General features: G+C 73.0%; 291 protein-coding genes and 6 pseudogenes. 171 read left to right on the top strand and 126 right to left on the bottom strand.

Going from position 1 to position 357,066, the window contains the following annotated elements:
* Positions 1–999: M23 family metallopeptidase (locus tag GVV04_RS33280; protein ID WP_328822489.1), on the bottom strand; the 999-nt coding region annotated here is incomplete at its 3' end.
* Positions 1,000–1,228: 229 nt separating this feature from the next.
* On the opposite strand from GVV04_RS33280, the gene GVV04_RS20725 reads away from it, so the two are divergent.
* From GVV04_RS20725 to GVV04_RS20715, 3 genes are all read left to right on the top strand, one after another.
* Entirely contained in the window at positions 1,229–2,233 is a 1,005-nt protein-coding gene (locus GVV04_RS20725; RefSeq protein ID WP_201753852.1) for a P1 family peptidase, read from the top strand.
* 125 nt (positions 2,234–2,358) lie between these two features.
* Positions 2,359–4,065: an ABC transporter transmembrane domain-containing protein gene (locus GVV04_RS20720; RefSeq protein ID WP_235966496.1), complete on the top strand. Its 1,707-nt coding sequence runs from the start codon at positions 2,359–2,361 to the stop codon at positions 4,063–4,065.
* Positions 4,062–6,014 (top strand): ABC transporter ATP-binding protein, encoded by a 1,953-nt coding sequence (locus GVV04_RS20715; protein WP_328822488.1) that lies wholly within the window; start codon positions 4,062–4,064, stop codon positions 6,012–6,014. Before GVV04_RS20720 ends, GVV04_RS20715 begins: the two co-directional genes overlap by 4 nt.
* A gap of 27 nt (positions 6,015–6,041) precedes the next feature.
* Here the strand turns inward: GVV04_RS20715 and GVV04_RS20710 are convergent, their stop codons facing one another.
* A complete protein-coding gene (locus GVV04_RS20710; protein ID WP_328822487.1) occupies positions 6,042–6,722 on the bottom strand; it encodes a response regulator transcription factor in 681 nt (226 codons plus the stop codon).
* A gap of 303 nt (positions 6,723–7,025) precedes the next feature.
* Between GVV04_RS20710 and GVV04_RS20705 the strand changes: the two genes are divergently transcribed.
* Entirely contained in the window at positions 7,026–7,469 is a 444-nt protein-coding gene (locus tag GVV04_RS20705; RefSeq protein WP_161689723.1) for a hypothetical protein, read from the top strand.
* Between the two features lie 331 nt (positions 7,470–7,800).
* On the opposite strand, the gene GVV04_RS20700 is transcribed toward GVV04_RS20705, so the two are convergent.
* From GVV04_RS20700 to GVV04_RS20680, 5 genes are read right to left on the bottom strand one after another with little or no spacing between them, the layout of a single operon-like run.
* Positions 7,801–8,577, bottom strand: coding sequence for an ABC transporter ATP-binding protein (locus GVV04_RS20700; protein ID WP_161689722.1), 777 nt, complete (start codon positions 8,575–8,577; stop codon positions 7,801–7,803).
* The gene (locus tag GVV04_RS20695; protein ID WP_161689957.1) at positions 8,570–9,583 is read right to left on the bottom strand and encodes a FecCD family ABC transporter permease; all 1,014 of its coding nucleotides are present in this window, start codon (positions 9,581–9,583) and stop codon (positions 8,570–8,572) included. The genes GVV04_RS20700 and GVV04_RS20695 overlap by 8 nt, the downstream gene beginning before the upstream one ends.
* A gap of 5 nt (positions 9,584–9,588) precedes the next feature.
* Positions 9,589–10,578 carry a FecCD family ABC transporter permease gene (locus GVV04_RS20690; protein ID WP_201753850.1) on the bottom strand — a complete coding sequence of 330 codons (990 nt, stop codon included), beginning with the start codon at positions 10,576–10,578 and terminating at the stop codon, positions 9,589–9,591.
* Positions 10,568–11,377, bottom strand: a complete 810-nt coding sequence (locus tag GVV04_RS20685; RefSeq protein ID WP_161689721.1) for a siderophore-interacting protein — start codon at positions 11,375–11,377, stop codon at positions 10,568–10,570. The genes GVV04_RS20690 and GVV04_RS20685 overlap by 11 nt, the downstream gene beginning before the upstream one ends.
* Positions 11,374–12,375 carry an ABC transporter substrate-binding protein gene (locus GVV04_RS20680; RefSeq protein ID WP_161689720.1) on the bottom strand — a complete coding sequence of 334 codons (1,002 nt, stop codon included), beginning with the start codon at positions 12,373–12,375 and terminating at the stop codon, positions 11,374–11,376. The genes GVV04_RS20685 and GVV04_RS20680 overlap by 4 nt, the downstream gene beginning before the upstream one ends.
* A gap of 123 nt (positions 12,376–12,498) precedes the next feature.
* Here GVV04_RS20680 and GVV04_RS34445 point away from each other — a divergent pair, with 123 nt between their 5' ends.
* Entirely contained in the window at positions 12,499–13,344 is an 846-nt protein-coding gene (locus GVV04_RS34445) for a helix-turn-helix transcriptional regulator (protein WP_328822486.1), read from the top strand.
* Between the two features lie 51 nt (positions 13,345–13,395).
* Here the strand turns inward: GVV04_RS34445 and GVV04_RS20670 are convergent, their stop codons facing one another.
* The 16 genes from GVV04_RS20670 to GVV04_RS20595 all read right to left on the bottom strand — a co-directional run bounded on the left by GVV04_RS20670 (position 13,396) and on the right by GVV04_RS20595 (position 30,670).
* On the bottom strand, positions 13,396–14,880 hold the full coding sequence (locus tag GVV04_RS20670; RefSeq protein ID WP_161689718.1) for a CoA-acylating methylmalonate-semialdehyde dehydrogenase: 1,485 nt from the start codon (positions 14,878–14,880) through the stop codon (positions 13,396–13,398).
* A 64-nt stretch (positions 14,881–14,944) separates the two neighbouring features.
* Positions 14,945–15,637 (bottom strand): MBL fold metallo-hydrolase, encoded by a 693-nt coding sequence (locus GVV04_RS20665; protein WP_201753849.1) that lies wholly within the window; start codon positions 15,635–15,637, stop codon positions 14,945–14,947.
* 8 nt (positions 15,638–15,645) lie between these two features.
* Entirely contained in the window at positions 15,646–16,494 is an 849-nt protein-coding gene (locus GVV04_RS20660) for a Cof-type HAD-IIB family hydrolase (protein ID WP_161689716.1), read from the bottom strand.
* Entirely contained in the window at positions 16,491–17,336 is an 846-nt protein-coding gene (locus GVV04_RS20655; protein ID WP_201753848.1) for an inositol monophosphatase family protein, read from the bottom strand. Before GVV04_RS20655 ends, GVV04_RS20660 begins: the two co-directional genes overlap by 4 nt.
* Positions 17,333–18,121 carry an HAD family hydrolase gene (locus GVV04_RS20650; protein WP_201753847.1) on the bottom strand — a complete coding sequence of 263 codons (789 nt, stop codon included), beginning with the start codon at positions 18,119–18,121 and terminating at the stop codon, positions 17,333–17,335. Before GVV04_RS20650 ends, GVV04_RS20655 begins: the two co-directional genes overlap by 4 nt.
* The gene (locus tag GVV04_RS20645; protein ID WP_161689715.1) at positions 18,118–19,293 is read right to left on the bottom strand and encodes an ABC transporter ATP-binding protein; all 1,176 of its coding nucleotides are present in this window, start codon (positions 19,291–19,293) and stop codon (positions 18,118–18,120) included. The genes GVV04_RS20650 and GVV04_RS20645 overlap by 4 nt, the downstream gene beginning before the upstream one ends.
* 2 nt (positions 19,294–19,295) lie before the next feature.
* A complete protein-coding gene (locus GVV04_RS20640; protein WP_161689714.1) occupies positions 19,296–21,149 on the bottom strand; it encodes an ABC transporter permease in 1,854 nt (617 codons plus the stop codon).
* Positions 21,150–21,222: 73 nt separating this feature from the next.
* A complete protein-coding gene (locus GVV04_RS20635) occupies positions 21,223–22,413 on the bottom strand; it encodes an ABC transporter substrate-binding protein (protein ID WP_161689713.1) in 1,191 nt (396 codons plus the stop codon).
* Between the two features lie 141 nt (positions 22,414–22,554).
* The gene (locus GVV04_RS20630; protein WP_201753846.1) at positions 22,555–23,208 is read right to left on the bottom strand and encodes a DUF47 domain-containing protein; all 654 of its coding nucleotides are present in this window, start codon (positions 23,206–23,208) and stop codon (positions 22,555–22,557) included.
* The gene (locus GVV04_RS34440; protein ID WP_201753845.1) at positions 23,205–24,164 is read right to left on the bottom strand and encodes an inorganic phosphate transporter; all 960 of its coding nucleotides are present in this window, start codon (positions 24,162–24,164) and stop codon (positions 23,205–23,207) included. The genes GVV04_RS20630 and GVV04_RS34440 overlap by 4 nt, the downstream gene beginning before the upstream one ends.
* On the bottom strand, positions 24,161–26,038 hold the full coding sequence (gene iolD / locus GVV04_RS20620; protein WP_161689712.1) for a 3D-(3,5/4)-trihydroxycyclohexane-1,2-dione acylhydrolase (decyclizing): 1,878 nt from the start codon (positions 26,036–26,038) through the stop codon (positions 24,161–24,163). The genes GVV04_RS34440 and iolD overlap by 4 nt, the downstream gene beginning before the upstream one ends.
* Positions 26,035–26,877: a 5-deoxy-glucuronate isomerase gene (gene iolB / locus GVV04_RS20615; protein ID WP_161689711.1), complete on the bottom strand. Its 843-nt coding sequence runs from the start codon at positions 26,875–26,877 to the stop codon at positions 26,035–26,037. Before iolB ends, iolD begins: the two co-directional genes overlap by 4 nt.
* A gap of 14 nt (positions 26,878–26,891) precedes the next feature.
* Positions 26,892–27,761, bottom strand: coding sequence for a Cgl0159 family (beta/alpha)8-fold protein (locus tag GVV04_RS20610; RefSeq protein WP_161689710.1), 870 nt, complete (start codon positions 27,759–27,761; stop codon positions 26,892–26,894).
* Positions 27,754–28,707 carry a 5-dehydro-2-deoxygluconokinase gene (gene iolC / locus GVV04_RS20605; protein ID WP_328822485.1) on the bottom strand — a complete coding sequence of 318 codons (954 nt, stop codon included), beginning with the start codon at positions 28,705–28,707 and terminating at the stop codon, positions 27,754–27,756. Before iolC ends, GVV04_RS20610 begins: the two co-directional genes overlap by 8 nt.
* On the bottom strand, positions 28,704–29,573 hold the full coding sequence (locus GVV04_RS20600; protein WP_161689709.1) for a TIM barrel protein: 870 nt from the start codon (positions 29,571–29,573) through the stop codon (positions 28,704–28,706). Before GVV04_RS20600 ends, iolC begins: the two co-directional genes overlap by 4 nt.
* Positions 29,570–30,670 carry a Gfo/Idh/MocA family protein gene (locus tag GVV04_RS20595; RefSeq protein ID WP_235966492.1) on the bottom strand — a complete coding sequence of 367 codons (1,101 nt, stop codon included), beginning with the start codon at positions 30,668–30,670 and terminating at the stop codon, positions 29,570–29,572. Before GVV04_RS20595 ends, GVV04_RS20600 begins: the two co-directional genes overlap by 4 nt.
* A gap of 115 nt (positions 30,671–30,785) precedes the next feature.
* On the opposite strand from GVV04_RS20595, the gene GVV04_RS20590 reads away from it, so the two are divergent.
* A complete protein-coding gene (locus GVV04_RS20590) occupies positions 30,786–31,526 on the top strand; it encodes a GntR family transcriptional regulator (RefSeq protein ID WP_161689708.1) in 741 nt (246 codons plus the stop codon).
* A 56-nt stretch (positions 31,527–31,582) separates the two neighbouring features.
* On the opposite strand, the gene GVV04_RS20585 is transcribed toward GVV04_RS20590, so the two are convergent.
* The 3 genes from GVV04_RS20585 to GVV04_RS32275 form a co-directional block, all read right to left on the bottom strand.
* A complete protein-coding gene (locus GVV04_RS20585; protein ID WP_161689707.1) occupies positions 31,583–32,935 on the bottom strand; it encodes a phytase in 1,353 nt (450 codons plus the stop codon).
* A gap of 1,002 nt (positions 32,936–33,937) precedes the next feature.
* Positions 33,938–34,666: a histidine phosphatase family protein gene (locus GVV04_RS20580; protein WP_161689706.1), complete on the bottom strand. Its 729-nt coding sequence runs from the start codon at positions 34,664–34,666 to the stop codon at positions 33,938–33,940.
* A 121-nt stretch (positions 34,667–34,787) separates the two neighbouring features.
* Positions 34,788–35,861, bottom strand: coding sequence for a golvesin C-terminal-like domain-containing protein (locus GVV04_RS32275; protein WP_201753842.1), 1,074 nt, complete (start codon positions 35,859–35,861; stop codon positions 34,788–34,790).
* Between the two features lie 444 nt (positions 35,862–36,305).
* Between GVV04_RS32275 and GVV04_RS20565 the strand changes: the two genes are divergently transcribed.
* The 12 genes from GVV04_RS20565 (at position 36,306) to GVV04_RS20510 (ending at position 53,722) form a co-directional block, all read left to right on the top strand.
* Positions 36,306–36,812 carry a hypothetical protein gene (locus GVV04_RS20565; RefSeq protein WP_161689705.1) on the top strand — a complete coding sequence of 169 codons (507 nt, stop codon included), beginning with the start codon at positions 36,306–36,308 and terminating at the stop codon, positions 36,810–36,812.
* A gap of 111 nt (positions 36,813–36,923) precedes the next feature.
* Positions 36,924–37,334: a hypothetical protein gene (locus GVV04_RS20560; protein ID WP_161689704.1), complete on the top strand. Its 411-nt coding sequence runs from the start codon at positions 36,924–36,926 to the stop codon at positions 37,332–37,334.
* Between the two features lie 18 nt (positions 37,335–37,352).
* Positions 37,353–37,952 carry a hypothetical protein gene (locus GVV04_RS20555; RefSeq protein ID WP_161689703.1) on the top strand — a complete coding sequence of 200 codons (600 nt, stop codon included), beginning with the start codon at positions 37,353–37,355 and terminating at the stop codon, positions 37,950–37,952.
* Positions 37,953–38,074: 122 nt separating this feature from the next.
* Positions 38,075–39,076 carry a LacI family DNA-binding transcriptional regulator gene (locus GVV04_RS20550; protein ID WP_161689702.1) on the top strand — a complete coding sequence of 334 codons (1,002 nt, stop codon included), beginning with the start codon at positions 38,075–38,077 and terminating at the stop codon, positions 39,074–39,076.
* A 534-nt stretch (positions 39,077–39,610) separates the two neighbouring features.
* Positions 39,611–40,990, top strand: a complete 1,380-nt coding sequence (locus GVV04_RS20545) for an ABC transporter substrate-binding protein (RefSeq protein ID WP_161689701.1) — start codon at positions 39,611–39,613, stop codon at positions 40,988–40,990.
* A gap of 82 nt (positions 40,991–41,072) precedes the next feature.
* Positions 41,073–42,029: a carbohydrate ABC transporter permease gene (locus GVV04_RS20540; RefSeq protein ID WP_235966490.1), complete on the top strand. Its 957-nt coding sequence runs from the start codon at positions 41,073–41,075 to the stop codon at positions 42,027–42,029.
* Positions 42,030–42,043: 14 nt separating this feature from the next.
* Complete coding sequence (locus tag GVV04_RS20535; protein ID WP_161689699.1) at positions 42,044–42,931, top strand: carbohydrate ABC transporter permease; 888 nt, start codon at positions 42,044–42,046, stop codon at positions 42,929–42,931.
* A 168-nt stretch (positions 42,932–43,099) separates the two neighbouring features.
* Positions 43,100–44,779, top strand: coding sequence for a glycoside hydrolase family 13 protein (locus tag GVV04_RS20530; protein WP_161689698.1), 1,680 nt, complete (start codon positions 43,100–43,102; stop codon positions 44,777–44,779).
* Between the two features lie 181 nt (positions 44,780–44,960).
* Entirely contained in the window at positions 44,961–47,855 is a 2,895-nt protein-coding gene (locus GVV04_RS20525; RefSeq protein ID WP_161689697.1) for a galactose-binding domain-containing protein, read from the top strand.
* A 126-nt stretch (positions 47,856–47,981) separates the two neighbouring features.
* Entirely contained in the window at positions 47,982–51,647 is a 3,666-nt protein-coding gene (locus GVV04_RS20520; RefSeq protein WP_161689696.1) for a discoidin domain-containing protein, read from the top strand.
* Between the two features lie 215 nt (positions 51,648–51,862).
* Positions 51,863–53,149 carry a multidrug effflux MFS transporter gene (locus GVV04_RS20515; RefSeq protein ID WP_328822484.1) on the top strand — a complete coding sequence of 429 codons (1,287 nt, stop codon included), beginning with the start codon at positions 51,863–51,865 and terminating at the stop codon, positions 53,147–53,149.
* Between the two features lie 144 nt (positions 53,150–53,293).
* Positions 53,294–53,722, top strand: a complete 429-nt coding sequence (locus tag GVV04_RS20510) for an ATP-binding protein (RefSeq protein WP_161689695.1) — start codon at positions 53,294–53,296, stop codon at positions 53,720–53,722.
* A gap of 40 nt (positions 53,723–53,762) precedes the next feature.
* Here the strand turns inward: GVV04_RS20510 and GVV04_RS20505 are convergent, their stop codons facing one another.
* Positions 53,763–54,902, bottom strand: coding sequence for a helix-turn-helix domain-containing protein (locus GVV04_RS20505; protein ID WP_161689694.1), 1,140 nt, complete (start codon positions 54,900–54,902; stop codon positions 53,763–53,765).
* 28 nt (positions 54,903–54,930) lie between these two features.
* Between GVV04_RS20505 and GVV04_RS20500 the strand changes: the two genes are divergently transcribed.
* Complete coding sequence (locus GVV04_RS20500; protein ID WP_161689693.1) at positions 54,931–58,914, top strand: S8 family peptidase; 3,984 nt, start codon at positions 54,931–54,933, stop codon at positions 58,912–58,914.
* Positions 58,915–59,058: 144 nt separating this feature from the next.
* Here GVV04_RS20500 and GVV04_RS20495 read toward each other — a convergent pair whose 3' ends face one another.
* Both GVV04_RS20495 and GVV04_RS20490 read right to left on the bottom strand, forming a co-directional pair.
* On the bottom strand, positions 59,059–59,382 hold the full coding sequence (locus GVV04_RS20495; protein ID WP_161689692.1) for a CU044_2847 family protein: 324 nt from the start codon (positions 59,380–59,382) through the stop codon (positions 59,059–59,061).
* Between the two features lie 29 nt (positions 59,383–59,411).
* Positions 59,412–59,552: a hypothetical protein gene (locus GVV04_RS20490; protein ID WP_161689691.1), complete on the bottom strand. Its 141-nt coding sequence runs from the start codon at positions 59,550–59,552 to the stop codon at positions 59,412–59,414.
* Between the two features lie 183 nt (positions 59,553–59,735).
* Between GVV04_RS20490 and GVV04_RS20485 the strand changes: the two genes are divergently transcribed.
* From GVV04_RS20485 to GVV04_RS20470, 4 genes are all read left to right on the top strand, one after another.
* Positions 59,736–63,695, top strand: coding sequence for a non-ribosomal peptide synthetase (locus GVV04_RS20485; protein WP_161689690.1), 3,960 nt, complete (start codon positions 59,736–59,738; stop codon positions 63,693–63,695).
* A gap of 2 nt (positions 63,696–63,697) precedes the next feature.
* A complete protein-coding gene (locus GVV04_RS20480; RefSeq protein ID WP_201753841.1) occupies positions 63,698–65,077 on the top strand; it encodes a serine hydroxymethyltransferase in 1,380 nt (459 codons plus the stop codon).
* Positions 65,078–65,150: 73 nt separating this feature from the next.
* A complete protein-coding gene (locus GVV04_RS20475) occupies positions 65,151–65,834 on the top strand; it encodes a flavodoxin family protein (RefSeq protein ID WP_201753840.1) in 684 nt (227 codons plus the stop codon).
* On the top strand, positions 65,831–66,592 hold the full coding sequence (locus GVV04_RS20470) for a thioesterase II family protein (protein WP_161689689.1): 762 nt from the start codon (positions 65,831–65,833) through the stop codon (positions 66,590–66,592). Before GVV04_RS20475 ends, GVV04_RS20470 begins: the two co-directional genes overlap by 4 nt.
* 132 nt (positions 66,593–66,724) lie before the next feature.
* On the opposite strand, the gene GVV04_RS20465 is transcribed toward GVV04_RS20470, so the two are convergent.
* Entirely contained in the window at positions 66,725–67,534 is an 810-nt protein-coding gene (locus GVV04_RS20465) for an alpha/beta fold hydrolase (protein ID WP_161689688.1), read from the bottom strand.
* Positions 67,535–67,779: 245 nt separating this feature from the next.
* On the opposite strand from GVV04_RS20465, the gene GVV04_RS20460 reads away from it, so the two are divergent.
* The 5 genes from GVV04_RS20460 (at position 67,780) to GVV04_RS20440 (ending at position 79,233) form a co-directional block, all read left to right on the top strand.
* Positions 67,780–73,602, top strand: a complete 5,823-nt coding sequence (locus tag GVV04_RS20460) for a non-ribosomal peptide synthetase (RefSeq protein WP_161689687.1) — start codon at positions 67,780–67,782, stop codon at positions 73,600–73,602.
* Positions 73,603–73,712: 110 nt separating this feature from the next.
* Complete coding sequence (locus GVV04_RS20455; RefSeq protein WP_161689686.1) at positions 73,713–74,582, top strand: VOC family protein; 870 nt, start codon at positions 73,713–73,715, stop codon at positions 74,580–74,582.
* A gap of 179 nt (positions 74,583–74,761) precedes the next feature.
* Positions 74,762–76,741 (top strand): S9 family peptidase, encoded by a 1,980-nt coding sequence (locus GVV04_RS34435; RefSeq protein WP_201753839.1) that lies wholly within the window; start codon positions 74,762–74,764, stop codon positions 76,739–76,741.
* Positions 76,738–78,096 (top strand): MFS transporter, encoded by a 1,359-nt coding sequence (locus GVV04_RS20445; protein ID WP_161689684.1) that lies wholly within the window; start codon positions 76,738–76,740, stop codon positions 78,094–78,096. Before GVV04_RS34435 ends, GVV04_RS20445 begins: the two co-directional genes overlap by 4 nt.
* A gap of 210 nt (positions 78,097–78,306) precedes the next feature.
* A complete protein-coding gene (locus tag GVV04_RS20440) occupies positions 78,307–79,233 on the top strand; it encodes an alpha/beta fold hydrolase (RefSeq protein WP_161689683.1) in 927 nt (308 codons plus the stop codon).
* 146 nt (positions 79,234–79,379) lie between these two features.
* On the opposite strand, the gene GVV04_RS20435 is transcribed toward GVV04_RS20440, so the two are convergent.
* Positions 79,380–80,930 (bottom strand): MFS transporter, encoded by a 1,551-nt coding sequence (locus tag GVV04_RS20435; RefSeq protein WP_161689682.1) that lies wholly within the window; start codon positions 80,928–80,930, stop codon positions 79,380–79,382.
* Between the two features lie 185 nt (positions 80,931–81,115).
* Between GVV04_RS20435 and GVV04_RS20430 the strand changes: the two genes are divergently transcribed.
* Positions 81,116–82,099 (top strand): LysR family transcriptional regulator, encoded by a 984-nt coding sequence (locus tag GVV04_RS20430; RefSeq protein ID WP_161689681.1) that lies wholly within the window; start codon positions 81,116–81,118, stop codon positions 82,097–82,099.
* An 81-nt stretch (positions 82,100–82,180) separates the two neighbouring features.
* On the opposite strand, the gene GVV04_RS20425 is transcribed toward GVV04_RS20430, so the two are convergent.
* Positions 82,181–83,734, bottom strand: a complete 1,554-nt coding sequence (locus tag GVV04_RS20425; protein WP_161689680.1) for a condensation domain-containing protein — start codon at positions 83,732–83,734, stop codon at positions 82,181–82,183.
* Between the two features lie 229 nt (positions 83,735–83,963).
* Between GVV04_RS20425 and GVV04_RS20420 the strand changes: the two genes are divergently transcribed.
* The 4 genes from GVV04_RS20420 (at position 83,964) to GVV04_RS20405 (ending at position 89,051) form a co-directional block, all read left to right on the top strand.
* A complete protein-coding gene (locus GVV04_RS20420) occupies positions 83,964–85,373 on the top strand; it encodes a phenylacetate--CoA ligase family protein (protein WP_161689679.1) in 1,410 nt (469 codons plus the stop codon).
* Positions 85,374–85,408: 35 nt separating this feature from the next.
* Positions 85,409–86,887: an anthranilate synthase component I family protein gene (locus GVV04_RS20415; protein ID WP_161689678.1), complete on the top strand. Its 1,479-nt coding sequence runs from the start codon at positions 85,409–85,411 to the stop codon at positions 86,885–86,887.
* Positions 86,884–87,480 (top strand): anthranilate synthase component II, encoded by a 597-nt coding sequence (locus GVV04_RS20410; protein ID WP_161689677.1) that lies wholly within the window; start codon positions 86,884–86,886, stop codon positions 87,478–87,480. The genes GVV04_RS20415 and GVV04_RS20410 overlap by 4 nt, the downstream gene beginning before the upstream one ends.
* A 119-nt stretch (positions 87,481–87,599) precedes the next feature.
* Entirely contained in the window at positions 87,600–89,051 is a 1,452-nt protein-coding gene (locus tag GVV04_RS20405) for an NHL repeat-containing protein (RefSeq protein WP_161689676.1), read from the top strand.
* A 232-nt stretch (positions 89,052–89,283) separates the two neighbouring features.
* Here GVV04_RS20405 and GVV04_RS34015 read toward each other — a convergent pair whose 3' ends face one another.
* Positions 89,284–90,513 (bottom strand): AMP-binding protein, encoded by a 1,230-nt coding sequence (locus GVV04_RS34015; protein WP_161689675.1) that lies wholly within the window; start codon positions 90,511–90,513, stop codon positions 89,284–89,286.
* A 323-nt stretch (positions 90,514–90,836) separates the two neighbouring features.
* Here GVV04_RS34015 and GVV04_RS20395 point away from each other — a divergent pair, with 323 nt between their 5' ends.
* On the top strand, positions 90,837–94,361 hold the full coding sequence (locus GVV04_RS20395; protein WP_161689674.1) for a non-ribosomal peptide synthetase: 3,525 nt from the start codon (positions 90,837–90,839) through the stop codon (positions 94,359–94,361).
* Between the two features lie 91 nt (positions 94,362–94,452).
* On the top strand, positions 94,453–95,550 hold the full coding sequence (gene aroF, locus GVV04_RS20390) for a 3-deoxy-7-phosphoheptulonate synthase (protein ID WP_161689673.1): 1,098 nt from the start codon (positions 94,453–94,455) through the stop codon (positions 95,548–95,550).
* 110 nt (positions 95,551–95,660) lie between these two features.
* Here aroF and GVV04_RS20385 read toward each other — a convergent pair whose 3' ends face one another.
* From GVV04_RS20385 to GVV04_RS20375, 3 genes are all read right to left on the bottom strand, one after another.
* Positions 95,661–96,338: a response regulator transcription factor gene (locus GVV04_RS20385; RefSeq protein ID WP_328822483.1), complete on the bottom strand. Its 678-nt coding sequence runs from the start codon at positions 96,336–96,338 to the stop codon at positions 95,661–95,663.
* Entirely contained in the window at positions 96,335–97,375 is a 1,041-nt protein-coding gene (locus tag GVV04_RS33255) for a sensor histidine kinase (protein ID WP_161689672.1), read from the bottom strand. Before GVV04_RS33255 ends, GVV04_RS20385 begins: the two co-directional genes overlap by 4 nt.
* 78 nt (positions 97,376–97,453) lie before the next feature.
* Positions 97,454–98,395: a UbiA family prenyltransferase gene (locus tag GVV04_RS20375; RefSeq protein WP_161689671.1), complete on the bottom strand. Its 942-nt coding sequence runs from the start codon at positions 98,393–98,395 to the stop codon at positions 97,454–97,456.
* Positions 98,396–98,620: 225 nt separating this feature from the next.
* Here GVV04_RS20375 and GVV04_RS20370 point away from each other — a divergent pair, with 225 nt between their 5' ends.
* Positions 98,621–99,478: an AfsR/SARP family transcriptional regulator gene (locus tag GVV04_RS20370; RefSeq protein ID WP_161689670.1), complete on the top strand. Its 858-nt coding sequence runs from the start codon at positions 98,621–98,623 to the stop codon at positions 99,476–99,478.
* 74 nt (positions 99,479–99,552) lie between these two features.
* Positions 99,553–100,527 (top strand): annotated as a pseudogene (locus GVV04_RS20365) (hydroxyacid dehydrogenase); the annotation flags it as partial.
* Between the two features lie 239 nt (positions 100,528–100,766).
* On the opposite strand, the gene GVV04_RS20360 reads toward GVV04_RS20365, so the two are convergent.
* The gene (locus GVV04_RS20360) at positions 100,767–101,996 is read right to left on the bottom strand and encodes a PucR family transcriptional regulator (RefSeq protein WP_161689668.1); all 1,230 of its coding nucleotides are present in this window, start codon (positions 101,994–101,996) and stop codon (positions 100,767–100,769) included.
* Between the two features lie 86 nt (positions 101,997–102,082).
* Between GVV04_RS20360 and GVV04_RS20355 the strand changes: the two genes are divergently transcribed.
* Together GVV04_RS20355 and GVV04_RS20350 are read left to right on the top strand one after the other, a co-directional pair.
* Positions 102,083–103,174, top strand: coding sequence for a ferredoxin reductase (locus GVV04_RS20355; RefSeq protein WP_161689667.1), 1,092 nt, complete (start codon positions 102,083–102,085; stop codon positions 103,172–103,174).
* 14 nt (positions 103,175–103,188) lie between these two features.
* The gene (locus tag GVV04_RS20350) at positions 103,189–104,337 is read left to right on the top strand and encodes a fatty acid desaturase family protein (protein ID WP_161689666.1); all 1,149 of its coding nucleotides are present in this window, start codon (positions 103,189–103,191) and stop codon (positions 104,335–104,337) included.
* An 80-nt stretch (positions 104,338–104,417) separates the two neighbouring features.
* On the opposite strand, the gene GVV04_RS20345 is transcribed toward GVV04_RS20350, so the two are convergent.
* Both GVV04_RS20345 and GVV04_RS20340 read right to left on the bottom strand, forming a co-directional pair.
* Positions 104,418–104,732, bottom strand: a complete 315-nt coding sequence (locus GVV04_RS20345; RefSeq protein ID WP_161689665.1) for a PQQ-binding-like beta-propeller repeat protein — start codon at positions 104,730–104,732, stop codon at positions 104,418–104,420.
* A 172-nt stretch (positions 104,733–104,904) separates the two neighbouring features.
* A complete protein-coding gene (locus GVV04_RS20340; RefSeq protein WP_161689664.1) occupies positions 104,905–105,636 on the bottom strand; it encodes a hypothetical protein in 732 nt (243 codons plus the stop codon).
* 1,148 nt (positions 105,637–106,784) lie between these two features.
* Here GVV04_RS20340 and helR point away from each other — a divergent pair.
* The 4 genes from helR to GVV04_RS20320 all read left to right on the top strand — a co-directional run bounded on the left by helR (position 106,785) and on the right by GVV04_RS20320 (position 112,394).
* Entirely contained in the window at positions 106,785–108,959 is a 2,175-nt protein-coding gene (helR, locus tag GVV04_RS20335; RefSeq protein WP_201753906.1) for an RNA polymerase recycling motor ATPase HelR, read from the top strand.
* A 279-nt stretch (positions 108,960–109,238) separates the two neighbouring features.
* A complete protein-coding gene (locus tag GVV04_RS20330) occupies positions 109,239–109,910 on the top strand; it encodes a cupin domain-containing protein (protein ID WP_161689663.1) in 672 nt (223 codons plus the stop codon).
* Positions 109,903–110,805 carry a TauD/TfdA family dioxygenase gene (locus tag GVV04_RS20325; protein WP_161689662.1) on the top strand — a complete coding sequence of 301 codons (903 nt, stop codon included), beginning with the start codon at positions 109,903–109,905 and terminating at the stop codon, positions 110,803–110,805. Before GVV04_RS20330 ends, GVV04_RS20325 begins: the two co-directional genes overlap by 8 nt.
* Positions 110,802–112,394 carry a pyridoxal phosphate-dependent aminotransferase gene (locus GVV04_RS20320; protein ID WP_161689661.1) on the top strand — a complete coding sequence of 531 codons (1,593 nt, stop codon included), beginning with the start codon at positions 110,802–110,804 and terminating at the stop codon, positions 112,392–112,394. Before GVV04_RS20325 ends, GVV04_RS20320 begins: the two co-directional genes overlap by 4 nt.
* Here GVV04_RS20320 and GVV04_RS20315 read toward each other — a convergent pair.
* A complete protein-coding gene (locus GVV04_RS20315; protein WP_161689660.1) occupies positions 112,381–113,763 on the bottom strand; it encodes an aldehyde dehydrogenase family protein in 1,383 nt (460 codons plus the stop codon). The genes GVV04_RS20320 and GVV04_RS20315 overlap by 14 nt on opposite strands.
* A gap of 175 nt (positions 113,764–113,938) precedes the next feature.
* On the opposite strand from GVV04_RS20315, the gene GVV04_RS20310 reads away from it, so the two are divergent.
* Genes GVV04_RS20310 through GVV04_RS20295 form a run of 4 tightly spaced genes read left to right on the top strand, consistent with a single transcriptional unit; the run spans position 113,939 to position 117,881 of the window.
* Complete coding sequence (locus GVV04_RS20310; protein WP_161689659.1) at positions 113,939–114,748, top strand: BtpA/SgcQ family protein; 810 nt, start codon at positions 113,939–113,941, stop codon at positions 114,746–114,748.
* Positions 114,745–115,800: an SIS domain-containing protein gene (locus GVV04_RS20305; RefSeq protein WP_161689658.1), complete on the top strand. Its 1,056-nt coding sequence runs from the start codon at positions 114,745–114,747 to the stop codon at positions 115,798–115,800. Before GVV04_RS20310 ends, GVV04_RS20305 begins: the two co-directional genes overlap by 4 nt.
* Before the next feature lie 51 nt (positions 115,801–115,851).
* The gene (locus tag GVV04_RS20300) at positions 115,852–116,874 is read left to right on the top strand and encodes an LLM class flavin-dependent oxidoreductase (protein WP_161689657.1); all 1,023 of its coding nucleotides are present in this window, start codon (positions 115,852–115,854) and stop codon (positions 116,872–116,874) included.
* Positions 116,871–117,881: an aldose epimerase family protein gene (locus GVV04_RS20295; protein ID WP_161689656.1), complete on the top strand. Its 1,011-nt coding sequence runs from the start codon at positions 116,871–116,873 to the stop codon at positions 117,879–117,881. Before GVV04_RS20300 ends, GVV04_RS20295 begins: the two co-directional genes overlap by 4 nt.
* A gap of 54 nt (positions 117,882–117,935) precedes the next feature.
* Here GVV04_RS20295 and ileS read toward each other — a convergent pair whose 3' ends face one another.
* The 4 genes from ileS to GVV04_RS20275 form a co-directional block, all read right to left on the bottom strand.
* The gene (ileS, locus tag GVV04_RS20290; protein WP_161689655.1) at positions 117,936–121,058 is read right to left on the bottom strand and encodes an isoleucine--tRNA ligase; all 3,123 of its coding nucleotides are present in this window, start codon (positions 121,056–121,058) and stop codon (positions 117,936–117,938) included.
* 394 nt (positions 121,059–121,452) lie between these two features.
* On the bottom strand, positions 121,453–123,066 hold the full coding sequence (locus GVV04_RS20285) for a class I adenylate-forming enzyme family protein (protein ID WP_161689654.1): 1,614 nt from the start codon (positions 123,064–123,066) through the stop codon (positions 121,453–121,455).
* Between the two features lie 2 nt (positions 123,067–123,068).
* Complete coding sequence (locus GVV04_RS33250; protein WP_161689653.1) at positions 123,069–123,380, bottom strand: phosphopantetheine-binding protein; 312 nt, start codon at positions 123,378–123,380, stop codon at positions 123,069–123,071.
* A gap of 107 nt (positions 123,381–123,487) precedes the next feature.
* Positions 123,488–124,012 (bottom strand): GNAT family N-acetyltransferase, encoded by a 525-nt coding sequence (locus GVV04_RS20275; protein ID WP_201753838.1) that lies wholly within the window; start codon positions 124,010–124,012, stop codon positions 123,488–123,490.
* Between the two features lie 92 nt (positions 124,013–124,104).
* On the opposite strand from GVV04_RS20275, the gene GVV04_RS20270 reads away from it, so the two are divergent.
* From GVV04_RS20270 to GVV04_RS20260, 3 genes are read left to right on the top strand one after another with little or no spacing between them, the layout of a single operon-like run.
* Positions 124,105–125,286, top strand: a complete 1,182-nt coding sequence (locus tag GVV04_RS20270) for a hypothetical protein (RefSeq protein WP_161689652.1) — start codon at positions 124,105–124,107, stop codon at positions 125,284–125,286.
* 8 nt (positions 125,287–125,294) lie between these two features.
* The gene (locus GVV04_RS20265) at positions 125,295–127,163 is read left to right on the top strand and encodes an ABC transporter ATP-binding protein (protein WP_201753837.1); all 1,869 of its coding nucleotides are present in this window, start codon (positions 125,295–125,297) and stop codon (positions 127,161–127,163) included.
* Positions 127,160–129,016: an ABC transporter ATP-binding protein gene (locus tag GVV04_RS20260; RefSeq protein WP_161689651.1), complete on the top strand. Its 1,857-nt coding sequence runs from the start codon at positions 127,160–127,162 to the stop codon at positions 129,014–129,016. Before GVV04_RS20265 ends, GVV04_RS20260 begins: the two co-directional genes overlap by 4 nt.
* Positions 129,017–129,097: 81 nt before the next feature.
* Here GVV04_RS20260 and GVV04_RS20255 read toward each other — a convergent pair whose 3' ends face one another.
* From GVV04_RS20255 to GVV04_RS20230, 6 genes are all read right to left on the bottom strand, one after another.
* Positions 129,098–130,291, bottom strand: coding sequence for a glycosyltransferase (locus GVV04_RS20255; RefSeq protein WP_161689650.1), 1,194 nt, complete (start codon positions 130,289–130,291; stop codon positions 129,098–129,100).
* A gap of 49 nt (positions 130,292–130,340) precedes the next feature.
* A complete protein-coding gene (locus GVV04_RS20250) occupies positions 130,341–131,501 on the bottom strand; it encodes a BtrH N-terminal domain-containing protein (protein WP_161689649.1) in 1,161 nt (386 codons plus the stop codon).
* A gap of 139 nt (positions 131,502–131,640) precedes the next feature.
* Positions 131,641–133,773 (bottom strand): B12-binding domain-containing radical SAM protein, encoded by a 2,133-nt coding sequence (locus tag GVV04_RS20245; RefSeq protein ID WP_161689648.1) that lies wholly within the window; start codon positions 133,771–133,773, stop codon positions 131,641–131,643.
* A 252-nt stretch (positions 133,774–134,025) separates the two neighbouring features.
* The gene (locus GVV04_RS20240; protein WP_161689647.1) at positions 134,026–135,708 is read right to left on the bottom strand and encodes a long-chain-fatty-acid--CoA ligase; all 1,683 of its coding nucleotides are present in this window, start codon (positions 135,706–135,708) and stop codon (positions 134,026–134,028) included.
* Positions 135,709–135,849: 141 nt separating this feature from the next.
* Entirely contained in the window at positions 135,850–136,029 is a 180-nt protein-coding gene (locus GVV04_RS20235) for a hypothetical protein (protein ID WP_161689646.1), read from the bottom strand.
* 143 nt (positions 136,030–136,172) lie between these two features.
* The gene (locus tag GVV04_RS20230; protein ID WP_161689645.1) at positions 136,173–136,886 is read right to left on the bottom strand and encodes a polyamine aminopropyltransferase; all 714 of its coding nucleotides are present in this window, start codon (positions 136,884–136,886) and stop codon (positions 136,173–136,175) included.
* Positions 136,887–137,106: 220 nt separating this feature from the next.
* On the opposite strand from GVV04_RS20230, the gene GVV04_RS20225 reads away from it, so the two are divergent.
* From GVV04_RS20225 to GVV04_RS20210, 4 genes are all read left to right on the top strand, one after another.
* Positions 137,107–138,123: a zinc-binding dehydrogenase gene (locus GVV04_RS20225; protein WP_328822482.1), complete on the top strand. Its 1,017-nt coding sequence runs from the start codon at positions 137,107–137,109 to the stop codon at positions 138,121–138,123.
* 527 nt (positions 138,124–138,650) lie between these two features.
* A complete protein-coding gene (locus GVV04_RS20220) occupies positions 138,651–139,178 on the top strand; it encodes a PadR family transcriptional regulator (RefSeq protein WP_161689644.1) in 528 nt (175 codons plus the stop codon).
* On the top strand, positions 139,175–139,921 hold the full coding sequence (locus tag GVV04_RS20215) for an ABC transporter ATP-binding protein (RefSeq protein ID WP_328822481.1): 747 nt from the start codon (positions 139,175–139,177) through the stop codon (positions 139,919–139,921). Before GVV04_RS20220 ends, GVV04_RS20215 begins: the two co-directional genes overlap by 4 nt.
* A 5-nt stretch (positions 139,922–139,926) precedes the next feature.
* Positions 139,927–141,756 (top strand): FtsX-like permease family protein, encoded by a 1,830-nt coding sequence (locus tag GVV04_RS20210; protein WP_161689643.1) that lies wholly within the window; start codon positions 139,927–139,929, stop codon positions 141,754–141,756.
* A 169-nt stretch (positions 141,757–141,925) separates the two neighbouring features.
* On the opposite strand, the gene GVV04_RS20205 is transcribed toward GVV04_RS20210, so the two are convergent.
* From GVV04_RS20205 to GVV04_RS20190, 4 genes are all read right to left on the bottom strand, one after another.
* Positions 141,926–142,294 (bottom strand): DUF4180 domain-containing protein, encoded by a 369-nt coding sequence (locus tag GVV04_RS20205; protein WP_161689642.1) that lies wholly within the window; start codon positions 142,292–142,294, stop codon positions 141,926–141,928.
* Positions 142,287–142,745 carry a helix-turn-helix domain-containing protein gene (locus GVV04_RS20200; RefSeq protein WP_235966486.1) on the bottom strand — a complete coding sequence of 153 codons (459 nt, stop codon included), beginning with the start codon at positions 142,743–142,745 and terminating at the stop codon, positions 142,287–142,289. Before GVV04_RS20200 ends, GVV04_RS20205 begins: the two co-directional genes overlap by 8 nt.
* 112 nt (positions 142,746–142,857) lie before the next feature.
* Positions 142,858–148,320, bottom strand: a complete 5,463-nt coding sequence (locus GVV04_RS20195) for an ATP-binding protein (protein ID WP_161689641.1) — start codon at positions 148,318–148,320, stop codon at positions 142,858–142,860.
* Positions 148,321–148,890: 570 nt separating this feature from the next.
* Entirely contained in the window at positions 148,891–149,982 is a 1,092-nt protein-coding gene (locus tag GVV04_RS20190) for a GH25 family lysozyme (protein WP_161689640.1), read from the bottom strand.
* Positions 149,983–150,205: 223 nt separating this feature from the next.
* Here GVV04_RS20190 and GVV04_RS20185 point away from each other — a divergent pair, with 223 nt between their 5' ends.
* Positions 150,206–151,090: a M23 family metallopeptidase gene (locus GVV04_RS20185; protein ID WP_161689639.1), complete on the top strand. Its 885-nt coding sequence runs from the start codon at positions 150,206–150,208 to the stop codon at positions 151,088–151,090.
* Between the two features lie 202 nt (positions 151,091–151,292).
* On the opposite strand, the gene GVV04_RS20180 is transcribed toward GVV04_RS20185, so the two are convergent.
* Both GVV04_RS20180 and GVV04_RS20175 read right to left on the bottom strand, forming a co-directional pair.
* Positions 151,293–151,484 carry a DUF397 domain-containing protein gene (locus GVV04_RS20180; protein WP_161689638.1) on the bottom strand — a complete coding sequence of 64 codons (192 nt, stop codon included), beginning with the start codon at positions 151,482–151,484 and terminating at the stop codon, positions 151,293–151,295.
* On the bottom strand, positions 151,475–152,242 hold the full coding sequence (locus tag GVV04_RS20175) for a DUF5753 domain-containing protein (RefSeq protein ID WP_161689637.1): 768 nt from the start codon (positions 152,240–152,242) through the stop codon (positions 151,475–151,477). Before GVV04_RS20175 ends, GVV04_RS20180 begins: the two co-directional genes overlap by 10 nt.
* 398 nt (positions 152,243–152,640) lie before the next feature.
* Here GVV04_RS20175 and GVV04_RS20170 point away from each other — a divergent pair, with 398 nt between their 5' ends.
* Positions 152,641–152,961 carry a hypothetical protein gene (locus GVV04_RS20170; RefSeq protein ID WP_201753835.1) on the top strand — a complete coding sequence of 107 codons (321 nt, stop codon included), beginning with the start codon at positions 152,641–152,643 and terminating at the stop codon, positions 152,959–152,961.
* Positions 152,962–153,017: 56 nt separating this feature from the next.
* On the opposite strand, the gene GVV04_RS32270 is transcribed toward GVV04_RS20170, so the two are convergent.
* A complete protein-coding gene (locus GVV04_RS32270) occupies positions 153,018–153,689 on the bottom strand; it encodes a response regulator transcription factor (RefSeq protein ID WP_328822480.1) in 672 nt (223 codons plus the stop codon).
* The gene (locus GVV04_RS32265; RefSeq protein ID WP_328822479.1) at positions 153,659–155,023 is read right to left on the bottom strand and encodes a sensor histidine kinase; all 1,365 of its coding nucleotides are present in this window, start codon (positions 155,021–155,023) and stop codon (positions 153,659–153,661) included. The genes GVV04_RS32270 and GVV04_RS32265 overlap by 31 nt, the downstream gene beginning before the upstream one ends.
* Before the next feature lie 95 nt (positions 155,024–155,118).
* Between GVV04_RS32265 and GVV04_RS20160 the strand changes: the two genes are divergently transcribed.
* The 3 genes from GVV04_RS20160 to eccB all read left to right on the top strand — a co-directional run bounded on the left by GVV04_RS20160 (position 155,119) and on the right by eccB (position 159,284).
* The gene (locus GVV04_RS20160) at positions 155,119–156,051 is read left to right on the top strand and encodes an ABC transporter ATP-binding protein (protein ID WP_328822478.1); all 933 of its coding nucleotides are present in this window, start codon (positions 155,119–155,121) and stop codon (positions 156,049–156,051) included.
* Entirely contained in the window at positions 156,048–157,766 is a 1,719-nt protein-coding gene (locus GVV04_RS20155) for a hypothetical protein (protein ID WP_328822477.1), read from the top strand. The genes GVV04_RS20160 and GVV04_RS20155 overlap by 4 nt, the downstream gene beginning before the upstream one ends.
* Before the next feature lie 138 nt (positions 157,767–157,904).
* Positions 157,905–159,284 (top strand): type VII secretion protein EccB, encoded by a 1,380-nt coding sequence (eccB, locus tag GVV04_RS20150; protein WP_161689636.1) that lies wholly within the window; start codon positions 157,905–157,907, stop codon positions 159,282–159,284.
* Between the two features lie 121 nt (positions 159,285–159,405).
* On the opposite strand, the gene GVV04_RS20145 is transcribed toward eccB, so the two are convergent.
* From GVV04_RS20145 to GVV04_RS20125, 5 genes are all read right to left on the bottom strand, one after another.
* On the bottom strand, positions 159,406–160,023 hold the full coding sequence (locus tag GVV04_RS20145) for a class I SAM-dependent methyltransferase (RefSeq protein WP_161689635.1): 618 nt from the start codon (positions 160,021–160,023) through the stop codon (positions 159,406–159,408).
* Positions 160,024–160,141: 118 nt separating this feature from the next.
* Complete coding sequence (locus GVV04_RS20140) at positions 160,142–160,864, bottom strand: VOC family protein (RefSeq protein WP_161689634.1); 723 nt, start codon at positions 160,862–160,864, stop codon at positions 160,142–160,144.
* Between the two features lie 106 nt (positions 160,865–160,970).
* Complete coding sequence (locus tag GVV04_RS20135) at positions 160,971–161,837, bottom strand: carbohydrate ABC transporter permease (protein ID WP_161689633.1); 867 nt, start codon at positions 161,835–161,837, stop codon at positions 160,971–160,973.
* A complete protein-coding gene (locus GVV04_RS20130; protein ID WP_161689632.1) occupies positions 161,837–162,805 on the bottom strand; it encodes a carbohydrate ABC transporter permease in 969 nt (322 codons plus the stop codon). Before GVV04_RS20130 ends, GVV04_RS20135 begins: the two co-directional genes overlap by 1 nt.
* Positions 162,802–164,190 carry an ABC transporter substrate-binding protein gene (locus tag GVV04_RS20125; RefSeq protein WP_161689631.1) on the bottom strand — a complete coding sequence of 463 codons (1,389 nt, stop codon included), beginning with the start codon at positions 164,188–164,190 and terminating at the stop codon, positions 162,802–162,804. The genes GVV04_RS20130 and GVV04_RS20125 overlap by 4 nt, the downstream gene beginning before the upstream one ends.
* A 118-nt stretch (positions 164,191–164,308) precedes the next feature.
* On the opposite strand from GVV04_RS20125, the gene GVV04_RS20120 reads away from it, so the two are divergent.
* The 5 genes from GVV04_RS20120 to GVV04_RS20100 all read left to right on the top strand — a co-directional run bounded on the left by GVV04_RS20120 (position 164,309) and on the right by GVV04_RS20100 (position 168,807).
* Positions 164,309–165,346, top strand: coding sequence for a zinc-binding dehydrogenase (locus GVV04_RS20120; RefSeq protein ID WP_161689630.1), 1,038 nt, complete (start codon positions 164,309–164,311; stop codon positions 165,344–165,346).
* 2 nt (positions 165,347–165,348) lie between these two features.
* A complete protein-coding gene (locus GVV04_RS20115) occupies positions 165,349–166,167 on the top strand; it encodes a sugar phosphate isomerase/epimerase family protein (protein WP_161689629.1) in 819 nt (272 codons plus the stop codon).
* A gap of 122 nt (positions 166,168–166,289) precedes the next feature.
* Positions 166,290–167,642: an MGH1-like glycoside hydrolase domain-containing protein gene (locus tag GVV04_RS20110; RefSeq protein WP_161689936.1), complete on the top strand. Its 1,353-nt coding sequence runs from the start codon at positions 166,290–166,292 to the stop codon at positions 167,640–167,642.
* 3 nt (positions 167,643–167,645) lie between these two features.
* Positions 167,646–168,200: an AAA family ATPase gene (locus GVV04_RS20105; RefSeq protein ID WP_161689628.1), complete on the top strand. Its 555-nt coding sequence runs from the start codon at positions 167,646–167,648 to the stop codon at positions 168,198–168,200.
* A gap of 166 nt (positions 168,201–168,366) precedes the next feature.
* A complete protein-coding gene (locus GVV04_RS20100) occupies positions 168,367–168,807 on the top strand; it encodes a hypothetical protein (RefSeq protein ID WP_161689627.1) in 441 nt (146 codons plus the stop codon).
* Between the two features lie 192 nt (positions 168,808–168,999).
* Here the strand turns inward: GVV04_RS20100 and GVV04_RS20095 are convergent, their stop codons facing one another.
* Entirely contained in the window at positions 169,000–169,287 is a 288-nt protein-coding gene (locus GVV04_RS20095) for a hypothetical protein (protein WP_074310625.1), read from the bottom strand.
* A 79-nt stretch (positions 169,288–169,366) separates the two neighbouring features.
* On the opposite strand from GVV04_RS20095, the gene GVV04_RS20090 reads away from it, so the two are divergent.
* On the top strand, positions 169,367–169,651 hold the full coding sequence (locus GVV04_RS20090; RefSeq protein WP_235966484.1) for a Mu transposase domain-containing protein: 285 nt from the start codon (positions 169,367–169,369) through the stop codon (positions 169,649–169,651).
* A gap of 23 nt (positions 169,652–169,674) precedes the next feature.
* Positions 169,675–170,463: a hypothetical protein gene (locus GVV04_RS20085; RefSeq protein ID WP_161689626.1), complete on the top strand. Its 789-nt coding sequence runs from the start codon at positions 169,675–169,677 to the stop codon at positions 170,461–170,463.
* Positions 170,464–170,577: 114 nt separating this feature from the next.
* Here the strand turns inward: GVV04_RS20085 and GVV04_RS20080 are convergent, their stop codons facing one another.
* The 4 genes from GVV04_RS20080 to GVV04_RS20065 form a co-directional block, all read right to left on the bottom strand.
* Positions 170,578–171,102, bottom strand: coding sequence for an HAD domain-containing protein (locus tag GVV04_RS20080; RefSeq protein ID WP_161689935.1), 525 nt, complete (start codon positions 171,100–171,102; stop codon positions 170,578–170,580).
* Between the two features lie 314 nt (positions 171,103–171,416).
* Positions 171,417–172,946: a hypothetical protein gene (locus GVV04_RS20075; RefSeq protein WP_161689625.1), complete on the bottom strand. Its 1,530-nt coding sequence runs from the start codon at positions 172,944–172,946 to the stop codon at positions 171,417–171,419.
* Between the two features lie 144 nt (positions 172,947–173,090).
* Positions 173,091–173,588 (bottom strand): YcxB family protein, encoded by a 498-nt coding sequence (locus GVV04_RS20070; protein ID WP_161689624.1) that lies wholly within the window; start codon positions 173,586–173,588, stop codon positions 173,091–173,093.
* Between the two features lie 190 nt (positions 173,589–173,778).
* Positions 173,779–174,552, bottom strand: a complete 774-nt coding sequence (locus tag GVV04_RS20065) for a maleylpyruvate isomerase family mycothiol-dependent enzyme (RefSeq protein WP_201753834.1) — start codon at positions 174,550–174,552, stop codon at positions 173,779–173,781.
* A gap of 915 nt (positions 174,553–175,467) precedes the next feature.
* On the opposite strand from GVV04_RS20065, the gene GVV04_RS20060 reads away from it, so the two are divergent.
* Entirely contained in the window at positions 175,468–175,842 is a 375-nt protein-coding gene (locus GVV04_RS20060; RefSeq protein ID WP_161689623.1) for a cyclic-phosphate processing receiver domain-containing protein, read from the top strand.
* 56 nt (positions 175,843–175,898) lie between these two features.
* Here GVV04_RS20060 and GVV04_RS20055 read toward each other — a convergent pair whose 3' ends face one another.
* Positions 175,899–176,366 carry a VOC family protein gene (locus tag GVV04_RS20055; protein WP_201753833.1) on the bottom strand — a complete coding sequence of 156 codons (468 nt, stop codon included), beginning with the start codon at positions 176,364–176,366 and terminating at the stop codon, positions 175,899–175,901.
* A gap of 225 nt (positions 176,367–176,591) precedes the next feature.
* Between GVV04_RS20055 and GVV04_RS20050 the strand changes: the two genes are divergently transcribed.
* Positions 176,592–176,771 carry a hypothetical protein gene (locus tag GVV04_RS20050; protein ID WP_161689622.1) on the top strand — a complete coding sequence of 60 codons (180 nt, stop codon included), beginning with the start codon at positions 176,592–176,594 and terminating at the stop codon, positions 176,769–176,771.
* Positions 176,772–176,880: 109 nt separating this feature from the next.
* Here the strand turns inward: GVV04_RS20050 and GVV04_RS20045 are convergent, their stop codons facing one another.
* On the bottom strand, positions 176,881–177,564 hold the full coding sequence (locus GVV04_RS20045; RefSeq protein ID WP_161689621.1) for a DUF7919 family protein: 684 nt from the start codon (positions 177,562–177,564) through the stop codon (positions 176,881–176,883).
* A 49-nt stretch (positions 177,565–177,613) separates the two neighbouring features.
* On the opposite strand from GVV04_RS20045, the gene GVV04_RS20040 reads away from it, so the two are divergent.
* Positions 177,614–178,039, top strand: a complete 426-nt coding sequence (locus tag GVV04_RS20040) for an NUDIX domain-containing protein (protein ID WP_161689620.1) — start codon at positions 177,614–177,616, stop codon at positions 178,037–178,039.
* A gap of 46 nt (positions 178,040–178,085) precedes the next feature.
* Here GVV04_RS20040 and GVV04_RS20035 read toward each other — a convergent pair whose 3' ends face one another.
* Together GVV04_RS20035 and GVV04_RS20030 are read right to left on the bottom strand one after the other, a co-directional pair.
* Positions 178,086–178,331: a flavin reductase gene (locus GVV04_RS20035; protein WP_161689619.1), complete on the bottom strand. Its 246-nt coding sequence runs from the start codon at positions 178,329–178,331 to the stop codon at positions 178,086–178,088.
* Positions 178,331–178,648, bottom strand: a complete 318-nt coding sequence (locus tag GVV04_RS20030; protein ID WP_328822476.1) for a hypothetical protein — start codon at positions 178,646–178,648, stop codon at positions 178,331–178,333. The genes GVV04_RS20035 and GVV04_RS20030 overlap by 1 nt, the downstream gene beginning before the upstream one ends.
* Positions 178,649–179,113: 465 nt before the next feature.
* On the opposite strand from GVV04_RS20030, the gene GVV04_RS20025 reads away from it, so the two are divergent.
* The 12 genes from GVV04_RS20025 (at position 179,114) to GVV04_RS19970 (ending at position 209,210) form a co-directional block, all read left to right on the top strand.
* Positions 179,114–179,881: a helix-turn-helix domain-containing protein gene (locus GVV04_RS20025; protein WP_161689618.1), complete on the top strand. Its 768-nt coding sequence runs from the start codon at positions 179,114–179,116 to the stop codon at positions 179,879–179,881.
* On the top strand, positions 179,878–180,072 hold the full coding sequence (locus GVV04_RS20020; RefSeq protein ID WP_161689931.1) for a DUF397 domain-containing protein: 195 nt from the start codon (positions 179,878–179,880) through the stop codon (positions 180,070–180,072). The genes GVV04_RS20025 and GVV04_RS20020 overlap by 4 nt, the downstream gene beginning before the upstream one ends.
* Positions 180,073–180,136: 64 nt before the next feature.
* Positions 180,137–180,757 carry a GNAT family N-acetyltransferase gene (locus GVV04_RS20015; protein ID WP_161689617.1) on the top strand — a complete coding sequence of 207 codons (621 nt, stop codon included), beginning with the start codon at positions 180,137–180,139 and terminating at the stop codon, positions 180,755–180,757.
* 610 nt (positions 180,758–181,367) lie between these two features.
* A complete protein-coding gene (locus tag GVV04_RS20010; RefSeq protein ID WP_161689616.1) occupies positions 181,368–184,952 on the top strand; it encodes an amino acid adenylation domain-containing protein in 3,585 nt (1,194 codons plus the stop codon).
* Complete coding sequence (locus GVV04_RS20005; protein WP_161689615.1) at positions 184,949–188,089, top strand: thioesterase domain-containing protein; 3,141 nt, start codon at positions 184,949–184,951, stop codon at positions 188,087–188,089. The genes GVV04_RS20010 and GVV04_RS20005 overlap by 4 nt, the downstream gene beginning before the upstream one ends.
* Positions 188,086–190,395 carry a lantibiotic dehydratase gene (locus GVV04_RS20000; protein ID WP_161689614.1) on the top strand — a complete coding sequence of 770 codons (2,310 nt, stop codon included), beginning with the start codon at positions 188,086–188,088 and terminating at the stop codon, positions 190,393–190,395. Before GVV04_RS20005 ends, GVV04_RS20000 begins: the two co-directional genes overlap by 4 nt.
* Complete coding sequence (locus tag GVV04_RS19995; RefSeq protein WP_161689613.1) at positions 190,392–193,910, top strand: non-ribosomal peptide synthetase; 3,519 nt, start codon at positions 190,392–190,394, stop codon at positions 193,908–193,910. The genes GVV04_RS20000 and GVV04_RS19995 overlap by 4 nt, the downstream gene beginning before the upstream one ends.
* 14 nt (positions 193,911–193,924) lie before the next feature.
* Positions 193,925–199,426 carry a type I polyketide synthase gene (locus GVV04_RS19990; protein ID WP_201753832.1) on the top strand — a complete coding sequence of 1,834 codons (5,502 nt, stop codon included), beginning with the start codon at positions 193,925–193,927 and terminating at the stop codon, positions 199,424–199,426.
* 28 nt (positions 199,427–199,454) lie between these two features.
* Positions 199,455–200,408 (top strand): TauD/TfdA family dioxygenase, encoded by a 954-nt coding sequence (locus GVV04_RS19985; protein ID WP_161689612.1) that lies wholly within the window; start codon positions 199,455–199,457, stop codon positions 200,406–200,408.
* Positions 200,408–200,596 carry an MbtH family protein gene (locus GVV04_RS19980; protein ID WP_161689611.1) on the top strand — a complete coding sequence of 63 codons (189 nt, stop codon included), beginning with the start codon at positions 200,408–200,410 and terminating at the stop codon, positions 200,594–200,596. The genes GVV04_RS19985 and GVV04_RS19980 overlap by 1 nt, the downstream gene beginning before the upstream one ends.
* Entirely contained in the window at positions 200,593–203,712 is a 3,120-nt protein-coding gene (locus GVV04_RS34430; protein WP_161689610.1) for a non-ribosomal peptide synthetase, read from the top strand. Before GVV04_RS19980 ends, GVV04_RS34430 begins: the two co-directional genes overlap by 4 nt.
* Complete coding sequence (locus GVV04_RS19970; RefSeq protein WP_161689609.1) at positions 203,709–209,210, top strand: non-ribosomal peptide synthetase/MFS transporter; 5,502 nt, start codon at positions 203,709–203,711, stop codon at positions 209,208–209,210. The genes GVV04_RS34430 and GVV04_RS19970 overlap by 4 nt, the downstream gene beginning before the upstream one ends.
* 112 nt (positions 209,211–209,322) lie before the next feature.
* Here GVV04_RS19970 and GVV04_RS19965 read toward each other — a convergent pair whose 3' ends face one another.
* Together GVV04_RS19965 and GVV04_RS19960 are read right to left on the bottom strand one after the other, a co-directional pair.
* Positions 209,323–210,582 carry a hypothetical protein gene (locus GVV04_RS19965; protein ID WP_161689608.1) on the bottom strand — a complete coding sequence of 420 codons (1,260 nt, stop codon included), beginning with the start codon at positions 210,580–210,582 and terminating at the stop codon, positions 209,323–209,325.
* A 29-nt stretch (positions 210,583–210,611) separates the two neighbouring features.
* Positions 210,612–211,124, bottom strand: coding sequence for an NUDIX domain-containing protein (locus GVV04_RS19960; protein WP_161689607.1), 513 nt, complete (start codon positions 211,122–211,124; stop codon positions 210,612–210,614).
* 100 nt (positions 211,125–211,224) lie between these two features.
* On the opposite strand from GVV04_RS19960, the gene GVV04_RS19955 reads away from it, so the two are divergent.
* Positions 211,225–211,716 carry a type II toxin-antitoxin system PemK/MazF family toxin gene (locus GVV04_RS19955; protein ID WP_161689606.1) on the top strand — a complete coding sequence of 164 codons (492 nt, stop codon included), beginning with the start codon at positions 211,225–211,227 and terminating at the stop codon, positions 211,714–211,716.
* A 27-nt stretch (positions 211,717–211,743) separates the two neighbouring features.
* Here GVV04_RS19955 and GVV04_RS19950 read toward each other — a convergent pair whose 3' ends face one another.
* Positions 211,744–212,394, bottom strand: a complete 651-nt coding sequence (locus GVV04_RS19950; RefSeq protein ID WP_161689605.1) for a GGDEF domain-containing protein — start codon at positions 212,392–212,394, stop codon at positions 211,744–211,746.
* A 265-nt stretch (positions 212,395–212,659) separates the two neighbouring features.
* On the opposite strand from GVV04_RS19950, the gene GVV04_RS19945 reads away from it, so the two are divergent.
* The 8 genes from GVV04_RS19945 (at position 212,660) to GVV04_RS19910 (ending at position 220,489) form a co-directional block, all read left to right on the top strand.
* Positions 212,660–212,899, top strand: a complete 240-nt coding sequence (locus GVV04_RS19945; protein WP_161689604.1) for a DUF397 domain-containing protein — start codon at positions 212,660–212,662, stop codon at positions 212,897–212,899.
* 151 nt (positions 212,900–213,050) lie between these two features.
* Positions 213,051–213,932, top strand: coding sequence for a helix-turn-helix domain-containing protein (locus GVV04_RS19940; RefSeq protein ID WP_407938824.1), 882 nt, complete (start codon positions 213,051–213,053; stop codon positions 213,930–213,932).
* Positions 213,933–214,038: 106 nt separating this feature from the next.
* Complete coding sequence (locus tag GVV04_RS19935; protein ID WP_161689602.1) at positions 214,039–214,887, top strand: SAM-dependent methyltransferase; 849 nt, start codon at positions 214,039–214,041, stop codon at positions 214,885–214,887.
* A gap of 38 nt (positions 214,888–214,925) precedes the next feature.
* Positions 214,926–216,653 carry a serine/threonine-protein kinase gene (locus GVV04_RS19930; protein ID WP_235966478.1) on the top strand — a complete coding sequence of 576 codons (1,728 nt, stop codon included), beginning with the start codon at positions 214,926–214,928 and terminating at the stop codon, positions 216,651–216,653.
* A 127-nt stretch (positions 216,654–216,780) separates the two neighbouring features.
* The gene (locus GVV04_RS19925) at positions 216,781–217,608 is read left to right on the top strand and encodes a DedA family protein (RefSeq protein WP_161689601.1); all 828 of its coding nucleotides are present in this window, start codon (positions 216,781–216,783) and stop codon (positions 217,606–217,608) included.
* A 356-nt stretch (positions 217,609–217,964) separates the two neighbouring features.
* Positions 217,965–218,564, top strand: a complete 600-nt coding sequence (locus tag GVV04_RS19920; RefSeq protein WP_161689600.1) for a hypothetical protein — start codon at positions 217,965–217,967, stop codon at positions 218,562–218,564.
* A 219-nt stretch (positions 218,565–218,783) separates the two neighbouring features.
* Positions 218,784–219,755 carry a pirin family protein gene (locus GVV04_RS19915; protein ID WP_161689599.1) on the top strand — a complete coding sequence of 324 codons (972 nt, stop codon included), beginning with the start codon at positions 218,784–218,786 and terminating at the stop codon, positions 219,753–219,755.
* Between the two features lie 68 nt (positions 219,756–219,823).
* Positions 219,824–220,489, top strand: coding sequence for a hypothetical protein (locus tag GVV04_RS19910; RefSeq protein ID WP_161689598.1), 666 nt, complete (start codon positions 219,824–219,826; stop codon positions 220,487–220,489).
* Between the two features lie 222 nt (positions 220,490–220,711).
* On the opposite strand, the gene GVV04_RS19905 is transcribed toward GVV04_RS19910, so the two are convergent.
* A complete protein-coding gene (locus GVV04_RS19905) occupies positions 220,712–221,374 on the bottom strand; it encodes a DUF1345 domain-containing protein (protein WP_201753830.1) in 663 nt (220 codons plus the stop codon).
* 20 nt (positions 221,375–221,394) lie between these two features.
* The gene (locus GVV04_RS19900; protein ID WP_161689597.1) at positions 221,395–221,664 is read right to left on the bottom strand and encodes a DUF2795 domain-containing protein; all 270 of its coding nucleotides are present in this window, start codon (positions 221,662–221,664) and stop codon (positions 221,395–221,397) included.
* Between the two features lie 175 nt (positions 221,665–221,839).
* Here GVV04_RS19900 and GVV04_RS19895 point away from each other — a divergent pair, with 175 nt between their 5' ends.
* The 8 genes from GVV04_RS19895 (at position 221,840) to GVV04_RS19860 (ending at position 229,133) form a co-directional block, all read left to right on the top strand.
* Positions 221,840–222,253 carry a DUF2267 domain-containing protein gene (locus GVV04_RS19895; protein WP_161689596.1) on the top strand — a complete coding sequence of 138 codons (414 nt, stop codon included), beginning with the start codon at positions 221,840–221,842 and terminating at the stop codon, positions 222,251–222,253.
* 263 nt (positions 222,254–222,516) lie between these two features.
* Positions 222,517–223,536 carry a TerC/Alx family metal homeostasis membrane protein gene (locus GVV04_RS19890; protein ID WP_161689595.1) on the top strand — a complete coding sequence of 340 codons (1,020 nt, stop codon included), beginning with the start codon at positions 222,517–222,519 and terminating at the stop codon, positions 223,534–223,536.
* A 168-nt stretch (positions 223,537–223,704) separates the two neighbouring features.
* Positions 223,705–224,295 (top strand): sulfite oxidase-like oxidoreductase, encoded by a 591-nt coding sequence (locus GVV04_RS19885; protein ID WP_328822509.1) that lies wholly within the window; start codon positions 223,705–223,707, stop codon positions 224,293–224,295.
* A gap of 8 nt (positions 224,296–224,303) precedes the next feature.
* A complete protein-coding gene (locus tag GVV04_RS19880) occupies positions 224,304–225,038 on the top strand; it encodes a ferredoxin reductase (RefSeq protein ID WP_201753829.1) in 735 nt (244 codons plus the stop codon).
* A 65-nt stretch (positions 225,039–225,103) separates the two neighbouring features.
* On the top strand, positions 225,104–225,397 hold the full coding sequence (locus GVV04_RS19875; protein ID WP_161689592.1) for a DUF6510 family protein: 294 nt from the start codon (positions 225,104–225,106) through the stop codon (positions 225,395–225,397).
* A gap of 219 nt (positions 225,398–225,616) precedes the next feature.
* Positions 225,617–226,774, top strand: coding sequence for a HesA/MoeB/ThiF family protein (locus GVV04_RS19870; RefSeq protein ID WP_161689591.1), 1,158 nt, complete (start codon positions 225,617–225,619; stop codon positions 226,772–226,774).
* A 442-nt stretch (positions 226,775–227,216) separates the two neighbouring features.
* A complete protein-coding gene (locus GVV04_RS19865) occupies positions 227,217–227,744 on the top strand; it encodes a GNAT family N-acetyltransferase (RefSeq protein WP_328822475.1) in 528 nt (175 codons plus the stop codon).
* 87 nt (positions 227,745–227,831) lie between these two features.
* The gene (locus GVV04_RS19860; protein ID WP_161689589.1) at positions 227,832–229,133 is read left to right on the top strand and encodes an NAD(P)/FAD-dependent oxidoreductase; all 1,302 of its coding nucleotides are present in this window, start codon (positions 227,832–227,834) and stop codon (positions 229,131–229,133) included.
* A 61-nt stretch (positions 229,134–229,194) separates the two neighbouring features.
* Here GVV04_RS19860 and GVV04_RS19855 read toward each other — a convergent pair whose 3' ends face one another.
* A complete protein-coding gene (locus GVV04_RS19855) occupies positions 229,195–230,259 on the bottom strand; it encodes an AI-2E family transporter (protein ID WP_161689588.1) in 1,065 nt (354 codons plus the stop codon).
* A gap of 178 nt (positions 230,260–230,437) precedes the next feature.
* Positions 230,438–231,088 (bottom strand): annotated as a pseudogene (locus GVV04_RS19850) (DUF2267 domain-containing protein); the annotation flags it as partial.
* A 211-nt stretch (positions 231,089–231,299) separates the two neighbouring features.
* Between GVV04_RS19850 and GVV04_RS19845 the strand changes: the two are divergent.
* From GVV04_RS19845 to GVV04_RS19830, 4 genes are all read left to right on the top strand, one after another.
* A complete protein-coding gene (locus tag GVV04_RS19845) occupies positions 231,300–231,617 on the top strand; it encodes a hypothetical protein (protein ID WP_161689586.1) in 318 nt (105 codons plus the stop codon).
* 181 nt (positions 231,618–231,798) lie between these two features.
* Positions 231,799–232,146: an STAS domain-containing protein gene (locus GVV04_RS19840; protein WP_161689585.1), complete on the top strand. Its 348-nt coding sequence runs from the start codon at positions 231,799–231,801 to the stop codon at positions 232,144–232,146.
* Positions 232,147–232,215: 69 nt separating this feature from the next.
* Positions 232,216–232,662, top strand: coding sequence for a response regulator (locus tag GVV04_RS19835; RefSeq protein ID WP_161689584.1), 447 nt, complete (start codon positions 232,216–232,218; stop codon positions 232,660–232,662).
* A 127-nt stretch (positions 232,663–232,789) separates the two neighbouring features.
* Positions 232,790–233,278 (top strand): ATPase, encoded by a 489-nt coding sequence (locus tag GVV04_RS19830; RefSeq protein WP_161689583.1) that lies wholly within the window; start codon positions 232,790–232,792, stop codon positions 233,276–233,278.
* 55 nt (positions 233,279–233,333) lie between these two features.
* On the opposite strand, the gene GVV04_RS19825 is transcribed toward GVV04_RS19830, so the two are convergent.
* The 3 genes from GVV04_RS19825 to GVV04_RS19815 form a co-directional block, all read right to left on the bottom strand.
* Positions 233,334–234,179, bottom strand: coding sequence for a hypothetical protein (locus tag GVV04_RS19825; RefSeq protein ID WP_328822474.1), 846 nt, complete (start codon positions 234,177–234,179; stop codon positions 233,334–233,336).
* A gap of 379 nt (positions 234,180–234,558) precedes the next feature.
* Positions 234,559–234,984: an OsmC family protein gene (locus tag GVV04_RS19820; protein ID WP_161689582.1), complete on the bottom strand. Its 426-nt coding sequence runs from the start codon at positions 234,982–234,984 to the stop codon at positions 234,559–234,561.
* A 144-nt stretch (positions 234,985–235,128) separates the two neighbouring features.
* A complete protein-coding gene (locus tag GVV04_RS19815; RefSeq protein WP_161689581.1) occupies positions 235,129–236,088 on the bottom strand; it encodes a serine/threonine-protein kinase in 960 nt (319 codons plus the stop codon).
* A 188-nt stretch (positions 236,089–236,276) separates the two neighbouring features.
* Between GVV04_RS19815 and GVV04_RS19810 the strand changes: the two genes are divergently transcribed.
* The 4 genes from GVV04_RS19810 to GVV04_RS19795 all read left to right on the top strand — a co-directional run bounded on the left by GVV04_RS19810 (position 236,277) and on the right by GVV04_RS19795 (position 239,627).
* Positions 236,277–236,501: a hypothetical protein gene (locus tag GVV04_RS19810; protein WP_161689580.1), complete on the top strand. Its 225-nt coding sequence runs from the start codon at positions 236,277–236,279 to the stop codon at positions 236,499–236,501.
* Positions 236,502–236,607: 106 nt separating this feature from the next.
* Positions 236,608–237,354, top strand: a complete 747-nt coding sequence (locus GVV04_RS19805; protein ID WP_161689579.1) for a response regulator transcription factor — start codon at positions 236,608–236,610, stop codon at positions 237,352–237,354.
* Positions 237,332–238,840, top strand: coding sequence for a sensor histidine kinase (locus tag GVV04_RS19800; protein ID WP_161689578.1), 1,509 nt, complete (start codon positions 237,332–237,334; stop codon positions 238,838–238,840). Before GVV04_RS19805 ends, GVV04_RS19800 begins: the two co-directional genes overlap by 23 nt.
* A gap of 100 nt (positions 238,841–238,940) precedes the next feature.
* The gene (locus GVV04_RS19795) at positions 238,941–239,627 is read left to right on the top strand and encodes a helix-turn-helix transcriptional regulator (RefSeq protein ID WP_161689577.1); all 687 of its coding nucleotides are present in this window, start codon (positions 238,941–238,943) and stop codon (positions 239,625–239,627) included.
* Between the two features lie 69 nt (positions 239,628–239,696).
* On the opposite strand, the gene GVV04_RS19790 is transcribed toward GVV04_RS19795, so the two are convergent.
* Positions 239,697–240,095, bottom strand: coding sequence for a VOC family protein (locus GVV04_RS19790; protein ID WP_161689576.1), 399 nt, complete (start codon positions 240,093–240,095; stop codon positions 239,697–239,699).
* Between the two features lie 192 nt (positions 240,096–240,287).
* Here GVV04_RS19790 and GVV04_RS32260 point away from each other — a divergent pair, with 192 nt between their 5' ends.
* From GVV04_RS32260 to GVV04_RS19770, 5 genes are all read left to right on the top strand, one after another.
* Positions 240,288–240,437, top strand: coding sequence for a hypothetical protein (locus GVV04_RS32260; protein ID WP_201753935.1), 150 nt, complete (start codon positions 240,288–240,290; stop codon positions 240,435–240,437).
* A gap of 15 nt (positions 240,438–240,452) precedes the next feature.
* Positions 240,453–241,883: a class I SAM-dependent methyltransferase gene (locus GVV04_RS19785; RefSeq protein ID WP_161689575.1), complete on the top strand. Its 1,431-nt coding sequence runs from the start codon at positions 240,453–240,455 to the stop codon at positions 241,881–241,883.
* Positions 241,876–243,966, top strand: coding sequence for a sulfatase-like hydrolase/transferase (locus GVV04_RS19780; protein WP_328822473.1), 2,091 nt, complete (start codon positions 241,876–241,878; stop codon positions 243,964–243,966). The genes GVV04_RS19785 and GVV04_RS19780 overlap by 8 nt, the downstream gene beginning before the upstream one ends.
* 244 nt (positions 243,967–244,210) lie before the next feature.
* Positions 244,211–245,494 carry a citrate synthase gene (locus GVV04_RS19775; RefSeq protein ID WP_161689574.1) on the top strand — a complete coding sequence of 428 codons (1,284 nt, stop codon included), beginning with the start codon at positions 244,211–244,213 and terminating at the stop codon, positions 245,492–245,494.
* 235 nt (positions 245,495–245,729) lie between these two features.
* A complete protein-coding gene (locus GVV04_RS19770; protein ID WP_161689573.1) occupies positions 245,730–247,349 on the top strand; it encodes a LamG domain-containing protein in 1,620 nt (539 codons plus the stop codon).
* Positions 247,350–247,482: 133 nt separating this feature from the next.
* Here GVV04_RS19770 and GVV04_RS19765 read toward each other — a convergent pair whose 3' ends face one another.
* Positions 247,483–248,880, bottom strand: coding sequence for a glycosyltransferase family 4 protein (locus tag GVV04_RS19765; RefSeq protein ID WP_161689572.1), 1,398 nt, complete (start codon positions 248,878–248,880; stop codon positions 247,483–247,485).
* A 323-nt stretch (positions 248,881–249,203) separates the two neighbouring features.
* Here GVV04_RS19765 and glgX point away from each other — a divergent pair, with 323 nt between their 5' ends.
* Genes glgX through treZ form a run of 3 tightly spaced genes read left to right on the top strand, consistent with a single transcriptional unit; the run spans position 249,204 to position 255,393 of the window.
* On the top strand, positions 249,204–251,321 hold the full coding sequence (gene glgX / locus GVV04_RS19760) for a glycogen debranching protein GlgX (protein ID WP_161689571.1): 2,118 nt from the start codon (positions 249,204–249,206) through the stop codon (positions 251,319–251,321).
* Positions 251,322–251,323: 2 nt separating this feature from the next.
* Complete coding sequence (gene treY, locus GVV04_RS19755; RefSeq protein ID WP_161689570.1) at positions 251,324–253,663, top strand: malto-oligosyltrehalose synthase; 2,340 nt, start codon at positions 251,324–251,326, stop codon at positions 253,661–253,663.
* Positions 253,660–255,393: a malto-oligosyltrehalose trehalohydrolase gene (treZ, locus tag GVV04_RS19750; protein ID WP_161689569.1), complete on the top strand. Its 1,734-nt coding sequence runs from the start codon at positions 253,660–253,662 to the stop codon at positions 255,391–255,393. The genes treY and treZ overlap by 4 nt, the downstream gene beginning before the upstream one ends.
* 31 nt (positions 255,394–255,424) lie before the next feature.
* Here the strand turns inward: treZ and GVV04_RS19745 are convergent, their stop codons facing one another.
* On the bottom strand, positions 255,425–256,300 hold the full coding sequence (locus GVV04_RS19745) for an alpha/beta fold hydrolase (RefSeq protein ID WP_161689568.1): 876 nt from the start codon (positions 256,298–256,300) through the stop codon (positions 255,425–255,427).
* Positions 256,301–256,565: 265 nt separating this feature from the next.
* On the opposite strand from GVV04_RS19745, the gene GVV04_RS19740 reads away from it, so the two are divergent.
* Positions 256,566–257,240 (top strand): GNAT family N-acetyltransferase, encoded by a 675-nt coding sequence (locus GVV04_RS19740; RefSeq protein ID WP_161689567.1) that lies wholly within the window; start codon positions 256,566–256,568, stop codon positions 257,238–257,240.
* Positions 257,241–257,614: 374 nt separating this feature from the next.
* Positions 257,615–258,166: a YciI family protein gene (locus GVV04_RS19735; protein WP_161689566.1), complete on the top strand. Its 552-nt coding sequence runs from the start codon at positions 257,615–257,617 to the stop codon at positions 258,164–258,166.
* Between the two features lie 118 nt (positions 258,167–258,284).
* On the opposite strand, the gene tnpA is transcribed toward GVV04_RS19735, so the two are convergent.
* Positions 258,285–258,701, bottom strand: coding sequence for an IS200/IS605 family transposase (gene tnpA / locus GVV04_RS19730; RefSeq protein WP_161689565.1), 417 nt, complete (start codon positions 258,699–258,701; stop codon positions 258,285–258,287).
* 22 nt (positions 258,702–258,723) lie between these two features.
* Here tnpA and GVV04_RS19725 point away from each other — a divergent pair, with 22 nt between their 5' ends.
* A complete protein-coding gene (locus tag GVV04_RS19725) occupies positions 258,724–259,956 on the top strand; it encodes an RNA-guided endonuclease InsQ/TnpB family protein (RefSeq protein WP_161689564.1) in 1,233 nt (410 codons plus the stop codon).
* A gap of 13 nt (positions 259,957–259,969) precedes the next feature.
* Here the strand turns inward: GVV04_RS19725 and GVV04_RS19720 are convergent, their stop codons facing one another.
* Positions 259,970–262,204, bottom strand: coding sequence for a HelD family protein (locus GVV04_RS19720; RefSeq protein WP_235966476.1), 2,235 nt, complete (start codon positions 262,202–262,204; stop codon positions 259,970–259,972).
* Positions 262,205–262,811: 607 nt separating this feature from the next.
* On the opposite strand from GVV04_RS19720, the gene GVV04_RS19715 reads away from it, so the two are divergent.
* The gene (locus tag GVV04_RS19715) at positions 262,812–263,030 is read left to right on the top strand and encodes a hypothetical protein (protein ID WP_161689563.1); all 219 of its coding nucleotides are present in this window, start codon (positions 262,812–262,814) and stop codon (positions 263,028–263,030) included.
* A gap of 933 nt (positions 263,031–263,963) precedes the next feature.
* Here GVV04_RS19715 and GVV04_RS19710 read toward each other — a convergent pair.
* Positions 263,964–264,188, bottom strand: a complete 225-nt coding sequence (locus GVV04_RS19710; RefSeq protein WP_161689562.1) for a winged helix-turn-helix domain-containing protein — start codon at positions 264,186–264,188, stop codon at positions 263,964–263,966.
* 357 nt (positions 264,189–264,545) lie between these two features.
* Here GVV04_RS19710 and GVV04_RS33245 point away from each other — a divergent pair, with 357 nt between their 5' ends.
* Positions 264,546–264,716: a hypothetical protein gene (locus GVV04_RS33245; protein ID WP_235966475.1), complete on the top strand. Its 171-nt coding sequence runs from the start codon at positions 264,546–264,548 to the stop codon at positions 264,714–264,716.
* Positions 264,703–265,842 carry a helix-turn-helix domain-containing protein gene (locus GVV04_RS19705; RefSeq protein WP_328822472.1) on the top strand — a complete coding sequence of 380 codons (1,140 nt, stop codon included), beginning with the start codon at positions 264,703–264,705 and terminating at the stop codon, positions 265,840–265,842. The genes GVV04_RS33245 and GVV04_RS19705 overlap by 14 nt, the downstream gene beginning before the upstream one ends.
* Before the next feature lie 145 nt (positions 265,843–265,987).
* Here GVV04_RS19705 and GVV04_RS19700 read toward each other — a convergent pair whose 3' ends face one another.
* Positions 265,988–266,833 (bottom strand): CHAP domain-containing protein, encoded by an 846-nt coding sequence (locus GVV04_RS19700; RefSeq protein WP_161689560.1) that lies wholly within the window; start codon positions 266,831–266,833, stop codon positions 265,988–265,990.
* A gap of 147 nt (positions 266,834–266,980) precedes the next feature.
* Positions 266,981–268,138: an epoxide hydrolase family protein gene (locus GVV04_RS19695; RefSeq protein ID WP_161689559.1), complete on the bottom strand. Its 1,158-nt coding sequence runs from the start codon at positions 268,136–268,138 to the stop codon at positions 266,981–266,983.
* 63 nt (positions 268,139–268,201) lie between these two features.
* On the opposite strand from GVV04_RS19695, the gene GVV04_RS19690 reads away from it, so the two are divergent.
* Both GVV04_RS19690 and GVV04_RS19685 read left to right on the top strand, forming a co-directional pair.
* A complete protein-coding gene (locus tag GVV04_RS19690; RefSeq protein ID WP_161689558.1) occupies positions 268,202–269,149 on the top strand; it encodes a helix-turn-helix transcriptional regulator in 948 nt (315 codons plus the stop codon).
* 247 nt (positions 269,150–269,396) lie between these two features.
* On the top strand, positions 269,397–271,052 hold the full coding sequence (locus tag GVV04_RS19685; RefSeq protein WP_161689557.1) for a pentapeptide repeat-containing protein: 1,656 nt from the start codon (positions 269,397–269,399) through the stop codon (positions 271,050–271,052).
* A gap of 25 nt (positions 271,053–271,077) precedes the next feature.
* Here GVV04_RS19685 and GVV04_RS19680 read toward each other — a convergent pair whose 3' ends face one another.
* From GVV04_RS19680 to GVV04_RS19670, 3 genes are all read right to left on the bottom strand, one after another.
* On the bottom strand, positions 271,078–271,284 hold the full coding sequence (locus GVV04_RS19680; protein ID WP_161689556.1) for a helix-turn-helix domain-containing protein: 207 nt from the start codon (positions 271,282–271,284) through the stop codon (positions 271,078–271,080).
* Entirely contained in the window at positions 271,284–271,742 is a 459-nt protein-coding gene (locus GVV04_RS19675; RefSeq protein WP_328822471.1) for a DUF2975 domain-containing protein, read from the bottom strand. Before GVV04_RS19675 ends, GVV04_RS19680 begins: the two co-directional genes overlap by 1 nt.
* 169 nt (positions 271,743–271,911) lie before the next feature.
* Positions 271,912–272,580, bottom strand: coding sequence for a TetR/AcrR family transcriptional regulator C-terminal domain-containing protein (locus GVV04_RS19670; protein WP_201753825.1), 669 nt, complete (start codon positions 272,578–272,580; stop codon positions 271,912–271,914).
* 98 nt (positions 272,581–272,678) lie between these two features.
* On the opposite strand from GVV04_RS19670, the gene GVV04_RS19665 reads away from it, so the two are divergent.
* A complete protein-coding gene (locus GVV04_RS19665) occupies positions 272,679–273,905 on the top strand; it encodes an amidohydrolase family protein (protein ID WP_201753824.1) in 1,227 nt (408 codons plus the stop codon).
* 81 nt (positions 273,906–273,986) lie between these two features.
* Here the strand turns inward: GVV04_RS19665 and GVV04_RS19660 are convergent, their stop codons facing one another.
* On the bottom strand, positions 273,987–275,465 hold the full coding sequence (locus GVV04_RS19660; protein WP_161689554.1) for a glutamate--cysteine ligase family protein: 1,479 nt from the start codon (positions 275,463–275,465) through the stop codon (positions 273,987–273,989).
* 182 nt (positions 275,466–275,647) lie between these two features.
* On the opposite strand from GVV04_RS19660, the gene GVV04_RS19655 reads away from it, so the two are divergent.
* Complete coding sequence (locus tag GVV04_RS19655; protein WP_161689553.1) at positions 275,648–275,986, top strand: DUF3817 domain-containing protein; 339 nt, start codon at positions 275,648–275,650, stop codon at positions 275,984–275,986.
* Positions 275,987–276,026: 40 nt separating this feature from the next.
* On the opposite strand, the gene GVV04_RS19650 is transcribed toward GVV04_RS19655, so the two are convergent.
* Positions 276,027–276,686: an alpha/beta fold hydrolase gene (locus tag GVV04_RS19650; protein ID WP_235966473.1), complete on the bottom strand. Its 660-nt coding sequence runs from the start codon at positions 276,684–276,686 to the stop codon at positions 276,027–276,029.
* 258 nt (positions 276,687–276,944) lie between these two features.
* Between GVV04_RS19650 and GVV04_RS19645 the strand changes: the two genes are divergently transcribed.
* Positions 276,945–277,811 (top strand): alpha/beta fold hydrolase, encoded by an 867-nt coding sequence (locus GVV04_RS19645; protein WP_161689552.1) that lies wholly within the window; start codon positions 276,945–276,947, stop codon positions 277,809–277,811.
* Between the two features lie 87 nt (positions 277,812–277,898).
* On the opposite strand, the gene GVV04_RS19640 is transcribed toward GVV04_RS19645, so the two are convergent.
* Positions 277,899–278,444 (bottom strand): hypothetical protein, encoded by a 546-nt coding sequence (locus GVV04_RS19640; protein ID WP_328822470.1) that lies wholly within the window; start codon positions 278,442–278,444, stop codon positions 277,899–277,901.
* A gap of 159 nt (positions 278,445–278,603) precedes the next feature.
* Here GVV04_RS19640 and GVV04_RS19635 point away from each other — a divergent pair, with 159 nt between their 5' ends.
* Genes GVV04_RS19635 through GVV04_RS19625 form a run of 3 tightly spaced genes read left to right on the top strand, consistent with a single transcriptional unit; the run spans position 278,604 to position 282,594 of the window.
* Entirely contained in the window at positions 278,604–279,728 is a 1,125-nt protein-coding gene (locus tag GVV04_RS19635) for a baeRF2 domain-containing protein (RefSeq protein ID WP_161689550.1), read from the top strand.
* Complete coding sequence (locus GVV04_RS19630; protein ID WP_161689549.1) at positions 279,721–281,481, top strand: thiamine pyrophosphate-binding protein; 1,761 nt, start codon at positions 279,721–279,723, stop codon at positions 281,479–281,481. Before GVV04_RS19635 ends, GVV04_RS19630 begins: the two co-directional genes overlap by 8 nt.
* 51 nt (positions 281,482–281,532) lie before the next feature.
* Positions 281,533–282,594 carry an iron-containing redox enzyme family protein gene (locus GVV04_RS19625; RefSeq protein WP_161689548.1) on the top strand — a complete coding sequence of 354 codons (1,062 nt, stop codon included), beginning with the start codon at positions 281,533–281,535 and terminating at the stop codon, positions 282,592–282,594.
* 95 nt (positions 282,595–282,689) lie between these two features.
* Here GVV04_RS19625 and GVV04_RS19620 read toward each other — a convergent pair whose 3' ends face one another.
* On the bottom strand, positions 282,690–282,911 hold the full coding sequence (locus tag GVV04_RS19620; protein WP_161689547.1) for a CDGSH iron-sulfur domain-containing protein: 222 nt from the start codon (positions 282,909–282,911) through the stop codon (positions 282,690–282,692).
* A gap of 234 nt (positions 282,912–283,145) precedes the next feature.
* On the opposite strand from GVV04_RS19620, the gene GVV04_RS19615 reads away from it, so the two are divergent.
* A complete protein-coding gene (locus GVV04_RS19615; protein ID WP_161689546.1) occupies positions 283,146–284,549 on the top strand; it encodes a hypothetical protein in 1,404 nt (467 codons plus the stop codon).
* A gap of 300 nt (positions 284,550–284,849) precedes the next feature.
* Positions 284,850–285,722 (top strand): annotated as a pseudogene (locus GVV04_RS19610) (SigB/SigF/SigG family RNA polymerase sigma factor); the annotation flags it as partial.
* Positions 285,723–285,802: 80 nt separating this feature from the next.
* Here GVV04_RS19610 and ctaD read toward each other — a convergent pair.
* The 5 genes from ctaD to GVV04_RS19585 all read right to left on the bottom strand — a co-directional run bounded on the left by ctaD (position 285,803) and on the right by GVV04_RS19585 (position 291,679).
* Complete coding sequence (gene ctaD / locus GVV04_RS19605; RefSeq protein ID WP_161689545.1) at positions 285,803–287,806, bottom strand: aa3-type cytochrome oxidase subunit I; 2,004 nt, start codon at positions 287,804–287,806, stop codon at positions 285,803–285,805.
* 108 nt (positions 287,807–287,914) lie between these two features.
* A complete protein-coding gene (locus GVV04_RS19600; RefSeq protein ID WP_161689544.1) occupies positions 287,915–288,646 on the bottom strand; it encodes an ATP-binding protein in 732 nt (243 codons plus the stop codon).
* 88 nt (positions 288,647–288,734) lie between these two features.
* On the bottom strand, positions 288,735–289,187 hold the full coding sequence (locus tag GVV04_RS19595) for a DUF4383 domain-containing protein (RefSeq protein WP_161689923.1): 453 nt from the start codon (positions 289,185–289,187) through the stop codon (positions 288,735–288,737).
* 140 nt (positions 289,188–289,327) lie between these two features.
* Positions 289,328–290,485 carry a glycosyltransferase gene (locus tag GVV04_RS19590; protein ID WP_161689543.1) on the bottom strand — a complete coding sequence of 386 codons (1,158 nt, stop codon included), beginning with the start codon at positions 290,483–290,485 and terminating at the stop codon, positions 289,328–289,330.
* A 213-nt stretch (positions 290,486–290,698) separates the two neighbouring features.
* On the bottom strand, positions 290,699–291,679 hold the full coding sequence (locus GVV04_RS19585; RefSeq protein ID WP_328822508.1) for a glucosyl-3-phosphoglycerate synthase: 981 nt from the start codon (positions 291,677–291,679) through the stop codon (positions 290,699–290,701).
* A gap of 232 nt (positions 291,680–291,911) precedes the next feature.
* Between GVV04_RS19585 and GVV04_RS19580 the strand changes: the two genes are divergently transcribed.
* From GVV04_RS19580 to GVV04_RS19560, 5 genes are all read left to right on the top strand, one after another.
* Positions 291,912–292,940 (top strand): Gfo/Idh/MocA family protein, encoded by a 1,029-nt coding sequence (locus GVV04_RS19580; protein ID WP_161689541.1) that lies wholly within the window; start codon positions 291,912–291,914, stop codon positions 292,938–292,940.
* Positions 292,933–294,021 (top strand): zinc-binding dehydrogenase, encoded by a 1,089-nt coding sequence (locus GVV04_RS19575; RefSeq protein ID WP_161689540.1) that lies wholly within the window; start codon positions 292,933–292,935, stop codon positions 294,019–294,021. Before GVV04_RS19580 ends, GVV04_RS19575 begins: the two co-directional genes overlap by 8 nt.
* 86 nt (positions 294,022–294,107) lie before the next feature.
* The gene (secA2, locus tag GVV04_RS19570) at positions 294,108–296,402 is read left to right on the top strand and encodes an accessory Sec system translocase SecA2 (RefSeq protein ID WP_161689539.1); all 2,295 of its coding nucleotides are present in this window, start codon (positions 294,108–294,110) and stop codon (positions 296,400–296,402) included.
* A gap of 224 nt (positions 296,403–296,626) precedes the next feature.
* Complete coding sequence (locus tag GVV04_RS19565) at positions 296,627–297,367, top strand: GAF and ANTAR domain-containing protein (RefSeq protein ID WP_161689538.1); 741 nt, start codon at positions 296,627–296,629, stop codon at positions 297,365–297,367.
* A gap of 147 nt (positions 297,368–297,514) precedes the next feature.
* Entirely contained in the window at positions 297,515–298,015 is a 501-nt protein-coding gene (locus GVV04_RS19560) for a DUF2231 domain-containing protein (RefSeq protein WP_161689537.1), read from the top strand.
* 227 nt (positions 298,016–298,242) lie between these two features.
* Here GVV04_RS19560 and GVV04_RS19555 read toward each other — a convergent pair whose 3' ends face one another.
* Together GVV04_RS19555 and GVV04_RS19550 are read right to left on the bottom strand one after the other, a co-directional pair.
* Positions 298,243–299,166, bottom strand: a complete 924-nt coding sequence (locus tag GVV04_RS19555; RefSeq protein WP_161689922.1) for a DUF3500 domain-containing protein — start codon at positions 299,164–299,166, stop codon at positions 298,243–298,245.
* 59 nt (positions 299,167–299,225) lie between these two features.
* A complete protein-coding gene (locus GVV04_RS19550) occupies positions 299,226–299,618 on the bottom strand; it encodes an ankyrin repeat domain-containing protein (RefSeq protein WP_161689536.1) in 393 nt (130 codons plus the stop codon).
* A 69-nt stretch (positions 299,619–299,687) separates the two neighbouring features.
* Between GVV04_RS19550 and GVV04_RS19545 the strand changes: the two genes are divergently transcribed.
* The 8 genes from GVV04_RS19545 to GVV04_RS19510 all read left to right on the top strand — a co-directional run bounded on the left by GVV04_RS19545 (position 299,688) and on the right by GVV04_RS19510 (position 305,143).
* Positions 299,688–300,068 carry a cupin domain-containing protein gene (locus GVV04_RS19545; protein WP_161689535.1) on the top strand — a complete coding sequence of 127 codons (381 nt, stop codon included), beginning with the start codon at positions 299,688–299,690 and terminating at the stop codon, positions 300,066–300,068.
* 130 nt (positions 300,069–300,198) lie between these two features.
* Positions 300,199–300,660 (top strand): cysteine dioxygenase, encoded by a 462-nt coding sequence (locus GVV04_RS19540; RefSeq protein ID WP_161689534.1) that lies wholly within the window; start codon positions 300,199–300,201, stop codon positions 300,658–300,660.
* 59 nt (positions 300,661–300,719) lie between these two features.
* Positions 300,720–301,211, top strand: a complete 492-nt coding sequence (locus tag GVV04_RS19535) for a rhodanese-like domain-containing protein (RefSeq protein WP_161689533.1) — start codon at positions 300,720–300,722, stop codon at positions 301,209–301,211.
* A 52-nt stretch (positions 301,212–301,263) separates the two neighbouring features.
* Positions 301,264–301,950, top strand: a complete 687-nt coding sequence (locus GVV04_RS19530; RefSeq protein WP_161689532.1) for a winged helix-turn-helix domain-containing protein — start codon at positions 301,264–301,266, stop codon at positions 301,948–301,950.
* A gap of 359 nt (positions 301,951–302,309) precedes the next feature.
* Positions 302,310–302,915, top strand: a complete 606-nt coding sequence (locus GVV04_RS19525) for a winged helix-turn-helix domain-containing protein (RefSeq protein ID WP_161689531.1) — start codon at positions 302,310–302,312, stop codon at positions 302,913–302,915.
* A gap of 58 nt (positions 302,916–302,973) precedes the next feature.
* Positions 302,974–303,612 (top strand): nucleoside/nucleotide kinase family protein, encoded by a 639-nt coding sequence (locus tag GVV04_RS19520; protein ID WP_161689530.1) that lies wholly within the window; start codon positions 302,974–302,976, stop codon positions 303,610–303,612.
* A gap of 206 nt (positions 303,613–303,818) precedes the next feature.
* Complete coding sequence (locus GVV04_RS19515) at positions 303,819–304,217, top strand: TraR/DksA family transcriptional regulator (RefSeq protein ID WP_161689529.1); 399 nt, start codon at positions 303,819–303,821, stop codon at positions 304,215–304,217.
* 50 nt (positions 304,218–304,267) lie between these two features.
* Complete coding sequence (locus GVV04_RS19510; RefSeq protein ID WP_161689528.1) at positions 304,268–305,143, top strand: DUF72 domain-containing protein; 876 nt, start codon at positions 304,268–304,270, stop codon at positions 305,141–305,143.
* 12 nt (positions 305,144–305,155) lie between these two features.
* Here GVV04_RS19510 and GVV04_RS19505 read toward each other — a convergent pair whose 3' ends face one another.
* Both GVV04_RS19505 and GVV04_RS19500 read right to left on the bottom strand, forming a co-directional pair.
* Positions 305,156–305,410: a hypothetical protein gene (locus GVV04_RS19505; protein WP_161689527.1), complete on the bottom strand. Its 255-nt coding sequence runs from the start codon at positions 305,408–305,410 to the stop codon at positions 305,156–305,158.
* 65 nt (positions 305,411–305,475) lie between these two features.
* The gene (locus GVV04_RS19500; RefSeq protein WP_161689526.1) at positions 305,476–305,718 is read right to left on the bottom strand and encodes a hypothetical protein; all 243 of its coding nucleotides are present in this window, start codon (positions 305,716–305,718) and stop codon (positions 305,476–305,478) included.
* Between the two features lie 168 nt (positions 305,719–305,886).
* On the opposite strand from GVV04_RS19500, the gene GVV04_RS19495 reads away from it, so the two are divergent.
* Positions 305,887–306,465 carry a hypothetical protein gene (locus GVV04_RS19495; protein WP_161689525.1) on the top strand — a complete coding sequence of 193 codons (579 nt, stop codon included), beginning with the start codon at positions 305,887–305,889 and terminating at the stop codon, positions 306,463–306,465.
* Between the two features lie 135 nt (positions 306,466–306,600).
* Here the strand turns inward: GVV04_RS19495 and GVV04_RS19490 are convergent, their stop codons facing one another.
* Genes GVV04_RS19490 through GVV04_RS19475 form a run of 4 tightly spaced genes read right to left on the bottom strand, consistent with a single transcriptional unit; the run spans position 306,601 to position 310,054 of the window.
* Positions 306,601–307,311, bottom strand: a complete 711-nt coding sequence (locus tag GVV04_RS19490; protein ID WP_161689524.1) for an ABC transporter permease subunit — start codon at positions 307,309–307,311, stop codon at positions 306,601–306,603.
* A gap of 4 nt (positions 307,312–307,315) precedes the next feature.
* Positions 307,316–308,275 (bottom strand): ABC transporter ATP-binding protein, encoded by a 960-nt coding sequence (locus tag GVV04_RS19485; protein ID WP_161689523.1) that lies wholly within the window; start codon positions 308,273–308,275, stop codon positions 307,316–307,318.
* Positions 308,272–309,147 carry an ABC transporter permease gene (locus GVV04_RS19480; protein WP_161689522.1) on the bottom strand — a complete coding sequence of 292 codons (876 nt, stop codon included), beginning with the start codon at positions 309,145–309,147 and terminating at the stop codon, positions 308,272–308,274. Before GVV04_RS19480 ends, GVV04_RS19485 begins: the two co-directional genes overlap by 4 nt.
* Positions 309,140–310,054: an ABC transporter ATP-binding protein gene (locus GVV04_RS19475; protein ID WP_161689521.1), complete on the bottom strand. Its 915-nt coding sequence runs from the start codon at positions 310,052–310,054 to the stop codon at positions 309,140–309,142. Before GVV04_RS19475 ends, GVV04_RS19480 begins: the two co-directional genes overlap by 8 nt.
* A gap of 500 nt (positions 310,055–310,554) precedes the next feature.
* On the opposite strand from GVV04_RS19475, the gene GVV04_RS19470 reads away from it, so the two are divergent.
* The 5 genes and pseudogenes from GVV04_RS19470 (at position 310,555) to GVV04_RS19450 (ending at position 315,930) form a co-directional block, all read left to right on the top strand.
* Positions 310,555–310,983 carry a DUF2267 domain-containing protein gene (locus GVV04_RS19470; RefSeq protein WP_161689520.1) on the top strand — a complete coding sequence of 143 codons (429 nt, stop codon included), beginning with the start codon at positions 310,555–310,557 and terminating at the stop codon, positions 310,981–310,983.
* A 736-nt stretch (positions 310,984–311,719) separates the two neighbouring features.
* Positions 311,720–311,893, top strand: a pseudogene (locus GVV04_RS19465) (sigma factor-like helix-turn-helix DNA-binding protein); the annotation flags it as partial.
* A gap of 179 nt (positions 311,894–312,072) precedes the next feature.
* On the top strand, positions 312,073–313,917 hold the full coding sequence (locus GVV04_RS19460; RefSeq protein WP_161689518.1) for a RiPP maturation radical SAM C-methyltransferase: 1,845 nt from the start codon (positions 312,073–312,075) through the stop codon (positions 313,915–313,917).
* On the top strand, positions 313,914–314,483 hold the full coding sequence (locus GVV04_RS19455; RefSeq protein ID WP_161689517.1) for a DUF5825 family protein: 570 nt from the start codon (positions 313,914–313,916) through the stop codon (positions 314,481–314,483). Before GVV04_RS19460 ends, GVV04_RS19455 begins: the two co-directional genes overlap by 4 nt.
* A 19-nt stretch (positions 314,484–314,502) precedes the next feature.
* Positions 314,503–315,930 carry a M28 family peptidase gene (locus tag GVV04_RS19450; RefSeq protein ID WP_201753822.1) on the top strand — a complete coding sequence of 476 codons (1,428 nt, stop codon included), beginning with the start codon at positions 314,503–314,505 and terminating at the stop codon, positions 315,928–315,930.
* A gap of 81 nt (positions 315,931–316,011) precedes the next feature.
* On the opposite strand, the gene GVV04_RS19445 is transcribed toward GVV04_RS19450, so the two are convergent.
* Complete coding sequence (locus GVV04_RS19445) at positions 316,012–316,680, bottom strand: sulfotransferase family protein (RefSeq protein ID WP_161689516.1); 669 nt, start codon at positions 316,678–316,680, stop codon at positions 316,012–316,014.
* A gap of 113 nt (positions 316,681–316,793) precedes the next feature.
* Here GVV04_RS19445 and GVV04_RS19440 point away from each other — a divergent pair.
* Both GVV04_RS19440 and GVV04_RS19435 read left to right on the top strand, forming a co-directional pair.
* A pseudogene (locus GVV04_RS19440) lies at positions 316,794–317,030 on the top strand (hypothetical protein); the annotation flags it as partial.
* Positions 317,031–317,042: 12 nt separating this feature from the next.
* The gene (locus GVV04_RS19435) at positions 317,043–318,371 is read left to right on the top strand and encodes a cupin domain-containing protein (RefSeq protein ID WP_161689514.1); all 1,329 of its coding nucleotides are present in this window, start codon (positions 317,043–317,045) and stop codon (positions 318,369–318,371) included.
* Between the two features lie 107 nt (positions 318,372–318,478).
* Here the strand turns inward: GVV04_RS19435 and GVV04_RS19430 are convergent, their stop codons facing one another.
* The 5 genes from GVV04_RS19430 to GVV04_RS19405 form a co-directional block, all read right to left on the bottom strand.
* Positions 318,479–319,144 carry a hypothetical protein gene (locus GVV04_RS19430; protein WP_161689513.1) on the bottom strand — a complete coding sequence of 222 codons (666 nt, stop codon included), beginning with the start codon at positions 319,142–319,144 and terminating at the stop codon, positions 318,479–318,481.
* Positions 319,141–321,825, bottom strand: coding sequence for an FtsK/SpoIIIE domain-containing protein (locus tag GVV04_RS19425; protein WP_161689512.1), 2,685 nt, complete (start codon positions 321,823–321,825; stop codon positions 319,141–319,143). The genes GVV04_RS19430 and GVV04_RS19425 overlap by 4 nt, the downstream gene beginning before the upstream one ends.
* A complete protein-coding gene (locus GVV04_RS19420) occupies positions 321,818–322,858 on the bottom strand; it encodes a hypothetical protein (protein WP_235966471.1) in 1,041 nt (346 codons plus the stop codon). Before GVV04_RS19420 ends, GVV04_RS19425 begins: the two co-directional genes overlap by 8 nt.
* Before the next feature lie 8 nt (positions 322,859–322,866).
* Positions 322,867–323,127 carry a hypothetical protein gene (locus tag GVV04_RS19415; RefSeq protein WP_074473389.1) on the bottom strand — a complete coding sequence of 87 codons (261 nt, stop codon included), beginning with the start codon at positions 323,125–323,127 and terminating at the stop codon, positions 322,867–322,869.
* A 712-nt stretch (positions 323,128–323,839) separates the two neighbouring features.
* Positions 323,840–324,223, bottom strand: a complete 384-nt coding sequence (locus tag GVV04_RS19405) for a hypothetical protein (protein WP_161689510.1) — start codon at positions 324,221–324,223, stop codon at positions 323,840–323,842.
* A gap of 112 nt (positions 324,224–324,335) precedes the next feature.
* Here GVV04_RS19405 and GVV04_RS19400 point away from each other — a divergent pair, with 112 nt between their 5' ends.
* From GVV04_RS19400 to GVV04_RS19390, 3 genes are read left to right on the top strand one after another with little or no spacing between them, the layout of a single operon-like run.
* Positions 324,336–326,891 (top strand): ATP-dependent Clp protease ATP-binding subunit, encoded by a 2,556-nt coding sequence (locus GVV04_RS19400; protein WP_161689509.1) that lies wholly within the window; start codon positions 324,336–324,338, stop codon positions 326,889–326,891.
* Positions 326,892–326,908: 17 nt separating this feature from the next.
* Positions 326,909–327,079, top strand: a complete 171-nt coding sequence (locus tag GVV04_RS19395) for a hypothetical protein (protein WP_161689508.1) — start codon at positions 326,909–326,911, stop codon at positions 327,077–327,079.
* Positions 327,079–327,429, top strand: coding sequence for a DUF3140 domain-containing protein (locus GVV04_RS19390; protein WP_161689507.1), 351 nt, complete (start codon positions 327,079–327,081; stop codon positions 327,427–327,429). The genes GVV04_RS19395 and GVV04_RS19390 overlap by 1 nt, the downstream gene beginning before the upstream one ends.
* Positions 327,430–327,614: 185 nt before the next feature.
* Here the strand turns inward: GVV04_RS19390 and GVV04_RS19385 are convergent, their stop codons facing one another.
* The 3 genes from GVV04_RS19385 to GVV04_RS19375 form a co-directional block, all read right to left on the bottom strand.
* A complete protein-coding gene (locus GVV04_RS19385) occupies positions 327,615–327,851 on the bottom strand; it encodes a hypothetical protein (protein ID WP_161689506.1) in 237 nt (78 codons plus the stop codon).
* A 20-nt stretch (positions 327,852–327,871) separates the two neighbouring features.
* Entirely contained in the window at positions 327,872–328,885 is a 1,014-nt protein-coding gene (locus tag GVV04_RS19380; protein ID WP_161689505.1) for a LysR family transcriptional regulator, read from the bottom strand.
* Positions 328,886–328,976: 91 nt separating this feature from the next.
* Positions 328,977–329,627, bottom strand: a complete 651-nt coding sequence (locus GVV04_RS19375) for a hemerythrin domain-containing protein (RefSeq protein WP_161689504.1) — start codon at positions 329,625–329,627, stop codon at positions 328,977–328,979.
* Positions 329,628–329,785: 158 nt separating this feature from the next.
* Here GVV04_RS19375 and GVV04_RS19370 point away from each other — a divergent pair, with 158 nt between their 5' ends.
* The gene (locus GVV04_RS19370) at positions 329,786–331,114 is read left to right on the top strand and encodes a M20/M25/M40 family metallo-hydrolase (protein WP_161689503.1); all 1,329 of its coding nucleotides are present in this window, start codon (positions 329,786–329,788) and stop codon (positions 331,112–331,114) included.
* Positions 331,115–331,172: 58 nt separating this feature from the next.
* Positions 331,173–331,838 carry a hypothetical protein gene (locus tag GVV04_RS19365; protein ID WP_161689502.1) on the top strand — a complete coding sequence of 222 codons (666 nt, stop codon included), beginning with the start codon at positions 331,173–331,175 and terminating at the stop codon, positions 331,836–331,838.
* A gap of 82 nt (positions 331,839–331,920) precedes the next feature.
* On the opposite strand, the gene GVV04_RS19360 is transcribed toward GVV04_RS19365, so the two are convergent.
* Together GVV04_RS19360 and GVV04_RS19355 are read right to left on the bottom strand one after the other, a co-directional pair.
* Entirely contained in the window at positions 331,921–332,112 is a 192-nt protein-coding gene (locus GVV04_RS19360) for a DUF5703 family protein (protein WP_036378156.1), read from the bottom strand.
* Positions 332,113–332,200: 88 nt separating this feature from the next.
* Entirely contained in the window at positions 332,201–333,172 is a 972-nt protein-coding gene (locus tag GVV04_RS19355; RefSeq protein ID WP_161689501.1) for an aldo/keto reductase, read from the bottom strand.
* Between the two features lie 198 nt (positions 333,173–333,370).
* Between GVV04_RS19355 and GVV04_RS19350 the strand changes: the two genes are divergently transcribed.
* Together GVV04_RS19350 and GVV04_RS19345 are read left to right on the top strand one after the other, a co-directional pair.
* The gene (locus GVV04_RS19350) at positions 333,371–334,423 is read left to right on the top strand and encodes an LLM class F420-dependent oxidoreductase (RefSeq protein WP_161689500.1); all 1,053 of its coding nucleotides are present in this window, start codon (positions 333,371–333,373) and stop codon (positions 334,421–334,423) included.
* On the top strand, positions 334,420–335,256 hold the full coding sequence (locus GVV04_RS19345) for an undecaprenyl-diphosphate phosphatase (protein ID WP_161689499.1): 837 nt from the start codon (positions 334,420–334,422) through the stop codon (positions 335,254–335,256). The genes GVV04_RS19350 and GVV04_RS19345 overlap by 4 nt, the downstream gene beginning before the upstream one ends.
* 99 nt (positions 335,257–335,355) lie before the next feature.
* On the opposite strand, the gene GVV04_RS19340 is transcribed toward GVV04_RS19345, so the two are convergent.
* Positions 335,356–335,955, bottom strand: a complete 600-nt coding sequence (locus GVV04_RS19340) for a hypothetical protein (RefSeq protein ID WP_161683717.1) — start codon at positions 335,953–335,955, stop codon at positions 335,356–335,358.
* Positions 335,956–336,450: 495 nt separating this feature from the next.
* On the opposite strand from GVV04_RS19340, the gene GVV04_RS19335 reads away from it, so the two are divergent.
* The 4 genes from GVV04_RS19335 to mshC all read left to right on the top strand — a co-directional run bounded on the left by GVV04_RS19335 (position 336,451) and on the right by mshC (position 340,025).
* Positions 336,451–337,155: a histidine phosphatase family protein gene (locus GVV04_RS19335; protein ID WP_407938820.1), complete on the top strand. Its 705-nt coding sequence runs from the start codon at positions 336,451–336,453 to the stop codon at positions 337,153–337,155.
* A gap of 133 nt (positions 337,156–337,288) precedes the next feature.
* Positions 337,289–337,876: a DUF3090 domain-containing protein gene (locus GVV04_RS19330; RefSeq protein WP_161689498.1), complete on the top strand. Its 588-nt coding sequence runs from the start codon at positions 337,289–337,291 to the stop codon at positions 337,874–337,876.
* Positions 337,873–338,691 (top strand): SCO1664 family protein, encoded by an 819-nt coding sequence (locus GVV04_RS19325; protein ID WP_161689497.1) that lies wholly within the window; start codon positions 337,873–337,875, stop codon positions 338,689–338,691. Before GVV04_RS19330 ends, GVV04_RS19325 begins: the two co-directional genes overlap by 4 nt.
* A 95-nt stretch (positions 338,692–338,786) precedes the next feature.
* Positions 338,787–340,025 (top strand): cysteine--1-D-myo-inosityl 2-amino-2-deoxy-alpha-D-glucopyranoside ligase, encoded by a 1,239-nt coding sequence (mshC, locus tag GVV04_RS19320; protein WP_161689496.1) that lies wholly within the window; start codon positions 338,787–338,789, stop codon positions 340,023–340,025.
* A 70-nt stretch (positions 340,026–340,095) separates the two neighbouring features.
* On the opposite strand, the gene GVV04_RS19315 is transcribed toward mshC, so the two are convergent.
* Positions 340,096–340,887: a GntR family transcriptional regulator gene (locus GVV04_RS19315; protein ID WP_161689495.1), complete on the bottom strand. Its 792-nt coding sequence runs from the start codon at positions 340,885–340,887 to the stop codon at positions 340,096–340,098.
* A gap of 129 nt (positions 340,888–341,016) precedes the next feature.
* Positions 341,017–341,886: a PAC2 family protein gene (locus GVV04_RS19310; RefSeq protein WP_161689494.1), complete on the bottom strand. Its 870-nt coding sequence runs from the start codon at positions 341,884–341,886 to the stop codon at positions 341,017–341,019.
* Positions 341,887–342,185: 299 nt separating this feature from the next.
* Between GVV04_RS19310 and metH the strand changes: the two genes are divergently transcribed.
* Positions 342,186–345,701, top strand: coding sequence for a methionine synthase (metH, locus tag GVV04_RS19305; RefSeq protein WP_328822467.1), 3,516 nt, complete (start codon positions 342,186–342,188; stop codon positions 345,699–345,701).
* On the opposite strand, the pseudogene GVV04_RS19300 reads toward metH, so the two are convergent.
* Positions 345,688–345,990 (bottom strand): annotated as a pseudogene (locus GVV04_RS19300) (tyrosine-type recombinase/integrase); the annotation flags it as partial. The gene metH and the pseudogene GVV04_RS19300 overlap by 14 nt on opposite strands.
* Before the next feature lie 348 nt (positions 345,991–346,338).
* Here GVV04_RS19300 and GVV04_RS19295 point away from each other — a divergent pair.
* The 6 genes from GVV04_RS19295 (at position 346,339) to istB (ending at position 353,142) form a co-directional block, all read left to right on the top strand.
* On the top strand, positions 346,339–347,103 hold the full coding sequence (locus GVV04_RS19295) for a class I SAM-dependent methyltransferase (protein WP_328822466.1): 765 nt from the start codon (positions 346,339–346,341) through the stop codon (positions 347,101–347,103).
* Between the two features lie 146 nt (positions 347,104–347,249).
* Complete coding sequence (locus tag GVV04_RS19290) at positions 347,250–348,152, top strand: DUF1963 domain-containing protein (protein WP_161689493.1); 903 nt, start codon at positions 347,250–347,252, stop codon at positions 348,150–348,152.
* Positions 348,153–348,451: 299 nt separating this feature from the next.
* The gene (locus GVV04_RS19285) at positions 348,452–349,255 is read left to right on the top strand and encodes an SDR family oxidoreductase (RefSeq protein ID WP_161689492.1); all 804 of its coding nucleotides are present in this window, start codon (positions 348,452–348,454) and stop codon (positions 349,253–349,255) included.
* 765 nt (positions 349,256–350,020) lie between these two features.
* On the top strand, positions 350,021–350,323 hold the full coding sequence (locus GVV04_RS19280; protein WP_161689491.1) for a DUF7677 family protein: 303 nt from the start codon (positions 350,021–350,023) through the stop codon (positions 350,321–350,323).
* A gap of 804 nt (positions 350,324–351,127) precedes the next feature.
* Positions 351,128–352,354, top strand: a complete 1,227-nt coding sequence (istA, locus tag GVV04_RS19275; RefSeq protein ID WP_161689490.1) for an IS21 family transposase — start codon at positions 351,128–351,130, stop codon at positions 352,352–352,354.
* On the top strand, positions 352,354–353,142 hold the full coding sequence (istB, locus tag GVV04_RS19270) for an IS21-like element helper ATPase IstB (RefSeq protein ID WP_161689489.1): 789 nt from the start codon (positions 352,354–352,356) through the stop codon (positions 353,140–353,142). The genes istA and istB overlap by 1 nt, the downstream gene beginning before the upstream one ends.
* A gap of 1,122 nt (positions 353,143–354,264) precedes the next feature.
* Here istB and GVV04_RS19265 read toward each other — a convergent pair.
* Entirely contained in the window at positions 354,265–354,579 is a 315-nt protein-coding gene (locus GVV04_RS19265) for a hypothetical protein (RefSeq protein WP_161689488.1), read from the bottom strand.
* Between the two features lie 547 nt (positions 354,580–355,126).
* Between GVV04_RS19265 and GVV04_RS19260 the strand changes: the two genes are divergently transcribed.
* Both GVV04_RS19260 and GVV04_RS19255 read left to right on the top strand, forming a co-directional pair.
* Complete coding sequence (locus GVV04_RS19260) at positions 355,127–356,275, top strand: helix-turn-helix domain-containing protein (protein WP_328822507.1); 1,149 nt, start codon at positions 355,127–355,129, stop codon at positions 356,273–356,275.
* Between the two features lie 335 nt (positions 356,276–356,610).
* Positions 356,611–357,066, top strand: a 456-nt coding sequence (locus tag GVV04_RS19255) for a helix-turn-helix domain-containing protein (RefSeq protein WP_328822465.1), incomplete at its 3' end; no start/stop codon positions are given.

Raw genomic sequence — 357,066 nt, 5'->3', positions numbered from 1 at the left:
GCCGCTGATGGCGATGTCGGTGACCTGTCCGCCTCCGGCGATGGTGAGCCATTCGGCGTAGATGCCGTCCTTGGCGTAGAAGTTGCCGCCCTGTTGCCAGCCGATCCAGTTGCCGCTGAGGACGACCTTGGTGGCTCCGCCGGAGTTGATGGCCTGCCAGGGCGCGTAGGCGCCGTCCTTGGCGTAGAGGACGCCGGCGGAGTTGACGAATGCGAATCGGTTGCCGCTGATGGCGATGTCGGTGACCTGTCCGCCTCCGGCGATGGTGAGCCATTCGGCGTAGATGCCGTCCTTGGCGTAGAAGTTGCCGCCCTGTTGCCAGCCGATCCAGTTGCCGCTGAGGACGACCTTGGTGGCTCCGCCGGAGTTGATGGCCTGCCAGGGCGCGTACGCGCCGTCCTTGGCGTGCAGCACGCCGCCCGAGTTCACGAACGCGAACCGATCGGGGACCGCGTCGGTCGGCGTCAGGTCCTCGAACGCCAGGTTGATGGGAGCGCCCTTGGCGACCGTGCCGCCGCAGGAGTAGGCCGGGGTGATGTTGTGCACCGCGCCGTTGCGCCGGATCTCGAAGTGCAGGTGGGGGCCGGTGGAGTTGCCGGTGCTGCCGACGTACCCGAGCACCTGCCCCTGCCCGACCCGCTGCCCGACGGCGACCGCGGGCTGCTGCACCATGTGCAGGTATCTGGTCTGGTAGCCGCTGGCGTGGGCGACCGTCACCATGTTGCCCCCGCCGGAGGACCAGCCGGCGAAGGTGACGGTGCCGGTGTAGGCGGCACCGATCGCCATCCCGCTGTTTCCCGCGATGTCCACCCCGTAGTGATCGCTGTCGGTGCCGCCGCACCTGTTCGAAAGCACTCCGGTGACCCGCCCGCCCACCGGCTGGATCATCGCTCCGGTCTGAGCTGACGCCGGCTGGGCCGGCACGAGCGCAAGCCCGCACAGGACGGCCGCGGCGGCCACGAGTGCGCGCAGCCGCCTCCCCGCTGTCTCTCCAGTCACGCTCTGCCCTTCTCGCGATCTTCTCGACATCGATACAACGCTGCGCGCAAATATAGACGAGCCCTTCTGGGTCCCGGCCGCCGCTCGGCGTCGTGCCGGCGCGAACCTGGGCCGGGCCGGTGCACCGACCCGACGATCGTGGGTACCGTGCCAGGCTGACCACGATGACAGGAGTGCGGTGGACCAGAAACCACGCCGGACACGGGACCTCGGCATCACCGTCGGTGCCTTGCCGACCGGCCCCCTCAACGCCATCACCGACGTGGCCGACGTCCTGGTCGGTCACGTCACCATCGATGACGGCGCAGACCTGCACACCGGCGTCACCGCCGTCGTACCGCGCCGGCTCAGCGCCGGGCACCCGGCGCTTCCGGCCGCCGTGTACGTCGGGAACGGGTACGGGAAGCTCGTCGGCTCGACGCAGGTGGACGAACTCGGCGTCCTGGAGTCACCGATCGTGCTGACCGCGACCCTGTCGGTCTTCCGCGCCGCAGACGCCGTGCTCACCCACCTGATGGACCGGCACCCGGCCGGAGTGTCGTTCAACCCGCTGGTCGGGGAGACCAACGATGCCCACCTGTCCGACATCCGCCGTCGCCCGGTGACCGAGGAGCACGTGCTCGATGCCATCGAGTGCGCCTCGGCCGGGCTGCCGGTGGAGGGGTGCGTCGGCGCGGGCACCGGCACGACCGCCCTGGGTTTCAAGGCCGGCATCGGCACCTCGTCGCGACGGGTCAGCGTCGACGGCTCCGTCCATACCGTCGGCGCCCTCGTCCAGTCGAACTTCAGCGGCATCCTCACCGTGCTGGGAGTCCCGATGCCGGCTGCCGAACTGGCGCCGCAGCACGACCGGGAGGAGCCGCCCGGCAACTCGTGCATGATCATCGTGGCTACCGACGCGCCGGTGGACGCCCGCCAGCTCGGCCGGCTCGCCCGCCGGGCCGTGTTCGCCATGTCCCGGGTGGGCGCGGCGTACGCCAACGGCAGCGGCGACTACGCGATCGCCTTCACCACCGCACCGCAACCGCGGCAGCCGCTACCGGACGGGATGATCGATCCGCTCTTCGCCGCCGTCATGGACTCGGTCGAGGAGGCACTGCTCAACTCGTTGTTCATGGCCACGACCACCACCGGCGTGCGGGGCAGGGTGCAGCACGCCGTCCCGCACCACGAGGTGCTCCAGCGGCTCGTCAGCGCCGGCCGGCTGCCCGCCGACGCGGGCCAGCTGTTCTGATTCGCCGGGCAGAGGTCCGGCCCCGGTGCCGTCGAATATTAGGTCAGGCTAACCTGTCCTTTGATCGCTGGGAGGGCGCAGCTCGTGTACACATTTTCCTTCGTTCTCGCAGGGGCCTGACGCCCATGGCCGGCGACGAGATCAGCGGTCGGGTGGTGCTGCGCCGCGCCCTGCGCCGCCAGCGCGGCCGGGTGGCGGCCGGCATCACGCTGCTCTGCGTCCACCAGGCCACCGAGGCCCTCGTGCCGGTCGCCATCGGCGTGATCATCGACCGTGCGGTCGCCACCGGGGACGTGCCCGCGCTGCTGCTCTCGCTCGCCGGTCTTGCCGCCCTCTTCACCGTTCTCGCCTTCGCCTACCGAACCGGCGCCCGCCAGGCGTACGCCGCCGTGGAGCAGGAGGCACACAACGTGCGGGTCGAGATCGCCGGGAGCGCCCTCGACCCGCGCGGACGCCGCTCGGGCATGCGCGACGGCGAGCTGCTGTCCGTCACCGCCTCCGACGCCGAGCTGTCCGCGCTCGTCGTACGGGTCGCGGGGTTCTGCGCCGCCGCGCTCACCGCGCTCGTGGTCGCGGCCGTCGCGTTGCTCGTCGTCGACGTTCCGCTCGGGCTCGGGGTGCTCATCGGGGTGCCGCTGCTGGTCGTCGCCCTGCAACGGATGGCGCCGCTGCTCACCCGGCGCAGCGCAGCTCAGCAGGAGGCCCTCGCCGCCACCACCGCGCTCGCCGTGGACCTTGTCTCCGGCCTACGCGTGCTGCGCGGCATCGGCGCCCAGGAACACGCCGCACGCCGGTACGCGGGTTCCAGCGGTCACGCCCTCAAGGTCACCCTGCGCGCCGCCACCACCAAGGGCCTGCACCTGGGGCTCACCACCACTGTCAACGGCCTCTTCCTCGCGGCGGTCGCCGGCGTCGCGGGCTGGCTCGCGCTGGAGGGCCGGCTCACCATCGGCGAGCTCGTCGCCGTCGTCGGGCTGGCCCAGTTCATCGCCGAGCCCGTGCAGACGCTCGGGTACGGCGTGCAGGTGTTCGCCATGGCCCGAGCCTCCGCGGGGCGGGTCGCCCGGGTCCTCGGTGCCCCGCCGCTCACCCGGCCGGGAACCGCCGGGCCGCCCGCCCCGGACCCGTCGCGCCTCGCCCTCGACACGGTCGGGTACGCCGGACTCGACGGAGTGTGTCTGCGGGTCGGCGCCGGTGAGGTCCTGGGCGTGCTCGCCTACGATCCGGGCGAGGCCGAGGCGCTGGTCGCGCTGCTGTCCGGCCGGGTGCCCCGAGAGGACTATCGGGGAACGGTGTACGTCGACGGCGTGCCCGCCGAAGAGCTGCACATCGACGCCCTGCGCAGCACGGTGCTGGTCGAGCAGCATGACGTGGCGTTGTTCGAGGGCACGCTGCGCGACAATCTCACCGCAGGCGCAGGCCCCGACGAGGCGGTCCTGCACGCCGCGGTGCGGGCTGCGGCGGCCGAGGACGTGCTCGCCGCGCACCCGCACGGGGTCGATCGCCTGCTCACCGAGCGGGGGGCGAACCTGTCCGGCGGGCAGCGGCAGCGGATCGGGCTGGCCAGGGCGCTCGTCGCCGACCCGCCGGTACTTGTGCTGCACAATCCCACCACGGCGGTCGACGCGGTGACCGAGCTGCTGGTCGCCGAGGGGTTGGCCTCGGCTCGCGGGGCGGAAGCCCGCGGCACCGTGCTGATCACCAACAGTCCGGCTCTGCTGCGGATCGCGCACCGGGTGGCCGTGATCGACCGTGGGCGGGTCATCGCCGAGGGCTCGCACGAGCAACTGCTCGCCGGCGACGCCCGCTACCGGGAGGAGGTCCTGCGGTGACCGACGAGTCGACCACTATCGGCGTCGAGTCCAGGCAACTGCTGCCGACGGCCACCGCCCGGCAGACCTGGGCCGCCCTCCGGGCCGAGTTCGCCCGGCTGCCCGGGCTCAGCGTCACCGCCGCCACGTTGCTGGTCGCCGCAGCCGCGACCGGGCTCGTCGCCCCCTGGGTGCTCGGTCGGCTCGTCGACGACGTCATCGCCGGGTCCGACACGCCACGGATCGTGGCCTGGGCGGGCGTGATCGCGGGCGCGGCGGTGCTCGCCGGGCTCCTCACCGCGGCCGGGGCCGCGGTCGCCGCGCGCCTTGGCGAGACCGTGCTGGCGCGGCTGCGGGAGCGGGTCATCGACCGTGCCCTGCACCTGCCGTCGGCCACGCTGGAGCGGGCCGGGACCGGGGACCTGGTGGCCCGCGCCGGCGACGACGTGGCCGTGGCGACGAATGTGATCAGCACCAGCGGACCCGCCTTCCTCGGCGCGCTGCTGTCCATCGTGCTGACCGCGGCGGGGCTCTTCGCCCTCGACTGGCGGCTCGGCCTCGCCGGCCTGGCCGCCGCCCCGGCCTACGCGTTGGCGCTGCGCTGGTACCTGAAGCGGTCGGTTCCGTACTACGCGCGCGAGCGGGTGGCGACCGGCGAGCGGGCCCAGGCGATGGCCGGGGCGCTTCGTGGCTCGGCGACCGTGCGCGCCTACCGGATGGAAGACGCCCACGTCGCTCGGATCGCCGATCGCTCCGCCGTCGCCCGCGACCTGTCGTTGGAGATCTTCAACTTCCACACGCGTCTTGGGCTGCGGATGAACCGGTCGGAGTTCGTGGGGCTCGCCGCCGTGCTGCTCGCCGGCTTCCTGCTGGTCCGCGACGACCTGGTCACCGTCGGGGCGGCCACCACCGCCGCGCTCTACTTCCACCGCCTCTTCAACCCCATCGGCCTGCTGCTGCTCCAGTCGGACTCCGTGCTCCAGGCCGGGGCGAGCCTCGCCCGGCTCGTCGGCGTCACCTCACTGCCCGGCCCCGCTTCCCCCGACGCCCCCGCTTCCTCCGACAGTCCCGACGCCCCCGCTTTCCACGACAGTCCCGACGGTCCCGCTTCCTCCGACGCCCCCGGGCCCGCTCGTCGAGGACGGTCCGCGACGGTGGGGCCGGGCATGCCCGAGCCTGCGGCGCTGGAGGTGGTCATCGCCCGGCACTGCTACGACGACGGACCCGTGGTGCTGCGGGACATCACCCTCCGTCTCGCACCCGGCGAACGCGTCGCTCTCGTCGGAGCGAGCGGAGCGGGCAAGAGCACGCTTGCCGGCATCGCCGCCGGAATCATCGCGCCCACTCGTGGCTCGGTGTGCCTGCGCGGCGTGCCGCTGGCGCAACTGGGCGAGCACCGGGTCCGTCGCGAGATCGCCCTGATCAGCCAGGAGGTGCACATCTTCGCCGGGACGCTCGGCGACGACCTGCGCCTCGCCGACCCGGACGCCACCGACGCCGAGATCACCGCTGCCCTCGATCTCGTCGGTGCCACCGCCCTGCTCCGTACCCTGCCCGACGGCCTTGCCACGAGCGTGGGGGAGGGCGGCCGGCACCTCACCGCCGCCCAGGCCCAGCAGCTTGCCCTGGCCCGCCTCGTCCTCGCCGACCCCGCCGTCGCGGTCCTCGACGAGGCCACCGCGGAGGCTGGCAGCGCGGGCGCGCGCGACCTCGACCGCGCCGCCACGGCGGCCACCGAGGGCCGCACCACGCTGATCGTCGCCCACCGGCTCAGCCAGGCGGCCACCGCTGACCGCATCGTCGTCCTGGAGCACGGGCGCATCACCGAGCACGGCACGCACGGCCAGTTGCTGGAGGCGGGGGGCGGGTACAGCCGCCTGTGGCGTTCCTGGAGCATGCCCGGCCCCGTGGTCCCGAAAGGACGCGAGAGCGAGGAGTACGCCCAGGTTTCGGCGCCGCGCGAGAACTGACCGTGGTTCCGGGTGCGCCCGCCCGGCCTACCGCCTGGCCTCCACCACGACCAGCCCGTTCTGGTACGCCGCCGCCACGGCCTGGGCGCGGTCGCGCAGTCGTAGCTTGGTCAGCACCCGGCCGATGTGTGCCTTCACCGTGCCCTCCCGGATGAACAGCCGCTCGGCGATCTCCCGGTTGGTGAAGCCGTGCGCGACCATGATCAGCACCTCCCGCTCGCGGCCGGTGAGCTGGCTGAGCTCCTGCGGGGTGCGCGCTCCCGGTTCGGCTCGGGACGCGAACTCGCGCATCAGCATGCGGGTCACTGCGGGGTCGAGCCAGCCGTCGCCGGCGGCGACAGCCCGGATCGCCTGCACCAGCTCGCCGCGCGCGGTGCTCTTGAGCAGCAGGCCGGTGGCTCCGGCGCGCAACGCGCCGTACAGCACCGCGTCGAGGCAGTGACCGGTCAGGACCAGCACGCTGACGCCCATGTCGGTCAGCTCCCGGGTGGCATCGAGCCCGTCGACGATCAGCCCGTCGACGATCGCGACTTCGGGTGACCATTCGCGCGCGGCGACCACGGCCCCGACTCCGGTGGCCGCCTCCGCCACCACCTCGATGTCCGACTCCACAGTCAGCAGCATTGCGAGGCCGGCGCGCATCAGCGGCTGTTCGTCGGCGACGACCACGCTGATCCGCTGACTCGGCCCGTTCTCGCTCCGCGTCACGACCGGTCCTTCCAATGCGATCACCATTGAGTTGTTGCGGTCAACGTATCGGCAGGTGCACGGCCTGTGACCTGGCCAGTCGGGGACCGGACGGTAGCCACCTCAGGCCCGGCACGCGGCTACGGACTGCACTGACGGGCAATGCCCGCGAGTGCCCCCGGGGCGGCGCGGCCTGACCGGCTGCGCCCCAGGTGCACCCGGCGGATGTGACCCGTGGCCAGATGTGACGGGCCTGTTGTTTCTCCGACAATTCTTGCCAGCGCTTAGCCCGTGAGCGCGTGACGAGTGGAGAAGGAGCTTTCCATGAAGATGCCGCTCTTGTTGGCGTCTGCCGCGGTTCTGGTCCCGGGGGTTTTCGTGGCCAGCACCGCGTCCGCCGCGGTCCCGCAGGACGAAGGGTCCGCCCCGACCGCACGGGTGGCCGCCGCTGCCGGCCAGACCTCGGGCAAGTCGAAGCTGCCCACCGCCACCGACACCGTCGACTTCCTGGCCATGGCCGGCGGCTACACCCACTACTGGGGTGCCCGCAACAACTGCTGGAACCTCAACCTCAACGGCCTGCCGGTCACCCCGAGGTACCCCGTCACGGTCTCGGCCACCGAGGTCGACGGCGCGGGCAACGAGTTCATCGGCCCGGCCGAGATCACCGTGCACAACGTCGCGGTGTGGAACGGCGGCGTCTCCGCCCGGGTGTGTGTCAACTGGGGTTCGCCGATCTACGTCAACGTGCACTACGTGTGGGGCTAGGCCGCCGTCTCGCGGGACCCCGGACCCCGCTCCGGGCGCGGGGTGACCTGACCGGGCAGGTGGGCGGGTGCCGGCAGCGTGCTGCCGGCACCGTCTCCCCGCAGGCGGTGGCGGAACCACCGGCGGGCACTGCCCGGTCCGGGCCCCGGCCGGGCCGGCGGGCCGGGCGGCGACGGCGGTCGGCGCGGAGGTGCCGGCGACGCGTTGCACTCGGCGGGCCAGGTGCACGTCGCCCTCCCTCAAGGCCGCTGGCGGTCGGGTCCTTGACCACGTGGCTACAGCCTGCCGGCCGCCTGCCCTGTCCGGTGGATTCCCGGACAGGGCCAGGACGTCAGACGGTCGGCACCACCATCGGAGTGCCGGTCACCGGGTTCGCCATCACGATGCTCGGCAGGCCGAAGACCTCCTGCATGAGGGCCGCGTCCACCACGTCGGCCGGCGCTCCCTGCGCGACGACCCGGCCGCCCTTCATCGCCACGATGTGGTCGGCGAAACGGCAGGCCTGGTTGATGTCGTGCAGGACCGCCACGATCGTCCTGCCCTCGTCGCGCAGCCGCGCGAAGAGCGCCAGCAGGTCGTACTGGTGGGTGATGTCGAGGAACGTGGTGGGCTCGTCGAGCAGCAGGTACGGGGTCTCCTGCGCCAGCACCATCGCGATCCAGACCCGTTGCCGTTGCCCCCCGGACAACTCCTCGACGGGCCGTTCGGCCAGGTCCGTGACGCCGGCCACCGCCATGGCCGACCGGACGGCCTCCTCGTCGGCGGCCGACCCGGCGGCGAGCAGGGACTGGTGTGGGTAACGGCCCCGGGCGACGAGCCGCCGGACGACGATGTTCTCCGGGGCGATCAGGCCCTGGGGCAGGAACCCCACCTGTCGCGCGAACATCTTCGGGCGGTGGCCGGAAACGTCCCGGCCGTCGAGGCGGACCGTTCCCGACGACGGCGTGAGCAGTCGGACGAACGCCTTGAGCAACGTCGACTTCCCACACGCGTTCGGCCCCACGATGGCCGTGAACGCGCCGTCCGGCACGGCCAGGCTCACCCGCGTCGACACCATCCGCTCCCCGTAGCCGAGCGTGACGTCCTCCGCGGTCAGGCGGCTACCCACTGCGTTTCACCTCCATGCCGAGCAACCAGATGAGATAGCAGCCGCCGATCGCCGTCGTGACCACGCCGACCGGCAGCGCGACCGGCGCCAACAGCAGCTGGGCGACGAGGTCGGCGGCCAGGAGCAGCACCGCGCCGGTCAGCGCCGCCGGGACCAGGGGCACGCCGGCGGCCCGGGCGAGCCGCCGGCCGATCTGGGGCGCGGCGAGGGCGATGAACACGACCGGCCCGGCGACCGCGGTCACGGTGGCGGTGCAGCCCACGCCGGCAAGGACCATCAGCAGCCGGAGCCGGCCCAGGCGCACGCCGGTGGTGCGGGCGACCTCGTCGCCCAGTGCCGCCTGGTGCATCTCGTTCGAGAGCACGACGAGCAGCAGCACGAGCAGGGCGACGATGGCGAACGGCAGCCGGGCCTCGGCCCAGTCGATGCCGTTGAGCGAACCGGCGTTCCATCCGGTCGCGGCGAGCGCCACATCGATCTCGGCCCGCAGCACGATCCAGGAGTTCAGGGCGGTCAGCATCGCGTTGACGGCGATTCCGATGACGACCAGCCGGAGGCCGCTGAGCCCGGAGTTCAGCGACAGCAGGTAGATCACCGCCGCGGCCAGCAGCCCACCCGTCACCGAGCCCGCCGCGAGCTGCCCGGCGGTGCCGTTCAGCATCGTGATCGCCACCAGGGCGCCGGTGTAGGCGCCCGCGTCGAGGCCGATGACGTCGGGGCTGCCCAGCGCGTTGCGGGTCAGGTTCTGGAAGATCGCTCCGGCGAGACCCAGGGAGGCGCCGAAGACCAGCGCCGCCGTCACCCGGGGCAACCGCCACTCCCTGATCACGAAGCCCGACTCGTCGCCGGAGAACAGGGCGGTGAACACCTCCGTCGGGCTGGCCCAGGCCTGCCCGTAGCAGAGGGCGACCAGGGCGAGGACCGCCGCGACCGCGACGAGCCCCGACGACACGGCGGCCGTACGTCGTTCGACCTGGACCACGACCGGCCCCGCCCGCAGCGTCATCGCGCTCACAGCGCCCCCGCACCGTAGCGACGGACGGCCCAGATCAGCACCGGGCCGCCCAGGAACGCCGTGACGATCGACACCGGGACCTCGCCCGTGGGCAGCAGGACCCGCGAGCCGATGTCGGCGACGAGCAGCAGGATCGGCCCGAGCAGCATCGAGTACGCCATGATCCACGGAATCGAGTCGACGGCCAGCCGCCGGGCCAGGTGCGGCACCATGAGGCCGACGAACGCGATCGGCCCCGCGACGGCGGTGGCGACGCCGGTGAGCACGGTGACGAGCACCAGGACGGTGACCCGGATCCGCGTCACGTGGGCGCCGAGCGCGTGGGCGACGTCCTCGCCGAGGGCCAGGGCGTTCAGCGGCCCGGTCGCGGCCATCGCGGCGACCAGGGCGGCCACGGTCACCAGCACGGGCACGACCAGCGGCGTCTGCTCGGTGCCGGCCAGCGCCCCCACGGACCAGAACCGGTACCGGTCGAAGACGTCGGGGAAGGTCAGCCGCAGGCCGAGCGAGACGCCCATCAGGACCCAGCTCAGGGCGACGCCGGCCAGGACCAGCCGCAGGGGCGAGACCCGCCCGACGGCGTAGACCAGGACCGCGGCGAGGGCGGCACCAGCCACCGCGAGCCCGAGCTGCCCGGCCTGCGACCCGGCGATGCCCGCCAGGACACCCAGGTTGACCGCGAAGCCGGCCCCGGCGGTCACGCCGAGGATGCCGGGCTCGGCCAGCGGGTTGCGGGTCAGCGTCTGGATCAGCACGCCGGCCGCGCCGAGGGCGGCGCCGACGCAGACGCCGAGGATCGTGCGGGGCAGCCGGATGTCGCGTACGACGAGGTGGTCGGTGGTGCCGGCGAAGTCGGTGAGGGCCCGCCAGACCTCGCCCACCGCGACGGGGCGGGCACCCACCGCCATGCTCGCGCCCGCCGCGACGACGAGCAGCGCGGCGGACACGAGCAGGAGTGGTACCCGGCGGGACAGGTCAGTCTTCAAGCCCGGCGATCCCACGTTTCCAGTAACCGGTGATCAGCGAGTCGCCGTGGTCCCAGGCGCGCAGCGGCCTGATGTCGGTCGCCTCGCCGGCCGCGAAGAGGAACGTCCGCCCGGCCGGCAGGCGCAGCGACCGCACGGTCTCCGCGAGTGTCGAGTGGTCGCCGTCGCGCACCAGCCAGGTCACCGCCACCCCGTCGCGCCGCGCCAGCGGGTAGCCCCGTTCGGCGTCGTCGTCGACCTCGACCACGACCTGGGCCGACACGTCGGCCGGGGCCTCCTCCAGCCACCGGCCGACCGCCGGCAGGGCGGTGCCGTCGACCGCGAAGACGTAGTGGTCGTGGTGGTGGGGGAATGCCTTCGCCCCGGGTGGGCCGGCGATCGTCACCTCTTCGCCGACTTCCGCCGAGGCGGCCCAGGTCGAGGCGACGCCGCCGTCGTGCAGCACGAAGTCCAGGTCGAGCTCGTGGGCGGCGGCGTCGTACCGACGGATGGTGTACTTGCGGGAGGTGGGCAGTGGCCGCGGCCAGTCGAGCATGTCCTGCGCGTTCGGGACGGGGTCTCGACGGGTGCCGTCCGGATCGGGAAAGACGATCTTGACGTGGTCGTCGGCCTGGTAGGTGTGGAACCCGGCGAGGGCCGGGCCGCCGAGGGTCAGCCGCAGCATGCGCGGGGTCAGCTGCTGCCGGGCGACGACCCGGACGCGCCGCACCCCGATCGGGTAGCCGATCCGGGCCGTACCGCTGCCGGAGCGGTGGTGGGCGGCGACTCGCGCCGCAGGGTCGTGCCGGTCGACGGTCATCGGTTGAGCAGCGGCGCGAATGCCGTGTCGATGGAGTCGAGGGTCTTGAGGGCCGACTCGTACGTCGCCGCCTCCGTGTACCGCAGCGGGAACACCCGGCCGGCCTTGACCGCGGGCAGGTTCTTCCACAGCGCGGAGTCGAGCACCTGCTTCACGGACTCGGCGGGGGTGCCGTCGGGCTGGACCGTGTACGTGATGGCGTCGGCCTCGCCGAGGCTCTCCGGCAGTTCCTCGAGCGCCGGGTACTCGCTGACGTCGCGCCCGCCGCCGGCCTTCTCCTTGACCTCGCCGTAGTAGGTCACGCCCGCGTCCTGGGCGATGTTCGTGCCCCACGCCTTGGCGAACTCGCGCTGGAACGTGCCCTTGGAGGTGTCGCCGTAGGAGCCCACGTGCCCGAACTTCAGGCCGGCGAGCGCGGTGCCGTACTTGGCCTTCAGCTCTCCGGCCTTCTTCTCGTACGCGTCCTTGGCCGTCTCGAAGTGCTCGGTGCGTCCGGCGGCGTCGGCCTGGCGGCGGGACAGCTCGCGCCAGGCGTCCGGAACCGTCGGGCCGATCGCCACGACGGGCGCGATGCTCTCGAGCCGCTTCAGGTCGATGTCGCCGAGGACGGGCTTCGGCACGCCGATCACGATGAGGTCCGGCTTGGCGGCGGCGATGGCCTCGTAGTTGGTCTCGGCGGCCGACTCTCCCGCGACCTTGGGCAGCCGGTCGTAGGCGGCGCGATCCTGCTCGGTCATCATCGCCAGGCCGCGCTTCCAGGTCGAGATCCCCACCAGGGCGGCGTCCGCCTCGATGAGGGCCGGCACCGCATAGCCGGTGGCGACCACGCGCTCGGGGGCGGCGGGAATCTTGATCTCGCCGTTGTCGGCGGAGAAGACGCGGGTTCCGGAGCCGCCGTCGGACTTGGGGGCGGGTTCGGAGCCGGATCCGCAACCGGTCATGACGGCGAGTGCCAGGGCTGCGGCGACGGCCGGACGCCAGTGCTGTCGTACGGACATCTACTGTTCCTTCGAGGGACTACAGGGGTGGCAACCCCGCTGGGCTGCGAAGCTTAGGCTACCCTTACTCTCCCTTTCGGGATGTCGACGAGAGGTCAACCAATGTCGAGGAGAGGTCAGAGCGTGACAGTCGCGCCCCCACTCGCGGCGGATCCCGTCAGCTGCGAGGAGTTCGGCTACGGCCTCGGCCGGCCCGACGGGATCCTCGTCCTGAAATACCGCTCGGCGGCCCGGCTGGCGTTCGGCGAGAACCGACAGGACTTCCTGCACCAGCTCTACTGGTCGCCGGACGGCGTGCTCTCCGCCCGGCACGACCGGAGCACCACCTTCATCGGCCCGGGGGAGGCCTTCTGGGTCCAGCGGGCGGTGACCCACGAGGTGCACGCGGCGGACCGGCAGACCGTCTACCGGGTCTGCCTGCGCGAGGTGCCCGCCGCCCTCGACGGCCTCCGGGCCGGCGCCGCCCGCATCGACGTCGAGGCGGCGGAACTCGTCCTGGCGATCGCCGACCGGGAGTACGACGAGCGCGGCGCGCCCGAGGCCCGCAGACGGATCATGGCCGGGCTGGACCCCCGTTCCCGCCCGGCCGACGACGGGCAGGCCGGTGGCTCGGGCGTCGCGGTGACGGTCGCCATGGCGCTGGCGAACGACCCCGGCGACCCCACCCGCCTCGACGAGTGGGCCGAGCGGCTGCACGTCAGCGTCAAGACGCTGCAACGCGACTTCGCCCGCGAGTTCGGCATGTCGTACTCGCAGTGGCGGACCGGGCTGCGGCTGCGCGCGTCACTGACGCTGCTGCGCACCCGACCGGTCGGCGAGGTCGCCCGGCGCATCGGATACGCCAGCCCGTCCGCCTTCATCTCCGCCTTCGTCCGGGAGTACGGCTGCACGCCGGGCCGCGCCGCGGCGATGATCCACGCCGGAGACGACGACGCCGCGTCCATTCTGTTGTCCCGTGCCCGCCGATAGGCGCGGGAAACCCCAGCCCGTCGCGGCCCCGTCGTCCCCGGCCGGGAGCCGTCAGCTTGTGGTGGGGAAGCTCAGGCTGACCGCCGAGGGGGATCCGCTCGGCCACCGGGTCGTGACGACCTTCCCCCGGGTGTAGAAGCTGACGCCCTCGGGGCCGTGCACGTGCGTGTCACCGAACAGGGAGTTCTTCCAGCCGCCGAACGAGTGGTAGGCCATCGGCACCGGAACGGGCACGTTGACGCCCACCATGCCGACGGTCACCGCCCGGGTGAACCGGCGTGCCGCCGCCCCGCTTCCGGTGAACAGCGCGACGCCGTTGCCGTACTCGCTCGCGTTGACGATGCGCACGGCATCGTCGAAGCTGTCGGCGCGTACGACGACCAGCACGGGCCCGAACACCTCGTCGCGGTAGACCTCCGCGTCGGTGCTGACCGCGTCGAACAGGGTCGGGCCGACGAAGAACCCGTCGCGGGTGGGTGCCTCCCGCCCGTCGACGACCAGGGGGACGCCTGCCTCGGCGGCCCGGGTGACGTACCCGGTGATCCTGTCGCGGGCCTCGGCGGTGATGACCGGTCCCATCTCGCTGCTCTCCGCGTCCCCGGGCCCGACGCGTACCCGGCGTGCCTGCTCGGTGAGCAGGGGCACGAGCTCGTCGGCGGCGGAGCCGACCGCGACCACGGCGGAGATCGCCATGCACCGTTGCCCGGCCGAGCCGTACGCCGCGGCGGTGATCTGCCGGGCGGCGTCGGCGAGATCGGCGTCGGGAAGCACGACGGCGTGGTTCTTGGCGCCACCGAGCGCCTGGACCCGTTTGCCCGAGGCGCTGGCCCGCTGGTGGACGTAGCGGGCGACCGGCGTGGAACCGACGAACGACACCGCGGCGACGTCGGGATGGTCGAGCAGCCGGTCGACGGCTTCCTTGTCCCCGTGCACCACGTTGAACACGCCGGCCGGCAGCCCGGCCTCGGCGTACAGCTCGGCGATCAGGTTCGACGGGGAGGGGTCACGCTCGCTGGGCTTGAGGACGAAGGCGTTGCCGCAGGCGATGGCGATCGGGTGCATCCACAGGGGAACCATGACGGGGAAGTTGAAGGGCGTGATACCGACGCACACGCCGAGCGACTGCCGGAACGTGTACGAGTCGACGGCGGTGGACACCTGGTCGGAGTAGCTGCCCTTGAGTAGCTGCGGGATGCCGCAGGCGAAGTCGATGACCTCCCGGCCGCGGGTCACCTCACCCCGGGCGTCGTCGAGGACCTTGCCGTGCTCGGCGGTGATCATGCGGGCCAGGTCGTCGGTGTGCCTCTCGACCAGGTCGCGGAAGGCGAAGAGCACCTTCGTCCGGGCGGTCAGCGAGGTCTCCTGCCACGAGAGCCACGCCTGCGCCGCGGCGGCGACAGCCGTGTCGACCTCTGCGGAGCTGGCCAGCGGCACCGTGGCCTGCGGCTGCCCGGTGGCGGGATTCCAGACGGAGGCGGTGCGTCCCGACAGGGGTTGGGCCGGCTTGCCGTCGATCCAGTGCTCGATGCTGCGCATGGTGTTCCTTTCCTAACGGAGGCTGACCGGGGCCCGGGCCGGCGACACCACCCGGACGGATCCGTCAGAGGCTCAGGGTGAGGCCGGCAGTGGCGAGGACGACGGGGCAGGAGCTGTGCCGGGCGGCCTCGGCCAGCAGGTCGGCGATCCGATCCCGATGCCAGGGCCGGATGTGGGTCAGCACGAGGAGTTGGGCTTCCGCCCGGCGGGCGAGCCTGCCGGCGTCGCCGGCGGTCAGGTGGTTCGGTACGGACTCGTCGTCGAACCCCGATGCCTCGGCCAGCACGACGGCGCAACCGTGGGCGAGGTCGTCGAGGGCGTCGCAGGGTGCGCTGTCGCCGGTGTAACACAGCTGGTCGTCGAGGCGGACAGCCCAGTTCTCCACCTGGTGCCGACCCACAGCGGTACGCACCCGGTACGGGCCGATGCGTTCCGGGGCGGGCCCGAAGGTGAATCGTCGATGGGCGGGAGGCCGCTGCGCCAGCCGGCTCTCGACGGCGGCCGGCCCGTACACCGGCAGTGCCCCGGCCTCACCCGCGGCGGATCGGAGGTAGGCCAGTGCGGTGAGGTCGTCGCAGTGGTCTCCGTGCGCGTGGGTGACGAAGACGGCGTCGAGCGCGGTGACGGGGGCGTACCGCTGTAGCGGCCCCACCGCTCCGGTGCCCAGGTCGAGCAGGAGCCGCCAGCCGTCCTGTTCGACCAGGTAGCAGGAGCACGCCGCGTCCGGGCCGGGCGCGGAGCCCGAACAGCCGATCACGGTGAGCCTCATTCGGCGGCCGGAGCGGTGCCGATGGCGATGGCGACGACGTCGGCGACGGCGCCTTCGAGGCAGGTGCCCGCCACCGCGGAGGCCGCGGCCAGGACCTCCGGGTGCCCGTCGCCGACCGCCACACCGAATCCGCTGGCCCACAGCAGGGGCACGTCGTTGGGGTTGTCACCGACGGCCGCGACCTCGGCCAGGTCCACCTGCTCGTGGTCGGCGAGCCAGCGCAGCGCGACGCCCTTGTCCACGCCCGCGGGGAGCAGTTCCACGTAGGTGGCCTCGGACAGCACGACGGTCACCTCGGCAGCGCCGCGGGCGACTGCGGCGATGCGGTGCGCGGCGTCGGTGTCGGCGCACAGCAACATGACCTTGCTGATGCCGTCGATGTCGTGCCAGTTCTCGATGCGTTCGACGGTGACGCGGTCGCGGGCGGCATAGGTGTCGACCCAGGCCGGCTGGTACGTGGCGAGGGCCCGCTCACCGACGAACGCGACGGCGGCGACGTCGGGCGGAAGCGCCTCGACCAGCGCGCGGACCGCCGTCCACGTCGCCTCGTCGAAGCGGTTCGCGTGCAGCACCTCCCCGGTGTGCAGGTTCGCGATGAGCGCGCCGTTGAGCAGGATCGCCGGCCCGGTGAGGCCGAGCTCGTCGTAGTAGCGCCGAGCCGAGGCGGCGCTGCGGCCGGTGGCGATGACGACCTGCCCGCCGGCGTTGCGGAACGCCTGTAGGGCCGCGCGGCTACGCGGCACCATCGCGAGGTCGCGGTCGACCAGTGTGCCGTCGAGGTCGGTGACGACCCAGCGGTACCGCAGGGCGGTACCCGGGCCCAGGCGGGTGTCGGAGCTGGTCACGTCAGGGCCACCGGCCGGTGGGTGTCCGCGAACGCCTCGAGCGCGGTCGATCCGGCCGGGTCGAGCGTGCCGACGGTGGCGAAGTAGCCGCGCTCGCGCCACGCCGCCCGGTCCGTCTCGACGTCGTTCGGGCGCAGGCCGAGGTAGTGGCCGCCAGCGGCGGTCACCAGCAGCGAGCCGGCCGCGACATCCCAGCTGCTGACACCGATACCGAGTGCCGCATCCGCCCAGCCGGTCGCGACGTGCGCCAGGCTCAGCGCGGCGCTGCCGATGCGACGCAACGTCTGGTACTCGATGATGAGGTCGGTCTGCCGGCGCACCGCCCGGTCGGGAGCGGCTCTGATCTCGCGTGCGCTCGGGTAGCTGGTCAGCAGCAGCGCCTGCTGCTCGTCGGCGGCGCCGACGCTGGCCAGCGGCCGTCCGTTGTGCCAGGCCCCGCCGAGCGTGGCGGTGTACAGGTCGTCGCGTAGCGGGTCGTAGATCGCTCCGGCGACGACCCGCCCGTCGACCACGGCACCGATCGAGGTGCAGAAGAAGGGGAGCCCGTGGGCGAAGTTCGCCGTGCCGTCGATCGGGTCGACGTGCCATTCGACGCGGCCCTCGCCGACCGCGCCGCCCTCCTCGCCGACGATGCGGCTGTCCGGCTCGGCGTTGAGCACGATGTCGCGGATCCGCGCCTCGGCCGCCTTGTCGTGCACGGTCACGGGGTCGTGCCGATCGCGCTTGTAGTCGACCTCGGGTCGGGAGCGGAACGCCCCGCGGAGCATGTCACCGACTGCGGTGGCGGCCTCGGCGGCCACCTCCGCCAGTTGGGCGGAGCGTTTCACGTCGATCGTGGTCATGAGTGCCTTTCGTCGGTGCGGGTGAGCAGCCGCAGCAGGTCGGCCGGGTCGTCGACGACCGCGTCGGGCGTCTGGGCGACGACGAACGGCCGGTCGTGGGTGGAACGGGCGGTCATCAGGACGGTCGCTCCGACCCCGGCCCGGATGCCGCAGACGACATCGCGGTCGAAGTTGTCGCCGACGTACCACGCGTCGCTCGGCGCGACCGCGAGCGCGCGGCACGCCAGGCGGATCAGCTCCGGGTTGGGTTTGCGGATGCCGAGCTCGTCGCTGTACAGCTGGAGCGCCAGGTCCTTGTCGAGGCCGGCCTGGGCGAGCCAGTCCCGGTGCACGATCCCCGACATCGCGTTGCTGACGATCGCCACCGGGATGTCGCGTTCCCGCGCGCCCCGGAGCAGATCCTCGATGCCGTTGCGGGCGACCCGCGTCGAGCGCAGCTCACCCTGGCGTCGGCACAGGAGCCACGCCTGGCTGGTCACCAACGCGCGCGCCTGATTGGGCCAGTCGGCGGCGACGAACTCCGACCAGTACATCCGCCAGGTCAGCTCGGCGGGCGCGGACAGCCGCGACATCGCGTTCTTCCACGCGGAGTCGGCGGCGGCGGCGGCCCGGACGTCGCGGACCACGTCGTCGATGGTCAGCTCGGTGCAGCCGGCCGCGCCGAGCATCGTGACGATCTCGGTGGCGAGATCGGTGATCCAGGTGTCCCGGCGTTCGGACTGCACGACGACGCCACCGAAGTCCAGCAGCAGCGCGCGGGGCCGCGACAGCCGTGCGGCGATCACCGGCCCGACCCGGAGGCGACGGCCGGCCCGGCGGCGGGACGCTGCCCGGACCGCTGTTCGCGCAGGAACTGGTCCCAGCCGGTCATCCGGCGGCCGTCGGCATCGAACACGTGCAGGTCGGAAGCGGCGGCCCAGAGGGTCACCTCGGCGCCCGGCGTCGTCTCGATCTTCCGGTAGGACTGGACGTACAGCGGCTCGCCGTGGCACCGCAGTTGCACGGTCCAGGCGGAGCCGGTGGGCAGGACCGTGTCGACCACGGCCGGCGCCCGCCAGACGCCGTCGGGAACGTCGGCGTCGGCGTACGCGATGTGGAGTGCCTCGGGCCGGACGCCGCCCGTTCCGTCGGTGGGCGGGCGGCCGACCCGGGCGGCCACGTAGTCCGCCACGGTGGCGCCGGGACCGGCCACGTCGGCCGACCCGAACGGCATGGTGTTCATCGGTGGGCTGCCGACGAACTGAGCCACGAACACGCTTGCCGGCCGCTCGTAGACCTCCATCGGCGTGCCGGTCTGCTCGACGACTCCCTCGTTCATGACGGTGACGTGGGTGGCCATCGTCATCGCCTCCAGCTGGTCGTGGGTGACCAGTACGACGGTGGCGTGCGAGCGCTGGTGGATTCGCTTGATCTCGGCGCGCATCTCGAGGCGGAGCCTCGCGTCGAGGTTCGACAGCGGCTCGTCGAGCAGCATGACCTCCGGGTCGACCGCGAGCATCCGGGCCAGTGCGACCCGCTGCTGCTGCCCGCCGGACAACTGCGAGGGGTAGCGGGCCGCGTAGTCGGCGATGTGCAGCATCTCCATGGCCTCGGCGGCGCGCTGCGCTCGTTGCGCCGTGGGTGTCTTCCGCATCATCAGCCCGAACTCGACGTTGCGGGTGACCGTCATGTGCGGCCACAGCGCGTAGCTCTGGAACACCAGCCCCATGCCCCGCTTCTCGGGCGGCACGAAGAGGCCCTGCCCCACGGAGTCCAGCAGCCGTGAGCCGACCCGGATGTCGCCCCTGGTGGGCTGCTCGAGGCCGGCGATCATCCGCAGGGTCGTGGTCTTGCCACAGCCGGACGGGCCGAGCAGGCACATGAAGCCGCCGTCGGGGATGGTCAGGTGCAGGTCACGCACCGCGTACTGGCCGGCGACGTAGCTCTTGTCGACGCCGATGAGTTCGATGTTCGGCATGTTCAGCCTCCCAGGCCCGTGGCGAGGTTGCTTCTGGTGGCCCGCTGGGCCAGGTAGGTGACGGTGAACGAGAGGGCGGCGATGATGAGTACCGCCGCGTTGGCCTGCTGCCGATACCCGAAGTCGACCAGGTTGATCGACAGGGTGGTCAACAGGGGCGTGCTCGCGGTCGTGAGCATGATGACGATCGACAGCTCTTTGAGCCCGGAGATGAACGGCAGCAACACGCCGGTGGTCAGCGCGCCCTTCTGGATGGGCAGCACGATCCGGCGCAGCCGGGTGAGCCAGCCGGCACCGGCCACCTGGGCCGCCTCCTCCGGTTCGCGGCCCAGTTGCATCATGGCGGAGATGCCGGACCGCGACGAGTACGGCAGGTGGGTGATCGCCATCACCACGACCAGCAGGAGGGTCGTGCCGTAGAGCGCCGGGATCGGGCCGCGCGGGACGGCGAACAGCGTCAGGTAGGCGGCGGCGAAGGCGATGCCCGGCACCAGGTAGGGCAGGAACGAGACCTGCCGCAGGGTGCCGGACAGCCGGCGGCTGGGCGAGCGGGCCACCACGTACCCGACCATCAGCCCGACGAGGCCGCAGACCAGGGCCGCCATGCCGACGATGCGCAGGCTGTTCCACATCGCCTCGTAGAGGTCGCCGCTGCGCAGCAGGCCGTGCGGGAAGCCGACCGCCTCCGGGATCGACTCGGCGGTCCAGAACTTCAGCGTGAAGTTGTCGGCCCGGAACACGCCTGGCGCGTAGGTCACCGTGGACAGCGCGAGGGTCACGAGCGGCACGACGACGCTGGTGACGAAGACGGCCATGGCGAGGCCGTAGGCGGGCCACCGCCAGCGACGCAGGTCGGTGGCCCGGTCCATGCTGCCCTTGCCGCCGATGGTGACGAACCGGCGCTGTTCACGAACCAGGCGCATGTCGATGAGCACGACGAGCACCCCGAGCAGGACGATGACGGCGGCGATGACGGCGGCCACGCCGGGGGCCCGGGTGTGGATGCTGCGGTACAGGCTGGTCGACAACATCGCGTAGTCGGTGGGCAGACCGAGGATGTACGGGGTGCCGAAGGTGCCCAGCACCCGGCCGAGCACGAGGAGCACGGCGGAGGAGAGCGAGGGCAGCAGCAGCGGCAGGACCACGTGACGCATCCCCTGGCTCCGGTTGGCGCCGAGCACCCGCGCGGACTCCTCCAACTGCGAGTCGATCCGCCGCAGCGCGTTGCCGAACAGCAGGAACACGAACGGGTAGTAGTGCAGGCCGAGGGTGACGATGATCGGCACGGCGCCGTACGCGAGCCAGTCGGGGGTCTGGACACCCCAGGTCTCCAGGAAGCCCGGGGTCCCGCCGGACCGGTTGTTCTTGAACAGGGTCAGCCAGGCCAGGGCGAACGTCCACGACGGCAGCATGTACGGAACGACGAGGGCGCCGGCGAGGAACTTGCGGCCCGGCACGTTGGTCCGGGTCACCAGCCACGCCATCGAACCGCCGAGCACCACGGCGAACACGACCACGCCGAGCCCGACGACCACGGTGTGTGACAGCGGCTCCCAGAACAGGCTGGCGCTGATCGGTGACCGGAACACCCGCCACAGGTAGTAACCCGTGAGCGATCCGGCCGGCGCCCCGGCCCGGCTGTCGTCGCCGAACTGCACGCGTGCCGCATCCGACACGATGGCCACCAGAGGCGCGATGACCAGGTAACCGAAGATGAGCACGAGGGCGATGCCGATGAGCGTGGTCGGCTCGGCGAGCAGGACTCGTGCCCGGTACCGTATCCGGCCCCAACGGCTGGCCGGCGTCTGCGTGGGCGGCGGCGGCGCTGGCGGTGCCGGACGGTCGATGACTGCCATCTTGAGTGTCTTGTCCCTTCAAGCAGAGCCATGGTGCCCACCGATCGTGGTGACTCGGTGAGCACCCGCCGGATCAGTTGTGCTGCACGCGCCAGAAGTCCTGGACGGTCTGGGTGTTCTGGTAGTCGTCGAGCAGGCCCTTGGGGTCCATGGCGAACAACTGGGTGCCCCAGTCGGTGAGGCCCTTCGGGTTGCCGTCGCTGGGCGGCACGGCGGTGCTGCCCGAGACGCCGCCCTCCTCCATCTCGTGCTTGATGCCCTCCTGCGTCATGACGAAGTGGACGAACAGCTTGGCGGCGTTGGGGTGCTTCGTCCCGGTGGCGATCGCGACGTACTTGGAGTAGGAGAACCCGACCCAGGGGCTCAGGCCCTCGCAGACGGCCATCTGGTAGCCCTTGCCCTCGACGTCGCGGAACTTCGCGATCGACACCAGGCCGATGCGTCCCTCGGTCTGCTGCGGCGCGGCGACGGCGGCGGCGATGTTCTCGTCCTCGCTGTTGATGATCGGCTTGTTCTTCGCCAGCTTCTTGACCCACTCCCAGCCGGCGTTCTTCTCGGTCGTCTGCAGGGCCTTGCCGGTGTGCCGCTGGTAGGCGTCGGCGAGCGGCGCGGCGCCGTGGCCGGCGGTCTGGCTGAGCCACTGCACGATGGTCGCCTTGCCCAGCGGATCCTGTAGCAGCACCTTGCCGCGCCAGCTGTCCTCGGTGAGCTCCCAGGCGTTCTTCACCGGGCAGCCGTTCGGGTAGATCTTCGGGTTGTACACCCAGACGTTGGCCTTCGACAGCACCAGCAGTGGGTTGCGGTTGGTCTCCGGGACGTCCTTGAGCAGATCCGGCGGCAACCACGTGTAGACGACCTGGCGGGGCAGCAGCTCGCCGGCCAGCAACGGGCCGTCGGAGAAGAGGGTGAGGTCGACGGCGACGTTGCCGGCCTCCTTCTCCCGGACGAGCTTTTCGGCGGTCTTCTGGGTGTCGGACTTCACCCCCTCGGCCTTGATGCCGTACTTGGCGGTGAATGCCTCGGCGACCTTCTTGATGTCGCCGGTCGAGTCGTAGACGAGGACGCTGCCCTCCTTCTTCGCGGCCGCGACGAGGGCGTCGAGGTCGAAGGAGGCGTCGACGGAGGCGGACGGGAGTGCGCCGGGCTGTTCACTCCCGCTGGACGGGGCGCAGGCGGCGGCTGCGACGAGCGCGGCGATGCCGACTGCGGCAGCGGCAAGGCGACGGGTGGGACGGATCGGGATCGTTATACGGCGGCTGTCCACGTGCGCGAACCTCCTCGGTGGCGGAGCATGCGGGTGAGAGCCAACTCGTCCGTCGGATGTGGTGAAGGCGTATCGCATCCGCGGAGTGGTCTGAGCGTAATACGGCGGCAATCTTTGTCAAGACATATGTACATCAGCCCTTCAGACGATTCGCTTCAGCATCGCGTCGGCCAGCGCGTCGCAGCACTCGGCCAGCCGAAGGCCGACGACGTCGATGCGACGCAGCAGCTCACGCTGCCGCAGCATCTCGGAGGTCACGTCGCCGGCCAGCAGCCGCCCGAGCGCCTCCTGGTACACGCGACGCACGACGCCGGCCCGCTTCCGCACGGCCAGCACGAGGTCGGCGACGTCGGTCGGATGGTCGACCAGCTGCGCAAGGGCGCGGCGCAGCAGCGCGAGCCCTTCCCGTACGGCGATGAGCGCCGGCACGGCAGCGTCCACGGTGGGCGCGCCGAAGAGATCGTTCTCCCGTACGAAGTCCCGTAGGTTGTCCAGCACGTCGTCGATCGACCGGGAGAGCCGGAACAGGTCCTCGCGGTCGATCGGTGTGGTGAGCGAGGCGGCGAGCTCGACGACGAGTTGCCGCCGGTGGTCGTCGCCGGCGTGTTCGATGTCGCCCATCCGGGCCCGGCCCGTGGCCGACGGCACGGCCCTGGTGACCACGTCGATGGCCAGGTCCACCGCCTCCTGGTTCTGCTCGAGCTGGCGCAACAGGATGCCGACGACCCGGTGGTGGGAGCGGCCGGCGAGGTCGTCCACGATCCGCCAGACCCGGCGCAGCCGACGGCCGGTCACCGGAGCCCTCGCACGGCCAGCCCCGCCACCGCCGCCATGCCGAAACTGGCCGGCAGGGTCACCAGCCACGAGATCAGGATCGGCACGGCGTACTGCCAGCGCACCCGCCGTGCGCCCTGGCTGGCGCCGACGCCGACCAGGCCGGCCGCCACGGACTGGGTCATGCTGACCGGCACCCCCAGCCCGGCGGTGCCGAACACCGCCGCGGACGAGGCGATCTCGGCCGAGACGATCTGCCACGGACGTGGCGGGGACAGGCTGAACGTGGCACCGCGCGACATCCGCCGCAGGCTCGTCAGCGCCCCCGCCGCGAACAGCGCCGCCACGGCGGACAACACCGGCAGCGACAGTTCGGCCGAGCCGTGGACGGCGGCGACGGCGACCGCGGCGACCGCGAACATCTTCTGCCCGTCGTTGGCCGCGTAGGCCAGACACTGGCAGCCGAACGCGCCGACGTGCGCCAGTCGGACCGTGGCCGATGCCCGACCGGTGGTCGGGACCCGCAGGGCCAGCACGCCGAGCAGATAGCCCAGCAGCCCACCGACGAGGGGCGCGGCCGCGCCGATGCCGAGCATCGTCGCCAGAGTGGTCCACGACGGCATGAGCCCGAGCCCGAGCCCGGCGCCCGCCAACCCACCGATGATCGCCAGGGTCACGCTCGTCGGTACCCCCCGCCACGTCAGCACCAGGACCAGTGCGACCGCCGCCGCCACGCCGATCACGACGATCGGCTGCCCGCCGCGATCGCCGGAGGCGACCAGCCGGCCGGTGAACGCGTGCGCCACACCCAGTCCGAAGAGGCGGGGACCGGCGACGATGGCGGCGAGTAGCAGCCCGAGCATGGCGATGCCGGCGACCTCGCGGTGGCGTAGGGCGAGGGCGAGCAACGCACCGCCGTCGTTGGCGCCGCAGACGAAGACGAACACGGCGGCGAGCACGGACAGCACGACGCTCACAGACCTGACCAGTGACCGCGCTGCGTCGCTTTGCGCTCCACATACCGCTGCCTGGCCGGCGGGCCGTCCGGCGTGGTCGACACCGCAGCCACCGGTACGTCCCACCACGTGTCGTTGGCCGGGCTCCCCGGTCCGCCGAGCTCGGTGCGGACGTGCACCACCGTGGTGGTGGCGGCGGCCCGCGCCTTCACCAGCGCCGCGCGGACCTCGTCGAGGGTGTCCGCGGTCAGGACGTCGGCGCCCAGACTTGCCGCGTTCGCGGCCAGGTCGACTGGCAGCGGCTGGCCGTCGAAGCGGCCGGAGGCCGGGTCGCGGTATCGGTAGACGGTGCCGAACCGGGCACCGCCCACCTGCTCGGACAGCGCCCCGATGGAGGCGTACCCGCCGTTGTCGACCAGGACCACCACCAGCTTGAGCCCCTCCGCCACGGCGGTGACCAACTCCTGCGCCATCATCAGGTAGGAGCCGTCCCCGACGAGGACGAACACCTCGGCGTCCGGCTGGGCCAGCTTCACGCCCAGGCCGCCGGCGATCTCGTAGCCCATGCAGGAGTAGCCGTACTCGACGTGATACTGCCGAGGGCTCGCCGGCCGCCACAGCTTGTGCAGGTCGCCGGGCATGGAACCGGCCGCGCAGACGACCACGTCGGCCGGGCGGGCGGCGTCGTTCACCGCCCCGATGAGCTGGCTCTGGGTGAGGGGGCCGGGCCCGGGGCGGCGGGCCTCGTCGACGGCGTCGTCCCACCGGCGGGTCAGGGTCACGGCCAGCTTTCTGCGCTCCTCGCTCACCTGCCAGCGCGGCAGCGCCGCGTCGAGGGCCCGCAGCCCTTCCCGCGCGTCCGCGACCAGGCTGACCGCGCCGAGCTTCGCCGCGTCGAAGGCGGCCACGTTGAGGTTGACGAACCGCACCGACGGCTCGGCGAACAACGACCGCGAGGCGGTGGTGAAGTCCGCGTAGCGGGTGCCGATGCCCAGCACCACGTCGGCCTCGGCGGCGAGGGCGTTGGCGGCCGTGGATCCGGTCACGCCGATCGGGCCGACCGCGCACGGATGGTCGTGGGGCAGCGCGCCCCGGCCGGCCTGGGTCTCCGCCACGGGGATGCCGGTGCGTCGGGCGAAGGAGGCGAGCTCGTCGTTGGCGTCGCTGTAGGTCACGCCGCCGCCGGCGACGATGAGCGGGCGGCGGGCCGCAAGCAGGGCCTGCGCCGCTCGGCCCAGCGCGGCCGGCTCGGGCACCGGGCGCGGCACGTGCCAGGTCCGCTCGGTGAACAGCTCGTCCGGCCAGTCGTACGCCTCGGCCTGCACGTCCTGCGGCATGGCCAGCGTGACCGCTCCGGTCTCGGCCGGGTCGGTGAGCACCCGCATCGCGGCGAGCAGCGCCGCCGGCAGCTGTTCGGGGCGGTTGATGCGGTCCCAGAACCGCGACACCGGCCGCAGCGTGTCGTTGACCGACACGTCGTAGGAGCGGGAATCCTCCAACTCCTGAAGGACCGGACTGGCCACCCGGGTGGCGAAGATGTCCCCGGGCAGCAGCAGGACCGGCAGCCGGTTGACGGTGGCCAGGGCGGCGCCCGTGACGAGGTTGGTGGCGCCCGGCCCGATCGAGGTGGTGCAGGCGAACGTCGACATCCGGGCGGTCATCCGGGCGTAGCCGACCGCGGTGTGGACCATCGCCTGCTCGTTGCGGCACTGGTAGTAGGTCATCCCCGGGTCGCCGTCCAACTCGGCCTGGCGCAGCGCCTGGCCGAGCCCGGCGACGTTGCCGTGGCCGAAGATTCCGAAACAGCCGGCGATCAGCCTGTGCCGTCGCCCGTCACGCTCGCTGTACTGGTTGGCGAGGAAGCGGATGGTCGCCTGCGCCACGGTGAGTCTCATGCGCCGGTCCTCCCCAGATAGGTCGTCATCGGTACGCGTGGGTCGACCGGCTGGCCGGACCAGGAGCTGCGAATCCACCCGTGCGCGGGGTCGTCGGCGCAGGCCATCGACCGCTCGGTGGCCGGGCCGGCCAGGACGTTCAGGTAGTAGAGGTCGTAGCCGGGGGCGGCCATCGAGGGCCCGTGGTAGCCGTTCGGCACCAGGACGACGTCGCCGGCACCGACCTCGGCCAGCACGCTGGTGGTGCCGTACACCCGCTGGTAGGCCAGGCCGCGCGTCTCGAAGTAGTAGATCTCCTCGAGAACCGCCTCGCCGGGAGCCTCGGTGTCGTGCTTGTGCGGTGGGTACGACGACCAGTTCCCGCCCGGGGTGAGCAGCTCGACGGCGACGAGCCTGTCGCAGTCGAAAGCGTCCGGGGCGCAGAAGTTGTTCACCTGGCGGCTCGCCGTCCCCGCCCCACGCACCTCCACCGGCACCTGCTCGGCCGGGCCGTAACGCGGGGGCAGCCGGCGTCCGGCCCGCGCCGACGGCAGCGCGAACCGCCCACCTGTCGTGCTGGACACCTCCACCCGCGCCCCGATCGGCAGGTAGCAGAAGTCGCTGACCCGGTCGAAGACGCTGGTCCGGCCGACGAGCTCGAACCGCGTCCCGTCGCAGTCGACCAGTGCCGAACCGGTCAGCGGCAGCACCAGCATCTCGTCGTCACCGGTGGTGAAGACGCGCGTCTGACCGGGCTCCAGGTCCAACACCCGCAGCCCGCAGTAGGTCCAACCGGCTGCTTCCGGTGTCACCTGGACCGTCCACCCAGGTGTCGTCGTAGCGCCCCGAGAAATGTGCACCGCAGTCACCGCCTTCACAGCAGGGCGGTGGCCGCGTCGACGGCGGCCGCCACATCGTCGTCGGCCGGGTAGAGCAGCGCGCGTCCGGCCACCAGCCCGCGCACGCCGGGCAGCTCCAGCGCCTTCTGCCAACCGGCGTAGGCCTGCTCGGGCGGCGCCTCACCGCCGAGCAGCAGCACGGGCAGCGTGGTGGCGTCGAGGACCCGGTCCATCTCCTCGACGACCGGGATCTTCAACCAGGTGTACGCCGAGGTCGCGCCGAGCGCCTGACCGATGCCGATCGCCCGGATGAGCGACTCGGGGCGCTGGTCGAGCTGCGTCCGGCCGTCGACCCGGCTCACCGGCAGCGGCTCGACCATCGCCATCAGGCCGCGCCCGGCCAGCGCCGTCACCGCCCGGCCGCACGCCTCCAGGGTGTTGACCGTGCCCGGGTCGTTGAGGTCGATGCGGCACAGCATCTTGCCGCCGTCGAAGTTCATCGCGGCGATCGTCTCGGCGTCGTAGCCGGTGAACCGGTCGTCCAGCTCGAACACCGAGCCGGTGATGCCGCCACGGTTCATCGATCCGATGACGAGCTTGTCGTCCAGGACGCCGAGGAGCATGAGGTCCTCGACGATGTCGGCGGTGGCGAGCACGCCGTGCACGCCGGGGCGGGCAAGCGCTACGCAGAGCCGGTCGAGCAGGTCGGCCCGGCTGGCCATCGCGTCGGCCCGGTCCCGGACCCCGATCGTGCCGCGGGCCGGGTGGTCCGCAGCGATGATCATCAGCCGCTGGTCACCCCAGTCGGACAGCCGCCGCCGGGACCGCGCGGACTCCGCGACCACGGCGGGTCGGCTGGCGCGGCGTCGGACCAGGTCACCGATGTGGGCACTGGCATCAGACATCCGGATTCTCCCCGAGCAGGGCCGACACCTCGTCGGCGGTGGGCATGGCGGCGGAGCAGGCCAGCCGAGAGGCGACGATGGCGCCCGCCGTGCTGGCGTACCGCAGGGTGTGACGCAGCGGCCAGCCGGCGAGCATGCCGTGGCAGAGCGCACCGCCGAAGGCGTCGCCGGCGCCCAGGCCGTTGACCACCTCGACCGGGGTGGGTGGCACCCGTACCCGCTGGCCGTCGGCCGTGCGGCCGAGCACTCCCTCGGGCCCGAGCTTGACCACGGCCAGGGCGACACCGAAGTCGAGCAGCGCCTGCGCGGCCCGCTCCGGATCATCCTCACCGGTGGCCACGGCGCACTCCTCACGGTTGCCGACAGCCACGCTCACCGCGCCACTGGCGAGCGCGGCCCGGTAGCGCCCGGTGGCCTCCGTGGCCGAGGGCCAGAACATCGGCCGATAGTCCAGGTCCAGCACGGTCGGTCCACGGCGATGGGCGAGCACCGCGTGCAGTGCGGCGCGGCTGGGCTCGGCACACAGGCCGGTGCCGGTGAGCCAGACGATCCGCGCCGCGCCGAGCGCGTCCAGGTCCAGCTCCTGCGCGGCGATCTCCAGGTCGGGAGCCTTGGGCTCGCGGTAGAAGTACAGCGGAAAGTTGTCCGGCGGGAAGATCTCACAGAAGGTGATCGGTGTCTTGAGGATCGGCACCGGCCGGACGAACCGGTCGTCGACCCCGTATTCCTTGAGCGCGGTGCGCACGAAGTCGCCGAACGGGTCGTCTCCGGTGCGCGTCACCACCGCGACGTGCCGTCCCAGTCGGGCGGCGGCGACCGCGACGTTGGTCGGCGACCCGCCGAGGAACCGGCCGAAGGTGTCCACCTCGGACAGCGGGACACCGGACCGCAGCGGGTAGAGGTCGACGCCGCACCTACCGACGGTGATGAGGTCGAAGCCGGTCACGACGGCAGTCCCCGCAGATAGGCCAGGCAGGCGGCAACCTCGGTGACCGGTCCGGCCCCGGCCGGCGGTTCCCGGTCCAGGACGAGGTCCTGCTCCAGCACGTACCAACCGGCGTAACCGGCCTCCTCCAGCGAGGCGACGATGGCGGCGATGTCCACGTCGCCCTGGCCGAGCGGGCGGTAGAGGCCCTGCGCGACTGCGTCGCGGTAGCTCACCGCACCGGCGCGGACCCGCTGGGCCTGCGCGGCATCGACGTCCTTGAGGTGCACGTGTCGCACCCGCGCCGCGGCCTGGCCGGCCAGCCGCACCGGATCGCCGCCGCCGGCCAGCACATGACCGGTGTCCAGGCAGAGCCCGATGTTGGAGCCGTCGAGCAGCCGCTCGATCTCCTCCGGTCCCTCGATCATGGTGCCGACGTGCGGGTGCAGCGTGGCGGTCACGCCGGCGTCGGCGGCCACCCGATCCAGCAGGTCGAGGTTCGACAGCAGGGTCCGCCAGCCGTCGGCGTCGAGCTCCGGGCGGGAGTCGTATCCGTCGAGACCGGTCGCCGCGGCGAGGACGAGGACACCCGCGTCCGCCGCCCGGAACTGCCGCAGGGCGGCGGTGACCTCCGGCACCAGATCCTGGGTCGCCTCGTGCAGCACCACCGGCAGGAACCCGCCGACGGCCCGCAGCCCGTGCCGTCGCAGCGTCTCCCGGCGGGCCGCGCCGTCTGCGGGCAGGAACCCGTCCGGGCCGAACTCGCTGGCCGTCAACCCGAGTGCCGCCATCTCCGCCAACACCCGGTCCACGTCCAACTGGTGGCCCCAGCCGGGCACCTCACACACGCCCCAGGAAATGGGCGCGCCCGCCAGCCGCCGCGTCATGCCAGCACCGCCGAGTGCTTCAGCCCGTTCGCGGGGCTGCCGGCGCGGATCTCCTCGATCCGCACGGGCCGGCGCTCACGCCGCGAGCGGTCGGCGGCCTCGGCGATGTAGAGCGCCTCGAGCGCCTCGGAAACGGTGCACGCGCTGCTACGCCGACCGGCCACGTAGTCGAGGAACGCGTTCATCTCCGCCGTGTAGGACGCGCTGAAGCGCTGCCAGAAGTCCGGCCACGGCGCACCGCTGGGATAGCTGACACCGGGTTCGGCCGAGCGCAGCGGCGCCCGGTCGTCAAGGCCGACGACGAAGGTCGACTCGGTGCCGGCCAGTTCGGCCCGCACGTCGTAGCCGCCGCCGTTGTACCGCGAGCCCTGCAGGGTCGCAAGGGTGCCGTCGGCGAACGTCAGAATGGCCACGGAGGTGTCGACGTCGCTTGCCTCGGCGAAGATGCTGGCACCCCGGTTCGCGCCGGTGGCGTAGACCTCGACGACCTCCTGGCCGGTCAGCCAGAGGGCGATGTCGAAGTCATGGATGTGGCAGTCGCGGAAGATGCCGCCGGACAGGGGGATGTACTCGGCCGGCGGAGGCGTCGGATCGGCCGTGAGCAGATGCAGCCGGTGCAGGGTGCCGACCGCGCCGCTGCGCAGCGCCTCCCTGGCCGCTCGGTAACCCGCGTCGAAACGGCGCTGGAACCCCACCTGCACCCGGCCGTCGGCCGCCGCCACCCGCTGGGCGATCTCGACCGTGCGGGCCAGATCGGCCGCGACCGGCTTCTCGCAGAACACGGTCAGCCCGGCGTCGACCCCGCGCTCGATCAGGTCGGCGTGCGTGGCCGTGGGCGTGGCGATGACGATGCCGTCGAGCGGCGTGGCGAACACCTCGTCGATCGGACCGACAGCGCGTACGCCAAGCTGTTCTGCCACGTCACGAGCGCGCTCGGGCATGACGTCGCCGAGCACGAGCTCGGTCACCTCGGGGTGACTCGCGAGCAACTGGGCGTGTGTCGCACCGATGCGTCCGACGCCGAGCAGTCCAATGCGCATGAACGAATACCTCCCACGTGTTGAACACCGGTGGCGGCAGGCGCCAGCACGATGCATGCCATGATTCGTAGTCCCCGTCACACACCGAAGTCAAGACTTTGTCAGGACATTCTGATGTCTGCTAACTTGTTGGTTGTCAGCATCAGGGTCTGCGACGAAGCGTGAGGAACCATTGACCAACTCCCTGTCGATCACGCTCGACCGGACGAGTCCGGTCCCGTTGTACTTCCAGGTCGCCCAGCAGATTGAGGCGATGATCGACGCCGGCACCCTGCCCGCCGGCCACCGGCTGGACAACGAGATCCAGCTCGCCGATCAGATGGGCCTGTCCCGCCCGACCATGCGGCAGGCCATCCAGCACCTCGTCGACAAAGGGCTGCTGGTGCGCAAGCGCGGGGTCGGCACGCAGGTCGTGCACAGCATGGTGAAACGGTCGGTCGAGTTGTCGAGTCTCTACGACGACCTGGCGCTGGCCAGCAAGCGGCCCACCACCACCGTGCTCAACATGGCTCGTGTTCCGGCCGAGGACGACGTCGCCGTCGCCCTGCGAGTCCCACCGGGCACCGAGGTGGTGCACCTGCAGCGGCTGCGGTGCGCGCAGGGGGAACCCCTGGCGATCATGCACAACTGGCTGCCGGACGGGCTGACCGACCTCACCGTCGAACGGCTGGAGCAGCGTGGCCTCTACGAGATGTTGCGCGCCGCCGCCGTCCACATGCGGGTCGCCAACCAGCGCATCGGCGCGCGCGCCGCGACCCTCGCGGAGGCGAAGCTGCTGCACGAGCGGCGTGGCGCACCGCTGCTGACGATGAGCCGCACGACGTACGACGACAACGGCCGTGCCGTCGAATACGGCTCGCACGTCTATCGGGCGACGCTGTACACCTTCGAGATCGCACTCGTCGAGCGCTGATCGTGACGCACGCACCGTCGCCCGGCCCCGCGATGCGGGACCGGGCGACGGTTGGTTCAGCTTCGGGGACTCCAGCCTGTCGGGTCGACAGCCAGATCGAGATCCTCGGCGATGTCATCCCACTCGACGAACTTGAAGTTCGTCGTGGTGCGCGGCTCGCCATTGCCGTCGAGCACCTCAGGGCCGTCGAAGCCGTCCTGAACGACGAACAGGCCCTCGTCGAACCTGTCACCGAGCGGCACGTTCATCACCATCGCCCCGTCGCACTCTTCCGAGCCGTCCGGGTGGGCGGGGTCGGAGTGCGGCCCGACCCGGAACGAGCCGAGGAAGGTGTTGGCGCCAAAGCGCTGGTACACCACGAAGCTGTTGTCGCCCTGACTCGACGCCAACAGGTAGCCCTTGCCGTTGGCCCGGTAGTAGATGGTCAGGCCCTCGACGTCGGCCGTGATGTGCGTGCCACCGTAGCCGGGATCGGGGCCGGACTGGTAGCACTCCTCGGTCACCGGGTCGTAGGCGAGCGGGAGGCCGAACTCCTTCACCTTGTCCATCAGGACCGGAGTCCCGGTCAGGGTTGCCGACACCTTCCAGATGCCGACGTCCTCCTGACCGGCGTAGAGCACACCGCTGGTGGCGTCGACCACCATGCCCTCGACCTGCGGCAGGTCGCCAGGGTCGTCGCACGGCGTCCAGGTGGTGCCGTTGGGCAGCGCGAAGCTCTGCGGCAGGGTGAGGCTGCGAACCTTGTGGTAGGTGACGGTCCCGGCCGGGGTGACGGTGAGCTCCAGAAGCGCCACGCTGGTCTCGTGCCGTTGGCTCACCAGCGCGTAGTTGCGCCCGGTCGCGCGGTCCTTCCACGTCGCCAGCCCGTAGGCCGTGCGCCCGTCGTTGACCTCTCCCGCGTTCGCGGAGAACACCAGCGGAGCCGCCGCGCTCGTCACATCGGTGAGCGCCGTGCTGCCACCGGCCGGGTTGATCCGGTAGACCCGCAGCGTGTCACGGCCACGGTCGGTCGTCACGGCGAGGTCGACAGTGGCGCCACCGACCCGGACCCCGTACAGCAGGTCCACGTTGTTGAACCGGCCGGGCTCGTCGTCCGGCCCCGGAGCTGCCGGTGCCGCGATGCTCTGCACCAGCCCACCGGACAGGTTGTAGACCCGCAGGCCGCCTTCCTTGGCGGTTCCCACCACCAGACTCTTGGCCGAGTTGGTCGGATGCACCCAGATCGCAGGATCGTCGGCATTGGCGTTGCCGCCTGCGGTGTCGTCGAACAGCGTGGGCGTCTCGAGTTCCGCCTTGATGGTCGGGACGGCCATGGCGGCGGCCGGCGTCGAGGTCGACGCCACGACAACCACCGCTGTCAGGCAGAACGAGGCCGCCGTCAGCAGACGACGATCGGGTTTGAAGCGCATTGTGCCTCCCGGACGTGGGACGGGGATGGGGGAGAACCTTGCGAAGACGGACGTTACATCAGTATGTCATTACAAACAATAGTCACGACATATTGGCGTTCCTGATACCGGCAACAGCCTCCCCACCTGCGCCGCAAGCCGGTGAAACGACGATGGATCGACGGCTCCGCCGGCGTGGTTTCCGCGCCCGGTGGCTCCCCGGGAGGTGGCCACCTGCGCAGCTGCCCGCCCGTCGCCGGGCGGGGAGGGCCAGCCGTCGTGCCTCGTCGGCCTGCGCACGTCCGGGTGGCTGCTCCGAGCCGGCGAAGCATCGGTGCCCAGACAGGACCGGCCGTCCCGTGGCGAGTTGTCCAAGACAGCTCGTCGGGCCGGGGCAGGGCCCCGGCAAGGTCGCGGATTGTCCGATCCCGCCCGAGGTTCATCCACCCTCCGGGAATGGCGTTCCGCTCCTTGCGGATGACCCGAGATCCTGGCCAGGGCCTCGGTCTCACCGGTCCTGAGCTTGTCTCCTCCCGCGAATGCCCCGGGAGGTCGCCGCGGCGCCGCCCCATGCCGCCCCATGCACCGGGCAGTCGGGTAGCGGCCCGAGGAATACCCCCACCCAGTCGGGGACCTGCCCTTCAAGCCCCTATGGAGCTGCCCCGTCCACGCTCCCACTCCGCCGACCGCACAAACGGGGCAGCTCCATAGCGACCAACGGAGGGCAGGCCGCTCCGGCAGGGGCCGACCCGGCGAGAGCCGACCCGGCGGAAGGCCGATCCGGCAGGGGCCGATGGTGTCGGCGGCGCGCGCATCCCCTGGGGCCTGCCAGCCGGAGACCCTTACGACGGTGCCGGGGCCTGCGGACCGGGGCAGTCTGGGCGGGGTCTGCTGTAGCGTCCGGGTCCGTCGTGTGCCGGGGCGTGGGAAGGTATGGCTGGCAGCTTCGCGAGAAGTTCCGAGAATCCCGGCAGCTCCGCTGACGCGTTGCCGAGGACCGCGAGCCGGTGTCTCTTCGCCACCTCACTTGCCGGGGTGGACATGGTCGTCCTTTCCGGGGGTGAGGTGGGGGGTGGCGGCGAACTCTGCCAGCGTGAGGGCGCCGGCCCTGCGCTCGTAGCGGGTGAGCGAGGTGTTGGCCACGGGGGTGGCGGCGATGATTGTGGCGAGGTCGTCGAACGCCAGGTCTTCGATGAGGTGGCGCATCACCACGACCACCGCGTCGTGGGCGATGAGCAGGACCCGCCGCCCGGCGTGCTGGGTGTGCAGGTCGGCCAACACAGCGCGGAGCCGTCGGGCGATGTCGTCGAAGGACTCACCACCGGGGGGCCGGTAGGTGAACTCGCCGTCGGCCGCGAGCCGGGCTGCCTCGGCGGGGAACCGCTGGGCGATCATGACAGTGGTCAGCAGCTCCAGGTCACCCATGAGCCGGTCGCACAGGCGGTGATCGGTCGAGGCGTCGGGGTACGGTACGCCGAGGCCGGATGCGGTTTCGGCCGCCCGGGACCAGGTCTGCTGTGCGCGGACGTACGGGGAGGAGATCACGAGGTCGGGGCGTCGGTCGGCGGGCAGATCGGCAAGCCAGTGACCGAGGCGTGTGGCCTGCTCCCATCCCAGGGGCGAGAGCTCGATGTCGGCGTCCCGGCCGGTCAGGCCGTGGTCGGCGAGGCCCCGTGCGTGCGCGTCGGCGAAGGCCACGTTGGCGAGGCTCTGTCCGTGTCGAACGAGGGCCAGCTCAGCAACGGTGTCCACGTCCCCATTGTCTCGGATGGGGCTGTCAGGCATCGGGTAGCTGCGCGAGCACTATCTCCGTCGTCCGGACCGGCGGGTTCGTGCCCGCCGGTCCGGCCGTCAGGAAGGCCGACCGGGCAGCTCAGACCCGGGTGACCCGCACCGCGTCGGCGATCACGTAACCGGTGGCGTTGGTCCAGCGGCTCACGCCGACCAGATTGCGGTCGCCGGCGGCAAGGTTGAAGGTGCCGATCGAGCGCCACGCCCCGCCGCCGGTGCGCTGGTCCACGTTCACCGTCTGGGTGCCCGAGGCGGTGACCACGACGTGCGGCGTCGCGCTGTTGTAGCCGGCGTCGGCCGGGTACCACACGTCGATCCGGTGGTTGCCGGCCGCCGGGATGTTCACCTTGAACCAGGCCGCGTCACTTTCGAGCACCGGGTTGGCGAAGCGGTACTCGGTGCCGTAGCGCTGTGCCGAGTAGGCCGAGGAGGACCAGTTGGTGCTGGCGGTGAAGCGGCCAGCGGTGGCGTTGTCCACGATGGCGCTGAACGACGTCGGCGGCGGCGTGGTGGCCAGGCCCAGGTAGGCGGCGATGCCCTGGGCGTGCGCGCGCGCGACGGCGGTGATGAAGTCGGCGCGCTTGAGCAGGTTCGTGTCGGCGACCGAGTCGATGAACAGGTTCTCGGTCAGGACCGCCGGCATGGCGCTCTCGCGAAGAACGTGGAAGTTGGCGGTCTTCTGCCCCCGGTCGGCCACCGATCCGATCGACCGCATGCCGGCGATGATCCGCGGGTGGAGGGCGTTGTGCAGGCTGAGGTCCTCCGCGCCCCCGCTGGGATAGCGGTAGCTCTCGAAGCCGGTGCCGCCGCCGGAATTGATGTGGATGCTCACGAAGATGTTCGCGCCCCAGGCGTTGGCGTCGTCCGTGCGGTAGGCGAGGCTGCGGGTGAGGTCGGTCGTGCGGGACATCCGCACGTCGACGCTGTAGTTGGCCAGCAGGATGTCGCGCACCTGGAGCGAGATGGCGAGGGTGAGGTTCTTCTCCTGCAGGCCGTTGCCGACCGCGCCGGAGTCGGTGCCGCCGTGGCCCGGGTCGATGTAGACGCGGGGAAGGGCGGCCTGCGCGCGGCCGGCGAGCAGGGGTGCGGCCAGTACGCCTGCCGCGGTGGCGAGAAGGGTGCGGCGTCGCACGGCGGAGTTACCAAAACTGGACATTGACGCCTCTCGACTACGGAGTGGGGTGGGCTGGCGGCCTGGACCTCGCGTCACGGCCGACGATGTGCTCGGCCCCGACCGGCGTCCCCGCCCACCCGGTGCCACCGTCACCGGCGGGCCGGGTGTGCGTCCGCCTGGCTTGATCCAGAAGACGTTCCTGGCGAGATCGTAACGAGCATCGATGCCTACGTGAAGAATGTTTACATGAAATTATCCTGATCTTGGAAGATTCCTACGCGCCGGGAGGCTGGTCCCGGCACCTCCCAGCCCTGACCCCCCGGGGTGCTCACCGCGTTCGTGTCTCCTCCGCTCCCGTGCGGCGGCGTGCCGCTGGGCGGTGGAACGCGACCCGGTCGGTTTGGTGACCACATGCTTGCCGTGTGTGACCGAATGGTTGAGGGTCGAACCGCAGCACATCTCCCGCACCTGCGACTGAGGAGTCCCATGCAGCCGTTCGACCTGACCAATGGCGACCAGATCCTCAACCAGAACGCGTTGGCGAACAACGTCAGCGGGCTGAACCTGTCCGTACGCACGGATCTCGGCGCCCGCGTGGAGGCGTGGCGTCCGGGGCCCAACATCGTCGGCGACCAAAGGTTCTTCTGCCACGGCTACTCGTTGGGCACCTTCGGCCCGCACAGGTACACCGTGTGGGGCCGGTTCCTGCCCCGCGTGCTGGCCGACGAGTACCAGACGCTCGGGCGGATCGACATCGCGCGGAACGTCGCGGCCCGCGACGTCTTGGTCTGGTGGCTGGGGGGCACGGACGCATACCACTCCGCGGTGGTGGAGCAGCCCGTGACCCTGCCCACCGGCGTTCTGGACCCGGCACAGACGGGCGTCAGCTCGAAGACCGGCACCGGTCCGCTGCGGATCGGCATCCTGGCCGAGGACGTGAAGCAGCAGTACCGGTCTGCGGCGTACATCGAGGTGTACCGCCGAAACCCGTGAGGTGCGGCGCGGGACGGTCGTACCGCTGCGGAATGGGGGACCTGCTCGACCTTCGCGGGTGGCAGCATCGTCGGGCATCGCCGGAACCGTCACGAAGGAGGTCACGTCGACATGCATGTGGGAGACGCCGCCGACCGCCCCGAACCGGGCTTCACCCGGCCCGGGCAGGTGCCGCTCATCGCGAGCCGGGTGGAGTGGAGGGAGATGCCGCATCCCGATCGCACCGCAAATCGATACGACGTCATCGGCACGCTGTTGGCGGCGGGCATCGATGCGGCCCGGATACACATGTATTACGACCACGAGGACGGCGGTGCCTACTGGGTTGTGACCCTGGATGACGGGCGCGCGGCCGTACTGACCGACGACACAGAGGAGTATGTGGGTCACCTGGAGGGGCCGTGGCCCTTCAAGGCCATATTCCTCAGCCCGGACGGTGTCCGCACAAAGATCGATTACTCTGTCGACAAGCTGAAGGCCGCAATCGTCACGTGGTGTGCCGAGGCCGTGGGACCTCGGTGAAGGCGGGGGACAAGGACGTTGTTCGAGCCCGGCTCGCGTTCCAAGCAGACCTTGACCTTCATGCTGCCTGAGGACGTCTCCGCGTTCAGCGACGCGGTGGCGCCGTCGATCGGAGGGCTCGCGCAGTGGGCGACGCACGACCGGGAATCGGGCGTCGTCCTTCACGAGTCGCTGTCGTCCGCGGCCCGGCACGCCGGCGTCCAGGCGTTCCTGCGTCTCCTCGGCCGGGACGGCGGCGTGGTGGGGCCCGCCATCCAGTACCTGCACACGCGCGTGTGGACGACGGACGCCGACGTCCTCGAAGCGACGGGCGGCCGATACCGGCCGGTCGCGACCCAGCCCGAGGAGATGCAGCCCGGCCGGCTGGCCTTCAAGTGGTTCCCGGATGCCGAGGCGGACCGGGTTCAGAAGGACTTCGTCGAGTTGATCGGCCTTGCGTGGAAGGCGCTCAACGGGGTTACCTCCCCGCACCTGATGACGGCCGCAGGCAAGCCGGTCCGCAACTGGCGTATCGGGCCGGCGGCGAAGGCATGGGTGCGGCGCGACCCGGGGCGCGTCATGCACGACGGCGCACTGCACCTGCACCTCAGGGAACCGGGCAGGCGCGGGTCAGCGTGACGACCCCAGGGCGTCCGACCTCATCGACGGTTGTTGCAACCCAGTCGGTTCGCGTCAAGTAGATGACTTTCTGCGTCACCACGCTGCTTAGTTTTTGCAGAGGCGTGACGTAGCATTACGGCGTGACGAAGCGACTGACCGAGGTGGCCCGGAAGGCGGGCGTCAGCGAGGCGACGGTCAGCAGGGTGCTCAACGGGCGCGGTGGCGTCTCCGAGTCCACCCGCACCGCCGTGCTCACCGCGCTGGACGTGCTCGGCTACGAGCGGCCCACCAAGCTGCGGGGGGAGCGGGCCCGGCTGGTCGGGCTGGTGCTGCCCGAGCTGCAGAACCCGATCTTCCCGGCGCTCGCCGAGGTCGTCACCGGGACGCTGGCCCAGCGCGGGTACACCCCGGCGCTCTGCGCCCGGACCATCGGTGGCGTGCCCGAGTCGGACTACGTCGAGATGCTGCTCGACCACCAGGTGTCCGGCATCATCTTCGCCGGCGGGTCGTACGCGCTCGCCGGCGCCTCGCACGACCACTACCGCCGGCTGACCGACCGAGGGCTGCCGGTCGTGCTGGTGAACGCGGGCGTCGACGCGCTGGACTTCCCCCGCGTCTCCACCGACGACGCGGTCGCGGTCGAGCAGGCGTACGGGCACCTGCGGTCGCTCGGCCACGAGCGGATCGGCATCGTGCTGGGCCCCGAGGACCACGTACCGTCGCGACGCAAGCTGGCCGCGTTGGCCCGGATCGCCGGCTGGGCCGACCCGGACGAGTGCGTGGAGCGGTCCAGCTTCTCGATGGAGGGGGCCCGGGTCGCCGCCGCCAAGCTGGTCGGCCGGGGCGTCACCGGCGTCATCTGCGCCAGCGACGTCCTGGCGCTGGGCACGATCCGTGCGGTGCGCCGACTCGGGCTGTCGGTGCCCGGCGACGTGTCGGTGGTCGGCTTCGACGACTCGGCGTTCATGACCTGCACCGACCCGCCGCTGACCACCGTGCGGCAGCCGATCGAGATGATGGGCCAGGCCGCCGTGAACCTGCTGGTCACCCAGATCGACGGTGCCGGCGTCATGCGCGACGAGCTGCTGTTCGAGCCCGAGCTGGTGGTACGCGGTTCCACCGCGCCCGCCCCCGGCCGCTGACCCGGCTCCACCGCGCCCGCCCCGGCCGCTGACCCGGGTCCGCCCGGCCGCTGGCCACCGTTCCCACCGTTGACTGTCGCGCCGCTGACCGTCGCGCCGGGCGCTGACCGACCACCCGGCCGTCGGCCACGGTCCGCCTCCCTCGTCGCCGAGCGCCCCTCCGGCCGTCGACCGCTGCTCGCGGTCGGCGGCCGTTTCGTCGTTGCCGACCGCGAGCAGCGCCGGCCCGCGATCCGCCGACCCGCCCAGCCTCAGCCCGCCCGACCTCCAAAGAGGACGAAGCTCACAATCCCGAACCTTCTCCGGGCCTTGTCAATTTCTGTCGTCCGCCAGTCGTGTCCTTTCACGACGAGATCGATACCTTGCGGAGATGAGTTCGCCTCGCTACAGTGACTCCACTCACAACCTGGCCCACCGGACGCAACCACCGGGGCCGGATCGCATGGCCGATTACGGATCAGCAGCAGGGCCACGGTGACGGTCATCGCGGCTCAGCGAGCTCATGGAGACACCCGTTCCCGAAGGGATGGACAGATGTCCGTACCGCAGTACCGGAAGGCTGCGGCGTTGGCGCTCGTGGCCGGCCTGGGGCTCAGCCTCGCGGCCTGCTCCACGAAGAGCGACGACGCAGCGAACGATGCGAGCGGCAAGGTGACCATCACCGTCGACTGCCAGCCGGTCGGCTCCCAGAAAGAGCTGTTGAAGAACTGGAACGACGACGTCGCCGAGTTCCAGCGGCAGAACCCCGACATCGTCATCAAGAGCGTCAGCGTCGGCGAGCAGTGCAACAACCCGCCGGACTTCACCGCTCGCCTCGCCGGCGGCACCGTGACCGACGTGTTCTACGGATACATGACCGATCTCCAGCAGGTGCTCGACTCCGGTCAGGCGATGGACATCGCCGAGTTCGCCACCAAGGACACGGTCCCGACCTGGGACAGCGTCGACCCCGCACTCAAGGAGGTCTTCAGCGACGGCGGCAAGCTCTACGCCGTACCGGTGAAGAACTACTCGATGGGCCTGGTCTACAACAAGGTCCTGTTCCAGAAGGCGGGGCTCGACGCGAACAACCCGCCCAAGACGTGGGGCGAGGTGCGGGCCGCCGCCAAGAAGATCTCCGGACAGGGCAACGGCATCGCCGGCTACGCGGAGTACAGCGCCGGCAACACCGGCGGCTGGCACTTCACCTCCCTGCTCTACTCACAGGGCGGCCAGGTGCTGACCCCGGACGGCAAGAAGGCCGACTTCAACAACGCGAAGGGCAAGCAGGTCCTGCAGAACCTCAAGGACATGCGGTACGGCGACAACAGCATGGGCGCCCGCCAGCTTCTGCAGTGGGGTGACCTGCTGACCAACGCCGGCGCGGGCAAGGTTGGCATGTTCATCGGCGCGCCGGACGCCACCCAGGCGATCGTCAGCCAGTTCCAGGGCAAGTTCCAGGACTGGGCGATGGCCCCGCTGCCCGGCCAGGACGGTAAGGCGTCGGGGACGCTCGGTGGTGGCGAGGGTTACTTCTTCAAGAAGGGTCTCTCTCCCGAGCAGGTCAAGGCCGGTCTGAAGTGGATCGCGTACCAGAAGCTGACGCCGGGTAAGGGCCAGTTCGACTACGTCCGGGCCAAGCCGCAGAACTACCCGGTGGGCCTGCCCCAGCCGCTGCTCTTCGCCAACGGCAGCGACGCCCAGAAGCAGGAGCTCGAGCTGCGCAAGGCGAACGCGAACCTCGACACCGCGAACTTCGCGGCCTTCGAGGCGAACCCGGTGCCGATCAAGGGTGAGCCGCGCAACGCGCAGGCGATCTACGCGGTGCTCGACGCCGCGATGTCCGGTGTGCTGACGAACCCGAACGCGAACATCGACGCGCTCCTCTCCACGGCCGAAGACAAGGTCAACAAGCTCCTCGCCGCCGAGAGCTGATCCGATGGTGTGGGGGCCGGCACGCCGGCCCCCACACCCTCCTCGCCGCACCGTCCGGTCACCGAATCACGCAGGAGATGCCTTGGCGATCACCACCGTCCCGAGGACCAGGAGGGAACCGGGACGCCCCGCCTCGTCGGGCCCGGCAGGGCCGCGGCGGGAGAGCCTTCGCCGCAAGGTACGAGACAACCTCACCGGGCACGGGTTCCTGCTCGGCGCCGTGGCCTGCTTCGCGTTCTTCTCCTGGTATCCGATGATCCGTGGCGTCGTCATGAGCTTCCAGCGCACCCGGCGCGGCGTCACGACCTGGGTCGGCTGGGACAACTACGACCGCATCATCGCCGACCCCAGCTTCTGGACGGCCTGGAGGAACACGTTCTACTTCACGGTCCTCGCACTCGTGCTCGGGTACGCGGTGCCGTTCTTCGTGGCGATCCTGCTCAACGAGTTCCGCCACGCCAGGGGATACCTGCGAATCCTGGTCTACCTGCCGGTGATGCTGCCGCCGGCGTCGGCGCTCTTCCTCTTCAAGTTCTACGCGTACGACCCCAGCGACGCGGGACTGTTCAACTCGATCCTCAAGGCGCTGCACCTGCCCACCTCGCAGTGGATGCAGTCGGCCGGGATGACGATGCCGGCGATGGTGATCGCGTCGACCTGGATGAACATGGGCGGCGCGGTGCTCATCTACCTGGCGGCGCTGCAGAACATCCCCGGCGAGCTCTACGAGGCGGCCGAGCTGGACGGCGCCGGGATCTGGCGGCGGATCCGCAACGTGACGATCCCGCAGACCCGGCTGATCCTCGGGCTCCTGGCGATGATGCAGATCGTCGCCACGATGCAGTTCTTCATCGAGCCACTGATCCTCGCGAACGGTACGGGCGCGGAGGACTCCGCCACCTCGGTGGCGTACCTCATCTACCAGCACGGGTTCTTCCAGAGTGATCTCAACGGTGCCGCGGCGCTCGGCGTGATCATGCTTGTGGTGCTGGCCGGCTTCTCCGCCGTCTACGTGCGGCTGAGCACGAAACAGGATTAGGACGGGGCGAGGAAATGGCACAGGACTCCGGGACCCGGACCCTCATCTCCCACGCCCAGCTCAGGCGGGGGCGCGGCAGGATCATCTACTGGACGCTGCTCACCGTCGTCGTCGTGGGCTTCACGCTCGTCTTCCTCGGGCCGCTCTACTGGATGGTCACCGGCGCGCTCAAGTCCGGCCAGGAGATCGCGCAGACCCCGCCGTCGCTGTTCCCGAAGGATCCCCAGCCGCAGAACTACGTCGACGCGTGGACCAATCTCGACCTCGCCAAGCTGCTGTTCAACACCTTCTACTACGCGGCCGGCGCACTGCTGTTCCAACTCGTCCTCGACACCACCGCGGCGTACGCCCTGTCGAAGCTCCGACCGGCGTTCGGCAACGTGATCCTCGGCCTGATGCTGGCCACGCTGATGATCCCGGCGATGGTCCTCATCGTTCCGCAGTACGTGACCGTGATCGATCTGCCGATCCTGCACCTCAACCTGCTCGACTCGCCGTTCGCGATCTGGCTGCCCGCCGTCGCGAACGCGTTCAACATCTTTCTGCTGAAACGGTTCTTCGACTCGATCCCGGAGGAGCTGATGGCGGCGGCCCTCGTGGACGGGGCGACGCCGCTGCGCACGCTGTGGTCGATCATCCTGCCGATGTCGCGCCCCATCCTCGGTGTGGTTTCGATCTTCGCCGTGACGGCGGTCTGGAAGGACTTCCTCTGGCCGAAGCTGGTCATGCCGTCGCCCGAGACCCGGACGGTCAGCGTCGGCATCTACGCCTTCTCGGGCGGCACACCCATGAACATCGTGATCGCCGCGTCGGTCATCGCCGCGATCCCGACCGTCGTCGTCTTCCTGATCTTCCAGCGGAACATCATGTCCGGTCTGACCGCCGGAAGCCTCAAGGGATAGCCCGAAGGCGCGGACGCCGAGCACCGCAGCCTTCAGGCGGGCTCGACGACGGGCCGACGCACCGGCGTACCACCAGCGCGACCTACCGCGGCGAACAACGACCGTTCGCCCGACACACATCCAGGTCCGGCGAACCCGCCGACGTACCAACGCAGAAAGCAGGTGCTCGTGCCCACAGCAGACAACAGTCCGTGGTGGCGTGGAGCGGTGATCTACCAGGTGTACCCGCGTAGCTTCGCCGACGGCAATGGCGACGGCATCGGCGACATCGCCGGCATCCGGTCCCGGCTGGATCACCTGTCCGCGCTCGGCATCGACGCCATCTGGTTCAGCCCCTGGTACCCCTCCCCGATGGCCGATGCCGGCTACGACGTCGCCGACTACCGGGACATCGACCCGGTGTTCGGCAGCCTCACCGAGGCCGAGTCGCTGATCGCCGAGGCGCACGAGCGGGGCATCCGGATCATCGTCGACGTGGTTCCCAACCACTGCTCCGACGCGCATCCCTGGTTCCAGGCGGCGCTGGCCGGCGGCCCGGACGCCCCCGAGCGGGAGCTGTTCTGGTTCCGCCCCGGCCGGGGCCCCGGCGGCGACCAGCGGCCCACCGAGTGGGTGTCCCAGTTCGGCGGGGACTGCTGGACCCGCACCACGAACCCCGACGGCACCCCCGGCGACTGGTACCTGCACCTGTTCGCCCCCGAGCAGCCCGACCTCAACTGGGACCACCCGCGCGTGCGGGCCGAGTTCGAGGACATCCTGCGGTTCTGGTTCGACCGGGGGGTCGACGGCATACGGATCGACTCGGCCGCGCTGCTGGTGAAGGACCCGGCGCTGCCCGAGGTGACCGACGACGCCCCGAGCCCCTTCATCGACCTGGACGCGGTGCACGACATCTACCGCGGCTGGCGGCGGATCGCCGACGGGTACCCGGGCGACCGGGCGCTGATCGGCGAGGTGTGGCTGCCGGACCGGGAGCGGTTCGCCAACTACCTGCGCCCCGACGAGCTGCACTCGGCGTTCAACTTCGACTTCCTCGGCTGCGCCTGGGACGCGGCGGCGCTGCGCCGGTGCGTCGACGACACGATCGCCGCGCACGCCCCGGTCGGCGCCCCGGCCACCTGGGTGCTCTCCAACCACGACGTGACCCGCCACGTCACCCGGTACGGCCGGGCGGACACCACGTTCAGCTTCGCAACCAAGCGCGAGGGCGTCCCCACCGACCTGGAACTGGGCACCGTACGCGCCCGCGCGGCGGCGTTGCTTACCCTGGCCCTGCCCGGCGCGGCCTACGTCTACCAGGGCGAGGAACTGGGCCTGTGGGAGGTCGAGGACGTCCCGCCCGAGCTGCGCCAGGACCCGATGTGGGCACGCTCGGGGCACGGCCGGGACGGCTGCCGGGTGCCGCTGCCCTGGGCCGGCGACGCGCCGCCGTTCGCGTTCAGCCCCGACGGCGCGGCGCGGGTGCCGTGGCTGCCCCAGCCCGCCGAGTGGAAGGACCGCACGGCCCGGGCGCAGACCGGCGACCCGCACTCGATGCTGGAGCTGTACCGGGCGGCGCTCGGCGTCCGCCGCGCCGAACCGGGCCTCGGCGACGGGGAGATGCGCTGGCTGGCCGCGCCCGACGGGGTGCTCGCCTTCGCCCGCGGTCCCGCCTTCACCTGCCTGGTGAACCTGGGCGCGGCCCCCGTGCCGCTGCCCCCGCACGAGGCGCGGCTGCTCGCCAGCCGGCCGCTGGAGGGCGACCTCCTCCCGCCGGACACCGCCGTCTGGCTGCGCACCGCCGACATGCCGCCCGCCGAGGTTCCGGCCGAGCGGGCGCGGCCCGCCGAGGCACCGCCGGCAGCCTGACCGTTCCTCTCCGGCGCCGGCCGGTCCGTCCCGGCCGGCCGGCGCCACCCTCCATCGGCCGTCCCGCCGGTGGCCCCAGCACCGCTGGCCCACCGCCAGCACGACCGGAAGGAGGAGCAGCCGCAGCGAACCACCCTTCCACGGGGGACCTGGCCTGCTGACGAAACGGAGAGCCACTCACATGGCCCACCACACCACCGGCACCACCGTTGCACTCACCGGAAGACCCGCCCGCGCCGCGCTGGCCGCGTTCGCCGGCGCCGCGCTCGTGGCGACCGCCGTCTCGGTCGTCTCGTTCTCCACCGCGACCCCCGCCCGCGCCGCCGGGCTGTCCCCGTTCGACATCACCGGCCGGGGCGCGACCGTCCCGTTCGTCGAGCAGGAGGCGGAGAACGCGGCGCACACCGGCACGAGGATCGGCCCGACCCGCTACTACGGCCAGCTGCCCTCCGAGGCGTCCGGCCGGGAGGCCGTCACCCTCGACGCGGTCGGCGAGTACGTCGAGTTCACCCTGACCGCCCCGGCGAACGCGGTGACGTTCCGCTACAGCCTGCCGGACAACGCCGCCGGCACCGGCCGGGACGCCAGCATCGACCTGCGGGCCAACGGATCCCTGGTCAAGGCCGTCCCGGTGACCTCCCGGTACGGCTGGTACTACGGCGGATACCCGTTCAACAACAACCCGGGCGACACCAACCCACACCACTTCTACGACGAGACCCGGGCGATGTTCGGGACCACGTACCCGGCTGGGGCGAAGATCCGGTTGCAGGTCTCCTCGACCGCCCAGTCGCCGACCTTCACCATCGACCTGGCCGACTTCGAGCTGGTCGGCGGGCCGATCGCCAAGCCCGCCGGCGTCCTCGACGTGGTGACCGACTTCGGCGCGGACCCGAGCGGGGCCGCCGACTCGACGGCGAAGTTCCAGGCGGCGGTGGACGCCGGCAGGGCCCAGGGCAGGACGGTCTGGATCCCGGCCGGCACCTTCACCCTCTGGGACCACGTGGTCGTCGACGGGGTGACCCTGCGCGGCGCGGGCCCGTGGCACTCGGTGCTCGGCGGCCGGCACCCCACCGACCGCAAGCGCGCCGCCGGCATCTACGGCAAGTACGTCCCCGGCGGCGGGTACACCGGGGAGGTCCGGCCGCACGAGGCCGGCGGCCCGAGCCGCAACGTCACCCTGCGCGACTTCGCCATCATCGGCGACATCCGGGAACGGATCGACGACGACCAGGTCAACGCCATGGGCGGCGCGATGACCGACTCGGTGGTGGACAACGTCTGGATGCAGCACACCAAGGTCGGGGCCTGGATGGACGGCCCGATGGACAACCTCACCATCCGCAACAGCCGCATCCTCGACCAGACCGCCGACGGGGTGAACTTCCACTGGGGCGTCACCAATTCCACGGTGACCAACACGTTCGTCCGCAACACCGGCGACGACGCCCTCGCGATGTGGGCGCAGAGCGTGCCGAACGTCAACAACTCCTTCACCCACAACACCATCGGCGTCACCGTTCTGGCGAACCACCTGGTCAGCTACGGCGGCCGGGACATCAGAATCACCGACAACGTGACGGCCGACTCGGTGACCAACGGCGGCGGCATCCACGTCGCGAACCGCTACCCCGGGGTGCAGGGCGCCACGGCGGTTAAGGGCACCTGGACGATCGCCCGCAACACCCTGATCCGCAACGGCAACTCCGACTACAACTGGAACTTCGGCGTCGGCGCGATCTGGTTCTCCGCGCTCAACGAGGCGATCCAGGGCGCCACGGTCAACGTCACCGACACCGACATCCTGGACAGCTCCTACGCGGCGCTGCACTGGATCGAGGGGCAGAGCAGCGGGATCAACCTCAGCAACGTCCGGATCGACGGCGCCGGGACGTACGCGCTCCAGGTGCAGGCGCCCAGCCAGGTGTCGTTCGCGGGCGTGCGGGCCACCGGGATCGCGCAGGGCAACCCGATGCACAACTGCGTGGGCGGCGGCTTCCAGATTAGTCAGGGCGCCGGCAACTCCGGCTGGTACACCGCCACCCCGTACTGCGGGCCGTGGCCGACCCCGCAGTGGGGCAACGGCCCGACCACCCCGCCCACCGGCACCCCGACCACCCCGCCCACCACCACCCCGCCCCCGACCACGCCGCCCCCCACCACCCCGCCGCCCACCGGCGGGAACCTGGCCCAGGGCCGGCCGGTGACCGCGTCGAGCACGTCGCAGAACTACGTGGCCGGCAACGCCGTCGACGGCAACCCGGCCAGCTACTGGGAGAGCACCAACGGCGCGTTCCCGCAGACGCTCACGGTCGACCTGGGCGCGACGGTGAACACCGACCGGGTCGTGCTGAAGCTGCCGGCCGGCTGGGAGACCAGGGCCCAGACCCTCGCGGTCGCCGGCTCGACGGACGGCTCGGCGTACTCGACCCTCGTCTCCTCGGCCGGATACACGTTCAACCCGGCGACCGGCAACGCCGTGTCGATCGGCCTGCCGGCGGGCAGCCGGCGGTTCCTGCGGCTGACCTTCACCGGCAACACCGGGTGGCCGGCGGGCCAGCTCTCCGAGTTCGAGGTGTACGGCGGCACGCCGCCCAGCACGCCGCCGCCCACCACTCCGCCACCGAGCACGCCCCCGCCCACCACGCCGCCGCCCACCGGGAACCTGGCGCTGGGGCGTCCGGTCAGCGAGACCAGCCACGCCGACGTGTACGGCGGCGGCAACGCCGTCGACGGCAACGCCAACACGTACTGGGAGAGCGCCAACAACGCCTTCCCGCAGTCGCTGACCGTCGACCTGGGCGCCGCCCGGTCGGTGTCCCGGGTGGTGCTGAAGCTGCCCCCGGCGACCGCGTGGCAGACCCGTACCCAGACGGTCGCGGTGCTCGGCTCGACCGACGGCTCCTCGTACACCACGCTGAAGCCCGCCGCCGGCTACGCGTTCAACCCGGCCAGCGGCAACACCGTGACCGTCACCTTCCCCGCCGCCACCCAGCGGTACGTGCGGGTGACCGTCACCGGCAACACCGCCTGGCCGGCCGGCCAGCTCTCCGAGTTCGAGGTCCACTCCGCCTGACGGCGCCAGTCTCCGGGCCGGTCGGCCGTCCTCGCGACCCGGCCGGCCCGGCAGCCCCACCCCGCCGCGGCACCCCCCCGGCCAGCGGCGGGCACCACCACCCCCGAGAGAAGGTGCAGCTCCGCCATGCCCGGAAACAGCACGAGACGACGTACCCCCAGCCGGTGGCTGACCGCAGGCCTGCTGGCCACCGGACTGCTGGTCTCCGGCGTCCCCGCCCTGCCAGCCGCCGCATCGACCGCCCCGGCCGGGGCCCATGCCGGCGCGGCGCCGACCGCCGCGCCGGCACCCGCGACCGCGGCGGCCCTCGCCGGGATCTCCGCCACCATGACCGCCAGCAGCGTCAGCCAGAACTACGGCCCGGGCAACGCCAACGACGGCAACCCGGACACCTACTGGGAGAGCGCCAACAACGCCTTCCCGCAGTGGCTCCAGGCCGACCTCGGCGCCACCGTCACTGTGGACCGGGTGGTGCTGAAGCTGCCGCCGGCCGCCGCCTGGCAGACCCGCACCCAGACGCTGTCCGTGCAGGGCAGCACCAACGGCTCGGCCTTCACCACCCTGAAGGCGTCCGCCGGGTACACCTTCGACCCGGCGACCGGCAACACGGTGACCATCACGTTCGCCGCCGCCAGCAGCCGGTACGTCCGGCTCAACCTCACCGCCAACACCGGCTGGCCCGCCGGCCAGGTCTCCGAGTTCGAGCTGTACGGGCCGGCGACCGGGGACACCCAGGCGCCGAGCGCGCCCGCCAACCTGGCCTACACCCAGCCGGCCAGCGGACAGCTCAGACTGACCTGGGCCGCCTCCACCGACAACGTAGGGGTGACCGGGTACGACGTCTACGCCAACAACGCGCTGCGCGGCAGCGTCGCCGGCAACGTGTTGACCTACACCGACAACCAGCCCGCCAGTGCCACCGTCTCGTACCACGTGCGGGCGCGCGACGCCGCCGGCAACCAGTCGGCGAACAGCAACACGGTGACCCGCACCGGCAGCGGCACCGGCGGCACCAACCTGGCCGTCGGCAAGCCGATCACCGCGTCGTCGTACGTGCACACGTTCGTCGCGACCAACGCCAACGACAACAACGCGGCGACGTACTGGGAGAGCAACGGCCAGCCGGGCACCCTGACCGTGCAGCTCGGGGCGAACGCCGCCGTCAGCTCCGTGGTGCTGAGGCTGAACCCGGACTCCGCGTGGGGCCCCCGCACCCAGACGGTGCAGGTGCTCGGCCGGGAGCAGAGCGCCTCGGCGTTCACCAGCCTGGCCGGCCCGGCCAGCTACCCGTTCAACCCGGCGTCGGGCAACACGGTGACCATCCCGGTCTCCGCCACCGCCGCCGACGTGCGGCTGAGCATCACCGCCAACTCCGGCGCCCCGGGCGGGCAGGTGGCCGAGTTCCAGGTCGTCGGCACGCCGGCCGCGAACCCGGACCTGACCGTCACCGGCCTGTCGGCCAGCCCGGCCAACCCCACCGAGACCGACGCCGTCACCGTCTCCGCCACCGTCCGCAACGCCGGCACGCTGGCCTCCGCCGCGACCGACGTCAACCTCTACCTGGGCGGCGTGCGGGTCGGCACCGCCACCGTCGGCGCCCTCGCGGCCGGCGCCTCGACCACCGTCACGGCGAACATCGGGGCCCGCGCGGCGGGCAGCTACCCGCTGAGCGCCAAGGTCGACGAGGCCAACACGGTCATCGAGCAGGACGAGACGAACAACAGCTACACCAGCCCGTCCCCGCTGGTGGTCAGCCCGGTCGCCAGCTCGGACCTGGTCGCCCAGTCGGTCGACTGGACGCCCGGCAACCCGTCGGCGGGCAGCACCGTCACCTTCACCATCGCCCTGCGCAACGCCGGCACCGTCGCGTCGGCGTCCGGGGCGCACGGCATCACGCTGACCGTGCTCAACGACGCCGGCACCGTGGTCCGCACCCTGACCGGCTCGTACTCCGGCGTGATCAACGCCGGGGCCACCGTCGGCCCGGTCAACCTGGGCACCTGGGCCGCCGCGAACGGCAGGTACACCGTCCGGGTGGTGCTCGCCGTCGACGCCAACGAGCTGCCGGTCAAGCAGCAGAACAACACCAGCGAACGGCCGCTGTTCGTCGGGCGCGGCGCCAACATGCCGTATGACATGTACGAGGCCGAGGACGGCGTGGTCGGCGGCGGCGCGGCCGTGATCGGGCCGAACCGGGACATCGGCGACCCGGCCGGCGAGGCGTCCGGGCGGCGCGCGGTCACCCTCAACACCACCGGCAGCTACGTTGAGTGGACCACCCGGGCCAGCTCCAACACCCTGGTCACCCGGTTCTCCATCCCGGACGCCCCGGGCGGCGGCGGGATCAACTCCACGCTGAACGTCTACGTCAACGGCACCTTCCACAAGGCCATCGACCTGACCTCCCGGTACGCCTGGCTGTACGGGGCCGAGGCCAGCCCGGGCAACTCGCCGGGCGCGGGCGGACCGCGGCACATCTACGACGAGGCCAACGTCATGCTCAACTCGACGGTGCCGGCCGGTAGCAGGATCCGGCTCCAGAAGGACCCGGCGAACACCACCACGTACGCGATCGACTTCGTCAACACCGAGCAGGTCGCGCCGATCGCCAACCCGGACCCGGCGAAGTACACCACGCCGGCCGGCTTCACCCACTCCGACGTGCAGAGCGCCCTGGACCGGGTGCGGATGGACACCACCGGCAACCTGGTCGGGGTCTACCTGCCCGCCGGCAACTACTCGACCGCGTCGAAGTTCCAGGTGTACGGCAAGGCGGTCAAGGTGACCGGGGCCGGCCCCTGGTACACCCGCTTCAACGCCCCGTCGGGTCAGGACAACACCGACATCGGCTTCCGCGCCGAGAACTCGGCGGCCGGCTCGTCGTTCGCGAACTTTGCCTACTTCGGCAACTACACCTCGCGGATCGACGGCCCGGGCAAGGTGTTCGACTTCTCCAACGTGTCGAACATCGTGATCGACAACATCTGGAACGAGCACATGGTGTGCCTCTACTGGGGCGCGAACACCGACTACATGACCATCAAGAACTCCCGGATCCGGAACATGTTCGCCGACGGCATCAACATGACCAACGGGAGCACCAACAACCTGGTCAGCAACAACGACGCCCGGGCGACCGGCGACGACAGCTTCGCGCTCTTCTCGGCGATCGACGCGGGTGGCGCCGACATGCGGGACAACATCTACGAGAACCTGACCTCCACCCTGACCTGGCGGGCCGCCGGGGTGGCCGTCTACGGCGGCTACGCCAACACGTTCCGCAACATCTACATTGCGGACACCCTGGTCTACTCGGGCATCACGATCAGCTCGCTCGACTTCGGGTACCCGATGAACGGCTTCGGGGCCGACCCGCCCACCAGGTTCGAGAACATCTCGATCGTGCGGGCCGGTGGGCACTTCTGGGGCGGGCAGACCTTCCCGGCGATCTGGGTCTTCTCCGCCTCGAAGGTGTTCCAGGGCATCCGGGTCAGCGACGTCGACATCGTCGACCCGACCTACAGCGGCATCATGTTCCAGACCAACTACGTCGGCGGCCAGCCGCAGTTCCCGGTCAAGGACACGATCTTCACCAACGTGTCGATCAGCGGGGCCCGCAAGAGCGGTGACGCGTTCGACGCCAAGTCCGGCTTCGGGATCTGGGTGAACGAGATGCCGGAGGCCGGTCAGGGCCCGGCCGTCGGCTCGGTCACCTTCAACAACCTGCGGATGAGCAACAACGCCCAGGACGTCAAGAACACCACGTCCACCTTCACCATCAACCGGAACTGACCCACCAGCGCCGGGCGCCGCCGGAGGCTTGACTCTCCGGCGGCGCCCGGTCACGTAGTGGTTCCGTTCCCGGGCCGGCGGCTGATCGTCACCGGCGGTGACGTCTGTCACCTCCGGGGAGAAGGGGAATCAGCACGTCGGATCCGGGTTTGCAGCCAGATGTGACCGCTGAACCGATTTCCCCGACGCCGCGCCCACCGGTCGGAGCCGTCCCGGTGACCGCCGCCGGTGTCGACGCCTCCGGGGCGTCGGCGACGCCCCGGACGCCGGGCGACCTGATGAGCCGGCGGCAGCGCCTGCGACTCGTCCTCGTCCTCGGCTCGCTGATCGCGGTGGGCCCGCTGACCATCGACATGTACCTGCCCGCACTGCCCGCGCTCGTCGCCGACTTCGACACCACGTCGGCGGCGGTCCAGATGACCCTCACCGGCACGCTGGCGGGCCTCGCCCTCGGCCAACTGGTGATCGGCCCGCTGTCCGACGCCGTCGGGCGGCGCAAACCCCTGATCGCCGGCATCGCGCTGCACGTCGTGGCGTCGCTGCTCTGCGTCGTCGCCCCGAACATCGCGGTCCTCGGCGCGCTGCGGGTGGTGCAGGGACTCGGGGTCGCGGCCGCGTCGGTGGTGGCGATGGCCGTGGTCCGCGACCTGTTCGACGGCACGGAGTTCGCCCGGTTGCTGTCCCGGCTGCTGCTGGTCATGGGCGCGGCGCCGATCCTCGCGCCGACCCTCGGCAGCGGGCTGCTGCGCTGGACGGACTGGCGCGGCGTGTTCGTCGCCCTGGCCGCCTTCGGAGTGCTGCTCGTCGTGGTCGCCGCGCTCGGCCTCCGCGAGACGCTGCCGGCCGAACGGCGCCGGCGCGGCGGGGTGCGCGCAACGGCGCGGGTGTACGGCTCGCTGCTGCGGGACCGCACGTTCGTCGGCCTGGTCCTGGTCGCCGGGCTGGCCATGGCGGCGCTGTTCGCGTACGTGGCCGGGTCGTCGTTCGTCTTCCAGGAGCAGTACGGGCTGAACGAGCAGCAGTTCGGGCTGGCCTTCGGCGCGGGCGCGGTCGGCCTGATCGCGGCGACCCAGGGCAACGTACGACTGTTGCGCCACTACTCGCCGCAGCGGATCCTCGTGGCCGCCCTGGCCGTGGGGACCGTGGCCGGGCTGGCGCTGCTCGCCTTCGCCGCGACCGGGATCGGCGGGCTGCCGAGCCTGCTGGCGTCGCTGTGGGTGGTGCTGGCGGCGGCGGGCCTGGCGATGCCGAACGCGCCGGCCCTGGCCCTGTCCCGGCACGGCGAGGCGGCCGGCACCGCCTCGGCGCTGCTCGGCGCGGTGCAGTTCGGCGTCGGCGCGCTGGCCGCGCCCCTGGTGGGCGCGCTGGGCACCGGCGCGGTGGCGATGGCCGCAGTCGTCGCCGGTGGGATGGTGGCGGCGACGGCGGTCCTGCTGCTGGTGGTGCGGCCGGCCCGGCTCGCCGAGCTGGAGCCGGACGCGGTGGTCGTGGCGGTGCACTGAGCCCTCGGGGCCGCGCGGGGGCCGCGCCGCTTCTGCCGTACTGCCGGGCGTGCCACACTGGCAGCCGTCAGCCGCCGGTCGGCGGCGATCCGTTGGGCGTCGACGAGGACCACTCACCGCCTGCCATCGCCTCTGGAGCGCCTGTTGCCGCCGAATTCCGCGCTTTCCGCCTCTCGCTGGCCGTACCTGGCGACCCTGCCCGTGCTGCCCAACGCCGGCAGCGCGAGCGCGGCGGGGCGGCGCTTCGTCGCCGAGCACCTGCACCGGTGGCGGGTGCCGGACCTGGTCGCCGACACCACCGTGTTGCTGACCAGTGAGATCGTCACCAATGCCGTGCGGTACGGACCGCCCCCGCTGTGCCTGCGGCTGGGTCTGCGCGCCGACCAGGTCCGGGTGGAGGTCACCGACTCGAACCCGGTGCTGCCGGTGCTCGCCCGCCCGGGCCCCGAGGCGCTCGGCGGGCGGGGCATGTGGCTGATCGACACCCTCGCCGCAGCCTGGGGCTGCCACCCGGATCCCCAGGGCAAGATTGTCTGGTGCGAGCTGCGCCTCCCCGCCCCCGACGGCGGCTAGTGCCGAGCGGGTGCGACCAGCAGCGCCCGCGATCGTCACGTCAGTCTGCGCTCGGTGGCCGGACCCAGCCGCGATGCGCCGCCCGCAGTCCGGCCTGGAACCGGGTCTGGGCGCCAAGTTGGTCCATCAGACTCCGGACCCGGCGTTGCAGGGTGCGGTAGGAGAGACCGGTCTGGCGGCTTATCGCCTCGTCGCCCAGGCCTGCGGCGAGCAGTGACACCAGGGTGGCCTCGAACGGGGTGGGCCCGGCTTGCGCCGGGGGGAGGTCTTCCGGGCCCGGGTCCGCCGCGCCGAGCTTCGGCAGTTGCGGCAGCGGCACCGCCTGCCGCCACAGGGTGTCGAACAGCGATTGTAGGGCGTCGAGCAGCTCCGAGGGGCGAACGATGGCAGAGGCATGGATGGTGTGATGTTTGGTTTGCAGGGCCACCAGGGCGATCTGGCCATCGACGACGTACATCTTGACCGGTACTCCGGCTGCCACCCGGGCACGCTCGCCCGCGACGGCGACCGACCGGTAGTGCCCTGACCACCAGCCGGGGATGTCCAGGGTGGCCCGGTCGTAGACCACCCGGAAGTTCACGCCCTTGGCGAGCGCGTCGAGCTCGTTCTGGTTGGTGGCGAGGGGATCGTCGAGGTAAGGCGGCCGGTCGAAGGCACACATCTCCCGTCGCGCGGCGCGGATGAGGCGCTGGCCGCGCTCGTGGACGGCCTCCCGGCCGACGACGATCTCGACCAGCCCGGTGGGATGCTGGGTGGACAGCACACGATGGTACGCATCGTCGAGCTGCAGGGCGGTGGCCCGGACCAACTTGAGTTCGGCCTCCTTGCGCAGGATCAGCGCCTCCAGGGCGACGTCCGGCGGCGCGGGCGGGTACCGCACGACGGGCCCGGGCACCGGACGGACCAGATCGAGCTTTTCGAGTGCGGCCAAGGCGTCGTGGATCTGTTGTGGCGTCAGCCGCGTCATGTCGCCGAGGTCGTCGACCGACGCGCTGGGCTGACGAATCAGGGCCTGGTAGACGAGCTGTTCGGTGCCGTCGAGGCCAAGGGCGTCGAGCATGTATTGATCATGCCTGATCAGGTCGGCTCCGTCGTTGGCGGGTTCACGCCAGCGACGTGAACGCGCCGTGCCCAGCACTTCCGTGCTGGTGGCGTATTGCTCGATCCTCAGACCCACCATCCCCAGTCCCGCATCCCAAGGAGCATCCATGAGTCATCGACGATGGAGATCGCGCGACACGATAGTCGGGGTTTCCGTCCTCGGGCTGGTCCTCTCCGGCGCCGCACCGGCCACGGCGCGCCCGGACCTCCCGACCGTCCCGGCAGCCGTTCCGGCCGTCGTCACCCCGACCGGGGCCGCCCCGGCCGGTGTCGCGCCGGGCGCGCGTCGGGTCACCCTGATCACCGGCGATGTCGTCCACTACCAGGTGGACAAGGAGGGAACGCCGCGCGTCACGCTGGAGCCGGCGCTGCGCTCCGGCCGCGGCGCGATGAGCTTCCTGCAGGTCCGCGACGGCGACTCGTACTTCGTCTACCCGTCCGACGCCATGCCGCTGGTCGACGCGGGCAAGCTGGACCGGGCCCTGTTCGACGTCGACTACCTGGTCGACAACGGTTACACCGACGACCTGACCGACGAGCTTCCGGTGATCGCCCAGTACGGCACCGGCGCGCGCAGCGCGAAGTCGCCGACCGCGAGCACGCTGAAGGCGCGGGCCGAAGCCCTGCCGGCCAACACCGACGTGGCGGCGCTGCCCAGCGTCGGCGGCGCCGGGTTCGACGTGACCAAGAAGCAGGCCGGCGACTTCTGGGCCGCGGTGGCGGGTGCCCAGAGCGGTGCGGGAGCCCGTGCGTCGACGTTGGGTGCCGGGCTGACCAAGCTCTGGCTGGACCAGCGGGTCTACCCGACGCTGGACCGCAGCGTGGCGCAGATCGGCGCGCCCGAGGCGTGGAAGGTCGGCCTCGACGGGACCGGGGTGAAGGTCGCCGTCCTGGACAGCGGCATCGACCTCAACCACCCGGACTTCGGCGGTGGCCGGATCGTGGCGGCGGTGAACCACACCTCCACCCCGTCCATCCACGACAACTTCGGCCACGGCACCCACGTGGCCTCGATCATCGCGGGCAGCGGCGCCGCCTCCAACGGCAAGTACCGGGGCGTGGCCCCGGGCGCGTCGTTGATGGTCGGCAAGGTGCTCGGCGACTACGGCACGGGCAGCACCCGGAACGTGATCGCGGGCATGGAGTGGGCGGCCGCGGCCGGCGCCGACATCGTCAACATGAGCCTCGGTGGCGGTGGAGACCACACCAGTCCGCAGAGTGTCGCTCTCAACAACCTGACCTCGCAGTACGGGACGCTCTTCGTGGTGGCCGGCGGCAACAGCGGCCCCAACCCGCAGACCCTGGGAGCGCCCGGCGTCGCCGAGGCGGCGCTGACCGTGGCCGCGGTGGACCGCGACGACAAGACGGCCAGCTTCTCCAGCCGCGGGCCCCGGCGACTTGACCATGGCCTCAAGCCGGACATCTCCGCCCCGGGCGTCGGTATCGTGGCCGCGCGCTCCGAGCCGAGCATCATGGGCGGCGCGGCCGGTGAGCGCTACCTGGCGGCCAACGGCACCTCGATGGCGGCCCCGCACGTGGCGGGCGCCGCGGCGATCCTGGGCCAGCAGCACCCGGACTGGGCGGCCAAGCAGCTCAAGCCGGTGCTGGTCAGCACCGCCAAGGACACCGGAAGTCGCGCCTACGAGCAGGGCGCCGGCCGGGTCGACGTGGCCCGGGCGGTGCGCCAGCAGGTGTACGCGACCAACAGCCTCGACTTCGGTCTGATCACGTACGGGCAGACCGCGGCATCGAGCCGCACCGTCAGCTACGTCAACAACTCGACGACGCCGGTCACGCTGCGGCTGACCGCGACGCTCTCCACCGACAAGGGCAACGCCCCCGCCGGAATGCTCACCCTCGACAGGGAGACCGTGACGGTGCCGGCCAACGGCACCGCCGACGTGACGGCGACCGTGCACCCCGCAGCCGGCAGCGAGTCCACCTGGTACGAGGGCGCGTTGCGGGCCAGCGCTGAGGGGATCGAGGTCGGCACCGCCATCGGTCTCTACAAGGAGCCCCAGTCGTTCCAGGTCACCGGCAAGCTGATCCTGCCGGACGGGGTGGACCCGGCGTACTTCTACCCCGGCAACTGGGTGTTCGCCCGCACCGACGGCCGCAAGGACCGCGGCGGAGCGGTGCTCGGCGGCGCGGAGACCGAGACGACGGCCCGCGTCTACGGTGGTGAACACGCCGTGGCGGTGTTGGTCGACTGGTTCGACTCGGACGGCCGCAACAGCGCGATCGCCATGCAACCGGAGTTCGACGTCACCGAGGACACCACGGTGACCCTGGACCTGCGCAAGCTCCGAAAGATCACCGTCGACACGCCGAAGGGCAGCGACAACTACCAGATGGTGTTCGGGGCGCTGCGGTTGGGCGCCAACAACTACGGCGGCGTGCAGGGCTCCGCGATGGCCCGACCGGCCGACGGTTGGGACGGCTGGCTGCTGCCCACGAAGCCGGTGCGGCAGGGCGTGTTCCAGGCGTTCAGCCAGCACCTGCTCGGCGCACCGCAGATCGCCATGTCGGTGCGCGGTCCGCGTGGCCTCGACCTGCACCCGCGCTACCAGGCAGCCGACGCGGTGCTGCCCAAGCTCGACGGCCGGCGCACCCTGCCGGTGGTCTATGCCGGCACCGGCACCACCGAGGACTTCGCCGCGGTGGATGCGAAGGGCAAGCTGGTGCTGCTCGACCTCTCCGACGCCTGCCCGCTGATCGTGTGCGGGGAGGAGGTCGCCACCCGGGTCGGCAACGCCGCGCAGGCCGGGGCTGCGGCGGTGCTGGGCTTCGGCAAGCAGGGCCACGTCATGATCGGCGACACCACCTGGCCGGTCTACTCGATCCCGACGATGAGCATCCCGGTGGCCGAGGCCCGGACGCTGCTCGGACGGCTGAAGGGCGGCGCGGTCAGCGTCAACACCTCCGGTACGGCGGTCAGCCCCTATCGGTACGTACTGGCGTTCCCGGAGCTCGGCCGCGTGCCTCAGAAGCTGACCTACCGGGTCACCGACCGGCAGGTCTACCGGATCGACAACCGGTTCCACTCCGACGCCCCGGCCACCGTCAGCCAGGTATGGTCGGCCCAGCACGCTGACATGCTCGTGTCCGCGGTTACCAGAGCGGCGCCACGCCGGGCGCAGAGCACGGTCACCGAGTACGTCGGCCCGATCTCCGGCGACGTGCTGTGGAATCGCACGGCGGACTACACGTACGACGAGCCGGTGAACGGGGTCCAGTACGGGCCGGCCCCCTGGGCGAACGAGATCTTCACCAAGCCCGGACGGCGCACCGAGGCGTGGAACTCCCAACCGCTCGCCACCGGACCGCACGGCTCGCCCGCGAACGTGCTGGCCCACCCGTGGGGCGCCGTCGCTTGCTACACCTGCCGCGCCGGCGACACCATGGTCTTCGACACGCTATCGCTCGACCAGGCCGGCCACAGCACGCAGGGCCGGCCCGGCGAGTGGACGCTGTCGCGGGACGGCCAGGAGATTCCCGTCAAGGAGCGGGGATACCTGGTGAGCGCCATCTTCTTCCTGCTGCGAATCCCGGTCGACACCTTCGACGTGCCGGCCGAAGCCGGCCGGTACCGGCTCACCCACACCGCCACCGCCCTAAATCCGCAGCAGCGGTACGCCACCAAGGAGGACGCGGTCTACACGTTCCGGTCGCAGCGGCCGACCGCCGAGACCGCGGACTTCGCGTCCTGCATGGGCCAGACCCTGCTGGGACGGGCCGAGCTGTGCCAGGCGGAGCAGATCCTGCGGCTGCGCTACAACACGGAGGTCGACCTGGCCAACCAGGCCGTCGCCGGCCGGTCGCAGGAGATCACCATCGGCGGCCACTACGGCAACGGCCTGGCCGCGCCGAAGCTGCGCAGCCTGAAGATGTGGGTGAGCACCGATGACGGTGCGAACTGGAAGTCCGTCAAGGTGGACAAGCACAACGGCAAGTTCAGCGGACGGATCAGCCACCCGAAGCTGGAGCAGACGACGGGCGCGGTCAGCATCCGCGTCCACGCCGTCGACGAGAACGGCAGCACCGTCGAGCAGACCCTGCACCGCGCCTACGGCCTCCGCAGTGCGCGCTAGGTAGGAAGGTTCACAGTTGTGGGGCGGGGCCGGGAGTCATCCCGGCCCCGCTTCGCTCGCTCGCCGGACAGCGGCCCGGTGAGGGCTCGCGTGCGGCGGGGGCCGGGCTCGACCACCGCGCGGCGGTCCCCGGGGAGGCGTCGGTCAGGCGGTGGGGGACCGGTGCCAGCGCACGGTCACCTGGAGCTGCCCCTGCACCCCGGTGCGGGCGATCAGCGCGCCCGCCTCGGCGCTGAGCTGGACCCCGAAGCTGATCTCCACCTCGTCCGGCCGGTCGGCCATGGACCGGAACTCGGTCAACGCGGCGGACGCCGCGTCGCGCGCCTGGCCGATCGCCCGGTTGAAGCTGACCCCGGCCTTGCGCAGCACGTCCTCGGCGGCGGAGGCCGGGGCGATCCCCGGCGTGTCGTCCACGGCGACGAGCACGCTGCCGCCGCCGTCCAGGGCGAACTCGACCACCTCGGTCATCGGCCACGTCCTTTCTCGATCGACCGCCGTCAGGCGCTGAGGCAGGTCAGCCTCATCCACTGGTCCTCCGGCGTCCGGCCCCGCACGGTATCGAGCTCGGTCAACAACCTGTCGAGCAGCGCGGGATCGTCCAGGTACCGCAGCACGGCGGACTGGAACGCCGCGGTCACCGTCGCCGGCATCATGTCCGAGGCGTCGCATGGCCATCGGCCCCGCTCAGCCCGGTGCCGGCCCGCCGCCGCGCGTAACCCGGCGCGAACCGGCGCTTCCTACCGTCGCCCCACTCGCATCCGACCGGCCCGACGGTGCCCATCCGCCGCGCGGAGATCCAGGGAGTGGAGGTCGCGACAGACATGACCGAGGTGTACGAACCGACGCGTCAGCCGGCCCGGCCCGGCCCCGAACCGGACGGGTGCCGCAAGGCCCCCACCTCGTTCGCCCAGGGGCGGCTGTGGCTGCTCAGCCAGATCGAGGGGGAGCGCAGCGCGTACAACGTGCTGGTGCCGCTGCGGTTCCGGGGCGACCTCGACGTCGCGGCCCTGACCGACGCGGTGTCCGCGCTGGTCGCCCGGCACGAGGTGCTGCGCACGGTGTACCGCGCCGAGGCCGGCGAGCCGGTGCAGGTGGTCCGCCCCGCCGACCCGGTGCCGGTCCCGGTCACCGACCTGTCCGGGCTGGACGACTCCGACCGGGAGGAGGCGCTGGACGCGGCGTTCGAGGATGCCGAGACCCGCCCCTTCGACCTCGCCGACGGCCCGGTGCTGCGGGCGCGGCTGCTGCGCGTCGCCGCCGCCGAGCACATCCTGCTGCTCAGCGTGCACCACATCGCCATCGATGCCCCGTCGACCCAGGTGCTCTACCGGGACCTCGCGGCCCTCTACCGGGCCGGGGCCACCGGCGCGCCGGCCGACCTTCCGCCACTGCCCACCCAGTACGCCGACCACGCCGTCCGGGAGCGGGCGGCGATGGCCGGGCCGCTGCGCGAACGGCAGCTCGGGTACTGGCGGGACCGGCTGCGGGACCTGCCCGCCCTGGACCTGCCGACCGACCGGCCCGGCCCCGCCGCCGCGTCCGCCGAAGGCGGGTTCCTGCGCGCCGCCGTCGAACCGGACCTGCTCGACCGGGTACGCGCGCTCGCCGAATCCAGCGGCGCGACCCTCCTCGACGCCGTCGTCGCCGGGGTGGGGCTGCTGATGCGGCGCTACAGCGGCCAGGAGGACTTCGCCCTGGGCACCGTCCACTCGCCCCGGGACCGGGCCGACCTCGCCGACCTGATCGGCTTCTTCCCGAACACGGTGGTGCTGCGCGCCGACCTGACCGGGACGCCGTCGTTCACCGACCTGCTGCGCCGGGCCGCCACCACCACCCGGGACGCGTTCGCCCACAGCGACCTGCCGTTCGACGCCCTCGTCCAGGAGCTGGCCCCGGCCCGCGACGGCGGCCAGGCGCCGTTCTTCCGGGTGTACGTCAACCTCGACGACACCACCGACGGGCTGCCGGAGTTCACCGGGCTGACCGCCGAGGCGATCCAGCCGGAGTTCACCAGCGCCCGGTTCGACCTCGGCTTCGTGCTGCGCTGCGGTGGCACGGAGCCGGAGGTGGACAGCGTCTACCGCAGCGACCTGTTCGACGACGGCACCGTCGCCCGGATGCTCGACCACCTCGTCCGGCTGTGGCGGGCGGCGGTCGCCGAGCCGGACCGGCCGGTCGCCGAGCTGACCATGCTGACCGACGCGGAGGTCGACGACGCGGTGTGGCGGTGGAACGACACCGCCACGGACCTGCCCACCGACCGCTGCCTGCACCAGATGTTCGAGGAACGGGCCGACCGGCAGCCGGACCGCGCCGCCCTGGTGTGCGGCGACGCCACGGTCAGCTACGGCGAGCTGGAGCGGCGGGCCAACCGGCTCGCCCACCGGCTCGTCGCGGCCGGGGTGGGCCCGGACACCCTGGTCGGCATCTGCCTGCGTCGTTCCCCGGCCCAGCCGGTGGCGGTGCTCGCGGTGCTCAAGGCCGGCGCGGCGTTCGTGCCGCTGGACCCGGACTACCCGGCGCGGCGGCTGGAGTTCATGTGCCGCGACGCCGGCCTGTGGGGCGTGGTCACCGAGGCCGACCTGGCCGACCGGCTCGACGCCGCCCACCTGGACGCGGCCCGCCTGGTCGACGTGCACGACGACGCCGGGGACTGGCCGCAGACCCGCCCGGAGGTCGGCGTCACCCCGGACAACCTCGCCTACGTCATCTACACCTCCGGCTCCACCGGCGACCCGAAGGGCATCGCGCTGCGGCACCGGGGCGCGGTCAACAACTTCACCGACTTCAACACCCGCTTCGCGGTCGGCCCCGGCGACGCCCTGCTCGCCGTCTCCTCGCCCAGCTTCGACATGTCCGTCTACGACCTGCTCGGCACCGTCGGCGCGGGCGGCACCACCGTGCTGCCCACCCCCGAGGAGATTCGCCAGCCGGCCGCCTGGGCCCGGCTGGTCCGCGACCACCGGGTGACCGTGTGGCACTCCGCGCCGGCCCTGCTCGACCTGCTGCTGGAACACCTGGAGCGCCAGGGCGAGGCGGTGCCGACCGTGCGGCTGGCCCTGCTCGGCGGCGACTGGATCCCGGTCGGCCAGCCGGCCCGGGTGCGCGCCGTCGCCCCGCAGGCGCGGTTCATCGCCCTCGGCGGCGCCACCGAGGCATCCATGGACTCGATCATCTACGAGGTGGACGAGGTCGACCCGGCCTGGACCAGCATCCCGTACGGCCGTCCCATGGCCAACCAGCGGGCGTACGTGCTGGACCGGTCCGGCCACCCGCAGCCCGTCGGCGTCCCCGGCGAGCTGCACCTGGCCGGAGCGGGCCTGGCCCGCGGCTACCTGGACCGGCCGGAGCTGACGGCCGAGAAGTTCGTCGACCGCGACCTGCCCGGCGGCCGGCGGGAGCGGCTCTACCGCACCGGCGACCTGGCCCGGTACCGCCGCGACGGGGTGATCGAGCTGCTCGGCCGGATGGACTTCCAGGTGAAGATCCACGGCCTGCGGATCGAGGCCGGCGAGATCGAGTCCGCGCTGCGCGGCTTCCCCGAGGTGACCGAGGCGGTCGTGGTGGCCCGGGGCGCCCCCGGGCACACCACCCTCGCCGCGTTCCTCACCGCCGCCGGGCCGGTCGACACCGAGCGGCTGCGCGCGGGGCTGGGCGAGAGGCTGCCCGCGCACATGGTCCCGGCGGTCCTGGTCGTCCTCGACGCGTTCCCCACCACCCCCAACGGCAAGGTCGACCGCCTGGCACTCGCCGCCCAGGAGGTCGGCGGGTCCGGGAACGGGACCGGTGAGGCCCCGCGCGACGAGTGCGAGCGGCGCATCGCCGGGGTGTGGCGCGACGTCCTCGGCGTCGACGAGGTCACCATCGACGACAGCTTCTTCGCCCTCGGCGGGGACTCCTTCGCCGCCGTGCGGACCATGGTCGCCCTGGACAACCCGGTGCCCGTGGTGGAGCTGTTCAAGAACCCGACGATCCGGGGGCTCGCCGACCGGATCCGGGCCGGCGGCGGCAACGGCGAACTGCTGCACGAGCTGACCCCGCCCGGCCGCGACGCGGCGACGACCGTGGTCTGCCTGCCGTACGGCGGGGGCAACGCGATCGCGTACCGGCCGCTGGCCGAGGCGCTGCCCGGGCGGTTCCGGCTGCTCGCCCTCAACCAGCCCGGGTACGACACCGGCGGCGACCCCGCCGACTTCCTCGACTTCGACGAGGTCGTGCGGCGCTGCGTCGACGAGGTGACCGACCGGGTCGACGGCCCGGTGGTGGTCTACGGCCACTGCGCCGGCACGGTGATGGCCACCGCCGTGGCCCGGGGGCTGGAGACCGCCGGGGCGGACCTGCGCGGGCTGTACCTGGCCGCGTCGCTGCCCGCCGACGACCCCGACGCCGCGCTGGCCGCCGAGCGCGCCACCTCCGACGAGGAGTGGGCCGGCTACCTGACCCGGCTCGGCGGCTTCTCCGGCGCCCTGGACTGGGCGGCGGTGGAGCACATGATGACGGCCGGCCGGCACGACCACGTCGGCGCGATGGAACACCTGCGCCGTTGCCGCGTCGCGCCGCCGACCCCGGTGCGGGCCCACACCGTCGCCGTCTTCGGCGACGCCGACCCGGCCACCGAGAACTTCACCGAGCGCCACCGCGACTGGTGCCGCCTGGTCCGCGACGTGTCCGTGGAGGTGATCCCCGGCGGCGAGCACTACTTCGTCCGGGATCGGGCCCCGGAGATCGCCGCGCTCATCGACAGCGACCACCCGGCCACCGGCCGGACCGAGGAGGCCTGAGGATGTCCACCGTCGACCCGATGGGCGAGCTGCTCGACGCCGGGCTGCACCAGCTCGCCACCACCGACCCCCGGCTGCACGAGGTGCTGGTCCACGAGCAGCTGCGCCAGGCCGGCACCCTGTCCCTCGTCGCGTCCTGCTCGCCCGTCGACCCGTCGGTGCTGGCCAGCCAGTCGTCCGTCGCCGTCAACGTCACCGCCGAGGGCTACCCGGGCCGCCGCTACCACGCCGGCTGCGAGGGCGTCGACGGCATCGAACAGCTCGCCGTCGACCGGGCCCGGCTGGCGTTCGGCGCCCGGTACGCCAACGTGCAGCCGCACTCGGCGACCACGGCCAACTACGCGGTGCTGTCCAGCCTCCTGGAACCCGGCGACACCATGCTCGGCATGGCCCTGGACAAGGGCGGTCACCTCACCCACGGCAGCCCGGCCGCGTACGCCGGCCGGTACTTCCGGGCCGTCGGGTACGGGCTCGACGACGCCGGGCTGATCGACTACGCCGAGGTGGAACGCCTCGCCGAGGAGCACCGGCCGAAGGTGATCGTGTGCGGCGCTACCGCGTACCCCCGGCAGATCGACTTCGCCCGGTTCCGCCGGATCGCCGACCGGGTCGGGGCGTACCTGCTGGCGGACATCTCGCACACCGCCGGGCTGGTCATCGCCGGGCTGCACCCCAACCCGATCGACCACGCCCACCTGACCACCACCTGCACCCACAAGCAGCTCTACGGCCCGCGCGGCGGCCTGATCCTCGCCGGCCGGGACGCCGACGCCCCCGCCCCCCGGGGCAAGGGCACCCTCGCCCAGTTCGTCCAGCGCACGGTGTTCCCCTACTTCCAGGGGGCCCCGGTGCTCAACGCCATCGCGGCGAAGGCGCGGACCCTGGACATCGCCACCGGCCCGCAGTTCCGGGTCACCGCCCAGCGGATCGTCACGAACGCCCGGGCGATGGCGGCGGCGCTGGCCGACCTCGGCTACGAGGTGGTCTCCGGGGGCACCGACAACCACATGGTCCTGATCGACCTGTCCGCCCGCCGGATGACCGGCCTCGTGGCCGAGCTGGCGCTGGAGGAGTGCCACATCGTGGTCAACAAGAACCGGGTGCCCCGGGACACCACCCCGGCCCTGGTCACCGCCGGGCTGCGGCTGGGCACCAACAGCATCGCCGCCCGGGGCATGGACGCCGACGCGGCGGTCGCCTGCGCCGAGCTGATCGACCTGGTGCTGTCGGCCGTCGAGCCGTACTCCGACCGGGAGTACCACCTGCCGGCGGCCGTGCGGGAGCTGGCCCGGCAGCGGGTGGCCCGGCTCTGCGCCACCCACCCCATTCCCGGCTACCCGGTCCCGGCCCCCGAGCGGGAGCTGACCGTCGCCAACCGCTGAGCGGCCACCGGTGGCGGGCCGGCCGCCCGGTCGGCCCGCCACCGCCGCCCACGACCGAAGGAGGAGAGTCGAAGTGCAGAAGCGGATGAGGTTCGTGGCCGTCAACGGCTCGGAGCGCCCCGACGGCAACACCCGGGAATTGCTGGCGCACGCCGCCGAGCTCCTGGCCGAACACGGCGTCGACCTGGAGGTGATCAACCTCGGCGAGCTGAAGCTGAGCGGCTGCGGCCCGTGCGGGGACTGCAACTCCCGTTGCGAGCCGTGCGCCGTCACCGGCGACGACGTTCCCGCGGTGGTCGACCGGATGGCGCTGGCCGACGGGATCGTCTGGGCCGCGCCCGTGCACGGCTTCGGCCCGGCCACCACCATGCAGGCGTTCATCGAGCGGGCCGGGGTCGGCTACCTGCGGTTCCAGCGACCGCTGACCAACAAGGTCGGCGGGGTGGTGGTGATCGGCCGCCGGTACAGCCACACCGAGGTCTACAACCAGCTCGTCGCCAACGTGCTGCTCAACCGGATGATCATGGTGGGCAGCGGCTTCCCGGCCATCCTCTACGGCAACCACCGGGGCGAGGCGCTCGCCGACACCGAGGGCGTGGAGATGCTCGACCGGATGCTGCACCGGATGGTCGCGATGGCCCGGCTGCTCGCCGAGCACCGCGAGCTGACCGGCCGGGACGCGCTCGCCACCGGGTACGCCAACGAGCGCGACGACCGGTGGTTCGCCCGCCGGTACGCCACCGTGGGGCAGGCGTGAGGACCATCGCGGCGGATCGGGGCTGGGCGTCGTGCGGGCGGCGCCGCCCCACCGCCGCGGTCCGGCTCTACTGCTTCCCGTACGCCGGGGGTGGGCTGGCCGCGTACCAGCCGTGGGCGGCCCGGCTGCCCGAGGAGATCGAGGTGTGGACGGTCTGCCTGCCGGGGCGGGAGCACCGCCTCGACGAGGCAGCCCGCACCGACCTGCACGGCCTCGTCGACGAGCTGCGATCGGCGCTCGCCCCGCAGTTCGCCGGCCCACCCGCCCCGGTGGCGTTCTTCGGGCACAGCCTCGGGGCGCTGCTCGCGTACGAGCTGGCCCGCGCCCTGCGCGAGCACGGCGACCGGGAGCCGGCCGCGCTGGTGCTCTCCGGCCGCGCCGCCGCCCACCACCCGCCCCGGCGACGGATGCACACCCTCGGCGACGACGACTTCATCGCCGCCGTGCGGGGGCTCGGCGGGGCACCGTCGGCGGCCCTGGAGCACCCGGAGCTGCGCGAGCTGTGCCTGCCGACGCTGCGCGCCGACATCACCGCCGCCGAGACGTACCGGTACCGCCCCGGCCCGCCCCTGGACTGCGCCCTCGCCAGCTGGGCCGGCGACGCCGACGCCGGAGTGCCACCCGACGCCGTCGCCGACTGGGCCCAGCACACCCGGGGCCCGACCCGACACCGACTCTTCCCCGGCGACCACTTCTTCCCCTGGTCCACCCCCAACATCCTCACCCCCCTACTAAAAGACATCCACCCTGCCCAGTAACCCACCCACCCACCCCCGCCCCCCGCCCTCGCCATGGTGATCAAGAGGTTTGCGTCAGGATCCGTCTGCCGGCTGACGTAAACCTCTTGATCACCGGGGCATATCCGGGGGAGAGGAGGAGAGGGGGAGGGGTTAGGTTAGGAATTCCTTGGTCAGGGTGTGGAAGCAGGCCGGGCGGTCCAGTTCGACGTGGTGGCCGGCGCCCGGTATCACCGCTACTCGCGCCTGCGGCAGGCCGGCGCCGAATGCCGTCATCCGGTCTCCCGTGAGCAGCGTGCCGGGGACGTCCGGGTCGCCCGCGATGGCGAGGGTGGGGGCGGCGACCCGGCGCAGCAGGCCGGCCCAGTCGACCTCGCCCTGCTCGCCGTCGACCATCGCCCGGAAGACCCCGTCGGCGGTGCCCGCCAGGGCCTCGGCGATCATCCGCCGCCAGGCCGAGGTCCGGGTGTCGGTGGCCGGCAGCGTGGCGACGATCTCGTCCAGCGGCCGGCGGGCCAGCCGCCAGGACCGGGCCATGTCGGCGCGCACCGGCGGCCAGTCGTCGGGCAGCAGCACCGGCGGCTCCACGACCACCAGCCGCCGGACCCGGGCCGGCGTCCCCGACCCGGCCGCCACGTGCAGCGCCACCGCCGCGCCGAGCGAGTGCCCCAGCAGGTCCACCTCCGCGCCGAGCGCGGCCACCGCCGCCCGTACGTCGGCCGCGTAGTCGACGAACCGGTACCCGGTCGACGGGCGGTCGCTGCCGCCGTGTCCCCGCAGGTCCACGCAGTACACGGCGCGGTCGGCGGACCACCGGTGGGCGGAGTCGGCGAACGTGCGCCACGACTCCCAGATGCCGTGCAGCACCACCAGGGGCGGTCGGTCGTCCGGGCCGGGCCAGCGCACCGCGTGCAGCCGTACGCCCGCGCCGGGCAGGTGTACGTGTCGGATCCCGTCAGCCATCGGCCTCTCCTTCGCGTCGACGCGCGGGCGGGGCGCCCGCGCAGGCGACAGGCTGCCCGCGACCGGTCCGCCGCCGGTTACGCCGCCCGTCGCCGACGGGCTCCCCATAGGCCGGCGGGCGCCCCAGGGCCGGCGACGGGCGTAACCGGGGCCTAACTGCGCCTCCCTACCGTGGCCGGGTCATTCGCACCGGTGCGTGCACCCACGCCTTCCGGCCCGGCCGGCGAGGCGAGAGAGGAGTTACGGTGACGACTTCGCTGCCCATCGGCAACACGTCTCCCGGACGACCCGGGATCGAGCGGCCCGGTACGGCGGCCGGGTCGGCCCGGGAGGAGTGGCGACAGCACCTGGCCGGCGGCACCGCCGCGGTCGAGCTGCCGCTGGACCGGCTGCGGCCACCCGAGCGGGAGTACGCCCCCGCCCGCGTACCGGTGCCGGCCTCCCCGCGTACCCTCGCCGCGCTGACCGACCTGGACGTCACGCCGCCGGTCGGCTGGCTCGCGGCCCTGGTTGCCCTGCTGGTCCGGTACGGCGCCGACGCCGACCTGGTGGTCGGGGTGCCGGCCGGCGAGGGACAGGCGGTGGCCCGCCGGGTCCGCGTCCCGGTCGGCGCGAGCTACCGGAACCTGATCCGGCAGGTCGAGGCGGCCGAGGCCAACGCCAACCGGCTGTCGCCGCTGCCGCTGGCCGAGGTGGGCCGGCTGATCCGGCCCGACGACGTGCCGGGCGCCGCGGCCCCGTTCGCGGTCGGCTTCCACGCCGTCGCCCCGGGCGAGGAGGGCCAGGTCTGGCCCGGCGCGGACCTGACCCTGGTGCTCGGCGCGGTCGGCGCGGCCAGCCTGCACTACGACGCCACCCTGTTCGCCGCCGCCACCGCCGGCCGACTCGCCGACCAACTGGCCACCCTGCTCGGCTCCCTGGTGGCCGCCCCCGACCTGCCGGTCTCCCGGGCCGCACTGCTGCGGGCCGAGGAACGCCGTCGCATGCTGTTGGACTGGAACGACACCGGCGTCGACTTCACCGACGAGCGGCCCTGGGCGGCCCGGGTCGCCGACCTGGCGGCCCGCCGCCCCGACGCGCCGGCCGTGCGCGACCGGGGCTGCCGGCTCAGCTTCGCCCAGCTCGACGAGGCGGCGAACCGCCTCGCCCGGCACCTGCGCGCCACCGGCCTGCCCGACGGCGGCCGGGTCGGGCTCTACCTGGAGCGCAGCGCCGCCGCCGTGGTCGCCACCCTGGCCGTGCACCGCGCCGCCGGCACGGTGGTGCTGCTCGACCCCGGGCAGCCCGGCAGCCGGATCGAGCTGATGCTCGCCGAGACCCGCCCGGACCTCGTGGTCACCCTCGACGGGTTCCTCGACGACCTGCCCGGCCAGGTGGCCCGGCGGGCAGTGTGCCTGGACCGCGACTCCGCCGAGATCGACGCCCGGGAGGCCGGCCCGCCCGACGCGCCGGCCCCGGAACCCGACGAGATCTGCCAGATCGCCTACACCTCCGGCTCCACCGGCGAGCCGAAGGCGGTCCGCCAGCGCCACCGCACCCTGGTCAACCTGGCCAACTGGACGTGCCGGGCGTACGGGGTGGGCCCGGCCGACCGGGCCGGGTGGGTCTCCGCGCCCGGCTTCGGCATCGGCCTGTTGGAGTGGATGCCCTTCCTCGCCTGCGGTGCGGAGATCACCATCGCCGACCCCCGGACCACGGCCAGCCCGACCCGGCTGCGGGACTGGCTGGTCGCCCGGGGCGTCACCCACGCCCTGGTGCTCAACCGGCTGGCCGAGCGCCTCGCCGGGCTGTTCTGGCCGGACCGGTCCGCGCTGCGGGTGCTGGTCGCGATCGGCGAGCCGATGCGCCACTGGCCGAACCCGGCCCTGCCGTTCGAGGTCGTCGCCTGCTACGGCGCCACCGAGATCGGCGCGGCGACGAGCTGCTACGACCGGGGTTCCGGGGTGCGCTGCACCTCGCGTGCCGTGCCCGAGGACGAGCGCGCGGCCCGGCTGCCCAGCGTCGGCCGGCCCGTCGCCAACATGCGGGTGTACGTGCTCGACCGGCACCGCGAGCCGGTGCCCGTCGGCGTGGCCGGCGAGCTGTACGTGGCCGGCGCCGGCCTCGCCGCCGGCTACCTCGCCCGCCCCGAGTGCGACGCCGAGGCGTTCGTGCGCAACCCGCTGCCCGAGGAGCCGGGTCCGGTGCTCTACCGCACCGGCGACCTGGCCCGGTACCGGGCCGACGGCACCGTGGAGATCCTCGGCCGGGCCGACAGCGTGGTCCGCGTCGGCGGGCACCGGGTGGTGCTCACCGAGGTGGAGGCCGCGCTGACCGCCGACGGCACCGTCCGCGAGGCGGCCGTGCTGGCCCGCCCCGGCCGGGACGGGCGACCGCAGCTCGTCGCGTACGTCGTCCCCGCCGACGAGGCCGCGTTCTCCAGCCGGGCGCTGCGCGAGGCGCTGGCCAACCGGCTCCCGTCGCACCTGCTGCCGGGCGCCATCGTGCGGCTCGCCGGGCTGCCGTGCCTGCCCAACGGCAAGCTGGACCGGGCGGCCCTGCCCGCCCCGCCCGCACCGGTCAGCGACGCCCCGTACGTCGCCCCGCGCACCCCCCTCGAACGTGACCTCGCCGACCTGTGCGCGGAGGTCCTCGGGGTGGAGCGGATCGGCGTCGAGGACGACCTGACCGGCCCGGGCGTTCCGGAGCGGCTCCGGCAGGCGGTGCTCGCCCTGGCCGCCAGCCGGTACGAGGTCGAGCTGGCCCCCGACCGGATCGCCTCGGTGGCCCGGGTGGCGGCGCTGATCGAGGCCGCGCAGGTCGACGAGGACCCGTTCGGCGACCTGCCGCCGATCGCCCACCACCCCGAGGACCGGTACGAGCCGTTCCCGCTCACCGACACCCAGCAGGCGTACTGGATCGGCCGCAGCGACGCCGTCGAGCTGGGCGGCGTCGGCTGCCACGGGTACTGGGAGTGGCGCAGCGGCGACCTCGACGTGGACCGGTTCCGGGCCGCCTGGGCGCGGGTGCTGGACCGGCACGACATGCTCCGCGCGGTGATCCGCCCCGACGGTACCCAGCGGGTGCTCGCCGACCCGCCGCAGCACGAGATCCCGGTGCTGGACCTGCGCGACCGTACGCCGGCCGAGGCCGACCGGGCGGTGGCGGAGCTGCGCGACCACCTCTCCCACCACGTCGCCCCGGCCGACACGTTCCCGCTGTGGGACGTCCGGCTCACCCTGCTGCCCGACGGGCGCGGGCTGATCCACCTCAGTCTCGACCTGCTCATCATCGACGCCTGGAGCTACTTCCAGATCCTCGTGCCCGACCTGATCACCTGCTACGAGGACCCGGCGGCCGAGCTGCCCGCGCCGCGGCTGTCGTTCCGCGACTACGTGCTCGCCGCCGACGTGGCGCTGGAGCGGTCCGAGGTGTACCAGCGGTCGAAGCGGTACTGGCTGGACCGGATCGACAACGGCCTGCCGCCGGCCCCGGAGCTGCCCCGCGCCGCCGGCGCGGCCGACGTCACCGACGTGCGGTTCACCCGCCGCGAGCACCGGCTCGACCCGGCCGCGTGGACGGCGCTGAAGGAACGGGCGCACGCCGCCGGGGCCACCCCGTCGGGCGTGGTGGTGGCCGCCTTCGCCGAGGTGCTGCGGGCGTGGAGCGGCACCGACCGGTTCACCGTCAACTTCCCGCTGTTCAACCGGCTGCCGCTGCACCCCGACGTCGACAAGCTGATCGGCGACTTCACCACCACCTCGCTGCTGGCGGTGGAGAAGGTCGACGGCACGTTCGCCGAGCGGGCCCGCTCCATCCAGCAGCAGCTCTTCGAGGACCTGGAGCACCGCTACTTCGGCGGGGTGCGGGTGATGCGGGAGCTGGCCCGGCGGCAGCGGGGCGAGGTGCGCGCCGCGTTCCCGGTCGTGGTGACCAGCCTGCTCGGGCAGCCGCCCCGGCACTTCACCACGGCCCTCGGCGAGGCCAGCCACACCAGCACCCAGACCCCGCAGGTGACCCTGGACTTCCAGGTCTCCGAGGTGGCCGGGGCGCTGCACTTCAGCTGGGACACCATCGACGAGATGTTCCCCGAGGGGATGCTCCCGGACATGTTCGGCGCGTACTGCCGGCTGCTGGACCGGCTCGTCGCCGAGCCGGAGAGCTGGCGCAGCGAGCGGTTCGCCCTGGTGCCCGAGCACCAGCTCGAGGTCCGGCGGGAGGTCAACCGCACCGACGCGCCGCTGCCGGAGCTGCTGCTGCACACCCCGGTCGCCCAGCACGCCGCGGCGCGTCCCGACGCCCCGGCGGTGATCTGCGGGGACACCGTGCTCACGTACCGGGAGCTGGACCGGCGGGTCAACCAGGTCGGCCGGCGGCTGCGCGCCGACGGGGCCCGGCCCGACCAGCTCGTCGCCGTGGTGATGGAGAAGGGCTGGGAGCAGATCGTCGCCGCGCACGGCGTGCTCGCGTCCGGGGCGGCGTACCTGCCGATCGACGCGCAGGTGCCCGCCGAGCGGCTGCGCCACCTGCTGCGCGACGCAGAGGTGACCACCGTGCTCACCCAGTCCGCCGTGGACCCCGGCATCGAGTGGCCCGACGGGGTGCGCCGGTTGTGCGTCGACGCCGACTTCGACGACGTCGACCCGGGCCCGCTGGAGCCCGTCCAGGCGGTCACGGACCTGGCGTACGTCATCTACACCTCCGGCTCGACGGGCCGGCCGAAGGGGGTGATGGTCGACCACCGGGGTGCCGCGAACACCATCTGCGACGTCAACCGCCGCTTCGGCGTCGGCGCGGACGACCGCTGCCTGGCCGTCTCCGGGCTGCACTTCGACCTGTCCGTGTACGACGTGTTCGGCATCATCGCGGCCGGCGGGACGGTCGTCGTGCCGACGCCGACGCCGAACCCCGACCCGCAGCAGTGGGCCGAGCTGGTCCGCCGGCACGGGGTCACCTTCTGGAACTCGGTGCCGGCGCTGCTGGAGATCCTGGTCAGCCACGTCGAGGGCACCGGGGAGACCCTCGCCCCGCTGGCGCTGACCGTGCTGGCCGGGGACTGGATCCCGCTGACCCTGCCGGACCGGCTGCGGGCCGTCGCCCCGGGCATCCGGGTGATCGGCTCCGGCGGGCCCACCGAGAGCTGCGTCTGGTCGGTGATCAACCCGATCGGGGAGGTCGACCCGGCCTGGCCGAGCATCCCGTACGGGCGGCCCATGGGCAACCAGCGCTACCACGTGCTCGACGCCCGCCGCGAGCACCGTCCCGTGTGGGTGCCGGGGGAGATCCACATCGAGAGCGGCGTCGGCCTGGCCCGCGGCTACTGGCGCGACCCGGAGCGCACCGACGCCCAGTTCGTCCGCAACCCGGAGACGGGGGAGCGGATGTACGCCTCCGGCGACCTCGGCCGGTACCTGCCCGACGGGACCATCGAGATCCTCGGCCGCACCGACTTCCAGGTGAAGATCCAGGGACACCGGATCGAGCTGGGCGAGGTCGAGGCGGCCCTGGCCGACCACCCGGCGGTGGACCGGGCGGTGGCCGTGGCCGCCGGGGCCACCCCGCAGACGCTGCGGCTGGTCGCGTACGTGACCCCGGTGCCCGGCGCGACGCCGGACCCGGCGGACGTGCTGGCCCACGTCGGCGCGAGGCTGCCCCGGTACATGGTGCCGGGCGCCCTGACGGTGCTGGACCGGCTGCCGCTGACCGGCAACGGCAAGGTGGACCGCCGGGCGCTGACCGAGGCGACCGTCGGCCGCGACGACGAACGGTACTTCGTCGCCCCCGAGGGGCCGCTGGAGCAACTCCTCGCCGAGGTGTGGGCCGAGCTGCTCGGCGTCGACCGGGTCGGCCGGCACGACCACTTCTTCCAGCTCGGCGGCAACTCGGTCATCGCCACCCAGTTGGTGTCCCGGGTCCGCGAGCTGACCGGCGGCGAGCTGCCCCTGCGGGCCGTGTTCACCGGCCCGACCGTGGCCGAGGTGGCCGCCGTCCTGCTCGACGACCCGGAGCAGGGCGAGCGGGTGGCCGCCGCGGCGCGGCTGCTCGCCGAGCTGGGCGAGGCCGACGACCTCGCCGAGTTCCTGGAATGACCCGCGCGGGGCGGGCGTGCCAACCGGCCCGCCCGCCCCGGCCCGCACCCCGACCCGCACCCCGACCCTCCCCGGCCCGCCGGCCGGGCGGACCCGCCTGGAGCGTCCCCATGCCCATCACCGGTGTCGACCACGTCATGCTCGCCGTACCCGACCTGGACGCGGCGCGGGCCGCGTTCACCGCCTGCCTCGACCGCCCGTCGCGCCCCGGCAGCCGACACCCCGGCTGGGGTACGACCAACGCGGTCCTGCGGTTCGCCGACAGCTACCTCGAACTGATCACCGTCGTCGACCGCGCAGAGGCGGCCGGCCGCCCGGCGAGCCGCCGGATGACCGACGTGATCGACGCCGGCGGCGGCTGGGTGTCCGCCGTCCTCGCCGCCGAGGACCTGCCGTCGACCTGCGCCGCCCTGGCCGGGCGGGGCATCCCGGTCAGTCCGCCGATCGGCGGCGAGTCGGTGCGCCCCGACGGCCGGCGCCGCCGGTGGCGGGTCGGCGCGCACGGCGAGGAGTTCCGCACCGGCCGGCTGCCGTCGCTCATCGAATACCTCGACCCGTGGCCCGAGGCGGCCCCCGACCCGGCCGAGCTGCGCCGGGGCGGCGTCCACGGCCTGGCCGGGGTGGACGTCGCCGTCACCGGCCTCGACGCCGCCGTAGCCGAGTACGCCGTCCTGCTCGGCGGCCCGCCCCGGCGCGGCGAGCGGTCCGCCGAGTGGACGCTGCCCGACGGGCGGACGCTGCGGCTGCTCGCCCCCGCCGGGCCCGGCGACCCGGTCGCCGCCCACCTCGACCGGCTCGGCCCCGGCCTGTGCGCCGTCGCCCTCGCCGTCGACTCGCCCGCCGAGGCGGCCGGGGCGATCCGCCGTCGGGGGATCGCCGTCGGTGCCGGCGTCGACGGAAGGCCGGTGATCGACCCGGCCGCCACCGGGCTCGCCCCGGTCCGGCTGGTCGCCGCCCGGCTCGCCGGGGCGACGCGATGACCGCGCCACCGTCTGGCCGTGACGTCGGTCCGGCACCTGGCCGTGACGTCGGCGCGCAGTCTGGCGGTGACGTTGGCCCGGCGCCCGGCGGTGACGTCGGCCCGGCGTCCGGCGGTGACGTCGGCTCCGCGTCCGGCCACGGGCCGTGGCCGTCGCCGTTCCGCCCCGAGGACGCGGCGGTGGCCGGCGGGGAGCCCCGCTGGCTGCTGGAGCAGTGGGTGGTCGCCCACGGCGACGCCGTCTGGTTCACCGACCTGCGCCCCGACGAGGGCGGCCGGGCCGTGCTGTGCCGGTGGACCGCCGCCGGCGGCACCGTCGACGCCGTCCCCGCCGGGTGGAGCGTGCGCAGCCGGGTCCAGGAGTACGGTGGCCGACCGTTCACCATCGTCTCCGCCGACGCGGCAGTCGTGTCCCGCGACGCCGACCAGCGGCTGTACCTGGTGACCGTCGGCCCGGACGCCCCGCCGCCCCGCCCGCTCACCCCGCCACGGGATGGCCGGCACCGGTACGTCGAGGGCACCCTCGTCGGCGGGGAGGTGTGGTGCGTGCGGGAGCGGCGCACCGGCCCCCGCACCACCGACGTGCTGCGCGACCTCGTCGCGGTGCCGCTGGACGGCGACACCGAGCCCCGGGTGCTGGGCGACGGCGGGCACCGGTTCCTCGCCGGCCTGCGGGTCGCCCCGGACGGCCGGCACGCCGCCTGGCTCGGCTGGGACCACCCGGACATGTCGTGGGACGCCGCCCGGCTGCGCGTCGCACCCGTCGTCGACGGCCGGCTCTCCGAACACCGGGTGCTGGCCGGCGGCGACACCGAGGCGGTCTGCCAGGCCGAGTGGCTCGACGCGGGCAACCTGTTGGCCCTCACCGACCCGGAGGGCTGGTGGAACCCGTACGCGATCGGCCTGGACGGCACCCGCCGGCCGCTGTGGCGCGGCGAGCGGGAGATCGGCGGCGCCCTCTGGCGGCCCGGGCAGACCTGGGCCGCGCCGCTGGCCGACGGCCGGATCGCGCTGGCCGTCACCGGCTGGTACGGCGGCCCTCGGCCCGGCCCGGTCCCGGGGCGCGACGCCGACCCGCCCCGGCACGGCACCCGGCTCGCCCTGCTCGACCCGGCCCGGGGCACCCTCGACGGGCTGGACCTGCCGTACACGGTGTGGGGGCCGGTGAGCGCCGCCGGCACGACGGTGGCCGGGATGGCCGCGTCGCCCGACCGGCAGCCCGCCCTGGTGCGGGTGGACACCGCCACCGGCCGGGCCGACGCGCTGACCGGGGACCGCTACCGCACCCCCGGCCCCGGGTGGCTGCCGGTGCCCGAGCACCGCCGCTTCCCCGTGCCCGGCGCGGAGGTGCACGCCGTGGTCTACCGGCCCCGCAACCCCACCGTCGCGGCCGGGACGGGGCCTCCGCCGCCGCTGCTGGTCGTCGCCCACGGCGGCCCGACCGGTCGGGTCACCGACGCCCTCGACCCCGAGACGCTGCTGTTCACCAGCCGGGGGTACGCGGTGGCGCTGGTCGACTACGGCGGCTCCACCGGCTTCGGCCGGGCCTGGCGGGACCGGCTGCGCGGCGGCTGGGGGATCGTCGACGTCGCCGACTGCGCGGCCGTCGCCCGGGCCCTGGCCGACGAGGGGACCGTCGACGCCGACCGGCTCGCGCTGCGCGGCGGCTCGGCCGGTGGCTGGACCACCTGCGCGGCGCTGACCAGCGTCGACACGTTCCGCTGCGGGGTCGCGTACTTCCCGGTGCTGGACCCGGTGGCCTGGGCCGAGGGGGAGACCCACGACCTGGAGTCGCACTACCTGCACGGCCTGATCGGGCCGCTGCCGGCGGCCCTTGCCGCGTACGCCGACCGGTCGCCCACCCGCCGCGCCGCCCGGCTCGCCGGGCCGCTGCTGCTGCTCCAGGGAGAGGAGGACCCCGTCTGTCCGCTGGCACCGGCCGAACGTTTCGTCGCCGCGCTGACCGAGGCCCGGGCGCCCCACACCTATCTGCGCTTCCCCGGTGAGGGGCACGTGTTCCGGCGGGTCGGCTCGATCGCCCGAGCCCTCGACGCCGAGCTGACCCACTACGCCTCGGCGCTGCGACCCGTGGAGCCCGCGCCGCGGCGACCCGCTGTCGCGGCGGCACCGAGTCGCCCCCTACCGGAGGTACGAACATGACCACCCACGCGGTTCCCGCCGCCACCACACCGCGTCGGCGGGCGCGCACCGTCGCCACCACCGTCGCCGGCAACTTCATCGAATACTTCGACTGGCTGATCTTCGGCCTGTACGCCCCGCTGCTCGCCCAGCACTTCTTCCCGTCCGCCGACCCGCTCACCGCGCTGCTCGCGGTCTTCGTGGCGTACGCGACGGGGATGCTCTTCCGCCCCCTCGGCGGCATCCTGATGGGCTCGCTGGCCGACCGGCGGGGACGCCGGCTCGCGCTGCTGCTGTCGATCAGCCTGATGGGCGGCGGCAGCCTGGTCATCGGGCTGCTGCCCACCTACGCGTCCATCGGGGTGGCCGCCCCGGCGCTGCTGTTCCTGGCCAGGGCCGCCCAGGGCCTGTCGGCCGGGGGCGAGTGGCCGGCCGCGGTGTCGTACCTGATGGAGCTGGCCCCGCGCAACCGGCGCTGCCTGTTCGGCAGCATCTTCGCGGTCAGCTCGGCCGCCGGGGGCCTCGCCGCGTCCGCGCTCGGCATGGCGCTCAGCGCGACCGTCGGGTCGCAGGCCATGGCGGACTGGGCGTGGCGGGTGCCGTTCCTGGCGGGGGCGGCGCTGTCGGCGGTGCTGCTGGTGCTGCGCCGCCAGCTCGGTGAGAGCGAGGCGTTCGTCCGGGCCCGGCGCAACGGCCCCCGGCCCGGCCTGCGCCGGCTCTGGCACGACCACCGGGGTGCCGTCGTCGTCGCCGCGCTGTTCGTGGTCGGGGTGACCGTGCAGACCACCACCTGGACCACCGTCGCGCCGGCCCTGGCGCAGAGCCGGTTCGGGCTGCCCGCTGACGCTGTCTACGCCGCGGTGACCGCCTCCATCGCGCTGTCCATCGTGGTGCTGATCCCGCTGGGCCTGCTCGCCGACCGGGTGGGGGTGCTGCCCATGCTCGTGGTCAGCGTGCTCGGCTTCGCGGTGGCCGGCCCGCTCGTCCTGAACGGGATGTCCGGCGGCCCCGGTCGGCTGGTGCTCTGCCTGTCCACGGGGCTGTTCTTCATGTCCTGCCTGACCTCGGTGCTGCCGAAGATCATGGCGTCGATGTTCCCCACCCACCTGCGGGCCAGCGGCATCGGCCTGCCGCACGCGGTGGCCAGCTCGCTGGCCGGCGGGCTCACCCCGGCCCTGGCGACCTGGCTGGCCGGGCACGACCGGCTCGGCTGGTACCTGGGCCTGTTGACCGTGACCGCGTTGCTGGCCGGCGTGGCCGGCGTGCGGGCGGTCCGCCGGGCCCGCCCCGACGGCGAGCTGCCGGAGGAGTACGGGGCGTCCGCCTCGGAGGCCCCGTCGCCCGCACCCGCCCTGGTCGGATCGGCCCGCGGCTGACGCCTTCGCCGGCCGGCGTCCCCGGCCGTGCTGGTCTTCCTGGCCCCGTCGATCGACGCCGGCCACCGCTCCGACGCTCCGCTCCGCCGACCGGCCACCGGACGCTTGGTGGCCGGTCGGTCTCTCGCGAGAACGGCGGGCGGTCACCCGATCGGGTGACCGCCCGCCGTTGCGGCTCGGGGTCGAACGGTCGCTGCCAGACTCGGCCGCATGTCCAGCACCGGGGAGATCATCACGCTCAGGGACGGTCGCGGGGCGGTGGTGCACCGGCTCGGTGCACCCGGCAACCGGGTGGTGGTGTTCTGCCACTCCGCCCCGGGCGCCGGGGCCTTCGATCCGGACCCGGCCGCCACCCGTGCCGCCGGGGTCACCCTGCTCGCCGTCGACCGGCCCGGCTACGGCGGCTCCGATGCGGCCACCGGCTGGGCCGACGTGCCGGCCGCCGCCGACGACCTCGCCGAGGTGCTCGACCAGCGGGGCCTCGGCCCGGTGCCCGTGGTGGGCTGGTCGGGCGGGGGCCGGGTCGCCCTCGCGCTGGCCGCCCGCCGGCCGGAGCTGGTGAGCCGGCTCGCGGTGCTGGCCACCCCCGCGCCCGACGAGGAGGTCCCCTGGGTCGACCGGGGGCAGCGGGACATGATGGCGGCGCTGCGCGGCCAGCCGGTCGACCAGGTCCGGGCCCAGCTCGACGCCGGGCTGGCCGGCATGGTCCCGGCCGACCCGTGGGACCCGCTGGCGTACCGGATGCTGCTCGGGGCGGGCCCGGCCGACCAGGCCGCGCTGGACGCCCCCGGCGCCGCCCGCCGGGTCGGCGACATGCTGGCCGAGGCGTTCGCGCAGGGCGCGCGGGGGATGGTCGACGACATCGCCGGGTACGTGCTGCGCCCCTGGGGCTTCGCCCCCGACCAGGTGCGCGCGGCCACCCTGCTGCTGTACGGCGCCGACGACGGCCTCGCCGGGCCGGAGCACGGCCGGTGGTGGCGCGACGCGCTGCCCGACGCGCGCCTTGAGGTCGTCCCGGACGCCGGTCACCTGCTGGTGGTGCCGGCCTGGGCCCGGGTCCTCGACCACCTGGTCGGGTCGCCGACGCGGGGCACCTCGGCCCGGGAGGCGGTCGCGTTCATCCTGCGCGCCCCGTGACCCCCGTGCGCCCGTGACTTCCGTGTGTTCCGGGCCCCCGTGCGCCCGTGATTTCCGTGCGTTCCGTGCTTCCGGCGGGCCCTGGCCCGGACACGACGGTGGCCGGGACGGAGCGCTCCGTCCCGGCCACCGCGTCGGGCCGCAGGTCAGTCCCGCGTGCCCTGCCGCACCGGACGCCGCCTGTGATCGGCGTCGGCGAGGCCGTCGGTGTGCTCCTGTTCCGCACCGTCGTCCCCGGCCGCGGCCGGGTCGACCTGCTTCGGGGCCGCCGGCCGCACGCCGCGCAGGATCAGCAGCGCGGCGACCGCGCCCACCGCCAGCGCCCCGGCGGCGATCAGGAACGCGTGGTCGTAGCCCCGGACGACGGCCAGGTCCTCGGCCACCCCGGTGGCCTGCTGCCCCCGCTGGTGGCTGAGCGCCAGAGAGACGAAGACGGTCAGCCCCAGGGCGCTGCCCATCTGCAACACGGTGGTGACGATGCCGGAGCCCAGCCCGGCGTCGGACTCGGAGACCTCGTGCAGGGCGGCGTTCTGCATGGCCGGGTTGGTCATGCCGAAGCCCAGCGCGGTCACCACCATGGCCGGCAGCAGGTCGGTCAGGTACGAGCTGTCGACCCCGATCCGGGTGAACAGGGCCACCCCGACCGCCGAGACGGCCAGGCCGGTGGCCAGGGTGGCCCGGGGACCCGCCTTCATGATCATCTTGGTGGAGAGGAACAGGCCGGGCATGAACGCCACGCAGAACGGCAGCCAGGCCAGCCCGCTGCGCAGCGGCGAGTAGCCCAGGATGTTCTGGGTGTAGAGCACGATCAGGAAGAACACTGCGGCCGAGCTGCTTGCCACGAAGACGGTGGCCACGTTCGCGGTGGCCCGTACCCGGTTGGCGAAGAAGCCCAGCGGCACCAGCGGCTGGGCCGCCCGCGACTCCACGACCACGAACAGGGCCAGGGCGACCACGCCCGCCAGCAGTGGGGTGAGCACGGCCGGGGAGTCCCAGCTGTGCCGGCCGGCGTTCAGCACGGCGTTGAGGATCGCGATCAGACCGCCGGTGACGAGCACCGCGCCCAGCCAGTCCGGCCGCCGCCGGCCCTGCGCCGGAGCCCTGCTCTCGTCGGCCAGCTTCGGCATGAGCAGCATCGGGATCACGGCGAGCGGGATGTTCACCAGGAACACCCACCGCCAGCTCGCCAGGTCGGTCAGCACCCCGGACAGCAGCACGCCGGCGGCGGAGCCCAGCCCCGCCAGGCCACCCCAGATGCCGAACGCCTTGGCCCGCTCCTTCGGGTCGGTGAAGAGCAGGGCCACCATGGACATCGCGGCCGGCGCGGACAGTGCCTCGGCGACGCCCTGCAACGACCGGCCGGCCAGCAGCACCTCGCTGTTCTGCGCCAGGCCGGCGGTCGCGGAGGCCACCGCGAAGAGGCCGGCGCCGATGCAGAACACCTTCCGGCGGCCGACCATGTCGGCGATCCGGCCGCCGAGCAGCAGCAGGCCGCCGGCGGTGATCAGGTAGGCGTTCACCACCCAGGTCAGCGTGGCCTCGGAAAAGCCGAGATCGCGCTGGATCGAGGGGAGAGCGACATTGACGATGGTGGCGTCCAGGAAAATGATGAACTGGACGAGTGCGAGCAGCGACAACGCTTTCCAGCGTCTCGGATCGGCCTTCGGCGGGTCCTGTTGCGGCATCGTGGCAGCCATTTCTGCCGCCTCCTTCCACATCCTTGGTCATGTACTCCGGCGGCTCCGACAAGGAGCCGTCGTCGGGGTCTCACATTTACCCAACGGCATGCGTCGGCATGTTCAGTCGACAACTTTTCAGCCCCCGGGTCCAACAACCGCCCGGTGCGTTTGACAACGATTGGTTGTCGCCTGAGGATGGCCTCATGGATCTCGACCTCGCGCTGGTACGAGCCTTCGTGACCACCGCCGAGGAACTGCATTTCGGCCGGGCCGGCGAGCGGCTCGGAATGTCCCAGCAGGCGCTGTCGAAGCGGATCCAGCGGCTGGAGGAGATCCTCGACCGGCCGCTGTTCGAACGGTCCACCCGCACCAGCGCGCTCACCGAGGCCGGCCGGCGGTTCCTGGGCCCCGCCCGGGATCTGCTGGCCGCCGGGGACGCGGCGGTGGCCGCGGTGCGGCGCCCGGCCACCCCGTTGCGGGTCGACGTGCTGCACGACCGGCTCGGCCCGGCCCGGCTCGTCGCGGCGGTGCTGGCCGGCAATCCCCGGCTGCGCCTGGAGATCAGCGCCCGCCGTGGGCTCTCCCTGGCGCTGCCGGCGCTGCGCCGGGCCGAGATCGACGCCGTCTTCGGCCGGGTCGCCGGGTTTTCGTCCCCCGCTGGCCTGGCGCACCGGCTGATCCGGCTGGAGCCCCTGGTGGCCGTCGTGGACGTTGGCCATCCGCTGGCCGGGCGCTCGGCGGTGCGCCCCACCGACCTGGTCGAGCACGGTGCCTGGGTGCCCAGCCCGGGCAGCGCCGTGGAGTGGGGGACGTACCTCCAGCTCTTCGCCGACCGGTTCGGCATCCCGCTCACCTTCGAGCAGGTCGACAACGTCGGCGCCGACGAGCTGCTGCGCCGCGGCCGGGCCGTGGGGCGGGTCTTCCTCTCCGCCGCCGACGTGGCCAACCCGAAGGCCGACGACCTGGTCACCCTGCCCCTGGTCGAGCCCCGCCCGGTCTACCCGTGGTCGCTGCTGTGGCGCGGCAGCGACCGCCGGCCCGTCCTGCACGACTTCGTCGACCTGCTGCACGACTACGGCGCGTTGGAGCGGTGGCGGGCCCACGACCTGGCCGACTGCTGGCTGCCCGACGAGGACCGGGAGGCCCTCGCCGACGGCTCGCCGGCCTTCGCCGACGACGCCCGCTGATCCGCCCGCTCGGGCCGGAGCCCCCGGTGACGCCGGCGGGGTCGGGGTCGGGGTCGGGCCGGCCGCGCCGCCGGGCACGGCTCAGCGGCTCCAGGATCGGGCGCGTCGGGACGCGCCGCGGGCCGGGCGCAGCGGTGCCGCGCCGCCGGCCGCCCGGGCCGACGCGGCCACCCGCCGACGGTGCGCGCCGGGCAGGTCGAGGGTCGAACGCCGGGTCGCCGGGTCGGCGGCGAGCTGCCCCACCGCCAGCCGGACGTCGTCGAGCAGGGCGGCGGCGGTGGCCTCGTCGAACAGGTCGGCGTTGAACTCCAGCCGCCCGGTCAGCGCCTCGGCGGTGTGCTCGGCGGTCAGCTCCAGGTCCAGCCGGACCGTCCCGTTCGGACAGCCGCGCACCTCCAGCCGGGTCCGCCCGCCGAGGTCGGCCCGGTCGCTGCCCGGCGGCAGGTTGCCCAGGTTGAACAGCACGTCGAACAGCGGGTTGCGGCTGGCGTCCCGGTCGCCCCGGACGGCCTCGGCGAGCTTGCTGAACGGCACGTCCTGACCGGCCACCCCGTCGAGCATCGCGTCGTTGGCCCGGGTCAGCACCTCGGCCAGGGTCGGGTCGCCGGCCAGGTCCACGCGCAGCGGCAGGGTGTTGGAGAACGGCCCGACCACGCCGTCCAGCTCCGGCCGTCCCCGCCCCGCCAGCGGGGCGCCGACCACGGCCGCGTCCGACCCGGCGTACGCCGCCACCACCAGCGCGTACGCGCCCAGCAGCACGGCGAACGGGGTGACCCGCAACCGGTCGGCGACGGCCGCCACGCCCTGCGCGGCGGCGGGGCCGAAGTCGAAGCGGAGCATCCCGCCACGGAAGGTCTGCGTGGCGCCCCGGGGCCGGTCGGTCGGCAGCTCCGCCGGGACCGGGCCGGCGAGCCGCTTCCGCCAGCTCTCCAGCAGCCGGTCCAGCGTCGGCCCGGCCAGCCGTTCCCGCTGCCAGCGGGCGACGTCGCGGAACTGCAACCGCGCCTCGGGCAGCTCGGGTTCCCGCCCGGCGCACCGGGCCCGGTACGCGGCGGCCAGCTCGGTGAGCAGGACGCCGAACGACCAGCCGTCGACCAGGGTGTGGTGGGCGATCCACGCCAGCGCGTGCCGGGTGGGGGAGATCCGCAGCAGCTCCAGCCGCAGCGGCGGACGGGCGGCCAGGTCGAACACGGTGCGGGACAGCTCGGCGATCCGGTCCTCGGCCGCCCGCTCCGGGTCGGGCGCGTCGCCCAGGTCGCGCACCGGCAGCTCCGGGTCGGCGTCGGTCACCTCCTGGGTCAACCGGCCGTCGGCGAGCACCAGCCGGCTGCGCAGCACGTCGTGCCGGCGGACCACGTCGCGGACTGCGGCACCCAGCGCGTCGGCGTCGACCGGCCCGGTGAGGTGAAAGGCGAACGACACGTTGTACGCCGGGACGCCCTGGGCGAGCTGGCTGACGAACCAGAGCTGCTCCTGCACGAACGACGCCGGCCCCCGCCCGGCCGGGCAGGACCCGGGGGTCAGCCGGGGCTCCTCCGCCCCGGCCGCGCCGCTGGCGGCACTCCGCACCTTGGCCAGCACCCTGGCCCGGTCATCCTCCGACATCGAGGCCAGTCGGCCCATCAGCGTCTTCATGACTCCTCCTCGCCCGACGGTGGTGGCCGGCACGCCCGGTAGGCCCGCCCGGGGCACGGTGGCCCCGACCCGGGCCGGCGCTCGGGCGGCGGCCGGTCGGTCGATCACCGTACGGGCGGCCGGTTACGCGCCGGTCGGCCTCGCGCGTAACCGGCGGCCAACCGGGCGGACCTAGCGTCGTCGGTGACCTTGGCGAACCATCACGAGCACACACCGGGAGCGGACAGTCATGACCAACGCGACCACCGGAGAAGACTTCTGGCGCGACTACCCGCTCGTCAGCGAGCGGTACCAGGCCGGCCTGCTGAGCGGGAGGGACTGGGACACCTGGCGGGGCAACCGGCTGCGCGCGGTGCTGCGGCACGTGACGGCCCGGTCGCCGTTCTACGCCCGGCACCTCGCCGGGGTCGACCTCGACACGATCACCCCCGACACCCTGGACCGGCTGCCCTTCACCACGAAGGACGACCTGCGCCGGGAGATGCACGGCGTGCTCAGCGGCACCCCCGCCGACGCGCTGATCTACTACGAGACCACCGGCACCACCGGGGCGTCCACGCCCTGCCCGCGCGACGCGAAGGACATCATGTCCAGCAACGTGCACGTGGAATGGGCGTGGCGGCGGATGTTCGACCACTACTTCGACGGCCGCCGTCCGGTGATCGGGCTGATGGGCCCGTCGGAGCTGTACGCCTTCGGCGACACCTTCGGCGACATCGCCCAGCGGCTCGGCGCCTGCCACGTCAAGATCTGGCCCGAGTCGCCCCGGGTGGGCTTCCGCAAGGCGCTGCGGCTGATCCGGGAACTCGACGTCGAGGTGCTCGTGGCCGCGCCGGCCCTCTGCCTGAACCTGGCCAAGGCAGCACTGCAGAACGGGCTCGACCCGGCAACCGACCTGCCCGTCAAGCTGTTCACCGTGCTGGGGGAGATCTGCACCCCGGCGTTCGGGGAGAACGTGCGCTCGATCTGGGGCGCGGACGTCCGCCCGGCCCTGTACGGGTCGCAGGAGGCCATGGCGATCGGCACCGGCTGCCACCTCGACCGGCTGCACATCTCCGGGCCGAACTACCTGGTGGAGGTGCTCGACCCGGACTCGGAGACCAGCCTCGGCCGGTACGGCACCGGCGAGCTGTGCCTGACCATGCTGGTCGACGGCATCAAGCCGCTGATCCGCTACCGCACCGGCGACCTCGTCACCGTCGCCCCGAACAGCTGCGGCTGCGGTGGGCCGGGCGACGTGGTGGAGGTGCTGGGCCGGGTCGCCGACCGGGTCGCCATCGGCGCCGGCCGGTACCGGCCCGCGCAGATCGAGTCGGCCGTGCTCGGCGGGCTGTCCCGCTGCCTCGGCTACCAGGTGGTCATCGACACCGCGCCCGACGGCGGCGACACCCTCACCGTCCACGTCGAACTGCTCGCCGACGGCGACGGCTCCCGGGACCGCGACGGGCTGTCCGCCCGGCTCACCGAGCGCTTCGGCGTGCCGGCCCGGGTGGTGGTCACCACCGAACTCGACCCGATCACCAACACCGGGGCGTTCGTGAGCTGGAAGGCCGCCCGGATCAGGGACAACCGGGACGGCTCCGACGACGACGTCGCCGCCGCCCGGGCCGCCGCCGGGGCGCACTCGCTGCGCAGCTGACCCGCTTTCCGACACGGTCCAGGCAAGGAGCAGCGATGACACTCGCACCAGCCCGACCGGACACCGTCGTTCCGGTCGCCACCGAACGCCACCGGGTCCGGGTCGCCGACCCCTTCGCCGCGTACCTCGCGCTGCGCCGGAGGTTCGGCGCCGAGCAGGTCTACCTGCTGGAGTCCCCGGCCGGCCCGGCCGGGGACACCCGCCACGCGTACGTCGGCTTCGGCGAGCTGCTGTCGGTCTCGGTGACCGGCCGCGAGGTCACCGTGACCGGCCGGCCCGCCCTGGCCGAGGCCGCCCGCCGCCGGGCCGCCGGGGTCGACGGGCTGGAGGAGGTGCTGCGCGTCGTCCACGAGCTGTTCGACGCCCCGGGCGAACCCGGCGACTTCTCCTTCGGCTTCCTGGCCTTCCTCGGGTACGACGCGGCGCGGCACTTCGAGCGGCTGCCGTACCTGATCGAGCGGGGGCCCCGGCTGCCGCACGCCTGCCTGGTGCTGCACCGGGGGCTGGTCCGCTTCGACCTGGTGGCGGGGACGGCCGAGTTGCTGCTGCACCGGTCCCCGCTGTGGCCCGACGACCCGGCGGACGCCCTGGTGGCGCTCCTCGACGCCGCCGCGCCGGAGCGGCCCGCTGACGCTGGGCCGTCGGCCGGTGACCCGTCGGCGGCCGAGGCGCCGATGCCGCCGTTCGTGGTCGACGACGACGTCGCCGAGGCCGACTACCACCGGACGGTCGACCGCTGCCTGGGGCACATCGCGGCCGGCGACATCTACCAGGTGCAGATCGGCCACGAGCTGACCATCCGCAGCGACGCCGACCCCGTCCGGGTGTACGAGCGGCTGCGCCGGCGCAACCCGTCGCCGTACATGTACCTGGCACCGTTGGCCGGGCAGACCGTCATCGGGGCCAGCCCGGAGCTGTTCGTGCGGGTCGAGGACGGCACGGCCACGATGCGGCCGATCGCCGGCACCGCCCCGCGCGCCGGCGATCCGGCGCGGGACCGGGCGGTCGGCGAGCGGCTGTCCACCGACCCCAAGGAGATCGCCGAGCACGTCATGCTGGTGGACCTGTGCCGCAACGACATCGGGCGGATCTGCCGGCCGGACACCCTGGCCGTCCCGGAGACCCTGGTCGTCGAGCGGTACTCGCACGTGCTGCACCTGGTCTCCACCGTCTCCGGCGAGGTGTCGCCGGAGCTGGACACCTACGACGTGCTCGCTGCGGTGTTCCCGGCCGGCACCATGACCGGGGCGCCGAAGATCCGGGCCATGGAGATCATCGAGTCGATGGAGGCGAGCCGCCGGGGCCTCTACGCGGGGGCGATCGGGCTGATCGGCACCGGCGGGCACGTCAACCTCGCCCTGTGTATCCGCACCGTGCTGCACGACGGGGAGAGCTACCACACGCGGGCGTCCGCCGGCGTGGTCGCCGACTCCCGGCCCGAGCGGGAGTGGCGGGAGACCCTGGCCAAGCTGAGCGCCGGCTACTGGGCGGTCACCGGAGAGGAACTGCTGTGAAGGTCCTGCTCGTCGACGCGTACGACAGCTTCGTGCACATCATCCGCCAGTATCTGCTCAGCGCCGGCATGGAGGCCGAGGTGGTGCGCTCTGACGCGATCGGCGTCGCCGACGTGCCGGGCACCGGCGCGGACGCCCTGCTGCTCGGTCCCGGCCCGGGGCATCCGGCCGAGAGCGGCCACGTCGAGCTGGTCGAGGCGTACGCCGGGCGGCTGCCCGTCTTCGGGGTCTGCCTCGGCCACCAGGCGATCGGGCTGGCCTTCGGCGCCCGGGTGCTGCGGGCCCGGCACCTGATGCACGGCAAGACCAGCGAGATCCGCCACGACGGCCGGGGGACCTTCGCCGACCTGCCCCGGCCGCTGACCGCCACCCGGTACCACTCGCTCATCGTGGACGGGGCCAGCCTCGACGGCACCGACCTGGTCGCCACCGCGCACGCCGCCGACGACGGGTACGTGATGGCGCTGCGGCACCGCCGGCTGCCGGTGGAGTCGGTGCAGTTCCACCCGGAGAGCGTCCGCACCCAGCACGGCCTGACCATGCTGACGAACTTCCTCACGGCAACCCGCCACCGAACCGCCACCCCGGCCTGACGGCCCCAGCCCCAGCGATCGGCAGGAGTCGCATCGCCCCTTACCCTACTTATCAGGTAGGGTAAGGGTGTTTACGGCTGTCGACGCCTTGCCCTTCTCCCACTCCCCTGGAGGCGTACGTGCCCTTCCCCAGCCGGACCGCCCTGCGCATCGGCGCGGCAGCGCTCACCGCCGCGCTCATCGGTCCGCTTCCGTCAGCATCCCCCTCCCGTGCGGCCGGGGAGTTCGGCCCACCGGCACCGCCGAACCCGGCGACGGCGCCCGCGGGCGGGGCCAGCACCCACGGAGACAGCGCGTCCAGCAAGACCTTCTCCGGCCCGGGGCCGGCGGGCAGCCCACTCAGCGTGTCCAGGGCGACGCTGCTGGCCGCCTGCCCCACCCTGTTGCACGGCGGGGACGGGCAGTTGCTGGGCCTGTGCACCGACATCATCGGCCAGGCCCCCGCACTGCACGTGCTCGACCCTGCCACCGGCAACTCCCTGGCCCGGCTCGCCATCGCCAAGGGCAGCCTGCTCGGCGGCGTCTACGCCTACCTGGACAGCGACGACCAGGTCGTGATCATCGACGGGAACCGTGACCTGCTCCGGATCGCGCACACCCGGGGACTGTTCGGCATCTGGAGCCTGCGGATCGTCGAGCGCACCCCGCTCGCCGCCGCCATCCAGGCCGACGACGCGGTGGTCGGCGTGCTGCCGGGCTACGACGGCCGGGTCTGGTTCGTCACCGGCGGCGGCACCGTCGGGGTGCACGACCCGGACGGCGGGGCGACGCACACCTACCGTCTCCCGGCCGGCGAGCGGATCGCCAACAGCATCTCGACCGTCCCGGGCCGGGTCGCGATCACCAGCGACCACGCCCTGTACCTGTTCGACGCCGACGCCGCCGGATCGCCCACCCCCCGCTGGCGGTACGCCTACGACCGGGGCCTCGGTCGCAAGCCGGGGCAGCTGAGCTGGGGCAGCGGCGCCACCCCGGTCTTCTTCGGCCCCACCTCCGGCACCGAGTACGTCGCCATCACCGACAACGCCGTGCCCCGGATGAACCTGGTGGTCGTCCGCGCCGACGGCGCAGCGGCGGGCCCGCAGGTGGTCTGCGTCCAGTCGCTGTTCGCGCGCCAGCCGGCCGGCGGCACCGAGAACGCGCCGGTGGCGGCGGGACGCAGCGTCTTCCTCACCAACACCTATGGCTACGACTACCCGGCGCTCCCGCCGGATGCCGGGCCGAGTGTGCCGCAGGACGCGCCGTTCACCGGCGGCCTGACCCGGGTCGACGTACGTGCCGACCGCTCTGGCTGTGACGTCCGCTGGGAGACCGACACCCGCTCGGCGGCCCTTCCCCGGCTCTCCACCGGAGACGGGAAGCTCTACACGGTCGCCCAGCAGGGCCCGCTCCGGACGGACCTCGACCCGTTCTACTTCGCCGCCGTGGACGCCCACACCGGCACGGTCACCGACCAGGCACTTCTCGGCGCGGCTCTGGTCAACCCGCTACAGACCGCCGGCACCGCCCTCAACCGGGTCTACTACCAGGGCACCCTGACCGGGGTGGTACGCGTCGCGCCAGGATCCTGATCCCGACAGCCGGAGCGACCCACCTCGCCCACCGGTTGTTCGGATCGCAACGGCTCGCCCGCCGGGGTGACCGCGCCCGCCCCCGGCCGGCGGTGACGCGAGCCGGCCGGGAGACCGTTCCCGGCCGGCTCGCGGTGGGACCGGCACCCTGGCCGGGGTGGGCTCCCGGTGGCTGGGCCGACCGTCGGCGGGTCGGGTGGGCGGGGGACGGTCAGAAAGGTGACGGGCCGGGTCAGTCCCGGGGGCGCAGCAGCCGGGGGCCGGTCGGGGCCTGTTCCGCCCGCCAGCCCGTGGCCAGCAGCGTGGTGTCGCCGCTCGGATCGGACGGGTCGGGCACCAGCCACTGCGCCGAGCGGACCGGGTCGGCGGCGGTCGCCTGACCCAGCCAGGCGGCGCCGACGTGGAGCCGGCCCGTCGGGGCGGGCCGCAGGTCGTCGTCGAGCACCTGCCAGCGGCCCACCGGCAGCGGCCCGACCGTCAGCGCGTCGACCGTGAGGGCCTCGACGAGCGGGGTGTCCACCGTCAGCGCGTCGGCCGTGAGCGCGTCGAGCGTCAGCGCGTCGGGCGGCGGCGGGGCCGGCGGCATGGGCGCGTTCCCGGTGACCGGGTCGAGAGAGACCTCGTCCCCGCGCAACAGCGGGCCCCACAGGGCGCCCTCGGCCGCCCCGGGCGCGACGAGTCCCGGGCCGCGCGCCTGCGGGGTCCCCGCCTGCGGGGCGGGGGAGGGGGCGGCCGTGGCCGACCGGCCGGCGACCACCAGGTGTCGGTGCGCCAGCACCAGGCCGCCGAGCGGGACGGTGCCGGTCACCACGTACGCCGGGTCGTCCGCCCGCACCGCGCGGGCCAGCGCCCGGCCGGTGGGGTCCCGGTGCCGCCAGGCCAGCACGGGTGCGGCGTGGCGGCGTTCCGACGCGGCCCACTCGGGCTCGCTGAGCACCAGGCGCAACCCGACGCGCGCCCCGCCCGTCGGGTGCCCGGCCGGCAGCGGCAGGTACGCGGCTCCGGTCTTGAGCACGGCGAGCCGCCCGACCACCGCGTCCACTCCGGCGCGCAGCCGCAGCCCCACGGTGTCGCCGGGCCGCACGCCGTGCTCGGCGAGCAGCCGGGCCAGGCCGCTGGACCGGCGGTCGAGGTCGCGAAAGCTCGTCCGGCGTCCCTCGTGGACGACCGCCGACGCGTCCGGAGCGTCGGCGGTCACCGAGGCCAGCAGGCCGGTCAGCGTCTGGGTCGCCGCGCCGGTCGGTGGCCGCGCCGTGGCGTTCGGCGGCGGCGGAGGGCCCCCGGCGGAACCGGCGGCGGACGCGCCACGGCCCCGGCTGAGCTCGCCGACCTGGGCGAGGCAGCGGGTGCGGCTGCCGATGAAGTGGGTGTCGGTCCAGCCCGTCGGCGTCGGGCGGGCGTGCGGCCACAGTGCGTACCGTCCGACGCGGTTGACGACGACGCGGAGGAACTGCGGTGCCATGGGCCGGCCTCCCGATCCTTCGTGAACCGGCCCGCCATATCCGTCACGGACCGGCTCCTGGGGATTGAGGGGGAAATGATACGGGCCGCCGGTTGCCTCCCGGTTACCCGCCGCCCGTCGTCCTCGCCACGTCCGATCGTGTCCGGCCCGGGACCTTCCCCGGGGACCGCCGCCGGCCGCCCGTAACCGGGGCCTAACCCGGGCTGCCTAGCGTCCGGCCGAGACGGAGAGACAGCGACCAGCCCAAGACCGAGAGACATCGACCAGCCAACGACATCCGGCGATCCGAGAGGAATCTCGTCGACTACCTGAAGGAGGCGGCCGTGCCCGACACCGCTGCGTGGGAGCGACATCTGCAGGACGTGCCGAGAGCGGTCAACCTGCCCGCCGACCGGACCACCGGGGCCCCGGACGCCGGGCCCGTCGTACGCGAGGTGCCGGGCGGGCCCTATCCGGCCGGGGATCTGCTCGCCGGGGTCGGCGCGCTGCTGTACCGCTACGGCGGCGAGCCCCGGCTGCTCGTCGGCCGGGCGGTCCCGGCGACCGGGCGGCTGCTCGCCGTCCAGCTCACCGTCGACGGGGGACAGACCGGCGCGGAGCTGCGCGACGCAGCCGCCCAGGCCGTGGTCGCCGCCGCCGACCTCGGCGAGGTCACCCATGCCGAGCTGGCCGAGCTGCGCGGCCTCGACCCGGCCGGCGGGCAATGCCCCTGCCACGCGGTGGTGACCGACGGGCCGCCCGAGCAGGCCGCCCCGGAGGCCGCCGAGCTGACCGTCACGACCACCGCCCAGGGACGTACCGCCCTCGTCGCCGATCCGCGCTTCGCCCCCGCCACCGTCGAGCGTCTCGCCGAGCACCTCGGCCGGCTGCTCACCGCCCTCGCCGGGGACGCCGACGTGCGCGTCGCCGAGCTGCCCCTGCTCGGCGCGGACGAGCGGGCGGCCATCCTGTACGACTGGAACGACACCGCGCGGGAGTTCCCGCCCGAGCAGTTCCCCGAGCTGGTCGCCCGGGTCGCCCGCGAGGCGCCCGAGCGCCCGGCCATCGTGTACGGCGACCGCGTCCTCAGCTACGGCGACCTCGACTCCGGGGCGAACCGCCTCGCCCAGCACCTCGCCGGCCTCGGCGTCGGCCGGGGCGACCGGGTCGGGGTCTGCCTGGAACGCTGCCCCGAGAGCATCCTCGCCCAGCTCGCCACGTTCCGGCTGGCCGCCACGGCGGTGCTGCTCGACCCCGAGTACCCGCAGGAGCGGCTGGAGTTCATGGTCGACGACTCGCGGGCCGCGGCCGTGCTGACCCGGGCCGGGCTGCGTGGCCGGCTCGGGGACGTGGCGTGCCCGGTGGTGCTGGTCGAGGGCGACGAGTGGCGGTCCGCCCCCGCCGTGGACCCCGGCTGCCCGGTGGCCGACGAGGAGGTCTGCCACATCGCGTACACCTCCGGTTCCACCGGCCGGCCGAAGGCGGTGCAGCTGCGCCACGGCCCACTGCGCAACACGGTGCACGTGCTGCGTGAGCAGTGCGGCCTGGCGCCGGGGCAGCGCGGCACCTGGCTCTGTTCGCCCGGCTTCGGCCTCGTCCAGGTCGACTGCTTCCCGATCCTGTCCGTCGGCGGCACCGTGCACATCCCGGAGCCGTCCGTCGCCGCGTCGCCGGAGCAACTGCGGGACTGGCTGGTCGAACAGCGGATCACCCAGTCGCTGGTGCTCACCGCGATGGCCGAGCGGCTGTGGCGGCTGGACTGGCCCGCCGACCCGGCGCTGCGCTGGATGCGCATCGCCGGTGAGCGGGTGCGCTCCTGGCCCGACCCGGCGCTGCCGTTCCGGGTGCTCAACGTCTACGGCTCGGCCGAGGCCACCGTGGTCGGCACCTGCGACCTGTCCGGCCTGGCCGCCGAGGCGCCCGAGGGCCGCCCCGACCGGATGCCGCCGGTCGGCCGCCCGGTGGCCAACGTCCGGGCGTACGTGCTGGACGCCAACCGCCAGCCGGTGCCGCCCGGGGTGCTCGGTGAGCTGTACATCTCGGGGGAGAGCCTGTCGCGCGGCTACCTCAACCGGCCGGAGGCCAACGGCACGAAGTTCCTGCCCAACGAGCTGCCCGGCGACCCCTACCCGGTGCTGTACCGCAGCGGCGACGTCGCCCGGTACTGGCCGGACGGCACCGTCGAGATCGTCGGCCGCACCGACAACGAGGTGAAGATCCGTGGCTACCGGGTGCACCTCGGCGAGATCGAGAGCGTCCTGGCCGAGCAGCCGGGGGTGCGTCAGTGCGCCGTGCTGGCCCGCGAGGACACCCCCGGGGAGCGTCGGCTGGTCGCGTACATCGAGCCGGACCGGGCCCGGCCGCCGGAGATGACAGCGGTCCGGGGCGCGCTGCGCAGGCTGCTGCCCACGTACATGCTGCCGGCCGCGTACGTCGTCGACGACCTGCCCACCACGGCCAACGGCAAGATCGACCGGGCGGTGCTGTCGCCCCCGCCGCGCACCCGTCCCGAGCTGGACACCCCGTACCGCGCCCCGCAGGGCCCGGCGCAGGAGCGGGTGGCCCGGATCTGGGCCGAGGTGCTCGACCTCGACGAGATCGGGGTCGACGACGACTTCTTCGAACTCGGCGGGGACTCGCTGCGGGCGATGCGGCTGCTGGCCCGGCTGCGCGACGAGGCGCAGCTGCGGTGGAAGATGTCCGAGCTGTTCCGTACGCCCACCGTGGCCGCCCTCGTCGACCGGGCCGGCGCCCGGCGGGCCCCGGCGGTCGTGGCGCACGACGAGGCGGGCCTGGTCGTGGCGCACGACGATGCGGGCCTGGTCGTGGCGCACGACGAGGCGGGCCGCCACGAGCCGTTCGGCCTCGACGCGGCCCAGGCCGCCCTGCTCGGCGGGCCGGGTGTGCGGTACGTGGAGTGGCGGCGCGACTGGCTCGACGTGGACCGGTTCGTCGCCGCGTGGCAGTGCCTGCTGCAACGGCAGGACGCCCTCCGGCTGGTCCTCGCCACCGACGGCACCCAGCGGGTCGCGGAGTTCGCGCCCGCCCCGCCGCCGGTGCTCGACCTGACCGGGGCAGGGGACGACGAGGCCGCCGACCGGCTCGACCTGGTCCGCGCCGAGCTGCTGGCCGAGCCGTTCGACCTGCGTCAGGGGCCGCCGCACCGGCTGCGGCTGACCCTGTTGCCCGACGACGTCGTCGCGGTTCACCTGGCCGTGCACCCGGCGGTCGCCGACGACCGCAGCCTCGACGAGGTGGTGCCCCGGCTGCTCGCCGCCGGCTACGAGGACCTGGACGGGCCGGCGCCCGAGGTGACCGTCCGGGATCTCCTCCGCGGTGGGGACTCGCCGTCCGCTGTGGACGGACCGTTCGGTGCCCCCGTCGCCCCCGACCCCGCCCGGCGGCAGAGCGCCATCGCCGACGGGTGGCGTGCCCTCACCGCCGCCGCCCGGCACGCCGGCACGACCCCGGACGAGCTGCTCGGCGAGCTGTCCGCCGGCGCGTACGCCGAGGTCACCGGCACCCCGGCGACCAGGCTGCCGGCCCCGGCAGGTGCCCCGGCGGTGGCCCGGGACGTCGTGGGCCCGCTCACCGGCGGGCCGGCGGTCTCCGGGCCGGTGGTCGCCGTACGTCTCCTGCCCGCCGACGACGGCGGCGAGGACTGGACGCCGGCGCGGCGGGCGAACCTGCTGCCCGGCGTGGCCGCCGACCTGACCGCCCGGGTCGACGGCGCCGGGCTGTGCCTGGACTGGACCTGCGAGCGCGCCGCCCTGGCCCCGGAGCTCCTCGACCGCGTCGACGCGGCCCTGCGCGCCCGGCTCGCCGCCCCGGCGGCCCTGCCCCCCGCCCCCGCCCCGGTCGGCGGCTGACCTCCTCCGGTGGCGGCGGCCCGTCCGTCGCCACCGCCCCGGACCACGCCGGCCGGCGCGGCCCCCCGTCGAAGACTCAGCGAGGTGAACCATGACCGTGATCGTCGTGCTCAGGGAAACAGCCACCGAGAGCGAGATGTCCCAGGTGCTCAACCTGGCCGACCGCGTCGGCTCGGACGTGCGCCGGCACAACCCGTCCCTGCTCTCCCTCACCGGCGACCTGGCCCGGGTGGACCAGGCGGTCGCCCACCTGCCCCAGGTCCGGCACGTGGCCGGGGTGTCGGGGCAGTACCCGTGCGCCTCCGCCCAGTCCCGGCTCGGGCTGCCCAGCAGCGTGCGCCTCGGCGGCGCCACGATCGGTCCCGGCGGGTTCAGCGTCATCGCCGGCCCGTGCTCGGTGGAGAGCCGCGACCAGCTCATCGAGGTCGCGCACGCGGTACGGGACAGCGGGGCGCACGCCCTGCGCGGCGGCGCCTTCAAGCCGCGCAGCTCCCCGTACGCGTTCCAGGGGCTGGGCCGGCGCGGCCTGGCCCTGCTGGCCGAGGCCCGCCGCGCCACCGGCCTGCCGGTGGTCTCCGAGGTGCTCGACGTGCGGGACCTCGACGCGATGCTCCCCGCCGTGGACATGCTCCAGGTGGGGGCGCGCAACATGCAGAACTACGCGTTGCTGCGGGAGCTGGGCCGGCTGCGGGTGCCGGTGCTGCTCAAGCGGGGACTGGCCGCGACCGTGGACGAGACGCTGATGGCCGCCGAGTACATCCTCGACGGTGGCAACCCCGACGTCGTCCTCTGCGAGCGCGGCATCCGCACCTTCGAGACGGGCTACCGGTTCACCCTGGACATCGCGGCCGTCCCGGTGTTCAAGGAGCGCAGCCACCTGCCCGTCATCGTCGACCCGAGCCACGCCGCGGGGGAGACCAGCCGGGTGCTGCCGCTCGCGTTGGCGGCGGCGGCCTGCGGCGCGGACGGAATCATCGTCGAGACCCACTGCGACCCGGCCGCGGCGCTCTGCGACGGCAAGCAGGCCCTGCCCACCCACCGCCTGCCGGACCTCGTCGACGGGGTCCTCGGCGTGGCCCGGGCCGCCGGGCGGGTCACCACCGACCGGCGGGACCCGCGGGAGCGGGAGCTGGTGCTGGCGGGAACCCCGGGCGGGCCGGTGGCGCAGGCCCGGACGGTCCGGCGCTGACGGCGTCGGCCGGGGTGGCCTCGGGTCGGTTGGCCTCGGGTCGGGTGGCCGACGGTCGGGTGGCCGACGGCCGACCCGGCCCGCGCCACCCCCGGGGCGGGGCCGGCGGCTCAGGCGGTCTCCTCCGGGGACAGCAGCCGGGCCGCCACCGCCTTGCGGATGGCGTCCACCCGGGACACGGCGTCGAGCTTGGCGTAGGCGTTGGTCAGGTGCCGCTTCACGGTGCCCTCGGTGATGCCGAGCCGGCTGGCGATCTGCCCGTTGCTGTACGCCTGCGCGACCAGCCGAAGCACGTCCAGCTCGCGTTGCGACACCAGCGCCGGGGCGGTCTCCCGGTGGCTCTCCAGGTCGCCGATCGTCTCCCGGGAGACCGACAGCAGCACGTTGTTGCGGCCCCGGCCGACCGAGTGCACCGCGGCGATCAGCTCCTCGGCGGCGATGTTCTTCACCAGGAAGGCGTACGCCCCCCGGGCCAGCAGGTCCTGGACGATGGCCGCGCTCTCGTGCATGGTCAGCACGATCACCCTGGTCCGGGGGAAGTCCCGACGCACCCGGTCGATGACCACCGCGGTCCCGGGACCCGGCATCTCGACGTCGAGCAGCAGCACGTCCGGGTGCAGGTGGGCGACGAGCGCGAGGGCCTCGTCCGAGGTCGCCGCCTCACCGACCACGGCGCAGCCGGGGTCGGTCTCCAGCAGCTCGCGCAGGCCGTCCCGGAACAGGGTGTGGTCGTCGGCGACCACCACCCGGGTCTGCGGCTCCCCGGCCCCCGCGTTCGCGTCGGTCACCGGGACTCCCCCGACAGCGGCACGCAGATCGCTACGGTCGTGCCACCGGTCGGGCCGGGCCGGATCGACAGCGACCCGCCGACCAGCTCGACCCGCTCCCGCATGGAGAGCAGCCCGCCGCCGGACAGCTCGGCCGGGTCCGGCTCGAACCCGCAGCCGTGGTCGCTGACCGTCGCCGTCAGGGACGTCGCGCCGACCTCCACCGACACGTCCAGCCGATCGCTGCCGGAGTGCAGCAGGGCGTTGCGGACGGCCTCGCGCAGCACGACGTAGATCTCCTCGGTGACGGCAGCCGGGACCACCCGGGTGTCGCCGGCGACCGTGCAGACGACCGTGACCGTGGGCGGCACACTCGCCTCCAGGTAGCCGCGCAGCACGTGCTCCAGCCCGGCCGGCCCCACCGACTGGCGCAGCTCCTCCGACAGGGCACGGGTGAGCGACAGCGCCTCCCGCATCGCCCGGCCGGCCTGGTTGAGCTTGCCGTCGGCCCGGGGCGACCTGCGCTCGCGGTAGATCCGGTGCAGGTCCAGGTGTTGCAGCCCGACGCCGATCGCGTGGGCGACCCGGTCGTGCAGCTCCCGGCCGATCCGGCGGCGCTCCGCCAGGTGGGAGGTGAACAACCGCTCCAGCAGGAAGCTCACGTAGGACAGGGCGCCGGTCTCGATGCGCGCCATGATCGTCCGGTGCAGGGCGGTGGCGATGTTGGCGGCGGCCTCGCCGTGCGGGGCGGTCCCGCCGTACTCGCGGATCAGCGGGGGCAGGGCGGCCTCGAAGAGCAGGGTCGCCGCGCGCAGCGACTGGACCGGGTGGATGCCCCGCTGCGCGCGGTCCCGGCCGACGGTGAGCGTGAAGGGCGTCGCCACCGGGCCCATCTCCGCGGTGCCGCTGGGGGCGTACCGGCCGATGTCGTCGATGACCGAGTTGGCCTGGTGGAGCGCCTGCCGGCGGGCGTCGGGATCGGTGAGGATCGCGTTACCGGTGGCCCGTAGTCGTTGTTCGTACGCGTCGAGGATCTCGGCCCGGAGCGCTGGTGGCACGCCGCGTCCTGTTGTGCCCGCCGTCGTGCGTGTGTCCCCCACAGCACCCCTCAGCCCAGCATCGCCCCAAGGTCCGAGTCATCCCCCGCCCACGTAGTGTCCCTGAGCCCAGACGCAGGTCGCAACCGGGCCGAGGAGCGCCAGGTGGGTCAGGTACTGCGTGGTCATGAACACCCGGTACGGGCGGCGTCGGCGGGCCGGCCCGCCCTGGCTGCCCGAACCGCAGGCCAACCAGGTCAGCACCACTGCGCCGGCCACGGTGAGCCAGGACGCGATCCGGACGGGCGCCCAGGCGTCCTGCGCCGAGATCAGGAAGGCGATCGCGACGGTGAGCGCGACGGCCGCGACGGACCGCCGGGCCCACGTCTCGCCGCGCGCGATCGGCAGGGTACGCCGGCCGGCGAGCCGGTCCCCGGGCACGTCGGAGAGGTCCTTGGCCAGCGCCCCGACGGCCATCCACAGCGCCATCGCCACGGGGAACACCCACAGGTGCGGCACCGGGCGGGCCTCGGCGCTGCTCGCGCCGGCGAGGTAGGTGAGCAGGCCCGCGAGCACCACCGAGGCGGTGGTGCCGGACACCCGCCGCTTCAGTGGTGCCCGGCCCATCGAGTACCACCAGCCGAGGGCGAGCTGCCCCGCCCCGAGCAGCACCAGCGTGGGAGCGACGGTCGCGGCCAGCAGCAGGCCGGCTGTCGCCAGCGCGTACGCGGTCCGCAGGGCGGCTCCGGGGTCGAGCAGGCCCCGCGCGATGGGGCGGCGGGAGCCGTTCGCCCGGTCCTCGGTGACGTCCGCGACGCCGTTGACCAGGTACACGCTCCAGGTGAGCAGCAGCCAGGCCACCGCGCCCCGGACGGCCCCGCCGCTGGGGGACCCCCCGGACAGCACCGCCAGGGCCGCGCCGCCGGCGAACCGGAGCAGGAAGATCAGCTGCACCACCGGCCGGGCCTCCACGAAGGACAGCCCCAGCGTCCGCCACCACCTCCGGGGCGGTCGCACCACCGTCCACGCCGTCGTGGTCATCGTCGCCAACTCCCTCCGGTCGTCGTCCGTACCCTGATCGTCCGTTGTGGACACTGTGCCGGTCGTCCGTCGGTGGTCACACCGGATGGGAACGGTAGGTCGTAGGCGACTGTCACCTTGGTCGTATCGGCATTACCCACTTGTGAGCGATTCTCTTGTCCGGTGTCGGCCGCATTTCTAGCGTCGGGACATCGGGAGATCCCCGGTGTTCCGGAAAGGACGCTCATGCTGCCGAATGCCTCTGCCGCCGCCGTGACGGTCCGTTGTCTGGGTGACTTCTCGGTCACCGTGGATGGCGCGCCCGTCGAGCGCTGGCGCGCCGGTAAGGCGCGCAATCTCTTCCAGTTCCTGATGTTGAACCGGGGCCACGTGGTGCCACGGGAACGGCTGTACGAAATCCTCTGGCCGGGCTGCGAGACGGACCGGTCGACCTCGCTGAAGGTGGCGGCGCACGCGCTGCGGCAGATCCTCGGCGGCTGCGCCGACGGGTCCCCGGTGGAGGTCGTCTACCAGGACGTCGGGTACCTGTTGCGGTGCACCGGCATGTGGGTCGACACCGAGGAGTTCGAGGCGGCGGTGGACGCCGCCCGGGAGGCCGAGCGGGCCGGCGACACCGGCACGGCGCTGGCCGCCCACCACCGGGCGGTCGGCCTCTACCAGGGCGACTTCCTCAACGGGGAGACCGCCGGATGGGTCGACGAGCAGCGCCAGTGGGCCCGGGCCATGGTGCTGCGATCCCTGCACCACCTGCGGGCAGACGCCATGCTCCGCGACGACCCCCGGGCGGTGGTCACCTGGTGCCGCCGGATCCTCTCGGTCGACCCGTTCCAGGAGGAGGCGTACCAGAACCTTCTGGTGGTGCACGGCACGCTCGGCGAGCTCGGCCAGGTCCGCAGCTGGTACGACCTGTGCGTGCAGCGGCTGCGCGACGGGCTCGACGTGGCCCCGACCGGGCGTACCCGGCAGATTCTCGACCTTGCCCTCGCCGGCCGGCTGCGTGGCCGCCGGGCCTCCGCCCCGCGTCCGGTGGGCGACCGCCGCCAGGGCGCCCGCAACCTCCAACCGCTGTCGCTGACCGCGTAACCGCCGCCTAACGCCGACGGTCCATCGTCGGCCCACCGGGGAGATCCCCCGCCACGTCCCCGAGGAGAGCGAAGATGAGCGAGCAGACGACGACGACGACCGGGGCCGGCCGTCCCCGGCAGCGGGTGCTGGTCACCGAGGAGCTGGCCACGGCGGCGCTGCGCCTGCTGGCCGAGGAGTACGACGTCCGGCAGGTGGCCGGCGCCGACCGGACGGCCCTGCTGGCCGCCCTGCCGGGCGTGGACGCGGTCGTCATCCGCTCCGCCACCCGGATCGACGCCGAGGCCCTCGACGCGGCGACCCGGCTGCGCGTGGTGGCCCGCGCCGGAGTCGGCGTGGACAACGTCGACGTGGCCGCCGCGACCGCGCGCGGCGTTCTGGTGGTCAACGCCCCCACCTCGAACGTGGTCTCCGCCGCCGAGCAGGCGGTCGCCCTGCTGCTCGCCGTGGCCCGACACACCGCCGCCGCCAACGCCCAGCTCAAGCGGGGCCGCTGGCAGCGGTCCCGGTTCACCGGCGTGGAGGTGGCCGGCAAGACCGTCGGGGTGGTCGGCCTGGGCCGGGTCGGGGTGCTGTTCGCCCAGCGGATGGCCTCCTTCGGCACCCGGCTGGTCGCCTACGACCCGTACGCCACCCCCGAGCGGGCGGCCCGGGTGGGCGTCACCCTGGTCGGCCTCGACCAGCTCCTGGCGACCAGCGACTTCATCTCCCTGCACCTGCCGCGCACCCCGGAGACCGTCGGGCTGATCGGCCGCGCGGAGCTGGCCCGGGTCAAGCCGGGGGTGCGGATCGTCAACTGCGCCCGGGGCGGCCTGGTCGACGAGGCGGCGCTGGCCGAGGCGATCGTCGCCGGCCGGGTCGCCGGCGCCGGCATCGACGTGTTCGCCACCGAGCCCTGCGTCGACTCGCCGCTGTTCGCCCTCGACCAGGTGGTGGTCACCCCGCACCTCGGCGCTTCGACCGCCGAGGCGCAGGTCAAGGCCGGGGTCGCCGCGGCGGAGAGCGTCCGGCTGGCGCTGCGCGGCGAGGACGTGCCCGACGCCGTCAACCGGCCCGGCCCGCGCCGCACCCCCGTGCCGGCCTGAGCCGACGACCTCCGGCCCAGGCGCGTGCGGCGGGCCCGGGAACAGCGCCGCAGGGCCCGTCCGCCGGGGGCCTCCTGCCCGGGCCGCGCCGGCCGTCCGCCCGGGTCCCGCTGGCCGGGCCGCCCCGGACCGGCCGCCCGGCGGGGGCCTCCTGCCCGGCCCGGCCCGGCCCGGCCCGGCCCGGCCCGGCCCGGACCGGTCCGTCAGTCCGGTTCCGTCGGGGCGGGCAGGACCGCCAGGGCCAGCGTCAGGTCCAGCACGGTCGCCGGGTCGTGCAGCCGGTCGCCGTACATCTCCCGTACCTTGGCCATCCGGTAGCGCACGGTCTGCGGGTGCACGAACAGGGCCGCCGCCACGTCGTCGCGGCGACCCTGGTGCAGCAGCCAGGCGCGCAGCGTCTCGGCGAGCCGGTGGGCGGTGGCCGGCGGCAGCGACGCCAGCGGACGCAGCACCTGGGCGCGCAGGTCGGCCAGGGCCTCCGGGTCGGTGCTGAGCAGCAGCTCGGCGAGGTGCTGCTCGGTGTCCAGCGGCGCGTCGGCTCCGGCGCGGGGCAGCCCGAGCAGCAGCGCCCGGGTGGCCCGCTCGTACGACCCGGCCACCCGGTGCCACGGGCGCGCGGGCCCCAGCACCGCCCGGTGCCCGTGCAGCACCCGGACGAGCTGCCGCCGCCGGCCGCCGTGCACGTCCGGCACGAGTAGGACGGCCAACTCCTCGGCCGGGCCCACCCCCGGCAGGTCCTCCCCGCTCTCCAGGGTGTGCGGGCTCAGTGCCGTCAGGACGGCGCGCAGGCTGCTGCGGGGCAGCAGGACGACGGTCAGGGTCTGCGGCACCGGCCAGTCCGCCCGCTCGGCGCCGCGGCGCAGCACGTCCTCGGCCTCGCCGGCCAGCAACTGCTGGCTCAGCCGCTCCAGGTACCGCCGCCGGGCCCGGCCCACACTGGCCAGCTCGTCGGCGTGCCCCGCCACGCTGGCGGCGGACAGCTCGTCGATGTACGCGAACAACAGCTCGGCGAAGTCGGCGACGGTCTCGGCCGCCAGCCCGGCGCGCACGGTGGTGGTGGAGACCTCCCGCCAGGACACCCGCGCTCCCACCCGGTACGCGGCCAGCAGGGCGTCCATGCTGCGGCCGGAGCGGGCCTCCCCGCTGCCCAGGGCGTACGCCGCCTCCAGTGCCGGGGCCAGCGGGGTGCTCGGGTCCGCCGCCTCGGGGCGCCCGATGAGCTTGAGGAACGTGCCCAGCGCGATGCGTACCGCGTTCTCGATCTTCTCCCGCATCTGCCCGGTGAGGGTGCCGGAGTAGGCGGGCACCTCGGCGGTGATCGCGGTCATCGTGCGCTCGGCGACCAGCGGCAGCGTGGCGCGCAACCGGGCGGCCATCGGCTCGTCCAGCTCGAGGTGGGCAGCGCGGTGGCTGGTCCCGGACCCTTCGGACATTTGATTGTTCCCCCAGAACAAGGCCCTGCGGCGTATTCACCTTTCTTGGCCAAGATGTTATGCGATCGGGCCGCCAGGCTGGTCATATGACCACCACCGTCCCGCGCCCGCCCGGCAAGCTCACAGTCCGGGACAGGCTGTTCCGGCTCGCCGAGACGGCCACCACGCCGCTGCTGCCCGAGGACTACCTCGACATGGTCGCCCCGCTGCGTTCCGGGGCCGCCCTGCGCGGGCGAATCGTGGACGTCCGCCCCGAGACGCGGGACGCGGCGACGGTGACCATCCGGCCCGGGCGGGGCTGGCGCGGGCACACCCCCGGGCAGTACGTCCGCCTCGGCGTGGACGTCGACGGGGTCCGCCAGTGGCGGGCGTACTCGCTCACCTCGGTCCCCGGCCGTCCCGACGGGCTGATCTCGATCACCGTGAAGGCGATCCCCGACGGCAAGGTCAGCAACCACCTGGTCCGCCGGGTGCGGCCCGGCACGATCGTCCAGCTCGACCAGGCCCAGGGCGACTTCGTGCAGCCCGCGACCGCCCCGGAGCGGGTCCTGTTCGTCACCGCGGGCAGCGGCGTCACCCCGGTGATGGGGATGCTCCGCGCCGGCGCGACCGGCCCGGCCGACGTCGTGCTGGTGCACTCCGCGCCGACCCCGGCCGACGTGGTGTTCGCCGACGAGCTGCGCGGCCTCGCCGGGCGGGGCGCGATCCGCCTCGTGGAGCGGCACACCGACACCGACGGCGTGCTCGGCGTGGCCGAGCTGGCCGACCTGGTGCCCGACCACCTCGACCGGCAGACCTGGGCGTGCGGCCCGGTCGGCCTGCTCGACGCGGTCGAGGCGCACTGGGCCGCCCACGGGGTGGCCGACCGGCTGCACACCGAGCGGTTCCGGCCCACGGTGATCTCCCCGGGCGCCGGGGGCACGGTCACCTTCACCCGGGCCGGGGTCACCGCCGAGGCCGACGGCGGCACCGCCCTGCTCGACGTGGGCGAGGAGGCCGGGGTGCTCATGCCGTCCGGGTGCCGGATGGGCATCTGCTTCGGCTGCGTGGTGCCGCTGCGCGAGGGCGCGGTCCGCGACCTGCGCAACGGGGACGTCACCACCGCCGTCCCCGGTGACGGCGTGCTCATCCAGACCTGCGTGTCGGCGGCGGCCGGTACCTGCGACATCGACCTCTGACAGGAGAACCGGACGTGACCGTGATGCAGAAGAAGGCCCACAACCCGATCGCCCACCTCACCGCAGAGGACATCGAGACCCTCGGCAAGGAACTGGATGCCATCCGCGACCGGGTGATCGCCAGCCGGGGGGAGTCCGACGCCGCGTACATCCGCAAGGTGATCTCCACCCAGCGCCGGCTGGAGCTGGGCAGCCGGGCCGTGCTGCTGTTCTCGCTCTTCCCACCGGCGTGGCTGGTCGGCACCGCCGGTCTCGCCGTGGCGAAGATCCTGGAGAACATGGAGGTCGGCCACAACGTCCTGCACGGCCAGTGGGACTGGATGCGCGATCCGAAGATCCACTCGACCACCTGGGAGTGGGACCACGTCTCCCCGGCCGAGCAGTGGAAGCACTCGCACAACGAGTTGCACCACACCTACACCAACGTGATCGGCAAGGACAACGACCTCGGGTACGGCATCATGCGCGTCGACGAGGACCAGCGGTGGCACCCGTTCCACCTGGGCCAGCCGCTGTGGAACTTCATCAACGCCTGCTTCTTCGAGTACGGCATCGCCGCGTACGACCTGGAACTGGGTCGCAACCTGCGCAAGGGCCGGCACAAGGCCCCCGAGTTCCGGGCCCGGGCCCGCGCGGTCGGCCGCAAGATCCGCCGACAGTTCCTCAAGGACTACATCGTCCACCCGCTGCTGTCCGGGCCGTCGTTCCTCAGCACCCTGGCCGCCACCTTCACCGCGAACCTGATCCGCAACCTGTGGAGCCACTCGGTGATCATGTGCGGGCACTTCCCCGAGGGGGTGGAGACCTTCGAGCGGCGCTCCATCCAGGGGGAGACCCGGGGCGAGTGGTACCTGCGGCAGATGCTCGGCTCGGCCAACATCAGCGGCAGCAAACTGATGCACATCATGACCGGCAACCTGTCGTTCCAGATCGAGCACCACCTCTTCCCGGACCTGCCGAGCAACCGGTACCAGGAGGTCGCCCCCGAGGTGCGGGCGCTGTTCGCGAAGTACGGCCTGACGTACACCGTCGGCCCCCTGCCGAAGCAGGTCGCCTCGGCCTGGTGGAAGGTCATCCGGCTCTCCCTGCCCAACCGCTCCACCCCGGCCCCGCGCCCGGCGGACGACCGCCCCGCCACCACCCCCGCCCTCGTCGAGGTGTGAGCACGCCCGTCGGTACGGGCGGGCCCGCTCGGCCCGCCGGGGCAATGTCCCGGCGGCCGGGCCGGGTGGACAGGTAGCAGCTATCCGGCCGAACAGTCCAAGATCCGCCCGTCGCTGGTGCCGATGAGCAGACGTCCCGGTCCGGCTACGGTCAGCGCGGTCGGTATGGCGGGTACCCCTGCAACGGCGAGTTGGCGGCGCCAGCGAACGGTCCCGCCATGAAGGTCGAGTGCGACGATCTCACCATCGTCGTAGGCGACATACGCGGTTTCCGCGTCCGCGTCGAGGTCGGTGGCCTTCCGGTTGGTCCGGAAGACCCAGCGCGGCTCTCCACTGGTCACCTTGCGCCGTACTACAAAGGATCCGCCGGGCTGCAACCCACGACCGTCATACACGGTGCCAGCGTGGACGAGACTGCCGTCCGTGGTCTCCACGCCAGGGCCGGCAAAATGTGTCTCACCCGGATTCCACGAGTACGGGAGCAGCCGACGGAACTCCCGCTCCGTCGGTTCATGCGGACGCCCGGCAATCGGCGGATCCTTCAGGTCGGCTGCGGCGAGCCAGGCCTCACTCGGATCGGGCGTCCACTCGCGGGCGCGGTCGATCTCCCGAGAGCAGCCAGGACTCCGCCTGAGTACCGCCGAGCGTCGCCAAGATCCTGCCATCGGACAGTTCCTCGACCGCACGGACGTCACGCCGCGGATCCCAATCCGCGCTCAGCCGGGAGACCGCACAGCGAGCGTCCTCCCGGCTGTCGATGCGAGGCGCCGCGACCCGCGGTCCGGTCAACTCGTCCCCGGTGACCGACCTGGGTGGCACGACTCGCCAATCGTGTCGGCGCACCACCGCAACGTGTCCCTCAGCCCAGGCATCTTTGTCCTGCCAGTCGTCATGCGGCGCCATCAGCACGCGTAGTTCCTGGCCGCTGAGCCACTCCAGGGCGAGTACTTGACGGCCGAGCGGGTGCTCGATGAGTGACACCCCGGCACTTGTCTCCAGGTCCAGCAGGAGCAACTCGCCTTCGAAGAAATAGCCGCCGTCGTAGCGGCCCGTGCCTACCACCAGGAGGGGAAACGTGGGGTGGAAGGCCATCGCGTGCACGGGGTAGCCCGAACGGAGAAGAGCGCGGCAACCCAGATCACCGACGTCGTAGACACCTATCGGCGCAGTACCGAACTCGTAGGTGCCCGCCACTGCCAGCAGGCCACGACTCTCGTCGCCGACGGCAAGGGCAGGCTCACCGACCTCGGCGAAGGGCCGATCACCGAGAACCCGGTCGATACGCAAAGGACTGGTCACCCCAACGATCTTCTCATCAGCTGAGGACGCAACGCTCTCCAGCGTGAGGCCGCACTCGACTGCTACCGCCAGGGCGTCGGTCTGGCTGGAGATCCTGGAAGCAAATGGCCCCTCCAAGGGCTGTTCCCCTCCAGGGGCCACTTCTCTCCAAGATCTTCCATGCGACGGTCAGAGCCCTGGTCCGGGTGGGCGTCGGAGATGGCGCTGGTAGGCGTGACGCGTGGCGTGAGGGGCCGGTTTCGAGAACCTCGACGATCTCCTGAAACGGCTCTGGCTGCGCTGCTCCCGCCAGCAAGGACGCGTCTCCGCCAGCCACCCCAGGCCAGGGCCCCGGCAAAGTCGCGGGGCGCCGATTCCCGCCCGAGGTTCATCCAGCCTCCGGGATTCCTGTTCCGCTGCTTGAGGATGATCCGAGATCCTGGCCAGGGCCTTGGTCACGGTCTCGCCGGTCCTGCGCTGTCTCTGTCTCCGCTCCCGCGAGTGCTCCGGGAGGTCGCCGCCACGCCGCCCCGCGCATCGGGCAGTCCGGGTGGCGACCGGACGATTGCCTCCCGCATCCGGCCGGGGACCTGCTGTCGGCCCCTTTGGAGCTGCCCCGTTTACGCGCCCGCTCCACCGGTAGCACAAACGGGGCAGCTCCAAAGGCGCCGACGGAGAGTGGACCGACCCGACGGAGGGCGGACCGGCCGCGCACCCCGGCCGCGCACACCATCCTCGACCAGCTCGCCGACGGGGCCGACCCGGCGAAGACCGACCCCGGCAGGGTCCGACGATGTCGGTAGCGCACGCATCCCCTGGGATGCTGCCAAGCCGGAGACCTCACGACTTTGCCGAGGCCCTGCACCCCAGGCCGGGAGAGCCGCCCGACCGTGCCGAGGCCCTGGTCCATCGGAGCGTCGGTCGTCGCTCCTGCGGAAGAGCTTCAGGGCATGCTCGTGCTGCTTCCGGGCCTCGTCAAGTTGATCGGCTGAACTTGGTGCGCTCTCGACCACGTCGAGCCGCCATTGCCGAAGATGGTGAGGGCATTGGAAATACATGCTCTCCCTCCACCTTCAAGGTATAGCGCACCGGGGGGCTTGCGGCAAGGCCCGGGTCGTGCCGCAGAATCGTCGGCCGAGGCCAGAACCTGCGGAAATGGGAGTTGCGAAATGGGCGCCGCACCTGATGATGTGAATCCCCTGATCACCAGCCTGTTCGACCTTCCTGATCACCTTTCCCCCAAGGCCGACCCGACGCTGATCGCACGCGACGAGCAGCACTTCGCGGCCATCGCGGAGAGCCTTGAGCAGTTGTCCGCGGACCTGTCCGACCGCCTCGACGCCGCGCGCAAGGCGCCCGGTGGCAAGGGCCGGCAGGCGGTGGACCGGGACACGGAGGTCCGCCGGCTGACGGCTCGCCTCCGTGCGCTGGGTCGCTTCGGTGTGGACCTGTGCCTCGGACGGATGGTCGGCGTGGACAACCGTGAGCCCGTGTACGTCGGGCGACGTGGCCTCACGGACAGCGCGGGTCATCGGCTGCTGCTGGACTGGCGTTCCCCTGCGGCCGAGCCGTTCTTCGGAGCGACCCACGCCAATCCGATGGGTCTGGCGAGCCGCCGCAGGTATCGCTGGACCCTCGGCCGGATCAGCGACTACTGGGACGAGGTGTTCGCCTCGGACGGGCTTGAGGGGCACGCCGCGCTCGACGACCAGTCCGCCTTCATCGCCAGCCTGGGCGGCAGCCGGTCGGCCCGGATGCGGGACGTGCTCGGCACGATCCAGGCCGACCAGGATGCCATCATCCGCGCGGGATCCCGCGGCGCTCTCGTCGTCGACGGTGGCCCGGGTACGGGGAAGACCGTCGTCGCCCTGCACCGCACCGCCTACCTCCTCTACTCCGACCCTCGCCTCGGTCAACGCCAGGGTGGCGTGCTGTTCGTCGGTCCGCACCAGCCCTATCTGGCCTACGTCGCCGACGTCCTCCCCAGCCTCGGAGAGGAGGAGGTGCAGACCTGCACCCTGCGGGACCTCGTCCCCGAGGGCGCCACGGCAACCATCGAGGCCGACCCGACCGTGGCCCTCCTGAAGTCGTCCGCGGCCCTGGTGGAGGCGATCGAGGCGGCCGTCAGGTTCTACGAGGAGCCGCCGGCCAAACCGATGACGGTCACGACCGACGAGTCCGCCATCCGGCTGAGCGCCGACGACTGGGCCGAGGCGTTCGAGGCGCCGGGCCCCGGTGCCCCGCACAACGAGGCGCGTGACGAGGTCTGGGAGGAACTGCTCACGATCCTGATGGACAGGTACGACGGCGATGAGCCGGATGACCTGGTCCGCAGGTCGCTGCTGCGGAACAGGGATCTGCGCACGACTTTCCACCGTGCCTGGCCGCTGCTCGACGCGGCCGACCTTGTCGGTGACCTGTGGTCGGTGCCCGCCTACCTGCGCAAGTGCGCTCCCTGGCTCAGCCCCGACGAGGTCCGCAAGCTGCAGCGCGGCGACGCCCAGGCCTGGACGGTGTCCGACCTGCCGCTCCTCGACGCGGCACGGCAGCGGCTCGGCGATCCGGAGGCGTCGGGGCGCAAGCGTCGGCATGACGCCACTGTCGCCGCCGAACGCGCGCGCATGGCCACGGTCGTCGACGAGCTGATCGAGGCCCATGCCTATGACGATGGTGAAGGTGTGCTGTCGAGCCTGCGTCAACTGGATCTTCAGGATGCCCTGGTCGACGAGGCCGCACTGCCCGGCACCGATCCGGACCTGCTCGCCGGCCCGTTCGCGCACATCGTCGTCGACGAGGCTCAGGAACTGACCGACGCCGAGTGGCAGATGTTGTTGCTCCGCTGCCCGTCCCGGAGCTTCACCATCGTCGGAGACCGCGCCCAGGCCAGGCACGGGTTCACGGAGTCGTGGCAGGAACGGCTCGCACGGGTCGGGCTCGACCGGATCAACCTGGCCTCCCTGACCATCAACTACCGGACGCCGGAAGAGGTCATGGCAGAGGCCGAGCCGGTCATCCGGGCCGTGCTCCCGGACGCCAACGTGCCGACCTCCATCCGCAGCGGCGGCGTCCCCGTCGTACACCGGTCGGTCTCGGATCTGGGCTCGATCCTTGACGCCTGGCTCGCCGCGCACGCCGACGGGATCGCCTGCGTCATCGGCGACCCGACCTTCCGGGCGACGTCCCGCGTCCGGTCGCTGACCCCGGAGATGTCGAAGGGGCTCGAGTTCGACCTGGTCGTCCTCATCGGTCCGGACGCATTCGGCGAAGGCATTGAAGGAGCGGTCGACCGCTATGTCGCGATGACCCGAGCGACCCAGCAGCTCGTCGTCCTCACGAGCCCCTGACAACGCGATCGCCTCGTGCGCCGGATCGGACGCGCCGAGCCGCGACGGTTGGCTCCCGCCCGGACGTTGTCGCAGCCGCCGCGCCTGCCCGTGATTACCGGAACTGCATTCGGGGCGGGTGCCCTGACCTCCAGGTATGACAGTACGTCTATGTGTCGCAACGGTCGGTGATTTCATAACTGTTTCGGGCTTCGGTAACCTGATCAATATTCAGCGCGTCGACTACGGAGGGTATCAATGGCGCAAACACACCGCTCCGTCGTTTCCATGGTGGATTCCTTGAGCCACGAGCTCGAGCATCTCGATCCGCGTGAGCGTCGAGAGCTGTTGATGCAGATGGTCCGGCTCCTGGCGGCCACCCCGGGCACGCACCTCCAGGTCGGTAGCGGCGGGTCCGGCCGGGCCGGAGAGAACCGCGCGGTGGCGCTCTGCGAATGGGCCCTCGACGCAGGGGTCACAGAGAGCGAGCAATTGCTCAAGGTCGACATGCGGCCCGGCGACATCCAGATCGCCAAGACGCGTGAGGCGACCGGCCGGTCGTTGATCACCAATGGGTTCCTCGGCGCCGACCTCATCCATGTTCCCGCGGGCGAGGGCTTCGCTCCGCACACCCACCCCGGCGATCACCTCCTCTTCGTGGTGGGCGGTCGTGGCACCATCACCGCCGCCGGCGAGATCCTGGAGACCACGCCCGGCCTCGTGTACATGGTGGATGGCGCGCAGCCGCACGCGGTCGGCGCGATCACCGACCACGTCCTGCTCTCGGTGGGCGTCGCCCACCAGCCGCTCGACAGTGCGAACCGGCAGGAACTGAGGCCGTTCGAGGACCTGCTGACCGACGACGGGCACATCGTCTGCCGCATCTGCGGCATCAAGGCCGACAGCGGGGACGAGTTGCGTGCCGCGGGGTGCTCGCACGGTCCGGTCGTGTTCGGCGCCCCCGGTGTCTGACAGTCCGGGGCCGACAACCGCGCGTGGGAGCTTTCTGGAGCGCCCCCACGACCGGCACGTCTCGAAGCGGGCCGAACTCCTCGGCGGTCGGCCGCTGCCGCCGCCCGAGCTGGTGCCGCAGCCCGTGCCGGCCGGGTGCCCGGTGGGCCAGGTCGAGGCGGTGCTGCGGCGCCAGCTCACCGAGCACGGACTCGGCCTCGTCGATCTCGGTGAGCCGATGACCAGCGCTCACCTGCTGGAGCTCGGCCATCGGTTCGGCGAGGTCATGCCGGAGACCGACCCGGCCGTGCGGCCCAACGTCGAGGACGGCGCGATCCTGCACCTGATCAGCGCCGAGGGTGACACCGCCGACGTCACGCGGCAACCGTTCGCCACGAGCGCCCTGAGCCTGCACACCGAGGGCAGCGGACGGCCGATCGGCGGCCAGCCGCGATACATCGTCCTGATGTGCCTGCACGCCGGGGACGACGAGAACGCCGCGCAGACCGTCCTGGTCCCGTTCGCCGGGGTCGACGAGCGGCTCCGGCAGACCGACCGCGAGATCCTCGCGCACGTCCGGTACGACCGCCCCGGCGTGCCGCCGATCCGGCGACGGGTGGACGGGCGGCCGGTCTTCTCGTTCCGCGACTTCCAGGCCGACACGCTGAACTGGGTGTCCGACACCGACCAGTTCGACGCCGTGGCGGTCCGCGACGCCCTCGCCGCACTGCTCGCCGGGATGTACGAGGGCGGCGGCGTCGCGCGCGGGCTCCAGTGGCGCCGTGGGCTCCTCGCGGTCCTGGACAACACGTACGCCTTCCACGGCCGATCGGCGGCGCCGTTCCACGACTCGACCCGGCACCGGCATCTCAAGCGGCTGCGGATCACGGACCGATCGGGGGAGATGGCCGGATGACGACGGATGCCCAAGGGCTGTTCGGTCACGTCGGAGAGCCTCGGCTGTCGGTCGTGCCCGCCGAGGTCGAGATGCTCGCGGCGCAGCGCCCCGACCCCTCGCGGGTGCCGATGCCCCTGGACCCGGGCCCCGACGCGCGGCTGCTGGAGGTGTACGCCCGAGCGGTGAACCCGCAGGACCCGATCGAGCTCCGCGATCTCTACCTGGGCCGGGTGGAGTGTGAACTCGGGGTGGAGAGCCACCGTCCCGACCTGGCGGCCCGGTGGCGACAGTCCCGGCGCAGACGTGAGGTCGACGCCGCCACGGTGCTCCACTCGCGGGCGACCGTACGTTTCGTCAAGGAGCTGTTCAACTCCTACTTCCGCGACGACCTCTACGGTGACCTGCGCGAGCAGGCGGGGATCATCCTCTCCAGCGGGTCCGTGGACGAGGAACACTGGGGCCTGCCCGGCACGTTGAAGGACTGCATCGCCTACGCCCTGAACCGGGACTGGTACGGATACTCCGACTCCCGGGGCCGCGAACCGGCCCGGGAGGCGGTGGCGGCGTACGAGTCGGCCCGGCTGCCCAGCGCGGGATACACGGCCGACAACGTCGCGCTGACCATGGGCGCGACGCTGGCGATCAGCACGGTGGTCGACTTCGTCCTGCTCGAGGCGAGCCCGGGCGGTGCCGCGTCGCTGTGCGCCATACCCAACTATCCGCCCCTGGTGGAGTCGGTGGCCCGTCGGGGGCCGGTGTCGCTGGTGCCGCTGTCATCCAGCGCGGACGGTCGGACGTCGCTGCGACCGCTGATCGAGGCGCTGCGCCCGGACACGCCGATCGTGCTGCTCCAGACGGCCGCGAACCCGACCGGCGCCCTGGTCTGCGAGGACGAGCTGGAGCTGCTGATCAAGTCCGCCTCGCCCAGCACCCTGATCGTGCTGGACGAGTGCCACGAGTGGTTGGGGGAGCCGGTGGCCACCTCACCGGCTCGCGCCGCGGCCAACGTCATCCGGGTCAGCAGCCTGTCGAAGAACTGGTCCGCCCCGGGCCTCAAGGTCGGCTGGCTGATGGCGGACAGCGGCTTCATCGATCGCTACTACGAGTACGCGTCGACCACCTTCGGCGGGCCGCCGTCGTTCTTCTACACGGTGGTCGAGGTGCTGGCCCGGATGGAGCGGTGGCTGGTCAGCGGTGACGAGGAGCTGACCGCCGCGCACTGCCGGGAGTTCGAGTCGACGTACGGCCTGCGCCTGCCCGGCCTGCAGCGCGCGTACGACAACTACCGGGCCGAGCGGAGGTCCCGGGAACGGTCCCTGACGCTGATCCGCGACGCCTACCACAACGGCATCCGGTTGCCGGGTGTCTCCGTGCTGCCGGCGCGCTACTCCATCAACCTGACCACGTCGTTCGACGACCACGAGGACTCGTACCTCTGCTTCCGGGAACTGCTGCGGGAGACCAACGTGTCCCTCTTCCCCGGCATCCTGACCTTCTGCCTCTCCGGCGCGTTCATGCGGCTGACAACGTCCCGGCCCTGGTCGGACTATGCCGAGGCGATGCCCCGGCTGCGGCGCTACCAGGAGCGTGAGCTCAGACCAGCCTGACCGTCACCGTCTTCGGTCGCTGGAACTCGGTGAGGGCGAGGACGCTCAGGTCGGTGCCGTGACCTGACGCTCCTCGCCCGCCGTGCGGCAGCTCGGGGCACTGCTCCAGCACGCAGTTGACCCACACCTCGCCCGCGTCGAGCGCCCGGGCGACGGAGAGCAACTGGCCGGTCCCGGCGCCCCAGACGCTGCCCGCCAGCGCCTGGTCGACACTGTTGGCCAGGCGGACGGCGTCATCGATGTCCTCGGCGGCCTGCACGGTCAGGCAGGGGCCGAACAGCTCGTTGGCGACCGCCGGATCGTCGGGTTCCAGGTCGGCCAGGATCCGCCCTTCGGCCCAGTAGCCCTCCTCGTGGGAGTCGTCGCCGAGCGCCAGCCCGGCGGCGTGGCTCACCCCGGCGCCGGAGCCCGAGAGGATCTGCCGGTAGCGGCGGATCTGGTCGGGGTTGTTCAGCGGGCCGAACGAGCGGCCCGCCTGCCGCCGGCTCATCGCCTCGGCGAGACGGTCCACCACCTCCGCGTAGTTCGACCGTAGCGTGATCACCCGAGCCGGTGCGGCGCAGCTCTGCCCGGCGTTGTAGGTGGCCGCGCCGGTCAGGTCGGCGTAGGTGTGCTCGGGCGCGTCCGGCAGCACGATCGCCGGGCAGTTGCCCCCGAGCTCCAGGCTGACCCGGCGCAGCCTCGCCCGGGCGGCCACGTCCTGCCCGCCGGCGATGCTGCCGGTGAACGCGATCGCGTCGATGGGACTCTCCACCAGCAGCCGGCCCGTCGCCCGGTCGCCGGGCAGTGCGTGGAGCACTCCCGGACCGAGGGTGTCCCTGGCGTCCCTGGCCAGCAGCAGCGCGCTGTCGGGAGTGCTCTCGGCCGGCTTGAGGAGCACCGCGTTCCCCGCGGCGAGCGCCGGGCCGATGCGCCAGGCGGCCATCAGGATCGGATAGTTCCACGGCACGATCGCGCCGACCACGCCCAGCGGCTCCCACCGTACCCAGCTCTCCCGGTCCGGGAGGTGATGCCCGGCGGCGGGCGCCAGCGCCGCGCGCACGGCGCCGGCGTAGAACCGCAACAGGTCGACGCTGTCGCGGATCTCGCCCTCGGCCTCGTGGGCGGGCTTGCCGGTGCCGGCCTGCTCGGCGGCGACGTACTCGCTCAGGGCGCCGTCGATCCGGTCGGCGAATGCCAGGAGACGGCGGCTCCGCTCGCCCGTCGGCAGCCCCGCCCAGGACCGCTGGGCTTCCCGCGCCGCCTCGACCGTGTCGGTGACCGTCGGCCCGCCCGCACCGGCCAGGTCGGCGCGGACCCGCCCGGTGCGTGGGTCGGTGAGCCGGAGACCGGTCGGCGAATGCGGGACGGCAACGGTTTCTGCGGTCATGGACATGATCCTATCCGGAGTGGACGGCGCGATCGGGTTCTCGTGGTCCCGCCGCCCAGCGGTCGGCCGGACACCCGCTGGCCCCGGCCGCCATCGACTACGCTCGCTGGGCACGGGAAGCGCGCCGGTGCGACGGCCGACGACGGGGCCCGGCCGGGGGAGTGAGGGAGATGCCATGGGACTGCCGGGGCCGACCAGAACCTGTTACGGGGTCGTGCACCTGGCCCCGCTGCCGGGCACCCCGTTCTACGAGCCCGACTCGTTGCGCCACACGCTGGCCCGCGCGGTCGAGTCGGCGCGGGCCCTCGACCGGGGCGGCGCCCACGGCTGCCTGGTGCAGACCGCGGACCGGGTCTACGGGGTCGAGGACGACTGCGACCCCGCGCGGCTCGCGGCCGTCACGGTGATCACCGAGGCCGTCCGGGCGGCGACGGACCCGGCCTTCCAGGTCGGCGTCCAGATCATGCGGAACGCGACCAGGGCGTCGCTGGCCACCGCGAAGGTCTGCGGCGGGAGTTTCGTCCGGGTGGGCGCCATCGTCGGTGAGACGCTGAGCTGGCAGGGCACGGTGCGACCCGATCCCGCCACGGTGATGGCGTACCGCCGGGCCATCGACGCGTGGGACGTCAAGGTGATCGCCGATGTCGCCAGCATGCACTTCAGCTGGCCGAACGGCGACAGGCAGCCCGGCGAGGTGGCCCGTTCGGCGATGAACGCGGGCGCCGACGCCGTCTGCCTGGGCGACCCGGACGAATCCCGCACCCTGGAGCTGATCTCGCAGGTGCGGCGCGCGGCCCCGGCGGCTCCGATCTACCTGGCCGGCTATACGGACCACGACAACGCCGCCCGGCTGGTCGGCGCCGCCGACGGCGTCTTCGTCGGTAGCTGCGTCACCGTCGGCGGCTGGGCCGGGGATGTGTCCGAGCAGAAGGTCCGGTCGTACATGGAGATCCTGAACTCGCTGCCGCCCCGGGAGACCGCATGACCTCCTACACGGTGGCCGCGATGCGCGCGGAGGTCGACGGCCTCGCCGCCGACCTGGCCGTGCTGACCGGCGTGCTCGGCACGCGGCTGGACGAACTGCGCTCCGTCGAGCCGATCCCCAGCCGGATCGTCCTGTCGGGCAGCGGGGACTCCCTGTACGCCGCCCAGGCGGCCGAGTACGCCTTCGACCGGCTGCCGCGCACCACGTGCGTGCTCCGCAGCACGCAGCGGCTGCTCGACTACGGCGTCGGCCGCTCGCTCTCGGAGCCCGCCGCGGCGACCCTGGTGGTGGGCGTCTCGGCCTCGGGCACCAGCGCCACGCTGGCGGCCGGGCTGCAACGGGCCCGGGCGGAGGGGTTCCGCACCGTCGCGATCGTCGGATCCGCCGACACTCCCGTGGGCCGCAGCGCACACCACAGCGTCACCACGGGGCTGCCGAAGCGCCCGCCGTCCCCGGGGATCCGGAGCTACCAGGCCAGTCTCCTCACCCTCCTGCTCCTGGCCGAGGGGTGGGCGGACGCCTCGTCGCACCCCGCCGCGCCCGGGTCCGGCGTGCTCGCCGCCCTGCCGGACCTCGTGGAGCGGGCGGTGCGGCAGCAGGTGGAGCCGTGCCGACGGCTGGCGGAGCTGATCCTGCGGACGGCCCCGGTGCAGGTGCTGGGCGGGGGGCCCGCCCTGGGGACGGCGCGGTACGCGGCGGCCAAGGTCGTCGAGGGTGCCGGCGTGCCGGCGCTGGGCCGGGATCTCGAGGAGTGGTGGCACGTCGAGCGGTTCGCCACCGAGGCCGACGCCCCCCTGATCGTGCTGGCGCCGCCGGGGCCCAGCCACGAGCGCGCCGTACGCCTGTGCGCGCAGGCCCGCGACCGTGGTCACGTGGTGGCCGCGGTGGCCGAGCCCGGCGACGAGGAGATCTGGGAACAGGCGCACCTGGTGCTGCCGCTGCCCGAGGGAGGTTCCCCGGCCTGGTCCCCCCTGATCGAGCACGTCTTCGCCGCGCCGCTGGCCGCCGACCTGGCCGAACTGCTGGGCCGGCCCCCGTTCCACCGTCGTTGACGCGGGCTCGCGGGCGCGCGTCGGGCCGGCGCAGACCCTAGGGTCGTCGCCATGGACGCTGCCAGCCCGGCCCGCGACGGCCACGCGCACCCCCCACCCCCGACGAGGCTGTACGGCGACGCCCTCCGGTTCGGAATCCACTCCGGACAGCTGCACGGCAGCTACGAGATCTGCCGTGATCTCTGGCGGCGGGCGGAGCAACTGGGCTACGACTGGATCTCGCTGATCGACCATCTGCGGCCACACCTGTACGGCCCCGACCAGCCCTGCTTCGAGGGCATGACGCTGCTGGCCGCCCTCGCCGCGCAGACCGAGCGGATCCGCTGCGCCATGCTGGTCACCGGCGCGATGTGGCGTCATCCCGCCGTCACCGCCGCCGCCATGGCCACCATCGACCACGTCTGCGACGGGCGGCTCGAGGTGGGCCTCGGTGCGGGCGGCCCGGATCTGGCCTACGAGCAGTACGGCATCCCGTTCCCCGCCGCCGGGGAGCGGTTGGACCGGCTCGACGAGACCTGCGAGATCCTCCGGCGGCTCTGGACGGAGCCCGAGACGACGTTCGAGGGGCGGCACTTCCGGCTGGACCGGGCCCGGCTCGCGCCCAAGCCCCGGCAGGCCCACGTGCCCCTCGTGGTGGGCGGGAGCGGGGTGCGGCGGACGCTGCGGACAGCGGCCCGGCATGCCGACATCTGGAACACCCTCGCGACCACCACCGAGGACTACGGTCGTCAGCTCGCCGCCCTGCGGGGGCACTGCGTGGACGTGGGGCGCGACGAGGCCGGCATCCGTCGGTCGGTCACGTTCCGGGCGGTGCTGGTCGAGCGGGCGTCCGGCGTCGACGCGCGATCGGCGGAGCTGCTGCGCGGAGCGCCGGACGAGGTGCGCGCCGAGTACCTGAGCCTCGGTACGCCCGAGCAGTGCGTGGCGGACCTCAGGCCGTACGTCGACCTCGGCGTCCGGGACTTCCTGCTGGCGGTCAAGCCGCCGATCGACTGGCAGACCGTGGAACTGATGATCACGCGGGTGGCCCCGGCGCTGCGTGAGTACGCGTCGTCGCGGGAGGTCCGAGGATGACGCGGCCCGACGCGACGCGCGTGCGACGGCGGCAGGTCGGCGTGACCGGCCCCGGCGGCCCCGACGCCGGACGCGCCGTCGACGAGATCACGCTCTCGGCGGGCGACCTCGACGTGACGGTCTGGACGTACGGCGCGACCCTCGTCGAGGTGGTGGTGCCCGACCGGGCCGGCGACCGGAGCAACGTCGTGTGCCGGCTGCCGGGCCTGGCCGCGTACGAGGACCGCACGCTCAACGCCTATGTCGGGTCCACCGTCGGGCGGTACTGCCGTGGCGTCCGGGACGGGACCTTCATCCTCGACGGCACCCGGTACTCGCTGGACCGCAACGCCGGCGGCCACCACCTGCACGGCGGTACGAACGGTTTCGACCGCCGCGTGTGGCAGGCCCGCGTCGAGGAGGGCCCGGACCGGGTGGCGGCGGTCCTGACGCTGATCAGCCCGGACGGGGACCAGGGATATCCGGGGGAGTTGACCGCCGAGGTGGCGTACCGCCTGCACGCCGAGGGCCGGCTCACCTTCGAGTACCGGGCGTCGACCACCGCCCCGACGCTCGTCGGTCTGACCAACCACGCGTTCTGGAACCTGGCCGGTGCGGGGACGGTGGACACCCACCTGCTCGCGCTCAACGCCGAGCGGGTCGTCCCGTTCGACGAGGAACTGTTCCCGCTGGCCGGCCCGCTGTTGCCGCTGGCCGGGACCCGTCTGGACTTCCGCGCCCCGCGCCGCATCGGGGCCGCCCGGTTGGACAACTTCTTCGTCCTCGACGAGCCACGGTGGGCCGCCGAGCTGCACGACGAGCGCAGCGGTCGCCGGATGCGGGTGGTCACCGACCAGCCGGGGCTCGGCGTGTACAGCGGCGACGGGCTGTTCGCGCCCCGCGCGGGGCTGGCCCTGGAGGCCGGCGCGTGGCCGGACGCGCCGAACCTTCCGGACGTGCCGTCGGTCCGGCTCGACCCCGGGCAGACCTACCGGCACCGTACGGTGCACGAGTTCCTCGTCGGTTGACCCGGCCCGTCGCGCCCCGGCCCACCCGCGTGGGTGGGCCGGGACGCCGGAACGTCAGGCCTTGCGGAGCCAGAACGTCAGGCCGAGCGACTCGTCGGTGAACGGCTCGGGGTCGGCCCACGACGGTTCCCCGTCGGCGCAGTCGGTGGCCAGCACCTCCTCCGCGACCAGGTCGCGGTGCTCGGCGAGGGCCAGGGCCGTCTCCTCCCGGGTCGCCCGGTACCGCAGCGCGATCCGGTCGGTCACGTCGAGGCCGCTGGCCTTGCGGGCCTCCTGGATCTGCCGGATCGCGTCGCGGGCCACCCCGGCCCGCCGCAGCTCGGGCGTCAGGTGCAGGTCCAGCGCCAGGGTGGCGCCGGCATCGCTGGCGACCGCCCAGCCCTCGCGCGGCGTCTCGACGATGATCACCTCGTCGGGGCCGAGGGTGACGGGCTCGTCGCCCACCACGACCGTCGCGGATCCGGACTCCCGCAGGGAGTCCTTGAGGGCGGCGGCGTCGGCCGCCGCGATCGCCGCAGCCACCTGCTGCACGGTCTTCCCGAACCGCCTGCCGAGGGTGCGGAAGTTGGCCTTCGCGGTGGTGTCCACCAGCGACCCGCCGGCCCCGCCCACGGCGGCGACCGACCCGACGTTCAGCTCGGCGGTGATCTCCGCCAGCAGCTCCGCGGACAGCTCCTCGAAGCCCTGTGCCGAGGCCAGCGCCCGGGACAGCGGCTGCCGGACCTTCATTCCGGAGTCGGCGCGGGCAGCGCGGCCCAGCTCGACCAGCCGCCGCGCGATCGCCGTCTGCCGCGACAGGGCCGGGTCGATCAGGGACTCGTCCGCGACCGGGTACGGGGCCAGGTGCACCGACGGCGGCGCGTCCGGGGCGACCGGCACGACCATGTCCTGCCACACCCGCTCGGTGATGAACGGCGTGATCGGCGCCATGAGCAGCGTGACGGTGGAGAGCACCTCGTGCAGGGTGGCGAGCGCCGCCGGGTCGCCCCGCCAGAACCGCCGCCGGCTGCGCCGGACGTACCAGTTGGAGAGGTCGTCGATGAACGCGGCCAGCAGCCGGCCCGCCTGATGGGTGTCGAACGTGGACATCGCGGCGTCCACCTGCTGGACCAGCGTGTTCAGCTCGGAGAGCAGCCACCGGTCCAGGACCGGCCGGTCCGCGGGGGCCGGGTCGGCGTCGGACGGGGACCAGCCGGCGGTCCGCCCGTACAGCGCCTGGAAGGCCACCGTGTTCCAGTAGGTCAGCAGGATCTTGCGGACCACCTCCTGGAGGGCGGTGTGCCCGACGCGTCGAGCCGACCAGGGCGAGCCGACGGCGGCCATGAACCAGCGCACCGCGTCCGCGCCGTGCTGGTCCATCAGGGGGATCGGTTCGAGGATGTTGCCCAGGTGCTTGGACATCTTCCGGCCGTCCTCGGCCAGGATGTGGCCGAGGCAGACCACGTTCTCGTACGGCGACCGGTCGAACACCAGCGTGCCGATCGCCATCAGGGTGTAGAACCACCCACGGGTCTGGTCGATGGCCTCGGAGATGAACTGCGCCGGGTAACTCTTCTCGAACAGCTCGACGTTCTGGTACGGATAGCCGAACTGCGCGAACGGCATGGAACCCGAGTCGTACCAGGCGTCGATCACCTCGGGGACCCGCCGGGCGGTCGCCCCGCAGTGGCAGGTGAACGTGACGTCGTCGATGAACGGCCGGTGCGGGTCGAGCCCGGTCACGTCGGACCCGGTCAGCTCACTGAGCTCGGCCAGCGACCCGACGCAGGTCAGGTGCTCGTTCTCGCAACGCCAGATCGGCAGCGGGGTGCCCCAGTAGCGCCGCCGCGACAGCGCCCAGTCGACGTTGTTGTTGAGCCAGTCGCCGTACCGGCCGTACTTCACGGTGGCGGGGTGCCAGGTGGTGCGCTCGTTCTCGCGCAGCAGGGCATCGCGCACCGCGGTCGTCCGGACGTACCAGGAGGGCTGGGCGTAGTAGATCAGCGCGGTGTGGCAGCGCCAGCAGTGCGGGTAGCTGTGCTCGTACGGGACGTGGCGGAAGAGCAGCCCCCGGGCGGTCAGGTCGTCGATGAGCGGGCGGTCCGCATCCTTGAAGAAGAGGCCGCCGACGAGGGGGAGCTGCGGCTCGAACCGGCCGTTGGGCTGCACCGGGTTCACCATCGGCAGGCCGTACGACCGGCAGTTCACCAGGTCGTCCGCGCCGAAGGCCGGTGCCTGGTGGACCAGGCCCGAGCCGCTGTCCGTCGTCACGTACGACGCGAGGATCACGATGTGCGCGTCGGGGATCTCGACCAGGTCGAACGGCGCGCGGTAGCCCCACCGTTCGAGCTCCTGGCCCTTGAACGACTCCCCGGTGAGGTCCCAGCCGTCGCCGAGCGCCTGGGCCATCAGGGGCTCGGCGACCACCAGCTGCTCGTTGCCGTCGGTCGCCACCACGTACGTCACGTCGGGGTGCACGGCCACCGCGACGTTCGACACCAGGGTCCATGGCGTGGTGGTCCAGACCAGCAGCGACGCCCGCCCGGCCAGCGGCCCCGAGGTGAGCGGGAAGCGGACGTACACCGACGGGTCGACAACCGTCTCGTACCCCTGGCTCACCTCGTGGTCGGAGAGGCCGGTCTCGTCCCGGGGGCACCACGGCGCGACCCGGAAGTCCTCGACCAGCAGGCCCTTGTCGAAGATCTGCTTCAGCGACCACCAGACGGACTCGATGTACTCCGGGTCCATCGTCCGGTAGGCGTCGTCCATGTCCACCCAGTAGCCCATGCGCTCGGTGAGGCGGGCGAACGCGTCGGTGTGCCGGGTCACCGACTCGCGGCAGCGGGCGTTGAACTCCGCGACGCCGAACTTCTCGATGTCCTGCTTGCCGGAGAAGCCCAGTTCCTTCTCGACGGCGAGCTCGACGGGCAGGCCGTGGCAGTCCCAGCCCGCCTTGCGGGCGACGTGGAAGCCCTTCATGGTCTTGTAGCGCGGGAAGACGTCCTTGAAGACCCGTGCCTCGATGTGGTGGGCGCCCGGCATGCCGTTGGCGGTGGGCGGCCCCTCGTAGAACACCCACTCCGGGCGGTCGCCGGACTGTTCGAGGCTGCGCGCGAAGACGCTGTTGGCGTGCCAGAAGTGCAGGACCTCGTGTTCGAGATCGGGCAGATCGACCTGAGTCGGTACGCTGCGGTACATGGTTCCTCCGACGGATGCATGGGGTGAAGCTCCGGCGGAGGGACGAGGCCTGCGGCCCCGCGGTACCACCCTCCTTGGCCGCGTAACGGCCCTCTCTCTTCGGGTGCGGTCGGTTCTACTCGGCCTCGCGGCCTTTCCTCCGACGGCTCCGGGGTGATCTTCCCGCCGTGCAACACCCCCGGGCTTCCACCATCCCCGAGTCGCTCCTGGCTGCGTACGGCGGTACTCGTCCCCATCTGCGCCTTGCGGCAACATCGTAACCCACGCGCCTCGCCGCCGGAGCGGCCCCGAGGCCGGTGGCACGGGGGTGGCCGGTGGCGTCGGCCCGGCGGCCCGCCGTCACGCCGGCCCGTCGTCTGCGGTGCCACCGTGGCGGGGATCCTGCCCGACACCGTTACGGCAGCGGTGCGTCGAGGTGTGCCGCGACCTGTTCGGCCAGCCTCGGCCGGAGGATCTTCCCCGTGGCGGTCCGGGGAATGGCATCGAGCGACAGGACCCGTCGCGGCACCACGGTGGCGGCGAACGAGGCGCACAGCGCGGTGCCGACATCCGGCCGCTCGCCGGGGGCGAACACCACCGCTGCCACGATCTCGTCACCCAGGAACCGGTGCGGCAGGCAGACGCACGCCGCGTCGCGGACGCCCGGCAGCGCCCGGAGCGCCCGCTCCATCTCCTCGAGGGAGACCGTCTCGCCACGCACCTTGGCGATGTTCTTGCTGCGTCCCGTGATGACGAAGTAGGGCCGGTCGTCGTCCGGGTCGCGTACCGCGAAGCCCATGTCCTGCGAATGGAACCAGCCGTGCCGGAAGGCCTCGGCGGTGGCGGCGGCGTTACCCGCGTACCGGCTCATCACGTTGTGGCCACGCATGCAGAGCTCACCGAGCTGGCCCGGCTCGGCCACCCTGCCGTCCTCCAGCAGCACGGCGACCTCGTTGCCGGGCATCGCCGCCCCGATGGACGGGATGTCCGCCTCCAGGACCAGCCGGCGGTAGGTGTCCGCCGAGACGTCCGTGGGCACCGTGGTGGAGAAGTTGGTGGTCTCCGTCAGCCCGTAGCCCTGCAGGACCCGCGTTCCGAGACGCCGCGACACCTCCTGCGCGGTCTGGGCGGTCAACGGCGCGGCGGCCGAGACGAAGTACCCGAAGTCTCCCGGCAACCGCGGCGACCGCCACGTGTGGGTGAGGGCTTCGAGAAGGCTCGGCACCACGCTCGCGATCCGTGGCCGGAACCGTTCGAGCAGCCGGGGATAGCCGAACGGGTCGAACGCGTGCGCGAGCAGCACGTGGGCACCCGCCGCGAGCGGGCCCAGCACGGTGAAGTGGAGCCCGTTCACGTGGTGGATCGGAAGGCACCCCAGGATCCGCTCGCCCGGCCCGATCCGGTGATGGGCGCGCAGCGCGGCGGCGTTCGCCACGACGTTGTAGTGCGACTGCACCACCAGCTTGGAGGCGGCTGTCGACCCGGAGGTGCCGATGAGGAACGCGTCGGCGCCCGGTCCCACCGGCGCGTCCGACTCACCCCCCGCCGGGTCGGCCAGGGTGTCGGGGTCCGGAATGACCACCGGCGACAGCGACGCGTCGAGGGAGACCGTCGGGGGGTGCAGGACCACCTTCGCCCCGGCCGACTCGACCTGCGGGCGCAGCCGGGCGACCGGATCGGCGGGGCTGAGCAGCAGCACCGCGCAGCCCGCGCGGAGGGACCCGAGGATGCCGATGACCGACCGCGCGTCGTTGACCGGTGCGAGCGCCACGACGTCGCCCGATCCCACCCCCAGCTCCCGGCGCAGCCAGCCGCCGACCCGCCGGCTCAGGCGATCCACGTCCCGGTAGGAGAGGGTCGTCGTCTCGCCGTCCGCCGTGGCGGTCGTCAGGAAGGCGGCGTCGCCCAGCGTGGCGACCTGGCGCAGGAGGGTCGCCACGATGGTGCCGCCGTACTCCCAGGGCGGCCCGAACGGGTGGCCGAGGTAGCTGTGGGCGAGATCGTGATCCGTGGCCCGAGCTGTGTGCATGGCTAGGCGAACCGATTCGGGGAGTGGGGACGACCGAGGTCGCCCGGATCGGGCCCGTCGGTGCCGGCGGGTCCGCGCAGGGCCGCGACCGTGTCCGCGATGGACGTGACCGTACGGAAGGTGGACCAGTCGAGCAGGTCCGACGAGAACGTGACCGAGAACCTCCTCTCGATCAGGACGATCAGCTCGACGACGGCGAGGGAGTCGACGCCGAGCGCGGCCAGCTCCGCGTCGGGATCGTCCAGGGCACGCGCGTCGGCAGCTCGGACGTAGGGCCGCACCAGCTCGGTGATGGCCTCTCTCCACTCATCCACTACAGACTCCCGTCTCCTTCGGACGACAGCCGTGGGCTGTCCGTACCCGGCGGACCCCCTCGGGTCACGTCGCTGATTCGTCGAATCCCGTCGCTCGTCGCCGCTGGCTAGCCGGTGACGAGTTTCTGCAGGTGGACCCGGCGCACGCCGCCCTCGGCCAGGGTCGGCCCATGCTGGGTGAACCCGAGCGTGTCGAGCATCCGCCGCGTCGCCAGCAGGTCGGGGTTGGCCTCGCAGCGCAGCACGTCCGCACCCCGCTCGTGAGCGAGCTCGACGGCCCGGCGCAGGCACCGGACGCCGACGATCGATCCCTCGTACGCCGGCGCGACGGCCAGTCGTTGCAGGTAGAACGGGCTGGTGGCGGGCGGGTAGACGGAGAGGTCCAGGCCGTGCGGGGGCTCCGGGGACAGCGTGAACGAGGCAGCCGACTCGGTGCCGTGCCGCAGCAGGTGCACCGAGCCCGCCCGGACCCGGCGTTCGGTGGTGTCGAGGTTGCGGACGGGAGCGACCATCCCGTACCGGGCGGCCTGTTGTCCGTCACTGGCACACAGCAGGGCGTGCGCCTCCGACGGATCCGTGGCGACCACCCACGTCCACTCCGTCAGCCCGGAGTCTGCGCTCTCACTGGACACAGCGGTGAATCCTGCCCGGCCGGTTCTCCCGTCGTCAAGCATTGCCCGGTGGCCGGGCGTCGATGTGATCAACTGTGGATATAGTGATCTCCATGGCTGCCCCCGACGTGCCGACGCACGCCCGGCCCACGCCGGCCGCCGAGCATCCGTTCGACCCCCCGGCCCGGCTCTCGGCCTGCGTCATGGCACATCCCGCCCGGCAGGCGGCCGCGCAGCGCCTCGCCATGGCGCTCTCGGACCTCGACGCGGGCATGGTCACCGACCCGGATCCGGGTCGCCCCGGCGGCCCGCTGCGCACCTCGCGCATGGCGTGGTCGCGGGTCGCGCCGGGCGCGACGCACCACCTCGTGGTCCAGGACGACTCCGTCCTGACGCCGGACTTCGTGCGGCACGCGCTCGCCGGGACGCGCGCGCTGCCGGGGCATGCCCTCGGTCTGTTCACCGAGTGGGGGTCGTTCACCTCGTACGCCCTGCGGGTCGCCGCGCTCGTCGGCGTCGACTGGGTCGAGGTCGTCGACGGATACATGCCGGCCCAGGCGCTCATCCTGCCGGCCGACGTCGCCCGCGAGTTCGACCGGTACGCCGCACGGGCCACCGCCGGCGACGAACCGGACGACGAGGCGCTCCTGGGCTTCCTGCGGTCGACGGGCGTGCCCATGGTCGTGTCGGTGTCGAATCCCGTCCAGCACGGCGACGAGGTGAGCATCGCCGGCAACGGCTGGCACGGCCTGCGCAAGGCCGCGTGCTGGCCGGCCGACCCCGTGGCGCCCGGCGGGACCGTCCTCGACCGGATCGCTCTCGTGCCGTTCTTCTCCTGGTTCACCGGGGATGCCATCTGCCGGTTCCGTGACCAGCCGGCCAGCGATGACTGGCAGCAGGTGCCGGCCATCGAGCTGTTGCGGGCCCACGGCCTCGGCGACGACGACGTACGGCGGCTGATCGCCAACGGATGCCCGCGACGCCCGGGCGACGCCGCGGTGCCGGCCCACCTGACGCAGTCCCTCGTCACGGCGGCGGTCGCCGTGGGGCTGCTGGCGGGTGAGTGCGGTGCCCCCGCCGACGGCGCGCGGACCAAGGAACCGGTCGCGGCCGCCGCGCTGGCCACGCTCGCGCCGGGTGGCCTGCGCAACTTCGTGGACGGCCACGCCCTTCCCGCGGTGAGCGAACAACTCGCGTCCGTCGTGGACACGGCGGCGCAGTTGGGCCTGGAGACGGCGGAGCGGACGTCCCGCTCCGGCCGTGGTCTCCCGGCGGCCCGTCACTTCTCCCAGTAGGAGGTTCGGTGGCACCGCTGGTGCTCGCCATCAGGAATCGGTCCACCCGCTGGCTCCAGATGCTCCTCCTGTTGCCACACGCGGGGCGCGGCCTGGCCCTCGGCGCCCTCGCGCTGAACGTGACGCTCGGCCTGCTGCCGTCGGTGTTCATCGTCGCCACCAGCATGCTGCTCTCTCGCGTGCCGGCCCTCGCCGCGCAGCCCGCGGGGCTCTCGTGGGACGGCATCGTGGTCGTCCTCGCGGTGGCACTGGGCGCGTTCACCCTGCAACAGCTGCTGACGCCGTTCCAGTCCGCGGTCACCGAGGTCATCGCGCGTCGGGTCGACGAGGTGTGTATCGGGCGGCTGCTCGACGCTGCGCTGGACGACGCGCCGATCGCCCTGCTGGAGAATCCCGAGGCGCTGGACCTGCTCGCCGACGCGCGGGCGGCCTTCGAGCGGCAGGCGTACACCCCCGGCGACGCCGTCGGCGCGATCCCCTCGCTGGTGTCCCGCTACTGCCAGCTGACGGCTGCCGTGGTCCTCGTCGGGGTGGTGCTGAGTCCGCTCGCGGGGTCGATCATGATGATCACCGCACTGGTCATCCGGGTGGGAGTTCGCGGCACGCTCGGGCGGTTCGCGGCGGTGTCGGAGTCCCTGGCCGGGCACCGGCGCAGGGCCGGGTACATCGGTGCCCTGGCGACCGGCGCGACCGCCGCCAAGGAGATCCGCGTGTTCGGGCTGCTGAGCTGGCTGCGCGAGCGGCTGCGCTCCGACACCATGGCCAACCTCCGACCGATGTGGGCCGGTAGCCGACGCCTACAGTTCTGGCCGTTCGTCGGGTTCTCCGCGGTCGGGTTCGTCGGAGGGGCGGTCGCCATCACGATGCTGGCCGTGGCCGCCGGCCGGGGGCAGGTCGACCTCTTCGAGCTCGCCGTCGCCCTACAGGGGATCCTGATCCCCATGCGCTTCGGCGTCTACTTCCCGGAGTGCGACGTGCAGACGCAGTTCGGGCTGCACTCGTTCCACGCCCTGGAGCGTTTCGAACAACGGGCGGGCGCCGGCCGGCCGGCCGGCGCCCGGGCGACGACGACGCCGGTGCGGCCCAGCCGGGAGATCCGCTTCGACAACGTGAGCTTCCGGTACGCCCCGGACGGTCCCGACGTTCTCGACGGACTGGACCTCACGCTCCCGGTCGGCCGTTGCACCGCCATCGTCGGGCTGAACGGCGCCGGCAAGACCACACTGGTGAAGCTGCTCGCTCGCCTCTACGAGCCGACGGGCGGACGGATCACCGTGGACGGGGCCGAGCTGGCCCGCTTCGACCCGGACGAATGGCGCCGACAGCTGGCGATGATCTTCCAGGACTACGTCCGCTACGAGCTGACGGTGGCGGAGAACATCGGTCTCGGTGCGCCACGGCTGCTCGACGACGACGACGCGATCACGGCCGCGGCCGAACGGGCCGGTGCCCTGGACGCGCTGCGGGGAGCGCCGGACCCGCTCCGGACGCCGCTGTCCTCGCGCTGTCCCGGCGGCACGGACCTGTCGGGCGGCCAGTGGCAGCGGATCGCCCTCGCCCGGGCGCTGCTCGCCGTCCACGGCGGCGCCTCGGTGCTGGTGCTCGACGAGCCGACCGCGCAGCTCGACGTCCGGGCGGAGGTGGAGTTCCACGACCGGTTCCTGGCCACGGCGAAGGGGATCACGAGCGTACTGATCTCCCACCGCTTCTCCACGGTCCGCCACGCGGACCAGATCGTGGTGATCGAGCACGGCCGGGTCGTCGAACGCGGCAGCCACGACGAGCTGATTCGGCACGACGGCCGGTACGCCGAGCTGTTCGAGTTGCAGGCGAGGAGATTCCGGATGGACGCGGTCGAACCGACGGCGGTGGGATGAGAAAGATCGCCCTCGCGGCCGGCTTCCTCCTGCGCCTCGGCTACCGAACCGACCGCCGCAGGCTGTTCACCGCGATCGCCCTGATGACCGTGGGATACCTCGCGACGCCGTTGATCGGTGTCGTCCTCGCCGCCTTCACCAACGCCGCGATCGGCCGGGACGGCACGGTGGTCGTGCTGCTGGCCCTGGCCGCGGCCCTGTTGCTGGTCTTCGAGCTGACCATGATGCACTTCGCGCACCTGTCCTACTTCGAACTGGGCGACCTGGAGCAACTCGCCCTCACCGACGAGGTCGCCGCGATCGTCAACGGCAGCGCCGGCATCGACCACTTCGACGATCCGAGGTTCGTCGAGGCCCTGACCCTGGTCAACGAGAACCTGATCCGGGTGCGGAACGCCCTCGAGTCGACGCTGCAACTGGGCGGGGTCGTGTTGCAGATCGGCCTCACCGCCGTACTGCTGGTCAGCGTCGACCCGTGGCTCGTCATGCTGCCGCTCGCCGCCCTGCCGCCGGTGCTGCTCAGCAACCGCGCGCAGCGGGTGGTCGACGACGCCCAGGAGGCCGCCGCCGTCGACATCCAGGTGTCCCGGCACCTGGTGAAGGTGGCCACGACCGGAAGCTCCGCGAAGGAGATCCGGCTCGCCGGCGCCCGGGAGGCGGTGATCTCGCGGCAGCGAGCGGCCTGGGCGGCGACGACCGGCCGGCTGCGCAGGGCGCACTTGCACAGCGCCCTGCTGCGCGCCGGCGGGCAGGTGCTGTTCGCGGCGGCGTACGGGACGGCGATCTTCCTCGTCGTCCGCGGCGCGGTGCGCGGCGAGGCGAACATCGGGCAGGTCGTCCTGGTGCTCACCCTCGCGGTCCAGGTCAGCGTGCAGGTGGCCGGTCTGCTGGGAATGCTCGGGACGTTGCAGCAGATGGGTCGTACCGTCGCACGCATCGACCTGTTGCGGCAGTTGACGGCCGGTCCGGGTGCCCCCGCGATCGGCCCGGTGCGTCCCGCTGCCGCGTCGCCGCCGACGTCGGCCCAGGCGTGGGGGCCGGCCGGCGGGAAGGCGGTGTCGCGGACGCCCGCCCGGCTGCGTCGGGGGATCCGGCTGGAACAGGTCTCCTTCGCCTATCCGGGCGCCGACGAGCCGGTGGTCCGGGACGTCTCGATGGAGATCCCGGCCGGCAGCACGCTGGCGCTGGTGGGCGAGAATGGTGCGGGCAAGAGCACCCTGGTCAGGATGATCTGTGGCCTCTGCCAGCCGACCTCGGGCCGCATCACCGTCGACGGGATCGACCTGCGCGAGTTGACCCCCGACCAGTGGCGGTCCCGGGTAGCCACGCTGTTCCAGGACTTCGCGCGCTTCGAACTGCTGCTTCGGGAGAACGTCGGGCTGGGCCGGCCGGCGGCTGTCGACGCCGACCAGGAGATCATGGCGGCGCTCGACCGGGCCGGTGCGCGGGGCATCGTACGGAGGGTTCCCGGCGGCCTGGACGGTCTGCTCGGGCACAGCTACGGGGACGGCATGGAGTTGTCCGGCGGGCAGTGGCAGACGTTGGGGCTCGCCCGCACCCTGATGCGACGCGACCCGCTGCTCGTGGCCCTCGACGAGCCGGCGGCGGCCCTGGACGCCCTGGCGGAACACGCGCTGTTCGAGCGACTCGTGAACACCGCAGCGGGCGTGCGCGGAGAGCGCGGAGTGATCACTGTCTTCGTGTCACACCGCTTCTCCACCGTCCGGGCGGCGGACCAGATCGCCGTCCTCCGCGGCGGACGGCTCTGGGAGCTGGGCAGCCACGACGCGCTGATGAGCGCGAACGGCCTCTACGCCGACCTGTTCACCGTCCAGGCGAACGCCTACCGGTGACGGTGGCCGCGCGTCGGCGGCCGGGTCGCCCCGGCCGCCGACGGTGAGCGGCGTCGAACAGACGGCCACCCGGCCGAGGCCCTACCTCGTGCCGGCGAATCTCCCGTCCACCGGGTACCGGACCTCGGTGCGGGAGGACGCCGCCATGAACTCGCAGTAGGCCAGGTGGTAGGCGAGGCCGGCGAATTGCGGAACCGTCTCGTTGAAGAGATACGTGAAGTGGTCGATCTCGACGCGACCGCGCCAGTCCTGCAGGAGGAGACCGGCGTTGCGTTGGGCGACCCCGCGCAGGATCTCGGCCGCGGCCTCGTACTCCTCCCGGGCCTGGCGGATCAGCCCACGGTTGATCTCGGCGTGCAACAGGTCGGGTTCCAGCGCGAGCGCCCCCGTGAAGGCGGCTTCGGCCTCGTCCAGCTCGTTGAGCATGAGGTGCATGACGCCGACCATGTTGAGGAAGATGGAGTCCTCCGGGGCCAGCTTGGCCGCCGTCTGGAACGCCGCGAGGGCGTCGTGCGGACGATCGGCCGCACGGAGCACGTGGCCGTGGTAGGCCCACACCCGCGGTGCCGACGGGTCCGACTCGACGGCCCTGGAGCTCCACTCGACCGCCTGCTCGACGTTGCCGAGGGCGCGGTGCAGGAAACCCGCGTAGGCGGGCCACAGCCCGAGGTCGGGGTAGTCGGCGATCTGCTTCTCGGTGAGGTCGAGGTAGCGCCGCAGTTTGGCGGTGCGGGCCGCGACCGGCCGGACGTTGCCGGGATGGTTGAGGACCAGACCCGAGGACGCGATGACGCCCCCCATGTCCTGCACCGCCTCCTCCACGGACTCGCCGACGAGCCGCCGGTACCGGATGTCCGGGTGGCTGCGGAAGAGCCGCACCGGGCGGTCGACCCAGATCGCGCCCACGGCCGTGAGGTTGAAGCGAAGGACGGTGTAGGCGAGATGGTCGTCGGGCGCCTGCTCGATGAGGGCGGCGACCCGTGGCCACTCGGTGGCGGGGAACTCCTCGTCCACGTCGAGGAACAACACCCAGGGCGTCTTCACCTGCTCCAGGGCCAGGTTCCGCGCGGCCGAGTAGCCGCCGTCCATCGTCGTCTGGATGAACGTGTCGGTGTGGGACCGCGCGATGTCCTGGGAGCCGTCGGTCGAGCCCGTGTCCACGATGACGACATCGCCGCAGACGGGGCCGGCCTCCGCGAGGCACCTCGGGAGGAACGCGGCTTCATCCTTGACGATGAGGCACAGCGTCAGCTCAGGAATCTTGATCTTGTCCACCATTTCTCCATATCTCGGATCAGGGCCCGGCCCGCGCCGCATCGCCCGGCTAGCCGCGCCGCATCGCCCGCCGGACCGTCGTCGCCCAGGCCCGCTCGGCCGTCAGGGCGTCGTCGTAGGTCTGCGCGAGCTCGTCATCGAGCTTCCCGCCGTCGGTGAGCGCCCGCTCCACGAGCGCGCGCCACCGGCCCGCCGCGGCTGCCGCCGCGAGCTGGCAGGCCGCCGCGTCGGCGGGGCTCGCCCCCGCCCGGTACAGGATCAGCCGCGCCGCGGCGCCCAGGATGTGTTGGCTGTCCACGTAGCCGAACTGACGCCACGACGACTCCGGTGCGACCCCGGCCAGGAACTCGGCCTTGGCCCGTACCGGCTCCTCGCCGGCGAGAACCGCGTCGGCCACGTCCGCGAGCTCGCTCGCGGCGTCGCGGACCACAGCGGCGGCAGTCGTCGGCGTCGGCCCGGCCGAGACGGTCAGGACCTGCCCGACCAGGTAGGGGACGCCGTGGGCCGCCCAGGCCACGTGCGCGCGGGCGAGGTGTTCGCTCGGCACGTAGGCGGTCGTGCAGATGTCCCCGAGGACCTGTCGGAGGGTGACCGTCGGTTCGAACGGCACCGCGAACCGCAACGGGGTCTCCCACCCGTCGAGCGGCGCCTGCCCGCCCGTCGAGTCGACGTGGAACAGCCGGGCGTTCGTCAGCGATTCGAGATGCAGCCCGTCCAGCACGGTGAACATCCCGCGCTGCTTGCGGTAGCCGGTCACCACGGTGACGTGCCCCGAGTGGTGGCCGTCGTAGTAGGCGCGGCACGACGGCAGCTCACCCATGTCCATGGGGAGCAGCGGGACGCGGTCTTCGCGCAGGAGACCGGCGAGTGTCCCCACCACGTTCTCGCCCCCGGAGTCGAACGTGTCGAGACGCAGTCCCAGGTGCGTGCGGAAGATGCGGTCCTGCACCGCGTCCACCTCGGCGCCCAGTCCGGTGTCCCAGCCCGTCGCACTGTCGGCGCCCCGCCAGCGGTCGCCGACGTCGTAGCGATCCCACCGGTGGTTGTAGTGGACCCAGAGCTGGAAGTGGACGTAGAAGGCGTCGTGCCGCTCCCGGCCCCACCGGGACGCGGCGAGTGCCCGGGGCACCCAGAAGCAGTGCAGCCCGTCCCGGTCGTACATGAGTGGAACGTGGGAGTGGGTGAAGCCGCCCAGGTCGATGTCATCCATGTGTTCCCCCACCCCGTGGTCGTGCCGCATCGGCTCGTCCGATGTCCAGCGCCCAGATCCGGTGTCGACGGTCATGCGTGTCCCGCTCGGGTCGGCGGGCGGCGTCGGGACCGCCGTGCGCCGACGCCGCCCGCTCCGATCAGGCCGGCGGGGCCTCCTCGCAGAGTTCGAGGTGCCGCCGCCGGTTCGCGTTGGTGCTGGCGAAGCTGCGCAGATAGATCCGCCGGATGTCGTCGCGGTCGCGTGCGTCCCAGAGCCGTTCGTGGTGCTGGTAGCCCTCGATCCGCAGGGAGAACGTCGCCGGTTCGGCGAGGGCGAAGTCGGCGAGCGGCTGCCTGAAGTTGGAGTTCTTCCATCCGACCAGGTCGTAGCCGGACTTCAGGGCCACCGTCTCGGGCACGGGCTCGTGCAGCGGGATGAACGACTGGATCTGCAACTGGGTGATCACGTCCAGCTGCTCCAGGAACGAGTCTGACGGCGTCTCACCGGTCAGCTCGCGGTGGAGCCGCAGGCCGCTCTGCGCGAACTCGTGGACGACCTCGGCGAACCGGCCCTCGGTGAACAGGTCGCTGAAGACCGCGTACTGGTAACGCATCGCCCCGAACTGGTTGTCGGTGACCTGCTCGGGTTGAGTCTCGGCCAGTTCGCGGATGAGCTCGGCGACCTCCTCGCGGGTGTCGCGCATCATCGCCCGGTGGCCGGTGAGGAACCGGCCGGCGAACTCGGCCAGGGTCGGGCACTGCTCGGAATCCGCCAGCATGGCGCGGATCACGGAGGTCGCCCGGACACCGTTGGTCTCGAAGAAGAAGACCAGTTCCCGCAGCCAGCCGTAGAACAGCGCGAAGTTGAAGAAGAAGATGAACTTGAAGAACCTGAGGTACTCCTGCTCCGGAATCGTCGAGGTGGCGACCACGAGTTCGTCCATCTCGAAGGTCTGCACGGAGTCGTACTCGGAGTATCCGTTCTCGGACAGGGCGAAGCGGGTCTTCAGCCCGAACTTCTCGCGGTACTCCGCGAAGGCCATTTCGGCCTGGTCGAGGATGTTGAGCGCATAGATGACGACGTTGTCGAAGCGGTAGTCGAGGACCTTGTCCAGGGAGTTCGTGAACGACTCGATCGTCTCACCGGGCAATCCGAAGATCAGCTCGGTGGAGAGCACCAGGCTGTGCTCCCGGGCGAAGGCCGCGGCCTCCTCGATCGCGGTGTCCTTGACGTTGACCCGCTTGATGTTCTTCAGGACCTGCTTGTCCAGCGACTGGAAGCTGATGTTGAGCGGGATGAGGTCCCGCATGAGCAGGGTCACCTGCTTGACGTTCCTGGTCAGGTGCTTGTCGGTGTAGACCTGCACCACGGAGGGGTAGGAGAACGTGTCCTTCACCTTCCGGACGTGCTCGGCGATCTCGACGTCGCGGGGGAGGATCCCGAAGTTCTCGTCGGCGATGCGCAGCAGGGGATTCGACGTTCGCGCCTGGATGTAGTCGATCTCCTCCTTGACGCGCTCCACGCTGAACGCCCGCAGCTTGGACCACCAGTCGTGACCCGCCACGCAGAACGTGCACCGGTACGGGCAACCGCGTGACGTCTGGAGCAACGGGATGAACTCGGGATTCGCCAGGAAGTCGTCGCACAGGCCGGTCAGGTACGGCGACGGGATCTCCTCCAGGACGCCCACCCGGTCCAACGGGTCACCCTGGAGGACCAGGCCCTCTTCCGTGAGTGAGTAGCACCCGTCCACCACCGTCCCCCTGACGTCGCTGGGGTCGGCCAGGCCCAGGCACGTCTCGACGAGGTTGGCGAGCGGGTGCTCGCCCTCGCGGGAGATGTAGAAGTCGGCGGCCCGGTTCCTCCGCAGGCCGGCCTGCGCGATGGGCTTCTCGGTGGGGATGTTCGGCCCGGCCACCGCGACGACGACCTTGGGGTGTCGCTGCTTCACGACGCCGATCACCGCGTTGGTCAGCGCGGTGTTCCACGAGTAGTTGCCGAACGCGAAGATGTCGGGCACCTGCTCGTTCAGCGCCTCGTTGATCTGCTGCGTCGTGGCGAGTTGCCGAATCTGGATGGCGTCGCCGAACCGCGCCCTCAGGTAGGAGTGCACGTAGGTCATCCCGAGCGGAACCGTCACGCGCAGGTTCTTACCGGTCGTGCTGTGCAGGTGCGCCAGGAAGACGACCAGCGGCCGGCCGATCGCGGCTGCCCGGGTGCCACGCCCGAGAGTACGAGCGTTGAGGCTCTCGACAGGAATGAAGTTTCGTCCAGGCTGCTCGATGACCATGGTTGCCTGCCCTCTCGGGATGGTTGACCGCGATCCTTCCCACGAAACGCCGGCCGGCTCGGTGATCTTGCCGAGGTCGGTTCGACGGTACGCGATCAAGCGGCCCGGCACGACCCATCACGGGCTTCGATTTCCCCGCGGTGGCGCATCCGCGTCGGGGTCCATGACGGTGAGAGATGTTGATGTCGCGAACGGTGCAGGCCGGGGCGGGACGGGCCGTGGCGAACGCCCGGCGGCTTCGTCGGCCGTGCGTCAGCGCCCGGCGAGCAGCCGGTCGCGGACCTCCCGGCGCAGGACCTTGCCGATCTGCGAGCGGGGCAGGTCGTCGACGAGCACCACCCGGCGGGGGACCTTGTAGCCGGCCAGGTGCTCCCGGCAGCCGGCCCGCAGCGCGGCCTCGTCGGTGTGGGTGTCGGGGAGCAGGACCACGGCCGCCACGACCTCCTCGCCGCCGTGCTCGGCGGGCAGGCCCACCGCGGCGGCGTCCCGGACACCGGGCAGCCGGCGCAGCGCGTCCTCCACCTCGGACGGGTAGACGTTGAAACCGCCGGTGATGATCAGTTCCTTGATCCGGTCGACCACCGTGACGAAACCGTCCGCGTCCATCGTCACGATGTCGCCGGTGCGCAGCCAGCCGCCGGGCAGCAGCACCTTCGCGGTCTCCTCGGGGCGTCGCCAGTAGCCGGTGAAGACCTGCGGGCCGCGAACCAGCAGCTCGCCGGACTCGCCCGGGGCCCGGTCCCGGGACGGGTCGTCGGGGTCGACGACGCGCACGTCGGTGGAGGGGAAGGGCACCCCCACGGTGCCGGGCCGGCGGGCGGGGGAGACCGGGTTGCCCAGGGTGATCGGCGAGGACTCGGTCATGCCGTACCCCTCGACCAGCAGGCCGCCGGTCACCGACTCCCACAGCTGCACGGTGGCCGGCGGCAGGGCCATCGCGCCGGAGAGGCCGTACCGGACGGAGGTGAGGTCGACGCCGCGCTCCCGGGCGGCGGAGGCCAGCCGCTCGTAGATCGGCGGGACGGCGGGCAGGAACGTCGGCGGGCGGCGGCGGGCCGCGTCGAGGACCTGGTCGAGGTCGAAGCGGGGGAAGAGCACCAGCGTCGCCCCGATGCTCACCGAGAAGGTCAGGCAGAGCGTGAGCCCGTACGCGTGGAACAGCGGCAGCACCGCGTACACCGTCTCGGCGCCGTCGCGCAGGCCCGGCACCCACGCGCGGCCCTGCGCGGCGTTGGCCCGCAGGTTGCGGTGGGTCAGGACCGCGCCCTTCGGGGTGCCGGTGGTGCCGCCGGTGTACTGCAGCAGCGCGGTGTCGTCCGGGCCGGGCGCGGGATGGTCGGCCGGCAGCGGGCCGGCGGCGGCGAGCAGGTCCGCCCAGCGCGTCGCGCCCGGGGCCGGGCTGGTCATCGCCGCCCGGGTCGCGCGGGCGCTGGGCAGCGGCAGGCGCAGCGCCCACCGCTTGAGCCGGGGCAGCGCGCCGGTGAGGTCCACCGCCACCACGGTCTCCACCGCGCCCCGGCCACGCACCAGCGGGGCGACCTTGTCCCAGACCACCGCGACCCGGGCGCCGTGGTCGGTGAGCTGCTGGTCCAGTTCCTGGGCGGTGTAGAGCGGGTTGTGCTCGACCACCACCGCGCCCAGCCGCAGCGTCGCGTAGAAGGCGACCACGTGCTGGGGGCAGTTCGGCAGCACCAGCGCCACCCGGTCGCCCCGGGCGACGCCGAGCCGGCGCAGCGCCTCCGCCGCGCGGGCCACCTGGTCGGCCAGGTCCGCGTACGTGGTGGTGGCGCCGTAGAAGTCCAGCGCGACCCGGGAGCCGAACCGCCGGGCGGCGTCCCCGAGCAGGTCGACCAGCGAGCCCGGGGGCTCGGCGACGTCGGCGGGCACGCCGGGGGCGTAGCTGCGCAGCCAGGGCCGGTCGGCGGTGGGTTCCACTCGGCTCTCCTCGGGCGTCGGGCGGCCGTCGGGGACGTCGTCGACCGGCCGCCAGCTTAACCCTACGGCTCGGTAACCTACGGTTGCGTAGGTCACTCGCCGCCGGTGCCGGCCGGTCCGGTCAGCGCCGATCGGCCCCGGTCAGCGCCGGCCGGACGACCGGTGGCGTGCCACCTGGCGGCCCTTCACGAACGCGAGCACGATGACCACGACCAGCGCGATCAGCCCGATGATCACCAGCCATCGGACCGCTTCGAGGAGCAGCCCGAGCAGGATCAGCGCGCCGCCGACGACGCCGATGACCCAGAGCATGGCTCGCATGTCCACCTCCCGTGACCGAGGGACCGCCCGTCCTGGACGGCCTTTCCCGGTCCCGCCGCCGCCATGCCTGCCCAGGCGGGCGGGCCGCGAGTCGGCTACCGTCGGGCGGCGAGTCGGCTACCGGCAGGCGGGCCGCGAGTCGGCTACCGGCGGGCGACGTAGACGGTGTTGGCGGACTCCCGGCCCTGCAACGGGTTGGGAAAGCGGACGACGTGGGCCAGCGAGGTCGGGAACACCCCGGTGAGTACCTGCTGGAAGTCGGTGTCCGGCGGGTCGTTGGACCACAGCGCGAACACCCCGTCCGGGTGCAGCAGGTCGGCGAGGCGGCGCAGGCCGTCGGCCGTGTAGAACGGGGCGTGGCTGGGGTGCAGCACGTGCCGGGGGGAGTGGTCCACGTCCAGCAGGATGGCGTGGAACCGCCGGCCGGCGTCGTCCGGGTCGAAGCCCGCCCCGTCGGCCACCGCCGCGAAGAAGTCCGCCCGGACGAACCGGGTGCGCGGGTCGTCGGCCAGCCCCGACGCGAAAGGCAGCAGGCCCCGCCGGTGCCAGTCGATGACGTCCTCGATCGCCTCCACCACCACCAGAGAGCGGACCCGGGGGTCCTCCAGGGCGGTGCGGGCCGTGTAGCCGAGGCCCAGGCCGCCGACCACGACGTCGAGGGCCGTGTCGGCCAGCGGTGCCAGCCCCAGCCGGGCCAGCTCGATCTCCGCCACCGGGAAGAGGCTGGACATCAGGAACTCGTCGTCCAGCTTGACCTCGTACACCTCGCGGTCCAGCGCGGGGTCGTGCCGCCGGCGCAGGCTGATCTCGCCGATCGGGGTCTCCCGCCAGGCCAGTTCCTCGAATCGCACGCCCACGCGGTTTCCTCACTTCGGCCGGGTCCGAGCGGATGCTACCGCCCGCGCGGGCCCGGCCGCCGCAGCAACCCCCCATCCGGTACGCCCGCATCGCGGCGAGCGCGGTGGCGGTGCCCACGACCAGCCGGTGCAGGGCGTCGCGGCGCATCCTCCGATCCGTCCCGGGTAACCCCTCCCGGAGGCGATCGTGCCGGGGTGACCGGCGGGAGGGGTGGCGCTCGTGGCGGCGGAGATGCTGGCCGGACGGCTGCACGTGGCGGACCGGAGGCTGCGGATGGAGACCGTGCCGGTCCCCGAGCCGGGCCGGGGTCAGGTGCGGATCAGGGTGCAGGCGGCCGGGGTGTGCCTGTCCGACGTGCACCTGATCGAGGGCGCGCTCACCCCGCTCTACCTGCCCGGCGACGTGGTGACCCTCGGCCACGAGGTGGCGGGGGTCGTCGACGCCGTCGGCGACGACGTCGACGGCTGGGAGCCGGGGCAGCGGGTGCTGCTCCAGGCGGGGGAGCGGGACCGCACGGGGACCGTCTTCACCAGGGGCGTCGACTACGACGGCGGCTGGGCCGAGTACGCCCTGGCCCGCCAGGACACCGTCGTGCCGATCCCCGACGACCTGCCCTTCGAGCAGGCGTGCATCGTCCCCGATGCGGTCTCCACCCCGTGGGCGGCGGTCACCGACACCGGCCGGACCCGCCCCGGCGAGGCGGCCGGCGTGTGGGGCGTCGGCGGCCTCGGCGCGCACGCCGTGCAGTTGCTGCGGCTGGTCGGGGCCGCCCCGGTCATCGCGGTGGAACCCCTCGCGGCGGCCCGCGAGCGGGCGCTGACCCTCGGCGCGGACGCCGCCCTCGACCCGGGCGACGCCGCGTTCCGGGACGCGGTCCTCGAACTGACCGGCGGGCGCGGCCTGGACGTCGCCTTCGACTTCGCCGGGGTCACGCCGGTGCGGGAACAGGCGCTCACCGTGCTGGCGCGGCGGGGCCGGCTGGTGCTCGCCGGCATCGCCGACAAGCCGGTCACCATCGCCTCGGACAGCACCTTCAACTACCTGCAGCAGTCGGTGCTCGGCCACTACGGCTCGGAGGCCGAGCACGTCGAGCAGCTCGTCGCCCTGGCCCGGCAGGGCCGCCTCGACCTCGCCGCCTCGATCAGCGACGTGCTGCCGCTGGCCGAGGCGGAGCAGGCCGTGGCCCGGGTGCAGTCCAAACAGGGCAACCCGATCCGCCTGATCCTGCAACCCTGATCTGAATCTTAGGTCTCTACGGTTCCTCGTCATGATCGAGGTTCCTTTGAGCAGGTTCCCCTGCGCTGGTCGCCGGCTTGGACGTGGTCGCCGCCTGGATCGGCGACATGCTGAGCCGCCCCCAAACCCGCGTGGCGCTTTCCTTGTGCACATGGACAGCGGTGCGGGCTGGCGAACGCCACAGTCCAGCAGCGAATCGCCGCGGTGCGCTCCTTCTACGAGTTCCTCGTCGAGGACGGTCTTCGCGTACGAAATCCCGTCCGGCGCGGGCAGTCGGGTCGACGGGGCAGGCGGCCGAAGCAAGGGCTGGTCCGTCGGGTCGAGCAGCCGACGTTCATCCCTCCCGCCCAGCGACTGGTCCGGCCGGACAACGAGATCGGCGGAGGTGATCCGCCTCGACGGCCCCATCCGGTCAGCTGTGCCGCGTCAGCCTCGCTGGCCGCGGCGGTTCCTGCACGTGTACCGGCGCGGGACTTGACGGCAATATGGATAACCGTTAGACATGGGGATAACCGTTAGGGGGTGCGATGCAGCAGGAAGTGATACTCGCGATGCTGGCCAAGGAGGCCTCGCACGGCTACGAACTGCGCGCGCGACTGCGCGACGCACTCGGCCCTCTCGGCGAGGCGATGAACGCCGGGCAGGTCTACGTCACGCTGACCCGGCTGGAGAAGGCCGGGTTGCTGGCCGTCGAGAGGTCTGCCGACGACGCCGACCGGTCGGATCGCAAGGTGTACACGCTCACTCCCAACGGCCAACAGCGGGTCACCGAGTGGATCGCCGAGGTGAGCTGGCCAAAACCCGACCTGGCGGAGTTCCATCTCAAGCTGATTGCAGCCGCATCGGCCGGGCTGGCCGACCCGCTCACCATCGTCGACACCCAGCGCCGCGAACTGCTGCGGCGGCTGCGCGACGCCCAGCGCGCCGCGATGGCCGAGCCGAGCCGCTCGAACGCGGCGCTGTTGCTGGAAGGCATCGTGCTCCGCCTCCAGGCGGACCTGCGATGGCTCGAGGCATGTGAGAAGAACTGGACCCATCGAAGGAGAATTTCGTGAGCGAGGCCCCCGATACGCCCGTGCTCCGCGCGCGCGGGCTGCGGAAGGAATACGGCAAGGGAGAAGGGCTGATACGCGCCGTCGACGGGGTCGATCTCGACGTCGTCGCGGGGGAGACGGTGGCGATCATGGGGCCCAGCGGCTGCGGGAAGTCCACGCTGCTGCACCTGTTCGGCGGGCTGGACCGGCCCTCGGGCGGCGAGTTGCTGCTGAACGACCGTCGCATCGACAACCTCAGCGAGAAAGCCCTGGCCCGGATGCGCCGCACCGACGTCAGCTACGTCTTCCAGTCCTTCCACCTGATGGACGAGCTCACCGCAGTGGAGAACGTCGAGCTGCCGGCGCTGCTGGCCGGGCGCTCGCCGCGGGCCGCCAGACGGCGTGCGGAGCAGCTGCTGGATCAGCTCGGGCTCGCCGGCCGGGCCCGTTTCCTGCCCTCCGCGCTGTCGGGCGGTCAGCGGCAGCGGGTCGCGGTCGCCCGGGCGTTGAGCAACGAACCGCTGGTCGTTCTCGCCGACGAACCGACCGGAAACCTGGACAGCGCCGCCACTCTGGACGTCCTGCGGCTCTTCGAGGAACTGCACGAGTACGGGCAGACACTGGTCATCGTCACCCACGACGCGCGGATCGCGGCCACCGCGGACCGGATGTTCTCCATGCGCGACGGCGCGCTCGTGGATGAGACCCGACTGACCGGTGGCACCACCGGGAAGCTCGGCGCGCTCGTCGGACTCGAGGACTGACCGCAATGGGCCGCATCCTCCTCGTGCTCCGCCTCGCCCTGCGCGACCTCCGGCGGCGCCGTACCGAGGCCGCGCTTCTGCTGATCGCCATCCTGGCGGCCACCATGACACTGACGCTCGGGCTGGTTGTGCGTGACGCGGCCAGCGACCCGTATGAGAGCACTCGGGCGGCGACCAAGGGACCCGACGTGGTCGCCGGCACCGGCGGCTTCGCCGACCTTGCCGACCTTGAGAAGCTGGCCACCGCGTCCGGCGTCACCGAACACAGCGGACCGTACCCCGTCATCGCGGGGAAGATCGAGGCGTCCGGCCGGATGTCGGACGTGCAGGTCGAGGGGCGGGACACCGCGATCGCCTCGGTCGATCAGCCCGAGTTGACGCAGGGCAGCTGGGTCAGCGACGGCGGCGTGGTAATCGAAGCCGCCTTCGCCAGCTCGCTCGATGTGAGCGTCACTGACTCGGTGATGCTGGGCGGCAGGTCGTTCAAGGTCGTCGGCCTGGCTGTCACCGCTGCCATGCCGCCCTATCCCGGGACGTCCTGCATTGTCTCCGTCGGTTGCGTCCACGGCGCCATCCCGACGGACCTGAATCTGCCCCCTGGGTTCTTGCACAACCCCGGGCTGGTCTGGCTCACCCAGGCGGACGTGCGGAGCCTCGCCCCGGCACAGGGCTCCATGTCGTATGTGATCAACCTGAAGCTTGCCGACCCGGACGAGGCCGAGGCGTTCGTCGACGCGAACAGTGGCGACCACGGCGGCACGATGATGCCTATGCAGACCTGGCAGAGCATCCTCGCGGACGCCACCGAACTGGCCAGAGACTCCCAGATCCTGCTGCTGATCGGCGCCTGGTTGCTCGGTCTACTGGCAGTGGCCAGTCTCTCGGTGCTGGTCGGCGGCCGGATGGCCGATCAGACCCGACGCGTCGGGCTCCTCAAAGCGGTCGGCGGCACACCGGGCCTGGTCGCTGCCGTCCTGCTCGCGGAGTATCTGCTGGTGGCCGTCGTCGCGGCGGCGGCCGGGCTGGCGATAGGGGCGCTGACCGCTCCGTTGCTCACCGAGTCGAGCGCGGGCCTCGTCGGCAGCGCGGGGACGCCGTCGTTGACGTGGTCCAAGGTCGCTCTGGTGACCGCCGTAGCCCTCGGGGTCGCGGTCGTGGCGACCGCCGTCCCGGCCGTGCGCGGCGCCCGCTTCAGCACCATCAGCGCACTGGCCGACGCGGCACGCCCACCCCGCCGCACCGGTTGGCTGGTCGCTCTCTCCACACGACTGCCCGTTCCGCTGCTTCTCGCCCTGCGGGTCGCCGCCCGCCGGCCACGGCGGGTGGTGCTTGGCGTGGTCAGCATCGCGGTCACGGTCGGCGGGATCTACGTCCTCCTGGTGCTCAACACCTTCCTCAGCGAACAGTCAGGCCTCCGCGCATACAGCGAAGCTCAGGTGACGGTGCTGCGACACGTGCTTCTCGTCTGGACGGTCATCCTGCTCTCCCTGGCGGCGGTCAACGCCATCGTCGTCACCTGGGCGACGGTGCTCGACAACCGGCACGCGTCGGCGCTGGCGCGTGCCCTCGGCGCAACCCCCCTTGAAGTGAGTGCGGCAATGGCGGCCGCGCAGGTGCTGCCCGCCCTCCTCGGTGCCGTCCTGGGAGTCTTCCCGGGAGGCTACCTGCTGTTCGCCGCCATCATCACGATCACCGACGGCGACAGCAACAAGGCCACGCTTCCCGGGCCCTGGCAGTTGATCACCCTGATACTGGCCACCGTGCTGGCAGTGGCGACGCTCACCGCTGTTCCTGCCCACCTCGGCGGCCGTCGTCCCGTGACCGAGGCCCTCTGAAGCCAAACTCGCGATGACACGAGCGCCCCGCCGAAGCAACAACGTGCTCTGACCCACCCACCCACCCACCCACCCACCCACGCCCCATGCTCTTACAGGGAATTAGTGGCCTCCTACGCGGGGGAGGCCACTAATTCCCTGTAAGAGTGTGATCAGGTGGGGTGGGGGTTCAGGTTCGGGCGGTCAGACGGGCTTTGAGCGCGTCGAGGTCGGGCAGGAACCACACGTGCTCGGCCCGGTTCGACTCGTGGACCAGGGCGCGCAGGGCCGAACTGGCCGCCAGGTGGCGCGAGATGTCGCCGAGGACGGCCAGGCGTAGCCGGTAGTTGACGAACTTCTGCATGACCTCGCCCGCGAAGCCGGTGCCCAGGGAGAAGAAGTCCTCGCCCAGCCGGCTCGCCGGCACGGCCACCACCTCGGCGCCGAGGAAGGCCGCGCCGATCAGGTCCAGCGCGTCCTGTGCGGTCGTCACCGGCGGGCCGGCCGGGTCGCAGACCAGCACGGTCACCCCGGCCAGTTCCAGTACCTGGTCAGGCATGGTCGACCTCCCCGGCGAGCAGGCCGTTGTCGCCGTCGAGCACGGCGTCGAGCAGGCGCAGCAGGTCGGCGGTGGCGGCGGCGTCGCCCAGGATCACGATCTTCATTCGGTCTCGTTCCTCGTCGTGGACGGTCTGGACGCGCAGCGGGCGCGCGGGGTCGTGACCGGTGTTCGCCCCGGCCAGGACGAGCGTGCCCAGCCGGTCGGCCAGCGCCCGGTCGACGCCGTCGATCTGCACGATGCTGGACACCTCCACCGACGCGCCGCCGGCCCGGGTCGGCACCGGCTGGGACCGCCCGGTCAGCGCGTCGAGATCGGCGCGGGCGATCCGGTACTGCTTGCCGATCCGCACCGCCGCGAGCCGGCCCGTGCGGATGTAGCCGCGGACCGTGCGCACGTGCAGGCCGAGCAGGTCGGCCACCTGCTCCACCGAGTACATTTCTTCCCTCATCGGGACCCATTATAGTCTCGATGGGGAAGGATAGGGAGTGGGGGTGGCACAAAAAACCGTGGCCTCCGCCCGAAGGAAGAGGCCACGGTTTCCTGATCGTTGCAGCGGGACGTCAGCGCAGGCGGGACTCGATCGACTCGATGATCCGCGGGCGCAGCTCCGCGGCGCGGATGACGGCGTCGACGGAGCCGACCTCGACCGCGCGCTGGATGTTGTGCACGCGGTCGAACTCCGTGGCCACCTCGCCGAGCTTCTCCGGGCGGACCGTCGCGCGGAGTTCGTCGAGCTCGGCGGTCAACGCGGCGCGGTCGGCGCCGGAGGCTGCCGCGACGCGGGCCTCCAGGTCCCGCACGCGCGGGTCGGCCGCGGTGCGGGCGTTGACGTCGCCGGAGAACACCACCGCGGCGGCGGGGGCGCCGCCGAGCACCGAGGCGAACGAGCCCTCCAGCGCGAGCACGGTCATGTTCGGGTTCAGCGCCTTCGAGAACACCACGAACGCGCCGCCGTGGTACCGCGAGATCACGCAGAACACGATGGGCCCGCGGAAGTTCACGATCGCGCGGCCGATCTCGGCCCCGTACTCGAGTTGCAGCTTCCGCATCGACTCCGGCGAGCCGTCGAAGCCCGACAGGTTCGCCAGCACCACCAGCGGCCGGTTGCCGCTGGCCGCGTTGATCGCCCGCGCGGCCTTCTTCGACGACTGCGGGAACAGCGTGCCGGCCGTGTAGGTGTCCGGGCCGTCGGTGGGCGGGAAGCCCCGCCGCGACACCGACCGTGACTCGATGCCGAGCAGGCACACCGGCATGCCGCCGAGATGCACGTCCTGCACCACCGCGGTCTCCGCGTCGGCCATGCCCGCCCAGCGTTCCAGCACCGGGTGGTCCTGGTCGGAGAGCGCCCGCATCACGGACCGGATGTCGAACGGCTTCTTGCGGTCCGGGTTGGCCTCGGCGGAGAAGATCTCGCCGACGGTGGTGAAGTCGCTGCCCGCCACGGTGTGCGGGAAGTCGGAGATGTCGCGGTCGACGGGGTCGGTCGTCCTCGTCCGCCGCGGCCCCGCCTCGCCGGGCGCGACGTACGTGTGGTCGTAGTGCGACATCAGCACGGCCCGCGCGGCGGTCAGGCTCGGCGCCCAGTACTGCGCCTGCCCGTTCGGGCCCATCACCCGGTCGTAGCCGCCGATGCCGAAGTTGTCCTCGGCCGACACGCCACCGGAGAAGTCGAGCGACTGCTTGCCGGTGAGCACCATCGCCGAGTCCGGCGTCATCACCAGGATGCCCTTGGTGTGCATGAGCATCGTCGCCTCGGCGTTCCAGTACGGCTGCGCGCCGACGTTGATGCCCGCGACCACGATGTTGATCTCGCCGCCGTCCTGGGTGAACTCGACGATCCGCTTGAGCGTCGCCGCCACCCAGTCCATGTTCTCCGTGCCGGACTCCATGGAGATCCGCGCGCCGGAGGACAACGCGTACCACTCCAAGGGCACCTGCATCTGCTCGGCCAGGTCCAGTGCGGCGATCACGCGGCGGCACTCCGGCTCCGACAGCGCCCCGAGTGACTTCGTCGGGTCGCCGAGCAGCACGACCCTGGTGACGCCCTGCGGGTGCCGCCGGGTCGCCGTGGCGACCACGCCCGCGACGATCGCCGCCCTGTTGCGGCCCTTGGGCCGGTCGACCGGCACCAGCACGTGGTTCTCGTCGAGGTCGTGCTCGACGAAGTCGCCGAGCAGCCCGGTCAGCTCGTACGGGTACACCGTGTTGCGGCTGCTCGCCCGCAGCACCTTCAACCGGTAGTCGTCGAGCGGCTCGACCGGCTCGTCGGACGGCTCGCCGATGATCAGCTCGCTGCCACCGGTGGCGTCGAAGGAGACCCGTACGGCGATCTTGGTCAGCTCGCCGGTCGTCCGGTCGCGCTGCCGCGCGATGAACAGGATCTCCTCCAGCCCGGCGCCCGCGGTGGTCGGCAGCACGCGCCCGGCGATCGTCTCCAGCTCGGCACGGGTGATGTGGCTCGGCGGCCAGACGTAGACCACGATCCGGTTGGTGTTGAAGCGCTTCTTCGACGGTCGCCGCGACTGCGCGCGGCGGATCGAGTCGAGGCAGGTGGCGATGGTGTCCTCGGCCGTGGGCAGCGCGATCAGCCGGCCGTCGTGCTCGCGCAGCTCGGTCAGGTCGCGCACCTGGGCGAACGCGACGAGCCGGTCGTCCGACGGGTTCTCCCGCGCCTGGCACTGGAAGAGGTAGACCTCCTCGTCCGACGATGGCAGCCGGGTGAGGTCGAACTTGCGCAGCCGCTCAAGCTGCATCCGCTGCGCGATGTACGGGTGCAGGCCGCGGATCAGCCGCTCCTCGGCCATCCCGGTGGTCGACGGGCGGAACGTGAAGTGGTGGTGCATCACCGCGCCGCGGCTGCCCGCGACGGTGGTGGTGAGCCTCCTGACGTGGCTCGGCAGCGGGTGCGCGGCGATGGCCTCGTGCAGTGCGGCGGCCATCGCGTCGGAGTCCTCGGGCTGCCCCTCCCACGCGAGGTAGATGTCGGCGTCGATGGCCTCCTGGCCGCTCGCCAGCTCGGCGAGCCCGCGCAGCGCGGCACCCAGCGTCTCGAACCGCACGGCGGAGGTCACCAGCCGCGAGCCGGCCCGCTCGGCGACCACGAACCGGCAGCCCGACACGTCGCTGGTGCGGACGCCGGTGAGGCCCTTGTTGCCGTAGTACCGCCGGGTCAGCACCTCCAGCAGCACCGAGTTGTCCACGGAGCCGCGGACGAGCCGCTGGCCGAGCAGCCGCACCAGCGGCTCGGTGCTGCGTACCATCTCGGCGATGAGCTCGGCGCGGTCCGGCGTGTCCGGGTGCTCGTCGAGGAAGCGCAGGTGCTTGCGGACGCCGGCGTACACGAGGGCGCGGTTGCGGCGCAGCAGCGGCTGGCCGAACCACGCGAACACCACGCCCCGGGCGAGGTCGGACACCACGGGGAAGCGGACCTGCGTCGCGGCCACCAGCCGTTCCAGCGCGAGACCGGCGGGCTCGCGCAGGGTCTCGTCCGGCGGCGGCTCGCGCAGCCACGCCCGCAGCAGCGTCGTGACGACCATCGCGTCGGTCGATGCCCGCTGCAGCGCGAGGAAGATCCGGAACACTGCGGCTTCGAGCTCGGGCGAGCGCTCCAGGTCGGGTACGCCGTAGTGCCCGAGGGCCGTGGCGAGCTTGGCCTGGAACGCCTCCGGCAGCCCGGCCCGCTCGACGTCGAGGCTCTGCAGATAGGTGTGGAAGTGCTCGCGGTCGCTGTGCACGTGGCCGTCGCCGCCGTCCTCACCCGCCGGCCGGTTGCGGCTCAGCTCGGTCAGGTCGGCGAACAGGGAGACGAGTTCGAGCTCCTCGGCGAGGGGGCGCACGCGGTCTTCGGTGCTCTTCCGGCGTGCGGCGAGGTAGTCGTCGAGCACGCGGCGCTCGTCGTGCGGGTCGACGTCGTAGCCCAGCAGCAGGCTGCGCAGGTCTTCCTGGCCGCGCCGGGTGCGCTGCCGCGCCGGGACCTCTTCGGGCGCGGCGGGCAGGTCCAGCTCGACGGCGCTGCCGGCCGAGGCGGCCTCGGCCTCGGCGTCGTCGTCGGCGAGCGGCTCCAGCCGCAGCAGCGGGGCGCCGGTCTCCACCTGGCTGCCCACGGCCACGACGCATTCCTTCAGCCGGGCCTTGAACGGCGCCCGCAGCACCGTCTCCATCTTCATGCTCTCCAGCACCAGCATCGGAGCGCCGGCCTCGACCTCGGCCCCGACCTTCAGCGGCGTCGCGACGACCAGCGCGGGCGCGGGGGAGCGCACGACGCCGCCCTCGTCCCGGCTGACCCGGTGCGTCACGCCGTCGACCTCGACCAGGTGGATCGGCCCGTACGTGCTGGTGAGCAGGCGGTATCGGGTGCCGTTGACGAGGATCTGCCCGGTGTGCCGGTCGAAGCGGTCGAGCTCGACGTCGGCGGTGCGGACGTCGTCACCCGCCTCGACGCCGACGCGGAACCGGTGCGCGCCGACCCGCGCCACGCGCACGCGGTAGCCCGCGCCGCGCAGCTTCAGCTCCAGCGGGCGGCCGCTCTCGTGCTGCACCTGCGGGCGTCCGCCGAACGCCGTCGACACCAGCCGCTGCCGCTCGGCGCGCTCCTCCTCCTCGTACGCCTCGATGGCGGCGGCGGCGAGCGCGACGGCGGAGTGCCGGTGCGTGACGAGCCGGCCCTCGCCTCGGACGCGGTCGATCCAGCCGGTGTCGGCGCTGGCGTCGATCACCTCGGGCTGGTCGAGCAGGTCGAGCACGAAGCTCTTGTTCGTCGCGCCGCCCTCGATGATCACCGTGGTCTGCGCCATTGCCCGGCGCAGCCGGGCGAGCGCCTCGTCGCGGTCGCGGCCGTAGGCGATGATCTTCGCGATCATCGAGTCGAAGTCGGCGGGGATGGTGTCACCCTCGCTGACTCCGGTGTCCACCCGGATGCCCGGCCCGGCGGGCAGGGCCAGCCGTGCGATGCGGCCCGGGGAGGGCGCGAAGTCGCGGTCGGGGTCCTCGGCGTTCAGCCGGGCCTCGACGGCGTGCCCGCGCTCGGCGGGCGGCTCGCCTTCGAGTCGCCCGCCCGAGGCCACGTGCAGCTGCGCCTTGACCAGGTCGAACCCGGTGGTGGACTCGGTGATCGGGTGCTCGACCTGTAGGCGGGTGTTGACCTCGAGGAACGCGAACAGTCGGTCGCCGGGGTGGTAGAGGAACTCGACGGTCGCCGCGCCGCGGTAGCCGACCGCGAGGGCCAGCCGCTCGGCCGACGTCTTGAGCTCGGCCGTCTGCGCGGGGCTGAGCACCGGCGACGCCGACTCCTCGATGACCTTCTGGTTGCGCCGTTGCACCGAGCAGTCCCGGACCCCGAGCGCCCAGGCGGTGCCCTCGCCGTCGGCGATCACCTGGACCTCGACGTGCCGGGCGCCGGTGACCAGGCGCTCCAGGAACACGACGCCGCTGCCGAACGCCCGCGCGGCCTCCTGGCTGGTGCGCTCGTAGGCGTCGGCGAGTTCGGCCTCGTTGGTGACCACACGGATGCCGCGCCCGCCGCCGCCCGCGGTCGCCTTCAGCATCAGCGGGTAGCCGATCCCGGTTGCCGCCGCCAGCGCGGCGTCCAGGGTCTCGACCGCGCCGCGGCTCCACGGCGCCACCGGGACGCCGACCTCCTCGGCGATCAGCTTCGCGCCGATCTTGTCGCCGAGCTTGCGCATGGCTTCCGGGCTCGGCCCGACGAAGGTGACGCCGACCTTCTCGCACAGCTCCGCGAACGCCGGGTCCTCCGCGACGAAGCCCCAGCCGACCCACGCGGCGTCGGCCCCGGTCTCCACCAGCGCGCGCTCCAGCACCTTCAGGTCGAGGTACGGGCGCGCGGACGCGGGACCGAGGTCGTAGGACAGGTCCGCCTCGCGGACGAAGGTGGCCGTACGGTCGACGTCGGTGTGCAGGGCGACGGTCTCGATCCGGGTCCCGGTCTCTGCGGCGATGTCTCGTACGGCGTGGATGAGCCGCATAGCGGCCTCGCCGCGGTTGACGATGGCGACACGACTGAACACCCGACCGAGCCCTCCTGTAGTCCGACGATGGGGGGCACCGCGACACGGCGACCCCCGGCAGTGTTCACCCTTCCGTCTACCGATGGGGAACGCCATGTCGCAGACGACGCACGCTGGACGGCGCCAGTTGTAGGAACCCAACAAAGACCGTTGGCCGCACACGCCTAACCAGGGCGTGCGCGAACGGAGCGGAGGCACGCCCTCGCCGCACGTCGACTGTGACCCGGATCACGATCGAACCCACCCACCCCCAGGGCCCGGCAAAGTCGTGGGGTCTCCGGCTTGGCAGGCTCCAGGGGATACGCGCGTTGCCGACACCATCGGCCCCTGCCGGGTCGGCCCCTGCCGGGTCGGCCTGCCGGTGGGGGTATTCGTCGGGCCGCCGCCCGACTGCCCGGTGTGCGGGGCGGCATGGGGCGGCGCAGCGGCGACCTACCGGGCAGGTGCGGGAGGTTTGCGCCGGCACTTTCACGGAATGAGGGGCTATCCCGCGCCGGGAGACCACAAATTCCGTGAAAGTGCGCGGCGGTCGGCGGCGCATGCCGATCCCCGGCAGCTTCGTTCCGTCGGTCAGTCCCACTGGTCCTGGTTGAGGAACCGGGCGAAGCCCCGCCACGAGTTCGGCCCCATCGCCCCGTCGACCGGGCCGGTGTAGCCCCAGCCGGAGGCGAGTCGCTGCACGGCCTTCCAGGTGTTCGCCCCCGGTGCGCCGTCGATCGGGCCGGTGTAGCCGTAGCCGCGCAGGGCCCGTTGCAGCGCCGCGTAGGTGTTCGTCCCGGGCACGCCGTCGATCGGTCCGGTGTAGCCGGACGCGGTGGACAGCCAGTTCTGGGCCCGCATCCACATGACCGGCCCGGGGGTGCCGTCCTGCTCAGTCGTGGTCTTCGGCAGCGGGTCGTCCGGCAGCGGGTCGGTCGGTCCGCCGTTGACGATCTCGAACGCGCTCGGCTTGGCCACGTTCAGGTCCACCGAGGCGATGCCGCCGGTCGATCCCGTCGAGCTGTACTGGTGGGCGCCCCAGGTCGGGTAGGCGCCGCCCAGGTTCGGCTCGCCGGGGTAGCTGCCGTTGTTGGCGCCCCACATCGCCACCCAGAGCTTCACGCCCGCCGCGATCGTTCGCGGCCATGTCCCGGAGCGCAGGTCGGCCGCGCCCATGTACAGCCAGGGCACGTGGTTGCCGATCCGGGCGCGCATCCGCTGGAAGAACGTCGTGACCTCGGTGTCGTTCCACAGCCTCGTCGAGTCGTCGAGCACCTCGTTGTCCAGTGCGATCACGTCGCCGGGCCGGTAGTCGCGCAGGTGGGCGGCGAAGTAGTCGGCGGCCTGGGTGGGGGTCTGGAAGTCCCCGGCCAGCCAGTAGTGGCCGACCCTGAGCCCCGCCGCCCGCGCGCCGTTCACCTGGATCGCGTACTGCGAACCGATGTACGGGCCTTCCGAGAGCTGGGAGCCGCCGGCCTTCACGATCACGAACTGGTGGCCGTCGGCGCGGACATCGGCGAAGTCGATGCCGGCCTGCCAGGTGGCAACGTCGATGCCGGACACCGTGCCGGGCGGCACCGCCGCAGTGGCGGGCGTCGCGGTGGCGGGCGTCGCCCCGAGGCTCACCGGCAACGCGACGGCGATGGCGACCGCCACCGCGAGCCGCCCCAGAACGGCGGTCATGCCGGGTCTCCCGCTGAGGCGCCCGGGCCACCGGGTGACGAGCCGATCGTTCCGCACGTATTGATGATCATCGAGCAATGGTAGTGGTTGGTCAGGTGCGATGCCACCCCTGTGTCGTCGGGGGAGCCCCGATCCAACCCCTGCCGCAAACATTGATGCACGCCACTTCGAGGGCTATTCTCTGCACGTCAATGATCACCTACGACGGCGCGGAGGAACGATTATGGGCCATGAATATCTGCCCGGCTGCTGCGGCGGTGGCGGAGAGCAGTCGCCGGCTGGGCTCAGCCGCCGTACGCTGCTGCGCGGCACCGCCCTGACCACCGGTGCCCTCGCCGTCGGCGGTGTCTTCGGCCTGCCCGGGATCGCCCACGCCGCGCCGTCGATCTACAACCCGTTCGCCGGCTACCCGATCACCGGATCCTGGCAGGAGCACCTCAACAGCGGCTCGCTCGGCGGCATCGACTTCGGGATGGGCGTCGGCACCAGCCTGCCGGCGTGCGGCGCTGGCACGATCCAGAACATCCCGAACAACGGCACGGGCGGGCACACCGTCACGATCCACCACGCGGACGGATACCGCAGCCAGTACATGCACCTGTCGCAGTTCCTGCTGGCCAACGGCGCGGGGGTCGGCGCCGGTGCGATCGTGGGACGGTCCGGCGGGGCCGTCGGCGCCCCCGGTTCCGGCAGCTCCACCGGCCCGCACCTGCACTGGCACATGATCAACCCGAGCGGGGTACGGATCAACCCGCTCACCTACGTCGGCCAGAACCCCGGTGGTGGGCTGCCCAAGACCACGACCGAGCAGGACGGCATCCCGGGCACCATCTTCTACAAGCGGATGCAGAACTGGCTGCGGATCACCTCGGGCTACACCGGCCCGATCGACGGCGCACCGGGGGCGAACACCTACGCGGCGCTGCAACGGGCCCTGCGCGGCTACGGCTACACCGGCCCGATCGACGGGGCGATGGGGCCGAACTCGTGGATGGCGGTGCAGCGGCTCGCCTCCGGCTACGGCTACACCGGCCCGATCGACGGGGCGATGGGGCCGAACTCGTGGCGGGGCTTCGCCCGGTTCCTCAACCAGGACCGGTGGAACTGACCCTCCCGGGCCCATCCCGCCCAGCGGTCGCGCAGGCGTAGCCCGGCGAGCTGGGCCATCAGGTCCAGCTCGCCGGGCCACACGCACCGGAAGGGGATCGAGCGGAACTCGCCGCCACCAGCTCCCCGAAGTGCCCGTCCCCGTCGTCCATCGGCGGACCGTACCGCGACCGCCTCCCGCAACGCCGGGAATTACCGGCGGGTCAGCGCCGCCCGGCGGCCCGGGCGACGAAGGTGCGCCAGGCGGTCGGGGGGAAGGTGAGGGCCGGGCCTGCCGGGTCCTTGCTGTCGCGTACGCCGACGACGCCCGGGAGGTTGTCGGCAACCTCTACGCAGTTCCCGCCGTTGCCGCTGCTGCGGCTGCTCTTGCGCCATCGCGCGCCAGTCAGGTCCATGTCTGCGCCACCTCCGTGATCAGCTCCACCGATTGCCAGTGGGACAGCGCCTCGCCGCGCACGTTCTCCCACGCACCCAGTATCGCCGCGATGTCGTCGGGGTCGCTGACCACCTGTCCCTTCAGCTGGTTGTCCAGGTAGCCGGCGAGCCGGTGGTCGGCGCTGGCCGCGATGACGAACGGCCCGTTCAGCCCGGCGTACGCGCCCACCCGGGACGGTACGACGTGCACCCGCACGTGCGGGTGGGCGCACGCCGCGACCAGGGCGTGCAACTGCTCGCGCATGGTCGCCGGGCCGCCGACCGGCCGGCGCAGCACCGTTTCGTCGACGACGGCGGTGAACTGCGGCGGGTCGTCGTGGCGCAGGACGTCCTGGCGGGCCAGCCGGGTGGCCAGGTGCCGCTCCACGTCGCCCCGGGCGATCAGGCCGGTGCCGCCGAGCACCGCGCGGGCGTACGCCTCCGTCTGGAGCAGGCCGGGCAGCACCATGGACTCGTACGAGCGCAGCGAGACCGCCTCGCGCTCGATCTCCTGCCACGGCCGGAACCAGACGGGCTCCCGACGTCTCGATGTGTCCGCCCAGATGTCCCCGATGTCCCGGCCGAGGACGGCCGCCGCCGCCGCGCGGTGCCGGGGATGGGGGATGCGGTCCTCGTGCAGCCATCGCGCGGTCGTCTTCGGATCGACGCCGACCTCGGCGGCGAGCGAGTCGGTGGTGTGTCCGGTGTCGTGCAGCGCGGCCCGGAGAGCGTCGTTCATGGCCCCTCCCAAGGGGATGTCAGGGATGTCTGCTGACCATACCCTTACGCCCTGTATTTGGGCCATCACGCGCGGCAGGGTTTCTCCGCAGAGGACGGCGCGGCCGGTGGAGGCGAGGGCCCGGCGGTCGCGCCCGTCGGGCCGCCCCACGCATCCGGCGCGGGGCGGCCCTCCACGATCGACGGACGAGGGGGAACCATGCCGCACGGAGGAGGCCGACACCGGCCACTACGTGGATACCGCTGCGGTTGCGTACGCTGCCGCGAGCACCGCGCCGAAAGGCCGATCCCGCCAACGCCAACGCTGCCGCCAACGCCGCCGCTGCCGCCGTCGCCGCCGAAACCGCCGCCGCTGCCGTTGCCGAAAGCGGTGCCGCCGCCGACGTCCAGGGAGTGCTGGTGAGTCGCCTTCCGTCCCGGCCGCACCTGCCGATGCGGCCCGCCTGGCTGTGCCGGTCGTGTGCCGCGCCCTGGCCGTGCTCAACCGCCCAGCTCTGCCTGGTCACCGAGTTCCACGGCCACTCGACCGCGCTCGCGTTCTACCTCGCGGCGTCGATGTACGAGGCGATGGACGACATGTACCGCCTCGGGGCCCGCCCCGCCCCGGGCGTGCTGCACGCCCGCTTCCTCGGCTGGCTGTCCCGCGCCCGCTGCCCCGCCCCCGACCGGTCATGCCCGCGTTGCCGGGGCGGAGGACGACCACCGTCGAATCCGGTCTGAGGCCCGTGGCCCGTACGGGTGCCCGTGCGGAACCGGCGGCGGCTCGTCGTTCTCCGTCAGTCGCCGGGTTGCCGCAGGTACGCCAGCACGGCCAGCACCCGGCGGTTCGCGTCGTCGGTCGGCGGCAGATCCAGCTTGGCGAGGATGTTCCCCACGTGCTTGCCGACGGCGGCCTCGGAGACCACCAGTTCCCGGGCGATCGCCGAATTCGACCGGCCCTCGGCGACCAGGGCGAGCACCTCCCGCTCCCGGGCGGAGAGCCGGTCGATGGGGTCGCGCTGCCGGCGCAGGAGTTGCCGGACCACCTCCGGGTCCACCACGGTGCCGCCGTCGACCACTCGGCGCAGCGCCCCGGCGAACTCCTCGACGTCGACCACCCGGTCCTTGAGCAGGTACCCGACCCGCCGGCCGGCCCCGGAGTCGAGCAGGTCGGCGGCGGCGCCGTGCTCGACGTACTGGCTGAGCACCACCACCGCCAGGTCGGGGTGCTCGCGGCGCAGCCGCAGCGCGGCGCGCAGGCCCTCGTCGGTGTGCCCGGGCGGCATCCGCACGTCGGTGAGCACCAGGTCCGGCCGGTGCTCCGCGACCGCAACGAGGAGCGCGTCGGCGTCCCCGACGGCGGCCGGCACCGCGAAGCCGAACCGGACCAGCAGCCCGGCGAGGCCCTCCCGAAGCAGGACGTCGTCCTCGGCGACCACTACCCGGACGGCGGTTCGTACGGGGTCCACGGCAGCTCCACGGATAGCAGGGTCGGCCCGCCCACCGGGCTGGACAGGAACATTCTGCCGTCGGCCACGGCGACCCGGTCGGCCAGCCCGGTCAGCCCGGATCCCCGGGCCGGTTCCGCGCCGCCGCGCCCGTCGTCGCCCACCTCCACCAGCAGCGCGTCGCCGCGTCGCCGCAGCCGCACGGTGGCCCGGGTCGCGTCGCTGTGCCGGGCCACGTTGGTCAGCGCCTCCGCCACCACGAACCAGGCCGTCGCCTCCAGGTGCGCGGGCGGCCGGGCGGGCAGCGCCGCGTCCACGGTCACCGGCACGCCTGCCCGGTCTGCCAGCTCCTCCACGGCGGTGGCCAGGCCGCGGTCGGTGAGCACCTGCGGCCGGATGTCGTGGATCAGCGCCCGCAGCTCCACCATCAGCTCCTTGGCCTGCCGGTGCGCGCTGGCCACGGAGTGCGCCGCCGGGGAGTCGGGCGGCAGGTCCAGCCGGGCCAACCCGAGCTGAAGGGTCAGGCTGACCAGCCGCTGCTGCGCCCCGTCGTGCAGGTCCCGCTCGATGCGTCGCCGCTCCGCCTCGAACGCGGCGGCGAGCCGGGCCCGGGACCGGGACACCTCGACCAGCTCGGCCCGCAGCCGCTCGTCCGGGCCGGCGGCCAGCAGCGCCCGGGTGAGCGCGCCGTGCCCGCCGGCCAGCAGCCCCACCAGCCAGGGCGCGGCCGGGGCGGCGAGCAGCCCGACGAGGGCGTACGGGATCGCCTGGCCGACCGTCGAGGCCGTGCCGATGCCGAGCGACACCGGCCGGTCGGAGCCGGCCACCAGCGCGGGCGCGGCCACCAGCACGCCGATCAGCAGCAGCACCACGGCGACCGCCGTGTAGAGCACCGGGACGACGGTCACCAGCAGCGCCAGGTCGGCCGACTCCCGCCAGGCCGCCGGGTCGGCGTACCGGGAGCGCAGCCAACGGCCCGGGCTCTCGGCCGGTGGGCGGCGGGGGACCGGCCGGGCGTCGACCAGCCGCAGCCGCCACCGCTCGACCATTGCCACCGGGGCGGACAGCAGCGGCCCGCATGCCAGGGCCAGGGCCACGGCGAGCAGCGCCGCGCCGGCCCGCTCCAGGCCGGACCCGTCGGCCGCCAGGGCCGCGCACGGCAGCGCGAGCACCCCGAGCGGCACGCCCACGGCCAGCACCACCGGCACGGTGCCGAGCAGGTACGCCAGCGACCGCCACAGCCAGCGGCCGAACGCGAAATTCGGGCGGCTCAGCGCCGCCAGGACCGTCTCCGGCTCCGCCGGTGCGGTGTGCGGTGCCGCCGCCGAGGCAACACTCGGCTCAGGGGACGCCACCGGACCACCGTAGTGCCCGGCCCTGGGTATACCCAGCCCCACCCCGACCTGGGGGGCTGCGCGTAGTGCCCGCCCCCGCCGCCGCGTGGTCCGCTGTGACACGGAACGAATCGGGCGGGGAGGAAGAGCGGATCGTGCTGGAACTGGTGGATGTGGGCAAGGTGTACCGGGGCGGCCGGCGGGCGGTGGACGGGTTGACCCTGCGGTTGGGGCCGGGGCTCGTCGGGCTGCTCGGCCCCAACGGGGCGGGGAAGTCGACGCTGCTGCGGATCGCCGCCACGGTGACCCGGCCCAGCAGCGGGCGGGTGCTCTTCGACGGGGCGGACGCGGTCGCCCGACCGGAGGCGCTGCGCCGCACCCTCGGGTACCTGCCGCAGGACTTCACCGGCTACCCGAAGCTCAGCGGGCGGGAGTTCCTGTCGTACCTCGCGGCGGTGAAGGGGCTGTCCCGGCGCTCGGCGCGGGCCCGGGTCGACGAGCTGCTGGAGCTGGTCAACCTCACCGACGCGGCCCGCCGACCGCTCGGCGGCTACTCGGGCGGCATGCGGCGGCGGGTCGGCATCGCCCAGGCGTTGCTCGCCGACCCCCGGGTGCTCGTCGTCGACGAGCCGACCGCCGGCCTCGACCCGGAGGAGCGGGTCCGGCTGCGCAACCTGCTCAGCGACCTGGCCGCCGACCGGGTGGTGCTGCTGTCCACCCACATCGTCTCCGACGTCGAGTCGGTGGCCGGGGACATCGCGATCGTGGCCGGTGGGCGGCTGCGCCGCCGGGGCGCCCCCGCCGACCTGCTGCGCCCCCTGGTCGGCCGGGTGTGGGAGGTCGACCTGCCGCCGCAGGAGGTGCCCCGGCTCGCCGCCGGGCACGTGCTCACCCGCACGCTGCGCACCCCGACGGGGGTACGCGCCCGGGTGCTGGCCGCCGCGCCGCCCGCGCCCGGCGCCGTGCCGGTCACCCCCGACCTGGAGGACGCGTACCTCGACGCGATCCACACCCCGCAGCCGGCCGCGCCGACGGCGGTGTGGCGGTGAGCGCCCCCCGGGTGTCCGCCCGCCTCGCGGGGCAGGCCCACGCGGCCGGCGCGGTGGCCCTGGCCGACCTGCGGGAGCGGGTACGCCGGCCGGCGTACCTGGTGGTGCTGGGCGCGGCGATCGGCCTGGGCCTGCTCGCCGCGCCCGCCGCCGACGCCCACTGGGTGATCCTCGACGCGGGCGGCTGGCGGGGCCGCTACGACAGCGCCTGGACCGGCACGGTCATCGCCCTCGCGGCGGCCCTGTGGCTGCTGCTCGGCGGCTTCTACGTGCTGCGCGACGGCATCGAACGCGACGAGCGCGGCGGCGTCGGCGAGCTGCTGGCCGCCACCCCATTGACCCGGGTGGCCTACCTCGCCGGGAAGTTCGGCAGCAACCTGCTGGTGCTGGCGTCGATGACCGGCGTGCTGGCCGGCACGGCGGTGGTGCTGCAACTGGCCCGGGGCGAGTCCCGCGCGCTCGACCCGGTGGCGCTGCTGTCGCCGTTCCTGCTGCTGACCCTGCCCGTGCTGGCGGTCACCGCGGCGGCGGCGGTGCTCTTCGGCACCGTCCGGCCGCTGCGCGCCGGGCTCGGCAACGTCGTCTGGTTCTTCTGCTGGACGGTCGCGGTCATCGGCGGGCAGGGCGCCGGTGCGCCGCTCGGCGGCCTCGGCAGCCACCGGGTCGCCGCGTCCGTGGCCGCCGACCTGGCCGGGCGGGGGGTGCCGTTGAAGGGCGCGGAGTTCAGCCTCGGGCTCACCGCCCGGGACGCGCCACTGCGCGTCTTCGACTGGTCCGGCCTGCACCCGGACGCCGGGTTCGTCGCCGCGCGGCTGCTGCTCCTGCTGCTGGCCGCCGGCCTTGCGGTGCTGCCCGCACTCTGGTTCACCCGCTTCGACCCCGCCCGGGGCCGCTACCGGCCGGTGCCCGACGGCCCCGCCGGGCACCCCGCTGCCGTCGCGGCTGCCGCCCCGGGCACGTTTTCCACCCAGGGTGGCGTCGCGGCTCCGGGCACGTTCGCGGCTCCGGGCACGTTCGCGGTCCCGGGCTTGGTGCCCGGTTCCGGCGGGCCGGCGGGGTATCCGGCCGCCGCGTTCGGCGGGCGGCCCCGGACCCCGGCCCACCCCGGGGCAACCGCCGGGCGGCTGCTCGCCGGCGAGCTGCGGGTGCTGGTGCAGGGGCTGTCCCGCTGGTGGTGGGCGGGGGTGGCGGTGCTCGCGGTCGGGGCCGCCGTGGCACCGGCCGACGTGGCCACCCGGGGACTGCTGCTGGCCGCCTGGATCTGGCCGGTCCTGGTCTGGTCCCGGCTCGGCACCCAGGCACACGCCGAGGGCGTCGAGCCGCTGCTGGCCGCCCACCCCCGTCCGTACCGTCGGGTGGTCGCCCAGTGGGCGGCGGGCGCGGCGCTGACCGCAGCCGTCGGCGGGGTGCCGGCGCTGCGGATGGTGCTGGCCGGCGACGGTCCGGGGCTCGCCGCGTGGGCCGCCGCCGTGCTGCTCCTGCCCGCCGGGGCGCTGGCGCTCGGCGCGCTCACCCGCAGCCCGCGCCCGTTCCAGGTCGGCTGGGTGGCGCTGTGGTGGGCGGCGGTGAACGGGCTCGGCGGGCTCGACGTCACCGGCACGGTACGCCAGGACGGGCTGCCGGCCGGCCCCGCGCCGCTGCCGCTCGTCGGAGCCGCCGCCGCGCTGCTGGCCGTCGGGCTGCTCGCCGCCCACCTGCGCGAAACCACCCGCTGAGGTGGGCGCCCACCCGCCGCCGGGGCGGTGGCGGGTGGGGGGCCGGGCCCGAAGACCCTCCGGTCGGCGACGGAGGGTCTTCGGGGGATCGACGCAGCGTTTATCCTGTGCCCCGACCGACCCGTCGGAGGGGACCGCATGCCGTCGCGGCAGGACCAGCTTCACTCGTACCAGTTCACCGTCCAGCGGGCGGTAGCCGCCCTGGTGATGCGGGAGACGGACCCGGCGCGGTCGCCGTTCCGGCGGCTGGCCGGGGCCGGGCTGGCCGGCGTGCTGGTCGCCGCGATCGCCCTCGGCGGCTTCGCCCTGTACGGGCTCTTCACCGGCAGCGGCAGCAAGTGGCGCGACCCCGGCGCGGTGATCGTGGAGAAGGAGTCCGGCGCCCGCTTCGTCTACCGCGACCAGAAGCTGCACCCGGTGCTCAACTACGCCTCCGCGCTGCTGATCATCGGCGTCGGTAGCCCGCAGACCGTGCTGGTCGCCCGCCGCTCGATCGAGGGGGTGCCGCGCGGCCTGCCGCTGGGCATCCCCGACGCCCCGGACTCGCTGCCCGAGCGGTCCCGCCTGTCGACCGCCCCGTGGACCGTCTGCTCGGTCGTCACGACCGAGGCGGAGCGGGCCGCCCCCCGCTCCGCCGTGCTGATCGGGGTGGCCGCCGCCGGCGGCCGGGCGCCGGGCGACGACGCGGTCCTGCTCCGGCACCCCGGCGGCGGCCTGCATCTGGTCTGGCACGCCCGCCGGTACCTGCTGCGGGACGCCGGCCGGTCGCTCGCCGCGCTCGCCGCCACCCGCCAGCGCGCCGTGCCGGCCGCGCCGGCCCTGATCGACAGCATCCCGGCCGGGGCCGACCTCGCCCCGCCGGAGCTGCCCGGACTGGGGCGGCCCTCGGCCCTGGTGTCCGGCGCGCTGGTCGGCGACGTCTTCCTGATCCGCAACTCCGGCGGCGGCCGGCAGTACGCCGTCGCCCTCACCGACGGCCTCGCCGGCATCACCGAGTTGCAGGCCAACCTGCTGCTCGCCCGCACCGGCCAGGGCGGGCCGGAGGCGCTGACCCTGGGCCGGTTCGCCGCGCTGCCCAAGCAGCCCGACCTCGTGCCGACCGGGCCGGCCGCCCCGCCGACCGCCCCACCCCGGCTGGCCGCCCCGGACGGCGGAACGCTCTGCGTCGGGGTCGGCGACGACGGGGAGGTCCGCGACGTGCGGCTCGGCGCGGCCGTGCCCGACCTGTCCGGCAGCCCGCAGACGGCGGGCGCGTCGGCGGTCGCCGACCACGTGGTGGTCGAGCCGGGGCACGGCGCGGTCGTGGAGTCGGCCGCCGCCCCGGGGGCCACCGGCGGCGCGGTCTCCGTCGTCACCGACCTCGGCCGGCGGCACGTGCTGGCCGACCCGGAGGTGCTCGGCGTGCTCGGCTACGGGGACGTGCGACCCGTCCGGTTGCCGGCCGGCCTGGTGAGCCTGGTGCCCGCCGGCAGTCCGCTCGACCCGGCCGCCGCCCGCGCCGTCGCCGCGCCCGCCTGAGGCGGGGGTAGCGGGCACCACCTCGAACCGGATGGCTGCGCCGTAGTGCCCGCCACCGCTGAGGCGGACGGACCCGCCCCGCCGCCCGCCCCATAGGCGTGGGGCGGCGGCGTGGGGCGGGTCAGCCGACGGTCGGGTCGGCGGGGCGGCGCAGCACGGTGACCGCGAAGTCGGCGTCGTCCCGCCAGGGGCGCAGGTCCCAGGTGGCGAATCGGTTCTCCCGGCGCAGCCCGGCGGCGACCGCGTCGGCGTCGAACTCGGCCAGCGGGTAGCCCCGGTCGGTGCCGAAGCCGACCACGACCACGCCGTCCGGGCGCAGGTGGGCGACGATCCGGCGGAGCACCTCCGGCTCGGTGCCGGGCGCGACGAACGCCATCACGTTGCCGGCCACCACGGCCGCGTCGAACGGCTCCGGCTCGCCGGCTGCCGCCAGGTCCAGCTCGGCCAGGTCGCCGACCAGGAAGTGGGGGCCGGGGTAATCGGCGCGGGCGGCCTCGATCAGCGCGGGATCGGCGTCCACGCCCACCACCGTGTGGCCCCGGGCGTGCAGCGCCGCGCCGACCCGCCCGGTGCCGCAGCCGGCGTCCAGGATCCGGGAGCCCGGCGGGACCAGCGCGTCCAGCAGCCGGGCCTCCCCGGCCAGGTCGGCGCCCTCGGCCGCCAGCCGGCGGAAGCGGTCGATGTACCACTGCGAGTGCTCGGGGCCGGTGTCGGTCGTCCAGCGGGTCGGGTTGGCCATGCCCCCACGCTAGTCCGGGCCAATGGTGGGCCGGGTGGCCACCCGGGGAGGCGGCGCGGAAGGTCACCGTCGGCGCTGCGGGAGAGCCGGGCGGCCCGGGTTCCGGACCCTGGCCGCGCTACCGGGGCGTCAACACACAGAACTCGTTGCCGTCGGGGTCGGCCATGGCCACCCAGCTGACCTCGCCCTGGCCGATGTCGATTCGAGTCGCCCCGAGGGAGATCAGGCGGTCGACCTCCGCCTGCTGATCACCGTGGGCAGGTGGGGCGAGGTCGAAGTGCAGTCGCTGCTTGCCCGCCTTCGGCATCAGCGGTGGGCCGCCCCACGTGATCTTCGGGCCGCCGAGCGGAGAGCGGATCGCGGTCTCCTGGTCCTGGTCCCAGACCAGCGGCCACCCCAGCGCTTCGCTCCAGAAGTATCCGACCTCCTGCGAGCCGTCGCAGGCCAGCGCTCCGACGAATCCGCAGTCGGCAAGGAAGTTGTTGCCCGGCCCGATGACGCAGAACTCGTTGCCCTCGGGGTCGGCGAGCACCACATGCCGCTCCTCCGGGAGCTGGCCGATGTCGATGTGCTGTGCCCCCAGCCCCAGCGCCCTCGCCACCGTCTGCTGCTGGTCCTCCAGGGATGCGCTCGTCAGATCGAAGTGCATCCGGTTCTGGCCGTCCTTCCGCCGCTGGGTCGGAAGAAAGCGGATTCGGAACCCGGTGTCGTCACTGGGCAGGAGCGCGACACCGTCGCGTGGATCGTCGGCCAGGTCCCAACCCAGGACCCCGGACCAGAACCGTGCGAGACGTAGAGGATCGGTCGCGTCGATGCTGAGCGCGAACAGGTGAGTCGTCATTTCTCCGCCCATCTCCGGTTCCGCTGGCTGACCGCTGTCAACGGGACGCCTGACCAGCCGGCCGAGCGGGAGCCTAGGGTGAGCCGGGCTCACGCGCAGCCCATTATCAGCCCTTCTCCGCGCCGCTGGTGAGGCCCTCGGTGAGCAGCCGCTCGCCGGCGAAGAACAGGAGCACGATCGGCAGGGTGAGGATCACCGAGCCGGCCATCAGCACCGTCTTGGGCACCTCGACGCCGTCGGCGAGCAGCGACAGCCCGAGCGACACCGTCCACCGGTCCGGCTTGTCGACGAGGAAGAGCAGGGCGAACAGGTACTCGTTCCAGGCGATCATGAAGTCGTAGAGGGCGACCGCCATGATCGACGGGGCGGCCAGGGGGAGGCTGACCCGGCGGATGATGCCGAGCCGGCCCGCCCCGTCGATCGCGGCGGACTCCTCCAGGCTGATCGGGATCGTCTCGAAGTAGTTCTTCAGCATGTAGACCGAGACCGGCAGGGTCTGCGAGATGTAGACCAGCACCAGCCCGAACAGCGAGCCGCGCAGCCCGACCCGGGTGAAGACCACGAAGAGCGGGATCGCGATGACGATCGACGGGAACAGGTAGACCGCCAGGAACAGCGCGCTGACCTGCCGGCGGCCGAAGAACCGCAGCCGGGAGACCGCGTACGCGCCGGGAATCGCCACGACCAGGGTGAGCGCGGTGGCGGCGAGGGCGACCAGGCCGCTGTTGCGGATGAAGGTCCCGAAACCCTGGCCGCCGTCGTCGACGGCCCGGAGCACCTCGGCGTACGTGCCGACGGTGAGCTCGCCCAGCGGCACCCACAGCGATCCGGGGCGCAGCAGCACCTGCTCGATGGGGCGCACCGAGAGCACCAGCATGTACCAGAACGGCACCAGCGTGATCACGAGGAAGCCGGCGATCACCGCCCGGCGCAGCCAGCGCAGGGTCACCGTCTCGAACCGGTCCCGGTCCATCACGACTCCTCCCGGCCGGCGAAGAAGCGCAGGTACAGCGCGACGAAGGCGAGCAGCACCACGGCCAGCACGACCGCCTGCGCCGCCGCCGCGCCGACGTCGGTGCGCGCGGTGAGGAACTGGTAGACCCGGACGCTGACCACCTCGGTCCCGGCGGCCCCGCCGGTGAGCAGGTAGACGTCGTCGAACTTGTTGAACGTCATGATGAACCGCAGCACCCCCAGCAGGGCGATCACCGGCATGAGCTGGGGCAGCAGGATGTGCCGGAAGCGCTGGGTGGGGGTGGCCCCGTCGACCCGGGCGGCCTCCTCCAGCTCGCCCGGCACGGCCTGGAGCCGGGCCAGCAGGAACAGGAACGCGAACGGGAAGTACCGCCACGCCTCGAACGCGATCACCGTCCACAGGGCCGTGGAGTCCTGGGACAGGAAGGGGACCGGGGCGTCCCAGCCCAGGAACCGCTGCCCCCAGTCGTTGACGATGCCGAGCTGCGGGTCGAGCATCACCTGCCAGACGAAGGCGACGGCGACCACCGGCGCCACGTACGGCAGCAGCATCGACGCCCGGACGAGGGTGCGCCCCCGGAACGGCCGGCGCACCACCAGCGCGGCGACCAGGCCGATCAGGATCGAGCCGGTGGTGCCGCCGATGCTGTAGAGCACGGTGGTCCCCAGCGTGCCGGCGAAGCCGGGGGTGTGCACCACCCGGTCGAGGTTGTCCAGGGTGAACTCGCCGAACAGGCCGGTCTTGCGCAGGGTCGCCAGGCGTACCCGCTGGAAGGCCAGCAGGACCGTCCAGACGATCGGGACGCCGACCACCGCCAGTACGACGAGCAGGGTGGGTGCGACCAGGGCGAGGCCGGCGCGGGACTCCCGGCGGCGCAGGGTGAGCGGGCGGCGGCCGGGCCGGGCGGGCCGGCCGGTCCGTTCCCGGGCGGGGGAGTGGCCCGGGCCGGGGGCGGTGGTGGTCAATTGACGCCCGCCTTGATCGCCTCGACGTCCTTCTTCGCCCGCCGGGCCGCCGCGGCGGCGTCGGACTTCCCGGACACCACGCCGGCGAGGGCCCTGGGGACCGGCAGTTCGCCGAGGATCGCGCCGACCAGCTTGCCCTGGCCCTGGGTGAGGCCCCAGCGTTGGAAGCTGTCCGGGCTGCGGCGCAGGGCGGCGAGGACGTCGTCGCCGTACACCTGGGCCAGCGGTTGCTTGCGGTCCACGCCGGCCTGGCTGCCGTTCCAGGCGGTGAGGAACCGCTCCGGGTCGTCGGCGGTGCCCTTGCGCACGGGGAACCGGCCCTCGGGGGACATGCCGAACCAGCGCGGGTACCCGTCGCCGAGCATGAACTGCACGAGGGACTTCGCCGCGTCGGCCGCGTCGTCGAGCACCGCCCAGGAGCTGATCTCGCCGTACTGGGCCGGCTGGGCGCCGTTCGGGCCCTTGATCGCGGTGACGAAGCCGCTGTTGCGGGCGAGGTACGTCGGGTCGGCCTGGCACTGCGGGCAGGTCGGCCTGGCGTCGTCGCGCAGCCCGGCCAGCTCGTCGAGGATGAACGGCGACCAGACCAGCATCGCCGCCCTGCCGGCGAAGTAGGTGGCCCGGGTGGTGTCCACGTCCTGCGCGCCGGGTACGGAGGCGGTGCGCATCAGGTCGCCGTAGAACCGGAACGCCTCGACGCACTCGGGGGAGTCCAGCGTGACCGACCCGGAGTCGTCGGTGAGCTGGCAGTTGTTGGCCAGGGCCAGGTGTTCGAAGGTCTGCTGGGTGAACACGTCGCCCGCCGCGGTGGCCGCGGTGATGCCGGCGACCCCGCCGGTGTTCAGCTTCGCCGCGGCGGCGGCGATCTTCTCGTACGTGTCGGGGGCGGGCAGGCCGGCGGCGGCGAACAGGTCCTTGCGGTAGACCAGGAGCTGCCCCCAGCCGTCGCTGGGCACGGCGAGTTGCCGGCCGCCGTCGGCGGTGAGCTCCAGGGCCCGGGCGGAGAAGGTCTGCCGGCCCAGCGCGTCGACGATCTCGCCGTTGGCGGACGGGTGCAGCAGCTCGTTGCCGGCCAGGGTGCGCACGCCGGCCAGCGGGACGGACCCGATCACGTCGGGCAGGTCGCCGGCGGCGGCGCTGGTGGCGATCAGGGACGGGAACTGGTCCTCGTTGACGGTGACCAGGTCCACCTTGGTCCCGGTCCGGGCGGTGAAGTCGGCGATGAGTGCCCTGGTGGCGGTGACCCGGTCGGCCACGTCCTCCAGGCTCCACACGGTGAGTGTCTTGGCGTCGCCCGTCTCGTCGTCGCCGCAGGCGGGCAGGGAGACGCCGACTACTGCCAGGATCAGGGCAGAGGCGAACATCCGCATCGAGGGTGATGGCATCGGTGGCACTCCTCTCGAAGGGGTACATGACGGATTCAATATCTTCGATAGATCAATTACAAGACATATGCCGATATTTTGTTCTACGATGGAGCCCAGTGCTACCGGGATGTGACTCATGGTCAACTGGGTTGTCTCACTCGCCGGGCCCCGACGGATCAGCCTCGAGCCCTGCGCCCCGGACCCGCTCGGCCCCGGCCAGGTCCGCGTCCGCACCCGCTACTCCGGCATCTCGGCCGGCACCGAGCTGACCCTCTACCGGGGCAGCAACCCCCGGCTGAGCAAAGACTGGGACGACGCCACCCGGATGTTCGTCCCCCGCCGGGCGCCGGTGCCGTACCCGCTGGCCGGCTTCGGCTACGAGGAGGTCGGCGAGATCGTCGAGGCGGCCCCCGACGTCGCCGACCGGCACCCGGGCCAGACCGTCTGGGGCATCTGGGGCCACCGTGCCGAGGCGGTCGTCCGCGCCGACGCGGTCCACCCGCTGCCCGCCGGGCTCGACCCGCTCGCCGCCGTGTTCGCCCGGCCCGGTGCCATCGCGCTCACCGCCGTGATCGCCGGCGACCTGCACCTCGGCGACTGGGTCGGCGTCTTCGGCCAGGGCGTCATCGGGCTGCTCGCCACCCGGCTGGCCACCCTGTCCGGGGCCCGGGTGGTGGCGGTGGACCGGCTGGCCGCCCGGCTGGGCCACGCCGCCCGCTGCGGCGCCCGGCTGGTCGTCGACGCCGACGCCGAGTCCGCCGCCGTCGCGCTGCGCCGGGTGAGCGGCGGCCGGGGCGCCGACGTCTGCCTGGAGCTGTCCGGGGCGTACCCGGCGCTGCACGAGGCGATCCGGGCCACCGCCCACGCCGGCCGCGTCGTGGCGGCCGGCTTCTACCAGGGGCACGCCGACGGGCTGGGACTCGGCGAGGAGTTCCACCACAACCGGATCCAGCTCGTGGCGGCCCAGGTGTCCGGGGCCGACCCGGCGCCCGGCCTGGCCGGCCGGTGGACCGGGGCCCGGGTCGCCCACACCTTCATGGACCTGGTGGCCGAGGGCAGCGTCGACCCGCTGCCGCTGGTGAGCCACGTCGTCGACGCGGGCGCGGTGGCCGACGCGCTGGCGTTGCTCGACCACGGTGACTCCGACGTCCTCCAAGTGGTGCTGAGGTTCTAGAGATGACCATTCCGCTCGCCTGCCAGGAGCAGTTGCTCCCCGGCGCAGACCTGATCCAGAAGCACGCCCTCGCCGCCGCGCTCGGCTTCGACGGGCTCGAACTGCGCGGCCGGGGCGACCTGTCCTTCGCCAGCCGGCTGCCCGAGCTGCGCCGGGCCCGCGCCGCCGGGGTGGCGATGCCGACCGTCTGCGTCGAGATGGGCCACTTCATCGGCGACTTCGACCCCGACCGGTCCCGCGACGCCGTGACCAACCTGCGCTCCCAACTGTCGGTCATCGCCGAGCTGGGCGGCATCGGCGTGCTGACCCCCGCCGCCTGGGGGATGTTCTCCCGCCGGCTGCCGCCGTTCGAGCCGCCCCGCCCGCCGGCCGCCGACCGGCGGGTGCTCCTCGACGCCCTCGGCGTCCTCGGCGAGCACGCCCGCGCCGAGGGGGTCACCCTCTTCCTCGAACCGCTGAACCGGTACGAGGACCACATGGTCAACCGGCTCGACGAGGCGGTGGCCCTCTGCGCGGCCGTCGGGCTGCCCTCGGTGCGGGTGGTCGCCGACACCTTCCACATGAACATCGAGGAGGACGACGTGCACGCCGCCCTCCGGGCCGCCGCTCCCTACCTCGGGCACGTGCAGGTCAGCGACTCCAACCGGTGCCAGCCCGGCGCCGGTCACCTGGACTGGCGGGCACTGGTGCGTACCCTGCTGGAGGTCGACTACCGGGGCTGGCTGGCCCTGGAGTGCCGGCTGCGCGGCGAGCCCGTGCGGGCGCTGCAACAGGCCGCCACCGTGCTCCGGCACGCCGAGCCGAAGCGGGCGGTGGCGTGAGCGCCGACGCCGCCGCGTCCCCGGCCTGCCCGGCCACGGCCGACGCTGCGCTTCCGGTCGCCGCCGCGTCCCCGGCCGACGCCGCGCTCCCGGCCGACGACGCGGCCCCGGTCGGCCCGGCCATGGCCCGGGACCTCGGGGCGCTGCGGCGGCTGGCGGTCGCCACCCTCGACGGCAACTGGGAGCACGACCACACCGTCCCGTCGCGCACCCTCTACCCGCACCAGTGGAGCTGGGACTCGGCGTTCATCGCGATCGGCCTGGCCACGGCGCGTCCCGACCGCGCCTGGCGGGAGCTGCGCACCCTGTTCGCCGCCCAGTGGGCCGACGGGCGGGTGCCGCACATCGTGTTCAACCCCGCGCTGCCCGCCGGGTCCTACTTCCCGGGGCCCGGGTTCTGGGACTCCGCCCGCGCCCCGGGCGCACCCGCCACGGCCACCTCCGGCATCGTCCAGCCGCCCGTGCACGCCCTCGCCGCCTGGCTGGCGTATCGGCGAACACCGTCCGAGCGCAGCCGGGCGGAACTGGCCCGGCTCTACCCCCGGCTGGTCGCCCAACAGCGCTACCTGACCGGCCGGCGGGACGTGGGCGGGGCCGGGCTGGCCTGCCTCGTGCATCCCTGGGAGTCAGGGCTGGACAACAGCCCCGCCTGGGACCCGCCGCTGGCCGAGGTGCCCGCCGACGAGGCGGTCATGCGGGCGTACCGGAGGCACGACACCGCCCACGCCGACGCCGCGCACCGCCCCACCGACCTCGACTACGCGCGGTACGTCGCGCTGGTCGACGCCTACCGGGCGGGCCGGTACGGCGACGACGGGCTGGCCGAGCGGCACCCGTTCCTGGTGGAGTGCCCGCTGTTCAACACCGCGCTGGGGCTCGCCGAGCACGCCCTCGCCGCGATCGCCCGCGCGGTCGGCGGCGACCCCGGCCCGCACCGCGAGCGGGCGGCCCGGATCACCGCGACCCTCGTCGACCGGCTGTACGACCCGGCCACCGGCGCCTTCCACCCCCGGGACCTGCGCACCGGCCGGCTCGTGCCGGCCCGCACCGCGCTCGGCCTCGTCCCGCTGGCGCTGCCCGACCTGCCGCCCCGGCAGGTGGCCACGGTGCTGGCGGAGGCGTGTTCGCCCCGGTTCGGGCTGGCGGCGCGGATGGACCGGCCGCTGCCCAGCCACGACCGGACCGCGCCGGACTTCGAGCCGCTGCGCTACTGGCGAGGGCCGAGCTGGCTGAACCTCAACTGGCTGCTGTGGCGGGGCCTGCGCACCCACCACCGGCTCGACCTCGCCGCCGGGCTGCGCGCGTCCATGGTGGAGCTGGTCGCGACGGCCGGCTGCCACGAGTACTTCCACCCGGACACGGGGGCCGGCCTCGGCTCGCCCGCGTTCGGCTGGACCGCCGCCCTGCTGCTCGACGTCCTCGCCGACGGACCGGCGCACGATGCCCCGTCCCGCCGCGAGCGCGGCCATAAATGACCCGTGCGCAGGAGACCGATTCTTGTCGTCGTCAGCGGCCCGCCCGGCGCGGGCAAGACCACGCTCGCCCATCGACTCGCCCGGAGGATCGGCTGTCCGGCGATCTGTCGGGACGAGATCAAGGAGGGCATGGTCCATGCGGTTGGTGACTTCGTCGCCGCCCCGGCCGACGAGCTGACCCTGCGGGCCCTGCCGACGTTCTTCCAGGCGCTGGAACTGCTCCTGACGGCTGGCGTCACCACGGTGGCCGAGGCGGCCTTCCAGGATCGGCTCTGGCGTCCCCACCTGCGACCTTTGGGCGAACTCGCCGACATCCGGGTCGTCCACTGCCGGATCGCGGCTGAGACGGCATGGGACCGCATCCAGCAACGACAGGGGGAGAGCCCCACCCGGCGCGCACATGCCGACGCACACCTCATCGACCAGCACGTGCACACGGCTGGCCACGACAGCTTCGACCGCGTCCGACTCGACGTGCCCGAGTGTGAAGTCGACACCGGCGACGGCTACCGACCCGGTCTCGACGAGATCGTCGCCTTCGTGAACGCTGGCCGGTGACCTCGCCGGCCACGTCCCGTACTTCTGCGACTGACGGTCCCCGGGGAAGTTCGTCGCGGCGTGATCGTCTGCTGATTTGTGAGACGACACGCCGGACGAGTTCTCCATTAACAGCAGACGGCCGGGGCTGTCGTTGGCCGGGGGGCTGACAGGCTAGTTTGCTCGGATGAGTCTCCTCGATGACGTCGCGAAGCGTGACAGTTGGCGATGCTGGGTGTGCGACGAGCCGGTCGACGCCGGCATGTCGGTCAACGACCCGCGTGGTCCCAGCGTCGACAGCCGCACCGCCGACAAGAAGGCCAAGGTCGCCGAGCGACTCGCGCACCGTGCCTGCAACACCCGCAAGGGCGCCGTCAAGGTGGTCATCGCCTGGCCGGACCGTCTGCACGTGGTGGAGCCCGCGCCACTGATCGCCGTCGCCGAGCGACTCGAACGCAAGGGTGGCCGCGAGCTGGTCGCCCGCTGCCCGAGCAAGAAGGACGCCCAGGAGGCGGCGGACTGGCTGGTCGACCGGTTCTCCCGGCTGGTGCCCGGACTTCCGGTGACCGCAAGCGTCGACGCGGGCGGCGGACAGTACCTCGTCGCCCTGGCCGCCGGCCGCCGCTGACCGGCCGCCGCTGACCGGTGGCCCTGACCGGTGGCCCTGGTCGGCGGGCCGCCACCGGCCCAGGGCGGCCCGGACCCGAGTGCTGCGACGCCCAGCCATGGGTGAGGCAATGCGCCCGGCAGCTATCCGAACGCATTGACATCGGCGGGGTCACGTACCGGCCGTCTCCAGCCGGTGGCGATCAGTTCCTGATCAGAAGGGGGGCGCGTCCTCGCCCATCAGGGCCAGCACGACACCTCCCTTTCCGCTCTTGAGGCTCTGGACCACGACCTTGCCGGTGCTGCCGTCGGGCAGTTCCAACGTGAAGGTCTTCCCGACCGCGTTCTTGGGGCCGTTGCCGGCGCTGTTGGCGGGTCGGAAGTCGCCGGCCCACGGCGGGGTCCCACCCTTGCGGGCGGGCTCGGCGAAGAGTGCGGCGGTGCCGGGGGTCCTGGTGCCGTCCGAGGATAGAAGCACTGAGGCGCTGCGATAGGTAGCCATATGCGCCAAGGCTATCCGGACCGCGTTCGTTCGCGCCATGACAACTGCCCCGTAACGCGAATGGCCACGGGGAGCGACCTTGAGTGAGGTCATCGGCGTCCGCGCCGCCCGCGACCATGCCGCCCTTCGTCTGCTGCCGGCGCGGCCGTTTGTGGTCGCCGTCCGGCACCTGCGGCACGTCGGCAAGGCCTGCCTGGTCGCCTACGACGCGAACATCTACTCCGTCCCGGCCCGGCGGGTCCGGCATCGGCAGCTGGTCGAGGTCCGCGCCACCGCCGTGACCATCGCCATCCACGCCACCCTCCCTGACCAGCACGGCCAGACCCTGCTGGCCACCTACGATGCCATCGACGGTCACGACTAGGCATGTGCTGGAATCATGTGGTCATGCATGGTGGAGTGCGTGTTGTACCCGTTGTGCCGGCTGGGTGGACGGGGCGGTGGTGGGGCGTGTTGCGGCTCGCTCTGGTCCTGTTGTGGCTGCTTGCGGCAGCCGTCAGCTGGTGGACGGCGCCCCGGAAGCAGAGCTACGAGCAGGCGAGGGCGGACGTGACCGCTGGCCACGTGACGGCATACCAGTGGGGCGACAGCTGGGCCACCGGCGGCAGTCCACGGCCGTGGTTCGGTGCCTCCGGTCTGCGGGCGTCCAGCACGCTCGGTCCGCTGTTCGCGTGGCGGACTCCCGAGGGTCGGGTGTACTGGACCGACACCGACAGCTTCGACCAGGCCACCACCACGGGTGCCGTCGACCCGGGGAACTACTCCGGGCCCGGTGCCGTTGGTATTGCACAGGACCTGCGGGCTGGCGGCCTGGAGCAGCGCGCTGGCGAGGTCCGTCCCCTGGGGGTCGCCGTCACCGGGATCGGCCTGGTCGTCGCTGCCGTCTTCCTCGGCGTGGTTGTTGCCGGCCCGGCTCCGGTCCTCGGCACTCGATGGTTCTGGTTCTGGCTGGCCTCCACCGCACCGTACGGCCTTGGGATGCTCTTCTGGTTGTCCCGGGACCACCCGTGGTCGCGTCCAGTGGTGCCGGCCGCCATGCTCGGCGATCGGGAGCGGCGGGACCGTGGGATCCTCGGTCTCGGTCTCGGCATCCTCGCGACGATCCTGATCAGCCTTCTGCTGCTGACGCTCCACGAAGCCCTCGGTGATCGGTGGGTGCCGCTGCCTGATGCCTAGAACAACCAGAGGCAGTGGCGCGATCGAACACCCAGGCCCCGACCGTACGTCCTAGAGAGTGGTTGCGGCGCCGCCATCCACCGCGGGCGGTATGCGGCATGAGCGGGTGGGTGATCAAGCGACGCCGTCAATCTGCCCGAGCCATCGACGGACCGCTGAGAAATCCGCTTCGGTCAGGCCCACGTATGGGTCGACACGTTGCAGCAGCGCCCGCACCGGATGGTGTGCTGCTACCCATCGCCGGTCAGCATCAGTAATCTCGTCGTCAAGCCAGACGAATGGGCGGCCGGCCGCCCACCGGATAAGGAATGCGGTCTTCCAGTGCAGGCCGCGCTCCGGATCCTTGTCGTCGTCCGGCCATCCGACGACCGGCAGGTCCGGAAGCCCGAGCCGTGGCGAGATGACCTCGTTCGCCTCCGCCATCCATGTCGTCGCCCAGACCAGCTGGCATCCCAGTGCCAACAGCCTCCGCCCGTCGTATGGGTCAAGCCGATCGAGCAGGGGGTTGCCAGTACCGTCCAGTGGCTGTGCGACGCCACGGCCCAAAGAACGCTCACGGCTAATCGGCCGGGCTCTGAACGGGATCAGCGGTCCGTCGACATCGACGAAAATCAAGGGGCTGGTGGTGAGGCCGGCCATCACGCTCGAACCATATCGCGGGCCCATCCGGCTGAGCCAGGTGTGCGCACTGAAGTGATCTCAGCGGATTTTGGGCAGGTGTTTGTACTCGAAGTGTCGGCCAGGGCCGGGAGGTCGAGTTCGGCGGCGGACCTATTCAGGGCGGCGGTGGCGCCGAGTTCGTGGGCGCAACTGGTGTCGTGCGAGTGTCCGGGCGTCGCTGTGGAGGTCCAGATCGGAAGACCGTCCGGGGCATGATCGCCTGGGTGTTCGCGCCGAAGTCGCGGTGCTTTCCGATGCCGCCCGCCTCGCCGCCTTCGTCCGTGTCGCGCCGATCAACCCTCATGCGTTGCTGAGATCACCTCATGCAGGGCGATGTGGGCGTCGGTGAGGAAGCGGTCGCGGTCGTCGCCGTGGGCGATTGCCGCGTTGTATACGGCGTCGACCGCGGCGACCAGTGGATCGTCATCCGCCAGGGCGATTAGGGCGGGGAACGCGACGGACTGCTGGAGCATCTCGGTGACGTCGCCTGTGCCGAAAGTTTTTGGGTCTGGACGAATCGGGACGGTGGTGTGCGGCACCTCGGGATCGGACATCAGCCGCTTGAACGCGACGGCGCCGTGCTGCTCGGTGAAGGATCGGGGCAGTGGGCGATCGGCCTCGGCGTCGGCGAGCGCGTCGGCGATCCACCCGATCTGCTCCAGCCCGGCCACCCGCATCGCACGGCGGGCCGCCCAGCAGGCTGCCTCCCGCTGGCGTGCGGCTGGCAGCGCGTCGATGCGGTCGAGCAACGGGCGGTCGATCCGGGCCAGGGACTGCGCCTGGCTGCGGAGCCCACGGACACGATCCGACGGCGGAGCACCTCCCCACCGCTCGGCGTCGCGCTCGGCCTGCCAACGGCGATTCCTCTCGACCAGCGCGGTCGCCGCCGTGGCCTGCTCACGCAACGTCTCCATCCAGGGGTACGACCCGGCGGTGTCGAGCAGATGGTCCCAGATCAGGCCGAGGGCGAAGGCTTGCCGGCCCAGCACTGTCTCGTGCCGCAGCGTGAAACCGTCGGGGCCGAACGCCAGCCGTACGGTGCTCGCCTCGTCGTCCGGCAGCGTGGCCAGCGGATGAGGGAAGATCGGCTCGTCGGCGGCGGCCCACGACCAGGTAAGAATGTCGCCGTCGACCCGCTCCAGCCGGACCTCCAGGTCGCCGGCGGGCAGCACTCCCACAGGGGCCTCGACCGGCGTGGGCCGGTAGCGGACCACCGCCACCCGGGACAGGCCGGTGTCGTCCTCGTACGGGTCAGGTGGCAGCGGCGGCAGGATGGCCGGACGGCCGGACGGGCGCGGTACCAGTGACAGCATCGCCCACTCGGCGGCCTTTGCCGGTTTCTGCTCCGGGTCGCGGCCCTTCCGGTCGGCCAGCACGGTGCGCCACGGCCTTTCCTCGGACACCGCCCAGATGTGCAACTCGTGCCGCTCGGGCGGGTCGTCGTCGGTGCGCACGGTTTCGTGCAGGCGGTCGCGCGCGTGCACCCGAACCCGGATCAGCCCGCGCGGGACGGCGACATCGGTGAGGGCCTCCGCGGTGCCGCCCATCAGACCGATGACGGACAGCCGGCCGCTGGGACTCCAGAGGGTAGCCTCACTGATCGCGTCCCAGCCGACGTCGGTTTCCGTGGGAGGCCCAGGCAGGACACGGACGCGTGCCTCGATCCAGCCGGTGTGTATGCCGCAGAAGCCGGTGAACTGATTCGGCCCGCCGATGTGCAGCAGGTTGTCGCCGAGGGTGTAGATCTCCACGCCGGACGCGCCGGGCACTGTGGACACCCCGTATTGGCAGTAGGTGACGAACAGCCGGGCCCAGTCGGTCACGGATCTCGGAGTTCGATGATCTGCGCCAGGCAAATCGTCCATTCCCAGATCCTACCGCCGTCGTCATTGGTCCTATCAGGCACAGGGTCGATGGGAAGTTATTGCCGACACCGTCCGGCCAGGCCGGGCGGCCGGCAAATGGGTTCACCGAACCTGGAGCAGCTTACGGTTGGCCATGAATGTTCGCAACGTCTCGGCGTCTTCGGCGGACATCAAGCGGCGTGGGATCACGGTCGCCGCCATCCGGCCGACGTACACGATCCAGAACTCAGGGGTGTCCTTTACCTGGGTGACCCCGTCCCAGGCGATGCCACCGGATTCCGAGCCGCTGCGCATCATGATGTTGTCGTCGGTGATGTCGTAGGCGCCCTCGACGGCGTAGCGACCGGAGCGGCGCCGCGCGCGCAACCGCACCCACGGCCAGTACAGCATCGACAGCAGACCACCCACGATCATCGTTATCCACAGCGACGAGATCTGCTCGCCCCATGCGAACCCCCGCGAGACGGCGAAACCGATCGCCCCGACCGCCGCCAGCACCGCGCCGACATAGCCATACCTACGCAGCCGATCACTGCTGAGCGCAGCGGCCACGCGGCCCGGGTAGGCGGGATCGGCTGGGACGTCAAAACGGATGCGCACGCCAGAACGATAGTGCCCCCACCCGCCCCCAGCAGCGCATGACTCCCGCCCCCGCTGGCCGGATCGTCGGGCGCCGCCGGTTGTCAGCGGCAGATGAGCGTGTTCGGGTGGCCTTGTCGGTGACCGATCGGTGCCACATTCCGAGAATGGACATGCCCTCGGGGCGCACGAGGTGCCGCGTCGTCACGCCCTACTCATCCGGCTCCCAGGCCCTGAGCAGGTCGAACTGACGCCGGTCACCGTCGAGCTGCAGGGAGTCGATCGGGATACGGTCGTAGAGCACGAGGACCACCTCGCCAGCCGCGCCCCGGGCGGCGGCGCAGGCCGCGTCCGGGCCCTCGCCGGCGGCGGTTGCGATGGGGAGACGGGTGGCCCGTGCGCCGTCGGCGGAGAGCGCCAGGCGCCAGGAGCGGCCCTCGGTGGCGTGGAAGTCGACGGCGGCGGGCTTGTGCGGCCAGGCGCTCGTCGTTGCGCAGCAGGTGGACAGGAACTCGTCGACACCGTCGAGTGCTATTTCGTCCGGCAGCGGCTGCGCGACGCCCAGGGTGACCTGGGCGTCGTAGGTGTGCACCGTGATCTCCTGGAGCTGGTGCCGGGCGACGGCACCGCAGGTCTGCGGTGACTGCGACGTGCCCCACCACGTCCAGCAACCGCGATCCGGGCCGGCCTCTCGCAGTGCGTCCAGTAGCGCCTGTGTCGATGCGGCGGACCAGGCCAGCAGGGCCTCGAGCTCCCGAGGCGCAGCCGGGGCGCCCGCCGATGCGGACTTGGCCGAGGCGGCTGGCCCTGCGGCGATGGTGGCGGCCCAGGAGTGGCGCCCCTCGCCCAGGTGCTGCGCCAGATCGAACAGCGTCCACTCGGGGCAGGTCGGCACCTGCACGTCGAGGCTGGGCGCGGAGGCGAGCGCGGCACGGAAGGCGGTCGATCGCTCGTCGATCAGCCGCAGCAAGTCGGGGAACTCCAAGGCGAGTGCGATGATCGGATCGTGTCGCTGTGGGACGCCACCTGGCGCATCGGAGTACCGCTGATCGTCGTCGTCGGCGCCGTAACCGCTGGGTCTGTCGCATTCTTCGCCCCGCCCGACAAATTCTCTCGGCCACGGGGCTGGCAGTGGGCGTGGGTGGGGCTATGGCTGATGATGACCGGCGAGGCGGCGTTCGGCTACAACAGATCGTGGTTCGAGCGTGCCTGGAAGGGTGCCACCGCGTTGCTCGTTGTCGTAGCCGTCACGGTCGCTGCGTGGCGCCACTACCGGTGGCGAAAGCGTGTCCGGCTTGCGGACGACTCGCCTCAGCTCGGCACTCGGCAGCCTCGGCCGGACTCGTAGCTCGGCCATCGGCAAGGTCGCCCCCCGCCTTGACCGACCGGCTGTGACGCAGCGTTACGCACATCGGCGGCATGAGCGGCTGCGTCGGCACATGCACTACCGATCGGGCGGTGGCAGCCGAAGCAGGGGGAGTGTTTCGGCGGACGCCGATCGGGCGATCAGACCAGCGGGTCGCATGGGAACGATCGGACCAGGCCTTCTTCGCCCTGCGAATGCCCCGGGGGGTCGACGCTACGCCGCCCCGTACACCGGGCAGCCGGGTGGCAGCCTGACGATTTCGCCCCGCACCCGGTCGGGGCCTGTTCTTCGGCCCCTATGGAGCTGCCCCGTCTACGCGCCCGCTCCATCGGTAGCACAAACGGGGCAGCTCCATAGGGGCCAACGGAGGGTAGGCCGACCCGGCGAAGATGCACGCGATGACGGATGCGTTCACCGGCACGGGCTTCCGCCTCTGAGCCCGGGCCCGGGCTGCCGCCGCTCGCTGCCCCAGTAGCCCACAGGTAGCGGCAAATCCGGGCGCCGGAGCACGGCGACTTCAGGCATCATCCCGGGGTGGATGCCAGCGAGGTCAGGGTCATTCTGGTTGACGATCTTCGTTCTTTCGTGGACGGCCGCAGGGCGGAAGTGGCCCGTACCAGTGCGGCTGGGGTCCAGCTCCTCGACCGGTACCGGGGCCGGCGGCTGGACGAGTTGTGGCTGGACCATGACCTGGGCGGGGACGACACGATCTGGCCGGTCGTGGAGATGCTGGAACGGGCCGCGTTCGAGGATCGCCGGCTCGACATCGGTGTCGTCTACGTCCACTCCGCCAACCCGGCCGGTGCCGGGAAGATCGTTCAGGTTCTGCGGCATTGGGGCTACCAGGTCCATGTCGCGTCGGGCTCGACGGACGTCAGCTATCTCGACGGGCCCGCCAGTGCGAGGTGACCGGTGGTCGGTGCCAGAGCGCCCCGCGGGCCGGTCGAGCCGCGCATGGGTAGCGCTCAGCCGATGCGCTCGGCCAGCGAGACGATGATCCCTTCCGGCCCTCGGACGTAGGCCATCCGCCAAGCACCCTCGTACTCGCCGACGCCACCGATCAGGCCGTATCCCTCGCTCGCTGCCCAATCGACGGCGGCCTGCAAGTCGTTGACCTCGAAGGACACGTTGCGTAATCCCAGCTCGTTGGCCATGGCCGCCGGCGAGCCCGGCACGGACTCGGGCCGCACGAACCTTGCGAGTTCCAGGCGGGCGCCACCGTCGGGCGACTTCAGCATGACGATCTCGGTGCGGGAGTCGGGAATGCCGCAGACTGTCTCCAAGAACTCGCCCTCGACGAACGCCCTGCCCTCGACCTCTAGGCCGAGCGCCACGAAGAAGGCGGTCACGACATCAAGATCTGCAATCGTGATGCCGACGTGGTCGAAGCGTCGTACATGTGACATGGACCGTGCTCCCGTCGTATCGATCATGTATTTGCCACGGTGGGCGGTCCCAGTACCAGGCCAACCGAGAAGACCGGTCGTAACCGGGTGGACGTCCGCAACCCGTCACGGGCGAGCACCGAAGTGTGGGCCGGCTCGACCGCACCAAAGTACCGAGCGTAATGGTCACCAGCGATCCGCAGCGCACGGTCGGCGGCAGATCCGGATGTTCTGGAGCTCCCCGTGGCGGCCCTGACGTGCAAGCATTGTCATATGGACAAGCAGATTGCTGACCTCGACAGCACTCAGAGTCGCTCCGCCCGCTTCGGCAGGCTGCCGGCGCGGGTCCGCCCAGACGCCACCGTCGAGATGGTCGAGACCTCACCGCCCCAGGGCAGGCCGGATGCAGCGGGCACTGAAGAACAACGTCAGGTGTCTCTCGCCGGCGGCTGATGGCGTCACCACGCGCTCATCGGCTACGACCGCGCCGCGCCCGCCCTCCGTGGGCAGCGGCTGCGTTCCGAGGCGAGCGGTCAGCGGCAGCGGCGGATGCCCGTGGACGTCACCGGCCCGATGCTTCGTCAATGCCGTACCGCACCATGACGTGCAAGTCCTCGGCGAGCAGATTGCTCGCGAGGCCACGAGCCACGAACGCCGCCAACGAGCGGCCGATCTCGTCTCCCGCCACGTCGGCCAGTTCCTCATCGTGTGCGGCGTGCCACAACGCGTCCAACCCGCGCGGGTCGTTCCAGTTCGCGAGGTCGACTGCGGCCTGGCACCGAAAGTCCGGGTCCTCCGACTGGTCCAGCAGCACTGCGCGCAAGCGCTCGGCGCGCCAGTCCCACTGCGGTTGCCCGGCCGCCCGCAAGCCGTCGCGCAGTTCCCCAGGTGGCCGGTATCCGTGTTCTTCAACGTAATGCATGATCATCATCGGCGCGGCGTAGATCTGCCCGTCGGGCAGGTAGTAGCGATACTCGCCGTTACCCTCAAAGGCCCCGCAGAAGTCACAGTCGTGCCAGCCGAGCGTGACGCTGCCGAGCCGCCGGGAGATGGCCCTGAGTTGCTCCATCTCGGCACCAGTCATCGGCGCCGCGCCCGTGCCCTGCACCCCATGATGGTGCCCCAGCCATCCGATGGCCCGCATCGGCAGCGGAAAGCCGAGGTAGTCGTACGGCGACAGGTCAAAATATTCCACGCCACGATCATCCAGCAGGTAGAAACTGAGACCGATCAGTACGCCGGCCACCGTTCGGCACGGGACAGAGTCGGCTTACGGCGGGTGGCACAATGCGCCTGTGTCGATCTCCGCGGAAGGCTCTCCCAAGGCTCGCATCGTCACGGCGTTGCTGCGGGACGACAACCGGATACTGTTATGTCACCGATCTCCCCGCCGCCGTTGGTATCCCGACGTCTGGGACCTGCCCGGTGGGCACGTGGAGCCCGGGGAACTGCCCGGCGCGGCACTTGCTCGAGAGCTTCGAGAGGAGCTGGGCATCGACATCGCGGCGCCGTCGGGTCCGCCCGTGCATGAAGTTCGTGCCGACACGTTCGACATGCAGATCTGGCTGATCGAAGCGTGGACGGGGTCTCCGGTCAACGTCGCGCCGGACGAACACGATGCCATCGCGTGGTTCACCGAGGATGCGCTTGGAGAACTGTCCCTGGCTCATGACAGCTACCTTGCGATGTTCAGTAAGGTTCTTGGCGAGCATCGAGCCTGACCACCACGGTTCCAGGCTGGCAGCCGGGGCGGGCGGCCGGGGCGGGCTACCGTGGCGCGCGGACCCAGGACAGGAAGCGGTTGGTCAGGTCGCGCGGCGGGGCCGACGGGTGCAGCGCCGTCAGGTGGACCCTCGCCTCCTCCTGGAGCATCGCCAGGTAGAACAGCAGGGCCGTCCGGTTGCCCTGGTACTCGGCCAGCAGCGACAGCCGCGCCGGGCCGCACGGCCACGGAGCCCCGCAACGTCTGCACAGCCAGAGGGGCCGGATCGGGAGGTGCGGGCTGCCGGGCATCAGCGGTACCGCAGCGCGGTCGCCCGCGCCTCCTCGTCGCTGATCGGCAGGAACCACAGGAACCGCTCCACGATCTCCGGCGGGGTCGGGCCGTCGGGCTGGCCCCGCAGGTCGCGGATCGCCGGGCGGAGGAAGAGCGTGAAGACCGCCAGCAGTACGCCGCGAAGGTGGTCGTCCATCGGCAGGCTCCGCCATACGGAGCACGGGAACGGCTCGCCGTCGGCCTCGCACAGCCAGGCGGGGCCCGCCGCGCAGTGCAACTCCAGCGCCACCGGGCCGCGAGCCCGCCTCACCACCGGCCCCCGTTCCCGTGCCACGTCTCCAGCCGACCGTGTGGCTCGACGGCGATGCCCCACCCGACCCGCGTCGCCATGTCGTTACGCGGTACGCGCAGCGGCGGGACCATCGGGCCGACGAGCGGCGGGTCGTACCGCGCGGGTTTCGGCTCGGTCTTCGGCTCGGGCTCGGTTTTCGACTCGCGCCTCTCCTTCCTGGCCCTGTCCTCGCGGCACACCTGGCACGCGCAGTGCCGGCCGCGATAGGCCCGGTGACGTCCTCCTCGGTGCGACATGGCTCTCCCTCGTCCGTCGAGATTAGAGAGGGAGCCGCCCGCTCGGTGTGGTGCGGGAAGGACCGGGCGGCCCCCTCGACGAACGCGAGCCGGGAACCTGCCAGCCGACCCACGCCGTCCTGAAAACACCCTCGCCGAGGGTTGCGAGACAATCACACCGCGTAGCAGGATGGAGTTGAAGTGCACGGGACAATCCAGAGAGGGAAGCCGGATGAACCATGCCGTTGTCGAGGCCATGACGGCCGCCGGGTTGACCGCTGAAACGCTCGCAGCTCAGGTGGGTGTAGACCCGAAGACCGCAGGGCGGTGGGCAAGTCCCGGACATATCCCGCAGTCCCGGCATCGGGCGAAGGTTGCCGCCATCCTCGGCCGGGAAGTCGCCGAGTTGTGGCCGGAGGCTCTGAAGCGTCGCGGTCCGACATGGCTGCGCGAGTGGGTTGATTGGGAGCGCGACTCCCTCACGCTGCGGTGGTACGAACTGGCGTGGGTGCCGGGCCTACTCCAGACCGAGGCGTACGCGCGGGCAACGCTGGCCGGCGAGTCGTTGTCCGCCGAGGCCGTCGCCCAGCTGGTCAAGGCGCGCTTGGGTCGGCAAGCGATCCTGCAACGGGACTGCCCGCCCCTGTTCATCGCGATCATCGACGAGGCGGTCCTGCGGCGATCGGCGTACGGCGACCGAGGCCTCATGCGCGAGCAGTGCGAATACCTGGCCGAGTGTGCACAACGCCCCGCGGTGCAGGTCTACATCGTGCCGGCCACCGCCGGCATGTACCCGGGTCTCGGCGGCCCGATCATCCTGGCCGAACTACCCGATGGCGAACAGGTCGCGCATGTCGACAGCCAGGCACCTGCGCAGATCATCAACCAAGGTTCGGGCGTTGCTACGCTGGTCCGGCGATGGGAGCGCATTCGCGGCGAAGCCCTCTCCCGGGCGCAGTCACTGGACCTCATCAGGGAAGCGGCGGCATCATGGACATGAGCCAGGCGCAATGGCGCAAGAGCACGAAGAGCGGTAACAACGGCGGATCGTGCGTCGAGGTTGCCGACAACCTTGCCGGTGTTGTCCTCGTCCGTGACACGAAGGACCGCGACGGCGGGACGCTGGCCTTCGCGCCGGCCGCCTGGGCGGGGTTCGTGGACCTCGCGAAGAATCTCGGTCCCGTCGGCTGACCGACCAGCCCGGCTCAGCAGTAATTCGATCGCACCGCCGGCATCGTCATGTGAGTCTTGCCGGGTGGCCCAACCCGTCCTGCGCACCGACCGCCTCCTGCTGGTTCCGCTCGCGGACCGGCACCTTGAGGCGGAAGTCCAGCTCGACTCCGATCCGGAGGTGCTCCGCTACCTCACCGGCCGGGCGCGATCCAGCGCCGAGGTGGCCGAGTCCCACGCGCGGAGGATGGCCATGGCCGACAAGGTGGACGGCCTGGGCTACTGGATGGCGTTCGGCACTGCCGGCGGTGTGCGTGGCTCGACGCCACCGGCCCATGAGGACCAGGGCGAGTTCGTCGGGCTCATGATGCTTCCGCCGGCGCACGGCCCCGACCAACCCGACGACCCGACCGTCGCGGAACTCGGCTACCGCCTCGTCCGGCGGCACTGGCGGAAGGGCCTGGCCAGCGAGGCGTCCCGCGCCCTGCTGCGGCACGCCTTCGACACCGTCGGGCAGGGCCGGGTGATCGCGCAGACCATGGCCGTGAACGCCGGCTCCCGGGGTGTGATGGAGGCCGTCGGCATGCGGTACGCGCGCACGTACTTCCCGACCTGGGACGACCCGTTGCCGGGAGCCGACCTTGGTGAGGTCGAGTACGAGATGACCCGCGCGATGTGGGTGGCGTCCCGTACGCGGCCGTTCTGATCCCCGCGCGGCCGACGGCCCCCGCCCCGGTTCCGGGTGATCAGCGGCGGTCGGAGGTCACGGCGTCGAGCCCGGGTCGGTCGCCGCCACCCGGCGGGCCGGGGGACCCCGGTTCCGCCGTCGACCCCGATGATCGTGACGTGGCTGATCTGCTTGAGTTCGATCACGCCGCCGGCGGCGGTGTTGCAACTGTCGGCCGACACCCTACCGGCAAGGGTCTCGTCCGGATTGCGCCACTATGGACTGTTCTGCCTGAGGCGGCGATCGCCGTACGGCGGCGGTCGCCCCTCTCGGCCTGCCCTCCTGATCTGTGACTCAGGGCACGCCGCATGGGAAAACCCCCGGCCAGCAGGGGCTTTGGCCGCAAGATTACTGGCGGGTACGCCCTTAAGTCCAAGATCCTCTACGCGCTAGAGGACTGATCGGGTGAATCTCTCCGGCCGTCCCGGGCGGGCGTCGTCGGCTCTTCGGTCCGACTCCAATCGATGATCTTGCCGGCCAGTTGTCGGCCCATATGCTGCATCCATTGTGTAGTCCTGGGGGGGGATCGTGATCACAGTGACCGGATGCCGCGCGCCCGTCGACGGTGTCGCGACCCGCGTGCGCTGACATGGAAAAACACGCCATCATCGATCGATTTGCCCGCGTCGCGGCCGAGGCCCCGGCCCGCCCGGCCCTGCTCGGCGAGGGTCCCGCGGTCAGCTACGCCGACCTCGCCGCCGCCGCCGGAGGCCACGCCGCGCTCCTCGCCGCCGCCGGCGTCCGCCCCGGCGAGCGGGTCGCCCTGCTCACCCCGCACGGCACGCCGACCGTCGTCGCCATCCTCGGCACGCTCGCCGCCGGCTGCGCGTACGTGCCGCTGGACCCGGGCTTCCCCGCCGACCGGCTGCGGCACATGCTCGCCGCCGCCGACGTGCGCACCGTGCTGGCCGCCCCGGAGCACCGGGAGCTGGCCGCCCGGCTCGCCGCCGACCGCCCCGGCACCGCCGTGCTGACCGCCGACGCGGCGACCCCCGCGCCGCTGCGCCCGACCCCCGTCGACCCGGGCGCGCTGGCGTACGTGCTGTTCACCTCCGGCTCGACCGGGTTGCCCAAGGCGGTCGGGCAGACCCACCGCAACCTCGCCCACGTCGTCGACAACCAGATCGCCGCCCTGGGCATCGGCCCGGACGACCGGCTCAGCCTGCTCGCCTCGTTCAGCTTCGACGCGGCCATCCCCGACCTGTACCCGGCGCTGCTCACCGGTGCCGCCGTCGTCCCGGTCGACCTGCGCCGGCACGGCCTCGCCCACGCCGTCGACCAGCTCGTCCGGCACCGGGTCACCGTCTACCACTCCACCCCGACCGTCTACCGGTTCCTGCTCGATGCCCTCGGCGACCGGCGGCTGGACGCCGTACGGGCCGTGCTGCTCGGCGGGGAACAGGCCACCTTCGCCGACGCCGCCCGGGGCCGGGACCGGTTCGCCCCCTGCTGCGTCCTGGTCAACGGCTACGGCGCGACCGAGATGACGTTCGCCGCCCGGTACGCGCTGCCGCTGGCCGACGCCGACCCCGCCGCCACCGGCCCGCTGCCGATCGGCACCGCGCTCCCCGGCTACGAGGTGGACCTCGCCCCGGACAGCGGCGAGATCCCGGGCAGCCGCGAGATCCCGGGCAGCGACGAGAACCAGGGCACCGGCGAGATCGTGGTGCGGGGCCGGCACGTCGCCCCCGGCTACCTCGACCGGGCCGACGACCGGTTCAGCCGGGACGCCGACGGGATCTGGTCGTACCGGACCGGGGACCTCGGCGCGCGGCTGCCCGACGGCGGGCTGGTCTGCCTCGGCCGGCTCGACCGGCAGGTCAAGGTTCGCGGGTTCCGGGTCGAGCTGACCGAGATCGAGGCCGTCCTCGCCGCCCAGAGCGGCGTCGGCGCGGTCCGCGCCATCGCCCGCGACGGCGAGCTGCTCGCGTACGCCCGACCGGCCGGCGGGCCCCTCGACCCGGCGGCCCTGCGCGTCGCCCTCGCCCGGCGGCTGCCGGAGTACGCGCTTCCCCGGGCCGTCGTGGTGGTCGACGAGTTCCCGCTCACCGTCACCGGCAAGGTCGACGAGCGGGCGCTGCCCGACCCGGCCCGGGACGTCCCGGCGGGGGAGGAGCCGGCCACCGCCACCGAGCGGGCCGTGCACGACATCTGGTGCGCGGTGCTGGGCCGCCCGGCGGTCGCCCGCACCGCCAGCTTCTTCGACGTCGGCGGCCAGTCGCTGCTGCTCGGCGTGGTCCAGCAGCGCCTCGCCGAGCGGTTCGGGGTGCGCCCGCCCCTGCTGCGGCTGTTCGAGAATCCCACGGTCGAGGCGCAGGCCCGCCTCGTCGATGCCCCGCCCGTGCCCGGTCGCGCCCCGGTCGGGCCGGCCCCGGTCGCGCCGGCCGCCGCCGCCCGCGAGTACACCGGCGACGAGATCGCGGTGGTGGGGATGGCTGGCCGCTTCCCCGGCGCGGAGGACCTGGCCACCTTCTGGTGGAACCTCTGTGCCGGGGTCGACGCGATCCACGACCACACCGACGAGGAACTGGCCGCCCTGGGCATCGGCCCACGGCTGCTCGCCGACCCCCGGCACGTCCGGGCCACCGGCCGGCTCGACGCCGTGGCCGACTTCGACGCCGACTTCTTCGCCTTCGGCGCGCAGGAGGCCGCCCGCACCGACCCGCAGCACCGGCTGTTCCTGGAGACCGCGTGGGAGGCCCTGGAGGACGCCGGGCACGACCCGTCGCGGTTCCCCGGCCTGGTCGGCGTGTACTCGGCCACCTCCGCCAACCGGTACTTCCTGTTCCACCTCATGGACAACCCGGCCGTCGTCGGCGACGTCGACCCCGACGACTGGGAGGCCCGGCTGATCGGCCGGCAGTCCACCGACCACCTGCCCGGCCAGGTCGCGTACCGGCTCGGGCTGACCGGGCCGGCGATGGCCGTGCAGAGCGCCTGCTCCAGCTCGCTGGTCGCGGTCTGCGTCGCCGCCCAGAGCCTCGCCGACTACCAGTGCGACATCGCCCTGGCCGGCGGGGTCAACGTGACCTGGCCCCGGTACCGGCACACCGCCGGCGGGATGGCCTCCCCGGACGGCCGGTGTCGGGCCTTCGACGAGGCCGCCAACGGCTCCGGCTTCGGCTCCGGGGTCGGGGTGGTCGCGCTGCGCCGGCTCGCCGACGCCCAGGCCGACGGGGACCGCGTCTACGCGGTGCTGCCCGGCTGGGCGGTCACCAACGACGGCGCCGACCGGGCCGGCTTCGCGGTGCCCGGCCCCACCGGGCAGGCCGCCGCCGTGGCCGGCGCGCTCGCCGCCGCCGAGGTCGCCCCCGGCGAGGTCCGGTTCATCGAGGCGCACGGCAGCGGCACCCCGCTCGGCGACGCCCTGGAGGTCGCCGCCCTGCACGAGGTGTACGGGGGAGCCGCCCCCGCCGAGTCCTGCGCGCTGGGCTCGGTGAAGACCAACATCGGTCACCTCGACGCCGCCGCCGGCATCGCCGGGCTGATCAAGACGGTGCTCGCCGTCCAGCACGGCGTCATCCCGCCGAACCTGCACTTCACCCGGCCGCACCCGGAGATCGACCTCGCGGGCGGCCCGTTCCACGTGCCGACGAAGGCCCGGGACTGGCCGCAGGCGGCCCGCCGGGTGGCCGGGGTCAGCTCGTTCGGGCTCGGCGGCACCAACGCCCACGTGGTCGTCGAGCAGCCGCCGCCGGTCGAGCCGGCCGACGCCCCGGACGCGGCGGAGCACCTGCTGCCGGTGTCGGCGCGTACCCCGGCGGCGCTGCGGTCGGCGCTGACCCGGCTGCGGCGGCACCTGGCCGGCGCGGCCCCGGCGCTGGCCGAGGTGGCCGCCACCCTCGCGCTTGGCCGCCGGGCCTTCGCCTGCCGGGCGGCGGTCGTGGCGGGCGACCCCGCCGACGCCCTGGCCGGCCTGGACGCCCTGCTCGCCGCCGACGCCCGGCCTGCCGCCGACGCCCCGTCCACGGCGGGTGCCCAGCTCGCCGCCGGCGGTCGGGTCGCCGGCCCGCCTGGCGAGCTGCGCGACCTCGCCGCTGACTGGGTGGCCGGGCGGGACGTCGACCTCGCGGACCTGCACCCCGAGGGCCGCGTCCGGCGCACCGGGCTGCCCACCTACCCGTTCCAGCGCCAGCGGCACTGGATCGACCCCCCTCAGAAAGGCCTGCGGTGAACTGGTTCGTCTCCGCCGGAAGCCGACCCCAGGCGCCGGTGCGATTGTTCTGCCTGCCCTACGCCGGTGCCGGCGCGAGCGCGTTCCGCGACTGGCAGCGGGAGTTCGGCGCCGACGTCGAGGTGCTGCCGGTGCAACTTCCCGGCCGGGAGAACCGAATCAGCGAGGACCCGAACTTCACCGTCGCCGACGTCGCCGCCGCGATCGCCGGGCGGGCCGACCGGCCGTACGCGATCTACGGCCACTCGATGGGCGGGCGGGTCGGCTTCGAGGTGGTCCGCGAGCTGCGCCGCACCGGCGGGCCGCTGCCGCTGCGGCTGTACGTGGGCGGTGCCCGGGCCCCGCACGTCGACGACGCCAGCCTCTTCGACGGGCTGTCCCGGGTGGACGACGACGAACTGCTGCGCCGGCTTGGCGACGGCGGCGGACTGCCGGCCGGCGTGCTGGAGCACCCCGAGCTGGTGGAGCTGCTGCTGCCGCTGCTGCGCGCGGACTTCGGCCGGGTGGACAGCTACCGGTACGTCCCGGGCGAGCCGCTGCCGGTGCCGGTCGTGGCGTTCGGCGGGCGGTCCGACCGGGCGGTGAGCCACGCGCAGAGCGTCGCCTGGGAGCGGCACACCGCCGCCGGGTTCACCCTGCACGAGATCGACGGCGGGCACTTCTTCCTGCACGACCGCCTCCCCGAGTTGGCCGCGACTATCGGTGCCGACCTCACGACCGCCGTCCGGGTCGCCGGCGCGAACGGGACCGCGCCGGCCCCGGACGGCCCGGCTGATCCGAAGGGCGCGTCGCAGGCGGCCGGCGCGGCGGCCACGACGGACGCGGCCGGGCACCGGGTGCCCCTGGGCGACACGGGCTGGTCGGTGTGGCGCGACGCGATGCTGCGCACCACCGGCTTCCCCGCCGACGGGCTCACCGAGTTCAGCGCTCCGCGGGCCGCCGCCGCGGCCGACGAGCTGCTCGCCACCGGGGCGGGCGAGGAGCGGTTCGACAAGGAACTCGCCGAGGCGCTCGCCGCCGCCGCCGGCCGGCTCAGCGAGCTGGCCGCCGACCCGCTGCTGCGGGAGGCCGTCACCTGGCAGAACCGCACCGCCCTGCTCGCCCTCGACGGGCTGACCCGGGGCGGTGCCGACGCCGCCCGCAACGTGCGCCGCCGGGACCGCGAGCGGGCCCTGCTGAAGTACTGGCAGCGCTACTGCGGCAAGAACGAGACCGTCGGCTTCTTCGGCCCGAGCTGCTGGGTCACCCTCGACCCGGAGCTGACCGGGACCGCCCGGGTGCGCCCCGGCCCGGCCCTGACCCGGCGACGCTGGGTGTGGTTCGAGTCGTGGGCGCTGACCACGTACGCCGACCGGATCGGCGCCGACCTCGCGGTGCGCCGGTGGTGGCCGCCGATGCTCCAGCCGCACGTGAGCCTGCGCGACCGGTCGGTGCTGCGGCCCGGCCGTCCCCCGGTCACCCTCAGCCCCGTGGAGGCGGCCCTGCTCGCCGCCGCAGACGGGTACCGCCCCGCCCGGGACCTGGTCGTCGACCCGGCCGTCGGGCTGCGCCGCGCCGAGGACGGGTACGCCCTGCTCGACCGGCTGGTCGAGCGGGAGCTGATCACCTGGGACGCCGGCCTGCCCGTCAGCCCGCAGGCCGAGGACCGGCTGCTGGCGCGGATCGACGGCATCGGCGACGAGCCGGTCCGGCGGGCCGCCCGGGAGGGGCTGGACCGGCTGCGGGGCGCCCGCGACGAGGTGGCCGCCGCGGCGGGCGACCCCGACCGGCTGCGCGCCGCCCTCGACCGGCTCGACGAGACGTTCACCGAGCTGACCGGCCAGCCGGCCCGCCGCCGAGCCGGCCACATGTACGCCGGGCGCACCCTCTGCTACGAGGACACCGCCCGCGACCTCGACGTCGTCTTCGGCGCGCCGCTGCTGGCCGACCTGGCCGCCCCGCTCGCCGTGCTGCTGCGGGCCGCCCGCTGGCTGGCCGACGAGCTGGAGCAGGCGTACGGGGCGATGTTCCGCGAGCTGTACGACGAGCTGCGCGCCGAGGCCGGCGGCGGCCCGGTGTCGCTGGCCGACCTGTGGTTCCTGACGCAGGGGATGTTCTGGGGCACCGGGGAGCGGCCCGTCGACGCCGTCGCCGTCGAGTTCGCCGCCCGCTGGGCCGGGCTGTTCCGCCTGGCCGACCTGCCCGCGGGCAGCACGGAGGTGCGGCTGTCCACCACCGACCTGGCCGACCGGGTCGCCGAGGTGTTCCCGGCCCGTCCCGGCGACTGGACCAGCGGCCGGCTGCACAGCCCCGACCTCCAGATCTGCGCCACCGACGCCGACGCGCTGGCCTGTGGCGACTACACCGTGGTGCTCGGCGAGCTGCACGCCGCCTGGCCGTCGTTCGACTGCCAGGTGTTCACCCCGTCCCACCCGGACGTGGAGCGGCTGCGCGCGGCGCTCGCCGCCGACCTGGGCCAGCGGCGGATCCGGCCGCTGCTGCCGGTCGACTGGCCCCGCACCAGCAGCCGCACCGCCGAGGCGCTGGCCGGCCCCACCGACCGGCAGCTCGGGTTCGTGGCCGCGCCGGGCGCCGACCCGGACCGGGTGATGCCCACCGTCGACCTCACCGTGGGCGACCACGACGGCCGGCTCGTGGCCACCGCCCGGGACGGGGCCTCCTGGCCGCTCACCGAGGTCTTCGCCGGGCTGCTGAGCACCCACGCGGTCGACGGGTTCAAGCTGGTCGCCGCCGCCCCGTACACGCCGCGGATCACCCTGGACGGGCTGGTGGTGGCCCGGCAGACGTGGCGCACCACCGTGGGGGAGTGCGGCTTGGCCGACGTCACCAGCGAGCGGGACCGGTTCCTCGCCGTCCGCCGCTGGCGGCGCGACCTCGGCCTGCCTGAGCTGGTGTACGTCAAGCTCGGCACCGAGGTCAAGCCCTGCTACGTCGACCTGGGCAGCCCGGCGTACGCCGCCACGCTCTGCGCCATGGTCCGGGCGGCCCGCAAGGACGGCGGGGACGGGGTTTCGCTGACCGTCAGCGAGATGCTGCCGACCCCGGACGACGCCTGGGTGCCCGACGCCGCCGGCCGGCGCTACTTCAGCGAACTGCGGCTGCACATCGTCGACGACGAGGGGCGGTCCGGTCGATGAACCATCTGCTGCCACTGGGTGACACCGGCTGGTCGGTGTGGCGGGACGTGGTGCTGCGCGCCGCCGGCTTCCCCGCCGCCGGGCTCGACCGGTTCGCCGCGCCGGAGGCCGCGGCCACCGCCGACGGGCTGCTCGCCGGCCAGTTCACCGAAGAGGTCTACGAGAAGGCGCTCGTCGAGGCCTTCGCGCGGTCCTCCGCCACGCTCGACGAGATCTGCGCCGACCCGCTGCTTCGGGAGGCCGTCACCTGGCAGAACCCCGACATGCTGGTGGCCCTGGACGGGTTGCTGCGCACCGACCCGGGGGTGCGCAACGCCCGCCGCCGCAGGCGGGAGATCGCGGTGCTGCGGTACTGGCAGCGCTACTGCGGCAAGGCCGAGACCATCGGCTTCTTCGGGCCGGTCTGCTGGGGCGTCATCGACCCCGACACCGCCGGGACCCGGCTGACCCCGGGGCCCCGCCTGGTCGACCGGCGCGAGGTGCACTTCGAGGCGTGGGCGCTGATGGCGTACGCCGACCGGCTCGCCGACGACCTCGCGGTGCGCCGGTGGTGGGCGCCGGTGCTGCCACCCCACCTGGCCCTCGACGGTCGCCAGTTGCGTCGGGCGCTGCACCCGTCGGTCGAGCTGTCCGCGCTGGAGGCCCTGCTGCTGGCCGGCTGCGACGGCCACACCCCCGCCGGGGAGCTGGTGCAACGGCTGTGCGCCGACGGCGACGCCGGGCTGCGCCGCGCCGACGACGGGCTCCTGCTGCTCGACCGGCTGGTCGAGCGCGGCCTGCTCACCTGGGACGCCGGACTGCCGAACAGCCCCCGCGCCGAGCAGGTGCTCGCCGCGCGGATCGCCGCGATCGGCGACCCCGCAGTGCGGGCCGGGGTCGCCGGCGACTTCGACCGGCTCCGCGCCACCCGCGACGAGGTGGCCGCCGCGGCCGGTGACCCCGACCGGCTCGCCGCCGCCCTGGCCGCCTTGAACGCCGAGTTCACCGCCGTCACCGGCCGGCCAGCCAGCCGGCACAGCGGGCAGATGTACACCGGCCGCACGGTGGTCTACGAGGACACCGGGCGGGACCTGGACTTCGCCGTCGGCTCCGACGTGCTCGACGCGCTCGCCGCGCCGCTGGCGATCGTGCTGCGGGCCGCCCGCTGGCTCACCGCCGAGATCGGCGCCGCCTGCGAGCGGATCCTGGCCGAGCTGCACGCCGAGCAGGCCACCGAGGGGCCGGTCCGGCTGGCCGACATCTGGCCGCTCGCCCAAGGGCTGATCCTCGCCCCCGACGGCCCGGTCGCGTCGGCCAGCGCCAGCTTCACCGCCCGGTGGGCCGAGCTGTTCGGGCTCGACACCGTTGCCGCCGGGCAGCCGGAGCTGCTGCTGCGCAGCGCCGACCTGGCCGCCCGGGCCGAGGCGATCTTCCCGGCCACCGCCCCCGGCTGGCCCAACGCCCGGTCACACAGCCCCGACCTGCAGATCAGCGCCACCGACGTGGCGGCGCTGAACCGGGGCGAGTTCCTGCTCGTCCTCGGTGAGCTGCACCCGGCGATGGTGCCGTTCGACAGCGCGGTGCTCAGCCCGTTCCACCCCGACCCGGCGACGCTGCGCGCCGGCATCGACGCCGACCTGGGTGCGGCCCGCGTCCGGCTGCTCTACCCGGAGGGGTTCCCACGGCAGGCCACCCGCACCACCTGGCACTTCGACGGGCCCGACGACCGGCAGTTCGGCATCGACACCGCCCGTGGCGGGGACCGTGAACGGCTGGTCGCGGCCAGCGCCGTGCGGGTGGAGGACACCGGGGACGGGCTGAGCGCGGTCACCCCCGACGGCGGCCGGTGGCCGCTGGTGGAGGTCTTCGCCCACCTGCTCGGCGTCCTGCTGCTGGACAGCTTCAAGCTGCTCGCCCCGGCCCCCACCACCCCCCGGATCACCATCGACCGGCTGGTCGTGGCCCGGCGCACCTGGCGCACCACCGTCGCCGACAGCGGCCTGGCCGGGGTCACCGGCGACACCGGGCGGTACCTGGCGGTGCGCCGCTGGCGGGAGCGCCTGGGCCTGCCCGAACGGGTGTTCGTCAAGGTGGGCACCGAGGTCAAGCCCTGTTACTTCGACCTGACCGGCCCGCTGTACGCCCAGTCGCTGTGCGCGATGGCCGACGCCGCCGCCCGGACCGGGCCGGACGTCTCGCTCACGGTCAGCGAGCTGCTGCCCGCCCCCGCCGACGCCTGGGTCACCGACGCGGGCGGGCACGGCTACGTCAGCGAGCTGCGCCTGCAGATCACCGATCCAGCCACCTACCGGGGAGCACACGGGTGACCGACATCCTGTCCATCAGCGCCGCGCACGGGGAGCCGCTGCCCTGGCCAGACGCCACGCTGGCCGAGCTGATCGCCGCCCAGGCCGCGCGGACCCCGGATGCGGTGGCGGTGCGCCAGTGGGACGAGCGGCTCACCTACCGGGAACTGGTCGACCGGGCCGCCGGCGTGGCCGCCGCCCTGCGCGAGCGCGGCATCGGCCGGCAGAGCCGGGTCGGGGTGTGCGGTGAGCGGCGGCCTGACCTCGTGGTCACCGTCCTCGGCGTGCTGCTCGCCGGCTGCTGCTACGTGCCGCTGGAGCCGGGCGGCCCGCGCCGGCGGCTGCGCGAGATCGCCGCCGACGCTCGCGTGCGGATCGTCGTCGGCGACGCCGCCGAGGCCGAGTTCGGCGACGCGCCCGGCATGGAGACGCTCGGGCTGCCCGGCCCCGCCCCGCTCACCCCCTGCCCGGCCCGCCCCGGCGACCCGGCGTACGTGCTGTTCACCTCCGGCTCCACCGGCCGCCCCAAGGGAGTGCTGGTCAGCCACCGCAACGTCGTCGAGTTCGCCACCGGCTGCGCGGCCCTGTCCGGCGCGGACGCCTCGGTGCGCAGCCTCGGCGTCGCCTCGCTCGGCTTCGACGCGGCCGTCATCGACCTGTTCGTCCCGCTGCTGCTCGGCGGTGCCGTGCAGCTCCTCGGCGCCGACGACCGCTCCGACCCGGCCAGGCTGACCCGGTTCGTCGCCGAGCACGAGGTGAACTGGGGCTTCATCACCCCGACCGTGCTGTCCATGCTGGACCCGGCCGAGCTGCCCGGCTGGCGCACCGTGCTCTGCGGCGGCGAGGCCGTGCCCGCCGAGCTGGCCGCCCGCTGGGCGCCCGGCCGGCGCTTCATCAACAGCTACGGCCCCACCGAGATCACGGTGGTGGCGGTCAGCGGCGAGCTGACCGCCGCCGAGACGGACCCGGTGCCGATCGGCCTGCCGGTGCCCAACCACCGGGCGTACGTGGTCGACGCCGAGCTGCGCCCGGTGCCGCCGGGGGAGACCGGTGAGCTGCTGATCGGCGGCCCCGGCCTGGCCGACGGCTACCTCGACCGGCCCGGCCTGACCGCCGAGCGGTTCGTGCCCGACCCGTTCTCCGGGCTGCCCGGGGAGCGGCTGTACCGCACCGGCGACCTGGTCACCCAGGCCCCCGACGGGCGGATCGTCTACCACGGCCGGGCCGACCGGCAGGTCAAGATCCGTGGGCAGCGTATCGAGCTGGGCGAGGTCGAGGCCGTCCTCGCCGGGCTGCCCGGCGTCGACCGGGTCGCCGTCGAGGCCGTCGACGGGCCGGCCGGCGCCGAGCTGGTCGCGTTCCTCACCCCCGCCGACGCCCCCGACGACGCGGCGGTGCGCGCGTACGCCGAGCCCCGGCTGACCGCCGCGATGTGCCCGGCCCGGACGGTGCGCCTGGCCGCGCTGCCGGTCAGCCCGATCAGCGGGAAGCTGGACCGCGTGGCGCTGCGCGCCCTGGCCGCCGCCGCCCGCCCCGCGCCCGTGGCCGACGGCGGGCCGGCCGACGCCGACCCGGTCACCCGGGCCGTGGCCCGGGCCTGGGCCCGGCTGCTCGGCGCCGCCCCCGGCCCGGACACCGACTTCCTCGCCGCCGGCGGGAACTCCATCGCCGCGATGCGGCTGGTCGCCGCGCTCCGGGCCGAGCTGGGCCGGCACGTCGACACCCGGGACGTGTTCGCCGGCCGCACCCTGACCGGCCTCGTCGAACGGATCACCGCCGCCGCCCCGGACCCCGGCGACGGGCTGACCACCGGCAACCCGCCCACCCTGTCCCCGCCGCAGCGCCGGCTGTGGTTCGTCGACCAGCTCGCCCCGTCCAGTGCGCCCTACAACATCGCGGTGGCCCACCGGCTGCACGGCGAGCTGGACGTCCCCGCCCTCGGCGCGGCCCTGCGCGCCGTGGCCGAGCGGCACGACGTGCTGCGCTGGCGCATCCCGCAGACCGCCGGGGTGCCGTACGCGGTGTGCGAGGAACCCACCGACGTGGCGGTGCCGGTGCTCGACCTGACCGGCGGCGCGGACCCGGAGGCGGAGCTGGCCGGGATGCTCGCCGCCGGCGCGGCGCACGCGTTCGACCTGGCCACCGGGCCGCCCTGGCAGGTCGCCGTGTACCGGCTCGGCCCGGCCACCCACGTGCTCGCGATCACCTGGCACCACGCCGTGTTCGACGGCTGGTCCGAGGCGGTGTTCTACGACGACCTCGCCGCCGCGTACGCGCTGGCCGTGGCCGGCGCGGCCCCCGCCCTGCCCGCCGTGGCCGCCCGGTACGCCGACTACGCCGTCTGGCGGGCCGAGCGGGACCGCCGGCGCGGCGCCGAGGACCTGGCCTGGTGGGCCGGGCACCTGCGCGGCGTGCCGACCGTGCTGGACCTGCCCCGCGACCGGCCCCGCCCCGCCGTGCAGACGTACACCGGCGTGGAGGCCGCGGTCACCCTGTCCGCCGAGGCGGACCGGGCGGTGCGGGCGCTGGCCGAGCGCCGCGGCACGGGCGTCGCGGCGGTGCTGCTGGCCGGCTTCGGCGAGCTGCTGAGCCGGCTCACCGGCGGCGACGACCACGTCGTCGGCGCGATCGTCGCCGACCGGCGGCTGGCCGCGTTCGACGACGTCGTCGGGTTCTTCATCGACACCGTGCCGGTGCGGGTACGCACCGGCGGGGCGAGCTTCGCCGAGCTGGTCGACCGCTGCGCGGCCGAGCTGCACGACGCCACCGCCCACCCCGGTGCTCCGCTGGAGAAGATCGTCGAGGCGCTCGGCGTCGGCCGGGACACCTGCCGGGCGCCGCTGGTGCAGGTGCTGTTCAACGTGCTCAACTTCGCCCAGCCCCGGCTGGCGCTGACCGGGCTGGCCGGCGAGCCCGCGCCGGTGCCCAAGCCCGGCTCCCCGTTCGACCTCACCGTCTACGTGGCGGAGCGGGCCGGCCGGCTCGGGGTCGAGGTGGTGCACAACCCGGACCTGTTCGACGCCGACCGGATCGACGCGCTGCTGGCCGACCTGGCCGCCCTGGTCGGCGCGCTGGCCGCCGCCTCCGACGCGCCGGCCGGCGAGGTCGCCGCCGAGCTGCCCCGGCCGACCGTGCGCACCGCCCAGCTCGGTGCGATGACCGTCGCCGCGACGGCCGAGCCCGCGCGGACGGTGGCGCTGCCCGCCGGCCCGGACGCGCTCACCGACACCGAGGAACTGGTCGCCGGCATCTGGCGGGAGGTCCTGGAACGTGACCGGGTCGGGTTCACCGACAACTTCTTCGACATCGGCGGGCACTCCCTCGCCCTGGCCGCCGTGCACGCCCGGCTGACCGCCGCCACCGGCCGGTCGATCGCGATGCTCGACCTGTTCCGCCACCCCACAGTCCGGGCCCTCGCCGCCCACCTCGACGGCGCGGCCGACCGACCGGAACTGGCCCGCGCCGCGCTGCGGGCCGCCGCCCGCCGCAGCCGGACCCGACGTATCCCTCCCCGCCGCCCCGGCGGCACCGCGTGATGAAGGACGACCTGATGGACAACGCGATCGAAACCGACAATCCCGCCGACGACGGCATCGAGCCGATCGCGATCGTCGGGCTGGCCGCCCGGCTGCCCGGCGCCGCCGACGTGCACGAGTTCTGGCGCAACCTGGTCGACGGCGTCGAGTCGGTCACCGAGCTGACCCGCGAGGAGCAGCTCGCCCGGGGCGTCACCCCCGAGGAGCTCGACGACCCGGGCTGGGTCAACAGGGCCCCGCTGGTCGACGGCTACGACCAGTTCGACGCCGGGCTGTTCGGGATGACCGCACGGGAGGCCGAGGTCACCGACCCGCAGCACCGGCTGTTCCTGGAGACCTGCTACACCGCCCTGCAGGACGCCGGCTACGACCCGACCCGCTACGACGGCGCGGTCGGCGTGTACGCCGGCACCGGCGGCACCTCGTACCTGCACCGCAACGTGTTGCACAACAAGCGGGTCGGCGGCAACCCGCACAACGCCGTCTCCATCGCCACCAGCAACTCGCCCAACTACGTGGCGACCGGCGTGTCGTACCGGCTGGACCTGCGGGGGCCCAGCCTGACCGTGCACACCGCCTGCTCCACCTCCCTGGTCGCCTTCCACCTGGCCTGCGAGGCGCTGCGCAACGGCGAGTGCGACATGGCCCTCGCGGGCGGCGTCAACATCGAGCTGCCGCACGCCGGGTACCTCGGCATGGACGGCTTCACCTCCCCCGACGGGCGGTGCCGGCCGTTCGACGCGGAGGCGAACGGCACCATGTGGGGCAGCGGCGTCGGGGTGACCCTGCTCAAGCGCCTCTCCGACGCGATCGCCGACGGCGACCACGTCCGCGCCGTGGTGCTCGGCAACGCCATCAACAACGACGGCGCCGGCAAGGTCGGCTTCACCGCCCCCAGCGTCGACGGGCAGATGGAGGCCGTCGCCCAGGCCGTCGGGATGGCCGCGGTCGACCCGCGCACCATCAGCTACGTCGAGGCGCACGGCACCGGCACCGCGCTGGGCGACCCGATCGAGGTCGCCGCCCTGTCGGCGGTGTACACGAAGGACACCGACGAGCGGGGCTGGTGCGGCATCGGCTCGGTGAAGTCCAACATCGGCCACCTCAGCCAGCCCTCCGGCATCGTCAGCGTGATCAAGACGGTGCTGGCGATGGAGCACGGGCTGATCCCGCCGACCATCAACTACGAGACCCCGAACCCGGCCATCGAGTTCGCCGACACCCCGTTCTACGTGGCGAACACCCTCACCAAGTGGGACACCGACGGGACGCCCCGCCGGGCCGGGGTCAGCTCCTTCGGCATCGGCGGCACCAACGCCCACGTGGTGCTCGAAGAGGCGCCGGAGGCGTACCGCACCGACCGGCGGGTGCGCCCCGCACAGCTGCTACACGTGTCGGCGAAGACCGCCACCGCGCTGGAGAGCGCCGTGGACCGGCTCGCCGAGCACCTCGCCGGCAACCCCGACGGGGCCGCGCACCTGGCCGACGTCGCGCACACCCTGCGGGTGGGCCGGCAGCAGTACGCGCACCGGGTCGCCGTGGTCGCCACCGACCTGCCCGACGCCGTCGCCGCCCTGCGCACCAAGCGGCGCCGGCAGGCGGGGGTCGCCGACGGCCCCGCGCCCCGGGTCGCCTTCCTCCTCTCCGGCCAGGGCAGCCAGTACGCCGGGATGGGCGCGCAGCTCTACGCCGAGGAGCCCGGCTACGCCGCCGTCGTCGACGAGTGCGCCGAGCTGCTCCGGGGCGAGCTGGGCCTGGACATCCGCGACCTGATCCTCGACCGGGACCCGGAGGCCGCCGAGAAGCTGCTCCAGACCCGCTACACCCAGCCGGCCCTGTTCGTCGTCGAGTACGCCCTGGCCACGCACTGGCAGCGGGTCGGGGTCCGGCCGGCGGCGATGGCCGGGCACTCCATCGGCGAGTACGTCGCCGCGACCGTCGCCGGGGTGTTCGACCTGCCCGCCGCGCTGCGGATCGTCGTCGCCCGGGGCCGGCTCATGCAGTCCCTGCCGGCCGGGTCGATGCTGGCCGTCCCGCTGGACGAGTCGGTGGTCGCCGGGCTGCTGCCCGAGGGCGTCTCGATCGCCACGGTCAACGGCCCCGGCACCTGCGTGGTGGCCGGGGAGCCCGACGCGGTCGCCGCGTTCGCCGAGACCCTGAAGACCACCCGCAAGGTCAAGAGCAAGGCGCTGCGCACCTCGCACGCCTTCCACTCGCCGATGATGGACCCGATCCTCGCCGAGTTCACCGCGTTGATGGCCGCCGTGCCGCTGCGCGCGCCGCAGGTCCCGTTCCTGTCCAACGTCTCCGGCACCTGGATCACCGACGCGCAGGCCACCGACCCGGCGTACTGGGCGGCGCACCTGCGCCAGCCGGTGCGCTTCGGCGACTGCGTGGCGACCCTGCTCGCCGAGGGCACCTGGGCGCTGGTCGAGTGCGGCCCCGGCCGGCAGCTCGCCAACCTGGCCCGGATGCAGGTCGCCAAGGGCTCGCCGGAGCAGCGGGCGCTCGTCCCGCTGGGCAGCCTGCCCGGCCCGGGGGAGCCGGGCGGCGACCTGGCCGCCCTGCTCGCCACCGCCGGGGCGCTGTGGTGCGCCGGCGTGGGCGTGCGCGCCGGCTCCGACCCGGACGCCCGGCGGGTGCCGCTGCCGACGTACCCGTTCGAGCGGCGCCGCTACTGGGTCGACCCGGACCCGCAGGAGCAGGTCGCCGCCGTCCCTGCCGACACCGGCCCCCGGGCGCTGCCCGAGTGGTTCGCCGTGCCGGTGTGGCGCCAGGCCGCGCCCGCGCCGGCCACCGCCGCGCCCGGCCGCTGCCTGGTGCTGGTCGACGGCCCGCGCGGCGACGCGCTCGTCGCCGGCCTGCGCGCCGCCGGCGCCGAGATCGTCGAGGTACGCGCCGGCGACGCCTTCGCCGGCACCGACGGCGGCTGGGTGCTGCGCCCCGGCGTGCGCGAGGACCACGACGCGCTGGTCGCCGCCCTCGGCGACGACCTGCCCGAGCGGCTGGTGCACGCCTTCGCCCTCGACGGCGAGCCCACCGGCACCGACATCGCCGCCAGCTGGGCCGCCCAGGACCGGGGCTTCTTCAGCGCCCTGCACCTGGTGCAGGCCCTCGCCGGGGCCGGCCGCACCGCCGAGGACGGCTCGCTGGCCCTGGACCTGGTGACCGCCGGCATCGGCGACGTGACCGGCGCGGACCTGACCCGGCCCGAGCACGCCACCCTCACCGGCCTGGCCCGGGTGCTCCCCGTCGAACTGCCCGGGCTGACCGTCCGGCTGCTCGACGCCGACCCCGCCGCCACCGGGGCGGACGCCCTGGTCGCCGAGCTGCGCCGCCCGCTCGACCCGGAGCACACCGAGGTGGCGCTGCGCGGCACCCGCCGCTGGGTCACCGGCTACGAGCAGGTGACCGTCGACGCCGAGGGCGAGCCCGGGGCGCTGCGCGAGGGCGGCCGGTACGTGATCACCGGCGGCCTCGGCGGCATCGGCATCACCCTCGCCGAGGACTTCGCCCGGCGGTCCCGGGCGAAGCTGGTGCTGCTGGCCCGCTCCGGCCTGCCGCCGCGCGAGCAGTGGGACGACCACCTCGCCGTGCACGGCTCCGGCCAGTCCGACCGGGCGGGCCGGGCGATCGCCGCGATCCGCCGGATGGAGGCGGCCGGCGCGTCGGTGCTGGTGCTCGCCGCCGACGTCACCGACCCGGCCGACCTGCGCCGGGTCCGGGCCGCCGCCGAGGCCGAGTTCGGCGGGATCGACGGCGTCGTGCACGCCGCCGGCCTGCCCGGCGGCGGCATGGCCGAGATCAAGGAGCGGGCCGAGGCCGAGCGGGTGCTCGCCCCGAAGCTCGCCGGCACCCTCGCCCTCGCCCAGGTCTTCGGCGACCTGCCGCTGGACTTCGTGGTGCTGTGCTCCTCGATCACCGCCGTGATCGGCGGCTTCGGCCAGGTCGACTACTGCGCGGCGAACAACTTCCTCGACGCGCACGCCCGCGCGGGCGCCGGCTGGTCCGCCCCGGTGGTGTCGCAGAACTGGGGCGGCTGGGCCGAGGTCGGCATGGCGGCGGAGAGCACCGCCCCGGCCGGGTTCCGGGCCCTGACCCGGGACACCGTCACCGCCGCCGTCGACCACCCGGTGCTCACCACGAAGGTGACCGGCCCGGAGGGGACCGTGCTGCACGGTCTGGTCTCCGCCGCCACCCACTGGCTGCTCGACGAGCACCGCATCGGCGGGGTGCCGGTGGTGCCGGGCACCGCTCACCTGGAGTCCGTCCGCGCCGCCGTGGCCGCCGCCGTCCCCGCCCCCGACCCGGGCGCGGCGGTGGAGCTGCGCGACGTGGTGTTCCTGGAGCCCTTCTCGGTCCCCGACGGCTCGGTCGCCCAGTACCGGGTGGCGCTGACCGCCGCCGAGGACGGGTCGACGGAGTTCGTCGTGCAGAGCCTCGCCGCCGGGGTGCTGCGCACCCACGTGCGCGGCGCGGCCGGCTGGACCACCGACACCGCCCCGCCGGCGCGGGACCTCGCCGACGTCGTCGGCCGGTCCCGCCGGGTCGACGACGACTCGTCGTTCGGCCGGGGCCGCACCAGCATGCTGACCTTCGGGCCGCGCTGGCACTCGCTGGCCGAGCACCACCTCGCCGACGGCGAGGAGCTGGCCCTCGTCGAGGCGCCCGCCGAGGCCGTCGCCGACCTGGCCGCGTGGGGGCTGCACCCGGCCCTGCTGGACGTGGCCACCGCGTTCGGCCGGGGTCAGGGCTCGGGCACCTACCTGCCGCTGTCGTACGGGCGGATCGTGGTGCGCGGAACGCTGCCGCAGCGGTTCCACAGCCACCTGCGCCACCGCGACGGCGGAACCGAAGAGGTGATCACCGCCGACCTGACCCTGACCGACGCGTCCGGCCGGGAGCTGGTCGCGATCAGCGACTTCGTGCTGCGCCGGGTGGACCAGTCGGCGGTCACCGGCGGGCTCGCCGCCGACGCCGCCCCGGCCGACGCGGCCCCGGGCACCGACGTTCCCGGCGAGGACATCCGACCGGTCGACGGCGCGGAGGCGTTCCGGCGCAGCCTCACCGCCGGCCTCGGCGCCCAGGTGGTGATCACCACCCGGGCGGTGGCCGACATCCGGCGTCGCGCCGCCCGGGTCACCACCGAGAGCCTGGAGTCGGAGACCGACCCGACCGCGTCCGCCGCCATGGTGGAGGCCGGCGGCTCGGCGGCGCCGCGCACCGAACTGGAGGCCACCATCGCCCAGGTGTGGCGCGACGGGCTCGGGGTGCCGGTGGTGGGCGTGGACGATGACTTCTTCGCCCTCGGCGGCAACTCCCTCGTCGCGGTGCAGCTCATCGCGTCGATGCGCAAGGCGACCGGGGTGCGGCTGCCGATGCGCAGCCTCTTCGAGACGCCCACCGTCGCCGGGTTGGCCGCCCGGATCGAGGAGTTGCGCGCCGAGGCGTCCGCCGCAGCCGAGCCGGCCGCCCCGGCGGCGACCACGAGCATCCCGCGGCTGCCCCGCGCGTGAGCACCGAGGAACAAAGGAGCACAGAGCTATGAGCGACACGATCGCCACGCTGCCGGTGGTCGTCGAAAGCGACGGCCGGGCGTTGACAGACCTCATCGACGCCCGCCGGGCCGAGCTGCGGGCCACCCTCGTCGAGCACGGCGGGCTGCTGTTCCGTGGCTTCGACGTCGGCGGCGTCGACGGCTTCGACGCGGTGGTGCGGGCGCTGGCCGGGGAGCCGCTGGTCTACACCGAGCGGTCCTCGCCCCGGCACGCCATCAAGGGCCGGGTCTACACCTCGACCGACTACCCGCCGGACGAGGAGATCTTCCTGCACAACGAGAACTCGTACCAGGCGCGCTGGCCGCTGACCCTGTTCTTCTGGTGCGTCACCCCGCCCGAGACCCTGGGCGCGACCCCGCTGGCCGACGTGCGCCGGGTGTACGAGCTGATCGACCCGGCCGTGCGGGAGGAGTTCGTCCGCCGCCGGTGGATGTTGGTGCGCAACTTCCACGCCGACTTCGGCACCCGCTGGCAGGACGTGTTCAACACCGACGACCGGGCCGAGGTCGAGGCGTACGCGGCGGCCAACCGGATCGCCCTGGAATGGGTCGGCGGGGACGGGCTGCGCACCCGCGCCGTGCGCGACGTGGTGCACCACCGGCCCGGCTCGGACACGCCGCGCTGGTTCAACCACGCCACGTTCTTCCACGTGAGCACCCTGCCGGCGGAGTACCAGGAGGGGCTGCTGGCGATGTTCGGCCCCGACGGGCTGCCGTCGAACACCTACTACGGCGACGGCGGCGAGATCCCCGGCGACGTGCTGGACCACCTGCGGGCCGCGTACCGGGCCGCCAGCGTCCGCTTCGACTACCAGCGCGACGACGTGCTGGTGGTGGACAACATGACCGCCGCGCACGCCCGGGAGCCGTTCACCGGCCCCCGCAAGATCGCCGTCGCGATGGCCGAGCCGCACACCCCCGAGAGCACTGGAGACAACTGATGGCCGAATCACGCTTCCTGGTCGTGCGCAACGACGAGGAGCAGTACTCGATCTGGTCGGCCGACCGTGAGCTCCCCGCGGGCTGGCACGACACCGGCTTCGCCGGCACCCGCGAGGAGTGCCTGGCGCACATCGACACCGTGTGGATCGACATGCGCCCCCGTTCCGTCCGCGAGGTGAGCCAGTGACCCGGGAGTGGACCTTTCCCGCCTCCTTCGCGCAGGAGCGGGTGTGGATGGCCAACCAGCTCGACACCGGCTCGCCGGTCTACAACATCTCGAACCCGTGGGCGTTCCCGGCCGAGCTGGACGCCGACGCGGTCAGCGACGTGTTCAACCAGGTCGTCGCCCGGCACGAGGCGCTGCGTACCCACCTGCGCATGGACGACGGGGCCGTGGTGCAGGTGGTCCGCGCGCACGAGCCGGTCCGGCTGCCGGCCGAGGACCTGTCGGGCCTGCCGGAGGCCGAGCGGGTCGCCCGGTTCCTGGCGATCCGCGAGGAGCTGGCCCGCACCCCGATCCCGCTGGACGCCCCGCCGCTGTGGCGGGCCCGCCTGGTCAAGGTCAACACGGCGTGGTCGTTGCAGTTCGTGGTGCACCACGCCGTCTACGACGCCCACTCGGCGGTGGTGTTCACCACCGAGCTGGCCGCGTTCATCACCGCCGCGCTCACCGGCGCCCCCGCCGAGGTGCCCGAGCTGCCCATCCAGTACGCCGACTTCTCCGCGTGGCAGCGCGACCAGCTCGCCGGCCCGGAGCTGGACCGGCAGCTCGCCTTCTGGACCAGCCACCTGGCCGGCGCCCCGGCGGTGACCGGCCTGCCGCTGGACCGGCCCCGCCCGGCCCAGCTCGGCTTCGCCGGCGACGAGGTGCGCTTCGACCTGCCCGACGGGCTGCTCGACTCCGTCGGCCGGCTCGCCACCGCCTCGGCCGCCACCCCGTACATGGTGCTGCTGACCGGGTTCGCCGCCCTGCTGTCCCGGATCTCCGGCGACGACACGGTGGTCGTCGGCGTGTCCACCGCCGGCCGGGACACCGACGAGGTGGCCACGCTGATCGGCATGTTCGTCAACCCGGTGGCGCTGCGCTGCGACCTGACCGGCGACCCCACCGTCGCCGAGCTGCTCGGCCGGGTCCGGGGCGGCCTGATCGACGCGATGGAGCACGGGCAGACGCCGTTCCAGACGATCGTCGAGGCGGTCGCCCCGCAGCGGGACCCGTCGGTGCAGCCGCTCTTCCAGACCGCGCTGAACTTCATCCCCGACTCCGGCCTGGACCCGGTGCCGCTGGGCACCACCAAGGACGACCTGGCCTTCGACGTCACCGCCGGGGAGAGTCGGCTGGTCTACCGCACCGACCTGTTCGACCGGGCCACCGCCGAGGCGGTCGTCACCCGGTACGTCCGGCTGCTCGCCGCCGCCGTCGCCGACCCGGGCCGGCGGGTGTCCGAGCTTCCGCTGCTCGACGACGCCGAGCGGCGGCTCGTCCTGGACGCGTGGAACGCCACCGCCCACGACCGGCCGGTCACCACGCTGGTCGACGAGGTGCAGCGCCAGGCCGCGGCCACCCCGCAGGCCATCGCGCTGGTCTGCGACGGCGCCGAGCTGACGTACGCCGAGCTGAACGCCGCCGCGAACCGGCTGGCCCGGCTGCTGGTCGCCCGAGGGGCCGGCCCGGAGACCCGGGTCGCCCTCGCGCTGCCCCGCTCGATGGACCTGTTGGTGGCCATCCTCGCGGTGCTCAAGTCCGGCGCGGCGTACGTGCCGGTGGACACCGGCTACCCGGCCGCCCGGATCGGGTACCTGCTGGCCGACGCCGAGCCGGCGCTGGTGCTGGCGGTCGCCGACACCGCCGCCACAGTGCCCGGCGGCGCGTTGGTGCTCGACCCGCTCACCGCCGCCGACCTCGACGCGGCGGACCTGACCGACGCCGACCGGGCCGCCCCGCTGCGCCCGGACCACCCGGCCTACGTGCTGTACACCTCCGGCTCCACGGGCCGCCCCAAGGGCGTCGTGGTGGAGCACCGGTCGGTGACCGCGTACCTGGCCTGGGCCCGGCACACCTACCCGGGCCTGGCCGGCACCGCCCTGCTGCACTCGCCGGTGTCGTTCGACCTCACCGTCACCGGGCTGCTCGGGCCGCTCACCGCGGGCGGCACGGTCCGCCTCGCGGCGATCGACGACCCGGCCGCCCGCGCCGGCGGCCGGCCGACCTTCCTCAAGGTCACCCCGAGCCACCTGCCGCTGCTCGACGAGGCGCTGTCGCCGACGGCCGACCTGGTCATCGGCGGCGAGGCGCTCACCGGCGAGCAGCTCGCCGGCTGGCGGGCCGCCCACCCAGAGGTGGCGGTGATCAACGAGTACGGCCCGACCGAGGCCACCGTCGGCTGCGTCGCCGCCCGGATCGCGCCGGGGGCGGAGCTGCCCGCCGGGGCGGTGTCGATCGGCACCCCCACCTGGAACACCCGGGCGCTGCTGCTGGACGCGGCGCTGAACCCGGTGCCGCCGGGCGTGGCCGGCGAGCTGTACGTCGCCGGCGACCAGCTCGCCCGCGGCTACCTGCGCCGCCCCGGCCTGACCGCCGAGCGCTTCCTGCCCTGCCCGTACGGGCCGGCCGGGCAGCGGATGTACCGCACCGGCGACCTGGCCCGGTGGCGGGCCGACGGGACGCTGGAGTACCTGGGCCGCCGCGACGACCAGGTGAAGGTGCGCGGCATGCGCATCGAGCTGGGCGAGATCGAGTCGGCCCTGCTGGCCCGGCCCGGCGTCCGGGAGGCGGCGGTGGTCGTGCGCACCGACTCCGGCGAGCCGACCCTGGTCGGCTACCTGGTCGGCGACGCCGACGAGGCCACGTTGGCCGCCGACCTGGCCCGGGAGCTGCCGGCGCACCTGGTGCCGGCCGCGTTCGTCGGGCTCGACGCGCTGCCGCTGACCCCGAACGGCAAGCTGGACCGGGCCGCGCTGCCCGCCCCGGCCACCGGGACGGTCGACGGCGCGTACGTCGCCCCGCGCACCGACGCCGAGGCCCTGGTGGCCGAGGTGTACGCCGACATCCTCGGCGTGGAGAAGGTCGGCGCGACCGACGACTTCTTCGCCCTCGGCGGCAACTCGCTGCGCGGCATGCGGGCGATGGCCCGGATCCGGGCCGAGGTGGACGTCGACCTGCCGATGCGGGCGCTGTTCGGCAGCCCGGTGGTGGCCGACCTGGCCGCCCAGATCGAGAGCCTGATCGCCGCGGAACTCGACGAGCTCTCCGACACCGAGGTCGCCGCGTTGCTGGCGACGGAAGAGGGACGTACCACATGACCGACCTGAAGGATCCGGCCCGGGAAGCGGCCCGGCAGGCGCTGATCGCCAAGCGGCTGCGCCGGCGCCAGGCCACCCCGGCCGCCCGGATCACGCCCCGGCCCGAAGGCGCCGAGGTGCCGCTGTCGTACGCCCAGGAGCGGGTCTGGTTCATGGACCAGATCGCCCCGGGCGAGGCCGCGTACCACATCGCGGTGCCGCTGCGGGTGCGTGGCCCGCTCGACGTCGCGGCCCTGCGCGGCGCGCTGGCCGGGCTGACCGCGCGGCACGAGTCGCTGCGCACCCGGTTCCCGGCCGACGCCGACGGCCGGCCCACCGTGGTCGTCGAGGACACCGTCGAGGTGCCGCTGACGGTGACGGAGGCGGCCGACGAGCAGGCGGCGCAGGCGCTGGTCGACGCCGCCTCGACGGAGCCGTTCGACCTGGCCACGGGGCCGCTGCTGCGCGCCCTGCTGATCCGGCTGAACGTCGACGACCACGTGCTGTTCCTCAGCAAGCACCACATCGTCGGCGACGGCTGGTCGGTGGACGTGCTGCTGCGCGACCTGATCACCCTTTACCACGGCGGCGAGCCGCCCGCCCTGCCCGTGCAGTACGGCGACTTCGCCGTCTGGGAGGCCGCCGAGCTGGACGGCCCGGCGGCCCGGGGCCACCTGGACTGGTGGAAGTCCCGGCTGGCCGGGATCACCCCGCTGGAGCTGCCGCTGGACGCGCCCCGCCCGGCGACCCAGACCTACCGGGGCGACTTCGTCGAGTTCCAGCTCGACCCGGCGGACACCGAGCGGCTCAACGCGCTCACCCGGGCCGGCGGCGGCACGCTGTTCATGACACTGCTCGCCGCGTACCAGGTGCTGCTGGCCCGGCACGCCGGCCAGGACGACTTCGCCGTCGGCGCGTCGGTGGCCGGCCGGTCCGCGCCCGAGCTGGAGAACATCGTCGGCATGTTCATCAACATGCTGCCGATGCGGGCCGAGCTGGCCGGCGACCCGACGTTCACCGAGCTGCTGGAGCGCACCCGGCACAGCGTGCTGGACGGCTTCGAGCACGCCGAGGTGCCGTTCGCGAAGGTCGTCCACGAGCTGGGGCTGCCCCGCGACGTGAGCCGGTCCCCGGTGTTCCAGTCCATGTTCGTGCTGCAGAACTACGAGATGGGCCGGTTCACCGGGGTCTCCGACGCCGCCGACGTGAGTTTCCAGTGGAACCCGATGGAGCTGCGGGCCACCCGCTTCGACTTCGAGCTGCACGCCGTGGAGACCACCGAGGGTCTCTGGGGGAAGCTGGTCTTCAACACCGACCTGTTCACCCGGGAGACCGTCGAGCGGATCGCCCGGCGCTGGACCACTCTGCTGCGGGCGGTCGTCGCCGCACCGGACACCCGGGTCTCCGCGCTGGAGCTGGCCGCACCCGCCGAGCGGGAGCTGCTGGCCGGCTGGAACGACACCACGGCCGACTTCCCGCAGGCGCAGACCCTGCACGGCCCGTTCGAGCAGCGTGCCGCGGCCACCCCGGACGCGGTGGCGCTGACCTTCGAGGACCGCTCGGTGACGTACGCCGAGCTGAACGCCGCCGCGAACCGGGTGGCGCACCGGCTGCGCGCCGAGGGCGTCGGCCCGGAGACCCTCGTCGGGGTGTGCGCGGAGCGCTCGGTGGAGCTGGTCGCCGGGCTGCTCGGCGTGCTCAAGGCCGGCGGGGCCTACCTGCCGCTGGACCCGGAGTACCCGGCCGACCGGCTGTCCTTCATGGTCACCGACGCCGCCGCCGGTGTCGTGCTGGTGCAGGAGCACCTGCGCGACGTGCTGCCCGACACCGGCGCGACCGTGCTGGCCCTGGACGACGAGTCGGTGTGGGCCGACCAGCCGACCGCCGACCCCGCGCCGACCGCCGGGCCGGGCAACCTGGCGTACGTCATCTACACCTCCGGTTCCACCGGCCGGCCCAAGGGGGTGCCGAACACCCACCGGGGCATCGTCAACCGGCTGGACTGGAAGCAGAAGACGTACCGGCTGGGCGCCGACGACGCGGTGCTCCAGAAGACCCCGGCCAGCTTCGACGTGTCGGTGTGGGAGTTCTTCTGGCCGCTGCGCGAGGGCGCCCGGCTGGTGCTGGCCAGGCCCGGCGGGCAGAAGGACGCCGCGTACCTGCGCGACCTGCTGGTCTCCGAGCGGATCACCACCGCCCACTTCGTGCCGTCGATGCTGACGGTGTTCCTCGGTGAGGACGGGGTCGAGGCGGCCACCGGCCTGCGCCGGGTGATCTGCTCCGGCGAGGAGCTGCCGCTGGTCTCGGCGGTGGAGTTCACGGCCCGGCTGCCCTGGTGCGAGCTGCACAACCTGTACGGCCCCACCGAGGCGGCCATCGACGTCAGCGCCTGGCACTGCGACCCGGCCAAGCTGGCCGGGCTGACCAGCGTGCCGATCGGCGGCCCGATCGCCAACCTGCGCCTGCACATCCTGGACCCGGCCGGCAACGAGTGCCCGGTCGGCGTCGCGGGCGAGCTGCACATCGGCGGCGTCGGGCTGGCCCGGGGCTACCACCGCCGGCCGGCGCTCACCGCCGAGCGGTTCGTGCCCGACCCGTTCTCGGGCGAGCCGGGCGCGAGGCTGTACCGCACCGGCGACCTGGCCCGCTGGGTGGCCTCGCCGGACGGCTCGGGGGTCGTCGAGTTCCTGGGCCGGATCGACCACCAGGTGAAGCTGCGTGGCCTGCGCATCGAGCTGGGCGAGATCGAGAGCGCCCTGCGCGAGCAGCCCCAGGTGACCGAGGCGGCGGTGATCGTCCGCGAGGACACCCCGGGCGACAAGCGGCTCACCGGGTACGTGGTCGGCGACGCCGAGCACGCCGCGCTGAAGGCGGCGCTGAAGGAGACCCTGCCCGAGTACATGGTGCCGACCGCGTTCGTCACCCTCGACGCGCTGCCGCTGAGCCCCAACGGCAAGCTCGACCGCCGGGCGCTGCCCGCCCCCGTGGTGACCCGCGAGGCGTCGGTGGCGCTGGTCGAGCCGCGCGACGACACCGAGCGGCTGCTGGCCGGAATCTGGTCGGAGGTGCTGGGCGTCGACACGCTCGGCATCGACGACGACTTCTTCGACCTGGGCGGGCACTCGATGCTCGCCACCCAGGTGGTGGCGAAGATCCGCAAGGTCGAGCACGGCGGCCGGCCGGTCGGCGTGATGGACCTGTTCCAGAAGCGGACCATCCGGGACCTGGCCGCGTTCATGACCGGCGACGCCGCCGACGACGGCCCGCGCCGGCTGCTGTACGAGCTGACCAAGCCGATCCCGGCGGGCCGGCGGGTCCGCACGTACGTCTGCGTCCCGTACGGCGGCGGCAGCGCCATCGTCTACCAGCCGCTGGCCGACGCCCTGCCCGCCGGCAACGCCCTGTACTCGCTGGCCATCCCCGGCCACGACGTCGGGCTCAGCGAGGACGGCCTGCCGTTCGAGGAGCTGACCCGGCGGGTCGCCGACGAGATCGTCGAGCGGATCGAGGGGCCGATCGTGCTGTACGGCCACTGCGGCGTCGGCAGCGCGATCGTCGCCGAGGTGGCCCGCAAGGTCGAGGCGACCGGCCGGGAGCTGGAGGCCGTCTACATCGGCGCGATGTTCCCGTTCGCCCGCCCGAAGGGCTTGTTCGCCGCCGCCCGCAACCGCCTCGAACAGCTCCGCAGCAACAAGCACTACGCGAGCTGGCTCAAGTCGATGGGGGTGGACACCGACGAGCTGGACCCGGAGCAGGCCGACCGGATCATCAGCAACATGCGGGCCGACTCCCGCGCCTCGGAGGAGTACTTCACCGGCCTGCTGGACGCCGGGACGGCGAAGCTGCGCGCCCCGATCGTCTCGGTGGTCGGCTCCGAGGACCCGGTGACCGACTACTACACCGAGCGGTACGCCGAGTGGGGGTTCCTCTCCGACACCCTGGGGCTGGTCGTCCTCGACCAGGCGGGGCACTTCTTCCTCAAGTACCGGGCCGACGAGCTGGCCGAGATCGTCACGGCGGCGCACCCGGCGGTGCTCGCCGGCGACACCACCGCCCTGGAGGCTCCGGCCAGGGGCGAGGACGCCGGCTGGGTGGTCGCCGACCACCAGCGCATCGGCGCGGCCCCGGGCTCGGAGAAGGCGGTGGTGAAGCCGAGCATGGGCCGGTTCGTGGCGGTCACCGCCGGCCAGTTCGTCTCCACCACCGGCTCGGCGCTGACCGCGTTCGCCGTGCCGATCTGGCTGTTCACCCGGACCGGCTCGGTGGCCAACCTGGGCATGCTCTGGGCCCTCGCGCTGGTCTGCGGCGTGCTGATGCTGCCGATCGCGGGCGCTGTCGTCGACCGGGTCAGCCGCCGGAAGATCATGATGATCGCCAGCTCCAGCGCCGGGACGATCCAGCTCGTGCTGGCCGCCCTGCTCTGGACGGACAACCTGCGGCTGTGGATGATCTACATCCTGGTGGCGCTCAGCCAGGTCGCCGGGTCGTTCCAGCGCATCGCGTTCTCCTCGGCGGTGCCGCAGCTCGTGCCGAAGCGGTACCTCGGCCACGCGATGGGCGTCACCCAGCTCACCAACGGCTCCGCCATGCTGCTGATGCCGGTCTTCGCGGCCGGCCTGCTGGCCGCCATCGGGCTCAAGGGCATCCTGCTCATCGACGTGGCCAGCTACGTGGTGGCGGTGCTGACCCTGGCCGTGGTCCGCTTCCCGGACCTGCTCGGCTTCCGGCCCCGGGAGCGGCTGCTGACGGCGATCGCCAACGGGATGCGCTACTCGTGGCAGCACCGGGGCTTCCGGCTGATGCTGGGCTACTTCGCGATCGGCAACATCTTCCTGGCCCCGGCCCTGGTGCTGACCACTCCGATGGTGCTCTCCTTCGCCACCGCCACGCAGGTGGCGCAGGTGGCCCTGGCCGAGGCGCTCGGCGCGGTGGCGGGCGGCGTGCTGATGTCGCTGTGGGGCGGCCCCCGCAGCCGGCGGATGATCGGCGTGCTGATCGGCAACCTCGGCACCGCCGTGGGGTGCATCGTGATCGGCCTCGACGCCTCGGTGACGGTGATCTGCGTCGGGGTGTTCTGGCTGGGCCTGTCGATGACCACCGCCCAGTCGATCTACGCCACCATCGTCCAGGTGAAGGTCCCCCAGCGCTACCACGGCCGGGTGTTCAGCCTGAACCAGACCATCTCCTGGTCCACGCTGCCGATCGGCTTTGCGCTGATCGCCCCGGCCGCCACCGCCCTGTTCGAGCCGATGCTCGCCCCGGGCGGCGCGCTGGCCGGCTCGGTGGGCGCGGTGATCGGCACCGGTCCGGGCCGCGGCATGGGCTTCGCGTACGTCTGCTTCGGCGCGGCGCTGGTGCTGGTCACCCTGGGCGGCTTCGCGATCCGGCTGCTGCGGCGCTTCGACATGGAGGTGCCGGACTCGCTGCCGGACGACCTGATCGGCGCCCAGGAACGTGAGCGGCGGCTGGCCGCCCGGGCCGCCGAGCGGCAGGAGGAGAAGGTGCCGGTCGCGGCGTGACGACGCCGGCGGCGTCGTGAGCGAGGGTCGGGGGTCTCCGGTGCGCTGCCGGAGGCCCCCGCCCCTGTCCCGGGCCGGATCCGCGTGCCCGGCCTCGCGTCGTTGCGGGGCCCTACGCCACGGGCGAGTCGGTGAAATCGGCCTCGGGAACGTCGTCGGGCTCGGCGACCCAGCCGGAGAAGACCGGCACCTCGTGCCACGGGCCCACCCCGCCGCCCCGCCGGTCGGTGGCGACGGCCACCACCGCGTACGGGTGGCCGAAGCGCAGCTCGGCGGTGCGGGCGACCCCCTCCGGGGGCAGGCCCACCGTCCCGAACACTCCGGTCACGGCCGCGGCCTCGAACCCGTACCGGCTGTACCGGGCGACGACGGCCTGCCGTGCCTCGACCTCGGTGCCCCCGATCAGCGGGGCGAGGACCCGGGCGAGGGCGGAGAACCCGAGCCCCGGCCCGGTCAGGTCGTGCTCGGCGCGGGCCGACCAGCAGGGCAGCGCCGCCGCGTGCCGCTCCACCCGGCGGTCGCGGGCGTGGGTGCGGACTTTCTCCTCGCGCAGCGTCCACAGCGGCGTCGCGCCCAGCGGCAGGTCGAACAGCGACCGCCGGCCGGCGGGCTCGTCGGCGTCGGCGTCGGCCGCGATCCGGTACGCGGCGGCGAGCACGTCGGCGGGTGCGACCTCGGGAGCGGCGGCCACCGACACGACCAGCAGCCCGGCCCCGTCCCCGGCTCCGGCGGCCCCGTTGTCGTTCCCCGGTTCGGCCGCCGCCGTGTGCACGGCGACGTCGCCGGCCTCCGGCGTCGCGGCGATCCAGGCCTTGTGCCCGTACGCCGGGGTGTGCAGCACCCGGGTCAGCCGCCCGGCCCAGGGGCTGTCCGGCCCCAGCGCCGTGGCCGGGGCGAGGCCGAACGGGTCGGCCCAGGAGATCCGGGTGGCCACGGCCGAGGCCAGCGCGAGCACGACGCGGGGCGAGAGGGTCAGCGGGAACCTGTCGAGCAGACCAGCGCTGTGCCTGCGCGCCCAGGCGTCCAGGCCGGCCTGGTCCGGCAGCGGGCCGGTCTCCGTGGCGCGGGGGAGGGTGGCCCGCCAGCCGGCCAGCGCGTCGGTGTCCGCCTCCGGCCGGTGCCAGACGGCGGTGGCGGCCGGTGCCAGCGGGTGCGGGGCGTCGAGCAGCGCGGCGGCGGTCCGCGCCGCCGTCGCCGGGTCGGTGCCCAGCGCGTCGGCGAGGTCGCCGGCGTCCCGGTCGGGGACGGCCGACCCGCACAGCGCGAGCAGCAGCCAGGCGCCCAGCGGGGACGCGACGTGGTGTCGGTCGCCGACCGAGCCGTGCAGCCGGGCGGCGTAGCGGGCCAGCGGGCCGTGCAGGTTCGTCGTCATGCCCCCACTGTGCCCGCCTGGGCCGGTTCTCACGACCACAGCTCGAACGGCTCGTCGATCTCCTCCCCGGCCAGGAAGGCGGTGAGCAGCCCGGGCAGCCGGCCCGGGTAGAACCGCTCCCGGCTGCCGACGACGTCGGCGACCGGCCACCAGCGGAACCCGAAGTAGTCTTCCCGCTCGTAGTCCAGCCGGTCGGTCTCGTCGACCTCCGGGCCGGGGCCGTCCAGCCGCACCGCCACGACGACCTCGTCCTGCACGTGGCGCAGCCGGCGGTGGATGAAGCTGGCCCGCCGCCGCCAGCGCGGCGGACCGACCCGCTCCGGGGCCACCCGGATGCCGGTCTCCTCGCGCAGCTCCCGCACGGCCGTGTCGAGGTACGTCTCGCCGGGGTCGACGCCGCCGCCGGGCAGCTCCCACCAGGTGCCGAGCCGGGGGTGGTCCGGGTCGCGGGTGTGCAACAGCAGCAGCCGCCGGTCGGCGTCGAGCACCACCAGCCGTACCGCGCGCCGCTCGACGACCGGCAGGTCGTCGGGGACTTTCATCACCGTCGCTCCTCCCGTTCGCTGCCCAGGTGGCCCGGTCGCCCCCATGGTGCCCGACGCGGGTCGGCGGCGGGTCAGGGGAGGGGTTAGGCTGCCCGCCGTGGCAGGTCTGTTGAGGAGTGTGGCGTCCCGGCTGGGGCGGGTGACCCGCGGAGCCGCCCCGGCGCGCACCCCCGGTCCGATCCCGGCCCAGGTCGCGCGGCGTCGGCAGGTCGCGGCGTTGCAGCGGCGGGAGCTCAGCTACGCCCCGGAGCCCGACGGTCAGGCCGACCCGGGCGAGGTCGTCTGGACCTGGGTCCCCTACGAGGACGACCCCCGGCAGGGCAAGGACCGGCCGGTCCTGGTCGTCGGCCGGAACAGCCGCACCCTGTTCGGCCTGATGCTGTCCAGCCAGAGCGAGCGGGACGGCCAGCGGCACTGGTTCTCCCTCGGTCCCGGCACGTGGGACCGCGACAACCGGCCGAGCTGGGTACGCCTCGACCGGGTGCTCACCATGCGGGAGGACAGCATCCGGCGCGAGGGCGCGGTGCTGGACCGGCCCCGCTTCGACCGGGTCGGCCAGGCCCTGCGTGCCGGCTACGGCTGGCGCTGACCCCGGGCCGCTGCCCGGCCCGGGCGGTCACCACTCGGCGAGGTGCGCGCTGTCCACGAGCTGTCGGGTGGGGCTGGACGCGCCGATGCTCTTGGCCCGGTACATGGCCGCGTCGGCCCGGTCGAGCGCCTCGGTGAGCTGGGCGGGGCCGGTCACCGGGGCCAGGCCGACCGAGGCGGTGACCCGGAGGCTGAGGCCGTCGAGCGGGATGGGCGCGGCGAGCGCCTCGCAGAGCCGGCGGGACGCGTGCTCGATCCACCGCCGGTCGACCGTCGGGCTGGTCAGCAGGCCGGCGAACTCGTCGCCGCCGAGGCGGGCCACCAGGTTGTCACCGGCGAACGCGGCCAGCCGCTCGGCCACGCTGATCAGCACCCGGTCCCCGGCGGCGTGCCCGTAGCGGTCGTTGACCTGCTTGAAGTCGTCCAGGTCGAGCACCACCGCGATCAGCGGCTTGCCGGCGGCATCGGTGAGCAGCGAGGCGGCCAGCCGGAAGAAGGCCCGTCGGTTGGGCAGCCCGGTCAGCGGGTCGTGGCTCGCGGCGTGCCGTTCGGCGGCGAGTTCCGCCTGAAGGTGCTCGATCTCGGCCTCGGCCAACAGTGCGCGGCGGCGTAGCTGCCACGCGGACGCGAGGGCCCCGGCGGCCGAAATGCCGGACGCGATGGTCAACGGATCCGGCACGAACCCTCCCCTCGCCGCGTCCGCCCGCCTGCCCTGCTCGGTGCCGGCCGGCGCCCTGCCCACCCTCGTTTCCCCTGGTGCGGACCCGAATTCGAGTCACTCAAAGTGAACGAATGGGTACACCGCACGTGCGTTATCATGCTCGTTGTCCGGTGCAGATGCAATAGCAGATGCACGTGCAGCGGGATCGTTTTCGACCCCGCCCCCTCGCCAGCACCGCTCCTCCCCGCGGCATCGGCAGGCTCTTGAAGAGAAAGACGCCCCCATGCAGCAGCCCCACAACGGCGTTCCCGCCGCGCAGCTCCCCCCGCTGAAGTGGCAGAAGAGTCAGCGGAGCAACCCCAGCGGCAACTGCGTCGAGTTGGCCGAGCTCCCCGGCGGCGCCGGAATTGCCCTGCGCAACTCGCGTCACCCGGACGGCCCGGCGCTGATCTACACGGTGGACGAGATCGCCGCCTTCGTGCTCGGCGCCCGGGACGGGGACTTCGACGACCTGATCGCCTGACCCAGCGTAACCGGTCGGGCACATCTCGTCGATGGGACCAAAACACCCCTCGGGCGGGTTCACCTCACTGTCGGTCCATGGCATGCTTACACGTCGGCCGGGGTCGGGGCCCGGTTGACGGAGGCTGGCAAGCGGAGGTCGGCACGTGACGATGGTTCCCACGGAAGGTGGCCCGGCCACCGGCCCGACCGTGCTGCGTATGCTGCTCGGCGCCCAACTGCGCCGCCTGCGGGAGTCCGTCGGGGTGACCAGGGAGGGCGCCGGCTGGGAGATCCGGGCCTCCGAATCGAAGATCAGCCGGATGGAGCTGGGCCGGGTCGGCTTCAAGGAGCGCGACGTCGCCGACCTGCTCAGCCTCTACGGGGTCACCGATTCCGAGGAGCGCGAGGCCCTCCTCAAGCTCGCCCGGGACGCCAACAGCCCGGGCTGGTGGCACCGTTACGGCGACGTGTTGCCGTCCTGGTTCCAGTCCTACCTGGGCCTGGAGGCGGCCGCCGCGCTGATCCGCAGCTACGAGGTCCAGTTCGTGCCCGGCCTGCTCCAGACCCCGGAGTACGCCCGGGCGGTCGTCCTGCTCGGCCACCGCGGCGCCGGCGCGGACGAGATCGACCGGCGGGTGGCCCTGCGCATGCAGCGCCAGGAGCTGCTGCGCCGCCCGCAGCCGCCCCAACTGTGGGCGGTGGTCGACGAGGCCGCGCTGCGTCGGCCGATCGGCGGCCCCGAGGTGATGCGTGGCCAGTTCGCCGCCCTGATCGAGGCGACCCGGTCGCCGCACGTGCGGTTGCAGATCATCCCGTTCGACGCGGGTGGGCACGCCGCTGCGGGCGGCGCCTTCACCATCCTGCGCTTCGGCGACCAGGACCTGCCGGACATCGTCTACATCGAACAGCTCACCAGCGCCATCTACCTCGACAAGCGCGAGGACCTCGACTACTACGCGGCGGCCATGGAACGCCTCTGCGTGGAGGCCGAGCCCCCGGAACGGACGCCGGAGCTGCTGGCCCGGCTGCGCGACGAACTCCTTCCGGGGTAACGGGTTCCCGGGCGCGCAGCCGGGCCGGCAGCCTCTACCATGTTCGTGACCGACGACAGTGGACGGACGTCGGCGCGCCGATGCCAGCGCAGAGCATGGAGGATCCTTGACCACCGACGCCCCCGGTGCCCCGACCGACCCCGCCCACCCCAGCGACCGGATCGACACCTCTATCGCACATCCCGCCCGTCGCTACAACTACTGGCTGGGCGGCAAGGACAACTTCCAGGCCGACCGCGACTCGGGTGACGCGATGGCCACGGCCTTCCCGACCATTCGCATCACCGCCCTGGAGAACCGCCGCTTCCTTCAGCGGGCGGTGCGTTACCTGGCCCGCGAGGCCGGCATGCGGCAGTTCCTCGACATCGGCACCGGCATCCCCACCGCCGACAACACCCACGAGGTCGCCCAGGCTATCGCCCCACAGACCCGGGTGGTGTACGTCGACAACGACCCCATCGTGCTCGCCCACGCCCGTGCCCTGCTGACCAGCGCACCCGAGGGCGCCACCGCCTACATCGACGCCGACCTGCTCGATCCGGAGCGGATCCTCTCCCACCCCGACCTGCGGCGCACCATCGACCTCGGGCAGCCGGTGGCGCTGATGCTGGTGGCGATCCTGCACTTCCTGCCCGACCCGGACGATCCGTACGCGCTGGTCCGGCGGCTGCTGGACGCCCTGCCCCCGGGCAGCTACCTGGCCGCGTCGCACGCCACCTACGACCACCTCCCGGCGCAGGTCGTCGAGGAGACCAGGGCGGCGACGAGGACCGGGGGCGAGTACGGCGCGATCTACCTGCGTGGCCAGGCCGATTTCACCCGGTTCTTCGACGGCCTGGAGCTGGTCGAGCCGGGCGTCGTGTCCGCCGCCGAGTGGCGGGCCGACGCGGAGCCGCAGCCCCGGCCCTCGGCGCTCGACGTCAGCCTCTACGGGGCCGTGGCCCGCAAGCCCTGACCGGCCCCGGCGGGGCCCGCCCGCAAGCGGCACCGTCCATGTTCGAACATGCCGGCCCCGGCCGGGCGCCGGGCCTGGTGCCCGCCCCGGCCGGCGGGCAGACTGGACCCATCATGTCGCCGTTCACCCCCGGCCTACGGCTGCACGACCGGTACGTCCTGCGCGAGCGCATCGGCCTCGGCGGGATGTCCGAGGTGTGGCGTGCCGACGACGAGGTGCTGCACCGTCCTGTCGCGGTCAAGGCGCTCGCGGGACAGCCCGCCGCCGACCCGCAGCTACGGGCCACCATCCAACGCGAGGCCCGGGCCGCCGCCCGGCTCACCCATCCGCACGTCACCCAGGTGTACGACTACGGCGAGGCGACCCTGGCCGGCGGCACCGTGCTCCCGTACCTGGTGATGGAGCTGGTCGACGGGCACAGCCTGGCCGACCGGCTCACCACCGGCCCGCTGCCCTGGCCGGAGGCCGTCCGGATGGCCGGGCAGGTCGCCGCCGCCCTCGCCGCCGCGCACCGCATCGGCGTGGTGCACCGGGACGTCAAGCCGGGCAACGTCATGCTCACCGGGACCGGCGCCAAGGTGCTCGACTTCGGCATCGCCACGCTCGCCGGCCCGCGCCACCCGCTCGCCGGCCCGTCCGCCGGTCACACCGGCGAGCTGGTGATGGGCACCCCGGCATACTTCGCGCCCGAGCGGATGACCCCCGGGCCGCCGGACCCGGCCAGCGACGTCTACGCCCTCGGCGCGGTGCTCTACCGCGCCCTCACCGGTGGCGCCCCGCTGCCCGTGCAGACCTGGGAGGACGCCGTCGAGGTGCACGCCCGGCGGGTGCCGGTGCCACCGCTGCGGGTCAGCGGGCTGCCCCCGGACGTCGCCGCGCTCACCCTCGCCTGCCTGGACGCCGACCCGGCCCGCAGACCCACCACCGCCGAGCTGGCCGCCCGGCTCGGCGCGGCACCCCCGGCGGAACCACCGACCGCGCTCCTGCCCGTCGTGTCTCCGGCCGCGCCGACCCTGATCGACCGGGCCGGCCCACCCACCACCCGGGCCACCCCCTTTCCGGCGACCCGGCCCGCCTCGCCGTTCTCCGCCTCGGCCTCGGTCGCGTCGCCGTTCTCCTCGGCCGCGTCGCCTCCGGGCCGGTTGTGGCCGGGTGCGCCGTCTCCGGCCGCGTCGCCTCGGGCCGGGTCGTGGCCGGGTGCGCCGTCTCCGGCCGCGTCGCCTCCGGTCGGGTCGTGGCCGGGTGCGTCGTCGTCGGTCCCCCCGCCCGGGCGGTCGCGGCACGGGAACCGGTTGCTCGGCGTCCTTGTCGTGGCCGGGGTGGCGATGCTGGTCGGGCTGTTCGCCCTCGGCGGCAGGTCCCCGGCCCCGCCGGCCGCCGCACCCGACGTGACCACTCCAGCTCCCCGGCCGACGACGACGCGGGCCGCAGCCCCCGCGCCGACCAGCGCCGCGCCGCGCCCGGCCGCCCCGACCACCACTCGAACCCGCCCGGTCACCCTGCGCGAGCTGGCCGCCGAGGTCGTCGCGGTGGTCGACGAGGCGCAGGCCCGCGGCGAGATCGACCGGAAGACCGCCGACGAGCTGCGCGACAAGGCCGAGGCGCTGAACCGGGCCAAGCTCAAGGACCGGGTGAAGCGGGTCCGGGACCTGCTCGAACGAATCGGCGAGGCGGTCGAGCGGGACCGGCTCGGCGCGGCGGTGGCGAACCGACTGCGCGACCTGCTCACCGGGTACGACCACTTGCGCGGCCTCAAGGCGGACTGACCGCCTTACCTCCGACGGGACGGGTTTTCCGCCCGATCCCGGCCCCACCAAGAGGAGAGGTACGACGGACTGCGGCGGGGCGAGTGACGACATGGCAGTCGGCGCAGACGGTCATTAGCTTTGTCGGATGATCAGCACGCAGCCGCTCCTGCCCTTCCCCCGTACGGTCGCCGTCGGTCCCGAGCCCGGCTCCGACGGGCCCGTGGGGTTCGTCACGGGCCTGGTCGAACGGCTGGGCGGCCCTGGCGCGGGACTGGCGGTCGCGCTTGAGAACCTCTTCCCGCCCATCCCCAGCGAGGTGATCCTGCCGCTGGCCGGGTTCGCCGCCAGCCAGGGAAAAATGAGCCTGGTCGGGGCGATCGGCTGGACCACCCTCGGCTCCGTGGTCGGTGCCCTCGCGCTGTACGTGATCGGCGCCATGCTGGGCCGGGACCGGATGCGTGCCATCGTCGCGCGACTGCCACTGGTCAAGCTCGACGACGTGGACCGGACGGAGGCGTGGTTCCTCCGGCACGGGGTCAAGGCGGTGTTCTTCGGCCGGATGATCCCGGTGTTCCGCAGCCTCATCTCGATCCCGGCCGGCGTGGAGCGGATGCCGGTGCCGACCTTCCTGCTGTTCACGACCCTGGGCAGCCTGATCTGGAACACGATCTTCGTGCTGGCGGGCTACCTGCTGGGGGAGAAGTGGCACGTCGTCGAGGGGTACGTCGGAACGTTCCAGAACGTGGTCATCGTGGTGTGCGCGGTGGCGCTCGGCTGGTTCGTCGTCACCCGGGTACGGCGTGCCCGCGCCGCCCGGCGGGTGCCCGTCGACGGGGCCGCCCCGGTCGACGCTGTCCACGCGTCGGACGCGGAGGCGTCGCCGTCGGTTGGGCCGGAGTTCGGTGGGGCGCGTGAGCACCGGGGGACCATCTACCGCAGCGGGTCCTGGCGGGGAGGATCCGAAACCTCTTGATTGCCGTGCAAAGGGCGGGGTGGGCGGAGGCGGGGTGGGGTGTTTGGGGGGTTTTGGGGTGTGGCCGGTGGCATCCGGTCGGCGGAACATCGGCCGGCCCCGGGTCGTTACACCTGACAGACGATCGAGTAGCGCACGCCGCTACTGAACCGCCCGGCCCCCCTCAGGGAATGCGGGTCGGCGGCCGGTCGTTACACGTGGTCCCGGCGCCACCAGCACCCCCCGGTGCGGTGAGCAGTCCGGATGGCTTTCCCCCTTTTTGATCTTTTTTTGGGCGCCTCGACGTGGTGCTTACACCCCCGCCCCTTCCCCCTTGGGGTGGTGTGTGTGTCGACCCCCGATTGGAGTCACCCCTGATGAACACGATCATGCGTAAGAGCGTTCTCGGTATCGCTGGTCTGGCCTTCGCCGGTGGCGTGTTCGCCGGCCCGGCCACCGCCCACGCCACCCCCACCACCGAGTCGGCGACCCCGACGACCGCTGTGGCCGTGCAGGCCGACAAGCCCGGCGTGGACAAGGGCAAGCTGATCCCGCACGGTGTGCAGGGTGAGCAGTCCCGCATCGACCTCGGTGACGAGGAGACCGCCAACGTGAAGGCGATCATCGCCGCCACGAAGAAGGCCGGCCTGGACGAGCGGGCCGCCGTGATCTCCATCGGCACGTCCCTGCAGGAGTCGAAGCTGGAGAACCTGGGCCACCTCGGTGACCGCAACGACCACGACTCGCTGGGCCTGTTCCAGCAGCGCCCGACGTCTGGTTGGGGCACCCCGGAGCAGATCACCGACCCCGAGTACTCGACCCTGGCGTTCCTGAAGGGGTTGAAGCAGGTCGACGGCTGGCAGGACATGCCCCTGACCGACGCCGCACAGACCGTCCAGGTGTCGGCCTACCCCGACGCGTACGCACAGTGGGAACAGCAGGCCGCCGACCTCGTCACCCAGCACTGGAACAGCTGACCACCGGACCACCGGACAGCCAACTGGCCGGGTCCCCGAGAACGGGGGCCCGGCCAGTGGCAGCTGCGCGTTCGGGGCCGGCGGTTTCCTGCGGACGCCGGCCGGGCGGAGTGATCCGATCCGGGACCGGGTACGTGCTGCCTGCTGGGAACCGCGAGAGGGGATCGTCATGGCGGTAACGCGGTGACCGTCGAGGAGGCCTGAGCGTACAGTCGGGCGGTGGACCGTACCGAATCCCTGCCGGCGCAGACGCGACCGCCCGGCGTGGCGCCCGCCGACCCGGGCAGCGTGCTGTTGCCCGGGCACGACGTGCCGCTCGGCCGCTACACGACGGTGCGCCGGCTGCTGCCGCAGCGCCAGCGGCGGATGGTCGGGGCCTGGTGCTTCGTCGACCACTTCGGGCCGGACGACGTCGCCGAGCGCCCCGGGATGGAGGTGCCGCCGCACCCGCACACCGGGTTGCAGACGGTCACCTGGCTGCTCGACGGGGAGATCGTGCACCGGGACAGCCTCGGCAACGTGCAGCCGATCCGGCCGGGGCAGCTCAACGTGATGACCTCCGGCCACGGCATCGCCCACTCGGAGCGGTCGCCGGCGGCGCATCCGCCGGTGATGCACGGCGTACAGCTCTGGGTTGCCCTGCCGGACCCGGCGCGGGCGGCGGCTCCCGACTTCGCCCACCACGAGGACCTGCCGGTGTGGCGCGACGGCGACCTCGACGTCACGCTGCTGGCCGGCGAGCTGGGCGGGGAGCGGTCCCCGGCGGTGTTGCACACCCCGCTGGTCGGCGCGCAGCTCACGGCCCGGGGCGGGGCGCCGGCCCGGCTGCCGCTGCGCCGAGACTTCGAGTACGGCCTGCTGGCGATGTCCGGTTCCGCCCAGGTGGGTGACGTGCCGCTGGAGCCGGGTGCGCTGCTCTACCTCGGTGCCGGCCGGGAGAGCCTCACCCTGAGCGCCGCGCCGGGCAGCCGGCTGCTGCTGCTCGGCGGTGCGCCGTTCGAGGAGCCGCTGGTGATGTGGTGGAACTTCGTCGGCCGGTCGCACGAGGAGGTCGCCGCGGCCCGCGAGGACTGGGCGGCCGGCCGCCGGTTCGGGACGGTGGCCGACGACGCCGCGCCGCCGCTGCCGGCGCCCGCGCTGCCGACCACCCGGCTCAAGGCCCGCACCCGGCACGGCGACATCCGGGCCTGAACCCGGGGCGGGCCGGGCGGCGCCGGCGGGTGGAGGCGTGGCGGGCGGCGACGGGGGTAGTCGCGGGCATGCCGATCACCGCGATCTCCAGCATCGAGGACAAGAAGCGACTGGCTCGCCGGCTCGCCGGCAGCGGGCGCGGGTTCGCCGAGCAGTACGGGTTCCGGGTCACCAACAACCCGTCCAACCTGTTCCAGCTCCTCGTCCTGTCGGTCCTGTTGGCCCGGCGGGGCGACTTCCGGCGGGCCCTGGACACCGCCGGCGCGCTGCGCGACGCCGGCTGGGACAGCGCGGCCCGGTTGGCCCGTTCGCTGCACGCCGACCGGGTTCGGGTCCTGCGGGCGGCTGGGCAGCGCGGCGACGTGGACGCCCTCGCCGTCACCCTGGGCGACCTGGCCCGTGCCGTGGTGGAACGGTACCGGGGCGATCTGCGTCGGCTGCGCGCCGCGGCGCACCACGACCCGGCCGGCGAGCGGGCGCTGCTGGCCGAGCTGCCCGGGGTCGACGCCGGGGTGGTCGAGCTGTTCCTGCGCGAGGCGCAGGCGCTGTGGCGGGAGGTGGCCCCGGTGGCGGACCGGCGGGCGCTCGCGGCGGCCCGCCGGCTCGGCCTGGGACGGTCCGCGACCGATCTTGCCCAGCTGGCCGGCGGTGGCGAGTCGGAGCGGCTGGCCTGGCTGGTCGGTGCGCTCGCCCGGGTGGACCTGGAGAAGCGGTACGCCGAGCTGACCGACTGAAGGTGTGCCGGCCCACAGTTCCTCGAAATCTGACCGTAAGTACGATGGCGGAAGATATGATGATCTCGGCAGTCGCGTCCGCCCGGTTCGGGTGGACATGGCCGTCCGGCGGTGCGACCCGGTTCGGGTTGCGGTCACCGCCGGGAGACAGGTTCTGCGTGGCGCCCCAGGTCGCGGTTCGTGGCCCGGGGCGCCCGCCTGTCTCCGGCCGGCCCGCTCACTTCACCTGACCAGCCCGGCCAGCAGGTTCACCGTCGCTGCGATGATCACCGCCCCGAACAGGTACGACACCAGCGCGTGCCGCAGCACGGTCGTGCGCATCTCGTTGCTGGTCAGGTTCGTGTCGGAGACCTGGAAGGTCATCCCCACCGTGAACGCGAGATAGGCGAAGTCCGAGTAGCGCGGGCGCTGCGCCTGGTGGAACACCACCCCGCCGTCGGGTCCACCGTAGTAGATCCGGGCGTACCGGGTGGTGAAGACGGTGTGCACCACCAGCCAGGACAGCAGCACGCTGGTCACCCCCAGCCCGCCGTAGGCGTCCCGGGACAGTCCCGTTCGGGCGCCGTGCGCGGTGACCAGCACGACCGCTACGGCGACCAGGCTGGCCAGGCAGGCGACCAGCAGCAACAGGTCGCGCGTGGGCCGGTTCGGGTCCTCGCGTACGGCGAGCCGGGCGGTCCGCTCGGCGTCCGACGGCCACAGTGTGCGCCAGACCAGCACCAGCCAGCTCAGCGCCGCCGCGTCCCAGCCGACGATGGGGCCGAGCGACGGCGGGCCGACGAGCGTGAACAGGCCGCCGGTCAGGCCGCCGGCCAGCCCGAGCACGGCGAGCTGGACCACCGCCGGGGTGTGCCCGTCCCCGCCGCGCACCGGTCGCGCCCTCACCCGCTCCCGCCGGCGCGGGCTCAGATGCCGCGTAGGTGCTGCGCGACCCGGGTGTGCGGCTCCCGCGCCTGCGCCGCGCGCTGCGACCTGCCGATCTCCGGGGCGGCGTCGATCTTGGCGGACCGGGCGACCTCGTTGCCGTTGGCGTAGTCGACCGGGGGCAGGGCCCGCAGCGCGCGCAGCACCTCCGGCGGCGCGCCCTCCCGCTGCGCCTCGCGCACCACGTCGGCCTTTCCTGCCGGGTAGTCGAGGCTGGACAGGTACTGCAGGACGTCGTCGTAACTCGCCATGTGTGGGCTCCCTCGCCGGTTCGATCCGGTTCACGACTTCACGACCGGCCGCGGTTACCCACCCGCAGGCCGCTCACGCCCGTCCGTCGCCGGGAATCGCGGACCGGTCGGCCGCCGTTTCCGGCCCCGTTGGACGGGTACGCGACCGGCCCGAGGAAGCGGAAGGAGCACCGCCATGAACTACGACACCTTCGTCGAACAGGTGGCCCTGCGGGCCCGGGTCCCCGCGGAGCGGGCCGTGGAGCTGACCCGGGCCACGCTGGAGACCCTGGCGGAGTGGCTGACCGGCGGCGAGGTGCTCGACCTCGCGGCGCAGCTGCCGAAGCCGTTGCAGCTGGTCATGCGGCCGGGCCCCGACGCCGAGGCCGCCGACCGGTTCGGCGCGGCCGAGTTCGTGACGCGGGTCGGCCAGCGGGCCGGCCTGGACGAGCGGGCCGCCCGGGACGCCGTCCGGGTCGTGTTCGTCACCCTGCGCGAGGCGGTCGCCGGCGGGGAGTTCGACGACATCGTGGTCCAGATGCCGCGCGACTACCGGGACATGGTCGAGCCGGCGCTCGCCCCGGGGGCAGCCGCTCCGCGCCGAGCCTGACCGGGTGGCCCTCCCGTGCGGCCCGGCCGTCCTCGCCGCGACCGACCCGGTCGGCGACGGGTCCCGGCACGATCACCGCTGGTGATGGCCGGGGTCGCGGCTTGGCGAGTCGACCGAGCTGACCTAACCTAGTCGCACGAGGGGAGTACTTCCCACGAATCATTCCGGTCAGTACGGCGTGCCCGGGGCACGCCTCGGGTGGTTGCCCACGGGAACGTGGGTGAAGGAGACCTCGAACATGCCACGGTGTTCGAGGGGATTCCATGACCGAATTGTCTTATCTGTCCGCCGGCGAGCTGTCGTCGGTGGGCACGCCCATGCTCTGGGCGGTCACCATCGTCGGCGTACTAGCCCTGCTGGTGCTGGACTTCCTCGTCACCCGCAAGCCGCACGAGGTGTCGATCAAAGAGGCGCTCGGCTGGTCCGCCTTCTACATCGCCCTGCCGCTGGCCTTCGGCGTCTGGGTCTGGTCCCGGTTCGGCTCCCAGCAGGGCGTGGAGTACCTGACCGGCTACCTGGTCGAGAAGTCCCTCTCGGTCGACAACCTCTTCGTCTTCATGCTGCTGCTGGCGGCGTTCGCGGTGCCCGCCGTGCTCGCCCAGCGGGTGCTGCTCTACGGCATCACCGGCGCGCTGGTGCTGCGGGCGGTCTTCATCGCCCTCGGCGCGGCGGCCCTGCAGACCCTCGACTTCGCCTTCCTGATCTTCGCGGCCATCCTCATCGTCACCGCCGTCAAGCTGCTCCGTGACGCCCTCTCCGGCCACGAGCAGAAGGTGGACATCAACAAGATGCGGTCGGTGCGGCTGCTGCGCCGGTTCATGCCGGTCGTCGACGAGTACCAGGGCACGAGGATGACCGTCCGGCAGAACGGTCGCCGGGCGCTCACCCCGCTCGCCCTCGTGGTGGTCGCGGTGTTCGCCACCGACATCGTCTTCGCCGTCGACTCGGTGCCCGCCGTGTACGGCATCACCGAGGATCCCTACCTCGTCTTCGCCACCAACGCCTTCGCCCTGCTCGGCCTGCGGGCGCTGTACTTCGTGCTGCACGCCGCGCTGAGCCGGCTGGTGCACCTCAGCTACGGCCTTGCCTTCATCCTCGCCTTCATCGGCGTCAAGCTCGGCCTGCACTGGGCGCACGGGATCTGGCCGGGCGTGCCGCAGATCCCCACGCTGGCCTCGCTCGGGGTGATCATCGGCGTGTTGGTCGTCGTCACGCTCACCAGCCTCCGGGCCACCCGCAACGCCGCACCGGGCGCCAAGGAGACCATCGCCGACCGGCACTGACCGGTCGCCGACCGGGCGCCACCGCCCGCCGTCGACATGGGCCGCCCCCCGGCGGGCGTGGGCGGGACTCCGGCCCGACCCACGTCCGCCGTGGTCGCCGGCCCCGGCGGGTCCGGGCGAACGGCGCCGTCGCGATCCGGCAGGTGGTACGACTGACCGGTGGGAATCGTGTCACCGGGCTTCCAGGGCCGGCCCCGCTCGGCGGAGCCGGCCCTGCCGCCGGGGCAGTACCTGACCGAGGACTTCCCGGTGCTCTCCGCCGGCCCCACCCCGAAGGTGCGGCCGGACACCTGGGAGTTCGTCGTCACCACCGAGGCCGGCGCGGAGCGCCGCTGGTCCTGGGCCGAGTTCACCGCCCTGCCCCAGGACACCCCGACCGTCGACATCCACTGCGTCACTCGCTGGTCCAAGCTCGCGACGAACTGGCAGGGCGTCTCGCTGGACGTCCTGCTCGACGGCGTCGACACCGACGCGGCGTACGCCCTGGTCCACTCGTACGGCGGGTACACCACGAACCTGCCGCTGGCCGACCTGCGCGGCGGGCGGGCCTGGGTGGCGCACCGCTTCGACGGCCGGGACCTGCCCGCCGAGCACGGCGGCCCGGCCCGGCTGCTGGTGCCCCACCTGTACTTCTGGAAGTCCGCGAAGTGGGTGCGCGGGATCCGGCTCAGGACCATGGACGAGCCCGGCTTCTGGGAGACCGCCGGGTATCACGCCTACGGCGACCCGTGGCGCGAGCAGCGCTACACCGGCGATTGAGCGCCCCGTTGAGCGCCCCGCTGACCTGGCGGGTGGCCCGGCTGGTCGAGCGGCGGGGCGAGACGCCGACCGCGCGGACGCTCGTCATCGACGTGCCCGGCTGGCCCGGGCACCTGCCCGGCCAGCACGTCGACGTCCGGCTCACCGCGTCCGACGGGTACCAGGCCGCCCGGTCGTACTCCCTCGCCGGGCCGGCCGACGGCGACCGGATCGCGCTGACCGTGCAGCGGGTGCCCGACGGCGAGGTGTCGCCGTACCTGATCGACGTCTGGGCGCCGGGCGACCCGGTGGAGGTGCGCGGCCCCGTCGGCGGCTGGTTCGTCTGGCGGCCGACCCAGACCGCGCCGGTGCTGCTGGTCGCCGGTGGCTCGGGCGTGGTGCCGCTGATGGCGATGGTCCGGGCCCGCCGGGCCGCCGGCAGCCGGGCGCCGTTCCGGCTGGTCTACTCGGTGCGCACCCCGACCGACGTGCTCTACGCCGAGGAGCTGCGCCGCCGCGCGCGCGACGACCAGGGCCTCGATGTGGCGTACGTGTACACCCGGGCCGCGCCCGACGGGTGGCGGGGCGAGCCGCACCGGATCGGGCTGGCCGACGTGAACGTCCACGGCTGGCCGCCCGACCTGGAGCCGCTCTGCTACGTCTGCGGGCCGACCGGCTTCGTCGAGACGGCGGCGGACCTGCTGGTGGGCCTGGGCCACCAGCCCCGACGGGTCCGCACCGAACGTTTCGGCCCGACCGGTTGACCCGAGGCCCGGCCGGACGCGGCCGGCACCAGCCGATCCGGCCCCGACCCGCCCGAGGAGACCCGATGACCGAGATGACCTACCTGGACGGCAACATGCTCGACGGCCCGCTGCGCGAACTGTTCGCCGTCGACCTGAGCGCCGCCACCGGGCGCTGCCAGTCGTGCGGCATGACCGGCCCGCTCGCCGGCCTGCACGTCTACCCGCACGCCCCCGGCCTGGTCGCCCGTTGCCCGGCCTGCGCGGCGGTGATGCTGCGCCTGGTCCGGGCGCCCGACCGGGCCTGGCTGGACCTGCGCGGCACCACCTACCTCCAGGTCCCCATGCCCCCCGACGAACCCCAACCCCGGCCCGTCTGACCCGCCCACACGCCGTCCCCACGTCGCGTCGCCGATCCGCGTGCTGCCGACCGCCTGATCGGCGACGGCGGTGCCCGGGTCCGGGCTCCGCCACGTGCCCGTACGGGCGGCTCGGGTACCCGACCGGCCACCGATCGCCCGCCGGGTGTTGCGCTCCCCGGCCCGGCTGCGCCAGGCTGATTCCCGGGACAGCGATCTGCCGTTCGGGGGCGAGGATCGATGGCATCACTGGCGACGTCCGGGTGGCATCCCCAGGTCAAACCCGAGCACGGCCTGCACCGGCTGCCGGGCGGCCAAATCCGCGTCGGCGGCTCGGTCTACGGCATCGCGGCCGAGGTGCTCGACCCCACCGGCGCGATCTGGACGACGCTGTGCGCCGCCGACGGCACCCGCAGCGTCGAGGAGATCGTCCGGCAGGTGCTCGCCGCGCACCCGGGCGAGCAGGCCGGCGCCGTCCGCTCCGCGCTCGACCTGTTCGCCGCCGCCGGGTATCTCACCGACGCGGCTGCCCCCGACCCGCCGGAACTCACCGACCGGGACCGGGAGCGCCACGACCGCGGCCGCCGGTTCCACCGCTGGGTCGACCTGGTCCCGCGCGCCACCTCCTGGGAGCCGCAGCTCGCCTTGAAGCGCTCCCGGGCGGTCGTGGTCGGGCTGGGCGGCACCGGCGGGGCCGCCGCGCTCGCCCTGGCCGCCGGCGGGGTCGGGCGGCTGCACTGCGTCGACCCCGACGTGGTCGAGCTGTCCAACCTCAACCGCCAGACCATGTACGTCGAGGACGACATCGGCCGGCCCAAGGTGGACGCCGCGGTGGCCCGGCTGCGCCAGCTCAACTCCGACATCGAGGTCACCGGCGAGCGGTCCGAGGTGCGCGGGCCGGGCGACCTGCGCCGGCTGGTCGCCGGCGGCGACGTGCTGCTGCTCTGCGCCGACCGGCCGGGCGCCATCCGGGCCTGGGCAAACCGGGTCTGTCTGGGCGCCGCGACCCCCTGGGTGGACGCCGGGTACCACGGCCCGGTGGTGACGGCGGCGGCGTACCTGCCCGGGGTGGGCCCGTGCTACGAGTGCTTCTGGCTCGCCGAGCACGACAAGCGCCGCCGCGACGATCCGTCAGCCGAGTACACCGTGCAGCGGGAGAGCAGCAGCGCGGTCAGCGCGTCCTCGGCCGGCCTCTCCGGGCACCTCGCCGCCCACCTGGCGACGGCCCTGCTGACCGGCGTCCCGGCCGTCCGGCCCGGTCAGCTTCAGGGGATCAACCTGGTCGCCCCCGACCAGCACTTCCTCATCGCCCACCCGCCGCACCCGCGCTGCCCGGCCGGCTGCGGCGGGACACCCGTCGACGCGGCGGTCGTCGCCGGCCGGGCAGCGCGCGGATGAGCGTCGAGGCCGCAGGCTCCGGCCGGGTCCTGCCGCACGAGCTGCGCCCGGAGCGCGTCCGGTGGCTGGTCGGCCGACCGGTCACCGGGCGGGCGCGGCCGGTCCCGACCCCCTCGGAGGGAGGTGAGAACCGTGGAGCAGATCGTCATCCGGAAGCTGGACAAGGTGGAGACGACCAGTGCGAGCAACCCCAGCGGCAACTGAAGCCGGGGCCCACCGGGGCACCCCCTGCGGCTGCCGCTGGACCTGCACACCATCTATTTCCTCCCGCACGGCGCGAACGACCTGCCGACCGACGCGACCGGCCGGGGCCCGGCGCCGCTGGCCGGTGACCGACCGGGCCGGTGCCGTCGGCGCGGACGTGTCGCGCCGTGCCGTCCGGTCGCCCGGCGGAGGCAGCCGGTTGGACAGCGTCCCGCCCCGCCGGTCAGAGTGGTTGGTCGTGAGATACCTGAGCACCGGTGGGCCCGCCGCGATCCGCCGACCCCGACCCTCCGACGAGGCCGAGTTCGTCGCCGCCGCCCGGCGTAGCGGGCAGCTGCACCACCCGTGGCTGTCGGCCCCGGACACCCCGGAGGCGTACGCCACGTACCTGGGCCGGATCCGGCGCCGGAACCACGCCGGATACCTGATCTGCGACCGGGCCGGCGGGGCGATCGCCGGGTACGTCAACATCAGCGGCATCCTGCTCGGCGCGCTGCGCGGCGGCTACCTCGGCTACGCGGCGTTCCTGCCGTTCAGCGGCACCGGGCACGCGTCGGCCGGGATCGGCCTGGTGGTGCGGCACGCGTTCGACGTGTTGGGACTGCACCGGCTGGAGGCGAACATTCAGCCGGGCAACGAGCCGTCCCGGCGGATCGCCCGCAAGCTCGGCTTCCGGCTGGAGGGCTACTCGCCGGACTACCTGTTCATCGACGGGGCGTGGCGGGACCATGAGCGGTGGGCGATCACCGCACCCGACCGGCCCTGAGCCCGTCCCTGACCCGCGGCCCACGTCCGGCTCCAGCCGGACTGATTCCGACGTTTGCCCAGGCCGGCGGTGGGAACGGCACCCCCCATGACGAAGCCTCGGGTGGTGATCGTGGGGGCCGGGTTCGCCGGTTACCACACGGCGAAGACGTTGAGCGGGATCGCCCGGAACCGGGCCGAGATCGTCCTGCTGAACTCGACCGACTACTTCCTCTACCTGCCGCTGCTGCCCGAGGTGGCCGCTGGGGTGGTCGAGCCCGGACGGATCTCGGTGCCGCTCAGCGGCACCCTCGACGGCGTACGGGTGGTCGTCGGCGAGGCCGACCGGATCGACCTGCAGAACCGCTGGGTCGGCTACACGATGCCGGAGGGCGACCAGGGCCGGCTCGCGTACGACCGCCTGGTGCTCGCCGTCGGCAGCGTCAACAAGCTGCTGCCCATCCCCGGCGTCACCGAGTACGCCCACGGCTTCCGCGGCCTGCCCGAGGCGCTCTACCTGCACGACCACGTGGTACGCCAGATCGAACTGGCCGAGCTGACCGACGACCCGGCCGAGCAGCGGGCCCGCACCACCTTCGTGGTGGTGGGCGCCGGCTACACCGGGACCGAGGTGGCCGCGCACGGCCAGCTCTTCACCGACCGGCTGGTCGCCCAGCACCCGCACCTCAAAGTCCGGCCCCGCTGGATGCTGCTCGACGTGGCCCCCCGGGTGCTGCCCGAACTGGACCAGCGGATGTCGGTGACCGCCGACCGGGTGCTGCGTCGGCGCGGCGTCGACGTGCGGATGGGCACCTCGGTGGCGGAGGCCACGTTCGACGGGGTGAGACTGACCGACGGCGAGTGCGTGCCCACGTGCAGCCTGGTCTGGTGCGTCGGGGTGCGCCCCGACCCGTTCGTCGCCGAGCTCGGCCTGCGCACCGAGAGGGGGCGCCTGGTGGTCGACGAGTACCTCACCGTCCCCGGCTTCCCCGAGGTGTACGCCTGCGGCGACGCCGCCGCGGTGCCCGACCTGGCCCGCCCCGGGCAGGTCTGCACCATGACCGCCCAGCACGCCCAGCGCCAGGGCAAGCTGGCGGCGCACAACATCGCCGCCTCCTACGGGCAGGGCCGGCGCCGGCCGTACAAGCACCACGACCTCGGTTGGGTGGTCGACCTCGGCGGCAAGGACGCCGCAGCGAACCCGCTGAAGGTGTCGCTGTCCGGGCTGCCGGCCAAGGCCGTCACCCGCGGCTACCACCTGTTGGCCATGCCGGGAAACCGGGCCCGGATCGGCGCGGACTGGCTGCTCGACGCCACCCTGCCCCGTCCGGCCGTGCGACTCGGCCTGGTGCCCGCCAACGCCGTGCCGCTGGAGAGCTCGTCGCCGGAGGTCCCGGTCCGACACGGCTGAGCGCGCGGAGCGCCCGCCGTGCTGACTGGGACTGACTGTCTGTCCTTCGCCGGCGGCGCGTTCAGCTTTCGTCGGCCGGGCGTGGGCGGCGGCTTTTTCTCCTCGGCCCGAACTCGCGCAGCAGCAGCTGCCCGATCCCGGCGACCGGAATGGCCAGCAGCGCGCCGATCAGTCCGGCCAGCTCCGCCGCGAACAGCGCGCTGACCAGCACGGTCAGCGGGTTCAGCCGGACCGCCCGGGCCATGATCACCGGTTGCAGCAGGTGGTTCTCCACCTGTTGGTAGATCACGAAGAACACCAGCACCACGATCCCGGTGGTGGGGGAGTGCAGGAACCCGGCGCCGCCCGCGAGGATGGCCCCGAGGGTCGCGCCGACCAGGGGCAGCAGGTCGGCGATCGCCACCAGCAGCGCGATCACCCCGGCGAACGGCACCCCGGTCAGGACGAGCACGAGGAAGGTCAGGGCACCGCAGATCACGCTGATCAGCAGGTTCCCGGTCAGGTAGCCGGTGACCACCCGGGTCACGCCCCGGCCGATCCGCCGGGCCCGGCTCGCCGCCCGGTCGCTGAGCAGGGCGGTCACGCCCGCGGTGATCCTCGGGGCCTCCAGCACCATGAGGTACGCCAGCACGATCACGGTGATCAGCCCCACGAGGGTTTCCAGCACGCGCCGGACCAGCCCGACGACGGGCTCGTGCAGTTGGTCGCCGTACTGCTCGATCTGGTTGGAGTGGCCGGCCAGGTACCGCCGCAGCCGCAGCCGCTCCAGCACCTCGCCGACCGGGCCCTGCCCCACCCGGGTCTCCCGCAGCAGTTCCGGGGCCCGTTCGGCGAACCGGCCCAGCTCGTCCACCAGCGGCAGGAAGATCACCGCGATCAGGGCGGTGAGCACCCCGAACGCGGCCAGGAAGACCACCAGGGTGGCCAGCGTGCGGCGGCGCAGGAAACGGCGTTGCACCCCGTCGACCAGGGGCTTCAACGCGACGGCGAAGAACGCCGCGATCACGGCCCAGACCAGCACCCGCCGGGTGGCCCAGATCAGGGCCAGCCCGAACACGGTGGCCAGCACCAGGCCGATGACGATCGCGGCCCGCCGGGCGGTGGACCTGTCGTCGGCGTCCCTCATCCGGCGCGGCTACCCCCGCCGACAGGCCGGAAACCCATTTCCGCGCCGCGTGACTCGAAGTTCAGGTGTCGGGGTCGTCCACGTCCACCCCACGTACGACTGGGCGACCCCGCCCGCGAGCAGGGTGCGCCCGGTGCTGCGGGCCGGCGGGCACGGTTGCCCGCCGGCCCACGCCTCAACCGCCGGCCGCCGGGCCGAGCAAATCGCGCAGCCCGTCCGGTACGTGCAGCGAGGCGACCAGGTCGCCGTCCCGGTCGGCCAGCGCGGCGATCGTCGCCTCCGCCTGGTAGCGGGCCTGTTCCGGGGTACGGCCGCTGAGCCGGGCCACCTCGGCGAGGAAACCGGGCAGGTCGCGGTGGCGCTCGATGCCGTCCACCGGGACCACGTCGTGCAGCGACACCGGCACGGCCGTCAGTAGCCGCTCCCGGGCGGCCTGGTCCAGCGCCCACGCCAGGGTCAGCACGGTCGCCTCGGCCGCCACCTTCGCGGTGCGGAAGTCGACCCCGGCCCGTCGGCCGACGTCGTCGACCAGTTCCCGGTAGCCCACGCCGATCGTCCCCGGGGCCCCTCCGGGGCCGCGCTGCGGGCGCGGCTGCGGCCGGGCGGCCGGCGCGGGAGCGGCCTGCGGCGGGGCCGGCCCGCCCCGGGTGCTGTCGGGCTTGTGCCGGCCGGCCGGCGGCGGCCCGGCCCGCTTGCCCCGGTCCAGGTGCGTGGGCTGCTTGGACGCGCTGAGACTCGCGCCGGTCTCGCTGGCCTGCCGGCCGCGTTCGCGGGCCTGGCGGGCCAGCGCCCGGCGGCGCTGGTTGTCACCCTCCATCTGTTTGCGCATGGCACACCTCGCCCCTCTCCGATCCGTTGTCTCGACCGTCGCCTTCCCGGCGTCGTCGGGGCCGAAACGGGCCGTGGCCCGCGCCACGGGGCCGGCCGACGGGCGGCCGGGGCGGCGTCATCCGGGGCGGGTGAGCCAGGTTCACCCGCCCGGGCTCCACGATCGGGAGTGGGCCGGAGTACTTCCGACACACGCGGAAGGGAAGGTCGTCATGAAGAGGATCGTCGAGATCGTCCCCGCCCGTCCCGGCTGGTACGCCCGCTGGCGGCTCACGCCACAGGCGACCAGGTGCTACCGGGTGAGCCTGTGGGCCCTGCTGGAGGAGTCCGACGGCGTCGGCCGCGAGGTGGTCGGCGTCGACTGCACCGGGCAGTGGCCCGGGGCGGACGACAACGAGGCGGGTGGGGAGTTCGTCCGTTACCTGTTCCAGACGCCCGACTCCGGGCCGCCGGAGGACGCGGAACCCCCGCCGGGCGACGCCGATCGGCGGGCCGACGGGCCGCGCCTGCAACCGGTGACCGCCACCTGAGGCCACCCTCCCGGCCCCCGACTCCTGGTCCCAGGGTCGGGGGCCACCCTCTGCGGCGGGGGCGTCGGTCGCGCGGTCGCGCGGTCGCGTTGATCGTTCGGAGATGCGGGGGGCCGCGGCTCACTGCTTATACTTGCTCCACTGCAAGCATCAGCGTGCGGTGGAGCGAGGGGAACCACGTTTGACGTTCACCGTCACGTACGCCCAACGGGAAGGTGCCGGGGCGTGCCTGCGACTCGCCGGCGAGCTGGACCTGAGCACCACGCCCGAGCTCAACGCCGTCCTCGATCGGCTGGCCGACCAGGGGGAGCGGCATCTCCTGGTCGACCTCACCGAGCTGACCTTCTGCGACTCCACCGGCATCGCCGCGTTCGTCCGGGGCGACAACCGGGCCGCGGCCCGGGGCGGCTGGCTGCGGGTGACCGGAGCCACCGGGCGGGTGGAGCGGGTGCTGAAGGTGACCGGCCTGGCCGAGGTCCTGGGATACCGTTCCGACACGATGCACCCGAGGTCGCAGTCCGCCCTGTGATGGGCTAGATTTCCCCGCCAACAGGCGATCGTGAGGTCGCCGTCCGCGTCAACCCGAGGCAGGTCACCCATGGCTGGAAATACCCCCGGCCCCGTTCGCATCCTCGTGGTGGACGACGATCCCGGCGACGTTCTGATGATCGAGGAGGCCCTCGCCGACTCCGACGTCGACAAGGTCATCGACGTGGTCGGCGACGGCCAGGAGGCCATGGAGTTCCTGCGCCGCGAGGGGCGGCACACCGAGGCCCGCCGGCCCGACGTGATACTGCTCGACCTGAACATGCCCCGGATGGACGGGCGGCAGGTGCTCGGCGAGGTCAAGCAGGACGACGACCTGCGCACCATCCCGGTCGTGGTGCTCACCACCTCCAACGCCGACACCGACATCGTCGGCAGCTACACCCTCCAGGCCAACGCGTACGTGACCAAGCCGATCGACCTGGACGACTTCAACGACGTGGTGCGCCGGATCGACGAGTTCTTCGGCCGGGTCGTGGTGCTGCCCAAGCGGGCCTGACCCGCGCCCCGAGGGCGGGCGTCGTCGCCCGAATGCCGAACAATTCTCCCGAACCCCCTCGGCGTCCCGCCGGCACCGCCGAGGATCGGCAGGTGGGAAGAAGCACCGGCTGCCTGGGGGCGACAGGATGAGATTCTCCGTCGTGGAGTTCGGCTACGACAGTCGGCAGGTCGATTCCTGCCTCGACGAGCTGGCGGTCCGGCTGAGCCGGCTCGCCGCGCGGGCGGAGGGCGCCACCGGGACGGGCCGTGAGTGGGACCGGCTCCGGTGGGAGGCGGCCCGCCTGTGTGACCTGGTCGAGCGGCGCCGGGCCGACGGGGCCGGGGCGCTATCGGGCCGGTCGTCGCCGCCAGAGGTCGAACGGGAGGCGGCCGAGGCCCTGGCCCGGGCCCGGTTCGAGCTGGACGCCGCCCGCGATGAGGCCCGGCAGCTCCGCGAGCAGGCGTACGCCGATGCGGTGCGGGCCCGTCGGGACGTCGAGGCCGCCCTGGCGGCGCGCCGGCTCCGGGCGACCCGGCTCGACGAGATCCTCATCGCACCGGCCGGTGAGCCGGTGGCCACGGACACGCCGACGGCCGCCGCTTCCGTGCCGCCCGGCGGGGTGCCCACGAGCTGAGCGGTGACCGGTGCCGAGCTGCGGGCGGGCGCGGCGCCCGGGTGGCCGAGCCGGCTCAGGTCAGCGCCGCCACCACCGCGGCGGCCCGCTCCTCGTGCTGGGCGTACGCGTCGGGGTACGCCGAGACCTGCACGGACTGGGCGGCGGCGGTGACGCTCATCTCCTGCCAGCCGGGGACCTTCAGCAGCGCCTCGCAGAACACCCGTGCCGCGTACGCGGGGCGCATCAGCTCGCGGACGCTGCCCCAGCCGCTGCTGGGTCGCTGCTGGAACAGCCCGACCGAGTCGTGGTCGGAGCCGGCGCCCTGGTGCGGGTACTCGTAGGACTCGGGCAGCACGTTGCTGGCCAGGTTCCGCAGGTCGCTCTCCTGCATGGCGGTGGACACCGCCACCACCAGGCCCCGGCGGGGCAGCTTCAGGCCCCGCCCCACGTCCACGATGGTCTTCGCGTTGTCCGTCTGGACCTGGTCGAGGCCGGCGACCGGGCGGGGCCGGGCCGGCCTGACCGGCTGCGGCTTGCGGCTGGCGCTCGGGCTGGGCTTCGTCGTCGGGCTGGGGGCGAGCGTCGGCGGGGCGGCGGGGGCGCGGTCGAGAGAGCGGGAGGCGCGTCGCTCGGCCTCGGCGGCGACCGCGGCCCGGTCGGCGAGGGCGTCGCGGACCGGCTCCGGGTCGGTGTCGGCGTGCCGGGTGCCGGCGAAGGCGGCCACGCCGAGGCAGCAGGTCAGGCCGGTGGCCAGGGCCGCGCGCACCGGGGTGGACCCGAGCAGCGCGCGGCCGGCGCGGCGCGGCGGTTCGGGCCGGCGGTGCCGGCCGGTCGTCCGCCCGGTCGATGTGGCATCGGTCGGACGGTCATCCGGGCGGGTGGCGGTCTGCTTCTGCTCAGCGGGTTCATCGGGGCGCACCCGCCGAGGCTAGAGAGCTTGACGCGCTTTCCCCATGGGGTGATTGGTGGCATGCGCCACAATTCGCGGATTTACGACCGGACATCTCCTTTCGGCCGGGCAGCAAGCCGGCCATCCCGGTGTACCGCATATGTCCGTCATTGCCCTCATGGATAGACAAGACAGATTATTCGCCGGGCTGGCGCGGACCGTTGCGGCAGCATGACGGACTCGTTCGTTCGGATGATGATCGACTATCCGGTCCGGCGAGGCGGCAGGGGCCGGTGGTCCCGAGGGGCTCACCCCGACCTCGGCCGGGGTGCCGCACACCATGGACAGCGGTGACCGCGCGGTCACCGCCGGCCTCCGCTGGTGAGGGCCCGCGTCGGGGCGGAGCGGTTCAGCGCCCGCCGTTCTCCGCCGGGCTGACCGTGAGGCGGTGGCGGGTGCTGTCGCCGCTGGAGAACGGCCAGAGCCGGTCGGCGTGCTCGACGAGTTGGGCGAGCTGCTCCGGGCTCAGCCCGGCCGACGAGATGGAGGCGTGCACGTCGGCCCGGTAGCGTCCGTCGTCGTCGCGGCCCAGCCGGGCCTCGGCGCGCACCTGCACGGTGTGTGCCTCGTCGGTGATCTCCCCGGCGGCCTCGATCGCCGCGTGGTGCAGGCAGGACGCGAACGCGGCGGCCAGCAGCTGCTCCGGCGTCAGGCCTGTGCAGTGCGGCGCCAGCGGGGAGGCCAGGGCGCTGGACAGTCCTCCGTCGTCGGTTCGGACGTGGCCCCCCGACGCCGTCGCGGTGGCCTCGTGCAGCCAGGAACTCGGATCCGGCATTCCGTTCCCCCCTCAGTCACCCGCCCGGCTACCCGGCTCGCGCCCGGCGAAACCGCCACCGGCTCCGCCCCGCCGCACCCGCCGGCACCGGCACCGTCGCGGGGGCCGACTGGGTCGCCGGCCCCGGGACGGGCTGCCGGGGCCTCAGGACCTCCGGTCGCGCCCCGGTCCGGCCGGCCGGTCGCCGACGCCCGCGGCCTGGGTCGCCTCGGCGGCGGCCTGCTCGGTCCACGGGGACACCAGTTCCTCGCGCTGCCGGGGCGGGGACATGTCGAGCATCGGCACGTACACCCGGGCGTCGACCGCCTCGGCCAGCAGCAGCGCGGCCATCAGGCTGGTCGGCCGGCGCATCGGGTCGTCGGCCATCAGCTGCCCGCAGAGCCCGGCCACCTCCGGCGGCAGGCCGTCCACCGCAGGCAACGGGTCCGGCTGCTGCCGGCGGCGTGCCCCGAGCAGCTCGCTGGTGCTGTCGGCCCGGTACGGCAGCCGGCCGGTGAGGCAGTAGTAGAGCAGCACCCCGAGGGCGTACATGTCGGCGGCCGGGGTGGCGGGCCGCCGGTCGAGCTGCTCCGGAGCGAGGTACGCGGGAGTGCCCACCACCATGCCGTCCGGCATCTCGTCGGGCATGCCGGCCGGGGTGGCGATGCCGAAGTCCAGCACCTTGACCCCGCACGGGGTGAGCATCACGTTGGCCGGCTTCACATCGCGGTGCACGATGCCGTGCGCGTGCGCGGCGGCCAGCGCCGCCGCGATCTCGGCGCAGACCCGCACGGCGATGCGCCAGTCCAGCGGCCCGGAGCGCAGGTGCGCGGCGAGGGTCTCGCCCTCCGCCAGCTCCATCACGATGTACGGAGCCGACCGGCCGAGCAGCGTCGACGAGGCGCCGAAGTCGTGCACGCTGGCCACGTTCGGGTGCACCAGCCGGGCTGCGGAGCGGGCCTCGGCGCGGATGCGTTCCACCGAGGTCGGCCCGTCCCGGCCGGGGGAGATCAGCTTCACCGCGACCGGCCGGTCGAGCACCGTGTCGTGGGCCTGCCACACCTCCGACATCCCGCCGATGCCGATGCGCTGTTCGAGCTGGTAGCGCCCGTTCAGCGTCCTCATTGACCGCTCCTCGTCTAGCTCGCCACCATCGGCGGGCGGCAATCCCGTCACTTCCGCCCGGTACCCGGCTCCCGAGCAGGGCAAACCGCCGGGGGTGTCGACACCGCGCCGCCCGCGCCTCCCGGTGCGGTGCGGTAGCTTCCACCGGGGAGGTCGACCTGGGGTGACGGCGGCGAAACGGAGGGGTGATGACCGAGGTGACCGTGCGGTTCGTCGGTGGGCCCGCGCACGACCTGGTGCGTCAGGTGCCGGCCGGGCCCGACGGGGCGCCCCCGCAGCGCTGGGTGCTGCGGCACCCGGGCGGCTCCCCGGCGCCGACCGCCGACCACCTCTACCGGCGCGACCGCCCGGACGACACCGGCACCTGGACCATGCGCTTCGTCCGCACCGACCCGCTGGGCATGTCGCAGTGATCCGCCAATAGGGGCGGATGCGCGGACCAAGCGCCGGGCGGCACGCACAGCTGGTACACAGGGTCTGCCGATGTGGGGCACAGCCGACCGTCCCACGATGGGAGGCATGGTCTTGGAGGGGCAGGCCGCGCAGGGCCGCATCGAGCTGCGCCGACCCGACGGGGAACCCGTCCGGGTGCTGGTGGTCGACGACGAGCCCACCCTCACCGACCTGCTCTCGATGGCGCTGCGCTACGAGGGCTGGCAGGTCCGCACCGCGGGCAACGGGATGACGGCGCTGAGCACCGCCCGGCAGTTCCAGCCGGATGCCGTGGTGCTCGACGTGATGCTGCCCGACCTGGACGGCTTCCAGGTGCTGCGCCGGTTGCGTGAGCACACCCCGACCGTGCCGGTGCTCTTCCTCACCGCCCGGGACGCGGTGGAGGAACGCATCGCCGGGCTCACCGTCGGCGGCGACGACTACGTCACCAAGCCGTTCAGCCTGGAGGAGGTGATCGCCCGGCTGCGGGCGCTGCTGCGCCGCTCCGGGTTCGCCGTCGCCACCCGGGAGGACGCGGTGCTGACCGTCGGCGACCTCAGCCTGGACGAGGACAGCCACGAGGTGCGCCGCGGTGGCCAGCTGGTCACCCTCACCGCGACCGAGTTCGAGCTGCTGCGGTACCTGATGCGCAACCCGCGCCGGGTGCTCAGCAAGGCGCAGATCCTCGACCACGTCTGGAACTACGACTTCGGCGGGCAGGCCAACGTCGTCGAGCTGTACATCTCGTACCTGCGGAAGAAGATCGACGTCGGACGGGTGCCGATGATCCACACCCTGCGCGGCGCGGGATATGTCCTCAAGCCGGCGGACTGACCGGCTGCGCCGCTGGCTGGCCGGCCGGTCGCTGCGCACCCGGCTGGTGGCCGCCGTGGTGGCGCTGCTCGCCCTGGTCAGCATCGGGATCGGCGGGCTGACCACGGTGGCGCTGCGGCACTTCCTCGTCGCCCAGGTCGACGACCAGCTCAACTTCGACCAGCATCGGGTCGGCGGGGACCGGCGGGGCCGGTACCCCACCCTGCCCCCGCTGCCCCGCGAGGTGAACCTGCCCCCCGGCTTTCCGCCCGGCTCGATCGTCGTCCGGGTGGTCGACGGCCGGGTCGCCGAGGCGAAGATCCGCAACCCGGCCGGTTCGGTCGAGCCGCTCGCCACCGGCACGGCGGCCCCGCTGGCCAAGCTGGCCGTCGACGGCCGGCCGCGCACGGTGGACCTCGGCGACCAGGGCGACTACCGGGCGGTGGCCCGGCAGTTCGTCGACCTCGACAACGACGGCTCCGGTGGGGTGCTGGTCTTCGCGCTGCCGCTGACCGGAGTCCAGGACACCGTCTGGTGGATGGTGCTGGCCCAGGCCGGGGTCGCCGCCGCCGGGCTGCTCGTCGCCGGCGGCCTCGGCGCGCTGATCGTCCAGGCCACCCTGCGCCCGCTGCGCCGGGTCGCCGCCACCGCAGCGCGGGTCACCGAGCTGCCGCTGGACCGGGGCGAGGTGGCGCTTTCCGTGCGGGTCCCCGCCGCGGACACCGATCCCCGCACCGAGATCGGCCAGGTCGGCGGCGCACTCAACCGGATGCTCGGGCACGTCGCCGCCGCGCTCGCCGCCCGCCAGGCCAGCGAGACCCGGGTACGCCAGTTCGTCGCCGACGCCAGCCACGAGCTGCGCACCCCCCTCGCGGCCATCCGCGGGTACGCCGAGGTGGCCCGCCGGGGCCGCGACCGCGTCCCGCCGGACGTGGCGCACGCGCTGCGCCGGGTCGAGTCGGAGAGCACCCGGATGACCAGCCTCGTCGACGACCTGCTGCTGCTTGCCCGGCTCGACTCCGGCCGCCCGCTGGCGGTCGAGCCGGTGGACCTGACGGCGCTGGTCGTCGACGCGGTCAGCGACGCGCACGTCGCCGGCCCGGAGCACCGCTGGCAGCTCGACCTGCCCGAGGCGGAGCAGGTGGTGCCCGGCGACACCGCCCGGCTGCACCAGGTGGTGGCGAACCTGCTGACCAATGCCCGGGTGCACACCCCGCCGGGTACCACCGTCACCACCCGGCTCACCCCCACCCCGGCGGGAGTCGTGCTCAGCGTCACCGATGACGGCCCCGGCGTCCCGGCCGACCTGCAGAACGAGGTCTTCGAGCGCTTCGCCCGGGGGGACAGCTCCCGGTCGCGCGCCCACGGCAGCACGGGCCTCGGGCTGGCCATCGTGGCGGCCGTGGTGGATGCCCACCACGGCCGGGTCTTGGTGGAAAGCCGCCCGGGGCGAACCGTGTTCACGGTTTCCCTACCGGCGGCCACGGGCTCCACAGCGCACGCCTAGGCCGTCACGGGCGGCGTGCACGCCGCCGGCCCCGGACCGGCCAGCGAGCCCTCGACCAGGCCCAGGCCGGCGACCGAACCGCGGCTGGCAGACTCGGGTCGTGTACCGGGAGCGTGGCGCCAGCGTGGCCGGGGCGGTGCTCTGGGAGAGCGTCAGCACCGGCGACGGGCCCGCCCGGGTGCTGCCCGACGGGTGCCTGGACCTGCTGTGGTCCTCGCGACGGGGACTGCTGGTCGCCGGGCCGGACCGCACGGCGCACCTGTCGGTGGGCACGGCCGGCGAGCGCTGGGTGGGGCTGCGGCTGCCGCCCGGCGTCGGGCCGGCCGTGTTCGGCCTGCCCGCCGACGAGCTGCGGGACCGGCGGGTGTCGCTGTCCGACCTGTGGGGACCGGGCGCGGCCTCCGTCGCCGACCGGACGGCCGGCGGTCGCGGCGTCGCCGCCGTGCTGGAGGAGGTCGCCCGGGGCCGGCTGCGCGCGGCCGGCGGCCCCGATCCGCTCGGCGCGCACCTGGCGGCCCGGCTGGCCGGCGGGGGGTCGGTCGGCGCGGTCGCCGCCGAGGTCGGCCTCGGCGCGCGGGCGCTGCACCGCCGCTGCCAGCACCTGTTCGGGTACGGCCCGAAGACCCTCGCCCGGATCCTGCGGATGCGCCGGGCTCTCGCCCTGGCCCGGGCCGGGACGCCGCTGGCCGAGGTGGCCGCCCGCGCCGGGTACGCCGACCAGGCCCACCTGACCCGCGACGTGCGCGAGTTGGCCGGGGTGCCGCCCGGCGTCCTGCTGCGCGGCTGAGCCGCTCCTGTCGTCCTGTCGGCCCGGGGACTGGGACCGGGGCGGACCGTTGCCGCCGGGGCGCTGCGGTCAGTCCGCCGGCAGCGGGGCATACAGGTCGACGCCGGTGCCGTCGGGGTCGTGCAGGACCGCGTACCGCTGGCCCCAGAACGCGTCCCACGGCGCCAGATGGCCGTGGAAGCCGGCCCCGGTCATCTCGGCCCAGTACCGGTCCACCTCGGCCGGGTCGGCGCAGCGGAACGCGAGGCCGACCCGGGAGCCGCCGGTCGGCGGCGCCCAGTCGGGGTCGAAGCTGCGGATCGTCTCCACCGTGTCCCAGGCCAGCCGCAGGCCGCCGGCCAACGTGAACTCCACGTGCGGCTCGGCCTCCGCGCCGGCCGGGATGTCGAGGCCCAGGCGTCGGTAGAAGTCGAGGGTCCGGGCCATGTCGGTGACCGTCAGGCCGACGAGGTCGAAGCGAGGTGTCATGCGCCGACCGTACGGCGGGGCCGGGCGTCGCGTCTTGAACGGAACGGACGCGGCCGGACTGGGCGGTGTGGCCTCGACGCGGCCCGCCGTCGCGTACGGTGGCAATGAGACAAGTCCGGCCTTTCGGCTTAAAAACCCCAACGCGGCGGGGCCGGAAGCTGACTCCGAGACGGCGAGGGGAAGGAGCGACCCGTGATGCACCTGGCCTACCTGGACGCGGGTTCCGGCAGCCTGATCGTGCAGGCGGTGGTCGGAGGGGTGGCTGGAGCGGCGGTGGCCGCGAAGCTCTACTGGCGCCGGCTGACCACCCGGTTCCGCCGCCGGCCCACCGACCGTTCCTGAGCCGGGCCCGCCGGCATGACCACCCCCGACACCGGCGTCCGGGTCGAGCCGGGCTCCTTCCGCGACCCGGCCAACCGCGTCTTCTACGCCGACGGCGAGGTGCTGCGCGGGCTCGACGCGCGGGCGGCCGAGGACTGGCGGGCCCTGGCGGCCAGCGAGTTCTTCCCGCCGCTGCTCGCCGCCGGCAAGGTCTGCGGCACCGAACCCGTCGCGCCGGACCGGTTCCGGGCCCCCGACGGAGTGCCGTGGGCCGCGGTCCTGCGCCACGAGCGCATCCCGTTCGTCTCCCACCCGTACGAGTGGTCGTTCGGCATGCTGCGCGATGCCGCGCTGCTGCACCTGGAGGTCCTGCGCGCGGCGCTGGCCGCCGGCTTCACCACAAAGGACGGATCGGCCTACAACCTCCAGTGGGACGGCGTCCGACCGGTCTTCATCGACGTCGGCTCGTTCGAGCCGGCCCGCGACGGCGAGCCCTGGGCCGGCTACCGGCAGTTCTGCCAGACCCTGCTCTACCCGCTGCTGCTCACCGCCCACCTCGGCGTGGACTTCCAGCCCTGGCTGCGCGCCCAGGTCGACGGCATCCCGCCGGAGCAGATGCGCCGGCTGTTCACCGGCACCCGCCGGCTGCTGCCCGGCGTCCCCACCCACGTGCACCTGCACTCCGCGATGCAGCAGCGGCACGCCGCCGCGACCACCAGCGACGTGCGGGCGCAACTGCGCACCGCCGGGTACTCCCGGGAACTGGCCCTGGCCGCCGTGCGCCGGATCGAGAAGCTGGTCCGCCGGCTGGCCCCGCGCCACGCCCGCAGCCACTGGGTCGACTACCAGCGCACCTGCACGTACTCGGCGGGGGACCGGGCCGCCAAGGAACGCTTCGTCGCCGCGGCGCTGACCGCCGGGCCGCCACCCGGGCTGGTGCTGGACCTGGGCGCCAACGACGGCCGGTACGCCCGGATCGCCGCCCGGCACGCCGGCTACGTCGTCGCCGTCGAGCAGGACCCGGCCGTGGTCGACGACCTGTACGCGGCGCTGCGCGCCGAGGGGCAGCGGCGGGTGCTGCCGCTGGTGATGGACCTGGCCGACCCGTCGCCCGGCGGCGGCTGGCGAGGCGTCGAACGGGCCGCCTTCGCCACCCGGGCCCGGGCCGACCTGGTGCTCGCCCTCGCCGTCGTGCACCACCTCGCGATCGGGCGCAACGTGCCGCTGGCCCAGCTCGTCGACCAGCTCGCCGACGCCTGCGCCCCCGGCGGCCGGCTGGTGGTCGAGTTCGTCCACCCCGAGGACCCGATGGCCCGACGGCTGCTGGCCAACCGGCCGCCCGGCCTCTTCCCGGCCTACCGGCCCGACGAGTTCGCCCGGTTGCTGGCCGCCCGGTGCCGGATCGAGCGGCACGTCGAGCTGCCCTCGGGCACCCGGACGCTCTACCAGGCGGTGGTGGGTGGCTGACCCGGCCCCGGCCCCGGCGACCTCCCGGGCCGTCGACCCGGCCCCGGGCTGCCCCACCCCGCAGACCGGGTGGCGGGCGGAGCGGGGCCCGCTGCTGGAGGTGGTGGCGCTGGTCGGGCTGGTGGTCACCCAGCCGATGCTGGACGTGTTGGGCCGCAGCCCCGACTTCTTCCTGTTCCACCGGGCCACACGGGGCGAGATCCTGACCCTGGTGGCGCTGATCGCGCTGGTACCCACGCTGCCGGTGGCCCTGCTCGGGGCGGCGAGCCGGCTCGCCGGGCGGGGCGTCCGGGCCGCCGTGCACACCGGGACCGTCGGCCTGCTGCTCGCCGCCCTCGCCGTCCAGGCGGGCCGGCACGGTACGCCGCTGCGGGGCGTACCGCTGCTGCTGGTCGCGGCGGTGGTGGGCGCGGCCGGGGCCGCCGCGCACCGGCGGTGGCGCGGCCCAGGGTGGGCGCTGCGGGTGGCCGCGGCCGGGCCGCCGGCCTTCGTGGCGTTGTTCCTGCTCGCCTCGCCGGTGTCGCCGGTGGTGCTGCCGGAAGGCCCCGTCGGTGCGGCCGGTGCGGCCGGTGCGGCCGGGGCGGGGGAGCACCCGCCGGTGGTCATGCTGGTCCTCGACGAGCTGCCGCTGGTCTCCCTGCTCGGCCCGGACGCCCGGATCGACGCCGCCCGCTACCCGCACTTCGCCGAGCTGGCAGCCGGCTCCACCTGGTACCGCAACGCCACCGGGGTCAGCGGCTGGACGCCGTACGCGCTGCCGGCCATGCTCACCGGCCGGTACCCGGCGCGGCCGGTCGCCCCGCACTACTCGCAGTACCCGGACAACCTGTTCACCGCCCTCGGCGGCCTGTACGACATCCGGGCGCAGGAGAGCATCACCCGGCTCTGCCCGCCCAGCCGCTGCGACCAGCCGGCCAGCCCTCAGCAGGGCCTCGGCACCCTGGTCCGGGAGAGCGGCCGGCTGCTGCTCCAGGTGACCGCGCCGGTGGACAGCCGGGTCGCCCCCGAGGAGTCGTACCGCGAGCTGACCGCCGCCGAGGCGGGGCTGGACGCCGCCGAGCCGGTGCCGGCCGACCCGAAGTTCCGCTGGGACAACCTCGACGACAACCAGCCGGCCCGGTTCACCACGTTCCTGGCCGGGCTGCGCCCCAGCGACCGGCCCACCCTGCACTTCCTGCACCTGCTGATGCCGCACGCGCCCTGGGTGTTCCTGCCGTCGGGGGCCCGCTACGCCGCCCCGGAGGACCTGCCCAACGACGGCGCGGGCTGGGTCGAGCTGGCCCGGCAGCGGCACCTCGCCCAGCTGGGGTACACCGACCGGCTGATCGGCGAGACGCTGCGTACCCTGCGCGCCACCGGCCTGTACGACAAGGCCCTCGTGGTGGTCACCGCCGACCACGGGGTCAGCTTCGACAAGGGCTTCCAGGGGCGCGGGATGAGCGCCGTGCGCGCGGCGGCCGGGCAGGTGGCGTGGGTGCCGACGTTCGTCAAGGAACCCGGCCAGCGGGCCGGACGGGTCGACGACCGCAACTGGGAGCAGGTCGACCTGCTGCCCACGGTCGCCGACCACGCGCACGTGCGGATCCCGTGGCAGGTCGACGGGCGCTCCGCCCGACAGGCCCCGCGCGAGCGCGCCGACAAGCGCTTCTACGACCGGCCGGGCGAGCCGGTCAGCATCCCCGGCGGGGTGCCGGAGCCGCCGCCCCCGCCGCCGCCCCACCCGCTGGTCGGCACCGCCGTGGCGGAGCGGCCGACCGACGGCACCGCCCGGGTCGCCGAACCGGCCGACGGTATCGTCCGGGTCGCCGACCTCGCCGCGTTCCGTGCCGTCGACCCGGACGCCGGCGAGCTGCCGGCCCTGGTCTGGGGCACCGTCGGTGCGTCGGTGCGCGACGGCACGCTGCTCGCCGTCGCGGTCAACGGCCGGATCGGGGCGGTCGTGCCGGTCGTGCCGCCCGATGCCGGCGGGCGGCGGTTCGCCGCCCTCCTCCCCGACGACCGGCTGTTCCGGGCCGGCGTGAACCGGCTGGACGTCTACCGGGTCGGCCCCGGCGACGAGCTGCTCCAACTGAGTGTTTCCTGAGAGTTTCGCCCCGCCCATAGCAAGGGCCCGTGCCGACGCGTGACGCGCGGCAGCGGGCCCTTCTTGACGCTTTGCCCCGGTTCGTCACCCGGCTCGTACCCGCCGGGTTTCCCCGCCTGCCGGCCGGGAATCGGGTGACGCATACCTCACCGCCGAACCACGGCGAGCGGTGTTCCCGCAACCGTGTTTACGGTAAATGTGAAGGCAATTTCAACGTAGATCTGCCGGCGAAGCGAGGAACCACATGACGGAAGTCAAGCTCGATCACCCCGGTGGGCAGCTGTCGATGCCGGTGCACTCGGCGGTCGAGGGCCCCGCCGGCATCGGCGTGAGCAAGCTTCTCAAGGAAACCGGGATGACCACGTACGATCCCGGTTTCGTCAACACCGCGGCCTGCTCCTCCGCGATCACCTACATCGACGGCGACGCGGGCATCCTGCGGTACCGGGGCTACCCGATCGAGCAGCTGGCCGAGAAGTCCTCCTTCCTGGAGGTCTCCTACCTGTTGATCTACGGGGAGCTGCCCGGCCAGCAGGAGCTGACCGAGTTCAGCGAGCGGATCTCGCGGCACTCGCTGCTGCACGAGGAGATGCGCCGGTTCTTCGACGGCTTCCCGCGCGACGCGCACCCGATGGCCGTGCTCTCGTCGGCCGTCAGCGCCATCTCGACCTTCTACCAGGACAGCCTGGACCCGTTCGACCCCGCCCACGTCGAGATGTCCACGGTCCGGCTGATGGCGAAGGTCCCCACCATCGCCGCGTACGCCTACAAGAAGTCCATCGGGCAGCCGCTGCTGTACCCGGACAACTCGCTGGGCTACGTGGAGAACTTCCTGCGGGGGACGTTCGGCGTGCCGGCGGAGCCGTACGAGGTCGACCCGGTGATGGCCAAGGTGCTGGACATGCTCTTCGTCCTGCACGCCGACCACGAGCAGAACTGCTCCACGTCGACCGTGCGGCTGGTCGGCTCCAGCAACGCCAACCTCTTCGCCTCGGTCTCGGCGGGCGTGAACGCGCTCTTCGGGCCCCTGCACGGCGGCGCCAACCAGGCCGTGCTGGAGATGCTGCAGAAGATCCAGGTCGACGGCGGCGACGTCGCGTCCTTCGTCCGCAAGGTCAAGGACAAGCAGGACGGCGTGAAGCTGATGGGCTTCGGTCACCGGGTCTACAAGAACTACGACCCGCGCGCCGCCATCGTGAAGAAGGCCGCCCAGGACGTGCTCGGCCGGATGGCCAAGCCGGACCCGCTGCTCGACATCGCGATGCAGCTGGAGGAGATCGCCCTCGCCGACGACTTCTTCGTGTCCCGCCGGCTCTACCCGAACGTGGACTTCTACACCGGCCTGATCTACAAGGCCATGGGCTTCCCGACGAAGATGTTCACCGTGCTCTTCGCCCTCGGCCGGCTCCCCGGCTGGATCGCCCAGTGGCGCGAGATGATCAACGACCCGGAGACCAAGATCTGCCGCCCCCGGCAGCTCTACACCGGGTCCCCCGCGCGGGACTACGCCCCCCTCACGGAGCGCTGACCCGCAGCTCCCCGACCAGAACGGGCCGCCGACCCCATCCGGGGTGGGCGGTCCGTTCGGTGTTTCCCGCCCCGCCCACCAACCTGGCCCGCCCACTCCTGCCGGGGTGGTGGGCGGGGCGACGAATTCCGGTAGCGGAGCGGTCGTCGTCCTGTGACACTGTGCGAGCGATCCGGCAAGGCGCTCGTCGATGCATTGCCGGATTCTTCCGACAGCCGTCACTGGGGAAAACTTCATGACCAAGGAAAGTTCCGTGCCCGGACCCGCCCGGCCGCCGGCCCGCAGAGGCGCGCTGCGCCTGACCACCGTCTGCGCCGTCGCGCTGCTGCCCCTCGCCAGCTCCATCACGGCGTACGCGACGCCCGCCGCTGCCCTCGCCCCGCTGGCCCCGGCAACGGCGCTCTGGGGCCTGGAGTCGTATCCGGGGGTGACGCAGGCACAGGCGCTCGACGACCGCCAGCCAGCGCTCGGCGGCGACACCCCGCTGACCGGTTCCGGCATCTCCTGGCAGGACGACGCCCGGCTGCTCGGCGGCCAGGTGGTCGCGTTCGACGGCACCTCGTCATACCTGACGGCGTCGCCCTCGGCTCTGAACACGGCCGGCACCTTCTCCCTGGCGACCTGGGTGCGGCTCACCGACACCACCGTCAGCCGGGTGTTCGCCAGCAAGGCGGGCCCCGGGCACGCCACGCTCTCCGTCGGCTACGACCGGCGTGCCGACCGGTGGCAGGTACGGATGCCGTCGAAAACCGGAAAGGGCGCCAAGTGGTCGGTCGCCCGGTCCGCCTCGGCGCCCCGGATCGGGCTCTGGACCCACCTCGCGGTGGTACACGACGCCACCGCCCACACCCTCACCCTGCGGGTCGACGGGGTGGCGGAGACGACCGTCACCGGTGTGACGGCCGTCGACGACCCGTCCGGGCAGGTCCGGCTGGGCCGCGGCGACAACTCCTGGTGGCAGGGCAACCTCGCCGACGTGCGGGTGTACGACAGGGCCCTGGTCGACCAGGACTTCACCGGCTGGCTCGCCTCCGGCGGCTTCGACGAGCCCGGCCTGCTCCGGCCGGTCCTGGTGGGCATGTGGGCGTTCGAGCTGGCGATACCGTGCTACGAGGAGAACCTCAGCGCGGACCTCTGCCAAGCCGGGGACAGCAGCCTGTTCGGTCGCCGGCTCGGTCTGACCAAGGGCGCCAACGTGGCCGGGGGACAACGGGGCAACGCCCTCGAACTGGACGGCACCCACTGGGCCGAGGACCCGTCCGACCCCCACTACGGCGAGGCCACCGAGGAGTACGGCCGGACCCAGTCGGACGTCGTCGATCCGGAGACCTCCGTCGGCCAGGACGTCCCGGTGCTGCGAACCGACCAGTCGTTTACGCTCTCGACCTGGGTCCGGCTGGACCCGACGCGGGGGACGCAGACGGTGCTCGCCCAGGACGCGGCCGACCGCAGTGCCCTGTGGCTGTCCTACCGGCCGGAGGACGGCGGCCGGTGGGAGGCCACGGTGCTGGCCGCCCCGACCGGCGCGGACGACCCGACCGCCACCCACGCCACCGCGCCGGCCCCCGCCCCGGGCCAGTGGCACCATCTCGTGGTCGTCCTAGACGCGACGCAGCGGCGCCTGCGCCTCCACGTCGACGGGACGCCGGCCGGGGTGGTCGGGCTGAACCCCGCCTGGCATCCCTGGCAGGCGATGGGTCCGCTGCTCGTCGGCCGGTCGACCACGCCGGCCGGGCCGACCGGCTGGCTGTACGGGCTGGTCGACGACCTCCACCTGTACCAGGGAGCACTGACCGAGACGGAGGTCCAGCGCCTCTTCGCGCTGCAGGTGGTCCAGCTCCGCCAGGGCCCGTAGCCCTGAGTGCCGCTTGGTCAAGGCCAGCAACTCGGCGTAACCGTCCGGGTCGGCCGTGACGGTCGCGTACCGCGCCGCGAGGACCGCGGCGGTGTGGGTGTGCTTGTGCCAACCGACCTCGCCATGCTCAGGGTCAGCGCAGGCCGGCGGCGGCGAGGAGGTTGCCCTCGGTGATGTGTGCCGGGGAGCGGCCCTCGGTCATCCGGCGCTCGGCGCGCTCCGCGGTGAACGCCGGGGCCTTGGCGATCGCTGCCGCGTACGTGGCGGCGGTGCGGCGCGCGATGGCCGCCCAGCCGTACTGCTCGTGTGCCATGACGCGGGCCCGGCGGGCCAGCGCCCGGGCGCGTTCCCGGTCCGAGAGCAGGGCGTGCACCGCCTCGGTCAGCCCGTCCGGGTCCTGCGGGGCGAAGGTCATTCCGGTGACGCCCGGCTCGACGATCTCGGCGAGCCCGCCGGTCGCGGCGACGGCCAGGGGTGCCCCGGCCGCGGCCCCCTCCAGGGCCACCATGCCGAACGGCTCGTAGATGCTCGGCACCGCGAAGCAGTCCGAGGCGGCCATCACGGCGGGCAGGTCGGTGCCGCCGAGGAAGCCCGGCATGCTGACCGTGTCGCCGAGGCCGAGCCGGCGTACCTCGGCCTCCAGGGCAGCCTTGTACGGCCCGTCGCCGACGATGACCGCGCGCAGCCCGGGGTGCCGCTCGCGCAGCCGGGGCAGCCCGGCGAGCAGGTGTTGCACGCCCTTCTCGTACACCAGCCGGCCGGCGAAGGTGACCAGCGGGCCGTCCCCGGCGAACCGGGCCCGGGCCGAGGTGACCGCCGAGGCCGGCACCTTCCAGCGGTGCGGCTCGACGCCGTTCGGCACCACGTCGACCCGGCTGGTGGGCACGCCGAAGAGCGCACCGACCTCGTCGCGCATGTACCGCGAGCAGGCGATCACCCGGTTGGATTCGCCGCTGATCCAGTGTTCGACGCCGTGGATGGTGCGGTTCATCTCCTCGGGGAGCCAGCCTTGGTGTCGGCCTGCTTCGGTGGCGTGGATGGTGGTGACGAGGGGGATGTCGAGGTGGTCTCGGAGGGTGATGGCGGTGTGGGCGACGAGCCAGTCGTGGGCGTGGATGAGGTCGTAGGTGCCGGATTCGGTGGCGCGTAGGGCGGCGCGGGTGAGGGTGTGGTTGAAGGCCATGGTCCAGGCGAGGAGGCTGCCGGTGGCGAGGGGGAAGGTGACGGGGTCTTCGGCGGCGCGGAGGATGCGTACGCCGTCGGCGTACTCCTCGAGGGGTGCGCCGTGGGTGTGGCGGGTGATGACGGTGACTTCGTGGCCGGCGGCGGCGAGGGCGACGGAGAGGGCGTGGACGTGGCGGCCGAGGCCGCCGACGAGCACCGGCGGGTACTCCCAGGACAGCATCAGGATGCGGCGGGTCTGCGGGGGCACCCCGGCCCCGGCGGACTGGGGGATCAACGGCCGGGAGGTGGGCACGGGCCGGCAGGTCCGGTCCGTGGCGGTCTGCTCGCCGGCCCGCAGGGTCGTCACATCAAACTCCGTCCATGCATGGTGGAACGCGCCGGCAACGGTGGCGGCGAAGAGGAAAGTGGTGGGGGTGGCCGAGGGCCAAGTGGTGGCGCACGCGAGGCGCACGCCTCCGCATCAAGGAAAGGGCATCCGGGGCCGAACCGCATCCTGAGAGGGCCCAACGTGACGGACGCCACCCAAACGGACGGCTGGTATCAGGAGGGTGGATTTTGGTTACGGCACGAAATGGTGGATTGGGTGGACGGGCGGCGGGGCATTAGCGGCGTGCGCACTCGGCCGGGCCGCCCGGCAGGGGCGCTCATCATCATGGGCTGAGGAGCGACATGCAGGTCTGGCCGGGCGAGCGGTACCCCCTGGGGGCGACCTACGACGGGATGGGCACCAACTTCGCGATCTTCTCGGAGGTGGCCGAGCGGGTCGAGCTCTGCCTGTTCGACGAGTGGGACACCGGGGCGGAGCGCCGCGTCGAGCTGCGCGAGGTCGACGCGTACGTCTGGCACGCGTACATCCCCGGCATCGAACCGGGGCAGCGGTACGGCTACCGGGTCCACGGCCCGTGGGACCCGGCCGACGGGCTGCACTGCAACCCGCACAAGCTCCTGCTCGACCCGTACGCCAAGGCGGTGGACGGGGACGTGCAGTGGGACGCGGCCGTCTACGACTACGAACTGGGCGACCCGGACCGGATGTCCGAGACCGACTCGGCGCCGTTCATGCCCAAGTCGGTGGTGGTGAACCCGTACTTCGACTGGGGCAACGACAGGCCGCCGCGCACCCCGTACCACCACTCGGTGATCTACGAGGCCCACGTGCGCGGGCTGACCATGCGTCACCCCGGCATCCCGGACGAGCTGCGCGGCACGTACGCGGCGATCGCCTCCCCGGTCATGATCGAGTACTTCCAGCAGCTCGGGATCACCGCCGTCGAGCTGATGCCGGTGCACCAGTTCGTGCACGACCACCGGCTGGCCGACCTGGGGATGCGCAACTACTGGGGCTACAACACCATCGGCTTCTTCGCCCCGCACCACGGCTACTCCGCGCTGGGCCACCTCGGCCAGCAGGTGCAGGAGTTCCGGGGCATGGTCAGGGCGCTGCACGCGGCCGGCATCGAGGTCATCCTCGACGTGGTCTACAACCACACCGCCGAAGGCAACCACCTCGGCCCGTCGCTGAGCTTCAAGGGCGTCGACAACCCCAGCTACTACCGGCTCTCCGAGGAAGATCGGCGGTACTTCGTCGACTACACCGGCACCGGCAACAGCCTCAACGTGCGCAGCCCCCACTCGCTCCAACTGATCATGGACTCGCTGCGCTACTGGGTGACCGAGATGCACGTCGACGGCTTCCGGTTCGACCTCGCGGCCACCCTGGCCCGCGAGTTCTACGAGGTGGACCGCCTGTCCACCTTCTTCGAGGTGGTCCAGCAGGACCCGGTGGTCAGCCAGGTGAAGCTGATCGCCGAGCCGTGGGACGTCGGCCCCGGCGGCTACCAGGTGGGCAACTTCCCGCCGGTGTGGACCGAGTGGAACGGCAAGTACCGCGACACGGTGCGGGACTTCTGGCGCGGCGAGCCGGCCACCCTCGCCGAGTTCGCCTCCCGGATCTCCGGCTCCGCCGACCTGTACCAGGACGACGGCCGCCGCCCGTTCCACAGCATCAACTTCGTCACCTGCCACGACGGGTTCACCCTCAACGACCTGGTGTCGTACAACGACAAGCACAACGAGGCCAACGGCGAGGAGAACCGCGACGGCGAGGGCCACAACCGGTCCTGGAACTGCGGCGTGGAGGGGGAGACCGACGACCCGGGCGCGCTGGCCCTGCGGCAGCGGCAGCGGCGCAACTTCCTGGCCACCCTGCTCCTCTCCCAGGGCGTGCCGATGATCGGCCACGGCGACGAGCTGGGCCGCACCCAGCGCGGCAACAACAACGCGTACTGCCAGGACAGCGAGCTGGCCTGGGTCGACTGGGACGACGCCGACGAGGCGCTGCTGGGCTTCGTCCGGCGGCTGGTCGAGTTCCGCCGCAGCCACCAGGTGTTCCGCCGCCGCCGGTTCTTCACCGGCCTGCCGGTGGGCGGCCGGGCCGCCGGCTCGGGCCTGCCCGACCTGGCCTGGTACACCCCCGACGGTCGGGAGATGACCGGCGAGGACTGGGGCAACGACTTCGGCCGCTCGGTGGCACTGTTCGTCAACGGCGACGGCATCCCCGAGCGCGGCCAGTACGGCCAGCGCCACCGGGACACCTCTTTCCTGCTCTGCTTCAACGCCCACGACGCCGCGCTGGACTTCACGCTGCCCGGGGAGGAGTTCGGCCAGCGGTGGGAGCTGGTGATCAGCACCGCGGATCCGGAACCGGACAAGCCGACCCTCGTCGAGGCGGGCGGCACCGTCTGTGTCCCGGACCGCTCCCTGGTGGTCCTGGAGAGGATGGTCTGACCATGCCCGACGGCCCACGTTCCGGTGCGACCTACCGGGTGCAGGTCCGCCCCGGCTTCGACCTCGACGCCACCGCCGGCCTCGCCGGCTACCTGGCCGACCTCGGCGTCACCCATCTCTACAGCGCGCCCCTGCTCACCGCCACCCCCGGCTCGGCGCACGGCTACGACGTGGTCGACCACCGGGCCGTCAACCCCGAGCTGGGCGGCGAGGCCGGCCGGGTGCGGCTGGTCCGGGCGCTGCGGGCGGCCGGGCTCGGCCTGGTCGTCGACATCGTGCCCAACCACGCCGGGGTGGCCCAGCCGGCGGCCAACCCCGCCTGGTGGGACGTGCTGCGCCGGGGCCGCGCCTCGGCGTACGCGAACTGGTTCGACATCGACTGGGACCGGGGCCGGCTGCTGCTGCCGGTGCTCGCCGACGCCCCGCACGCCCTCGACGACCTCAAGGTCGTCGACGGGGAGCTGCGCTACCACGAACACCGCTTCCCGATCGCCGACGACACCGCCGACGGGACCGGCGACACCGAGGGCACCGGCGGCGGGACCGCCCGCGAGGTGCACGACCGGCAGCACTACGAGCTGGTCTCCTGGCGGCGCGGGGACCGCGAGCTGACGTACCGCCGGTTCTTCGCCGTGTCCGACCTGGCCGGCCTGCGGGTGGAGGACCCGGAGGTGTTCGCCGCCACCCACGCGGAGGTGCTGCGCTGGGCGGCGGCCGGCGAGGTCGACGGCATCCGGGTCGACCACCCCGACGGGCTGCGCGACCCGGCCGGCTACCTGGCCCGGCTGCGCGCCGCCGCCCCCGACGCGTGGCTGCTGGTGGAGAAGATCCTGGAGTACGGCGAGGAGCTGCCCGACTGGCCGGTGGACGGCACCACCGGCTACGACGCCCTCGCGCCCGTCTGCGGCCTCTTCGTCGACGGGGCCGCCGAGGGCGACTTCACCGCCCTGGACGCCCGGCTGACCGGGCGGCACATTCCCTGGCCGGACCTCACCCACGACACCAAGCTGGAGGCGGCCACCCGGCTGCTCGCCGCCGAGCTGACCCGGCTCGCCGCGCTGGCCCCCGAGCTGGAGCCGGCCGAGGCCCGGGCGGCCCTCGCCGAGTTGGCCGCGTGCTTCCCGGTCTACCGGGGGTACCCGCCGCACGGCGCCCGGCACCTGGCCGCCGCCCGCGCCGAGGCCGGCCGGCGCCGCCCCGACCTGACCGCCGCCCTCGACGCGGTCACCCGCCGGCTGCGCGACCCCGACGACGAACTGGGGCAGCGGTTCCCGCAGCTGTCCGGCGCGGTGATGGCCAAGGGCGTCGAGGACACCGCCTACTACCGGTGGAGCCGGTTCGTCGCCCTCAACGAGGTCGGCGGCAGCCCCGCCCACTTCGGCACCCCGCCGGCCGAGTTCCACCGGTTCGCCGCCGCCCGACAGGCCCGCTGGCCGGCGGCGATGACCACCCTGTCCACCCACGACACGAAGCGCGGCGAGGACGTCCGGGCCCGGCTCGCGGTGCTGTCCGAGCTGCCCGAGCGCTGGGCCGAGCTGGTCACCCGGTGGACCGCCGCCGCGCCGCTGGCCGACCCGGCATTCGCCCACCTGCTCTGGCAGACCGCCGTCGGGGCGTGGCCGATCGAGCGGGAGCGACTGCACGCGTACGCCGAGAAGGCCGCCCGGGAGGCGTCGGTCGCCACGAGCTGGGCCGACCCTGACCCCGGCTTCGAGCACGCCATGCACGCCGTGATCGACCGGATGTACGACCACCCGGAGCTGCACGCCGAGCTGACCGCGTTCGCCGCCGAGATCACCCCGGCCGGCTGGTCCAACTCGCTGGGGCAGAAGCTCGTCCAGCTCGCCATGCCCGGGGTGCCCGACACCTACCAGGGCACCGAGCTGTGGGACAACTCCCTCGTCGATCCGGACAACCGCCGCCCGGTCGACTTCGCCGTACGCCGGGAGCTGCTGGCCCGCCTCGACGCCGGCTGGCAGCCGGCGGTGGACGCCGACGGCGCGGCGAAGCTGCTCGTGGTCTCGCGGACCCTGCGGCTGCGCCACGACCGCCCGGAGCTGTTCACCGGCTACCGGCCGGTGCCGGCCCACGGGCCGGCCGCCGCGCACGCGCTCGCCTTCGACCGGGGCGGCGCGGTCGCGGTCGCCACCCGGCTGCCGCTCGGGCTGGCCCGCGCCGGCGGCTGGGGGGACACCACGCTGTCACTTCCCGTTCACGAGGTGACCGACCTGTTCACCGGCCGGGTCTACAGTGGCGGGGAGACCCCGCTGGCCGACCTGCTGGCCACCTGTTCCGTCGCGCTGCTGGCTCCCACCAACGAGTCCGTGGAGGCTGCGTCATGACCGAGTTCACGGTGTGGGCGCCGAACGCCGCCCGGGTCCGGCTGAGCCTGCCGGGCGACGCCGACCACGAGATGCGCGCCGGCCCCGACGGCTGGTGGCGGGTCGAGGTGCCCGCCGCCGGTCCCGGCACCGACTACGCCTACCTGCTCGACGACGACGAGCGGGCCCTGCCCGATCCCCGGTCGGCCTGGCAGCCGGCGGGGGTGCACGGCCCGAGCCGACGCTACGACCACGCGGCGTTCGAGTGGACCGACGCCGCCTGGACCGGCCGGCAACTGCCCGGCAGCGTCCTGTACGAGCTGCACGTCGGCACGTTCACCCCCGAGGGCACCTTCGACGCGGCCATCGGTCGCCTCGACCACCTCGTCGACCTCGGCGTCGACATGGTCGAGCTGCTCCCGGTCAACGCCTTCAACGGCGAGCACAACTGGGGGTACGACGGGGTCTGCTGGTACGCCCCGCACGAGCCCTACGGCGGCCCGGACGGCCTGAAACGGCTGGTCGACGCCGCCCACGCCAAGGGTCTGGGGGTGATCCTCGACGTCGTCTACAACCATTTCGGGCCCTCCGGGGCCTACGCGCCGATGTTCGCGCCGTACCTCACCGAGCAGGACAACCCCTGGGGCCGGACCGTCAACCTCGACGGCCCGCACTCCGACGGCGTGCGCCGCTACATCGTCGACAGCGTGCTGATGTGGCTGCGCGACTACCACGTCGACGGGCTGCGGCTCGACGCCGTGCACGCCATGCCCGACTCGCGCGCCACCCCGTTGCTGGAGGAGCTGGCGGCCGAGGTCGATTCGCTGGCCACCCACCTGGGCCGGCCGCTGTCGCTGATCGCCGAGTCCGACCTCAACGACCCCCGGCTGATCACGCCCCGGGAGGCCGGCGGCCTCGGCCTGCACGCCCAGTGGAACGACGACGCCCACCACGCCCTGCACACCCTGCTCACCGGCGAACGGCAGGGCTACTACGGCGACTTCGGCTCCCTGGACTGCCTCACCGAGGTGCTCACCGGCGGCTTCTTCCACGCCGGCACCTGGTCCAGCTTCCGCAACCGCAGCCACGGCCGGCCCGTGGACCGGCAGCGCACCCCCGGCCACCGCCTCGTCGCGTACCTGCAGAACCACGACCAGATCGGCAACCGGGCCACCGGCGACCGACTCTCCGCCGCCCTCTCCCCGGGGCTGCTCCGGGTCGGCGCGACGCTGCTGTTCACCGCCCCGTTTACCCCGATGCTGTTCATGGGGGAGGAGTGGGCGGCCAGCACCCCGTGGCAGTTCTTCACCAGCCACCCCGAGCCGGAGCTGGCGACCGCCGTGGCCACCGGCCGCAGGCGGGAGTTCGCCGCGCACGGGTGGACCTCGGATGACGTCCCCGACCCGCAGGACCCGCAGACCTTCGCCCGTTCCCGGCTCGACTGGGCCGAGCTGGACAAACCCGAACACCGCGAGATGTACGAGTTCCACCGGCGGCTCATCGGGCTGCGCAAGAGCTGCCCCGACCTGTCCGATCCTCGGCTGGACCGGGTCGACGTCCGGCACGGGGACCAGTTCCTGGTGCTGCGGCGGGGGGAGACGCTGGTGGTCGCGAACCTGGCGGCCAAGCCGCAGCGGATCACGTTGCCGGGGATGGCGCGTCGGGTGCTGCTCGCCACGGGGGAGGGGGTCACGGTCACCCGGGACCGGATCGACCTGCTCGCGGAGACGGCGGCGATCGTGGCGCTCTAGGTGGGCCGGACACCGCGAAGGACCGCGCCCGTCAGCCGGCGTCCAGCACCTCGCGCAGCCGCGCCGCGAACTCGGCGGGCTTGCCCGCGTAGCCGAAGTCGCCGCCGAGGAAGCCGCCGTGGTGACTGGGGAACACGGTGGCCTCCTGGCCGAGCAGCGCTGCGGTGGCGACGGCCGTACGTGCGGTGTACGTCCCCGCCGTCTCCTCGCCGACCGCGATCACGATCCGGGTCGGTGCCGTGGTGAGCGCCTGCGCGTCGGGGCGGTAGTCGATGATCGCCCAGGAGGCCTTCGACAGCAGTGGGTCGTCGCGGGTGCCGTCGTCGTCGGTCGGCAGGCCGAACGCCGCCGGGTCGGGCGCGGGCTGGGCGAAGTAGGCGTCGGTGAACTCGCCCTGCCAGGACGTCATCAACATGAACGCGGCCATCCCGGCGCCCATGCCCTTCGCCTGGTACGCCTCGTGGAAGGCGGCCCGGGCGCGATCGGCGGCGGCGTTGTCGGGGAGCACGGCGTTGATCGGCGGCTCGTGCGCCACCAGCGTGCCGACGTCGCCGGGGTGGGACGCGACCAGTTCGAGCGCCGTCACCGCGCCGCCGCTGCTGGCGAAGACGTCGACCGGGCCGGTGCCGAGCGCCTCGATCAGCAGATGCAGGTCGCCCGCCTGGGTCTGCGGCGTGTGGTCCGACCGGCCGTCGGTACGGACGCTGCGGCCCAGGCCGCGGGGGTCGTAGGTGACAACCGTGCGGTCGGTGAAGTGCGCGGCGAGCGAGCCGAAGCCCTCGGCGGTCATCGGCTGGCCGACCATGAGCAGCGTGCGGCGCCCGGCCGACGCCGGGAGCGGGTCGCGCACGTCATAGACCAGGTCGACACCGGGTGCGGCAAGGGTGTGCGTCTGCGTGTTCGTCACGCCGGTGACTCTATGGCCGACGACCGACAAGAACGCCCGGGGGCCGAGCGACCCGGCACCTCGACGGCCAGGCGGAAGACCTGCCGGGAACCGCTTTCCGGCCCCGGGCAAGGTCTGAGCCGCCGCCGACCCGGTCCGCATCACCCGAGCGCATCGAGTAGGTCACCTGGAACAGGAGTCGTGGTGAGGCGGCGCCTCCGTTCTTGTTGCCACACCTTTGCAGTAAGCTCGGCGATGCGAGACGTCAACCAGGAGGAGACCGTCCATGCCGGACACGCTCACTCGGCCCGCGGTGGCCGGCCCACCGCACACCGTGCCCGAGCTGATGACGGCTTGGGGGCGCGGCTGGGCGGTCTCCCGAGGCACCCGCCCCCCGGTTGCGGTCCCAGGCGGCTTCCGCGTCGACGTGGGCCTGCCGGGCCATCGCGTACGTCACGTGCTGCACACCTACGATGCCGAATCGCTGGGGCGTCTCGGTCGGACGCTGACCGCGCCGGGCTCCTGGGTCAAGGTCAGCGGCGATCCTGCCGGCCTGCGCGCCGCTCTGCCCGACGCTTGGACGATGGACGTCGCCGGCTACCTGATGAGCACGCCGCTCGCCCCGGGCGCGGTCGAGCCGCCCACGCCGTACACGACCCGGATCGTCGCTCAGGGCGAGGTCGTCGTGGCGACCGTCCTCGACGCCGCCGGGCGCAAGGCGGCCTCCGGGCGGCTGGCCCGCGCCGGGGAGTTCGGGATCGTCGACCAGGTCGAGACAAACCCCGCGCACCGGCGACGCGGCCTGGGACGCGTCGTCATGCGCGCGCTTTGCGACCAGGCGGCGCGGCGCGGGATGCGCACCGGAACCCTCGTCGCCACCGACGACGGACGCGCCCTGTACCTTGCGCTCGGCTGGACGGTGCGGTCGGAGGTGTCGGGGGCGTTCCGCAGGGAGGAGTAGCAGGTCGCTGACGTCTGTGGGGAGTCACGCGCCCCGGACCAGATGCGGCTGTCGCCACGGTCGTGGACACCCTGGCCGAGAGCAACGAACCCGAACCACTCTCTCGTGGAGCCGACTTTCCGTGGGCCTGACAGTTGGCGCGGGATCGGGCGAGGCAACCGGCACCGACGAGGGCTGTCGGGGGAGTGGGTCGGTGACGTACTGGCGTGGACCGGTTTGACAGACAGGGTGGGCGCTGGTGTCGTCGCCGATCTGTTGGTGATACCTGTATCGGCTCCTTTGCTCTGCTGCCCCCTGCGCAACGCGCTGTGGCACGTGACCCGGGCGGCACCCCTCCGCGTCGGTGCTCGGCGCGCGGCGGCAGGATCTGGGGCATGGAGTTCTTCTGCTACCACCGTGATCGGCGCGGCTCTGCGGCGCTCCGGAGCGAGCTGCTACAGGAGCACTGGTCGTACATGGACCGGTACGCGGCGCAAATGATCGCTCGCGGCCCGACCTTCGCGGTCGACGGTGCCACGCTCACGGGCAGTGTGCACATCCTGGACCTGCCCGATTCCGCCGCCGCGCGGGCCTTTGCCTTCGACGAGCCCAACTACCAGGCCGGCGCGTACCGCGATGTGCTGTTGCGCCGCTGGCGCAACACGCTGGGGCGCACCATGTGGGACTTTCCCGGCGGCCGGACGGGTGGTAACCGGTATCTGGTGCTGGGTCTCGGCGCGGGGGAGGCCCTCGACCTCTCACCGCAGCGCGACCGGGACGACCTGATCGCGTACGGGCCGTTGCTGTCCGACGATGGTGCCGCCTGGCTGGGTACGGCGGCGCTGCTCCGGGCGGAGGATGCGGACGAGGCGCGCGCCGTGCTGACCTTGGACCGGTACGCCGACATCGAGGTGCACAACTGGGCGTTCGGCGGCCGGCCGTCCTGACCGGCGGCCGGCCGCTGAGTGGTGCAGTTCTGTTTGCTACCTGAATGCGGGCCAGTGCTCCGGCCTTCAGGTCGGGGGTGAAGGCCCGCGCGGGAGGGCCGCCAGGGCCGAGCGTGCCTTAAACCGGGCGGTTCTGCTGCTCGATGTACTGCTTCATGATGCTCAGCGGTGGGCCGCCGATGGAGCCTGCGAAGTACGAGCCAGACCAGAGTTTGTTGGCCCGGTAGTAGTGCCTCACGAGGTCGGGGAACTCCTGGCGCATCCGCCGCGACGAGACGCCCTTGAGGCTGTTGACCAGCTTCGCCAGGGCGACCTTGGGCGGGAAGTTGACGAGCAGGTGGACGTGGTTGTTCTCGCCGTTGAACTCGACCAGCTCGGTCTCGAAGTCCGCGCACACCGCCCGCATGATCTCCTCCATCCGGGCGAGGTGCCGATCGCCGAACACCCTGTGTCGAAACTTCGTCACGAAGACCAAGTGAGCGTGCAGGGCGAACACGCAGTGCCTGCCAGTGCGGATGCCTTCGAGTTCAGCCATAAACCAATGGTACAGTGCACGTGTGCAGCTCCGTTACCACTACCGGGTGTACCCGGACGCCGCTCAGCGCGAAGCGCTGGCCCGGTCGTTCGGGTGCGCCCGAGTGGTGTTCAACGACGGACTGCGCCTGCGTCAGCGGGCCCGCGAGAACGGCGAGAAATACGTCTCGGACGCCGAGCTGTCCCGGCGTCTGATCACCGAGGCGAAGCTGACGCCGCAGCGGGCGTGGCTGGGCGAGGTGTCCAGCGTGGTGTTGCAGCAGGCCCTGGCGGACCTGAACGTGGCGTACCGCAACTTGTTCAACTCGGTCACGGGCAAGCGCAAAGGTCGCAAGGTGGCACCGCCTCGGTTTCGGTCCCGCAAGGACAACCGGCAGGCCATCCGCTTCACCAAGAACAGCCGGTTCACGGTTCTCGGCAATGGCCGCCTGCGACTGCCGAAGATCGGCGACCTACACGTGCGCTGGTCGCGGAGCCTGCCGTCCGAGGCCAGCTCGGTCACGGTGATCCGGGACGCGGCGGGCCGGTACTTGGCCTCGTTTGTCGTGCAGACCAACCAGGACGAGACGTTGCCGCCGGTCGACCCAGAGATCGGGATCGACCTGGGCCTGACCCACTTCGCGGTCATGTCCGACGGAGCGAAGGTGACCGCGCCGAAGTTCCTGCGCCGCGCGGCTCGCAAGCTCAAGCGGTTGCAGCAGGATCTGTCCCGCAAACAGCGGGGCAGTCAGAACCGCAAGAAGGCTGTCGTGAAGGTCGCCCGGGCGCACGCCCGGGTGGCCGACACCCGGCGGGACTGGCAGCACAAACTGTCCACGGCGATCATCCGCGACAACCAAGCGGTGTACGTCGAGGATCTGTGCGTCGTCGGTCTCGGCCGGACCCGGCTCGCGAAGTCCGTGCACGATGCCGGATGGGCGTCGTTCAGGGCCATGTTGGAGTACAAGGCCGCCCGGTACGGGCGCACCTTCGCGCGGGTGGACCGGTTCTTCCCGTCCACCCGCATGTGCTCAGCGTGCGGCCGGATCAACGACAAGATGGCGCTCGCCGTCCGAGCGTGGGACTGCCCCTGTGGAGCAGCCCACGACCGGGACATCAACGCCGCCAAGAACATCAAGGCCGCCGGACAGGCGGACTTCAACGACCGTGGAGCGCAGGTAAGACCAGGACTCGTCCCGGCACCGCGCGGCGAAGCGGTAACCCACCCGAACCCTGCGTGTTCCACGCGCAGCGTGGAGGGAATCTCCGTCCTTTAGGGCGGAGAGGATGTCAAGTGAGCATCAACTGTCCGAGTTCCTGCGTGCATCGGGTGAGCGCGACGTAGAGGCCGTTCCAGCCACGCGGTTCAGCGGCGATGCCCTGGGGGTCGATGAGTAGCGTCGCGTCCCATTCCAATCCCTTGGACTGGGTGGCGGTGAGCACCGGCACATCGCTCAGCCTGGCCAGGAGTTCGGCGATGCGGTCGGCGGGGGCGATGACGCCGACCGTGCCGCCGTGCCACCGCTGCTGGAGCTGCCGTACTGCCTGAGCGGCGGCGTCGGCGAGCTCTGCGGGCGTGATCGTGAGCTCCCAGGGGGCGATGCCGGAGGAGCGCACCGCCCGGGGTGGCGCGTTGCGGCTGCCGGCTTTCCTCAAAACCGGTCCGGTGAGGTCCATGACCTCGCGCGGGGTCCGGTAGCAGATGGTCAGTTCCGCGGCGGTCCAGCGGTCTCCGAAAACAGCCTGTACCGCTTGTGCCCAGCTGGTGTGCCGGTGCGCTGCCTCCGCCTGGTCGATGTCGCCGACCGCGGTGATGGAGCGACTGGGACAGCGCCGCAGGACCATCTGCCACTGCATCTCGGACAGCTCTTGCGCCTCGTCGATGACGACGTGGCCGTACACCCAGCCGCGTTGCCGGCGAGCGCGGTCGGCGACGAACTCGCCCTGTGGTTGCGGGGCTTCGACCTCGCCCAGCAGGTCGGCGAGGGCATCGAGCAGGGGGATGTCGCTCGACGCCCACCCGGCGGGCTCGGCCGAGACGGCGGCGGCCTCCTCCGGGGCCAGCTGCGGGGCGAACCGGGCCAGCAGGGTGCGGTCGGTCAGGAGATCGCGCAGCAGGTTCTCGGCTCCCCGGGTGGGCCACCATGCCTCGACGAATCGGGCGATGGTGGCGTTCTCGGCGATACGAGAGCGGAGCTGCTCGATCTCCTCCTCGGAGAGCAACCCGTCGACGTCGCTGCCGGTGGACGTCCTGCCGAAGTGTTGGTCGTGCTTCATGCCCTTGTCGAAGCGGGCGAGGATGTCCTCGAAGCCCTCCTCCATCTCGTCCATCAGCGCCTCGCGCTGCTCGGCGACGGCTTCGGCAAGGAGGTGGTGCAGCTGCTCGGCGAACGCCGCGCGGGCGCGATGGTACGGGCGTCCCTGCACCGCCGAGGCGAGCGCCTGCGCCACCGCGGCGGCCGGGATGACGTAGAAATCGCCCTCCCAGCGCAGCTTCAGCTCACGGGGCCGGGGGAGCAGCGACGTGACGTGCTCTTCGAGCGCGGTCTGCCAGAGGGATCGGCCCTTGATCTCGGCGAGCAGCCGGCTCTCGTCGCGGCCCACGCGGATTTCGGGCAGCAGAGTGTCGCAGGTCGCCGAGACGACGGCGGTCTCGCCGAGCGCGGGCAGCACCTGGGCGATGTATTCGAGGAAGCGCGGCGAGGGGCCGAGGACCAGGACCGCCTGGTCGGCCATCGTGCGGTGGGCGAACAGCAGGTAGGCGACGCGGTGCAGAGCAACGACGGTCTTGCCGGTGCCGGGACCGCCCTGAACGATCAGCGGGCCGGTCGCCTCGGCCCGGATGATGTCGTCCTGCTCGCGTTGCAGCGTGGAGATCGCCGTCGACATGTGGCCGGTGCGCCGCTGGTCGAGGGCGGCCAGTAGAGCGCCCTCGCCGACGAGTTCCGCCGTCATGGTGCCGTCCAGTGGCTCGTCGTCCACGCCGACGACGACCGATCCCGCCGTGCGTACGTGACGGCGCCGTGCCTGACCCTGTGGGTCGACGGCCGTCGCGGTGTAGAACGGCCGCGCTGCGGGAGCACGCCAGTCCACCAGCAGTGGCTCACCGTCCTCGCCGTCGGTGCGGAGGCCGACCCGGCCCACGTGTCGCACGGTGCCATCAAGGCCGTCGAGGCGGCCGAAGACCAGCCCTTCCCGTGCTCGCCGCAGCTCTTCGTACTGCTGGCGGAGCATGCGCTGCCGGGCCCGCTCCAACGCGTCCAGGGCGTCTGCCGAGAGCTCGGCCTGCAGGTGGTCGGCCAGCCTGTCGCGCCGGGCCGTGGCCACGTCGAGAAACTCCTGCTCCTCGGCGATCGCGGCTCGGTGGGCGCCGGCAGCGCCGTTGTGCAGAGCAGAATTCCGCCGCATACGCAAATCCTCGTACTGGTTGTTCCCCTCGACCCGGATGGGCCGGAGCGTATTCCGGCGGCAAGTATAGAACCGGCTCTCCTCGTCAACCAGGAACTCTGTCGGTAGAGATGACAATCTCAATGCCCTTGCAGTTCCGGGCCGTTTGTGGCCTAACCCAATTGTGAGTCGCTTGTTGACTGTCCGGTCCTTATCTGATCTGAACGCCGTCGGTGGCACTGTTCGCGGGCGGGAGGCCCGGACGAGGCGCGTCTGCGGCGGAAGGTCGGCAACCGCTTCTGCCGGCGACGGTCGTGGCGCTGTGCGGCGGGATGCCTGGCAGGCGTCATCGGGACTCGCCGGCGAACCAGTGCTGCCGAATGAAGGGCGGGTCGCGGCGAGTCAGGTGCCGTGATCCATGTGCTTGGATGTGAAGTTCCGCCAGAGGGCGATAGCCGCAGACTTGGTATCAGCGTGTCTACCTGCAAAACCGACCCATTGCCTATTTCGTGATCCAAGTATGTCGAAGAGGGCCAGTTGGCCATCTCGCGGGAGAAGCTCGTCGTGCCATTGGATGTGGAAGAGAGTCGGGGCCGTGACCCTTCGCGCATCTCTCACGATGCGTTCCGGTGCATCCAGGCCCTTGTGCAGGCCCGCTCCTTGCCGAAGCCCAAACTTGCCGAGGACCACACAACGAAATCGGCCGTCCAGGGCAGCCGCTAAGGGAAGGCCGAACCGTGTCCCCATGGACAATCCCCAGGTACCCCAGGTTGCCTGCGTCCACGATGCCCAAATCGCCGAGGACGTTCACAGTCCCCCGCCAGTCGTCTGCCATCCGATCAAGAACGACATCAATGCCCTCTGCGGCGATGCACGACTGATACTCGGCGGCGGTCAGCGGAGAGGGAATCCGATCGCCATGATATGGTCCGTCGATGGCCAGCGCGGCGAGGCTGGCATGTGATGCGAACCAATGCGCCAGCCTGACGATCCGCTCGCTTCGCTTGTGCCCGCCACCCCCATGTCCCAGCAGGACCAGACGGGGCGGTGAGACGGGAGCAGGTGGTAGCCACAGTACGCCCGGAACGGTGCTCGCGGCTCTGGCCAAGCGAAACGATCGCTCGACGACGCCGCAGTCCAACACATGGCGTCCGACCCATTCGATTGCCTGATGCACGGCGTTATCCAACCAGTTTGCGTTGTCCCTCCGTGCGGTGTGGTTGCTCTACGGCTCCGTGCGGGACCAGGGCCCCGGCAAAGTCGCGGGGTGTCCGATCCTGTTTGAAGTTCATCCACCTTCCGGGAATCCCGTTCCGTACCTCAGGATGACCGGAGATCATGGAAGGAAATGGCCCCTCCGGGGGCCGTTTTTTACCAAGATCTCCCGCGCGGTCAGTCGTGCCGTCGGAAATGACGCTCCTGGTGGTGGTGCGCCGTGCGGGGGCCGAGGTCTCGGTTCCGCCGAACCTCAGCTGTTCCACATTTCGCCCAAATGCCCGGGGGCCGCCGCTACGCTGCCCCACGCCGCCCTGTACACCGGGCGGTCGGTCGGCGACCTGACAATCGCCTACCACCCGGTCGGGGACCTGCCCTTCGGCCCCTATGGAGCTGCCCCGTCCACGCTCCCACTCCACCGACCGCACAGACGGGGCAGCTCCATAGGGGCCAACCTGGGCAGGCCGACCCGGCAGGGGCCGATGGTGGGCGAGCAGGGAGAGGCGATTTCGCGCGAGGCCGCCGAAAAGCGGCTGATCGCCGTGGGTGAGCGGAGCATGTGCGGTGGAGGAGGCCATCGGGCGGTGCCGCAGCGGCGATGGCGGCGTGACGAGCGCTGACGAGGCGATCGGTCGTCGGGTGGCGCAGTGGTGTGGGTCCTGGCCCACCATGGGCGACCAGGCTATCGGGGGAGCGGGTCGGCGACGTACACACCCTTGCCTTGCCGGCCGTCAATGAGCCCCTCGGCCTTGAGTAGGAGCATGGCGGCGCGGATGACGGTGTTGCTGACCTTGTAGTGCTCACACAGGGCAGCGAAGGACGGCAGCTTGTCGCCCGGCTTCAACCGGCCGGAACTGATCTGGTCTCGGATGTCCCGGGTGACCTGTAGGTACGCGGCTTCAGACATAGGTGGTGCTCCCAGCTTGGCGGCTGGTGCAAGCAGACCACACGGCAGGGCCAACTTTCAACGCTATGTGCGTCAGGTGTTGACCCTGCGCACATTGCGTCTTAAGTTGCTTGTGGGGCTGACCGGCTTGGCGGCAGGGAGTCCCGCCGTGGGCGCCCGTTCCCGAAGCGGGTGCCCACGGCTCCGTTATCGCGGCCTTGGCGGGAGGCGTGATGACCAGCAGGAGTGACGCAAGTGGGCCGACCGGAGGCGCGGTAGGTGCCGGCCCCAGGCCGGCCATCCGTGCTCTCTTCGGTCGCAGGGGAGCTGAAGGCGATCGGTGGGCGACCACTCATCGCCCCTATCCATGGAGGTGGGATGCAGGGCGAGAGCGATAAGCCGGCGACCAGTCGGGGTGAACAGGCCGAGGCGGCCGAGCGGGAGGCCGCCCGGAAGCGGATTCTCGACCTGGCCGAGGCGGAGCGCGTGCCGGTGGAGGAGACCACCCGGGCGGTGCCGGATCGGCGGTGGTTACGTGACCAGCGCTGACGAGCCGATCGGCCGCCGGGTGGCGCGCTGGCGGGTGCGGCGGCGGATGACGCAGCAGGTGCTCGCGGATCGGCTCGGCCGGTCGAAGAGCTGGGTGGACAAGGTCGAGCGGGGCGTCCGCTCGCTGGACCGGTACGCGGTCATCCAGGAGGTCGCCGAGGTGCTGCGGGTCGATGTGCTGGCGCTGCTCGGCGAGGACCGCCCGCCGCCGATGAGCGCCGGCCCGCTGGACGGGGTGGACGAGGTCCGCGCCGCCCTCGCCCGCTACGACATCCGCCGGGCGACGGTGTCGGTGGCGGAGACGGGCCGGCACGTGGAGCACGCCTGGCTGACCTACCAGCACGCGTACTACGCCCAGTTGGTGCGGCTGCTGCCGGGGCTGCTGGATGCCGCCCGGGGCCTGCGCGTGGACGCGCCGGAGCTGCTGGTGCAGGCGTACCGGATCACCTCTTCGGTGCTGGTGAAGCTCGGCGAGGCCGACCTGGGGTGGCTGGCCGCCGACCGCGCGGTGGCCGTGGCCGGCGGTGATCCGGTGCTGGCGGCGTCGGCGGCGGTGTCGGTCGGGCAGGCGCTGCGGGCGCTGGGCCGCGACCGGTTGGCGCTGGCGGTGACGGGCGACGCCGCCCGCCGCCTTGCGCCGTCGACGGTGCACGGGGCCCTGCTGATCCAGGGGGTCCTGGCCGCCGCCGGTTGCGGCGATGCCGGCCGGGCGGGGGAGCTGGCCGACCGGGCCGCCGGGGTGGCCGCCTTGCTCGGGGCCGGTGACGACCCGCACCGGACCAGCTTCGGGCCGGTCGCCGTCGAGTTGGCCCGGGTGGTGGCGGCGGTCGAGCTGGGGGAGGCCGGGGAGGCGGTGGGCCGGCACGAGCAGGTGGTACGGGGGGAGGCGTGGCGGCGGTTGCCGGCCGAGTATCGGGCCGGGTACCTGGTGGATGCCGCGTGGGCGTACTTGCAGGTGGGTGACCTGGACGGGGCCGGGCGGGTGCTGGTCGACGCGGACGGTGTCGCGCCGGCAGAGGTCCGGTGCCGGCCGGCGGCGCGTACGGTGATCGCTGAGGTTGCGCGGGCGCACCCGGTGCCGGCCGGCGTGGCGCGCCTGGCGACGCTCGTCGGCCTCACCCGGTGACCGAGCCGCCCTGGCGGGCGAGGCCCGTCCCCTGCGGCCCAGCCACCAGGGCCCCGCCCGACCCACCCGGCGGCGATCACCTGCGACGCGGGCACGCCCACCCCGTTGGGCCGGCGTGCCCGCATCCCTCAGTTGAGGCGGAAGGTCACTTGAAGCGGATGAACTTGGAGAACTGGTTGTTGGCGGTTCCCACCGACACCGTCCGGTGGCTGTACTTGTCCGCGCTGACGTAGTTGTACTCGTCGATTTCGAAGGTGCCGTTGGAGTTCACGCTGGTGACGAAGGCGACGTGACCGTAGGTGCCGCCCAGGCGGACCGCGACGTCACCGGCCTTCGGGCTGTTGTAGACCGGCACCCCGGCACGTCCGGCAGCACCGACCCACTGGTTGGCGTTACCCCACTGCGCCTGGCCCCCGTACTGGTTGGTGAAGGGCACGCCGACCCGGCTCCGCACCGCCCAGGCGGCGAAACTGGTGCACTGCCCCTTGTAGAAGTTCCAGGGGTCGATGCCCGAGGTCGCGCCCTTGTACGGGTAGTCGTCCTTGGCCGGATAGGTCGTCCCGGCGGAGATGACCTGGTGGGAGGCGTTGTTGTTCTTCAGCGTGGCGTTCAGGTTCGCCTTCGCGCCGGGCGCGAAGTTCTGGTAGGCGTAGGTGCTGTCGTAGTTGCTGTTGTAGTAGACCCGCACCGTGCTGCTGGTGCGGTTCCACACGGAGGCGGCGTTGTTCTTGACGCACACGCCCTTGCCGCTGCCGGCGCCCTTGAACTCGTAGCAGCTCGGCTGGGTCGAGCCGTAGTCTCCCAGTGACCCGATGTGATCGGAGATCGATCCCGCGTTGTCGCTGTTGTAGTAGTAGCAGAACTCGCCGGCGTCGCAGATTCCATCGCGGGCCGCGGCCTGAGCAGGCGCGGCGACCGCCAGGACACCGAGAGTTGCGCTGAGCACGCTCGCGCTGAGGGCGCCGAGGACGCGAACGGTGATTCTGGGCATGTCCACTTCCCTTCCAGGGGTATGTGACGATGGGCCCACGCTACAAGAGATCAATCTATCTGCATACATCGTCGGCGCCCCCGCATCCGCCCTGAACCTGCCCACCCGCTATTCGGGCAGATCGGATGGCATCGCCCCTGACCTGGGCTAGCGGAGCCTGCGGAAGAACGCACGCACGTCTTCGACCAGCAGGTCGGGTGATTCGAGGGCGGCGAAGTGTCCGCCCCGGTCGAACTCCGACCAGTGCACGATGGTGTTTCCCTGCTCGGCGTAGCGCCGGATGGCGATGTCCTCGGCGAAGACCGCGACGCCGGTGGGAACCCCCGATGGCGTGGGCCAGTTGTGCGAGTGCATGCTCTCGTAGTAGATGTTCGCCGCCGACCCGGCGGTGCTGGTGAGCCAGTAGAGCATCACGTTGGTGAGGATGAGGTCGCGGTCCACCGCGTCCTCGGGCAGGCCGCCGCCTTGGGTCCATTCCTTGAACTTCTCAACGATCCAGGCGAGCTGCCCGGCCGGCGAGTCGGTGAGCGCGTGCGCCAGGGTCTGTGGCCGGGTGGCCTGGATCTGGAAGTATCCGTTGCCCTCGCCGAGGAATGCGTTCATCCGCTCCAGTCGATCCTTGTCCGCTGCGCTGAGTTCGGCCAGATCGGCTGGGTCGATCTCGCCGAAGGGGATGAAGCCGGCGGTGGCCGCGTTGACGTGGACGCCGACGACGTGGTCCGGGTCGACCCGCCCGAGGTCGGGGGAGATGAACGCGCCGAAGTCGCCACCCTGGGCGCCGTACTGCCGGTAGCCCAGCCGACGCATCAGCTCGGCGAAGGCGGACGCGATGCGCCGGCTGTCCCAGCCGGCCTCCCGGATCGGCCCGGAGAACCCGAAGCCGGGCAGCGAGGGGATGATCAGGTCGAAGGCGTCGGCCGGGTCGCCGCCGTGCGCTCGCGGGTCGGTCAGCGGGCCGACGACGTCCAGGAATTCCACGATGGAACCCGGCCAGCCGTGGGAGAGCACCAAGGGTAGCGCGTCGGGCTCTGCCGAGCGGACGTGCAGGAAGTGAATGTTCTGCCCGTCGATCTCGGTGGTGAACTGGGGGTACGCATTGAGCCGCGCTTCGTGCGCGCGCCAGTCATAGCCACTGGCCCAGTAGCGTGCCAGCTGCCTCAGGTACTCCACCGGGACGCCGCGCTCCCAGTCGTTTCCGGGAAGTGGCTGACCCCAACGTGTGCGGCCGAGGCGGTCGGCGAGGTCGTCAAGAGCGGACTGCGGCACGTCGATGCGGAACGGCCGGATCTCGTTGTTGATCGTCATGTCAGCGAGCCTAGGAACAATTGCGGTCAGCTTCCGTCCGTGTTCTCCGGCAGAGTTTCTCTCATGTTGGAGACCTCGGCGCGTCTGTTGCGCCTACTGTCGTTGTTGCAGGCGCACCGTGACTGGACCGGCGCGGAACTCGCTCGCCGGCTCGAGGTCTCGGACCGCACGGTGCGCCGCGACATGGAAAAGCTGCGTGGTCTCGGTTACCCGGTCACCGCCGCCGTCGGGGTGAGCGGTGGCTACCGGCTCGAGGCCGGAGCCGCAATGCCGCCGCTGCTGCTCGACGACGAGGAAGCGGTGGCTGTCGCGGTGGGGTTGCGTACGGCGGCGGGCGGCTCGGTCGCCGGCATCGCCGAAACCTCGGTCCTGGCCCTGGCGAAGCTGGAGCAACTCCTGCCGGCGCGGCTGCGTCACCGGATCAACCTGATCCAGACGGCGATGGAGCCGCTGTACGCCGGCGGTCCGACCGTCGACGCGGACACTCTCACCACGATCGCCGCGGCCTGCCGGGACCACCAGCGCCTACGCTTCGACTACCGCGCCCACGACGGTACCGAGACGGTCCGCACCAGCGAACCACACCGCCTGGTGCACACCGGCCGACGCTGGTACCTGATGGCGTACGACGTCGACCGGCAGGACTGGCGCACCTTCCGCGTCGACCGACTACGACCACGGGTGCCCACCGGCCCGCGGTTCGTCCCCCGGGATTCGCCCCAGGACGCGGCCAGCTACGTCTCCCACGCCGTCGCCGCAGCGCCCTACCGGTATCAGGCCCGGATCCTCATGCGAGCCCCGTTGGACGTCGTCGCCGACCGGTCCTCACCCACAGCCGGCCGGGTGGAGAGGGTCGACGAGCACAGCTGCATCCTTCATGTGGGATCGCGCTCGCTGGACGAGATCGCTCTTTACGTCGCCCTGAAGGGGATCGACTTCCAGGTCCTGGATCCCCCCGAACTCGTCAACCATGTCCGGAGCCTCGCCGAACGGCTCAGCCGGGCCACCTAGCCTCGCCCTCCCCACGCAGCCACCGGTAGAACGTCAGCCGTGTGAACGCGAAGCGGCCACCGCATGATCGTCTGTACGGTGTGGACAAGGCTCAAATCTTGCGGTTGCCGCAGGCCACAGCGTATACGAGAGGGCCGGGAGCGGGTGCTGCTGTCACCGCCCGCCGCTATCCTTCGCAGGCGCGTCGGGGGCGGTCCTGGCGGCGAATGCCGGTAAACGGGCTGCCGTACCGGGTCTGGAGGGTCGCGTGCCGGTCGGGGAAGTAGGCGTCGAGGCGTTCCGGATCGCCGTCCGGCAGGTGACGCAGGCGCGAGGCGCGCAGCGGGAGGGCGCCCTGCGGCGGCTGGCGGAGTTCGGCGCGGTCGACCCGGCACTACGCCAGGACGCGGCCGACGCGATCTGTGCCTACCTGCGTACGCCCCCTGCCGCTCCGGCAGTGGACGGCGCGGGCGCGGTGGGCGGAGCGGACGTCGCGGGTGTCGCCCTGCGGCGGGCGGCCCTGCGGGTGCTCGTCGGGCTGCTGCGCCCCGCCGCCTCCGGGGCGGGCGAGACGGGCGGAGCGGGCGCGGGCGCGCGTGCCGGAGCGGGCGAGGACGCGGGGGCGGGCGGGGCGTCGCCGGGTGTCGTCGTGGACCTGTCCGGTGCGACCCTCGTGGATGCCGATCTCGGCGGGTGTGAGCTGGCCGGGGCCCGGTTCGCCGACACCCGGTTCCTCGGGGCGACCTCGTTCGCCGACGCCCGGTTCACCGGCGACGCGATCTTCGCCCGTGCCGTCTTCCACGGCCCGGTCCGGTTCGACGACGCCCGGTTCGCCGCCGACGCCGTCTTCGGGCGGGCCCGGTTCCGGGGTCCGGCCAGCTTCGAACGGGTCGGCTTCGCCGCGATGGCCTGGTTCGGGCGGGGCGAGGAGGAGCTGTGGGAGGACGATCCGGCCTGGGACACCGTCGAGGGCGTCCGACCCGCGCCCTGGGACGAGCCGAACGAGGACGACCCGGGCTGGCCCGTCGCCGTCCTGATGGGCGACTACCAGGGCTGGGAGGAGGGCGGCGACGGGGCCCGCTTCGGCGGGGACGTGTCGTTCCGGAGCGCCCGCTTCGACGGCCCCGCCTGGTTCTGCAATGCGCGGTTCGGTGCGGACGCGACGTTCCGGGACGCCTGGTTCGGCGGGCCGGTGCACCTCGACCAGCCCGCCGTCGACCTCGACGGCGCCCGGTGGGTCGGCCCGGCCGGCGACGATCCGGCGCGCTGGCCCCTCGGCTGGGCGTCGGCGCCGGGCCCGGACGGCACGACCGCGCTCGTCGTGGACGGTTCCGTCGCGCCCTACTCCCGTCAGCTCGCCGACCGCGATCCCGACGTCCGCCGCGCGGGGCTGCGGGCCCTCGGTGAACTCGGTGACGGGAGGCTGGAGCTGCGCCAGCGCGTGGTCGACGCCGTGTGCGCGTACCTGCGGGTGCCACTGCCGTTCGACGTGACCGGCGAGCTGACCCCCGCCCAGGCCGGGGAGGTCCGGCTGCGGCGCGACGCCCAGCGGCTGCTCGCCGAGCGCCTGCGCCCGGCACCCGGCACCGCGGGCGGGGCGGGAGATCGACACTGGCCGCAGACCAACCTGCCGCTGTGCGGCGCGACGCTGGTCGACCTCGACCTCAGCGGGTGTCAGGCCGGCTACGCGAACTTCGCGGGCGCCCAGTTCCACGGTGCCACCCGCTTCGACGCGAGCACGTTCGCCAGAATCGCCTTCGGGCTCGGCGGCTCCGAGGGGCGCGCCTCGTTCCACGGTGACGTCACCTTCGCCGGGGCGCGGTTCGCCCGCCGACGCGACGTCCGGGACGTCCTCGGTGGCGTCGTGTTCCACGCCGGTGCCGTGATCGACGACCCCGATGTCCCGACGGCGGGGGAGGGCTGAGGGCGGCTTCCCCGGAGACGGTTCCTCATTCGTCGACCCATTCGAGCAGGTCACCGGGCTGGCAGTCGAGCACCCGGCAGATGGCCTCCAGGGTGCTGAAGCGGACGGCCTTGGCGCGGCCGTTCTTCAGCACCGCGACGTTCGCGGGCGTGAGCCCGACACGCTCGGCGAACTCACCGACGCTCATCTTGCGTTTCGCCAGCTCGACGTCGATGCGGACGACGATGGGCATCAGATCACCGCTTCCATGTCGGTACGCAGTGTGGTGGCCTGCCGCAGCAGTGCCCGCATCACCACCATCAGGAGTCCCAGCACGGCGACACCCACCAGCATCAGGAACAGCAGGACCGGCAGCCCGGGGTCCGACGCGTTGACGCCGATGTAGAGGAACACCCCCAGCAGCACCACCCAGGCGGCGACGATCGCCCACACGATCGCGTCCACCCACGCCAGGGCGGCGTCGCTGAAGATGCGGTCGCGCTTGACCAGGGTGAGCAACTTCCAGGTGGAGACGATCACGACCTGGATGCACAGCACCCAGAACACCGTGACGGCGGTCATTGGCCACCTGAGGTATGCCTGGTCCGGGGACTCCTTGGCCATGTGCGCGAACTGCCCGGGCAGCGAGAGGGTCTGGAACATGACCAGGATCCCGAACAGCAGCACCAGGAAGACTCTGAGCGGGCCCACCGCTCGATGCTCTGTCAACATGCATCGACTATCACTCGGAACCTATCGACTGTCAATAGGATCGCCCGGGTTGGTGGCCCGCCACGTACGGCTCCGAGGCGTCCCGATGTCGCTCGCCGTGAGCTGGGCGAGGGCCGGGTCGGCCGTGCCGGCGTCTGCGGACGTCCAGCTAGGCCAGGCGGACGCGCACCCCCTCGACGATGAGGCCCAGCCCGTACTCGAAGGTCTCCTCACCGCTGGGGGCGCCGACCTCGTCGATGGCTGCGGAGAGGTGGGGGGCCGGGCGCCCCGATCGCAGTAGGGCCAGCCGGGCGGGGTCCGCCCCGGGCTGCTCCGCCGGGTCGGGCTCGCGGTCCAGCTCGCCCTGCTCCTCGAGGACGAAGCCGGCCACGTACGTGTTGACGGTGACCAGGCAGCGCAGCGCCGTGCCGGGGCGGCAGTCCGCCACCTGCGCGAAGGTGCCGACCGCGGCGTCGAGCAGCGGGAAACTCTCGGCCAGGGGCCGGGTGCCGGCCACCAGCCGGGCGCCGTCGCGGCGCGAGAGCAGCAGTCGCCGGTAGTCGCGGGCGCGCGTGGTGATCCACTCGTCCCACGCCCCGGCGGGGACCTCGGGCAGCGCCCGGAGCCAGTCCAGCGTCATCAGGTGCGCGACGTGGTCGAGCAACTCCTGCTTGTTCGCGAAGTGCCAGTACAGCGCGGGCGCCTTCACGTCGAGTTCAGTCGCGAGCCGGCGCATCGTCAGCCCATCGAGGCCCACCTCGTCGACCAGCCGCAGGGCGGTGCGGACCACGTGGTGGCGGTCGAGCCGGGTCGCCCGGCCGGGGGAGGGGGAGGTCACGCTTGACAGATTAACACCGTTCAAGTAATCCTTAACGACGTTAGGGGCTTAACGGCGTTAAGGGGCCGTGGGGCCTCTCAAGGGAGAGGAAGCTGATCATGATCACCGCCATCACCGGCGCCCGGATCTTCGACGGCGAACGCGTCATCGAGGAGCGCACCGTCGTGCTCGACGGACAGCGGATCGTGGCGCTCGGGGGGCCCGTGCCCGACGGCGCGACCGTCGTCGACGCCCGGGGCGCGACCCTGCTGCCCGGTCTCATCGACTCCCACGTCCACACCTCCCCGGCCGGGCTGCGGGACGCGCTGTCCTTCGGGGTCACCACCGAACTGGAGATGCAGGGCCGATTCACGTCGGTGCGGCGCGGGAAGGTCGCCGACCGTGACGACCTGGCGGACGTGCGCTCCGCGGGCTTCGCGCTGACCGCCCCTGGCGGCCACCCCTCCGAGCTGTTCCCCGGGGACGGCCCGCCCCCGGGCGTCGAGCTGCCCGACCCGTCCGAGGGGCCGCTCGTGATGCCGGACGTCAGCACCCCGGAGGAAGCGGCCGCTTCGGTGGCGGCGCTGGTCGCCGACGGCTCCGACTACATCAAGATCATGATCGAAGAGGGGAGCGTGCTGGGCCACCCCGGGCTGCCGACGATGAGCGAGGAGACGGTCGCCGCCGGGGTGCGCGCGGCGCACGAGCACGGCCGGATGGCGCTCGCACACGCCCTCACTGCGGAGGCCACCGCCCAGGGCATCGCGACGGGGGTGGACGGGTTCACCCACGTGTTCATCGACCGCCCACACCCCCCGGAGCTGGTCGCCGCGCTGGCCGACGCCGGCGCGTTCGTCATCCCCTGCCTGGTGCTGGTCTCGTCCATCATGGGCGGCACCGGCGCGGAGCTGGCGGCCGACGAGCGGGTGCGGTCGAAGCTGAGTCAGCCGTGGCTGGACACCCTGTGCGGCAGCTTCGACGTGTACCCGCAGGGCAAGCTCGAGGACGTGCTGGCCACGGTCGGCGCCCTGCACGCGGCCGGCGTCGACGTCCTGGCCGGCACCGACGTGTCGGTGCCGGTGCCGTCCCTGGGCGGCCTCGCGCACGGCGCGAGCCTGCACCACGAGCTGCGGCTGCTGGTCGCGGCCGGGCTCACCCCCGTCCAGGCCCTGCGGGCGGCCACCGCCCTGCCCGCCCGCCGGTTCGGGCTGACCGACCGCGGCCGGGTGGCGCCCGGCGCCCGCGCCGACCTGCTGCTGGTCGACGGCGACCCCACCACCACCATCACCGACACGCTCGGGATCCGGGCCGTCTGGCGCCGCGGCGTCCGGCAGGAGACGGCCTGACTCCGCGTCCTCTGCCCAGCACGCGGAGTCGGCGGCGGCGTTCACCCCCATCGAACGGGCAGCCGCCCGGGCCACGAGTGTTCAGGGGATCGGCCACTCGTGGACCGGCTGGTTGCTGTGCATCAGGTCCACGTAGTGCCGGACCACCTCGCGCAGCGCCGCCGGCCGGTCCAGGTGGTCGGCGGACTCCAGCCGGTGCAGCGTCTCCACCTGCCAGGTGGCCCCGTTGCGGCCGGTCAGGCAGCGCTGCTCGATGATGCCGAGCAGCCGGTCCCGCTCGGCCGGGTCCAGGCCCCACCGGTCCAGCCCGTCATGGGCCAGCGGCAGCAGCCGGCGCAGCACCAGCTCGGTGACGGGCAGGTACCCCAAGCCGGGCCAGAACACCTGGGCGTCGATGCCGTGCCGGGCGCAGGCATTGAAGTTCTCCTCGGCGGCGCTGAACGACATCTGCGACCACAGTGGCCGGTCCGACTCGGCGAGGGCCCGGACCAGCCCGAAGTAGAACGCGCCGTTGGCGACCGTGTCGAGCACGGTCGGGCCGGCGGGCAGCACCCGGTTCTCCACCCGCAGGTGCGGGCGGCCCTTGTACACGTCGTACACCGGGCGGTTCCAGCGGTAGACGGTGCCGTTGTGCAGCCGCAGCTCGGCGAGCTTCGGCACGTCACCCCGGGCGAGGGCCTCGGCCGGGTCCTCCGGGTCGCACACCGGCAGCAGCGCCGGGAAGTAGCGGACGTTCTCCTCGAACAGGTCGAACACCGTGGTGATCCACCGCTCGCCGAACCACACCCGCGGGCGTACCCCCTGGGCCTTGATCTCCTCCGCCCGGGTGTCGGTGGCCTGCTGGAACAGCGGGATGCGGGTCTCGCGCCACAGCTCCCGACCGAAGAACAGCGGCGAGTTCGCGCCGAGGGCCACCTGGATGCCGGCGATCGCCTGGGCGGCGTTCCAGTAGTCGGCGAACTGGGCCGGGCTGACCTGAAGGTGGAACTGGGTGCTGGTGCAGGCCGCCTCGGGGGTGATGGTGTCGGCGGTGACCGCGAGCCGCTCGACCCCGCTGATCGAGATCCGCAGGTCCTCGCCGCGAGCGGCGAAGATCTGCTCGTTGAGCAGCTTGTAGCGCGGATTGGCCGACAGCGTCTCGGCGGTCAGGTGCTCCGGCCGCAGCGTCGGCAGGACGCCGATCATCACCATGTGCGCGCCGACGCCACGGGCCTTCGTCTCGGCGGCATTCAGGCTGGCCCGGATGTGTTCCTCGAACGCGGCGGTGCTGGCTCCGGCCAGCCGGCGCGGCGCGACGTTGATCTCGATGTTGAACTGCCCAAGCTCGGTCTGGAAGCTCGGGTCCGCGATGGCGGTCAGCACTTCGGCGTTGCGCATCGCCGGCATCGAGTCGTCGTCGACCAGGTTGAGCTCGATCTCCACCCCGGTCATCGGCCGCTCGACGTCGAATCGGGACTCCCGAAGCATCTCGGCGAAGACGTCCAGGCACCGCCGCACCTTCTCGCGATAGCGGGCCCGGTCCTCGCGGGTGAATGTCCGTACGCCGACGTCCTCGCCCATCGTCACCGCCTTGTCGCCGTTGGTCCCCCTAACCTCGCACGGCGGCGCGGGTCGGGGAAGACCCGAAGGTCCCTACACGTACCCAACCGGGGCCCGCGTGATTCCCGTCGCGTCAGCCCGTCGCTGCCCAGATCGGCCCGCCGGGCTGGTTAGCATGGCCGGCAACCGGTGGGGGAGTGACGATGCGCGAGAAGATCACCAAACTGTTCGTGGCGGCGGCGATCGCCGAGGCCTGCTCCTGGCTGGCCCTGCTGGTCAGCATGGCCGTCAAGTACGGGCCGCCGGACAACGAGATCGGGGTGAAGATCTTCGGGCCGATCCACGGCGGGCTCTTCGTCGTGTACGGCCTGCTGGTGCTGGCCGTGGCCCGGCTGCACCGGTGGCGGCTGTGGCCCACCGTCGTGGCGCTGGCCTGCTCCGTTCCGCCGTTCGCGACCCTGATCTTCGAGCGCTGGGCCGCCCGGCGGGGCATGCTGCGCACCACACCCGAGCCGGACCGCCCGCTGACCCCGGTCGGCTGACCGCCGCCGATGCCGGGCCGGCTCGCCCGCGCGGCACCCGTCATCGGCGGCGTCCGTCACTCGCCCGGTCCGGGCCGAGCCCAGCCCGGTAGTCCTCGCACATCGCGTGCACCGTCGCCGGGTCGTGGATCGCCCGGCGGTAGTCGGCGTACGCCTCCGCGCCCATCACGGCCGGCGAGCCGCCGTACCAGGCGTCCGGGTCGGCGGTGATCACCCGCTCGGCCGGCTTGTCCGACTGGCCGAGGAAGAACCAGTGCCACCAGCGGGCCGCGAACCGGGCGTCGGCGCGGGCCAGGGCCTCGCCGATCGGCACCCCGTCGAGCACCCCCAGCCGGGTCACCCGGTCGGGGTGGTCCAGCGCCGTGCGCATCGCCACGTAGCAGCCCCGGTCGTGCCCGACCACCGCCGCGCGGTCGTGGCCGAGCGCGTCGAGCAGGCCGACCACGTCGCGGGCCATCGCCCGCTTGGCGTACGTGGTGTGCCCGGGGTCGCTCGGAGGCTTCGACGAGCCGCCGTAGCCCCGCAGGTCCGGGCAGATCACGGTGTGCTCCCGGGCCAGCAGCGGCGCGACCCGGTGCCACGTGGCGTGGGTACGCGGGTGGCCGTGCAGCAGCACCACCGGCGGTCCCGACCCGCCGTGGCGCACCCGCAGCCGTACCTCGCCGACGTCGATCTCCTCAAGCGCGAACCCCTCGAACATGGCACCCCGTTGCCCGCCCCCACCCCACCGGAAACCCCACAACCCGCCCCCACCCCTCCCAGCCCCCTGGGCCCTGAAGGTCACGCAAATTCACGGAATTAGTGGCCTTACGCGGGCGCGAGGCCACTAATTCCGTGAATTTGCAGGCGCGCCGGGGCGTAGCGGGTCGTGGGGGTGCCAGCGACGCTTTCGTACGGGTGGCTGTGTCGTGAGCTCCCGGGCGTGAAGGCTTGCCGGTGCGTGGCAGAATCCGGCGGCGTGCAGCGCTTTCGCTCCTGGGACGGCACCGAACTCGGTTACCGGCTCGTTGGTTCAGGTCCGCCGCTGGTGTGCATCCCCGGTGGACCCGGGCAGGCCGTCGAGTATCTGGGCGAGTTGGGCGGGCTCAGCGCGCACCGGACCCTGGTCCTGCTCGACAACCGGGGCACGGGCGGGTCCGGTGTGCCGGCCGATCCGGCGACCTATCGCGTCGACCGGATCGTCGAGGACGTCGAGGCGCTGCGCCGTCACCTCGGGCTGGACCGGATGGACCTGTTCGGGCACTCGGCCAGCGGCGGGGTCTGCCTGCTCTACGCTGCCGCGTATCCACACCGGCTCGACAGCCTCGTACTGGTCGACCCGTCGCTGCGGGTGGTCGACCTCCAGTCGGACCTCGGCATTGCGGAGGTGCTCGCCCTGCGGGCGCACGAGCCCTGGCACGCGGAGGCTGTCGCCGCGCTGCACGCCGAGGCCGGCACGCCGCAGGAGTTGGCGCGGTACCGCTGGCTGTCCGCGCCGCTGCTGTACGGCGAGTGGAACGCCGCGGCGCGGGCGCAGGCGTCCGCCGAGCCGGACCAGTTCACCCAGCCCGCGACGGACGGTTTCTACGCCGGCTTCGACCCTGATCCCGCGCTGCCGGGGCGGCTCGCGGCGCTCCCGACGCCGGTGCTGCTGGTGGTCGGTGAGTACGACATCTGGCCGACCTGCACGGCGGTACGCGAGCTGGCCGCGCTGTTCGGCGACGCCGAGCTGGTGGTGCAGCCCCGGGCGGGGCACTTCCCCTGGGTGGACGACCCGTCGGCATTCGCGGCCACGGTGGAGCGATTCCTCGCCCGCAGCCGGACGGCGGGCCGCGCCGGCCGGTAACGCGCTTCCCGCGCCGGCCGGTAACGCGCTTCCCGCGCCGGCCGGTAACGCGCTGCTCACGCCGGCCGGAATCCGCCAGGGGTTCCCTCAGGTGAGCACGACGGCGACGGCGATCGCGGCGATCAGCACCGCCCCCAGAGCTGCCTGGATCAGCAGCGGCGGGCCGAGATGGCTCCACAGGGTGGCGGTGCGCGGGCGCAGCAGCTGCCCGGTGGTGAGGTTGACGATCTGCTCCACCCGGGGCGGCAGGTCCGGGTCCTGCGGCCGGAGGGTGATCTGCACCCAGTCGGACGGATGCAGGGCGCTCTGCGGCAGGTGCCCGTGCAGCTCCACCTCGCAGAGCTGGTCGGCGGAGTCGCGCAGCCGCAGCGGGGTGACCAGGAACTCCGGGCCCTTGCGCAGTGCCTTCCAGCTGCGCCGGGCCCCGCCGCCGCCGTGGGACAGCAGGGAGCGCAACCCCAGCAGCAGCAGGCCCATCACGCTGGCGGCCATCACCACGGCGACCAGCACCGGCTGGCCGATCCTCAGCTCGCGGGGATAGCCGTCGAGCAACCGGACGACCCGGCCGGTGACGATCCGCTGCGTCGGGCGAGCGATCGGCCGGTATTCGAGGTCGCTGTCCATGTGCACCACCGAGAGTTGTTCATCACCGAGAGTCCGGTTCCCTGCACCGATCGTATCCGCACGCTCGGGTGAACGACGTGAATGAACGCGAGTCACGTTCGTGGCGCGGTCAGGTGACAAGGCCACCGGCGCGGGTAAGCGGGGGGCCGAGCTGGAAAGGGGTCGAGCATGCAGCTGTCCTTCCTGCGCCCGCTCTACGACCGTCCCGGGCCGTGGTGTTCGGTGTACATGGACGCCTCCCGGGACACCGAGGACGCCCGTCCGGCGCTCGACCTGCGCTGGCGGGCCCTCAAGGGCGAACTGCTGGAACAGGGCGCCGACGCGCCGACCGTGGACGCCGTCGAGCGGGTGGTCCGCGGCCACGATCCGATGCCCGGCGACTACGGCATCGCCGTGTTCGCGACCCGGGGTCGGGCGGTGCTCAGCGAGTACCTGTCCGCGCCGCCGGTACGGGACCTGGCGGCGGTCTCGGAGCTGCCGCACACCATGCCGATGCTCGCCCAGCGCGGCGAGCAGATCGCCTGGGTACGGGTGTTGGCCGACCGGACCGGCGCCGACGCCGTGGCGGTCAGCGCGGGCGGGGTTCCCCGCCGCGCCCACGTCACCGGCCGGGACGAATTCCCGCTGCGCCGGGTCAAGCCGGGTGGCTGGTCGCAGTCCCGCTACCAACGGGCCGCCACGGAGGCGTGGCACCACAACGCCGGCGACGTGGCGGCGGCCACTGTGGAGCTGGCCGAGAAGGTCGGCGCGGACGTGCTGGTGGTCGCCGGCGACGTGCGGGCCACCGGCATGATCGCCGCCCAGCTCCCCGAGCGCTGGCAGGACATGGTGGTGCGCACCGACGCCGGTTCGCGGCACGCCGGGGCGGACCCGACGCTGATGGACGACCTCACCGTGCAGACCATCGCCGAGGTGGCCGACCAGCGGATCACCGCCGCACTGGACCGCTTCGGCATGCAGGAGGACGTCGGGGCGGGCCTCGACGCGGTCGTGTCGGCGCTGCAACGCAACCAGGTCGACACCATGCTGATCGTGGACGACCCGTCGTCCACGGAGGAGCTGTGGATCGGCCCGGGACCGCTCGACATCTCCACCGACCCGGGGCAGCTCAGCGCCATGTCGGTGCCCGACCCGCACCGGGTACGCGCCGACGCGGCCCTGGTCCGGGCGCTCGTCGGCACCGACGCGGAGCTGACCGTGCTGGCCCCCGAGGAGGCGCCCGAGCTGACCGACGGGGTGGGCGCGGTGCTGCGCTACGTCGACGCCGCCACCCCCGGGCGGGGAAATGGCTGAGCGTACGGGGGCCGACCTGGTGGTGGAGCGGCTGCGGGCCTGGCGGGTGCCACGCGTCTTCGGCTGCCCGGGCGAGGCCATCGCCCCGGTCGTCGCGGCCCTGGACCGATCGGGCGGGGACCCGGAGTTCGTCCCCGCCCGGCACGAGGAGACCGCCGCCTTCATGGCCAGCGGGCACGCCAAGTTCACCGGCGGGATCGGCGTCTGCCTGGCCACCCAGGGGCCCAACGCCGTCCACCTGCTCAACGGCCTGTACGACGCCAAGCTGGACAGCAAGCCGATGGTGGCGATCGTCGGGGAGGACATCACCGGCCCGCTCGGCGGCGCCCACGAGGAGATCGGGCTGAGCCGGCTCTTCGGCGACGTCTGCAACCAGTTCGTCCGGTACGGGCGCACGCCCGAGCAGGTGCCCGGCGTGCTGGATCAGGCGTTCCGCACCGCAGCCGCGACCCGCAGCCCCACCTGCGTGGTGCTGCCCCGGGAGGTGCAGGCGGCCGTGGTGCCCGACCTGCTGCCGCAGGCCGCCGGGGTGACGTCGGCGACCCCGGGGGAGCCGCTGGCCCGGGTGCTCCCGCACGACGCCGACCTGGCGGCGGCCGCGTCCCTGCTCGGTGCCGGCGGCCGGCTGGCGATCCTGGTCGGTCAGGGCGCGCACGGCGTGGCCGACGAGATCGTGACGCTGGCCGACCGGCTCGGCGCCGGGGTGGCCACCAGCCTGCTCGGCAAGCCGGTGCTGGACGAGCGGCTGCCCTTCCACACCGGAGTGCTCGGCGAGGTCGGCAGCACCGCCGCCGCGCAGCTCATGGGGGGCTGCGACACCCTGCTGATGGTCGGCACCAACGACCCGTGGACCGACTACTACCCGATGCCCGGGCAGGCCCGCACGATCCAGATCGACATCGACGGCCGCCGGATCGGCACCCGCTACCCGGTGGACGTGCCGCTGGTCGGCGACGCCGGAGAGACCCTGCGCGCCCTGCTCGACCGGGTGCCCGAGCGGGCCCGGCGGGACTGGCGCCGGACGGTGGAGAGCTCGGTGGACCGGTGGCGGGAGGAGGCGGTGGCCCGGGCCGGTGAGCCCGGCGAGCCGGTCAACCCGCAGCTGGTGCTGCACGAACTCTCCGCCCGGATGCCCCGCTCGGCCGCGGTCGCCGTCGACGTCGGCTCGGTCATCTACTGGTACGCCCGGCACCTGGAACTACGGCCCGGGGTGACCGCCCAGCTCTGCGGCACCCTCGGCTCGACGGGCTGCGCCCTGCCGTACGCGGTGGCGGCGAAGCTGGCCCGCCCGGACCGGCCGGTGATCGCGCTGGCCGGGGACGGCGCGATGCAGCTCAACGGCCTGGCGGAGCTGATCACCGTGGCCCGACTCTGGCAGGAGTGGTCCGACCCCCGGCTGGTGGTGCTGGTGCTCAACAACCGCGACCACTCGGGCACGGGCGGCGGCCGGTCACCCGCCGGGGCGTCCGCCCGCCGGCCCGACGTGCCGTACGCCGGGTGGGCCCGGCTGCTCGGCCTGCACGGCGTCCGGGTGGACCGGCCGGAACTGGTCGGCGCGGCGTGGGACGAGGCCCTCGCCGCGGACCGGCCCAGCGTGCTGGAGGCCGTGGTCGACCCCACCGTGCCGCTGCGCCCCCCGGAGCCGGCGCTGGCCGACCTGCGGGGCCTGTTCGCCGACGGCGCCGCGGCCCGGCTGGTCCGGGAGCGGATGCTCGACACCCGGGTCGCCGTCGAGGCCGACGACCTCGTTTAGTCCCGCCGGGCCGGGGCACCCCCGGGTACGCCGGCACCCGCGAGGAGAGCCATGCCTGAGCCCGCTGACCGTCGCTACGGTCCCGCGTCCCTGCCGCGGGCCCGGGGCCCGGTCTCCGCCGCGCTGGTGGCGGCGCTGCGCCAGCCGCCGCACGACCCGCCGGCGGACCTCGGCGCCCGGTTCGCCCCGGACGACGGCGGGCCCGGCCCGCTCATCGACGAGGACCTCCAGCTCACCCTCTTCCTCTGCTACGAGCTGCACTATCGGGGCTGGGCGGGGGTGGCCGAGCACTGGGAGTGGCAGCCGGGCCTGCTGGCCCTGCGGGCCGGGGCCGAGCGGGTCTTCGAGGCGGCGCTGCGCCGACTGGCCGGGCCGTCGCCGGCGGTGCCGCCCGCCGGCGTGCCTCGGGCGCTGGCCGAGCTGGTGGCCGCCGACGACGGCCCGGCGCTGGCCGTGACGGTGCAGCACCGGGCGACCCTGGAACAGTTCCGCGAGTTCGTCGTGCACCGCTCGGTCTACCACCTGCGGGAGGCGGACCCGCACAGCTGGGGGCTGCCCCGGCTCGGCGGGCCGGCCAAGGCCGCGCTCGTCGAGATCCAGATGGACGAGTACGGCAACGGCCGGCTGGACCGGATGCACGCCGAGTTGTTCCGGCGGACCATGGACCGGCTCGGCCTGGACACCGGCTACGCCGCCCACCTGGACCGGGTCCCGGCCGTCACCCTGGCCGCGAACAACCTGATCTCCCTGTTCGGGTTGCACCGCCGGCTGCGCGGCGCGCTGCTGGGCCACCTGGCGGCGTTCGAGATGACCTCCTCGCTGCCGAACCGCCGCTACGGCAACGGCCTGCGGCGGCTCGGCCTGGACGAGGCGGCCACCCGGTTCTACGACGAGCACGTCGAGGCCGACGCCGTGCACGAGCAGGTCGCCGCGCACGACCTGTGCGGCGGGCTGGCCCGGGCCGAACCGGCGCTCGTACCCGACCTGATCTTCGGCGCGGCGGCGGCGCTGGCGGTCGACGGCCTCTTCGCCGGGCACGTGCTGGACGCCTGGGCCCGGGGGAAGAGCTCGCTGCGGCCGGCGACCCGCCCGGCGGTCACCGCCGTCGCCTGACCGCCCGCGTTCGCCCCGGCGCGGCCCGAGCAGCTTCCGCCGGCGTGGCCCCCTGCGGGGTCGGCGGGGCTGTGCGGGCGGCGCCGGTCGGGCGGTCAGCCCTCCCGGTCGGTGCCGGCGCGGAACCGCACCGCCTTGTGCGTGCCGTCGCAGAACGGCTTGAGCGCCGACCTGCCGCACCGGCACAGCGCCACGGTGCCCCGGCGCGCGTCGATGGTCCGGCCCTCGGGGGTGACCAGGGCGAAGTCGCCGCGGACCAGCAACGGGCCGTCCTCGTACGGGGTGATCGTCGCCGCCGGGGCGTCGTCGGTAGCCATGGCGTACTGTGCCCGTCGGGGGCACGTCGAAACCCGCCATGGCCGGGCGGCGCGGCCCATCCGGCGCGGCGTCGGATGCCCCGCCCAGCGGGCACGGCGGGGACCGCAGGGGGCAAGCGCCCGTCCAGCGGGGAATACCCCCGGCGGGTGGCGGAGGCCCCGTTTAGACCCCATCGGGACGGGAAGCCGGGCCGCGTGGCGATCGAACCAAGCGGGCCAGGACCCGCGCACCCGGTGCGTGGGGGACTCACGGCGGACGGGGCCGGACTGGCGGGGGACCGGGTGGTGGCGGTCGGCAGCACCGGCCGCGTCCTGGTCGCCGCCGCGGCCCGGGCCCTGCGCGGGCAGGACTGCGCGGACATGGGCCAGCCGGGCGCGCTGTCCCGGCTCACCAACGCGCCCGAGCCGGTGCGCCGGGCCGCCGCCGCCCGGGCCGCCGGACGGGTCGCGCTCACCCCCGACCAGACGGCCGAGGTCGACGCCGCACGGGTGGCGCGGTGGATCGTCGACCAGTACCCGCGCCGCCGCTACCCGGGCGTGGTGCTGGGCTCCCCGCACGGCGCGGCGGCGCACCTGGCGGTGGCCCTGGGCGTGCCCTGGCTGCCGGCCGCGTTCGAGACGACGGTGCACTGGACCCGGGGGGCCGTGGACCGCCCCGCAGCCGCCCTCGACCACGGCGCGGCGCTCGCCGCCCGGCTGGTCGCCGGCAACCCCGACGTGCACGTGCGGCAGGTGCACTGCCCGGCCAGCCGGGGCGCGCTCGCCGGGGCGACCGTCTCGCTCGCCGTGCGCTGGCAGCGCCTGCCAGCGGCGTACGCCCGGTTCCTGGCCGACCGGGTCGAGCCCGGCGCCCCGCTGCTGCTGCTGCGCGACGCCCGGACCTGGCCGGTGCACGACCTCGGGCTGGGGCACAGCTTCCAGGCCGGCTCCCCGGCCAGCGGGCTGGATCCGGTGGACTTCCACCCGGACTCGCACGCGCTGCGCCAGGTGCTCCGCTCCGCCGGTGGCGAGGGTTCCCGCTGGGAGCCGCCGGAGTCCCACGCCCCGCAGGGCTACGCCGAGCACGGCGTCGAGCCCGGGTTCGAGCTCGCCGTCCGGGCGTTGGCCGGGCGGCGCGGGCACCGGCTGCACCGGGTGCTGTTCCCCCGGGTGGAGTCGCTCAGCGGCGCGGTCGCCGACCTGTACCGGGCGTGGCTGCGGCGGGCCGGCAAGACCGGCGACCGGCTGGTCGTCGAGTGCGGGCGGCTGCTCGACCCGTGGCAGGTGCTGCGGGCCGGGCTGGTGCCGTACTGGTGCGAGAACGCCACCCGGCGGGCCGTCGACGCGGTGGAGTGGTGGCTCGCCGGCAGTGAGCCGTTCAGCTCGGTGGACGTGCTGCCGGAGTCACCGGGGATGCGCTCGCCGGCCCTGGCCGGGCTGCCGCAGTGGCTGGCCGTGGCCGCCTTCGGCAGCCGCCGCCGGGCGCTGGACCGCACCGCGGCCCGGGGCTACCCGGTCACGGCGGTGCCCACCCGCCGCGCCACCGAGGTGCTGAGGGCCCAGCCGTACGACCTGCCGGTGCCGCCGCCGCTGCCCATCGCGACCGCCGTCGAGGCGCTGCGTGCCGGGGCCGGCCACCAGGGACTGGTGGTCTGCTGACCCGGTCCGCCGCGCCTGGAGTGCCGCCCGGCCGGTGCTGAACCGCCCGCCGCGAAGTGCCACGCCGAGGCCGGTCGCACCAGCCGGCCGAAACATCCTCGCGACCCGGGGCCGCCGTGATTGAGTACCTACGGAGCGGGAACACCGCTGGCTGCGACGGCCCGGCCACGCCGCGCAGCCTGTGGTAGACGCTCCTCGACGATTCACGTCAGGTGACCCACTTCCGGCCCGGTGCGTGGCTCGACCACGCACGCGACCGGCTTTCCCGATCAGGCGGGGACCTTCCTGAGGGAGGCGCGGATGTTCGGACAGACCACCACGACCACACCACCACCCACCGAACGGGGTCTGGAGGACCTCGACGCGGCGGCGCTGGCGTACGCGGCGCGAATCGAGGGCCTGCCCCCTGAGCGGCGGCAGGAGGCGCGCGATGACCTGGTCCGCTTCGCGCTGCCGTTCGCCGGCCGGCTCGCCCGTCGGTACCGGGGGCGGGGTGAGCCGTTGGAGGATCTGGAGCAGGTGGCCCGGCTCGGGCTGGTCAACGCCGTCGACCGGTACGACCCGGAGCGCGGCTCGTTCACCGCGTACGCGGCGATCACCATCGTCGGCGAGATCAAGCGGCATTTCCGGGACCGGACCTGGGGCGTGCACGTGCCCCGCCGACTGCGCGACCTGATCCTGGAGGTCGGCCAGGCCACCGCGTCGCTGACCAGCGAGCTGTCCCGGGCCCCGTCCGTGGCGGAGCTGGCCGAGCGGCTGGAGACCCCGCAGGCGGAGATCCTCGCGGCCCTGGAGTCCGCCGCCGGGTACAGCCCGGCCTCGCTCAACGCGCCGGTCGGCGGGGAGAGCTCGGCCGAGTTCGGCGACCTGGTCGGCGAGAGCGACAACGCGCTGGAGTCGGTCGACGACCGGGTCACCGTCAGCGGGCTGCTGCACCGGCTGCCCTGGCGGGAGCGGCGCATCCTGGCGATGCGTTTCTACGGCAACCAGACCCAGGCCGAGATCGCCGCCCGGTTCGGCATCTCCCAGATGCACGTGTCCCGCCTGCTGTCGCGGGCGCTGACCTGGCTGCGGCAGGCGATGCTCGCCGACGCCGCGTCGCCGTGGCAGAACGGCGCGGCCGAGTCCGAGGGGGGCAAGGCGCGGGTCTCGGCGCGGCACAACGGCGACCGGGCGGCCGCCCCGCAGCCGCCCCGCGACTGAGCGGCAGGGCGGCTGGTGATCGGCCCGCCCCGCCGCGCGTCGCCTGGGGCTCAGCGTTCCGGGGTGTCGTCCCGACTGTGCGGGTGGCGCCACCGCTCGTTCTCCCGTGGGGCCCGCTCCGCGTCCGGCGGCTCGGCCTCCGGCGCGTCGGTCTGCTCGAAGCTGGGCCGGCGGATCTCCTCCGGGTTCGGCACGTCCACCGGCCGTGCCCCCGACTGCGGCGCCGGCTTGAACTCGACGGCCTCCCGGGCGCCGTGCGCGCCCTCGCCCGACGGGGACTCCGGCACGTGCCGCGCGGGGTGCAGCTCCTCGGCGAAGCTCTGCGGCGGTTTCGTGGTGCGCTGCGGCAGGTCCCGGCCGAGGTCGGCGACGAGGTGGCCGTACTTGAGGTCGAACGCGGGGCGCTCGGAGCGGATCCGCGGCATCCGGTCGAAGTTGCGCAGCGGCGGCGGGCAGGTGGTCGCCCATTCGAGGGAGTTGCCGAAGCCCCAGGGGTCGTCGACCGTCACCATCGCCCCGAAGCGCCAGGACTTCCACACGTTGTACATGAAGAACAGCGTGGACGCGCCGAGGATGAACGACCCCACGGTGGAGATCGTGTTCAGGGTGGTGAAGCCGTCGCCGGGCAGGTAGTCGGCGTACCGGCGGGCCATGCCCTCGGCGCCCAGCCAGTGCTGCACCAGGAAGGTGGCGTGGAAGCCGATGAACATGGTCCAGAAGTGGATCTTGCCGAGCCGCTCGTCGAGCAGCCGGCCGGTCATCTTCGGGAACCAGAAGTACACCCCGCCGAACGCGGCGAAGACGATGGTGCCGAACATCACGTAGTGGAAGTGCGCCACCACGAAGTACGTGTCGGTGACCTGGAAGTCGACGGGCGGGCTGGCCAGCAGGACCCCGGTGAGCCCGCCGAGCAGGAAGGTGACCAGGAAGCCGATGGCGAACAGCATCGGCGTCTCGAAGGTGAGCTGGCCCTTCCACAGGGTGCCGATCCAGTTGAAGAACTTCACCCCGGTGGGCACCGCGATCAGATAGCTGAGGATGCTGAAGAACGGCAGCAGCACCTGGCCGGTGGCGAACATGTGGTGCGCCCAGACCGTCATCGACAACACCGTGATCGCGATGGTGGCCAGCACCAGTCCCGTGTAGCCGAAGATCGGCTTGCGGGCGAACACCGGGATGATCTCGGTGATGATGCCGAAGAACGGTAGCGCGATGATGTACACCTCGGGATGGCCGAAGAACCAGAAGAGGTGCTGCCACAGCATCGGCCCACCGGTGGCCGGGTCGAACACGTGCGCGTCGACCAGCCGGTCGGCGGCGAGCGCCAACAGCGTGGCGGCCAGCAGCGGGAAGACCAGGATCACCAGCACGCTGGTGAGCAGCAGGTTCCAGGTGAAGATCGGCATCCGGAACATGGTCATGCCGGGGGCGCGCAGCGTCAGCGTGGTGGTGATCAGGTTGACCGCGCCGAGGATGGTGCCGAGGCCGGAGACGACCAGGCCGACGACCCATAGGTTCCCGCCTATGCCGGGGCCGTGCTGCTGCTGGCTCAGCGGGGTGTAGGCGGTCCAGCCGAAGTCGGCGGCCCCGTTCGGGGTGAAGAACCCGGCGACCACCATGGTCCCGCCGAACAGGTACAGCCAGTAGGCGAAGGCGTTGAGCCGGGGGAAGGCCACGTCCGGGGCCCCGATCTGCAACGGGACGATGTAGTTGCCGAACGCGAACACCAGGGGCGTCGCGAACAGCAGCAGCATGATCGTGCCGTGCATGGTGAACGCCTGGTTGTACTGCTCGGGGGAGAGGAACTGCATCTCGGGCCGGGCCAGTTCGGCCCGGATCAGCAGCGCCAGCACCCCGCCGATGAGGAAGAAGACGAACGAGGTGGCCAGGTACAGCAGGCCGATCTGCTTGGCGTCCGTGGTGCCGAGCAGCTTGATCAGCTTGGCCCCGGGCAGCGCCGGCCGCAGCGGGCCGGGGTAGCCGCCGAAGCGGGCCGGCGCGAGGATCGCGGGGCCTCGGTCTCGTCCGGGTTCCGTGGTTACCCGCTTGGGCATCGCTTCTCACCCCGTCGTCACGACAGAAAGGACGGGCGTGCCTACCCTGCCCTCCCACCATGTAACCAGGCGAGAGCGGTAATTTCGGTTAATTCGGGGTGAGAAGGCTCAGGTGGCGGGCAGCATCGCCCAGACGACCTTGCCGTCCCGGACCGGCGAGCTGCCCCACCGCTGGGCCAGCTCCCGGACCAGGAGCAGCCCCCGGCCGCCCTCGGCGCGCGGGTCGGTGCCCGCCCTCGGGCGGATCGCCGCACCGCTGCCGTCGGCCACGGCGACCTGCAGGTGCGACCGGCGCAGCGTGAGCGTCACCTGCATCGGGGTGCCGGCGTGCCGCACGACGTTGCCGACCAGCTCGGTGAGCACCACCGAGGCGGGGCCGACCAGCTCCGGCAGGTTCCACCGCCCGCAGGCGTCGGTGACCAGCTCCCGGGCCCGCCGGCAGGCCCCCGCGACCGGTTCCAGCCGGGCGCGTAGCCGGGGCGCGGCGGCGGCCCCCGCCGTCCGGGTGGCCTCGGCGCAGTCCCGCCGCACCGGCACCACCCGGCCCACGGTCGACTCAGCCAGCCAGCTCGCCGCGTCGGGCGGCGCAGAACAGAGCACGAACGGCACGGCCGGCCAGTCGGCGGCCCGCCGGGCGGCGGCGGCGAACACCGACAGCGCCAACCGGTCGCGCACGGTGACCGAGCCGAGGTCGACCACCAGGGCGTCGGGCTGGTCGGCGAGGCACCGGTCCAGGACGTGGTGCACCGGGCGCATGGTGGCCAGGTCGAGCGCGCCGGTGAGCCGTACGACAGTCACCGGCGCCTCGTCGCGGACCTCGCAGGTGATCCGGCTCGACATGCGCGGTCCTCGTTTCCGTGTCAGGGGGTGATCCGCAGATACCCGGCACGGGACGGGGTGAAACGAGGCAGGGCCTGGGCCGGCCCCGTCAGTGGCGGCTCGGGCGGCGGGTGGTGAGCACGCCGAGTGCGATCATCCCGACGCCGAGGAACAGGTGCAGCCAGTTGTCGGCACCGTTGACGGGGATGAAGTTCGCCCCGCTGGAGTGGTCGACCACCAGGCCGTACAGCCACAGCACGAGGTAGATGGCCCCGCCGCCGACGAGGAACGTGCGCGCCCCGGAGACCGTACGCGCCAGCGCCAGGCCCGCGATCCCGAACAGCAGGTGCACGATGTTGTGCAGGACCGACACCTGGAACAGCCCGAACAGTTTCGCCTCGGAGTCGTGCCCGGCGAAACGCAGGTCGCTGTAGTACGTGGTGACTCCGGGGATGAAGCCGAGCACCCCGATCACCAGGAACACCACGCCGACGGTGGCCGCGACACGGCGCACGGGGGCGCGGCCGTCGGCAGGGTTGCGTCGAGCCCGCGAGTGGGCCATCGGACCGGTCACCGCGATCTCCTCACCGGGCACGGGAAGCTCGCGGCGCGCGTTCCCGCCGTCGCCGCCCGTAAACCGGCCGCCGGGCCGGGGACGCGCGAGGCCCCCGCCGTCCGCGTACGCCCGGCAGGGCCCCGGTGTCAGGCGGGTTGCAGGCGGCGCGCGGTGGCGCCCCGGCGGACCTGCTCGTACAGCCCGACGTACCGCTGCGCCATCACCGCCGGGGTGAACCGCGTCGCGGCCTCCCGCCGGCACTCGTCGGCGTCCAGCGCGTCTACGGCCAGGACCAGGTCGGCCAGTTCCTCCTCGTCGGTGGTGAGCAGGCCGGTGCGGCCGTGCTCGATCAGCTCCGGCAGGCAGCCACGGGCGGTCGCCACCACCGGGGTGCCCAGGGCCAGCGACTCGACCACCGCCGTGCCGCCGGGCTCCTCCCAGCGCAGCGGGAACAGCGAGGCGCGGGCGCCGGCCAGCAGGTCGTCGCGCTCCTGCCCGGCGACGGTGCCGACCCAGCGGACCAGGTCGCCGTCGACGTGCGGGGCCACCTCGTCGTAGAAGAACCGCACGTCCGGATTCTGCCGGGCCTCGTCGCCGGCCGCGGCCAGGTCCTCCGGCCGGTGGTACGGCCCGACCGGGCCGGCGAGCACCAGCGGCACGCCGACGCGCTGGGCGAGCCGGGCGCCGACGTCCTGGCCCTTGCCGGGGTTGATCCGGCCCAGGATGATCAGGTAGTCGCCCTTGTCCGGCCGGGGGCGCCGGTCCGCGTCGATCGCGAGCGGGGTGGACAGGTGCACGTGCCCGACCGAGTGGTCGCGCAGCGCCCGGGGGGCGCGGGCGAGCTGCGAGGCGGACACCCCGTTGACCCGGACCCGGTCGCCGCCGTCGAGGTTGCCGTAGAGGGCCGGGTGCTTGGCCAGGTCCCAGTGCAGGGTGTGCAGCGCCGGCGGGGCGTCCGGCCCCATCGCGGCGAGGGTCGCCAGGCCGACCGCCTCCACGTGGTCGTGGACCAGGTCGATGTCGTCGCGGGTGTGCAGCGCCCGCACCACCCCGCCCAGGTGCGCCTGGGCGATGCCGCAGACCTGGTTGTACGGCCGCTGGAGGGCCTCGAACTGGCCGTCGGGGAAGACGGAGATCTTCTCGTCCACCGGCAGGGTGCTGCTGTCGACGGAGGCGAGGACCACCCGCACGCCGAGCCTGCGCAGCTCCGGCACCAGGGTGGCGATGACGTTCTCGATGCCGCCGTAGCCGGGCGGCGGCACGGACAGCCACGGCCCGGCGTTCATCAGGACGGTCAGGCTCATGCTGAGTTCCTTCCCTCGGCGGGGCCCCCGTCGGCCGACCGCTGTGTGCCACCTACGTGCCCCGTAGCGGGCATGGTCACGCCCTGGCCGCCATGAGCGTCACGGTCACCCGAGCGTCACGGTCACCCGAGCTCCCCGGGCGCCCCGAGCGTCACGGCCGCCCCGGCCGGGTGATCCGGCCGGGGCCGGCAAGACGCGTCCGAGGGCGCGCCATCACGCCGCCACCCGGCGGCGCGGCAGCCGGTGGCGCAGCTCCGCCAGCGGGGGCCGCTCCTCGACCGAGACGTCGCTGACCACGATCTCCCGTTCCAGGTTGGGCAGCGCCTCGGAACCGCCCCGGCGGAACTGGGTGAGCAGGGCCACCGGCGCGGTGTCCGGGCTGGCCCAGCCGCGTCGCTGCAACCGAGACCACGCGGTCAGCATGATCTGCGCCGACATCCGGCCCAGCGCCGCCGTGTCCTGGTGGCGGTGCTTGCGCTCACCCAGGTCCACCTGGGCCAGCGCGTCCAACCCGACGAGGTCCAGCAGGTCGATCAGCATCGCCGTCTCGACCCCGTACCCGGAGACGAACGGCACCCGCTCCAGCACGTCGCGCCGGCCGGCGTACTCACCGGCGAGGGGCTGGACGAAGCCGGCCAGCTCCGGCCAGAACAGGTTGAGCAGCGGGCGGGCCATCAGCTCGGTGACCCGGCCCCCGCCGTCGGCCTCCACGCTGGTCGCGCCGACCAGCGGCCGGTGGTAGAAGCCCTTGACGAACTCCACCGACGGGTCGGTCAGCAGCGGGCCGAGCAGGCCCGTGACGAAGTGCGGGCGGAACTCGCGCAGGTCGGCGTCGATGAACGCGACCACGTCCCCGTCGGCGGCGGCCAGCCCCGCCCAGAGCGCGTCGCCCTTGCCGGTCAGCCGGGGTAGGCCCCGGGTCATCTCGTCCTGGCCGACCACCTCCGCGCCGGCCGCCCGGGCCACCTGCGCGGTCCGGTCGGTCGACCGGGAGTCGACCACGATCAGCTCGTCGACCAGGGCCACCCGGTCCATCAGGTGCTCCCGGATGGTCGACACGATCGCGCCGACCGTCGCCTCCTCGTTGTGTGCCGGCAGCACCACGCTGACCCGGCTGTCGCCCTTGGCTCGCACCAGCCGCCGCGACGTCCATTCGGTCGCCGAGGTGGTCCGGTATGTCGCCCACGCCTCCACCACCGGTGAGACGCTCGATTCAGTATCCCGCACAGACACACCTCCTAAAGATCGCTGCGGAAAACGCAGAGTGGTGTTTTCCCAAAACCGCCCATGCGCTAACCGAATCATCCCTAACAGCTTGATCACGGGCCGCACACCGGGCCGTTCCCGGCAGGTGAACGTTTGGCTGCACCGCCCCGGGGGGAGTGCTTTGCGCGAATACGTGAAACCGTGGCGGGAGGGTTTGTCGATGCGCGTGTGCCGGGTGGGACTTGTCGGGGCCGGCGGGGTGGCGCAGCGCCACGCCCGGGTGTTGGGCGGCTTCGAGGACGTGGAGATCCTCGGCGTGACCGACGTGACGCGGAGCGCGGCGGCCGAGCTGGCCGACGCGCACGGGGCCGCGACGTTCGTCGACGTGGACGAGCTGCTCGCGGCCGGCCCGGACGCGGTGTACGTCTGCGTGCCGCCGTTCGCGCACGGCCCGGTGGAGGAGGCGATCGTCGCCGCCGGGGTGCCGATGTTCGTGGAGAAGCCGGTCTCGGTGGACCTGGACACCGCCGAGCGGATCGCCGACCTGGTGGCCCGGCGAGGGCTGCTCACCGGGGTCGGCCACCACTGGCGGTACCTGCACGTGGTCGACGAGGCCCGCGAGCTGCTCGCCGGCCGGCCGGTGCGGATGGTCAGCGGCGCCTGGCTGGACAAGGTGCCGCCGGTGGACTGGTGGGCCCGGCGGGACAGCTCCGGCGGCCCGGTGGTCGAGCAGGCCGCGCACGTGCTGGACCTGATGCGCGCGCTGGTCGGCGAGGTCACCGAGGTGACCGCGTACGGCGACGGCACCCCGCCGCCGGTCGACGGGGCCGACATCGACTCGGTGACCACGGCCGCCCTGCGCTTCGCCGACGGGGCGGTGGGCACCCTCGCCGCCGCCTGCGTGCTCGGCTGGAAGCACCGGGCCGGGCTGGAGATCCTCGCCGACGGGCTGGCCCTGTCGCTGGCCGAGGACGGCCTGACGATCCGCGACGCCGACGGCGAGCGGCACCTGCCCGCCGACCCCGACGGCGCGCGGACCGCCGTCGACCGGGCCTTCGTCGACGCGGTGCGCGGCGTCGGCGACGACGTCCGGGTCCCGTACGCCGAGGCGCTCGGCACCCAGCGACTGGCCCTCGCGGTCGCCGAGTCGGCGGCCACCGGCCGGCCGGTGGCGCTGCCCACCGGCCCGGCCGCGACGCTCCGGGCCGCCAGCGTGGCGGCCCCGGCGGGGGTGGGCGTCGATGCGTGACCGGGTGGTGGTGGTCAACGGCCCCGGGAAGGTCGAGCTGGTCGAGCAGGACGCCGGCGAGCTGCGGGACGGCACGTTCCGGGTGGAGACGCTGTACAGCGGGGTGTCCGCCGGCACCGAGCTGAGCTTCGTCAAGGGCACCAACCCGTACCTCAACGTCGCCTGGGACGCCGGCCTCGGGCTGTTCCAGCCCGGGGAGGCCAGCACCCCGTACCCGGTCGACCGGCTGGGCTACATGCAGGTGGGGCGGGTGGTGGAGAGCCGTACCCCGGCGGTCGCCGTGGGCGCCGTCGGTGCGATGACCTACGGCCACCGCACCGGCTACGTCGCCGACCCGGTCGCCGAGCGGTTCGTCCCGCTGCCCGACGACCTCGACCCGCTGCTCGGCGTGTACGTCGCGCACATGGGCCCGATCTGCGCCAACGGGGTGCTGCACGCCGCCGCCGACCTGTGCGGCACCGACGTCCGGTCGCTCGGCGACGGGGTGCGCGGGCGCCGGGTCGCGGTGGTCGGCAGCGGGGTGGTGGCCCTGCTCACCGCCCTGTTCGCCAGGCGGCACGGCGCGGCGTCGGTGGTCGTGCTCGACCCGACCCCGCAGCGCCGGGCGGTCGCCGAGGCGCTCGGCCTGGAGACCCTCGACCCGGACGCCGACGACCCGGCGGTGGTGCTCAAGACCCGGTGGAACCACGCCGCCGGCGACCGGGGCGCCGACGTGGTCTTCCAGTGCCGGGGCCAGGCGTGGGCGTTGCAGCTCGCGCTGCGCCTGCTGCGCCCCCAGGGAACCGTGATCGACCTGGCCTTCTACCAGGCCGGCGCCGACGCCGTCCGGTTCGGCGAGGAGTTCCACCACAACGGGCTGTCGCTGCGCTGCGCCCAGATCGGGCGGGTGCCGCGCGGGCTCGCCCCGACCTGGGACCGGGAGCGGCTCTCGGCCGAGACGATCGAGCTGCTGCGGGCGTACGGCGACGCGATCCGCAAGCACCTGGTGTCGGCGGTGGTGCCGTTCGAACAGGCCCCGGCGCTGCTCACCGACCTGGCCGAGCGCCGCCGCCAGGAGCTCCAGGTGGTGCTGGCCGGCTGATCGTGGCGGGCCGTGGCGGGCGCCTCACCCCGCTGCGGCCCGACCGGGCCACGAAAGCCGGCCGGGGTCGCGTACCGTTGCGGCTCATGGGTGTGTCGCAACGGTTCAAGAGCAGGTTCCGGCGGTTCCTCCAGCGGCCAGGCACCACGGTCGATCTGGGCCCGCTGGAGAAGTTGCTGCCGGCCATCGAGGCCCGCGAGGAGGAGCTGTCGGCGCTGACCGACGCCGAGCTCACCGAGGCCGCCGGTGCCGCCACTGGGTACGAGGAGATCTGCGCCGTCGGCCGGGAGGCCTCCCGGCGAGGGCTCGACCAGCGGCCGTACGACGTGCAGCTGCTCGGCGCGATGGCCCTGCTCTCCGGCAAGGTCGCCGAAATGGCCACCGGTGAGGGCAAGACCCTCACCGCCACGATCGCCGCGTACGGGCACGTCCGGCTCGGCAACGGCCCGGTGCACGTGCTCACCGTCAACGACTACCTGGCCCGTCGCGACGCCCGGTGGATGGAGCCGGTCTACGCCCTGCTCGGGCTGACCGTCGGCTGGGTCAACGAGGCGTCCACCCCGCAGGAGCGGCGCGACGCGTACGCCTGCGACGTCACCTACGTCTCGGTCAGCGAGGCCGGCTTCGACTACCTGCGTGACCAGCTCGTCACCGACCTCGACGACCGGGTCCAGCCGCCGCTGGCCACGGCCATCGTCGACGAGGCCGACTCGATCCTGATCGACGAGGCCCGGGTGCCGATGGTCCTCGCGGGCTCGGTCGGCGGCGAACAGGACCCGGTGCACGCCGCCGCGGCGCTGATCCGGGGCCTGCGCAAGGGCAGGCACTACACGGTGGCCGAGGACGGCCGCAGCGTCGCCTTCACCTCCGTCGGCCTGGCTGCCGTCGAGGCCAAGCTGGGCGGCATCGACCTGTACGACTCCGACCACGTCGGGCAGCTCTCCGCGGTCAACGTGGCGCTGCACGCCCACGCCCTGCTGCACCGCGACGTCGACTACATCGTCCGGGACGGCTCGGTGGAGCTGATCGACGAGATGCGCGGCCGGGTGGCCCAGCGCCGCCGTTGGCCCGACGGCCTCCAGGCGGCGGTCGAGGCCAAGGAGGGCCTGGACGCCACCGCCGAGGGCGAGGTGCTGGGCACCATCGCCGTGCAGGCCTACATCGCGCTCTACCCGAAGGTGTGCGGGATGACCGCGACGGCGGTGCTGGTCGGCGACCAGCTGCGCGAGTTCTTCGGCCTGGAGGTGGCGGTGATCCCGTCGAACACCCCCTGCGTCCGGGAGGACGAGCCGGACCGGATCTACGCTACCCGGGCCGAGAAGGAGGAGGCGCTGGTCGACGAGATCAAGCGCTGCCACGACAAGGGCCGGCCGGTGCTGGTCGGCACCCTCGACGTCAAGGAGTCCGAGCAGCTCGCCACCCGGCTGAACGCCGCCGGGGTGCCCTGCGTGGTGCTCAACGCCAAGAACGACGACGAGGAGGCGGCGATCATCGCCGAGGCCGGCGCGTACGGCGCGGTCACCGTCTCCACCCAGATGGCCGGCCGGGGCGTCGACATCCGGCTCGGCGGCAGCGACCAGGCCGACCGGGACCGGGTGGCCGAGCTGGGCGGCCTCTACGTGATCGGCGGCGGCCGGCACGACAGCCGCCGCGTCGACGACCAGTTGCGCGGCCGGGCCGGGCGGCAGGGCGACCCGGGCGGCTCCGTCTTCTGCGTCAGCCTGGAGGACGACCTGGTGGTCCGGCACGCCGGCGACGCCGTGCCGGCCTCGCCCCGGATGAACGCCGACGGCCTGGTCACCGACCCGCAGGTCGACTACGCGGTGGAGCACGCCCAGCGGGTCGCCGAGGGCGTCAACCACGAGATCCACCGCAACACCTGGCGCTACAGCGTGGTCATCGAGCAGCAGCGCAAGGCCCTCGCCGAGCGGCGGGAGCGCCTGCTGACCAGCGACATCGCCGCGCTGATGCTGCTGGAGCGGGTGCCGGAGAAGGCCGAGGAGATGGACGAGGACCTCCTCGCCCGGGCGGCCCGGTGGATCGCCCTCTACCACCTCGACCGGCTGTGGGCCGAGCACCTGGCCGAGCTGTCGGAGGTGCGCGAGGGCGTGCACCTGCGCGCCCTGGGTCGGCTCGACCCGCTCGACGAGTTCCACCGGGCGGCGGTGCCGGCGTTCAACGCGCTGGTCCCGGAGATCGAGACCCGCACCATCGACACCTTCAACGAGACCGATTTCGACGACGACTGGGAGCCGGACGAGTCGACCCTGGTCCGCCCCAGCGCCACCTGGACGTACCTCGTCCACGACAACCCGTTCGGCTCGGAGCTGGACCGGCTCATCGCCTCGGTGGGCCGGCGGCTCAGCTCCGCCCCGCGCTGACCGCCGCCGGGCGGCTCCCCCGCTCGGGAGCCGCCGGCTGCGGTGATTCGGTCTCCACCCCTGGCATTGACCGGGAAGGAGGCCGCTTTTCGGCCGTTTCGACCTGGGTTGGCAAGGGTAGTAGCCCGGGTCGGACTAATCGGGAGAGAGTAGACGATGACACAGCCGAAGGGCGGCGCGCGGCGCCGGTCAAAGGTCGTCCCCATGACGGGGACGGGGGCCCGGTGAACCTGGAGACGCAGGCACCCGACACCGAGACCCTAAGCGTTCTGGAGACTGCGGCGCTGCTGCGGGAGCTGACCGCCGGTCTCATCGCCGTGACCGATTTCGACGAGGCGCTGAACCAGCTGGTCCGGATCGCCCGCGCCGCCGTCCCCGGGGTCACCTGGTGCGGCTTCACCGCCCTACGGGCCGGGGAGCCGGCGGGGGTGGCCGCCTCCGACCCGGCCCTGGCCGGCCTGGACGACCTGCGCCCCGGCCCCGACTCGCCGGGGATGAGCGCCATCCACCGCCGCGAGATGATCCTCTCGGAGGACCTGGTCCGGGAGTCCCGCTGGCCGGCCTGGACGACCCAGGCCCGCGACCTCGGGGTGCGCGGGGTGATCTCCGCGCCCGTCGACGTCGACGAGCAGGTGATCGGCGCGATCAACCTGTACGCCTCGGCGCCGGCGGTGCTGACCACCCGGCACCAGCTCACCGCGATGCTGCTCGCCGAGCACGCCGGGCTGCTGCTCGCGGCGGTGCGGGACCGGGAGCGGCGGGCCGCCCAGGCCCACGAGCTGGACGCCGCGCGACTCGTCGACGGGGTGATCGGGCATGCGGTCGGAGTGATCATGACCCAGCGGGGCTGCGCAGCCCCGGAGGCGCTCCAGGTGCTGCGCAGCGCCGCACTGTCGCTGGGCATCCCGGTGCGGGACGTCGCCGAGCGCCTCATGGTCACTGTCTCCCGCTCGCGGGAGAACTGACCCACCACCGGTCCGCCCGACGGCGGTCAGCCGGGCGCTGCGGTGTCCGATGTGCGTCCCGCCTCGCTCGGCCCGTCGTTTCCCTCCCGTCGTCCGGGGGTAGCACTCTGGATCTGGTGAGCTGAGACAAATTCAGGGGAGGGCACGATGGAGAGCCGGCTGCGGGTGCACGGGCACCCGATCCAACCGATGCTGGTGACGTTCCCCTTCGGGCTCTTCGTCAGCGCCACGGTCTTCGACCTGGCCGATGTGGCCGGGGGCCCGGCGTTCCTCGGAGAGGTCGGCTACTGGACGTCGGTCGCCGCGCTGTTCGCCGCCGGGCTGTCCACCGTGGCCGGCATGGTCGACCTGTGGGACGCCACCGGCGGCCGGACCCACCGCACCAAGATCACGTTTAATCTGGTCAACGTCGCGATGGCTGCGTTGTTCCTGCTGACCTGCCTGATCCGGTCGCACTCGCCGCAGCGCGGCGCGACCGGCGCGATGCTCGCCGCCGAACTGGTCGCACTCGGCGTGGGCGGGGTCGGTGTGTGGCTCGGCGCCCGCCTGATGCGCCAGTTCGAGTCCGCCCGCGCCGAGGCGGACACCCTCGACGCGCTGGGCGGAGTCGCCGGCCCGACCGTGACGATCGTCCGCCCCCGCGCCTGAGCCCCGCAGGCTGCCGCCGGCCGAAGGGCTGGGACTTCACCTGGCTGAACGACTTTCACGGAAAGAGTGGCTATTTCCCGTTGGAAAGCCACTCTTTCCGTGAAAGTGCGGACGGGTTCCGTGCCTGCGAGGAACGGCCGCCCTGGGGCTACGCCCCGGCTGGTCGCCGACCGGGTGGCGCGGGCCGGGCGGGGTCGGCGGCCTCGGGCCGGGGTCCGGTCATCCGGTCAGCGGTGTGCCTCCGCGTGGTGCGCGGCGAGCACGTCCGCGCCGAAGTCGCTGGCCGGGCGGCGCAGCACGGTGTGCGCGTGGTTGCCGTCGTCGCTCGTGTTGTCGTACTCGATCAGTAGGTCGTCGCCCTGCACCCGGTAGTAGTGGCGCTGGCCCGGCCGGGTCGGGCCGGCCCAGGCGAAGTGCAGCGGGCCGCCGGTGAGCCGGCCGGCCTCCCGGACGGCGAGTTCGGGGGGCAGCCGGTCGAGGTACACGGCGACGAGCTGGTCGAGCATGGCCCGGCCGGTGGGGCCGAGCCGGTCGGCCGGCACCCCGAGCGGCGTGATCGACCCGGGCGCGTCCGGTCGGGTGGCGCTGATGATGTCGGCGGGCGCCTCGTCGGCGACGATCGCCGCCGCCCGGCCCGCCGGACCGATCGCGTCGAGCAGGGCGAGGGCCAGGTCCTCCTCGACGCCGAGGGGCCGGGACACCGGGTGCCCGGCGTGCCGGACGGTGGCCGGGTTCGCGCCCAGGAACACCGGGGCGGGGGAGACCTGGTCGTCGACCACGGTCATGCTCACCGACAGGTGGTGCCCCTCGAACCGCCACGCCCACCGGTCGTCGCGGGCCGGGTCGCCGAAGACCGTCACCCAGTAGTCGCCGCTGTGCCGCCCGCGCCGCCAGCCCTCGGCCCGGTCCAGCACCTCCTCCAGCGTGACGACGGCCATCGCCTGCGCGTACGCGGCGGGGCTGAGCCCGGTGGCCAGCAGCCGGTGTGCGGCCTTGCGGCCGGCGCGGTCCAGGTCGGCCAGGCAGACCCCCGGTCGCGGCCGGGGCCGGTACTCCAGCCACCGCCGGGCGGCGTCGTCGAAGGGGAGTGCCGCGCGGGCCTGCCCCGCCTCGTCGAGCGCGTCGAGCAGCGCGGCGCCGGCCGTGCGCATCTGTTCGGGTACGGGATCTTCCACCGACCCTGTATACCTCGCCCGGGACCGTCCCGGGGTCAGCGGGCGGTGAGCAGGTCGAGCATCTCCGGCAGGTCGAAGAAGCGGGCGGTTTCCAGCGCGGACGGGCCGCCGTGCTCGGGGTCGGCGCCGGCGGCCAGCAGTGCGCGGACCGTGTCGGGGTTCTTCCGGAACACCGCGGCGGCCAGCGCGGTCTGGCCCCGGTCGTTGACCCGGGCGTGGTCGGCGCCGCGGGCCAGCAGGGCCGCCACGGTGTCGGGGTGGTTGTGGTACGCGGCCAGGATCAACAGCGTGTCGCCCTTGTCGTTGGTCATGTTGACCGGCAGTCCGGCGTCGACGTTCGCGCTCAGCTCCTCGGTGGCCCCACCGCGGGCGAGGTCGAACATGCGGTGGGCGAAGGCGAGGGTCTCCGCGTCCAGGTCGTCGCTCATCCGTCCAGGTTAGTCGGCGGGGCCGGTGGGCGGCCTGATAGCTTGCCGAGCCGGCGCGGGGAGGGGCGGATGGACGACAGGGTGTACGTGGGCAACGCGGGCGTGGACGGCCCGGCCGAGGGCGGCTGGCTGCTCGGCCACTTCATGCCGCCGGGCGATCCCCGGCACAGCACCGACGTCGAGGTGAAGTGGGGCGTGCACCCGCCGGGGGAGGCGCGCTCCCGGTGGGCCACCGGCGAGCGGCGTACCGCCCTGCTGGTGCTGGTCAGCGGCGGCCGGTTCCGGGTCGAGCTGCCGGATCGCACGGTGCTGCTCGCCGAGCCGGGCGACTACGTGGTGTGGGGCCGGGGCGTGGATCACTCCTGGTACGCCGAGCGCGAGTCGGTGCTGCTGACGGTGCGCTGGCCCTCGCTACCGGGTTACCGGGTGGAGCCGCCGGTCCGGCTCTGACCGGGGCCGCGCGGACCACGCGGGTCGGCGCGAATCGCTGTCCCAGCATGCGGTATTACCTACTAAACCTATAGGGTTTACATTCTATGCTGTCGGGGCACGCGTCACCGATTCCCCGTGAGGTCCCACCATGGTCACCAGTCGTCGTATCGAGCCCGACCTGCTCGCCGTCGCCGCCCGGTACGCCGCCGACCCGGCCGGCTGGCCGGTCCCGCTGCACTTCGACCCCGACGAGCGGTGGTACGCCCGGCTCGCCGTCGCCGCCGACCACGAGGTGTGGGCGCTGAGCTGGCTGCCCGGCCAGGGCACCGACCTGCACGACCACGGCGGCTCCTCCGGGGCGTTCCTGGTCGTCGAGGGCGTCCTCACCGAGGAGACGGTCAGCGGCGGCCGGCTGCGCCCGCACCGCCTCGCGGCCGGGTCCGGCCGACGGTTCGGCACCCGACACGTGCACGTGGTGACCAACCGCGGCGACCGACCGGCGGTCAGCGTGCACGTCTACCGGCCCGCGCTGACCAGGATGACCCGTTACCGGCTCGTCGACGGGCGGCTGCGGGTGGCAGAGGTCGCCGAGGCCGGCGTCGCCTGGTGAGACCACGATTGAATCCGACCGGGCGGACGACCGCCCGCCGTCCCTGGAAGGACCGAGAAATGTCGCACGACCACGCCCAGGAGTGTCCCGCCCCCGTGCCGCCCCCCGGCTCCCGGGGAATCGACGAGATCCTCGCCGAGGCCCGGTCCCGACTGCGCCGGCTCGACCCGGAGCAGGCCCACGTGGCGTACCGCGGCGGCGCGCTGCTGGTCGACATCCGGCCGGCCGCGCAGCGCGCCGCGCACGGCACCGTGCCCGGCTCCCTCGCGATCGAGCGCAACGTGCTGGAGTGGCGCTTCGACCCCCGCTGTCCGGCGCGACTGCCCCAGGCCGTCGGCTACGACCTGCCGGTGGTGGTCCTCTGCCAGGAGGGCTACACCTCCTCGCTCGCCGCCGCCGCGCTCCAGGACATCGGGCTGCACCGCGCCACCGACGTGGCGGGCGGCTTCGCCGCCTGGCGGATCGCCGGTCTGCCCACCCTCGGCCCCACGCCCCCGCCCCGTTCCCCGTCCGTCGCGTCGCCGGTGACCGCCGGCCGAGCGCACTTCTGACCGCCGCGCCCCACCGGGCGCGGTGGACGGCATCGCCATCCCAGGAGGCACCATGTCCGTCGTCGCCAGTTCCCCGCGTCCCCATCCGTCGGGGCGGGCCGACCGGGCCCCGCAGGGCCGTCCCGATCGCGCCCCGACGGGGCGGCCCGACCGGCTCCCGCCGGCCCACCTTCGGTCCGCGCCGACGCTGACCGTCACCGTCGATCTCACCCCCGGGCAGTTGACACCCCGCCTCGCCCGGCTCGTCGAACTGCTGCGGGAGCTGGCCGAGTCGGGGGAGGGCACCCTGCTGGCGGGCCCGTCGGAGCACCGTCGGGTGGTGGTGGAGCCGGGGGTTCCGGCGGAACGCGGTCGCCCCGCGCAGGCCGGGCCGGCACCGGACGGCGTCCCGACGGGGGCGCGACCCTACGCCGTCTCCCCGCCGCCGGAGGACCCGGACGAGGTACGCATCCTGGCCGCGTCCCGGGTGGTGCGGCAGGGCTCGCGGGCGATCCCGCTGACCCGGATCGAGTTCGACCTGCTGCACTTCCTGGCCGCGCATCCGCGTCGGGTCTTCACCCGCCTCCAACTGCTCAGCAGGGTCTGGGGCTACGAGCACGCCGTGGCGCGCACCGTCGACGTGCACGTGCGCCGGTTGCGCGCCAAGCTCGGCGACGCCACGCCCCTGGTCACCACCGTCTATGGCGTCGGCTACCGGCTCGCCGACGAGGCCCGGGTCAGCGTCGACCCCCACCGCTGAGCCGCCCCGCCGTCCCCGCCGTCCCGCTGTCCCCGCTGTCCCGCGGCAGGCGCGCGGCGTACCCCGTCCATTGGGGGTGCGCCGCGTCCGCGTGTCGGACGGCGACGACGCACTGCCGGGCGTCCCCGCCGCCGAAACGGCAATGCGGACCCGGCGGGTACCCCCGTATCCCGTCATCGTGACGACTCTGCTGTAATCATCAAACCTCGTACGCAGAGCGAGCATCCGGCTCCGATGTGTTCGTCAATTGTCACATCCATGCAACGCAGCCGCCCCTTGACCCTCACCCGGGCGCCGGGAAGCATCGAGGCAGCGGCGTCCCGGGCCGTGGGATACACCCGGACCAGCCAAGGAGGACCATGTCGGTCAGCCCCGCCTCGTCGCGCGCCGGATGGCATACGTCCCAGCCTGCGGTCCCCGGTCGTCCCCCCGGCGGTCAGCGCCGCCCGGCTAACACCACGACGCCCGTGCTCACCGTGACCCTGCACATCCCGCTGGCCGCCGAGGAGTCGCTGACCCCGGCGGCCCGCCAACTGCTCGACGCGGCCCGGGAGATGCTCGAACGGGGCGAGGCCGTCGTGTCCACCGGCCCCGCGCCGGAGCGCCGGCCGGATCAGGCACCCGCCGGGCGGTCGCCGTCCCGCCCGTTGGCCTCGATCGTCCCGGCGCTGCACATCCTGTCGTCGTCCCGGTCGGTGCTGCGCGACGGCGAGCCGCTGCCCCTGACCCGGCTGGAGTTCGACCTCCTGCTGCACCTGGTCGCCCACCCGCGCCGCGTGTTCACCCGGCTGCAACTGCTCAACGCCGTCTGGGGCTACGAGCACGCCGGGGTACGCACCGTCGACGTGCACGTGCGCCGGCTGCGCGGCAAGGTCGGGGTCGACGTGCCGCTGGTCACCACGGTCTACGGCGTCGGCTACCGGCTCGCCGACGACGCCCGGGTCACCATCGACCACAGCGCCTGACCCGCCCGCCTGACCCGCCCGCCCGGCGTCGCGCCACGTGACCGGGCACCATGGTCGGATGCGGGTACGACCCATCTCCCCCGAGCGGCTCGTCACCGAGCTGACCGAACGGCTCGTCGCCGCCGAGGCGCCCGGCCGGCTCCGGGTAGCCGTGGACGGCGCCCCGGCGGCGGCCCCCGACGCGCTGGCCGCCGCCCTCATCGACCCGCTGCGCGCGCTCGGCCGGCCGGTGCTGCACGTCCGGGCCGAGGACTTCCTGCGGCCGGCGTCGGTCCGGCTGGAGTTCGGCCGGACCGACCCAGACGCGTACTACGAGAGCTGGGTCGACGAGCCGGGGCTGCGCCGGGAGGTCCTCGACCCGGCCGGGCCGGGCGGCTCCGGGCGGATGCTGCCCTCGCTCTGGGACGCCCACACCGACCGGGCCAGTCGGGCCGGGTACGTCACGCTGCCGCCTGACGGGATCGTGCTGCTCAGCGGCGCGCTGCTGCTCGGCGGCGGGCTGCCCGTCGACCTCGCCGTGCACCTGGAGATCTCCCTGGCCGCGCTGGCCCGGCGCACCGAACCCGCGCTGCGCTGGACCCTGCCGGCCTTCGCCCGGTACGCCGAGGAGGTCGCCCCGGCCGGCTTCGCCGACGTCGTGGTCCGCGTCGACGATCCCCGCCACCCCGCCCTGGTGGAGCCGGGGTTCCCGAGCTGACGGCGGGCACCGGACGCGGTGGTCGAAGCCCCGCCGGGGCGGTAGGTCGGGACGCGTGCCCAGGGCCGGAAAATTCGTCGGTTTGACGGCCCGGGAGACGGGGTAATCGCCCGGCTCACAGGGCGTGGGTGATCTCGCTCGCGCGCACGTAAGCGGGGTCCGGGACATTCTCCCGGAGCACCAGGCCACACGAAAGGCAGGCAGCGATGCTCGTCCACGACACGGTAGCCACCGTCCGATCCCAGGCGGACGCCGACCAGATCCGGGCGTCCCTGCGGGCGCGCTACGACGAGCTCTCCTCGGAGTACGAGCAGGCGATGCTCCAGAGCCAGGTGCTGCGGCTGGTGGAGGTCGGCGACACCGCCGGCGACGACCAGGCCGACAGCGGCACCAAGACGGCCGAGCGGGACACCGCGCAGTCGCTGCTGCGCACCATCCTGGACCGCCGGGCCCAGTTCGAGCACGCCCTGACCCGGCTCGACGAGGGCACGTACGGGTTCTGCGAGGGCTGCACGGTGCCGATCCCCGTGGAGCGGCTGGAGATCTACCCGTCCGCCACCTCCTGCGTGGCGTGCAAGCAGAACCGGGAGCGGCGGGCCGCCTGACCGTGCGGCCTCCGGGCACAGGTCGGATGTGGACGTGGTGAACCCCGACCGTGGGTGAGATCAAGGTGGGCACCGCGTCCTGGACCGACCGGACCCTGCTCGACTCCGGGTGGTACCCGCAGACGGCGGGCAACCCGGAGAAGCGGCTGTCGTACTACGCGAAGAAGTTCCCACTGGTCGAGGTGGACGCCACCTACTATTCGCCGCCGGCCGAGCGCACCGCCCGGCTGTGGGCTGAGCGCACGCCGGCCGGGTTCACCTTCAACGTCAAGGCGTTCAGCCTGCTCACCGGCCACCCGACCCGGGTCTCCGCGCTCTACAAGGAGCTGCGGCCGGACACCGACAAGCGCAACCTCTACCCCGGCGACCTGCCCGCGCAGGCGTACGAGGAGGTCTGGACCCGGTTTCTGTCCGCCCTCGACCCCCTCGTGGAGGCGGGCCGGCTGGGCGCGCTGCTGTTCCAGTTCCCGCCCTGGTTCACCATCAAGCGGGACAACAAGCAGTACCTGCTGGAGGTGGCCCGCCGCTGCGCGCCGCTGCGACCCGTGTTCGAGTTCCGGCACGAGTCCTGGTTCGACGGGTCCAACCGCGACGAGACGCTGGGCTTCCTGCGCGAGCACGAGCTGGCGTACGTCTGCGTGGACATGCCGCAGGGCCACCGCTCGTCGGTGCCGCCGGTGCTGGAGGCGACGTCAGACCTGGCGGTGGTCCGCTTCCACGGCCACAGCGACAAGTGGACCAGCAAGGACATCCACGAGAAGTTCGGCTACGACTACTCCGACCGGGAGCTGAGGGACTGGGCCCCGAAGCTGCGGAAACTGGCCGACCAGGCGAGCGAGACCCACGTGTTGATGAACAACTGCTACCGCGACAACGCCCAGCGCAACGGCCAGCGCCTCCAGTCCCTCCTGGCCGCCGACGCCTGATGGCGGGTGCGCTCAGCTCGCCTCGACGCCGCCGGCGCGGAGGATCTGCCTGATTCGCTCACGGGTGTAGCCGGTGGCCCGGACGATGTCGACTTGGCGCGTGCCGTTTCGAGCGGCCTCGACGATGGCCTTCGCCAGCCGGGACCGTGTCGTGGTGATCTCGTCCTTGGCCTCGACCACGATCCGGTCCGCCTCGGCCCGCGCACCGGTCATCGCCGCTCGTGCCTGCTCGTAGGCCCGGACCGCCACCGCGAGGTCGTCTGCCACGCCGCAATCGTCCCACGGTGGCTCTCACCGCCGCGGGGCAGCGTTCTCTGTCGACCAGTGTTGCGTCAGTCGGGCTCGACGCCCGCTTGGCGTAAGAGGGTTCGGATCCACTCCCGGGACAGGCCCGTGGCGGCGACCAGGTCGCGCATACGGGTGCCCGCGCGGGCTTCCGCCACGATCGTCTCGGCCAGCTCGTGCCGCGCCTGGCGCAACGCGTCCTGACTCGTGCGCACCTGGGCCTTGGCACTGTCCACGGCGTCCTGCGCGGCCCGGTATGCCGCTGTCGCCGACGCCAGATCCTGTGCCACGCCGTCACACTGTCACACCAGGGATCTTGGCCAACATTCAGCCGAGACAATGGCCAGTGGGCACTTTCGTAGATGGCCAGCAACAGGCTATGTTGTTGGCAGTTGTCGTGGCTCGCGTTCGGCGGTCGCAGCGCTGACCCGGGCCTGTCGTCCTCGGGAGGTCGTCCTGTGCGTGTTCTGCCGCCGCTGCCCGGATGCGGGGAACCAGCCACCGTCCGGATCGAGGTGTACGGGGGAGACAGCCTCGACGCCGCCGCGTACGCGTGCGCCGAGCACGTGATCGCGTTCGTCGCGACGATCGAGGCCGCCGGGTGGTCCGCCCATCCGGTGGCGCGCGTCCCCGAACTGGGCCGACCCTGCGGGCACGTCTACCGGTACCCGACCGGTGGGCTGGCCGACCCGCCCGGCGACGCCCACCCCCGCTGGTGCGACCGGGACGGCTGCACCGCCCGGCGGCGGCACCGCTCGGTGCGCCTCCCGCTGACCCCACGGTCGCCCGAGCCGTTGAGTGCGCTGGCCGGGGAGGCCCGCGCCGACGTGGCGTTGGCGCAGGCGCTCGTGTCCGGCGCGGAGCCGGTGCTCGTGTTCGCCGTCGGCGGGGCGGAGCCCGGTGAGCTGATGCTCACCCTCAACCAGGGGCTGGTGCTGTCGTACCGGCTCCGCCGCCTGCTCGACCTCGCTGGCGCGGCCCCCGCCCGCCGCCCCCACCCCGGCTCTCGCCCGCGCAACCGTCGTAGCTGCCCCTGATCACTGGGCGTTCACGGCCACGGAGGTGTTGATCAAGAGATTTGCGTCCTTGTAAGCGTTCCCGGGGACGCAAAGCTCTTGACCAACCGGCTGAGGCCCGCGTTTCCGAGCGGCGGCCCTACCGTCGCTGCGGGGTCAGCTCGTCTCGCCGGCCACGCTGAACGAGCGGAGCCGGTCGATCGCCAGCACGGTGAAGCCCACGCTGATCAGCGCGCTCATCACCGCCGCCACCGGCACCGACACGTCGCCCTGCAAAAGCCCCGTGGGGGCGATCCGGTCGGCGAGGGCGATCACGTACTGCTGGATGGAGAGCACCCTGGTGCCGCTGACGACGCTGCCGAGCAGCCCCTCCCAGATCAGCACGTAGACCAGGCCGAGCAGCACCGGCCGGCGGGTGAGCAGGCTGAGGGCCAGGAACAGCGCCGAGTACGCCAGCGCGCCGACCGCCGACGCGGCGGCGAGGGCCAGGCCGAGACGTACGGAGTCGGCCAGCACGCCGGCGACGCAGAGCGGGACGGCGACGGTGACCGCGGTGACGCCGGCGGCCACCGCCAGCTTGGGCAGCACGATCTGCCAGCGCGGCAGCGGCTTGGTCAGGATGTGCACGACGGTGCCGTCATCGATCTCGGCCCCCAGCACGCCGGTGCCGACGATCAGGGCGACGACCGGGAGCACCACGGCCAGGCCGAGACCGACCAGCACCGGCGGGCCCCACTCGCCCGGTTCTACCCCGAGTGACCGGGACAGCACAGCCAACAGCACCAGTATCGCGGGCAGCGGCAGCAGCAGAAGGAACCGGCGACGCCCGAACAGCCCCCGCAGGGTGATCCAGGAAACGGTAGACATGGGTTCAGGCCTCCACCAGGTAGGAGAAGACGCTCTCCAGGGACTCGTCCTGGGGCACCAGTTGCCGCACCCGGATGCCCTCCCTCAGAGCGATCTTCGGCAGGACGCGGGTGAACGCGCCGTAGTCGCCGGCGCGCACGGTCAACCCGGCGCGGTCCAGCTCGACACCCGTCACCGACGCTTCGGCCATCAGTGCCACGGCGAGCGCCCGGTCGTCGGTGGAGTGCACGGTGAAGACGTGCGGCCGATTGGTCATCAGCCGGCGGATGGTGCGGAAGTCGCCGGAGGCGGCCAGCCGGCCGGCGACCATCACCTGGACGGTGCCGGAGACCTGCTCGACCTCCTCCAGGATGTGCGAGCTGAAGAGAATGGTGCGGCCGGCGTCGCCGAGGCGGTGCAGCAGCTCCATCATGTGCAGCCGCTGGCGCGGGTCCATCCCGTTGAACGGCTCGTCGAGCAGCAGCACCTGCGGCTCGTGCACCAGCGCGGCGGCCACCCTGGCACGCTGCCGCATGCCCTTCGAGTACGTGCCGATCCGGCGGTCCTGCGCGCCCTCCATCTCCACCAGGGCGATCGCCCGGCGGGCCGCCGCCGCCGGGTCCGGCAGCCCGTGCAGCTTCGCGCTGGCCAGCACGAACTCGTACGCGGTGAGGAAGGTGTGCACCGCCTCCCGCTCGCTGACCAGGCCGAGCCGGCGGTAGACCTCGGGGTTGCGCCAGGTGGGCCGACCGTCGAGAGTGACTCCCCCGCGCGAGGGGGCCAGGAAGCCCGCCATCATGTGCAGCAGGGTCGTCTTGCCGGCGCCGTTCGGGCCGAGCAACCCGGTGACCCCGGGGCCGAGGCTCATGCTGACGTCGTTGACCGCCACCACGTTGCCGTACCAGCGGGAGACGCCCGCGAGGTCGAGGGTGCTGGCGGCGGCGGTGGGTGTCCCCGTCGCCTGGTCGGCGCTGATCGTGGTCATCGGGCGGCCACCTTCCGGTATCGCTGCAGCAGCAGGGCGACGCAGCCGGCCACGAGCAGCACGGCGGCGACCGCGTAGACGGGACCGAAACCGCCGATCGGAACCGAGGCCTGGGGCCCCAGCAGGTCACCGAGTGCCCAGGCGCCCACGCTGCCCACCAGCGTCGACGGCGAGGCGAGGAAGGCCAGCTCGTTGATCGTCTGGGAGGGCATGATCGACAGGACGCCGACGATCGGCGTGGTCATCAGGAACACGGCCACGATCCCGCCGGCCGCGAACGCCCGCTTTCCGGTGAGGGAGGCGACCAGCAGGCCGACCGAGGCGAAGACCGCCGCCCAGAGCCCGGCGTAGAGCAGGCCCGGCAGCAGGTCGAGCAGCTCGTTCCAGACCCCGCGCATGCCGTCACCGCCGGTGAAGGCGGCACCCAGGAACATCACGAGCTGCGGCCCGCCGAGCAGCAACCAGAGCGCGGTCGCCAGCGCCAGCAGCTTGGCCACCGGGTAGTCCGAGCGTGGCAGCGGCCGGGAGAAGTAGAGCGGCAGCACCCCGCTGAGCAGGTCACGGGAGACCAGCTCGGGCGCGACCACCGCGACGAAGAAGATGACCAGCCAGCTCATGTTGTCGGCGAACTGGGCGTACGTCATCACCACCTCGCCGATCTGGCTGCGCACCGCGGTGGCGGCGGCGGCGACCAGCGTGACGATGCCGACCACCAGCCAGGGGAAGATCTTGGCCTTCGCGCTGCGTCCCAGCCCGAACGCCGTCCGCAGGCCGTGCAGGTAGAGCGCGCCGAAGACGGCCCGGCGGCCCAGCCGGGGGCCGGTGTACCGCTGGTAGCCGATGTCGTGGATGACGCCGGTCGGCTCAGGCATGGCTGGGCTCCCTCGTGGCGAAGAGTTCGGCCACCCGGTGCCGGCGCTGGTCCAGCCGGTGCAGCGGCAGGTCCAGCTCGGCGACCGCGCCGAGAATGAGGTCGTAGGTGGCGTCGTCGACGAGCTCGACGAGCAGCAGCCGGCCGTCCCGGCGGACCGGCAGGTCGAGCGCGGCCAGCCGCGCGGCCAGGTCCTCGATGCCCTCGCTGACCTCGACGGCGAGCACGTCGATGGCGGACGTCATGGCGGAGATGTGGTCGGCGCGCAGCAGCCGCCCGCCGTCGATGGCGACGAGGGTGTCACAGATCCGTTCCACCTCGCCCAGCAGGTGCGAACAGACCAGCACGGAGATGCCGAACTCGGTGCCGATGCGGTGCACCAGCGCCAGCATGGCGTCCCGGCCGGCCGGGTCGAGGCCGTTGGTCGGCTCGTCGAGCAGCAGCAGATCGGGGTCGTGCACGAGGGCCTGGGCGAGCTTGACCCGCTGCTTCATGCCCGTGGAGTAGCCGCCGACCGGGCGGTAGCGCTCCTCGTAGAGGCCGACGTGCCGCAGCGCCTCGGAGGCCCGCTCCCGGGCGACCGTGCGTGGCAGGCCGCTGACCCGGCCGAGGTGGGTGACCAGCTCCGCGGCGGAGAGGTCCGGTGGCAGGGCGTCGTGCTCGGGCATGTAGCCAACCCGGGCGCGGACCTGGGCGGAGTCGGTGGTCGGGTCGAGGCCGAGCACCCGGACCCGGCCGCTGGTCGGGGCGAGGAGGCCGAGCAGGATCTTGATCAGGGTCGACTTGCCGGCGCCGTTCGCGCCGACCAGCCCGATGATCCCCGGCTCGACCGCGACGGTCAGGTCGGCCAACGCCGTGACCCCACCCCCGTACGTCTTGGTCAGCGACTCGGTCGCGATGAGTGTCACGTCGTACAGCGTAGGGAGTGGGGGTCACCCAGGGTCGATGGCCCGCCCCCGGCGGGCCCCTGATTTTCCTGGCCGGGTTCCCCTAAGGTCCCGGGGCCGCGCCGGCCGTTGTGCACATCCGGATCGGCGCGCAGTTCGCAGGCTGGGGCTCGATGCCGAGAGAACGTCCGCGGGGAAGTCACCCGGAAAGAGTGAGGCGGGGTCATCCTCGCCGGGCACAGCATGGACGTGTCCGTGGCCGGTCGGTGGGAGACGGGAGCGACGGCGCACACAGGTACGAAAGGTGCGGAGCATGACGGTTCGGGACACGGCGGGTCGGCGGCGTGGCGGCGTGCTGCACGTGGTCGGGTCACCCGGTGGCCTCCGCCCCGTGGGGGCGCGGCCGGGCCGGGTGGGCCTCACCTCGCAGTGGCGGGGCTCGTCCGGGCCGCCGCGCCGCGACGACGACCGACGGTGGCACGACGACCTACGGTGGCACGACGACCTACGGGGGTGGGCAGATGGCTGAGCAGTTGATCTCGGCGTTCGAGTCCTCGCTGGACAAGACCAACCTGATCCTCAAGGACATCGAGGCGGCGTACGGCTGGCCGAAGGCGCAACGCAACCAGTCGTACGCGGCGCTGCGCACGGTGCTGCACCTGCTGCGCGACCGGCTGCCGGTGCAGGAGAGCGTGGAGTTCTCCGCGCAGCTTCCCGTGCTGCTGCGGGGGATCTACTTCGACGGCTGGCAGCCGCAGGATGTGCCGATCAAGCTGAACCGGGACGACTTCCTCTACGAGGTCCGCCAGGGCTTCCCGTACGACGTGGAGGGCGGCCCGGAGCGGGTGGTCCAGGTGGTGCTGGACACCCTGCGCCGGCACGTCACCCAGGGGGAGTGGCAGGACGTCAAGTCCGCCATGCCCCGGGACCTGGGCCGGATGATTCCCTGAGTCGTCGCCGTGAGGCGTGGAAGCCCGACGCCCGACGCTGGGCGCGTCGGCCGGCCGACCCCAGGGACGGCCGGCCGACGCGTGTCCGCCGGTCCTCAACCATGTTGCCTTCTCCCGCAAAGGCCCGGGAGGTCGCCGCTTCGCCGCCCCATGCCGTGCCCGTGCCCGTGCCCGTGCCGTGCCCGTGCCGTGCCCGTGCCGTCCCGTGCCCGTGCCGTGCCCGTGCCGTCCCGTGCCCGTGCCGTCCCCTCCCGGACACCGGGGCAGTCGGGTGGCGGCCTGACGATTGCGACCCCGCATCCGGTCGGGGACCTGTCCTTCGGCCCTACGGAGCTGCCCCGTCCACGCTCCCGCTTCATCGGTAGCACAAACGGGGCAGCTCTGTAGGAGCCAACAGAGGGTAGGCCGACCCGGCCGGGGGCCCTGGTGCCCTGGGTGCCGCAGAGCGATGGGGCGGCTCATGCACCCGGTTCACGGGCTGCCGACGAAAATGGCGAAAAAAGGGCCACTGCGTTACTTTCGGCACGTCGCGAAATGCTCGCCGCTCGGTATTGCTATCGAGCAGGTTGTATCTACACTTCACAGTGTTGCGAGCGCCAGTCCACAAAGGACGGTTCATCCACGTCGTCCGCCAAGAGCCACACGCACGCCGCTCAGACAGCGGGTGGGGCGCTCGCGTTCACACCGTCAAGGGAACACGAGGAGGCACATTGCATGCAATGAATGACCTCGCGTGCAGGCGCTGCGGCGGCTCGGGCCCCGCGAGCGGGCCGTGCTGACGCTCCGCTTCCTGGCCGACCTCGGCGTCCAGCAGCCGGCTCGGAGGCTCGGCTGCACCCTGGGACCGGCGACGAGCCAGACCGTCCGCGCGCTGGCGGCGCTCCGCCAGGATCTGGCCCAACAATCTTGAACCCCCGGTCCTCACCGGATACGAGGAATGCCGGCAGGTGCTCGGGAACACCGGGCATTTCGGGTCCGACTTCCTCGCCGTCGGCCAAGGCGTCACGGTACGAGCGGACAGCCACCCTGCGCGGGCTCGCAGCCCTGCCCGTACAGGTCATCTAGAGCCGAACAGGCGGTACCGGTCTCATGAAAATCGTTCTCACGGCCATGCCGTGGCACGGACTGCAGACGGCGTCGCTGCCGGTCGGGATCCTCAAGGCATGCGCCGACCGCTGCCGGCGCCCGCACGAGGTGGTCGAGCACTACGCCAACCTCGGCTGGGCCGACCTGCTCGACGAGGAGAGCGACGGGGCGATCACTCCCGACGACTACGCGTACATCGCCAATGTCGGGGTCTGGCACTCCATCGGCGAGTGGGTCTTCGCCAGCGCCCTCTACGAGGACCCCTCCTGGCGAACCGACGAGTTCCTCGCCTATCTGGCCGACCGCCGGATCGACCCCGGCAAGGCGCTGGTCATGCGGCCGTACGCCGACAAGTTCATCGACATGACCGTGGACCATCTGCTCGGACTCGACCCCGACCTGGTCGGCTTCACCACGACCTTCTCACAGAACACCGCGTCGCTGGCCGTCGCGCGACGGCTCAAGCGGCGGCGCCCGTCGCTGCCGGTCGTTATCGGCGGCGGCAACTGCGAGGGGCCGATGGGACCGGCGATGAGCGAGCACTTCCCGTACCTCGACTACGTCGTCAGCGGGGAGGGCGAGAACGCCTTCGTGGCCCTTGTCGACGCGCTCGACGAGGGCGGCGACCTCGCCAAGGTCCCGGGCCTCATCTGGCGCACCGCCGACGGCAACCAACGGCGGAATCCGCCCGCCTCGATGATCCCCATGACCCGGGTGCCCCGCCCCGACTACGACGGCTGGCAGTCCGCCTTCGCCGCCAGCCGCGCCGCCCGTACGGTGACCCCGGAGCTGACCCTTGAGGCGGCGCGCGGCTGCTGGTGGGGCGAGAAGCACCACTGCACGTTCTGCGGTCTCAACGGGACCACCATGGTGTTCCGGGCCAAGCCGGCCAGCGACTTCCTCGCCGACCTGACCGACATGGTCGCTCGGCACCGGATCCTCGACGTGGTCATGGTCGACAACATCATGAGCAACGACTATTTCCGGGAGCTGCTGCCGGTGCTGCGCGACCGCGACTGGGACGTGACCATCCGCTACGAGGTGAAGGCGAACCTGCGTGCCGATCAACTGGCCGCCCTCGCCGACGCCGGCGTGCGCCACATCCAGCCGGGCATCGAGAGTCTCAGCAGCCATGTCCTGACGCTCATGGAGAAGGGCGTCCACGCGACCCAGAACATTCAGGTGCTCCGGGATGCCGACGACTTCGGACTTACCGTCGACTGGAACATGCTCTACGGCTTCCCGGGGGAGAGCGACGAGGACTACCAGGTGGTCCTGTGGCAGCTTCCGGCGCTGGTCCACCTGCAGCCACCCGCCGGGATGACCCGCATTCTGCTTGAACGGTTCAGCCCGTACTTCGAGCGCCCCGAACTGGGCTTCGTGACACGACGGCCGGCCCGCCAGTATCGCCACGTCTACGCCCTCGCGCCGGAGCAACTCTACGACCTGGCCTACCAGTTCGAGGGCGACCGCAAGGGGCTGACCGGGGACCTGGAGAAGGAGCTGCGGCTGGCCGTCCGGGCATGGGGGGAGTCGAGCGGGACGAGCAGCCTGGTGCAGTCCACGACCGAGCACGGCCTGCTCATCGAGGACCGCCGGCACGGATGGCCGCAGGGCACATACCCGGTCAGCGATCCGCTCGCCGTCATCGCCCTCCAGTCGCTGCGGACCCCCCGATCCGAGGCGTCTCTGCTGGCGCGGCTGACGGTGCGGGGCGGAGAATCGGCGGCTCGGCGCGCCGTGGACTATTTGACCGAACGCGGACTCGTTTTCGCCGAGGGCGGCCGCCTGGTCGCGCTGCCGACAGCGGCCCGACCGCTGCGACCGGTGGCGGGAGTGGAGCTGTGACGGCGAGCGCCGCGCTGCCGGCCGAGTGGACCGTACCCGCCGGGCACGCCGTGACGGGAACGCTCGCGGCACACGGCCGGTTGGAGATCGGCGGCACGATCCGGATCGGGGACGACGAGAACGCGCTTCCGGCGCTCGCGCTGTTGCGCGAGGCGAGCGCGCTGGCGGCCGATGTCGGCTGGACCGCCGCCGTGGACGGGCCCGTACCGAGATGGCAGCTGACGCACCTGCCGCCGCCTCGGGACGTGTCCGGTGTGACGCCGGAAGACCTGGCCCGGTGGCGCGAGACGTTCCGGTTCGGGCTCTGCTACTACCGTCGCGGCCCTGGCTTCCTCACCGTGCACGACGGCCGACGGGGCGCGCCCACCCGCTCGACGATCGTCGATCCGGTCGCGGTCGCGGCCGTCGAGGCGCTGCGGACGCCGCGCCTCGTGGCCGATCTCGACCCCGCGCTGCGTGACGCGGTCGCCGGTCTCGCGGACCGCGGCCTCGTCCTCCGCATCGGTCGGTCGGCGATGACGTTGCCGTGGCGGCCGACCCGATGGCCCGTTCCCTGCATCCTGTGAACCCGGAGGCGAAGTGCGAGTGGCACGACTGATCAGAGCCCTGTCCATCAACGCGTTGGTGATGCTGGTGGCTGCGGGGGCGACCAGCACTGTGGTCCGCGCCGCCGAATCGGCGCCATATCCCCTGGCCGAGCGGCTCGCGTCGAGCCTGACCTCCGGCCGCCTCCACGCCCACCTGGCAGCGCTCCAGGCCATCGCCGACCACAGCGGCGGGAACCGCGGTTTCGACCGGCCGGGATTCGCCCGGTCGGCGGCCTATGTCGCCGCCCGGCTGCGCCTGGCCGGATATCAGGTCACGACGCAGACGGTGCCCTACACCAACTTCGAGGTGGCCGAGGAACGGCTCGTCGTGGACGGCAGCACAGCCGTTCCGGTGCTGATGACCCGCTTCACCCCGTCCACCCCGGCCGGCGGCGTCGACGCGCCGTTGGCCGCGCTGCCGACCGGCCGGACCGGCTGCGCCGCAGGCGACTACGACGGCGTGTCCGTCGCCGGTGCGGTGGTCGTGCTGGCCCGGGCGGCCTGCGGCTACGCGGTGCAGCAGCAGGTCGCCGCAGCCCTGGGAGCCCGGGCGGTGCTGCTCTACTACCCCGTGCCGGAGCCGGCGAACATCTACCGCTTCCTGGCCTTCGACCCCACCATGTTCACCATTGCGGTGGGCGGGATATCCCGGAAGGACGGCGAGGACCTCATCGGCCGGGCTGCGACCGGTGCCCGGGTACGCCTGACGCTGCGTGGATCCGCCCAGCCCCGGACGACCGTGAACCTCTTCGCCGAGACCGCGGGCGGCGACCCGGAAAACGTCGTCATGCTCGGCGCCCATGTGGACAGCGGCACCGAGGGCCCCGGCATCAACGACAACGGCACGGCGGCCGTCGCCGTGCTGCAGACCGCGCTCGCGATGGCGCCGTACCAGACGACCGTGCGGAACAAGGTGCGGTTCGCGTGGTGGGGCGCGGAGGAGTTGGGCAACGTCGGTTCCGCCTACTACGTGTCTCATCTCTCCGCCGCGGACCGGGCCCGCATCGCCGTGCTGCTCAACGGCGAGTTGCTCGCGTCGCCCAACGGCGGCCGGTTCGTCTGGGATGCGGGCAGCGGCGGCGGCCGGGTCGTCGCCGATCTGTTCGCCGGGTACTTCGAGCGCCAGAACCTGCCGTACGAGCGGCACCCCATCACCTCCATCGGGTCGGACCACCTCGAGTTCGCCGCGGCGGGCATCGCGGTCGGCGGGATCGACACCGGAACCCTGGGCGTGAAGACATCGGAGCAGCAGGCCCTCTACGGTGGCCAGGCCGGGCAGATGTTCGATCCGTGCTATCACCAGCCCTGCGACACCGTCGGCAATCTCGACTCGCCGGCGCTGGCGGCCAACGCGCCGTCCCTCGCCTGGGTCACGGGACGCCTGGCTACGTACGACGAGGACGTGCGGGCGGCACAGGCAGGCTAATCGGATTCATCTGGTGGCAGGCGCGAGACCATCGGCGAGTGACCGCAGCTCCCTTCGGGGGCGCTGCGGTCACGCCGCCCGCTATCGGCGCATCCCGCGCCTCGCCCACACGGTCAACGCGAGGGTGGCCGCGATGCCGGCCGCGACGGCGACCCGACGCCTGATCACCCGGTTCGTCGCCTTGCGTTGCCGGCGGCGGAAGCTGGCGCGGTCGTTCTCCACGGGAAACGGCTCGGTGGGCTCGGGCCGGCCGAGGAACGCGCACAGCGGTCCCCAGCCCTCGCGGACGTTGAAGATCAGCAGCCGCTCGGGAGGCACATACGCCCGGACCGCGTCGACGTGCCGCTGAAACGCCGCGAGCGCCTCCTCCCGGTTGGTGAACTGGCTGCCTTCCCGCTCGCTGAGCATCTGCTGCGCTTCCTCCACCAAGCTGTCGCTGGGCCTGGTGCGCCCCCACGTGAGCAGGCGGACGAGGCCCGGCGGAGCGGGCGTGTGCTTGATCGTGCTCGCCGTGCTGTCGTACCAGCTCTGCGGGTCGCGGACGGTGAGGACCACCTTCGCCTCGGGGTACGCGTCGATGATCTGTCGCCAGAACGCCGTACCGGGCGAACCGACACTGGACCGGAAGCCGTCAAAGATCTGGTCCCAGTCGGCGGCCTCGAGATCTCGCCCGGCGGCGAGCCAGTCGGCGGCCCGCGCCGGGCCGGTCGGCGGGGCGGCCCCGCCGGCCGGGCCGGGCGAACCGGCCATGTCGACGGAACCCGCCGTCTACGGTGTGGTTAGAGAAGATCGCGCCGGGGGTACCACCGGCTGCACGACGGACCCCGCCGCACGGCGGGGCGGCACTTCCGAGGGAGCACCGAATGGCACTCAACGACGACGACATCCAGACGAGCGGCGGCGGCGGCGCGGAGGGTCCGGCCGACGGTGGTGCGACCCCGGGTCAGCACGACGGTGGTGCGGACGGCAGCGCGGAGGGTCCGGCCGACGGTGGTGCGACCCCGGGTCAGCACGACGGTGGTGCGGACGGCAGCGCCGAGGGTCCGGCCGACGGTGGTGCGACCCCCGGTCAGCACGACGGCGGCGCCGACGGCTCGGCCTGACGGAACGTCGTGACGATCATCGACCCGCCGGGCGGCCGCCACCGCCCGGCGGTTCCGTCCGCCGCCACCCGGGCGCTCGGCCGCTGCGCCTCCGCAGAGTCGGGCAGGTCCGCCGCCGACCGGGCGCTCGCCCGCTGCGCCGCCGTCGAGCCGGGCAAGTTCGCCGCCGCCCACTGGGGCCGGGCACCGCTGCTCTCCCGCGCCGCCGAGCTGCCCAACTCCGACGGCTTCACCGACCTGCTCAGCCCCGCCGACGCCGACGAGCTGCTCAGCCGCCGCGGCCTGCGTACCCCGTTCCTGCGGATCGCCAAGGACGGCCAGCTCGTGCCGGCGGCGCGTTACACCGGCGGCGGCGGCGCGGGCGCCGAGATCGGCGACCAGGTCCTCGACGAGCGGGTGCTGGAGTTGTACGCCTCCGGCGCCACCCTGGTGCTCCAGGGGCTGCACCGCACCTGGCCCGCCCTGGTCGACTTCGCCCGTGACCTCGGCACCGCCCTCGCCCAGCCGTTGCAGGTCAACGCCTATCTGACCCCGGCCGGCAGCCAGGGCTTCGCCACCCACTACGACACCCATGACGTCTTCGTCCTCCAGGTCGACGGGCGCAAGCACTGGCGCATCCACCCGCCGGTGCTGGCCGACCCGCTGGAGAAGCAGCCCTGGGGCGGTCGGGCCGACGAGGTCTCCGCCACCGCTCAGGGCCCCGCCGCGCTCGACGTGATCCTCGAACCGGGCGACGCGCTCTACCTGCCGCGCGGCTGGCTGCACAGCGCCCAGGCCCAGGAGTCCAGCTCGCTGCACCTGACCGTCGGCATCCGGGCGCTGACCCGGTACGCCATCGTCGAGGAGTTGCTCGCCCTGGCCGCCTCCGACGCCCGGCTGCGCGCCGGCCTGCCGTTCGGCACCGACGTGACCGACCCGGCCGCGATCGAGCCGGAGCTGACCGAGACCGTCGAGGCGCTGCGGGACTGGCTGCTGCGCGCCGACCCGGCCACCGTGGCGGACCGGCTGCGGGCCCGGGCCTGGCCGGCCGCCCGACCGGCGCCGATCCGCCCCCTGGCCCAGGCCGCCGCGCTGGCCGCCCTCGACGCCGACACCCGGCTCGCGCTCCGCCCGGGGCTGCGCTGGCAGCTCGAACCGGCCGGGGACGGCACGGTCGCGCTGCGGCTGTTCGACCGTACGCTCACCCTGCCCGCCCAGTGCGAGGCGGCGCTGCGCGCGCTGCTCACCGGCGCGGTGTCCCGGGTCGGTGACCTGCCCGGCCTCGACGACGACGCCGACCGAGTGGTCCTCGCCCGCCGCCTCCTGCGGGAGGCGGTCGCCATCCCCGCCGACCGGTAGGGGACGGGCCGCACCGGCTGGGTCGGGCGCGTCTGACCGGTCGACGGCGATCGCGCCTGCCTGCCGCCGGAGACGTGGCCGTGCGTCTCCGGCGCTTGGACACGGGGCTAGCGGGTGAGGACCAGGAGCACACCTGTGGTGACCAGGCCCGCCACCAGGACGACGGTGACCGGTCGGGGCGACAGGACCGCGTGCCGGCGGTCGGCGAGCCGCCTGGCCAGGGCCAGCCCGACCGGCGGGCCGAGCAGGGTCACCACCAGCGCCAGCACCGGCAGCCCCACCGCCAGGTCGCCGCCGTTGCGGGCGCCGAGCGCGCGGACGCCCGCGCCGAGGGCGGACATCAGCGCCGCGCCCAGCACGCCGCACAGCGCCAGCATCGGGTTCGCCGACGCGGGCAGCTCCCCGGGCTGCCGGGTCCGGTCCAGCAGCCCGCGCACCCCGTGCAGCAGCAACAGCGGGTCGCCCGACGCGTCCCGGGCCGGGCCGGGCGGGTCCCCGATACGGCGGGCGCCGACACCCAGCCGGGCCCGTAGCTGCTGCCACAGGTGGGCCGACTCGGCGTCCACCCGCTCCACCAGCTCCCGCGCGTCGACCGCCTCCCGCTCGGCGTACCGGAGCTGCTCGGTGGCCTCGGCGACGGCCCGCTCGGCGGCGGCGCACTGCTGCTCGTGCCAGGTGCGCGCCTCGGCCCGCTGGACGCGCACCCGGTCGGACAGCTCGGCCAGCCGGCGCACCTGCGCCGCGTACGTCTCGCTGGTCACCGGTTCGTTCATGCCGACGGTCCGTAGGGGATGATGACCTGGCCGGTGCGGTGCGCCGCCCGGTCGAAGAAAAGCCCCCGCCACGGCCGGGGGTACCAGTCCGGCCCCCCGCTGCCCGGGTACAGCGACGAGCCCAGCTCGGCGCCCTGCACGTCGAGGGCCACCCACGCGCCGATCTGGTCGGTGCGGGCGGCCGGCCCGCCGAGGTCCACCCGCATCCGGGCCACGCCGCGCCACCAGGCCAGCACGTGGGTACGCCGCTCCGGCCCGTCGTGCAGGATCCGGCGCAGCTGCTCCAGCCCGGTGCGCCCGCCGGCCCGTGCGGCCAGCCGGCCGGCCGCCGCGTCGACCGCGTACAACAGCAGGTAGTGCGGGGTGGCCGGGGTGCCCGGCCGGTCCAGGGCGGCGGAGGTCTCGGCCATCAGCTCCGGCAGGGTCTCGTCGTCGTACCAGGCGGCGTCGTCGGCGAGGTCGGCGTACAGCTCCCGGGCTGCCGGGTCGGCGTCCGGGTCGAGGCAGGCGATGGAGAACCGGGCCGTGCCGGGACGGTGCTGGCGGGCCAGGGACCGGGCTGCGGCGTCCAGCACCGCGCACGCCTCGTCGACCCGGGTGCCCAGCACCGCCAGGTTCCGCCCGGGAGCCCGGGGCAGTCGCAGCACCGCCGATCGGGCCTGCACGTCGATGATCTCCCCGAGCAGCGCGACCGGGCTGCGCGGCGCTCCGTCGCCCTCGGGCGGGTTCAGTGCCCGGAAGTCCGGGGCGTCGCGCAGCCGGGGGATCGCGTCACCGTCGAACAGCCGGGCCGGCTTCGCGTCCTGCGGGCGCATCCGCCACAGCCGGTGCTGCAACTCGCTCCAGGCATCCCAGTCGCTGGCCGACGGGATGCGGGCCACCTCGTTGCCCTCCGCCAGCCCCGACTCGGCGTTGACCACGGCGTGGTGGCGGGGCAGCGACTGGGCGGCGTCGTTGCGCTCGGCGAGGATGCGCAGCGCCTTGGGCAGCGCGATGCGCAGGGTGAACTGGGCGACCAGCGCCGGCCGCCCCCACAGCGCCTCGATGCCCCGCACGTCCTGCGACGCCAGCACCAGGTGGATGCCCTGGGAGCGGCCCCGGCGGGCCAGGTCCTCCAGCAGGTCGGCGGCCTCCCGGGCCACCACGTCCCGGCCGGCCAGCAGCGCCTGGAACTCGTCGACCACGGCGACGATCCGGGGCCAGTGCCCGGTCGGGTCCACCGCCCGCAGCTCGGCGAGCTTGGTGACCTCGTGCTTCTTCGCCGCGTCGGCCCGCCGGCGCAGCTCCTCGGCGAGGAAGCGCAGCAGGGCCAACCCGAACTCCCGGTCGGTGTTGACGTTGATCCCGACCAGCCGCATGTGCGGCAGCCAGCTCGGATCCCGTCGGCCCTGGGCGAACCGGGCGAAGGACACCCCCTCCTTGAAGTCGAGCAGATAGAACTCCAGCTCGGCGGGGGAGTACCGGGACGCCAGCGCGCCGATCCAGGCGAAGATCAGGTTGGTCTTGCCGGTGCCCGAGGGGCCGCCGATCAGCGCGTGCGGCGGGTAGTCGCCGAGGTTGAGCAGCACCGGCCGGCCGTGCGGGCCCTCGCCGATCGGTGCGGTCAGCCCGGCGGAGGAGTCCTCCCGCCACATCTGCTCCGGCGGCGGCAGCAGGTCGGTGAACGGGGCCGGCGGGGGGCCGGCGTTGACCCGGGCGGCGACCTGCCGGCAGGTCTCGGTGACCAGGGTTGCCGGCGGCGGCGGGTCCAGGGTCACCGGCAGGCCGGGCGGCCCGCCCACCCGGGCGCCGTCCGGGCCCACCACGATCCGGGTCACCGTGGGGTCGTCGGGCACCGGCACGCCCCGCATCACCAGATGCACCCCGCAGGCCGCGCCGGTGCGGACCACCCGGTCGAGCTGGCCGCGTTCGTGCCGGGACAGCTCGTCGCCGCCGAGCAGCACCGCCACCCGCCACGGCTCCGGGCGACGGCTGGTCGCGGCGGCCAGGTCGCGCAGCGAGCGGTACTCGCCGGCCAGCACCGTCTCGTTGATCCGGCGGATTTGCTCCACCAGGTCGTCCAGCAGCCGGCCCAGCCCGCCCGGCCCGACGAAGGTGAGCTGCCCGGCGGTGCCCAGCGGGGCGAACCCGGCCAGGCCCCCGCCGAGGTGCTCCGGGTCGTACCCGAACAGCCGCACCGCGCCCGGGTCGGCCCGGCCCAGGCTGCGCAGCAGCAGCGCCGGCACGACGGCGGCCCCGCCGTCGGCCTCGGCCCCGGTCAGGTGCACGTGCCCGGCGTCGAGCAGCGGCACCAGCGCCGGCACCGGCTCCGCGCCGGGGATGCGTACGGTGCCGACCCGGACCGCGCCGGGCTGCTCGCCGCGCCCGGCCGGCGTGACGGTCCACCGCGTCCAGTCGGCGGAGGCCGCGCCGGGGGCCTCCCGGCGGGCCGCGTCCACGGCCCGGTGGGCCAGCTCGGCGATCCGGGCGGCGTGCTGGGCGTCGATCTCGGCCAGCCGCCGGTCCCGCTGCGTCCCCACCCTCGCCGGCACGGCCGCGGCGGCGCGCTCGACCCGGGCCAGCCGGTCCCGGGCGGCGGCGAGTTCGGCGTCGGCGGCGGCGAGTCGGCCCCGGGTGGCGCCCAGCGCCTCGGAGAGCATGCCGCGCACCCGGGTCACCAGTTGGGTCCGTCGGTCAGCCATCGGAGTCCCGGCGGGCGGCAGTCCCGGCGGGCGGCGCGGGTGGGCGGCCCTGGGCGGCCCGGTCCCGCGCTGCGCGCTCCCGGGCGGCCCGGTCCCGCGTCGCCTGGTCCCAGACGTCCCGCTCGGCCTCGCGGCGCTTCTCCCGGGCGGGCTCGCCGGCCGCGTCGGGCTGCCCGGGGTCGCGGGGCAGATCCTTGCCGAGGCGGGCCAGCAGCACGGCGGTCGCCACGCCGGCGGTGACCGCCGGATCGGCGCTGTGCGGCTGCTCCTCGCCGCTGCCGCGCTGCGGCGGGGGCATCCGGCAGATCCTGGTCAGCAGCGTCTCCAGCGCCGGCGGGGGCAGCCCGGGGAGCAGGTCGCGGACCCGGCCCTCCAGCTCCCGGCGCAGCCGGGTCAGGTCGTCGGCGCGGGGCGGATGACCGAGCAGCTCGCCGGCCAGCTCGCGCAGCATCGGCGGGGCGATCGCGGCCAGGCCGAGGCCGACGTCGGCGTGCGCGCCGCGCAGCTCCCGGTGCAGCCGGTCCCGGTCGCCGGAACGGACCCCGTCGACCACCCGGCGCAGCAGCTCGCGGGAGTCGCGGACCTTCTCGTCCGGCGTGTCCGGCGCACCCTCCCGACCGCCGGTCAGCTCCGCCACCCGCACCGCCCACCAGCGGCGCAGCACCGGGTTGTCGTCCTGGGCGGGCGGCGGCTGCTGCTCCCCGGCGGCGGGCGGCCCCCCGCGCGGCGCGTCGTGCGTCTGCCGGTCGCCGGCCGGGCGGGCCGCGGGGGCGCCGTCGGGGGCCAGCCCGATCGCCGCCAGGTACGCCGACAGCTGCTCCTGCGCCACCCGCAGCGCGTGCCCGGCGGACTCGGCGTGCTCGGTGGCGGCGGACAGCTCTGGCACCCCCATCGGGTTGGCCGACTCCTGCCGTACCCAGCGCAGCCGCTCGGTGGCCTGGCCGAACTTCTCCAGCGCCAGGGCGAGCTGGGCGATCGGCAGATCCTCGGCGGCGGCCCGCACCTGCGCCCCGACGTCCTCGATGATGGACATGCCTGCCCCTACAGGGTCGAGACGTAGAGCTGTGCCTGCTCCACCGCGACGAGGGTCGCCGCGAGGCACTCCTCCAGCTCCTGGCTGGCCTGCGTCAGCGAGGCCTGCGCCGCCTCGACGGTCTCGTGCCCGCTGCCCTCCAGGGCCCCGGCCAGGGTCTGCTGCGCCTCGGCGAGCTTCTCGCCGGCGGCCTGCACGGCGCTCTGCCCGTCACCGATCTGTTGGAGGGCGACATCGATGGCTGCCTTCAGCTCGGCGACGCTCGCCACGTGGACCTCCTGGGGGCGGGGAGATCTCCATTACAACCCATCCCCGTCGGGGAGAGAACAACCGCCCTGTCAGTGTTGCTGCCCGTCGGTCCGCTTACCGCCCTGACGTGCGGGAAGTTCGCTCGGCGGGTCGGCAGCAGTCCCCTCCGTGGGTCGCCCAGTCCCATCAACCGGACCGGTGGCGGCGTTTGGTCCCCGTGGCCTCGGCGCCAGGCGGTCAGCCCTGCCGCGCGGAACGCCCGATGATCGTCGGCGAACTCGAAGCCGTACGTCCGCTCGATGCGATCGAACTCCGCATCCGTCAAGCCCGGCGCGCAGCGTCCGTTGCTCTCACCGACCTGGCCCTCCGCGGTCCGACGGAGACCTCAAGATTATTTCGGTCTTCGCCGGGTCGGCCCCTGCCGGGTCGGTCCACCCTCCGTCGGCCCCTTTGGAGCTGCCCCGTTTGTGCTACCGATGGAGTGGGCGCGTAAACGGGGCAGCTCCAAAGGGTCGACAGGCAGGTCCCGACCGGATGCGGCAGGCAATCGTCCGGCCGCCACCCGATTGCCCGGCGCACGGGGCGGCATGGGGCGCGCCCTGGCGGCGACCTCCTGAGTGAGGGAACAGCGCGGGACCGGCGATACCGAGACCATGTCAAATCCCGTGTGCCGGGCGGGCCTGAGTGAGGTAGAGCTGTTGGGAGGGAGAAACCCGGCCCAACGCCGAGCCGTCAGGCCCCGCCGCGCAGCCAGCGTGGGCCCTGCACCTCCGCGCCGAGGGCACCCACCCGGCCGCGCAGCTCCCGGTCGGCGGTGACCACCAGCCTGCGGCGGTCCGCGGCGGCGCCGACCAGCTCGACGATGGCGTCGTCGCCCGAGCCCGGCGCGGCCACCACCCGCACGCCGGGCACCGTCGGCACCCCCCGCGCCGCGCCCTCCACCACCAGCACCACCTCCGCGGGCCCGGGCAGCAGCGGCGGCAGGCCGACCTCGGCCACCGGGGTCAGGGCGTCGCGCAGCCGGGCGGCGGCGCCGGCCCGGTCCCGCCACCAGCCGTCGGGACGGGACCCCACGACGTTGGCGGCGTCCACGATCAGCAGCGGCCTCGTATCCATGCGCCCAGCCTGCCATCCGGGGGCGTTTGTCGCGCCGGCCGCCGGGTAGCCACCGCCGTCCGTGCCGGCGGATTCTGCACCGGCGAGCGCGTCCGACCGCGGGAGGAAAGACATGACGGGAACCGGCGACTTCGGCTCCGACCCGTGGGACGAGTTCCTGGCCCGGTACTTCGGCCGGGGCGAGGCGGGACGCCGGCCGGCGCACCGGGTCGACATCACCCGGCTGATGACCGCCGACGCGCGGGAGATGCTCGCCGACGCGGCCCGCCGGGCCGCCCAGCGGCACAGCAACGACCTGGACACCGATCACCTGCTCTGGGCGGCGTTGCAGCGGGAGCCGCTGCGCGATCTGGTCCGCCGCGCCGGCGCGGACCCCGACGCCATGGTCAACGCCCTGGGCGGGCGCGGTGACGGGGCGCCCCGGGGCGAGGTGCCACCGAACCTGTCGCTCACCCCGGCAGCCAAGCGGGCCCTGCTCGACGCCCACCAGCTCTCCCGCGCGATGGGCGCCAACTACATCGGCCCCGAACACATCCTGATGGCCCTCCCGCTGAACCCGGAGTCCCCGGCCGGCCGGATGCTCGCCGCCGGCCGGATCCAGCCCGAGTCGCTCCAGGCGGCCAGCGCCGAGCGCGGTCCGATGGCCGGCCCGAAGCCCGACCGGGGCACGCCGACCCTCGACCAGTACGGCCAGGACCTCACCGAACTGGCCCGCAACGACCAGATCGACCCGGTGATCGGGCGATCCGCCGAGATCGAGCAGGCCGTGGAGATCCTCTCCCGGCGTACCAAGAACAACCCGGTGCTGATCGGCGAGGCCGGCGTCGGCAAGACCGCGATCGTGGAGGGGCTGGCCGAGCGGATCTGTGACGGTGACGTGCCGCAGACCCTGCTCGGCAAGCGGGTGGTGCAGCTCGACCTCGCCGGCCTGGTGGCCGGCACCCGCTACCGGGGCGACTTCGAGGAGCGGCTGAAGAAGGTCATCGACGAGATCCGCGCCCACCGCGACGAGCTGATCATCTTCCTGGACGAGATCCACACCCTGGTCGGCGCCGGCGGGGCGGGCAGCGAGGGCGGCATGGACGCGTCCAACATGCTCAAGCCGGCGCTGGCCCGCGGCGAGCTGCGGGTGATCGGCGCGACCACCCTGGACGAGCACCGACGCACCATCGAGAAGGACGCCGCGCTGGCCCGCCGGTTCCAGCCCGTGCTGGTGCCCGAGCCCACCGTTGAGGACACCGTGGCCATCCTGCGCGGCCTGCGCGACCGCTACGAGGCCCACCACCAGGTGCGGTTCACCGACGAGGCGCTGGTCGCCGCCGCCGAGATGTCCGACCGGTACGTCACCGACCGGTACCTGCCGGACAAGGCGATCGACCTGATCGACCAGGCCGGCGCCCGGGTCCGGCTGCGCACCCGTACCCCCGCCTCGGACGTGCGCGAGCTGGAGCAGCAGCTCGACGAGGTGCGCCGGGACAAGGAGCAGGCGGTCGCCGACGAGCAGTACGAGCGGGCCTCCGCCCTGCGCGACCAGCTCGCCGAACTGGAGGCGCAGATCCGCCGGGCCAAGGGCGACGAGGGCGACGGCTCCCAGGTGCCGGCCGTCGGCCCGGAGGAGATCGCCGAGGTGGTCTCCCGGGCCACCGGCATCCCCGTCGCCCAGCTCACCGAGGAGGAACGGGACCGGCTGCTGCGGCTGGAGGGGCACCTACACGAGAAGATCGTGGGCCAGGACGACGCGGTCGGCGCGGTCGCCGAGGCGGTGCGCCGGTCGCGGACCGGGCTGGCCGACCCGAACCGGCCGATGGGCAGCTTCCTGTTCCTCGGCCCCACCGGCGTCGGCAAGACCGAGCTGGCCCGGGCCCTGGCCGAGTCGCTGTTCGGCGAGGCCGACCGGATGGTCCGGCTGGACATGAGCGAGTTCCAGGAACGGCACACCGTCGCCCGGCTGGTCGGCGCTCCCCCCGGCTACGTCGGGTACGAGGAGGCCGGCCAGCTCACCGAGGCGGTGCGCCGCCGCCCGTACGCGGTGGTGCTGCTCGACGAGATCGAGAAGGCCCACCCCGACGTGTTCAACATCCTGCTCCAGGTGCTCGACGACGGCCGGCTCACCGACAGCCAGGGCCGGACGGTGAACTTCAAGAACACCGTCCTGATCATGACCAGCAACCTGGGCTCGGAGCTGATCACCGGCAGTCAGCGCGCGGTCGGCTTCGACACCGGTGCGGGCGGCGAGGCCGGGGAGAACGACGAGCTGCGCGAGCGGCTGATGCGCCGGCTCAAGGAGAACTTCCGCCCCGAGTTCCTGAACCGGATCGACGAGGTGATCATCTTCCAGCGGCTGGAGCAGCAGCAACTGCGCCAGATCACCGAGCTGATGCTGGAGGAGACCCGGCGCCGGCTGCACGCCCAGGACATCGGGGTGGACTTCACCCTCGCCGGGATCGACTGGATCGCCGAGCGCGGCTACCAGCCGGAGTTCGGCGCCCGCCCGCTGCGGCGGGTGATCCAGCGCGAGGTGGACAACCGGATGTCGCGGATGCTGCTGGAGAACGCGATCTCGCCGGGGCAGCGGGTGACCGTGGACGCCCGCGACGACGCGCTCGCCTTCGACGTGGCCGCCGGCGACCGGGACTACTCCTCGGCCACCACGTCCCACCCACGGTGAGCGGGCGGAGGGCGGAGATGACCGAACCCGAGGAGAGCGGCGAGGAGAACCCAGACGACGAACGGGCCGAACCGATCCTGGCCCCCCCGACGGCCAACCCCACCCGGGTGCGGGTGCCGCCGGAGGGCCTGCATTCCCACACCGGCGAACCGGAACCGTCCGGGCCGCCGCCCGCAGAGGAGGCGTGATGGTACGCGAGGCGCGACTCGATCCCGAGGTCGAGGTGCTCTGGGAGGACTTCCACGCCGAGGTGAACGTCACCTCCGAGCGGCTGCGCAGCTGGCTGCTGACCCGAGGCTCCGGCGAGGATTCGTTCGGGCCGGACCCCTCCCTCGACCTGCCCGAGCCGGGCCGGCAGATCCTCGCGGTGCTGCGCAAGCGCAAGGTCGACCTGACCCCGGAGGACATCGAGGTGATGCGGGACGCCATCGACCGGATCCGGGCGCTGACCGAGGCCCGACCGAAGGGCGGCACCAGCGACGACGAGTGGCGGCACTCCCTGCTCGACCTCGGCCACGACATCCTCGTGGAACGCTGACGCCACCCGCCGGCCCGCCATCGGCTGCTCACCGGCCCGTGACGGCGCGCGGGCCCGCTCACCGGCTCATGACGCCCGCGCGGGCCCACTCACGGGGCCCGTGCGGGCCGTTCGACGTTTCGCCCGCGCCCGGCCACCGGTTCCCGCGTGCCGGCCGCACGCGGGAACCGGTGGCCGGGCGGCGGTCACTCCGATTCCATGCTGCCGATCTGCAGCCCGGCGGCGTCCGCGGCGGACTGGCGCTCGCCGCGCGCCCGTTCCTCCCGGCTGAGCAGGGTCGCGTACTCGGTGATGTCGGCGGGGTCGGGGACCACGGGCAGGCGGCGCAGGAACGCCTCCACGTCCCGGGAGGCGGCGGTGTGCGCGGCGGCGGCCGCCCACAGCGTCTCCCGGTCGTCGGCGGTGGGGTAGAGATCGGTCATGTCGCCCCAATTACCCACCGTCAGGCGGTTCGCACCCCGGAACCCGCCCCACCGGGCACCGGGCCGGCCGGGGCGGGCCGGCGCACCCCGAACTCCGGGTGCCGCAGCAGCCAGGCGAGGTAGTCCGGGTGCGCGGCGAGCGAGTCGGTGTACGCCGACACCGCCGTGTCCAGCACCTCGCCGGCGAAGCCCGCACCGGCCGAGTCCGGGTGCCAGCCCAGCATCAACCGCCAGCGCAGCGGCGTCCCGGCCAGCCGGCGGGTCACCAGCCCGGGCACGGGACGGAAGGTGGCCTGGCACAGCGCCACCGCCACGCCGGCCTCCACCAGGTCGATGGAGCCGCGCACGTCGGCCTCGTACATCTTGCTGGGGGTGAAGCCGTCGCGGGCGCAGGCGGCGGCGAAGCAGTCGCCGAAGCAGCCGTCGCCGGGGGCGGCGACCCACTGCTCGTCGCGCAGGTCCACCAGGCGCACCTCGTCCCGTTCGATCATCGGGTGTCCCCCGGGCAGCAGCACCTGCACCGGCTCCATCGCCACCTCCCGCCAGGTCAGCCCGTGCCCGGCCGGTGGCAGCGAGTCGCCGCAGACCCCGACCAGGGCGTAGTCCATCCGGCCGCCGCCGACGAGCTGGGCCAGCTCGTCGGCGGACCAGGAGGCGTACGTGGTGATCTGCGCCTGGGGGTACGCGGCGGCGAGCCGGTGCACCAGGCGGCCGAGGATGGGGCTGTTCACCCCGCCGAACCGGTACCGGGCGGGCGTCGGGTCGGCACCGGCCAGCCGGGCCGCCTCGTCCTGCAGGCCCTGCATGGCCGGCAGCAGGACCCGGGCCCGGGACAGCACCAGCTCGCCGAGGGCGGTGGGCCGAGCGCCCCGCCGGTCCCGATCGAACAGTGGGCCGCCGAGGGTCCGCTCGATGCGTTGGAGCTGGGCGGTGAGCGCCGGCTGGGCCAGGCCGAGCGTGGATGCCGCCTTGGTCACGCTCCCCGTCTCCGCGATGGCGCAGACCACCCGCAGGTGTCGCAGCTCCAGATTCATAGGGTGACGGTATGGCCACTCGGGGGATCGATGGAAGGCCTTGGATGGGTTGGAGTTGACCGATGTCCGGGCTGGCCCGTCCGGTAATCGGTCAGCCCGGCGGTCGCGGCGCCTCCGACGCGGTCGCCGGCCGGCCCGTTTCCGGCTCCAGATCCGTCAGGTACGTCGGCCTGCCGGTCACCGCGTCGCGGACCTTGTCCACCACACCCACCGCCGGCTCGACGATCCGGTTCCAGGGCGGCGCCGTCGGGGTGCCCGGGTGCGGCCGGGTCGGCGCGGCCTCCTCGGCGATCTCCCACCGGTTGCCCAGCCGGATCAGCTCCACGTCCGTGGCCACCTCGCGCAGCGGGCTGACCAGTGCGGCGACCCGGGCGACGTGCCGGCGCACCCGCTCGGCCACGTCGGCCAGCGCGGGATCCGGCGGACCGGCCAGCCCTTTCAGGGCGGTCAGCAGCGCGCCGGCGGCCTCAAGCTCCCGGTCGACCAGCTCCCCGGCCTGTGGCAGGGCGGCCCGCACGGTGGGGAACAGGTACTGCTCCTCCGCCGACAGGTGCCGGGAGACCATGGCGGTGAGCACCTGGACCAGGTCGCCGAGCTCCAGGCCCGGGTCCGGGCTGCCGACCCGGTCGGCCAGGGCCAGCATCTGCTGGTGCTCCCGGTCGACGATGTCGACCAGGCTGGGCCCGCTGGGCCGGTAGCCCTCCTCGGGTACGGGCGGCAACGGGGGCAGGGGGACGGTCATGGTGCCCTCCTCGATGGCGGGTGCGGCGGCCGGCGGGTGCGGCGGGGCGGCCCAATGGGCGGTGCGGGACGCGACCGGCGGTACCCGGCACGGGCCCGCACGAAACGGAGGGCCGGCCGGGCGACCTGCCCGATGGCCGTTGCTGGTATGAAGAGCCGATGACGAGCGACGCCGCTTCCGCCCGACCCGACCCTGCCGACGAGGTCGTCGACCTCTGCCGTGACCTGCTGCGCATCGACACCACGAACACCGGGGACAACGCCACCAGCGTCGGGGAGCGCGCCGCGGCCGAGTACGTCGCGGAGAAGCTGGCCGAGGTCGGCGTCGACGCGGTGATCCACGAGTCCGCCCCGGGCCGGGCCAACCTCGTCGCCCGCATCCCCGGCACCGACCCCGGCCGGGACGCGCTGCTCGTCCACGGCCACCTCGACGTGGTGCCCGCCGACCCCGACGAATGGTCGGTGCACCCGTTCTCCGGGGAGATCCGCGACGGCTACCTGTGGGGCCGCGGCGCGATCGACATGAAGGACTTCGACGCCATGGTGCTGGCCGTGGTGCGGAACTGGCAGCGCACCGGCGTCCGGCCGGCCCGCGACATCGTGCTGGCGTTCACCGCCGACGAGGAGGCCGGCAGCGACTACGGCGCGCACTTCCTCACCGAGCACCACCGTGGCCTCTTTGACGGTTGCAGCGAGGCGATCGGCGAGGTCGGCGGCTTCTCGTACACGATCGACGAGTCCCAGCGGCTCTACCTGATCGAGACGGCCGAGAAGGGCATCGACTGGCTGCGGCTGCACGCCAGGGGCCGGCCCGGCCACGGTTCGATGGTGCACGACGACAACGCGGTCACCGCCCTCGCCGAGGCGGTGGCCCGCATCGGCCGGCACCGCTTCCCGGTGGTGGTCACCGACACCGTGCGGGCGTTCCTCGAGGAGGTCTCCGACCTGCTCGGCGTCGAGTTGGACCCGGCGGACCCGGAGACCGCCATCGCCAAACTCGGCCCGATCGCCAACATCATCGGTGCGACGATCCGCAACACCGCCAACCCGACCCGGTTCGCCGCGGGCTACAAGGACAACGTCATCCCCGGCCGGGCCACCGCCACCATCGACTGCCGCAGCCTGCCGGGCCAGTCCGAGCTGCTGGAGCAGCAGCTGCGCGAGCTGGTCGGCCCGGACATCGTGATCGAGTACATCCAGCGGCAGCCCGCCCTGGAGACCACCTTCGACGGTGATCTGGTCGACGCCATGTCCGTGGCCCTGCGCGCGGAGGACCCGGGTGCCCGGCCGGTGCCGTACATGCTCTCCGGCGGCACCGACGCCAAGGCCTTCTCCCAACTCGGCATCCGCTGCTTCGGCTTCGCGCCGCTTCGGCTGCCCGCCGACCTCAACTTCTCCGGACTGTTCCACGGCATCGACGAGCGGGTCCCGGTGGACGGACTACAGTTCGGCGTGCGGGTTCTCGACCGGTTCCTCCGGAGTTGCTGACCGTGTCCGTCGCCCTACCGTTCGGCGCGGAACATCCCCCATTGTGAAGGGAACGCACATGACCGACCAGCACGGTGAGCTGGACGCTGCCCTGGAGCGGGTGATCGACGCCGCCCGCGTGCACCTGGCCGCCGTCCGGTCCGCCCAGGGCCGCATCGACGACGACGACGTCTGGCAGGCGTACGTCGGCCTGAACAACGCCTCCTTCGCGTACGACGAGCAGCTGCTCGACGCGTTCGGCGAGGTCACCCCCTGGGACGTGGAGTCCATCGACCCCGACGAGGCCGACGAGCGCTTCGGCGCCGCCGAGGGCGTCGAGGCCACCGACCCGCACTCCCGGGTCGTCTCGGTGCGCCAGCGCCGCGACTACCGGGTGCCCAGCGTCGCCGCGTTGATCAGGGTCGCCGAGGCGGCCCGTCGCGAGGGCACGCCCGAGGACGAGGAGCCGGCACCCGTCGAGGGCGTCGGCGAGGCGGTGCTGGAGCTGCTGCAGAGCGGCGACGGCTCACTCAGCGCGCTGGACGTCCCGGAGCTGGAACCGCTCGACGGCGTGGTCATGGTCAGCGAGGTCGACAACCCGGTCGACCTGGAGTCGTTCGACGACGAGGACGCGGTTGGCCCGTTCCAGCCCGCCGCCGACGACCGCCTGGTGGGCCGCCTCGACGAGCACCCGTTCCTCGACCTCGACGACGAGGATCACGACCACGCGGGGCACCGCCACTAGGCCGTGGCCGCCTCGGGGCCCGAGCATCGGCTCGCGCCCCGGGGCGGCGTCGCGCCGTGGTCGCCCGGAGGTGACCCGGCGCTCAGTACGACAGGCCCGGCTGGGGTTGGTTGACCCGGCGGCGGCGCAGCACGACCTGCCGCGTGCCGTCCCGGTACAGCCGTACCCGGGCCAGCTCCCAGCCCGAGAACTCCGCCTGGATCGCCAGCTGCGCCGCGGCGGTCAACCGGTCGACGTTCGAGGGCAACCGCAGCGGCGCGTATTCGTAGTCCATGGGTTCCATGCTGCCCAGCCCGCCGGCCGTTCGCCACCCCCTCCCGAGGTGACCGCCGCCTCCGCCCCGAACTGCGCGGCGGCCCCCGTCAGCCGTCCCGCTCGGGGTAGCCCACCGGCACCGCCGACACGTCGTCGAGCGCGACGACGATCTCGTCGGGCAGGGTCACCCGCTCCACCTGGAGCGCCCCGAGGAGCTGCCCGACCGTCCGGGCGCCGAGGATCGGGGCCGTCACCCCGGGTCGGTCGCGGATCCAGGCCAGCGCCACCTCCAGCGGCGACACCCCCAGCCCGCCGGCCGCCGTGGCCACCGCCTCCACGATGCTGGAGCAGCGCGGCTCCAGGTACGTCGCCACGAACGGCTCGAAGTGCGCCGACGCGGCCCGCGAGTCCGCCGGCCGGCCGTGCCGGTACTTGCCGGTGAGCACCCCCCTGCCCAGCGGCGACCAGGGCAGCATCCCCAGGCCCAGCGCCGCGCAGGCCGGCAGCACCTCCCGCTCCACCCCCCGCTCCAGCAGCGAGTACTCCACCTGGGTGGCGACAACCGGGGCCCGCCCCGGCCACGCCGCCTGCCATGCCGCAGCCCGCGCGGTCTGCCAGCCGGAGAAGTTCGACACCCCGACGTAGCGGACCCGGCCGCTGGCCACCGCGTGGTCCAGCGCGGCCAGGGTCTCCTCCAGCGGGGTGTCCGGGTCGTACCCGTGCACCTGCCACAGGTCCACGTGGTCCGTGCCGAGCCGGCGCAGCGAGGCGTCCAGCGTGCGCAGCAGGTGGCCCCGGGAGGTGTCCCGGCGCCGGCCGGTGCCCGGCCGCAGCCCCGCCTTCGTCGCGATCAGCAGCTCGTCTCGGGGGACCAGGCTGCCCAGCAGGGACCCGATCACCGCCTCCGCGTCCCCGTCGCCGTACACGTCGGCGGTGTCCACCAGGTTGCCGCCCGCGTCGAGGAAGCTCTTCAGCTGGGCGGCACCGTCGTCGGCGTCGGTGTCCCGGCCCCAGGTCATGGTGCCGAGCGCGAGCCGGGAAACCGCCAGCCCGCTTCGGCCGAGCGGTCGCTGTTGCATGGGTGAACCTTATTTCCAACCCGCCGCCGCCGACATCCTCGCTCCCGTCAAGTTCCTGCTAGCCCCTCCGGTCGGTGGGATTCCCATCGGTCCGGCCGGTCCGCCCCGATGTGACGCGTTCGGGGTGAGCCGGTGATCGTCGCAGACGCCGGCATTGCGTAACCTGATGCGACCTGTGCTGCGGATGGGGGAGGACCAGTGCGACTCGGGCTCAGCCTCGGATACCAGACGGCGTGGAGCACACCCGCCGATCACCTGGCGCTCGCCCAGGAGGCGGACCGGCTCGGCTACTCGGTGGTGTGGGCCGCGGAGGCCTACGGCTCCGACTCGCCGAGCATGCTGGCCTGGATCGCCGGGCAGACCGAACGGATCGACGTGGGCAGCGCGGTGATGCAGATTCCCGCCCGCACCCCGGCGATGACCGCCATGACGGCGGCGACCATCGACGCGCTCTCCGGCGGCCGGTTCCGGCTCGGCCTGGGCGTCTCCGGGCCGCAGGTCTCCGAGGGCTGGCACGGGGTGCGCTTCGCCAAGCCCCTCGCCCGCACCCGGGAGTACGTCGACATCGTCAAGCTCGCCATCGCCCGCAAGCCGGTCGAGTACGACGGCGAGTTCTACACGCTGCCGCTGCCCGACGGCCCGGGCAAGGCCCTGCGGCTCGGCTTCCACCCGCCCCGCGAGCAGGTCCCGATCTACCTCGCCGCCGTCGGCCCGAAGAACCTGGAGCTGGCCGGCGAGATCGCCGACGGGTGGCTGGCCGTGTTCTACGCCCCGGAGTTCGCCGAGGAGCAGCTCGCCGCCGTGCGCGCCGGCCGGGCGAAGGCCGGCAAGGAGCTGGCCGGCTTCGACGTCGTGCCGTCGGTCCCGGTGGTCATCGGCGACGACGTCGCCTCCTGCGCCGAGATGGTCCGCTTCTACGCCGCCCTCTACGTCGGCGGCATGGGCAGCCGGCAGCAGAACTTCTACAACCAGCTCGCCACCCGGATGGGCTACGGCGACGCCGCCCGCGAGGTGCAGGAGCTCTACCTGGCCAAGCGGCAGCGCGACGCCGCCGCGGCGGTGCCTATGGAGTTCATCGACCGCACCTCGCTGCTCGGGCCGAAGGAGCGCATCGCCGAGCGGATGCGCGAGTACGCAGCCGCCGGCGTCACCACCCTGTCGGTGACCCTCTTCGTGGCCGACCGGGACAGCGGCGTGCAGACCCTGCGGACCGTCGCCGAGGCGCTGGACCTGGCCGGAGTCGGCGAGTGACCTGGATCGAAGCCATCGTCCTGGGCGTCGTCCAGGGCCTCACCGAGTTCCTGCCGGTCAGCTCGTCGGGGCACCTGCGGATCACCTCGGCGATCTTCTTCGGCCGCGACGCCGGATCCTCGTTCACCGCCGTCACCCAGCTCGGCACCGAGGCGGCCGTGCTGATCTACTTCGCCAAGGACATCTGGCGGATCACCCGGACCTGGGTGGTCGGCCTGTTCGACCGCTCGGTGCGCAGCAGCCTCGACTACCGGATGGGCTGGTACGTGATCGTCGGCTCCATCCCGATCGGGGCCTTCGGCTTCCTGTTCAAGGACCAGATCAAGACCGCCGGTCGGAACCTCTGGCTGGTCGCCACCACCCTGATCGTCTTCGCCTTCGTGCTCGCCTTCGCCGAGTACTGGGGCCGGCAGACCCGCACCCTGGCCAACTTCCGGATGCGCGACGGCATCGTGATGGGCTTCGCGCAGGCCATGGCGCTGATCCCCGGGGTGTCCCGCTCGGGCGGCACGCTCACCGCCGGCCTGCTGCTCAACCTCACCCGGGAGACGGCGGCCCGATACTCGTTCCTGCTGGCCATCCCCGCCGTGGTGATGTCCGGGGTGTTCAGCCTCGGCGACGTCTTCGAACCGTCCGCGCCCGGCACCGCCGCGCCGAGCGGGGCGCAGTTGGTGGTCGCCACGCTCATCGCCTTCGCCATCGGCTACGCCGCCATCGCCTGGCTGCTGCGCTACGTCGCCCACCACACCCTGTACGTCTTCGTGCTGTACCGGGTCGCCCTGGGCACCCTGGTCCTCGCTCTGTTGATGACGGGCACCATCTCCGCCACCTAGCCGGGACCGCCGCCGGACGCACAGAGCTGGCCGGGCCCCCGTTCTCGGGGACCCGGCCAGTTGGCTGTCCGGTGGTGCTGTGGTGCTGTGGTCCGGTGGTCAGCTGTTCCAGTGCTGGGTGACGAGGTCGGCGGCCTGCTGTTCCCACTGTGCGTACGCGTCGGGGTAGGCCGACACCTGGACGGTCTGTGCGGCGTCGGTCAGGGGCATGTCCTGCCAGCCGTCGACCTGCTTCAACCCCTTCAGGAACGCCAGGGTCGAGTACTCGGGGTCGGTGATCTGCTCCGGGGTGCCCCAACCAGACGTCGGACGCTGCTGGAACAGGCCCAGCGAGTCGTGGTCGTTGCGGTCACCCAGGTGACCCAGGTTCTCCAGCTTCGACTCCTGCAGGGACGTGCCGATCGAGATCACGGCCGCCCGCTCGTCCAGGCCGGCCTTCTTCGTGGCGGCGATGATCGCCTTCACGTTGGCGGTCTCCTCGTCACCGAGGTCGATGCGGGACTGCTCACCCTGCACACCGTGCGGGATCAGCTTGCCCTTGTCCACGCCGGGCTTGTCGGCCTGCACGGCCACAGCGGTCGTCGGGGTCGCCGACTCGGGGGTGGGGGTGGCGTGGGCGGTGGCCGGGCCGGCGAACACGCCACCGGCGAAGGCCAGACCAGCGATACCGAGAACGCTCTTACGCATGATCGTGTTCATGGGGGTGACTCCAATCGGGGGTCGACACACACACCACCCCAGGGGAAGGGGCGGGGGTGTAAGCACCACGTCGAGGCGCCCAAAAGATCAAAAAGGGGGAAAGCCATCCGGCTGCTCACCGCACCGGGGGGTGCTGGTGGCGCCGGGACCATGTGTAACGACCGGCCACCGACCCGCATTCCCTGAGGGGGTCACGGGGTCCGGGGGGTTCAGTAGCGGTGTGCGCTACTCGATCGTCCGCCATGTGTAACGACCCCGCCCCGCCCGATGTTCCGCCGACCGGATGCCGCCGGCCACACCCCAAAACCCCCCAAACACCCCACTCCGCCCCCGCCTGCCCCACCCCTTTGCACGGTGATCAAGAGGTTTGTGTCGGGTTCGGGGCGCAATCCTGACGTAAACCTCTTGATCACCGCACAAGGCGGGAGGGGGAGGGCAGGGGGCAGCCAGCTTGGGGGCAACCGTTGCTATGGGTGACCCAATAGGCTGGGTGTCGTGGCGACTCTCCTCCTCCTGCGGCACGGCCGCACCACCGCCAACGCCGACGGTGGCCTCGCCGGCCGGCAGCCCGTCGAGCTGGATGACACCGGGCGGGCCCAGGCCACGGCGGTGGGCGAGCGGCTGCGCGGGTTGCCCCTCGCCGCGGTGGTCACCAGTCCGTTGATCCGCTGTCGGCAGACCCTGGAACTCGCCCTCCCACAGGCCAGCCCGACCGTGGACGAGGGGCTGATCGAGTGCGGGTACGGCAGCTGGGAGGGGCAGCCGCTGAAGAAGCTGGCCAAGGAGCCGCTCTGGCCGGTGGTCCAGCAGCATCCGAGCGCCGCAGTCTTCCCCGAAGGCGAGTCGATGGCCGCGATGGCGGCGCGGGCGGTCGCGGCGGTACGCACCTGGGACGCGCGGATCTCCGCCGAACACGGTCCCGAGGCGGTCTGGCTGGCATGCAGCCACGGCGATGTGATCAAGGCCATCGTGGCGGACGCGCTGGGCGTACACCTGGATCTCTTCCAGCGCATCGTCGCCGACCCGGCGTCGGTGACGGCGATCCGGTACACGCCGCTGCGGCCGTTCCTGGTGCGGCTCAACGACACCGGCGGCGACCTGGCCGCGCTGGTGCCGCCGCCGCACAAGCGGCGGCGGCGGGCGACGAGGTCGACGGACTCCGACGCCGCCGTGGGCGGAGGCGCCGGGGCCCCGCGGTGAGGCGCCCGCCGGGGGCGTGCGGTGAGCGCCAGGCGGGTCCGCCGGGTGCGGGGAGGGCCCCACGGTATGCGCGGGCGCGATTCACGGTCGGTGGGGTGCGCGACGCCATGGCGGGCCGGATAGGGTCGTGGGTATGAGCCACCAGGTGCACGCCTTCGAGCCGCCGGAGCGGTTCGTCGCCGGGACGGTCGGGGCGCCCGGGGAGCGCACGTTCTTCCTGCAGGCGCGCGGCGGTGGCCGGCTGGTCAGCGTCGCGCTGGAGAAGGTCCAGGTGTCGCTGCTCGCCGAGAAGCTGGAGGAGCTGCTGACCGAGGCGCAGCGCCGCTTCGGTGTGCAACTGCCCGAGCCGACGGTTTCCGTGGGCGACAACGGCCCGCTGGACACGCCGGTCGACGAGGAGTTCCGGGTCGGCACCCTCGGGCTGGCCTTCGACGTCGACACCGCCACGGTGGTGATCGAGGCGATCGCCACCGGTGAGGGGGAGGCCGAGGTCGAGCTCGGCGGCCCCGAGGACGACGACGAGGAGGACGCCGACGACGACGAGGAGCCGGACGAGACCCTCGACCGGCTGCGCGTCCGGTTGACCCCCGAGGCGACCCGTGAGTTCATCGAGCGGGCCCGCCGGGTGGTCAACGCCGGTCGCCCGCCCTGTCCGCTCTGCGGGCAGCCGCTGGACCCCGCCGGGCACCTGTGCCCGCGGCACAACGGTTACCACCGGTGACGTCGTCCGAACTCCAACCCCGTCAGGACGGCGCGGCGACCCTGCGGTTGCTGCGCGACGGTGAGCTGACCGTCGAGGGCCGGCTGGTCGACGCCTCGAACGCCACGCTGCTCGGCGCGCTCACCCTCGACGGGCTGAGCGCGCGCTGCGTCTACAAGCCGGTGCGGGGCGAGCGACCGCTGTGGGACTTCCCCGACGGCACCCTCGCCGGGCGGGAGGTCTCGGCGTACCTGGTCTCCCGGGCCAGCGGCTGGGACCTGGTGCCGCCGACGGTGCTGCGGGGCGGCCCGTTCGGCCCGGGTTCCTGCCAGCTGTGGATCGACGAGCCCTCCGACGCCGAGCCGCTGGTCGGGTTCGTGCCCGCCGACACGGTGCCGCCGCGCTGGCTCCCGATCGCGGCGGCCCGGGACGACGACGGCACCCCGTACGCCCTGGCGCACGCCGACGACCCGCGCCTGGCCCGGCTGGCCGTGCTCGACGCGGTGATCAACAATGCCGACCGCAAGGGCGGCCATGTGCTGGCCGGCCCGGACGACCGGATCTACGGCATCGACCACGGGGTGAGCTTCCACGTCGAGCAGAAGCTGCGCACCGTGCTGTGGGGCTGGGCCGGTCGGGAGTTGCCGCCGGATGCGCTGGAGATGCTCGCCGACCTCGCCGGCCAGCTCGCCGGCGCCCTCGGCGAGGAGCTCGGCGAGCACCTGACGATCCGCGAGGTCGCGGAGGTCGCCGCGCGGGTGGGGCGGCTGGGTGACGCCGGCCGCTTCCCGCAGCCGCCGGAGGACTGGCCGGCGATGCCCTGGCCACCCATGTGACGGTGGCCGTCAGGTCGCCCCGACGCGAGAGGCTGTCGTGTTGATCACTCTGGGGGTGGCTTCGGTGCGCCGGGTGGCTCGTTAGGCTGACGGGCATGGAGTCTTGGGTGGGGCATGAGGTGCCACGGCTGCCCGGCAGGGGTGGCCCGCTGATGTTGTTCGACTCGGCGCGGCGTGGTGTCGAGCCCAGTCTGCCCGACGGCACCGCCACCATGTACGTCTGCGGCATCACCCCGTACGACGCCACCCACCTCGGCCACGCCGCCACCATGATCACGTTCGATCTGGTGCAGCGCGTGTGGCGGGACTCCGGCCTGACGGTGCGGTACGTGCAGAACGTCACCGACATCGACGACCCGCTGCTGGAGCGGGCCGAGCGCGACGGCGAGGACTGGAAGGTCCTGGCGATGCGGGAGACCGCGCTGTTCCGGGAGGACATGGAGGCGCTGCGGATCATCCCACCGGCGCACTACGTCGGCGCGGTGGAGTCGATCCCGGACATCGCCGACAAGGTCCTCGTCCTGCTCAAGGACGGTGCGGCGTACCGGCTCGACGACGGCACCGGCGACGTCTACTTCGACATCACCGCCGTCCCGGAGTTCGGCTACGAGTCGAACCTGTCCCGGCCGGAGATGCTGGAGATCTTCCCCGAGCGCGGTGGCGACCCGGGCCGGGCGGGCAAGCGGGACCCGCTGGACCCGCTGTTGTGGCGGGGGGCTCGCGAGGGCGAGCCGTCCTGGCCCGGCGGCGACCTCGGTCCGGGCCGGCCGGGCTGGCACATCGAGTGCACGGTGATCGCTTTGAACCTGCTGGGCGAGACCATCGACGTGCAGGGCGGCGGGAATGATCTGATCTTCCCGCACCACGAGTGTTCCGCCGCGCACGCGGAGCGGCTGACCGGGCGGTCGCCGTTCGCCACCCACTACGTGCACGCCGGCATGATCGGCCTGGACGGCGAGAAGATGTCGAAGTCCAAGGGCAACCTGGTCTTCGTCTCCCGGCTGCGCGCCGACCGGGTGGACCCGGTGGCGGTCCGGCTCGGGCTGATGGCCGGGCACTACCGCGCCGACCGCACCTGGACCGACGACCTGCTGACCGCCGCCCACGAGCGCCTGGCGCGGTGGCGCCGGGCCGCCGCGGTCACCGCCGGCCCGTCGGGGGTCGAGCTGCTGGCAGCGGTACGCGACCGGCTCGCCGACGACCTCGACACCCCCGGCGCGATCGCGGTCGCCGACGCCTGGGCCGAGCGCGCCCTCGCCGGCGAGGGCGAGGACCGGGCCGCCCCGACCCTGTTCGCCGACACCCTCGACGCCCTCCTGGGGCTCCGCCTCTGACTGACCGACCCGCGCCCGTCCCTGGCGGATCAGCCCAGGACGGTCGGCCCGCGCCCGCCCCTCTGGCGGATCAGCCCAGGACGAGGCCGGGGTCCGGGTCGGGATCCGGCGTGGGGGCGGGGATCCGGTACTCCTCGGTGAGCGTGGTCATCGGTCCCGGCCAGGTGGCGTGGGCGACCTCGATGGGCTTGCGCCGGTCGTCGTAGGCGACGTGCAGCAGGTGCAGTACGGGGGTGTCCGGGCGGATCTGGAGTGTCTCCGCCTCCTCCCGGCTGGGCTGGCGGGCGGTGATGGTGTCGGTGGCGGTGACGTACCGCCGGCCGGTGGCCTCCTCGGCCTCCTGGTAGAGGGGCCGGCCGAACGCCTCGCCCCGCTCCAGGGAGGTGCCGGCGGTGTCCGCCGGGAGGAACCAGGAGGCGCCCACCTCGACGGGGGAGTCCTCGGTGCGGACGAGGTGTCGGCGGCACAGCAGCTCGGTGCCGTCGGCGACGCCGAACGCGTCGGCGATCTCCGGCGGGGCGGGGGCCCGGCCGACCGAGACGAGCTGCTGACGGTACCGGGCGGCCAGGTCCGTGTGGTAGCCGCGGAAGCCGCCGTACCGGCCCCGGGAGAGGCGGTTGAGTCGGCGGCGGGTGCCCCGGACGTACGTACCGGAGCCGGGCTTGGTGATCAGGATGCCCTCGACCCGCAGCTGGTCGACGGCGCGTTGCACGGTCTGCTTCGCCACGCCGAACATCTCGGCGATGGCCGGGATGGACGGCAGCCGCTCGCCGGGCCCCCAGTCGCCGCGGCGCACCTGGGCCTTGAGCTGCGCGGCGATCTGCCGGTGCGGGAACTCGGCCGCGCCGGGGTTGATCTGCATGCCCGCCTCCTAGAATGACAGCTAGGTTCCTAGGATGCCGTACGGGACGTGACCTCGCCACCCCGGACACGCACGAGGGCCCCGGATCATGGCGATCCGGGACCCTCGGCGTACGGGGTAGCTACGCGGCTACCAGGAACCGGCGGTGGGGCCGGCCGAGCCGCCACGCCGACGCAGGTACTTCTCGAACTCCTGGGCGATCTCGTCACCGGTCAGCGGGGTGATGCCCGCGTCGCCGACGCGTTCCTCCAACTCGCGGACGTACTCGCCGAGCTCGGCGTCCTGCTCGGCGGCGCCGCGCACCCGCTGCTCCCACTCGGCGGCCTCCTCGGCCAGGTCGGCCATCGGCACCGGCAGGTCGAGCACCTCCTCGACCCGGTGCAGCAGGGCCAGGGTGGCCTTCGGGCAGGGCGGGTTGTTGGCGTAGTGCGGCACGTGCACCCAGAAGGAGACCGCGTCGACCTCGGCCCGGGTGCAGGCGTCGTGCAGCACGCCGACGATCCCGGTCGGGCCGTCGTAGCGGGTGGGGGTGAGCTGGTAGCGCCGGGCGGCCTCCGCGTCCGAGGCGCTGCCGCTGATCGGCAACGGACGGGTGTACGGCACGTCGGCCAGCAGCGCGCCGAGCAGCACCACCCGTTCGACCTCCAGGCTGTGGCAGATCTCCAGCACCTGCTCGCAGAACGTGCGCCAGCGCATGCTCGGCTCGATGCCCCGGATCAGCACCACGTCCCGCTCGGTGCCCTCGGGGCTGGCCACCATGAACCGGGTGGTGGGCCACTCGACCCGGCGGGTCTCGCCGTCGGCCATCGTGACCGTCGGCCGGCTGACCTGGAAGTCGTAGAAGTCCTCCGGGTCCAGCTCGGTGATCTGCCGCGACTCCCAGACCTGCTCCAGGTGCTCGACCGCGGCGGTCGACGCGTCGGCGGCGTCGTTCCAGCCCTCGAAGGCGGCGATGGCCACGGGGGACCGCAGTACCGGCAGTCCGTCGAACTCGGTCACGCCGTCACCTCACCCTGCTCGTCGGGGGCGGCCGCGGGCGACGGCCCTGTCGCCCGCCCGCCGTGCACGGTGGCGTCCCTGTTGTCCTTCACGTCTGTCAGCCTACGGGTCGGCGCGGGATGCGGCCCGTCGGCCGCGCCGTTCCGGCCCTCACGCGGCCGCGCCGCCCAGCCCGAACCGAACCGCGTCGGAACGAGGCGGGGGCTCCCCTCCCGCCGCCCGGGGTGATCCGGCCGACACAATGTGGGAGCGGGAGTGGGCGGCAACCCATCCACGGTTCCTCGCATTATCCTGAGTCCGTGCGGACTTCGTTGCTGGATGTGCTGTCAGACCGGATCCTCGTCGCCGACGGCGCGATGGGGACGATGCTCCAGGCCGCCGACCTGACCCTGGACGACTTCGAGGGCCACGAGGGCTGCAACGAGATCCTCAACGTGACCCGCCCGGACGTGGTCCGGGGCGTGCACGAGGCGTACCTCGCCGCCGGGGCGGACTGCGTCGAGACGAACACCTTCGGCACCAACCTGAGCAACCTGGGCGAGTACGACATCTCGCACCGGATCCGGGAGTTGGCCGAGGCCGGCGCGCGGATCGCCCGGGAGGCCGCCGACGCGTGGAGCACCCCGGAGCGGCCCCGCTTCGTGCTCGGCTCGATCGGCCCGGGCACGAAGCTGCCGACCCTCGGGCACACCGCGTACGCGACGCTGCGCGACGCGTACCAGGAGAACGCGGCCGGCCTGATCGACGGCGGCGCGGACGCCCTGATCGTGGAGACCTGCCAGGACCTGCTCCAGGTGAAGGCGGCGGTGGTCGGGTCACGCCGGGCGATGGCCGCGGCGGGGCGGACGGTGCCGCTGATCTGTCACGTCACGGTGGAGACCACCGGCACGATGCTGCTGGGCAGCGAGATCGGCGCGGCGCTGACCGCGCTGGAGCCGCTGGGCATCGACCTGATCGGGCTGAACTGCGCGACCGGGCCGGCGGAGATGAGCGAGCACCTGCGCTACCTGTCCCAGCACGCCCGGGTGCCGCTGTCGGTGATGCCGAACGCCGGCCTGCCGCAGCTCACCGCCGACGGGGCGGTCTACCCGCTGACCCCGGTGGAGCTGGCCGACGCGCTGGAGCGGTTCGTCGTCGAGTACGGCGTCTCGCTGATCGGGGGCTGCTGCGGGACGACCCCGGAGCACATCCGGGTGGTCGCCGAGCGGCTGCACGGCGCGCGGCCGGGTCCGCGGCAGCCGCAGGCCGACGCCGGCGTCTCCTCGATCTACCACCACGTGCCGTTCGCCCAGGACGCGAGCGTGCTGATGGTGGGGGAGCGGACCAACGCCAACGGGTCGAAGGCGTTCCGGGAGGCGATGCTCGCCGCTGACTGGCAGGCGTGCGTGGAGATCGCCCGCAGCCAGGCCCGGGACGGCTCGCACCTGCTGGACCTGTGCGTGGACTACGTGGGCCGCGACGGCACGGTGGACATGCGGGAGCTGGCCGGCCGGTTCGCGACCGCGTCCACGCTGCCGATCATGTTGGACTCGACGGAGCCGCAGGTGATCGAGGCCGGGCTGGAGATGCTCGGCGGCCGGTGCGTGGTCAACTCGGTCAACTTCGAGGACGGCGACGGGCCGGGCTCCCGCTACGCCCGGGTGATGCCGATCATCGCCGAGCACGGCGCGGCGGTGGTGGCGCTGCTCATCGACGAGGAGGGGCAGGCCCGCACCGCCGAGTGGAAGGTGCGGGTCGCGGGGCGGCTGATCGAGGACCTGACCGGGCGGTGGGGGCTGCGCCGGGCCGACATCCTGATCGACGCGCTGACCTTCCCGATCGCCACCGGCCAGGAGGAGACCCGGCGCGACGGCATCGAGACCATCGAGGCGATCCGGGAGGTCGCCCGCCGCTGGCCGGGGGTGAACTTCACCCTGGGCATCTCGAACGTGTCGTTCGGGCTGAACCCGGCGGCCCGGCAGGTGCTCAACTCCGTGTTCCTGAACGAGTGCGTGCAGGCCGGCCTGACCTCGGCGATCGTGCACGCCAGCAAGATCCTGCCGATGTCGAAGATCCCGGACGGGCAGCGCGAGGTCGCGCTGGACCTGATCTACGACCGGCGCCGCGAGGGGTACGACCCGGTGCAGCGGTTCATCGAGGTCTTCGAGGGGGTGGACGCCTCCTCGGCGCGGGCCACCCGGGCGCAGGAGCTGGCGGCGCTGCCGCTGGAGGAGCGGCTCAAGCGGCGGATCATCGACGGCGAGCGCAACGGTCTGGAAGCCGACCTCGACACGGCGATGGCCGAGGGTCGATCCCCGTTGTCGATCATCAACGACCTGTTGCTGGACGGGATGAAGGTGGTCGGCGAGCTGTTCGGCTCCGGCCAGATGCAACTGCCGTTTGTGCTCCAGTCGGCCGAGGTGATGAAGACCGCGGTGGCGTACCTGGAGCCACAGATGGAGAAGGCCGACGACGATGGCAAGGGCCGGATCGTGCTGGCCACGGTCAAGGGCGACGTGCACGACATCGGCAAGAACCTGGTCGACATCATCCTGTCCAACAACGGCTACGAGGTCGTCAACATCGGCATCAAGCAGCCGATCACCGCGATCCTCGACGCGGCGGAGCAGCACCGGGCCGACGTGATCGGAATGTCCGGGCTGCTGGTGAAGAGCACGGTGATCATGAAGGAGAACCTGGCCGAGATGGCCGAGCGCGGGGTCGCCGAGCGGTGGCCGGTGCTGCTCGGCGGTGCGGCGCTGACCCGGGCGTACGTGGAGGACGACCTGCGGGCGTTGTTCCCGGGCCAGGTGCACTACGCCCGGGACGCGTTCGAGGGGCTGTCCCTGATGGACCGCGTGATGACGGCGAAGCGGGGCGGGGCGCCGGTGGTGGACCCGGAGCGGGAGGCGGCCCTGGCGGCGCGTCGGGCGCGGCGGGAGCGGCAGCGGGCGATGGTGACCGAGGCGCTGCCGGAGCTGGACGACGCGTCGGTGCGTTCCGACGTGGCGCGCGACGTGGAGGTGCCGACCCCGCCGTTCCTGGGCACCCGGGTGGTGAAGGGCCTGCCGCTGGCGGAATACTCGGCGCTGCTGGACGAGCGGGCGACGTTCCTGGGGCAGTGGGGGCTGAAGGGCGCCCGGGGCGGCAAGGGCCCGTCGTACGAGGATCTGGTGGAGACCGAGGGCCGGCCCCGGCTGCGGTACTGGTTGGACCGGCTGACCGCCGACCAGGTCCTTGAGGCTGCGGTGGTGTACGGCTACTTCCCGGCGTACTCGGAGGGCAACGACCTGGTGGTGCTGGACGAGAACGGGCACGCCGAGCGGGCCCGGTTCTCGTTCCCGAGGCAGCGCCAGGAGCGGCGGTTGTGCCTGGCGGACTTCTTCCGGCCCAAGGGCGACCAGCTCGACGTGGTGGCATTGCAGTTGGTGACCGTGGGGCAGCCGGTCAGCGAGTACACGGCGAAGATGTTCGCCAGCAACGAGTATCGCGACTACCTGGAGGTGCACGGCCTGTCGGTGCAGCTCACGGAGGCGCTGGCGGAGTACTGGCACCGGCGGATCCGGGCCGAGCTGACGCTGCCGGGCGGTCGTACGGTGGCCGACGCCGACCCGGCGGGCCTGGCGGGCCTGCTGGGCAACGACTACCGGGGCTGCCGGTACGCGTTCGGCTACCCGGCCTGCCCGGACCTGGAGGACCGGGCGAAGATCGTGGACCTGCTGGGCGCGGAGCGGATCGGGGTGCAGCTCTCGGAGGAGTTCCAGCTGGTGCCGGAGCAGGCGACCGACGCGATCGTGGTGCACCACCCGGAGGCGAGCTACTTCAACGCCAAGTGACGCCGTCACCGTTTCTGAGCTGCGCAAACACCCTACCGTCTCCTGCGTGGGCCGTCGTCAGGCCGTCGGGGTCGGTTGGGCCGTGGCCGAAGGCTGCGTCAATCGCCCGGCGGGTGCGGTCCTCGCTGGTCGGCAGCAGGTGGGTGTAGACCCGCAGGGTGAAGCCGGGGTCGGAGTGGCCGAGGTACAGCGACAGGGCCTTGATGTTCTCGCCCGCGTCGAGCAGGACCGAGGCGTACGTGTGCCGAAGCACGTGCATGCCGTTCTGCCGGGTGTCCTCGACGCCGGCCAAGGAGGAGTACGCCCCACCGCGCCGTATTCCCGTCCCATAGTGCCTCGATCGCCACGACCGGGTCGGTGATGGTTCTGGCCTGCTCGATGAGCCGCGACGCCGGCACGGGTGGTGGCGGAGGGTCCACCCGACCCAGCGCCACGAGCTCGCAGCCACGTTCCTCCACGACGTTCAACGCATCGGGATCGAAACCGGGCCGGCGGGACCGGCTCCTTCCCGCACCAGTACGGCCGCGCTGACCTTGCTGCGCTGACAGATCAAGTCATCGACCCCCGCACGGACCTCCTCAGGTAGTGCCGCCCAGATTCGATCATTGTCACCCGTCACATCGGCCATGATGCTGCCGTGGCTGACCAGCGCGCCAGTGTCGAACTGCTGGGCAACGACGCCCTGGTGCAGTCGGCGGTGGTGGCCAACTGCGCCATGAACCGCGAGCGGCAGCTGTCCGGGGTGAACAGCTACACCCGGGAGCTGGGGTTCAACCCCCTCGACGTTCTCGCCGCCGGCCTTGTCGGTGCCGGCCGGGCCGAACCTTCGGCAGCCGCCGGCTGGTTGGATCTGTGCTGCGGCACTGGTCGGGCGCTGATCCGGGCCGCCGGGGAGCTGCGCCTGGCAGGGCTGACCGAGCGGACAGTCCTCGTCGGGGTCGACCTGGTCGATGCCTTCGATCCCGCACCGGCACCGCCCCTGAACCTGGAGCTGATCTGCGCCTCCGTCACCAACTGGGCACCAACGCGGACGTTCGACCTGATCACCTGTCTGCACGGGCTGCACTACCTCGGAGACAAGCTCGCCGTCCTGACCCGGGCGGCCGGGTGGCTGACTCCCACCGGCCGGCTCGTGGCCGACCTGGACCTGGCCAGCATCCGGCTTCCTGACGGGCGACCCGCCGGGCGGCGCCTTCCGCCCGACTCCGCGCCGCCGGATTTTCCTACGACCCCCGTCGCCGCCGGATCAGCTGCACCGGCCGCCGTGGGGTCCGCCTCCCGTACCGCTACCTCGGCGCCGACGATCGCGCTGGTGCCAACTACACCGGACAACCCGCCGTGCACTCCTACTACGCCGCCGATGACCACTGACCACGCCGACGACGTCCGCGCATGCCGCTGACAGCGCATCGGAGACGACCGGATTTGCCGAGATGTGCGCACTCGATCACGGCGGCAGCGATGCCGACGACAGCGCGTGTGGGCCGTGGGGCACCCGGTCGCCAGGCTCGCCCTCTGGTCGTTGTCTTCGTGGCACCATGTTGCGCTATGGATCATCAGGGGCAGTTTCGTCGCGCAGCGCTCGAGTTGGGCATCCCGGACGACGAGATCAGCAGGTTCACCAAGCACCTCCGCTTGTCGATCCGGTTGAGCGGGGGATCCGGGGGTGTTCCGGTCGGGCAGTTCGGTGGGTTGCCCCGGCTGCCGGTGGGCATGGACTGGCCGTTCGCCGGGGTCAGTCCGTTGCCGTTCATCTTCTCGGTCGACTGTGCGGCGCTGCCGAGAGTCGACGGCTTCGGCCTGCCGGCAGACGGCTCGCTGCTGTTCTTCCTGGACCACGAGCAGGCCGCTGCCACCGGGGAGCGGAGGTACGGGCGAGTTGTGTATGTGCCGGCCGGTACCGATACCGAGGTGGCGACAGGATCCACCGACGACGCGTTCGTCGGCGAGCAGTACGACGTCGGCGCCACGCTGCGCGCGGAGTTCCCCGATTGGTTCGGGGCGGACGACGAGGACGACGAGGACGAGGAGGACGACGAGGACGAGGACGACCTGTCGCCCTTCCAGCAGCAGTTGGCCCGTGACCTCGAGCGTGACCTGCCGCACCTGGACGAACTCTGTGCTCTGGCCGACGATCTCTGGCCGCCGCACAACGGGTACGTCAGCGCCTATATCGGCGGGTATGCCGACGAGGAGGTAATCGAGAGTATTGCGGAGCAGACCCTCGCGTGGCGCGAGAAGACCGGCGAGATCGTCATCCCGGTCGCGAAATGGTATTCCCATGTGGAGAAGGAGACGCACCGGCTGACGAGTGAGTGGGTGTCGCTCGCCCGCTTTCCCGTAGACAACGAGCTCTATTACCGGAGTGACGGGAGTTTCGTGATCCGTCACGACAACCTGGCCGCTGGTCGGCTGGACGAGGCACTTTCCGTGGCTGAGTTGATCCCATAGAACACCGGCGGCGCCGGATACGGCCACGATCTGCATTGCCTGCGATGCCGACGTCAGATGCTGGGCATCCGCTATTGCCGAGATGAGGGCGTTGTCGGAAAAGTCACGCTTACCTGGGTGCCTATCTGCCGGTGACGCCAAGGGCGTGCCGTAGGTAGGCCAGTCGGAACCGGAGAGCTCGAAGCAGCTTGCCGCATCTGTGGGGCAAGCGCCGTTCCGCGAAAGGCGATTCGCTTGATCGAGCCTGCGCAGCGAAAGGCGATTGCGCGGTCTCCTGGCGATCGAGGAGGATTCCCGTCATGGCGAACCCTGGGCAGAGACCGGACGGCACTCCACCCGCGACGTCCGGCGGGTCCCGGCCGACAGCACTCATCACGGGGGTTGGCCGCACGACCGGTATCGGCGCTTGCATCGCAAGCCAGCTGGCGGCCTCAGGATGGGATATCGCCTTTACCTTCTGGACCGCGTACGACGAGCGCATGAGCTGGGGCATCGAAGCCGAGGCCACCGACGCCATCGCGCAAGCACTCACCGCGCGCGGCGCAGCCGTCTCCGCCATAGAAGCGGATCTCACCGACACCACGGCACCCACTGCGATCTATGACGAGGCCGAGCGCCAGCTCGGCCCAGTTACCGCCTTGGTGATGTGCCACTGCGAGTCAGTCGACTCTGGACTACTCGGCACCACCGTGGAGAGTTTCGACCGACACTTCGCCGTTAACGCGCGGGCGACATGGTTGCTGATTCGCGAGCACGGGCGGCGCTTCCGCGGCCGGCACGGCGACGGTCGCATCATCGCCCTCACCAGTGATCACACTGTGGGAAACCTGCCGTACGGCGCCAGCAAGGGCGCACTCGACCGCATCACCCTGGCTGCGGCCCACGAGTTGGCACACCTCGGCATCAGCTCGAACGTCATCAATCCCGGCCCTGTGGACACCGGGTGGATGACAGAGGCGGGAAGAGCCGGCTGCATCCGGCAGACACCACTCGGCCGCCTCGGCACCCCACAGGACACCGCATATCTGGTTGATTTCTTGTGCTCGCCACAAGGTCAGTGGATCAACGGTCAACTGCTGTTCAGCAACGGCGGATTTGCCTGACCGCCCCACGGGACTTCTTAACACCACACTCTCATGCCGCGATCAGCGCGCGGAGGTGTCGCAGATCAGTTGGCGGACGGGTGCCGCGCATCAGTCGACGGAGGACACGTTGCCTGGTACCGCAGTGGTTCAAACTTTCTGTACGTCTTCAAGGCGGCCCTTGACGGGTCGCACGCGCCGCCGCCTGGGCGCGCGTCCGTTGCCCCGCTGGCGCTCCGACTCCGGCCACGCAACACGCCCGGCGGCTGGCGCGGAGAGCGGAAGCCCAAGGGGCCGCCGCAGACGGGGTGAATCAGAGAGTGGGTGGAGGTCCGTCGGCGGCAGCCGGCCGCGCCGCGCCCGAGCAGCGCGATGTAGGGAGGGCGCGCGCCGGGTCCGCGCGGCAAGCCCTAAGCATGGGGGCGGTGTCCGCGCGGCGGCATGCCGGTCGTCCAGGAGCCGGCTCCACAGCGGCTCAGGTCAGGTCAACCGCTCACCTGGGAGGGGGAGGGGTGGCCGCCGTTGGCCAGCTCAGACCCCGGGAGCCGGGTCCGTGCCGGTCGAGGTTGGGTCAACCGCGCCACTGTGGCGGTGCCCGCCGGGGGCGCGGTCCGTGACACGAGAGCCGACTCAGTCTGATCCGGCAGCGTCCGTCCGTGCGTCAAGGTCCGCTTGACGTGGCGGGCCGGGCGGTGGCCCGCTCCCCAAAGGGCGGGTCGAGGGTAGACGGGATGGTTGCAGTGGTGTAGGCGTATGGGGCGTTGGCCAGTCTGCCAAGATTCCAGCATGAGTCAGCTCCCCGAGGACGTGCGATCGGCGTGCCGGTATTTCGCGTTCTTTATCGCAAACGGCACCCTCGACGTCGAGCTTCTCGATGGAATTGACTACCGGTCCACCCTCATGGAGTTCGGTTCACCGCTCGAACAGGTCTTCGCGATCTTTACGAACGTGCTCGACGTGCAGCCCGATGGCAGTGTTGCCAACGCTGGCGATGCGATGTACCGGGCAGCCCAATATGTGCGCCGTTACTGCGACCATAGCTACATCATCGAGCCGCCATTCGAAGACTGGGAAACCGAGTTGGTGTAGAGGGAACGCCGGGGTGACCAACTGGGTGGCGACGGACACTGCCGATGGTGGACGCCTGCGGACATTGACGGACCGTCTGGGCAGCTCAGGGCCAAGTGCTCGCAGCTTGTTGGGCAGCGATCGTTCCTTCGGGACGAAGAACCTTGAAGAGTGCCGGGTCCGGTGGCGTCTACAGGGCACCGGTCGCGTGCCACGCGTGCGGATCTCCCCACGCCGCCTCTTACTCCCACCGGTTCGGCTTACGCCTCGGGTGCCCCGGTTGCACCTGTTGAGGGGAGCACCTAACTCTACCCACGCCCGCTGGGCGCGAGCCAGAGGATAGAAGGCGTGCCCGATCCGTGCCCGATGCAGCGGTCAACATCAGTCCGAGGAGGTGCACCGAAGGGGCCGCCCAACGACCGCGCCGTAGCGGCGCTCCTGGTCATTCAGCCCCTAACGGTGCCGATCAAGACGATTCCCAAGCTGACAGTCCGTCCCGGGATGCCGGTGGCCCTGTTGCTGTCGACAGCAACGGTGACAGCAACAGGGCCAGACACGGAGAGGCGGGTGCGGAGGGCTGCGGATCAGCGCCCGACGTCAGAGCCGTGCGCGGACGTGCCCGGACGGAGCGCCCAGAACTTACAAGCGAGAGGTCCGCTGCTGGGTGAGCTACTTCGGCACATCGTCGGCGAGGACCAGGACCAGGACGCCGTAACCTTGGAGGCGTGCTGCCGATCGTGCTTAACCGGTACTTCTGTCGGCTCCGCCTGAAAACTGACCATGTGGTTCCGGCTGAATCGGGACCACCTCCTGAAGCATCGGGAGGTGCTGAGCGTGGAGGACTGGGCGGAGATCCGGCGGCTGCGGCGGTCGGAGGGCATGGCGATCCAGGCCATCGCACGGCGGTTGAGGATGTCTCGCAACACCGTGAAGAAGGCCTTGGCCAGTCATGGGCCGCCGCGCTATCAGCGGGCGGCGAAGGGCTCGATCGTGGACGCGGTCGAGCCGCAGATTCGGGCGTTGTTGGCGGAGTTCCCGGACATGCCCTCGACGGTGATCATGGAGCGGGTCGGATGGACCCGAGGCAAGACGGTGTTCTGTGATCGGGTGCAGCAGTTGCGGCCGTTGTTCCGGCGCCCGGATCCGGCACAGCGCACGGACTATCTACCGGGTGAGCTGGCGCAGTGTGATCTGTGGTTCCCGCCGGCGGACGTGTCGCTGGGCTTCGGGCAGGTCGGCAGGCCTCCGGTGCTGGTGATGGTGTCGGGGTATTCGCGGTGGTTGTCGGCGGTGATGATCCCGTCCCGGCAGTCAGCGGACCTGCTGGGCGGGCACTGGACGCTGATCTCGGGGTGGGACCGGACGCCCAGGGCCCTGGTCTGGGACAACGAGTCCGCCGTCGGGCAGTGGCGGGCCGGCAGGCCTCAGCTGACCGAGGCGATGAACGCCTTCCGTGGCACCCTCGGCATCAAGGTGATCCAGTGCCGGCCGGCGGACCCGGAGGCCAAGGGCTTGGTCGAGCGGGCCAACGGCTATCTGGAGACCTCGTTCCTGCCCGGCCGCCGGTTCGCCTCGCCGCAGGACTTCAATGCCCAACTCGCTGCGTGGTTGGTGCGGGCGAACAACCGCCAGCACCGGATGTTGGGCTGCCGCCCGGTGGACCGGTGGGACGCCGACCGGCAGGCGATGCTGTCGCTGCCGCCGGTCGCGCCGGTGGTTGGCTGGCGACAGACCACACGGTTACCTCGTGATCATTACGTCCGGTTGGACAGCAACGATTACTCGGTGCACCCGGCGGCGGTGGGCCGACGAGTGGACATCGTTGCCGACGCCGACCGGGTGCAGGTGTTCTGCCAGGGCCGTCTCGTCGCCCGGCATGACCGATGCTGGGCTAAGCATCAGAGCATCACCGATCTGGCTCACCGCCAGGCCGCCGCCGATCTGCGGACAGCGGCCCGGCAGGCGCCAGCACCGGCAGTCACGACCGAGGTGGAGCATCGCCGGCTGGCCGATTACGACCGCATGTTCGGCCTGGACGAGGTGGCTGCGTGATGGCCGCGAAGACCAGCCGCAACGTCGCGTCGGAGATCGCGTTCCTCACCCGCGCGCTGAAGGCGCCGTCCCTGGCCGCGTCGGTGGAAAGGTTGGCGGAGCGGGCCAGGGCGGAATCGTGGACGCATGAAGAGTTCCTCGCCGCCTGCCTGCAACGCGAAGTCGCCGCCCGCGAGGCCCACGGCGGTGACGGACGCATCCGGGCCGCGAGGTTCCCAGCCCGCAAGAGCCTTGAGGAGTTCGACTACGACCACCAACGCTCATTGAAGCGGGAGACGATCGCCCACCTCGGCACCCTCGACTTCGTGGCGTCGAAGGAGAACGTCGTCTTCTTGGGCCCGCCCGGCACTGGCAAGACTCACCTGTCCATCGGACTCGGGATCCGGGCCTGCCAGGCCGGACACCGGGTCGCGTTCGCCACCGCAGCCCAGTGGGTGTCCCGCCTCGCTGACGCCCACCACACCGGCCGCCTGCAAGACGAACTGGTCAAGCTCGGCCGGATCCCGCTGCTGATCGTCGACGAGGTCGGCTACATCCCCTTCGAAGCCGAAGCCGCGAACCTGTTCTTCCAGCTCGTCTCCAACCGCTACGAACGAGCCTCACTGATCGTCACCAGCAACAAGCCCTTCGGCCGCTGGGGCGAAGTGTTCGGCGACGACGTCGTCGCCGCAGCCATGATCGACCGCCTCGTCCACCACGCCGAGGTCATCTCGATGAAGGGCGACAGCTACCGACTCAAAGACCGCGACCTCGGCCGCGTCCCCGCAGCCAACAAGACCAACGACTAAAGATCAACCAAACCGAGGTGGTCCAGTTTCAGCCGGACCACGGTGGTCCCGTTTGAGGCGGCGTTGACAACTTCCGGCCGTGGACCTACAACGTAGGCCACTCTCGCCTAGTCATCCGATCTTGGGCGGGGATGGACGACCAGGAAGATGTGGCCGTATATTTTCGCGGCGTCTTAGCCGTCCAACTCCGCTCCTCGTACCGACCGCTGGTCTTGGACCACGCCGGACCAGAACACCGCGCGGCAATGATCTCATTTGCGGGACTACCTGCACGCCATCAGGACCGGCTGCTCTACGTTGCCGTCTCCTCCGGCTCAACGCCTGGGTACGTGCTCTGCTCTTCGGCCGATGTCGTAGCGATCGATAGGCGGATCACTACGGGACGGTTCCCGCTTGATCCGCCTGACGGATCTCGCCGGTTGCACCAGATTCGGCGCGGTACCGACACCTTGGCCGAGGTTCAGCGCGGAACGAGTGACCGAGTGACGAAGTGAGTGACAACGGGGATGCACTTTCCTGGACAACCGTAGATACCGGTGGACTGTTTCAGCAGTTCAGCGGCTACGTAGGTGCAGATCGAGGGACTGTGATCGTTGACTGGGGGTCAAGGAGTCGGCAGCTCTGGCAGCTGGTCGGGCGCAGCCATGCGGAAGGCCCTGCCTGGCTGGGTAGGTTGCCATCCGTCGGCCAATGCCTTCCGGACGATCTCAGCGACCGCCGACGGGAGAACGGGCACTGCCGACCCGCCAATCCAGTTGCTTGGATGGTCCTGAGGCATGCTGACCAGCAACACCCTGCCCTTGCAGTCGACCTGTTCTACAGCGACAGCGAGCGGTTGTTCACAAAGCGCTTGGGCATAGGTTGGTCTGGCCCGCACTCGCCACCTGTAGGTGACCCCATCAACCGTGATGAGCCGAGAGCCTTTCTTGACCAACGCCATGACGACCCTCCTCGACGTCAGATGACCGTGCCCGTAGCGTGCCCGAAGCAGCGGTCAATATGGGGCAGCGAGGGACGCCCGACTGGCGAGACAGACACGCTGCGTGCCGCCTGACCTCAGAATGTCGCTACGCCGCGTGTAGATCAACGCGATTCCCAAGCTGACAGTTCAAGCTGATCAGCTTACGCTCGCCGCCCAAGTTCGTTGGGCCGGACCCGGAACTGGGTGGTTCCGTCCTCAGCTTCCGCGTGGTCCGGCACAGTGCTAACGACGAGGATCTGGTCCTCCTGCTGACCGATGACATAGCACCTCACGAACGCCGGTCGGGGGAGAGAAGCGCCAAAAGAGATGTCATCTTCCCCGAAGAAGATCGGGACCTTGTCGACGAAGAACCACGTTCGTCCGTCCGCGTCGACCAGGCGCACACGGACCCACCCCGGCCAGTCTTCGTTGACCCATGCGATCGCCTCGCAGCGCAGCAGCTTGGCGGAACTCATCACCCGTCTGATCCTGCCAGGTCGATCACCCTTGGTCGGCACGCGGCTGTCCGGGGCATACAGGGGCACGAGACACTGGCCCCGGGCTGGGTGATCAACTGGGGGACGACCGGGGCGGCCGACGCCGGATGGCCACGGACGATGGCGGACTGTTCCGGCAGCTCACTCCGGCCACTCGCCCAGCTCATCGACGGCTGATCATTCTTTCACGCTGAAGCAGTCGGCCCTGTGCTGTCGACAGCAGCGGTGACAGCAACAGAGCCGGATGCGGAGGACCAAGTACGGCGGTCTGCGGATCAGCGCCCGACGTCAGAGACGCGTACGGACGTGCCCGGACGAAGCGCCCAGAACCTACAAGCGAGGGGTCGAGGGTGGGGACGCTCTTGGTAGCAATACCGCTTGTAGGCGTAGCAGTATCTACTGTGAGTGGGGGCCAGGTGTACCGTCCGAACTGGCGGCTCGTCGGGTAGCGGTCGACGGACGCCAACCAGCCCTCTACCTGGGAGCGCTGCTGATGCCTCGTCGCCCCATACCTGCTGATCCGTCGATTGGTGATCGAATTCGGGATCGTCGTGAGCTGCGCGGTTGGAGCATCCGGTACGCCGCCAGTCGCGCCGGCATTTCCCACACGTCCTGGTCACGTATCGAGCGCGGCCAGCAGCGCACCGACCGGTACATGGTCGTGGACTTGGCCGCTGCTTTGGAATGCTCGGTGGTCGACCTGACCGGGCAGCCGTACACACCCGCTGATCGGCAGCTCGACGCTGCTCGGATCGACGCGGAGCGGGTGTGGCGGGTCGTGATGGACACGCCGATGGGCGTTCGGCGTGATGTGTCGGCCACTGTCGAGCAGGTGCGCCGGGAGGCCGCGCTCGTGCGTGTCCTGTATGGGCGGTGTGACTACGCAGGTGCCCTGCGTCGGCTCGTCGACCTGGTGCCGGCGCTGCACGGTCTGACCGACCGGCGCGCGGCGCTGGTGGAGATGGTGCCGGTGTACGGCGTGGCGATGGGTTCCCTGCTCAGCGTGAGCTATCCGGCTCACGCGTGGCTCGCGGCGGAACGCTGTGCCGAGGCGGCCGGGCTGCTCGACGATGCGGTGGCTGCGGGGGTGGCTGCGGCCAACCGGGCCCGGGTGTCCGCCTACTCGGGGGCGTACGGGCCGGCGCGGGCGTTGTGTGACGCGGCGGGTGCCGACCTCGCGGGCAGCGGGGCGGACGGCGCTCTGGATGTGCTCGGCTTCCTGCATCTGGCGCGGGCGCATCACCTTGCTGGCCTGCGTGACCAGGCGAGCGCCGAGGAGCACCTTGCCGAGGCGGCGCGGATCGCCGCGTACACCGGGGAGACCGACGGCTGGGATCTTGCCTGGGGTCCACGGAACGTGGCGCTGTGGCGGATGGCCTTCCAGCTCGACACGGGCCGTCCGGAGGTGGCGATGCGGACGGCTGCGGGTGTGGAGCTGGCGGGGTTGCCGGCGGTGCGGCAGGTGTATTTCTGGCTCGACATGGGCCGGGCCGCTGAGGCTGTCGGTCGGGGCCGGGACGCGGTGCGGATGTTGCTCGCTGCGGAACGGGTCGGTCCGCAGCACGCCCGGTCGTCGACGTCGGCCCGGGAGACGGCGCGGTCGCTGCTGCGCGGGGGTGGGACCTCGGCGGAGCTGCGGGGCCTGTGTGAGCGGATGGGCATGACCGTGCAGTAGTCGGCCGGTAGTGGTGCGTAAGTGTTCCAGCGACCGTGCGTGCTGTCCGTAGCGTCCTGATCACGGGCGCGGCTGCACGAACCTGTACGGGGACGACTGCCGCCACGCCTCTGAGTCGGCGCGGCGGTGGCGGTCCTTCCCAGAGCCCACCGCCGCGCCCCTCCCGAAGGGGTTGCAGGTGGGCGGTACACAGCGCGATCCAGGGCCGAGCCGGAGCGAGCAGGCGGAAGCGGCGGAGCGGGAAGCGGCTAGGCGGCGGCTTCTCGCGCAGGCCGAGGCGGATCGGATACCGGTCGAGGAGACCACTCGGGCGGTGCCGGACCGGAGGTGGCGGCGTGGACAGCGGTGAGCTGCTGCCGGTCGGTCGGCGGGTGGCGTTCTGGCGGGGGCGGCGGAAGCTGTCGCAGCAGGTGTTCGCCGACCGGCTCGGCAAGTCGAAGAGCTGGGTGGACAAGGTCGAGCGGGGAGTCCGGTCCCTCGACAAGGTGTCCATCCTCCAGGACATCGCCGTCGTCCTGCGCATCGACACCGCCGTGCTGCTCGGCCGGGACGCCCAACCCGCCGCTGCGACCGAGCGGGCCGAGGGCGTCGAGCGGATCAGCGAGGCCCTGTCGACGTACGAGATCGCCCTGGGTCGGCCGTCGGCCCGCCGCGTCCTGCTGCCGGCGGACCGGTTGGTCCGCACCGTCGAACACGCGTGGGTCATGTTCGAGCATGCCCGGTATCCGCAGGTGATCGCGCTGGTGCCGGGCCTGCTGGCCGGGGCGCAGCACGTCCACGCCGACGACCCC

The organism is Micromonospora rubida, assembly GCF_009908295.1.
Lineage (GTDB): Bacteria > Actinomycetota > Actinomycetes > Mycobacteriales > Micromonosporaceae > Micromonospora > Micromonospora rubida.
This window is presented reverse-complemented; position numbering and strand designations above follow the sequence as displayed.

Excerpts from the sequence above, each read along its gene's own strand:
- GVV04_RS19370 (WP_161689503.1), top strand. The coding sequence starts at position 329,786 with ATGACGAGCGACGCCGCTTCCGCCCGACCCGACCCTGCCGACGAGGTC.
- GVV04_RS19980 (WP_161689611.1), top strand. The coding sequence starts at position 200,408 with ATGGCCGAATCACGCTTCCTGGTCGTGCGCAACGACGAGGAGCAGTAC.
- GVV04_RS19990 (WP_201753832.1), top strand. The coding sequence starts at position 193,925 with ATGGACAACGCGATCGAAACCGACAATCCCGCCGACGACGGCATCGAG.
- GVV04_RS20250 (WP_161689649.1), bottom strand. The coding sequence starts at position 131,501 with ATGGATGACATCGACCTGGGCGGCTTCACCCACTCCCACGTTCCACTC.
- aroF (WP_161689673.1), top strand. The coding sequence starts at position 94,453 with ATGACCGTGATCGTCGTGCTCAGGGAAACAGCCACCGAGAGCGAGATG.
- GVV04_RS19810 (WP_161689580.1), top strand. The coding sequence starts at position 236,277 with ATGACCGAGGTGACCGTGCGGTTCGTCGGTGGGCCCGCGCACGACCTG.
- GVV04_RS20370 (WP_161689670.1), top strand. The coding sequence starts at position 98,621 with ATGCTGCCGAATGCCTCTGCCGCCGCCGTGACGGTCCGTTGTCTGGGT.
- GVV04_RS19635 (WP_161689550.1), top strand. The coding sequence starts at position 278,604 with ATGCAGCTGTCCTTCCTGCGCCCGCTCTACGACCGTCCCGGGCCGTGG.
- GVV04_RS19930 (WP_235966478.1), top strand. The coding sequence starts at position 214,926 with ATGTTCGAACATGCCGGCCCCGGCCGGGCGCCGGGCCTGGTGCCCGCC.
- GVV04_RS19965 (WP_161689608.1), bottom strand. The coding sequence starts at position 210,582 with ATGACGACGAACCTGCACGGCCCGCTGGCCCGCTACGCCGCCCGGCTG.
- GVV04_RS20080 (WP_161689935.1), bottom strand. The coding sequence starts at position 171,102 with ATGGCCGGCCTCACCACCAGCCCCTTGATTTTCGTCGATGTCGACGGA.
- GVV04_RS19530 (WP_161689532.1), top strand. The coding sequence starts at position 301,264 with ATGTCCGTCGTCGCCAGTTCCCCGCGTCCCCATCCGTCGGGGCGGGCC.
- GVV04_RS20595 (WP_235966492.1), bottom strand. The coding sequence starts at position 30,670 with ATGCATCGTGCTGGCGCCTGCCGCCACCGGTGTTCAACACGTGGGAGG.
- GVV04_RS19540 (WP_161689534.1), top strand. The coding sequence starts at position 300,199 with ATGGTCACCAGTCGTCGTATCGAGCCCGACCTGCTCGCCGTCGCCGCC.
- mshC (WP_161689496.1), top strand. The coding sequence starts at position 338,787 with ATGGAGTCTTGGGTGGGGCATGAGGTGCCACGGCTGCCCGGCAGGGGT.
- GVV04_RS20320 (WP_161689661.1), top strand. The coding sequence starts at position 110,802 with ATGACGACGGATGCCCAAGGGCTGTTCGGTCACGTCGGAGAGCCTCGG.
- GVV04_RS19360 (WP_036378156.1), bottom strand. The coding sequence starts at position 332,112 with ATGGACTACGAATACGCGCCGCTGCGGTTGCCCTCGAACGTCGACCGG.
- GVV04_RS20100 (WP_161689627.1), top strand. The coding sequence starts at position 168,367 with ATGAGTCTCCTCGATGACGTCGCGAAGCGTGACAGTTGGCGATGCTGG.
- GVV04_RS20305 (WP_161689658.1), top strand. The coding sequence starts at position 114,745 with ATGACCTCCTACACGGTGGCCGCGATGCGCGCGGAGGTCGACGGCCTC.
- GVV04_RS20440 (WP_161689683.1), top strand. The coding sequence starts at position 78,307 with ATGTCCAGCACCGGGGAGATCATCACGCTCAGGGACGGTCGCGGGGCG.
- GVV04_RS20525 (WP_161689697.1), top strand. The coding sequence starts at position 44,961 with ATGGCCCACCACACCACCGGCACCACCGTTGCACTCACCGGAAGACCC.
- GVV04_RS20300 (WP_161689657.1), top strand. The coding sequence starts at position 115,852 with ATGGACGCTGCCAGCCCGGCCCGCGACGGCCACGCGCACCCCCCACCC.
- GVV04_RS20560 (WP_161689704.1), top strand. The coding sequence starts at position 36,924 with ATGCATGTGGGAGACGCCGCCGACCGCCCCGAACCGGGCTTCACCCGG.
- GVV04_RS19580 (WP_161689541.1), top strand. The coding sequence starts at position 291,912 with ATGCGCGTGTGCCGGGTGGGACTTGTCGGGGCCGGCGGGGTGGCGCAG.
- GVV04_RS19365 (WP_161689502.1), top strand. The coding sequence starts at position 331,173 with ATGACCGACCAGCACGGTGAGCTGGACGCTGCCCTGGAGCGGGTGATC.
- GVV04_RS19875 (WP_161689592.1), top strand. The coding sequence starts at position 225,104 with ATGACCGAGATGACCTACCTGGACGGCAACATGCTCGACGGCCCGCTG.
- GVV04_RS20435 (WP_161689682.1), bottom strand. The coding sequence starts at position 80,930 with ATGGCTGCCACGATGCCGCAACAGGACCCGCCGAAGGCCGATCCGAGA.
- GVV04_RS20360 (WP_161689668.1), bottom strand. The coding sequence starts at position 101,996 with ATGTCCGAAGGGTCCGGGACCAGCCACCGCGCTGCCCACCTCGAGCTG.
- GVV04_RS19960 (WP_161689607.1), bottom strand. The coding sequence starts at position 211,124 with ATGAAAGTCCCCGACGACCTGCCGGTCGTCGAGCGGCGCGCGGTACGG.
- GVV04_RS20445 (WP_161689684.1), top strand. The coding sequence starts at position 76,738 with ATGACCACCCACGCGGTTCCCGCCGCCACCACACCGCGTCGGCGGGCG.
- GVV04_RS19490 (WP_161689524.1), bottom strand. The coding sequence starts at position 307,311 with ATGTCTACCGTTTCCTGGATCACCCTGCGGGGGCTGTTCGGGCGTCGC.
- GVV04_RS19800 (WP_161689578.1), top strand. The coding sequence starts at position 237,332 with ATGTCCTCAAGCCGGCGGACTGACCGGCTGCGCCGCTGGCTGGCCGGC.
- GVV04_RS20055 (WP_201753833.1), bottom strand. The coding sequence starts at position 176,366 with ATGATCGATACGACGGGAGCACGGTCCATGTCACATGTACGACGCTTC.
- GVV04_RS19590 (WP_161689543.1), bottom strand. The coding sequence starts at position 290,485 with ATGAGCCTGACCGTCCTGATGAACGCCGGGCCGTGGCTGTCCGTGCCG.
- GVV04_RS19265 (WP_161689488.1), bottom strand. The coding sequence starts at position 354,579 with ATGAGTTCCGCCAAGCTGCTGCGCTGCGAGGCGATCGCATGGGTCAAC.
- tnpA (WP_161689565.1), bottom strand. The coding sequence starts at position 258,701 with ATGGCTGAACTCGAAGGCATCCGCACTGGCAGGCACTGCGTGTTCGCC.
- GVV04_RS20375 (WP_161689671.1), bottom strand. The coding sequence starts at position 98,395 with ATGACCACGACGGCGTGGACGGTGGTGCGACCGCCCCGGAGGTGGTGG.
- GVV04_RS20695 (WP_161689957.1), bottom strand. The coding sequence starts at position 9,583 with ATGACGCTGCGGGCGGGGCCGGTCGTGGTCCAGGTCGAACGACGTACG.
- treZ (WP_161689569.1), top strand. The coding sequence starts at position 253,660 with ATGACCGAGTTCACGGTGTGGGCGCCGAACGCCGCCCGGGTCCGGCTG.
- GVV04_RS20545 (WP_161689701.1), top strand. The coding sequence starts at position 39,611 with ATGTCCGTACCGCAGTACCGGAAGGCTGCGGCGTTGGCGCTCGTGGCC.
- GVV04_RS19690 (WP_161689558.1), top strand. The coding sequence starts at position 268,202 with ATGTTGGAGACCTCGGCGCGTCTGTTGCGCCTACTGTCGTTGTTGCAG.
- GVV04_RS19535 (WP_161689533.1), top strand. The coding sequence starts at position 300,720 with ATGTCGCACGACCACGCCCAGGAGTGTCCCGCCCCCGTGCCGCCCCCC.
- GVV04_RS20020 (WP_161689931.1), top strand. The coding sequence starts at position 179,878 with ATGAGCCAGGCGCAATGGCGCAAGAGCACGAAGAGCGGTAACAACGGC.
- GVV04_RS20120 (WP_161689630.1), top strand. The coding sequence starts at position 164,309 with ATGGTCAACTGGGTTGTCTCACTCGCCGGGCCCCGACGGATCAGCCTC.
- GVV04_RS19390 (WP_161689507.1), top strand. The coding sequence starts at position 327,079 with ATGGTACGCGAGGCGCGACTCGATCCCGAGGTCGAGGTGCTCTGGGAG.
- GVV04_RS19970 (WP_161689609.1), top strand. The coding sequence starts at position 203,709 with ATGACCGACCTGAAGGATCCGGCCCGGGAAGCGGCCCGGCAGGCGCTG.
- GVV04_RS20285 (WP_161689654.1), bottom strand. The coding sequence starts at position 123,066 with ATGCACACAGCTCGGGCCACGGATCACGATCTCGCCCACAGCTACCTC.
- GVV04_RS19770 (WP_161689573.1), top strand. The coding sequence starts at position 245,730 with ATGACCAAGGAAAGTTCCGTGCCCGGACCCGCCCGGCCGCCGGCCCGC.
- GVV04_RS19375 (WP_161689504.1), bottom strand. The coding sequence starts at position 329,627 with ATGACCGTCCCCCTGCCCCCGTTGCCGCCCGTACCCGAGGAGGGCTAC.
- GVV04_RS20085 (WP_161689626.1), top strand. The coding sequence starts at position 169,675 with ATGCATGGTGGAGTGCGTGTTGTACCCGTTGTGCCGGCTGGGTGGACG.
- GVV04_RS19695 (WP_161689559.1), bottom strand. The coding sequence starts at position 268,138 with ATGACGATCAACAACGAGATCCGGCCGTTCCGCATCGACGTGCCGCAG.
- GVV04_RS19560 (WP_161689537.1), top strand. The coding sequence starts at position 297,515 with ATGGAGAGCCGGCTGCGGGTGCACGGGCACCCGATCCAACCGATGCTG.
- GVV04_RS20425 (WP_161689680.1), bottom strand. The coding sequence starts at position 83,734 with ATGAAGACGCTGATGGGCCGACTGGCCTCGATGTCGGAGGATGACCGG.
- GVV04_RS20485 (WP_161689690.1), top strand. The coding sequence starts at position 59,736 with ATGACCGAGGTGTACGAACCGACGCGTCAGCCGGCCCGGCCCGGCCCC.
- GVV04_RS19920 (WP_161689600.1), top strand. The coding sequence starts at position 217,965 with ATGAACACGATCATGCGTAAGAGCGTTCTCGGTATCGCTGGTCTGGCC.
- GVV04_RS20260 (WP_161689651.1), top strand. The coding sequence starts at position 127,160 with ATGAGAAAGATCGCCCTCGCGGCCGGCTTCCTCCTGCGCCTCGGCTAC.
- GVV04_RS19925 (WP_161689601.1), top strand. The coding sequence starts at position 216,781 with ATGATCAGCACGCAGCCGCTCCTGCCCTTCCCCCGTACGGTCGCCGTC.
- GVV04_RS19710 (WP_161689562.1), bottom strand. The coding sequence starts at position 264,188 with ATGTCTGAAGCCGCGTACCTACAGGTCACCCGGGACATCCGAGACCAG.
- GVV04_RS20125 (WP_161689631.1), bottom strand. The coding sequence starts at position 164,190 with ATGCCATCACCCTCGATGCGGATGTTCGCCTCTGCCCTGATCCTGGCA.
- GVV04_RS19845 (WP_161689586.1), top strand. The coding sequence starts at position 231,300 with ATGAAGAGGATCGTCGAGATCGTCCCCGCCCGTCCCGGCTGGTACGCC.
- GVV04_RS19890 (WP_161689595.1), top strand. The coding sequence starts at position 222,517 with ATGACCGAATTGTCTTATCTGTCCGCCGGCGAGCTGTCGTCGGTGGGC.
- GVV04_RS19460 (WP_161689518.1), top strand. The coding sequence starts at position 312,073 with ATGAAAATCGTTCTCACGGCCATGCCGTGGCACGGACTGCAGACGGCG.
- istB (WP_161689489.1), top strand. The coding sequence starts at position 352,354 with ATGGCCGCGAAGACCAGCCGCAACGTCGCGTCGGAGATCGCGTTCCTC.
- GVV04_RS20050 (WP_161689622.1), top strand. The coding sequence starts at position 176,592 with ATGGACAAGCAGATTGCTGACCTCGACAGCACTCAGAGTCGCTCCGCC.
- GVV04_RS19545 (WP_161689535.1), top strand. The coding sequence starts at position 299,688 with ATGGACGACAGGGTGTACGTGGGCAACGCGGGCGTGGACGGCCCGGCC.
- GVV04_RS20600 (WP_161689709.1), bottom strand. The coding sequence starts at position 29,573 with ATGACGCGGCGGCTGGCGGGCGCGCCCATTTCCTGGGGCGTGTGTGAG.
- GVV04_RS19775 (WP_161689574.1), top strand. The coding sequence starts at position 244,211 with ATGACGGAAGTCAAGCTCGATCACCCCGGTGGGCAGCTGTCGATGCCG.
- GVV04_RS19470 (WP_161689520.1), top strand. The coding sequence starts at position 310,555 with ATGGCTGAGCAGTTGATCTCGGCGTTCGAGTCCTCGCTGGACAAGACC.
- GVV04_RS34015 (WP_161689675.1), bottom strand. The coding sequence starts at position 90,513 with ATGGCACCGCAGTTCCTCCGCGTCGTCGTCAACCGCGTCGGACGGTAC.
- GVV04_RS20455 (WP_161689686.1), top strand. The coding sequence starts at position 73,713 with ATGCCCATCACCGGTGTCGACCACGTCATGCTCGCCGTACCCGACCTG.
- GVV04_RS20310 (WP_161689659.1), top strand. The coding sequence starts at position 113,939 with ATGGGACTGCCGGGGCCGACCAGAACCTGTTACGGGGTCGTGCACCTG.
- GVV04_RS19665 (WP_201753824.1), top strand. The coding sequence starts at position 272,679 with ATGATCACCGCCATCACCGGCGCCCGGATCTTCGACGGCGAACGCGTC.
- GVV04_RS19600 (WP_161689544.1), bottom strand. The coding sequence starts at position 288,646 with ATGTCGAGCCGGATCACCTGCGAGGTCCGCGACGAGGCGCCGGTGACT.
- ctaD (WP_161689545.1), bottom strand. The coding sequence starts at position 287,806 with ATGCCCAAGCGGGTAACCACGGAACCCGGACGAGACCGAGGCCCCGCG.
- GVV04_RS20010 (WP_161689616.1), top strand. The coding sequence starts at position 181,368 with ATGGAAAAACACGCCATCATCGATCGATTTGCCCGCGTCGCGGCCGAG.
- GVV04_RS19290 (WP_161689493.1), top strand. The coding sequence starts at position 347,250 with ATGGATCATCAGGGGCAGTTTCGTCGCGCAGCGCTCGAGTTGGGCATC.
- GVV04_RS19315 (WP_161689495.1), bottom strand. The coding sequence starts at position 340,887 with ATGCAGATCAACCCCGGCGCGGCCGAGTTCCCGCACCGGCAGATCGCC.
- GVV04_RS19400 (WP_161689509.1), top strand. The coding sequence starts at position 324,336 with ATGACGGGAACCGGCGACTTCGGCTCCGACCCGTGGGACGAGTTCCTG.
- GVV04_RS20190 (WP_161689640.1), bottom strand. The coding sequence starts at position 149,982 with ATGACCGCCGTTCTGGGGCGGCTCGCGGTGGCGGTCGCCATCGCCGTC.
- GVV04_RS20420 (WP_161689679.1), top strand. The coding sequence starts at position 83,964 with ATGACCAACGCGACCACCGGAGAAGACTTCTGGCGCGACTACCCGCTC.
- GVV04_RS19650 (WP_235966473.1), bottom strand. The coding sequence starts at position 276,686 with ATGTTCGAGGGGTTCGCGCTTGAGGAGATCGACGTCGGCGAGGTACGG.
- GVV04_RS20145 (WP_161689635.1), bottom strand. The coding sequence starts at position 160,023 with ATGGCCAACCCGACCCGCTGGACGACCGACACCGGCCCCGAGCACTCG.
- GVV04_RS20185 (WP_161689639.1), top strand. The coding sequence starts at position 150,206 with ATGGGCCATGAATATCTGCCCGGCTGCTGCGGCGGTGGCGGAGAGCAG.
- GVV04_RS20705 (WP_161689723.1), top strand. The coding sequence starts at position 7,026 with ATGAAGATGCCGCTCTTGTTGGCGTCTGCCGCGGTTCTGGTCCCGGGG.
- GVV04_RS19620 (WP_161689547.1), bottom strand. The coding sequence starts at position 282,911 with ATGGCTACCGACGACGCCCCGGCGGCGACGATCACCCCGTACGAGGAC.
- GVV04_RS19820 (WP_161689582.1), bottom strand. The coding sequence starts at position 234,984 with ATGCCGGATCCGAGTTCCTGGCTGCACGAGGCCACCGCGACGGCGTCG.
- GVV04_RS20680 (WP_161689720.1), bottom strand. The coding sequence starts at position 12,375 with ATGTCCGTACGACAGCACTGGCGTCCGGCCGTCGCCGCAGCCCTGGCA.
- GVV04_RS19575 (WP_161689540.1), top strand. The coding sequence starts at position 292,933 with ATGCGTGACCGGGTGGTGGTGGTCAACGGCCCCGGGAAGGTCGAGCTG.
- ileS (WP_161689655.1), bottom strand. The coding sequence starts at position 121,058 with ATGTACCGCAGCGTACCGACTCAGGTCGATCTGCCCGATCTCGAACAC.
- GVV04_RS19480 (WP_161689522.1), bottom strand. The coding sequence starts at position 309,147 with ATGCCTGAGCCGACCGGCGTCATCCACGACATCGGCTACCAGCGGTAC.
- GVV04_RS20035 (WP_161689619.1), bottom strand. The coding sequence starts at position 178,331 with ATGCCCGGCAGCCCGCACCTCCCGATCCGGCCCCTCTGGCTGTGCAGA.
- GVV04_RS20505 (WP_161689694.1), bottom strand. The coding sequence starts at position 54,902 with ATGGTGGGTCTGAGGATCGAGCAATACGCCACCAGCACGGAAGTGCTG.
- GVV04_RS19815 (WP_161689581.1), bottom strand. The coding sequence starts at position 236,088 with ATGAGGACGCTGAACGGGCGCTACCAGCTCGAACAGCGCATCGGCATC.
- GVV04_RS19895 (WP_161689596.1), top strand. The coding sequence starts at position 221,840 with ATGAACTACGACACCTTCGTCGAACAGGTGGCCCTGCGGGCCCGGGTC.
- GVV04_RS19630 (WP_161689549.1), top strand. The coding sequence starts at position 279,721 with ATGGCTGAGCGTACGGGGGCCGACCTGGTGGTGGAGCGGCTGCGGGCC.
- GVV04_RS20585 (WP_161689707.1), bottom strand. The coding sequence starts at position 32,935 with ATGCGCTTCAAACCCGATCGTCGTCTGCTGACGGCGGCCTCGTTCTGC.
- GVV04_RS19330 (WP_161689498.1), top strand. The coding sequence starts at position 337,289 with ATGAGCCACCAGGTGCACGCCTTCGAGCCGCCGGAGCGGTTCGTCGCC.
- GVV04_RS20200 (WP_235966486.1), bottom strand. The coding sequence starts at position 142,745 with ATGAGGGAAGAAATGTACTCGGTGGAGCAGGTGGCCGACCTGCTCGGC.
- GVV04_RS20095 (WP_074310625.1), bottom strand. The coding sequence starts at position 169,287 with ATGGCTACCTATCGCAGCGCCTCAGTGCTTCTATCCTCGGACGGCACC.
- GVV04_RS19870 (WP_161689591.1), top strand. The coding sequence starts at position 225,617 with ATGGCATCACTGGCGACGTCCGGGTGGCATCCCCAGGTCAAACCCGAG.
- GVV04_RS20205 (WP_161689642.1), bottom strand. The coding sequence starts at position 142,294 with ATGCCTGACCAGGTACTGGAACTGGCCGGGGTGACCGTGCTGGTCTGC.
- GVV04_RS20640 (WP_161689714.1), bottom strand. The coding sequence starts at position 21,149 with ATGGCAGTCATCGACCGTCCGGCACCGCCAGCGCCGCCGCCGCCCACG.
- GVV04_RS20565 (WP_161689705.1), top strand. The coding sequence starts at position 36,306 with ATGCAGCCGTTCGACCTGACCAATGGCGACCAGATCCTCAACCAGAAC.
- GVV04_RS20355 (WP_161689667.1), top strand. The coding sequence starts at position 102,083 with ATGACCACCACCGTCCCGCGCCCGCCCGGCAAGCTCACAGTCCGGGAC.
- GVV04_RS20270 (WP_161689652.1), top strand. The coding sequence starts at position 124,105 with ATGGCTGCCCCCGACGTGCCGACGCACGCCCGGCCCACGCCGGCCGCC.
- treY (WP_161689570.1), top strand. The coding sequence starts at position 251,324 with ATGCCCGACGGCCCACGTTCCGGTGCGACCTACCGGGTGCAGGTCCGC.
- GVV04_RS20430 (WP_161689681.1), top strand. The coding sequence starts at position 81,116 with ATGGATCTCGACCTCGCGCTGGTACGAGCCTTCGTGACCACCGCCGAG.
- helR (WP_201753906.1), top strand. The coding sequence starts at position 106,785 with ATGGGCGCCGCACCTGATGATGTGAATCCCCTGATCACCAGCCTGTTC.
- GVV04_RS19805 (WP_161689579.1), top strand. The coding sequence starts at position 236,608 with ATGGTCTTGGAGGGGCAGGCCGCGCAGGGCCGCATCGAGCTGCGCCGA.
- GVV04_RS19625 (WP_161689548.1), top strand. The coding sequence starts at position 281,533 with ATGCCTGAGCCCGCTGACCGTCGCTACGGTCCCGCGTCCCTGCCGCGG.
- GVV04_RS20140 (WP_161689634.1), bottom strand. The coding sequence starts at position 160,864 with ATGACGACTCACCTGTTCGCGCTCAGCATCGACGCGACCGATCCTCTA.
- GVV04_RS20220 (WP_161689644.1), top strand. The coding sequence starts at position 138,651 with ATGCAGCAGGAAGTGATACTCGCGATGCTGGCCAAGGAGGCCTCGCAC.
- GVV04_RS20245 (WP_161689648.1), bottom strand. The coding sequence starts at position 133,773 with ATGGTCATCGAGCAGCCTGGACGAAACTTCATTCCTGTCGAGAGCCTC.
- GVV04_RS20720 (WP_235966496.1), top strand. The coding sequence starts at position 2,359 with ATGGCCGGCGACGAGATCAGCGGTCGGGTGGTGCTGCGCCGCGCCCTG.
- GVV04_RS20235 (WP_161689646.1), bottom strand. The coding sequence starts at position 136,029 with ATGCGAGCCATGCTCTGGGTCATCGGCGTCGTCGGCGGCGCGCTGATC.
- GVV04_RS20210 (WP_161689643.1), top strand. The coding sequence starts at position 139,927 with ATGGGCCGCATCCTCCTCGTGCTCCGCCTCGCCCTGCGCGACCTCCGG.
- GVV04_RS20500 (WP_161689693.1), top strand. The coding sequence starts at position 54,931 with ATGAGTCATCGACGATGGAGATCGCGCGACACGATAGTCGGGGTTTCC.
- GVV04_RS19420 (WP_235966471.1), bottom strand. The coding sequence starts at position 322,858 with ATGTCCATCATCGAGGACGTCGGGGCGCAGGTGCGGGCCGCCGCCGAG.
- GVV04_RS19830 (WP_161689583.1), top strand. The coding sequence starts at position 232,790 with ATGAGATTCTCCGTCGTGGAGTTCGGCTACGACAGTCGGCAGGTCGAT.
- GVV04_RS19660 (WP_161689554.1), bottom strand. The coding sequence starts at position 275,465 with ATGGGCGAGGACGTCGGCGTACGGACATTCACCCGCGAGGACCGGGCC.
- GVV04_RS20520 (WP_161689696.1), top strand. The coding sequence starts at position 47,982 with ATGCCCGGAAACAGCACGAGACGACGTACCCCCAGCCGGTGGCTGACC.
- GVV04_RS19445 (WP_161689516.1), bottom strand. The coding sequence starts at position 316,680 with ATGGCCGGTTCGCCCGGCCCGGCCGGCGGGGCCGCCCCGCCGACCGGC.
- GVV04_RS19550 (WP_161689536.1), bottom strand. The coding sequence starts at position 299,618 with ATGAGCGACGACCTGGACGCGGAGACCCTCGCCTTCGCCCACCGCATG.
- GVV04_RS19555 (WP_161689922.1), bottom strand. The coding sequence starts at position 299,166 with ATGCGCACGGCCGGCGCCGCGCTGCTCGACGCGCTCGACGAGGCGGGG.
- GVV04_RS19385 (WP_161689506.1), bottom strand. The coding sequence starts at position 327,851 with ATGACCGATCTCTACCCCACCGCCGACGACCGGGAGACGCTGTGGGCG.
- GVV04_RS20315 (WP_161689660.1), bottom strand. The coding sequence starts at position 113,763 with ATGACCGCAGAAACCGTTGCCGTCCCGCATTCGCCGACCGGTCTCCGG.
- eccB (WP_161689636.1), top strand. The coding sequence starts at position 157,905 with ATGCCGTCGCGGCAGGACCAGCTTCACTCGTACCAGTTCACCGTCCAG.
- GVV04_RS19715 (WP_161689563.1), top strand. The coding sequence starts at position 262,812 with ATGGACAATCCCCAGGTACCCCAGGTTGCCTGCGTCCACGATGCCCAA.
- GVV04_RS19785 (WP_161689575.1), top strand. The coding sequence starts at position 240,453 with ATGACCACCCCCGACACCGGCGTCCGGGTCGAGCCGGGCTCCTTCCGC.
- GVV04_RS19945 (WP_161689604.1), top strand. The coding sequence starts at position 212,660 with ATGCAGCAGCCCCACAACGGCGTTCCCGCCGCGCAGCTCCCCCCGCTG.
- GVV04_RS19910 (WP_161689598.1), top strand. The coding sequence starts at position 219,824 with ATGCCGATCACCGCGATCTCCAGCATCGAGGACAAGAAGCGACTGGCT.
- GVV04_RS19835 (WP_161689584.1), top strand. The coding sequence starts at position 232,216 with ATGGCTGGAAATACCCCCGGCCCCGTTCGCATCCTCGTGGTGGACGAC.
- GVV04_RS19790 (WP_161689576.1), bottom strand. The coding sequence starts at position 240,095 with ATGACACCTCGCTTCGACCTCGTCGGCCTGACGGTCACCGACATGGCC.
- GVV04_RS20295 (WP_161689656.1), top strand. The coding sequence starts at position 116,871 with ATGACGCGGCCCGACGCGACGCGCGTGCGACGGCGGCAGGTCGGCGTG.
- secA2 (WP_161689539.1), top strand. The coding sequence starts at position 294,108 with ATGGGTGTGTCGCAACGGTTCAAGAGCAGGTTCCGGCGGTTCCTCCAG.
- GVV04_RS19855 (WP_161689588.1), bottom strand. The coding sequence starts at position 230,259 with ATGAGGGACGCCGACGACAGGTCCACCGCCCGGCGGGCCGCGATCGTC.
- GVV04_RS20495 (WP_161689692.1), bottom strand. The coding sequence starts at position 59,382 with ATGACCGAGGTGGTCGAGTTCGCCCTGGACGGCGGCGGCAGCGTGCTC.
- GVV04_RS19395 (WP_161689508.1), top strand. The coding sequence starts at position 326,909 with ATGACCGAACCCGAGGAGAGCGGCGAGGAGAACCCAGACGACGAACGG.
- GVV04_RS20110 (WP_161689936.1), top strand. The coding sequence starts at position 166,290 with ATGGCCCGGGACCTCGGGGCGCTGCGGCGGCTGGCGGTCGCCACCCTC.
- GVV04_RS19735 (WP_161689566.1), top strand. The coding sequence starts at position 257,615 with ATGGAGTTCTTCTGCTACCACCGTGATCGGCGCGGCTCTGCGGCGCTC.
- GVV04_RS19405 (WP_161689510.1), bottom strand. The coding sequence starts at position 324,223 with ATGGATACGAGGCCGCTGCTGATCGTGGACGCCGCCAACGTCGTGGGG.
- GVV04_RS20415 (WP_161689678.1), top strand. The coding sequence starts at position 85,409 with ATGACACTCGCACCAGCCCGACCGGACACCGTCGTTCCGGTCGCCACC.
- GVV04_RS20115 (WP_161689629.1), top strand. The coding sequence starts at position 165,349 with ATGACCATTCCGCTCGCCTGCCAGGAGCAGTTGCTCCCCGGCGCAGAC.
- GVV04_RS19860 (WP_161689589.1), top strand. The coding sequence starts at position 227,832 with ATGACGAAGCCTCGGGTGGTGATCGTGGGGGCCGGGTTCGCCGGTTAC.
- glgX (WP_161689571.1), top strand. The coding sequence starts at position 249,204 with ATGCAGGTCTGGCCGGGCGAGCGGTACCCCCTGGGGGCGACCTACGAC.
- GVV04_RS20670 (WP_161689718.1), bottom strand. The coding sequence starts at position 14,880 with ATGCGCAGCATCGAGCACTGGATCGACGGCAAGCCGGCCCAACCCCTG.
- GVV04_RS19340 (WP_161683717.1), bottom strand. The coding sequence starts at position 335,955 with ATGAACACGATCATGCGTAAGAGCGTTCTCGGTATCGCTGGTCTGGCC.
- GVV04_RS20645 (WP_161689715.1), bottom strand. The coding sequence starts at position 19,293 with ATGCCGAACATCGAACTCATCGGCGTCGACAAGAGCTACGTCGCCGGC.
- GVV04_RS19700 (WP_161689560.1), bottom strand. The coding sequence starts at position 266,833 with ATGCCCAGAATCACCGTTCGCGTCCTCGGCGCCCTCAGCGCGAGCGTG.
- GVV04_RS19425 (WP_161689512.1), bottom strand. The coding sequence starts at position 321,825 with ATGGCTGACCGACGGACCCAACTGGTGACCCGGGTGCGCGGCATGCTC.
- iolD (WP_161689712.1), bottom strand. The coding sequence starts at position 26,038 with ATGAGACTCACCGTGGCGCAGGCGACCATCCGCTTCCTCGCCAACCAG.
- GVV04_RS20655 (WP_201753848.1), bottom strand. The coding sequence starts at position 17,336 with ATGACCACGATCGACGTGAAACGCTCCGCCCAACTGGCGGAGGTGGCC.
- GVV04_RS19940 (WP_407938824.1), top strand. The coding sequence starts at position 213,051 with ATGGTTCCCACGGAAGGTGGCCCGGCCACCGGCCCGACCGTGCTGCGT.
- GVV04_RS19485 (WP_161689523.1), bottom strand. The coding sequence starts at position 308,275 with ATGACCACGATCAGCGCCGACCAGGCGACGGGGACACCCACCGCCGCC.
- GVV04_RS19380 (WP_161689505.1), bottom strand. The coding sequence starts at position 328,885 with ATGAATCTGGAGCTGCGACACCTGCGGGTGGTCTGCGCCATCGCGGAG.
- GVV04_RS20685 (WP_161689721.1), bottom strand. The coding sequence starts at position 11,377 with ATGACCGTCGACCGGCACGACCCTGCGGCGCGAGTCGCCGCCCACCAC.
- GVV04_RS20480 (WP_201753841.1), top strand. The coding sequence starts at position 63,698 with ATGTCCACCGTCGACCCGATGGGCGAGCTGCTCGACGCCGGGCTGCAC.
- GVV04_RS20465 (WP_161689688.1), bottom strand. The coding sequence starts at position 67,534 with ATGGCTGACGGGATCCGACACGTACACCTGCCCGGCGCGGGCGTACGG.
- GVV04_RS19520 (WP_161689530.1), top strand. The coding sequence starts at position 302,974 with ATGCGGGTACGACCCATCTCCCCCGAGCGGCTCGTCACCGAGCTGACC.
- GVV04_RS19430 (WP_161689513.1), bottom strand. The coding sequence starts at position 319,144 with ATGAACGAACCGGTGACCAGCGAGACGTACGCGGCGCAGGTGCGCCGG.
- GVV04_RS20180 (WP_161689638.1), bottom strand. The coding sequence starts at position 151,484 with ATGGACCTGACTGGCGCGCGATGGCGCAAGAGCAGCCGCAGCAGCGGC.
- GVV04_RS20175 (WP_161689637.1), bottom strand. The coding sequence starts at position 152,242 with ATGAACGACGCTCTCCGGGCCGCGCTGCACGACACCGGACACACCACC.
- GVV04_RS19680 (WP_161689556.1), bottom strand. The coding sequence starts at position 271,284 with ATGCCCATCGTCGTCCGCATCGACGTCGAGCTGGCGAAACGCAAGATG.
- GVV04_RS19595 (WP_161689923.1), bottom strand. The coding sequence starts at position 289,187 with ATGGCCCACTCGCGGGCTCGACGCAACCCTGCCGACGGCCGCGCCCCC.
- GVV04_RS33245 (WP_235966475.1), top strand. The coding sequence starts at position 264,546 with ATGCAGGGCGAGAGCGATAAGCCGGCGACCAGTCGGGGTGAACAGGCC.
- GVV04_RS20000 (WP_161689614.1), top strand. The coding sequence starts at position 188,086 with ATGAACCATCTGCTGCCACTGGGTGACACCGGCTGGTCGGTGTGGCGG.
- GVV04_RS32275 (WP_201753842.1), bottom strand. The coding sequence starts at position 35,861 with ATGTCCAGTTTTGGTAACTCCGCCGTGCGACGCCGCACCCTTCTCGCC.
- GVV04_RS20535 (WP_161689699.1), top strand. The coding sequence starts at position 42,044 with ATGGCACAGGACTCCGGGACCCGGACCCTCATCTCCCACGCCCAGCTC.
- GVV04_RS19285 (WP_161689492.1), top strand. The coding sequence starts at position 348,452 with ATGGCGAACCCTGGGCAGAGACCGGACGGCACTCCACCCGCGACGTCC.
- GVV04_RS19740 (WP_161689567.1), top strand. The coding sequence starts at position 256,566 with ATGCCGGACACGCTCACTCGGCCCGCGGTGGCCGGCCCACCGCACACC.
- GVV04_RS19985 (WP_161689612.1), top strand. The coding sequence starts at position 199,455 with ATGAGCGACACGATCGCCACGCTGCCGGTGGTCGTCGAAAGCGACGGC.
- GVV04_RS19900 (WP_161689597.1), bottom strand. The coding sequence starts at position 221,664 with ATGGCGAGTTACGACGACGTCCTGCAGTACCTGTCCAGCCTCGACTAC.
- GVV04_RS19515 (WP_161689529.1), top strand. The coding sequence starts at position 303,819 with ATGCTCGTCCACGACACGGTAGCCACCGTCCGATCCCAGGCGGACGCC.
- GVV04_RS19280 (WP_161689491.1), top strand. The coding sequence starts at position 350,021 with ATGAGTCAGCTCCCCGAGGACGTGCGATCGGCGTGCCGGTATTTCGCG.
- GVV04_RS20610 (WP_161689710.1), bottom strand. The coding sequence starts at position 27,761 with ATGTCTGATGCCAGTGCCCACATCGGTGACCTGGTCCGACGCCGCGCC.
- GVV04_RS20135 (WP_161689633.1), bottom strand. The coding sequence starts at position 161,837 with ATGGACCGGGACCGGTTCGAGACGGTGACCCTGCGCTGGCTGCGCCGG.
- GVV04_RS19355 (WP_161689501.1), bottom strand. The coding sequence starts at position 333,172 with ATGCAACAGCGACCGCTCGGCCGAAGCGGGCTGGCGGTTTCCCGGCTC.
- GVV04_RS19525 (WP_161689531.1), top strand. The coding sequence starts at position 302,310 with ATGTCGGTCAGCCCCGCCTCGTCGCGCGCCGGATGGCATACGTCCCAG.
- GVV04_RS19655 (WP_161689553.1), top strand. The coding sequence starts at position 275,648 with ATGCGCGAGAAGATCACCAAACTGTTCGTGGCGGCGGCGATCGCCGAG.
- GVV04_RS20025 (WP_161689618.1), top strand. The coding sequence starts at position 179,114 with ATGAACCATGCCGTTGTCGAGGCCATGACGGCCGCCGGGTTGACCGCT.